This window comes from Sphingopyxis sp. C-1, assembly GCF_001047015.1.
In the GTDB taxonomy this organism is placed as follows: domain Bacteria; phylum Pseudomonadota; class Alphaproteobacteria; order Sphingomonadales; family Sphingomonadaceae; genus Sphingopyxis.
In genome coordinates this window covers 2,630,737-3,092,109 of record NZ_BBRO01000001.1, presented here as the reverse complement: position 1 = coordinate 3,092,109, position 461,373 = coordinate 2,630,737, and the positions used below count along the sequence as shown (strand labels likewise).

Below are 461,373 nucleotides of genomic sequence, written 5' to 3'. Positions count from 1 at the left end.
GGCTGCTGCTCTATTTCGGGCTGGTCGCGGCGGCGCTAATGTTGCTGGCCGCCGCGATGCTCCTCGTCGACCGCCACCTGCCGCCGCGCGATTAGGGTGTGACGATCGCTTTCTGAATAGGAAGGCCTGTGCCCCTGCCTTCGCGGGGGGCACGCAGTTTCTTCAATCGAAGTCGGACAGCACCCTAATCGCGTGGCGGCCAGGGCTTCGCAGGCGCCTTGAACGAGGGCGTGCCGATCAGCGGCGACGACAGCGCGTAGAAGCCGTGATTGGTGAAAGCCCACAGGATGTTGCGGTCATATTCGGCGAAGATGCCATAGGTCAGATTACCCTGCGACTGGCCGCCGGTTTCGGCCTCGGTCGGGAAGCGCGGGACGAAATAGCCGGCAATCGACGGCTTGGTCGGATCCTTCACGTCGAAAATCTGAACCCCGCCGTTGTAAAAGGCATAGGCGACCACGCCGTCGCGAAAGCGGCCGGGTTGCGTGAGGTAACCCGACCGTTTGGGGCCAAAGCTGCCGCGCCGTTGGCAGAAATCGGTGAAGGCGGCGTCGGCGGGCGGGATGGGGCGGGGGAATTTGGCGGCGATTTTCAGCTTCGCCGGGTCGCGCGCATCGACGACCAGTATGTCCTTGTACGGCTCATAACATTCGTCGTTCATCGGATAGCCGTTGGTGAAGATATAGCCGGTCCGCTCATATTGGCTGAGGTCGACATTATCGAATTCTGTTCCCGCGAATTTCGGGACCTGATTGACGTGCCCGACGATCCTGATGTCGGCGGGATTGCTGATGTCGAGCGAATAGAGGCCGAGCCCCGCCATCGCGCCAAAGGCGATCTTGCCGCCCTCGTCGGGCGCCTTGGTCATGAACGGGGGCATGCGCGATCCGAACCAGGAGGTGCGATTGCCCGCGCGTGGGTTCATCAGATAGGCCGCTTCATGGCCCGGATCGCCGAGGATTTGGCCGGGCGCGGCGAACTGGCTGACGAAGGTCGGGTTCGCGGGATCGGTCATGTCCCAGACCTGATAGCCCGGGGTATAAATATAGTCGGCGAATTCCGTCAGCATGAAACGGTCGTCGGGCGCGGCCGACAGGAACATATATTTGCCCCCGTTCCATGCCGGGATGTCGAGCACGCCCGATCCCTGCTGTTGGCCCAGGGGGGCGTCGGGATGGCGATAGTCGCTCGTCCGCTCGGCAACGAGCTTCCACTGGTCGGGCAACGGACCGTCCATCACATAGACGCGAAAGCCCTTGAGGCCCTTCCAGTGCTTCAGCGTCTCTACGCCTTCGGGTTCGCGATATTTTTCGTCCATGATGCCATAGCGCGGGACCTCGAACGCCTGCACCATCACATATTTGCCGAGCCCCTTGTGCCACGAGATATTCGCGGCGCCAAAGCCTTCGCCCTTGCCATAGGGATTGACGATGTCGGGCTTGCCATGGGCGCCGATGCGCTGGCCGCGGCGATAGACGAGCTTCGCCTTGCGCGGATCGGTGATGTCGAACACGCCGACGCCCGACCGGTAATAGGTGTACATATAGCGTTTGCCGCCAAAGTCGGCGATCGACTGCCACGTGTGTCCGGTCGACGGAATGAAGCCCGTGAAGCTCAGGACCTCGACATTCTTTTTATAGCTCTTCTGGTCCCAATGATCGAGTTGGCCGGGGAAGTTCGGCGCCGTGCGGACGAGCGGCGTCGCCTTGGGGTGGACGAAATGGCCGGTCGCCGCGTCCATGCCATAATCCTTGCCCGGCACCGGCGGCTCGGGCTTGCGGTTATAGGTCAGGTTCCACCAGGCGCGGATGTCGGGATCGGGAATGTCGCTTTCCTGCGCCGTCAGCGGCGGGACTGGCTTCGCCGCGGCTTCCGCCGGTTCGTCAGCGAGCGACGGAGCTGCGAGCCCAGTCAAAAGAAGGGCCAGAACGCCCACCGACGCCGTGCGCATGACAAGATTGTGCCGCATTCAAGCCTCCCAAAACGAAATCCGGTATTGCTTGTCGGCCCGCCGGCCATGGCGATCCAATATTCGATAGCCGGGGTGCTATAATCTTTCATGGATAGCCGGGCGCAGTCGGTCTTCGTCAATCTGCTATAGCCAAATCAGAATAGAGATATCCTCATAATCTATTATATAGATATATGGAGATGACTAGGTTTCGGCCGTCCAATCGTTCAGGCCGATACGGAACCTTCCCGCAAGAGGACAAGGTGCGTCCGGCCGCTGGGGAGGCTATGTAATGCGAATGAACCGAAACTGGCGCTGCGCCTTGCTCGTAACCGCCGCAGCATGTGCGCTGCCCGGAACTGCCGAAGCGCAGTCGGCGCCCGCCGCCGAAGGCTATGGCGACGAGATTGTCGTAACCGCACGCAAGCGCGAGGAAACTCTGCAGGATGTGCCGATTTCGGTGCAGGCCTTCAGCAGCGCGGCTCTCGAACGCTCGGGCATCAAGGACTTTTCGGAAATCGCCTATCGCGTTCCCGGGCTGAAGCTCAGCGCCGAACGCGCTGTCGACACCGAGCTTTTCATTCGCGGCATCGGCTCTGACATCCAGGGTGCGGGCGCCGACGGTGCGGTCGGTATCTTCCTCGACGGTGCCTATATGTCGCGCGGCACCGGGTCGCTGCTCGATCTTTACGATCTAGAGCGCGTCGAGGTGCTGAAGGGGCCGCAGTCGCTGCGCTTCGGCAAGAGTGTTGTCGGCGGCCTCATCAACTATGTGACCAAAAAGCCGGGCAAGGAATTCGAGGGGCGCTTCGAGGCGACCTATGGCAATTACAACAGGCTCGACGCCGCGGCCTCGGTTCGCGGTCCGGTGTCCGACACGCTCGGGCTCGGGCTGACGGTCAGCTCGCGCAAGCATGACGGCTATGCGACCAACACCCGCGGCGGTGACGAGGAGGACCAGAATGTCCAGTCGGTCCGCGGCCAACTTCGCTGGCAACCCGATGCGACGCTCGATATCAACCTGTCGGCCGATTATACGCGGCACCGCGACGGCGCGCGCTGGGTCGATATCATCGTCCCCGGCGACAGCGAGGAAGTGACCTTCAACAGCTTCTTCGCGCCGCCGATCGCAAGCTTGCCGGGCTTTGTCCTGCCCGACCGCAACGCACCGTTCCGCAGCGCCGAGCGCCGCCGCGGCGCGCATAATTTCACCGGCTTCCAGAATTCGGACATGTACGGTCTCAGTGGCTCGATCGAATGGCAGGCGAGCGACGCACTCAGCATTGTGTCGCAGACCGCGTGGCGCGATTCCTCGCTCGCGGCGCGCGAGGACGGATCGGGCATGTTTTTCAACTTCGCGATCGATCCCGCGACGGGCGCGCCCGACATCACGCCGGCAATGCTCGCCGGGCTCGACACTTATCTCGCGACCGTTCCGGACAGCTATTTCGACAGCGGCAAGGCGGAGGATGTGCGCCAATTCTCGCAGGAACTGCGCCTGCGCTGGAACAATGGCGGCCCGCTCCAGATCGAAGGCGGGGTCTTTTACATGCGCGAGAAGATCCGCCGCGCCGAGGACGTGAATTTCCTCTTCGCCGATTTCTCGTCGATCACCGAATTCGCCTTTTCGATGGCATTCGGCGGCACTCCGGCATCGCCTTTCCCGGGCAGCAATCACACCGTCACGACGTCGAAGAACGACAATATCGGCGTCTTCGGCGAACTCAGCTACAGCATCACCGATCAGCTCACGTTCGAGGCGGGGCTTCGCTACGCCTACGACCGCAAGAATTACACCAATGATCGGTCGGGCGTGTCGTTCGAGGGCGCCCCGGTCGATTTCACCGTTTCGGACAAGCAGAGCTGGGACGCCTGGCTGCCGAGCGCCACGCTGCGCTACGAGCCGAGCGACAATGCGACCTTCTATGCCCGCTATGCAAAGGGGTACAAACCCGGCGGCTGGACCGGCGAGGACGCCAACACCCCCGCCGAGGCGCTGGTATCGTTCGACCCCGAAACCGCCGACAGCTTCGAACTGGGCGCCAAGCTCGCGCTTGCCGACCGGCGGCTCTTCGTCAACGCCGCGGCCTATTATACGCTCTATGACAATCTGCAGACCAACCAGTTCCTGTCGCCCGGGCCGGGCCTGCCGCCCGACAATTTCGTGTTCAACGCGGCGAACGGCACGCGCGCCTATGGCCTCGAACTCGACATTCAGGCGCGGATCAGCGACGCCTTCACCCTGTCGGGCAACTACGCCTATTCAAAGTGCAACTTCACCGGCGAACTGATCATCGATGACGACGGCACCGACCTCGACGGCAATAGCTGCCGCCGTACTCCGAAACATGCATTCGGCATCGCGGCGAACCTTGACCAACCGATCAGCGAGAGCCTTGTCCTCGTCGCGGGCAGCGATTTTCAATATACCGGCGCCAATTTCTTCGACAATCCGAACACTCCGATCCTGAAGTTCGACAGCGAAATCCTGCTGAATGCCCGCATCGGCGTGCGCGACGTTGACGACAAATGGGAACTGACCGCGTGGGCGAAGAACCTGACGAACGAGCTCAATTATACGAGCAAGCTCGAACTGTTCGGCACGATATACGGCACTTACATTCCGCCGCGCACCTATGGCGTGACGGCGCGATTCCGGTTCTGAGCGGCAGGGAGGCCAATATGAAGAGCGGTAGCAAATATTGGGCGGGCGGCGCGGCGATGCTGGCGGCATTGCTTTATCCCGCAATCCTGGCTGCCGCCGATTGGTCGGGCGGCCATGAGCCCGGCCCGATAGACGTCCGCGATCCATGGTTAAAGGCGTGGCAGGATGCGACGCCCGAAAACCCGCCCGCCGATCCGGTGCCCGGGGTCGATTACGGCATGAACTCCAACGGCAGCTTCCGCCATCCCGCCTCGACGCGCCTGACCACTGATGTTCCGGGCTTTCCCGGCCAGCTCGATGGGTGGGATCAGAACAGCTATGCAAAGAATGTCGAGGTCGTCGCTTTCTACCCCGCGGTAACCTCGCCGTGGCACGCCTGGGCGAATGTCGTCGATTTCGGCGGGCGTCGTTATCTTTACACGCACGACCGCGACTATCTGCGCATCCTCGACGTCACCGACCCGCGACAAGCGAAGATCGTCTGGTCGAAGGGCGGGGTATGGGATGCAAAGGGATCGAGCGAGGATTGGGACGCGTCGGCGGTCACTGATTATTTCGGCGGCGTCACCATCGCGTGGAACAAGAAATTACAGCGCAACGTGCTGATCGCCTCCTACGAGATCGGGCGCTTCGGGCTGCTCGAGGATAAACGGCGCCAGCCCGACAAGGTCGCGGCGCAGCGCCGCTATAACTCGCTCAAAGGGTTCAAGGTCTTTGTGATGAACGGGCCGACGCCCGACAGATGGGACCTGATCGCGACGCGTACGACCGACTATAAACATCCCGAAGCGCCCATCGGCGAGCAGCAAGGGTCGGGCGCACTCGACGCGGTGACCTGGTGGGGCGGAAAATATATGCTGCTCTCCGCGGCGCCCGACGACAGCTACGGCCTGACCGAATATCCCGATTATCTCTATTCGCCGGGCTATCAGGTCTGGGACATGGACGATCCTGCGAACCCGAAGTTCGTTTCGCAGATCACCGTGCCCGGGCAGGTGCTTGGCGACAAAGCGAGCGAGGCCGCCTATCGCGCCAATCCGCGCGCGGGCAACCGGACGAGCTGGATGGGATCGCGCAACCCGATCGTGCTGACCAAGCCGGTTGAGGGCGGCGGCCGGATCGGCTTCGGCGGCATGGGAGGGCTCGGCTTCTATACCTTCGATCTCAAGAATCCGGCGCAGCCGAAAACGCTCGGCCATCTCAGCGTCCCGCCGAGCTTTGCCGGGACCGAGTTCGATAATGTCGACGTCAGCCAATATGACCGCACCGGCTTCGTCTTCTCGAACGGCTATCCGATGAACGAGAGCTGTTACGAGCCCTATAAAGATATTTTCTCGATCGATGTGCGCGATCCGGCGCATCCGAAGGTCGCGGCAAAGTTCCCACGGCCGGTGCCGCCGCCCGGCGCTGGCTTCACCGACTATTGCCAGCGCCGCGGCAGCTTCGGGCCGAAGCGTTCGGGCGGGCTGGGTCAGCCTGAGCGCGGACGGCAGGGGCTCGCCATCTATGCTTTCTATAACGCCGGTATCCAGATCTTTGATGTGAAGGATCCGGCGAAGCCGACGATTGCGGGCTATTTTGTCCCGCGTTTCCCGACCGACAAGGAATTGCCGAGCTATACGTTCGGTAACTCGACCTTCGCGGTCTATACCGAATATGACCGCAACATCATCTGGGCATTTTCGGTGAACGGCGTCTACGCCTTGTCGAGCCCGCTGCTCGGCAAGCCCAATCTTGGCGCGCCGAAGACGATCTGGCCCGAACGCCGCTGACTTTATAGCTGGAGGATAGATTTATGCGCGCATGGAATATGGCGCTGGCGGGAGCATTGCTCTTTGCCGGATGCTCGAATTCGCCCGCCGAAAAGGCGGCGCAAAAACCCCCCGAACCCGCGGGCGACAATATCCTGCACATCAGTTGGGGCGGGATTGCAGAGGCCGATGCGGGCGAGGCGAAGCGGCATTGGTCGACCTGGGCGATCAACCTTGTCGACGGCGGCGCAGCTTATGGCTGGCTTTCGGACAAGGGCGCCACGCTGCCGCACGCGCTGAACTTCGAGCTCGCGGGCAATGGCAAGGTTACGGCGGTCGCGCTCGACAACCGTTTCGAACCCGTCGTGCGCGAGGATGGGTCGATGTCGCAGACCGCCGAAGGATCGCCGGTGCGGCGTTTCGCACTGCTCGGTTCGACCAAGGGACCCGAGGGGCCGTTCGAAACGCTCGTCGAGGGCGAGGCGAAGGCCGACGCGCAGACGGTGGTAAAGCTGCCCAAGGAAGCTTCGGCCCGCTGGCTGCGGCTGCGCATCGACAGCAATTGGGCGGGCAGCGGGCAGACGCGCCTGTCGGACCTCGCGGTCCTCGGCACGCTCGATCAGCGCGGCGCGGCGGCGGTCACCGATGCGAGCGGCATCTACGCCCATGAATATGGTCCAATTGCGCTGCGGCAGCAGGGCAGCGAGATTTTCGGTTGCTACAACGACGGGCTCGGCACGCTGCGCGGGACGGTCTTTGGCCGCATCATGCGCTTGGCCTGGTTCTCGAAAGAAGAAGGCAGCATCGGCGCGGCAACGCTGGTCGCGGCGAACGGCAAGCTCTATGGCTTTTGGTATCGCCCCGAAGACAAGATGGGGAGCCCGTGGAATGCGGTGAGGGAAGGCGGCCTTGACGGCACCGACCTCAGCAAATGCCGCGCGGCGCTCTATCCGCCAGCCTGACGCCAAGGATTCAGTGATGAGCCCCAAATTTTCCGTTGCCGCGCCGACCGTGGAGATCGCGGGGAGCGATGATCGCTTCCCCGTTCGCCGTATCTTCTGCGTGGGACGGAATTATGCCGAGCATGCGCGAGAGATGGGCGGCGCACCCGACCGTGAACCGCCCTTTTTCTTTGCCAAGCCCGCCGATGCGGTCATCGGCGCGGCGGCTGAAATTGCCATGCCGCCGCGTACCGCCAACCTTAATCACGAGATCGAGCTTGTCGTCGCGCTCGGCAGCGGCGGCCGCGACATCGCACAGGATGCCGCGATCGAGACAGTGTTCGGCTATGCCGTCGGCAACGACTTGACGCGCCGCGACCTGCAGGCCGAGGCAAAGGGTGCGGGGCGGCCATGGGATATGGCAAAGGGCTTCGACCATAGCGCGGTCATCTCTCCGATCCGCCCCGCCGACGCGATCGGCCATCCCGCAAACGCGCGCATCTGGCTGTCGGTCAACGGTGTCTTGCAGCAAGAGGGCGACATTGCCGACATGATCTGGCCCGTGGCCGACATCATCGCCGAACTGTCGACCTATGTCGAACTCAAGGCCGGCGACCTCATCTACACCGGGACGCCGGCGGGCGTCGGCCGGATCGTTCGGGGCGACCTGGTCGAGGGCGGCGTCGAGGGCGTCGGGACGATCGCAAACCGTTTCGTCTGATCGATTCCTATAACTCTTAGAGTATATCAGGGCAGTCATTCGGTATTATTTGTTTATGGCGCGCGCGCTTAGGCCGGTGGCCAGAGGACGGCTCTCGCATGAAGGATCGCGCATGAAATCGACCAATGTTGCCCGCAATGTCGTGGGGGCGCTCCGCGACATGGGCGTGCGTCACATCTTCGGCGTCCCCAGCGGCGGCTGGGTCGACTATATGGAGGCGATCCGCACCACCGACGGCATCGACTTCGTGCTCGCGAGCCACGAGGGCGGGGCGGGTTTCATGGCCGATATCTGCGGGCGGCTGACCGGTGCCCCGGGCGTGTGCTTCGGCACCTTCGGCCCCGGCGCTACCAACCTTGCGACCGGGGTCGGTGGTGCGACGCTCGACCGTTCGCCGATGATTGCGCTGACCGACGAAATGCCCGCATCATTGCGCGGCCGCACGGTGCAGATGGCAATCGATCACCAGGCCCTGTTTGCGCCGCTCACCAAGGCGACGATGCGGATCGAGGCCGATAGTGTGGTCGCGACACTTGCCGACGCGGCGCGTATCGCGCTGTCGGGGCGACCCGGCGCCGTGCATGTCGGGCTGCCGCAGGGGATGAGCGCGGTGGCAGTCGAGCAGGCGACCGTAGGCTCAATTGTCACGGATCCTGTACCCGCTCCGGCTGCGTCCGATGTCGACGCCCTTGTCGCGGCCTTCGCGGCCGCCGAAAAGCCGGTGCTCGCGATTGGCCTCGGGGCCGTCCATGCTGGGGTGCAGGACCGCATCGTTGCGCTCGCGGAGCGCTTCGGTTTGCCGGTGCTGCTGACCCCGATGGCGAAGGGTATGGTGGCCGAGGATCATCCCAACTATGCTGGTGTCCTGTTCCACGCGCTGTCCGACATGGTCGGCAAGACGCATGCCGAGGCCGATTTGGTCGTCGCGGTCGGCTATGACCCGATCGAGTTCAATTACGAAAGCTGGATGAAGGACGGGCTCACGCTTGCGAGCATCGACGTCGCGCCTGCCGACATCGATCGCGACAAGCATCCAGTTGCCGCCGACGTCGTCGGCGCGATTGCGCCCGCGCTCGATGCGCTGCTCGCGCTGCCCGCGGCGGCCAAGCGCTGGGACCTCGAAGCTCTTGCCGAGCGCAAGGCCGCCATGTTCGCGAAACTTGCCGGACGCGACGGGCCTTTCGGGCCCTGTGCGGCGCTCGACGTACTGCGCGACGTACTGCCCGACGACGGCATCATGACGTGCGATGTCGGCGCGCATACGCACCTCATCGGCCAGCATTGGCGGACGCCGAAGCCGGGCACGCAGATCATGACCAACGGTTGGTCTGCAATGGGCTTCGGCCTTCCTGCCGCAATCGCCGCGAAACTCTGTCGCCCCGATACGCCCGTGTGCTGCGTGCTGGGCGACGGTGGCTTCCTGATGACGGTCGGCGAGCTAGCGACCGCAGTGCGCGAGAAATTGCCTATCGTGATCGTCGTCTTCACCGACAACGACCTCGCACTGATCCGCATAAAGCAGGAAAGAAAGCAGAACCCGATCTATGGCACGCCAGTGCGCGCCGAAGGGACGATCGGCGGGCCGTCGCTGTTCGGCGTGCCGGTGACGGTCGCGCGCGATCCGGCCGAGTTCCGCGCCGCGCTCGAAGCAGGCTTTGCGGCGGGCGGCCCGGTCATCGTCGAGGCCCTGCTCGACAGCCGCGAATATGACGAGTTGGTGCTGCGCAAGGACAAGCCATGATGCATTCCGCTTTGGGGGCGGGCCGGTCGTTGTTGATCGGCGGCCGCTGGGAAGCGGCGGACGATATGATGCCGGTGACCAACCCCTGGTCGGGCGAGGCGCTCGGTGCGGTTGCCTGCGCCGACGCAGGCCACGTCGAACGCGCGGTGGCGAGCGCGCTGCGCGGTGCGGCGGCGATGCGCTTGCTGTCGACCGGCGAACGATCGCGCATTCTTCATGCCGCCGCGGCGGCACTCGAAGCCGATAACGAGCGCTTTGCCGCCGCGATCACCACAGAGACCGGCAAGCCGATCCGTGCCGCACGGCGCGAGGTTGCACGCGCGGTCAACACGCTGCGCCTTTCGGCCGAAGAAGCGGTGCGGCTCGCGGGCGAGACGATCGCCTTCGACAGTTTTCCGGGCGGCGAGGCGCGTTCGGGATATTATGTCTATGAACCTGTCGGCGTGATCGCCGCGATCACGCCGTTCAACGACCCGCTCAACCTCGTCTGCCACAAGCTCGGCCCCGCTTTCGCCGCAGGCAATTCGGTGGTGCTGAAGCCCGCCGAGCAGGCGCCGCTCGTCGCGATCATGCTCGCGCGGCTGCTGCTGGCGGCAGGGCTGCCGGAGGAGGCACTTTGCCTGCTGACCGGGCGCGGTAGCGATTTTGGTGATGCGCTGACGGGGCATGCCGACGTCGCGATGGTCAGTTTTACCGGCGGCGCGCACGTCGGCGAGGCGATCTGCCGCGCGGCGGGGATTAAACGGCTGGCGATGGAACTGGGCGGCAACGGCCCCGTGATCGTGATGGATGATGCCAATATCGAAAAGGCGGCCTCGGCATGCGTCGCCGGCGCCTTTGGCGCGGCGGGGCAGAATTGCATCGGGGTTCAGCGCATCTATGTCCACGATACCGTTTTCAACGCGTTTCAGGCTGCGCTCCTGGCGGCGCTTAAGGCGCTGCGCGTTGGCGATCCGATGGACGGCGAAACCGACGTCGGCCCAATGATCGGCGCTACCGAGGCCGAGCGCATGATCGCCTGGACGGTCGAGGCGGTATCGCGCGGCGCGACGCTGCTCGCGGGCGGCGAGCGCGCGGGGACGCTCGTGCGGCCGACATTGCTCGCGAATGTCCCGGACGATGCAAGCATTGCCTGCCATGAGGCATTCGGGCCGGTCGTCAGCCTGTTCCGTTTTACCGACCTCGATGCGGCGATCGACGCGGCCAATCGCGCCGACTACGCGATCCATGCCGCGCTGTTCTCCGAATCGCTCCGCACGGTCCGCTACGCGGCGGCCCGCCTGCGCGCCGCTGGGGTGATGATCAACGACTCGACCGACTATCGCCTCGACGCCATGCCGTTCGGCGGCGCGGGCCGGGGCAATATGGGCCGCGAGGGCGTGCGCTATGCCGCGCGCGAAATGTCGCAGACAAAGGTAATATGTTTCCATGACGCTTGAAGCCGCCAACCTCGACCGTGCCGCCTGCGAGGCGATGGATGTCGCCGACCCGCTCGCGCTGTTGCGCGCGCATTTCCATCTGCCTGACGGGATGATCTATCTCGACGGCAATTCGCTTGGTGCGATGCCGAAAGGGGCGAGCGAGCGTGCTCATGATGTGGTGACGCGCGAATGGGGCGCCGACCTCATCAAGAGCTGGAACAGCGCGGGCTGGTTCGATCTGCCGGTGCGGCTTGGCGACAAGCTCGCACCGCTTATCGGCGCCGCGCCAGGCGAGGTCGTGATCTGCGATTCGACGAGTCAGAACCTGTTCAAAGTGCTTTCGGCGGCGGTCGCGCTGCGCCCTGATCGCAGTGTGCTGATCCTCGAAGGCAGCAATTTTCCGACGAACAATTATATCGCGCAAGGCGTTGCGGCGGCGACCGGCGGACGGGTCAAGGTCCGGCTCTGCGAGAAGGACGAGATCGCGGGTGCGATCGACGAAGACACGATTGCGGTCGCGATCACCCATGTCCATTACAAGACCGGTCATATCCACGACATGGCGGCAATCACTGCGCGTGCACATGATGCGGGCGCGCTTGCAATCTGGGACCTGTGTCACAGCGCGGGGGCGATGCCGGTCGACCTGAATGGCGCGGGCGCGGATTTTGCGGTCGGCTGCACCTATAAATATCTGAACGGTGGCCCAGGCTCGCCTGCCTTCCTGTTCGCGGCCAAACGCCATCAAGGGCAGGGCTTGCAACCTGTCACCGGTTGGTGGGGTCACGCTGCGCCCTTCGCTTTCGAGCCCGACTATCGTCCGCAGCACGACATTCGCCAGTTCCTCATCGGAACCCAGCCGATCCTGTCTATGGCGCTCGTCGAGGTCGGGCTCGACATCCATCGCGCGGCTGACATGGAGGCGGTCCGTGCCAAGTCGATGGCGCTTACGGACCTCTTCATTCGCTTGGTCGAGGCGCGCTGCGACCGGCACGGTTTCACGCTCGCCTCGCCGCGCGACGCGGCGGCGCGCGGCAGTCAGGTGTCGTTCGCGCATGCCGAGGGCTATCCGATCATGCGTGCGCTGATCGCGGCAGGGGTGATCGGCGATTTTCGCGCGCCCGACACGGTGCGCTTCGGCTTCACGCCGCTCTATGTCGGCTATGCCGACGTGTGGGATGCGGTCGACCGGCTCGTCCACATCATGGACGGTGACATCTGGAGACAGCCTGAATATCAGGCGCGCGAAGCTGTCACCTGACGGACGGCAAGGGGGATTCATGGACGAACAGGCCTATATCGACCGCGAAGCGGGGCTCGAACGCGGGCTGACCAAGGCGCAGATCATCATGATCGGTCTGGGCGGCGCGATCGGCACCGGCCTCTTCATGGGGTCGGGCATCGCGATCGGCTATGCTGGCCCCGGCGTGCTCGTCAGCTATTTGATCGCAGCGCTGATTGCCGTGATCATGGTGTTCAGCCTCTCCGAAATGGCGGTCGTCCATCCGACCGCGGGTTCGTTCGGTACTTATGCCGAAATCTATCTCGGCCCGCTGATGGGTTTTGTCGTCCGCTACACCTATTGGATCCAGCAGATGCTGTTGATCGGCAGCGAAGCGGTCGCGGTCGGCATCTATATGAGCTGGTGGTTCCCCGACATGCCGGTGTGGATGTGGGCACTCGGCAGTGCGGTGACTGTCGTCTGGGTGAACACGCGGGCGGTCCATAATTTTGGCTCGGTCGAATATTGGCTGACCGTGATCAAGGTCTCTGCGATCGTCGCCTTCATCGTTGTCGGTTTGAGCCGTATCTTCGGCATCGTCGGCGATCCCGTCGGGCTCCACAATGTGACGGGGCTTCCCGGCGGTTTCCTGCCGAACGGCTTCTCGGGCGTATGGCTGGCGGTGCTGATGGCGCTCTTTTCATTCATGGGGCTGGAGTTCGTCGTCGGCACGGCAAGCGAAGCCAAGGATCCGAAGACCGCGATCCCGGCGGCGCTGCGCACGATGGCGGGGCGCTTGTTCCTTTTCTACATTCTCGCGCTCTTCATCATCGTCGCCTTCCTGCCATGGACCGAGTCCGGCGCGAAGGTGGTCACCGAAAGCCCGTTCGTGAAGATGTTTGCGAGCGCAGGCATCCCCTACGCGGCGGGAATTATGAACTTCGTCGTCGCCTCGGCGGCGCTGTCGGCGATGAACACCAGCATCTATTTGGGCTCGCGCATGCTCTTCTCGCTTGCGCGCGGTGGCTATGCGCCGAAGAAGCTCGGCGAGCTCAACGCGCAGCATGTGCCGATGCGGGCCACGATCGTTACCGGTATCGGCATTCTGGCCGCCGCCTCGCTGTCGATCCTGACGCCGCTCGCTTATAACTATCTCTTCGGCATCGTGCTGTTCGGCGGGCTCCTCGTGTGGAGCGCGATCCTCGTCAGCCATCTGCGCTTCCGCCGCAAACATCGGTCGGCCGACCTCCCGGTGCGGATGCCCTTCTTTCCTTATGCGCAGATATTGGGGCTCGTTCTACTTGGAGCGATCACGGTGACGATGGCGATCGACGCCGACTGGCAGGTCGCAGTCTTCGCGGGCGGGCCGTGGCTGGTTGCGATCGTGGCTGCCTATTTCGTCTGGCGTCGCGTGTCCCGCGGTTCGGCCAGCGCTTCCTGATCCTGTCCCAGTTCGCCGCGGATTTCCGCGGCGACCTCATGGACGACGCTCATGAAATAGGCGGCGGCCGCCGACAGCTCCACATTCGCGTGCGTCGTCGCGCCGATGCGCGAACCCGCGCCTTCGAGCGTCACCGGCAGCGCGACGAGCCCCGCCTGGCTGAGGCCCACCTGATGCGGCATCGCGGCGAGCATGTCGGTGCTTACCAGCAGCGCATGGTTGGTGAGGATCGACACCGACTCGATCACGTCGAGCGGCGGCTCCAGATTTTCGTGGCGAAAGGCCTGGTCGATCTGTCGGCGGAGCGAGGTTTGCGTCGGTGGCATCACCCACGCTTGTTCGACCAGGTCGGCGAGAGTGAGTGAACCTCGTTCGGTCAGCGGATGCCCTTCGCGCACCATGATCGATACCGTGTCGAGATAGAGCACATCCTGCTTCAACCCTTCGCGCTCGCGATATTCGGGCAGGCGGCCGAGCACGACGTCGATGTCCCCGGTGCGGAGCCCCGGCATCAGCCGGTCGATCGTCCCCTCGGCGACCGTCACCGCGATCCCCGGGCGCCGTTCGCGCAGCCGGGCGAGCGCACGCGGTAACAGCGATGTCGACGCCGCAAGCAGCGTGCCGACATGGACGCGCCCCGACAGGCCTTCCTCGAGCGACTGCAACTCCTCGCCCGCATGGCGAAGCTGCGCGAGGATCAGCTTGGCGTGTTTGATCATCACCGTTCCGAAATCGGTCGGCGTCACTCCGCGCGACGAGCGTTCGAAAAGCTGGACGCCCAGCGCGTCTTCGAGCTCCTTGATGCTCTTCGTCGCGGCGGGCTGGGCGATATTCAGCGCCTGCGAGCCCTTTAGCACCGTGCCTTCGTCGGCGATCGCCGTGAGGAGGCGAAGCTGGCGCAGCTTCAGCCGGCTGAGAAGGAAATTCTCGTGAAACTTAGGCATGCTGATCCTCCGCCCCGATTTTTGGAGGTTATAGCCATTTTGTAATAGCTAGGGCAAGTCTCGGGATTATTGTTGATAGCTGACGCTCGTTACTCAACCTCATGGCCCGCACGCATTGGCGACCGGCGGGCGCGTGACGAGACAGGGGTGCGGCGAAAATCATGACTGACAATGGCGCGAAACAGGTGGCCGTGATCGACATGCACAGCCATTTCTTCCCTGCGATGGATGATGCCTATCGCATGCGCGCAGAGGCGGAGGGGCTACCTTGGCTGCGCGATGCCGGCGGCGGTAGAGGGTTCATCATGCAGGGCGCGAAGGAATTTCGCCCCGTCGACGATATTCTCTGGGACCCCGCGCGGCGCGTGGAGGCGCTCGACGAGCAGGGGATCGACCTGCAGATCATCTGCGCGACGCCGATCATGTTCGGCTACAGCCGTCCGGCGGAGCAGGCGCTTGAATGCGCGCAGCGCTTCAACGACGCGGCGCTCGAATTTTGCGGGCATGCACCCGAGCGGATGAAGGCGCTCGCGCAGGTGCCGCTGCAGGATATCGACCTGTCGTGTCGCGAGGTCAGCCGTGCGATGGAAAGCGGCCATTTGGGCGTCCAGATCGGCAATCACATGGGGCTGCGCAATCTCGACGACGAAGGAATATTGACCTTCCTCACCCACTGCGCCGAGGTTGGTGCGGCGGTGCTGGTCCACCCGTGGGACATGATGGCGCGCGAGCGCATGCCCAAATATATGCTTCCCTGGCTCGTTGCGATGCCGGCGGAGACGCAGCTTTCGATCCTCTCGCTGATCCTGTCGGGGGCGTTCGACCGTCTGCCGAAAAATTTGCGCATCTGTTTCGGTCATGGAGGGGGCAGCTTTGCGTTTCTGCTCGGCCGCGTCGAGAATGCATGGAAATATCGCGACATCGTTCGTGTCGACTGCCCCAATCCGCCGTCGACCTACGTCGATCGCTTCTTCGTCGATTCTGCGGTGTTCGATCCGCGTGCGCTGACCCTGCTGATCGACGTGATGGGCGAGGATCGCATCCTGCTCGGTTCGGATCATCCCTTTCCGCTCGGCGAGCAGGACATCGGCGCGTTGGTGCGCGAGCATGACGGGCTGTCGGGCGCGCAGAAGGCGAAAATCCTCAGCGGCAATTCGCGAACCTTCCTGAATTTGTAGCTGTCGCCGATGTCGGTTTGGGGGTGGTGAGCGGACGTTGCCCTCTTTGGACATCGCCCGGCTAGATATTCCAAAGTTCAGTAAAGTTCAGCCCTATGAGCGCCCCGATTTGCCCGTCGCGGCGTGTTGGATGTGCGCGGCACGTCCGATCGTGGTCGTACCCGCAAGCCAGGCAGCGACCAGCTTTTTGTTCACCGAATGAAAGAGCCGGATGAAGGCTGGCACGGCCGAATAATGTAGGAAAGACCTAATTGAAGGCGATGTTTGTTTTGGGGTGGGGAGCGGACATCCCGTCATCCCGGGCTTGACCCGGGATCCCGCTTTTTGACGCACTTACTGGCTTCGACCTCAAGCGGGACCCCGGGTCAAGCCCGGGGTGACGAGGAGAGAATCTGTCTGCAATCAGTCGCTTCCAACCTCAGCCCTGCGGCAACTCGTCATCCGTCTTGTCCTTCGCTGCGCCGGTCGCATCGGCAGCCAGCGAACGCATCTTCGCTTCGGCGGCGGCTTCCTTGCCGCTTAACACCAGCCACGCCATCACCGCCGCCGCGATCAGCGACAGCAGCGCCAGCCAATATCCGATTTCCCAATCGACCTGGATCATCGCGAGCGCGGCCTGATCCATGCCGCCATTCTGGCTATTTTTGGCGGCCTCGGCGAGGATCGCATCCTTGCTGTATCGATATGTGCCGATGAAGATCAGCGCCAGCGCGGCAATCGACGTGCCGAGAACCAGCTTTGCGGCTTCACGCCCTTTCAGGAAAAGCAGCGCCAGTCCGCCGGCAATCGCGAGCAGCGCCAAAATCAGCCAGATATTCAGCGAGGCACCGTCGCCTGCCTGCGCCGCTTGGCCCATCGCGGTAACGCGGCCAAAGGCGAGGCCGAAGCCGCTCGCTTCGACAAGTTTCTGGTTGGAACAGCTAACGGTCATCCACGGCAGCAAAAAAGCCAGCAGCGCGATGCCCTTGGGAACCCGGATCCATTTCCACATGATATTTCCCCCTTCGTCCAAGCCGGGGGAAGGCTAGTCCTTTGCGCCCGCGAGTCAAATCACGGACGCAAAGGCCAAGGGCGGATCAGGCGCCCACCAGTCGCCGGTCGCCCGCGAGCTTCAGCATCGCCTTTTGCAGCTTTTCGAACGCGCGGACTTCGATCTGGCGGACGCGTTCGCGGCTGACGTCATAGACCTGGCTCAGGTCTTCGAGCGTCTTGGGATCGTCGGTCAACCGGCGTTCGGTCAGGATATGGCGCTCGCGCTCGTTGAGCGTTTCCAGCGCTTCGCTCAGCAGCGAATGACGCACGTCACGCTCCTGCGCTTCGGCCACGCGCTCGTCCTGCAACGGGCCTTCGTCGCCCAGCAGGTCCTGCCATTGGCTGTCGCCATCCTCGCCCATCGGGACGTTCAGCGACGTGTCGCCGCCCATCGCCATGCGGCGGTTCATGCTGATGACCTCGTCCTCGGTGACGCCGAGATCGGTCGCGATCTTGGCGACATTTTCGGGCGACAAGTCGCCGTCCTCGAACGCCGCGAGGTTGTTCTTCATCCGGCGGAGGTTGAAGAACAGCTTCTTCTGGGCAGCCGTGGTGCCCATTTTGACAAGGCTCCACGAGCGCAGGATGAATTCCTGGATCGAGGCGCGAATCCACCACATCGCATAGGTCGCGAGGCGGAAGCCGCGTTCGGGGTCGAATTTCTTCACGCCCTGCATCAGGCCGATATTGCCTTCGCTGATCAGCTCGCTGACGGGCAGGCCATAGCCGCGATAGCCCATCGCGATCTTTGCGACGAGGCGAAGGTGCGAGGTGACGAGCTGCGCCGCAGCTTCATTGTCGCCATGCTCCTGGAATCGCTTCGCGAGCATATATTCCTGCTCGGGGGTGAGCAGCGGAAACTTGCGGATTTCGGCCAGATAGCGGTTCAGGCTCGCCTCACCGCCGAGTGCGGGCACTGTTGCCGGAACATTGCTTTTGTTAGCCATTGGTAGAAACTTCCCTTATTTTCAGAGGAGAAATATGCCGCGGTTGAGTCCGGCGGTCAAAATAGATTTTCATTCGAAACCTAAACGCGCAATTCATCGATCAGTTCCCGCATGTCGCCTGGGAGTTCGCTGTCGAGCGCGATGTCGTTACCGGTCACCGGATGAATAAAACCCAAATGGGCGGCGTGCAACGCCTGACGTACGAAATTCCGTGCCCGGAGTATATCAGACAAAGGTTTACGTGAGCGACCATAGACGGGGTCACCGACAAGCGGATGGCCGATGTGCGCCATATGGACTCGGACCTGGTGCGTGCGTCCGGTTTCGAGTCGGCATTCGACCAGCGTCGCGTTCTTCAGCGGCTCGATCGTCCGGTAATGGGTGATCGCATGCTTGCCGCGGCCTTCGGCGACAACGGCCATTTTCTTGCGGTTCGTGCTCGACCGGCCCAGCGCGGCATCGACGGTGCCGTTTGCGGGGATCGGGCGTCCGGTTGCGATCGCGAGATAGCGGCGGTCGATGCTGTGCGCGGCAAATTGTTTCGCCAGGCCTTCGTGCGCCTTGTCATGCTTTGCGGCGACGATCAGCCCGCTCGTATCCTTGTCGATACGGTGAACGATCCCGGGGCGCGCAACCCCGCCGATGCCCGATAGCTGGCCCGCACAATGATGGAGCAGCGCGTTCACCATCGTACCGTCAAGATTGCCCGCGGCCGGGTGGACGACCATGCCCGCCGGCTTGTCGACGACGATCAGATGTTCATCCTCATAAGCGATGACCAGATCCATATCCTGCGCGACATTATGTGCGGGCGTGGCGACGGGCAGGCGGACCTCGATCGTCGCGGGCGCGGCCGCCTTGGCCGACGGATCCCACAGAATATTGCCGCCGGCGTCGACGACGCGTCCGCCCTTGATCAGCGTCTTCACTCGTTCGCGCGATAGATTGGGGAGGGCTTCGGCAAGCGCGCGGTCGAGCCGCAGCCCGGCCGCACTGTCCTGCAGCGTCACACTCAGTATTTCGTCGTCCCCCAACATTGATCAGAATGTGGTTTCAGGGTGCCGAAATTCAAGGGGAGGGATGCCGCTGCAATCTTCGCATTATCATCATCCCGGCCTTCGCCGGGATGATGGGCGCTTGAGGAGGGTTATCGCGCTTGCTCTGGACGGGTTCGGTGCCGTAGGAGCGGCGCACGCCGGAAATATCCGGCTTCTGCGCTGGGGAGCCCGTTTGTCCATGTCCGACGATCGCGTCGATTTTGCCTCGATGCTGGCTTCGCGCCTGTGTCATGATCTGCTGAGCCCCGTCGGCGCTTTCGCCAACGGCCTCGAACTTCTCGCCGACGAGAAGGACCCGGCGATGCGCGAGCGTTGCTTCGAACTGCTCGAACAGAGCGCGCGGACGTCGGCGAACAAGCTCAAATTCTTTCGCCTGGCGTTCGGTTCGGCGGGCGGGTTCGGCGAACTTGTCCCGGCGGATGAGGCGAAGTCGGCGATCCATGGCATCATCGGCGACCGCGCGATCGAACTTAATTGGATGATCGGGACTGATCCGCTGCCCAAGCCGGCGGTGAAGATCATCCTCAACCTGTCGCTCCTCCTCGTCGATGCGCTGGTGCGCGGCGGCCGGCTCGATGTCGGCTGTGAAAAGCAAGGCGAAGGGATCGAAATCGCGCTTCACGTCGAGGCCGAGCGCATCTTCCTTGATGCCGATGTCGAACGCATCCTGGCCGAGGGTGAAGGCGCAAGCCCGATGACCTCGCGCACCGCGCCCGCGGTACTGGTCCAGGCGGTCGCACGGCAGAATGATGGGACGGTCATGCTGGCCCGCGAAACCCCGACATCCTTGCTGGTCGGGGCAGTTCTGCGCGGCCGCGGGTAAAGCCACTTTTAACCATTGTCGGCCATGGTGGAACCTCAGTTTTTGGGGCGCACCGGTACCGCGATGGACGATCTGCTGAATGACTTTCTTGCCGAAACGGCGGAAATCCTTGCCGAGGCTGGCGGGGCCATCGTTGCGTGGGAAGCGGATCCCGCCGACCGCGCGCAGCTCGACGCGATTTTCCGCTCGGTCCATACGATAAAGGGAAGCTCGGGTTTTCTGGCGCTGCCGCGAGTGACCGCACTGGCGCATGCTGCCGAAGACGCGCTCGATCAGGTGCGGCGCGGCAACCGGGTGGCGAATGCCGCGCTCGTCACCGGCGTGCTGGGCATCATCGATCGCCTGAGCGATCTTTGCACGGCACTGGGACAGAAGGGCGCCGAACCCACCGGCGACGACCGCGATGTGATCGGCGCGCTATCGGAGCATAAGACGTCCGACGATGCGCCGTTCGAGGTTGCCGGCGTGCCGCTCCGCCGCGAAGATGATTTCGGCGCCGAGATGCAAAGCTGGCGTTCGATCCGCGTGCCGCTCCCGCTGCTGGACAGCGTCATGACCGGCGTTACCGACATCGTGCTCGCTCGTAACGAATTTGCCCGGATGTTGCGGGAATCGGGTGCCGATCTGTCGGTCATCGCGTCGTTCGACCGCCTGTCCGATTCGATCGCCGGGATGCGTCAGTCGGTCAGCCAGATGCGTATGCAGCGGATCGACAAGCTGTTCGCCCCGCTGCCCCGCATTGTCCGCGACCTCGCGCAGGAGATGGGCAAGAAAATTGCGTTTCAGACGAGCGGCGGCGAAGTCGAGCTCGATCGCGAAATGATGGAAAATATCCGCGATCCGTTGATCCACATCGTCCGCAACGCGATCGACCATGGCGTCGAACCGCTCGAGGATCGGGTCGCGGCGGGCAAGGATATAACCGCGACGATATCGGTCTCGGCGCGCCAGTCGGGCAATCAGATCGAAATCGAGGTGCGCGACGACGGCCGCGGACTTTCGCCCGACACCATCACAGCAAAGGCCATCGCCTCAAGAATCCTAACCACCACCGAAGCCCGCGCTCTCGGGCCCAAAGAGAAGCTCGATTTGATCTTCCGGCCCGGCTTTTCGACCGCGGCGAAAGTCACATCGATATCGGGCCGCGGGGTCGGCATGGATATCGTGAAAGCGAATGTCGAACGGATCGGCGGCGTCGTTGAACTGCGCAACGATGAAGGGCGGGGGCTAACGATACTGCTCCGCGTGCCGATGACGCTGACGATCATATCTGGGCTGATGGTCCGCGCCGCAGGGCAGTATTTTGCGATTCCGCGCGGAGCCGTGCGAGAGATTCTACTCGAAAGCGGCGATACGGTGCGGATCGACCAGCTTGGCGGCGGCGAACTAGCGACCGTCCGCGGCGAACAGTTTCCGCTCCTCCGCCTCGAGAATATATTGGGCCGCGAGCGCGACGATTCCGACGACAGCGACGATCGCGCGTTGGTGATCGTCCGGCCGGGGCAGGGGCAAAGCTATGCGCTGAGCGTTGCGGCGATCCACGATCATGAAGAACTGGTGATCAAACCCGCGGCGCCGATGATTATGGCAACGGGCCTCTATGCAGGCACGACGCTGCCCGACAATGGCCGTCCCGTCCTGCTGCTCGATGTTCAAGGTTTGCTGGCCATCGCCGCGATCGACGCCAGCGAAGCCGGCCGCAGCCACGACCGGATGGCCGAGGCCGAAGCCGAGGCCGCGGCGGCGCGCAACGCTGTCCAACTGTTGCTGTTCCGCGATATGAACCACCGTGTCCGCGGGGTTCGCCTGTCTGTCATCGAACGGGTCGAGGAAGTTCCGGCATCGGCGCTGTTCGAAAGCGCCGGCCGGGTGCAGGCGCAGATCGGAGACGATATTTTCCCAGTCCACGCCGCGGTGCTGCCGGGCGGCGAGGGGACGCTGAAACTCCTGCGCCTTTACGACGGTCAGTCGGTGCTCTGTTATCCGATCGCCGAGGTGATCGACATCGTCCGTCTGCCCGATGTCGTGCAGCCGTCGGCGGCGCCGGGCCTGATCGCGGGTGTCGTGCTTGTCGGCGGAGATCCGGTCGAACTGATCGACCCCTTCTGGCTGATGGAACAATATGCCGCGGGCACGCCGGTATCGGCGTTGCGCCAACCGCTTTGCCGTCTTGCTGACGACCATGACGGTTGGGGCGACAATTTCCTTGCGCCGATCTTGCGAAGCGCCGGCTATCGCGTGATTTCGAGCGACGATACTTCGGGTGAGACGCCCGATGTGCTGCTGTATCTTACCGAGACCAGCGCGGCCGACAGCGATGCCGACAGCGAAGTGCCGGTGATCCGTCTGCGCACGTCGGTCGCGGCAACCGGACCCGACGACGAAACCGTCTATCGCTACGACCGTCAGGCTCTGCTCGATGCGCTGCAACGCCGTGTTGGAGGAGACGTCGCATGATGGAGAAACTCTATCTTATCGCGCGCATCGCCGACACGCGCGTCGCGCTTCGCAGTCGTGCGATCAATTCTGTCGTGACCGTCGGCACGCCGGTCGAAGTTCCGGCCGCGCCGCCGCATGTTGCGGGTCTCTTCGCGCTGCGCAGCCGGGTCTTCACCCTCATCGATCCGCATGTCGTGGTCGGCCTGCCTGCAGTGCCTGTGGTGCCGGGGCAGCGGGTGATCGTCGTCGATGTTGCCGAGCATGGCTATGCGCTGCTCGCCGACGAGATTGAGGACGTCTGTTTCATCGAGGCCCCCGAGACGCGCGTCGCCGGAAAACTGCTGCCCGGCTGGGCGCGCGTCGCCGATGCGATGATCGAGCATGACGGCGCTTCGCTGCTCGTTGTCGATCCATCGCATTTTATCACGCTACCGACCTTAAAGGCGGCGTGATTTCGACCGTTTATTAACGGGGTGCACACGCCTTCACGATAAACATGCCCAAATCCCGGGGGTCGGAGTTAATTGAATGTCGAAATCTTGTCTGGTGGTCGATGACAGCAAAGTCATTCGGAAGGTTGCTCGGCATATTCTTGAGAGCATGGCCTTTGCTGTGGACGAAGCGGCCGACGGGCAGGAGGCGCTGACCTTCTGTCGCGCCAACCGTCCCGACGTTATCCTGCTCGACTGGAATATGCCGGTGATGAGCGGAATGGAGTTTCTGGGGGCGTTCAACGACCTTGATTATGGTCATGAAGAGCGCCCGCGTGTCGTTTTCTGTACCACCGAAAACAGCATCGATCATATCCGCGCGGCGATCGAAGCCGGTGCGGACGAATATGTCATGAAGCCGTTCGACCGCGAAACGCTTGAAGGAAAGCTGCAGCTCGTCGGCATTGCTTGAGGTTTTTTTAGGTGGCCCGTCCACAACCCCTGATACCGGATCCCGAGCCAACGGCGCGGACCGTGCGCGTGATGCTCGTCGACGACAGCCTTGTCGTCCGCAGCATCCTTGAACGCATCGTCGATCAGCGGCCGGGACTCAAAATCTGCGCCTCGGTCGCCTCCGCGCACGACGCGCTCGAGTATCTGGCGCGCGAGCCTGTTGATGTCGTCGTGCTCGATATCGAAATGCCGGGGATGAACGGCATCGACGCCCTGCCGCACATATTGGAGCGCGCCGAAAAGGCCCGCGTTCTCATTCTTTCGTCGAATTGCGTTGAGGGCGGCCCGGCTGCGATCGATGCACTCGCGCTCGGTGCCAGCGATACGCTGGCCAAGCCGGGACGGGGCAGTTTTTCGGGGCGTTTCGCCGAAGTTCTGACCGAGAGGATCATGACACTCGGCCATCAGCGCGACTTCCCGGCGCCGGTTCCGATCACCGAGCGACCGGTGCCTTCGACGGCCGCACTTGCGATCGACACCGATCAGCCCATTGAATGTATCGCGGTCGCGGCATCGACGGGCGGTATTCCCGCCTTCGCCAATTTCCTTGCGAACCTCGACCCGCGGATCACCGCGCCGATCCTGCTGACGCAGCATCTGCCCGATGCCTTCATGGAATTTTACGCGAAGCAGATCGCGACGATGACAACGCGCCGCGTCCGGGTCGCCGCGGCAGGAATGACCGTCGAGCGGGATTGCATCTACCTTGCGCCCGGCGACGCACATCTGATCGTTGCCGCCAACGGCGGCAGGGTGGAAATCGCGCTCGATCGCCGCGCCATGGACAATGGCTGCTGCCCCTCGGCCGATCCGATGCTCGATTCGGTCGCTGACGTCTATGGCAAGGGCGGAGTGGCCGTTATCCTCAGCGGCATGGGACGCGACGGCGTGATCGGCGCGGCGCGGCTGAAGGACGCTGGCGGGACGATTTTCGCGCAGGCGCCCGAAAGCTGCGTGATCTGGGGGATGCCGGGGGCGGTTGCTAAAGCAGGCATTGCCGCCGCGACGCTCAACCCCGACGCGATTGCGCTGATGCTGGGCAGCTTCCTTCCCGGGCGCCGCAAGCCATGATGGGCGCGAGCGCCAGCGAGTCGGCGTATCGCGTCCTGATGGGGGTGCTGGAATCGCGCACCGGACAGACGCTGTCGCCGAACCGTATCTGGCGGATCGAAATGTCGCTGAAGCCGGTGATGCAGCGCCACGGTATCGCCGACCTCGACGCACTCGTCGCGGCGCTCGTCACGTCGAACAGCCGGCAATTGCTCGACGATACGGTCGATGCGATGCTGAACAACGAAACCTATTTTTATCGCGAATATAGTGTCTTCGATGAAATAGCTGCGACCGCGCTTGAGCAAATCCGCGAGATCAACAAGCTGCGCCGCCGGCTGACCATCTGGCATTGCGGCGTGTCGACGGGGCAGGAAGCCTATTCGATGGCGATGCTGATCGCCGAGCAGGGCGTGAAATGGGCGGGCTGGCAGGTCGATATCGTCGGCACCGACGTCAGCTATCACGCGATTTCGCGCGCGCGCGTCGGGCTCTATAGCCAGTTCGAGATCCAGCGTGGCCTTCCCGTGCAGCGCATGGTGCGCTGGTTCGACCAGACCGAAGGCGGCTGGCTCGCCAAGGCAGACCTGCGCCGCCGGATCGATTTTTCGGTACAGAATATGCTCACCGACCGGCCTCCGTTGGCGAGCCCGGCCGACCTCATCTTCTGTCGCAACCTGCTGCTCTATTTTTCGGCGCCGATGCGGCAGAAAGCCTTTGCACGGCTCCGTGCGATGGCGGCGCCGCAGAGCTTCCTCGTCCTCGGCGCGGGGGAAACCGTGCTTGGGCAGACCGACCAATTCGTCGCGAGCCCGCGCTTGCGTGGTCTTTACGAGCCCGCCGACCAGCAGGTGCGTCGCCCCCCGATCTCATCCTCATTGGCCGCCTGACCTTGCTTTTTGCGCGCCACTGGCGCAATCGACGGATTGGCAAGCACAGGACGGGTCCCCGGAGCGCATGAGCGATTTTATCGAACGCTGGTCTCCCAATTTCGACGAACGCGCGCTGCCTGTCTCGATGATCGTGCTCCATTATACCGGTATGAAGAGTGGTGCCGAAGCCCTTGATTGGCTTGCCAATCCCGAGGCAAAAGTGTCGGCACATTATGTCGTGGCGGAAGACGGCCAGATCACGCACATGGTCCCCGAGGACAAGCGCGCCTGGCACGCGGGCAAGTCTCATTGGCGTGGGGTCAGCGACATCAATTCGGCGAGCGTCGGGATCGAGATCGTCAATCCGGGCCACGAGTGGGGTTATGTGCCCTTTCCCGATGCGCAGGTCGCCTCGGTCGTGCGGCTGGTGCATCTGATCAAGGACCGTCACGCGATCACGCGCGGCAATGTGGTCGGACATTCGGATATCGCGCCGACGCGCAAGCAAGACCCGGGCGAACTGTTCCCGTGGGAAGAGCTTGCGCGCCGCCGCCTCGCGCTGCCGCGTCCGACCAAGAAGCTCACCGATCCCTTGTGGACCGATGCGGGCTTCCTGCTCGCGCTCGAACGCTTCGGCTATGACGTAACCGATGGATTCGCGGCGACCGTCGCTTTTCAGCGCCGTTTCCGGCCAGAACTGATCGACGGCACCATCGACGGCGAATGCCGCGCGATCCTGCTTGCGCTGCTGTTGCCGCAACCTGAAGGTGAATCCCAGAAACCCTAAGGGAAAAGCCGGAAAGCCATGCGCCCTTTGCATCTGGCTGTCTTAAAGCTGTTGCAAATAGGTCACAAAACAGAACGAAAATCGGCTGCCGGGCCAAAATCCCTTTACGGACTCACGTCAAAGGACCATCGCCGCGACCGGGAGGGCGACGCTTAGGTTGAAACCTTCCAAGTGCCGTCCTTGCCGATTCTGCCATGAAGCAGCGAGGAATACTGCACCGTGAAACAAAATTATCTTCCCCTTTTGAAATTGACCGCCGCCCCCTTCGTGCTGGGCGCCGCGATGATTTCGATGCCTGCTTATGCGCAGGATGCCGACGCTGCCGATGATGCCGGCGCGGATACGATCGTCGTGACCGGTTCGCGCATCGCGCGCCCCGATCTCAGCTCGTCGGTTCCCGTTTCGGTTATCGGCCAGGAGCAGATCCAGCAGACCGGTGCCGCCAACATTCAGGACGTGCTGACGGAACTGCCGTCGGTCGGTCAGAATATCAGCCGTACCTCGTCGAACTTCTCGACGACCGGTAACGGCATCGCGACCGTCAACCTGCGCAACCTCGGCTCGGTCCGTACGCTGGTTCTCGTCAATGGCCGCCGTTTCGTCGCCGGCCTGCCGGGTACGTCGATCGTCGACCTCAACACCATCCCGACCGACCTGATCAAGGACGTCCAGGTCGTGACCGGCGGCGCGTCGGCGGTCTATGGTTCGGAAGCGATCGCGGGCGTCGTCAACTTCATTCTCGACGACAAGTTCGAAGGCATCCGTTTCCATGGACAGGGAACGATCAGCGACGAGGGTGACTCGGGTCGCTACCTCGCCAGCCTGACTGCGGGTACGGCATTTGCCGACGGCCGTGGCCACATCGTCGTCAACGGCAGCTATGACCGCGACAACGGCCTGCGTTCGCGCAACCGCGAATTTTCGGCGCATGACATTCCGAACCGCAGCTCGTTCGCTTCGCAGGGCCTCTTCAGCCCGGGCGGCACGTTTGCTCCGGGCGCCGGCACCTTCACCTATGGCCCGGGCAATGTCCTGAAGCCGTACGAAGGCGCCAACATCGACGGGTACGACCGTAACCAGGATCGCTACCTCGGTGTTCCGGTCGAGCGTTATCTGGTCACCGGCCTCGCCAGCTACGAGCTGTCGGACAACGCAACGCTGTTCTTCGAAGGCAGCTATGCGAAGAGCAAGTCGCGTTCGAGCCTGGAGCCGCAGGCCGTTGCCGATACCGACCTCGTCAATGCCGACGGCACGCCCTATGCGGGCATTCCCATCACGAACCCGTTCCTTCCGACGGCAATTCGCGATGCGATGATCGCGGAAGGCGTCACCTCGCTGCCGTTCCGTCGCCGTTCGAACGACATTTTCGATCGCAGCAACAAGAACGACCGCGAAACCTGGCGCGCCGTTGCCGGCCTGCGCGGCAGCTTCGCCGAAAAGTTCGACTATGAACTTTATTACGGTCATGGCGAAACCAAGGATTACACCCGTTCGGGGACGATCTTTGGTCCGCAATATGTCAACGCGCTGAACGCCGTTGCGGGTCCGAACGGCCCGGTTTGCAGCATCAACGTCGACGCCGATCCGAACAACAATGACGCGGCGTGCGTGCCGATCAACATCTTCGGCTTCAACACGGTTTCGGCCGCGGCTGCCGACTATGTGACCCGTGGCGGTCAGCTTTCGGAATATCGCGCGAAGGTGAAGCAGGACGTCTTCTCGGCATCGGTCTCGGGCGAAGTATTCGAGCTTCCGGGCGGCGCGCTGAGCTTTGCGACCGGCTTTGAATATCGCCGCGAATCGAGCAGCGAAGATTTCGACGAGGCGACCAACCTCGGCCAGACGCTCGGCAACCTGCTGACCGACACGCGCGGCAAGTATAATGTGAAGGAAGGCTTCCTCGAAGTCGTCGCGCCGATCCTGTCGGAACGTCCGTTCTTCCATTATCTCGGCCTCGAAGGCGCCGTCCGCTATGCCGACTATTCGACGGTCGGTGGCGTGTGGAGCTGGAAGGCCGGCGGCGAATGGGCCCCGATCCCGGATATCCGTTTCCGCGGTATCTATTCGGAAGCGACCCGCGCACCGAATATCTCGGAGCTTTTCTCGGCTCAGAGCGAAACCTTCCCCGCGATTGTCGACCCGTGCGACCAGCGCGAGGGCGAAGGCGACGGCGCCCCGATCTCGGTTCCGGCGGGCAGCCTGTCGGCAGCCTGTCTCGCGATCCCCGCAATTGCGGCGGCCGCGAACAATGGTGGCTTCGTCTATTCGACGGCGCAGATCCAGACGATCAACGGCTTCCTTGGCGGTAACCCGGACCTTCGCGAAGAAAAGGCAAAGACCCTGACGCTCGGTGCGGTGTTCCAGCCGCGCTTCGCTCGCGGTCTCAGCCTGACGGTCGACTATTACCGGATCAAGGTGAAGAACGCGATCGGCATCATCGGTCAGCAGACGTCGCTCGACGAGTGCATGACCGGCAACGGCGATGCGCTGTTCTGCGACAATATCACGCGCGATGCGACCGGCCGGGTCACGCAGGTTGACGCGTTCAACCTGAACACCGGTTCGTTCCTCGTTTCGGGTATCGATACGCAGGTCAAGTACAGCACCAACTTCGGCGAAAGCGGTCGTTTCGATCTGTCGGCCTTCTGGACGCATCTGCTCAAGCAGCAGCAGACGTCGTATCCGGGCGGTCCGACGCAGAAGGAAGTCGGCCAGCTCGATTGCTATAGCTGTGGCCGTCTGGGCACCGGTTTCCGCGACAAGGTCAATGTGTCGGCCACGATCGGCTGGGACAATGTGTCGCTTAACTGGCGCGTGAACTATCTGTCGGCGGTCGTCGACGATCTGACCGATCCCGACCGCACGAGCACGGGTGCCTATTGGTACCACGATGCGCAGCTGCGCTTCGCTCTCGACGACAAGAAGAAGTATGAGTTCTACCTGGGCGTCGACAATGTGTTCGACAAGAAGCCGCCGGTGTTCGGTGACACGAACCCTGTGACCTTCCCGGGTGCGCAGACTTCGGCAACGACGTACGACCTTTATGGCCGTCTGTTCTATGCCGGCGTGGACTTCCGTTTCTAAACGGCGTCCGGTCCCGGTTCGCCGGGACCTGTAGAAAAGAGAAGGGGCGGCTCCTTGCGGGCCGCCCCTTTTTCTTTGGCTTCAGCCGAGTATGTCGGTCAGCACGCGCCGCCAATTTCCGCCCATGATCTTGTCGACATCGCGCGAACGAAAGCCCGCCTTGTCGAGCGTGGTGGCGATCGTCGCCATGCGGTTTATATTGTTGAGCTGCGGGATCACCACATGCTCGGGAGTCCAGTCGAAACCGGCGATCTTCTGTTCGCGCATCGCCTGCCACCAGGGCAAATATTCCTTCACGCCCTCTGCATTGTCATTGTTCAGCGCCACCAGATTGGTCTGGCCCGCCATTGGGAAATCGTTCGAGATCCCGACCGCGTCGATGCCGGCGACATTCGCGACATGGCGTATTTGCGCGATCAGGTGATCGACCGTCGGAACCGCGTCGCGCGTCAACCAGAAGCTCATCATAAAGATGCCCATCATGCCGCCCTTGTCCGCGATCGCCCTGATCACGGTGTCGGACGCGCAACGGGGATGATCGACGATCGCTTTGCACGCACCGTGCGACAGCAGGATCGGCGTCGTGCTGCGCTGGGCAGCTTCAAGCATCGTCGGTTCGGACCCGTGCGAGACGTCGGGAACGATACCGACGCGGTTCATCTCTGACAGCCCCTCGATGCCGAGCGGGGTGAGGCCGCTCCATTCACGTTCGAGTGCGCCGCCGGCGAACAGATTGTTGTTGTGATGGGTGAATTGGAGGACGCGGAGGCCGCGGCGATGGAAATCGGCGATGCGCGCCAACTCGGTGCCGACGGGTTCGCACGACTGGAATTGCAGAAAGGTCGCGCAACCCGGGCGTGAGCCGATGTCGGAACCCTTGAGTGCGACGAATGCCTCCGGCCGATCGGCGAGCTTCTTTGTGGTCGCATCGAGCGCCGCGCTGCATTTTTCGAAAGTCCGAAGATAGCGGGGGACATTGTCCTTGTCGCGAACCTCCTCGATTTCGGAAATGTCGCAGATCATTCCGCCGAGGCCCGCTGCCCGGAGCTCGGCGAGGTCCTCGGGCAGGAAGCTGAGGCCATCCATCATCAATCTGGGCTCTTTGGCCGCGTGCGCGCCGAGGCTGTGCGCCGCCGCAATGGCGGCGCCGGCGGCAAGGAACGATCTGCGGTTCATCATGGGGAGGTGGGGGCGCGTCATTATTCACTCCTGTACGGTCTTATGGCCGGATTGGTGGCCGTTCCTTACGACCGCCGACGGGTAAAGCGCGAGGCCTTTCGTCGCGCTCGCAAATGGCCGGCAATATGCTATAACGGATGTGCCAGAGGGTCGGGCGATCGCCGCTTTCGCAAGAAAGGGGAGGAAAGTCCGGGCTCCACGGAAATCACGGTGCCGGATAACGTCCGGCGGATCGGGCTTTGGCCAGGTTCAGGGAAAGTGCCACAGAGAGTAGACCGCCAAAGGCTTCGGCCCGGCGAAAGGTGAAAGGGTGCGGTAAGAGCGCACCGCGCGGACGGTAACGGACGCGGCATGGCAAACCCCACCGGGAGCAAGGTCGAATAGGGATGGTACGAGGCAACTCAGGGCTGATTCCGGCCCAGCCGTCCGGGTTGACTGCTTGAGCGTTCGGGTAACCGTTCGCCTAGAGGAATGATCGCCCATCCCCGGCAACGGGGTGGACAGAACCCGGCTTACAGACCCTCTGGCACTCTCTCCCTGAAAGCCGCGCGGGAACCGTGCCGCGACGGGCCGCGTATTAGGCGGACCAGAAAAGGAGACGAACCATGAAAGTCGTCGATGACCATGTCGAGGTGACCGAGACCGAGGCGAGCAGCGGGGTAAAGGGACATAATGTCCGTTATGTCCTGGCCTTTTCGCTGATCGCGGTGATTATCGTCCTGTCTGCGATCTGGATTATTCCGGTATTGTTGCAACCCTGATCGCGCCGCGGGCTATTTCGCCCTCGTCACACTGACGAGTTCTTCCTCTGCGCCTGGCGTATCCTCCATATAGATGGTCCGAACCGGCCGTTTGAACTTGCGCGTATACTGCTTGTCATACCCCCGGTCGCCGCTTGTCGCGAGCTTCAGCAGGCTGGTTATCGTGTCGCCGGTCGCGACGTTCCAGCTCATTTCATTGCCGTCATGGGCATAGGTGCGGCTGTACACCGTGGCGTCGAGCCCGATCAGCCGCATTCGAGGGCCGCCCTTCGTCGTCGCGGCGCGGTAGCGATAGGTCGCGGACATCGCGGTCGTGCCGCCTGTCAGGTCGCGGATCGTCAGCACGCCCTTGCTGATCGTCAATGCGGCCGCGCCAAGTCGATCGGGTTCGAGCTTGAAACTCCCCGCGGGCTCATGGCCCAGGTCGACCTCGCTGCGATAGCTGAGCAGGACGTGCAGTGTCCGCGTATCGGGGCTCGCAACAACATAGACGGTGTCAGGATCGCCATCGCCGTTCAGGTCGCCATCGGCGCGCGTTTCGATCTCCTCGCCCAATTCGAGCCAGTCGTTCAATATCGCGTCCGAGATCGGTTGCATCGGCTCGCGTGCAAGCGCTCCGTGCGTGGTGCTCCCTATTAAAAGCGCGGCGATCAACCCCAAGCTTCGCATCGTGATCCTCCCACCCGTTGCGGCCAGATTATCACCTGCTAGCGCGACGTCCAGCGGCTGTCGGTGACCGCGCGCACAGTTTTGTCTTGAGCAATGGCGGGTTCGGGGTGGTGAGCGGGCGCGCAGTCACCAACTTCCGTCATCCCGGACTTGATCCGGGATCCCGCTTCCTTGCGCATCGACCGCCTTCGACCTCAAGCGGGACCCCGGATCAAGTCCGGGGTGACGAGGGTAGAGAGGGCAGCAATCGGTCGAAAATTCAGAAACGGGCCAAGATCACGCCGGCGGCGGCGCGCCCTTGAAGCTGTCGGTTCCGGCCCAGCCACGTTCGGACACGTCGACCATCACATTCTCGGGCCCGGCCATCTTATACTCGGCATTGTCCTTGGCGGGATTCTTGCCAAGGCCCTGGGCCAGGTTGACGTCGTGGCGCGGCGCATAGCCCGAATTTTCGAACCGTTCGACGACTTCGGCAATGTCGTCGCACTGAAAGCCGATGTGGTGGAGCCCGGTATAGCCCTCGGGAAACTCCATCCCCGCAGCAGGACGGTTCTTGAAGCAGAGCAGCGCGATATTGATGTGGCCGTCGGTGACATAATAGCCGCGCGCGTTGCGGCTATCGATCTTTCCGGCGACCGTCCAGCCGAGCACATCGGTGAAGAAGCCTACCGAATTGTCGGGGTCGGCGGAAGCGATCGCCACATGGCGCAGGCGAGTGGTCATAGGTCGGGCCTTTCTGTTTACAGTAAATTTAGGTGCCGATGCGGATCGGGCTGACGAGGTCGTTCAGCGCCGCGACGATGCTTTGCGCGGTGATCCGGCCGGTGCCGGGGTTTTCGAGCGTCGGAATATTCTCGATCGCGAGTTCGAAGCGCGCGCTGTCGGAATCGACGACGATGCGGTGGGTGTTGCGTTCGAGTGCTGGGTCAGCCCAGATTTCGAGGCGCGTCCGTTCGGGCCCGACACCCGCCATGCCCAGGGCCGCGGCGACGTTTACATTGGCGGGAAAGGCGATCGCGCCTTCGAGAGCGCTGCCCTCGAAAATCTTCAGCGGTTCGGTAAGGCCGTTGAGGTCGATGTTATTGCGCACGACATGTTCAGCCTTAACCAGCGATTTCACCGGCTTGCGCGTCACCATCGTCACCGAATGGATCGTGCCGATCGCCGCCGCGCGCACGGCATCGAGCCCGAGCAGCGCGCCAGTCGCAAGGACGATGCGTCCGCCATGCCGACGCGCGATCTCGGTGGCCTCTGGCCATTGCATCAGCGCCGCGCCGCTGATCGTGACGAGCGTCTTGCCGGCGCTGAGCGTTGCGGTGGCGATATCGCGGAATGCCGCCGTCGGCGCGCTGTCGACGATGACGTCGGACAGGGCGACGAGTTCGGCGGTCTCGACGATCGGCACCGGCTGTTGCAGCGCCGCCATCGCCGTCTCGGCGCGCGCGCGGTCGCCTGCAGATACGGCCGCCAGCGTCAGCGGCAGCGCGCTTGCTTCGATATGGCTCGCGACGACGCGGCCGATGGTGCCGAAACCGGCGATGCCCACTTGTGTCATGGGGGCCGGGCTAGGTCGTCTTTTATATATAGGAAAATATTGTTTGAGGATCTTGATATCTAAAAAATCATATATCGTGCTCGATGGCGATATGTATTTTTGATTATAGGAATACCCTGTTTCTATCTTTGACGGCATATGCAGCGCGTCCCACAAGGAAGGCCGAACCTTGGGGGAAACCGATGCCGGACGTGCTGAACGGAGATATGCTGACGCTTGCTGCGATGATGCTGCTGACCGGCGCCGCGGGCGGCGTGATCGCCGGTATGCTCGGGGTCGGTGGCGGCATTGTTATCGTGCCGGTACTCGACCTCGTTCTTTCGGCGCTGGGCATCGACGCCGACGTGCGGATGCATGTGACGGTCGCGACATCGCTCGCGACGATCATTCCGACCGCGATCTCATCTTCGCGCGCGCACGAAGCGAAGGGTGCTGTCGATCACGCCCAGCTCCGCCGTTGGGGGATCGCGATCTTCCTGGGAGCGATTGCAGGGGTGATCCTCGCGAGCCGGGTATCGGGGGACGTGCTGTCGGCGGTATTCGGCATCGTCGCGTTGATTGTCGCGATCAAGATGCTGCTGCCGCTTGAGGGAAAGCATATCGCCGAAGCCATCCCGGGCGGCGTGACAGGGCAGGCCATTCCCTTTGCGATCGGCGGCATTTCCAGCATGATGGGGATCGGTGGCGGCACGCTCAGCGTCCCGGTGATGACGCTGTTCAACGTTCCGATCCACCGCGCGGTCGGCACCGCGGCGCTGTTCGGTTTGCTGATCAGCGCGCCTGCGACCGTCGCCTTCATTATTGCGGGCTGGAATGTCGAGGACCTGCCGCCCGGTAGCCTCGGCTACGTCAACCTGGTCGGCTTCGCGATTATCGCGCCGGTATCCTATCTAACCGCGCCGTGGGGCGCGCGGATCGCGCATGCGCTTTCCAAGCGGGGGCTCAGCCTGATGTTCGGCCTGTTCCTCACCGTCGTCGCGGTGCGGATGCTGATCCGGGCCTTTGGGTGAGATGCCGTGTCCAATCTCACCGCGCCCCGATCCTATAAGAAAATCGGTCCTTCCTATGCGCAACGCATATTGGATCGCCGCGCCGCGCTCACGCAGATCGGGGGCGCCATTGCGCTCGGCTGCGCAGCCCCGGCGCTCGCCCGTCCCATCGGAAAGAAAGATCGACGCATGACCTGGTTTGCCCTTGCCACCCGCGCCACCCCCGAAGGCCCGCGCCCGACGATCCAGGTGGGAGACAGCTTCCACGACCTGCACGCCGCCGCCGCGGCGCTTGGCCATACCGCAGTCGTCGGCGACGTCAGCGCGATCATTCGCGACTGGGATGCGCGGCGCGAAGGGCTGTTCTCCCTCGCGCGCGGGCTGGGTAGCGCATCGGGTGCGATCGCCGCGCCAAAGCTCATGGCGCCGTTCGAGCCGCGCCGCATCTTCGCCGCCGCGTCGAACTTCATCGAACATGCCGAGGAAATGCAGACCAAGCTCGCTGCAAAGGCTGACAGCGAACCCTATATTTTCCTCAAGACGATCGAAAGCGTCGTCGGGCCCGGCGACACCGTGGTTGTGCCGCCACAGGTGTCGCGCCCCGACTGGGAGGTCGAACTGGGCGTCGTCCTTGGCAAACCGGGCAAGAACGTCGCGGTCGATGACGCGCGCGACCTGATCGCCGGCTATACCATCGTCAACGACGTGTCCGCGCGCGACCGCACGCGCCGGACCGACTTTCCCTTCTCGCACGACTGGTTCCGGGGGAAGAGCTTCGACAGCTTCACGCCTTTGGGACCGGTCTTCGTGCCGCGCGACTGCCTCGGCGATCCACACGACATTCGCTTGGGGCTCAGGGTCAACGGCGAGACGATGCAGGACGGCAACACGTCCGAGATGATTTTCAACATCTACGAACAGATCGCCTATCTCTCGACGATCCTCGAACTCAAGGCGGGTGACCTGATCGCGTCGGGCACGCCTGCGGGGGTCGGCATGGGACGCGGGGTGTTCCTGAAGGACGGCGACACGATGTCGGCGTGGGTCGACGGGGTCGGCGAACTCGTGAACCCGGTTTCCGCGCCGCACCTGCCGCGGAGCTGAGCGATGGTCGCCTTTCATCGCCGTTCGCTCGTCGTGCCGCTACTCGTGGTCGCCGCGATCGCCGCACTTACCTTGTGGAGCGCTTTCGGCGGCAATGCGCCGCGCACGGCACAGGCGGACAATGCGCGCAGCGTGCGGTTCAACATGGCGTGGCTGCCGCAGGGCAGCATGGCGGGCATCTTCGTCGCGATCGACAAGGGCTATTTCGCGGACGCGGGAATCGCCGTCGAGCCGGTGCGCGGCTTTGGCGGCATGCGCACCGCGAACGAACTCGATCAGGGCATGTTCGAATTTGCCTATATCGACCCGCTGTCGGTCGCGCTGAACCGCTCGAAGGGCGGCAAGGTGCGGATGATCGGCGGCATCAACATGCGACTTCCCGCGGGTGCTTGCTTCGTCAAGGAGCGACACAAGATCGAGAAGCCGGCCGATCTTGCGGGACTGCGGTTCGGTGCCGGGCAAAGTTCGATGATCCAGGCGCTGCTTCCCGCCTGGCTGAAGGACAATGGCGTCGAGCCCGCGCGCGTCGAGCAGATCCAGCTCGACCCCGCGATCGTCGTCTCGTCGCTCGTCGAGGGGCGGATCGACGCCGCCGAATGCTGGCTCGGCAATTCGCTCGCGCTGTTTGACAAGGCAGCCAAGGCAAAGGGCGTGACGATCGGACGCATCGGCTATGCCGATTTCGGGCTCGACGTCTATGGCAGCGGTTTCGCGACGCAGGACGGGCTGATCGAGAAAGATCCCGAACTGGTGCGCGCCTTTCTGAAAGCGGCCTATCGCGGCTACGCCGACGCGGCGCGCGATCCGAAAGCCGCGCTCGCAATCATCCGCAAATCCTATCCGCTGCTCGACGAAGCGGTGACCGAACGCCAGATCCGCGAGACCGCGGCGTTGATGGCGGACGAGGGTGGATCGCACCGGCTGAAGCCCGAAAAGGTCGAGCGTACCGTCACCTATCTGCAGGCGAGCGGCCAGCTTCAGGGTTTCGACCAGGCGCCGCAGCTCTTCACCAACGCCTTTATTCCGATGGGGAATCAGCCATGACCGATCCCGCTTCCTACCGTCCGCGTCCGACGCGGCTTGGCCATCTTGTGCTCAAGGTGCGCGATATCGACCGCAGCCTGGCTTTTTATGCGGAGGTTGTCGGGCTTACCGTGTCGGACTGGATCGACCATCATATGGTCTTTCTACGCGCGGGTGAGGATCATCACGACCTGGCGCTGCTCCAACTTCCGCCGGGGCACACGGCAATCCCTGAGGGGCATTACCCTGCGGTCGAGCATTTCTCCTATCGTCTCGAAACGATCGGCGAGATGGAGCAGGTCGCCGCGATGCTGGTCGCGCGCGGCATCACGATCGACCGCGGTATCGGCAAGCACGGCCCGGGGGCGAACAGCTTCCTCGTCTTCCGCGATCCCGACGGTAACAATGTCGAATTCTACACCGACATGACGCAGATCACCGCCGATGATCCTTATGCGCCGTCGGTGTGGGACGGGAAGGATATGGACACCTTCGACCGCTGGCATCTCGATCGCTTTCTCGTGCCGCCGCCCGCGCGCATTCAGGCGCTGCTGGAAAAGGACGGTGACGCGTGAGCCGCCTGTTCAATCGCGACACCGCGATCAGCGTGGGCTTTTTTCTCGTTCTGGGGTTTTTGTGGGAGTATGGCGTTCGCTGGTCGGGAGTGCAGTCGTATCTGTTGCCGCCACCGAGCGCGATCCTGGGCGAATTATGGACTTCGCGCGGACCGATCCTCGCGCAGAGCCTCGTCACGCTGACCGAGGTTTTCTGGGGATTTCTCATCGCTGTCGCGCTTGGCGTGCCGATCGCGGCGCTGATCTATTTCTCGCGCACCGCGAAGCGCACCGTCTATCCGCTCTTCGTCGCGCTGCAGAGCATCCCGAAGATCGGGCTTGCGCCGCTGATCGTCGTATGGTGCGGCTATGGCCTGACGTCGAAGCTGATCATGGCGTTTCTCTTCGCCTTTTTCCCGATCATCATCGCGACGCTCGGCGGACTGGCGAGCACACCCGCGCATCTTGAGGAGCATTTTCGCGCGCTGCGGGCGACCCCGATGCAAAGCTTCTGGCGCCTTCGCGTCCCGGCGGCGCTGCCGAGCTTCCTCGACGGTTGCAAGGTCGCGATGCCGCTTGCGGTGATCGGCGCGGTGGTCGGCGAGTTCGTCGGGTCGAACGACGGACTGGGCAATCTGATCCTGACGGCGTCGGGATCAGGGCACACGACGCTGACCTTTGCGGCGCTGATCGCGGTGACGATCCTGTCGCTCCTTCTCTTCTACGGCGTGGCCTATTGGGAACGCTTCATCTGGTGGCGTGCAGCATGAAATCGGTTATCTCCCTTTCCGGCGCAGGCAAGCGTTTCGACGGCCGGCAAGTCCTGCAGGGCGTCAGCGCCGAGATCGGCGCGTCAGAGTTCGTCTCGATCCTCGGCCCCTCGGGCTGCGGCAAGAGCACGCTCTTGCGCTTGATCGCGGGTCTGGTCCCCTTTGAGGACGGCAGCATCCGTTTCGGCGGCGCCGAGGTCGAGGAACCCACGGCCGAGATGGGCTTCGTCTTTCAGACCTCGAACCTGCTTCCCTGGCTGAATGTGCGCGACAATCTGCTGCTCGGGGTCGACCTTGACCCGCAGACGCAGCGCCCTGACGAAGCGGCATTCGCGGCGCTCGTCGAGACACTGGGCCTGACGGGTTTCGAGGCAAGCTATCCCAGCCAGCTTTCGGGCGGGATGCGTCACCGGGTCGCGATCGGGCAGGCGCTGGCACGCGGACCACAGGTGCTGCTGATGGACGAGCCCTTCGGCGCTCTCGACGCGCTGACGCGCGACCGGCTCAACATGGAATTGCTGCGCATCTGGCAGCGCGACCGCAAGACGGTGCTGCTTGTCACGCACAGCATTTCGGAGGCGGTGTTGCTGTCCGACCGGGTGCTCGTGATGTCGGAGCGGCCGGGGACGATTATCGAGGATGTCCGCATCGACCTGCCGCGCCCGCGCGATCCCAGCACGACGCGCGAGGACCCGGCGTTCGGCGACTATGTCGTGCGGCTCAGCAAATTGATGGGGGTTTCGTGATGGAAAGCGGTGTGCTGGCGACTGCGGGCGCCGAGATATATTGGCAGGCGCATGGGGCAGGGCCGGCGATCGTGCTCGCGCACGGTATCGGTGGCAATCATGCGATCTGGTATCGCCAGCTCGACGCGCTTTCGCGTTCGAACCGCGTCATCACTTTCGACCATCGCGGTTTCGGCCTGTCGCAGGACCATGACGGGCGCGGGCGCGATGCCTTCGTCGATGATCTGGTCGCGCTGCTCGATCATCTTGGCGAGGCGAAGGTCGCACTCGTCGGGCAGTCGATGGGGGCGGGAACCTGCATCGGTTTTGCGCATCGTGCGGCCGAGCGCGTTGCCGCGCTTGCCATCTGTGACAGCCTGCACGGTATCGCGGAATCAAGCGAAGTGAAGACGATCATGGATGATGCGCGCGCGAAGACCGCGGCGATGGGGCAGGTCGAACGCGTGCTCGGTGCGGGCGCACCGCGCGAACTCGCGGCGCTTTATCGCCAGATCGCAAGCTTCAACGCCGTCGATCGCCACAGCCTGGCGGGCAGCTTCGATGCGCGTCCGGCGGCCGATCTCGGCGGCAAGGGCTTTCCGACCCTGTTCCTTTCGGGCGTCGATGATATCCTCTTCCCGATCGAAGCCGTACGGCTCGCACAGGCGGAGGTCCAGGGCTCCTTCCTTGTGGAGGTCAACGACGCGGGCCATTCGGCATTCCTTGAAGCGCCAGTGCAATTCAACGACACCATATTGTCGCTCCTCCAGATGGCGGGGCATGTCGGCAAGGCGGGCGCCGCGCACAGCAATGCCGCGGGTTATGTCGCGGTCGGAGGTGCGGCATGACGGACGCAGCCTATCCTTTCGCCGAACGCCCGGTGCTCAACTATGTCGACGGTGCCTTCGTCGAGGGCGAGCGCTGGTTCGACAATGTGAACCCCGTCGACGGCAGCGTAGCCGGTCGGGTGTCTCAGGCGAGCCGCGACCTCGTTAACCGTGCGGTCGCCGCCGGGCGCGCCGCGCTCAAGGGGCCGTGGGGCAAGATGTCGCAGGCCGAACGGTGCAAGCTTCTCGTCCGTATCGCCGAAGGGATCGAGGCGCGGTTCGACGAGTTCGCTGCCGCCGAGATCGCCGACACCGGCAAGTCGCTGCATCAGGCGCGCACGATCGACATTCCGCGCGGTGCCGCCAATTTTCGTGCCTTTGCCGCGATCGCCGAAGCGCGCGCGATGCCAAGCTTTCGGACCGACCTGCCCGACGGGCGCAGCGCGATCAATTATGCGATCGCACGGCCGCTGGGCGTCGTCGCGATCGTGTCACCGTGGAACCTGCCGCTGTTGCTGATGACGTGGAAAGTGGCGCCCGCGCTTGCGTGCGGCAATGTCGTCGTCGTCAAACCCAGTGAGGAAACCCCCTCGACCGCGACGCTGCTTGCCGAGGTAATGGATGCGGCGGGCGTGCCGCCGGGCGTATTCAACCTCGTTCACGGTTTCGGCGCGGAGTCGACGGGCGAGTGGCTCACCGCCAACCCCGATATCGACGCGATCACCTTCACCGGGGAATCCGCGACCGGCGGCGCGATCATGCGCGTCGCTGCCGCCGGCGTGAAGCCCGTCTCGTTCGAACTAGGTGGCAAGAATGCGGCGCTCGTCTTCGCCGACTGCGACTTCGACGAGGCGGTTGCGGGAACCGTGCGCTCGGTCTTCTCGAACTGCGGGCAGGTGTGCCTCTGCACGGAACGCGTCTATGTCGAACGGCCGATTTTCGACCGTTTTGTGAAGGCGCTCGCCGAACGGGCAAAGGCGTTGACCGTCGGCGATCCGTGGTCGGGCGCCGACATGGGACCGTTGATCTCGCATGGTCACCGCGAGAAAGTGCTCTCATATTATGCTCTTGCGCGCGAGGAGGGCGCAACGGTGGTAACCGGCGGCGGCGTTCCCGAACTGAACGGCACGCTAGCGAGCGGCGCGTTCGTCGAGCCAACGATCCTGACCGGCCTGGGGCAGGATGCGCGCTGCGTGCGCGAAGAGATATTCGGGCCCGTCTGCCACGTCGCGCCCTTCGACAGCGAAGCGGAAGCCGTCGAACTCGCCAACGATACAGACTATGGTCTCGCCGCCGCCATCTGGACGCGCGACGTCGGCCGCGCGCATCGCGTCGCGGCGCAGATGGAAACGGGCATAGTCTGGGTCAACGAATGGTTCCTGCGCGACCTGCGCACACCGTTCGGCGGCATGAAGCTGTCGGGCATCGGACGCGAGGGTGGCGAACATTCGCTGGGCTTCTATTCCGAACCGACCAATATTTGCGTGAAACTGTAAGAGGAACCTATGGCAGACATTGCCGCCATTGCCGCAAGGCTCGACACCGCCGCCAGCGAGGCAAGGGCGATCCCGCAGATCACCGGCGAGGCGGGCGACCTGCCGCTTGCCGACGCTTATGAAATTCAGCGCGCCGCGATCGACCACCGGCTTTTGCGCGGTGCGACCCTGGTTGGCGTGAAGATGGGCTTCACCAGCGAGGCCAAGATGGCCCAGATGGGGCTCACGGATCAGATATGGGGCCGGCTGACCTCCGATATGGTCGTCACCAATGGCGCGGCGATCGACCGCGCGCGCTTTATCCATCCGCGCGTCGAGCCCGAGGTCGCGGTGCGGCTGAAGGCGCCGCTGGCGGGCGAGGTGACGCGCGAAGAGGCGTTCGCTGCGGTCGATGCGGTGGCTGCGGCGCTGGAAATCATCGACAGCCGCTACGAAAATTTCCGCTTCGCGCTTGGCGACGTGATCGCCGACAATGCGTCGTCTTCCGCCTTTGTCGTCGGACCCTGGCTTGCCGCCGACACCGATGTTTCGGACGTTGCGATGACGATGCGCGTCGACGATGCCGTCGCCGAGACGGGGACAAGCGCGGCGATCCTCGGCGATCCGTTCCGGTCGCTCGTCGCCGCGGCGCGGCTCGCGGGGGCGGCGGGACTGGTGCTTCAGCCGGGCTGGACGGTGATGCTGGGCGGCGCGACCGCTGCGGCGGCGATTGGCGAGGCGCGCACCGTGTCGCTCGACGCGGGGCATCTCGGCCGTGTCGGGTTCACGATTGAGGGAGGCGCGGCATGAGCGAGGGCGCCGAAAAAGGGAGGGGCAGGGTAATCCCCGGCAAGGCACGACCACGCGGACGGTTCCCGCACTATCGACGCGCCGGCGATTTCGTCTTCGTCTCCGGCACCAGCTCGCGCCGTGCCGACAACAGTTTCGCGGGCGCCTCCGCAGACGCGTTCGGCACCGTCAGTCTCGACATCGCGGAACAGACGCGCGCAGTGATCGAGAATATCGGCGCGATCCTCGCCGACGCTGGCGGTTCGCTCGCCGACGTGGTCGATGTGACGAGTTTCCTCGTCAACATGAACGATTTCGGCGGCTATAATGCCGTCTACGCCGAGTATTTCGACGAAGCGGGCCCCGCACGGACGACCGTCGCGGTGCACCAGCTTCCGCACCCGCATTTGCTGATCGAGATCAAGGCGACCGCCTTCATCCCGCGCGCGCCGAAAGGATGATGCCATGCTGACCTATGGACTGCCCTTCAACTTCCGCGAGTGGATCGAGGCGCATCGCGACGTCCTCAAGCCGCCGGTCGGCAATACGCAGATATGGGAGGATGCCGATTTCATCGTCACGGTCGTCGGCGGCCCCAACCAGCGCACGGACTATCATGTCGATCCGCTGGAGGAATTTTTCTATCAGATCGAGGGCGACATGAACCTGCGCCTATGGACCGACGAGGGGCCGAAGGACATGCCGATCCGTGAGGGCGACATCTTCCTGCTGCCACCGCGCGTCCCGCATTCGCCCCAGCGTCCGGTCGCGGGCAGCGTCGGGCTGGTCATCGAACGCAAGCGGCCCGACGGGTTGATCGATGCCTTTCAATGGTATTGCGACGATTGCGGCCACATCGTCCACCGCGTCGAGGTCCAACTCCAGAGCATCGTGCGCGACCTGCCGCCGCTGTTCGAGGCTTTTTATGCCAGCGAGGAACTGCGCACCTGCGACAACTGCGGCACCGTTCATCCGGGCAAAGCTTGATGACCGCGACCCACGAAGCCGTCGCCCGCCGCCTGCGCGATGCCTATTCCGGCGGAGTTGTCGCGCCGCTGCGCGATGTGCTCGATCCGACCGACGCGACAGGCGCCTATGCGGTACAGACGATCAACACGCGGTTCTGGGAGGCGCAGGGGCGCCGCATCGTCGGACGCAAGGCCGGGCTGACCGCTAAAGCAGTGCAGGCGCAGCTTGGCGTCGATCAGCCCGACTTTGGCGTGCTCTTTGACGATATGCGCGTCGCCGACGGCGGTATTCTCGATCCCGCACGGGCGATCCAGCCGAAGGCCGAAGCCGAGATCGCTTTCGTGCTCGGCGCCGACCTGCCCGATACAGCGACGACAGTTGAGCAGGTCGCAGCGGCGGTGGTGAGCGTCCATGCCGCGATCGAGATTGTCGACAGCCGTATCGCCGACTGGAAGATCACATTTGCCGATACTGTGGCCGACAATGGCTCTTCGGCCTTCTTCGTGCTGGCTGACGCAGGATTGCCGCTTGCGGGGCTCGACCTCGAAGGGGCGGCGATGGAAATGCGCGTGAACGGCGCGTCCGCCTCGACCGGGATAGGCGCCGCGGCGCTCGGAAATCCGCTGAACGCCGCCGCCTGGCTCGCGCGGACCCTTGCGGGTCGCGGTGAACCACTGAGGGCGGGTGACGTCCTGCTCGCGGGGGCGCTGGGGCCAATGGTCGCGCTGACACCGGGCGATCATGTCGTCGCCGACATCGCCGATATCGGCACCTGCAGTTTTACCTACAAGGCGTAGCGAGATGGCGAAAACCAAAGTCGCGATCATCGGGTCGGGCAACATCGGCACCGATCTGATGATCAAGATCATGCGATTGTCGGACGTGCTCGAAATGGGCGCCTTCGTCGGCATTGATCGCGAGTCGGATGGCCTCAAGCGTGCCGAGCGCCTTGGTGTGCCGATCACCGCCGATGGCCTCGACGGCTTGGTCGCGATGCCCGGCTTCGCCGATATCGGGATCGTCTTTGATGCGACCTCTGCCGGGGCGCACAAGCGGCACAGCGAAGTGCTGATCACCCATGGCAAGCGCGTCGTCGACCTGACCCCGGCGGCGATCGGTCCCTATGTTATACCGCCGGTCAACGGCGATGCGCACCTCGACGCACCGAATGTGAACATGGTGACCTGCGGCGGCCAGGCGACGATCCCGATCGTTGCCGCGGTGAACTGCGTCGCCAAGGTGCATTATGGCGAGATCGTCGCCTCGATCGCGTCGAAGAGCGCGGGCCCGGGTACCCGCGCCAACATCGACGAGTTTACCGAGACGACGAGCCGGGCGATCGCAGAGGTCGGCGGCGCGACGCGCGGCAAGGCGATCATCGTCCTCAACCCCGCCGAACCGCCGCTGATCATGCGCGATACGGTCTATTGTCTCTGCGACGACGGCGACCGCGCGGCGATCGCGAAGAGCGTCGAAGCGATGGTGGCGGAGGTGCAGGCCTATGTCCCCGGATACCGGTTGAAGCAGGCGGTGCAGTTCGAAAGCATCGGCGGCAATGCGCCGCTACGCATCCCTGAAATGGACGGCAGCTTTACCGGGCTGAAGGTCAGTGTCTTCCTCGAGGTCGAGGGTGCGGCGCATTATCTGCCCGCCTATGCCGGCAACCTCGACATCATGACCTCTGCCGCGCTGAAGACCGCCGAGAAGATCGCGGAAAGGATGGCCGCATGAGTTTCGATCCCGCGACGACCAAGCTCTATATTCAGGACGTGACGCTCCGCGACGGCATGCACGCGATCCGCCACCAATATGGGCTGGATCATGTGAAGGCGATCGCGAAGGCGCTCGACCGTGCGAAGGTCGACGCGATCGAGGTCGCGCACGGCGATGGCCTGCAGGGGTCTAGCTTCAACTATGGCTTCGGCGCCCATACCGACTGGGACTGGATCGGAGCGGTTGCCGAAGTGCTGGAGCACAGCATACTCACGACTTTGCTCCTCCCGGGCATCGGGACGATCCACGACCTTAAACATGCCTATGATATGGGCGTGCGTTCGGTGCGTATCGCGACCCATTGCACCGAGGCCGACGTCGCGAAGCAGCATATCGAATATGCGCGAGGGATCGGCATGGACGTATCGGGTTTTCTGATGATGAGCCATATGTCGGAGCCCGAGGCGCTCGCAAATCAGGCGAAGCTGATGGAGGAATATGGCGCGCATTGCGTCTATGTTACCGACAGCGGCGGCGCGCTGACGATGGATCAATATGCGGCGCGGCTGCAGGCGTATGACCGGGTGCTGAAACCCGAAACGCAGCGCGGCGTGCACGCGCACCACAATCTTTCCCTTGGCGTCGCGAACAGCATCGTCGCGGTGCAGAATGGCGCGATACGCGTCGACGCGAGCCTCGCCGGCATGGGGGCGGGGGCAGGCAATGCGCCGCTCGAAGTCTTCATTGCCGCGGCGGACGTTTACGGTTGGAACCACGGCTGCGACCTGTTCGCGCTGATGGACGCGGCCGAGGAACTGGTGCGCCCGCTGCAGGACCGCCCGGTTCGCGTCGATCGCGAGACGCTGACGTTGGGATATGCGGGGGTCTATTCGAGCTTCCTGCGCCATGCCGAAAAGGCGGCGGCCGATCACGGGCTCGACACGCGGGCGATCCTCGTCGAGCTCGGGCGACGCAAGATGGTCGGCGGGCAAGAGGATATGATCGTCGACGTCGCGCTCGATATGCTCGCGTCAGGCTGATCAAACCTCCAGTTGGTTCAGTCGGCGGCGAGATCCCTAGGGCGGGTCTTGTCTAGAGATCGTCGATTTGCCGATGCAGGACCTGGGTGATGAGGCGCAATTCTGCCTCGCCAATTCGGGGCCATTCCATCGCCCTTTGTGCAACGACCCTGCGGGTGTGAAGCGAGGGAAGGCTCGACACCAGCAGGATGGCCTGCATACGCGTCTCGGCTGAAACTTGGGCTTCGGACTTGATCAAGGAGATCAGCCGCGAGTTCCGCTCGATACCGGGCAGCCACAATCGGTTATAGAAAATCTCGAATGCCGGGCCCGGCTCCGCCAACTCGCGGGCAATGATTCCGTTACCCAATATATAGGCGTCGCTGCCGAGAATCAGCTCGACCGATGCCGCCATCAAATATTTGAGCGTTTCGCGCGCCTCCTCCGGTCCCGATGGTGACTCGATAACCCCTTTTGCTCTTGTGACGGCATCGCGGGTCGCGTGCCCGTAGCGTTCGACTATCTCCTCGGCGCAGGCCCGATAGAGCCCTTCCTTGTTGCCGAAATAATAGCTGAGAGGGGGCAGCGTCGTATTGGCCCGTTCCGCTATGCGGCGCGTGGTCGTGGATTTGAAACCCGCCGCCCCAAACTCGACCAGCGCAGCCTCCAATATGCGTTGACGCGATTGGTCGCCTTTGCGCGAAGCGTTCGATACCGCGTCCCTTCCGGGTTGCGCAACGGGTGCCTCGACCGATTCTCCCATCGCCATGATCGACCTCGAACCCTCCGTCATTTTGTGCGCCCCTTGGGTAAAGCAAATCTCCGTCCCTTGGCAAATTTCTGATTTGTGCCGGATTTCCGTGGTTTTGATAGTTCTCAAAAAATACTTAGAATGCTATTGATCTTGCTCGGCTCAAAATATATCAATTGATACATAATGAAGACGGTCATGGAGTCGAGAAGCGAAAATGCGCCTTTCGACCGGTGGCTGCGAACGAGGGAGAGAGGGATGAAACGCCACCATCGAGCCGTAACGGCACTTGCCACCGGAGCCCTGATGATGGCTGCCGCCGTCCCGGCGGCGGCACAGGAAGCCGAAGCGACCGGCGCGAATGATGCGACCAGCGCGGCGGGCAGCGAAGATATCATCGTCACCGCGTCGCGCCGTCCGCAAACGCTGCAGGAAGTGCCGATTTCGGTCGGCGTCGTCACGGGTGCCGCGATCGAGCAGCAGGGGCAGCGCCTGTTCACCGACCTCCAGTCGTCGGTTCCCAATCTTCAGATCGACAATACCAACGGCAATTACGCGATCACGATCCGCGGGCTCGGATCGGGCGCAAACAATCTGGCATTCGAACAATCGGTCGGTCTGTTCGTCGACGGTGTCTATTCCAGCCGCGCGCGTTCGCTGCAGGTGCCGTTCCTCGACGTCGAACGCATCGAAGTCGTTCGCGGGCCGCAGGGCGCGCTTTTCGGCAAGAACACAAATGCCGGCGCGATCAGCATGGTGACGCGCCGGCCGACCCGGGATTTCGAGGCCGAGTTCCGCGCCGGCACCGAACTCGCCGAAGGCGGCATGAATTTCAGCGGCTATCTGTCGGGCCCGATCAGCGACACGCTGAGCGTCCGGCTGAGCGGCGGCGCAGGGCAAGCGGATGGCTATATCGAAAACCGGCTGACGGGGTTCGACGACAATGGCTCGAAATACCGGTCGGGGCGTGCCCAACTCTTGTGGGAGCCGAGCGACGATCTGGAGGTCCTGTTCAAGGTTGAGGGTTTCCGGAACGAGATCAACGGTTCGAACGCGGTCTACAACAATATCGGCAACGCCAACTGCAACCTGTGCAACGTCATTCGAAACGCCAGCGGCGGTGCGGCGGCGCAGGACAAGCCTGGTTTTTGGCGGTTCAGCCGCGGCTTTCCTAAGGAATATGACGTAACCAAATCGCGGACCGGCGCAATGACGGTCAACTGGACGCCGGGCGATTGGACGATCGGGTCGGTCACTGCCTATCAGGCCGTGGATTCGGAACGGACATTCAACACCATTCCGGGGCCGATCAATCTGCTCAATACGCTGCAGGCCGAGGAGAGCAGCCAGTTTTTCCAGGAATTGCGCGTCTCGCGCGACGTCGCGGCGGGCATCAATCTCGCGTTCGGCGCCACCTATACCGATGCCGATCTCGATATCCTGCAACTCATCAGTTACAACGGCAATCTGGTGGGGACGACGTTGCCTCAGGCCGAAGGGAAGCGCGGCTTCACCCAGACTTCCTGGTCGCTTTCGCCCTTTGCAATCGTCGAGGCGGAACTGACCGATGCGCTGACCTTCAGCGGCAGCCTGCGCTACAGCTACGAAAAAAAGGAAGCGCGCGGGACCAGCACCAACGTCGGCCCACGCATCCCCGCGAACAATCTCGACTTCGACATCACCGGCAAACGGACTGAAAAGCTTTGGGATTATTCGCTGCGTCTTCGCTATGAATTCAGCCCGCAGGTCTCGACCTATGTCAGCTATGCGACGGGAACGAAGGGTGGGGGCTTCCTGTCGAACGACGGCCTGCTGCTGTATAACATCCGCAACAACAACGGCCGGTTCGACTTCGACGACGAACGGGCGCGGGCATGGGAACTTGGCACCAAGATGCGCTTGTTCGACCGCCGGCTCGACCTCGACATCGCGCTGTTCCGCACGCGTTTCGCCAATCTTCAGGTCTCGTCGTATAACGGCACCGCCTTCATCACCGGCAACGCTGCCAAGGCGACCGCGCAGGGTGTCGAGGTCGAGGCCCGCTATCGTCCGAATTCGGTCGTCAGCCTCGGCGCGACAGGGGCGTATCTGGACGCGAAATATAATGACTATCCAGGCGGTCCCTGCCTGTACAACGCCCCAGCGACCTGCACGCCCGCGACGAACAACCTTTCGGGCGTGCGCCTGACGCGCGCGCCCGAATGGAAGGCGTCGGGATATGTGCAGTTCGACGTGCCGGTGAGCGATCACCTGATCGTCAGCGCTCGCGGCGCCGCCGACTACACTTCGACCTCCTATTTGCAGGGTGACATGAACCCGCTGAACGCGCAGCCGGGTTATACCAAGTTCGACGCCCGCCTCGCGATCCGCAAGGAAGACGGCGCCTGGGAACTTGCGCTGGTCGGGCGCAACCTGACGAACGAGGTGACGTTCAGCCAGGCGATCAACACGCCGCTGCTGAACGGGAACAGCCATGTCGTGATGATCAATCCGCCGCGGACGGTCAATCTCGAGGCGGTTCTTCGCTTCTAGCCAATATGGATTTTGACATGGAAAGGTCGCGAGATGGTCTGGACTGTTGATCGCCGCACATTTGTTGGCGGCATGGGCGGGGTCGGGGCACTCGCGGCGTCAGGCGCGCGGGCGAGCGCGCGCGGGGCGGACGGACGCAGGCTCAACGTCCTGATGATCGTCACCGATCAGGAGCAGAGCATCGCTAGCTTTCCGCCCGGATTGCTGGAAAAATTGCCAGGGCACCGCGAACTCATGGCGCGCGGGCTGCTCGTCGAAAATTATCATGTCCAGACGACGCCGTGCAGCCCGTCGCGCTCCACGATCTTCACCGGGCATCACACACAGCGCACCGGAATCTATCTGAATTCGAGCGGCGCCGACGATCCCGTGCTGCCTACCGACCTGCCGACGCTTGGCCATATGATGCGCGCCGCGGGATATTACACCAGTTACAAGGGCAAGTGGCACCTCTCGCCCATCAACGAAAAGCGGAACTGGAATCAGGTGTCGGGCATGATCTATCCCGCCACCGAGAAGGCCATGGAGGAATATGGTTTCGACGATTACGGTTTCGACGGAGAGGCGGTCGGTCTGACCTGGGACGGATACCGGCACGACCAATATATCGCGGCGGACGCTTCGCGCAGCATCCTCGACTTCAAGGGGCAGGGCAAAGCCGGGGGCAAGCCGTGGTTCATGGTGGTCGGTCTGCTCAATCCGCATGACATCATGTTCTATGACGCGACTGGAAAACAGACTGAGACGCGCGCGCACCCCTATCTTCTGGGCCCACTTCGCCGCGAACCGGGCGACCCGCTCTATGCCGAAGACAATGGCTTCGAACTTCCCGCGAGCTTCTACCGCGACGATCTGAGCGGAAAGCCCGAGGCGCACCGGGCTATCGCAGCGTCGAATGTTCGCACCTATGGAACGATGGATATTGACGACGAGGCATCATGGCGCCGCTTCCGTAACTATTATTACAACTGCATCCGCGACGTCGACCGCCGGATCGGTCAGCTTTTGTGGGCGCTCGAGACGAGCGGCCAGCTTGAGAACACGGTCATCGTCTACACCTCCGACCATGGCGAGCGTGCCGGGGCGCACGGGATGCGGCAAAAGGGCGGCACCATCTACCGCGAAGAGACCAACGTGCCGATGATCATCGTCCACCCCGACGTTCCAGGAGGCCGCCGTTCCCGCCGCCTGATGAGTGCGATCGATATCGCGCCGACGCTGCTCGCGCTCGGCGGCAAGGATGCGGGCTGGCGGAAAGAACATTATCCGGATCTGCCGGGCGTCGATGCGACGCCGCTGCTCGCCGATCCCGAGGCGCGGACGGAGCGCGACATCCGGGGACATCTGTTCAACTATGCGGTTGCCTATGGCTGGGCCCCAAAGGCAGGCCAACCTGCGACCGCTCCATTCACTGACCGTTTCGACCTGTCACGCCGACGTTTGCACCGCGGCGTCCACGACGGCCGCTGGAAGTTCGCGCGCTATTTTGCGCCCGAGCATCATCAGCACCCGCGAAACTGGAAGGAATTGTCGGGGAACAACGACCTGGAACTATATGATACGCAGGCCGACCCGAACGAATTGATCAATCTTGCGTCGCGTCCGGATCAACGGCGCAACCTGTTGCGCCTGAATGCCATGGTCAATGCGCTAATTGCCCGAGAGGTCGGAAGAGACGACGGAAGGGAATATCCGGGACCGGTGGATCTATATAATCGCGCCTTGCCCATCTGAAACGGCCGACCGCTACCTATCGATCAGACTTCATCGCCCAATATCTGCGCCCGAATTTCACGTTTCAGGACCTTGCCTACTTTCGATCGCGGCAGGTCGGGCCAGATTTCTAGTTCCTTCGGCGCCTTGACGCTGCCGATTGCCGTTTTGACATGCGCGATGATCTCGTCCGCACCAGCGCTTTGTCCTGTGCGGAGCTGGACGACTGCGCACACGCGCTCGCCCCATTTGTCGTCGGGCAGGCCGAACACCGCGCCGTCCTGAACCGCCGGATGCGACAGCAGCGCTGCCTCGACCTCGGCCGAATAGACGTTGAAGCCGCCGGTGATGATCATGTCCTTGGCGCGGTCGACGATATAGAGGAAATTGTTGGGGTCGAGGTAGCCGATGTCGCCGGTGCGGTGCCAGCCGTTCAGCGTCGCCTCTGCGGTGGCCTCCGGGTTCCGGTAATAGCCGTCCATCACCAGGCTGCCCTTGACGACGATCTCGCCGCGCTCGCCCTGCGGCAATTCGCTGCCGCCTGCATCGACGATCGCGACGCGGACGAGCGGCCCGGGCTTGCCCGCCGACGACAGGCGATGGCGCGCGACGGATCCGTCGGGGTTCAGGTGATCCTTCGGCGCCATCATCGAAATCATCATCGGGGCTTCGGTCTGACCGAAGAGCTGCGCCATCACCGGGCCAAGCTTGTCGATCGCTTCCTCCAGCCGCGCGGGCGATATCGGAGCGGCGCCGTACCAGAAGCACTGCATCGCCGAGAGGTCGGTAGCGGGCAGCGCGGGATGGTCGAGCAGCATGTAGATGAGCGTCGGCGGCAGAAAGCTGTGCGTCGCGCGGTGCCTTGACGCCAGCGCCAGAAATTCGCCGATATCGGGGTATGGCATGATCACGATCTCGCCGCCATGCGCCATGATCGGGAAAGCGAGCACCCCGGCCGCATGGGTGAGCGGCGCCATCGCCAGATAAACGGGCCGGCCCTCGAACGGATAGCCCATCAACGTCAGTGCGGTCATCGCCTCGAGATTGCGATTGGTGAGCATCACGCCCTTGGGATGCCCGGTCGTGCCGCCGGTGCCGGGAAGCATCGCAAGGTCGCTGACGGGCGCTGCCGTGAATGGGACGTCGGCGACGCCCGCCAGCCACTGGTCGAGCGATGGTGCGAAGGGCTGTTCGGCGTCGAGGCAGACGAGCAATTCGAGTTTCGGCAGCTCCCTTCGCAGCACATCGACGAGGTCGGCGAACTTCGAATGAAAGAACAGCGCCGCGCAGTCGAAATTGTCGAGCACGAAGGCGTTTTCGGCCGCTTCGTTGCGCGGGTTGATCGGGCACCACACCGCGGCGGCGCGCGAAATCGCGAAGACGCAGGCAAAGGCGACGGGGTCGTTGCCCGACAGGATCGCAACATGCTTGCCGGGCACGATGCCCGCCGCGTGCAATCCGCGCGCGACGCGGTGGGTCAGAGCTTGCACCTGCCCATAGGACAGGCTTTCGCCGTCCATCGTCAGGCAGGGGGCATCGGGACCCAGCGACGCCCCCTTGTCGAGCCAGTCAACCAGCCGCATCGCCACGCTCTCCCTCAATCGTCGACCGTGACGATCGGCTTGAGCACCAGTCCGAACTGGCGCAGCACGCCGAGGATTTCATGGTGACCGAACGCCTGACACGCCGATGCGAAACCGACGCGGCGTGGCGGCTGCTGGAGCAGGTTCATCGCGCACCAGGCCTGCATCAATCCCGTCTGCTTGTAATTGCTATTGCCGTGGATCAGCACATGCGCGCGGCCGAGCGGGCCGGAGGCGTGGACCGAATCGATGCTGGTGTTGAGCCGCGGATTTTCGCGCGGCGGCATGTCGCCCTGCACCGATTCCGCCATCTTCGCGAGCGCCGCTTCCTGTTCCTTGAAGGGGAGTGGCTTGATGTCGGTATCGATCATCTTGGTCATCGCGACGACATTGTCCATGACCTCGCGCGCAAAGACGCCGCCATAGACCTTCACGGTCGAAACGCGCGGATCCTGCTTGAACCAGATCGGGTGCGAGGTACCGCCCCACGGCAGGGTCAGCGCGGTGGCGTGCTGGCCCGGCACATGGCATTCGGTCGCGGTCAGCGTCGGCCATTGGACATATTGGTTGTTCTCGAGATAATACCAGTCGGCCTTCAGGATCGTGAAGATCGTCTGGACCGAGGCATAGGTCGGGAAGCCCTTCCACAGCACGAGCATGTCGAGCGTATCGAGCCCGGGCGCCTGTTCGAGTGCGATATTCGCCGCAATCTCGCCGGTCGTGTACATTTGCGCAACGCAGGGAGAGAGGAGCAATCCCTTCTTCGCAAAGGCGTCGCCCCATTTTTCCTGTGCCAGCAGCATCCAGTCCTGCTCGCCGGTGGTGTCGAGATAATGGACGCCGGCGGCAAGGCAGGCCTCGACCGTCTCGGGACCATATTTGATGAAGGGCCCGACCATGTTGCACACGACCTTTGCGCCCTTGAACAGCTTGGTCAGTGCCGCGACGCTATGCTCGACCTCGACGACCTCATAATCGGCGGTCTCGATGCCGGGGACCTTGTCCATCACCTCCTGCACGCGTTTCTTATCGCGCCCGGCGGCGATGAAAGGGATGCCGAGTTCGCGTAGATATTCGCAGACGAGGCGGCCGGTGTAGCCCGAGGCGCCATAGACGATGACCGGTTTCTTGCTCATTTCCCAAATTCCCTCTGAATGATTGGCCCTCAAACGGCCGTGTAGCCGCCGTCGACGATCAGTTCGCTGCCACACATGTAGGCGGCGTCGTCGCTGGCGAGGAAAAGCAGCGGGCGCGCAATCTCGCGCGTGGTCGCCATGCGGCCGAGCGGGATCGCGGCGGCTGTTGCGGCGGCGAAGCCCGCCGCTTCGTCGCCGAGCGCGCCGACCGCGTCGGCAACCAGCTTGGTCTCGCAATAGCCGGGGTGGAGCGAATTGATCCGCACCGGCCAGCCCTTGCGCGCGCAATCGACCGCGACCGCCTTGGTCAGCATCGCGACGCCGGCCTTGCTGGCGTTGTAAGCGGGGAAGAGCGGCTCGGCGACGTTCGCGGCGATCGAGGCGACGTTGACGATCACGCCGCCCTTATCCTTCATCGCCTCGATGCCGGCGCGAACGCCGAGGAAGACACTCTCCAGATTGACGGCCATCAGCCGCTGCCATTCGGCGAGATCGGTATCGACGACCGATTTCAGGAAGCCCATTCCAGCGTTGTTCACAAGGATATCGAGCTTGCCCTCGCGTGCGATGACGTCCGCGACCAGTGCGGCCCACCCTGTCTCGTCGGCGACATCCTGCTTTCGGGCTTCGGCCTTGTGACCGTCGGCGCGGATCGCGGTCGCCGCCGCTTCGGCTTCGTCGCCATCGATATCGGTGATCGTTACAGACGCGCCTTCGCGAGCGAACTCCTGCGCGGCTGCCAGTCCGATCCCGCGCGCGGCGCCGGTGATCAGCACGCTCTTACCGGTAAAACGCATCATGACATGCTCCAAAATTATGGGGTCAGCAACAAATCGGGGACGGCGGGCTGAGGGAGGGGGCGCCCGCCGGTCCCCTGGCGTCGGCGATCAGAACTTGAACGTCGCCTCGACGCCGTAAGTGCGCGGTGTCCCGCGGTTCAGATAATCGAGCCCGAAGACATCGATATTGAGGCCGTAGGTGTAATAATATTTGTTGGTCAGATTCTTGACCCACGCGCTGACCGACAGATTTGCGTTCGCCTGATAGGTCAGCCGACTGTTGACCAGCCAATATCCCGGATTGCCGCAGGTAAAGGCGACGCCCGCGGGGCGAACGGCCCCTGGCGCTCCGGGGCGATCGCAGGGATCGAGCCCGTAATCGCCAAAGGCGTCGAAATAATATTTGCCCATATAGCTCGCGTCGCCGCGCAGGGTCAGCTTGCTGTCGCTTTGCTCGAAAATATCCCAGTCGAACCCGGCGTTGAAGGTGACCTTTGGCGCGTTGGGGAACGGGTTGCCGTTCACGTTGCGCGTGAATTGGGTCGCCGGATCGTTCGGGTCGACGACATTGCCCTTATATTTGCTGTTGAGATAGCCGAAGGCCGCATTGAGCTGCAGCCCATCCATCGGAACGACGGTCAGCTCGGCCTCGCCGCCCCAGACGCGGCCGTTGGCGCTGCGCGTAAACGTCGTCGCGCCGACGACCTGCGTCGTCTGCTGGTTCGAATAATCATAATAGAAACCGGCGAGGTTGAGCTGGACGCGGCGATCGAGGAACTGGGTTTTGATGCCGCCTTCATAGGCGTTCACCTTTTCGGGCTTGATATAATAGACCTGATTGGTTCCCTGATAGGCGAGGCCGTTGTAACTGCCGCTGCGATAGCCGCGGCTATATTGCAGATAGCCCATGATATCGTCGGCGAACTCATAGCTGATGTTCGCGCGACCGGTCAGGCGGTTCGCCTTTTCCTGCATGTTCATCTTCGGCAAATTGGGGTTGTAGGTGGCCGAATAGGGGATCAGATTGGTGGCTGGCGTTACCCCGTCGAGCGCATAGATGAATGTGCTGCCGTTGCGGAACTGGACCTTGTCCATCGTGTAGCGGAGACCGACGGCGACGGTCAGTCTGTCGGTCGCCTTCCAGGTCAGGTCACCATAGATGGCCTTGGATGGGCGGCGGACGTCGAAATTCTGTTCGCCCAGGATCGGGCCAAAGGGTCCGGCGCCTGCGGCCAGACATCCTTGATAATAGGCGCCGCCCGCCGGAAAATTGCCCGTGTTGTTGATCGCGGCGTCGGTCTGGTACGCGACCAGCGTGCGGGCATCAAAAAAGCCGTTCGGGTTGACGACGACCGGGGCGCAGAAGCCCGGCGACGTCGGGGTGAGCGTCGGGTCGAGCGCGAAGGCAGGCAGGGTGCGGATGGAGTCTGGGGTGCCGATAGCGGCATTATTGTAACCGCCCGGAACGCCGAGCCCCAGCAGCATCGGCCGGAGCGCCCCAAAGAAGTCTGGTTGATTCCGGGTCTTGATGGTGTCCCGACCATAATAGAGCCCCCCGACGAAATCGATGCTGTCGTCGGAATAGTTCAAGCGCAGATCTTGGTTGAAATTCTTGCTCGTGCTATTGAATCGGATCGAGCACACGTCCAGCGGCGAACCGTCGCAATCATTGGGGGAAATGCTGTATTTGCCGGTGTCATATCCGGTGATCGAGGTCAGCGTGAAATAGTCGTTGAGTTCCATCGCGATGTTGAGCGCGACACCTCTGGATGAGGAGAGCGACTTGCCGCCCTGATCGGCGGATACCTCATTCTTCCCTAGCGCGCGGCCACCGTTCTGGGCCGGATTGAAGCGCGAATAGCCCACAATATCTTCGCCATTCGCGAACTGGCCGAGCGAATAGGCGTTGGCCGTCCACGGATCGTCCTTGGCGGCATAGGCCTTGAGGTTGATGTCGAGCGTGTCGCTGGGCTTCCAGCGCAGCGAAATGCGGCCCGCGATCGAATCGGTGGTAGCGACTTTTCGATCCTGCGCCGGATTATATTGCCAGCCACCGCCCTTCGCGACGGTTCCGGCCACGCGCACACCCAACACGTCGGGGATAAGCGTCTTGTCGAAGCCGCCTTCGATCGTCTTGGTGTTATAATTGGCATAGCCGAGCGTGAAATAGCCTTCGTCGCCCGACAGTCCCGGCCTTTTGGTAAAGAAGCTGATCGCGCCGCCGGTCGTGTTGCGGCCGTAGAGCGTGCCCTGCGGTCCGCGCAGCACCTCGACGCGGTCGATGTCGTAGAGCTGCCCACCATGGCTGGCGCGGAAGCTCTGATAGACTTCGTCGACATAGACGCCGACCGGGGACGCCGTGGACGCCGAAAACTCATTGGCGACCGAAATTCCGCGCAGCGAGAAGTTCGGCTGCGTCTTGCCATAGGGTGTCGAGATTTGCAGGCTCGGTACCGCGCCCATCAGGTCGGAGGTCTCGTTGATCCCGCGTGCCTCCAAAGCATCGCCGCCGATGGCCGAGACCGCGGCGGGAACGTCCTGAAGATTCTGCGCTCGTTTCTGTGCAGTTACGACGATTTCGGCGATCCCGCCGCTGTCAGAGGTTCCGCCGTCTGCGGGCGGCGCTTCCTGCGCCGACGCGGCAGCGGGCCATCCGATCAACATGGTGGTGGACAGGCAAGTCGCCAGAAAAGCCTTGTTGGTCACGCTTTCTCTCCCGTCGTTCGACCCCGTTCTGTGCGGCGTCTTCGTCAACGGACGCTATGGCGCGCGTCCGTTCGGCGACAGGCAAGGCGGCGGGGGGAGCGATGGGGGGGATGCGCAGCTCTGCTTGCCCCCGGAAGTTCAAGGCACTAGCCTTGGCGCAACAATTCGGAGGACAGCGAATGACCGTCCAGCCGGGATCGAGGACAGAGCCCACAGCCCTTTTGCGCGCGGTGCCGAGCGACGGCATCATGCCGCCGCCCGGCCGCCAGTTCGTGCCGCCGCGCTTTCCGGCCGACCTGGCCGGCCTCGACGGGCAGCGACGCTGGCTCGATCGACTGGCGGAGCATGAGGCCTGCGCGGTGCAGGCCCCTGCGGGCTATGGCAAGAGCGCCTGGTCTGCGGCGCTTTTCGCCGAGGCGCAGGCCGCTGGCTGGCGTACGGCCTGGTTGACGATCGATGCCGACGGCCATGCGGATGCCGCGGGGCTGCTGTGCGGGGCTTTTGCCTATGCGCACGATGAAACGGCGACCGCCATGGAAATTGCCGACGCTCTCGCCATGCGGATCGACGCGAGCGACCGGCCGTTTCTGCTTGTCCTCGACAATGCCGATCGGCTCATAGACGCACGCGCGCATGCTATCGTCGAATGCTTGATGCGACATCCACCTGCGCATTTGCGGCTGCTTCTGGCGAGCCGGGCACAGCACGGCATCGCGCTGGGCGATGCCCCGGCGCGGGGCGTGGTCCTCGCTATAGGTCGCGCCGAGCTCGGCCTGTGCGACGCCCATGTACAAGGCTTTCTCGACCGGGCGGGCGTGCCGTTCGATGCGCGCGAGGTCGCGGCGCTCAATCGCTTCATCGAGGGCTGGCCCGCCGCGCTGCGGTTGCTGGCCCGGCAGCCCGACCGGCTCGCGGCCATGGTTCGGGAAAGGCAGTGGGACGCGCTCGCGCGCTGTCTGATGCCGCTCGTCGATCCGCCGGTCGACGCATTGCCCGCGTCAGCGGCGCAATTGCTGCGACGTTGTGCCGTGGCGCCCCGCCTTGATGCCGATCTGTGCCGCTTGCTGGGTGGCGACGGCGCGGTGACATTGAGCGAGCTGAGTAGCCGAGGCGTATTTCTGGAGCCCTTGGAGGACGGAGGCTATCGCCTGCATTCGGCGGCGCGCGCCGCGATGGCGCAGCGTTTCGGAACCGACGAAGTGGCGCAGTTGTGCCGTGTCGCCGGACGCCATTACGCGAGCCGCGGGATGATCGGCGAAGCGATCGATCAGATGTTCGCCTGCTCCGATCTGGCCCAAGCTGCGGCGCTCGTTGCCGATGCCGCTATGCCGATGATCGAACGGGGCGATATCGGCCGGGTTCGTGACTGGATCGATCGTTTGCCGCCCGAGATGATTGCGGGATCGTCGGGGCTGGCGCGCGCTGCAAGCTGGCTGGCGGTGCTGCAGGCCGGCGATCTTACGAAGCAGGACGCTATGGACGCCGCAGAGGCGCGGGTGCTCCACCTGCTGCACCGCGCGCATGGCGGAGATAGGCCCGACGAGGTGATCGAGGCCTGCGACCGAACTCTGGCAGACCCCACCGGCTTGCCTGATTTTGCCGTGAACATCGTCCGTGCAACGCTTGCGCTCGGCGCGTTGCGGCGCGGCTTGTTCGGACTGGTCCACGATGCCGTGCGGCCGCTGATGCTGCACGGCGCTGGACGGACACTTGACCTGCCCGGAGCTCTCGCTGCAGTTGCGAAAGCGGGTGTTTCGCGCGCTCAGGGGCAGCTTGGCGAGGCCGAACGATTGCTACGCGAAGCAAGAGCGCGGCTGCACGATATCGGGCTGGCGTCGGCGCTGATCGACGCAGCGCTTGCACGCTCCTGCTACGAGCGTGACGCCTTCGAGGCTGCGGCGGACCTGGCCGCCGGCGCGTTGCCGCACCTTGAACGAAGCGCTTTTCAGGACGCGCTTGTCCATGCTTTTCTCGTCGCCATTCGCGTGGCGGCGGGAGCGGGGCGGGGCGATACCGCCGCCTCGCTGATCGACCGCGCCGAACTGATCGCATTCGCGCGCGACTGGGCACCGCTCAAGGCGCTGTGTATTGTTGAGCGAGCGCGGCTTCGTCTGCCGCAAACGATCGATGCCGAAGCGGTCGTTGCGATCGGCGACGAGGAAGGGGCGGCGCTCGACCCGCTCTCGGCGTCGGCGCGCGCCTTTGCAATCCTCTCCGAGATGCGCGCTTATGAAGCGATTGCGAGCGGCGACCGTCCGCGGTTGACCTCGGTCGCGGAGCGACTGCTACGGCTCGCGTCGAACGGCGACGATGCCGAACTGCGCGCCACCGCGACGCTGTTCAACATCCTACCGCAACTGAGTGGCCGCTGCGACAAGATGGTCGAACTCGAAACCGTGCGCTTCCTCAATCACGCCGCAAGCTCCGGATTCCGGCGGACGATCGTCGATGTGCTCGACGTCACCGGTGTCCGCGCCGTGCAGAATTTCTGCAGCGAAGCTTACATGTCCGACTGCTTTCTCGGGTTACTGAAACTGGCCGAACCGTCGCGCCACAATCCCGCGCTCGAAGGCGGATACAGCGCCGCCCCGGGCGAGGCCTTCTCTTTCCTTACCGAGCGTGAGATCGAGATTCTGAGCGCGCTCAATGCGGGCGAATCCAACAAGGAGATCGCGCGGACGTTGCACCTCGCGCCCGAAACCGTGAAGTGGCATCTCAAGAACATCATGCGCAAACTGCGGGCGGGCAGCCGGGAAGAAGCGGTGGCGAATGCGGCGACGCTGGGACTGAAACTGATCGAGCACCAAAGCTGACGTTTTGGCGCTTTCATACAATCGAGAATCGAGACGTCCCGCTAATCGCGGCGTGCGACCCAGGAGAGCTCTTCCTCGCAAGAGGACAGAAATCTTCATCTGGCGCCCGCCGGTTCTTCTGGCGGGCGCTTTTTTTTTGAAGAAGATGAGGGCTAGCGAACGGGCGTTCGATCGATCCCCGCAACAATTCCCGCAGGTCGCTCTGTTCCCTGATCGCCGCAAATCGCCGCCTCAAGCCTGCAAATCAGGGGGATGTCGCTCGGGCGAGAAGCCCGCTTGTGTGTCAGCTGCTGGCTGACATCGACGAGTTCGCGCGATAACCCTCAACGGCGAGCAATAGGCCTTCGATTTCGGCCGCAACGATCTTGATGCGCAGATCGTCCTGACCGTCCGGCCGGCCCTTGAACTTGAGGTCCCAGCTTTCGCCGCGATCCGTGATGGCCTTGAGAAGGTCTTCGTCGACCGAGAACACTAGCTTCATCGTAAGTGCGCAGTCGCCGGTGAAGTCGCTGTTGGGGCACATGGTGTCGTCGCCGCGGAGGGCACGGTCGAGCGGGCGTGCGACGAGACGGCCGTCGCGATCCTCGAAATGGACCACATCATATTGCCTTTGCGAACCCCGATAGCGCAGCGATTGATGAACTTCGAACCGGATATCGCCAGTTCGTTTGTCGATGTGAGCTTCGACGTGGCCGTCGGCCCAGGTCGAGCCGTTGACGCGGCGTTCCTTACGGAAGCTGTCGCGGGTGGATATGATGGTCGAGAATTCGAGGTCGTCGTCATCGACCGTCGTGGTAGAGCGGAAGCCTTCGGCGTCCATTTTGGCGAGTTGGCTCGGCACCGGGGCGGCGTTTGCAGCAGCGGAGGGAGCCAGCAGCATCGCGGCGACACCGGAACAAAAACGCGAAAGGCGCACCAATATACTCCTCGACATCAGCCGGCCCGGTACGGAACGACGGTCGCGGTTCCGGGCGGATGCGCGTTTAGCTAGTGCTCCTACCATGCAGCCGCTTGTCGCAAATGTTACGAAATATTTCTGGCAAGAGCGCGGGCGCTTGGCATCAGCGTTCGTAACGATTTGTTTCTGTGACGATGAGGCGTTGCCATTCTGGGACAAGCTGCGGGGGCGACATTGACGTTGACGCATCGCCCCCTACGTGGCGCGCATGCTTTCTTGCTCTCCCTCGCTCACTCCTTCCTTTCTTCCTCAATCCTCCACGACCGCTCCGACCGTCCTCCTGGTGGAAGACGATCCGCCGCTCAGGACTTTGACCGCCCGCGCGCTTCAGGAAAATGGCTATGTCGTTCGGCCCGCCGCAACGGCCGCCGAGATGTGGGCGACGTTCGAGGCTGGTCCGATCGACCTCATCCTGCTGGACATCATGCTGCCTGGCACGAGCGGCATCGACCTTTGCAAAATGATCCGGCAGCGGAGCAGCGTTCCGATCATCTTCATCAGCGCCCGGGCGAGCGAAACCGACCGCGTCGTCGGCCTTGAACTCGGCGCGGACGACTATCTGGCCAAGCCCTTTGGAACGCGCGAACTCATCGCCCGCATCCGCGCCGTGCTCCGCCGGGGAGTGACCGAAGAGCGCCGTGCCGTGCCGTCCAACCGGGCCGAGTTCGACGGTTTGACGGTCGATTTCGCCCGCCGTCAGCTTTTTTCGCGCGATGGCGCGATGATTCCTCTTACCGGCGCGGAGTTTGACCTGCTCGCGAGCTTTCTCAGTCACCCGCTGCGCGTGATCGCGCGTGAGCGATTGATCGAATTGTCACGCGCCCGCATCGGCGACTCCTCTGACCGCAGTATCGACGTGCTCGTCAGTCGTCTGCGCCGCAAACTGACCGATGATGAGAGGCCGGCGCCGTTCATCACCGTGCGCGGCGTAGGCTATATGCTGAATGCCAGCGTCAACCGGATCTGATGGTCGCGCGCCCATCGCCAGGACTGATCGGTCGCATCGTCGGAATCATCCTGCTGACGGTGATGCTGGAGTTTGTCGTCAGCACCCTGCTGTATGAACGAGCCGGCGAGTTTTCGATCAAGGAGGATGAGGCGCGGCGGCTGGCCGAGCATCTGGTGATCGTGCAGCGCCTTGTCGACGAGCGCCCACCGACCGAGCGTCCGGCGATTGCGAGTTACCTTTCAACCGATCGTTATAAGGTCGAGTGGCAACGATCGGCACCCGATCGCCACATGCTTTCCGCCGAGTTACGGCAGATGCGTGACCAAGTGGTGGAATGGGAGCCGGCACTAGCGAGTGCGGGTTTGCAATTGCAACTGGCCTCGCCCGTCAGCAACGACAAGGTGGCCGGCCAGATCATTCTGGCGGATGGCAGCTGGGTTCATTTCAAGATGTACGGGCTCGAGACCGGCTGGGGCTTGAAGTTCAACCGCATCATGCTGGCGCTGATACCCGCCATCGCATTTGCCATTTTAGGCGGTTTGCTCGTTCGGCAAACGCTGCGCCCGCTTAGGACGCTGGGTCACGCGATAGAGAGTATGGGGCAGGGCGAGCGTATCGTCGTGCGCGAGGAAGGGACGAACGAGGTTCGTCACTTGATCCGAGCCTTTAACCAGATGCAGGATCAGATCAGCCGTATGATCGCGGATCGCACACAGGCGCTCGCGGCCGTCGGACATGATTTGCGTACGCCGCTCGCGCGGCTCCAACTTCGTATCGACGGATCGGAGGACACCGATCTGCGCCTCTCTTCCGAGCGCGATATTGCGGAAATGGAGGGGATGATTGCTTCGGTCCTCGCCTATCTTGGCGGTGACGAGGATTCGGACGCGTCGATGCGGGTCGATCTGGGCGTTCTCGTTGCGACGCTGGTGGACGACATGACCGATCATGGTCACCGGATAAGCTATCAGGGACCGGATCACCTTATAGCGATGGTCCGACCCAATGGGTTCAAGCGGGCGATCACCAACCTGATCGAGAATGCCATTCATTATGGCGAAGATGTTCGGGTGGGCCTGGCGAGCGAGCCGGACAGGATCGTTCTTCACGTCGAAGACAACGGTCCCGGCATCCCCGAGGAATCGCTTTTGGACGTGCTGGAACCTTTTGTCCGGCTCGACGCTGCGCGCAGCCGCAATACCAAGGGGCTTGGTCTGGGCCTCGCGATTGTTTCGCGGATGGTGGAGCGCGAGGCCGGCACGCTCACCCTGACCAATCGGGCCGAAGGCGGCCTGCGTGCCGAGATTGCCTTGCCTCATCCCAGATCAGCCAAGCCTGCGCCCCGCCAGCAATAATTCCTTACATTGATGCTGCGCCGCAGCAATCGACGCCGCTTATCTGCCTTCGTCCAACGGTCGGGACCTTGTCCCGCCGCCCCCCAGCGAAGGAGTATCGGAATGAACGAGCTGATCGGACGCGTCTTCCATTTTGAAAAGCAGGTTTTCCCCAGCAATCTCGATCTGTACGCAAAACTCGCCACCGACGGGCAGAGCCCGAAGGCCTTGATGATTTCCTGTGCCGATTCCCGCGTCGTGCCGGAACATATCATTCAGGCGCAGCCCGGCGATCTGTTCGTGTGCCGTAATGCCGGCAATATCGTGCCGCCCTTCGCGACCGCAAATGGCGGCGTTTCGTCGACGGTGGAATATGCCGTGCTCGCGCTCGGCGTACGCGACATCATCGTTTGCGGCCATTCGGATTGCGGCGCCATGAAAGCGCTGGTGCATCCCGAAAGCCTGGACACCATGCCCAATGTCGCTGCCTGGTTGCGTCACTCGCATGCCGCCCAGCGCGTCGCGGCGGAAGGGTATCCGGAGGCTGAAGACCATCAGCGCGTCCGGATCGTCGCGATGGAGAATATCGTGGCCCAGATCGCGCATCTGCGCACCCACCCGTCGGTGGCGTTGGGCATCGCGCGCGGCGAGATCTCGCTGCATGGCTGGTTCGTCGATATCCATGCCGGTGCGGTACTTGGGCTGGACGGCGAAACGGGCCGCTTCGTGCCGATGCGCGACGATCGCCCCCTGCCGGTAGCGCTCGCCGCCGGACCGCGCCGCGCCGCCGACACGCTGCCGCTGGTTGCTGCGGAGTGAACCCGATGACCGCTTCGCCCTTGCCCTCGAACTGGATGGCGCGGGATTTGACCGCGTCCGTCGTCGTATTTCTGGTCGCGATGCCGCTTTGTATGGGCATCGCTATCGCGTCGGGTGTGCCGCCCGAAAAGGGCCTCATCACCGGCATTATCGGCGGGATCGTCGTTGGCCTGCTCGCGGGATCGCCGCTGCAGGTCAGCGGCCCCGCAGCGGGCCTTGCGGTCATCGTTTTCGAGATTGTCCAGCGTCACGGTCTCGCGGCGCTGGGACCGATCCTCGTCGTTGCTGGCCTTATTCAGTTTCTGGCCGGCGTGATGAAACTAGGCGGCTGGTTCCGCGCCATCTCGCCCGCCGTCGTCCATGGGATGCTGGCCGGCATCGGCGTGCTGATCGTCGTTGGGCAGTTCCACGTGCTGTTCGATGCCCAGCCGCTTGCCAGCGGGCTCGAAAACCTGCTGGCGATCCCCGGGCGCGTGCTGGGGCTCGACGGACCGGCCGTTCCGGCGCTGTTTATCGGCATGGTCGCAATCGGCTGTACCCTCTTGTGGGACAAGATGCGCCCCGCCGCGCTTCGCCTGCTGCCCGGCGCATTGATCGGCGTCGTTCTTGCCACGCTGATCGCTTCGTTCGCGGGGCTCGACGTAGCACGCGTTAATGTACCCGAATCGATCACCGCGGCGATTACGCCGCCGACGATGGAGGGACTCAGCGCGATGCTGACCCCGACATTGATGGTGACGGCGATCGCGATCGCGTTCATCGCCAGCGCTGAAACATTGCTTTCGGCTGCGGCGGTCGACCGGATGCACGACGGCGTGCGTACCGACTATAACAAGGAATTGCGTGCGCAGGGCGTGGGCAACCTCCTTTGCGGTGCTGCCGGAGCATTGCCGATGACCGGCGTGATCGTCCGCAGTTCGGCGAACGTTCAGGCGGGGGCCGTGACGCGTATGTCAGCGGTGCTGCACGGGATCTGGATTCTTGCACTGGTCGCGGCGATGCCGTGGCTGCTGCGCCAGATTCCGATGGCCGCGCTCGGCGGGATCCTTGTCGTCACCGGCTGGAAACTAGTCAGTCTGCGGCATGTACGTCACCTCCTGAAATCGCACGGCCCGCTGCCGGCGGTGATATGGGCGGCAACGCTCGTCATGGTGGTCGCGACCGACCTTTTGACCGGCGTCCTTGTCGGTCTGGCGCTGTCGCTCATCGAGATCGTCCCCAATATGCGGCGGTTGAAACTCGACGTCGATCAGACGGAACATGACCATGGTCACGAACTCCGGCTCGCCGGCGTTGCGAGTTTCGTCTCGTTGCCCAAACTATCCTCGGCGCTCGACGCGCTGCCGGTCGATCAGCGCGTTCGCATGAACCTCGCAGGCCTTCGGTCGGTCGATCATAGCTGTGCGGAACTGATTTCCGAATGGTGGCAGCGTCGCCGATCAAGGGGAGGCGAGGTCGAGATTCACGGTGCACAGGGGCGCCTTGCTACCTTGCTCGCGCACTGAAGATAGTCCGGGCCATCGCGCTGACCGGTATCGGGAAGGCCAAGTCTGCGGCTGCGGGCTTGGCCTTTTCTCGGCCGCGCCTCGAAGTCTGTCGCAGCGGACTGAAATCGCCGCCCCAAACCCGCGGTTCACGCTCCTTGTGGCACGAGAACCCCTTTCCAAGCGCAGCCATGGCACAACGGCACTTTTGCCATGATTCCAATTGGCTCGTTAGCGGCCTGTCCATCCATTATGCGGCCCGCTTCCCGCACGCTTAAGATCGCCTGCTAAAAAATCGGTGATCGTCGGTAAGCGACGAGATGTCGTCGTCGAGGGTGCTATTTGTCCCACGTGGTGGATGCTCCTCGACCGCTCCGGCAATGAAGGCGCGCGATCATCCGGTCGAACTCATAAGCGAAGTCGACTTGGGCCTCGACCGCACGAAATCTTTGCTTCAGGTCCGCGATCCTCAGAAGCGAAGCCGAATTCGCTTCGCGGTCGCGCCCATCGAGATCGGCGCGATAGGCCATCTCGATGACGAACAGGCGGACAAATTCGGCAAGAGCCGGCAGCCTCATCTCACGAAACCCGGCCCGAGCCGCGCCCCAGTTCAGGACCTTCGCGTCGGGTGGCACCGCGATCCTGCGATCTCCGGTCATGAAGCTAACCACGACCGCCGTGTTCCAGATCAGGATGTCGGCATTGCTCATCCTGTCCGCGCCGCCCGCAGATATCCTCTGTGCGATGTCGCGTAGCGCCGCCTCCGCTGTGCCGGAACGGCCAGGGTCGGCGGTTGCCGGCGCCGGGGTGCGAGCGAGAGGTTGCGCAAATCTGCGCGCAAGCAACGCTAGCAGCATAGAGGCAGCGTTGGCACGAGCATGCCGGGAAGGACGGGTGCGGCGTGGGCGCTGCGCCGCACCAGCGCGTTGCTTCGCGCTAGCCGGGCTTGTTGCGATGCGTCCTGCCGGTCCGCGACGGTGACGCCGCGATAGGAGGTCTCCCCGCAAAGGAAAGCCTCGCGCGCGCCATTCGCCTCGATCGGTGCGGCGGCGGGCAGAAGCTGCCAGGGCAGCGCGTCCGCGACGTCGCCGCCCATGAGCCGCGTGATGAGCGGCACGAGGAAGAGGCGCGCGATCGTCAGGGCTGCGGCGGGATTTCCAGGCAGTCCAATGATGTGGGCCGCTCCGGCCCTTCCGTACCACACCGGCTTTCCGGGCTTTATGTCGACATCGGCAAATGCAATTTCGAAGCCGAGCGGAGCGAAGGCGGCGCGGCCAAAGTCGCGATCGCCGCGCGATGCGCCGCCGAGGACGACGATGATATCGGATGCCGTGTCATGTTTTGCGCGCGCGATAGCCCCAGGATCGTCGGCAAGTCGGGCCTTCGCAACCACGTCGGCGCCAGCCGATCGACATAGTAATTCAATCGCGGCGGTCAGGCTGTCCGGGATCGAAAAGGCCGCGTCTGCTGCAGAGCCGGGGGCAAGTATCTCGTCTCCCGTCGTGAGAAGCAGGATGCGCGGGCGCCGCGTAACTGTGAGCCGACTATAGTCGCCCGCCGCGGCAACTATCGCGGTTGCGGGTGTGATCTTAGCGCCTGGTCGCAGGAGCAACTGCCCCCGCGCAAAGTCCGAGCCGTGTCGCCGGATGTGCGGCTTGCCGCGTGGCGGGCCCTCGATCGTCACGACGGCATCGACCTCGCGGCAATATTCGATCATGACGACGCGGTCGGCGCCGCCGGGCAGGGGAGCGCCGGTCATGACGCGGACTGTCTCGCCCGCTCCGATCTCGCCAGCGTCGCCGCTGCCTGCATAGCTGATCCCGATTTGCGTCAGCGTCGACGCCCCATCGACGAGATCGCACGCGCGAACCGCGTAGCCGTCCATTGCCGCGCAATCGAAGCGGGGGGAGTCGAGGCGGGCATGGACGGGATCGACGAGATGGCATCCCCCTGCATCGACCAGCGATAGGGTGATCGCCTCGAGCGGGACCGCATGGGCGACCAGAATCGCCAGAGCCATGTCATAGCTGATCGAGGCGGCGCATTCGGTGGCGGCGGTCATGGTGCCGAGTTTAGTCATGCGTCGTCTGCGCCATATTCTCGAAACTGGCAGGGGTGAGTTCCGCCAAGGCAACGGCCGCGCCGATGAGGATTAGCGTCGGAGCATCGGCAGCGAAGGATTTGACCGCCAGGTCAAGCAGATCGAGCCGCGTCGCCAGTCGCCGTTCCTCGGGCGCGCTGACATGGCACGCGATCATCACAGGCATTGCACCGGGCATTCCCGCCCGCATGAGTCCGCGCATGATCTCGCCGGCCGCCTCGCGTCCCATATAGAAGGCGAGGGTCGAGGCGCCCTGCGCAAGCGAGGCCCAGTCGATGTCGAGCGCGGCACCGCGCTTGCTGTGTGCCGTGACGAAGCGGACGTCGCGCGCCACGCCGCGGAGCGATAGCGACATGCCGGCAGAGGCGGCGGCGGCGCTCGCGGCAGTGACGCCGGGACAGATGCGGACTTCAAAGCCTGCCTCATGCAGCGCAGATATTTCTTCGGTCGCGCGGCCGAACAGGGTCGGGTCGCCGCCTTTGAGGCGAACGACGCGCTTGCCCGCACGCGCGGCGGTTACAAGCAGTGTGTCGATGGTCGCTTGATCCTTCGAGTGGCGGCCCGAGCGTTTGCCGACGCTCACGCGCTCCACCTGCGCTGGGATCAGCGCGAGCACGCCGTGGCCGACCAGCGCATCGTAAAAGACGACGTCGGCCTGCTCGATCAGTCTGACGGCTTTCATCGTCAGCAGTTCGGGATCGCCTGGACCGGCGCCGACCAGCCACACCATCCCGGGTGCAAAGTCGTTACGCTGCATCGCTCTTCTCCTCGGTCAGAATGCGCGCGAGCGCCGGTCGGCATGAGCCGCAATTGGTCCCAGCGCCGATCGCGGCCCCGATCGCCGAAACTGCGGCGAGATTCTGGTCGCGGATCGCCGCGACGATCGTCTTCAGTCCGATGTCGAAGCAGACACAGATCACCGGGCCGCGGTCGGCCTGAACGCCGGGCGCGCGGCCCGCGAGCAGCGTCGGCGCGACCTCGGGAGCGGAGAGCTGTGCGATCAGCCAATCGCGCGGCGGCAGTTCGCCACTCTCGGTGACGAATAGGGCGCCCGCGAGGCGGCCGTTCGCGACGATGGCGATGCGGCGCGTGCCGCGCGCGGCGTCCTGCGCCTCGATGCGTTCACCTTTTGGAAGCAGGGCTTCGACGGATTTGAGGTCGCCATTTCCCGCAACTTCCCACATCACCCCCGACGGCACCGCAACGCGCGTTGCCCACAGGCAGCGTGGGGTGTCGGAAAGTTCGCGCGACAGGAGCAGGAATCCGCGCCATTTGGAGGTGACGGCGGCGATCGACGCCGGAGTGCGCTTGAAACCTGGCTGGCCCGATACCGGATCGACGAGCGGACGCGGGAGCAGACCGGTACGCCCGCCACTCGACGTGCGGTCCGTCCAGTGGATCGGCACGAATAGTTCGCCCGGTCGCTGACCGCTGCTAAAGGCGACGCGATACAGGGCGGCGCCCTGCGGGGTTTCCACCCGCGCGAGGCCGCCGTCGGAGAGGTCCAGGCGGGCGCCGTCGTCGGGGTGCACCTCGACGAGCGGCTCGGCGCGATGTCGCGCGAGCTTCGGCGCAAGCCCGCTGCGCGTCATCGTATGCCATTGATCACGATAACGCCCGCTATTGAGCGTCAACGGCCACTTGGCGAGCGGTTCGGGCAGCGGCTTTTGCGCGACCGGAACGAGACGCGCGCGGCCATCCTCGGTCGAGAAATGCCCGTCGGCGAAGGGGTGCTCGCCGCCCCAACGGAAAGGCTCCATCGCATCATAGGCGGCGTTGCCCCCTTGCGCCGCGCCGGGCAGCGCGAACATCCGGGTGCCGTCGTTATCATAGTTCGAGAGGCGGCAATGTTCGCGCCAGATATCGGCGGGCCGGTCATAAGCAAAGGCGGTCTTCCAGCCCATCCGCCGCGCGACTTCCTTGACGATCCACCAGTCGGGCATGGCCTCGCCGGGCAGCGGGAAAAGCGCACGCTGGCGGCTGATCGTTCGGTCGCTGTTGGTGACCGTGCCGTCCTTCTCGCCCCATGCGGCGGCGGGCAGCCGGACGTGCGCGAAGGCGCCGGTATCGGTTTGCTCGATCACGTCGCTGACGACGACGAAGGGGCAGGCGGCGAGCGCTTCGCGCACCCGGTTCGCGTCGGGCATCGACACGGCAGGGTTGGTCGCCATCACCCACAGCGCCTTGATGCGTCCCTCGCCGACGGCGCGGAACAGGTCGACCGCCTTGAGTCCGGGCTTTTCCGCCATCGTCGGCGCGGCCCAGAAGCGCTGAACGCGCGCGCGGTTTTCGGGGGCGAAGTCCATATGCGCAGCAAGCGTCGAGGCGAGCCCGCCGACTTCGCGCCCGCCCATCGCATTGGGCTGGCCCGTGATCGAAAAGGGCGCCGCGCCCGGCTTGCCGATGCGGCCGGTTGCGAGATGGAGGTTGAGAATCGCGTTGACCTGATCGGTCCCGGCGGTCGACTGATTGATCCCCTGGCTGAACATCGTTACCGTGCGCGGATTGGCGGCGAACAGCTCATAGAAACGCCTGAGGTCGGCGACGGGCACGTCGCAGGTGCGCGCCATCGACCACAGGTCGTTCCCCTCTCCAAGCTGGTCCCAGAAGTCGGCGGGCACCGCGACATGCGCAGCGAGATAGGCTTCGTCGACGATATTCGCTGCGCGGCAATGATGAAGCAGACCGGTCATCAGCGCGACGTCGCTGCCCGGGCGGATCGCAAGGTGAAGGTCGGCCTCTTCGGCGGTTTCGGTACGGCGCGGGTCGATGACGACAAGCTTCGCACCCGCTTCGCAGCGCGCGCGGATGCGTTGATAGACGATCGGGTGGCACCAGGCGGTGTTCGATCCGACAAGGATGATCAGATCGGCGGCGTCGAGATCATTATAGGTCGCCGGAACGATATCCTCGCCAAACGCGCGCATATGACCCGCAACCGCGCTCGACATGCAGAGGCGCGAATTGGTGTCGATGTTCGCGGTGCCGATGAACCCCTTCATCAGCTTGTTCGCGACATAATAATCTTCAGTGAGCAGCTGGCCCGAGACATAGAAGGCGACGCTGTTCGGGCCGTGGCGCGCGATCGTCTCCTTGAAGCGCTTCGCGACAAGGTCGAGCGCGCGGTCCCAGCTTGCGCGCTTCTTGCCGATCATCGGATGGAGCAAGCGCCCTTCCAGCCCGACGGTTTCGCCGAGATGGGTTCCCTTCGAGCATAGTCGTCCGCGATTGGCGGGATGGTCGGGATCGCCCGCGATCTCGACCGTCCGTCCGCCCTTCACCGTCGCGCTGATCCCGCAGCCGACGCCGCAATAGGCGCAGGTCGTGCGGATCGGGTCCATCAGGCTGCGGCCTTCAATGTGCTGGCACGGCAGATGAGGACACGGCCGCCGTCGATCTTCACCGGCACCGTCGGCGTGCAGCCCTTGTCGTCGCCAAGCGCTTCGCCGCTCGATAGGCTGATCCGCCAATTGTGCAGCGGGCAGGCAACTGCGCCGCCATGGACGATGCCCTGGCTGAGGCGCCCATGTTTGTGCGGACAGCGGTCGAGCAGCGCGAATATCTTGCCCTCGGCGGTGCGAAACACCGCGATATCGTCGCCGCCTTCGACCTGCACGGTGCGGCTGCCGCGCACCGGGATCTGGTCGACCCAGCCGATGTCGAGCCATTCAGCGGTCGTCATGTCTCCATCTCCTCCAAAAATGCACGTTCCTGCGGGATGAAGCGCGCCATCGGTGCATGATGCTCGGCCTCGGCACCCTCGGCGCGCTGCGCCCAGGGATCGTCCTGGCTGAAGCTTTGCGAATAGAGGAAACGCGCGCGGAGCGCCTCGCGGCCTGCTTCGTCATCGACGATGCGCGCCTTGATATAGTCGACCCCGACGCGCTCGATCCAAGGTGCGGTGCGTTCCAGATAGCGCGCTTCTTCGCGATAGAGCTGGATGAAGGCCGCGCAATAATCCATCGCCTCCTGCTCGGTCGCGACCTTGCAGAGAAGGTCGGTAACGCGGACGTGAATCCCGCCATTGCCGCCGACGTGCAGCTCATATCCGCTGTCGACGCAGACGATGCCGAAATCCTTGATCGTCGCTTCGGCGCAGTTGCGCGGGCATCCCGACACCGCGATCTTGAACTTGTGCGGCATCCAGCTGCCCCAGCTCATCCGCTCGACCTTCACGCCAAGCCCCGTCGAATCCTGCGTGCCGAAGCGGCACCATTCGGATCCGACGCACGTCTTCACGGTCCGCAGCGACTTGCCATAGGCATGGCCCGACACCATTCCTGCGGCATTAAGGTCGGCCCAGACGGCGGGCAGATCCTCTTTCCTGATTCCGAATATGTCGAGCCGCTGACCGCCGGTGACCTTGACCATCGGCGCGTTGAACTTTTCGACGACGTCGGCGATCGCGCGGAGCTCGCGCGGATTGGTGAGCCCGCCCCACATGCGCGGCACGACCGAATAAGTGCCGTCCTTCTGAATATTGGCGTGCAGCCGTTCATTGACGAAACGGCTTTGCTGATCGTCGACATAATCGCCGGGGAGCGCGCAGAGCAGATAATAATTGAGCGCTGGCCGGCATGACGAGCAGCCGTCGGGGGTGGTCCAGTGCATCTTCTGCATCACTTCGGGGATCGAGCGCATGGCCTGCGCGACAATCTCGCGGCGGACATCGTCGTGGCCGAAGCTCGTGCATTTGCACATCGTTTTTGGCCCGCTCTGCACATCGTCGCCGAGCGTCAGCGCGAGCAGATTTTCGACGAGGCCGGTGCAGGAACCGCAACTCGCCGACGCCTTGCAGGTGCCGCGCACCGCGTCGAGGCTATGCGCCCCCTTGGCGATGCATGACACGACCTGACCCTTGGTGACGCCGTTGCAGCCGCAGATTTCCGCATCGTCGGAAAGCGCCGCAACGGCGGCCTTAGGGTCCGCAGCGCCTCCTCCCGAGGCGAAGGCCTGACCGAAGATCAGCATGTCGCGAAGCTCGGACACGTCTTCCTGGCGTTTGAGCAGGTCGAAGTACCAGCCACCATCGGCGGTGTCGCCATAGAGCACCGCACCGACGATGCGGTCGTCGCGGACGATCACGCGCTTGTAGACGCCGCGGCTGGCGTCGCGGAGGACGATATCCTCGCATCCGTCACCGCCTGAAAAGTCGCCCGCCGAAAAGACGTCGATCCCCGACACCTTGAGCTTGGTGGACGTGACCGAGCCGCGATAGCCGCTCGGCTGTTCGACCAGCCCGTCTGCGAGGCTGCGGCACATGTCCCACAGCGGCGCGACGAGGCCATAGACTTGCCCGTCATGCTCGACGCATTCGCCGACCGCGAGCACCGCGGGATCGCTCGTCACCATATGGTCGTCGACCTGAATGCCGCGTCCGACAGCCAGACCGGCGTCGCGCGCGAGCGCGGTCGAAGGGCGGATGCCGACCGCCATCACGACCAGGCTGGCGGGGATCAGCGTTCCGTCCTTGAGCCTCACGCCCTCGACCTTACCGTCGCCGATGATTTCGGCGGTGTCGGCGCCAGTCAGGATCGTCTGGCCGCGGCCTTCCAATGCCTGTTTGAGCAGCCAGCCCGCGGCTTCGTCGAGCTGCCGCTCCATCAGCGTCGGCATCAGGTGGATGACGGTGACTTTCATGCCGCGCAGGGTCAGCCCATGCGCCGCTTCGAGCCCGAGCAGGCCGCCGCCGATCACCACCGCGTCGCCTCCGGCATCGGCCGCGGCGAGCATCGTGTCGACGTCATCCATGTCGCGGAACGCGATCACACCGGGCAAATCCTTGCCGGGCACCGGGATGATGAAGGGATCGGAGCCAGTGGCGATCAGCAGCCGGTCATAGCGTTCGGTGGTGCCGCCGCGCGTCGTCACCGTCTTGGCATGGCGGTCGATCGCGACGACCGGATCGCCTGCGATCAGCGCAATTCCGTTCGACGCATACCAGTCGGCGTCGTTGATCACGATATCGTCGAAGCATTTCTCGCCCGCGAGGACGGGGGACAGCATGATGCGGTTGTAATTGACGCGCGGTTCGGCGCCGAAAATCGTCACGCGATAGCGGGCAGGATCGCGCGCGAGCAATTCCTCGATCGCGCGGCACCCGGCCATGCCATTGCCGATGACGATCAGATGCTCGCGCGCGTCGGCGGCACGGTCGATTGGGCGGTGTTCCATCAGAGCGTCCAGTCCAGTTGAAGCCAGAATTTTTCCGTGTCGGTGGCAAAGCCGTCGGCGTCGTAATTGGCGTAGCGCGCCGACGCGGTGCATTTGCCGAGCTTCGCGCTCGCGAGCAGGTCGATCTCGTCGCCATAGGCACGGCTCGCCCGGTCGCTGCGATAGTCGTGATAGACGGCTTGCAGCGTCACGGCGTTCAGCGGGCCGACGGCCTTCCAGCTCCAACCGGCGCTTGCATAAAGATCGCGCACGCCGTCGGGCGGGGTGATCAGAAACTTGTCCGCCCATCCCTGAAATTTGAAGCCGGTGGCAAGTGGGGTCTGAAAGCTGGTCAGCGCGGCCCCGTCGTCAGCACCGAGTATCTCATATCCGGCGCCGACACGGGGGCCTCCGAGATCGGCGGTAATGTCGGCGAGCCAATAGTCGGCCGCATAGTCGCTGGGATTGCGGTGCCAGTCCGACTGGCGCGCATAGCTTAGCTGATAGGCGAGCTTGGCTTTGCCAACCGGCTGGCTGCCCTCGAACCGAAGGCCATAGCTCTGGCTCGACAGGCGATAGCCTTGCATCGCCGCTTCGTCCTGGTCGACGAGATAGGCGAAGGCGGCGAGTTTGCCCGCGGGTGTCGCGACGCTGAGATTGCCGAAGAGATTGTCGCCCGACACGGCCTGTTGCCGCGCGCCTGCGCCGTCGATCCCCCAGATCGTCCGCACGCTCCAGGCATAGGCGAGGTCGGCCTTCACCCCTTTCACCGGCGCTATTTCGGCGCGCACGGCGTCGAAGCTCTGGCCGTTCTGGCGGAAGGCGACCGAGCCGACGAAGCGCTCATCATCGAACGCGAGGCGTTGGCGTCCGGCCGTTAGTGTAAAGGCCGGCTGGCTGAAACGAAGCTGCGCGCGTGAGAGCGCAATATTCTGCGGATCGGCGATCAGCGGTCGCGCGGCGGGGCCGTGCAGCCCGTCGAAATAGTCGTCGGCGATCGCCACATTGCCTTGGCCTTCGATCAGCGCCGACCACGGACCGGACTTCGCTTCGATTCCGGCACGGACTCGAAGGGTGAGGGCATCGGCGTCCGCCGCGAGGCCGTCCTGACCAACGCTTTCATAACGCAGTCGCGCTTCGCCGAGCGGCTTCAGCGCGACGTCCTGCGCCTGCGCCGCCCCGGCTGGCGCGAGCGCCAGAAGCAGGATGAGGGTGCGGTCCATGTTTAGATCCGCACGCCTTCGGCGGCACCCCATGTCGCGCGCCATTGGCCTTTGACGAACATCAGCCCGACGAGTGCGAGCAGCGCGAGCCCGGCAAAGATGTAGAAGCCGGGAGCAAAGCTGCCGCTCCACTGTTTCGCGATGCCGAGCGAGGAGGCGAGATAGAAGCCGCCTACGCCGCCCGCCATACCGACCAGCCCGGTCATCACGCCGATCTCGGCCGAAAAGCGCTGCGGCACGAGCTGGAACACCGAGCCGTTGCCGGTGCCGAGTGCGAGCATCGCGATGACGAACAGTCCGAGCGCGGCGGGAAGCGTGTCGGCCTGCGGTACGCCGGCCAGCGCAAGCGCCGCGACGACGAACACCGCCATCAATGCGCGCACCCCGCCGACCCGGTCGGCGAGCGCGCCACCCATCGGCCGCACCAGCGACCCCGCGAAGACGCACGCCGCGGTGCAATATCCCGCCATCACGGGGGTCAGGTGGAACTGGTCGGTGAAATAGATTGGCAGCGACGCGGCGAGCCCGACGAAGCCGCCAAAGGTCACCGCGTAAAAGGCCATCAGCCACCAGGCATCGACCGTCTTCAGCGGCTCGAAATAATGAACGAGCTTCTTTGGGGCAGGCGCGTTCGGCGCGTCCTTCGCCATGGCGAGATAGATGAAAAAGACGATTGTCAGCGGGATGCACGCAAGACCGAGGACGGCATTCCAACCGAACAGCTTGGCGAGGCCGGGCGCGAACAGCGCCGCGAGTACGGTTCCCGAATTGCCCATGCCCGCGAGCCCCATCGCCTTGCCCTGATGCTCGGGCGGATACCAGCGGCTGGCAAGCGGCAGGGCGATGGCGAAACTGGCGCCCGCAAAGCCGAGGATGATACCGAGTGCCAGCGTCCCGGCGAAGCTGTGAACGCCCATCAGCCAAGCCGTGAACAGCCCGGCGATCACGATGATCTGGCTGATGGCACCCGCGCGCTTCGGCCCGATGCGATCGACGAGCAGGCCGTTGACGACGCGCAACACCGCGCCGGCGAGCGTCGGCACCGCGACCATCAGCCCTTTCTGCGCAGGCGTCAGTCCCAAATCTTCGGAGATTGCCGGAGCGAGCGGCCCGAGGATCACCCACACCATGAAGGCAAGGTCGAAATAGAGAAAAGCGGCGACCAGCGTCGGCCAGTGGCCGCTGGTCCAGAAGTTCGACTTGGGCGCCATCCCGGCGCCTCCGGTTGCTGTCGTCATCGTCCGTCCCCTTGTGCGACGGGCAATAAAAAAGCCGCCAGGACGGCGGCCACGCGGGCGCATCCTGACGGCTTCATTGCCTGTTGGAGTGCAGGGAAAGGCTCCCTGCCTGCCGCGCGGACCGGTCCCTCCGTTGGAACCGTAGCCGCTTTGTCTCGCCCCGGCATCCTTGCCGAGTGCGTCAAGACTGCCTGATTCGCTCTATCCGCGCAACCGGTTATTTCGCACGTGCAGCATAATCTCGAAACCTAAGGAAGATCAGAGATATAGCTGTTGATATCATCGGGATCAAAGGCGCGTCCGTCGAAGAAGCGGTCGCTGCCAAGCGTCAACCGGCCTTGGGTCGACCCCGCTCCGATCGGTTCATCCAGCCCGCCTTCAAGCTTCGAACTCGCACCGGGGAGAGGCGCGCCAGATCCGGCAAGGGCAGCACGATAAACATCGGGACGGAAGACATTGCTGGCCGCCGTGGCGGCCTGGTTGTCGAATGCCATATCGTCCCAACGGACCATCTGAGAATAGAGCCACGCCGCCTGACTGCGCCAGGGAAAATTCGCTGCCTCGCGGTACTGGAACATGAAGTCTGGATAGTGGATCGGCGCGCCACCCGGTACCACCCGTATGCGGTCGGTGATAGCGCGGAGTATGGCATCGCGCGGTGCGTCGAGATATTCGGGACGAGCCAATATGTCGGCGCTTTCTTCGGCAGCGCCCGGCTCAATGAAGTGCGCCGCTGCAGCGTGCAACGCGCGGACAAGCGCCTCGACAGCATCGCGCCGTTCGTCGAGCACCGTCTCGCGCATCGCGAGCACCTTCTCGACACCGCGTCGCCAGATCTGCGCCGTCGCGAGGGCGATATGGCCAACGCCTCGTTCGACCGCGATCGAGTTCCACGGCTCGCCGACACAGATGCCGTCCACTTCGCTCGCCGCTAGCGCATCGGCGGCAAAGGGAGGGCTGGTGACAACGATCTCTACGTCGAGATCGGGGCGGATGCCGACGCCTGCAAGCCAGTAGCGCAGCATATAATTGTGACTCGAATAGCGGTGTACGACGCCGAAGCGCAGCCGTTTGCCCGCCGCGATCCGCGCCTCGGCAACGTGCTTCAGGGCCGCGCCGATCAGGATCGGGTCGCCAAGTCCGTCGGCGAGGCCGACCTCCGACGCAAGCTTCGCCGAAAAGGTGACCGCATTGCCGTTGAGCCCGAGCACGAAGGGTACCGCGAGCGGGACCGCCGGACGGTCACGTCCCAGCGTCGTCGCGATCGCGAGCGGAGCGATCATGTGCGCCGCATCGGTATGACCGTAGAGCAGACGGTCGCGGACTGTAGCCCATGTCATGTCGCGAATCAGTTCGAGCTTGAGGCCCTCCGTTTCCGCAAATCCCAGCTCGTGAGCGAGGATCGGCAGCGCGGCATCGACGAGCGGCAAGAATCCGATACGGATACGCTCGATGGTCATTCCATGTCTCCCATCAGCGCTTCGCTGGTCACGATCGCCTCCGCGATTTCCGAGATGCGACGGTTAGTGCGCATCGCCTGGCCGCGGAGCAACGCATAGGCTTCGGGCTCGTCGATCTGGCGCCGCTTCATCAGGATCGCCTTGGCCCTGTCGATCACCGCGCGCTCGGCCAGTGCGTTCTTGGCATCGTCCAGCTCGCGTTGTAGCGACGAAAAGGCTTGGAAACGTCGCACCGCCAGGTCGAGCACGGGCTTGATACGCTGCTGCGAAAGACCGTCGACGACATAAGCGGAAACTCCCGCGTCGATCGCAGCAAATGTGGACTCCGTATCGCTTTGATCGACGAACATCGCAATCGGCCGCGAAAGCGCGCGCGACATGGCGAAGAAATCTTCGAGCAGGTCGCGACTTGGATTTTCAAGGTTGATCAGGACGACCTCGGGGGTCGCCGCCTCGATCTGCGCGACCAGAGGACCGGCGGGATCGATCAGCACGAGATCATCGAGGCCAGCCTCGCGCAGGCCGTCGGAGATGATGGCGGCGCGCGTCTTGCTTGTGTCGATGATCGCGATCCTCATGATCGCGCCTTTACGCTGCAGCGCACAAATCTGCTAGCTGGTTTCTTATTTGTGTATGTTTCAGGCTGGCGGATGACGGCTTCTTGAAATTATCGTCCGAAAGCTGACAGTCTCCAACCGGTCAGCATCTGTTTTGAACAAGCTAATCCGCGCATCAATCAAGCGCGCCTTTGGTTTGGACCCTTTCAGGCGCCTCACCTAGAAATCGCATCAACCTGGTCGCGTTTGGCGGCCGTTGGCGGTAATCGCAAAGGAGAGGCTTGATGGATCCGGTGGCAATGGGGCGGAAGTTGGGCGAGGGTTTGCTTTCCTTTCCCGTGACGCATTTCGATGCAAACGGTGCATTTGACGAAGCTCCCTATCGCGAACATTGCGCCTGGATGCTGGATCATGAACTTGCTGGCCTGTTTGCGGCGGGCGGTACCGGCGAGTTTTTCTCGCTGACGCCGACCGAGGTCGTGGACGTCGTTCGTGCCGCCGTTGCCGAAGGGAAGGGCAAGGTGCCCGTCATTTCAGGCTGCGGCTATGGTACGGCTATCGCGGTCGAGATCGCACGCGGCGCTGAAAAGGCGGGGGCCGATGGTCTGCTGCTGCTGCCACCCTATCTGGTCGGATCGAAGCAGGAAGGGCTCGCGGCCCACATCGAGGCGGTGTGCAAGGCCACCGGGCTGGGCGTCATCGTTTATAACCGCGACAATGCGATCCTCGACGATGAGACGCTGGCGGGCCTTTGCGATCGCAACCCCAACCTGGTCGGTTTCAAGGATGGCGTCGGCGATATCGAACTGATGACACGCGTCTATGCCCGCATGGGAGACCGCCTGACCTACATTGGCGGACTTCCGACCGCCGAGACCTTTGCGACGCCCTACCTCACCATGGGCGTGACCACATATTCGTCGGCGATCTTCAATTTCATGCCCGAATGGGCGCTCGACTTTTACAAGTCGGTGCGCGCGGGCGATCAGACCGAGGTCATGAATCAGCTTCGGCAGTTCGTGCTGCCCTATATCGCGCTTCGTAACCGTGGCCGCGGCTATGCCGTGTCGATCGTCAAAGCGGGCTGCCGCGTCGTCGGACGCGATGCCGGGCCGGTGCGCTCGCCACTTACCGACCTCAGCGCCGCCGAAGAGCAGGAGCTGCGCGCGCTGATCGAGCGCGCTTCGCCAAAGGCTCTTTCAGCGGCGGCTTGACCGGATTAGGCTGGGCCATGTTCGAACTCAGCCAACTTCGCTGCTTCGTCGCCGCTGCCGAGGAACTCCACTTCGGCCGCGCGGCACAGCGGCTCAATATGACCCAGTCGCCACTCAGCCGGCAGATCCAGCTGCTTGAGCGAATCCTCGACGTGACATTGCTCGAGAGAACCAGCCGCAATGTCTCGTTGACGCCTGCGGGGCGCGTGTTTCTGATCGAGGCGCGGCGGATCGTGCGCCTGGCAGAAAGTGCCTCGCTGTCGGCGCGCCGCGTCGCGAAGGGCGATGCTGGCAAGGTCGGTATCGGTTTCACCGCCGTGTCGGGCTATACGCTGGTTCCGCGTATCGTGACGCAGGCGCGCGCCACTCTGCCCAATATCGAACTCGAACTGCGCGAGATGGTGACCAGCGACCAGACCGATGCGCTGCTGACCGGCCTTATCGACATCGGTTTCGTCCGCCCGCCCGTTGAACGCGGCGAGTTCAACTCGATCCTCGCGCTCAGCGAACCGCTCGTCGTCGCGCTGCCGCTCGGCGATCCGCGGCAGGCGCAATCGGTGCTCGAACCTGCCGACCTCGATGACAAGCCGCTGATCATGTATTCGCGGCAGGGCGCAGGCTATTTTCATGACCTGCTGGCGCGTATCTTCGACGAGGCAGGCGTGTCGCCGCACTATGTCCAGCATGTGACGCAAATCCATTCGATGCTGGGGCTGGTACGCGCGGGGCTGGCCGCTGCGGTGGTCCCGCGCTCTTCGATGGGGCTGCATCCCGACGACGTGCAGTTCCGCGAGCTGACCACAACGCCTGAGCAGCCGGTCGAACTTTACATGGCTTGGCGCCGCGACAACGCCAATCCGGCGACCGAACCGATGCGACGCCTGTGCATGGAGGTCATGGCCGCGTGATCGCCCGCCGCCAACTGATGGCGGGTGCGGGGGCGGCGATGCTGCTGCCGCCGGCAGCGTGGGCCAAGGGAGGCGGCGACCCGGTTGCGATGACGCGCTACGGCCGCGTGCGGGGCCTTCGCGAGGCGGGTGTGCTGGCGTTTCGCGGTGTCCGCTACGGCGCCGACACCGCGCCGCGCCGTTTCGAACGCGCACTCGCACCGACGCCTTGGCGGGGCATTGCCGACGCGACGGTCTATGGTGCGGCGGCGCCGCAGACCAAGGCCAGCGAGCGCATCAGCGAGGACTGCCTGTTCCTCAACATATGGACTCCGGCGCTCGACGGCGCACGGCGGCCGGTGATGGTTTATCTGCACGGCGGAGCGCACGCACATGGGTCGGGGTCGGATCCGCTCTATGACGGCAGCAATCTCGTCCGGCGCGGCGATGTCGTCGTGGTGACGCTCAACCATCGGCTCGCGGCGTTGGGCTACGCCTATCTGGCCCGGCTCGGCGGGCCGGCGGAGTCGGGCAATGTCGGCAATCTCGACATCATTTTCGCGCTGCAATGGATCCGCGACAATATCGCCGGCTTCGGCGGCGACCCGGGCCGCGTGATGATCTTTGGCCAGTCGGGCGGCGGCGCGAAAGTCGTGACGCTGATGGCGATGGAAGAGGCGCGACCACTGTTCCACAGCGCCGCGACCATGAGCGGTCAGCATGTGACCGCGGCCGGTCCCAATCACGCGACCGAGCGTGCGAAGGCGTGGATGGCAAAGGCCGGTGCGGCGTCGTTCGACGATTTGCGTACCTTGCCCGTCGAACGCCTGATCGAGGCGATGGGGATGGCCGATCCGCTTGAGGGGAAGGGCGAAATAAGCTTCACCTCAACGCTCGACCATCATGTCCTGAAGCGCCATCCCTTTTACCCCGGCGCTCCGCGTGAGGCGGCTTCGATCCCCCTTATCGTGGGCAATACCCATGACGAGACGGGGTTGTGGATCGCCGAAACGCTCAAGCGCGGCGACACCGACTGGGACAATCTGCCGACCCGGCTGGAGCGCGAGATCGTCAAGGATGTCGACCCGGTGTGGCTCGCCGAACGATATCGTGCGCTCTATCCCGATCGGACGCCGGGGCAGATATTGCTCGCGGCATCGACGGCGGCGCGGTCGTGGCCGGGGCATCTGATCCAGGCCGAGGAACGCGCGCGAATTGGCGCGCCGACGTGGATGTATCAGCTCGATTTTCCGTCGCCCGAGGCGGGCGGCGTGCTTGGCGCATTCCACACGCTCGACATCGGGCTGGTGTTCGACAATGTGCAGCTTGCCGAGGCGCGCACCGGGAACAGCCCGCAGGCGCGGACGCTGGCTGGCCAGATGGCCGATGCCTTCGTTCGGCTTGCGCGGAGCGGCGATCCCAATGGCGGCTCGCTGCCCCTCTGGCCGCATTATGACCTGGACGCGCGGGCGACGATGATCTTCGACCGCGAGGTTCGGGTCGAGAATGACCCGCGCCGCGCCGAGCGCGAATTGCTGTCGGTCGCGCCCTATATCAAGCCGGGCGGCTGAAGCCTCAGCGATCCCAGGGAAAGGCCAGGGTGGGCCGATTGGCGTAACGCGCCATCGCAAGTTTGAGCTGCGTTCCGCATCCCGGTTCGAGCCGTAACGCAAAATCGCGACCGCCGACATGCCGCTTGCCGCCGTCCCATTCCACCGTGTCGATGCGATGTTCGGCGTAGGTGCCGCCCTGTATGATCAGGTTCCGCGGCGCGGCGCCGATGTTGATCAACGTCACCTCTGTCTGCGTGTCGCCGAGGCTGTGGACGAGCGCCGCCACATCGTCGGGAACGCCGGCACGCCGCCGGTCGGCGTCGAAATAGCGCAGGCGACAATGGAGCGGCACGCCCCCCTGCGGTGCGGTCGTCGGCGACCATGGCGGCCGGGCGATATGGAGGCCGCCCGTCATCGTCTGGATCAGCGCTTTCGCGGCCGCCGGGTTAATCCCGAGCGTCCAGTCCGCGAGCCGCTCGTCGGGCGCGGTCTTGTCGGCTTCGGCGATCGCGACGCGCTTTGCGACATGATCGAGATCTGCTTGCAGCGCCTGTTCGGGATAGGCCGCGTTCCGGCCTTCGAGGAAGTCGATCCACGGATGGCTGCCCGCTGCCTCGCGGTCGGCGGCTTCCTGCGTCGCGTACCAGATTTCGAAGCCGTTGGTGCGATAGGGGCCGGGCTTCCACCCGTACCAGCCGTCGGCATTATGCATCGTCGGCGCAGACATCACGCCATCGACCAATTTGCTCTGTTCGTTGATCCGCACGTTCATCTCGCGCCACAGGCGGAGGTAGTCGCGATCGCCGGAGAGCAGCAGGGCGTTGAAGAATGTCGTGATCGACCGCGGCACACGGTTGCGATTTTCGCGCTCGCCGGTTTGCGGAACGACGGGCGAGAAACCCCAACCATAAACACCCTGCCACCAGTCGGCACCGACGCTTCCATCGGCGGCAACGCGGCTCGGCAATATGCCGTTATTGGCGCGGGCGCGCTCGGCCCAGGCCGTCAGATAGTCGAGCGCCCAGCGCCGAAACCGGTCACCGGCACCGAGCGCATAGGCATTGAGGCCAAGTGTCGTGGCTTGCAGGTTCAGCGGATTGTCGCCGGCGACATCGCCATATTCGGCATAATGCGCCAGGAATTGCGCGTAATCATCCTCGCCATGTTCCAGGTGGAAACGCTCGGCGTCGAAGGGATCGCCCGCCCAGTCGAGCGCTGTGACCGCGCCGGGCGCCGGGCCGCGGCTGCCATTCATCAGGCTGCGCATGACGCGGTGGCGCGGGTCGTAATTGGCGACGCTGCGGTCGCGTCCCGTGTACAGATCGGCGAAACGGCGCGTGCGGTCGAACAGCTTGCGGTCGCGCGGCGCGCTCATGCCCATGACGTTGAAGGTCGTCAGCCCCTCGGCATTATGCTGCCAGTCCATCCGGACGGGGAATTCGCGATAATACATGCCCTGGCGTGCGATTGCGACGTCGACGGTCTTTGCGGCGGTATATTGGCGGATATGCCCGTCCCAGAAACGCTGCGAGAGGCTAAGCAGCTTGTCGGAGCCGCCGAGCGCGTGGAGCGTTATCCAGTCGTTCGTCGCCTCGGCCGCATCGTCGGGGCCGTCGTTGGCGCCCCAGCGTGCAAAGATTTTCAGCGCGTCGTTCGCATCGACATATTTCGCGTAGAACGCCTCGCATGCCTCGGCATTCGCCTTGAGCAGGCGGCGCTGCAACCTCGCCCAGCCGGGCGCCGCCATCGGCGTCGCAATCCGCACCGCACGGGCCGGCCCATTGGCGAGCGCTTTCGGCGCCGCGAGAAGAGTGCCGCTCGCTACAAGGAACGTCCGGCGCGAAAATGTCATACGGTCAGTTCCAGGCGGCGGATCGGACCGACGATCCAGACATAGGCGACGATCGTCAGCAGGCAGTGGATCGCGACGAAGGCGAGCGCGAGGTCGAATGAGCCGGTCGCCGCGACGATATAGCCGACCACGATTGGCGTCACGATCCCGGCAATGTTACCGAACATGTTGAACACGCCTCCCGACAGACCGGCGAGCTGTTTGGGCGCGACATCGGCCATCACCGCCCAGCCGAGCGAGGCCACACCTTTGCCGAAGAACGCTATCGCCATCAACGTGATGACCAGCCATTCCTGCTCGGCCCAGACGCAGGCGAGAATTGCGGTGGCGAGCAGCATCCCGATGACGAGCGGCGTCTTGCGCGCCTTGTCGAGGTTCCCGCTGGTCTTGAGGATGCGGTCTGAAATTACCCCGCCTGCGAGCCCGCCGATGAAGCCGCATGCCGCCGGCAACGCCGCGGCGAACCCTGCCTCCATAATGTTGAGGCCGCGCTCCTTGACCAGATAGATCGGGAACCAGGTGACGAAGAAATAGGTCAGCACATTGATGCAATATTGGCCGAGATAGATTCCCAGCATCATCCGGTTCGATAGCAGCAGCCGGAAATTGGGCCATGAGAAGGCCGGTGCCGTCTTGCTGCGATCTTCCATCGAAACCTGTCCGCCGCCCTCGCGGATATGATCGAGTTCGGCCTTGTTGACGCGCGGATGCTGTTCGGGGCCATGAATCTGGCTGACGAAAAGCAGCGCCGCCAGAATGCCGAGCGCACCCATCGTCCAGAATACCGAGCGCCATCCATGTTCGTGGACGAGCCACCCCATCAGCGGCGCAAAGGCGACGAGCGAGAAATATTGGGCGCTGTTGAAGATCGCCGAAGCGGTGCCGCGTTCGGCGCCGGGGAACCATGCGGCGACCAGCCGCGCATTGCCGGGGAAGGACGGTGCTTCGGCAAGGCCGACGAGGAAGCGCAGCAGGAAGAGCGTGGTGACGGCGGCGAGGCCGGGGATAAAGCCGACGAACCCCTGTGCCGCGGTGAATAGCGACCAGATGAGGATGGCCGAGGCGTAAACGCGCTTCGTACCGAACTTGTCGAGCAGTGCGCCGCCCGGAATTTGCGCCAGCGCATAAGCCCATGCGAATGCCGAGAGAATATAGCCGGTCTGGATCGGGCTCAGCGCGAGTTCGCGCGAAGCCTCTTCGCCCGCGATCGAAAATGTTGCGCGATCGGCATAGTTGATCGTCGTGATGACAAAGATCAGCGCAATGATCCAATAGCGCGTTCTCGTCGGCTTTTCGGCGTCCTGGATCATGATCCTCTCCCTGATGACCGGAAGCACTCGCGGCTTTTACGGTGGAGTGACGCTAGCGACTGCAGCTTCGCCGGTCCAAGCTGAAAGTTGGAACGATCCAGCCAAGTCATGGCTCGATCATTGCCGCAAAGTGCGCTTTGCAGCCAATCGGTGCGCGATCGGCAATGATCAATGCTTGATTGAGGTTGGCTTTATGGGGGCTACTGGCGTTAGCCGTTGGACATTCAAACCGTACGACTTGCCGCACGACGGCAAGCAGGAGAGGGGATTACCGATGGCAACTTCCGCAATGAGCAACATCAAGATCGGCCTTTTCGCAGGGGCGGCATCCTTGGCGCTCGTCCATCCGGGCGTGGCACAGGCACAGGATGCGGCCGCTGCCGAGCAGGCCGAATCGGCCGGTACTGCGGAAGCTGCCCCCGAAGGCGCCGGCGAGGAAATCATCGTCACGGGCTTTCGCCAGAGCCTCACCAGCGCGCTCAATATGAAGCGCAACGAAACGGCCTCGATCGACGCGATCAAGGCCGAGGATATCGCCGAATTTCCCGATCTCAACCTAGCCGAGTCGCTTCAGCGCATTCCGGGCGTCGCGATCAGCCGCGTGAACGGCGAAGGCCGCAACATCTCGGTCCGCGGCCTTGGCCCCGAATATACGCGCGTGCGCATCAACGGCATGGAAGCGATCGGCACGAGTGGAGGCACCGACAATTCGGGCGGGGTCAATCGCGGCCGCGGTTTCGACTTCAACATCTTCTCGTCGGACCTGTTCAACAGCCTTGCGGTCCGCAAGACGGCGAGCGCGGAGGTCGAAGAGGGCTCGCTCGGCGCCACCGTCGATCTGCAGGTCGCGCGCCCGTTCGACTTCAAGAAATCCACCGCGGTGCTTTCGGTCCAGGGAAGCTATAATGATCTCGCCCGCAAGCTGACCCCCCGCTTCTCGGGGCTCGTTACCGTCTCGAACCCCGACGAAACCTTCGGCGTGCTTGTCTCGCTCGCTTATGAAGAGCGCCGGATCCGCGAAGAGGGCGCGAATATCACGCGTTGGACCTATGGCGGTTTCAACGGCGGTTTCAGCCCACAGTCGACGCTGCAGGGGTACACGCCGGCGCAGATCAACAACGGCACCAACCTCGACACGGCGCTGTTCCATCCGCGCATCCCGGGTCTCGTCAGCTATGACATCAACCAAAAGCGGCTTGGCGCGGCGGTATCGGTGCAGTTCCGTCCGTCGGACAGCACGCTGATCTCGATCGACGGCCTTTATTCGCGTCTCGACGGCACCCGCGCTGAAAGCCAGTTTCAGGCGATTAGCTTCAGCCGGTCGGGCACCGGAAAGCCGCAGACGATCATCCGCTCGGGCGTCGTCGACGCGAACAACAACATCATCAGTGGCACATTCGACAATGTCGATCTGCGCACCCAATCGCGCTACGATGTCCTCAAGACCGACTTCCACCAGCTCACCGCCAACCTCGAGCAGGAATTCGGCGACAAGCTGAAGTTCACCGGCCTTGTCGGTCATTCGAAATCGGCGTTCCGCAACCCGGTGCAGACGACGGTCACGATCGACGCGGCGAACACCAATGGTTTCTTCTATGATTTCTCGTCGCGTTTCCCGACGATCAGGCCGGGCGTCGACGTCGCCAACCCCGCGACCTTCGCCTTCACCAACGGCACGTCCGAAGTCCGCATCCGTCCGCAGACGGTCGACAACAGCTTCACCACGGCAAAGGGTGCGCTGGCGTGGGAGGCGAGCGATGTCATCACGCTGAAGGCCGGTGTCGACTGGCGCCGCTTCACCTATGACTCGACCGAACGCCGACGCTTACAGGGCGAGACGGTCGTTACGACGCTTACCCCTGCACAGCTCGCGCCGCTGACGAGCGTCTATTCAGGGTTCGGCCGCGGGCTCAATCTGCCCGATGGCACGATCACCAGTTGGGTCGTCCCCAACCTCGACGCGTTCCTCGCGGCCCTCAATACGCCGACGAACCCGACCTACGCGACTGGCGGCATCGAAAATGCCACGGCGCGCGGTTCGTTCATCACGGTGGAGGAGAAAGACCTCGGCGCGTGGGGCATGGCTGAATTCAACCTGGAGAGCGCGGGGCTCCCGCTGCGCGGCGACATTGGCGTACGCTATGTCGACACCAAGCAAAACTCGACCGGCTATGCGAGCCAGGGAGCGGCAATCAACCTGGTCGAAGCGAACCGATCCTACGGTCGCTGGCTGCCGTCGGCCAACCTCGTCTTCGACGTGACCGATAATCTGCTCGTGCGGGTCGCGGCGGCGAAGACGATGTCGCGCGCAGGAATCGCCTCGATTACGCCGGGCGGCAATCTCAACGTGTCCGGTGGCAACCGCACCTTCAGCTCGGGCAACCCCGACCTCAAGCCGACCGAGTCCGACAATCTCGACCTTAGCGTCGAATGGTATCCGACGCCTGGCGCCATCTATGCCGTCTCGGGCTTCTACAAGAATATCGGGACTTTCGTTCAGTCGCTCAGCACCTCGGTGCCCTTCGCCGACCTCGGCCTTCCGGCATCGCTGCTGACCGGCACCACGGCGTCGCCGACCGACATCTTCATCGTCAGCCAGCCGGTCAATTCCAGCGGCGGCAAGCTGAAGGGTTTCGAAGTCAATGTGCAGCAGCCCTTCAATTTCTTCGATGGTTTCCTGTCGAACTTCGGCGTGCTGGCAAACTACACCTATGTCAGCTCGAATATCGAATATCTGACTTCGGCGAATGGCAGCACATCGGTGCGTGCGCCCCTGGTGGGCCTGTCGAAGCACGCCGCGAACGCGACGCTATATTATGAAGATTCGAAATTCTCGGTCCGTGGGTCGGCCTCCTATCGGTCGAAATATCTCACCGCGGTTCCGGGCACCGAAGGCAATGCGTGGAACGGCACGAACAGCACGTTGAATTTCGACGCGCAGCTTTCCTACGCGATCAACGACCGGCTCAAGCTGAGCCTCGAAATGATCAATCTGACCGACGAGAAGAATGATCAATATGTGGACGAGACGAACCGCCTGAGCGTGCTCACCCACAGCGGCCGGCAGTTCAACTTCGGCCTGCGTTTCAGCCTGTAACGGAAGGGAATGAGGGTGATCGACGGCAGCATATTGATCGGACGCGCGACGCGGCGGAGCAAAGAAAGCTTCCACGCCTATGATCCCGCGACCGGTGCCGTCGTCGGTCCCGCCTTTGGCATCGCAAGCGCGGCGGACGTTGCCGACGCCTGCGCGCTCGCCGCGGACGCCGCAGGGCCCTTTGGGTCGCTTACCCCCGCCGTCCGTGCCGATTTTCTCGATGCCGTGGCCGCTGCGATAACCGATATCGGCGATGTGCTGATCGAGACCGCGATGGCCGAAACCGGCCTGCCGCGTGCCCGCCTGGAGGGGGAGCGCGGCCGGACGACCGGCCAATTGCAATTGTTCGCTGCGGTTGTGCGGCAGGGCGATTGGCTCGACGCGACGCTCGACAGTGCGTTGCCCGACCGCGTCCCGCCGCGTCCGGCGCTGCGGCGAATGAACTTGTCGTTGGGGCCGGTCGCGGTCTTTGGCGCGTCGAACTTCCCGCTCGCCTTCTCGGTCGCTGGCGGTGACACGGCTTCGGCCTTTGCCGCCGGCTGTCCGGTCGTGGTCAAGGGGCACAGCGCGCATCCCGGCACGGGCGAACTGGTCGCGCGTGCGGTGCAAAAGGCGGTTGCCGACTGCGGTCTTCCCGAGGGCGTGTTCTCCTATCTGCCGGGCAAGTCGCACGCGCTGGGGTCGGCGCTGGTCGCCGATCCGCGGATCAAGGCGGTCGGCTTCACCGGATCGCGCGGGGGCGGACTGCACCTCGTCGAAATCGCGCGCAAGCGCAAAGAACCCATTCCCGTCTATGCCGAGATGAGCAGCGTAAACCCGGTAATCATCCTCCCGGGGGCACTTGCTGATCGCGGCATTGAACTGGCCGGCGCCTTTTCTTCCTCCCTTACACTCGGCGCCGGCCAATTTTGTACCAATCCCGGGACGATCGTCGCGGTCGACGGTCCGGCCCTTGATGCATTCGTCGGCGCGGCCGCCGCGGCCCTGGCCGATGTGGAGCCCGCCACGATGCTTAGTGCCGGAATCGCTTCGGCTTATGCCGACGGCGTGGCCGCGCTCGATCGCAACGCAGCGGTTGAGCGCGCCTCCGCAGAGCGCGGTGCCGGGCATAACCGCTGCGTACCGGCGCTGTTCGAAACGACTGCAGAGGCTTATGCCCGCGATGCGTCGATCGGCGACGAGGTGTTCGGAAGCGCCGCGATCGTGGTGCGCTGCCGCGACATCGCCGAGGTTGCAGCGGTTGTCGCGGGCATGGAAGGCCAGCTTACCGCGACGATCCATATGGACCAGCGTGACATGGAAATGGCGCGGCCGCTCGTGCCGCTGCTCTCCGACAAGGCGGGGCGTCTGCTGGTCAACGGCTGGCCGACCGGCGTCGAAGTGACCCATGCCATGGTGCATGGCGGGCCGTTCCCCGCAACATCCGACAGCCGGTCGACATCGGTGGGGTCACTGGCGATTGCGCGTTTCCTGCGCCCTATGTGCTTCCAGAACCTACCGGAGGACATGCTGCCGCCGGCACTTCAGGACAGCAATCCGTGGCACCTTTCGCGGCGCATTGATGGCGAATTGCGCGCCCCTGCTGCCACACTCGCAAACGCGTAAGTCGAACCGGATATCATCTCGTTTATACGGAAGAGGGCGTCATGAGCATTATTTTCGCACTGCTTCTCGCAGGCAATCAAACGGCGCCGATGGTCGTCGTCGATGAGGCGGATACGGTGCAGGAAGGGCCGGCCCCGCACGGCAAGATCGGGCAATCGACGGCATGGCGGATCAGCGATGCGGTTCCGTCGCCACGCAGCTTCGAATTCAGAAAGCGTCAGCTTCACGTGGGTGCAGCGATCGGGATCCATCCGATCGACCATGATGAAATCTATTATGTGCTGTCGGGCACCGGCACCGTCCATTCGGACGGAGAGGAGAGGGAACTGCGTTCGGGCATGGCGGCTTGGCTGTATAGCGGCGCCAGCGTCGGAATTCGCCAGACGGGCGATGTACCGCTCGTCCTCATAATTGCCTATCCTAACAGGCCGCAACGCTGAAGCGATTGGCCAGCGCTAGCGAGTGCCAAGCGAATTTACTGAAAACCTTCTACTTTCCTCATTCCCACTCAATCGTGCCCGGCGGCTTCGACGTGTAGTCGTACACCACGCGGTTGATGCCCTGGACCTCGTTGATGATGCGTGTTGCGCAGCGGCTCAGGAAGCTTGCGTCGAACGGATAAATGTCGGCGGTCATGCCGTCGGTCGAGGTGACCGCGCGGAGAGCGCAGACATGGTCGTAGGTCCGTCCGTCGCCCATCACGCCCACCGTCTTTACTGGCAGCAGTACCGCGAACGCCTGCCAGATCGCGTCGTAAAGGCCGGCATTCCGGATCTCCTCCAGATAAACGGCGTCGGCCTTGCGAAGAATGTCGCAACGCTCCTTGCTGACCTCGCCCGGGATACGGATCGCGAGGCCGGGGCCGGGGAAGGGGTGGCGGCCGACGAAGATGTCGGGAAGGCCGAGTTCCTTGCCGAGCAGGCGCACTTCGTCCTTGAACAACTCGCGCAGCGGTTCGACGAGCTTCATGTTCATGCGCTCGGGCAGGCCGCCGACATTGTGGTGGCTCTTGATCGTGACGCTCGGCCCACCGGTGAAGCTGACCGATTCAATAACGTCGGGATAAAGTGTGCCCTGCGCGAGGAAGTCGGCGCCGCCGATCTTCTTCGCTTCCTCCTCGAACACGTTGATGAATTCGGCGCCGATGAACTTGCGCTTCTTTTCGGGGTCGGTGACGCCGGCAAGGCCCGCCATAAACCGTTCCTCGGCGTCGACGACGACGAGCGGGATGTTGTAATGATCGCGGAACAGGCGCTCGACCTGTTCGCGTTCGTTCATGCGCAAAAGGCCGTGGTCGACGAAGACACAGGTGAGCTGCTCGCCGACCGCCTCGTGGATCAGCACCGCCGCGACCGCGCTGTCGACGCCGCCCGACAGGCCGCAGAGCACGCGCTGGTCGCCGACCTGCGCGCGGATTTCGGCGATCTTGGTGGCGCGGAATTCGGCCATCGTCCATTCGCCGCTGCACCCGCAGACGTGGCGGACGAAATTGGCAATCAGCTTCGCGCCATCGGGCGTGTGGACGACCTCGGGATGGAATTGCGTGCCATAATAGCGGCGCTCGTCGTCGGCGATCAGCGCGAAGGGCGCGCCGTCGCTGACTGCGACGATGCGGAAGCCGGGGGCAAATTGCGTGACCTTGTCGCCGTGGCTCATCCACACCTGATGGCGTTCGCCGACTTCCCACAGCCCATCGAACAACACGCAGGGTTCGGTGACGGTCAGGAAGGCGCGCCCGAATTCGCCGTCGCGCTCACCGTCGGCGCCGCCGGGCTCGACCTGCCCGCCGAGCTGCTGGCTCATCACCTGCTGGCCGTAACAGATGCCGAGGATCGGCAGGCCGCTGTCGAAGATCGATTGCGGCGCGCGCGGGCTGCCGCTCGCGGGGACCGACGCGGGCGAGCCCGAGAGGATCACGCCCTTCGGCTGCATCCGTTCGAGTGCCGCCTCGGCGGCGTTGAACGGGACGATCTCGCTATACACGCCGGCTTCGCGGACGCGGCGGGCGATGAGCTGGGTGACCTGTGACCCGAAGTCGATGATCAGGATCGATTCAGGCGCGGCGGAAGAGTCTGGAGTCGTCATGGGTGGCCGATAAGGGTGAAGGCGCATGCTGTCCAGCGGTCGATATGAGGCGCCCATCGAACGACGATGGCCTCGACACATTGTTGCGACAATTGCGCGACATAGATGAACCGCGAACAAAGCGCGGCGTCATCGAGGGTTCAGCGCTCTCATGCGAAGAAAAAAACGAAGACAGAAAAGAAACAAAAAGGCTCTCCCATGAATAACATTCGCCTGACCATTTCCGCACGCGCTGCCTTGCTCGCCGCAGGTGCCTCGTTCGCGCTGCCCGCGATGGCCGAGGCGCCGATCGGTCCGCCGATCGCGGCGGCGGTCGCCGAACAGCCGGCGGAAGCCGCGCCCGCGGCGCCCGAAACGGTCGAAGATGCCTATGACGATTACAGCGAGGACGAGATCGTCGTCACCGCGCCGCGTCTCGCCGGCCAGCTCGATACCGACATCAAGGCCGAGGCCGAACTCGATGAGGCGGCGATCGCGAGCTATGGCGTGTCGAACGTGTCCGAACTGCTCGATGCGCTTGCGCCGCAGACGCGTTCGGGCCGCGGGCGCGGCGGCGGACGGCCGATCATCCTCGTCAACGGCCGCCGCATCGGCGGCTTCGGCGAGGTGCGCAACCTGCCCCCGGAAGCGATCGCCAAGGTCGAGGTTTTCCCGGAGGAAGTCGCGCTGCAATATGGCTATTCGGCCGACGAGCGCGTCGTAAACATGGTGCTCAAGCCCAATTTCCGCCAGGTCGCGATCGAAGGCGAGGGCGGCATCCCGACGCAGGCCGGACGTTTCCAGAGCGAGATCCAGCCGAGCTTTCTTGCGATCGGTGAAAACGGCCGCCTCAATGTCAACGCGGGCTGGGATCACAAATCGATGCTGCTCGAAAGCGAGCGGAACCTCGATTACGACGATCCGGCGCAGGCTGCCGAAGCCCCGGCGCGCAGCCTTCTCGGCGCGTCGGACGAATATTCGATCGACGCAACGGTCCAGCGCAGCCTGAACAAGACGACCGATGCCTCGATCAACGTGCGTTGGGACCAGACCGATACCCTGTCGCTGCTCGGTCCGGGCGTCGGCGGCGTCGATGACCCGCTCGAACGCCACAGCCGCGCGCGCAATCTGACCTCGACCGCCAGCGTTAACGGCATGCTTGGCGACTGGCGCTGGTCGGTCTCGGGCAACTATGCCGATGCCGATCAGTTGACCTTTACCGATCGCATCACCGGAACCCGCGACCGTTTCGAAAGCAGCCAGCAGACCTTCGGCGGCAACGCCAATCTGTCGGGCACGGTGACCGACGGATGGGCGGGGCCGATCCGCCTGTCGATGACGGGCAGCTATTCGGGGCTGCGTTTCGACAGCCGCTCCGACAATGCGAACGGAATAACGACGACCGACCTCTCGCGCGATTTGCCGGGTGTGTTCGGCTCGTTGACCGTGCCGCTCCTCGATCCCGAATATGAGGTGGGCAACATCGGTCGCGTCTCGCTGACGCTCAGCGGTCAGGTACAGAATCCAAGTGATTTTGAGGCGCTCAAAAGCTGGGGCGCGAACCTCAACTGGGGCGTGACCGGCAATCTCTCGCTGATCGCCAGCTTCAACCAGGACGAGGCGGCGCCGGGCATCCAGCAACTCGGCGCTGCGCCGCTGGTGACGCCCGCAGTCACCTATTATGATTTTTCGACTGGGCAGACGGTGCAGATTACGACGACCACCGGCGGCAATCCCTTCCTGCTTGCCGAACAGCGCCGCGACCTCAAACTGGGGCTCAACTGGTCGCCGCCGATGGTTGAGGGGCTGAATTTTTCGATCAATTACAACCGCAACAAAAGCTATGACACGGCGAACAGCCTGCCCTTGCTCACGCCCGAGATCGAAGCGGCCTTCCCTGATCGCGTCACGCGCGATGCCAATGGCGTTCTGCTCGCGATCGACCAGCGTCCGGTCAATTTCGACCAGTCGGAAAATTCGCAGATTCGTTGGGGCCTGAACTTCGGCAAAAGCTTCGGCCAGCAGCGCGGCCCGGGCGCAGGTGGTCCCGGTGGCGGACGTCCCGACGGTGCGGGTGCGCGCGAAGGTGGCGGTGGCCCCGGAGCGGGTCGCCAGCGCGGCGGCGGTGGGGGACCGCGCATGGGTGGGCGTGGTCCGGGCGGCCCCGGCGGAATGTTTGGCGGCCCTCAAGGCGGGCGTTGGCAGGTGTCGCTCTATCATACGATCAAGCTGACCGACACGGTGCTGATCCGTCCTAGTGTACCCGAACTCGACCTTCTGAACGGGTCCGCGACGGGCAGCGGCGGCGGCAGCAACCGCCACCTGTTCGAACTCGACGGCGGGCTGTTCAACAAGGGTATGGGCGTACGGCTTAGCGCCAAATATGACAGCGGCAGCACGGTGACCGGCGGCAGCGCGGGTGATTTGAAGTTCGGCGATCTCGCAACCTTCAACCTGCGCTTCTTCGTCGATCTGGGTCAGAAGCCGAAGTTGACCGAGAAGCTGCCGTTCCTGAAAGGGTCGCGCCTGCGCCTTGCGGTCGACAATATCTTCGACGCGCAGCGCAAGATCACCGATCAGAATGGCCGCGTGCCGCTGAACTACCAGCCGGGCTATATCGACCCCTTGGGCCGCTATATCGAGCTGGAGTGGCGCAAGACCTTCTAGGTGGCGAGCCGTGCGCCGGCGATGGCGTCGCGCGGCGGTTCGGAGGGCACGAACGTCAGCGCCTTGGCGAACTGTGCGGTACAGCTTGCCCAGCTATACCGTCTGCCCAGCGCTTCGGCGTCGGCACGGTCACAGGCTAGTGCGGCATCGATCGCGTGGCCGAGATTCTCGTCGAGCGCCCCGGCGCCTTCGCGCACGATATCGGCGGGGCCCGGTACCGGATAGGCTGCCACCGGGGTTCCGCAGCTCATCGCCTCGATAATCACGAGGCCGAATGTGTCGGTGCGACTCGGAAAGACGAAAACGTCGGCGCCCGAATAGGCCGCAGCCAGCGCGTCGCCGCTTAGTTTGCCGAGGAACAATGCATCCGGATGCCGCGCCTTCAATTCGGCGAGCGCGGGTCCTTCGCCGACGATGACCTTGGTGCCCGGACGATCGCAATCGAGGAACGCCCCGATATTCTTCTCGACCGCAACGCGGCCGACATAAAGCTGGATTGGCCGCGCCAGCCCCGCATAAGCCGGATGCGGAGCGCGATCCGGACGGAACAGCGCGTGGTCGACCCCGCGTTCCCACATCATCGTCTGAACGAGACCCTGTTCGGCGAGCTCGCGCGCTAGGCTGCGCGTTGCGACCATGATGTGCCGCGCGGGACGGTGGAACCAGCGGATGAAACGCCACACGAAAGCGGGCGATACCGGCAGCCGCGCCGCTACATATTCGGGGAAGCGCGTGTGATAGGCGGTGGTGAAGGGAAAACCATTGTCGAGGCACCAGCGCCGCGCCGCCATGCCGAGCGGGCCTTCGGTCGAGATATGGATCGCTTGCGGTGCAAAGGCGCGGATGCGTCGCCCGACCTTGCGCCGCCCCGCCAGGGCAAGCCGGATTTCGGGATAGGAAGGGCAGGGGAATGAGCGGAACAGGTCGGGCGAGATGACCCCGACCTCATGTCCTGCGGTACGCAGTTCGCCGATCGTCGCCTGCAGCGTGCGGACGACGCCGTTGACCTGCGGCTCCCACGCGTCGGTGACGATGAGGATTCTCATGCAGCGCGCGCCGGGGCGGGCAGTTCGAGCGGCGTCGGCGCTGTCCGGCTCGCGACCTCTTCGGCCCAGTGCAATATCTCCATCGTGCCGTCATGATGCTCGACCAGCGCGGTGCAGCCTTCGACCCAGTCGCCGTCGTTATAATATTCGGTGCCCTCGATCTCGCGCATCTCGGCGCTGTGGATGTGGCCGCAGACCACCCCATCGACCCCGCGCGAGCGCGCCGCGTGCGCGACAACTTCTTCGTAGCGGCCGATGAACTGGACGGCGTTCTTGACCTTGTGCTTGGCGACCATCGACAGCGACCAATAGGGCAGGCCGAAAGCGCTGCGGATGCGGTTCACGACCACATTGCACTTCATCAGCGCGGTGTATGCGGCGTCGCCGACAAAGGCGAGCCAGCGGTGCGCCAGCATCACCGCGTCGAATTCGTCGCCATGGACGACGAGCAGCTTCTTGCCGGTCGCAGTTTCGTGGATCGCTTCGCGGCGGATCTCGACGCCGCCGAAATCGAAGCCGTCGAACGGCTTGACCATCTCGTCATGGTTGCCGGGGACATAGACGACGCGCGTGCCGCGCTTTGCGCGCTTCAGCACCCGCCATACGACGTCATTATGCTCGGGCGGCCAAAAGTGACGCTTCTTGAGCCGCCAGCCATCGATGATGTCGCCGACCAGGTACAGCGTCTCGCAATCGACATGGTCAAAGAAGTCGATCAGCAGCGGCGCGTTGCAGCCCCGCGTGCCGAGATGGATATCGCTGACCCATACCGCGCGATAGCTACGGCGTTCGCCGATCACGCGTTCGGGAATATGCGGGTCGCTGGTGAACGGGTCGGGAAAACGCGCGGGGATGGGCAGGGTCGAAATCGTGGCCATGTCACACTCCGTAGGCAGCCTCGGGCTGCCCACGGCCTAGACAGGAGTTTTGTTACAACGTTCGACTCAAACTAGCGACAATTTGAAGAAAGTTTGAAGGCGCTTCGGTGACGTTGCCTATTTGACACATATTCGGTTAACCATGATCCAATCAGGTTCGTCGGATCACCAAATTCCGGATCTCGCTCATATCTTCCATCGCGAAACGCACGCCCTCGCGGCCAAGTCCGCTGTCCTTCACGCCGCCATAAGGCATGTTGTCGACGCGGTAGGAGGAGACATCGTTGACGACGATGCCGCCGACGTCGAGATGATCCCATGCTTCGAGCACCTTGTGGATGTCACGCGTGAACAGCCCGGCCTGCAGGCCGAATTTGCTGTCGTTGACCTCGACCAGCGCGGCCTCCCAGTGGCTGAATTTCGACAGGATGACGACCGGGCCAAAGGCTTCCTCGCGCACGACATCGGTGTCGGCCGGGACATTTTCGAGCAGTGCCGCTTCAAGCATATTGCCGTCGCAGCCACCGCCCGCGAGCAAGGTCGCGCCGGCCGCGACCGCGTCGTCGATCCAGCCTTTCAGCCGCTGTGCTTCCTTAACCGAAATCATCGGGCCGATGAACGTGTCGCGCAGCTTGGGATCGCCTGATTTCAGCGTCTTGACCTTCGCAGTGAGCATGTCGCGGAACGTGTCGTAGATCTCCTCATGGATGATCACGCGCTGCACATGGATGCAACTCTGCCCCGACTGATAATAGCCGCCGAAGATGATGCGCGCGAGCGCATGGTCGAGGTCGGCGTCCTTGTCGACGACCACAGCAGCGTTGCCGCCAAGTTCGAGCACGACCTTCTTTTTGCCCGCCTTGGCCTTCAGATCCCATCCGACACCCGGGGATCCGGTGAAGCTAAGGAGTTTCAGGCGCTCGTCGGTGGTGAACAGGTCGGCGCCCGCGCGGGTCGCCGGCAATATGCTGAACGCGCCCTCAGGCAATATGTCGCACTCGGCGAGCACCTCGCCCATGATGATCGCGCCCAAAGGCGTCAGCGACGCGGGCTTCATCACGAACGGGCAGCCCATCGCGATCGCGGGTGCGATCTTGTGTGCGGCCAGGTTCAGCGGGAAGTTGAAGGGGGAGATGAAGCTGCACGGGCCGATCGGCACGCGCTTCCACATTCCCATATAGCCCTTGGCGCGCGCCGAAATGTCGAGCGGCTGGACCTCGCCATAGTTGCGCGTCGCTTCCTCGGCGGCGATGCGGAAGGTGTCGATCAGGCGCGTGACCTCGCCCTCGCTGTCGGCGATCGGCTTGCCCGCCTCGACGCACAGGGCATAAGCGAGCTCGTCGAACCGCTCCTGAAACCGTCCGACGCAGTGGGTTAGCACATCACGCTTCTCGAAACTCGCGAGCCGCGCCATCGGCTCGGCGGCGCGCACGGCGCCCGCGATCGCTTCGTCGATCACATCGGGCGTCGCGAGCGCGGTCCGAAACGCAACCTCGCCGGTGAATTTGTCGATCACCTCAAGATCGGTGTTCGGCTGCACCGCCTTGTTGTTGAGATAGAGCGGATAGACGTCTTTCAATTTCATTTTTCACCTCTCCGTTCCCCGGCGAGCCGGGGCCCAGGGCTGGAACGCGCGACGATGGCGCAATGGCGCTCTGGACCCCGGCTTTCGCCGGGGAACAGGAAGCAGAGTTTACAGCTCCTTCGACAGCTTCTTGATGTCGATGTTCAAAATCTGGTCATTCTCTGAATAATCGACCGGGCAGTCGATCAGATGCACCCCCGGAGTATCGCGCGTGTGGGCCAGAAGTTCCTTGAGGTGCGCGGCGCTCTCGACGCGGTGTCCGTGCGCGCCATAGCTTTCGGCATATTTGACGAAATCGGGGTTGCCATAGGTCAGCCCCCAATCCTTGAAGCCCATGTTGGCCTGTTTCCAGCGGATCATGCCATAGCTGTTGTCGTTGAGGATCAGCACGGTGATGTTGAGCCCCAGCCGAACCGCGGTCTCCATCTCCTGGCTGTTCATCATGAACCCGCCGTCGCCGCAGATCGCCATGACCTTGCGCCCCGGATAGATCATCGCCGACATCATCGCCGACGGCAGGCCCGCGCCCATTGTCGCGAGCGCATTGTCGAGCAGCACGGTGTTGGGACGATAGGCGGTGTAACCGCGCGCGAACCAGATTTTATAGACGCCATTGTCGAGGCAGATGATCCCGTCGTCGGGCATCGCGTCGCGGATCGACTGAACCAGATGCGGCGGGAAGATCGGGAAGCGCTCGTCCTTCGCCAGCGGCGCGGTGTGATCGACCTCGCCCTGCCGATAGGCGAGCAGATGGTCGAACTTCCAACTGCCGTTGGGAACGATGTCCTCCTTCATCTGCCATACCGCATTGGCGATATCGCCGATCACTTCGATGTCGGGGAAATAGACCGGATCGACTTCGGCGGTCTTGCTCGACACATGGATCACGGTTGGGCCGCCGCGCTGCATGAAGAAGGGCGGCTTTTCAATGACATCATGGCCGAGGTTGACGATGCAATCCGATGCTTCGACCGCACGGTGGACAAAGTCGCCCGATGACAGTGCAGCGCAGCCGAGGAATTTCGGGTGGCGCTCGTCGATCACGCCCTTGCCGAGCTGCGTCGTCAGGAAGGGGATGCCGGTCTTTTCGATGAACTGCAGCAACATGCGGCCGGTCATCGTGCGGTTCGCGCCCGCGCCGATGACGAGGACGGGCGAGGTCGCGTTTTCGAGCGCCTTCACCGCTTCGCGGATCGACTTCACATCGGCGGTCGGGCGGCGGACATGGCTGCGCTTTAGCGGCAGGCTGTCGGTATGCTCGTCGGCGATATCTTCGGGCAGCTCGATATGGACTGCGCCGGGCTTTTCTTCCTCGGCGAGGCGAAAGGCTTCGCGAACGCGGCTCGGAATATTGTCCGACGACGCCATCTGGTGGGTGAATTTGGTAATGGGGCCCATCATCGCGACGACGTCGAGGATCTGGAAACGGCCCTGCTTTGATTTCTTGATCGGCTTTTGCCCGGTGATCATCATCATCGGCATGCCGCCAAGCTGCGCATAAGCCGCAGCGGTGACGAAGTTCGTCGCGCCGGGCCCCAAGGTCGCAAGGCAGACCCCGGTCTTGCCGGTGTGGCGCCCATAGGTGGCGGCCATGAAGCCCGCGCCCTGTTCGTGCCGCGTCAGGATAAGCTTGATCTTGGTCGAGCGCGACAGGCTGTCGAGAAAGTCGAGATTCTCTTCGCCCGGAACGCCGAAAATATATTCGACGCCTTCTTCTTCCAGGCACTCGATGAACAGGTCGGATGCTTTTTTCATGCTACAGTCGCCCCCTCAGCAGCGCACCCCATGGTGCGGCTCCAAGTCATGCCGGCGACCCCTCAGCATAATATTAATGCACCGGCTCCCGTCGTAAGGTCGCGAGTCCCTGCTGCACCGGGAAGGGTTTGTAACGAGGGGGGAAGGGGTTGTCATCCGGCGATACGGTAATCCCATTTCCAGCGGTAAGTCGGTCGGTCGATGTTTTGCGAAAGGATTGCAAAGTATAAAACCGACCCTATCCAATCGTTCCAGGGGAGTTTGAATTTCAAAGGGGGCGCAATGCACAAATTGACGATAGCGATGTTCGGCGTAGCGATAATGATCGCGCCTGTCTCGGCATCAGCGAAAGAAAAAGAACCCAAGCCCGTTGAACTGAGTGCAGTTGAACTCGCGGCACTGCAAAAACGAGAAATTCCGGCGGGAGTTGATATAGTCTTCCGTTCGTCCATCTCCGCTTTGCAGGAGATGGGTTATGTCAATATCAACGCGAGCAAGGATGCGGGGACGATCACGGCAGAGACCGATGCGAAATCGAAGCTTGTCTACAATATATTTTGGGGTTTCGGTAAAAAGAAGCTGACCCAACTTGCTTCGGTTTTCGTCGAGCCTATTTCGCCGACCCTGACGCGCATGTCGATAAAATTGCAAACGGTCGAGGCTAAGGCGCGTATGGGTTCATCCTATTCCGACGGCAAGCCGGTTGCATTTGCTGAACCCTATAATGCCTTTTACGCCGACTTCGAAAAGGCGCTGTCGGTGCGGACCGCCGAAGCTGCCGCGCCGGTGGCGGAACCTGCTGCGACGCCAGCTGCGATTCCGGGGGGATCGACGCAATAGATGCCAATTGAATCCGGGTGCGGCGTCGCGTTGGCGCCGCGTCCGGATTGCTCTCAATCGATGTCGAACAGCCCCGCGAGCTGTTCGACCATCGTGCCGCCGAGTTGTTCGGCATCCATGATCGTCACCGCGCGGCTGTAATAGCGCGTCACATCATGCCCGATGCCGATCGCGCAGAGTTCAACGGGCGAGCGATTTTCGATCCATTCGATGACCTGGCGCAGATGCTGGTCCAGATAGGCCCCATGGTTCACCGATAGCGTGCTGTCGTCGACCGGCGCACCGTCGGAGATCACCATCAGGATCTTGCGTTCCTCGGGGCGGCCGATGATCCGGCTGTGCGCCCATGTCAGCGCCTCGCCGTCGATATTTTCCTTGAGCAGCCCTTCGCGCATCATCAGCCCAAGCGACTTGCGCGCGCGGCGATAGGGCTCGTCGGCGGGCTTGTAGATGATGTGGCGCAGATCGTTCAGGCGACCGGGATGCGCCGGGCGGCCTGCGGCGAGCCAATCCTCACGGCTCTGTCCGCCTTTCCACGTCCGCGTCGTAAAGCCGAGGATTTCGGTCTTCACACCGCAGCGTTCGAGCGTGCGCGCGAGGATGTCGGCACTGATCGCCGCGATGCTGATCGGTCGTCCGCGCATCGACCCTGAATTGTCGATCAGCAATGTGACGACGGTGTCGCGGAAGTCGGTGTCGCGCTCGATCTTGTACGACAGCGACTGGCCGGGCGAAACGATCACGCGCGCCAGCCGCGCCGCGTCGAGCTGGCCTTCTTCCTGATCGAAGTCCCACGCGCGGTTCTGCTGCGCCATCAGCCGGCGCTGGAGCCGATTCGCGAGCTTGGTCACCGCGCCCTGCAGATGTGTCATCTGCTGGTCCAGATAGGCGCGCAGACGCGTCAGCTCGTCGGCGTCGCAAAGCTCGGTCGCGGCAATGATTTCGTCATGCTTTTCGGTGAAGCGGACATAGTTGAAATCGGGAATGTCGCTCGGCAGGCGGTTGGGGCGTACCGGCAGCATGCCCTCGTCGCCTTCGCCGCCCATTTCGGGCTCGCCGTCGGCTTCCATTTCCTGCGCGTCGGGGTCGCTGTCGCCGTCGTCGGCTTGATCGCCCGCCATTTCGGCGCGCGCGTCGACCTGGCTTTCGCCGGCGCCGCCGTCTTCGCTTTCCTGCTCTTCCTGGCTTTCTTCGGCCTCGCTCTCGTCCTGCTCGCCGCCGTCCTCGCTGCCTTCTTCGAGCGGCTCGTCGCTGTGGATCAGGTCGAGGTGACGCAGCGCCAGCTTGGCGGTCTCGGCAAAAGCGGCCTGATCGTCGAGCAGCATCGACAGCGCGGTCAGGTCGCCGCCCGCTTCGTTGGTGATCCACTCGCGCACCAGCGACAGGCCGGTTTCGGTCCCCTGCGGCGCCTGTTCGCCGGTCAGGGCCTCGCGCAGCATCAGTTCGAGCGCGCTGGATAGCGGGACATCTTCGCGGTTCTGCGCGCGGCTGATCGGATCGCTACGCATCCGCATCGCGAGGCTTGCGGACAGGTTGCTGCGCATGCCGTCCATATGGCGCGCACCCAGCGCCTCGATCCGCGCGCGCTCCATCGCGTCGAACGCCGCCGCGGCGAGCGGCTCGGCTGGGCGCGCCGACGCGTGCAATTTCTCGCTGTGATGCTTCATGCGCAAAGCATAGGAATCGGCAAAGCCGCGCGCTTCGGCGACCTGATCGGCGGGCAGCGTGCGCGACGGGGTCGGCACCTTGATCGCCTTGCCGATCTGGGCTGGCGCGTCGGCGGTAAAGCCGACCTCGACCTCGGCATCGCGCGTCACTGCACGGGCGACACTCGACAGCGCGGCCTTGAAATCGTCGAGAGGAGATTGGGCAGTCATTTCGAGTCGGCTCTAACCAGCTTTGGCGCGGGAAGGAAGAGGATGAGGGCACGCATATGGGCACACGCATATTAGAATCGTCACCCCGGGCTTGATCCGGGCGAGGAAGACGGATTGAGTGCGGTCATAGCTAAGCTCGCTTGACCTCTCGCAGCCGGGAGAGCATCCGCACCCTCATGTCCTCCCCCTCACTCTCCCCGATGAAAAAGCCCTGGATCGTCATCCTCTGCGCGGCCTTCATCGTCACGCTCGCCATGGGCGTGCGTCAGTCGTTCGGCCTCTTCCTGCCGCAGATGAGCGTCGATATCGGCATCAGCCGCTCCGACTTCGGGCTCGCGATGGCGTTGCAGAACCTGCTCTTCGGTCTCGTCCAGCCCTTCGTCGGCGCGCTCGCCGACAAGCATGGCGCGGGCCGCGTCGTGCTCGGCGGGGCGCTGCTTTACGCGCTCGGGCTGATCGGCGCGGCGCTTGCGACCGACGCGATCGGGCTGCACATAAGTTTCGGCTTGCTGATCGGCATGGCGCAGTCGGCGACGACCTTCGTCGTCGTGCTCGGCGCGGTCGGGCGCGTCGTCAGCCCCGAAAAGCGCAGCAGCGCGTTCGGCATCGTCACCGCGGGCGGATCGCTCGGGCAATTTCTCGTCGTGCCGCTGGCGTCGATGCTGCTTGGCGATATCGGCTATCATCAGACCTTGTGGATCATGGCGGGGCTCGTCGCGCTCTGTGGTTTGCTCGCGATCGGTGTCTCCGGCCGTACCGATACGCCCGGGACGCTGCAGGCGGAAGAACAGACCGCCCGCGAGGCTTTGCGCGAGGCGGCCGTTCATCGCGGATACTGGCTGCTGAATGCGGGCTTTTTCGTCTGCGGCTTTCATATCGCCTTCATCGCGACGCATCTGCCCGCCTATCTCGACGACAAGGGGCTTGGCATAGAAATCGGTGCGCAGGTGCTCGCTCTCGTCGGCCTGTTCAACATCCTGGGCTCCTATGTGTTCGGCCGCGCCGGCGACTTTCTGCGCCAGAAATATGTGCTTTCGGCGCTCTACACCGCGCGCTCGGCGGTTATTGCGCTGTTCCTCTTCCTGCCGCTCAGCCATGCGAGCGCGCTCGTCTTCGCTGCCGCAATGGGTTTCCTCTGGCTCGGCACCGTGCCGCTGACCAGCGGCATCGTTGGGCGCATCTTCGGCATCCGCTATCTCTCGATGCTCTACGGCATCGTCTTCCTCAGCCACCAACTCGGCAGCTTCTTCGGCGCGTACACCGCTGGGCTGATATTCGACGCCACCGGCAGCTATAACATCGCGTGGGGCTTTTCGATCGCGCTCGGGCTCTTCGCCGGGATCGTCCACCTGCCGATTGCCGACGCACCGGTCAAACGGCTGCAACCGGCGTGAGGCTCGCGCGGCAGGACTGGATCGCGCTCGCGCTCTTCCTGGCTGTCGCGGCGGGCGGTTTGTGGCTGTGGACGGGCGAGGGGCCGGTCGTCTGGTTGACCAACTTCGCCATCATGTGCGGCTTTTAGGGCCTCACTGCGGCTCTTCGACCTCGGGCGTCCGCTGACAGATCGCGTCGTCGCCATTCTTGGGTATCACGGGATCGGGAAGCAGGCGGAACACATGCGCCCATTGAGTCGCGACCCGTTCGGGCCGCGTACGCTTGTTTGCGACGACGTCGATGAAGTCCCAGCACACCACTCCGCTGCGCAGAAAATTGCTGTGCCCGGTCGATCCGCGCGACACATCGGTCGTGTCGATTACGGTCAGGCCGGGGCGCGATACGGGGTAGCAGCGCTCGGGCAATCCCTTGGCCTTGAGCTCGGCCGCCTCGAACGGATCGAAACAATAGGGTGAGCCAAGTCGCGGATAGCCGTGAATCGCACGCGACGCGGCGAGCGCCTTGTCGGCGCGTGAGGTATAGACGGTGATCCGGCGGTTATTGGCGACGCGCCGCGCCGACAGGACCTCCTCCTCGATATCGCGTTCGAATGTCTCGCGGTCGATATCGGGCGAGGCGAGGATGATGTTCGAAATATTGCTGCTGTCGGCGCTGCTCGATGTGCGATCCACATAGGAAATCGCCGGGATCACCAATCGCGCGCCGAGCGAGTGCGAGACGACGACGATCTCCTTCACCCATGTCTGTTCGGCGAGCGACTTCAGGAAATCGCGGAAATTGCGGACGTCGTGATACATGTTCGTCTCGTCGACGACGTAACTCAATATCTTGCCCTGCGACGGCCAGCTATATTCGATGATCGGCCCGTCAAAGCCCGTCATGCGCGCGATCTGCGCCGCGTCCTTGGACGTCGTCGAGAAATTTTCGCGGTAGCCGTGGATATAGAGCAGGACGCGCCCCTGCTTGCGGTCGGTCTCCGCCTGCAGCGCGCGCCACCATTCGGCCGAGGTCTGGAAGGCGAGCGGCGCGAGCAGCTTTTTCTTCTTGCCGACAATCACTTCGCGCGGGGCGTTGAAGCGGCCGTAGCGCATATGGTCGCCGCGATGGCGGAGCAGTTCGATCTCGGGTGTGCGGCAGTCCGGGAGGCGGCTCGTCGCGAAGAAATAGGGCAAGGCTTCGCCATCGACTACGGCGCCCGGCTGCGCGGTGCAGCGCGGGTCGGCGACATAGTCCGCGTGGCGGATTTTGCCATAATCGACCGCCGCGATGCTGCATCCGCTGAGCGGGACAAGCGCGAGTGCGGCGAGCAGGGATTTCGATCGCATGGAGGGCTTCATCTTTGAAAAACCTGACACATCGCGCGACGCTGGCAGAGGGGAGGGGGCATGGGAAGTCGGAAAATCGATCCGGCAAAGAGTGTTGATCGAATAATACACTTCGCCTATCCCTGTCCAGCGCCGTTCGTTCGGTGTGTTCACAGGGGAGGATTTCGTGACGGCTTTCACCGCCTTGCTGCTGACGATGGCCGCGCCCGCAGCTTACACACCGCCGTTCGACCCACGCCAGCTTAGGGATAATGTCGCGGGAACGCCGGGCGAACTGCTCGTGCTCGGCACGCCGCATCTGTCGGAACTGCCCGACAGCTTCAAACCCGAAAGCCTCGATCCGCTGCTGGTGCGCCTAGCTGAATGGAAGCCGGCGATCATCACGATCGAGGGGCTTTCGGGCACCGACTGCGAACTGCTGATCCGCTACAAGCCGCTCTATCCTGGCGCGGCGGATTATTGCTGGGACCCGAGCTCGGCGCAAAAGATCGTTGGGCTCGATATGGTGGCGGCGACGGTCGAGGCCGACAGGTTGCTCGGCGCCTGGCCCCCAAACCCGACGCCCGCCGATCGCCGCCGCCTCGCCGCGCTGTTTCTCGCGGGGGGCGAGCGGCCATCGGCGCTCGTCCAGTGGCTGCGGCTTTCGCCGAGCGAACGGCGCGCCGGCGACGGCCTCGACGCCACGCTTGTCGCGGTGCTCGACAAGGCAATCACCGGGCGTAACGAGAATTTCCTGATCGGCGCCGCGCTCGCGGCGCGGCTGGGGCTCGAACGCGTGTATGCGACCGACGATCATAGCGCCGACGCCGTCACTGCCTCGCTCGACAAGGATCCGGGTTATGGCGCGGCGCTCCAGCGGATCTGGGACAATCCGGCGGTGAAGGAGCGGATCGCCGCCGACAAGGCGGTCGCGGCAAAATTGGACGGCGCCGGCGTGCTTGCGCTCTATCGCGACTATAACGACCCTGCGACGATGCGGCTGGCGTTCGATAGCGATTTTGGCGCCGCGCTGGCCGATACCAGTCCCCAGAAATATGGACGCCGTTACACCGGCTGGTGGGAGACGCGAAATTTGCGCATGGTCGCGAACATCCGCGCCGCGATGGCGGTTCGGCCCGGAGAGCGCACGCTCGCGATCGTCGGCGCATCGCACAAGGGCTATTTCGAAGCCTATCTCAATATGATGCACGACGTCCGGCTGGTGGACGCCGCGACCATATTGAAATGACCGCTTAGCGGGCGACGACGCTTTCGGGCAGGTCTTCGCCGAAGACGCGCTGATAATATTCGGCGACGATCATCCGCTCGGCCTCATCGCATTTGTTGAGGAAGCTCAGGCGGAAGGCGAAGCCGATATTGTTGAAGATCGCGGTATTCTGCGCCCAGCTGATCACCGTACGCGGCGACATGACGGTCGAGATATCGCCGTTGATGAAGCCCTGGCGCGTCAGATCCGCAACCTTCACCATATTGGCGACGGTCGTCTCGTCGGTGTTCGGAACCTTGGCGAGGATGATCGCACTTTCGGTAGCGGCCGGCAGATAGTTCAGCGTGACGACGATGTTCCAGCGGTCCATCTGGCCCTGGTTGATCTGCTGCGTGCCATGATACAGCCCGCTCGTGTCGCCGAGGCCGACAGTGTTCGCGGTCGAGAACAGGCGGAAATGCGGGTTCGGACGGATTACGCGATTCTGGTCGAGCAGGGTCAGCTTGCCTTCGGTTTCCAGCACGCGCTGGATCACGAACATCACGTCGGGGCGGCCGGCATCATATTCGTCGAACACCAGCGCGGTCGGGGTCTGCAGCGCCCAGGGGAGCAGGCCTTCGCGGAATTCGGTGACCTGCTGCCCGTCGCGCAGCACGATCGCGTCGCGGCCGACAAGGTCGATGCGGCTGATATGCGCGTCGAGGTTGACGCGGATACACGGCCATTTGAGGCGCGCTGCCACCTGTTCGATATGCGTCGATTTGCCGGTTCCGTGATAGCCCTGCACCATCACGCGGCGGTTGTATTTGAAGCCCGCAAGGATCGCGAGTGTCGTGTCGCCGTCAAAGACATAGGCGGGGTCGAGGTCCGGAACGCGCTCGTCCGCTTCGCTGAACGCCGGCACTTTCATGTCGATATCGACGCCGAAAACCTCGCGTGCATCGACCTCGACATCGGGCGCCGCAAGCAGCGTCGAGCCATGGTGGTCGGGAAGGCTGTTCGGGATATCGGTCATTTTGTCTGTCCAGCGATAAGTCAGGGAGAGTCGCCGCGCGGCGGCGCTTCGCCGTCGCGGTATCGTCATGGGTTGCGCCTTGCAACGCCTTTTCAGAGGAGGCCGAGCGCCTTCATCACCGCCGACTGGTCATAATAGGGACGTTCGCAGACGATCTTGTCGCTGCCGGAGGCGAATTCGAAACTTGCGGCCATGCGAATGCGGAATGCCTTGCCCGTGGGCTCGATCGTGCGCACGCCGAGCTTCAGCGGGCCGAGATGCGTGCCGGTCAGCCAGAATTCGACGAGCACTGTGCTCGTGCCCTCGTCGGCAGCGATCGCGATGACCTCGTTTGCCTGATCGGGGAAGGGTTCGCGCGATGTAGCGAAATAGGATCGCACTGCCGCTTCGCCATCGAAGATCGTGCCGGGACCCATTAATTCATAGCGTGGATGGTCGAAGGTCGCGAGGACGCCGTCCCAATCATGCGTGATCTCCAGCGCCATATGGCGGCGCACCACTTCGATCCGTGCTTCGTTCAGGTCGGTCATTGTACCTCTCCTATGCGAAAGCCTTGCTCTTTCTCAGCAACTGATAGGCTTCGACTACCGCACCCAGCCGCGCTTCGAAACTGCGATCGCCGCCATTTCGGTCGGGATGATATTTGCGGACAAGCTCGCTATAGCGCCGCCGCAGGGCTGCACGGTCGGCGTCGGCGGGCAGGGCCATCAATTGCATCGCGTCATGTTCTTCGCGTGACAGGCCCGGATTTCGGGCCTCGCGCCGCGCCTCGTCCATTCGCTGGCGAAAGCGAGCGCCGAGCGCGTCCATCGGGTCTTTGAAGTCGGCCCAGCGCGGCGGCAGGTCGGCGCTGCCGGCGGGGCGAAAGGCGCGGCTTTCGGTTTCCCAGCCGGCGGTCGGCGACTGCGCCGCCATGATCTGGTCGGCGCTCATGCCTTCGAAGAAATTATAGCCCGCGTTGAATTCGCGCACATGGTCGAGGCACAGCCAGCGATAGGGCGGCGGCCCGTCGGGCGAGCGGTGCGACGATACGGGCGCGCGAAACTCCCCCGCCTCACGGCATCCTGGGGCGGCGCAGCGCTCTTGGCGCGGAACGCGGCCATGAAAACGGGTGGGGCGAGCGGAAGACGGCACGATATGCTTTCGGAATCGAGAGTGAGGATCTGATCTTTGGGAGGCCTTATAATTTGGCGATGGAGCGCTTATGGTCAACCCCATGAGCAACAAAGGCCCTGTGCAGCAAGAGATGGAAAGCCTGCTTGGCGCAGCCTTTCCCGACGCAAATTTCATCCTCAGCAACGACAGCGCCAGCCATCACGGCCATATGGGCGACGACGGCAGCGGCGAATCGCATTTCAGCCTGACGATCGAGTGGGCGGGCTTCGCGGGGCAAAACCGCGTTGCGCGCCAACGTGCGGTGAACAAGGCGCTCGGCGACCTGCCGGGCCAGCGCGTCCACGCGCTCGCGATCAGGGCGACCGCACCGGGAGAATGACTATGGTGGGCAAGGTCAATCTGGCGGATGCCTTTGCGAAAATTCCCGACGCGTGGAACCCGCGCGTCGCCGGCGACATCAATGATTTTCAGGTCAAGCTGGTCAAGCTCGACGGCAAGTTCGACTGGCACCATCACACGCAAGAGGACGAACTCTTCCTCGTCGTCGCCGGCCGGATGAAGATGGCGTTTCGCGACCATGAGGTGATCGTCGAGCCCGGCGAGTTCATCATCGTCCCGCACGGCATCGAACATTGCCCGGAGGCGCTGGACGGCGAATGTCATGTCGTCCTGCTCGAACCCGGCACGACGCGCAACACCGGCAATGTCGATACCGAAAAGACCCGAAAGACGCTGGAAAGGCTCGACTGATGTTTACCGTCATCACCCCCTCGACCCACGATATCGGCGCCTTTGACGTGCGCCGTACCTTGCCGAACAAGGCGCGGACGATGGTCGGCCCCTTCATTTTCGTCGACCAGTTCGGCCCCGCGCATTTCGATATCGGGCAGGGGATGGACGTGCGCCCGCATCCGCATATCAACCTGTCGACTTTGACCTATCTGTTCGAGGGCGCGATCGATCATCGCGACAGCCTGGGCACTTACGCCACAATCCGTCCGGGTGCGTGCAACCTGATGACTGCCGGGCGCGGCATCGTCCATTCGGAGCGGACGCCGCCGGCCGAACGCGCGAGCGGTTCGGGGATTTCGGGTATGCAGACCTGGCTCGCGCTTCCCGACGGCAAGGAAGAGATCGACCCGGCATTCGAACATGTGCCCGCCGACAAATTGCCGCTGGTCGAGGATGGCAGCGTGTCGGCGCGTGTCATCATGGGCAGCCTGTGGGGCGTCACGGCGCCGACGACGCAGCATAGCGCCACCATCTATGCCGACATATTGATGAACGCGGGCGCGAGCCTGCCGATCGATGCGGAGGCCGACGAACGCGCCGTGCTCGTCGCGATCGGCGACGCGAGCCTCGATGGCGAGCGGCTCGAACGCTACAGCCTTTATATCCTCAAGCCCGGTCAGGCGATGACGCTCCGCGCCGAAACCGACGCGCGCGTGATGCTGCTCGGCGGGGAGGCATTCAAAACGCCGCGCCACGTCTGGTGGAATTTCGTCAGCTCGTCGCGCGACCGGATCAACGAGGCGAAAGCGGAGTGGAAGGATCGCAAATTCCCGCTGGTCCCTGGCGACAGCGAGGAATTCATCCCGATCCCCGAAGTACCGAAGACGGTGAGCTATCCTTAGAGGCCCGCTTTCTGCCGATTGCGGCCCCCCCCACACCCTCGTCACCCCGGACTTGATCCGGGGTCCCGCTTGAGACGGATCCGGAGCGCGCGCAAAAAAGCCGGATCCCGGGTCAAGCCCGGGATGACGAGAGCGAAGAACGACCGGAAACTAACGACGGTAATGTGTGCCCCGGCGAAGGCCGGGGTCCAGAGCGGCAATCCGCACAGCTAGGCTTTCCAATGCCCTGGGCCCCGGCCTTCGCCGGGGCACAACATAGTAGCAAACGTCAGCTCACCACCCCAATCCGGTCATTCGCTGCCGAACTTGATGGAACGGCCGAAAACGACCGGGAGCGGACGCTCCACCCAATCTAAACCGTTCGCATCGAGCGAAGTCGAGATGCCCCTCGGGCTGGGCGTTTCGTCGATGGGTGTCTCGACTTCGCTCGACACGAACGGAGAAAGGGCGGAGCTCAAAGTGACCGGTTGCAGACCTCATCATCATCGTCACCCCGGACTTGATCCGGGGTCCCGCTTGAGGTCGAAGCCGGTGAGTGCGTCAAAAAGCGGGATCCCGGGTCAAGCCCGGGATGACGAGAGCGAAGAAACGACCGGAAACTAACGACGGCAATATGTGCCCCGGCAAAGGCCGGGGTCCAGGGCGGCAATCCGCACAGCTCGGCTTTCTAAAGCCCTGGGCCCCGGCCTTCGCCGGGGTACAACATAGTAGCAAACGTCCGCTCCCCACCCCAAAACCGTCGCGCCGGGTTTCCCCGTCTCCTTCGCCCAATCGCCCCGCCTTTTGTTGCAGCTTGCCAGGCTCCCCAATCCCCGCCAGATTGGTTTTGAAAAGAAACCAAAGGAGCGGAATGGATGATCGGCGATTTCGAGCAGCAGCGGGTGATGCTTTCGACCGGGGTCGAACTCGACGTCGTCGATATGGGCCCGAAAGATGCTCCGGCGCTGATCTTTCTCCATGGCTTTCCCGAATCGCATCGCACCTGGCGCCACCAACTGCCGCACTTCGCGGACCGCTTTCGCTGCATCGCGCCCGACCAGCGCGGCTATCGCGGGTCGTCGAAGCCACAGGACGTCGAATCCTACACCCCCGACAAGCTGATCGCCGATATTTTCGCGCTCGCTGATGCGCTTGGCGTCGATAATTTCACCGTCGTCGGTCACGACTGGGGCGGCGCGATCGCATGGGGTGTTGCATTGGGCGGCCAGCCGGGCGGGCTGCATCCGGCATGGGCGGGGCGCGTCACGCGCGCGGTCATCGCCAACGCGCCGCACCCCGGGATATTTCAGCGACTTCTCCTGACGAACGAGGGTCAGCGCGCCGCGAGCCAATATATTCGCACCTTCCGCGATTCCGCGAGCGATGCGATCATCGAGGACCATGGCATCGCCGGAATCCTGGCCCATGCTTTCGAAGGACGCGTGCCGAGCGGCGGGGTTCAGCCCCCTGACGAGATTGCCCGCCTGCTCAAGGATTGGGAGGACCGCGACGCGTGCCGCGCGATGATCAACTGGTATCGCGGTTCGCCGGCCATCGTTCCCGCAATGAATGAACCTTATGCCGAACCACCCGCGGCGCCGTTCCCGAAACTCAACATTCCCACACTCGTCATCTGGGCACTCGACGATGTCGCGCTGCCGCCGTGCAATCTTGACGGCATCGAAGAGCTTGTTCCCGATGTGACGATCGTCGAAGTTCCGGACTGCGGACATTTCGTGCCATGGGACGCGCCTGATGCGGTCAACCATGCGATGGATGAATTTCTCGCTGCCAAATAAACAAGGCCATCGTTTCGTTCGAAAAAAAGTGGCGGGCGGCGATCGCGCCGCCCGCCGTCGGGGGGGTCTTTGTCTGCGTGTCTGGGGCACGCGTCTATGGTCTCACCCACACCTCTTTGTCTCGGCTGCGACTAGGGCCGAGGACTTTGGGTGGGGCGATTTAACCATATTATTGCGCAATATAGCAGGCTTTCACATTTTCCCATTCTTGCCATACTCATGCGATGGAAGTGGGAGAACTCAGGGTCGCCGCGATCGTTGACCGGATCGATGGCCCGTCGAACTGGACGATCGTACGCGATGTCCATGTGCTGATCCTGTATGAGGCAGGGAGCTATCACTGGCTCGAAACCTGGCAGGGTGATCGGCGGACCTCGCTCGGCGATCCGCTGCCCGGCGAAATGTGGTTGATCCCCGCGGGCCAGACCTATCGCGCGTCGGCAAAGGGCGGCGCGGTCCGTATGGTCGAAGTCGAAATTCCGACCTCGCGGCTGACCATAGCGCCCGAAACGCGGGCGCTGGCCGCTCATCATGACCTTGCGCTCGCCGCGTTGGTCCGCGCGCTGTTGGCGGGCGATGCCTTGGCGGGCGATGCGCTGACCGCGATCCTTGCGAGGACCGTCGAGAATATGGCCGGTCGTGCCGAGACGCCCGCGATTGCCCAGCGCATCAACGATCTGATGGCCTTCATCCAGACACAGCTCGAAGTGCCGTTGACCGTCGAGGATATGGCAGCCGAGGCCGGCATGTCGGTGAACAGCCTGATCGTCCATTTCGCGCGCGCGACCGGGCGGACCCCCGCGCAATATGTGCTGCGGCAGCGGCTTCGTCACGCCTGCTGGTTCCTGATGAACCGTCCGCTCTCGATCGCCGAAATAGCCTTCGCGACCGGATTTTCGAGCCATGCGCATCTCTGCGCGATCTTCCGCCGCAAGATTGGCATGTCGCCGGGCGAGTGGCGCCGCCGGCATCGATCCTATATCGTCGAAGCGGAGGGGGAGGCGTAAATATGTCGCATACGGTGATGATGCTGCTGGCCGGGCTGGGCCTGTTGATCCTGCTGCGCCTGACGATCGGGGATGCCGCGCGCGCGACGCGCCTGTTCCTCGTCCTGTGGCTGCTCGTCGCGATCGGCAATATGCTCGTCGGCGTGCTCCATGCGGGCTATGGCTGGGCCGAGGAAGCAGGGATCGCGCTGGTCGTTTTCGGCGTGCCGGCAGCGGTCGCGCTGCTCGCGCGCCGTTTCTCGCGCTAATTCTCGGGGCGTAGCAAACAGCCGCTGGCACCAGCATAGCGCGCGCTGCGCGAGGCGAGCAGCGGCACGCTGCCGGTTACGGTCCGGGTCGCGGGATCCTCGCTCAGCGATATCATTTCCATGCCGGGCTCGAAGTCGCTCTGGCAGCTTTCGAGGCTGCGGCCCTGAACATAGCGGCACGAACAACCGACCCGCGCGGCATAGGCGGAGCCGAGTTCGGCCTGCGCCTTGAACGACGGAAATTTCCAGATCGCGAAAATTGCGAGCAGCACCGCAAGCCCGATCGCCCACGGCAAACAGCCGCCCCAGCGGCTCTGTTTCTTCGGCGAGGGGGCGGGGGCCACGGGCGGCGGCACGGCGGCTGGCGTCTCGCCCGTTGTCGGCCCGGTCGGATTGATGTTATTCACTTGATCCATGATCACGAAAAAACGGCTGCTGGCAAGTGCTGCCCTCGCGATGCTCGGCGTCTGGTCGCTGACGCAGGCGGCAGGGCAGGGGAATATGGCGCCCGCCTCGCCTGCACCGAAGTTCGGAGCATCGCTTGACGGCGTGGCGGCGGTAGAGACGCCGCGGGCCCTGCCTGCGCTGCCCGCCGCCAGCCGCGCGCATGCCGATGCGCTGTTCGCCGATGTCGACGACGTCGGTCAGACGCGCGCGCTTCTGATACTCCGCGACGGGGAGCCGATCTATGAGCGTTACGCCGCGGGTTTCGGTCCCGAATCGAAGCTGATCAGTTGGTCGATGGCAAAAAGCATCACCGCGGTGCTTACCGGTTTTCTCGTCGCCGATGGGCAATTGTCGCTCGACGGCCCGGCGCCGGTCGCGGCCTGGCAACGTAGCGGAGACCCGCGCGGCGCGATTACGCTTCGAAACCTGCTCCATATGTCGTCGGGGTTGGAGCATGTCGAAAGTGGCGATCCGGTTTGGCAGGGCGACACCGTCGCGATGCTGTTCGGCGGCGGTGCGGGCGACATGGCGGGCTTCGCCGAAGCGAAACCTGCGGCGGCACAGCCCGACGAGGTCTTCAACTATAGTTCGGCGACCAGCGTCATCCTGTCGGACATAATCGCCGATACGCTGACCCCGTCGCGGAACCCCGATGCGCGCCGCGATGCGATGCGCGATTTCATCGGCGGCCGGCTGATCGAGCCGCTCGGCATGACCAGCCTGACGCCCGAGTTCGACGCGCGCGGAACGATGATCGGCGGATCGATCATGCACGCGACCGCGCGCGACTATGCAAGGTTCGGCGAATTCCTGCGCAATGGCGGCGTCGTGGACGGCCAGCGGCTGTTGCCCGAAACCTGGATAAAATTCATGCTCACGCCCTCGGCGAACGATGCGGGTTATGGCGGCCATATCTGGCTCAACCGCAAGCGGCCCGCGGGCGTGACGCCGGCGTTATGGCCCGATCGCGGCCCGAACGACCTGTTCGCGTGCATCGGGCATCAGGGGCAATATATCATCGTCTCGCCGTCGCAGCGGCTGACCATCGTGCGGCTGGGCATCACGACCGATGACCAGTTCCCCGCGCTGCGTCGGCATCTGGCGGATCTGACGGCGGCGCTTTGAGGGTTCGGGGTGGGGAGCTGCGGTTGCCTTACTCCACTTCCGTCATCCCGGGCTTGACCCGGGATCCCGCTTTTGGAGCATTCACCGGTATCGGTATCAAGCGAGACCCCGGGTCAAGCCCCGGGGTGACGATGACAGATAGACGGCTTCGGGTCGAAACCTGCCTTACAGCAAAAAGTCGCCAACCACCGTCGTGACGCAGGTGCCCGTCAGCTCGACCATGTCGCCGTCGAGGCGGCAGCCGACATGGCCCCCACGCGCGCTCGCTTGATAGGCGGCGAAATGGTCGCGGCCGAGGCGCGTCGTCCAATAGGGCGTCAGCACGCTGTGTGCCGATCCCGTCACCGGATCCTCCGGAATGCCCGCGCCAGGTGCAAAGGCGCGGCTGACGACGTCGGCGTCCGACACATCGCCGCCGCCCGGCGCGGTCGCGATATAGAGGATGTCGCCCTTGCTCAGCGCCGCAAGATCGGGGGTCAGCGCGCGAACCTCTTCGGCGCTGTGATAGACGATCAGCGCATAGCCGCCGTCATGCCACAGCGTTTCGACCACATTGCCGCCCATCGTGCGCACGATGTCGGGCATCGGTTTCGCCTCCGGGCGATAGGCGGGCAGTTTCATCCGGTAACCCCCGTCGTCGCCGTTGCGCGCGACGGTCAGGCGGCCGGCCTTGCGCGTGCGAAAATGCATGTCGTTCCGCCACTGCGCCGCCGACAAGAGGACGTGCCCGCTCGCGAGCGTCGCATGGCCGCACAGGGCGACTTCGATTGTCGGGGTGAACCAGCGCAGTTCATAATCGGCTTCGTTGCTCTCGTCGGGAACGAGGAAGGCGGTTTCGGCGAGGTTGTTCTCGGCCGCGATGGCCTGCAGCGTCGCATCGTCTAGCCATTCCTCGAGCGGCATGACCGCAGCGGGATTGCCGGTAAAGGGACGGTCGGCAAAGGCGTCGACCTGCGTGATCGGAAGGCGGCGTGCAGCGCTCATGGATACAGCAATCCTTTCGTCCAGCCCTCTCCGGCGCGCCGGAACTGCGTGCGCTCGTGCAGGCGGTGTGCGCGATCCTGCCAGAACTCGATAGCCGAAGGATTAACGCGCCAGCCCGACCAGCGCGGCGGACGCGGCACGTCCTGCCCCTCGAACCGCGCCTGCATTTCTTCGAAGCGCGCCTCGAACGTCTCGCGGCTATCCAGCGGTCGCGACTGGTCGCTCGCCCACGCGCCAAGCTGGCTGTCGCGGCTGCGCGTTGCGAAATAAGCGTCGGCGATCGCGTCGTCGACGGGCGTCACCGCACCTTCGATACGAATCTGCCGGCGCAGCGATTTCCAGTGAAAGAGCAGCGCGACATGCTGGTTCGCCGCCAGCTCGCCGCCCTTGCGGCTGTCGAGATTGGTGTAAAATATGAAGCCGTCGGGACCATGCCCCTTCAGCAAGACCATGCGAAGCGACGGATGTCCGTCGGGCGTCGTCGTCGCGAGTGCCATCGCATTGGCGTCATTGGGTTCGCTGGCGCGCGCTTCGGAGAACCAGCTATCGAACAGGGCAAAGGGATCGTCGCTCATCCGCGCGGTCATAATGCGAGCAGTTGGCGGTGAGCAAGCAATAAGCCCTCCGCCGCAGGGGAGGGCTTTGCTTGCGCGGAACTTGACCTGCAGCGGCACATTACCACATCGACGTGCAATCGGGCTTCACGCCCAGTCACTTATCGGGCTACAGGAGCAAAATGGCCGATCCCTATTCCACCCTGGGCGTTGCGAAGAGTGCAAGCGAAGCGGAAATCAAATCCGCGTACCGCAAGCTCGCCAAGGAATTGCACCCCGACAAGAACAAGGACAACCCAAAGGCGTCGGAGAAATTCTCAGACGTGACCAAGGCGTATGACCTGCTGTCGGACAAGACGAAGCGCGCGCAATATGACCGCGGCGAAATCGATGGCGAGGGCAATCCCGCGATGCCCTATGGTTATGGCGGTGGCGGCGGTTTCCGCGGCGATCAGCGTACGGGTCCGGGCGGTTTCAGCGGTTTCGGCAACGAGAGCGCCGATTTCGGCGATATTTTCGAGGGTCTGTTCGGTGGTCGCGGCGGCGGCGGCGGCGGGCCGTTCGGTGGTTTCGGCGGACGCAGCGCACCGCCGCAAAAGGGCGCCAACGTCGCCTATCGCCTGTCGGTGTCGTTCGTCGATGCCGCGACGCAGGCGCCGCAACGCATCGCGCTTTCCGACGGCGCGACGATCGACCTGAAATTGCCTGCTGGGGTCGAGACCGGCACCCAGATGCGCCTTGCCGGCAAGGGGCAGCCAGGACCCGGCGGCACCGGCGACGGTATCGTGACGATCACGGTCAAGGATCATCCCTTTTACGTGCGCGAGGGCGCCAACATCCGCCTCGACCTGCCGGTCAAGCTGAACGAGGCGGTCAAGGGCGCGAAGATCAAGGTGCCGACCGTCGACGGCCCGGTGATGCTGTCGATCCCGGCCGGTTCCTCGTCGGGCAAGGTGATGCGCCTCAAGGGCAAGGGCTTCAGCCAGAAGAGCGGCGGCCGCGGCGACCAGCTCGTCCGGCTGATGGTGGATTTGCCCGCCGACGACGAGGCGCTGGTCAAGCTGCTCAGCGAATGGAACGATCCGCGCGACGTGCGTGCGGAGCTGGGTGTGTGATGCGTGGCTGACGCCGGCGAGAAAAAGATCGTCGCCGCGCTTGAGCGCGAGGTCGCCGAAGAGGTCGGCAAGGAATTTCTGGCCGAGGGCCATTCGCCGCACTCGCCCGAGGCGCGGGCCGAACGCGCCAAACGCGTCAAGCTGCGCGCGCGCGCCGAAGGGCTGATCCATCGCGGGCGTGAGCAATTGGCGCCCGGTACCCGCGCGTACCGGATCGTGCGCCGCGTCGTCGTCGGCACCTACACCGACGGCTTCATCCATGCGGGCAATCTTGCTTATCTTGCGCTGATCGCGCTCTTCCCCTTCTTCATCCTGCTCGCCGCCGCGCTGTCGATCTTCGGCGGCAGCGTCGGGGGCGAGGCGGCCATCGAGGCGGTTTTCTCGACGATGCCGCCCACTGTCGCAAAGGCGCTTTCGGGACCCATCCGTGAAGTCATGACGGCACGTACCGGCATCTTCCTGTGGCTTGGTGCGCTCGTCGCACTATGGACCGTCGGCAGCCTGATCGAAACGGTGCGCGATATCCTCCGCCGCGCCTATGGCACGCATTTCAGCAAGGGTTTCTTTCACTACCGGCTGCTGTCGATCGGCATCATTACCGGCGCGGTCGTCCTGATGCTGCTATCCTTCAGCATGCAGGTGCTGATCGTCGGCGTCGAACAGTTCGTGACCCGTGTGCTGCCCGAGCGATATCAATCCTTCGGCATCGTGCTGATCTCGCGCGGGGTATCGGGCTTTGGCCTGTTCCTCGCAATCTATATGCTCTTTTACAGCCTTACGCCGTCGAAATACCGGCGGCGGCAATTCCCGAAATGGCCGGGCGCGCTGTTCACGACGCTTTGGTGGGTCGGCGTCACGCTCGCTCTGCCGCCGTTGCTTGCCAGCCTCCTCAGCTATGACGCAACCTACGGCAGCCTCGCGGGTGTGATGGTCGCGCTCTTCTTTTTCTATCTCGTCGGATTGGGTATGGTGATGGGCGCCGAACTCAACGCCGCGCTCGTCGAGGTTGAGGATTTGGGCCACGACGCTATTGGGCGCGTCGACGATGTGATTATTGAAAAGACCGGAGACAAAAAATGACGGGTCTGATGACTGGCAAGCGCGGGCTGATTATGGGCCTCGCGAACGACAAGTCGCTGGCATGGGGTATCGCCAAGGCGCTGCACGGCGCGGGTGCCGAACTCGCGATTTCGTACCAGGGCGACGTGATGCTGAAGCGGGTGAAGCCGCTCGCCGACGAACTCGGCTGCGATTTCCTGATCGATTGCGACGTGTCCGATATGGACAATCTCGATGCGGCGTTCGCGACGCTCTCGTCGCGTTGGCCGACGATCGACTTCGTCGTTCACGCGATCGGCTATACCAACAAGGAAGCGCTGCGCGGCCATTATGCCGACGTCACGCTCGACGACTTTCTGATGACGATGAACATAAGCGTCTACAGCTTCACCGCAGTCGCACAGCGCGCCTCGGCGATGATGACGCCTTATGATCCAGAGACGGGCAATGGCGGCGGCTCGCTGCTGACGCTCAGCTACTATGGCGCCGAAAAGGTGATCCCACACTACAACGTCATGGGCGTGGCGAAGTCGGCGCTGGAAACCAGCGTCAAATATCTCGCCAATGATTACGGCCCGCAGGGCGTGCGCGTGAACGCGATTTCAGCCGGGCCGATCAAGACGCTCGCTGCATCGGGCATCGGCGATTTCCGCCTGATCCTGAAATGGAACGAGCATAACGCCCCGCTGCGCCGCAACGTCACCATCGACGATGTCGGCGGATCGGCGCTCTATCTGCTCAGCGATCTCTCCTCGGGCGTTACCGGCGAAACGCATCATGTCGATGCGGGTTATCACACCGTCGGGATGAAACAGGAAGACGCGCCGGACATCTCGCTTGTCTGACGAAATCGGCATCCGCGCCGCGACGGCGACGGATGCCGAGGCTGTCGACACGATTATCCGGGCCGCGTTTGCGGGAACGGACTTCGGCCATCAGGGCGAAGCCGAACTCGTACGCATGATCGAGGCGGACGGCGATGCGCTCGTCTCGCTCGTTGCTGAACGGGGTGGCGCGATCGTCGGGCATATGTTGTTCAGCCGGATGGAGGTCGAGGCCGATGGCGCCGCGCTAGTAGGTGCCGGTCTTGCGCCGGTATCGGTTGTGCCAGGATTGCAAGGGCAGGGTATCGGCGCCGCGCTGATCCGCGCCGGGCTTGAGAAACTCCGCGAACAAGGCGTGGGCATAAGCTTCGTGCTCGGTCACGAAAGCTATTACCCGCGTTTCGGCTATTCGCCGGGCCTCGCCGCGCGCTTCGCATCGCCCTTTGCCGGACCGCATTTCATGGCGATGATGCTGGACTCGGGCGCGGCTTGGCCGCTAGGCGGACGGGCCGAATATGCACCCGCATTCGGCCGGATGGGATAGGGCAATGAGTTTCAACAGCTTCGGACGCGTTCTTCGCTTCACGACATGGGGGGAAAGCCACGGCCCAGCGCTCGGCGCCGTCGTCGACGGATGTCCGCCGCGCCTGTCGCTGTCCGAAGCCGACATACAACCCTTTCTCGACAAACGCCGCCCCGGGCAGTCGCGCCATACGACGCAGCGGCAGGAACCCGATCAGGTCCGCATCCTCTCGGGAACCTTCGAGGGCAAGACGACGGGCACGCCGATCAGCCTGATGATCGAGAATGTCGACCAGCGGTCGAAGGATTATGGCGACATCGCGCAGGCCTATCGCCCCGGTCACGCCGATTACGCCTATGACGCCAAATATGGCATCCGCGATTATCGCGGCGGCGGCCGATCGAGCGCGCGCGAAACTGCGGCGCGCGTTGCTGCTGGCGGTGTCGCGCGGCTCGTGATCCCCGAAGTGCAGATCCATGCTTGGGTCGCCGAAATCGGCGGTGATGCGATCGATCCCGCGAATTTCGATCTCGAGGAAATCGACCGCAATCCCTTTTTCTGTCCCGACCCCGCCGCCGCGCAGCGCTGGGAAGGGCTGATGGACGCCGCGCGCAAGTCGGGCAGTTCTCTGGGCGCGGTGATCGAATGCGCGGCGAGCGGCGTTCCTGCCGGTTGGGGCGCGCCCATCTATGCCAAACTCGACAGCGATCTTGCCGCCGCGATGATGGGGATCAATGCCGTGAAGGGCGTCGAGATCGGCGCGGGCTTCCAAGCAGCACGCCTTCGCGGCGAGGAAAATGCCGATCCGATGCGCCCCGCGACCGACGGCAGCAACCGTCCCGATTTCCTGTCGAACAACGCCGGCGGTATCGCTGGCGGCATTTCGACCGGCCAGCCCGTTGTCGTGCGCGTCGCGTTTAAACCGACCAGTTCGATCCTGACCCCCGTGCCGACGGTGAACAAGGCGGGCGAAGCGACCGACATCGTCACCAAGGGCCGTCACGACCCGTGCGTCGGCATCCGCGGCGCGCCGGTTGTCGAGGCGATGATGGCGCTTGTCCTCGCCGATCATAAATTGCTGCACAGGGCCCAAAACGGCTGATGACCTAGTGGAGTTCGTCGCCGCATTTATCGCGGAGCAAAAGGCGGTTATCGGCCTGTTCGTGCTCGCGGGCATGTTCGCGGCTTTCGTCTGGGAACGCTTCTCGCCGTCGGTCGTCGCGGTTGCCGGTGCGGGTATGATGCTCGCGCTGGGTCTGCTCGATGAAAAGGGTGCTTACGGCGTCTTTTCCAACAGCGCTCCGCTCACCGTCGGGGCGATGTTCATCCTCTCGGGCGCGCTGATCCGTACCGGGGTGATCGACAAGGTCGGCAACTATGTCGTCGACCGCGCGAAGCGAAACCCGCGCCTCGCGGTGATCGAGGTGTTCGGCGGCGGCCTGCTCGTGTCGGGCTTCATCAACAGCACACCCTTCGTCGTCGTCATGATGCCCGTCTGCTTCCGGCTCGCCGAGGCGCTTGGCGTGTCGCCCAAGAAATTGCTGATGCCGCTGTCGGTGATTGCGGTGCTCGGGGGCTGCCTGACGCTGATCGGCACCTCGACCAATCTCGTCGTTGCCGGGATCGCCGAACAGGCAGGGCTCGGCCATTTCGGACTGTTCAGCATTACGCCTTATGGCCTTGCGGTCGCGGCGGCAGGCGTCGTTGGACTCCTGATCATGGCGCGCTTCCTACCGTCGGACTATCCGCGCATCGCCGAAAAGGCGAACGGGGCGGAACAGCTTTATCTGACCGAACTCGGCCTTGGCGAAGATGATCCGGCCATCGATATGTCGCTCGACGCCGCCAGCCTCGGCATTGCGCCGTCGCAGATCGTCGGGGTGCTTGCCGGCGGGCGCCTGATCACGGGGGCGGATGCACAGAATCACCGGCTCGCGCCCGGTAACCGAATCGTCGCCCGGCTCGATGGCGCTGCGCTGATGACGATTCGCAGCGAGAAGCGCTTTGCGATCGGCATCGGAGAGAACCCGGATGCCGAATCGACCGTCGTCGAGGTGACGGTTTCGCCAAGCCACCGCTCGATCGACCGGCCGCTTGCCGAAATCCCCTTCCTCCAGCGCCAGCGGGTCCGCATCCTCGGCGTAACTCGCTTTCGCCATCTTCCGGGGCCGACTTTGTCGGAAAACCGCATCCGCGCCGCCGACCGCCTGCTGATCGACGCCGACGACGCGAACATCGCGCAGCTGCGCGACAATCCCAATCTGATCGGCCTCGCAATGGCGTCGGTCACCGCCTTCCGCCGCCGCCGGGCATGGATCGCGATCCTCGTGATGGCAAGCGCGGTGCTGTTGTCGGCAACGGGCGTCATGTCGATCGGCATCGCCGCCTTCATCGGCGTGGGGATCGTGCTGCTGACGCGCTGCATCGATGCGTCCGAAGCGTGGGGCAGTATCGACGGCGACGTATTGATCCTGATCTTCGCGATGCTCGCGGTTGGGGCTGCGCTCGAACAGGCGGGCTCGGTTGCGCTGATGGTCGGCGCGCTCGAACCGGTGCTGACCGACGCGCCGCAATGGGCAGTGATCGCGATCGTCTATTTCTCGGCATTGTTGCTGTCCGAATTGCTCAGCAACAATGCCGTCGCGGCGCTGATGGGGCCGCTTGTCATTGGCATTGCCGAAGCGACGGGAGTCGCGCCGCAGCCGCTGCTGATCGCGCTGATGCTCGGTGCCTCGGCCTGTTTTGCGACACCGGTCGGTTACCAGACAAACACGCTCGTCTATGCCGCGGGCGATTATCGCTTCATGGATTTCGTGCGCATCGGCGTGCCGCTCAATATACTCACGGGTGTCGCCGGCTGCGCCGCGCTTGCCTTCTGGACACCCTGACCGAGCGATAGGCCCGGCAGCGATTGCCCGCGGCGCGTCACCCTGTTACCCCGCTCGCATAACGATCCGTCCCTGGGGCGGAACAGGGAGTAATTTATGGGCCATCGCCTGACTTTGTACATTCTTATCGGGATGATCCTCGGCGTCATCACCGGCTATCTGGTGCGGGTATATGTGCCCGCCGACAGCGAAGCCTTTGCCTATTGGCTGCGCAGCTTCAGCACGCTGTCGACGATCTTCCTCAACCTGATCAAGCTCGTCGTTGCGCCGCTGATTCTCGGCACGCTTGTCGCGGGAATCGCGCATATGGGCGACAGCTCGGCGCTCGGCCGCATTGGGACGCGCGCAATCGCATGGTTCATCCTCGCCAGCCTGATCTCGATCAGCCTGGGCCTGATCATGGTCAATTTCTTTGAGCCGGGTGCGGGGCTCAACCTCACCGTCGGTGCGCATTCGATTGCAGAGGTTGGCGAGGTCAAAAAGCTCGACCTGTTTGAATTCATCGAACATGTTTTCCCGAAGAATATCTTCCAGGCGATGGCGGACAACAATGTCCTCCAGATTCTTGTTTTCGCGCTGTTTGCGGGCGTTGGCCTGACGGCGATCGGCGAAAAAGGGAAGCCGCTGGTTCGCGGCGCCGAGGCGCTCGCCGAATTGATGCTCCAAATTACCGGCTATGTGATGCGCCTCGCGCCGATCGCGGTATTCGGTGCGCTAGCCGGCGTTGTCGCGAAATATGGCCTCGGCATCCTCGGTACTTATGCCGAACTCGTCACCGAATTCTACCTCTCGCTCGTCGTGCTGTGGGTCATCCTGCTCGGTGCGGGCGCGATCTTCCTTGGCCGCCGGATATTCTCGCTGATCCGCTATATTCGCCAGCCGCTGCTGATCGCTTTCTCGACCGCGTCGTCGGAGGCTGCGATGCCCAAGCTATTCGAACAGCTCGACCGCTTCGGCGTGCCGCGCCGCATTTCGGGCTTCGTGCTGCCGCTGGGTTACAGCTTCAACCTCGACGGTTCGATGATGTATGCGAGCTTCGCGACGCTCTTCATCGCGCAAGCCTATGGTATCGAGCTGTCGATCACGCAGCAGATTCTGATCCTGCTGACGCTGATGGTGTCGTCGAAGGGGATCGCAGCGGTGCCGCGCGCCAGCCTCGTCGTCATCACCGCGACGCTTGCGATGTTCGATCTGCCGGTCGAGGGCGTTGCGCTGATTTTCGCAATCGACCAGTTCCTCGACATGGGGCGCACCGCGACCAACGTCGTCGGCAACGCCGTGGCAACAAGTGTGATCACCAAGTGGGAAGGCATGCTCGAAGAGCCCGAACCCGCCGACCTCGAGCGGCCGCATGCGCCATCGCACACACCGCACCATGGAACCCGTGGGCTCGATCTTCGTGATGACATAGCAGAGGGTGAAAACAAGCCAGCGGCCGATAACGCGTAACGCGCGAGCTTCGGGCCGCCCAACCGGGGGCGAGCAAGGAGCTGAGCCATGGCCGAAGCAGCGGCGATCGACGGGGTGCACCGTGACGAAGCGCGTGCGAGACGGCTGCGCTGGCGGATGCTGGTCGGGTTTCTCGCGGGCCTCATTATAGGGCTTGGCGTTCACTATGGCGCGCCGGATGCGGCGTGGGTCGAAACCGTCACAACCTATGTGACGGGACCGATCGGGCAGATATTCCTGCGCCTGCTTTTCATGCTTGTGATCCCGCTGCTCGTATCGGCGCTGATCGTCGGCGTCGCCGAAATGGGCGAGATGCGGGCGCTGAAATCGGTCGGTTTGCGCACGCTCGCCTATACGGTCGTCGTCTCGGCAATTTCGGTCGTCATCAGCCTTGCCGTCGTCAATTTGCTCCAGCCGGGCGCGGGGGTCGATCCCGCGCTCGCGCGTTCGCTGATGGCCGAGGGGGCGGCGGGCGCGCAGGCGATCGCCGACCGCGCGGGCGAGGCGAAGACCGGGATGGATGCGGTCGTCGCGATCGTCCCCGACAATCTCTTCGCCGCGATGGGCGAGAATGACGTGCTTGCGGTCATGTTCTTCGCGCTTTTCTTCGGCATCGGGTTGATGCTCGTGCGTACCCCGCGGACCGAGACGCTGAAGACTGCGATCGAGGGCGTGTTCGAGGTGGTGATGAAGCTCATCGGCATCGTCATCCAGCTCGCGCCGATCGCCGTCTTCTGCTTCATGTTCAACCTTGCGGCGCAGTTCGGCTGGGACCTGATCATCCGCCTGTCGGCCTTTGTCGGCGTCGCGCTGCTTGCGCTCGCGCTTCAGATGTTCGTCGTCTTTCCGCTGCTGCTCAAGACCCTTGCGGGCAAATCGCCCGTCGCCTTCTTCCGCGAAACGCAGGAGGCGTCCGTCATGGCATTCGCGACCGCCTCGTCGAACGCGACGCTTCCGACCGCACTCCGCGTCGCGCACGACCGCCTCCGCCTGCCCGACAAAGTCGCACGCTTCGTGCTCACCATCGGCGCGACCGCGAACCAGAACGGCACCGCGATGTTCGAGGGTGTCACGGTGATTTTCCTCGCCCAATTCTTTGGCATCGACCTGACGCTCGACCAGCAGTTGGTCGTGATGCTGGTTTGCATTTTGGGCGGCATTGGGACGGCTGGCGTGCCGGCGGGATCGCTCCCCGTGATTGCGCTGATCCTCGCGTCGGTCGGGGTGCCGCCGGAAGGGATTGGGCTGATCCTCGGCGTCGACCGTTTCCTCGACATGTGCCGCACGACGCTTAACGTTGTCGGCGACCTTGTCGCCGCGACGGTCGTTTCGGCGGGCGTGAAAGATCCGCCGCCCGCCGGTCAAGCTTCCTAATTATCGCGGACGCGGCCTTCACGATTGGGCTCCGGCGCCTGGCGTGCCGGGCGTGGTGCCTCGCGCACAACGGGAGCAGGTCGCGCTGCGGGCGGCGGACTCGCGACCGGAGCCGGGCGCGGCCGCCCGGCGCCCGCGCCGCGGTCGGGGCGGCCGCCATTGCCATCGCCGCGGTTCCAGCCGCCGGGGCGGCCCTCCCCGCGATCGGGACGACCGGGATTGCCCGCGGCAGGCGGCGTAGCGGGACTTCCGGGGCCACGGCCGGGCCGTGTGCCACGCGGGCCGTCGGGATTGCCATCACCGCGGCCCCATCCTCCGGGTCGGCCGGGGCGACCGTCGCCGCGGTCGGGGCGTCCGGGATTGCCGGCGGTAGGCGGCGTCCCAGGATTGGCGGGGCCGCGCCCGGGGCGCGTACCGCGCGGGCCGTCATTGTCGTGATCGCCGCGATTCCACCCACCCGGGCGTCCCGGCCGACCGTCGCCCGGTCGCCCGTCGTTGTCGCCGCGGTTCCAGCCGCCGGGGCGGCCCGGCTTCCAATCGCCACGTCCGCCATGATGTTTCCACCAAGCGCGGCGCCCGCCCCAATAATTCAGATATTGGCCGCGCAGCGGATAGCGGTTGCGGTAATTGTCGAACATCCACATCCCATAACCGGGATAATAATAATCGTCGTACCAGCCGCCGCCGAAGCCGATCTGGGCGAAGCCGCCGCCATAGTCCGACGCGTCGTAGCAGTCGTAACCATAGCCATCGTCATAGGCATAGCCGTCGCTATCATAATAGGCGTTACCATAGCGCGCGGCGCAATCGCCGCCCGAGGCATAGCTCGAACCATAGACGTCGCCATAATAGCAGCCGCCGAGCATCGTAGTCGCCAGTGCGCCGAACGCGATGGAGATGGGGCGCTTCAAACTCTTCGCCATGGGCTTGTCCTTTTGGGTCCAACGGTTGCGACCCGTCCACTTGTTGCATGAATTGTACGAGTCGAGTTGAATTTGCGGTGAATGCCGTCAAGTGTTCGGCAACGCCTTACTTGCATCGATGTCAGTAGTTGGTTACGCCTTGTATCGGAACATGATGACGAGGATCGACCGATGAACGCGCCGACGAATATCCAGCCCGCGAACACCCAATGGTCCGAAAAGCGTTTCGGTCCCGATACGCAGCATTGGCTGCCGCGCAACTCGGGCTCGACGCTCGACCATATCCCCGGCGAAGACGGTTTGCCCGTGCTCGGCACCACGCTCGACCAATTGCGCGACTATCCAGGCTTTGCGAACCGGATGGTCGCGAAATATGGCCGCGTCTATCGAAGCAACAGCTTTGGCGGGCGCAGCGTCGCGCTCCACGGTCCCGAGGCGAACGAACTTGTGATGTTCGACCGCGAGAAGATCTTCTCGTCCGAACAGGGCTGGGGACCGGTACTCAACCTGCTCTTCCCGCGCGGTCTGATGTTGATGGATTTTGAAAAGCATCGCGCCGACCGCAAGATATTGTCGGTCGCGTTCAAACCCGAACCGATGCGCCACTATGCCGATTCGCTGAACGAAGGGATTCGCGACCGTGTCGGCCAGTGGAGCGGCAAGACGTTCAAATTCTATCCGGCGATCAAGGAACTGACCCTCGATCTCGCTGCGACCAGCTTTCTCGGTATCCCGTGGGGACCGGAGGCGGACAAGGTCAACAAGGCCTTCGTCGACATGGTGCAGGCGTCGATCGGCGTCGTCCGCGTGCCCTTGCCCTTCACCGCGATGGGCCGCGGCGCAAAGGGGCGCGCCTTTCTGGTGGAATATTTCGGCAAGATGGTCCCCGAACGGCGCGAGGGCACGGGCGAGGATATGTTCAGTCAGATTTGTCGGACGCGCGACGACAATGGCGAATATATGTCGGTCGAGGCGATCGTCGACCATATGAACTTTCTGATGATGGCCGCGCACGACACGATCACCAGCTCGATCACGACGCTCGTCTGGGAACTCGCGCGCAATCCGGAATGGCAGGACAAGCTGCGCGAGGAAATGCTGAGCGTCGCGCCGGCGGGCGAGGGCGTCGGGCATAACAGCCTTGGTCAGCTCGAAATGACCGAATGGGCGTTCAAGGAAGCGCTGCGGCTCGTCCCCCCGGTCCCGAGCTTCCCGCGCCGAGCGCTCAGGGATTTCGAATATGGCGGCTACCGCATCCCCGCGGGCACCTCGGTCGGCGTCAGCCCTGCCTATACGCATATGATGGAGGAGCATTGGCCCGAGCCGGCAAAGTTCGACCCGATGCGCTTTTCGCCTGAGGTCGCGCGTGAGCGGCACAAATATGCGTGGGTGCCCTTCGGCGGCGGCGCGCATATGTGCCTTGGCCTTCACTTCGCCTATATGCAGGCGAAAATCTTCTTCCACCATGTCATCACAACGCACCGCATCATCGTGGCGGACGGCTATGCGCCCGAATGGCAGGTGCTTCCGATCCCGCGGCCGAAGGACGGGCTGACCGTGAGTTTCGTTCCGCTGTGATCTGAGGGCGAAACGACCGGCGCTCCGCCGCAAACGGAGGGGGCCTCTGGCCGATGCCGATGGCTGCCGGAGCGTGAAAATTGCGCTGTTGATAGCGTTCCCATGCGGCTATGCTGCCATTGACTGGGTCGCGTTGAAACCGAGCGGCCTCGGCGTGGGGAGGGCAAATTGGCGTCACATATGGTCGATGAACTGATCCGCGCCGTCAGCGACGTTATCGGCGCGCACGGGCCCGCGGTGAACGCCGCGCAAAGCTACGCGCCCAGCGATTACAGCATCCATTTCTTCCTGCAAATCGCGGTGATCCTGCTCGTGTGCCGCGTCGTCGGCTGGCTCGCGCACCGCTTCATGGGCCAACCGCAGGTGGTCGGCGAGATGATCGCCGGCGTCGTGCTCGGCCCGTCGCTCTTCGGGCTATTCTTTCCCGAATTTCAGGCAGCGCTGTTCCCGAAAGAGACGCGCAATATTCTATACGTCGGAGCGCAGTTCGGCGTCGGGCTCTACATGTTTCTGGTCGGAACGACGCTGCGCCTCGATCATTTCCGGTCGAAGGCGAAGAGCGCGGTCGGCGTGTCCGTGGCGGGCATCGTCGCGCCCTTCCTGTTTGCTGCGGCGATTACTCCCTTCCTGCTCGACATCCCCGGCCTTTTTACCCAGGGGCTGGGCCAAGGCAGCGCGACTTTGTTCATGGGCGCGTGCATCGCACTCACCGCCTTCCCGATGCTCGCGCGCATCATCAACGAACGCGGCCTTGCGAACACCTCGCTAGGCACGTTGACCCTGACTGCCGGCGCTTTCGACGATGCCGTGTCGTGGTGCGTGCTGGCAATCGTGCTTGCGACCTTCGGCGCCGGCGCGGGCGTCGCGCTGCTTGCGATTGTCGGCGGGGTGGGCTTCGCGCTTTTCATGTTCTTCGTCGGCCGCAAACTTCTGATCCCGCTCGGCCGCGCTGTCGAGGCGAAGGGCGAGTTGACGGATGGGTGGCTGGCGGTGGTGTTGATGGCCTATGCGATGGCGGCGTTTTTCATGGACGCGGTCGGCATACACGCGGTGTTCGGCGGATTCCTGCTCGGCGCATGCATGCCGCGCGGGCTGTTGACCGAAGAGATCAAGAAGAAGATCGAGCCGATGACGGTCGTTTTTCTGCTGCCGATGTTCTTCACTTATTCGGGCCTCAACACACAATTGACCACGGTGAACAGCCTGTCGCTGCTGGCGATCGCAGCGGGCATATTGTTCGTCTCAATCGCGGCGAAATTCGGAGCCTGCTGGCTTGCGGCACGCCTTGCGGGGGAAGATAATCGGACGGCGATGGGCATCGGCGCATTGATGAACGCGCGTGGGCTGATGGAATTGATCATCATCAACATCGGCCTGCAAAAGGGAATCATCGGCCCGACCTTGTTCGCGATCATGGTCCTGATGGCGATCGTCACCACTGTGATGGCGGGACCGTTGTTCGAACTGCTCTATGGCCGCAAGGCGCGCGAGCAGGGGGAACTCGGTGCGCTGGGCACCGAAGGGCCCGATGACGCCCGCGCCAAAGAACGGCTGGCCACCGAACCCGCCTGAATCGGCACAAGCGCCGTCATCGAGCGGGACGGCGCTTTCAACGAGCGGAAAATTATGCTGTGCGGGACGAGTGAAGACTCTGCGCCCCTATCTGATCTGGTTCGGCGCCGCGGTCCTTGTGACCATCGGTGCGATCCTTGGCATGCAGTGGGTGCGAGCGCATCCCGAGCATGTTCCGGGGACACGCTTCGAACTCGCGCATCCATGGGGCTGGGCCACGCACCGAAAGCTGGAGACGCTCGCCAGCGACGACACCGCCTGTTTCGCTGCGTTCGACCGTGCGGGGGCGGGCTATCTCAGGCGCCCCGCGATCGGCACTGGCATGTGTCGCGCGAGCCAGCGAATGATCCTGACCAGCAACAAATTCGCGCCGACGATGCGCCCCGCGAATGTCGCGCCCGGCTGCGCGGTCACGGCGGCTCTCATTCTCTGGAATCGCGACGTCATTCAGCCGCTCGCCGAAAAATATTTTGGGCAAAAGGTCGTCGAACTCGAAAATCTTGGCAGCTATAATTGCCGCAAGATCGCGGGCGAGCAGGCGCAGAGCCAGCATTCGACCGCCAACGCGATCGACATTTCGGCCTTCGTCCTTGCCGACGGCACGCGCATCTCGCTGATCAACGACTGGGCGCCCGGCGACAAGCGCAGCGAGTTCCTCCACGAAGTCCGCGACGAAAGCTGCGGCCTGTTCAGCACGATATTGTCGCCCGATTATAATCGGGCGCACGCCGACCATTTCCATCTCGACATGGCGGCGCGGACGGCGGGCTGGACCGTCTGCCGCTAACGCCCGATACGCGGGATGAGCATTCCGACGCGCCTGCGATAGCCGACATAGGCCTCGCCGAAGATGTCGATCAGATCGCGTTCCTCGTAACGGATCGCGATCAGCATATAGATCGACACGCCGACCGCGAGCAGCAGATGCCCGACCGTCATCACCGGCGTCGCCCAAAAAGCGATGAAGAAGCCCGAATAGAGCGGATGGCGGACGAACCTGTAGAAGAAAGGTTGGCGAAGTACCGGCGGCGCTGCCGCACGCTCGCGGAGCGCGAACCAGGCCTGTTGCAGTCCGAACAGTTCGAAATGATTGATCAGGAAGGTGCTCGTCAGCACGATCAGCCAGCCACTAGCGAACAGCAACCAGAGGATCGCGGCGCCCGCACCATGGGTCACGGTCCACACCGGCGCGGTTAGCTGATGCCAGAAGGCCATCAGCACGATCAGCGCCGCGCTGGCGAACAGCACATAGGTGCTGCGCTCGATCGGCACGGGGACGATGCGCGTCCAGCCCGCCTTGAACCCCGGCCGCGCCATCACGCTGTGCTGGATGCCGAACAACGCGATCAGCGCCGTATCGATCAGCGCGGCTTTACCGGGCGATGCCACGCGCGCGAAGTCGACCGTCACCGGCACAAGCGAAAGATTGCCGACGAAGGCGATCAGGTACAAAAAGGTCGCGAAAAAGATCGCATAAGCCACTGCGGCATAAAGCAAATAGAGCGCACGCATCATGACAGCCCCTGCTATTTCAGAGGCGTTATAGCAGATTTCGCGCGGAAATGCGCGCCTAGACGGTAAAGCTCTCGCCGCAACCGCACGCGCCCTTGGCGTTCGGGTTCTCAAACACGAAGCCCGCGGCGAAATCGTCCTCGACCCAGTCCATCGTGCTGCCGATCAGGTAAAGCACCGACGCGCCGTCGATATAGAAGACGCCGCCTGGGGTCTCGATCTTCTCGTCGAACTTCTGCTCTTCGGTCACATAATCGACCGAATAGGCGAGGCCCGAACAGCCGCGGCGCGGCGTCGACAGGCGCACGCCGATCGCGCCCTCGGGCGCCGACGCCATCAGCTTCGCGATGCGCGCTTCGGCTCCGGCGGTGAGGGCGACGGCGGCGGGGCGTGCGCGGGTTTTCGTCTCGGTCATTACAGCATTCCCAGTTCGAGGCGCGCTTCGTCGCTCATATTCTGTGGGCTCCACGGCGGATCCCAGACCAGATTGACCTCGGCATCGCCGACGCCCGGAACCGCACCGACGCGCAATTCGACCTCGGCGGGCATCGATTCAGCGACCGGGCAGTGCGGCGTGGTCAGCGTCATCGTGACCATCACATGACCCTCGTCGATCTCGACATTGTAGATGAGGCCAAGATCATAGATGTTCACCGGGATTTCCGGGTCGAAGATGTCCTTCAGCGCGTTGATCACGGCTTCGTACAGGTCGCCGCCGACCGCGCCGGTTTCTACCGCCGCGGGCTTGGCCGCAAGAAAGCCTTCGAGATAGTCGCGCTTGCGTTCAAGCTTTTCGGGCGCAGTCTCTGCATCCTCGACGCGCGCCTTGGGCGGCGCCTCGACGCTCGCGACTTCTTCAACCTTGATCATCCGATCCTCGCTCATCCGAAAATCCTCTCGACGCGGGCGAGGCCATCGATCAGCGCCGCCACATCGTCGTCATTATTGTACACACCGAAGCTCGCACGCGCGGTCGCAGCTACGCCCAGATGCTCCATCAGCGGCTGTGCGCAATGGTGCCCGGCGCGGATCGCGACCCCGCTTTCGTCCAAGATAGTGCCGATGTCGTGCGGATGAACCCCCGCCATCGCAAAACTCACGATTCCGGCACTGTTTTCGGGGCCGAAGAGCGTGATGCTGTTCTTGCGCGCGAGTGCTTCGCGCAGTGTGCCGACTAGCGACACCTCATGCGCGTGGATCGCGTCGATGCCGATCGCTTCGACATAATCGACCGCCGCCGCAAGCCCGATCGCCTCGATGATCGCGGGCGTGCCGGCCTCGAAGCGGGTGGGGGCGGGGGCGTAGGTCGTCTTGGCGAACGTCACACGGTCGATCATCGAACCGCCGCCCTGCCAGGGCGGAAGCGTGTCGAGCTTGTCGCTCCACAGCACGCCAATCCCCGTAGGGCCGTAAAGCTTGTGGCCCGAGAAAGCGTAATAGTCGCAGCCGAGCGCCGCGACATCGACCGGCAGCCGCGGCACCGCCTGACAGCCGTCGATCAGCAATTCGGCGCCGACGCGGTGCGCGATCTCGGCAGCGCGTGCGACGTCGAGCGGGCTGCCGAGCACGTTCGAGACATGCGCGAAGGCGACCATATTATGTTCGGGGGTCAGCAGCTTTTCGGCGGCGTCGAGGTCTATGCAGCCGTCCGTGGTCAGCGGACACACATCAACCTGCCAGCCTGCAAGCTGCCAGGGCACGATATTGCTGTGATGTTCGAGCATCGACAGCAGTACGCGACCCTTCTTCGGATGCGAATAAGCGACCAGATTGATCGCCTCGGTCGCGCCGCGCACGAATGCGATCTCATTCTCTCGCGCGCCGATAAAGGCCGCAATCCGCCGTCGCGCCGCTTCATAGGCGAGCGTCATGTCGGCCGACCGCGCATAGACGCCGCGGTGAACGGTCGCATAGTCGCGGCCCATTGCGTTCACGGTGGCGTCGATCACCGCCTGTGGCTTCTGCGCGGTCGCGGCTGTGTCGAGATAGTGCCAGCCCGGCGTCAGGCCGGGGAATTGATCTCTAATCCCGTTCGTGTCGAGCGACGTTGAGACACCCCTAATGCGCGCACTACCGTTGGGCATCGCGACTTCGCTCGATGCGAACGGGGACGGGAGGTTGGTCACACCAACTCTCCCAGCTTCGCGAGCGCCAGCGCCTGCAGCTGTTCTTCATCCTCGGCGCCATCGAACACGCCGGCAACGAACGCCTGCAGCATCAGCTTCTTCGCCTCGCCGGGCGGCAACCCGCGCGACTGGAGGTAATAAAGCGCCATGGCGTCGAGTTCGCCGATCGCGCAGCCGTGCGCGCATTTCACATCGTCGGCAAAGATTTCGAGTTCGGGCTTGGCGTTGGCGGTGGCGCTGCGGTCGAGCAGCATCGCCTTCACATCCTGCTCGCTGTCGGTCTGCTGCGCATCGCGCGCGACGGCGACTTTGCCGAGATAGGTGCCGGTAGCGGTCCCGCCGAGCACCGACCGCACGACCTGCAGCGACGTCGCGCCGGGTTCGGCGTGGGTGACGGTGGTGACGATCTCCAGATTCTGCGTACCGCCGCCGATCTGCGCCGCGCCCAGGTGGAAGTCGGCGCCCTCGTGCAGGATTACATTGAGTTCGATGCGGCCATAAGCGCCGCCGATGTTGAGCACATGCAGCGATGCGGCCGCGCCCTTGCCGAGCACCAGGTCGATCTGCCGGATCTCGCCGGCGTCCTGCACGATCGCGCGCGCAAACTTGCCGCCGGCAGGCACGATGATGCTCTCGGGCGCAGGTAGCGGCCATGCCGCGGTAACCGCGTCGATGTCGCTATAGCGCCACGCTTCGTCGCGGCGGGTGGGGAGGGCGGTCATGGCCGGCGCTCCGCCCATTTGCGGCGAAAATCGGCGAGCAGCGTCGATTTGCGCTTGTCGATGCACGCCTTGACCTCGGCCTGGCTCGACGCCCCCTTTTTCACGCAAGCCGCGCTCGTCTTGCAGAGCTGTGCGTCGAGGCGCGCGTTGCCGCTGCTTTCGCTGAGGTCGCAATGGTAACGCCCTTTGGCGTCGCGGCCGACCATTACTGCAAGGCTTCCCAGCTTCTGTGCGATCACGACGATTTCCTCGTCGGTCGGCACTGGTTCGGGCGCCTGCGCAATTGTCAGAAGGGCGAGGGCGAGGATCACGCCGCGATCTCCGCATAGCCTTCGCGTTCGAGTTCGAGCGCGAGTTCGGGGCCGCCAGACTTGACGATCCGGCCGGCGGCGAGGACGTGGACGAAATCGGGCTGCACATAGTCGAGCAGGCGCTGATAGTGGGTGATCAGCAGCACCGCCTTGTCGGGACGGCGCATGATCGCGTTGATGCCGTCGCCGACGACGCGCAGCGCGTCGATGTCCAGCCCCGAGTCCGTCTCGTCGAGGATCGCGAGTTTCGGGTCGAGGATGCCCATCTGCACCATCTCGTTGCGCTTCTTCTCGCCGCCCGAAAAGCCGACGTTCACGGGGCGCTTGAGCATGTCCATGTCGAGCTTGAGCAGCCCCGCCTTCTCACGCGCCAGCTTCAGGAAATCGCCGCCCGACAGCGGTTCCAGCCCGCGCGCCTTGCGCTGGGCGTTCAGGCTTTCGCGCAGGAACTGGACGTTCGACACGCCGGGGATTTCGACCGGATATTGGAAGCCGAGGAACAGGCCAGCCGCGGCGCGCTCATGCGGGTCCATGTCGAGCAGGTCCTGCCCGTCGAATTGGGCCGAACCCTCGGTGACTTCATAACCGGGGCGCCCGCCGAGGACATAGGAGAGCGTCGACTTGCCCGCGCCATTGGGGCCCATGATCGCGTGGATCTCGCCCGCATTGATGGTGAGCGACAGGCCCTTCAGGATCGGCTTGTCGGCGACGGTGGCGTGGAGGTTTTCAATTTTGAGCATGATTAAGCCTGATAGGAATTGATGAGTTCTTTGAGCTTTTCAGCGAGCCCACGTGCTGAATCCACTGTCAGAACCACGATTGTGTCTTGGTCTTCATCCCAGTTCCGCTCTTGGCGAATGGTAATGTTTCCATAAGCGTTGATGTAAGCAGCGACGCCTTGGACGCTGTGCTGAACGACGTCTTCGTTTTCAGCGTTCCACTCAAAATCGTCGCTCATCCGACGCTCCCCTCAAGGCTAATCCCCAGCAATTTCTGCGCCTCGACCGCAAACTCCATCGGCAGTTGCTGCAGCACTTCCTTGGCAAAGCCGTTGACGATCAGCGCCACCGCTTCTTCCTGTCCCAGGCCGCGCTGCATCGCGTAGAAAAGCTGGTCGTCGCTGATCTTGCTCGTCGTCGCTTCATGCTCGACCGTCGCGGTCGGGTTGCGGACCTCGATATAGGGCACGGTGTGCGCGCCGCACGTGCTGCCCAAAAGCAAGGAATCGCACTGGGTGAAGTTGCGCACGCCCTCGGCATTCGGCGCGACGCGCACGATGCCGCGATAGGTGTTGTTCGACTTGCCCGCGCTGATCCCCTTCGAAACGATGGTCGAGCGCGTGCGCTTGCCATTGTGGATCATCTTGGTGCCGGTGTCGGCCTGCTGATAATTGTTGGTGACCGCGACTGAATAGAATTCGCCGACGCTGTCGTCGCCGTTGAGGACGCAGCTCGGATATTTCCACGTGATCGCGCTGCCGGTTTCGACCTGCGTCCACGACACTTTGCTGCGCTTGCCCTGACATAGCGCGCGCTTGGTCACGAAATTATAGATGCCGCCAAGGCCCTCGGCATTGCCGGGGTACCAGTTTTGCACTGTCGAATATTTGATCTCGGCATCGTCGAGCGCGACGAGTTCGACCACCGCGGCGTGGAGCTGATTCTCGTCGCGCATCGGCGCGGTGCAGCCTTCGAGGTAGCTGACATACGCACCCTTGTCGGCGATGATCAGCGTGCGTTCGAACTGTCCCGTATTCTCGGCATTGATGCGGAAATAGGTGCTGAGCTCCATCGGGCAGCGCACACCCTCGGGCACGTAAACGAAGGTGCCGTCCGAGAAGACCGCGCAGTTCAAGGTCGCGAAATAATTGTCGTGCATCGGCACGACCTTGCCGAGCCACTTCTTCACCAGTTCGGGATATTCGCGGATCGCCTCGCTGATCGACAGGAAGATCACGCCCGCGCGCTTCAATTCCTCACGGAAGGTCGTGGCGACGCTGACGCTGTCGAACACCGCGTCGACCGCGACCTTGCGCGCGCCCTCGACACCGGCGAGAACCTTCTGCTCCTCGATCGGAATGCCGAGCTTCTTGTAGACCTCAAGGATCTCGGGATCGACTTCGTCGAGGCTGGAGAGCTTCGGCTTCGCTTTGGGCGCCGCGTAGTAATAGGCGTCCTGATAGTCGATCGGCGGCACGTTGAGCTTCGCCCAGTCGGGCGTCTCCATCGTCTGCCAGTGGCGGAACGCCTTCAGCCGCCAGTCGAGCATCCATTCGGGCTCCTTCTTCTTCGCCGAAATGAAGCGGACCGTATCCTCGGTCAGCCCCTTGGGCGCGAAGTCGGTCTCGATGGTCGAGGACCAGCCATGTTCGTAATCGGCGACTTTTGCCGCGGCATCATGCGCGGCCTGATCCTTGACGGGGAGTTCGGTGTTGTCGGTCATAATCTGATCTCGTCGCCGGCCAGTGCCGGGATCGGCGGAGGGGAGGGGTGTTTCGGGGCGACGCTCAACGTCGCAAGGCTGATGTCCGCCAGCGCGCCGCGCACGGCGCCATTCACGACGCCCCAGTGCGGTTGCACCTTGCAACTGCCCTCTAGCGAACAATCATGGCGCCCTTCGGCGACGCAGGAGGTGAGGGCGATCGGTCCTTCGACCGCTTCGATGATGTCGGCGACGCTGATCGCGGCCGCGGGCCGCGCGAGCCGCACGCCGCCGCCGCTGCCGCGCGACGCGACGAGCAGGCCGGCGCGCGCGAGCTGGCTCACCAGCTTCTGCGCGGTCGGTCCCGGGATGCCCGTCTGTTCGGCGAGCATGCCCGCGTGAATCGGCACCGACCCGCACTGGCGGGCGGCGGCGCTCATCAGCACCACGGCATAATCGGCAAGGTTGGACAGGCGCATATTATTTTCCGTCGCAGTTGCGAACGATTCTTAACTGGAGCAAATTACTCCACTTACATAGGCGCGCAATCGCCGCGGCGCAAGCAATCGCGGATATGCGGGGCGATAGAAAAGTTGCCCCAAAAAAAAGGCACCCATCCGGCCAAAGCCAAATGAGTGCCAAGATGAAGGTCTCAAGTCCTCGTCAGAGGATGAGCTCTTCTGGGTCGCAGGGGTGAATTATGCCCCCGCGCTGATTCGCGATTGGATGAAAACGCCAAAACGACGCGGCACGAAATTTTGATGGTTAATGCGTGCCCTAGGGCCAGGCCCTAGGTCTCGGAGACGAGCGGGCTGACCTTGCCCGCGAGTTGTTTGCGGCCCTTCGTCGTCGCCTCGGTATAGCTGGTCGGTTTGCCGAGCTGGCCGGGGGTCGCGCCGGCAAAGCGCTTTATCTCGCGGATCAGGTGCGACTGGTCGTAAAAGGCATCGCCGAGCTGCGCGGAGTCGAGCCCTTCGCCGCGGGCGAGCGCCGAGGCGGCGCGGACCGCGCGATATTTGCGCGCGAGCATTCGCGGCGACAGCCCGTAATAAAGCTTCGTCATGCGCTCGACCGAGCGGATCGACATGCCGGTCGCCTCGACGAGTTCGGGAACCTGCGGCGAGGGCGATGCGGTCAGCCAGCCGTCGACGGTGCGGATGAACCACATCGGCGGCTGTTCGTTGCGGGTCAGCACTTCGCGCGCGAAATTATTGCCGATGACGAGCTTTTCCTCGACCGTCTTGGCATTTTCCAGCGCCGCCGCGACCTCGTCGATCCACGGGCCGAACAGGTCGGCGGCGTCCATCGCACGGTCGGTCAGCTTGTCGGCATCGTCGCCCATCAGCGCCGCCCAGCCCCCGGGCAACATGCCGAATCCGAACAATTGCGCCGGGCAATTGCTGATCGCGCGGACGCGCGCACTTGTCGGCCCGATGATGTTGGCGCGGCAGACGGTCGCGCGATAGCCGTCCTCAAAGACATATTCGCCGTCGGCATTGGTCACGAAACGGAACTGCGGGCGGTCCGCCCGCTCATATTCGTCGAACCGTGGAAGGTTCAGCCGCGCGAAATAGAAGCTCGACACCATTTCCGCCAGATCGGGATCTGGCGGGAAATAGTGCAATTCGAACGGCGCACTGCCGTCCACGCCCACGAGCGAGGAAGAAATATCCGACATCAGACCCAGACCTCTGGCTCCCGTGACCCGGTTGCCTTATTTTTTCTGGATCAAATCATTTGCGTTTCGTCCCCGCGCGTCAAGCGCCAATCGTCAATTTACTTAACCCTTCTGCGCGGCGATCCACATATCGACCCGCCGTTCGAGGACATCGAGCGGTACCGGACCCGATTCCAGCACGACGTCGTGGAAGGTACGGAAGTCGAACTTGTCGCCGAGCGCCGCCTGCGCGCGGCCGCGCAGTTCCATGATCTTGAGCTTGCCGATCAGATAGGCGGTCGCCTGCCCCGGATAGACGATATAGCGCTCGATCGCCTTTTCGATGTCGCCGTCGGGGTTGGGCGTATTGTCCTTCAGATATTTGATCGCCTGCTCGCGGCTCCAGCGCTTGTCGTGGATGCCCGTGTCGACGACGAGCCGGCACGCGCGCCACAGCTCCATGCCGAGCCGGCCAAAATCGCTATAGGGATCGGTATAGAAGCCCATGTCCTTGCCGAGTTCCTCGGTATAGAGGCCCCAGCCTTCGGTGTAGGCGGTGAAGCCGCCGAAGCGGCGGAAGGCGGGCAGGCCGGTGAGTTCGGTTTGTACCGCGCGCTGCAAATGATGTCCGGGAACGCCCTCATGATAGGCCAGCGCCTCAAGCTCGGTCTTCGACATATCCTTGAGGTCGAAAAGATTCACATAATAGATGCCCGGACGCGACCCGTCGGGCGACGGTGAGGAGTAAAAGGCCTTGCCCGCCGATTTCTCGCGGAATGCCTCGACCGCCTTCACCTGCAAATGCGCCTTGGGCAGCGTGTTGAAGAAGGCGGGCAGGCGTGCTTCCATCGCCTTCACCTTGGCATCGACGTCGGCGAGATAGGCTTCGCGGGTCGTATAGAAATATTGCGGGCTGGTGCGCAGGTGCGCGAAGAATTGCTGCAGCGTGCCCTTGAATCCGACCTTCGTCATGATCGCCTTCATCTCGCCATGGATGCGCGCGACTTCGGCGAGGCCGAGGTCGTGGATCTGCGCCGCCGTCATGTCGGTCGTCGTGTAGTTGGCGAGGAGCGCCTCATAATAGGCCTTGCCGTCGGGCAGCCGCCACACGCCATCTTGCGTCGGCGCGCTCGCCTGCTGGCGCTTCATTTCGGCGAGCAGACGGTCATAGGCGGGGCCGGCGCTTTCGGCCCACGCCGTTTTTGCCGCCGCGACCAGCCGCGCTTTCTCGGCGGCTTCGATATCGAGTTTGCCGACCTTCGCGACGATGTCTTCGACCACCGCATTGTCGGGCTTCTGCAGATTGCCGATGTCGGAGATGAGGTACGCATAGACCCACTTCGGCGGCTGGATGCCCTTTTTCGCGCGTTCGGCGGACTGCGCCGACAGCGCATCGAGTATGGGGCCCAGCCCGCGGATGCGCTCGATATAAGCTTCGGCTTCGGCGGCGCTGGCGATGCGGTGGATGTTGATGAGGAAGGCGGGCATCTGGCTCTGCGCGCCGTTCATCTGGTCAAAGATATAGCCATGGTCGCGGAACGGAAACAGGCGGTCGGCCCGCGCGGCCTGCGTGTTGAACAGTTCGAACGACAGCGCTTCGTCGGCGGTCAGTCGGGCCGGATCGAAGCTTGCGCGCATCGCGGCCGCCGTCGCTTGCTGAAGCTTGTGGTTCGCGACCGCGGTTTCGTCGGAGACATCGTTCCATTTGCCATAGTCGCCATCACGAATCCCGCGCCGCGCCTTGGCTTCGGGTGAAAGCGAGAGTTGCGCTGCGTCATAATTTTCAAAGAATTGCGCAAGGTTCGCGCCCGCCGGCGCGGCTTCGGGTGCAGCAGCGACGGGTGCCGGCGCTTTCTGCACCGCGGCCGGGGCACATCCCGCCACGGCGAGCAGCACGAGGCCGGTGGACAGGCGAGCGATAATCTTGAGGTGCGACACGAATTTCTCCCGGTTTTTCCGATGCGGACGGGGCTTGCCATAGCGTCCTCGCGCGCGCAATGGCGGGGCCATGTCGCTCTTCGCCTCGCTCACCGATAGCGCTTATGCGCTCGTCCGTCCGGTCGTCCACGCCACCGATGGCGAGGCGGCGCATAACCTTACGCTCAGCGCGCTCCAGCCGCTGCCGCGCGCGCGCCATGCGCTGACCAGCCCGGCGCTCGCGACCGAGCTGGCGGGGCTGCATTTCCCGAACCCGGTCGGCCTTGCGCCGGGTTTCGACAAGGATGCGCGCGTCGCGCATGTCATGCCGCATTTCGGCTTTGGCTTTGTCGAGGTCGGCACGCTGACCCCGCTGCCGCAGGACGGCAACCCGCGGCCGCGGCTGTTCCGCCTGGTCGAGGATCGCGCGGTGATCAACCGTATGGGGTTCAACAATGGCGGGCAGGAGAAGGCGGCCGAACGCATCGCGTGCCTGCGCCGCTATGGCCTGCCCGTGCCGCTGGGCATCAATATCGGCGCGAACAAGGATAGCGCCGACCGCATCGCCGACTATGCCAAGGGTACCACCGCGATGGCCCCGCTCGCCGACTATCTGACCGTCAATATCAGCTCGCCGAACACGCCCGGATTGCGCGCGTTGCAGGACAAGGGCGCGCTGGAGGCGCTGCTGGACGGCGTCGCGGCGGCACAGCCTGCCGGCGCAGGCAAGCCCATATTCCTCAAGGTCGCGCCCGACCTGGAGCCCGCCGATATCGACGACATCGTGGCTGTTGCGTTCGACAAGGGGCTTGCCGCGGTCATCGTCTCGAACACCACGATCGTGCGTCCCGCGCTCGCGTCGCGCCACGCGGAAGAAGCCGGCGGCCTTTCGGGTGCTCCGCTCGCCGAACTGGCGCTGCAACGGGTGAAAGATTTCCGCACCGCGAGCGGCGGCAAGCTCCCGCTCGTCGCCGCGGGCGGTATCTCATCGGCCGAGCAGGCTTGGGACCGGATCCGGGCGGGCGCCACTCTGGTGCAGATTTATTCGGCGATGGTCTACAAGGGCCCAGGCCTCGCGGCGCGGATCGTGCATGGACTGGAGAAGTTCGCGGAGCGCGATGGTTTTGTGCGTGTGTCGGACGCTGTGGGGACGGGCGCGGCCTGAACCTTCCCCCTTGATGGGGGAAGGATACGCAGCCTTGCCGCAGAGCGGCTAGGCTATGTTGGATGGGGGTGATGGTGCGCCATTGCGCGGCGGCTTCAGGCCGAAAGCACACCCCTACCGCTGCGACTAGCGAACAAGTTCGAAAGTCTCGCTGCCTCCCCCATCAAGGGGGAGGAGGTGGTGTGGGGTTGCCTTGACCGGAGGCGCGCGCCAATGTCGCGCGCATGTTGAAAAGATTCCTCCCTCTCGCCGCCCTTCTTTCCGTCACCGTCTCTTCGCCCGCGCTTGCGCAGGGCGTCACCTCGTCCGCCGATCCGCGTGCGACCGAGGCAGGGCGCGAGATTCTGCATCAGGGCGGGACCGCCGCCGACGCCGCGATCGCGATGGTCGCGGTGCTGACGCTGGTTGAGCCGCAGTCTAGCGGTATTGGCGGCGGCGGCTTCATGGTCCACCACAATGCCAAGGACGGCAGCATCTCGACGATCGACGGGCGCGAAATGGCGCCCGCAGCGGCCAAGCCCGAACGTTTCCTCGGCCCCGACGGCAAGGCGCGCGGCTATATGGATGTCATTCCCGGCGGCCTGTCGGTGGGTGTGCCCGGCAATGTGCGCCTGATGGAAATGGCGCACAAGAAATGGGGCAAGCTTGAATGGAAGGCGCTGTTCCAGCCCGCGATCAAGCTTGCCGAAGAAGGCTTTATCGTCACCCCCGCGCTCAACACCTGGCTCGTCCAGTTCGAGCCGATGTGGAAGGAGTTTCCCGCTCCGAAGGCGATCTATTATGTCGACGGCAAGCCCGCCCCTGTCGGCACGCGCATCAGGAACCCAGCTTATGCCAAGCTGCTCCGCGATATAGCGGCGCGCGGTCCTGAGGCCTTTTATTCGGGTGCCAATGCCAAGGCGATCAGCGACGCGGTCGCCAATGCGCCGCGCCACCCGACGCAGCTCACGGTCAAGGATATCGCCGCCTATAAGGCGAAGGAGCGCCCCGCGGTTTGCACCACCTACCGCGTCTACAAAGTCTGCGGCATGGGCCCGCCATCGTCGGGCGCGACCACCGTTTTCGGCATTCTCGGCATGATCGAGGGCTGGGATATGAAGACGATGGGCAAGGATAATCCGATGAGCTGGCACCTGCTTTCCGAAGCGATGCAGCTCGCCTACGCCGATCGCTCGGCCTATCTCGGCGACGGTGATTTCGTCGATGTTCCGGTGAAAGGCCTGCTCGACAAATCCTATCTTGCCGAGCGCCGCCAGTTGATTTCGCCTTATGGCGCCGCGGGCAAATATGAACCCGGCACGCCGCCGGGCGCGAAGCCGCGCGCCGCCGCGCCGCCGGTGCAGGAACAGGGGACGACGCATTTCGTCACCGCCGACAAGGACGGCAACCTCGTCTCGATGACATCGACGATCGAAAGCATCTTCGGCAGCCAATTGATGGCGAACGGCTATTTCCTCAATAACGAACTCACCGACTTCGACCTCGCCCCGACCGAGGGCGGGGTGCCCACCGCGAACCGCGTCGAAGCGGGCAAGCGTCCCTTGTCCTCGATGTCGCCGACCGTCGTTTACGGCCCCGACGGCAAGGTCGTGCTCGCAGTCGGGTCGGCGGGCGGCAAGCGCATCATCATGCATGTGACGAAGGTGCTGGTCGGCGTGCTCGACTGGGGCCTCGACGCCAAGCAGGCGATGGAGCTTCCGAACCTGTTCTTCGGTCAGCAAGGCGTGCTGATCGAGAATAACGAGGCGGGCAAGGCGATCGCCTCGAAGATGAAACCTTTCGGTTACAGCTTCACCGCGACGAGCCTCGGCTCGAAGCTCAACGCTGTCGAACGCACCGCCGACGGCTGGCGCGGCGCGGCCGATCCGCGCGGCCCCGGCAGTTCGTCGATCGACGGCGCACCGGCGCAGAATTGAACCAACGATAACAGAACAACACACCAAATCTCCCTGGAGAGAGGCAGAATGAAGCTCGTAAATCCCCATCTCGACCATTTTCCGAGTCTGGTCGCGATGTTCTTCGACCGTGCGGGGCGCGGCGGCGAAGATCCTTTCCTGTGGCGCAAGGCCGATCGCTCTTGGCAGCCGCTGAGCTGGCGGCAAGTCGCCAATCAAGTGTCCGCGCTTGCGCACAGCCTGCGCGAACTTGGCCTCAAGGAAGGCGACCGGGTGGTGCTGGTCAGCGAGAACCGGCCCGAATGGTGCATCGCCGACATGGGCATCATGGCGGCGGGTTGCATCACCGTGCCCACCTATACGACCAACACCGAACGCGACCATCAGCACATCCTCGACAATAGCGGCGCGAAGGCGGTGATCGTCTCGACTGCCAAGCTTGCGCGCACGCTGATGCCCGCGGTGATGCGTTCCGAGGCGCATATCGTGATCAGCATGGAAAGCCTGCGCGTCGGCCAGCAGGGCGAGGTTGCGGTCTATGATTGGGAACCGCTCGTGCAGGGGGGCGAGGCATGGCTTGAGGAAACGAAAGCGCGTGGGCTCGCAATGAAGCGCGAGGATACCGCCTGCCTTATCTACACCAGCGGCACCGGAGGCGCGCCGCGCGGGGTGATGCAGCATCATGGCGCAATCCTGCACAATGCAGCGGGTGCGGCCGAAGTGCTCGTCAACGACTTTGGTATCGGCGACGAGGAAGTGTTCCTGTCGTTCCTGCCGCTCAGCCACGCCTATGAGCATTCGGGCGGCCAGTTCCTGCCGATCATGGTCGGCGCGCAAATCTATTATAGCGAAGGGCTGGAAAAGCTCGTCTCGAACATCGAGGAGACGCGCCCGACGATCATGGTCGTTGTCCCGCGCCTGTTCGAGGTGATCCGTGCGCGCATGATCAAGTCGGTTGAGAAACAGGGCAAACTTGCGAACTGGATGCTGCGTCAGGCGCTGCGCGTCGGCGAAAAGGATTATGAGCGGCGCATGGGCGTGCTCGACCGTCCGGTCGACCTTATCCTAGACAAATTGTTCCGGCCCAAGATCGGCAAGCGTTTCGGCGGCCGGATGAAGGCGCTGGTGTCGGGCGGCGCGCCGTTGAACCCCGAAATCGGGGTGTTCTTCCACTCGATCGGGCTGACGCTGTTGCAAGGCTATGGGCAGACCGAGGCGGGGCCGGTGATCAGCTGCAATCGCCCGAGCGCCGGGATCAAGATGGATACTGTCGGCCCGCCGCTGATGAACACGGAGGTGCGCATCGCCGACGACGGCGAAATCCTTGTGCGCGGCGAGCTGGTGATGAAGGGCTATTGGCGCAACAAGGCCGAGACCGAGCGTGTGCTCGTCGATGGCTGGCTCCACACGGGCGACATCGGCCATATCGACGACAAGGGCCGCATCGTCATCACCGACCGCAAGAAGGACCTGATCGTCAACGACAAGGGCGACAATGTCTCGCCGCAGCGGGTCGAGGGCATGCTGACGCTCCAGCCTGAAATCCTGCAGGCGATGGTCTATGGCGACAAGCGCCCGCATATCGTCGCCATTCTTGTCCCCGATCCCGAATGGATGGCCGAATGGGCCGAGGCGGAAGGCTTGCCCAAGGATCTCGAGCGGCTACGCGAGCATGAGAAATTCCGCGGCGCGATCCGCGCCGCGGTCGACCGCGTCAACGGCCAGCTCTCGGTGATCGAAAAGGTGCGCAAGTTCGACTTCGCCGACGAAGCCTTTACGATCGAGAATGAGCAGATGACGCCCTCGATGAAAATCAGGCGCCATATCCTGAAGCAGGTCTACGAAGACAGGATCGCGGCGCTATACAAGGCTTAACTCCTCCCCCTTGATGAGGGAGGCAGCGAGACTTGCCAGCGTGCTGGCTAGTCGCAGCGGTAGGGGTGCGGTCTCGGCCTGAACCGGCGGAGCGATGACGCACCATCACCCCCATCCAACTCCGCCTAATCGCTCCGCGACAAGGCTGCATATCCTTCCCCCATCAAGGGGGAAGAGAACATAAGCAGGCGGGGTTGCGACCCGAAGAGCTCGGCGCAAACCGGTCCCCGCCTGCGACTGAACCTTGGCTCAGCCTTTGTCCCCCGCCGGTTTGCGATAGGGGACGAATTCACCAAAAACACAAGTAGGGCCGCGGATTCCGCTCGACCGGTCGACCAGGTGGAAGAAATCGCCTTCGCAGGTCGACGACCCGAACTGGCGTACCACCATGATGTCGCTGTCCCGCGCAAGACCCGGACAACTACTCTTCAAGTCATTCCTGTATACCAGATTACCGCTGGAACGATAGAGCAAGATGCTATCCGACACGCGAATGGTATCATTACTTCGATAATTGGGAAGGCAGCGGACGGGCGGCCCCGGAACCTTGCCCGCGAGCTGCTTGTCGAGCCGCTCCGCCTGTTTGGGGGTCAGCGCGGCGGCACCGGGCTCGCCCGAACCGGCGGGCGCGCAGCTTGCGACCAGCGGCGCTGCCGCAGTCAACAGCGCGGCAGCCATCAGGTTCAGCTTCGCCATGAATATGCTCCTTGAGATCGGCCATAATAGCCTTTGCGGATGAATAGGTGCTGAAGCGGCATCATGCCGCATCCTTGAGCGCGCGGATACGGCCGAGTTCGGCCGCGCTCGGCGCGCGGAGAAAGGGGTTGGTCGCGCGCTCCTCGCCGATGCTCGTCGGCACCGTGGCCTCGCCGGCGGCGCGCGCGGACTCGACCGCGGCGAGCCGTTCGGCCAGCGCGACATTGTCGGGCTCGACCGTCACCGCAAAGCGTGCGTTCGACAGCGTATATTCGTGCGCGCAGTAAACGCGCGTCGCATCGTCGAGCGTGCCGAGTTTCTGCATATTGGCGAACATCTGTTCGGCGGTGCCCTCGAACAGGCGGCCACAGCCCATCGCGAACATCGTGTCGCCGACGAAGATCGCGGCATCGTGCGTGAAATGATAGGCGATATGGCCGGCGGTATGCGCGGGTACATCCCAGACGTCGGCGACATGTTCGCCCAGTCGCACCTTGTCGCCGCCCTTTACCTGCACGTCGAGCGTCGGGATGCGGGCATATTCGGCGGCGGGGCCGGTGATCGTGCAGCCAGTCGCTTCCTTGATCGCCGCGTTGCCGCCGGTGTGATCGGGATGCCAGTGAGTGTTCCAGATATCGGTAATCGTCCAGCCGCGTTCCGCCGCTGCCGCAAGTACCGGCTCGGCGACGGCGGGGTCGACGACCATCGTCGCACCGCTTTCAGGGTCATGGACCAGCCAGACATAATTGTCGCTGAGGACGGGAATTCGGACGATGTCCAGCGCAGCCATGATATCTCCTTTCCAGCGTCTCGCCCCTTCAAGACGGAGCGGCGGCGCCGGGGCCTTGGTCTGCCTGCTCAGCCCAGAAGGGCGTCATATCCCCGCTCGTTGAACTCGATCAGGCAGAATCCGTTGCCGAAAGGATCGGCGAACATCGCCTGTCTGCCATAGGGAAGATCCAATGTCTCGCCTTCCTGCACCGCGCCTGCGGCAAGAGCTCGCTGGGCCGCGTCGTCGAGGCTGGCGACCGAAAAGTCAGGATGCACCGGCGTCCAATGCCGGTTGTAGCGGCGGAAATCGCCGCCACGGGGGCCGATCGTCGACCCGGCGGGCTTGGCGATCAGATAGATGGGCACCTCGCACCCGGTCAGTTCGACGATATCATCGTCGAACCGCCGGGCCGCGGTCAGCCCCAGCGCATTTATATAGAAATGCTCGCCAGCGGCGAGGTCGGGCACGTCGATATTGATCAACAGGCCCGGCATCGCGCCGCTCCTACCAGGCGCCGGTGTTGGGCATCGACGCCCAGGGTTCCTGCGGCGGCAGATGGCCTTCCTGCAGCAGTTCGACCGAAATGCCGTCGGGCGAGCGCACGAACGCCATATGGCCGTCGCGCGGCGGGCGATTGATCGTCACTCCGGCGTCCATCAGCCGCTGGCAGGTCGCATAGATATCGTCGACGCGATACGCGAGATGACCGAAATTGCGCCCGCCCGAATATTCCTCGGGCGCGCTGCCGTCGGCGGGCGGCCAGTTATAGGTCAGCTCGACCTCGGCCATGTCGCCCTGTCCGGGGGCGGCGAGAAAGATTAGCGTGAACCGGCCTTGTTCGCTGTCGAAACGGCGCGTTTCCTCCAGCCCGATCAGCTTGAAGAAATCGACCGTGGCGTCGGGATCCGATACGCGGATCATCGTGTGAAGATATTTGGTCATCCGCCCATATTAGGCGCGAAGGGGGCGATCTTCAAACGCTTCGAACAGGGATACGAATGCATCGGGCACCGGGGCGGTTGCACCCTGTGCCTCTTCGACATGGACGCTGACTTCCAGCCCCGTCGCGCGCAGATCGTCCTTTCCGGCGCCGTGCAGTTCGAACAGGAAGGTCATCGAACTGCGGCCGACGCGCGAGCAGCGCACGCAAATGTCGATTTCCTCGTCGAGCAGGATCGGCACCTTATAATCGACCTCGGCACGCGCGACGTGGAATTCGGGGCTGTCATTTGCGGGCCAGCGATCATAAACCCCCGCCGCGCGCCAATATTCGGTGATGCCGATATCGAAATATTCGAGGTAACGGCTGTTGAAAACCACGGCCTGCGCGTCGATCTCGGCATAGCGGACACGCTTTTTGACGCTGAATTTGAAATCGCTGCGGGCCATGATGATCCTCTAGTTGGTCGCGAGCCGCGCGACGGTGTCGATAAGCAGCGCGATATCGGTGTCGCGCGACAGGCGGTGGTCGCCACCCTTGACCAGCGTCACCTGCACATCCGCGCTCGCAAGCGCCGCCGACAGGCGCAGGCTGATATCGGGTGGTACGTCGCCATCCTCTTCGCCGTGGAGCAGGCGAACAGGGCAGGCGAGGGGGATTTCGGCCGCTAGCAGCCGGTTCGCCTCGCCCGACTGGAAAAAGCCGCGCGTCGTCACATAGGGTTGGTCGCTGTACGGCGTTTCCTCGACCAGCGCGCCCTCGGCGAGGATGATCGCCTTCTCGGCATCGCTGAAACCCCAGTCGGTAAAGTCGGGCGCCGCGGCGATCCCGACGAGCCCCGCAACCCGGCCCGGCCCGTCGCGCTGAACAAGCGCCAATGCGGTCAGCAGCATCAGCCACCCGCCCATTGACGATCCGACGATGATCACGGGTCCCTCGGCCTTCGCATCGATCAGGTCGAGCACATCGCCGCGCCAGTCGAGCAGGGTCTGGTCGGCGAAAAGGCCGTCCGACAATCCGCAGCCGGCGTAATCGAGCAGCAGGCAGGCATGGCCCTCGGCCGCCGCCCAGTCGAACAATGCGGTCGCCTTGCCGCCCGCCATGTCCGACATATAGCCGGGCAGGAAGACGATCGTCGGGCCGGCACCCGGCGTATGGCGATAGGCGAGCCGCGGGCGGCCCGAACGGTCGAGATAGCTGGGTACGGTAGGGTCGCCCATTCTCTAATTCCGTTCGTGTCGAGCGAAGTCGAGACACCCATCGGGATAGCGCGAGGCCGAGGGGCATCTCGACTTCGCTCGATGCGAGCGGGATTCAGGCGTACCAGTAGGGCGCACGCGGATCAGATGACCCAGTCGATCGTGCTCATCTGCATGACGGCCTGCCCCTTGGCGCGCCGCTTTTCGACCATGATATGGTTGAGCCGCTGGATCGTGTCGCTGCCGGTCGTGATGCACCAGCCGGGAACGACCGCATGGACGAGCGCGCAGAGGCCGCCATAGATCATCGTGACGCCAAATTTCGACGCGACGCCGAAATGTTCGATGTAATTTTCATCGACGCTCTTCGGATGGTCGACGAACAGGCGATTGAACATGGGGGTGGCTCCTTTTCGGCTGTCGTCGCCCTAGCGGCGGCCGGCGAGTCCCGCAAGGCCGGCGCGGCTGATCACTCGATCAATCGGCTCGGCCAGCCGATGCGCACCAGCGTCTCGTCGGGGTCGGAAAGCGCGAATTCATACATTCCCCACGGCTTGTGCGTCGGCGTTTTTATGGGGCCGAGGATCGCGTCGCCGACGACCTCCGCAAGCTCGGCAACGCTGTCGGTGTAAAGGTAGAGGCCAAACGGATTCTGATTGCGTTCCGGCCAGGTCGGTCCCGATTCATTGGTCAGGTGAAGCTGCCATCCCTTGCCGTCGTCGAGCAGGCGATAGGTGCCGTAATCGCTGACGACCGACAGGCCGAGTCTTTCGTAAAAGGCTGTGCTCGCATCGAGATTGCTGCACGGCAAAATCGCCACGATGCTGTGGGTCGGATCGGTCATGCTGGCAACTCCATCAAGGGCGCCCTATTTATGACGGGCAACGCCCCCGAACACAAACCTTGCCCGAACGTCGCACCCCTTGCGGCGGCGCAGCATGACTGGCAAAGGGGCGCCCGCACTTTTGCGCAAGAAAGGCCCGTTTTTCGATGTCCGACATGATCCGCGTCACCCTTCCCGATGGCTCTGCCCGTGAAGTCGTGCGCGGGACTACCGCGCTGCAGATCGCGGCCGACATCGGCCCCGGCCTTGCCAAGGCCGCGCTCGCCGCGAAAATCGACGGTGAACTGCGCGACATCATGCGCCCGCTGGACGAAGACACGAACCTGTCGCTGGTGACGAGCCGCGACGAGGCCGATGCGCTCGAACTCTTTCGCCACGACTACGCGCATGTGCTGGCCGAGGCGGTGCAGAACCTGTTTCCAGGGACGCAGATCACCTTCGGCCCGTCGACGGGCGACGGCTTTTATTATGACTTCGCGCCGACCGCCGAGCATGGCCCGTTCCGCGACGACGAACTGCCGCTGATCGAGGAGGAGATGCGCAAGATCATCGCCGCCGACCTGCCGCTGACGCGCGAGGTTTGGGAGCGCGACAAGCTGATCGCCAAATGGGCCGCCGAGGGTGAGAGCTTCAAGGCCGAATGGGCGGCCGAGCTGCCGCAGGGCGAGGAACTGACTGTTTATCGCAGCGGCGACGGCTGGATGGACATGTGCCGCGGCCCGCACCTCGCCTCGACGGGCAAGCTCGACCCCGCCGCGTTCAAGCTGACGCGCGTGTCGGGCGCCTATTGGCGCGGCGATCAGAAGAATGCGCAATTGAGCCGCATCTATGGCACCGGTTGGCTCAACAAGAAGCAGCTCGCCGAGCATCTCGTCCGGCTGGAAGAGGCCGCAAAGCGCGACCATCGCAAGATCGGCCGCGAGATGGACCTGTTCCACCTGCAGGAAGAGGCGCATGGCAGCGTCTTCTGGCACCCCAAGGGCTATCGCATCTATCGCGAGCTTGAGGCCTACATGCGCCGCGCGATCGACGGCTCGGGCTATCAGGAGGTCAAGACCCCGCAGGTGATGGACGCCAAGCAGTGGGAGCAGTCGGGCCACTGGGGCAAATATCGCGAGAATATGTTCGTCATCCCCGACGAAGTCCCGAACATCGAGGACGAAGGTCCGATCGTCTCCGACGGCGCCGAATGGATGGCGCTCAAGCCGATGAACTGCCCCGCGCACGTCCTGATCTTCCGTCAGGGGATGAAGTCGTATCGCGACCTTCCGCTGCGCATGGCCGAAATGGGCTGCTGCCACCGCAACGAGCCGCATGGCGCGCTGCATGGCATCATGCGCGTGCGCCAGTTCACGCAGGACGACGGCCATATCTTCTGCCGCGAAGATCAGATCGTCGAGGAAGTGCGCGCCTTCTGCCAACTCCTTGACCGCGTCTATCGCGAACTCGGCTTCGAAAAATATGCGGTGAAGCTCGCGCTGCGCCCCGAAAAGCGCTTCGGCACCGAGGAAATGTGGGACAAGGCCGAGGCGGAACTGCGCGAAGCCGTCGCGCGCGCGCGCATGGCGAATGACGATTATGGCTGGGAAGAACTGCCGGGCGAGGGTGCCTTTTATGCGCCCAAGCTCGAATTCCACCTGACCGACGCGATCGGCCGGACCTGGCAGTGCGGAACGATCCAGTCCGACCGCGTGATGCCCGAGCGTCTCGATGCGAGCTATATCGGTGAGGATGGCGAGCGCCATCGCCCGGTAATGCTCCACCGCGCGATCCTCGGCACCTATGAGCGTTTCATCGGCATATTGATCGAACATTTCGCCGGCCGCTTCCCGACCTGGCTCGCGCCGGTGCAGGCCGTCGTCGCGACGATCGTCAGCGACGCCGACGAATATGCCAAGGACGCGGTCGCCCAGCTCACGGCGGCGGGCATCCGCACCGACATCGACGTCCGCAACGAGAAGATCAACTATAAGGTCCGCGAACACAGCCTCGCCAAGGTTCCCTATCTGCTGGTGGTCGGCAATCGCGAAGCGGAGGAAGGCACCGTCGCGATCCGCACCCTCGGTCAGGACGGCCAGCGCATCATGCCGCTCGCCGAAGCGATCGCGATGCTGAAGGGTGAGGCGACCCCGCCCGACCTGCGCAGTTGATCGCGCCCGAGAAGCGTCGTCCGCGCCGATGGCTGCGCTGGCTGTTGCTGCTGGCGTTCGTCGGCGCGGCGCTTCTCGCCAAGGGCTATTGGAACGCGACGCGCGATCCGCTGATCCGCAGCGCAAGCGTCGAAGTGGGCGACTGGCCAAAGGGGCAGGGACCAGTCAGGATCCTGTTGCTCTCTGACACGCATGTCGCCGGCCCCGACATGCCGCCCGCGCGGCTGGCGCGGATCGTCGGCGAACTCAACCGGCTGAAGCCAGATCTGGTCCTGATCGCGGGCGACCTCGTCAGCGAAAGGCGCGGCGCCACGCATATTTACACGCCTGCCGAGGTGGTGGCACCGCTTGGCGGCCTTCGCGCGCCATTGGGCGTCGTCGTCGCGCCGGGCAATCACGATCATTGGTTCAAGCCCGACGCGCTGCGCGGCGAACTCGAAAAGCTCGGCATTCGCGTGCTACAGAATGAAGCCGTCAAGATCGGACCGCTGGTCGTCGGCGGAGTCGACGATGATTATTCGGGGCATGACGATGTACCCGCCACCTTCGCGGCGATGGACCGGCTCGGCGCCGGCGTGCCGCTGCTGCTGACGCACAGTCCTGACATCGTTCCCGACCTGCCACGCCCCGTCGCCGCGGTCTTCGCGGGCCACACGCACTGCGGCCAGATTCGCTTCCCCTTCATCGGCGCCTTGACCTATGTTTCGCGCTACGGCGACCGCTTCGCGTGCGGCGATATCGACGACAAGGGCCAGCGCGTCTTCGTCGGCGCCGGACTTGGCACCAGCCTGTTGCCGCTCCGTTTCAACACCCCGCCGGACGCTTGGCTCGTCACGCTGGGGCCCAAGGCCGCCGCGAAGTGACCGATCTTGCGCATCTCGCCGGACTCGCCCCATGGACCTTCGCCGGCGCCGCAGCGATGACGTTCGGCGCCGCCTTCGTGCGCGGCCTCACCGGTTTCGGCATGGCGATCATCCTCGTGCCCTTGCTCGGGCTGATCATGCCGCCGGGCGAGGCGGTGGTGCTGGGCATCCTGCTGCAATTGCTGATCGGCCCGGTCGGTTTTCAGCGCATCGCCGCCGGTGCCGACCGCCGCACCGCATTCCCGATCGGCGTGCTCGCGATGCTCGCGACGCCGCTAGGCATGCTTGCGCTGAAGGCCGTGACGCCTGACATCGCCCGCTTGCTGATCGCGATCATCGCTATCGCCGCCTTCCTGCTGATCCTGATGCCGCAGCATCCCGATGGCCATAAGCCGGGGCGGATGTCGATCGGCCTGACCGGCATCGCCTCGGGCATTCTCACGGGCTTTGCCGCAATGCCGGGGCCGCCGGTCGTGCCCTTTTACCTGCGCCAGCGGATCACGCCCGATGTCGCGCGCGCCTCGATGATGCTCGTCTTTTTCGCCACCGCGATCGCCGGGACGCTCGCCTCGCTCTGGCTCGGCCTCGCCACGATGAAGCTCTTCATCCTGTCGCTGTTGCTCTTTGTCCCGATGGCGCTCGGCGACCATGTCGGAACGCGGCTGTTCGGCCGCGTGCCCGTGCCGGTGTGGCGCGGCATCGTTGCAGTAGTCCTCGGTATCGCCGGCCTGTCGGCGCTGCTCCGCCTGCTGAACTAGAGGCTGCGCAGCGCCTGCGCGGGTTTCGCCGACAAGAGCGGCCAGCTTCCCGCAATCCCGATCAGAAAGGACAGCCCTGCGCCGCCGAGCAGGGTCAGGCCGACGATCAGCGGGTCGGGCGCGAAGTCGAAATCGAACAATTGCGTCACGACATACCACGCGCCCGCAAGGCCCAGCCCCAGCGCCAGCACCGCAAGAATGCCCGCGAGCACCGCATATTCCATGCCCTGCGCGCCGAGTATCTGACCCCGCGTCGCGCCCAGCAGCTTCAGGATCACGCTATCGTAAACGCGCCGCTCGCGGCTCGCCGCAATCGCGCCGATCAGCACCGCGATCCCGGCCAGGATCGCGATGCTCGCTGCCGCGGCGATCGCCTGGCTCATCTGCGTCAGCAGCGTCGTCACCTGCGACACGACATCGCGCACCGCGATCAGTGAGGCCGACGGGAAAGCGCGCGGGATGCTGCGCGAAAGGGCGGTTTCGGCTTCGGGCCCAACGGCCACGGTCGCGACCATATTATGCGGCGCCGCGTCGAAAGTGCCGGGCGAGAAGACGAGCACATAGTTCAGCCCGAAATTGTCCCAATTGACGGTGCGGAAGGATGCGACCTTCGCTTGCACTTCGACCCCAAGCACATTGACCGACAGCGTATCGCCCAGTTTCAGCCCGAGCGAGGTGGCCACCTCCTGCTCGACGCTGACCAGCGGCGGGCCCTTGTAATCGGCCGCCCACCATTGGCCGCCGACCAGTTCGCTGCCGTTCGGAAGCACGGGGCTATAGGTCAGCCCGCGGTCGCCGCGCAGCACCCACGCGCCCTCCGGCAGTTCGGCAAGCTCGTCGACGCGCTGGCCCGCAAATTCGGTGACGCTGCCGCGCAGCGCCGGAATCATGTTGATCTCCGCCTTGGGGTCGGCCCCCGTCACCATCGTCCGAAAGCGCGCGGTCTCGGTACGCGGCACGTCGAGTACGAAAAAGCTCGGCGCGCGCTGCGGCACGGTCGACCGGATTTCGGCGGTGATGCTCGTCTGAATCGCCGCGAGCGTCACGAAGAGCGTGAGCCCCAGCCCCAGCGCCACGACGAGCGCGCCGGTCGCAGCGCCGGGGCGGTGCAGGTTCGCGAGCGCCAGGCGGAACAGCGGGCGTTTCGGCCGCGGCAGGCGGCTCGCGGTGCGCCGCACCAGCCAGCCAAGCCCGACGAGAATGAGCAGCAGTCCGATCGCCGCCCCGATGAAACCGAGCGCGAACAACGGCTCGCGCGCGGTGCCGACCGCCAGCGCGATGATCGCCGCGAGCGCTGCCGCGACGGCAACGACCGTCTGCCGATCGATCCGCGCCGCGCCGCTCACCGTCGCGCGGTAAAGCCCGGCGGCGGGAACGTGCCGCGTCGCCGCAAGCGGGGGCAGGGCAAAGGCGATCGCGATCAGCAGGCCATAGGCGGCGCTGACGGCAAGCGGCAGCGGATAGATGGCAACGCCCGGCTTGACCGGCAGCACATCGCCCGCAATCGCGCCGATGATCGCGGGCGCAAGTGCGCCGACGACCAGCCCGGCGATGATCGACACCGCCGCGACCGCGAGAATCTGCAGTCCGTAAATGCGCGCCACCGTGCCGCTGTCGGCGCCCAGCACCTTCAGCGTCGCAAGGCCGGGGCGCTTGCCCGCAAGATAGCTCGCGACGCCATTGCCGACGCCGATCCCGGCAATCACCAGTGCGGCGAGACCGACGAGCGACAGAAACTGGCCCATGCGCTCGATAAAGCGCCGCGTGCCGGGCGCACCGTTGCTGCTGTCAGTGATGTCCCATCCCGCATCGGGGAATTCGGCGGTCAGCGCCTTGCCGACCGCTTCGGGGTTCGCGCTATCGGGCAGGCGGACGCGATATTTGCTTTCGTAAAGGCTGCCCGGCTGGATCAATTGCGTCGCGGGCAGGTCGGAAAGGCCGATCATCGCGACGGGACCAAGCGTGAAGCCTTCGCCCAGGCGGTCGGGTTCTTCGGCGATGATGCCGTCGATCCGGAATGTCTTTTCGCCGAACTTCACGTCACCCCCGACTTGAAGGTCGAGGCGAGAGGCAAGGTCCTTGCCGATCCAGATGCCGCCCGCCGGTGGTGGGCCCTTACGTGCGCCGCTTTCCAGCCGCATCGTGCCATAGAGCGGATAGGCGCCGTCGACTGCTTTCAGTTCGGAAAGCAGCGCCTCGCCGTCGGGATCGTTCGCCATCGCGCGCAGCCGCACGGTTGCCGAGGGCGTGCCGACGCGGCGAAAGCCGGCCATTTCTTGAGGAGTGGCCTCGCGCTGCGGCAGGCTGAATTCGACATCGCCGCCAAGGATCGTCTGCCCGCGCACTTCGAGTTCGGAGGTGATGCCGCGCGTCAGGCTGCCGATCGCCGCGAGCGTCGCGACGCCAAGGAACAGGCAGACGGCGAGGAGGCGCAGGCCGCGGATACGCGTCGCAAGGTCGCGGCGCGCGATCCGCCAGAGTGTAGCGAGCGGGAGCATCAGGGCAAAACCTCCAAGACCCGTTCGCATCGAGCCCTGAGCGCGCGTACCGCGGGCAGTCGAAGGGCTCGATGCGAACGGCGCTGGGGAGAACTCACGCCGCCCGCTCTTCGATTTTCCCGTCGTGCATCACGACCACGCGGTCGCAATGTTCGGCGAGTTCGGGGTCGTGGGTGATGATGAGCAAAGTCGCGCCCAGCGCGGCGCGGCGCGCAAAGATCAGTTCGATGATCGACTGGCCCGTCGCGGTGTCGAGATTGCCCGTCGGCTCGTCGGCAAAGATGATGGCGGGCGAACTTGCCATTGCGCGCGCGATGGCAACGCGCTGCTGTTCGCCGCCCGACAATTGCGCGGGATAATGTGTGAGGCGGTGGCCCAGGCCGACGGCTTCGAGTTCGGCGGCGGCGCGGCCGAACGGATCGGCAATCCCGGCGAGTTCGAGCGGCACGGCGACATTTTCCAAAGCGGTCATGGTCGGGAGCAGGTGAAAGGCCTGCAGCACGATGCCTATGCGGCCGCGCCGCGCGCGCGCCAGATCATCCTCGTCCATCGTCGCGAAATCGAGCCCCGCGACGTTGATGCTGCCGCCGTTGGCGCGTTCGAGCCCCGCGAGCACCGCCATCAGCGAGCTTTTGCCCGACCCTGACGGTCCGAGCAGCGCGACCGAGGTGCCTGCGGGAACTTCCAGATCGACGCCGCGCAAAATTTCGACAGGGGCCTTGTCGCTTCCGAGCGTCAGCGTCACATTATGGGCGGCGATCGCCAGGTCTGGCGAAGGTCGAGGCGCGTCGGTCAAGAAGGGACCCTTTGAAATGAGAACGGCCGGATGGCGCTCTTTGTTGATATATGGTTGCGCAATTGCGCTTTGCCAACCGCTCGCCGCGTGCGGATCGGCGGAAAACCCGTCGGCTTCGACCAATGACAAGGTCGCGGCGAAAACGGCGCCGGTGATCCCCGCCGACGCACCGCTTGTGATCGCGTTCGGCGACAGCCTCTACGCGGGATACCAGCTTGGCCCAAAGGAAGGCCTCGCGCCGCAATTGCAGGCCGCGCTTGCGGACGACGGCGTCGTCGCGCGCGTGCAGAATGCGGGTGTCTCGGGCGACACGACCGCCGCGGGGCGCCAGCGCCTGACCTATGTGCTCGACAATGCAAAGACAAAGCCCTCGCTCGTCGTGCTCGGCCTCGGCGGGAACGACATGCTGCGCGGCATCGGTCCCGACCAGACGCGCGCCAATCTCGACGCGATGCTCGCCGAGCTAAAGAAGCGTGATATTCCGGTGTTGCTCACCGGCATGTTGGCCGCGCCGAATCTCGGCAGCGACTATGCGAAGAAGTTCAACCCCATCTACCCCGAACTCGCGTCGAAATATGCGGCAAGCTTCTATCCCTTCATCCTCGACAATGTCGTCACCGACAAGGCGCTGATGCTCGGCGACAATATGCATCCCAATGCCAAGGGGGTGACGGTGGTGGCCGAGGGACTGGCGCCGCTGGTCGAACAGGCGCTGCCGAACGCGGGCTAACTCCCCCGCGGCCCGAACAATATGATCGCCGCGCCGCCCAGGCACACGGCGGCGCCGATCAGGTCCCAGCGGTCGGGCTTCGCACCTTCGACCGCCCACAGCCACATGAGCGCCGAGACGATATAGACGCCGCCATAGGCCGCGTAGGTGCGCCCCGCATGCTCGGCATCGACCAGTGTCAGCAGATAGGCGAACAGCGCGAGCGCCGCCATGCCGGGCGCGATCCACCAGATGGACTTGCCGAGCCGGAGCCAAGCCCAGAAGGCGAAGCAACCCGCGATTTCGGCCAGCGCGGCCCCGATATAGGCAAAGGCAGTCATCGCCCCACCGTGGCGCGCGCGCGACCGAAATGGAAGAAGATGATTGTCGACGCCGCGCAATTGTCCGCTCTGGGATGGGCAGCGGACGTTCAGTCACTCACTTCCGTCATCCCGGGCTTGACCCGGGATCCCGCTTTTTGAAGGCGCTCACTGGTTTCGACCTCAAGCGGGACCCCGGATCAAGTCCGGAGTGACGACGAAAGATAGGGCGGCTCCCGGTCGAAACCCGCAATCCAAAAGAAAAGGGGCGACCCGCAGGCCGCCCCTTCTTTGTCATTCGCTGTTCCGAAAGGATCAGAAAGCGAAGCCGACGCCGACGACGAAGGTGTCGAAGTCGCCGAAGTTGTTGATGAACTGGTGACGATATTCACCCTTGGCATAGAGGTTCTGGCCCAGCTTGTGCTGGTAGCCGGCGCCGACGTACGGATCATCGACGTCGCCGAAGGTGTAGCCGCCGGTGGCGTAAAGCTTGCCGTTCGCACCGATCTTGGCGCCCGCGCGGCCGCCGGCCGAGAACTGGACCTTCGCGCCGTCGACGAGGACCTTGTCACCCGCGATTTCGGCACCGAGGAAGGTCGAGCTGCCGAGGTCGAAGTCATAACCGGCGGCGGCGCCGAGGGTGGCTTCGTCCTGGCCATTGCCGGTGATCAGACCGCCGCGGACTTCCACGCGGCCTTCGCCGCCGGGTGCTGCGAGTGCGGGGGTTGCAACGATGGCCGTCAGGAGAGCGGCTGCAACTGCGAATTTCTTCATGTTTTTTTCCTTCTGCTTTTAATCGGGTCACGCCCTTTGGGTCGCGACCGACCCCGTAAATGGGGCTCGCGGCTGTCGCTGCAATGAACGGATCGTTCAGAATGTGACAATTTTCTTACCTGTGTTATTTTTACCACACAGTATAGAATAGGTATGCGACCGCATAGCCCGGAAAACCGTGCATTTTGAACGCAGCTATTATGGTGAAGGGCGGCGCGGAGGCGCCTTTTGCCGGCAGCCTAGCCCAGCGCGGCCTGCTTCTCTTCGGCTATCCGGTCGAGCTCGGCACGAGTCGGCTTGGTCGCCGCGCTCTTCAACTGGCCGCACGCGGCCATGATGTCGCGTCCGCGCGGGGTGCGCACCGGTGCCGAAATCCCCGCCTTGAAAATCAGGCTGCTGAACGCGCGCACGCGTTCGGGCGTCGAACATTCATAAGGGGCGCCGGGCCATGGGTTGAAGGGGATCAGGTTGACCTTTGCGGGCAGCTTATACTGCTTGATCAGCCGGACGAGCTCGCGCGCATCCTCGTCGCTGTCATTCTTGTCCTTGAGCATCACATATTCGAAGGTGATGCGCCGCGCGTTGTTCGCGCCGGGATAATCGGCGCACGCCTGCAACAATTCCTCGATGCCATATTTGCGATTGAGCGGGACGATCTCGTCGCGGATTTCCTTCGACACCGCGTGGAGCGACACCGCTAGATTGACGCCGATCTCTTCGCCCGCGCGCGCCATCATCGGCACCACGCCGCTGGTCGACAGCGTGATACGCCGCTTCGACAGCGCCAAGCCGTCGCCGTCCATCACGATCTTGAGCGCGCCCTTCACCTCGTCGAAATTATAGAGCGGCTCGCCCATGCCCATCATCACGATGTTGGTAAGCATTCGTCCGTCGGCGGTATAATGACCAGCCTCGTCGTCGGCATCGTCGTCCTCGGGATCGGGGCCGAAGCCCGCCATCGTTCCCTTGGGCCATTCGCCGAGCGCGTCGCGCGCGAGCAGAACCTGCCCGACGATCTCGCCGGCGCCGAGGTTGCGGACGAGACGCATCGTCCCGGTGTGGCAGAAACGGCAGTTGAGCGTGCAGCCGACCTGGCTCGACACGCACAGCGTTCCCCGATCGGCGTCGGGGATGAAAACCATCTCATATTCCTGGCCGTCGGCGGCAGCGAGCAGCCATTTGCGCGTACCGTCGTTCGATACCTGCGCCTCGCGCACCGTCGGGCGGCCGATGATGAAGCGGTCGGTGAGCCAGGGCCGCATTGCCTTGGCGATATCGGTCATCGCCTCGAAATCGGTGACGCCGCGGTGATAGATCCAGTGCCATATCTGCTTGGCGCGCAGCTTCGCGGCCTTTGCGTCCAGACCCGCTTCGACCAGCACTCCGCCGATCGCGTCGCGCGTCAGTCCGACCAGGTCGATGCGGTTGCCGCCGCGCAAGGGAACGGTGCCCGTCGTGACGGGGTCGATATGGCCAGGAATCTGCATGATGCGCGGCCATATAGTGGGGAAGGGGCAAAAGAGCAATCTTCCGGCATCGATCCTCCCTGTCGCGCAGCGATGGGGAGGGGGACCGCGCCCGTAGGGCGTGGTGGAGGGGCCGCGACGCCGCGTTATAGCCCCTCCGTCAGCGCTTCGCGCTGCCACCTCCCCATGGCTTCGCCACGGGGAGGATTGTCTGAGCTTACAACGCCTTCAGCCGTTCCAGCACCTGCGGCACCGTCCCGCTCGCCTCGGCATTACGCAGCGGCAGGACATTCTGCACCAGGATTTCCGCGGGCGTCGGCTCTACGGCAAACAGCGCCATCACCTCGTCGGCGAACTCATCGAGCGGCATATAACCCTCGCGCGTCGATTGTCCCGGCGTCAGGTCGGTGCGGACGGCGGGCGGCGCCAGTTCGATCACTTCGACCTTGCCTTCCAACTGGATACGCAGCGCGACCGAATAGCTGTGGACCGCGGCCTTGGTCGCCGAATAGGTCGGCGCCTTGGGGAAGGGCACAAAGGCGAGCCCTGATGTCACATTGACAATCGCGCTGTCCGCCTGCGCCGCCAGATGATCGACCAGCGCATCGATCAGCCGGATCGGGCCGAGGATGTTGGTCACGACCGTCGCTTCGGCCTGCGTCAGGTCGCGCTTCGCGCTTACGTCCTCGGCATTCATGATACCGGCATTGTTCACCAGCACGTTGAGGCTCGGAAATTTCGCGACGATCTCTTTCGCGAAGGCCGCGATCGCATCGGCATCGGTGACGTCGAGCGACACCGCCGTCATATTCGGCCGGCCCGCGATCGTCGCCTCCAGCTTTGCGGCATTGCGCCCGGTGACGATGACCGTGTTGCCCGCATCGTGCCAACGCTGCGCGAGCGCCAACCCAATGCCCGAACCCCCGCCGGTGACGAGGATGGTGTTGCCTGTGGTTTTCATATTTGCCTCCTTTGGGGGTGGTGAGAAGGACTAGATATCCCTATACTCTCCAAAAGAAAGTAGGCACCCAAAAGTGCCATAGTTACCAAAAAGAGAGATTTGGATTTTCCGTCATGCCCACGCCCGAAAAAATCTCTTACGACCCCAATGCGCCGGTCGACCCGCGCGTCGAAACGCTCGTCAACGAACTGATCGGCCGAGTCGCCGACAAATGGACCCTACTCGTTCTTGAGGAGCTGGAGGATCACGGGACCTGCCGCTTCACCGAACTGTCGCGACGCGTCCCGGGCATCAGCCAAAAGATGCTGACGCAGACGCTGCGCCAGATGGAGCGCGACGGATTGTTGGTGCGGACGGTTCACCCGGTCGTCCCGCCCAAGGTCGAATATTGCCTGACCGACCTAGGCCACAGTCTGGGCGAAGCCTTTTGCGGCGTATGGGTCTGGGCGGAGGCCAATCTGGAAAAGGTGGCACGGGCCCGGATGGCGTTCGACGAGCGAACGTAATGTTTCGAAAAATGTGGGTTGACGCTGTGGCAGATTGCGGTCTCGATGATATTGATAAAATCAAATAACAATGTATGTCGTTCCGCAGTTCATAGTAGTTTGGAAAATTGAATGACATTGACGATATTGGTGGCAGTAATAGTCGGCGGCATCTTGGGGATGTTGATCTTGTCTTGGCTTGTAAGCTTCGTTGCTTTCAAAAAATTCGAGCCGGTCCCGCGCGCGGTTGCAACCGTACTCACGGCCTGGACGATCGCGACGCTGCTATATGGCTTCAACAGCGGAAGCTTTCTCTTCGCGGGAATTATATATGGCGTTGGTGCTGCCGTCGTCTTTTGGGAGCGCAAGCGTCGGTATGAAAAGCACTGGCTACCCGATGACCAGCTGACAGACACATTCAGTTAGTCTGCCTCATCTGGACCTCGCGAGTTTCCTGAGGGCAGCTTGAAAAGCCAGTGCCCCGGTGGCGTTCGACGAGCGGGGTGATCCGGGGTGATCCGGGGCGATTTGGAGCGACCGGGAATAGGCTCTCTTTCATCGTCACCCCGGACTTGATCCGGGGTCCCGCTTGCAGGCGAGAGCTGCCGATATACGAAAAAGAGCGGGATCCCGTTTCAAGCCCGGCATGGCGAAATTACATTATCGGAATAGCAAGCCGGGACCATGATCGTGCCCGAATCATGGTCCCGGCTTTGACGGGCCCTGCAACTTGGGTCCGCCGATCAGTTGCGGATCGAGCTGACCTGGATCAGTTGGTCGCGCGATGCGCTGGCAACCACCACATCGGCCTGTGCCGAGGCGACGCGCTTTGTGTCGCGGCGGCATTGCCGCACGTCATTCTTGCCCGCGATGTCGAAATCGGGGGCAGTTCCGCACACTTCGACGACGGCGCGCCAGATACGGCGGTCGAGCGCTTTGGTGCCGGCTTCGGTGCGGAGGTCGAGATCTTTGTGCGCCACTGCGACGCTCGGGTTCGCAGGGGCGGTTTGCGCCGAAGCAGGCTGGCCGATCGATACGGCAGCGAGGGCGGCGAGGATCAGAAGCTTTTGCATCTTGTTTCTCCATCGTCCGGCTGAGGAGGGGAGGAAGCCGGTGGAGAAGCAGATAATCCATGGCCAGGCGCGAAAGGAGCAACGATGTTGCCGGGCTATTCTGCAAAATTGCAGAATGAGGCCGCCCACATTATGTCGCACAAGGCGTCATGTATGATTGGAACGACCTCAAGGCCTTTCTGGCCGTTGCCGAAACCGGCAGCACGCTGTCTGCGGCGCAATCGATGCGTGTCAGCCAGACGACCGTCGCCCGGCGCATCGCGGCGCTCGAGGAAGCGACCGGCCTCAACCTGTTCGAGCGGCGACAGGCGGGCTATGCGCTGACCCCGGTAGGCGAAGCGATGCTGGCGAGCGCGATTGCCGTTCGCGACGCGGCCGACCGGTTCAGCGACGCTGCGGGAGCGCGGTCGCGCGATGCGGGCGGCACTGTCAGCGTGACGGTGATGGAAATTTTCGCGGTGACGATCCTGCCGCCGATCCTGCGCGACCTCCGCGCCGCGCATCCGGCGATCCATATCCATCTCGACACGTCGGACGAGCCGCGCGATCTCGCCACCGGTGCCGCGGACATCGCAATTCGCAGCAGCAAGCAGCCGACCGGCGCGGGCCTCGTCGGGCGGCGCATCGCCGACAATCCGTGGACTCTCTACAGCAGCCGCGATTATGCCGACCGTCACGGCATCCCGCACACCCGCGAAGAACTGGCCGCACACCCTTTCATCGGCGGGGGCGGTGCGGTTTGGGAACCCTATCAGGCGTGGCTCCGCCAATATCGGCTCGAGGATTCGGTGGTGATGCGATATGATACCGGGTCAGGACTCCTCGCCGGCGTACGCGCGGGCATGGGCCTCACCATATTGCCCGCCTTCATCGCGGAGCGCGAACCCGACCTGATCCGCTGCATCCCGCCCAAGAGCGAGGATACGACGGGCCTGTGGCTGCTGACCCACGAAAGGTTGCGCCACGTGCCCCGCGTGCGCCTGGTTCTCGACTTCCTCGCCGCCGGCCTGACGAAGCTTGCGCGAAGTAACGGCTAGCGGGAGCCGTTGGGGGCTGATCGTTCGCGGCGGGGAAATCGCTGTCCTACATTATTTGGCCGATCTAGCGTCTCGGCGATGACGAACGAGCCGTCGATCCTCCCGACCATGATTGACGCCGTTCCAGGGTCCTCGGTGCGCGTCATGCAGATCGATTTGCGAGTGAAGTTGCGCAGTTTTCCGCCGTTTCGAAAATGCGTCGCCTTTCCTTCTTTCGTCACCCTGGACGTGATCCGGGGGCCAGCTTACGTCGATGTGCCGCAGGGATTCCGGATCGAGTTCGGGATAACGAAGGGGGAGGGGAAAGGCGGATCGCGAGTGAAGTTGCGCAGAAATCAGCCACTTCCCCAAAAGGCCTCAACGCAGTTTCGCGCACCCCAGGGCAGCAGCGTCGATTGCGGTCGCGGCGCCGCGCAGCCGGTAAGTGTCGGCGATCGCGCCGCCGGTCGGCGTTCCGCTTTCGACGCTCATGCTCGGTGCCGACCGCATCGCCGCGATAATCGCGGCGTCCATCCGCGTATCGCTCGCCCACCCATGCGCTCCGTTGCCGGTCAGGATGAAGCGACGGCTGCCGATCGTCAGGCGGAGTTCGCGACCCGGCGCGCGCGCTTTCGACAAGCGGACATAAAATTGCCCGCGTATGCGCGATTTCGGCCAATAGCCGACGCTGGCATAGGCTTTCACCTGGGGTCTGCCGATCGTGGCGGCAGGCGCGGCGAGGGCGTAGCAGCGCGGCGTCGCAGGGTCGCGAAACGCGCCCCAGCCATCGAAAACACCAAGCGCGGTCGGACTGGCGGCAATCGCCAGGGCAGGCATCGCCGCTGCTATCAGGAAAAGGGAGGCCCAGCGCCGCATCGCGCCTCGTTCGCGCGATTGGGGATGCTTTGCAAGCATGGCTTGCACGCGCCGCCCTGTACGTTAAGGAAGGTGAACATTTTCAGGGGCCAGAATCGGGGCACGAATCGCCTCCGATGGTCTGTCCCTAAGGGACTTTTCCCGCGGAACACAGGGATGGCGGATTAAGAATGAAAGCGACGATCGAACGCGCAGTGTTGTTGAAGAGCCTCGGCCACGTTCAGTCGGTGGTCGAACGGCGCAATACGATCCCTATCCTCTCTAACGTCCTGATCGAAGCCGATGCATCGGGTCAGCTCAAACTGATGGCGACCGACCTCGATCTTCAGGTGGTGGAGACGATCGCGGCAAAGGTCGAAACGCCCGGGACGACCACTGTGTCGGCGCACACCCTCTTCGAAATCGCGCGCAAGCTGCCCGAAGGATCGGAAGTCAGCCTTGCCGCCGCCGAGGGCAAGATGCAGGTCAAGGCCGGCCGCTCGAACTTCAACCTGCCGACGCTGCCGCGCGACGATTTCCCGGTGATCGCCGAGGGTGACCTGCCGACCAATTTCGAGCTGCCCGTCGCCGAATTGATCCAGATCATCGACAAGACGCGCTTCGCGATCTCGACCGAGGAAACGCGTTATTACCTCAACGGTATCTTTCTGCACGTCGCCGAGGATGCGTCGGGCCCGGTGCTGAAGGCCGCGGCGACCGACGGCCACCGCCTCGCGCGCTACACCGTGACGCGTCCCGACGGTGCCTCGTCGATGCCCGACGTCATCGTGCCGCGCAAATGCGTCACCGAGATCCGCAAGCTGCTCGACGAGGCCGAAGGCAATGTCGAAATCAGCCTGTCGGCCAGCAAGGTCCGCTTCCAGCTTGGCAATGCGATCCTGACCTCGAAGCTGATCGACGGGACCTTTCCAGATTACAGCCGCGTCATTCCGACCGCGAATGACAAGCTGCTCAAGGTTGATCCGAAGAGCCTGTATCAGGGCGTCGACCGCGTCTCGACGATCGCCAGCGAAAAGACCCGTGCGGTCAAGGTCGGGCTCGACAAGGACCGCATCACGCTCAGCGTGACCAGCCCCGAAAACGGCACGGCTGCCGAAGAGGTTGCCGCGGTCTATGACAGCGACACGATGGAAATCGGCTTCAACGCCCGTTACCTCAGCGATATCCTTGGCCAGGTCGACGGCGATACCGTCGAACTCCACCTCGCCGACGCGAACGCTCCGACGCTGATCCGCGAAAGCGAAAAGAGCCCGGCGCTCTACGTGCTGATGCCGATGCGGGTCTGACGACCCGATAAAGCCCCTAAACGAAAAAGGCCCCGCGATTGCGGGGCCTTTTCTTATCCCGCCTTCGCGACCCGCCAGATTACGCCGCCGGTATCGTCGGCCACCAGCGCGCTGCCATCCTTTGCGACCTTGACGTCGGCCGGGCGGCCGCGAGTGGTCTTGCCATCCTTGCCGAGGAACTGGTCGAGCAAGGTGACCGGCAGCGCGTCGACCGGCTTGCCGTTGGCACCGAATTTGACGAACACGACGTCATAGCCGGTGACGGGCTCGCGGTTCCACGACCCGTGGCGGGCGATCAGCGCGCCATTCGCCCAGCGGTCGCCAAGGTCGAGGCCCTGCGTGAAAGTGAAGCCCAGCGGCGCGGTGTGGGCGCCAAGGCCATATTCGGGACGCTTGACATATTGCCGGCGATCCTCGGCCTCGGGCTCGACCCGCGGATCGACGAAACCGCCCCAATAATACCAGGGCCAGCCATAGAAATCGCCTTCGGTCACGTCGGTCAGATAGTCGGGCACCAGGTCGCTGCCGAGCATGTCGCGCTCGTTTACCACGGTCCACAGCCGGTCGCTGCCGGGATAGAAATTGAGGCCGACGGGATTGCGGATGCCGGCGGCGAACGTGCGCATATATTTATTCTCGGGCCGCACTTCGAGCACGCTGGCTCGGCGGAACTCGCGGTTCAATCCCGCTTCGCCAATATTGGAGTCTGCGCCGACGCCGATGTAGAGCCAGCCATTGGGGGCGACCGCAAGGCTCTTGGTCCAATGGCGGTTGGTCCCCTTGGCGGGCAGGTCGACGAGCTTGGTCGGCTTGCCGCTCATCTTCGTCTCGCCGGCCACATAAGGGAAGGCGAGCAGCGCGTCGGTGTTGGCGACGTACAGCGTGCTGCCGACGAGTGCCATGCCGTAGGGCGAATTCAATCCGGTGATATAGGCGGCCTTCACTTCGGCCTTGCCGTCGCCGTCGGCGTCGCGGAGCAGGGTGATCCGGTTCGCCGATGGCTTGCGGCCCGCGCCGCCTTTGCCCATCAGAGTCTTCATCACCGCGCCTTGCACGCCGCCATCCTTGCGCGGCGGGCTCTGCGATTCCGCGACGAGCACGTCACCGTTCGGAAGTACCAGCATGGTTCGCGGGTGATCGAGCCCTTCGGCGAAACGTGCGACCGCAAGCCCCTGCGCAACGCGCGGCGCTTGCCCGGCGGGCCAACTCGTCGCTTCGGGCACATTCACCGTCGGGAAAGTCTCGGTCTTTTGCGATGCCATCACTGGCACTCGCCCGCTGAGTTCAGCGGTCGAGAAGCGCGCAACGTCGGGTCGCGACATGATGTACAGCGTGATGCCGCCGATGATCAGCAGCAGCAACAGGGCGAGGGCGGCATATTTCAGGATCTTGCGCATGACGCCTGTCTACACGGGCGAAGCGCGGCGTCAAAGGGGTTGCATCGGAGGGCGAAGGTTAACCGAAGAAGCCTGGCAATTAACCTTACCCGATCGTTCATCACGGTTAGGAACGGTGCGGTGATGGGCGGGCGTTAGGGATCGGGGCACGACGTAACGGACCAGGAACAAGATGCACCTGCCTGCCCCCTTTCTCACCGATCGCGACGCGGTCGAGGATGCTCATGCGCTGATCAGCATGCACGGAGAAGAAGCAGGCTTCGCCGCCGCAACACGGGCAGAGCAATATCGCGTCCTCGGCAACCACGTCCATTTTGCGCGCTGGCGCCAGATCGAGCGGCTGATCACCTATTTGTCGGTCGAGGATATTCTCGACACAGTGCACTAAGGTTTAAACTCGCAAGCCCGCAGTCTCAGGCAGCCCAGCCATGATGTTCAGATTCTGGACGCATGCACCGCTCGCGCCCTTGCCCAGATTGTCGAGCCGCGCAACGAGACGTAGCTGACGGCCGAAAGAGTCGGAAAAGAGCGTCAACTCCATCCGGTCGGTCGCTTCGTCCTTCTGACTGAGCAGCAATTCGCTCTCGTCACCGCGCCGAACGCTGACCAGCGCCGATCCCTCGAAATGGGCGGCAATGGCATTGAATGCGGCATCGGCGGTCGGCGCGTCGAAACTCAGCGGCACCTCGACCAGCATCCCACGATACACGGGGACGACTGCCGGAGCGAACAATGGCGGATGCGTCAGGCCTGCGCCCCGCTGCATTTCGGGCACATGCTTGTGGTTCAATGACAGGCCATAGCTGCGAAACCCGATATCGGGTTCGGCTTCGAACCGTGCGATCAGCTCCTTGCCGCCGCCGGAATAACCCGACACCGCATTGACGCTGAGCCGCGCGTCGGCCGGGAGGATACCCGCTGCGACCAGTGGCGCGACGAGAGCGAGGAAACCCGTCGGATAGCAGCCCGGATTGCTCACGCGTGTCGAGGCGGCGATCGCCTCGCGCTGCCCCGCACTCAGTTCGGGAAAGCCATAGGCCCAACTCGGGGCGACGCGGTGCGCGGTCGAGGCGTCGATGACCATTGTGCTTTCGTTGCGGATCATCGCGACCGCCTCGATCGCCGCGGCGTCGGGCAGGCAGAGGATTACGAAATCGGCGCTGTTAAGCGCCTCGGCCCGGCGATTGGCGTCCTTGCGTTCCGCGTCGGGCAGGGTGATCAGTGCAAATTCGCTCCGACCGGCAAGCCGCTCGGCAATTTCCAGGCCCGTCGTTCCCGCCGCGCCGTCGATGAAGACCGTCTGTGTCATGATTTTTACCGCAGTCGTTTATAGCCGGAAACCGGCACATCATTCCCTTTCGCCGCCGAACGCTCGATTACGTCGGCCAGCGGTTCGCTGTTCACCGACATCCATCGTCGGCTGGCATGGATGATGGTCTGGCTGTCGGCCATGATGCCGACATGCCCCGGGAAGAAGACGAGATCGCCGCGTGCGAGCGCCGCCGGATCGACATCCTTGTCGGCTCCCAGCGACGCAAGCTGCAAGTCGCTGTCGCGTGGCAGTTGTACGCCCGCGGCCGCCCAAACAAGCTGGACGAGACCCGAGCAATCGATCCCCTTGGTGGTACGGCCGCCCCAGACATAGGGTGTACCGATCATCTGCTCGGCGAGTTCGGCCGGATCACCGTTCTCGGTGCCGACCTCGACAAGCGACGCGAGGGGCAGATAACCGTGCGAGGTCGCGAGCCATTCGCCCTCGGGCTCGCCCATCACTAGGGCGCCGCGCGGCAATACCCCGGGACCGCCGCTCGCCGCATCGGGCGCGCTGTGCAGCATGGCCTCGATCATCGCGACACGGTGTGTCGGTGCGATCGGCGCGGCGAGCGCTTCGGCGGCGAGATAGCCGACATAATGGTCCGCAAGGCAATATCCCCACGCCCAGCCACCGGTCAGGTCGAGCAAGGCGAAGCCTTCGCCGAACAGCAACTCGCTCGTCTGGTCGGCATCGACCGAAGGCGACGCACGCAGGGAAGCCGCGGGCAGCACGCCGCTGCGCATCATCGGTGCGGCATAATGCGGCGCGAAATGGGTTCCGGCGACGGCGATATCGGCAAGGTCGGGACGGATCGCGACGACGCGCGGATCGAAGCTTTGCGACGTGCCGGTCAGGCCAAAGCGATCGCGGCCCGCGCCGGCGGCGCCGGGACGCCCCATCCGCACGCGGTTTGCCGCTGAATTATCGCCACTTTCTGCTGTCACTTGCCGTCCTGTAAAAAGCTGGGTTCCGCGCGGGGCGGACAATCGCGCGCCATTAGACCAGCCGACCCCTCTTTATCAAGAATGTTCAGGTTTTTCCGCGGCGGTCGTAGCGTGCCTGCAGCATTGCCCAGGTGGCGCGGAGCCCCAGCGCGGCGCCGCCTTTCGGACGTCCGGGCTTTGCCGACGGGCGCCAGGCGAAGGTGTCGAGATGCGCCCATGCCACGCCGTCGGGGATGAAGCGTTTGAGAAACAGCGCGGCAGTGATCGACCCGGCGAAGGGCGAACTGCCCGCATTGCCGAGATCGGCGATGTCGGTTTCGAGCAGGTCGGCATAGCCGTCCCACAGCGGCATCCGCCAAAGCGGGTCGTCGCGGTCCGTCCCCGCCGCGAGCATCGCATCGGCGAGCGCATCGTCGTTGGCGAACAGCGGCGGAAGGTCGGGACCAAGCGCGACGCGCGCCGCGCCGGTCAATGTCGCGAAATCGACGATCAATTCGGGTTTGGCTTCACCGGCCTTTGCCAGCGCGTCGCCGAGCACGAGCCGGCCCTCGGCATCGGTGTTGCCGATTTCGACCGTCAGACCCTTGCGGCTCTTCAGCACGTCGCCAGGGCGGAAGGCATCCGATGAAATCGCATTCTCGGCAGCGGCGACAAGGCAGTGCAATCGCACCGGCAGGCCGCTAGCCATCACCAGTTCGGCAAGCGCGAGCACATGCGCCGCGCCGCCCATATCCTTCTTCATCAACCGCATGCCTGCCGCGGGCTTGATGTCGAGTCCGCCGCTGTCGAAGCTGATCCCCTTGCCGACCAGTGCGACGCGCGGATGATCCTCCTTGCCCCATTCGATCTCGATCAGGCGCGGCGCGTGATGCTTCGCCGCGGCGCGTCCGACCGCATGGATCATCGGATATCCCTGCTCCAGCGCCTCACCCTTGGTCACGCTGAACTTGCCGCCATGCGCCTTCGCAATGCGTTCGGCGGCCTTTTCGATCGCCGCAGGCCCCATGTCGGCGGCGGGCGTGTTGACGAGGTCGCGGACGAGCGCGGTCGCACGCATCTCGGCGACCAAGGGTGCGATGGCGCCCACGTCGCTGGTCAGCAGCACGCGCGGCCCCTTGGTGGGCGGGTTCGATTTATAGTCGTCGAAGCGATATTGCGAGCTCATCCAGCCGAACAGCGCCTTGCCGGGTTGCTGGCCTTCGACGCGATAACGGCCTTCGGGAAGGATCTGTCCCAGCTTGGCAAGGCACCAGGCCGACAGTTTCTGAGTGTTCGCAACCGTCGTGAGGACAGCCCATTTGTCGGGATCGTCGCCCGGCAGAATGGCATGGACGAATACGTCGGGTTTGAAACCGACCGCCGCAAGGTGTGCGCGTTCGCGTGCGCTGCGGCCTTTCAGCCATTCGTCATAGCCCTTTTTGTCGACAAGGTGGATCGGGCGCGCGTCCTGTCCCTTGTCGGGCTGGATCAGATCGGAATAGTCGGTCATGCACGCGGTGCTAGGCCGCTCGGGATATTTTGTCGATTCCCGGCGTTATGTCGGAATGACGACTGAAATATTCTGGCGAAATGCCACTTCCGTTCTTGCCGGCGCGCTGTTGCTGGCCGGGTGTTCCGATGACAAGCCGACGAAGGCGGACAAGGTGGCCGCGGCGTCGGTGACCGGCGCGCCGCCACAGGGGGCGGCCGACGAAGCGGTGAAGGGCGCGCCCGCGTCGAACGTTGCCGAAAAGACCGACCTGATCGATTTCGGTTATGCCTATCCCAGGGAAGCCGCTCAAATCCCCGAACTCGCAAAGGCGCTGGATGGCGACCGGTCGGTAAAGCGCCAGGCGTTGGTTGCAGCGGCGGAGCGCGACAGGGCGGCGGCAGAGAAGGGCGGATTCCCCTATCGCGCGCACAGCCATCGCCAGATTTGGCAGCGCGTGACCAGCACGCCGCGCTTCCTCAGCCTTTCGGCAGAGATCGAGACCTATGCCGGGGGCGCCCACGGTATGCAGGGCTTCGATACGCTGATCTGGGACCGCAACCGGCGCAAGCAGATGAAGCCGCTCGACCTGTTCCAGAGCGGCGAAGCGTTCGACGCGGCGATCCGCGAGCCGTTCTGTGCGGCGATCAAGCGCGCGAAGGCCGCGAAAGGGATAGTGGCCGACGAGGCGCCCGACAGCGTCTTCGCCAAATGCCCGCCCGCGTCGGCGCAGACGGTGTGGCTCGGCTCGTCGGATGGGCGTTACCTCGACCGCATGACGATCGCCATCGCGCCTTATGAAATCGGCCCCTATGCCGAGGGCAGCTACAAGATCAACGTCCCGGTCACCGGCGCTCTGGTCAAAGTCGTGAAGGAGGAGTTCGCGCGCGATTTTCTTCCAGTCAACTGAGGATGAGCGCGCGGCAAATTTCAGCATCTTCTAAGGTTGGCGACGATACAGGTTTAGGGGTCAATTAAAATGTCACCGTCATTCGTGTAATTCGTAATTGCTGCGCGATACTAAATTGGAATTTTCCTTAGCTCTTCAACTCTACTGCGGATGTTGTCTGGTATCACCACGTCCGGCATATAGGCATAAGCGCGCAGCATCACTTCCTCTGGACTTAACCCGCTTTCCCCCTCACGCCATTCAAAGGTGCGGAGCCATTCAAGCGCGGTCGTCGCCAAGCCGGTGCCAATCCATCGTTCCATATTGCGCCGCATATGCCCTCGCGCTCGCACACGGGCAGGGGACTTGCGATCATGCAATTGCGCCGGATCATCGGCCAGCATCAGGCCGATATTGATGGATGCGCCTTTGCGGTTCTCATCACTTGGCGTCGTTGTTTCCAGCAATTCAGGAATCGAATCCCACGCCGAAAGGGACAGCAAGGATATCGCATCCCAAATACCGTGAAGAATGGGAACATCGTCCATCGGTTTGGACAATATGTCCCTTACCTTGGCCTGATCCACTTTGCCTGTCCTGAACCACGCGTCATGCATCAGCACGAAATTGGCGCCGAGCCATGCTTCGGGGCGGATCTCGAAATGTCGAGAGAACACCTTGCCAACATCCTTGTAATATTGTCGACGAAGCTGCTTTTCGGTCAATGGCTTATCATAAGGAAGCCATTGTTCGCGTTCCAGACTCGTTTTTGCCCAACCTACAACAATTGAATTTGCATCATGGTGAATATTTAAATCTGCTCCGACTACATAGGATTCGGAAATCTTATTATATGCAGATCGCGCAAAATTCCACGCCATTTTTTCCATTTCGTCTACATATACTGGGCCTTGTTCTATTATTCTTAGCAATCCGGATAAGTCGCTATTCAAAAATGACTGCCTCGCTGATGCGTCAAGAAACTGCTTTGGGCCTTTGCCATATGCCATAATTATGGAATCACCTTAGCGTTCTAGGAGGTTTTGGCGGTTTCGGGGGATCTGGCACCAATTTCCCGCGTTCAATCTTCATCGGATCGACCATCTTGAATTACGGTGACAGTTTACCTAATCCCCAAATCGCCGTTCGGATTTGGTCAATAATTTTTTACATGACGAGGGATGCTGAGAAGAATGAAACGAGAAAATCGGCTAAAATTGATGGCGATTCAGGTTTAGGGATTAAGTGAAACGCTACCATAATTACGTAATTTGGCCTAGCTTAAGCTGGCTCGATATGCGGCGAGGCGCGTTCGCAACGATTCGGCCTCGGTGCGTAGTTTGGAAGCGCGGTCAAGATTTCCGATATGTTCAGCCTTCAACGCGTCCTGTTCTTTGCGGGGTATCGCCTTCTCGATTTTGTATTCCCTTATATCCATCGGGACATATGCTTGTTCGAGTTCTTCGTCATTTAAATCGCTGACACCGCGCATAATAACGCCGCTCCAAAAGTCTTCATCAGGAACATAAGCATATTGGAAACTGATTTTCCCCGCCTCCGTCAATGTGACGGTCACGTGGTCCCAAGGCTCGCGCTCAAAGATATCGAGCGATTTCATTTTCAAGAGATCGTTGGCGATCATTTCGTCCATATCGCCTGGCGCTTTACCCCAGTCGAAATGTCCAGGGCTGCCGTCGCGATTGCGCCAATGCGCACCTCGTTGAGAATGCATTTCATAGAGAGCGGCTTCGAAATAAATCTCATCCGCGCCTTCGGGCATTATCGACCAAAGTTTTTGGCCAATGGATTGTGTTAATTCCTCAAATTTTTCTTGGTCACTCATAATCATTGTCCTGTGGGTGCATTTCTTATCGGCTGAGGTAGAGATGACTTTCCATTAATTGTTTCGTGGACAACAAATCTAGTAGGTCTCTTTCCTGCATCATATTGTATTTCAACCCTAGAATTACGGTGACAGTTTACTTAACCCCCAAATCGCCGTTCGGATTTGGTCAAAAATTTTTTACATGACGCGGGATGCTGAGAAGAACGAAACGAGCAAATCGGCTAAAGTGGATGGCGATACAGATTTAGGGGTTAAGTAAACTGTCACCGTAATTCCGAGGGCAGCTACAAGATCAACGTCCCGGTCACCGGCGCTCTGGTCAAGGTCGTGAAGGAGGAGTTCGCCCGCGATTTTCTTCCAGTCAACTGAGGATGAGCGCGCGGCAAAAACGCGCTAGGGGCCTCGGACGGTGTTGGCCCATAAAACTGGATTGTCGCCGCTGAATCCGCCATCCTCTCCCGGGCAGTAGGGGAGAGGGTGGATGCGTCGATTTTATCGGATCGTTTCGGCTGCGGCGTTGCTGGCCGCACTCGGCGGATGCAGTTTTCAGACGGCACTGGACAAGATGGTTTCGCCCGAGCGGCAGAAGGAGCTTGTCGCGATCGGCGAACGCTTCTGCACTGATCCCGTCAGCATGAAGAGCCAGTTGCACCCCGAAATCGCAACCTCGGTCGAAGCTGCGGTGCCGGCGCTGCCGCGCGAATGCCCCGAAGGCAAAGCCACCTGGCAACTCGCTACCTATAATTGGAAGACCAACGTCACCCCCGGCCTGAAGGAGCAGCAGGAAGAGGCGGTGATTGTCGCAACGGGCAAGGGGAAATGGACGACCGTATCGCTGCGCTTCTATGCGCAGAATGATGCGCCGATGCAGATCACCGAGTGGAATGTGCTGGGCAGCGCGACCAAACCGCCCGCGCTCCAATTCATCGAGCAATATGAGGCCGGGGTACGGGCGCTGCGGATCGGAGGTCCGATCGTGCTGCTCGCGATTGGCGGGCTTGTCTTCTGGCTGGTGCGGCGGCGGCGCGCAAAACGCGCCGCCTGACGGCTATTCCGCGGCTTCGAGTTCGGCGGGCGCGGTCGCGGCCGCCGCACGCGCATTGCTGAACGTCAGCACGCCGTCGGCAATCGCGCCGGTGCGCATGTCGATGCGGTCCTGCACATAATTCTGGCTGAGCCGCCAGGGCAGCGCGACCGTGCTCTTCGGCATGATGTGCAGCGAGCGCTGGATATAGCCCGACGAGAAGTCGAAGACATTTTCTTCCTCAAGGCTCGACGGGTCGGCGAGGGCGGGCGTCGCGACGGTGGTGCGCGTGTCGCGCATATGGTTGAGCACGCGGCAGACATATTCCGACACGATGTCGGCGCGCAGTGTCCAGCTTGCGTTGAGATAGCCGAACACGGCCGAGAAGTTCGGCACGTTCGAGAACATGCACGCCTTGTAATAGAAATGATCGTGCCAATCGACCGGGGCGCCATCGACCCGCACGGGTATCTTGCCGGCGACGGCGAGCTTCAGCCCAGTGGCGGTCACGATGATGTCGGCATCGAGATGTTTGCCGGATTTGAGCTGGATACCGGTCGCATCGAATTTCTCGATATGATCGGTCACGACCGATGCCCGGTCTGCCTTCATCGCTTCGAAGAAATCGGCATCGGGAACGAGGCAGAGGCGCTGGTCCCAAGGGTTGTAGGGCGGGGTGAAAGCTTTGGCGTCATATCGGTCGCCAAGGCTTGCCTGCAGTTTCTTGGTCAGGAATTCCTTGACCTTCTCGGGCTTCTCGCGCGCGCGACGGAACGCGATATCTTGAAGGCGGACGTTCTTGAACCGCGTGATCTTGTACGCGAGCCCCTCGGGCAGGAATTTGCGGAGGAAGTTCGCGAAGCCGTCCTTCGCCGGCCGGATAAAATACCAGGTCGGAGTGCGCTGAAGCATCGTGACGTGGGCGGCTTCCTTCATCGAAGGGACGATCGTCACCGCGGTTGCGCCCGATCCGATCACGACGACCTTTTTGTCCTTATAGTCGAGATCTTTCGGCCAGAACTGCGGATGGATGATCTGACCCTTGAAATCCTCGCGGCCCGCGAATTGCGCATCGAAGGGCTCGTCATAGTCGTAATAGCCCGACCCGAGATAAAGCCAGCGCGCGGTTGTGGTCGACGTCGCGCCCTTGCTGTCCTCCATCGTCACCGTCCAGCGCGCGGCGGCGCTGTCCCAGTCGGCACCGACGACCTTGCTGTCGAAACGAATGCGCTCGCGAATATGGCGTTCGTCGACGATGCGGTTGAGATATTCGAGGATCGACGGGCCGTCGGCGATCGACTTTTCGTGCTTCCATGGTTCGAAGACGAAACCGAGCGTGTGCATGTCGCTGTCAGATCGGATACCGGGATAGCGGAAGAGGTCCCAGGTACCGCCAAGCTGTTCGCGACGCTCGACGAGGGCAAAGCTGCGGTCGGGCGAGTTCATCTGCAAATGCACCGCCATGCCGATGCCCGAAATTCCCGCGCCGACGATCAGCACATCCTGATCGACCGGTGCAGCCTTCGCGTCTGCGGGGCGTTCCGTCGTCGCCGTGCCTGCCATAGTTTCGTCTCCCGATTGTCTTTGGCGCCAGCTTACGCACCGCGTTGCATTTTGCAATCGAATTGACAGCGATGAAAGTATGGGTGCGGAGGGCCGCGTCCCTTGTCGCTGTCACATTATTGTCATAGGGGCGAAACCCAATTGTCACCATTCAGCCATGATGTCGCATCAACTATAGGAAAGGATTGATCTTCATGCGCCAGATCGCGGTTCTTCCCTATCGATTCGGCGGTCCTGCGCAGGATGGTCCGACCGAAATCCTGCTGATCACCTCGCGCGAGACGAAGCGTTGGGTGGTGCCGAAGGGCAATCCGCTGACGGGCATCACGCGTCACGCCGCCGCCGCGATCGAAGCGGAGGAGGAGGCGGGGGTGATCGGTGCTGTCTGCCCGACGCCGATCGGCAGCTATGAATATCGCAAGCGCCGGGCCAATGGCGCGTCGATCATGTATAATGTCGAAGTCTTCCCGCTCGCCGTGACGAACGAACTCGACGACTGGAAAGAAATGGACGAACGCGACCGCAAATGGTTTTCGTTCCGCGACGCCGCGTCGGCCGTGGAAGAGCCCGATTTGCAGGCGCTGATCCGATCGTTCGGCGATGGCGGTTTTCGTGCCGTCGCCCAACCGCGGAGCGTCGCCCACAATGTAGCAGACAAGACAGGGGTTAGCTGGATGTTCGCATGGTTTCAGCGTTTGCTGCCGCGACAGGGAAATTTCTTTGAATTGTTCGAAAGCCACGCTGCGACGCTCGTCGCCGGTGCCAATGCCCTGTCGCGCATGCTTCAGGGTGGCGAGGGCATGGCCGACCATGTTCAGGAAATCATCGAGCGTGAGCATGACGCCGACGCGATCACCCGTGAAGTGCTCCAGACCGTCCGCCGCACCTTCCTGACGCCTTTCGACCGCAGCGCGATCACCGACCTGATCGCCTCGATGGACGATGCGATCGACGAGATGCAGAAGACCGCAGGCGCCGTCGACCTGTACGACGTCACCGAATTCGAGCCCGAGATGCGCGACATTGGGGGCATTATTGTCGATGCGGCGCGTTTGACGGCGGAGGCGCTGCCGCTGCTCCGCAATATCGGCGCCAACGGTCCGCGCCTCCACGAACTGACCGAACGGTTGGTGCGCATGGAAGGCCATGCCGACGAAATCCATGCCGCCGGCCTCAAGCGCCTGTTCCGTGAGCATGGCGAGGCGAACCCGACGCGCTTCCTGATCGCACGCGAACTCTTCCGCCATCTGGAACGCGTCACCGACAGTTTCGAGGATGTTGCGAACGAAATCGACGGTCTCGTCATCGACCACGCATAAGCGGGGGCGTCTACCATGCACGAACTCGCTTTTCCGCTCCTCGTCGGCCTCGTCATCCTGGCGCTGGCGTTCGATTTCCTCAACGGTCTGCACGATGCCGCCAACAGCATCGCGACCGTCGTCGCCACGCGGCTGCTGCGGCCGGTGCAGGCGGTGCTCTTCGCTGCCTTCTTCAACTTTGCCGCTTATTTCCTCTCGGTCATCTTTCCCGAACTGCACAAGGTTGCCGAGACGATCGGCAAGGGGATCATCGACAAGGATCTGGTGACCCCCGCGGTCGTGTTCGGTGCGCTGGTCGGTGCGATGTTCTGGAACGTCGTCACTTGGCTCAAGGGCATTCCGTCGTCGTCGAGCCATGCGCTTGTTGGCGGTATCGTTGGCGCAGGCGTGGCACATGCGGGGTTCGAGGGGATCGAGTGGACCGGGCTCAACAAGACGGTCATCGCAATCTTCCTGTCGCCGCTGTTGGGCATGATGCTAGCGATGCTGGTGATGCTGATCAGCAGTTGGGCGCTGCGCCGCGCGACCGCGAGCTTCGCGGAAAAGACCTTCCGCCATCTCCACCTCCTGTCGTCGGCCGCCTATTCGATCAGCCACGGCCTGAACGACGCGCAAAAGACGATGGGGATCATTACCGTCCTTCTCTATTCGACCGGCTATCTCGGCGGGGAATTCCATGTCCCGCACTGGGTCGCGTTCAGCTGCTACATCGCGATCGCGCTCGGCACATTGTCGGGTGGGTGGAAGATTATCGAGACCATGGGCGGCCGCATCACCAAGCTGTCGCACCATCAGGGTTTCGCCGCGTCGACGGGCGGATCGATCATGGTGTTCACCGCCAGCCTGCTAGGCATTCCGGTGTCGACGACGCACACGATCACCGGCAGCATCATCGGCGCCGGCGTAGCGCGTCGCGCCAGCGCAGTGCGCTGGGGTGTCGCGGGCAATGTCGTCGCGGCATGGTTCATTACCATTCCGGCGAGCGCTCTCGTCGCCGCGGCTTTCTATGGGATTACCCGGCTTTTCTGAACCGGGCAGGGTTGCGTTTGAATTGGAACGTAATAAGAACATTCCTCTACGATGATGGGGAGTGCGTGCAATGGCCGGCGATTTCGATTTCCAGATTGGCAGCTGGCAGGTGCGGCACCGCCGCCTGAAAGAGCGGCTTGCGAACTGCACCGAATGGGAAGAGTTCGACGGCACCTCGGACATGCGTCCGATCCTCGGCGGCAATGGCAATGTCGAGGACAATCTCCTCCACATCCCCGGCGGAACCTATCGCGCGATCGCGCTGCGATCCTATGATCCGGCGCAAGATAGTTGGGCGATCTGGTGGCTCGATGCGCGCAGCCCGCATGCGCTCGACGTGCCCGTCATCGGCCGGTTCGAGGATGGCGTCGGCCATTTCTATGCCGACGACACGCTCGATGGCCAGCCGATCCGACTGCGCTTCATCTGGAGCCGTACAGACACTTCCACGCCGCGCTGGGAGCAGGCAATGTCCGCGGACGGCGGCGAAAGCTGGGAAGTGAACTGGACTATGGATTTCACGCGCGCATAGCCTCAGCGCGGACGATAATCGACGCTTGCGCCGCCGACCATCCGCACCGGCAGGTAGAGTCCATTGCCATAGGCCTTTATCTCGCCCGTCTCGAAGCTGTCGACGCGGGTACGGATGACGAAGGCGCCCTCGCGCCGCTGATCGACGGCGCGTTTGATCTTTCCCTGTAGCTCGCCAAGATCGCGGGTGAAATTCTGCGTCAGCGCCTCGGCGATCAAGGGCGCGAAACCCTCGCTGCGGCCGAGGAGAATCAGGAGGTCGCCGCCGACACCATCGGTGTCGCCGTTGATGACGAGATCGGTGAAATGCACCTCGGCCGAGCCCGGCTTGTTCGCCGGGATCGCAGTCATCCAGATGCGGCCGCGCGTCGGTTCGCCCGAGCGGATCTCCAGCTTTGCTTCGACGTCGACGCCGACCGCGATCCGACCGCCTTCGGCGCCATAGATCGTCGATTTGCCGAACTTCACCATCATCGGGCCGACCTTTGGCAATTCGAAAGGCCGCAGTGATCGTTTGGCGAGCGCACGGTCGACGACGGGCTGAAGCTGTGCGTAATCCGCGATGACGGGCACGCGCACGTCGAGATGCGGTTTCGGAATCTCACGAACCAGCCGGGGTAGCGGCGTGGGGGTGGGGTCGGCCGGTCGGTTCGACACGAAGGTCTCGGTTACCGCTTCCAGCCCGAGATTCAGATTGATCCGCTGCCCATCCACCCGGTAGCCGCCATAAAGGATACGCTGCGGTGTCACGCGCATCCACACCGGCGGATTTTCGCGGTTGAGTTCAAGCGACTTGAAGCTCTGTCGCCATACGTCGGCGGCCTGTTTACGGATATCGATCTTTGCGATCTCGCGGTTTACCTCGCGCTCGACGTCCGCGACGACGGGCTTCAGCTTCGCGTCGGCCTGATCGGTGAAGGTGATGCGGCGGCCCAGAAAATCGATCCCGGGGGCCTTGGTCCAGCCATAGGTAATGCGCGCCTTGCCCCGGGTGCGCCAGTCGGGAGTAAGCTCGATACGGATGCGGGCGTGCGCCATCGCGGCACCGGTTGCCGTCTCGCCCTTGAGCACGCCGCCGACGTCGCGTGCCGCGATCGTGGCCCGAAGCGGAACGTCGACGACGATCTCGCTCCCTTCGCCGCGCAGTCGCAGCGGGCCGCGCGTCACTTGGCCGACGATCGTGCAGGCGATCGGCGGCGTGACCTTGACCTTCTTGCCAAAGACTTTGACCCGTTGGGGCTGGATGCAAGCGCGCTCGCGCTGGTCGATCGTCCACAGCGTCCTCGGGACCGCGCGTTCGAGCGCCTGCTTGAGCGATGCCGTGTTGGCGTTGATCGGCACCGCGATCAGCGACTTTTGCGTCGGAGAGGGCGCCTTGTCGGTGGCGCGCGGTGGCGCCGTGACCTCGGTCTGACGGTCGCAGGCGGATAAGGCGGCGGCCAGCAGCAATGTCGCGGTCGTCAGTCGAACAAGACGCATATGGTGCCCCTGATGCGGTATCTGCCCCTTATAACAGCGGAGATGTTAAGCCGTTCCTTGCGCTGGCGCGGGTAAGGGAAATGGCGAAAATCTCCGCAACTTCACTCGGAAACGGCGTTTCATAGGCAAGCCGTCACCCATCTTCGTCACCCGAGACTCGATCCAGGCGCGCGCTGGCCGTGCTTGAAAAGCGGGATCCCGGATCAAGTCCGGGATGACGAAGAAAAGAAATGGAGGCAACTTTTGAAACCGCAGAAAACTGCGAAACTTCACTCGCAATTCGCTGTTCGGAGGGGCGGGCAGGCGTCATCGTGCAAGGCTATGCGGCCCGCACAATGTAGGACAGCGATTTTCGCAAACGCTGGTTAGACGACGACCCCGAACAGGTCATGCTCATCGGCGTCTTCGATCGCGACGTCGACGATATCGCCGGCCTTGAGGCTCGCCGCGACGTCGCGAAGATAGACATGGCCGTCGATTTCGGGCGCATCGGCCTGTGAGCGGCCTGTGGCGCCGATGCTGCCCTCTTCGTCGGCTTCACCGACTTCGTCGATGATGACGGGCAGGGTACGGCCGATCTTGGCTTCGAGCTTGGCGGCGCTGATCGCGGCGGTCTTTGCCATGATGCGCTGGTAACGCTCTTCCTTGACCTCTTCGGGCACCTGATCGTCGAGCGCATTCGCTTGCGCTCCCGCGACGGGTTCGAAGCGGAAGGCGCCGACGCGGTCGAGCTGCGCTTCGTCGAGCCAGTCGAGAAGATATTGGAAATCGGCCTCGGTCTCGCCCGGGAAGCCGACGACGAAGCTCGATCGGATCGAGATGTCGGGGGCGATCTGGCGCCAGCTTTTCAGCCGTTCGAGCACCTTCGCTTCGTTCGCGGGGCGCTTCATGCGCTTGAGGACGCTCGGGCTCGCATGCTGGAAAGGGATGTCCAGATAGGGAGTCAGCAGCCCTTCGGCCATCAGCGGGATTACTGCGTCGACGTGCGGATAGGGGTAGACGTAATGGAGGCGGACCCATGGGGCATGGCCTTCGCTGGTCTTGAGCTGTCCCAGTTCGCGCGCGAGGTCGGTCATATGCGCGCGGACTTCGCGGCCGTGCCACTGGCGCGGGTCGTGACGAATGTCGACGCCATAGGCCGATGTGTCCTGGCTGATGACCAGCAGTTCCTTGGTCCCCGCGGCGACAAGCTTTTCGGCCTCGCGCAGCACCGCGTCGATGCGGCGGCTGACGAGTTTGCCGCGCAGATCGGGGATGATGCAGAAGGAGCAGCTATGGTTGCAGCCTTCGGAAATCTTGAGATAGCTGTAGTGGCGCGGCGTGAGCTTCAGCCCGCCCTCTGGGACGAGGTCGATGAAGGGGCCTTGCGTCGGCGGCGCGGCGTCGTGGACAGCGTCGACGACCTGCTCATATTGATGCGCGCCGGTAACCGCGAGCACATTGGGGAAGCGCGCGCGAATAACCTCGGCCTCGTTCCCCATACAGCCGGTAACGATGACGCGGCCATTCTCCGCCATTGCTTCACCGATCGCCTCGAGGCTCTCTTCCTTCGCCGAGTCGAGGAAGCCGCAGGTGTTGACGAGCACGACGTCGGCGCCCGCATAGTCGGGCGACAGGCCGTAGCCGTCGGCGCGCAGCTTGGTCAGAATCCGCTCGCTGTCGACCAATGCCTTGGGGCAGCCGAGCGAAACCATGCCGACCTTCGGCTGGGTGGGGAGGGTTTTGACTGTCATGATTGGCGGGGCGCATAGGGGATTTTTTGGCGTTTGTCACCATGGCTGTGCTTGGCACGGCCCACATCCTTCTTCATCGCCCCTGATTTGATGCAGGATCGCGAGGCATCGCCTTCTCCCTCTTGTCGCCCTATAGCGCGACGCATCGGCATGGCATTGCAAGGGTGGTGGAGCATGATTGGCGTATTTGCGGCGATTTCGGCAGCGATTGCGGTGGCGGCGGGCGCATTCGGCGCGCATGGCGCATCGGGACCACAGGAAGCCGAATGGCTGCGCACCGGCGGGCTGTACCAGTTGATCCACGCGGTCGCGGCGATCGCGATCATGGGCATCGCGCGCGGGCCGGCAATCATGTTGCTCGTCGGGGCGGCGCTGTTCGCCGTCACCCTCTATGTCATGGCGCTTGGCGGGCCGCGTTGGCTGGGCGCGGTGACGCCGATCGGTGGGACCTTGCTGATTGCCGGCTGGCTTTGGGCCGGCTGGCTTTACTGGCGGAATTAATCGGCTTCGCACGTCTCGCAGTTGACGACCTCGACGATCATGTCGCCCGCCTGCAGCATGTTCGTTTCCTCTTCCCAAAAGCCATAGGGCTTGCCGCCGCGATAGATGCGCAGGCCGCGCCCGCCGCTCGCGAGCCGGTCTAGGCTGCCGCCGATTTCCTCGCCGCTGACTGGACGCTCGCGCAGTTGCACCTTGCCCCCGATTGCGGCGAGATCGGCCATATAGTCGGCGACATGCTCGCCCTGCGCCGATCCCGCGAGGAGCAGCCCGGTGAAGCTGACGGGATTGATGACGTTCGTCGCCCCCGCCTGCCGCGCGAGCAGTTCATTGTCCTGCGCGCGGATGACGACGCTGATCGGGACATGCGGGGCAAGATGGCGGACGGTCAGCACGATGAGGATCGAACTGTCGTCGCGTCCCGCCGAGACGAGGACGGTGTGCGCCTCGGCGATCTGGACGTCGATTAGCGTGTCGTCGTTCGAAGCGTCGCCCTGCAGCACGTTGCAACCGACGGCCTCGGCCGCCTGGATACGCGGGCCCGACTGGTCGATGACGACGATGCAGGCGGGATCGGTGCCGCGCGCGATGAGTTCGCGAACCGCCTCCGCTCCGCTGGTGCCGTAACCGAGCACGACATAATGGTCGGTGAGCTTTGCCTGGATGCGAGCCATGCGCCATTTTTCCCATGTGCGTTTGAGGACGAAATTATAGGCGGTGCCGACGAAAATGAAGAGCACCATGATGCGGATCGGGGTGACGATCACCGCCTCGATCAGCCGCGAACGGTCGGACACCGGTGCGATGTCGCCAAAGCCCGTCGTCGTGACCGAAATCATCGTGAAATAGACGACGTCGAGGAAGCTGATCTGCCCGTCGTGGCTGTCCTTCAGCCCGGCGCGGTCGATCCAGTGGACGAGCACGACGATCGCGATCAAGAAGAAAGCCACGCCGAGCCGCGTGATGACGTCGGCCCAGATCGGCCAATTACTCGCGCGCTTCAGCGGGCGAAATATATGCGGCATTTTCAGCTTGTCGGACGGCCGACGGCTCATCGGGGCGGCAACTGCTTCATCGGATCGACTGGTATGCGATTTTTGCGGAGCTGGAAATGGAGTTGCGACGTCCGGACCTGACCCGTCGCCCCTGCGCGCCCGATGACGTCGCCCATGCGGACGCTCTGGCCGCGTTTCACGTCGATCCGCCCCGCATGGCCATAAGCGCTGACCCAGCCGCTGCCATGGTTGATCAGGATGAGCCCGCCATAGACGCCGATCTGGTCGCCGGCATAAGCGACGACGCCGCCCGCGGTCGCGCGGATCGGGGTTCCGACCGCGGCGGCGATGTTGATTCCGTCGCTGCCTCCGCCGGATGCGGTGGGGCCGAAGCGCGTCAATATCGGTCCGTTGAGCGGCCATTCGAAGCGGCCGGCGAAATAGGCGGGTTCGGCGATCGCGGTGGTGACCGGCTGGCGCGGCGCGGCGCTGCCTGCGGTCGGTCGGGCCGCTTCGGCGAGTGCGGGCTGGCTGCCGGTCAGGATGTCGTCGATGTCGAGGCGGAAAGCGGCGGCGCGGGCACCGACATCGACCGTATCGCGCGGAAGGGCACGCGCGTCGGAGGGGAGGCGGAGTCGCTGACCGATGCGCAGGATATAGGGTTCGGAAAGCGCGTTGATTGTGATGATCTCGCCCCAATCGACGCCATAGGCCGCGGCGATGCCGATGCCTGTCTCGCCCGCGCCGACGCGGTGATAGAGGCCGGCGGGAACGCGGAGTTCCTGACCGAAGCGGAGCGTGTAGGGCGGCGCGAGGTCGTTCTCGATCGCAAGCGCCTCCGACCCCACGCCCGTTTTCTCACCGACCGCGCGGAGCGTGTCGCCGGGGCGGACCGAATAGACGCCGGCGTTCACGCGCACGGCATCGGTCGTGACGGATTTCAGCGTCCAGGTCGGGCGTTCATAGACGCCCGAGGCTTCGCCGAGCGGGCGGCGTTCGACGTCCGGTGTTGCGGGCGGCTGAGCGGGCCATGATGGCGGTGTCGGTGCCGCCGGAATACATCCGGCGAGCGATGCGGCGCAGAGCATCACGGCGATATGATATCGGAATTCCCCCATAGCCTGCCTTTGCCAAAGCGAGAGCGCGGTGGCTAGACTTCTGTATCACTGTGGGACGGAATTTCCGGTCTGTTGGGCCGGAGCCGTCAGCCGCCGTAGGCGCCGCGCAATGCCGCCAGCGACGCGTCATGCGTCAGGTCGAGCTGGAGCGGGGTGACCGAGATATAATTGTCGTCGATCGCCTCCAGGTCGCTGTCGTGGCCGAGGCTGTGCTCAATCCCATGGAGGCCGAACCAATAATAAAGATAGCCGCGCGGGTCGGTGCCCTCGACGATCGAGCCGCGGCCATAGTCGTGGAAGCCCTGGCGGGTGACGCGGATGCCCTGCACCTCTTCGGCCGGGATCGCGGGGAAGTTGATATTGATCAGCGTGCGTGGCGCCATCTGCATATCGAGCAACGGGCGAAGGACCTTGGAGCCCCATGCCGCGGCGGCTTCGAAGGGCACGCTGTCGCCCATGCCTTCCTTGGCATAAACCTGGCTGAGCGCGATCGAGGGGATGCCCGCGAGCGCGCCTTCGATCGCCGCCGAGACCGTCCCCGAGTAAGTGATGTCGTCGCCAAGGTTGGCGCCGCGGTTGACCCCGGACAGGATCAGGTCGGGCTTTTCGGGCATCAGCTTGCCGATCGCCATCATCACCGAATCGGTCGGGGTACCGCTGCACGACCAGCGGCGCTCTTCGTGCTGGCGGATGCGGACGGGGCGCGAAAGGGTGAGCGAGTGGCCGGCGCCCGACTGTTCCTCGGCGGGGGCGCAGACCCAGATATCGTCGCTAAGCTCGCGTGCGATCGCTTCCAGAACCGCCATGCCGGGGGCGTGATAGCCGTCGTCGTTGGTGAGGAGGATGCGCACGTTTCTGGTCTTTCTCTTTTCGTCACCCCGGACTTGATCCGGGGTCCCGCTCTGCGACGTTGAGAAGCGGGACCCCGGATTTAGTCCTGGGTGACGATGGTTTAGGTGGCCGGCGTCAGGCGGGTGATTCCGCCCATATAAGGTAGCAATGCCGCCGGAACAGTGACGCTGCCGTCGGCCTGCTGGTAATTTTCCAACACCGCGACCAGCGTGCGGCCCACGGCGAGGCCCGAACCGTTCAGCGTGTGGACGAACTCGTTGTTCTTCGCGCCCTCTCGGCGGAAGCGCGCGTTCATGCGGCGCGCCTGAAAATCGCCGCAGGTCGAACAGCTCGAAATCTCGCGATAGGCGTTCTGGCCGGGCAGCCAGACTTCGAGATCATAGGTCTTGCGTGCCGAAAAGCCCATGTCGCCGCTGCACAGCAGCATCTTGCGATAGGGCAGGTCGAGCGCTTCGAGAATCACCTCTGCCGCGCGCGTCTTGCGTTCAAGCTCGGCGTCCGAATCCTCGGGCCGGACGATCGAGACAAGCTCGACCTTCCAGAACTGGTGCTGGCGAATATAGCCGCGCGTGTCGCGCCCGGCCGACCCTGCCTCGGAACGGAAGCAGGGGGTCAGCGCGGTCATGCGGATCGGCAGATCGGCCTCGGGCAGGATTTCCTCGCGCACCGCATTGGTCAGGCTCATCTCCGACGTCGAGATAAGCCAGCGTCCATCGGTGGTCTGGAACAGATCCTCGCGAAACTTGGGAAGCTGCGTCGTGCCATAGGCGGCTTCGTCGCGGACCATCAGCGGGGTCGCGCATTCGGTGTAGCCGGCCTCGATCGTCTGCTTGTCGATCATGAACTGGCCAAGCGCGCGTTCGAGCCGCGCCATCTGCCCTTTCAGAAAGGCGAAGCGCGCGCCCGACATCTTGCCTGCGGTTTCGAAGTCGAGACCGAGCGCGGGCGCGAAATCGGCATGTTCCTGCGGGGTGAAGTCGAAGCTGCGCGGCGTGCCCCAGCGGGCGATCTCGACATTGCCGTCTTCATCCTCGCCATCGGGGACGCCGTCGGCAGGGAGGTTCGGGAGCGCGGCGAGGATGTCCTGCAGCGCGGCAAGCTGCTCGCGCTCGGCGTCTTCCTTGGCGGGGAGTGCGGTCTTGAGGTCGGCGACTTCGGCCTTCAGCGCCTCGGCCTTGTCCTTGTCGCCCTGTGCCATCGCCTGGCCGATCAGCTTCGACGCTTCGTTGCGGCGCGCGAGCGAGCCCTGAATTTCGGTCTGCAACGCGCGCAGCGACGCATCGGCCGCCACGATCTGAGCGGACAGGGGTTCGAGGCCGCGGCGCGCGAGGCCGGCGTCGAACGCTTCGGGATTTTCCCGGATCAGGCGGATATCGTGCATGCGCCGCGCTATGGCGTTGCCGCCCGCGCGGCGCAAGCCCGTCTTAGCGTTCCACTAACTTGGCGAGCTGGCCGATCGCGGTGCCCCAGCCTTCGTAGAAACCCATCTCGTCATGCTTGGCGCTGTCCTCGGGCGTCTTGTGGAGGACGCGCGCCGAATAGAGGGTGCCGCCGTCCTTCGCTTCGAAGGTCAGGATCGCGGTCAGCGCGAGCCATGGCTCGGTCGGTTGCCAGCCTTCGGTCAGGACGGTGGTGAAGACGAGGCGCTCGTTCGGGACCGCTTCGAGGAAGCAGCCATCGACATGCGGCTGGAAATCGGTGCCGGCAGCCTCGCGCATCCGCGTCACGAACCCGCCGCCGGGCCGGAGGTCGAGTTTGACGACCTGGCATTCGATCGGCGCGGGGATCCACCATTTCGCGAGATTTTCCGGCACGCTCCACGCGTCCCAGACCGCCGACGGCGGCGCGGCGATCAGGCGGGAGATGGTGAGGGTCGTGTCGTGGGTCATCATGCTTGCTCCGGGGGTGTTTGCGATTCGACGAAGGCGGCAAGGCGATCGGTGCGGCCCTGCCAGATGGCGCGTTGGCGCGAGAGCCAATCCTCCGCCGCCGCGAGCCGTTCGGCATCGACGCGGCAGGTGCGGACGCGGCCGTGCTTTTCGGTGTGGATCAGCCCCGACGTTTCGAGCACCGTCAGATGTTTGAGGAAGGCGGGGAGGCCCATTTCGAACGGTTCGGATAGCTGCTTCACCGGCGCGGCGCCTTTGAGAAGGCGGCTGACGACCGCGCGGCGCGTCGGGTCGGCGAGCGCATGGAACAGCGAATCGAGCGAGGCTTGTTGGTTCACCATATGGAGAACTATATAGATAGTTTCCTATATGGCAAACTGATTCGTGCGGACCAGAAAAAAGGGCCGTCCCGAAGGGCGGCCCTTAGTTCGGTGGTCAGGGTTAGCCCCCCAAACCGCCAGTGGATCTCTTAAGCCGCGTTGGCGTCTTCGCTGTTGCGGTTCGCCGCGCGGCGCCGTGCGACAAGCGCAGCGGCTGCAGCACCGAACAATAGCATCATCGGCGGCGCAGGAACAGGGGTCGGATCGCCCGACGACCCGCCATGGCTGCTGCTGCCGCCCGAGCTGGACGACGAGCTGCTGCTCGACGACGAAGAGGATGACGACGAGCTGGTGCTGCCGGTCGAACCGAAGCTGCTGCTGCCGCCGGTCGCGCCCGACGAGGTCGCGCCGCTCGACGTGCTGCTGGAAGACGAAGAGGAGGAGGAACTCGAGGACGAGCTGCTGCTCGAGCTGCCGCCGCGCGACGAGCTGCCCCAGCCCGAACTGCCGTGCGACGATCCGCCCTTTGACGAACTGCCCCAACCCGAACTGCCCTTCGACGAGCTGCCGCCCGACGAGGATGAGCTCGACGACGAAGAGGACGATGACGAGCTGGATGACGAGCTGCTGCTCGATGAGGAGGTGCTGACGTTACCCGATGAGGTCGAGACATTGCCCGACGAGGTCGAGGTGCTGACGCTGCCGGTCGAGGTCGAGACACCGCCCGTCGAGGTCGATGTCGAAACGCCGCCGGTCGAGGTGCTGACCCCGCCCGTCGAGGTCGACACGCCGCCCGTCGACGTGCTCACGCCGCCGGTGGACGTCGACACGCCACCGGTGGAGGTCGAGACGCCCGACGAGGTGCTGGACGAGGTCGAGACGCCGCCGGTCGTCGTCGAGGTGACGACGATGCTGCCGCTGCTGCCACCGCCGCTGCTGCCGCCGAAGAAACCGCCGAAGAAGCCGCCGCCGAAACCGCCGCCAAAGCCGCCACCGATGACGGTCACGCCGCCGCCGCTGCTGCCGCCTTCGAAGCCGCCGCGCGGGAAGGGGGCATAGGGGATCGGGGGCAGCGGGATCGTCTGCGTCACGACCTGCGTTTGCGGGGTCGCGGTGCGGATGATGCGCTTGGTCGTGACGACGCGGCGTACGCGCTTCACCGGCTTGCGCGCTGCATGACGCTTGCGGACGACCTTTTTGCCAGCGCAGGGCGAGCAGGACTGGACCGTCTGGGCGCGTGCCTTTGGAACGTCCGCAATCTGCATTGCCCCGCTACCGATGATTGCCCCGCCGCAAGTGCAGGCGCAAAGCTTGGCAAGGGCCATTCGGACAGACATAGACTTCTCTTTCTTTCCCGTTGCAGGTGCGACGCGCCAATCGACCCGGCACCCCCCGTTCACTTTCGCTATACCGCAAAAGGACAAAGCTTTGTGAACGCGGCAATTGTGTTAACCGCGTTTGCCTGTCCGAGAGCGGGAATTGCGACGCGGAATCAACAGAAATCGCGTTAACTGTCCCAAAACAGTACGTAAAATGCAGCAATTCTATGCAATTGGTTAACCTTCGGACCTAAATCGCCCTGGCGTGGGCCGCCTTTCGGGCGTCGATCAGCCATATAGAATCGCGATCGCTATGCTGTTGGTTCATCGCCGCTTCACGGGTTGCCGCTATCCGCAGCTAAGGCGCTTGTATCGTCGCCAGCGGCTGGTTATAGGCGCGCCACTCCCTGCACCGCTTGGCGGCCCGCGGGGTGACAGGAAAGGACGCGAGAGCCCCTCATGCCGACCAAGATTGCCGACGTTGGCGCAGACGCGCTTCGCGAAGCCAAATCCAATCTCGATTCGGACTATGTCCCCAGCGACGACGAAGAGTTTATGAATGAGCGGCAGCAGGATTATTTCCGCGGCCTGCTCCTCGCTTGGAAAAAGTCGATCCTGTCCGAATCCGAATCGACGCTTGCACATCTTCAGGATGGTCCGTTGCGCGAACCCGACCTTGCCGATCGCGCTTCGAGCGAGACCGACTGGGCGATCGAACTGCGCACCCGCGACCGCCAGCGCAAGCTGATCGCGAAGATCGATTCGGCGATCCGCCGCATCGACGAAGGCGAATATGGCTATTGCGCGGTGACCGGCGAGCCGATCTCGCTCGCGCGTTTGCAGGCTCGCCCGATCGCGACGATGACGCTGGAGGCGCAGGAGCGCCATGAGCGCAACGAACGGATTTCACGCGAAGATTAGTCGTAAGGGAGTCCGATCCCATTTACGATTCCGCAATGGCTGGGTTCTAGATTCCGTCCCTCGACATTCGAGTTATGGGGCGCAGCAATGGATTCACAACGACCGACATCGGTGGACGAGGAAGTCGCGGCGCTGTCGCGCAGCGCCGATCGCGACAGCCTGTTCCTGCAGGCCGGCCTGATCATCCCCGGTTGTGCCGATCCCGTCACCGTCCGTGTGCGCAACCTGTCGCCGGGCGGCATGCTGGCGGAGGCAAAGGTCAAGGTTGCGCAAGGGGCCGTCGTTGAGGTCGACCTGCGTAACGTCGGTCCGGTCGTGGGCCGGGTGATCTGGGTGGGCGAAGGTAAGTTCGGTATCGCGTTCGACCGTCCCGTCGATCCGCAGGCGGTGCGCCGCCAAGTGGTTTCGCAATCCGATCTGCCGCCGCATCTTCGGCGAACGGGGCTCGAAACGGGCCCCCTCTATCGCCGACGCTGATGCGTCCTTGAACAGGGTAGCATCAGCGGGGCGATAGCGCTGGCGATCAGGCGATCGCGAGCATCTCTTCCTTGAGTTTCAGTTTCTGCTTCTTGAGCTGCGCAAGCACACCGGTATCGGGGGCGGGACGGCGCTCTTCATTCGCAATTTTCACATCGAGGTCCGCATGTCGGGACTTCAGGGTGGAAAGGTGCGACGTGCTCATTGGCATTCTCCTTTTCGACTCGATGGGCAGGGCGGAGTAAAACATGAATCGGCCGGCATGTCGTGACGATTCGGTCAGCCGGTCCCCGTTGCGGACCAGTGGTGAACGTGGCAGGGAGGCCGTGTGAACCCAGAGGAAATTACCCAGCGCCTGGAACTGCTTCGCGTCGAGCATCGCGATCTCGACGCTGCGATCATTGCGCTTGGCGAGGCGGCGGTGCCAGACCAGTTACAACTCGCGCGGCTGAAGAAGCGCAAGCTCAGGCTGCGTGACGAGATTAGCTGGTGCGAGGATCAACTGCTTCCCGATATCATCGCCTAACGGCTTGAATCAAAACGGGACGATTTGTCCGCCAACTTTAATGGTTACCGTCATTGCCGAGGAGGCGGGGGACGTGGCATCTCCGTTTCGATAGTCGGCGGGCGAATGAATATGATGGCAATCGATGTGCCGGTGCAGCGGGCACAGGTCGAAAATCTCTATGTCGAGGCGATGTTGCTCGCCGATGAGGCGCATGCGGCCTTTGCCGTGCAGCGCGACCTTGGCGCTGCGCAGGGCAATGCGGCGGCGCAGATCGGCCTAGCGTGCGAATCGCTGAAGACGACGACACGGCTGATGCACATCATCGCCTGGCTGCTCCATCGCCGCGCGATGTTCGCGGGCGATCCGGGGGCAGGGCCGCACGACAGCGCCGCACGGATCGGCGATCCGGTGCGCGCCGACTGGGACGTTTGCGCGGGCTTCGAGGCGTCGACCGGTCGGATCATCGCGGCGAGCGAGCGGCTGTTCGAGCGTGTCGCGATGCTCGAAGCCGGGTGGGAAGCACCCGCGGTGGCGCCCGTGCAGCAACTTCTCGCGCGGCTCGAAGCGCGGCTTTGACAAGACTTTCGTGGGAGGAATGGCTTCGTCCGACCGAGCCTGGCATCTCTCTAACCGTCACCCCGGGCTTGACCCGGGGTCCCGCTATTTCGTGAAGCGTGCCGGTGCCTTCAAAAAGCGGGATCCCGGGTCAAGCCCGGGATGACGGAAGGTGGGTATCTACCGGAAGCCCCCCTATCTTTCTTCGTCATCCCGGACTTGATCCGGGATCCATAGCCGCACCATCGTCATGGACCCCGGATCAAGTCCGGGGTGACGAGGGTGGGGATCGAGCGACAGCTCACCACCCCAAAGCCGCCTTCTACGCGCCGACTCTAACCCAGCCACTCCACCCATGCGCCATGGGCATGGGCATGCGCCAGCTTCTGCGGTTCGCCGCCGGCCGGCCAGTAGCGCACGACCAGTTCATGATGATGCACCGTACGATTGGCCTCTAGCGCGATCCATGCGAGCGGGCGTTCGGGCGCCGCGCGCGCGCCGGCCGACTCCATCGCGGCGGTGATCCGCGCCTGTTGGTCGGCGGGCACATATTGCCACACGATCGAATGCATCAGCACGCGCGTCGTGCCTGGGGCCTGCGGGCGCGCAAGTTCGGCCTCGACGAAATCGGCGGCATTGGCGTGGATCAGTTGCGGCGGTTCTTCGGTTGCCGTTGCAATCGCGGCCTCGATGCGCGCGAAGCGGATATGATGCTCCGGCCAGATATAGGCCTTCAGCCGTAGCGCCTGCGCGGGGTCGGTCAGGTCGACGGGCGCGACGTCGCAGCCCTTGAGGCCGGCGAATTCGATTTCATGCTGTGGCGGATGATCGCCGCGCCAGTCAGGGCTGAAACTCATCACACCGGGCTGCGGTCCGACATGCACGCCGCCGAGGTTATAATGATAGCGGTCGATCATCAGGTTGATTCCCGCGCTCGATCCGATTTCGAGGCAGTCGAAGCGCGGCGGCAATCCCCGGTCGGCGAGCCAGAGCATCGCCGCGATGAAGTTTGACGAGCGTCCCGCCTCATTGGTCTGCGGCGGGCCGTCGAGCCAGGGGAGCAGCACCGCCTCGTGCCGCGCGACGACACCGGCGACGATTGCATCGTCGTTGATGTCTTCGGAATCGGCATAGATGGGGGCGAGTTCGTGCGCGGTTCCCGACAGGTGGAGCGCGTGGATGCCGCCGGCGGCGCGCAGCGGCAATGCGTCGGCGAGCGGCGGGCCTTGCCATCCAGCGATCCGGCGCGCGAATTCGCTCGCCGGCTTGTCGAGCAGCTTGGCCAGCGCCGCAACGACGCGTGCGGTGACGCGCGCGTCGTTGGCGCGGCAATAGGCGACCTGATTGGCAAAGGCGGTGCGGACGGCTTTCGGGCCGATTTCGGCCATGTCGATGAACTGGTATCGCTCGCTCATTGCCCTTTTCCCTCTCGCCGCTTATGGGCGCGCAAGCTTATGCCCGAACCGATCATCTTTGCCATCCCGAAAGGGCGTATCCTCGACGAGGCGCTGCCCCTGCTTGCGCGCGTCGGGATAGAGCCGTCGGACGAGTTTTTCGACAAGAAAAGCAGAGCGTTAGTTTTTGGGACAAATCAGCCGCATGTCTCGCTGATCCGCGTGCGTGCGTTCGATGTCGCGACCTTCGTCGCGCATGGCGCGGCGCAGCTCGGCATCGTCGGATCGGACGTCGTCGACGAGTTCGATTATAGCGAGCTTTACGCCCCCGTTGACCTGGGCATCGGCCATTGCCGGCTGTCGCTTGCCGGGCCCGAGGGGAGCGCGCCGCCGGGACTCGGTGAAAGCCACATCCGCGTCGCGACCAAATATCCCGGAACGACGCGCCGCTGGTTCGAGGCGCAGGGCATTCAGGCCGAATGCATCAAGCTGAACGGCGCGATGGAAATCGCGCCGAAGCTGGGACTTGCCTCGCACATCGTCGATCTGGTTTCGACCGGACGGACGCTCGTCGAAAATGCGCTCGCCGAGCAGACGATCATCAGCGAAGTATCGGCGCGGCTGATCGTCAACCGCGCGGCGTTCAAGCTGCGTTCGGCCGAAGTGCCGGCGCTCGTCGAAAAATTCCGTCAGGCGGTGGGGCAGGGCAATGCGGCGGCTTGACGCCTCCGCGCCGGGCTTCGCGGCCGAGTTCGACGCGCTGGTCAACGATCGGCGCGAGAGCGCGTCCGATGTGTCGGCCGACGTGGCGGCAATCATCGCACGCGTGAAGGCCGAGGGCGACGCGGCGCTCGCCGACTATACCGCAAAGTTCGACCGCTTCGATTTGGGCGCGCGCGGGTGGAGCATTTCGAAGGAAGAATGCGCCGCGGCATATGATGCGCTGGCGCCCGAGCTACGCGACGCGCTGAACCTCGCCGCCGACCGCATTCGCGCCTATCATGCCGCGCAGCTTCCGGAAGATCGCGATTATCGCGATGCCGCCGGCGCCCGGCTTGGCGCGCGCTGGCGCGGCGTCGATGCCGCGGGCGTCTATGTGCCGGGCGGGCGCGCCGCTTACCCCTCGTCGGTGCTGATGAACATCATCCCCGCCAAGGTCGCAGGGGTCGAACGCATCGTGATGATGACCCCGGCCCCGGATGGAGAGATCAATCCGGTCGTGATGGCCGCTGCGCATATCGGCGGGGTGGACGAAATCTGGCGTATCGGCGGGGCGCAGGCGATCGCGGCGTTGGCCTATGGTACGGATAAGATCGGTCCGGTCGATGTCGTCACAGGTCCGGGCAATGCGTGGGTGGCCGAGGCGAAGCGCCAGCTCTACGGCGTTGTCGGAATCGATATGGTCGCGGGGCCCAGCGAGATCGTCGTCGTCGCCGACGCGAAGAACGAACCGCATATCATCGCCGCCGACCTGCTCAGCCAGGCCGAGCATGATCCGACGAGCCAGTCGATCCTGTTCACGGATGATGGCGATTTCGCCGATGCCGTCGCGGCCGCGGTCGCGTACATCATTCCGACGCTGTCGACGGCAGCGACGATGCAGGCAAGCTGGGCAGACAATGGCGCCGCGATCATTGTGCCGACCCTGGCCGATGCCATTCCGCTCTGCGACCGGCTGGCGCCCGAGCATCTGGAACTTGCGGTCGACCCGGCCGAGGCTGATGCGCTTTTCGGCAGGGTGCGTCACGCCGGTTCGGTCTTTCTGGGCCGCCAGACTCCCGAGGCGATCGGCGATTATGTCGCGGGCCCGAACCATGTCCTCCCGACCGGCCGTCGCGCACGTTTTTCGAGCGGGCTTTCGGTTACCGATTTCATGAAGCGCACCAGCTTCCTCGCGCTCGACGAAGCAAGCCTCGCCGCGATCGGCCCGGCTGCGGTCGCGCTCGCGGGCGCCGAGGGGCTTCCCGCCCACGCGCTCAGCGTCCAGAATCGTCTAAAGTAGAAAAGCCATGAACAAACGCACCCAGTCCCGCTCCGCCGCCCGCCTTGCCGCCGTCCAGGCGCTCTATCAGCATGAGATGGAGGGCACGCCGGTCGCCAAGCTGATCCACGAATTCCATCAGCATCGCATCGGCGCGACGATCGAGGACGAGGAATATGCCAACGCCGACACCGCCTTCTTCGACGACATCGTGAAGGGTACGCTGGCGCGCGCGGAAGAGATCGACGCGGCGATCGTAGCGCGGCTTGCGAGCGGCTGGTCGATGGACCGGCTCGACCGCACGATGAAGGCGATCCTGCGCGCGGGCTCCTATGAACTGATGGCGCGCGGCGACGTGCCCGTCGGTGCAGTGGTCAGCGAATATGTCGACGTCGCGAAGGCGTTTTTCGATACGCGCGAGGCGGGCTTTGCGAACGGGCTGCTCGACGCGATCGGCAAGGATGTGCGCGGAACCGGCGCTTAACTTATCCGTTCGCATCGAGCGAAGTCGAGATGCTCTCGGCTTGGCGCCATCTCGATGGGTGTCTCGACTTCGCTCGACACGAACGGAAGTCACCCCTCATCGGACGAGAGGGTCATATGAGCGAAGCCGATTTCATCGCCCGTCTGCGCGCCATCGCGACCGATCCTGCCGCGCGCGGGCTTGCCGACGACGCCGCAGTGCTGGGCGACCTTGTCCTCACCCACGACATGATCGTCGAGGGCATCCATTTCCTTCCCGACGAGCGGCCTCAGGATGTCGCGTGGAAGCTTGTCGCGGTGAATCTCTCCGACCTTGCCGCGAAGGGCGCGGCGCCGCTCGGCGTGCTCGTGGGCTATAGTCTGACCGGTGACGAATTTTGGGATGCCGCTTTCGTCCGGGGGCTTGGAGAGGTGCTGCGCCGATACGAAGTGCCGCTGCTGGGCGGCGATACGGTGGGCATTCCCGAAGGCGCGCCGCGGACATTCGGGCTGACCGCGATCGGCAAGGCGCCCGCGACCGGCGCGCCTGCGCGGAGCGGCGCAAAGCCTGGCGACCAGATATGGGTCACCGGGACGATCGGCAACGCGGGGCTGGGTCTCGCGATGCGGCTGGGCCAGGTTGAACCGAACGAGACCTGCCTCGCCGCTTATGGTCGACCGCATCCGCAGTTGGCCTTTGGGCAAGCGGTGGCGCCGCACGTCCACGCGATGATGGATGTGTCCGACGGCCTGCTGATCGACGCACAACGGATGGGCGAGGCCAGTGGGTGCCAACTTGGCATCATGCTCGAAACCGTGCCGCTTTCGGCCGCGCTGCTCGCGGTGCGGCCCGATGTGCTCGACACCCGGCTCGCCGCGGCGAGCGCGGGGGACGATTATCAACTGCTGTTTACCGCGGGCCCCGAAGCGGCGGGCGCCATTCGCGAGATCGCCGCGTCGCTCGATGTCGCGGTGACGCCGCTCGGCCATGCCGGTGTCGGCGAGGGGCTCATGCTCACCCACCGGGCGCAGCGCATCGCGCTGCCCGACCGTCTCGGCTTTACGCACTAGGCCCGCTCCGGGGTGACCGTCGCGGGATATTTTGCTTTGAAATCCGTTTGATGGCAAAGCGAGCGCGTTTCGGCGGGATGCGTCCCGCCGACAGATGCGACGAATCTGAAGGGCGGATATGATCGACGGAAAGAACAGACGCTGCGGTTTGGCCAAAGCGGTGCTGGCGTTCTGTTTCTCCTGTTTCTGCTACCCCGCACCGGCGGCCGCTTTGCCCGACCCGGTCGATGTCATCCTCGTTCCCACGGTTGCGGCCGACCCTGATCCGCCATCGGTCGAAGCGTCGCCGGACCCGGTCGCGGCACTCGCGCGCGACTGCGAAGGGGGCGATGCAGAGGCGTGCACGCGGCTCGCCTATCACCATCACGAAGGCGACGGCGTTCCCCGTGACGACGCACGCGCGACCCCGCTTTTCGCTCGCGCTTGCGATCTTGGCGACATGACGGGCTGCACGATGGCGGGCTATGCCCATAGCGAGGGATGGGGCGTGGAACGCTCGCACGAGCGGGCCGCGACCTATTATGCGTTCGCCTGTTACGGCGAAGAGGCGACGGCCTGTTCGAACCTTGGCCTCTCCTACGTCGGCGGGGATGGCGTTCCCAAAGATCCGCAGCGCGCGATAAAGCTGTTCCGACAAGCTTGCGATCTGGGAAGCGTATCGGGCTGCGCGAACCTTGGCGCTTCTTATTCGCTGGGCAAGGGCGTCGCGCCGAACCAGCGCCAGGCGGCACGGCTCTTCAAACGCGCGTGCAAGGCCGACGACCAGCACGCCTGTTATAATCTTGGCGTTCTCCATCGCGACGGGCTCGGCATGCCGCGCGACTACAAGCAGGCCTTTGCGCTGTTCGAGCAAAGCTGCCGCGCCGACGACGCGTCGGCCTGCGGCAATCTGGCGATGCTGGTGAACGACGGTCGCGGCGTCCGGCGTAATCGCCAGCGTGCGCTCGAACTGTTCGACAAGGCGTGCGGACTGGGCGAGGCCGAAAGCTGCTTCACGCTTGGGCGGGCCTATCAGACCGGCAAGGGGATCGAGCGTAACAATGCGCGTGCGATCGAACTACTTGAGCGGGCGCTGAAGCTCGATCCCGAAACCGAATCTGCCGCCGACGCGCGCAAGGCGCTGGCGGCGGCGCGCGGCGAACCCGCGTAGGCGGGTTGGCTTGGCGGCGCGGAAGTCACGGTAAACTGCCGAATAAGCGGGGTTGCGCGGGGCTTTCTTTCTTCCCATAACTCGACGTCCAAATTTGGGGCGGTCGCATCAGGGGAGAGAGCGAACCGGCATCAATAAGTCGGACGTGCTCGACTGCTATCTTCTGCGTCGCCCTTCTCATGGGGAAGGAATAGTCACGCATGAATCCGGTTTTGATCGCGATAGCGTGCGGCCTTTTGGCTGTGCTCTATGGATTCATTACCTCGCGGCAGGTGCTCAGCGCCTCCGCCGGTAATGAAAAAATGCAAGAAATCGCCGCCGCCATTCAGGAAGGCGCCAAGGCCTATCTCGGCCGCCAATATCGCACCATCGCTATCGTCGGCGTCGTCGTCGCCATTCTGGTCGGGCTGTTTCTTGGCCCGATTTCGGCCACCGGCTTCGTCATCGGCGCCGTGCTGTCGGGCGTCGCCGGCTTCGTCGGCATGAACATCTCGGTCAAAGCCAACGTCCGCACCGCGGCGGCGGCGCAGACCGGGCTGCAGGCGGGCCTCACCATGGCGTTCCGCGCCGGCGCGATCACCGGGCTGCTCGTGGCGGGGCTTGCCCTCCTCGCGATCTCGGTCTTCTTCTGGTATCTGATCGGTCCCGGCGGCTACACCGTCGGCGGCGATGACCGCACCGTCGTCGACGCGCTCGTCGCGCTTGCCTTCGGCGCCTCGCTGATCTCGATCTTCGCGCGTCTCGGCGGCGGCATCTTCACCAAGGCCGCTGACGTCGGCGCCGACCTTGTCGGCAAGGTCGAGGCCGGAATTCCCGAAGATGATCCGCGCAACCCGGCCGTGATCGCCGATAACGTCGGCGACAATGTCGGCGACTGCGCCGGCATGGCAGCCGACCTTTTCGAAACCTATGTCGTCACGGTCGGCGCCACCATGGTGCTGATCGCGCTGCTTCTGAAGGGCGCGGGCGACATGCTGCTTCCGCTGATGACGCTGCCGCTCCTGATGGGCGGCGTGTGTATCATCACCTCGATTATCGGCACCTATTTCGTTCGCCTCGGCAGCGGGAAGAATGTCATGGGCGCGATGTACAAGGGCTTCCTTGTCACCGCGGTCCTCTCGATCCCGGCGATCTGGTTCTCGACCAGCTATGTCCTCAAGGGTGACATGGCGACCGACATCACGGGGACGACGTTCAACGGCAGCGATCTTTTCTATTGCTCGCTGCTCGGGCTCGTCATCACCGGCCTGATCATCTGGATCACCGAATATTACACCGGCACCAACTATCGCCCGGTGCGCTCAATCGCCAAGGCGTCGGAAACGGGCCATGGTACGAACGTGATCCAGGGGCTTGCCATCAGCCTTGAATCGACTGCCCTGCCGACGCTCGTAATCTGCGTCGGTATCATCGTCGCCTTCCAGACGGCAGGCATCGTCGGCATCGCCTTTGCGGCAACCGCAATGCTGGCGCTCGCCGGCATGGTCGTCGCGCTCGACGCTTATGGTCCGGTTACCGACAACGCCGGCGGCATTGCCGAAATGGCGGGCCTCGACGACTCGGTTCGTGAAAAGACCGACCTGCTCGACGCCGTGGGCAACACGACCAAGGCGGTGACCAAGGGCTATGCCATTGGCTCGGCGGGTCTCGCGGCGCTGGTGCTGTTCGGTACCTATACCGCGGACATCACCGAATATTCGGCCAAGCTCGGGCTGACCGAACCGCTGACCTTCTCGCTGTCGTCGCCCTATGTCATCGTCGGGCTGCTGCTCGGCGCGCTCCTCCCGTATCTGTTCGGTGCGATGGGCATGACCGCGGTCGGCCGTGCGGCGGGTGAAGTGGTCAAGGACGTCCGTGACCAGTTCAAGAATAGCCCGGGCATCATGACCTATGAATCGAAGCCCGACTATGCGCGCACGGTCGACCTGGTCACCAAGGCGGCGATCAAGGAAATGATCATCCCGTCGCTGCTGCCGGTGCTGGCACCGATCGTGGTGTATTTCGCGATCCGTGCGGTGGCCGGTCCGGCCGCAGCGCTCGAGGCGCTCGGCGCGCTTCTGCTCGGCGTGATCGTCGGCGGCCTGTTCGTCGCCATCTCGATGACCTCGGGCGGCGGCGCGTGGGATAACGCCAAGAAGTATATCGAGGACGGCAACCATGGCGGCAAGGGCAGCGAGGCTCACAAAGCCGCGGTGACCGGCGACACCGTGGGCGATCCGTACAAGGATACCGCGGGCCCGGCAGTCAACCCGATGATCAAGATCACCAACATCGTGGCGATCCTGCTCCTCGCGGCGCTGGCGCACGGCGCGGCCTAAGCTGCGTCGCCTTTAGAGAAAGAAAGAGCCCCGCCGGAGCGATCCGGCGGGGCTATTCTTTTGCGGCTTTGAGGTGGCGCACTTCCCTCATCCGGGGCTTGACCCGGGATCCCGCTTTTTGCGCGCGTTCCCGATCCGCCTCAAGCGGGACCCCGGATCACGTCCGGGGTGACGATAACAGAGAGGTCCGCAACCGGCCGAACGCCGTCGCTCAGGTCGGGGATGTCGCCTTCATCTGCTGCGCATAGCCCGCCTGCACCATGGTGCTCATCCGGTCGAACAGCGCGTCGGGATCGCCGCGACGCAGGGCTGCGATCGCTGCTTCCGCGCCTTCTGCAACGATCAACTCGCGCGTCCCCGCATCGACTGCCGCCAGCATCTGCGCCGCCGCATCGTCGGGCGACAGGCCATTTTCGATCGCGGCGTCGCTCTCTCCTCGGACGCTGCCGTCTGCGTTCAGCGCATTGCGGCTGACGTTGGTGCGGACCGATCCGGGCGCGACGACCAGTATCTTCAGCCCCAGATGTTCATTCTCGGCGCGCACGGCATCATGGTAACCGATAATGCCATGCTTCGCCGCCGAATAGGCGCTGCGCAGCGGCACGCCCGCGATGCCCGCGACGCTTGATATCGCGATGATCTGTCCTCCGCCGGCGCCGACCATCCGCGGCAGCAACTGCTGGGTCAGCGCGATCGGGGCGAGCAGGTCGACCCCGATGATCTGTTGATAGACCGCAAAGTCGGTCTCGATCGCAAGGCTGCGCTGCGATATGCCCGCGTTGTTGACCAGCCCGTCGATGCGACCCAGCCAGTCCCACGCCTGATCGGCAATGGCGGGCAGGGCGGCATAGTCCGTCGCCTCGAACGGCAGGATGAGCGTTTCGGTGGCGCAGTCGGCGGCCACCGCTTCCAGAGCCGAGACATTCCGTCCCGACAGGATCAGCTTCGCGCCGCGTGCGCCCAGCGCACGCGCCAGCGCCGCACCGATGCCTGACGACGCTCCCGTGATCCACCAAACTTGATCCTGCATACCGGCTCCCTATCTATGATTTCGTTTCAACCTGAAACGGGTGTGGATGGCCGTCAAGGTGCCAACCGACGCATTTCCGTGCGGGGCTGGTAATTTTGTTGCGAATCTGTTATAATGAATTCAACACGCCGACACTGTGCCTCTTCCCGCCGCCGGGCTGAGGTATCCTTGGCGTTTCCGATGGAGCCACATCCCTTGTCAATCTGACTGGCTAGCGCCGCCCTACCAGCCCAATCCCCCTCCCGCAGAGGGCCGGATATACCGCTGTTCACGCGCTTTCCTGTCCCCCGACAAGGCCAATGAAAGGAACTTGAATGTCCGCAAGCACGCCCGTCTTCGAAGTCGGTGACTATGTCGTTTATCCCAAACATGGCGTGGGGCGCGTCATCGAGTTGCAAAAGTCCGAAATCGCCGGAATGCAGCTCGAACTCTATGTCCTCCGCTTCGAAAAGGAAAAGATGACGCTTCGCGTTCCGACCAACAAGGCTGAAGGCGTCGGCATGCGCAAGCTGTCGTCGGATAAGACGCTGAAAGAAGCGCTGCAGGTCCTGACCACCAAGCCGAAGGTGAAGCGCACCATGTGGTCGCGCCGCGCGCAGGAATATGAAGCGAAGATCAATTCGGGCGACCTCGTGTCGATCGCCGAAGTGACCCGCGACCTTTTCCGCGCCGACGATCAGCCCGAGCAGAGCTATTCGGAACGTCAGATCTTTGAAGCGGCATCGAGCCGCCTCGCGCGCGAACTCGGCGCGATGGAAGAAAGCGACGAAAAGACGGCGCAGGCGAAGATCCTCCAGATCCTCAACGAGCATGCGCCGCTCTATTACGCCGAAAAAGTGTAATCGCGTCCACAGCGATGAAGGAAAGGGCGGTCTGGTAGGGCCGCCCTTTTTCGTTTCAGAACCCTTTTTCGCGTCATGCATGGACGACGAAGGGTTGGAATATCCTACGGGTAAGTGGCGCTGACGAAATATAACCCGTCGGGCGGCGCGTTGAGGCCGAGTGCGTTGCGGTCGGCGGCATCGAGTGCCGCTTTCAGGTCGCGCGCAGTCCACTTGCCGTAACCGACGAGCGCTAGACAGCCCACCATCGAGCGCACCTGGTGGTGCAGGAAACTACGCGCCGCCGCCTCGACGATGATCTCTTCGCCATGACGGCTGACGGTCAGCCGATCCAGCGTCTTCACCGGACTTTGCGACTGGCAATGCGCCGAGCGGAAGGTGGTGAAGTCATGAAGCCCGATGAGTTGCTGCGCCGCCGCGTGCATCGCATCGGAATCGAGCGGTCGGGCGACCTGCCACGACAATCCCTTGTCCCACGTCAACGGCGCGCGGCGATTGACGATACGATATTCGTACGACCGGCCGGTGCAGGCAAAACGTGCATGCCAATCGTCGGGGACGATCTCGCAGCCGACGATCGCGACCGGCGCCGGGCGAAGCTGCGCATTCAGCGCCTCGGTCAGCTTGAACGGGGTCAACGGCTTTTCGATATCGACATGCGCGCGCATCGCGATCGCATGGACACCCGCGTCTGTGCGCCCGGCGCTGAGCACCTGTACCGTTTCGGCGGTGAAGCGGTGGATCGCTTCCTCGATCACCTGCTGGACGCTGGGGCCATGCGCCTGCCGCTGCCAGCCCATATAGGGGCGGCCGTCATATTCGATCGTGAGCGCGAAACGTGTCATGCGAGGCGCGTGCCTGCGGGGACCGGCCGCCCGCGGAGCAGTTCGGCTGCGTCCATCGCGGGCTTTCCGGCGCGCTGCACGCGCGTCGCGCGGATTGCGCCGGGGTTGCAGGCGATGGTGAGATTGTCGTCGAGCGTGACCCCGGGCGCGGCGCCCGCAACACTGTCGGAAGGATGCACGGCTTCGGCCGCCAAAATCTTGTAGCGCTCGCCCTCAAATTCGAAAAAGGCGCCGGGCATCGGATTGAATGCGCGGATTTGCCGTTCGACCTGCACAGCGCTCGTCAGAAAATCGAGCCGCGCCTCGCTCTTGTCGATCTTCGCCGCATAGGTGACCCCCTCTTCGGGCTGGGGCTCGGGCGGGAAGGCGTGGAGATCGCTCAGCACGCGCCGCATCATCAGTGCACCCATTTCGGCGAGTTCATGGGTCAGGATGCCCGCGTTCTTGCGCCCCATCGGCGTCGTCTCGATCAACCGCATCGCGCCGGTGTCGAGCCCGATGTCCATCTGCATGATCGTCACGCCGGTCTGAGTATCGCCCGCGAGGATCGCGCGCTGCACCGGCGCTGCTCCACGCCAGCGGGGCAGGACCGAGCCATGGACGTTGAGGCAGCCCTCACGCGGAGCGTCCAGGATCGGCTGCGGCAGGATCAGTCCATAGGCTGCGACCACCGCGACATCGAGGTCGAGCGCGGCGAATTCGGCCTGCGCCTCTTCGGTCTTGAGGCTCTTTGGCGTGCGGACGGGCAGGCCATGTTCCTCGGCCCAGACCTGCACCGGGCTCTTCTGCAGTTTCTTGCCGCGCTGCGCCGGCCGTGGTGGCTGGGTATAGACGGCCACGATGTCGTGCCCCGCCGCGTCGAGCGCGGCGAGCGTCGGTACCGCGAAGGGCGGCGTTCCCATGAAGGCGATGCGCATGGGCTGCGCCTTTGGCGGAGGATGCGGCGCGGCGCAAGGCCAACGCTCCTCACATCCGTCACCCCGGACTTGATCCGGGGTCACGCTTCCCACCGTCGCGGAGCGGGGCCCCGGATCAAGTCCGGGGTGACGAGGGAGGGATATTGTGCACCGATTGCACACTCACTACCAACGTAACATGGCCTCCACCGAAATCGAAGCGCTCGTCCAGCAACTCGCCCGCCTGCCGGGCCTCGGCCCGCGTTCGGCGCGGCGCGCGGTGCTGCATCTGATGAAGAAGCGCGAGAGCAGTTTTGCGCCGCTGCTCGCCGCGCTGCAGACGGTATCCGAACGGCTCGTCACCTGCGGGATTTGCGGCAATGTCGATACGCAGGACCCCTGCGCCATCTGCGCCGACCCGCGCCGCGATGCGCGGTCGCTGTGCGTCGTCGAGGAAGTGTCGGACCTGTGGGCTCTCGACAAGTCGCGGCTGTTTCCGGGAAAATATCACGTCCTCGGCGGACGATTGTCGGCGCTGGAGGGCGTGCGGCCGCAGGACCTCAGCATCGATGCGCTCGTCGCACGCGTTGCGGCGGGCGGCATCGACGAGGTCGTGCTGGCGATGAACGCAACCTTGGAAGGGCAGACGACGGCGCATTATCTCGCCGAGCGGCTGGAGGGCTATCCGGTGCGCCTGACCCAGCTCGCGCATGGCCTGCCGGTGGGCGGCGAACTCGATTATCTTGACGAGGGAACGCTGGCGCAGGCGCTGAGGGCCCGTCGGCCGGTAGGGTGACTCAAGGCTGCGGCGTCAACGCTTCCAACTTCCGTCCCATCAGCTTTTCGATCAATCCACGATAATAGGCAGCAAGTTCGGGTTCGTCGCCGATGATCTCCAGCGCACGGGCGATCGGCACCCAGCCGTTGGCGCCGTTGACGAAGATGGCGGCGCCCGTCCGGCGGTCGGGGGAGAAATAGACAAGGTCGGTCTGCCCCTCGTCATTCCCCGTGTGCTGCAGGATCAAATGTTTCCCATAATAATGGGCCTGCCAGCCAAATGTGTAGCCATATCGATCGGGGCAACGCCGCACGAAGGGCTTTTCGCAGCCGTAACGATCGTCATCCGCAAGCGAGGTCAGAATCGTTTCTCGTATCTGCCGTGTTTTCGAACGTTTCGCCGATGCGTCGATGAGCCGTTTCAGGAAGGCGGCATAGGCGTCGGGGGTCGCGATCAGGTCATAGGCTGCGCCGATACCCGTCCCTTCGCGCAAACCCGGATAAGTTGAAGCCAGATCGAGCGTGGCACCCTTTGCATCGAATGGCAGTGCCAGTTGTCCCTCTGTCCAGCCGGGGAGTTCGCCAACCGCCATTCGGTCGATATGCCAAGGGCGAAACAGGGTTTCGGCGGCAAGGAGGCGTAACGATTTTCCCGTCTTTGCTTCGGCATAACGCGCCGCAAGTTCGATCCCCGCGCCCGAATAGCGATAGCGCCTGCCCGGCGTCCAATCGAAGGCGAGTTTGCCGTCGGCGTAATCGTCGGGCCAATTGCGCAATCCGGATCGGTGCGCCAACAAAATGCGCGTGGTAAGCAAGGCATAGCGCGGGTCGCGGTCGATGTCGGCGGATTTGACCGTTCGGGCGATCGGTTCGTCCAGGTCAATCCGGCCGTCGGCCGCCAGCGCGAGCAGGGTTTCAGCGGTTACCGTTTTGGCGATGGACGCTGTGTTGAAGGCGGTCCGGGCGGTTATCGGCATCCCCGGGCTCTGTTCTCCATAATGGCCCGACCAGATGATGCGGCCGTCGCGGATGACCGCGATGCCGATTCCGCCGATCTTCTCATCTTTCACGATTGAAGGCATCCGGCGCGCCATTTCGACATCGAGTTTGGCGGCAGCTGGCGCCATGTCGCGGGCGTCGGCGCGATCCGCGGACCAGGCCCCGACAAGGATCGGAATCGCCAGAAGCAAAAGTCTCATCACATCTCCAAAGTCGGCGATTGCGGTCCGACTGTTACGGCCGCGCGATGAGCGCCGTGTGAATGCGCTACCTCTTGACCCGGCGCCTTCCCGACCATACCTGCACGCCATGGCCTTACTCCCTATCATAGAGACCCCGGATCCCCGGCTGCGCGTCATTTCGAAGCCCGTCGAGACATTCGATGCCGAGCTGAAGACGCTGGTCGCCGACATGTTCGAAACGATGTACGACGCCCCCGGTATCGGGCTGGCCGCGATCCAGGTCGGGGTGGCGAAGCGCATCCTCGTCATCGACCTGCAGGAAGCCGATCCCGAAGACCCCGAGGGTAAGAAGGTCATCCGCGAGCCGCGCGTCTTCATCAATCCCGTCTTCTCTGACGAGAGCGAGGAGCATAGCATTTATCAGGAGGGCTGCCTGTCGGTCCCCGAGCAATATGCCGACGTGACGCGTCCCGCCGAGGTCACCGTCGACTGGCAGGACGAAGACGGCAAGCATCACCAGGAACGCATGACCGGATTGATGGCGACGTGCATTCAGCATGAGCACGACCATCTGGAGGGCATCCTGTTCATCGATCATCTGTCGCGGCTGAAGCGCGAGATGGTGCTGAAGAAGCTGGCGAAGCTCCGCAAGGCGGCGTGACCGGCGCATAACCGACAAAAAGAAACCCCGGCTTCCACCGGGGTTTCTTTTTGTCTGCAATCTCGGTCGGGTTTACCCCGCCTTTGCCACCGCGACCATCGCGGGGCGCAGCAGCCGATCCTTCAGCATATAGCCTGCCTGCATTTCCTGCACGATTGTGCCGGGCGTCTGATCGCTCGGGATTTCGAGCATCGCCTGATGCTGGTTCGGGTCGAGCGGCAGGCCAATCGCCGCGATGCGGGTGATGCCGTTGCGTTCGAAGACGCTGAGCAATTCGCGCTCGGTCGCTTCGAGGCCCGTGATCAGCGGCTTGATCGCCTCGGCGGCGCGCTGTTCGTCGCTGAGCGCGGCGAGCGCGCGGCCGAGATTGTCGGCAACCGACAGGATGTCGCGCGCGAATTTGGTCGCGGCATAGGCGTGCGCGTCGGCGATTTCCTTGTCCTTGCGGCGCGTGACATTCTGCGTCTCGGCGCGCGCATAGAGCAAGTCCTGCTGGAGCGCGGCGACCTGTTCGGCAAGCTGTGCCAGCTCTTCATTCTCGCCCTGTGCGGGGTTCGCCGCGTCGGCGGTTTCAACTTCGGGGTTCGCGCCGTCGTCGACCGGCGTGTCATTTTCAATGTTCGTCATAAACCTATCGTATCAGTCTGGAGAGCGATTGTGCGGTAAAATCCACCATGGGAACGATCCGGGCATAGTTCAAGCGCGTCGGGCCGATGACCCCGACCACGCCGACGACACGCCCGTCCGATCCGCGATAGGGCGCCGCTATCACGGACGAGCCCGAAAGCGAGAATAATTTATTCTCCGACCCGATGAAAATTCGTGTCGCGGCGCCCTCGCGCGCGCTGTCGAGCAATTGCGCGATGTCCTGCTTGGTTTCGAGCTCGTCGAGCAACTGGCGTACGCGGTCGAGGTCGCCGACCGCATTTTCGTCGAGCAAGTTGGCCTGCCCGCGGACGATCAGCACCGGGCGGTCGGCCCCGTCGGACGACCATATGGCCAGGCCGCGGCTGACCAGATCCTGCGCGGCGCGGTCGATCGCGATACGCTCGGCCTCAATCTCATGGCGAACGCGCGCCATCGCTTCAGTCAGCGTCAGACCCGACAGCGTCGCGCTGATATAATTTCCCGCCTCGACCAGCGCCGACGGGTTGAGCCCCACCGGAATGTCGATGACGCGGTTCTCGACCGTTCCGTCACCCGCGACGAGCACCACAAGCGACTGGCTCGCCGACAAAGGCACGAAGGCGAGCTGTTTGAGCACGCGTTCATGCTTGGGAACGAGCACGAGGCCCGCGCACGCCGACAGTCCCGACAGGGCCGACGTCGCCTGCGCGAGCGCGCTTTCGATCGGGCCGGCGTCCGACAGGCTCGCCTCGATCTGTGCGCGATCCTCGGCCGAGGGCTCGGCAACCTGCATCATCCCGTCGACGAAAAGACGCAGCCCCTGTTCGGTCGGCAGGCGCCCGGCGCTGGTGTGCGGGCTGGCGAGCAGGCCGAACTCCTCCAGATCCTGCATCACGTTGCGGATCGACGCGGGCGAAAGGTTGAGCGCCGCGAGCTTCGACAAGGTGCGCGATCCGACCGGTTGGCCGGTTTCAAGATAGGCATCGACGACCAGCCGGAACACGTCGCGGGCGCGCGTGGTGAGTTCGGTGATCGGCGGGGTGGTCATAAGAGGGATTTAGGGATGGGGAGGGGTTGGGGCAAGCTTTGCTGGCCTGTGCGCGCAAGTCGCGTTAGCCTCCGCCGGGGAGAAAATTCATGACGACACCGCCACTCGACCGCGACGATCCGCTGAGCGACTTCGACCACCGCGACATCGTCCTGCTCGGTCGCAAGCATCGCGTCTACACAATGGGCAGCGGCCCCGCGGTGATCGTGATGACCGAAATGCCCGGCATCAGCCCGCATGTCGCGCGGTTCGCGCGCTGGGTCCGCGATGCGGGCTTTACCGTCTATATGCCACATATTTTCGGCAAGGATGGGGCGGTGCCCCGGGCGCCTCGCATGTTGTTCACGATGATCGGGGGGTGCATCAGCCGCCAGTTTCGCGCCTTTCAGGCCAACGAAAGCTCACCCGCGACACAGTGGCTGCGCGCATTGGCGGCGCAGGCGCACAACGAATGCGGCGGCAAGGGCGTCGGCGCGATCGGTATGTGCTTCACCGGCAATTTCGCGCTGTCGATGATGCTCGAACCATCGGTGCTCGCACCCGTGCTTGCGCAGCCGTCGCTGCCGCTGAGCGACCCGGCCGGAATGCACATTGCGCCGGATGAGCTTGCAGTGGTGAAGGCCCGGATGGATGCCGAGGATCTGACGGTGCTCGCATATCGCTTCGAGGGTGACAAATATTGCAAGGCGGCGCGCTTTGCCGCCTATGAGGATGCACTCGGCGATCGGTTTATCGGCAAGGTGCTGCCCGACAGCGCGGCGAACCCCGACAGCCCGATGAAGAACCCGCATAGCGTCGTGACCATCCATCTGATCGACGAGGCGGGCCAGCCGACGGCGCAGGCGCGCGACGAAATCCTCGATTTCTTCAAGATGCGGTTGAGCGAATGAGGCCGGCGGCCTAAGGGCCACCGCAATCACCAATCGAAAGGATAGTCTATGCGCCCCTCAGGCCGCGCGCCCGATCAGATGCGCCCCATCGGAATTGAAACCGAATTCACCATCCATGCGGAGGGTAGCGTCCTCGTCAGCTTCGGCAATACGAAGGTGCTTGTGACCGCCAGCGTCGACGAGAAGGTGCCGTCGTGGATGCGCGGCAAGGGCGCGGGCTGGGTCACCGCCGAATATGGCATGCTGCCCCGCGCCACGCACACGCGCGGCAGCCGCGAAGCGGCGAAGGGCAAGCAGTCGGGCCGGACGCAGGAAATCCAGCGACTTATCGGGCGTAGCTTGCGCGCCGTCGTCGACATGAAGAAGCTCGGCGAGCGCCAGATCATCATTGATTGCGACGTGATCCAGGCCGACGGCGGCACGCGCACGGCGTCGATTTCGGGCGCGTGGGTCGCGCTGCGCCTTGCGGTCGACAAGCTGCTCGCGGCGAAGACGATCGCCGAAGATCCAATCACGGACAAGGTCGGCGCGATCTCGTGTGGCATCTATAATGGCACGCCGGTGCTCGACCTCGACTATGATGAGGATTCGGTCGCCGAGGCCGACGGCAATTTCGTGCTCACCGCGAAAGGCCAGATCGTCGAAGTGCAGGCGAGCGCCGAGGGCGCGACCTATGACGAGGAAGGCCTGCTCCGTCTGCTCCGCCTCGCGCGCATCGGCTGCGGCGAAATCTTCGCGGCTCAGGACAAGGCGACGGGGCGCTGACATGACGCGCAGGCTCGCCCCCGGCAAGCTGGTCATCGCCAGCCACAATGCAGGCAAGGTGCGCGAAATTCGCGCGCTGCTCGACCCGTTCGGGATCGAGCCCGTGTCGGCGGGCGACCTCGGGCTTCCCGAGCCCGAGGAGACCGGGACGACCTTTCGCGAGAATGCGCTGCTGAAAGCGCACGCAAGCGCGTCGGCGTCGGGCTTGCCCGCGCTCGCCGACGACAGCGGGCTCGAGGTCGCGGCGCTCGGCGGGCGCCCTGGCGTCTATACCGCAGACTGGGCCGAACGGCAGGTGTTCGAGGGCGAGCCCGGCCGTGACTGGTATATGGCGATGGGCAAGGTCGAAGGGCTGCTGGCCGAGCAGGGGCCGGACGTCGACCGCAGCGCCTGCTTCGTCTGCACCCTCGCGCTTGCCTGGCCCGACGGCCATGCCGAAGTGTTCGAGGGGCGGGCGCAGGGCAGCCTGACGTGGCCGCCGCGCGGGCTGCTGGGCTTCGGTTATGATCCGGTGTTCGTGCCGACCGGTAACGCACTGACTTATGCGGAAATCGATCCGGCGGAAAAGCATGCGATCAGCCACCGCGCCGATGCGTTTGCGAAGCTGGTGGCGGGGGCTTTTCAGCAAATCGATTGAGGTTGCGGGAAGGGCGAACTCGCGCCATGCTCCAGCCATGATCGTCGAACTTAATGGTCTTGCGGGGGTAGGCAAACTGACCATTGGCCGGATAGTCGCGCAGTCTCTCGACGCGCGGCTGATCGACAATCACACGATTTACGATCCCGCGTTTGCGACCACCGATTTCGGATCCGAAGAATTTCGCAAGACGGTCAGAGCCGTGCGCGCCATCGTTTTTGATCGTGCGACACATCTGCCGGGCAGTACGCCGATCTTGCTGACCATCGCACCGGGGCGTGATCGCAACTGGGGCGAGGAGTGGCAGGACGCGATCCGCCGGCTCGCCGATGCGCGCGGTGTTCCACTATATGGAGTGCATCTGCGCTGTGCCCCCGCCGAGCTTGCGCGGCGGATCGCCGATCCCGGCCGCGCGGGAACGCGAAAGCTGACCGATGCGGCGGTCCTTGCTGACGGCGCTGACAGACCTGTCTTGCTCGATCATTGCGACAGACGGTTCGACCTCGATATTACCGCGTTATCAGCGGCAGAGGCAGCAGAAGCCATATTGCGCTGGGTGCGCGGCGAGGCGGGCTGACTTTCCGGGACGATGCCCTATATCGCCCCACATGCCCGAACCGCTTGCCCTTTATGTCCATTGGCCGTTTTGCGTCAGCAAATGCCCCTATTGCGACTTCAACAGCCATGTCCGCGAAAGCGTCGATCAGGCGGTGTGGCGCGAGGCGTTGCTCGCCGACCTGCGGCATGAGGCGGCGTTGCTGCCGGGGCGGACGGTCGGGTCGATCTTCTTCGGCGGCGGTACGCCCAGCCTGATGCCGCCTGCGACTGTTGCGGCTGTGATCGCGGCGGCGGGCGACGCGTGGGGCCTCGCCGATGACGTCGAGATCACGCTTGAGGCCAACCCCAATTCGGTCGAGGTCGCGAATTTCGCCGACCTTGCTGCGGCCGGGGTCAACCGCGTTTCGATAGGCGTGCAGAGCTTCGATTCCGAAGTGCTTGAATTTCTTGGCCGCGCGCACAGCGAGGACGAGGCGCGCCGTGCCATCGCGACCGCGCAGGAGCATTTCGCGCGCGTAAGCTTCGACCTGATCTATGCGCGGCCCGGCCAGTCGATGGCCGCATGGGAAGCCGAACTGGCGGGAGCGCTCGCCTTCGGCACCGACCATCTCTCGCTCTATCAGCTCACCATCGAGCCCGGCACGCGCTTTGCGACGCTCGCGGCGAAGGGCGATCTTATTATCCCAGACGGTGATACCGCCGCCGATCTGTTCGACGCGACACAGGCGATGACGCGCGCGGCCGGCTTGCCGCGGTACGAGGTGTCGAACCATGCGCGCGTCGGGCAGGAGAGCCGGCACAATCTGGCATATTGGCGCTACGCTGATTATGCGGGCGTCGGACCCGGGGCGCATGGGCGACGGCTGGGTCAGGCAACCGAGCGGCACAAGAAGCCCGAGAATTTCATCGCGGCGGTGGAGCGCAACGGCCACGGCCTGAAAGTCGAAACCGACCTGCCGGCGCATGAGCGCGCGACCGAGGCGATGCTGATGGGGCTGCGACTGACCGAAGGGATCGACCTGGCGCGGATCGAGGCGCGGAGCGGGCTGCTACGTGAGGCGTTCGTGGATGCCGACGCGGTGGCACGGCTGACCGCGCAGGGGTTGATGTGGCAAAACGGCGATCGGCTGGCGGTGAGCGACGACGGGATCCTGCTTCTCGACAGCATCCTTTCCGAGGTTGTCAAAACCCACTAGCTTACTCTCGACCCGTTCGTGTCGAGCGAAGTCGAGACACCCCTCGACCTAGCGCGCCGCCGATGGGCATCTCGACTTCGCTCGATGCGAACGGGAATGGGGATATGGTTTGCCGCAGCATTTGATCCGCGACTGGGATGCCCATCTGGCGCACGAGAAGCGCCGGTCGGAGCATACGCGCCGCGCCTATATAGCGACCGCCGAGCGTTTCTGCGACTTCCTGTCGCGGCATCGCGGGGGTGCGGTAGATGCGCGCATGCTGAAGGCACTGACCCCGAACGACCTGCGCGCCTATCTCGCCGACCGCCGGGCCGAGGGGCTTGGCAATGCGTCGGCGGCTCGCGAGCTTTCGGCCCTGCGCACTTTCCTGCGTTTTGTCGGCGGGTCGAATGCCAGCGTGCCGCAGATGCGCGGGCCTCGGGTGAAAAAGGGGCTGCCGCGCCCTGTCTCGCCCGCCGAGGCGTTGCAACTTGCGCAGGATGTAGAGGACAATGCGCGCGAGGGTTGGGTCGGTGCGCGCGATTTTGCGCTGCTGTTGCTGCTCTATGGCGCCGGGCTGCGCATCGGCGAGGCGCTGTCGCTCACGGGCGCGGCGTTGCCGCTCGGCGAGACATTGCGCGTGACGGGCAAGCGGAACAGGACGCGCATCGTGCCGATCCTGCCCGCCGTCGCGAGCGCGGTGTCGCGCTATGTCGAGGCTTGTCCCTGGCCGATCGCCAAGGATACGCCGGTCTTCCTCGGCGCACGCGGAGGGCCGCTTCAGCCCGGCGTCGTCCGCGCCAGCGTCCGCTCGGCTCGCCGCGCGCTGGGGCTTCCCGAACGCACGACGCCGCACGCCCTACGCCACAGTTTCGCGACGCATTTGCTTGCCGGGGGTGCCGATCTGCGCAGCCTTCAGGAATTGCTCGGTCATGCGAGCCTTGCCTCGACGCAGATTTATACCGCGGTCGATGCCGCTCATCTGCTCGATATCTACCGGAGCGCGCACCCGCGCGCCTAGTTCGCCTGCTTGGGCTTCCAGGTGATGACGCGGTAGATATAGATCACCACAAGCGATCCGATCGCGACGAGCGCGACGGGGCCGACAAAGGCGTCGAGGTTCGCGAACTTTCCACCGAACCAATTGCCCGCGCCCGCGAGCGCGGCGATCCAGACCGTCGATCCGGCGGCGGTCCAAACCAAGAATTTTGCCTGGTTCATCTTTACCATACCTGCGGGCAGCGACACCATTGTCCGCGCGACGGGCATGAAGCGCGCGATGAAGACGATCGCGGGTCCATATTTCAGGAAGAAAGCGTGCAGTCGCTCGACCTCCGCCCAGTCGAGCGTCAGCCAGCGGCCGTGGCGGTCGATGAAGGGTTTGAGCCGTTCATAACCGATCCAGCGGCCGATGCCGTACCAGATCCAGTTGCCCGCGGTCGTTCCCGCAACGGCGACCGCGACGAGCGTCCAGAAATCGAAATGACCCTTCGCGACCGCGATGCCGCCAAGCCCCATGATCACCTCGGACGGGATCGGCGGGAACACATTTTCGAGGAACATGAGGATGAAAATCCCCACATAGCCCCAACTCTGTATCAGGTTCAGGATGAAGTCGGTCATGATTAGGGAACGCGCGGGCGCGTCAGCCGATCCGCCGCTTAATCGCGTCCCAGATCATTCCCGCCGTATCGCTGTTGTTGAAACGGTCGATCGCAACGATCCCGGTGGGCGACGTGACGTTGATTTCGGTCAGCCATTCGCCGCCGATGACGTCGATACCGACGAAGACCAGCCCGCGTTCGCGCAGTTGCGGGCCGAGCACGTCGCAGATTTCCTGCTCGCGCGGAGTGAGTTCGGCCGCCTCGGCATAGCCGCCGACTGCCAGGTTCGAACGGAATTCGCCTTCGCCGGGTTTGCGGTTGATCGCGCCCGCGACCTCGCCGTCGACGAGCACGATGCGCTTGTCGCCCTTGCTGACACTCGGCAGGAACTGCTGCACCATAAACGGTTCGGGCCACACCTGTCCGAACAGTTCGACAAGCGCGCCGAGGTTGCCGCCGTCGGCGTCGATCTTGAATACCGCCTTGCCGCCATTGCCGTGCAGCGGCTTGATCACCACGGCGCCGTGGCGGGCCTGAAAATCCTTCACCGCGTCCAGCTCGCGCGTCACCATCGTCGGCGGCATGAACTCAGGGAAATCGAGCACGAACACTTTTTCCGGCGCGTTGCGGACCGAGACCGGGTCGTTCACCACCAGCGTCTCGCCCGCGATGCGTTCTAGCAGCCAGGTGCCGGTGAGGTAACCGAGGTCGAAGGGCGGATCCTGTCGCATCAGGACGACGTCGATATCGCGGCCTAGGTCGAGCAGCACTTCATCGCCGAACTTGTAGTGCGCGCCTGCCTCACGTTGCGCCTCGATGATGCGGTGCGCTTTCGTCGTCAACCGCCCGGCCTCCCACGTCAATCCGCGCACGTCATAATGATAAAGCTCGTAACCGCGTTCGAGCGCCTTCAGGATCAGGTGGAAACTGCTGTCGCCCCCGATATTGATACCATCCATCGGGTCCATTTGTACCGCGGCGCGCAGGGTCATTATTTCTTCCTCAGGGTTGCCAGACGTGGACCAGATGGCGTGGCAGGCGCCCTGGCGCAAGAAGCATCACGTCGATGCGGATATCGTCGCGTGGTCCCGCGAAGCGCGGGCTCAGCATTTCGGCGGCTGCAGCGACGCGGCGCAGGCGATATTGGTCGATGGCAAGGTCGAGATCGGTGGCGCGATCGCGCCATTTGACTTCGATAAAGGCGACGGTCCGCCCACGTCGCGCAACAAGGTCGACTTCGCCGACGGGCACGCGGAGCCGCTCGCCCAAAATGCGCCACCCGTGAAGGCGCAGCCACCATGCGGCGCGGCGCTCGGCCTTGCGCCCACGTGCTTCGGCGGCGGCGCGGTTCAAGCCTGCTCTTTCAGTGTCAGCGCGCGTGCATAGACGTCATGGCGGTCGAGCCCGAAGCGCTTCGCCACCGCCTTTGCCGCCTGCGCGACGGGTTTGTCGGCCATGGCTTCGCGGAGCGCTGCATCGAGGGTCGCATCATCGGCCGCCTCGGCCACAATCTCGCCCGGCGGGCCGACGATCACGACGATCTCGCCCTTGGGCGGCGCATCGGCGTAGCGCGCAGAGAGTTCGGTCAGCGTGCCCGTGACGCATTCCTCGAACATCTTGCTGATCTCGCGCGCGACCGCCGCCTCGCGATCGCCGAGCCCTTCGGCCATCGCGGAAAGCGACGCCGACAGCCGTGGACCGCTTTCGTAAAAGACCAGAGTGGCGCGCAGCGCCGCGAATTCGGCGAGAGTGTCGGCGCGCGCCTTTGCCTTGTTGGGCAGGAAGCCCGCGAACAGGAAACGGTCGCTCGGCAGGCCCGACAGCGTGATAGCGGCAATCGCGGCGCAGGGGCCGGGCAGGGTGGTGACATGCCGTCCCGCTGCACGCGCATCCCGGACGAGCTTGTAGCCGGGGTCCGAAATCAACGGGGTGCCGGCGTCCGACACCAAAACGACAACTTCTTGCTCCATTCGCGCAACCAGCGCGGCGCGGGTGCGTTCGTCGCTATGATCATGATAGGGGGTCATCGGAACACGCAAACCCAGATGCGACAGCAGTTTCGCGGTCACGCGCGTATCCTCTGCGGCGATCACGCCAGCGGAGGCGAGCGTTTTGGCGGCACGCGGGGTGATGTCGCCAAGGTTGCCGATGGGCGTCGCGACGATATAGAGACCGGGCAAGGGAGAATCTGAGATGTTCGAATCTGGCATGACGCTGAAAATGGCAGAAACTGTCGCCCAGCGCCAAAATAATGCACCGGCCCGCCGCCAAATGTTGCGCGGGCTGGGTGTGGCGGCGATGGCGGGTCTGCTCGCAGCGTGTCAGGTCGTGCCCAAGTCGAACGGCCCGGCGACCCCGCCGCCGCCGACAAACCCGGACGACAATGTCGGCCCCGGCCTTCCCACTGACACCGATCGCCATCGCGTTGCGCTACTCGTCCCGCAAACGGGCCCGAATGCTGACGTGGGTACGGCGATCGCCAATGCGACGACGCTGGCGCTGCTCGACTCGCGCACCGAACGCGTGCGCATCACCACTTATGACACCGCGCTCGGCGCCGCCGCGGCGGCGCGGCAAGCGGTCGCCGACGGCAATAAGCTGATCCTCGGCCCCTTGCTCAGCGAAGACGTCACCGCAGTCGCGCCGGTCGCACGAGAAGCGAAGGTGCCGGTGCTAAGCTTCTCGAACGACAGCAGCGTTGCGGGCAACGGCGTTTTTATCATGGGCTTCGTTCCCGGCCAGTCGGTTGAACGCGTCGTCGCCTTTTCGCGCGCCAAGGGACATCAGCGTTTCGGCGCTCTCGTTCCCAAGAATGTCTATGGCGATCGCTCGGCCGCGGCGTTCCGCGCTGCGGTGGCGCAGGCGGGCGGCACGCTCGTCGCGGTGGAAAGCTATGACCGCAGCGCGACCGCGCTGACGGGCGCGGCGCGGCGGATCGCCAACGCCGGCGCGATGGACGCGGTGCTGATTGCCGACAGCGGCGGCAATGCGATCCGCGCCGTTCCCGTGATCAAGACGACGGGGAACAAGCAAATCCTCGGCACGGAACTCTGGAACACCGACGCGGCGCTCGGCAGCAGCGCGGTGATGCGCGGGTCGTGGTTCGCCAGCGTCTCGGACGGCCTCTACGGCCAACTCGCAACCAAATATCGCACGCGCTTCGGAAAGGCGCCGTATCGGCTCGCGAGTCTCGGCTACGACTCGGTACTGTTGACGGTACGCATCGCGCGCGATTGGAAACCGGGTACCAATTTCCCGGCGAACCGCTTGCTCGCTGCCGACGGTTTCGGCGGTATCGACGGCATTTTCCGCTTCAGCAATCGCGGGATCGCCGAGCGTGCGCTCGAGGTTAGCGAGATCGGCGCAGGCGGCTTCCGCGTCGTCGATCCCGCGCCGACAAAATGGTAGTGGCAGAGCAGCCACAGTCGGCCCGAAAAGCGTTATAAGGTGAGCGGCGCGCCCTTTACGACTGCGCTTTGATCACTATATGACCACCACGCGTGTTTTTGCGTCGATGCTGCACGCCTATTTTAAACGACCCAGGAGATACAGCTATACCACCGCCCATGACCCGTCGCCCAATGGCACCGATGCCGCCGAAAAACGGCCCGCGTTACAATGAATTCATCTCCTCTCCGAAAGTTCGTGTGATCGACGAGGAAGGTGAAAATCTGGGCGTAATGCTGACGGCCGAAGCGATCGAGCAGGCGGCCGAGGTGGGTCTCGACCTGGTGGAGGTCTCTCCGAACGCCGATCCGCCGGTGTGCAAATTCCTTGACGTCGGCAAGTTCAAATATGAGGCGCAGAAGAAGGCGAACCTCGCACGCAAGAGCCAGAAGACGCAGGAAATCAAAGAGATTAAGATGCGTCCGAACATCGACGATCATGATTTCGATGTGAAGATGAAGAAGGTCTTCGACTTCCTCGAGGAAGGCGACAAGGTCAAGATGACCATGCGCTTCCGCGGCCGCGAAATGAGCCACACGCAGCTTGGCCTCAACGTGCTTCAGCGCGTTGCCGAACTGACCGCCGAGATCGCGAAGGTCGAAGCGCACCCGCGTACCGAAGGCCGTCAGATGCTGATGGTGATCGCGCCGAAATAAGCGCTGGCTCAGCCGATACGAAATTCGAGGGCGGTCGTTCCAGCGGGACGGCCGCCCTTTTCGTATCGCCGCTCGATCATCCGGACGTCGCCGCCCGCCGAAACCGCGACGAGCGTCGAAGCGCGCGTGCCATAGACGTCGCCGCGCAGGAACAGTGCGGGGTCGTCTTCTTTCTTCAGCGTTTCAAGCAGGCTCTCCGGCTCGGCGCCCGCTGCGACCACGGCCTCCAGCGCGAGGCGCAGACGATCGGCGCGCGGGCAGGGGGCGTCGACCGGCTCGTTGGCGAGCGCGTGGACGCCGGACTCCAGCGGCATGATCAACGGGACGGGGCGATTGGTCAGCAGCCGCGCGCCTCCGTCCACCGTGAACAGGTTGAACGCGTTGAAGCGCGGCAGGTCGTCGGCCGCAGGGTCGGCGAAGCGCCCTTCGCCGCGCAGCAGGTCGACCACCAGCGCGCCGCGCGACTCCTTGTCGGGATCGGGCATGGCGCCCCGCACATTGGTCACGACAACGACGCGGCCGCTGGGGCGGTGGACGCCAAGCCAGGTGCCGCCGGCCTGAAGGTCGCGGCCAGCGATGATCCCGCTGCCGTCGCCCCATTCCGCGAGCGGCGCGGCGGGGCGCGCGTGGAACTCGTCGCGATTGCCGATGAGAATAAGGGGCCAGTCGGGATGGGCTTGGTGGGCGAGGGCGACGACACACATTGCGCGCATATCGTGGCTCGCCATCCTCTTGCCAAGTCTCTTGACAAAATGCTTGGTTGAATGTTCAATCAACTCATCTTGACGAGGGAGGACGCCGATGGCCGACGAATTCGAGAAGATGGGCGAAAGCCTCCGTGGCAAGACTGGCAAGGGGCTGGGCGAATGGGTCGCCGCGGCCCGCGCGACCGGCATTTCCGGCCATATGGCACTGGTGAATCATCTCAAATCCGAACATGGCCTCGGGCACGGCTACGCCAATATGATCGTCCACGCCGCGAACGCGTCGTCATCGCTGTCGCAGGACGGCGACGCGTTGGTCGAAGCTGCGTTCGACGGCGCGAGGGCGCATTGGCGTCCGCTATATGACCGGCTGATCGCGCTCGTTCAGGGTTTCGGCGATGATGTCGAGTTGGCGCCAAAGAAGGGCTATGTCAGCCTGCGCCGCAAAAAACAGTTCGCGCTGCTCCAGCCGTCGACCAAGGATCGCTTCGACATTGGCCTCGCGCTGAAGGGCGAGGCACCGACAGGAAAGCTCGAACTTGCGGGGAGCTGGAACGCGATGGTCTCGCATCGCGTCCGTATCGCCGCCGACGAGGCAGATGACCGGGTAGCAGCCTGGCTCCGCGCCGCCTATGATCGCGCCGGATAGGAAGGGGCATCATGAACGCCGCCGACACGCGTCACCGCATCCTGATGACCGCGATGGAGCTGTTCTGGGAGAAGGGCTATCTCTCGACCTCGGTCTCCGACATATTGTCGCGCAGCCAGGTCCATTCGGGCAGCCTCTATCATTTCTTCCCGGGCAAGCAGGACGTCCTCGTCGGCGTACTCGAACTTTATCGCGACGGGATCGACGAGATGCTGCTGGCGCCGAACTGGGAGGGTGTGGACGATCCGATAGAGCGCATTTTTGCGCTGCTCGCCGGCTATCGCACGCATCTGATCGTCACCGACTGCACCTATGGCTGTCCGATCGGCAGCCTCGCTCTCGAGATTCACGAGCCCGACCCGGTGGTGCGCGACCTGATGGCGGCCAATTTCACCAACTGGTCCACCGCGATTGCCGGCTGCTTCGACGCTGCGGCAGGCCGGCTGCCGAAGGACGCCGACCGCAAGGCGCTCGGCGAATTCGTGCTGACGGTGATGGAGGGTGCGGTGATGCAGGCGCGCACATACCGCGACATCGGTTATTTCGATCGTAACATTGCTGTATTACGCGACTATATCACATCGTTGATGGCGACGGCAAAGGATGATAGCTTCGCCTGATCTTTCTGGAGGGGGGAGACTGTTATGACGGAAGTTCGCAAAACGCCGTGGCACCTGTGGGTCGTCGGCGGAGTGTCGCTGGTGTGGAACGCTTTCGGCGCGCTCGACTATACAATGACGAAGATGGGCAACGCCGAATATCTCGCAGGATTCACTCCCGAGCAGCAGGCCTGGTTCGCCAGCTATCCCATCTGGGCAAATATCGGCTGGGCGCTCGGCGTCTGGGGATCGGTGCTCGGATCGGTGCTGCTTCTTGTGCGCAGCCGCCACGCGGTGACGGCCTTCCTGCTTTCGCTGGTGGGGCTTGCGATCAGCTGCATCTATCAGTTCGGCATGCATTATGCCGACCTGATGCGCATGTTCGGCACTTTTCCGATGATTTTCACCGCGATCATCTGGGCGATCCTGATCGCGCTCTATGTCTATGCGCGGCGCCAGGCTGCGGCGGGCATCCTGCGCTGAAACAAAAAAAGGGGGCGTTCGGCGACGCCCCCTTTTGATCCTTAGCGCGCCCGAATGAAGGCGCGGATATCCGCCGACAATTTATGGCGGTCCTCGTCGCGGATATACATCATGTGACCCGCCCCATAATAGGTATATTGGATGCGGTCCTGGGGGATGCCGGTGCGCGACAGCGCATATTCGGCGGCGAAAAAGGGCGTCGCGAAATCATAATAGCCCTGTGCGACCAGCACCTTCAGCCCCGAATTCTCGCGTAGCGCCTGCCCGATATAGGGCGCGACATTCAGATAGGAGTTGCTGTCGCGGTCGCCGATCCGCCAGTCCCATTGACCCCCGATCCGGCCGATCGATTGATATTCGCGGTCGGTCTTGAACCCCAGCCCGTCGCGGCTCCAGCTATTGATCGCGGCGGTATAGCTTGCGTCGATGCCATAGAAGCTTGGATCATTGTCGGGGCTTTCGCCCGCGCTGTCATAATCCTTGCCCGTGTAGCGGCTGTCGAGCCGGCCGACGGTCAGCCCGCGGTCGCGCAGCAATTCCTTGTAGAAGCGGCTCGGCGTGACGCGCAGGTCGGCATTTTCGAGGAAGGTTTCGGACAGGCCGGTAAAGCGCGACAATTCGCGGCGGATCGCGGCGCGTTCCTCTCCCTGCAATTTCTGGCCCTTGAGCAGTGCGGTGGCATAGGGGCCGATCGCCCATTGCCGTGCTTCCTCGGCAAAGGCTTCGGGCGACGAAGCCGTCGCCTTGCCGTGATAGAGCGCGGTCACGGCCATCGAGGGCAGATTGGTGATCGGCGACAATTCATTGCCCGGCGTATCGGCGCCCGCGGCAAAATCGAGCACGGTGGAGATCAGGATGATCCCGTTCAGCGCGACATCATTATATGTCTCGTTCATCAACTGGTTGGCGACCGCGGCCGAACGCGTCGTGCCATAGCTTTCGCCGCCAAGATATTTGGGGCTGTTCCAGCGGCCATTGTCGTTGAGCCAGCGGCGGATCACCTCGGCAACCAGCTTTGCGTCCTGCGTGACGCCGTAATAATCCTTGGGGTCCGCCTTGCCGATCAGGTGCGAGAAGCCGGTACCCGGCGGGTCGATGAACACGACGTCGGTGACATCGAGCAGCGCGTCGGGATTGTCGACGATCGGATAGGGCGGAGCGCCGTCGTCGGTGCCATTGCCGGGGATCGCCACGCGCTTTGGCCCGAACGCCCCCATCATCAACCAGACGGTGCCCGACCCCGGGCCGCCGTTGAACAGGAAGGTAATTGGCCGGCTCGGGTCCCGCGGTTCCTTGACGTAGGAAGTGGTGACGACCGCGACTTCGGGGACGCCGTCCTTATTCTTGATGATCGTCTCGCCGATCGTTGCGGCATAGTTGATCCGCTGTCCGCCGAATGTCCCCGACAGCTTGGTGGTGCGAACCTGCGGTTCATAATCGGTGGGCTTTTCGGCCTTGGCCTTCTCGTCGGCAGGCTTGTCCTGCGCGTAAAGGACGGCGGGCGCGGCGGCGGCAAGCGCCAGGGCGATAAGCGACAGACCTGTTTTCATTGATGGTTCTCCCCGTTGCGGGGCGGACCCTAGGCAGCCGAAACGGCGGGGGCAAGGACGCTTATCGGAAAACGTATACGTTTTGTCGAAGCATGGGATCAGGCAGCCTTGGGTTGTACCGATAATTGCAGGCCAAGCGCGTCAAGAACTGCCGTCAGCGTCTCCAGCGTGGGATTTCCGTTCTTGGAAAGCGCGTTGTAGAGCGCTTGTCTTCCGAGTCCGGTTTGCCGTGCGATTTCGGTCATTCCCTTCGATCGCGCAACATCCCCTAGCGCGCTGGCGATGTGCTTTGCATCATTTCCCTCCATCGCCGCCTCTAAATAATAGCGTATGTCCTCAGCGGTTTCGAGATAGTTCGCCGGGTCAAAGGGAGTGTTTCCCGTGCCATCATTTGCTTCCTTTGCCAGCGCCTTGGCTTTGACGCTAGGAGTTGGGGCCAGGGATTAATCCAAACCGGAGCAGCTCAACGCCCCCATTTCGTCTTGCTCTGCTTCCCAAAACGCCCCTTGCGTGTCCCCGGCTTGCCCTCGTTCGAGCGCCCGACGCGCGGCGCGACTTGTTCGTCCGCGGGCAGGCCGAGTTCATCGGCTTCGAGTTTGCGGATTTCGTCGCGCAGTCGGCCGGCTTCCTCGAATTCCAGGTCGGCGGCGGCGTCGCGCATCTTCTTTTCGAGCTCCTGGATGTACGCGCGCAGATTATGGCCGACCATGTGCGCGGGCTTGTCGTCGCCGATGTCGATCGTCACCTGGTCCTTCGACGCGACATGCGCGATGATGTCGCCGATGTTGCGCTTGATCGTCGTCGGGGTGATGCCGTGCTCGGCGTTATACGCTTCCTGCTTTTCGCGGCGCCGGTCGGTCTCGCGCATCGCGCGTTCCATGCTGCCGGTGATGCGGTCGGCGTAGAGGATGACGCGGCCGTCGACATTGCGCGCCGCGCGGCCGATCGTCTGGACGAGCGAGGTTTCGCTGCGCAAAAAGCCTTCCTTGTCGGCGTCGAGGATCGCCACGAGCCCGCATTCGGGAATGTCGAGGCCCTCGCGCAGGAGGTTGATCCCGACCAGCACGTCGAACACCCCGAGCCGCAGGTCGCGGATGATCTCGATACGCTCGAGCGTCTCGACGTCCGAGTGCATGTAGCGGACCTTGAGCCCCGCTTCGTGAAGGAACTCGGTAAGATCCTCGGCCATGCGCTTCGTCAGTGTCGTGACGAGCGTGCGGTATCCCGCCGCCGCGGTCGCCTTTGCCTCGGCGATCAGGTCGTCAACCTGCTCCTCGACCGGCTTGATAAACACTGGCGGGTCGATCAGGCCGGTGGGGCGGATCACCTGTTCGGCGAAGACGCCCTGCGTACGATCCATCTCCCACGTCCCGGGCGTCGCCGATACGCTCACTGTCTGCGGCCGCATCATGTCCCATTCGGCAAAGCGCAGCGGACGATTGTCGATGCAGCTCGGCAGGCGGAAGCCATATTCGGCGAGGGTGATCTTGCGGCGATGGTCGCCCTTCGACATCGCGCCAATCTGTGGGATCGTCTGGTGGCTCTCGTCGACGAAGAGCAGGGCGTTGTCGGGCAGATATTCGAACAGGGTCGGCGGCGGCTCGCCGGGCAGGCGGCCGGTCAGGAAACGGCTGTAATTCTCGATCCCCGCGCAGCTACCGGTCGCGGCAATCATCTCCAGGTCGAAATTGGTGCGCTGTTCAAGCCTTTGGGCTTCGAGCAGGCGTCCTTCGGCTTCAAGTTCCTTCAGCCGCTCAGCAAGCTCGTGGCGGATCGCCTCCGAAGCCTGCTTCAGCGTCGGGCCGGGGGTTACATAGTGGCTGTTCGCATAAACGCGGACATAGTTGAGATTTGCGATCTTCTTGCCCGTCAGCGGGTCGAATTCGGTGATTTCCTCGATCTCGTCGCCGAAGAAACTGACGCGCCACGCCATGTCCTCATAGTGCGAGGGGAAGATTTCGAGGCTGTCGCCGCGCACGCGAAAATTGCCGCGCGCGAATGCCTGATCGTTGCGTTTATATTGCAGCGCGACAAGCTTGCGAATGATTTCGCGGTTATCGGCGACCTGACCCTTCTTCAAATCGAAGATCATTGCCGAATAGGTTTCGACCGAGCCGATTCCGTATAGGCACGATACCGAGGCGACGATGATGACGTCGTCGCGTTCGAGCAACGCACGCGTCGCCGAGTGGCGCATGCGGTCGATCGCCTCGTTTACGCTCGACTCCTTCTCGATATAGGTGTCGGACCGCGGCACATAGGCCTCTGGCTGGTAATAGTCGTAATAGCTGACGAAATATTCGACCGCATTGTTCGGAAAGAAGCTCTTGAACTCACCATAGAGCTGCGCCGCTAGGATCTTGTTCGGCGCGAGGATCAGCGCCGGGCGCTGCAACTCGTCGATGACTTTCGCCATGGTGAAGGTCTTGCCCGAACCGGTGACGCCGAGCAGTACCTGATCGCGCTCGCCATCGAGCGCCGTCGATACCAGTTCCTTGATCGCCGTCGGTTGGTCGCCGGCGGGCTCATAGTCGCTAACTAACTCGAATCGTTTGCCGCCTTCGACCTTGTCGGGGCGTGCCGGACGGTGCGGGACATAACCCTCGGCCGTATCGATTTCATCGAGCGATGTACGAATCTGAATTGCCATTGCTGCCAATATGGTATCGATGGGGCGGGTCCACAATCGCAATGAATCAAAACAGAACCCCCGAATGAATAGTCACAGGAGACAGGGTATGAAGAAATTTCTGACGGTAGCCGCCATTGGCGCGCTGGTCGCAGTGGCCGGTTGCAGCGGCAAGAGCGAAAATGCGAGCGGTCCGGTGAAGCGCGAAGCGGGTAACTGGAAGACCGACGTCAAGCTGGTGAAGTTCGAAGTCCCCGGCATGCCCGCCGAAATGAAGGACGGCATGGCGAAGATGATGGAAGGCGCTAGCGGCATGGACCAGTGCTTCACGCAGGAACAGGTCGACAAGGAAGATGTCGCGGCGGAACTCGCCAAGGGTCCGGGCAACGGCGGCGAGTGCAAATGGTCGAAGAAGGACGTCGCCGGCGGCAAGATCGACGTCGCGGGCACCTGCACGGCCAACGGCCAGACCGTCGACATGGCGATGGTCGGCACGATGGCAGCCAAGAAGACCGACGTCACCATCACGACCAAGGGCAAGGTCCCGACCGGCGGCGATATGGAAATGGTCATGCAGATGACCAGCACCCACACTGGTCCCTGCAAAACGCCGACCACGACGTAAGTCGGCGCGCCTTTTAGGAAAAATTTTGGAGCGCCGGTGGAAACCGGCGCTCCTTTCATATAGGTTGCACCTAGAGGGGGGTCGCAACCATGCTCTGCTATATTATTATGAGGGCCGCCTTCGACGGTAACGGGCATCGCGCGTTGCATATCGGTGCTGCCTGAACTTGACCGCTTGGCTCGATCGTCGTGCCACTCCGTTGCTGCTCGGCCTTGCTGCCGGGCTGCTTGCGGTAGCCGCCGGATTGCTCGCCGGAGCGGACGCTGCCGAACGCGCGGGGCTGGCGGCACGATGGACCGCGCGGGCGGGACTGCCGCTGTTTCTTGTCGCCTTCCTTGCATCGACGCTCATGCGTCGCTGGCCTGGACCAGCGACGCGCGCGCTACTGCGCCGGCGACGGCAATGGGGGTTGGGCTTCGCGCTGGCGCACACGATTCACCTCGTCGCGCTCGGCATCAACGTCATCGTCTATGCGCCGGGGCGGACCTGGCAATCGCTGATCGGCGGCGGGCTGGCCTATGTCATCATCTATCTGATGGCGCTGACCTCGACCGACGCCTGGCAGAGGCGGCTCGGCAAATGGTGGAGGCATCTGCACCGTTTTGGCGTCTATTATATATGGTTCATCTTCACCGCGAGCTATGCTGGGCGTGCCTTTGGCGCCGATCCGGAAAAGCGTGTCGTCGGCATTGTCTTTGGCAGCGTCATGGTCGCCGCGCTCGCGCTGCGGCTCTGGCCCGGACGGCGTGTCATGCGATGAGCGGTGAAGCGTATCGACTTGCCGGGCGACAGAACAGGTGGGGCTGTCGGGTCGCCCGGCGAAGTCTAAAAATGAGACCTGAGGGGGATCGAAGGGTGCCAGGGACCAGCTCGCACCTTTCGCCTTTTGGCCTCACACCGCATCATCGTAGGAATGACGCGATGGAGGAAAGAATGCCACAGTTTCGAAGCTGCGGCAGTTACAAGGGGTCACATGCCACGATGTTGCCATTTGATAACCAATTCTTAACCGGCTTTCGCGTTTTTCCTCGCAGATTGGCGCGGTGCTTTTCTTCTGATATGGCGTTCAGGCGCCTTGTTACCGTTACGTCGAAGTAACAATGGGTGGCCGCGCCAGTTGATTGGCGTATCTACCGCACCGCCCGCGAGGGGTATTTGAGGGTAGCATGGACCAGGCGAAAACGAACGAGATACAGGACCCCGCCGAGGTCGACCGGATCATCGCGGCGGAGCTGGAGAGCCTGCTCGATTCTCCGATGTTTACCCGCTCGCCCGTGCTGTCGCGTCTGCTGCAGTTCCTGGTCGAGCACCGCCTGCGCGGCGGACGCAGCTCGCCCAAGGCTTATGCGATCGCGACCGAGGCGCTGGGCCGCAGCGAAGATTTCGATCCGGCCGTCGACAGCTATCCCCGGGTCATGGTGGGGCGGCTGCGCAGCCTGCTCGATCGCTATTATGCCGATACGCCGTGGGTTCACCGCCTTCGCGTTCCCCAGGGCAGCTATGAAGTCGTCGTCCAGTATCGCTCAGCGCCGCCGGCAGCGCGATCGGCGGAAGAACCATCGGCCGACGATGACGTCAAGACCGCAGGCGCCGTCGCCGGAGGCGCGGGCCGCGCGGCGGTTCCCGGCGGCGCCCGGCGCGCGCCGGACCGCGGTGCTCGCTTCGGCCGCTGGATTGTCGTCCTCATCCTTCTCGCGCTCGCGCTTTTCACGCTCTGGACGCTCCGCGGCGAGGCCGACCGGTTGTTCGTCGGCGATCCGGTACCGGTCCCCTTGATCGAAGTCAGCGCGCCCGTCGCAGGAAACCTGCCGGAATCTCGCGCTTTGGCGCGGGCACTCGACGGAAAATTGCGCGATGGGTTGCGTCGTTTCGACCTCGTCGACCTTTTGAGTGCGAAGGCGCCGGGCAGCGCGGCCGTCGGCAAAAGCGATTACCGGCTAGATACGTCGATCGTCCGCACGGTCGAGGGCAATACCGACGTCACGCTTGTGCTCAACCGCGTCGCGGATCAGCGCGCCATCTGGTCGCAACAATTGCGCCTGACGCCGGATGAAACGCCCGAATTCGTCGCCATCGAGCCGCTCATCGCGCAGCTTGCTGGGGACTATGGGGTCATCGTGCGCGATCAGGTTCAACGTCAGCCCGACAATTTCTCACCTGGCTTTCCGTGCCTCGCGCAGTTCAACCGGATGCGCCAGATGCGCAATGTGGCGAACGCGAAACCCGTCGACGCGTGTCTCCGCGCGACGGTCAAGGCCAACCCGCGCGATCCGGTCGCACTCACGGCATTGTCGCTCGTGCGTTTTGGAGACTGGCAGCCGCAACGCACGACGCCCGCGGGGCGTGAAGCCTTTGCGGAAGCCCGGGCACTGGCGCAGCGTTCCTATGAAAACAGCCCCAATTCGTCCGCGGGCCTGTTCGCAATGGCGCGCGCCAACTTCTATGCGGGCAACTGTGCTGGCGGCAACGCGATGGGTGACGCTGCGATCGGGCTCAATCCCTATGATGCCGACATGTCCGGGTTTCTTGGGTTGTTCAAGATGACGTGCGGGATGGGAACCGAGGGCGAGGCGCTGCTCCGCCGGTCGCTGCAGCTCGATTCCTCCTATCCCGGCGTTCCCGCGGTCACGCTCGCCTTCACCCTGTCGCAGCGCGGCGAACAGGAGGAGGCGCGCCAGATCCTCGATCATATGCCGTCGCCGAGCAATATGGAGCCGCAATATATGATGGTGCGGGCGATCGTGCAGGCACGGCAGGGACAGGTGGCGGAAGCGCGTGCTCAGTGGCAGCGCCTGCTCGCCTATACACGCCAGCCCGCCAGTGCGACGCCCGAACAGGTGCTGGGCCGGTTCATCATCACCCCGGTCGTGATCCAGCGTGCCGCGATGGCGCTTCGCGAATCGGGCGTGGTTCCCGCGCCGGCGGCGCCTTGACGCTGCGCCGGGCGCTGCGCAAAGTGCCGCTATGCTTTCGCTTCTAGCCCTGCTGACCTCGGCCGCATCGCCGGCCCCCGCCGCGGTGGCGGTGCATTTTGACCGCGAGGGAAAGGTCGAGGCGCGCGTCGCCGAAGGGCTCGCCGACCGGGCTAGCGGCCGCGCAGTCACACCCGAGGATCCCGTCCGCGTGGCGTCGGTTTCGAAACTCGTCGTGGCGCTCGGCGTGTTGCGGCTGGTCGAGGCAGGTAAGCTCGATCTCGACCGCGACGTGTCGGATTATCTGGGCTGGCGGCTCCGCCACCCCGCCTGGCCCGACCGCCCGATCAGCCTTGCGCAGTTGCTGGGGCATCGGTCCGGCCTAAACGACGCGACCAATTACGCGCTGCCGCTGGACGCCGACCTGGAGACTGCGCTCGCCGACCCGGCGGCGTGGGACAAGGCACGTCCTCCCGGCGGCGATTTCGCATATGCCAATTTCAATTACCCCGTCGTCGCGGCGGCGATCGAGGGGGCGACCGGCGAGCGTTTCGACACCGCGATGACGCGGCTCGTGTTTCGCCCGCTCGGTCTCGACGCCTGTTTCAACTGGCCGACTTGCAGCGACGCGGCGGTCGCACGCGCTGTCATACTCTACGATGCCGCCGGCAATGTGGTGCGTGACGATCTGAAGGGAACGCGGCCGGCCTGCCCGGTCGTGCCGGCGGCGGACGGCGGCTGCGACCTTGGCACCTATCGCCTCGCACGCCACGGCGCGGGGTTCAGTCCGCAGGGAGGGCTGCGTATCTCAGCGAACGGCCTCGCGCGCATCGGCATCATGCTGCTGCGCCGCGGCGACGGGTTCCTGAAACCCGAAAGCCTCGCCCGGCTCGAGGCGATGGCGCCGGTTCACCCGACGAGCGGAGAGGGGACGGGCGGCTTCTTCTGCGAATATGGCATAGCTATGCACAGCACGGGCGGCCCGGCGCTGCGCGATCCTGCCTGCCGCGACGGCCTGTTCCGCGACGGCCGCCTGCGCCTCGGTCATTCGGGCGATGCCTATGGATTGCGTTCGGGTTTGTGGTTCGACCTTGAAGCCGGCGATGGCATTGCCTATTTCGTCACGCAGGTGCCGGAGGGGCAGAAAGGGACACGATCGGCTTACAGCGCTGCGGAGGAAGTCTTGGTCGATACGGCGCTTCGCCGCACGGCCGATGCCAGCCCTCTTGCCAGTCCCGCCCACGCGCACTAGGGCAATTTTCAACATTCACGACATAGTCAGAAAAAAGGAACTGTGCATGAGCGATTCGGCCGAAAAGGTTAAAAAGATCGTCGTCGAACATCTGGGCGTCGAAGCCGACAAGGTCACCGAAGAAGCAAGCTTCATCGACGATCTGGGCGCTGACAGCCTCGACATCGTCGAACTGGTGATGGCGTTCGAAGAAGAATTTGGCGTCGAAATCCCCGACGATGCGGCGGAAAAGATCGCCACCGTCAAGGACGCGATCGACTATATCGAAGCGAACAAGGGCTGATTTGGCTCTGTCCGGCCTGGCCGGACGCGGCGGCGACGCCGCCCACGCGTTTCCGGCTTCCCGGTCCCGAGCGTTCGCGCGCAGTGGCCGGGAAGCTTTTTTTATGGATATGCGTCTTCTCAAATGACGCGGCGCCCTGCGGGGGCAGGGGCCGATGAAAGGAATGACTATGCGCCGGGTTGTGGTGACGGGTTTGGGTTTGGTGACGCCGCTGGGCGCCGATGTGGAAACCACATGGGCGAATCTGCTCGCGAGCAAATCGGGCGCTGGCACGATCACCCATTTCGACGCGTCAGACCAGAAATGCACGATCGCGTGCGAGGTGAAGGGTCCTGACCATGAATATGGCTTCGATCCCGGAAAGCGCGTCGACCATAAGGTGCAGCGCCAGGTCGATCCCTTCATCATCTATGGCATCGACGCCGCGGGACAGGCGATCGAGGACGCGGACCTCGAAGATATGTCCGACGAAATGAAGCTGCGCGCGGGCTGCTCGATCGGCTCGGGCATCGGCGGCCTGCCGGGCATCGAAAGCGAAAGCCTGTTGCTCGCCGAAAAGGGGCCGGGCCGCGTTTCGCCGCACTTCGTCCATGGCCGCCTGATCAATCTGATCTCGGGCCAGGTCAGCATCAAATATGGCCTGCAAGGCCCCAACCACGCCGTCGTCACCGCCTGTTCGACCGGCGCGCATTCGATCGGCGACGCTGCGCGCATGATCCGCGACGACGATGCCGACATCATGCTTGCGGGCGGCGCCGAAGCGACGATCTGCCCGATCGGTATCGCGGGCTTCGCGCAGGCGCGTGCATTGAACATGAGCTATAACGACCGCCCCGAACAGGCCAGCCGCCCCTATGACAAGGACCGCGACGGCTTCGTGATGGGCGAGGGCGCGGGTGTCGTCGTGCTTGAGGAATATGAGCATGCCAAGGCGCGCGGCGCGAAAATCTATGCGGAAGTCGTCGGTTATGGCCTGTCGGGCGATGCCTATCATGTGACGGCGCCGCACCCTGAGGGCTCGGGCGCGTTCCGCTCGATGGAAATGGCGCTGAAAAAGGCGGGCATGACACCCTCGGACATCGATTATATCAATGCGCACGGCACCTCGACGATGGCCGACACGATCGAGCTCGGCGCGGTCAAGCGCCTGTTCGGCAACGAAATCGCCAATGTGTCGATGAGTTCGACCAAGTCGGCGATCGGCCATCTCCTCGGCGGCGCCGGCGCGGTCGAGACGATCTTTTGCATCCTCGCGATCCGCGACCAGATCGTTCCGCCGACGCTGAACCTCGACAATCCCGACGAGGGTACCGAGGGCGTCGACCTGGTCCCGCACAAGGCGAAGAAGCGCGAAGTGAAGGCCGCGCTTAACAACAGCTTCGGCTTCGGCGGCACCAACGCCAGCGTCATCGTCAAGGCGATCGACTGAGCCAAAAAGCAACTTCGTCATTCCCGCGAAAGCGGGAACCCAGTGAGCAAAGCTTGCAACCGGGTATCCGCTTTCACGGGAATGACGAGGTAAAAGGGCGCTGTAAAAGCCTCTTTCCTACATCGCGCAGCCATGCTCTATCACCTTGTCGCAGGGCCCGCCTAAAGCGACAAAGGAGGCATTCCGGGCGCGCGCGTCCGTATCTTTTGTCTCCTTTAGGAGCCGAATAGGAGAAAAGCGTGCATCCGTTCCGCTGGCTAACGATCGCGATCTTGGCCCTGCTGCTCGCCGCTTGCTCGGGCGGCGCGCCCAAGGATGCCGAAATCGTCGTCCCGCCAGGCGCGAGCATAGCAAAGGCGGGCGAGATTCTCGAAGACGCCGGCCTCGTCTCGGCGTCCAGCTTTCGCAATGAAGCGCGCTTCTTCGGCTCGGACGATCCGATTAAACCCGGCGAATATAAGATCGAAAAGGGGATGGACGCAGGCGACATTCTCGAACTGTTCCAGTCGGGCAAGACAATCCAGCGCATGGTCATGATTCCAGAGGGCATGCCCTCGATCATGGTCTGGGAACGGCTGATGGCCGAAAAGCGGTTGAAGGGCGAAATCCCCGTGCCGGCAGAGGGCAGCATTCTGCCGAACAGCTATGCCTTCACCACCGGCGAAAGCCGCGCCGCGGTGGTGAAGCGGATGCAGGCCGCGATGGACAAGGCGTTCAACGAACTCTGGGCGAAGCGCACGTCGCGCACCGCGGTCAAGGACCGCAACCAGGCGATGACGCTCGCCTCGATCGTTGAAAAGGAAACCGGCGTTGCCGCCGAGCGCCGCACCGTCGCGGGCGTCTATACCAACCGCCTCGCCGTCGGCATGCGGCTGCAAGCCGACCCGACGATCATCTATCCGATCACCAAGGGTAAGCCGCTGGGGCGGCGTATCCTCCGCTCCGAGATCCAGGCGGTGAACGGCTATAATACCTACAGCATGATCGGCTTGCCGCAGGGCCCGATCGCCAACCCGGGCAAGGCTTCGATCGCCGCGGTGCTCGATCCCGAGGCAAACGATTATCTGTTCTTCGTTGCCAAGGGTGACGGCGGGCACATCTTCGCGCGCACGCTCGCCGAGCATAATGCCAATGTGCAGAAATGGTATGCGCTCCGCCGCGAGCGCGGGGAGATGGAATAGCCGCCCGCTGGCGGTTCATGGGAGAGGGCGATGCGAAATCTTCCGTTCTATGTGCTGCTTTCGCTGGCGATGACCGCCTGCATGGCGAATGGCGGCAGCGCGGCCGAACAAGCCGGCGGCGTCCATATCGAGAGCGGTCCCCGGCTGGGCGCACCACGCGCGACGCATCAGTTGGTTTCGACCGGAAAGGGCCAATTGCTCGCGATCGGCGGCTGCGTGCGCGCAGGCTGCGAAGCGGGGCCGGCGAGCGCCACCATCGATATAATCGATGCTTCGACCATGACGGTTTCCGGTACCGGCCACCTGCTCGCCGGGCGTATCCAGCCTTCGGCGGCGGCGCTGCCGGATGGGCGCGTTCTCGTGCTCGGGGGATGGGTCGGGGGCCGCGTTTCGGCGACGACCGAAATTTTCGACCCCGTGACCGGCAAGTCGACCGCCGGGCCGACCATGGCGAGCGCGCGCAATGCCCCCGCGGTGATCAGGCTCGCCGACGGCCGGATCCTCATCGCGGGCGGCTATGATGGTGCGGATGTGCGCGCCGATGCCGAAATCTTCGACCCTGTCTCGGGACGCATGACGGCCACCGGTTCACTCGGAACCGCGCGGAGCGGCGCGACGGCGACCCTGCTCGCCGACGGCCGGGTTCTCGTGACCGGCGGCGGGCGCCCCGATCGCGAACCGCGGCGCGCGCTGGCGAGCGCCGAGCTGTTCGATCCCGATACGCAGCGCTTCCTCCCTGCCGGCGCGATGGCGCAGGGCCGATACAAACATGGCGCGGTTCGATTGGCGAATGGCGACGTCCTTGTGCTCGGCGGCTCGGACGAGCGCGACTATGGCGGCAAGCTTCGCTCGGTCGAGCGCTTCGATCTCGCCACCGAACGCTTTGTCGCCGCCGGCAATCTGGCCGATCCGCGCTTCAAGATCGCCGACGGCCTGTTGCTGCTTCCCGATAACCGTGTCCTCGTCGCGGCAGGCGACAGCGCGCCAGAGATTTTCGACGTCGACGGCGGCACCGGCACGCGGCTCGATTATGATCTTGGCGGGCAGTGGAATTATATGACGCTGGTCCGCGCCGACGCGCACACCGCGCTGCTCGCGGGTGGCTATCGCGAGGGGCGGATCGAGCCGACCGACCAGAGCTGGATCATCCATTTGTCGAAGGGCTGACATCATGCCGACCGCCAAGCTGTTCCTCCATGGCGTTCCCGACAGCCCGCTCATCTGGCGGCCGTTGCTGGCGGCGCTCGACCTCGGCGATACGCCGGTTGCCGTTCCTGCCCTCCCGGGTTTCACGGGTCCCTTGCCGGCCGGTTTTGCCGCGACGAAGGAAGCCTATGCGGACTGGGCGGTGGGTGAGGCGGAGGCGCTGGTGGCCGTACACGGCCCGATCGATATCGTCGGCCACGACTGGGGCGCGCTGATCGCGCAGCGCGTCGCGATGCTGCGTCCCGACCTGATCCGTAGCTGGGCGGTATCGAACGCGGTGATCGATCCCGATTACCGCGGCCATCGGATCGCGCGCATCTGGAACACGCCCGTGCTCGGCGAAATCTTCATGGCGCTCAGCAAGGCCGACAAACTCGCCGAGGGGCTGGCGGCGCAGGGCATGCCCGCGGACATCGCGCGCGAAGAGGCTGAGCAGTGGAGGAACAAGGACAAGCGCCGCGCGATCCTGAAACTCTATCGTTCGGCCAATGGACTGAGTTTCGAGCATGACTGGGCGCGCGACATCGATAAGCTCCCCGCAAACGGTGCGCTGGTCTGGGGCGAGGGCGATCCCTATGTCGAACTGGCGGTGGCGCAGCGTTTCGCGACGAACACGGGCACCGCGCTGACGGTCATCGAAGGGGCAGGGCATTGGGCGATCGCCGAACGGCCCGCCGAAGTCGCCGCGGCGCTTCGGGCGTTCTGGGATGGGCTTTAGGAATTTGCCGGTTAATCGCTTTGGGCAATCATTCTAAGCCGATTAATCGATTGGAGCGCGCCGAGCGTTTCGGGCATTGGTTGTGGCAACGAGAAAGGGCGTCCCATGGACGACGGCAAATCTCCCCCGAAACTGCCTCGTCCATCCCTTCTCGTATCAGCCGGCCCGGGCTTCCCCCCTCCCTACCGGACCGCTGGCGCCGTGCCCATCATCGTGACTGCGACGATGGGTGCGGCGGACCAGCGTCTTTTCGACAATCTGCGCGCCGCGCATTTTCCTCCCGAGCGCAATCATCTCGCGGCACATATCACGTTGTTCCATCAGCTACCGCCATCGTGCCTCAACGAGCTCGACCGGCTGATTCATCGCATCGCCGCCGACACGCCGCCTCCGACAGCGAGTTTGCGCGAAATCTATTCGCTTGGCGGCGGTGTCGCCTTTCGCATCGACAGCCCGGACCTGATGGCGATCCGTGAGCGCATCGCCGATCATTTCGTCGGGGCGCTGACGATGCAGGATCGGGGAACGCCGCGGCTCCACATCACAGTCCAGAACAAGGTGCCGGCGGCCGCGGCGAGGGCACTGATGCTGGAACTGGCCGCTGATTTCCGGCCGCGGGCGCTGACCATAGCGGGACTCGCCGCCCATCATTATCTCGGCGGCCCGTGGCAACCGGCCTTCACACGGAATTTTCGCGGAGCGCGCACATGATATTGACCAAGGGCGGCGCCCTGCCTATAGGCGCTGCTCGCCCGTCGCGGCGACCCTTCGGGGCGGAGTAGCTCAGCCGGTTAGAGCAGCGGAATCATAATCCGCGTGTCGGGGGTTCGAGTCCCTCCTCCGCTACCAAAAATCAATTTTTATCGCTTTGTTGGCGCAGCTCAAAAATGTGTTGAGTGCGAACTTGTCCAAGAAGTCGGGTTTTACAGCGGATTTTTCTGCCTAGATTTCAAGGCTTCAAAGAAAATGATGCATCTTCAAATATTTACGTGAAACCGCGATTCCCCGATGGTGGGAATCGGGAAATTCGCGTGAATTTGGAACTTGATCTTGTGGTCGTCGCTCAAACCTAGACAGAGGCGGCTGGTCACGCGCCGCAGGACTCGCGGACGATCAGGTGAGTCGGCAGATAGTCGAGAAACTGTTCGGAATGTGCGTCCATCACCTGTGATACCAGCCGTCGGCCCGCCTCCAGCGTGTCTTGCTGGATCGTCGTCAGTGCCGGGGTGCTCAGCCGCGCGAGCAGCATGTCGTCATAGCCGACGACCGAGACGTCCTTGGGGACCGAGAGGTTGGCCTTGCGCAATGCGCGAATGGCGCCGAGCGCGATGAGGTCGCTTGACGCAATTATGCCGTCGAACTTGCGCCCGCGCGCGAGTAGCTGGCTGAGCGCGCGTTCGGCGGACTCGAAGCCGAAATCGACACGAATATCGAGCGCGGGATCGGCTTCCAGCCCGTTTGCTTCCAGCGCTTCGAGATAGCCCTGGCGGCGCTGCATCGCCTCTGGGTCGCTGCTGCCGAGGAAGGCGATGGCTTTACGGCCCAGTCGCGCGAGGTGAAGCGTCGCGCGGCGGCCACCGAGCACATTGTCCGACCCGACCGAGCGATATTTCTGCCCCGGCAGGTGCGCGCCCCATACGACAAAGTTGCTATTCGTGTCCGCAAGCTGGTTGAAGCCGTCGTGGAGCATGCTCTGGCCGAGGAAGATTACGCCGTTGGCGCGACTGGTGGTCATCACCGCCATCAGGTCGTCGACGTCGCGCGGTGCCGTGTGGCTGACAGTGAAATCGCAGTCGCGCGCGCGCGCCGCCTCGCCGATACTGGCGAGCAGTTCGAGGAAGAAGGGGTGCGAGAGTGGCAGCGGGCGGCCGTGCATATGCGGCGTGACGACGACGATCGACCCTTCGGATCCCACCGGCGCCGCGGGCATGTAGCTGCGGAACGGATAATTATGCTCGCGGGCGAGCGCCCAGACTTTCTTCTTGGTATTCAGGCTGATCAGCGGATGGTCGTTTAGTGCGCGCGATACGGTCGAGATCGACACACCGGCCATCCTTGCCAAGTCTTCCAATCTCGTATTGTTGGTGCTCATAATGATGCCATCCGTGCCTGACGTCGGGATGCGATAGCACAGGAAGGGGGAGGTAATGCAAGATTTGCATGCCGACGTCCCGCCAAAGAGCGGGGATGGGGCTGCGTCGCGCGGCTTTGCTGCGACGAATTTGCACATCTGGAATATGTGTTTTGCATTGTTTGGCATCCAGATCGTCTGGGCGCTGCAGAATGCGAACACGACGCGCATCTTCCAGACGCTGGGCGCCGATGTCGCGGCGCTTCCCGTGTTGTGGATTGCGGGACCGATCACCGGGCTGATCGTCCAGCCGATCGTCGGCCATCTCAGCGACCATTCGCGCTCGCGCTTCGGCCGCAGACGTCCGTTTCTGATTATCGGGGGGATGCTCACCGCAATCGCGCTGTTCGTCATGCCCAATGCGGCGACATTATGGGCGGCTATCGCGGCGCTGTGGTTGCTCACCGCGTCGATCAACATCGCGATGGACCCCGCGCGCGCGCTGGTGGCGGACAATCTGCCGCACGCCCAGCGCGCCAAAGGCTATGCCGTGCAGGTATTTTTCATCGGCACGGGTGCGGTTTTTGCTTCGTCGCTGCCGTGGATGTTGGTGAACTGGTTCGGGGTTGCGGGCACCGCGGACGGCGGCGGGCTGCCACCGTCGGTGCGCTATGCCTATTATATCGGCAGCGCCTGCCTTTTGCTGTCGGTGGTCTGGACCGCCCTGTCGACGCGTGAGCAGTCCGCAACCGGGGCGGTTGCTGCGGAAGATCGGCCGGCGCCCCCGCCCGGGCCGATCGTTCGCTTCAGCCTCGGCGGCCGGACGCCGGCGCTGGCCGGCGCGGCGCTGTTACTGCTTGCGCTTTTGCTGCGCTGGCAATGGGAGGTAATCGTGCTCGCATCGGCCGCGCTGCTGGGAGGCGTCGCCCAACTCGCGGTCGGCCGTCGACGCGCCCGCGGCGACCGCTCGCTCGGACTGCTTCAGATCGGCGAGGATTTCCAGCGCATGCCGGCCGCGCTGCGGCGGTTGGCGGGGGTGCAATTCTTTACCTGGTTCGGCTTGTTCGCCATGTGGATCTATGCGGCGCCTGCCGTTGCGCAACGGCATTTCGGAGCCACCGATCCGGCGTCGGCACCCTATGCCGTCGCCGCCGATTGGGTGGGCATCCTGTTCGCGACCTATAATGGTGTCGCCGCGATCGGCGCGCTCGCGCTCCCGGCAATATCGGCGCGGATCGGCGAGCGCGCGACCTATGCTCTGTGCCTGCTCGGTGGTGCGACGGGCATGGCGGGATTTGTCCTGGCGCCAGGGCCGGAATGGCTGTGGATCGCCGCGGCCGGTATCGGCGTCGCCTGGGCCGCCATCCTGTCACTGCCTTATGCCATCATCGTCAACGCCGTGCCGCCGGGCAAGGTCGGCGTCTATCTCGGCATCCACAATATATTCCTCGTCATTCCGCAGCTGGTTGCCGCGATTTGCCTCGGTCCCATCGTGCGCCATCTGTTTGGAGGCGAGCCGGTGCTGGCCTTGGCACTGGCGGCACTTTTCCTTGCGTTGGCCGCGCTCGCTGCGCTGCTTATTCCGCACCCGGAATCCTGACGATATCGGGCGCAGCCAACGAAAAGACGAATTTCCTGAAGTCATTTGTGCAAATATTTGCATAAAGTAATTGCGATGCAAACGTATGCGGATGGCACGCGCATCCAGGCCCATTGCACTGGATACGCGATTTAAAATTCTGATATATAGTCATTTTATCGAGAATTTTTGGTCCTCGAAAAGAGTCTTGCCATTTGTGCAACAATACGCAAAACCATGCAAATGGTCGGCGGGCGTTTCCGCTTTGCACCGCTAAAAGGAAAAGCCCCGCAAAAGGGGTGTCCGTGGGAAGGGGAGAGCGATGAGGCTCAAGGGATTCGCGAATTGTCGTGGGCGCGTGCTGTCGAGCGGTGCCTCGCTGTCGGTACTGGCTGTCGGCCTGTTGATGACGTCGCCGGCGATGGCGCAGGACACGCCCGAGGGCGCTTCGGGCAACGACGAGATTGTGGTCACCGGCGTGCGTGCCGCGCTGGAGGATGCCGCGGGCCGCAAGCGCGACGCGCTGACCGTCGTCGATTCGGTGACAGCGACCGACATCGGTGCCTTTCCCGACAAGTCGGCGGCCGAGGCGCTGCAGCGTATTCCGGGCATCACGGTCAACCGCCTGCAATCGGCCGATGACTCGACGCACCCGTCGGGAGAGCCAACTGACGTACTCATCCGCGGCCTGACCAACGTCCGCACCGAAATCAACGGCCGTGACAGCTTCTCGGCCGACGCCGCGCGCGGGCTGCAGTTCAACGATATCGCGCCCGAGCTGCTCGCCGGCATCGACGTTTACAAGAACCAGACTGCCGACATGATCGAGGGCGGGATCGCAGGCTCGGTCGATCTGCGCACGCGCGTGCCGTTCGACCAGAAGGGGCTCGTCGTCACGGGAACCGTCCGGATCAATTACGGCGATCGCTCGGGGCGCTGGACGCCCGAATTCTCGGGATTGATCAGCAACACTTGGGATACCGCGATTGGTCGCTTCGGCATCCTCGCCAGCTATGCGCAAAGCCATGTCGTCACGCGAACCGAGAGCGTGATCATGGACAAGATCGATACCTATTGTTCAGCGGGCTTTGGTGCCGCTGGCCCCGATGGCGTCGTCCGCGCCACACCCGGTGCGGATGGCAGCCTTCCTTGTACCGCCAATCCGTTCGGCGGAACGGGCTGGGCCTATGCGCCCGACGGCATCCGCTATTCGCAGGTTGACTATGACCGCAAACGGCGCGGCATCGCCGGCGCGCTGCAATATGAAAACAACTCTGGCAGCCTGCGCGCGACGATCCAATATATCGACTCGCATTACACCAATGCTTGGCTTGAGCGCGCCAGCCACGCCATTCTCGACGGCAACTATTTCGGCACGCGCGCATACAACCCGCGCACCGGATCGTTACTCGCGGGAAGCAGCGGGCTGACTTTCGGCCCCGACGGCATGCTGACCGGAGGAATCCTGACCCAGCCGCACGGCAGTTTCAGCGGTACGACAGAGAGCGTGCAGGCGGCGATCAACGCGGGTTCGGCGGTGACGGGCCAGCCGTTCGTCAATTATTGCGGACCGGGTCCGGGCGGCAATTGCGCGACGCAGCGCGACGGGCTGTATTTCCAGAACGAGGCGCGCAACTTCGACCATCGCGAAGGGACGCGCGATCTGTCGGCAAATATCAGCTGGGACGCGAGCGACCGGCTGCACTTCGATCTCGACGCGCAATATATCGACGCATCGACCTATAATAACGACATATTGGTCGCGACCGGATCGATGGCCGATTACGATTATAGCGTGAACGGCGACGGCACCCCGCAGGTGACGTTGCTCCCCGGGTCGAACGTCAATTATGCGCAAGGCGGCCTCGCCAATGCGCATAATTACTGGATCCCGTTCATCCAGGGCCATGTCGAGGACAATGACGCCAACGAACTCGCGCTGCGCGGTGATGCCGAATATGATTTTCCCGACAGCGACTGGCTAGATTCCCTGAAGGTCGGCGTGCGCTACGCCGACCGCAAGCAGACGGTGCGTTATTCGACCTTCAACTGGACGCCGATCGCGGCCAGCTGGAACTGCAATGGACCGGGCTTCAACGCCGACAATACGACGGGCGGCGCTTATCCGACCGGAACAGGCAATTGCGGCGGCAATGCCGGTCATGCTCCGTTCCAGGGCTACGGAGCGGGCATCTGGGAATCGCAGAGCCTCGGCGACTTCTATAACGGCAGCGCTTACCCCAATGGGCCGCTCGTCTTCCTTAATCGCGATACGCTTCGGGATTTCCCGCGCCTGATCCAGTCGCTGAGCGGTGCAACCACCGGGTCGCCGCTCGGCACGGGCTATACCGCGATCTGCGATCGCCCGGAGGCGACCGTCGACGAATGTTTCACCCCCGGTGAAAAGCTGCGCGTTCGCGAACAGACCGAAGCCGCCTATGCCATGATCAAATTCGGCGGCGGCGACAAGCTGATGCTCGGCAGCGTCAATCTGCAGGGCAATGTCGGCCTGCGCGTGGTGCGCACGAAGATCACAAGCACCGGTAGCGTTGCGTTCCCCGCCGCAAACATCTTCGACAATCTGGTGCCATGCAACACGCCGCTGACCGGCAACAATGTCGTCAATCCGCGCTGCTATCTGACGCCGGAGATCATCGCCTTCGCCAACGGCGCCGCGGCGGAAGATCGCTATAAGACGACGCGCACAGACTGGCTGCCGAGCCTGAACCTGCGTTTCGGTTTCGATGACAAGACCTTTGTCCGCTTCGCTTATTCGCGGGCGATCTCGCGGCCGCAAATGGGTTTCCTGCGCAACACGCTGGCGATTAATGCGCCGGTTATCAATACGACCGCAGATTCACCCTATGTCGTGTATAATTCGCCGACCGCAGCGCACACGCCGGCAAATGTCACGGGCTATAATTTCGTGTTCCTGGCCAATTCGGGCAATGCGGCGCTGAAGCCGCTGCGCGCGGACCAGTTCGACCTGACCTTCGAGCGCTATATGGGTTCGAACAGTTCGATCACGGCCGGGGTCTTCTACAAGAAGCTGACGAACGCGATCTCCTTTGGCCAGTTCGGCCGCGACGTCTCTAACGGGACATCGACCCAGACGGTGCAGATCAGTGGGCCGAGCAATGTCCGGAAAGGCGGCGAGATCTGGGGCGGCGAAGTGGCCTATCAGACCTTCTTCGACTTCCTGCCTGGCCTGCTCAGTGGGCTCGGCATGCAGGCCAACTATACCTATGTGCATCAGTCTGGGATCAACAACTCGAACCTGTTCACGGCTTCGTCGAGCGGCGACGTGGGCGCGTTCGGCGCGGGCCAGCAGTCGCTGGGCGGTACCGGGTACGTCCTCGACTCGCACAAGCTCGCAGGAATATCGAAGCACACGTTCAACCTCGTCGGACTATATGAAAAGGGGCCGGTCGGGCTGCGTGTCGCCTACAACTGGCGGTCGCGTTACCTGACACAGAACCTCGACTGCTGCATCGGCTTGCCGGTGTTCCAAAAGGCGGCTGGCTTCCTCGACGCTTCGCTGCGCTTCTCGCCGACGAAATGGTTGGAGCTTTCGGTTGACGGCACGAACCTGCTCAACACGACGACAGTCTATGAACAGCAGGTGTTCGGCGACTCCCCGCAGACGCCGGGGGCGGCGGCGAAATATTTCGACTCGGCGTGGAGCCGCGTCGACCGCCGCTTCCAGTTCGGTGCGCGCGTGAAGTTCTGATCCTCCACTGGGACGCGGCCGTTCCCTTGCGGCGGCCGCGTCTTCGTTTCCAAAGGGAGTAAGGAACCGGTCATGGCCGCGCACGCACCCTATCGTATCGTCATTTTGGGCGGCGGCACCGCGGGCTGGATGTGCGCATCGGGGCTGTCGGGCCTGCTTGCGGCGGCCGATTATGACATCACGCTGATCGAGAGCGACGAGATCGCGACAGTCGGCGTGGGCGAAGCGACGCTGCCGCATATCAAGACCTTCAACGACATGATCGGCATCGACGAAGCCGAATTCATGCGCGAGACGGCCGGCACCATCAAGTTGGGCATCGAATTCGTCGACTGGTTGCGCCCCGGGGTGCGCTATATTCACCCGTTCGGTACCTTCGGCGATCGCTGGACCAACGCTGACTTCCAGCATCACTGGGCCCGCGCGCGGCTTGCGGGAACCGACAGCCGGTCGTTGCAGGATTACAGCTTCGCGGTCGCGGCGGCGCTTGCCAACGGTTTCGAGCACCCGAACGGCGATCCGAAATCGATCCGCTCGACCTACAGCTATGCCTATCATTTCGATGCCGGGCTGTACGCCGCTTATCTGCGCAAATGGGCGACCGCGCGCGGGATTCGAAGGATGGAGGGCAAGGTCGTCGACGTCGTCCGCGACGCCGAAAGCGGCGATGTCGCGAGCCTGACCCTCGCCTCGGGCGCGGAGATTTCGGGCGATCTATTCGTCGACTGTTCGGGCTTTCGTTCGTTGCTGCTGGGGCAGACGATGGGCGTGCCGTGGATCGATTGGAGCGAATGGCTGCCGTGCGACCGTGCGTTCGCGGTGCCCTGCACCGGCGTCGAACCGCTCACGCCCTATACGCGCGCGACCGCGCAGCGCGCGGGTTGGACCTGGCGCATCCCGCTCCAGCACCGGATCGGCAACGGCTATGTCTTTTCAAGCCGCTTTTGCAGCGAGGAGGAAGCCCGGCAAACCGTGCTCGGCGCCATCGACGGGGATGCGCTCGACGAGCCGCGCCTGCTCCGCTTTCAGGCGGGGCGCCGGCAGGTGGGCTGGGCGGGCAATTGCATCGCCGTCGGGTTGGCGAGCGGATTCCTCGAGCCGCTGGAGTCGACCAGCATCTTCCTTATCCAGGCGGCGACGATCGACCTTGCCGGCTTGATACCGCGGCGTGGCGAAAAGATCGATCCGCGCATGGTGCGCGAATTCAACCGGCTATTCGCTGTCCACTATGACCGGACGCGCGATTTCCTCGTCCTCCACTACACCGCCAATGAACGCGTCGGCGAACCCCTGTGGGATCATGTGCGCAACATGCCGCTGCCCGACAGCCTCGCGCACAAGATGGCGCTGTTTCGCGAAAGCGCAGCGGCGCCCGAATATCGGCTTGGCCTTTTCTCGCGCGATAGCTGGCTGTCGGTGCTCGAGGGGCAGGGCGTTCTGCCGTCGGCGGCAAATCCGCTAACCCATCGTCTGTCGGCGGCAGATTTGCAGGCACGGCTCGACGATCTGGCCGAACGGATCGCGGTCAACGCGGCCGACATGACGCCGCACGCCGAATTTCTTGCAACCTATTGCGCGTCGGAGGCCAAGGCGCGGCCCGGTATCCCGGCGAATGCGGCATGAGCGCGGTGCGCGATATCACCTTGCTCGGCCGCGATGCGCCGCTGTGGCTCGCGGCGGCAGCGTTGCGGCGCGCGCTGGCGCCGGCGGGGGTAAAGGTCAGAGCGGTGGCGCTCCCCGATGAAAACGGCCCGGCCGATCTCTACGCGACTCTCCCCGCGATCGAAGCGCTCCACAACCAGATCGGAATCGACGAGGCGGCGCTGCTGCGCGGAGTACGCGGCGCCTTCACGCTCGGCCAGAATTTCGTCGATGCGAGTGGGGCGGGGCGGGCGCCCTTTCTCCACAGCTATGGCGCGTTCGGCACCGGTATCAACGGCGGCGATTTTTTTCCGCACTGGGTGAAAGCGCGCCGACATGGGCTGGGCGTCGGGCTCGACGATTTTTCTCTGACGGCGACCGCGGCGCACAATGGCCGCCTGTTCCTCCCCGACGAGGTCAGCGAGATCTATGGGCGTAGCGACTATGGTTATCACCTGCCGGCTGCGGCTTATGCGAAAAGCCTGAAGGCGATCGCGCGGCACTTGGGCGTCGAGATATTCGAGACAACCGGCGTCATGGTCGAGCGCGGCGACGACGGGATCGTTGCGCTATTGCTCGATGATGGCGGCCGGGTTGAAAGCGCCTTGTTCGCTGATCTGACGCGCGAGGGCCTGCTGCGGGAGGCAACTGGCAGCGCGTTCGAAGCTTGGACTATGCCCGGCGACCGGATGCTGACCGCGCTAGCCCCGCGCTTTGCTGCGCTGCCAGTCTATGCCGAGATTCGCGCGGGCGTGGACGGTTGGACCGGCCTGTTCCCGAGCCTGACCCACATGCATGTCGCGCATGTCTTTTCGGGCGCTGCGACAAGCGACGATGCGGCGCTGCAAGCCGCAGCGACGACGAGCGGGCTGACCTTGGATGCGGTGACCTTCCGCACGTTCACGTCCGGTATGGCGCGCGAACCATGGGCGGGCAATGTCATCGGTCTTGGCGAGGCGGCCTGTTCGTTCGACCCCAGTCACGGACTGGCGTTGCACGGGCTGCAACTGAGTGTAGTGCACCTGCTTGGCGTCTATCCGGCCGAAGGCTACAGCTATGCGGCACGGCGCGCCGAGTATAACCGTGTCATGCGCTCGCACTTCGCTCGCGTCGCCGATTTCCAGGCGGCGCACCTTACGTTGCAGGATTATGCCGGTCCTTTCTGGGATACGGCGCGTACGCTGCCGATTTCGGCCGAGCTGGCGCATATGATCGATTTCTTTCGCGCGCGTGGCGAACTGGCGCCGCAAGAAGACGAAAGCCTGCCACCGGACAGCTGGCGCGCGCTGTTCATCGGACATGGCATTGCCCCCGAAAGCTGGCGTCCGGCGGTCGACCGGGTGCCGCCGCATGAGGTGAATGTCCACTTCCGCAAGATGCTGGGCTTTGTGCGCGAACAGGTGCTGCGTCAGCCGACGCACGACGCCTATCTCGCACGCATCATGCAACGCGCGCATGGTTGAGGCCGCGCGTCTCGGTGCCGCAGCCGCCCGGCGATCGCCGCTCGACGCGCTGCCGCACGTAGCAGCGCGGGGCGCGCCGGCGCCCGCCGATTTTGCCGCGCTCGTGGCGACCGAAACACCCGTCGTCATCAAAGGGCTTTTCGACGACTGGGTCGCGCTGGCGGCCGGGCGGCATTCGCCCGGCCGCCTCAACGCCTATCTTGCTGGCATGGACTGCGGCGTAGCCGTACCGGTAATGGAAGCGCCCGCGCGTGCCGGCGGACGCTTCGCCTATCGCGCAGACATGCGCGAATTCACCTTCACCAAGCGCCAAGCGCCGCTCCGCGATACGCTGGCGCGGATCGAGGGGCTGATCGGGCAGGAGAATGCGCCGACCGTCGCGATCCAGATGCTGCCGCTCGCCGATACGCTGCCCGAATTCGTGCATCAGAACCCCCTGCCGTTGCTCCCCGCAGAGGTTGGTCCGAAGCTATGGCTCGGCGGCGCGGTGAAGACGCAGACGCACAATGACCGTGACCATAATCTGGCATGCGTGATCGCGGGACGGCGGCGCTTCACGCTGTTCCCGCCCGAGCAAGTGGCCAATCTTTATGTCGGTCCGCTCGACAATCCGCCACCGCTGTCGCTCGTCGATCCTGAAAATCCCGATTTTGATCGCTTTCCGCGTTTTCGCGAGGCGATGGCTTCGGCGCGCGCGGCGTGGCTCGAACCCGGCGATGCGATCTTCATCCCAAAATATTGGTGGCACCATGTCGCGTCGCTCGATCCCTATAATGCGATGGTCAATTATTGGTGGGGCGACACGGTCCGGGGGATCGAAAGGCCCAACAACATCTTCCTCGCGGCGCTACTCGCGCTCAGGGATCTCCCGCCGGGCGAACGCACCTATTGGCAGGCGATGTTCGACGCGCATGTGTTCGGCGATCCCGACGCCGCATCGGGACATATCCCTACGGCCATCCGCGGGGCGCTCGGGACGATGAGCCGCGACGAACGCGCGGTGCTGCGCCGGCAATTGATTTCGGCTTTCCAGAAATAGTCCAGGCCTCCCCAGCAAAAGAGAAGAATGCGATGATTCCTAAAACGTCCCTATTGTTCGGCCTGTCGATGCTGGCGATCGCATCGCCCGCCGCAGCGCGCGAATGTACGAAATCACCGGACAAGCGGCTCGAACTGTGCGTTTCGGTCGTGAACGGCGAGGCGCTTTATGAAGTCAAACGTGGCGATGTGACTGTGATCGCGCCGTCGCGACTAGGACTGCGCTTTGCGGGTGAGGCCGATCCGCGCTTTACAGCGGTTGGGAATGCGAAGCGGTTGTCGGTCGATACGACGTGGGAACAGCCATGGGGCGAGCAAAGGCTGATCCGCGACAATCACAACGAGCTGTCGGTGACGCTGGCAGGAGACACGGCGCTGAACAAGGCGGTGGGCGTCATCTTCCGCCTGTTCGACGACGGATTCGGCTTCCGATACGACTATGCGGCTATTCCGAACGGAAAGGCGGTATCGATCACTGCCGACGATACGCAATTCCGCACCGTCGGCGCCTATCAGGCTTGGTGGTATCAGGGGCTCGGCCAGGAACGCGACGAATATCTCTATACCCAGACCGACGCGCGCCGAATTACTCTCGCCGAAACGCCGCTGACCCTGAAAGGCGACAACGGCTTGTATCTGAGCTTCCACGAGGCGGCGCTCGTCGATTTTCCCTCGATGCTGCTCGAGGGCAATGGTGCCGGCACCTATGGCGCTTGGTTGATGCCCTGGCCCGATGGGGTGCTGGCGAAGAAGACTGGGCCGTTCGCGACGCCTTGGCGCACCGTGCTCATCGGCGAAACACCCGGCGCGCTCGCGGACAGCCGCATCACGCTCAACCTCAATGAACCGAGCCAGCTTCCCGACATCGGCAAATGGTTCAAACCCGGAAAATATGTCGGCATCTGGTGGGAAATGCACCTTGAGAAGTCGACCTGGGGCAGCGGGCCGGCGCACGGGGCGAACACCGCCAACGTGAAGCGCTATATCGATTTTGCTGCCAAATACGGCTTCGACGGCGTGCTCGTCGAGGGATGGAACAAGGGCTGGGACGGCGACTGGATCGCAAATGGCGACAAGTTCAGCTTCACCGAAGCCTATCCCGATTTCGACCTTCCCGAGATCACGCGCTACGGCAAGGCGAAGGGCGTGAAACTGATCGGCCATCACGAGACCGGTGGAGCGATCGAAAATTACGCGCGCCAGCTTGATGCGGGATTGAAGCTCTATGCCGATAATGGCGTGTCGCTGATCAAGACCGGCTATGTCCGTCACAGCGGGACGATCGTCGACGGCGAGGGCGAGCAGCAATGGTTCGCGGGCCAATATGCGGTGCGTCACCATCTCGAGGTCGTGAAGCGCGCCGCGAAACTGCATATCGCAATCAACACGCATGAGCCGGTGAAGGATACGGGACTGCGCCGGACCTGGCCGAACTGGGTGAGCCGCGAGGGCGCACGCGGGCAGGAATTCAACGCGTGGGGCAATCCGACGAACCCGCCCGAGCATATGACGATATTGCCCTTCACGCGGATGCTGGCGGGACCGATGGATTTCACGCCGGGCATCTTCGACATAGCGCGGAGCGGCAAGGAGTTGACGCGGCGGGTGCAGTCGACGCTGGCGACCCAACTCGCCGAATATGTCGTCCTCTATTCGCCGATCCAGATGGCGGCCGACCTCCCGGAAAACTATGAAGCGCAGCCGGGCGCCTTCCAGTTCATCCGCGACGTGCCCGCCGACTGGGAGCAATCGAAAACGTTGCAAAGCGTAATCGGCGATTATGTGGTCGTTGCGCGCCAGCCGCGCGGCGGGGGCGACTGGTACATGGGCGCGATCACTGACGAGGAAGCACGCAAGATCACGCAGCGGCTCGATTTCCTTGCACCGGGCAAACAGTATGAAGCGCAAATCTATGCCGACGCTCCGGGCGCTGACTATCGCACCAATCCGTCGGCGCTGACGATCCGCAAGCGCAACGTGACGAGCACCGACGATCTCGATCTGGACATGGCGCCCGGGGGCGGAGTTGCGATCCGTTTCAAGCTGCTGGGTCCCCGTCGATAATTCGGTGGGGCTGTAATCCGGATCGCCGGAAAAACTACGCTCGATAACCGATCCACGGAAATCTTGAAGCAAGGCCGCTCGGCCGAAAATATGCCTGAAGGCGATTTGGCTAAAATCCCCGGTTCTTTCCCATATCGTTGTCGATGGGGCAGTTGCTGCGAACTATAGCCCTTATCTCGCGGCCCTTGATTAAAATTGGGAAGCGTTAGGACTTGTTTGATCGCGGTAAACGCGAGAATTATCGCGAGCATATTGGGTTCACATTTGCGGACGGCCGGGGCTTTTGTCGTGGCGCAAGTCGCCATGCCTCATAGCGGGCGTGATGACGCTCGGCCGTGAAGCTTAGTATTCTATGAATTGATCGGTGCTGCTTTCGGGACTTTATGTCCAAGATGAAGCGGGCGTTTGCGGTCGGGCCTCATTTTTGGTCGCTTCATCTTCGCGTGCGACGGGCCCGTCTGTGCAGCGGTGCGATCCGAAGATTATTCATTCCACATGCGATAATCGGATCATTTTATCATAGGCTATTATTGTCCTTCTCAGGCTATGGCATTTCCTCTCTTTGATGGGGCTATGTCCCTGATGTCGAATCGCCATATTCTCGATTATTTTCATGTGGATATATCTGATTCTTCCATCGTCTCCGGGAGCGTCGCCGTGGGATGGCCGCTTACAATGCTGTAAGCCCGATGCCCCCTGTCGAAGATATGACGAATAATACGCAAAAACTCGAATAACCTTCGATATTGGGGCGGAAAAACCACGCACCTTCGGGGGGGCGGATGTTAGCATCCAAAAATTGCAAAAAGGGGTCCAAGGCTAAAAAAAAGGGGAAGATTGAATGCGTAAGCTTGGAATAAATGTTCGTAAGCGCGCTTGGGCGGCGCGCACTGCGCTTCTTATGTCGGGCATCAGCCTATTGGCCGCCTCGCCGGCCATGGCGCAGGAGGGGCAGAGCACCGAAGACGCAGAGGGTGCACATCAGGCCGAGGATACGACCCATACTTCGGGCGGCGAAATCGTCGTGACCGCGCTGAAGCGAAACACGCGCTTGCAGGATACGCCGTTGGCCATTTCTGCGGTGACGGGGGACTCGCTTGAGCGGGCCGGGACGACCAGCTTTACCGAGTTGACGCAAAACACCCCGAGCCTGCGGATTGTCGACAACGGGCCGGGCAACCGCCGCGTCATCCTGCGTGGTGTCGTCGGCGCCGGCGAACCAACCGTGGGCGTCTATTATGACGAGTCTCCGGTTGCTGGATCGGTTGGGACCACCAGCGACGCGGCAAGCAGCACGCCCGATTTCCGCGTTTTCGATGTCGAACGGGCAGAGGTGTTGCGGGGGCCGCAGGGCACCCTTTACGGTTCGGGTTCGATGGGCGGCACGGTTCGCATCATTTATGAAAAGCCGAAGACGGATCTTCTGGAAGGGGCCGCCAGCGTCAATCTTTCGGCCGTAAAGGGCGGAAGCCCCGGCGCGAGCGTCGACGCCATGATCAACTTGCCGATCGTTTCCGATAAGTTGGCGCTGCGCGTCGTTGGTAGCTACCAGCAGTTCGCGGGCTATATCGACAACAGCTATTATGGCACGAAGGATATCAACGACGGATACAGCTATAGCGGCCGCGCGTTGCTGCGTTTCACCCCGACCGATGATCTGACGATCGATCTCGGCGCCTACTACACGAAGGTGTCGACCGATGCGTCTCGCTGGTTTTTCGAAACAGGCGAGCGTCATACGACCAACGCGCGTTCGGAATCGGGCAATTATGACGAAAACCGGATTTACAGCGGTACGCTTCGCTATGACTTCGGATCTGTAGCGCTGACTGCCGTTTCAACCTATTTCGATCGTGACCGCATCGTCGTCGGCGACGTGAGTGACAATTTTAATGGCCGGAACAACGCGGCCGGTTGCGCACGCTATCTGCTCGGCAATACGGCAGGGGTTTGCACACCCGGTCAGCTCAGTTCCTATCTCGACCTGACTAACTCCATCCTGTTCTCCAGCCTTTATCAGCCGCAAAGCGTGAAAAACTGGTCGAACGAGGTGCGCCTCTCATCGACCGGCAGCGGCCCGTTCAACTGGACCTTTGGCGGCTTCCTCGAGGATCGCAAGTCGAAGGTGCGCTCGACGCTGCTAAGCGCCAGCCCCCTTTCGGGTGAACTCAACCCGTTCGTTCCTGCGAACATCTATTATGACCGCACCATCAACGACCATCTAAAGCAAAAGGCTTTGTTTGCGGAGCTGTCCTATAAATTCTTCGACAAGTTGACCGCTACCGTCGGCAGCCGCTGGTATGAATATGACAAAACTGTCGGCGGTATCGTCCAGCAGGGGCAGATTCACTACGCCTCCGTGCCGTCGGCATACACCGAGGCGCAAACCACTGAAAACGGCTTCGTGCATAAGTTCAACCTGTCATATGAATTCAGCCGCGACCTGATGATCTATGCGCAGGCGGCCGAAGGCTTCCGCCCGGGTGGGGTCAATCAGGCCATCGGACTGCCGGTCGCCTTGACCGGATATAGCGCCGACAGCCTCTGGAATTATGAAGTCGGCGTCAAAAGCCAACCGATCCAGGGCGTGTATCTGAATCTGACCGGCTATCAGATCGACTGGAGCAACATGCAGGTATCGGCACGTACGGCCGGGACGGGGTCGGTGTTCGGCCTGATCTCGAACGTTGGTGCCGCGCGCATCAGGGGCGTCGAGGCGGAACTGAATGCCACGCCGATCCAAGGCCTCTCGTTGATCGCCAACGTTGGCTACACCGACGCAAAGCTGTCAGAGGATCAGGTCAGCAGCATCGTCGTCGCTGCCGGCCGCAAGGGTGACAGGCTGCCCTTCGTGCCCAAGTGGAACGTCAGTGCATCGGCCGAATATATCTGGGGTCTCAGCGATACGCTTGAGGGTTCGGTACGGATCGACGGCAGCTATGTCGGCTCATCCTATTCGACGCTTGCCGCCACCGACGTATTCCGCCGCAAGGTCGACGATTATGGCGTCATCAATGCGCGTATCGGCGTCCAGGCACCCGACGGCAACTGGAGCGCGCAGCTCTATGTGAACAATCTGTTCGATGCGCTTGCGATCACGACGAAATCGACCAGCGCCAATACCGGCGGCCTGACGGTCACCCACGGAACGCCGCCGCGGACCATCGGGCTCAACCTCATCAAACGATTCCGTTGATGACAGGTGGGGGGCGGCGGGCATCCGCCGCGCCCCACCTTTTATGCCGATTTTCGATTTAGGGGTTTTCAGGGGAGAGCTTACAATGGAAAGATTGCGCTTGGCTGCGTGGCGGACGCTGATGGTTGGGACCGCCGGCCTGTTATGTTCCATTCCGACCGTGTCGGGGCAGACGCAGAATGCCGCGCCCGCCGCCGAACCGGTGAAACCGCGGGCGGGAGCCGTCGCGGCGCCAGCACGTCAACCCGGCGAAGGCGCAGGCCCGTTTCGTAAAATGGTCATCCGTGGCGTTACGCTGATCGACGGCAGCGGCGCGCCGCCCCGCGGGCCGGTCGACGTCGTGGTCGAAAATAATGTCATCACGTCGATCGAGGCGGCAGGTACGCCTGGGCTGCCCCTGGTATCGGGTCGCGCGCCGCGCGACGCGGACTATGAACTCGACGCGACGGGCATGTTCATGCTCCCGGGTTTCATTGACATGCACGTTCACGGGTCGAGCGACGACAAGGCGCCCGACCTCAGCTATTCCTACAAGCTGTGGCTGGCGCATGGCGTCACCTCGGTACGCGGCGTCGACCTGGCGCCGTTCGAAATCTCGCTCAGCGAACGCGCGCGTTCGGCACGAAACGAGATCGCGGCGCCACGCATCTTTTCCTATCATCGTCCCGGAACGGGGCGCGGCTGGACCGGAGGGGCGACAAACACTCCCGAAAAAGCGCGCGAATGGGTGCGCTGGGCCGCCAAGGCCGGGATCGACGGCATCAAGGTCACCGCCGATCCAAACCAGCCGCCCGAAGTGCTGGAAGCGATCTATGACGAAGCGAAGAAGCAGCAGATCGGAACCGTCGCGCACCTCTCGCAGATCGGTGTCGCGCGGATGGATGCCAAGCATGCCGGCGACGCGGGGCTTGGAACCGTCACTCATTTCTACGGGCATATGGAATCGCTGCTGAAGGAAGGCCCGGTCCAGAACTGGGATCCCAGCTATAATTACATGGACGAGCAGGATCGCTTCAGCAACGTCGCCAACCTGTATCGCGAAAGCTTCGAACCCGGCACGGATGAGTGGAGGGACTATCTCGAAAGCCAGAAGAAGAACGGTGTCACCTTCGATCCGACGATGACGATCTATGCGGCGTCGCGCGACCTGATGCACGCGCGCAATGCCGATTGGCACGGCAAATATACGATGCCGCAGCTGTGGAATTTCTTTCAGTCGTCGCGCGAAAATCACGGTTCCTACTTTTTCGACTGGACGACCGAGAAGGAAGTGCGCTGGCGGAATTTCTACAAGAAATTCATGCATCTGATTAACGACTACAAAAATATCGGTGGACGCGTGACCGCCGGTTCGGACTCGGGTTTCATCTTCAAAACCTATGGTTTCGGCTATGTCGAGGAACTCGAACTGCTTCAGGAGGCCGGATTCAATCCGACGCAGGTTGTACAGGCCGCGACGCTGAACGGCGCGCTCACGCTGTACGAACCTAAGGGAAATGTAGCGCCGCCGATCGGCACGGTGCGCGTCGGCAAGCTTGCCGATATGGTGCTGGTGAAGGAAAATCCGCTCCAGAACTTCAAGACGCTTTACGGCACCGGGGCGCTGCGCCTCAACGAGCAGACGCAGCGGCTCGAGCGTGTCGGAGGGGTCAGCTACACGATCAAGGACGGTATCGTCTATGACGCGAAAAAGCTGCTCGCCGACGTTGCCGAAATGGTGAAGTCCGAAAAGCGGCGGATGGGGCTTCCCGAAGAGGGCGTTCCGCTGCCCTGACACGATAGCCGGAGCGGCGGCGCAAACGCCGCTCCTGTTAGCGAACCGCAATGAGTGCAAAAACGATCAATCGAAACGGGGAAACGGGTCCAATGAAGTTGAAGATAACCAAAATCGCGCTGGCGGCGGCGTTGCTCGCCGTGCCGGCGACCGCGCATCAGGCCGGCGACAAAAAGGCGGCCGCTACCGCCGAGGTCTTCCCGGTCAGCGCCGGCGCACCGGCGCGCAAGCCGGGTGAAGGGGCCGGACCGTTCCGCAAGATGGTGATCCGCAATGCCACGATCATCGACGGGACCGGCGCGCCGCCGCGCGGTCGCTTCGACATCGTCGTCGAAGGCAACCGGATTTCCTCGATCAAGCAGGCGGGCTGGCCGGGGTTGCCTTCTGCGGCCAACCGCGCGCCGAACGATGCCGATTATGAAATCGATGCGACCGGCATGTACGTGCTTCCCGGGTTCACCGACATGCATGTCCACCTGCCCGGCGCCGACAAGGCACCCGATGCCAGCTATGCCTACAAGCTGTGGCTCGCGCACGGTGTGACGACGGTCCGCGGCGTTCCGCTGGGCGCGCCTGCGGTTGCCAGCCGCGAGAAGGATCGCTCGGCACGCAACGAGATCGTGGCGCCGCGAATTTTCAATTACCAGACATTGGGTGCGGGCTGGACAGGTGGCGTCGTCGACACCCCGCTCAAGGCGCGTGAGTGGGTGCGCTGGGCTGCCAAGAACAACATCGACGGCATTAAATTCTTCAACCGCGAGAATGAGACACCCGATGTTTTCTCGGCTGCTCTCGATGAAGCCAAGAAGCTGGGCCTTGGGACGACCGCCCACCTCAGCCAGATCGGCGTGGCCAATTTCAATGGACGCCAAGCGGGCGACGCGGGGCTCAATACGATCACGCATTATTACGGGCATATGGAATCCCTTCTGAAGGACCGGGCGATTCAGGATTTCCCGTCGCATTACGACTATAACAACGAGCAGGATCGCTTCGGCGAAGTCGCCGAAATCTGGGATCAGGTTTATGGTCCCGGCACGAAACAATGGCAGGAATATCTGGAGGCGCAAAAGGCGAACCACGTCACATTCGATCCGACATTCAATATCTACGCCGCATCGCGTGATCTGATGCGTGCGCGCAATGCCGACTGGCACGCCCGCTACACGACCCCGCAGCTCTGGAATTATTTTCAGTCGACCCGCGATAATCACGGCTCCTATTTCTTCGACTGGACTACCGAGAATGAATTCGCGTGGAAGAAATTCTACGGCCTTTTCATGCGTTTGATGAACGATTACAAGAATATGGGTGGCCGGGTTACGGTCGGCACCGATTCGGGCTTCATCTGGAAGGTCTATGGCTTCGCCTATGTCGAAGAACTGGAATTGCTGCGCGAAGCCGGTTTCTCGCCGCTTGAAGTTGTCCGTGCCGCGACGATGATGGGCGCGAAGACGCTGTACGAACCGCGTGGCGAAACCCCGCCGATCGGTGCAGTGAAGGCGGGTATGCTCGCCGATCTCGTGATCGTCCCGGAAAATCCGCTGCAAAATCTGAAGACGCTTTACGGGACAGGGTTCCAGCGCCTGAATTCCGAAACGAACAAGCAGGAGGTCGTCGGCGGGGTGAAGTTCACCATCAAGGACGGGATTGTCTACGACGCAAAGCAATTGCTCGGTGACGTCGCGGCGATGGTCGAAAGCGAAAAGACCAAGCTGGGCCAGTAGACGGCTTTTCTCCAAAATACCGGCGCCTGCCTGACCGATTTCGGCGGGCACGGCGCCGGTCACCGATATTGACCCCCGACCATGGCTGATCGGGCAGGGGACCTTCATGTCTTTCTTTACCAGACGAAAATCGATCGAAACGGTCGCGGCCGTGAACGAAGCGCAACGCCTGCACCGGACACTGGGGTGGGGGCACCTCGTTGCACTGGGCGTCGGGGCGATCGTGGGCACGGGGATATATACGTTGATCGGCGTGGGCGCCGAACGCGCGGGTCCGGCCGTTCTTCTCGCTTTCATCGTTGCCGGGCTGGTATGCGTGTGCGCCGCTCTGGCTTATGCGGAACTCGCAACGCTGATGCCTGTTTCGGGTAGCGCCTATACCTATAGCTACGCCGTGATCGGCGAAGGCGTCGCCTGGGTTATCGGCTGGAGCCTTGTCCTCGAATATTCGGTCGTGTGCGCCGCTGTGGCTGTCGGATGGTCGGGCTACGCCGTCGGCTTCCTGCAAGCCGCAGGAATAGACGTCCCGCTCGCGCTGGCGGCGGGACCCCATGCCGGGGGTGTCATCAATCTGCCGGCCGTCCTTATCGTGGCGGGTGTGGCGGGCATGCTGCTGGTCGGGACCCGCGAAAGTGCTTCGGTGAATGCCTTCCTTGTCGTGCTGAAGCTTGGCGCGCTCGCCGCCTTCATCCTGCTCGCCCTGCCGGCATTCGATGCGGGGAACTTCAAACCCTTCATGCCCTATGGCTTCGCTGCACATGAGGTGGACGGACAGGTGCGCGGTGTAATGGCAGCGGCGGCGATCATCTTTTTTGCATTCTACGGCTTCGATGCCGTGTCGACGGCGGCAGAAGAAGCGAGAAATCCCGGGCGCGACCTCATCATCGGAATCGTGGGGTCGATGATTGTGTGCACGATCGTCTATATATTGGTCGCCGCGGCGGCTGTGGGCGCGATGCCATTCCTTCAATTCTCGCAGTCGGGCGAACCGCTCGCGCACGTCTTGCGCACGCTGGGCCACCCCGGGGTCGCGACGCTGATCGGCGCGGTTGCGGTCATTGCCTTACCCACGGTGATCCTGGCCTTCATGTTCGGGCAAAGCCGCATCTTCTTTGTCATGGCGCGCGACAGGATGCTGCCCGAACGCCTCGGCCGGCTGAATCGACGCGGCACGCCCGTCGCGGTTACGATCGGCACCGCGATCGTTGTGTCCGCGATCGCGGGCTTTTTCCCGCTTTCCGAAATTGCAGAGCTGGCGAATGCAGGAACGCTTGCGGCATTCGTCGCTGTCGGCTTTTGCCTGATCATCCTTCGCGTACGTCGACCGGACATGCCGCGGGTGTTTCGTGCGCCGATGCCGTGGGTCGTCGGGCTCGTGGCGATATTCGGCTGCATCTATCTGTTTATCAGCCTTCCGGCGATCACACAGAGCCGTTTCCTGCTCTGGAATCTGATCGGGCTCGCCGTCTATCTGGCTTATGGCGCGCGTAAGAGCCGATTGGCCACGGCGGGCGATTCAAAGTGACTGGCTGATGTTACAACGGCAGGCTGGTCACATTCTTGACTTCGTCGAGGACCGCATAGGTCCGCGTCTCCCGGATCCCCGGCATATGCACCAGCGTATCGGCAAGAAAGGTTCGATAGGCCGCCATATCGCGGACGCGGACCTTGATCAGATAGTCGAACCCGCCCGCGACCATGTGGCATTCCAGGATCTCCGGCATGGCCGACACAGAGGCTGCAAACTCCTTGAAAACGTCGCCCGTGGTTCGGTCCATGAGCACCTCGATGAAGATCAGCAAAGATCGGTCGAGCTTGTTCGGATCGAGCAGGGCGTGAAAGCCGAGGATATATTCCTGCTCGCGCAAGCGCTTCAGGCGGTCGAAGCAGGCGGAAGGCGAAAGGCCACAGCGATTTGCCAGCTCCTGATTGGTAATCCGGCCTTCCGCCTGAATGACCTTGAGGATGCGATGGTCTGCTTCGGTAAGCATCGAAGATTCTCCTGAGAATTTTTGATTCGGGATAGAAATATCATCGATCTTATGCGGTTAATTTCAGAGATTATGCGGAAAATATGGAAGTTGGAGCGATAAAATTTGGATGGTGTGACGGCGCGCGTCTGCAAGAGAAGGGCTGCGCATTGGGTCCCGACCACACGGTGCCGGGCAATAGCCCGGACATGGACTGGAGGAGAATTTGCAGTGACTGAGAGCAAGCAGCGTATGTGCGTGATCAATCCCGACCTGGTGGACGAAATCGGCCCACTTGTCGGCGGGCAGTGCGAGATCATGACGCGGGTCGGCATAAGTTGGAACAGCTGGATCAAAATTACCGGCGGCTTGCCGGTCCGGCTTTCGCTCGCGCATCGGTTTAAGGCCCGCGTGCTTGCCGACGCGGACAGCATCGAGGGCTTCTATCGAAAATTTCCCTTGCCCGGCGGTGGCCTCGATCATGCGGCTCTCGACAATGCGTTTCTGCTGCCGGCGCCTCGTACCTGAAAATGAATGTGCTGAAGCCGCGACCTCGCCTCGATTTCGTGCAAATGTTCGGCTGTTTTCCAAGCGTCGCAGAAGCAACCCGCCTCCATCGGTCACGGCTATGATGCTAGGTCCGCTCTTGGCGCCATGCGATCAAAGGCAGATTGCACGCAATCGGCCAATACCACTCTCTGCCATCCAGCGGTTTTTGGCTGTCCGTCGGGGCGCGCACAGCTACTTGACCTGCGCTTTGAAAATTTGAGCGGCGATTTCGGGAAAGGCCCCATTGAAATGCGCCGTGGCTTCGGCGCCGATGGACCTCAATTCGTCGACCAGCGCGAGTATGTCCGGACGGCGTTCGCCCGCGCGGACGGCGAGATAATGTCCCCGCGTGCTGGATATGGCCGGAAAAGGCAGCGCCTGCAGGCTTTTGTCATAAAGTGCCGATGCCGCCATCGGCGCGCGCAGCAAGATCACGCCAAGTTCCTGACGGGCGGCTTCGATCGCGACATCGTGATCAAGGAATTGGCGCTTCGATCCCAATAAGGCTCTTTGTACCCCCGCACGACGACCCCATTCCTGCCAATCTGAGCTGTCGCCGTCGATTAGCAACGTCTCTTTCATCAGGTCCTGCGCTGAAATCCCGACCAACCGCGCCGAGAGTTCGGGTGCAGCGGCGGGAATCGCGATGTCGGGAAAAAGGGGATGAGTATCGACACCGGGCCACGATCCGGTGCCATACCGCACAGCGATGTCCATATCGCGGTTCTGGACTTGCGCCATACGATGTTCGGGAATGATTTCTATCGCGCGTCCGGGCGCGATCGCTTCGAGGCGGCGCAGCCGCGGCATCAGCCATAGCCTGACCATCGATGGAAGCGCGGAGATGCGGATGGCGCCGGGATCGCGCCGGCTACCAAGTTCGGATCGAAGTGCTTCGATCGCGTTTAGCGATCGTTCGGCGCGGCGCAGGAAGATAATGCCCTGAGGCGTTGGTCGAACGCCGCGGCCGAGCCGCTCGAATACAGGCGTTCCAAGCCACTGTTCAAGTGAGAGTATCCGGCGACTGACGGCGCCATGCGTTATTCCCAGCAGTTCCGCCGCAGCTGTCATCGAACCTGTTCGAGCGGCCTCTATCGCAGCGATCAACGCCTCCGAGGTTGGGATATTCAACAACTTCTACTCCTCAGCCCGATGATAAGCGGTGAGTTTCATGCACAGAAGCATATCGTCCGATAAACTATCTCGATGATCGCACGATACATAAAATGGCGGCGATCGGAGGAGAAATTGATGTTCCAGCCAAAAGGGCTCAGGCCCGTATCATTCGACAGTTGCGAAGCGATCCTTATCGGCCCGGGGTGCACCCGTCGCGATCTGCCCTCGCGTCCCGGCGTCCGCACATGGATTGTCGAAATGGCGCCCGGCAGCGAGTGGCCTCACGTCGACCATCATGGCGATGGCGGTGAGGACGTCTTCATTCTGGATGGGGAAGTCATTGAGGGCGACCAGCGGTTCGGTGTCGGTACTTATCTTCATTTCGATCCCGACAGCCAGCACCAGCCGCGGACGGAAACGGGCGTGCGGCTTATCGGGTTCAATCTCCTGTGACCTTGTCCTCGTCATTCCATATCGGTGAAAGCTCAAGCCGTCGGCAAATGATCTGCGGCGTGATTGCTGCGGCAGCGAGCGTCGCATCGTTAGGGCGCACTGCAGCGCGCGCGGCGGCACCGCCGCCGCCGCAGTTGCGCGTTCAACGTCTGGCCTGGGCAGGCCTGCGCCTTCAACTGCCTGCCGCGACGTTGTTCATCGACCCGCTGATCGATCCGACCGTCTGGGGAGCCGCCCTTTCCGACAAGCTGATTGCGGTGGATGATCCGGTGGGCGAGAGTGTCGTCCTGATCACCCATAGGCATTCGGATCATGGCGACGCCATCGCCATTGCAGCAGCGCTGAAAAGCGGAGGGACGTTGGCATATGCCGCCGGCACGCCCCCTTTCGGCGGGCTGCCCGCCAATGTGCGCCAGCGGCCGTGCCCCCTTTGGGAGCCGCAAATCTTCGGGGACTTTACGGCGACTCCCGTTCCTGCATCCGATGGCTATGGCGATCTTCAGGTTTCATGGGTCGTATCGGGCGGTGGACGCAGAATATTCCATGGCGGCGACACGATGATGCACGGTGGCTGGTGGCGGGTGGGCCGACAGTTCGGTTCTTTCGACGCTGCGTTCCTGCCCATCAACGGCGCTACCTTTTCGTGGCGCAAGCCGGCGACGGACGAACCTGCCGTGCTCACACCAAAACAGGCTGTGGCGGCAGCCACAATCCTCGGCGCAGAAAGGATCGTGCCGATCCATTACGGCGTTGTTGGCGCCGACGGATACTCGGAGATGCCCGATCCTCTTGGCGCTTTACAGGACGCTAGCCGGCACGGCGGATCCTATGTGACGGTCCTGAAACCGGGCGAGTGGCTGAATTGGCAAGAACGGCAAACCGCTAGAGCCGCACCGATGCCTTAAGGTCGGCTTCGATGCCGCCGGATATGTGAATTTGATATTCCCCGGGCTCGATTTTCCATTCGTGATCATGTTCGTCACGATAGCGAAGGTCGGCGATTTTGATTTGCATCGCGATCGTTCGCGTCTCGCCGGGGGCGAGCGAAACGCGGGAAAAGGCTTTCAGCGCCAGCGGCCAGCGCTCGATCGCGCCGGGATATTTGATGTAACAGAGGACAGTCTCGTCGCCGGAGCGTTCTCCGACATTGGCTACCGCGACCGAAATCCCCACGCTCTCGCCGGAAACCGAAGCCTGCAATGCGCGACGGGCGAAGCGCGTGTAGCTGAGGCCATGACCGAAGGGGTAGCGCGGCTCGGTGCCGTCGCGCGCCAGCTTTGCATAGCCGTGCCAATAGTCATAGGTGATCGCGTTGGCGTCGCGATCGAAATGGGGATAATCGCCGGCATCGCGCGCCACGGTGAAGGGGAGGCGGCCGGAGGGGCTGACGTCGCCGAACAATATGTCGGCCAGCGCATTGCCGCCTTCCATGCCTGCGTAGAATGTCTGGAGGATCGCCGACGCTTGCGCGCGCCAGCCCTCGACGAGCACGGCGGAGCCCGCGACAATAGCAACGACGACGGGCGTTCCCGTCGCCGCGACGGCTTCGATCAGGGCGACCTGTTCGGCGGGCAGTTCGAGCGAGAGGCGGTCGCCACCGATCGCCGGACGCCCGCCGCGGCCGTCGTCTTCCTGTCCCAGCGTGATGTCGCCCGGGATATATTCGCCTTCCTCGCGCGCGGTATAGCCGGCGACGATCAGCGCGACATCGGCGGTGCGCGCTGCGGCCACCGCGGCGTCGATGTCGTCCTCGTTACCCGTTTGGATGGCATCGGGGCCGAGCCTGGCGCGGAGCGCATCGAGCGGGGTGACGACATAGGGCGGACGCACGCGGCTCGATCCCATGTCGCCGGTATTGGGAAGCTCGGCCAGCCGGCCGAGAACGGCGATCCGGTGCAGTTTGCTACGGTCGAGTGGCAGCACACCGTCATTTTCGAGCAGGACGATCGACTTTTGTGCGGCTTCGCGCGCGAGCGCGACATGCTCGGGCGATGCGACCAACTCGGCGGGATATTCGGTCAGCGGATCGGCGGCGCAGGCGAAGCGATATTGCGTGCGCAGGATGTTGCGGCACGCGCGGTCGATCACGAAGGGGGCGACATGGCCTGCCTCGACCGCTGCGATCAGCTTGTCGCCCAGGATTTGCGGTTCGGGATTCTCGATGTCGAGTCCGGCGGCGACGGCATAGGGTTTGTAGAGCCCCATCACCCAGTCCGAATGGACAAAGCCCGAAAAGCCCCATTCGCCGCGCAATATGTCGGTCAGCAGGCCGTGGTGCTGACCGCAATATTCGCCGTTAAACTTGTTGTACGCGCTCATAACGGTGGCGACGCCCGCATCGAGCGCGGTCTTGAAATGCGGCAGATAGACTTCGTGGAGCGCACGCTCGCTCACCTGCACATCGACCTTGAAGCGCGCATTCTCCATCGAATTCAGTGCGAAATGCTTGACCGTGGCGATCACATTTTGCGTCTGGATGCCGACGCCCAGTGCTGCGCCCATCGCGCCCAGATGATGCGGGTCTTCGCCATAGGTTTCCTGCGCGCGGCCCCACGCGGGATGGCGCAGGATATTGATGCAGACGGCGCCCGAAAGGTCGCAGTCCTGCGCACGGATTTCCTTGCCCATCGCCTCGCCGATCCGCATTTCAAGGTCGGTGTCGAAGGTCGCGCCGCGCGCCATCGTGCAAGGGAAACAGGTGCTCTGGCCGCGCGCAACGCCGCGCGGGCCGTCGGTGAACCACAGGGGCGGGACGCCTAGACGCTCGATCCCGCTGCCTGCGCGATAGGGGCGTGCGCCCCACAGCCGGTCGTCGGCCATGAATTCCTGGAAAAAGCCACGGCCTGACAGCATGCCTACTTTTTCGGCGAGCGTCGCCTGCGCCATGATCGCATCGATCGTGTCGACGATCCATTCGTCCGAAGCGCCGCGGCGGGGCGCGAAATCAAATTGCTGATCGCTCATGTCATTTGTCCATATTTGTCGTGGAGGGGCCCCCGCGGCGGCGTGCATTGCGCCATCCGATCGCACGGACGAGGCGCGCGTGGGTACGCGTGTCGAGGGGATAGAAATAGATGAACAGCCCGGCGCCGATGGCCATCATCGCCGGAACGATCGTGGCGAAACCACGGATGCTGGTCAGCGCCTCGGGAGTTTGCGGTGCGTTGGGAACATAGCCGATGATGTCGAGCAGGATGCCGATCAGGCCGGTACCGACACCCAGCGCCACCTTCTGGGTAAAGGCGAGGAAACCGACGAGAGCACCCTCTGCCCGCAGGCCAGTTTGCCATTCGCCAACCTCGACCGTGTCGGGTAGCATTGACCAGAAGGTCAGGACGAAGGCGGCGTTGCCGACCCCAGTGAGTCCGAGCAGGCCATAAAGTAGTGGTCCCGCCTTGGGCGCGAGGGCGAAGATCAGGATATTCGCGGTCGCGCTGATCGCGATCCCGCTGAGCCACACCGCGCGTTTTCCGATGCGCTGCGTCAGCTTGACCCACAACAGCATCGACAGCGCGGCGGCCGCCAATGAAACCGTCAGGCCGATCGTGATCGTCTCCTCCGATCCGGCATAATATTTCATGTAATAGAGGAGCGCCTTGCCGCCCATCGCATAACCGATCGAACCCACCAGCGTCGCGCCGAGCAGCAACAGGAACACGCGGTTCGACCGCACCGCGCCGAGCATCGCGCCAAAGGTCGGATGTGCGTCGGGCGCCTCGCCGATCGCTTCGCGGGTTTTCCTGAAGCAGTTGAGCAGGACCAGTGTCGCGATGGCCGCGTAAAGCGCAGCGACCCACAGAAACCCTTCGCGTCCCCCGCCGAAGCGGGCGACGAGCGGCAACGTCGCGGCGGCGAGGAACAGTCCTGTCAGGATCGCGAACAACATGCGCGCGCCGGCAAGACGCGACCGCGCGAGCGAGTCAGCGCTCATCCGGGCTGACAGTGCCACAAAGGGGATGTTCACGACGGTGTAGACTGTGCGGAACAGGATATGCGTCGCGAGGCAGAAGGCGGCGAGGGCGTTGCCCGACAGTCCCAGCGGCAGGAACATCGCTATAAACGCAAATGCGAGCAGCGGTGCGCCGAACAACAGATAGGGGCGATAGCTGCCGAAGCGGCTGCGCGTGCGACTGGCTATCACGCCCATCGCGGGGTCGGTGATACCTTCCCAGACGAGCGCCGCCATGATGATCAAACCGGCGACCGAGGCCGAGAGCCCGAGCACGTCGGTGTAGAAATAGAGCAGGAACAGCGAGCAGAAGGTGAAGTAGAGATTGAAGGCAAGGTCGCCCGAACCATAGGCCACGACCTCTCCGGTCGATAGGCGCGGCTGTTCCATGGAAGCGGGCGGTCTTACCGTCCCGCCGCTGACATCGGCCATGATTGTCTCTCCCTCTTTTTTCGGGAGCTTATCGCAACGAAATTCGCCTGTCTCTAATTTTTATCCAGATGGATAATTATTTTTGAGCGGACTTTTCGATCGCCTTCAGGCCGGGCATGAACAGCGAGACAATGGCGTCGGAATAGGCCTCTATCGTCTCGTTCGACAGCGCGTCGATCCCGTGCGTCAGCTTGGCTTCGGCGGCGAGATTGAAGATCGACTGGGCGGCACCTGTCATCGCATAGACCATCAACGTGGGATCCACCCGCGGCATCGTCCCGTCGTCCATCAGCGCATTCCATCGCGCGAATATCCGGTCGTGGCTGGGGCGAATGAAGCTCTCCGACGCCCAGGCCAGCCGTTCGTTGTCGCGAAAGGATTCCTGGACCATCAGCCGCGCATGTTCGGGATGCTCGGCGCAATAGCGGACATAGCGTCGAAGCGAGATTTCGAACGCCTTATATGGCGGCAGATCGGCCTCGCCGGGCTCGGCGCGCAAAATCTCGCTCATCCGGGTGAACAGCAGCCGGACGGCCTCGCGCCACAGCTCATCCTTCGTGCCGAAATGATATTTGATCAGCCCGTGCTGGACGCCGACGCTCTCGGCAATTTCACGTATCCCGACGCCGTCGAAACCGTGGCGTGAGAATAGTTGCAGCGCTTCTTCGACAATTTTCTGCCGCGTCGCGACACCGCGGTCCTGGGCTTTTCTTTTCGGTCCCGTTTTCGACTGCAATCTGTTTGCCCCGGATTTGAATCAACTGGATACCAATACCAGCGACGGGCCGGCACAGGCAATGACGGATGGATCAGGGCAGGGTCTTCCCGCCGGGAAGCCGGTCGGGCTCCTTCTTGCGCCCCAGCGGTTCGTACGTCTGACGATATTGGTCGAAGCGTGCGCGCATATCCTTCACGACATCGGGATGGCGCGTCGCCAGATTATAATCCTCGCTGGGGTCGCTGCGCACGTCGAAGAGGAGGTTAGCGCCGATGCGCGCGAGCGGCAGGTCATATTCGCGGTAGTAACTGCGCGCGACGAATTTCCAGCGGTCGGTGCGGATCGCCGCGACCTTTTCATTGTCGAACAGGATCAGCGCGTCATGGGGGCTGGCCGCGCCCTTCTGCCACACTGCGCTGATGTCCTTGCCGTCGACGATCAGCCCCTTGGGAAGCGGCTTGCCGGCAAGTGCTGCGAAGGTTGGCAGCAGGTCGAAATTCATCGTGATCGCATTGCTGCGACTGCCTGCGGGAATGCGGCCGGGCGCCCATGCGACGAAGGGAACGCGGTATCCGCCGTCCCATCCCGCGCCGCCCTTGCGATCGCGCAGCGCGCCCGCTGATCCTTCGAACCAAGGGCCGTTGTCTGAGGTGACGATGACGTAGGTGTCGTTCTGAAGGTTCAGCCGCTCGAGCTGCTCGCGCAGGCGACCGAGCTCGGAATCGACCTCCTCGACGACGTCGCCATAATCGCCCGCGGGCGAATGACCGGCATGTTCCTTGCTCGGATGAAGCGGAATATGCGGCGCGGTCAGCGCCAGCATCAGGAAGAAGGGGCGGCTCTGGTTCGTTTCGACGAAGTCACCCGCGCGCGCGAAGAAGCGCCGCGTCAGCGCTACCATGTCGACGTCTTCCTGTGTGAATTCGACGCCCTTGCCCGCGGTGTAGAGCGACAGCGGCTTCATGTCGTGGCTGTAAGGGAGTCCGAAGAACAGGTCGAAACCCTGCACCGTCGGCGGCCAATAGGGCGGCGTGTGGCCGAGGTGCCATTTGCCGATCAGCGCCGAGACATAGTCACGTCCAAGCACTTCGGGGATCGTCACCTCCTCGGGCGGCAGGCCGTTGGTGTCGTTCGCCTGGATTACCTGCCAGGCAAGACCGGTGCGGATCGGATAGCGGCCGGTGAGCAGGCCGGCGCGCGACGGGGTGCAGATATTGGCCGACGCATAGGCATCGGTCATCAGCAACCCGTCGGCGGCAAGCCGGTCGATGTTCGGCGTGCGGATCGCGCGCGAGCCATTGGCGCCGATGTCACCATATCCAAGGTCGTCGGCGAGGACGACGATGAAGTTCGGCGGGCGCTTACGCGCCGCCGGGGCTTTCGACTTCGCGAGCGCGAGGGTCGAAACACCCCCCGCGCCCGCCAGCGCCAGTGCGGCCATCAGGCTGCGGCGATCGAGCATGTTCATCAGAACCGATACTCCACGGTGGCGCCGAACTGGCGCGCGGCGGTTGACGGGAAGAATTGCGACTGGCCGCCGGTGTCGAGCGGCGTGTCATAGATCAGCTCGACGAAGCTCTTGTCGGTCAGATTCTTGCCCCAGATCCACGCCCGCATCCGGTCGCCGGGCAGCGCGAAGCCCAGCTGCGCATCGAGCAACCCATAGGCCTTTTGCACCGATTTCGGATCAAGGTCGAGCGCGGTAAAGGTCTTGCCGCGATAGGCGTAGGACAGCTGGCCGAACACGCTCGCGCCCGCTGCGGAGACTTGGGTTTCGTAGCGGGCCGTGGCGTTCGCTGTGACCTTGGGCGCGTTTGCGAGTTCCTTGCCGGTCAGATTCTGCCGCGCCTGGCCGCCCGAAACGATGCAGCCCTGCGCCACCGTCTGGCCGAAATAGCAGGGCGCGCCTGCAAAGTCGGTATATTCGGCTTTGGTGTAGGCCGCGCCGCCCATCAGCGTGAACCCGCCCCCTGCTTTGATGTTGATGTCGGCCTCGACACCGCGCGTGCGCAGCGAACCTGCGTTGATGACGTCGAACACCAACGTTCCGGTGTCCGAAACCCCGATCGCCTGCGCCTGGAAATCGTCGAAATCGGTGCTGAAGAAGGCGATGTTGAAGCGGACGCGGCGATCGAACAATTCGGTCTTGGCGCCGATTTCATAGGAGGTCGGGATTTCGGGTTCGACCGTGCGCAACACGGTTGAGTCCTGCAGCGCGTTGAAGCCGCCGCCCTTGAATCCGCGCGCGACGCTGCCGTAGAGCGTAACCTCTTCGGTGGGGCGGAACTGAGCGCCGAGGCGCCAGGTCCACGCGCCGTCGACGCGCTTCGACTTCTGGTCGACGCGTGGCCCCAGCAAGACCGTGCCCGGATTGGGGAAGCGACGGAAATGCGTGTTCAGCCGCTCGACGGTGTATCGCAGTCCGCCAAAGACGTTGAACCGGTCGCTGAGGTGATAGGTTGCATCGGCGAAGGCCGCGAAATTCTGCGTATAGTTCTCGACCAAGATAGCGCGCGACAATTGGACGCCGGGAGGCAGGGTCTGATCGAAAGTCCCCTGCTGCGAATTGCCCAGTTCATAGTCCTGATTGAACAGGAACAGCCCGCCGACCCATTCGAGCGGCTGGCCCGAGGGAGAGGTCAGGCGCAGTTCCTGCGTGAACTGACGCTGATGGCTGTCGCCATTGTTGATGTTGAGCGCCGGCGTCGGGCGCTGGTCGGCGTCATTATTGTCGACGGCATCCCACCAGCGCAGGCCGGTGATCGACGTCAGCGTGATCCCGCTTGCGCTTTCGACATCGACCTGCACCGATCCGCCATAGGTTTCCTGCCGGATGAAGGTGTCGCCGTCGAGCGCAACCTCGCGATTGTTCGGGCCGGGGACGATGCCCGCGGCGGTCACCTGGGTCCGGACCCGCGCATTGTTGCCGAAGCTGCGGATCGTCCACATGCAGCACGCAGCATCGCGCGACGAATAGTCGCCTGCGACAAGGACGCGGATATTGTCGGCGGGCTCCCAGAGCAGCTTGGCGCGACCGCCCCATTCGTCGCGATCGTTGAGCTTGCTGTCATCGAAGACGTTGCGGATATAGCCGTCGCGCTTGGTCAGATAGGCCGACGCGCGGAAGGCGAGATTCTGGGTGATCCCGCCGGTGACCGTCCCGCGCAGCACGAACTCGTCGAACTCACCATAGGTCGCCTGCACCCGCCCGCCCCAGGTATAACTGGGATCGGTGGTGACGATATTGAGTACGCCCGCCGCCGCATTCTTGCCGAACAAAGTGCCTTGCGGGCCGCGCAGCACTTCAACGCGTTGGATATCGAACAGGTCGGTCATGCCCGCGCCCTGTCGCCCGATTGGTACGCCGTCGATGACGATCCCGACCGAACCCTCGATCGCCGAGGAGAAATTGTTCGTGCCGATTCCCCGGATCGCAATCCCCGCGCCGCGCGGGTTGTTGCTGCCCTGGAACGAGAAGTTCGGGGTGGTCGTCTGAAGCTGCGAAATTTCGGTGATGTTGCGGTCGCTAAGCTGCTCCCCGCTCAAAACGGCAACCGATAGCGGAACGTCCTGCAATGACTGTTCGCGCTTTTGCGCGGTCACGACGATCTCGTCGCCGCCGGCAGCTTCGGCCGCCGGATCGGGCAGCGGAGCGCTTTCTTGCGCATAAGCCCCGCTTGCGAGCAGCGTCGACCCCATCAACGCCACGATAATGCTCTTCATCGACATCCTCCCTTTATATTTATCCAAGTGGATAATAATTTGCGGACGGTGATGTCAAGAGCGTTTCAGGAAATCGGGCGGCGGCTTCATCCATGTTGAGGGCCGCGCAATATGCGCTTGAGCTTGTGATACGGGTGCCGATCAAAAAATCGGGGCGGCGCAGGATCGCTGCGCCGCCCCGACCATGTATCTTTCCGCCCGCACGCTGCGGGGCCTGCCCAACCTCAGGGTGCGACGAAGGTCAGCGTGGAGACATGCACCGTGCTCGCGACGGTCTTGCCGCCCAGCGTGCGCTCGCCTGCGACCTCGTTGCTCGTCGACAGCAGATAGCGGCCTTTGCCGCGTGCGGGTGCGGCGATGACGCCCTTGTCGTCGGCCACATAGGCTTTGGTCCAGCGATCGGGATCGATCACCGTCAGCTTGGCGCCGGGCAGGGGCTTGCCCTGCCACAGGACCGCGAAGCTGTTCCCGTTCGCCGTGACCGGGACGATTTCAAGGTCGAGCGCATGGCGCGTTTCGGATCGTCCAGCGCGCGCGTGATAAACCACGCCCTGCAGCTTGCCGTCTTCGCCGGCCCAGGGCTCGAAAACATTCTCGTCGACGAGCCGGAGGTCGCCGGTCCCGCTAACCGCAGCCTCGATATGATTGGCGCGGCGGACGAGCGACGCGGGGCGGTCGCGGCTTTCGGCGAAGAGCGTCGGCGTCTTCAGCTTGGGGAATTCGGGGTCGCCGCTTTCAGGAACGGCCTCGGCCGGCTCGCCGAGATAGATGCGAGCGGGCGCATTGCCGTCGCGCTCGATCCACACTTCGTGCGCGGTGGCGGGTGCGGCAAGAAAGCCGAGGACCATCAGAGCTGCAAAAGTCTTTTTCATTAGGGACATCCCTCTTTCCGGATGGAGCTGAAAGGTGATGCCGGGTCGCAGAGCACTCCGGCGCAAGCGCTGTGTGGCGGCCGGGGTCGGTTATTGCAAACGATTATTACTAGCTTGCTATTGCGAAGCATTCGCTATAGCGGCCGCTCCCGATTGCAACAAAGATGCAAAAAGGGAAACGCCATGACCGTCCGAATGATCGCGCTTTGCAGCGCAGCCGCGCTCGCTTTCGCCACCAATCCGGCTTGGGCGGCCGATAGTGCCGAAGATGCCGGGTCGGCTGGCGGGAGCGCCGCCGACGCCGATGCGTCCGCCGCCGAGGACCCTATTGTCGTCACCGGATACACCGGGACCAAGACCGATACCGCGCTGGCGGAACTGCCGCAGCCTATCAAGGTCATCACCGCCGAACAATATGAGGCGCAGGGCGCGATCAGCATCAGCGACACGATAAAATATGCCGCGGGCGTTGCCGCCAACCCCTATGGCCGCGACACGCGCGTCGACGGCTTCAACGTCCGCGGGCTCGACGCGTTGCAGTTCCGCGACGGCATGCGCGACGTCTTCTCCTATTATGCGTCGATCGCCTCGGACCCGTATAATTTCTCGCGGGTCGAGATCGTTCGCGGCCCGGCCTCCGTGCTGTTCGGCCAAGGGTCAATCGGCGGCCTCATCAATCTCGTCAGCAAGACGCCGGATTTTACGACGCGCGGCGAAATCAGTCTCGTTTACGGCAGCTATGACCGCAAGGAAGTGCTTGGCGACGTCAATGTCGCGCTCGCTGACGACCTCGCTGTCCGCTTCGTTGGCCGCGCCCGCGACGCGGGCACCTATATCGACCACGTACCCGACGACCGCGTGATGTTCGCGCCGTCGATCCGCTGGCAGCCGACCCCCGATACCGACGTCATATTGACCGGCCTGTATCAGGAGGATGATACTGGTTCGACCTCGCAATTCCTGCCGATCGTCGGGACCTTCCGGCCCAACACGGTCGCTGGCAAGCAGCTCGATCGTTACACCTTCGTCGGCAAGGCCGGCTGGGATCGCTACGCCGGCCGTTTGCTTCAGGGCGGCGGATCGGTGACGCACCGCTTCTCAGATAATGTGAAGCTCAGCCTGAAGGCGCGCTATATCGATAGCGACCTTGAATATAATACCCACTATGCCGACAGCTATACGAACCCGGAGGATCCCTATTCGGTTTACGGCACCAACGGTCGCATGATCGGGCTTACCGCCGACGCCAGCGACGCGCGGATGAATGTGTTTTCGACCGACAATAATCTGCAGTTCGATTTCACTACCGGCGCCAATGTCGAGCATAAGCTGCTCGTCGGCATCGATTATAGCTGGAACAAGGTTCAGAAACGCTATGCTGGCGGCACCGAGCTCGTCGACCTCTATGACATCGATTATGACGCGCTGCTGACCTATGATCCCAGCGGTCCCTTCACCAAGGAAAGCCAGAAGCAACTGGGCGTTTATGTCCAGGACCAAATCCGCTTCTTCGACCGCGTCTCGGTTGTGCTCGGCGCGCGCCGCGACCGCGTTACCGGCTCGTCGGGCCAGAAGGACAATGCCACGACCTTCCGCGCCGGCATCATCGGCGAGATCGGTGCGGGCATCTCGCCATTCTTCAGCTACACCGAAAGCTTCCTGCCGGTCGCCGGCCGGATCGACAATGGCGACGGCACCTTTGGCGATCCCTATCGGCCGCAGACCGGCACGCAATATGAAGCGGGTATCAAGTGGCAGCCCACGCCGAATACCCTCGTCACCGCGACCGCGTTCAAGATCAAGGAACGCAATCGCGTCCTCTATCTTGCCGCGGGTGGCACCACCCAATCGGGCGAACTGAACACCAAGGGTTTCGAGATCGAAGCCAGCCATAGCCTCCCGGGCAATTTCGAACTGCTGGCCAATTACGGCTATTCGAAACTCAAATCGGAAACCAACACCAGCCTCGATTATATGCCGCGCCACACGGCGTCGATTTGGTCGACCAAGACATTCGGCCTTGCGGACGAAGCGCAGCTGCGTCTGGGCGTCGGCGTCGTCTATAGCGGCAAGAGCATCTCGACGAGCGATGTCTGGTCGATCGTCACCCCGTCGCGCACGACGGTCGACGCGCTGGCCGAGATCAACTGGAACAACTGGCGCTTCGCGGTCAACGCGACGAACCTGCTCAACAATGAATTTTTCGCGTCCTGCCTCGCGCGCGGCGATTGCTTCATCGGCGCACCGCGCAACGTGATGGGCACGATCGGCTATCGCTTCTGAGTGCGGGCTATTGCGAGTCACTCGCAATGTTGCGATAGGGACGCCATGAGCAGGGCGGTTGATATTTTACACGGCGGAAGGTGGACCGATATTGCGGCACGTGTGCTGGCTGCGGTGCCGCTCAACTATGCGGTGACCAGTGCGCTGACCATGCTGATCGCGCGGCTTTTGCCCGGCGGCGCCCAGCAGGCGTCGGTAGGTGCGACGCTGATGTCCTTCCTTATCTTCGCCGGCCTTGCGATGACCGCATTTGCCGTACGCTCGGTTTCGCGGCTGTGGGTCGGGTTGATCGCGACTGGCGTGATTGCGGCGCTGGCTGACTGGTGCCTCATTGCCTGGGGAGGCCGCCTGTGAAGAACGGCTTTCGGCAATCGATGGCGTGGCTTCACACCTGGACCGGGTTGTTGCTCGGCTGGCTGCTTTTTGCGATCTTCGTCACGGGTACCTCCTCCTATTTTCAGGAAGAGATTACCGCGTGGATGACGCCCGAGATCCGCAGCGTTCCAGCGGACGGCCCGACACGCTTCGCCGCGGCGACGCGTTGGCTCGAACGCGAAGTACCGGGGGCCAGCGAATGGTCGGTGTATTCAGCGGGCAAGCGCGCCGCGGGCCTGCAACTCTATTGGGTCAACGGCCCCGATGCACCGGCGGATGCGCCGACAGATGCACGCCTCGACGGGGCCGGACGTAAGGCGGACGCACGCGAAACAGCAGGCGGGGATTTCCTCTACCGCTTCCACTACAACCTTCATTATATCAACTGGTACTGGGCCCGTTGGATCGTTGGGATCGCTGCGATGGCGATGCTCGTTGCGATCTTCTCTGGCATCGTCACGCACAAGAAGATCATCGCCGACTTCTTCCTGCTTCGTCTAGGCAAGGGCCAGCGGAGTTGGCTCGATGCCCATAACGCGTCGAGCGTGCTGTTCCTGCCGTTCATCCTGATGATCACCTATACCGGCCTGGTAAGCCTTGCGACGCACTATATGCCGTGGGGGATCGCCGCCAACTATGCGAACGAAGAGAAATTCTTCGAGGCGACCTTTCCTTGGCCGGCTCCCGCCGAAAAGGTAGGGCCAGCGCCGCTGATCGCTGTCGCGCCGCTGGTCGAGCACGCCGAGCGCACATGGGGCGCCGGCGCCGGAAGCGTGCGCATCCTCAATCCAGGCGACCGGACGGCACAAGTCATCGTGTCGACCGCCCCCGACGCGAGCATGTCGGTCCGGCCGCGGTCCATGACGTTCGACGGCGTGACCGGGAAGCTGATTTCCGCGCACAATCCGTCGGGCGCCGCGACGGCGACCGAAGGCACTATGATCGGCCTGCACGCTGGCCGCTTCGCCAGCGGGGTGCTGCGCACCCTCTATTTCCTATCGGGCGTTGCGGGCTGCGTCATGGTCGCCTCGGGCCTGATCCTGTGGACGGTCAAGCGGCGCGCAAAGCTGCCCGATCCCGATCGGCCGCATTTCGGATTTCGCCTTGTCGAAAAACTCAACATCGGCGCGATTGGCGGACTGCCCCTCGGGATGGCCATCTATTTCCTCGCCAACCGCCTTTTGCCCGTCGAGGGGGCAGGGCGAAGCGATCGTGAGATCGCCGCACTTTTCATCGCATGGGGCGGCGTATTCGTCTGGGCGGCGGTCCGTCCATCGGCGCGCGCGTGGATCGAGGTTCTCGCGGTGACCGCCGCTGCATTCGCATTGGTGCCGGTCGTCAGCGCGCTCACGACCGATCGCTCGCTGATCGCCAGCTTGGCCAACGGCGACATGGTCTTTGCCGGTTTCGACCTGTCGATGCTGTTGGTCGCGGCCGGCTTTGGCTGGGCAGCCGCGAAGGCGAAACGCCGCGCGACAAGCCCGAAGGCGGGCGTGCGCAAGCGCACGGCCGGGTCGCCGGTGACCGAAGCCGCATGACCCATTTGCTGCTCCTGTTCCTTGCGACCCTGGGCTTCGCGCTTCTGTGCGTTTCGCGCGCGCGGCATCAACGCGATCTGATCGGCCGCAAGCTTTCCGAACGGACGACGGATTTTGCACGCTGGTGCGGTGTCGCGATCCTGGCCCTCGCATATCTGCTCGCCGGATATCGTTTCGGATGGGCAGTCGGAACGCTGGAATGGCTGGGCCTGTCGAGCATAGGCGCGGTGCTGACGATGGCGATGCTTTCGCACCGTTCGGGGCAGAATTCGTCGCCGCGCTGACGCCTCAGGACTTGACCCGGAACAGTTCCGCGGGGCGAAAGGCGCCGCCTGCTTCGCGCTCGCCCGTGCCTTCGATCCAGCCCTTGTCGAGCATGCGGCGACGGAAGGCCGGCTTGTTGAGCTGAATGCCGAGGATCGCCTCGTGAACGTCCTGCAGGGCGCGAAGCGTGAAGCGCTGCGGAAGGAGCGCAAAGGCAATTGGGGAATAGTCCAGCTTGCCGCGCAGGCGCGTTACGGCATGATCGACGATCGCATCATGGTCGAAGGCAAGTTTCGGGATGGCGTCGATGGGCGCCAGCATCAGATCGTCCCGGCCCGGCAAGGCAGCCGCGAGTTCGTCGGCGGGAAGCAGAGCAAAATAAGCGATGGTGACGATCCGCATCCGGGGGTCGCGGGCCGGATCGCCAAAGCTGTAAAGCTGTTCCAGCCAGGCATCCGAAAGGCCCGCCTTGTCGGCAAGGATGCGCTTTGCCGCGTCGTCGAGGCTTTCCGCCACCCCGACGAAACCGCCTGGAAGCGCGTGAACGCCTTTGTGCGGTGCTTCACCGCGTCGTTGCAGCAAAACCCTCAAATCGCCGTTCGCGACCGTCATCAGGACAAGGTCGACGGTAACCGCGAGAGGCGGGAAAGCCGCAGGATCATAGGTTTCGGACATGGCGCAAACTTATATCTTGACTAGATATATGTCAAATGCATATAAGTGAGTCGTGCCGGGGAGTCCGGCACATGAAATTCAGGTCGAGGGAGTCTCGCGTGATGGAAAAGGCAGATTTCGGTGTCTTCATCGGACGCTTTCAGCCGCTGCATATCGGGCATGAGCATGTCATCCGGCAGGCGTTGGAACAGGTCGGCCGGCTGATCATCCTCGTCGGTTCGGCGAACGTCGCGCGCGACCCACGCAATCCCTTCACCTTCGACGAGCGGGCCGCGATGCTGCGCGCCGCCTTTCGTCACGAAATGGCCGAGGAACGGCTGATCGTCGAACCGCTCGACGATCATCTCTATTCGGACACCGCCTGGGTGACCGAGGTGCAGCGCCGCGTGAACCGCATCATCCTCGACGTCGGGAACGGCCACGGCTTTGGCAGTCACGGGCTTTCCGACTTTAAGGTTGCGCTGACGGGCTATGGCAAGGACGCCTCTTCCTATTATCTCCGCCTGTTTCCCGAGTGGGACAATATCCAGATCGACAGCCAATATGGCACCTTCAGCTCGACCGACGTGCGGCGGCGCTATTTCCAGCGCATCCCCGAAGTGCCGGCATCGATCCTGACGGCCGACGTCGCGGCCTGGCTCGATGCGTTCAAGCTCGGCGAGACGTTCCGCACGCTGCTCGAAGAGAGCGAATATCTTGCGGCATATCCCGCGCAATGGGGCAAAGGGCCGTTCGTCACCGCCGACGCGGTGGTCGTGCAGTCGGGGCATATATTGCTCGTCGAACGCGGACGACTGCCTGGCAAGGGGCTGCTCGCGCTGCCTGGCGGCTTCGTCGATGCGGGCGAGCGCATCCGCGACGCCGCGATCCGCGAACTGCGCGAGGAGACGGGGATAAGCGACGGCAAGGGGCAGATCCCGCCCGCAATGCTGGGCAGCTTCATCGAGGATCATCGCACACGCGTGTTCGATGCGCCGAACCGGTCCTTGCGCGGCCGGGTGATCACCCACGCCTATCTGTTCCGCCTGCCGGAGCGTCGCAAACTGTTCGCTGTGAAGGGCGGCGACGATGCAGCGCATGCGCGCTGGTACCGGCTCGGCGATCTCAGCCCCGAGATGTTTTTCGAAGACCATTGGTCGATCATCGAAGAAATGGCCGACCTGTAATCCGCGGCAGGGGAGTCCTGCCGAACCCAAGCGAATGTGAGGAGTTCACATCATGAAAAACCTGATCCTGGCGACCGACAGCTACAAGCAGAGCCACTTTCTGCAATATCCGCCCGAGGCGCGCGTAATCAGCGCCTATGTCGAGGCGCGGCCAAACCCCTTTTCCGAAGAGATTGTCTTTCTGGGTCTCCAGCCGCTGCTGGTCGACTATTTCAGCCAGCCGATCAACGCGGCGGATATCGACGAGGCCGAGGCGATCTGCATCGCGCACGGCGTTCCGTTCAACCGTGCGGGGTGGGAGGCGATCGTCGCCGATCATGGCGGTTATCTGCCGCTGGAGATCAAGGCGCTGCCCGAAGGCGCGATCGTGCCCGCGGGCGTGCCGCTGGTACAGCTCGAAAATACCGACCCGCGCATGCCCTGGCTGACGACCTTCATAGAGACGGCAATGCTGCGTGCGATCTGGTATCCGACGACGGTCGCGACGCTGAGCTGGAAGTGCAAACAGGTGATCCGCGCGGGGCTCGAAAAGACGTCCGACGATGTGGAGGGCCAGCTTCCCTTCAAGCTCCACGATTTCGGCGCGCGCGGGGTTTCTTCCGCCGAAAGTGCGGGTCTGGGTGGGCTCGCACATCTCGTCAATTTCCAGGGCACCGACACGATGGAGGCGCTGGTCGCGGCGCGGCGCTACTATGGCGCCGACATGGCGGGCTTTTCTATTCCCGCCGCCGAGCACAGTACAATGACGAGCTGGGGCCGCGACCGTGAAGAGGATGCCTATCGCAACATGCTCGACCGGTTCGAAGGCGAGGGACGCATCGTCGCGGTCGTCTCCGACAGCTATGATCTCGATACGGCGGTCACCGACATCTGGGGCGGCAGCTTGCGCGAGAAGGTGCTGGGGCGCGCGGGCACGCTGGTCGTACGGCCCGACAGCGGCGATCCGATCGAAACGCCGCTGCGCACGGTGAAAACGCTGTGGGAAAAGTTTGGCGGCCATGTGAACGGCAAGGGCTATCGCGTCCTCGATCCGCATGTCCGCGTGATCCAGGGCGACGGAATGACCGTCGACAGCATCGGCCGGCTTGTTCAGCGGATGATCGAGGAAGGTTTCGCGATCGACAATATCGCTTTCGGCATGGGCGGCGGGATGCTGCAGCACGTCAACCGCGACACGCTGCGCTTCGCGATGAAGGCGAATGCGATGCTGGGCAGCGACGGCGTGTGGCACGATGTCTTCAAGATGCCGAGTACCGATCCGGGCAAGGCGAGCAAGGCCGGACGGCAGGCCGTCGTGCTGAAGGACGGCCGGATGGCCGCAGCGCGGCTCGACAGCGTCGCGGTGGGCGAAGATCTGCTGGTGCCGGTATGGCGGAATGGCGAACTACTCGTCCGCCACGACTTCGACGCGGTGCGGAAGCGGTCCGAAGGCAGGTGATGGCCGACCCGCCGGTAAATCCTCTGCTCCGGCTTCGCGTCCGGGTGGGCCCGATCCGGGGCGCTACTCGGTTATTGATCGATCAACCGATCGTCTGGCTCCGATACCGTTTGAGTTTGGTGACGCGAAGGCCGGGAAGTCCGGCACGATCGAGCGATCGCCGCCAGTCGGCGATTTCCTCGGAGCTCAGCCGGTATCTTTCGCGGGCGTCCTGCAGACTCAGCAATCCGCCATCGATCGCAGCCAGCACTTCGGCCTTGCGGCGGCTGACCCAATAGGTCGTGGCGGACGACGGCAAGTCGTCGATCGTCAATGGCCCCAGCGGCCCCATGACCGAGGACGGCCTTCCATGATATTCGAGCACCGCGAACTCTCCATTCGCGCGGCTGGCGCCGCTTTGTGTGCCCCCCGCGCAAAACCTGCGCCACGAGGGTTAACAAATGGTTGCGAATGCGGTGAGATGAGGCAGGCGGCCGGGCATCGGATGCCCGGCCGACGTTGCTCAGGCCCGGATAAGGTGGTCGAACGCCGAAAGTCCGGCCTTCGATCCTTCGCCCATCGCTATGACGATCTGCTTATAGGGCACGGTCGTCACGTCGCCGGCGGCGAAGATGCCGGGCTGGCTCGTCGCGCCGCGCGCGTCGACCTCGATCTCGCCACGGTCGCTGAGCGCCACGGCGCTGCCCAGCCATTCGGTGTTCGGAATGAGGCCGATCTGGACGAAGATGCCGTCGAGTTCGACGAGGTGCTCCTCATCCTTGTTGCGGTCGCGATAGCGCAGGCCGACGACCTTTTCGCCATTGCCGAGCACCTCGGTGGTGAGCGCCGACGTAATGATCGTGACGTTCGGCAGGCTGCGGAGCTTCGTCTGGAGCACCGCGTCGGCGCGAAGTTGGCCGTCGAACTCGATCAACGTCACATGCGCGACGAGTCCGGCCAGATCGATCGCCGCCTCGACACCCGAATTTCCGCCGCCGATCACCGCGACGCGCTTACCCTTGAACAGCGGACCGTCGCAATGCGGGCAATAGGCCACGCCCTTGTTGCGATATTCGGCTTCGCCCGGGACGCCCATCTGGCGCCAGCGCGCGCCGGTCGACAGGATCACGGTCTTGCCCTTCACGCTCGCGCCGCTCTTCAGCTTCACTTCGTGCAGGCCGTTCGCACCGCCGGGGATCAACTCTGCGGCTTCCTGAACATTCATGACGTCGACGTCATAATCCTTCACATGTGCTTCCAGTTGCGCGGCGAGCTTCGGACCCTCGGTGTGCTGGACCGAAATGAAATTCTCGATTCCCAGCGTGTCGAGCACTTGTCCGCCGAAGCGTTCGGCGACGATGCCGGTGCGGATGCCTTTGCGTGCGGCATAGATGGCGGCTGCGGCGCCGCCGGGCCCACCGCCGACGACGAGCACGTCGAACGGCTCCTTTGCGGCGATCTTCTCGGCGGCGCGCGCGACGGCGCCGGTGTCGAGCTTGGCGACGATCTGTGCGAGGTCCATGCGGCCTTGCCCGAAGGGTTCGCCGTTCAGGAACACCGCCGGAACCGCCATGACCTTGCGGCGCTCGACCTCGTCCTGAAACAGCGCGCCGTCGATCGCGGTGTGGCGGATGTTCGGGTTCAGCGCGGCCATGATGTTGAGCGCCTGCACGACGTCGGGGCAATTCTGGCATGACAGCGAGAAGAAGGTTTCGAAGACGAAATCGCCTTCCAGCGCACGCACGGCGTCAAGCAGTTCGGCCTCTTCCTTCGGCGGGTGACCTCCGACGTGAAGCAGCGCGAGGATCAGCGAGGTGAATTCATGCCCCATCGGCAGTCCCGCGAACACGGCTTCGGCGCGGCCCTCATCGGCACGGATCGCGAAGGAGGGCCTCCGCGCGTCGTCGCCATCGAAACGCGCGGTGACGAGGTCCGACTGCGCCGCGACCTCTTCGACAAGCGCGCGCATCTCTGCCGATTTGGGCGAGGCATCGAGGCTCGCGACCAACTCGATCGGACGGCGAAGGTTGCCGAGATAGGTTTTGAGCTGGGCGGTCGTGTTGGCGTCGAGCATCGGCATGGGGAGAGCCTTTCGGACAGGAGCAAGGGTTCGCCGTGGGGGGGCGGCGTCAGAATCTTGTTTTTTTAGAATGCGAAGACCGGGCGAGCGCCGCCCGCCCGGTCCTGCAAATCGGTCGGCTTAGATCTTGCCGACGAGTTCGATCGAGGGAGCGAGCGTTTCGGCGCCTTCTTCCCACTTCGCCGGGCAGACCTGGCCGGGGTTGGCGCGGACATAGACCGCCGCCTTGATCTTGCGGACGAGTTCCTCGGCGTTGCGGCCGACGCCTTCGCTGGTGATTTCCATCACCTGGATCACGCCGTCGGGATCGACGACGAAGGTCGCGCGGTCGGCGAGGCCCGAATCTTCACGCAGCACGCCGAAATTATTGGCGAGAACGTGGTTCTGGTCGCCCAGCATGTGATAGTTGATCTTGCCGATTGCCGGCGAGCTGTCGTGCCATGCCTTGTGGCTGAAATGGGTGTCGGTCGACACCGAATAGACTTCGACGCCGAGGCCCTGAAGCGTCGCATATTGGTCGGCGAGGTCTTCGAGCTCGGTCGGGCAGACGAAGGTGAAGTCGGCCGGATAGAAGAAGAAGACCGCCCACTTGCCCGCGGTATCGGCGTCCGTCACGGGGACGAACTTGCCCTGATGGTACGAAGTGGCGTTGAACGGCTTGATCGAGCTTCCGATGATACCCATGGGAGAGTGTTTCCTTTGATTGCTGCACTGCAAAATGATTTGCAGGGCGCCAGCTATGCGGACTGGCGCACGCACTCAACCCCAATTTTCCGGGCACACTTATCGGGTAAATCGATCAACACGCCGCTTTCACGCAAAACTGCGATTAACGGCCGATGCCCCCGGCTCCTGCGAGCAGGTCGATCACTTCGGCATCGAAATCGTCGGGTGCGCCCGGCGTGATCTTGCGAAAGCGGCGCGCGCAATAGGCGGCGCGGGGGCCGAGGTCGGGGACATCTCGGAACTTCAACGCGGTTCCCGATTGTCCGCCGACAAGGTCGGGCATATCCGTCCACACGGTCCGCACTGTGAAAACGGCGCCCGGGCGCACCTCGGGCGGGTAGCGCTCGTGCCGGCTGATGCACAGCGCCAGGTCATCCACTCGCCAATCGTCCGTCATAATCAACCTCGTGGTTGTTACGCAGCGTTGGGCGCAGTTTAACATATCCGGTAACGGCTGGCCAATCGTCCGTGACTGCCCATTATCGCGGGCGACGAAGCCTTCGTTCCAAAGTTTGCGATCGCTTTCCGAATTGGGCCTTGGCGGAACAACCGCTGCGGGGATGCAATCCGCGGCAGAGGGCGTTCGTCAGGTTCAGGCCGTTGCTTCGCGCCCGCGCATCTTGGTCGGCGCCATGCCGAAGCGGCGGGCAAAGGCGCGCGTGAAGCTCGCGTTGCTCATATAGCCGCAATTATACCCGATGCTCGATATCGGAAGATCGCTCTGCGCGAGCAACTGGCGCGCGCGTTGCAGCCTCCGCTCGCTCACCGCCTCGGCGACGCTGCATTGGTAAAGTTCGCGAAAACCCCGCGTCAGCTTCGCCTTGCTGAGCCCACAACGCCGCGCGACATTGCCGACGGTCAGCTTTTCCTGCCATTTTTCGTTGACCAACTGATGCGCGGCCGCGACGCGGGTGATGTCGAGTTCGCTCAGCGACGTGCGGCCGCCCACCTCGACCATGCGGTCGGCGGCAAGTTCGGCGAAAAGCTGGCAGAGCAATTCCTGGCTGCGCGCGCTCCGCAACATGTCGTCGACTTCGCTATCGCCTTCGACGGCGACCACCGCACGGCCGAGACCGCGAAGACTGGCGGGAAGATACCAGCGCCCATCCGCCTTGGGACGGAGCGCGAACAGGCGGTCGCACGCCGCGCGGCTGATCGCGAGCACGACCAGATGATCGTCGGCGGGTCCCGAGACGTCGGCGGGTAGAAGCATCGAAACCGCGGGCTCGCCAATGTCGCCAAAGCCGAAGATGAGGGCGTCCGGCGGCAGGAACGCGGCATCGCAGGGGCCGCGGCCGACGAAGCTCGTAAACTCCGGAGAAATGCGAATGGATAGCTTGTTGGTCATCCTGTCATCCCAGCGAATCGCGGCATCAGTGGCGACGCGATATCCTATGTGCAATCGTCCCGGCCCTATCCGATACGCAAATTTTCTTTGCCGATTGTTCCAACAGATTGTGCAGTCCGGCTTGATCGATGCGAAAAATGCGCAAATATATGCTAGATGAGAAAAAAGATCGAAGGGACACAGATGCCGGCAATGCGCCAGCCCATTCCGACCACCGGCGATCGGCGGACCGCCGTCGACGGCAATCCGGGCGTATTCCTTCGCGAACTGCGGATCGAAAAGGGCTGGACGCTTGCCGAGGTGAGTGAACGCACGCGCATCCCGGTTTCAACTTTGTCAAAGATTGAAACCGGGAAGATGTCGCTCAGCTATGAAAAGCTGCTTCGTCTGAGCCAAGGTCTCGAAATCGATATCACGCAGCTTTTTGCCGCCGCGACGTCGGTCCCGGCCGCCACGCATACCGCCACCGGTCGACGCAGCATCACACCCGCCGGAGAGGGGCCCTCGATCAAGACGGCGACGTATAACTATACTTATCCATCGGCGGATCTGCTCAACAAGACGCTCAATCCGATGATCATCGACATCAAGGTGCGGTCGATCGACGATTTCGGCGATCTGATGCGCCACTCGGGTGAGGAATATGTCCTCGTGCTCGAAGGCGAATGCGAGTTTCACACCGACATGTACGCACCGTCGCGCCTGAAGACGGGTGATTCGGCCTATTTCGACGCGTCGATGGGGCATGGTTATGTCGCTGTGGGGGAGGGGCCGTGCCGTATCCTGTCGGTCTGTTCGGCAACCGATGCCGATCTGAAGTCGGTACTTCATCCGGTCGAAACCGAATGATCGCCTAGCGCCGCGCGCCCGGTAATCGGTTCGCACCGCCGCTTCTGAAAAAATCCGTCGTTCTGAAATTTGTTCGCGCAGCAGTGCCGCGGCTGCGCGGTCGCGTCTGCCATTGACAAATTTCCGTTCAGGATGCCTATATCAAGAATTGAAAATATTTCAAAAAGTGAAACTTCGATGTCAGGGCCTGGCGAGTGGCCTAGTCGAAAGGGGAGGACGAATGCGGTTGATACGGTCTTGCGCGATGCTGGTTGCGGCGATGCTGGTTGGGGTGATGGCGCCAGCCGTGAGCCCGTCCGCAGCACAAACGGCCACGAAACCGCAGACGAAGCTGCGCGGCCCAGGTCCGTTGCCCGTCCCCGCGATGGTCAAGAGCGACGTCGACGCCTGGCTCGACGGCTATATGCCCTATGCCCTGTTGCGTGGCGACGCGGCCGGCGCGGTCGTGGTGGTCGTCAAGGACGGCAAGGTGCTGACGCAGCGGGGCTTCGGCTATGCCGACGTCGGCACGCGGCGGCGCGTCGATCCCGAAACCACGCTCTTCCGCCAGGCCTCGGTGTCGAAGCTGATCACATGGACCGCGGTGATGCAGCTCGTCGAGCAGGGCAAGATCGATCTCGACCGCGACATCAACACCTATCTCGATTTCAGGATTCCGCCCTTCGGCGGCAAGCCGGTCACGATGCGCAACCTGATGACGCACACCGGGGGCTTCGACGAGGTGCAGCGCGGGCTCAACAGCTATGATCCGAAGAAGATTCCGTCGCTCGGCGATGCACTCAAGCGCCAGGTGCCGTACCGCATTTACGCGCCCGGAACGACGCCGGCCTATTCGAACTACGGCACCTCGCTGGCGGGCTATATCGTTGAGCGGGTGTCGGGGCTCCCCTATAATGATTATGTCGAGCGCCACATTTTTGCGCCCACGGGCATGACGCGATCGACTTTCCGCCAGCCGCTTCCCGGGCGACTGCAGCCCTTGATGGCGAGCGGCTATATGCTGGGATCGGGCAAGCCGGGGCCGTTCGAGCTCAGCAGCCTCGCGCCATCGGGCGCGATGACCGCATCGGGCGCCGACATGGGGCGCTTCATGATCGCGCATCTGGGCAAGGGCGGACCGCTCATGAAACCGGCAACCGCGGCACAAATGCACGATACGATCCTGCGGCTGATCCCGCCGCTCAACGGCATGGCGCTCGGTTTCTATGAGCAGAATATCAACGGTCGCAGGGCGTTGTCGCACGCTGGCGACAGCCCCAATTTCCACAGCCAGCTCTGGATTTTCCCCGAGGAAAATGTCGGCATCTATATGTCGATGAATGCCGCGGGCACGCAGAATGTGTCGGGCCCTATCCGCAGCTATTTGTTCGAGGCGTTCGCCGATCGCTATTTCCCGTTCGAACAGCGCGACGGCCGGGTCGATGCCGCGACCGCGCGCGAACATGCGCGCATGATGGTGGGCACTTACAACAAGACCCGTCGACTGGAAACGAGCTTCCTAAAGGCGATGGAGCTGGCCGGGCAGACGAAGGTCTCGCTCGATCGCGACGGCGGCATCCGGCTTAACGCGGTGCCGGGTATCGGTGGTCAACCGCGCAAATGGGTCGAAATCGCGCCGTTCGTGTGGCGCGAGGCCGGCGGCAGGATGCGCCTCGCCGCCAAGGTCGAAAATGGCCGCGTCGTTCGCTTCAGCGTCGATTCGGCGTCGCCCTACATCGCGTTCGATCGGGTGCCCTGGTATCTGTCGGCCGCCTGGCTCACGCCGGCGATGCTCGCCAGCCTCGGCGTGCTGCTGCTCACTGCGATAGCCTGGCCTGTCTCGGCGCTCGCCCGTCGCTATTATGGCGTGAAAGCCGATCTGCCGTCTGCCGCGCTCAAAAGCTACCGGCTGACCCGCGGCTTCGCGGCGCTGGCCGTGACGGTAATGGTTGCGTGGATCCTGTTCGTTTCCACGCTGCTCAGGGACTTTTCGTCGCTCAGCGGCGAGTTGGACTGGGCACTGATCACGCTCCAGGTCGTGACGCCGATCATATTCCTCGGCCTCCTTGTGAGCGCGCTCTGGAATGTCCGGCACGTCTGGACGGGCAAGCGCGGTCGGTTCGCCAAATTCTGGAGCCTGCTCCTGTTGATTAGCGCCGTCGTGCTCCTGTGGATTGGCGCAGGCTTCCACCTGATCGGCTTTGGAACCCACTTCTGACCGGGGCAGCGGGGGCGACCGGCATAGCGGTCCCGCCTGCCGGCAAAGAAAAGTTCTCCAATCATATTGCAATTATCAAAATTTGAAAATAATGTCCCAAACAGGTCAACAGGAGTTATCGCAGGATCAATGTCGCGAAGGCGGCCGATTCAGCGCCACTCCGGAATTTGGTGAGAGACGTGAACATTCAAACTTCCCTCGATGTCGCTGGCGGTGCCTTGCAGCTTCCGCAGCCCTATCTGCTGTTCCTCGGCGACACGACGATCCGCGGTTATGCGAAGACCGCTTTCGGTCTTCGTGACTGGGCGCCCGAGAAATGCGTCGGCGAATATGCCTTGCCGGGTGCGACGGTCAGCGCAGGGCTGGAGCAACTTGCACCGGCTGACGCGAAAGCACGCGGCGCACGCTCGCTGCTCATCGGCGTCGCGAACAGCGGCGGCGTAATTCCCGAAAGCTGGATGCCGGCTCTTTTCGAAGCGCTTGAGGCGGGGCTCGATATCGTCAGCGGCATGCACATGCGGCTGGCCGATATGCCCGAACTCGCCGCGCGGGCAGAGCGTCTCGGTCGCCAACTGATCGACGTACGCCATCCGCCCAAGAATCTCCCGGTCGGCACCGGCCGCAAGCGGAGCGGCAAGCGATTGCTCACGGTCGGAACCGACTGCGCGCTGGGCAAGAAATATACGGCCCTGGCGCTTGCGCGCGCTTTCGCCGAGCGCGGCGTCGACGCCGATTTTCGCGCGACCGGGCAGACGGGCATCATGATCGCCGGCGGCGGCGTGCCGATGGACGCGGTGGTTTCGGATTTCGAGGCCGGTGCGGCGGAGACTGTGAGCCCCGACGCGGCGGACGATCACTGGGATGTCGTCGAAGGGCAGGGATCACTGTTTCACCCTGCCTATGCGGCGGTATCGCTGGGCCTGCTGCATGGCAGCCAGCCCGACGTCATCATCGTATGTCACGAACCCGGCCGCGAAGAGATATTGGGTTCTCCGGGCTACCGCTTGCCGAGTGTCGAGGAGACGATCGATCTCAACCTGCGGCTGGGTGCACGGACCAACCCCGCGATCCGCTGTGCGGGTGTTTCGTACAACACCTCGCACCTGGGCGAGGAAGAGGCCGTCGCATTGATGGCGGCCGAAAGCGAGCGGCTGGGATTGCCGGTCGCCGACCCGATCCGCGGCGGTGAAGCCTTCGCCCGTCTGGTGGATAGCTGCCTCGCATGAGCGCAGCGGCTACCCCGGCAGCGGCGGCGGGATCCTCTTGGTTCCAGCGCTTCCTGTTGCCGGGTTTCGCGTTCAAGGCGGTCGTCATCGGTGGTGGATACGCCACCGGGCGCGAGCTTGCGGAGTTTTTCCTGCCGAGCGGGCCGTGGGGCGGATTGGCCGCCATGCTGCTCGCCATGCTGCTCTGGAGCGTCATCTGCGCCGCGACCTTCTCGCTCGCGCGGGTGATGGGGGCGTTCGACTACCGCAGCTTTTTTGAAGGGCTTCTGGGTCGCGGCTGGATCCTGTTCGAGGTCGGCTATGTCCTCCTGGTGACGCTCGTGCTTGCGGTGTTCGGCGCCGCGGCGGGCGAGATTGGCGCGTCGATCTTCGGCTGGCCGCCGCTTGCGGGGACGGCATTTCTCGCTGGATCGATCGCGCTGTTCGTGACCTTCGGCAACGCGTCGGTCGAGGGGCTGTTCAAATATGTCTCCTTCCTGCTCTACGGCGTCTACGCGCTGTTCATGGTCTTTGCGCTGAGCAGTTTCGGCGATGCGATCTCGGCGCGTTTTGCCATTCCGGCACCGTCGGACGGCTGGATCCTCGGCGGGCTGACCTATACCGGATATAACGTCATCGGCGCGGTGGTGATCCTGCCGGTGATCCGCCATCTGACCAGCCAGCGCGATGCGGTGGTCTCGGGCCTGATCGCGGGTCCGCTCGCGATGGCGCCCGCCATCCTCTTCTTCGTTGCCATGATCGCTTTCTATCCGGGCATTATGGATGAGACCTTGCCGTCGGATTTCATGCTGCGGCAACTCGAAATGCCGCTGTTCCACCTGCTGTTCCAGTTCATGATTTTTGCCGCTTTGCTCGAGAGCGGTGCGGGCTCGGTGCATGCGATCAACGAGCGTGTCGACGCAGCACGCCGTTCGCGCGGAGGCGCACCGCTTGGCAAGCGCGCGCGGGCGGGCATCGCCGCAGCGCTGCTGATCGGCTGCATGTTCCTTGCCGATCGCTTCGGGCTCGTGACGCTGATCGCCAGCGGCTACCGCTTTCTGTCCTGGATATTCCTCGCCGTCTATGTCGCACCGTTGCTGACGGTCGGCCTGTACCGGCTGGTTCGCAGCCAGAAACAAGAACTTCAACCCGCCGTGCAGGGGAATGTGACGTGACAAAAGTGACCGGCTGGGCGCGGTTTCGGCGCTGGATGAAGCGCATCTTGCTGGGCCTGCTCACTTTGTTGATCCTGCTCATTGTCGTGGGTTCGATCTATGAGGCGCTGGGGCGCAAGAATGCCGCGGCGAACTATCCGCCGCCCGGAAAGCTCGTCGACATCGGCGGGCGCAAGATGCACATCGATTGCCGCGGCACCGGATCGCCGACGGTCATCCTGGAATCGGGCCTCGGCACCGGCGGGACGACCGACTGGACTCTGGTTCACGACGAGATAGCCAGCTTCACGCGCACCTGCGCCTATGACCGCGCGGGCATCATGTGGAGCGATCCCAAGGACACGCCGCAGGACGCCGCGGCGGTGACCGAGGATCTGCACAAGCTGCTCAAGGGCGCCGGAATATCCGATCCGCTGGTGCTCGTCGGGCACTCGATCGGCGGCCCCTACACGCGGACATATGTGGGCAAATATGGCGAACAGGTCGCCGGGCTGGTGATGGTCGATCCGTCGCACCCCGACCAGATCGCGCGGCTCGGGAAAGTCGTGAGCATCGACGTTCATCCCAAGCGCGCATCGACGCTGATCCACACGGCGAAGGCATTGGCGTGGACCGGCATCGTCCGCTTCGTCATTGCGCGCGGCGAAAAGCCCAAGATGCGGACAGAGGCCGAAACCAAGAGACTCGGCGACGCGCTGACCAAATCGGCTGCCTATGCCAGTACTTCGATACGGGGTTCGGCCTCCGAACTCGATGGCTTCGATCGCACGATGGATCAGGCGCGCAAGGTTCACAGTTTCGGAAACCGGCCGTTGATCGTGCTCACGGCGATGGCGCCGATGAAGCCCGATCAGCTTAAAGGCCTGGGACTGAAGGCTGAAGAGGGCGGACGCTTCAAGCAGGAATGGAAGACGCTCCATACCGAGCAGGCGGCATTTTCGACCCGCGGCCGCCAGCAGATCGTGCCCGACGCGACCCACTATATCCAGGTCGATCGCCCCGAAGTCGTGATCGCCGCGGTCCGAGAGGTCGTGGACGAAGTGCGCGCTGATGCGCAGGCCGCCGTCAAGAAATGAAAGCAAAAACCGTCAGCCCCCACGGCTGCCGGCAGGGAGAATGAAGATGAAGCGTAAGATCCTCTTAGGTGCCATGTCGATGCTGCCGTTGCTGCTCGCTGCGAACACGCCGGCGCCCGAATATGACATCGTGATCCGTGGCGGCCGCGTGCTCGACGGCGCGGGGAGCCCCTGGGTCAGCGCCGATGTCGCGGTCAAGGACGGCCGCGTTGTGAGGATCGGCCGCGTTACGGGACGCGGTACCAAGGAAATCGACGCAAAGGGCCGCTATGTCTCGCCCGGCTTCATCGATATGATGGACCAGTCGGGGCGTGTTCTTGTCAAGAACGGCGCGGCTGAGAACAAGCTGCTGATGGGCGTGACCACGGTAATCGCCGGCGAAGGCGGTCCGCCCGCCGAGGCGGCGGAGATTCCGGCGCATTTCAGCCAGCTCGAAAAGCAGGGCATTTCGGTCAACTACGGCACCTATTATTCGGCGACGCAGGCGCGTGTGAAGGTGATGGGCGACGGCGCCGGATCGCCGACTCCCGCGCAGCTTGAGGCGATGGGCCGCGAGGTCAAGATCGCGATGCAAAATGGTGCGTTCGGCATCACCAGCGCGCTCATCTATCCGCCGAGCAGCTTCCAGACGACGTCGGACCTCGTCACCCTCGCGAAGGTGGCGGCCCAGTGCGACGGCTTCTACGCGACCCACATGCGCGACGAGAGCGAAGGCCTCGTCAAGGCGATCGAGGAAGCGATCGAGATCGGCGAAAAGGGCGGGGTGAAGGTCGAAATCTTCCACCTGAAAGCTGCCTATGCTCCCGGCTGGGGCAAGCTGATGCCGCAGGCGGTGGCGACGATCAACGCGGCGCGCGCGCGCGGCGTCGATGTCGCGGCGGATCTTTATCCCTATACGGCGGGCGGCACGGGGCTCGAGATCATCGCGCCGAGCTGGGTGTGGGCCGACGGGGTGCAGAAGGGGATCGAGCGGCTGCGCGATCCCAAGGTGCGCGAGCGGATGAAGAAGGAAGTCGCCGCGGGCTCGATGCCCGGCTGGTCGAACCTCGTCCACGCTTCGGGTGGCTTCGCCAATGTGCGCCTCGCCAACGGTTTCAGCGACAAATACCGGCCCTATCACGGCAAGAGCCTCGCCGAGATCGGCAAGGCGCTGAACCGCGACCCGGCCGACGTAGCGTGGGATATCCTGCTCGAAGGTCTGCCGAACCGCTCGGTCGCGCTCTATTTCATGATGAGCGAGCAGGACATCGAAACCGCGATCAAGCAGCCGTGGGTGAGCATCGGCAGCGATGCGGCGGCTTCCGAAAAGGCGGGCGAGATGGACGCGCTCGGCCTGCCGCACCCGCGCGCCTATGGCACTTTCCCGCGCACCATCGCCGAATATGTGAAGCGCCGCCCGATCCTGTCGCTGGAGGATGCGGTGCGCAAGATGACCGGCTGGCCGGCGCAGCGCATGGGGCTGACCGATCGCGGGCTGATCCGCGACGGAATGCGCGCCGATATCGTCGTGTTCGACCTAGACAAACTGGATGACGTTGCAAGCTGGGAAAAGCCCACGGCATCGCCGACGGGGATCGAAACGGTGATCGTCAACGGCGTCGTCACGATCGCGAACGGCAAGCATACCGGGGCCAAGGCGGGCTCAGTGCTGCGGCATAGCTGCGGCGTCTGAGCATATGCCCCGGAAAATTTCGAGCCTCTGCCTCACCGGTCTGGGACTGGTCGTCGCGGCGCCGGCCCTTGCCGGCGCCCCGGCGATTTCGAAGCCCGAAGACCTTGGCACCGCTGTGTCGGCACAAATTGCGTGCGCCAGCATCTTCGTCGCCGAGCGCGCGGAGGCCGATGTTCTGCGCGACGACATCCATGCGTTCGCGCCGTTCATGACGGCGGTGACGCTGACGGTCGACCGCAACGCGCGGACCGTTACCGCATCGGCGCCGGGCGCAGCGACGCGCACCGCGCTGTTCCGGCCCGTTGCCGGTTGCACGCTGCTGACGGGCGATGTTTCGGCGGCGACGCTAGACGCGCAGGCGGCGAAGCTTAAGCCGACACGCGGGAACGCCGCGAAGCCTTGGCCGATCGGCGATGCTCCGGTGGCCAAGCTTCAAGCCGCGGCCGAGGCGAAACTCAACCGCGTCGCGCTCGACAAGGCGGTGAGCGCCGCCTTCGACGAACAGAATAAGGGCGGCTATCCCGACACGCGCGCGATCGTCGTCGTGCAGGGCGGGGCGATCGTCGCCGAACGCTATGCGCCGGGGTTCGACCGGAACACTGAACTGCTCGGCTGGTCGGCGTCGAAGAGCATCATGGGAACGCTGGTCGGCATGTTGGTCGATGACGGCGTGCTCAAGCTCGACGAACCCGCACCCGTCCCCGAATGGCAAGGCGAGGGCGATCCGCGGGCGAAGATCACGCTGCGCCAGTTGCTGACGATGTCGAGCGGCCTGACCTTTTCCGAAAGCTATGTCCCCGGCAATGACTCGATCAAAATGCTGTTCGAGGCAGGGGACATGGGCGCGATGGCGGCGGCGAAGCCGTTGCAGCATGAGCCCGGCACGAACTGGAGCTATTCGTCGGGCACGACCAACATCTTGTCGCGCATCGTGTTTCAGGCGACCGGCGGGACGCTGGAGGGCATGACGCGCTTTGCGCAGAAGCGACTGTTCGAGCCGACTGGCATGACCAGTGCGCTGATCGAACCCGACGAAGCCGGCGTGCAGGTCGGCAGCTCCTACGCCTATGCCACCGCGCGCGACTGGGCGCGCTATGGGCTGCTGCATCTCAACATGGGCCGGGCCGGGGGCAAGCAACTGCTCTCCAGGGAATGGCTCGATTTCGCGGTCGCGCCGACCAAAGCCGCGCCGCGCCCCGTCTATGGCGCGCAGCTTTGGCTGAATCATGCCGAAGCTGACGGCGAACACCGGAAGCTCTACCCGGACCTGCCCGAAGACACCGTCATGGCGCGCGGCCATAGTTTCCAGATCGTCGCCGCGATCCCGTCGCAAGATGCCGTGATCGTCCGCCTCGGCTGGACGCCCGAGGGGCAGGCATTCGACTGGAATAAATATTTGTCGCAGATCGCGGCGGCACTCGCGCCCGCTGCTCCTGCGCCTTGAACGACTGAAGGACAATTTCGATGACGACCAACGCTCCCCTCTCGCTCGATCTCGCGATTGAATCGCTCCCGCTCGCCAAGCCGTTCCGTATCTCGGGGCATGTCTTCACCGACACGCCGGTCGTGCTCGTCACGCTTTCGGACGGCGAACATAGCGGGCGCGGCGAGGCGTCGGGGGTCTATTATCTCGGCGACGACGTGCCCGCGATGACGGCCGCCATCGAAAGCGTGCGCGGCGCGGTCGAGGCCGGTGTGACGCGCGAGCAGTTGCAGGCGCTGCTTCCCGCCGGCGGCGCCCGCAATGCCCTCGACTGCGCGCTATGGGAATTGGAAGCCCGGCGCAACGGCGTTCCCGTCTGGGAACTCGCCGGCCTCACCGAACCGCGCCCGCTCCGCACGACCTTCACGCTCGGCGCCGACGATCCCGAGGTGATGGCTGCGGGTGCGCGCCATTATGCACAGGCGCGCGCGCTAAAGCTCAAGCTCACCGGCGATCTCGACGTTGATATCGCCCGCGTACAGGCGGTGCGTGCGGCGCGCCCCGAATGCTGGATCGGGGTCGATGCCAACCAAGGATTCGCGATCGGCGATCTCGACGCGCTCGTCGCGGCGCTGGTCGCCGCCGACGTCAAACTGCTCGAACAGCCGCTGGCGCGCGGACGCGAAGCCGACCTTACCGGCTATCAGTGCCCAATCCCGATCGCGGCGGACGAGAGCGCGCTGACGCTTGGCGATATCGACGGGCTGGTCGGCCGCTTCGACGTCGTGAATATCAAGCTAGATAAATGCGGCGGACTGACCGAGGGCCTCGCCATCGCCAAACGCGCCCGCGAACTCGGGCTGGGCGTGATGGTCGGCAATATGGTCGGGTCCAGCCTTGCGATGGCGCCTGCGTTCATCGTCGGACAGCTCTGCGACATCGTCGATCTCGATGGGCCCATCTTCCTTGCGGACGATCGCAAGCCCTCGATCGAATATGTGGACGGCAACGCATGGTGCGGCGAGGCGATCTGGGGCCGCGAAGTCGGCTGAATGATAAAGGGACAGGGAGAGGCACAATGAAAAAGACAATATTTGCCGGTTTGGCATTGGTCGCGCTGATCCAGCCGGCCGTAGCGCAAGAATCGACCGCGACTTACATCCATGCCGGCCGCCTGCTTGCCGACCCGGCGAGCGGCCGGGTCGAAACGAACAAGACGATCGTCGTCGAAGGCGGCAAGATCGCTGCAATCCGCGACGGCTTCGTCGGCGAGGGCAAGGTCGTCGACCTTCGCGACCAATTTGTCATGCCGGGCTTCATCGACAGCCACGTCCACCTGACCTTTGAATCGAGCGCGACGAGCCGCCTCGACGCGGTGACCAAATCGACGGTCGATCAGGCATTCGACGGCGTCGTCTTTGCCAAACGGACCGTGCGCGCCGGGTTCACGACCGTCGTCGACCTCGGCGCCGATCCGCAGGCGATCAACGCGCTGCGCGATGCGACCGCCACGGGCAAGGTCGTCGGGCCGCGCATCATCGCCGCGGGCGGCGTCGCGGCGCACGGCGGACACGGCGACGTTCACGGCTATCGTCAGGAAATCATCGACCTGTTCCGCTCGCCGACACTCTGTTCGGGCGCCGACGACTGCGCGCGCGCGGTGCGGCTTGCGGTGCAGCAGGGCGCCGATGTCATCAAGACCGCCTCGACCGGCGGCGTGATGTCGAACACCGCGGCCGGGCTCGGCCAGCAGATGAGCGACGCCGAACTGATCGCGATCGTCGACACCGCGCATCGTCTGGGCCGCAAGGTCGCGGCGCATGCCCACGGCACCGACGGCGTTAACGCCGCTCTGCGCGCCGGCGTCGATTCGGTCGAACATGGTACCTATCTCGACGCGGAATCGATCCGGCTGTTCAAGGCGAAGGGAAGCTATCTTGTTCCCACCCTGCTGGCCGGCGACACCGTTGCGCGGCAGGCCGAGGAAGCCGAATGGATGCCGGCAGCGGTCCGGGCCAAGGCGCGCACCGTCGGCCCGCTGATGGTCGACGCGCTGCGCCGCGCGCATCAGGGCGGCGTCCGCATCGCGTTCGGAACCGACAGCGCGGTGTCGAAGCACGGCGAGAATGCCCGTGAATTCGCGCTGATGGTGAAGGCTGGGCTGACCCCGCTGGAGACGATCAAATCCGCGACCGTCTGGGCGGCAACGCATGCCGGGCTCGAAGCCGAAATCGGTACGCTTGCCGCCGGCAAGTCAGCCGACATCGTCGCGGTGAAGGGCGATCCGCTGACCGACGTGCGCAGCCTTGAAACCATGGGCTTCGTCATGGCGCGTGGTGCGGTCGTTCGGGCGGCGGGAGAGTGACGATGCGCTCGGTCAAATTATTCGCGCTGCTTCCGCTCGTCATGATGCTCGGCACGGCGGCTTCGAAGCCCGCAACGCCGCTAGCGCCCGCAATCGCGCCCAAACCGGCGGCCGAGGCGCAGAAGCTTGCGCCGCCAGCCCAGACTCCGCTCGCGCCATCGGCAACACTGACGAAACAGGATGTCGATAGCTGGCTCGACGGCTTCGTCCCCTTCGCGCTCAAGCGCGGTGATCTTGCAGGCGCGGTGATCGTCGTGGTCAAGGACGGGCAAGTGCTGACGCAGCGCGGGTTCGGCTATGCCGACGCGGCCAAGCGCACCCCGGTCGATCCCGCGCGCACCCTGTTTCGCCCCGGTTCGGTGTCGAAGCTGTTCACCTGGACCGCGGTGATGCAGCAGGTGGAGGCCGGCAAGATCGACCTCGACAAGGACGTCAACACCTACCTTGATTTCAAGATTCCCCTGAAGGATGGCAAGCCCGCGACGATGCGCCAGTTGATGACGCACACCGCAGGGTTCGAGGAACATGGCAAGCTCACCATGTTCGAGGACAAGAAGTTCCAGATCTCGCTCGGTGACTATGTGAAGGGCGGCATTCCGAACCGCATCTATACGCCGGGCACGACGCCTTCCTATTCGAACTATGGCACCGCGCTCGCCGGCTATATTGTCGAGCGCGTGACCAAGATGTCGTTCGACGATTATGTCGAGCAGCGCATCTTCCAGCCGCTCGGCATGGCGCAGTCGACCTTTCGTCAGCCCTTACCCAAGGCGTTCGCGCCGTGGATGGCGACGGGATATCGTCAGCTTTCCGCTGGCCCCTCGAAGTTCGAGATCGTCGGACCGTCACCTGCGGGCGGCCTCTCTTCGACCGGCGCCGACATGGCGAAATTCATGATCGCGCATCTGAACCAGGGCGCGGGGCTGATGAAGCCTGAAACCGCGCGGATGATGCACGACACGCCGCTGACGATCCTGCCGCCGCTCAATCGGATGGAACTCGGCTTTTTCGAAACCAACATCAACGGGCGCCAGGTGATCGCGCATCTGGGCGACACGCAGTTGTTCCACACCGCGCTCCACCTGTTCACGAACGAAAATGTCGGCATCTATATGTCGTTCAACGCGACGGGCGAGCAAGCGTCGGTCGGCCCCGTGCGCCGCGCTTTGTTCGAGGATTTCGCCGATCGCTATCTTCCCGGCAACGAAATGCCTGCCACGCGGATCGATGCGAAAACCTCGGCCGAACATGCGAGGATGCTCGCCGGAAACTGGCTGAACAGCCGCCGCGCGGAGACGAATTTCTATGCGATCGCCTCGCTCCTAGGACAGGTGAAGATCAGCGTCGGTCCCAAGGGCGAACTCATTGTCCCCGCCGGGCGCGACCTCAACGGCAAGCCCGCGAAGTGGGTCGAGACCGCGCCGTTCGTCTGGCACAATGTCGACGGGCACGGCCGGCTCGCTGCGCAGGTCGTCGATGGCAAGGCCGTGCGCTGGAGCATTGACGGCATCTCGCCCTTCATGGTGTTCGACCGCGCGCCAGCGTCGAAATCGGCGGCATGGATCATGCCCGCGATGTACGTCAGCCTCGGCATCCTGCTCCTCACCCTGCTTCAATGGCCGGTCTCGGCGTTGATCCGCCGTCATTACAAGGCGCCGCTGACGCTCGAACGCCGTTCGCTGCGTATCTATCGCGGCGTCCGCGTGGCTTCGGGACTGGTGCTCGCGCTGGTCGCCGCGTGGGTGATCAGCATGTCGAAGCTAAAGGCGCTGCCATCCTATGACCCGTGGCTGTGGTTCCTCCAGATCGCGGGCTTGGTCGTCCTCGTCGGCGGCACGCTTCTCGCGGCGTGGAACCTCCGCCTCGTCCGCCAGGAAAAGCGCGGCTGGTTCCGCACCCTTTGGGCGCTTTTACTGCTCTTCGCGGCAATCATGCCGCTCTATGTCGCATGGACCTTTGGCCTGATCTCGATGACCGTGAATTACTGACGGCATAGCTTGAATGGGGGGTAGGCCCGGCCGAGCCTCTCCATCGGCGCTCCACCCTGTCACCTCCCCGTCGCCGCGCGACGGGGAGGTTTTTTGTCCGCGTCACGTCGCACGCGATCCATAATGCAACCGTCGCGCTGGTATGGCCCGAGCCGTGATGACGGTAGGCTGCTATCGACCGGGAGCGGACACTCCACCCAATCTAAACCGTTCGCATCGAGCGAAGTCGAGATGCCCATCGGGCTGGGCGTTTCGTCGATGGGCGTCTCGACTTCGCTCGACACGAACGGAGAAAGGGCGGAGCTCAAAGCGACCGGTAGCTGACCTTAAGTGCCTCCCTGCGGCGCAGCCGTGGGGAGGGGGACCGCCGCGAAGCGGTGGTAGAGGGGCCGCGACATCGCGCTAGAAGCCCCTCCGTCAGCGCTGCGCGCTGCCACCTCCCCATCGCTGCGCGACAGGGAGGATACTACACTTCGTCACCCCGGACTTGATCCGGGGTCCCGCTTGAGGTCCAAGCCGGTCGATGCGCAAGAAAAGCGGGATCCCGGGTCAAGCCCGGGATGACGGAAGGTGGGTAACGAGCGGGAGTTGGCGATAGGGATGTGCACCCCAAAACAAACATCGCCTCCAAAAAGGTCTTTCCTACATTATCCGGCTGTGCCAGCCCTCATCTGGCTCTTTCATTCAGTGAACAAAAAGCGGTCGCTGCCTGCTTGCGGGTGAGACCATGATCGGAAGTGCTGCGCATATTCAGCACTCCGCGACTTCCAAATCGGGGCGCTCATAGGGCTGAACTTTCCTGAACTTTGGAATATTGCGCGGCCCTTGCGCTGACCCGATCCCGGATCCAGCCGGCTCGGGATGGCAAAAGTTGGCCTTAAAGCCACAAAGGACACAAAACCGATGCGTGTATGCGGTGCTTTTGTCGCTTTAACGGCTTCACCCCATCGCCGCAAAAAAAAGGCAGCGGTATCGTCGATACCGCTGCCCCCGGGACTATCTGGGTATGAGGTTTAGAAGTTCAGCTTCACGCCGCCCGAAATATAGCGGCCGATCACGTCGAAGTTGGGACTGGTATAGGGCGTGATCGGCGGATCGCGGTCGAACAGATTGTTGACGTTGCCGAACAGGGTGAAGGGGCCGGCCTTGAACTGGACGCCCAGATCGACATAGGTGCGGCTGCCTACCTTGTTGTTCACGATCTCCACCGGAACACCGTTCACGACAGTCAGCGGGCGGTCGAGCCCGCCGTCGACATAGCGGACGCGCAGGTTCGCGCCGAAGCTGTCGTTATCAAAGGCGATCGTGCCCGTGCCGCGCCATTTGGGGGTGGAGAAGGCGGTGTCGCCGCCGACATAGCCCGACACGTCCGCGCCGTTGATCTTCAGGTTGAAGACATGGTTGGCCAGTGCGCGGAACGACAGGGTCCCATCGCCCAGCGGCACGCGGTACGACGCCTCGATATCCAGGCCCTGCGTGCGGTAATTGGCCAGATTGCGATAGCCGTTCGTGATCGATCCGATCGTCCCATTTGCTTCGCGGACGATGATGCCGCCGCAGGTGGGGTCGTTCGGCGCAGCGACGAAGCATTGTTTGAGCAGGTCGTTCGCCGTGACGGTCGTGATCACATTGTCGATGTCGATGTCATAATAATCCACCGACAGGCGCAGGCCGCGAGCGAAGGATGGCGAATAGGATCCGCCGAGCGTCAGCGTATGCGAAATCTCGGGTGTCAGGAGTTTGTTGCCGCCGCCATAGACGACCACATTATTCTGCACCGTGCCGTTCTGACCCTGGAACGGGTCGAAGACCGTACCGATGTTGGTCGAGCGGTTGAGGAAATATTCGGTGATGCTGGGCGAACGGATATCGCGCGAATATACGGCGCGCAGCAGAAGGTCGTTTGCGACGCGCAGCGTGCCGCCTGTCTTCCACGACCAGATCCCGCCGCTGGTGCTGTAATCCGAATAGCGGGCAGCGCCGTTGACTTCGAGCTTCAGCGTGTCGGTGATGTCGAGCAGCGGGACGTTCACTTCGGCGAAGGCTTCCTTGACGTTGAAGCTGCCGTTCGTCGCCGACGAGTTGAGCGTGCCGAGCGCGTTGGCGAGCGACAGCGGGTCGACATAGTTGGTGACCTGCTTTTCCCAGCGGAAGTCGGTACCGAAAGCGATGTCGACGGGGCCGGCCCAGGTCGAGAAGGGCTGACCCGAAACGCTGGCGCCCGCAGCGTCGAGCTTGATCGTGTAGATAAGCTGCGAACCGCCAAACGCCCAGGCGGCTGCGGCGTCCGAAATGCTGCCATTGCCGAACAGGTTGATCGGGACGCAATTGGGGTCGTTGTTGGTTGTCGAGGCATCGGCGTTGATGCGGCACGTCGGCGTGCCATTCACAAGGACGGCATCGACGCCATTGGTGAAGCGCGATTTGATCCGCTGGTTGTTGAGCTGCTGATCGAGCCGGATTTCGCCATGGTTGTAATAGGCGTCATATTTCCAGCCGTCGCCGAAGCTGCCATCGAGCCCGATCGCACCTTCCAGATTGCGGCGGCTGTACTTGAACTTCATCACCCCGTCGGCGCCGACGTCGTCCATGACGCGCCCCAGCAGGAACGGACCGGCGACCCCCGCAGCGGCGAGCTGATTACGGTTCGCCTGCGTCAGGAACGCATTGTCGGGCATGATGACGACCGCTGGGGTCTCGGGGAAGAAGCTATAGTTCGCCGACATACGGTGATAGCTGAAGTTCGCCCAGATTTTCAGCGTGTCGGTGATGTCATAGCTGGCGCGGGCGAAAGCATTGACGCGTTCGTAGGGGGTGCTGACTGCCACATAGTCAAAGATGTTCTGGCCGCCGCCGCCGATGGTCGTGACGCCGTTTGTGACGCTGCCGAGCGGGAAGGCGCTGATATTGCCATCGGGGTTGAACACCAGATTGCGCGGAGCGCCGGTGAGGGTGAGGATCGAGCCGCCATTGTAAAGCTGCGTCGAATTCGGGTCGCGTACCAGTTCGAGCTTGTTGTCGGCGCGCTGGAACAGGCCGGCCTCAAGATTGGGCCGATCGTCGCGGCTGAGCGCGCCGCGCTCGTTCATATATTCGCCCGCCACCATGAAGTGACCGCGACCGCCCGCGAAATCCGTGCCCCATGCGATGTCGGCGCCATAGCGTGCGGCGTCGCCGCGCGACGAGATGCCGGACTGCACGCCCATCCGCCAGCCGTTGAAGTCATCGTCGAGGATGATGTTGACGACGCCAGCAACCGCGCCGGAGCCCCAGGCGGCCGATGCGCCGCCGGTGACGACGTCGATGCGCTTGACCAGACTTTGCGGCACGATGTTGAGGTCGTTGGCGCCGGCAAAGCGGTGGCCGTTGAGCAGGGTGAGGGTGCGTACCGATCCAAGGCCGCGCATGTCGGCGGTCGAGACGCCGCTGCTGGTGTTGCCGGGCGTCGTCGAGGGTGTCGAAGTGGCGCGAAACTGGGGGGCGTCGTTCAATACCTGCGCAATGCTGGGACGGTTGCCGAGGGCCAGTTCGGCTTCGCCGATCACCGTCGTCGGGGTCGGGGCGTCAAAGCCCTCGCGCTGAATGCGGGAGCCGCTGACCACGATTTCCTCGTTCGAAACGACGTCGGTCGCCGCGTCATTTGACTGCGCATATGCCGGGTTCAAACTGACCATCATCGACAGTGCGGTGCCCGCATACCAGCCGGATCGAACGAATTTCATAATTATCCCCTTCGCCTGCGGACGGCAGTTAAGCGGTCCGGTGTTCGCTTATGTTTTACCCTGAGGCGCCTGCGGTCCTCGGGTTTGCGATTTTCTATAAAGTCGGATTTTTTTGAAAAATCAACCCCGATCAAGACATAATTTTCAATTATGGAAAATTATTCGATCGAGTGCACCGCGATTCGGCTCGATATCCCCATGATTTAGGGAGATTTTACCCAAAAAACCATGTTTCAAATCGGAATTTCGCTTAGCCGCCAGCTTCATCGGCCCGCAAAGGGTCCGACTGTGGTCTGAGGCGTGGCTCCACAGCGCTGCCGGAACGGGCAAGTCGCGGCTAACGGGGTTTGGGGTTCGACTCTACCGGAGCGTCAAGGGACGGAGGCGCATGCTTCAGGAACTTCGCAGGTCGTCCAGCCGCCACCCATCGCCTGAAAAAGCTGAACACGCGCCGAGAGCGCATCGGCGCGAAGCTGGATCAACGATAGCTCGGCGCCAAGCAGTCCGCGCTGGGCGTCGAGCTGTTCGAGATAGGGCGAATAGCCTTCGCGATACCGATTGGTCGCGAGCCGCAATCCCTCGGCCAGCGCGTCGCGTTGCGAACGGGCGAGCGCGATCTGCGCGTCGATCAGCGTGACGGCAGCGAGTGCATCCTCGACCTCGCGAAATGCGGTCAGCGCCGTACGGCGATAGGCGAAGGCCGCCTGGTCGCGCTGCGCACCCGCGACTTCGGCCTGCGCTGTCAACCTGCCGCCCTGAAAGATCGGGGCAAGGATGCTGCCGCCAACCGACCAGATCGAAATCGGGTCGCCGATCAGCGTCGAAAAGGCTGCACCGGCTGCCGAGGTCAGGCGGACTTGGGGCAGGAAGCGCTTGCGTGCCGCGGCGAGGTTCTTGTCCGAAGCTGCGAGCTGATACTCTGCTTGCGCGACGTCGGGACGGCGACGCAGCAATTCGGATGGCAGGCCTTCGGGGACTGCCGGGACGGTGAGACGGTCGAGAGACGTGCCCCGATCAATTGCCCGAGGCGTGTCGCCGACCAGCACGCTCAAACCATCCTCGGTCCGTGCAATGGCGAGTTCGATTTGCGGCACGATCTGGGCCGTCGCATCATATTCGGCCTGCGCCTGCTGAAGTTCAAGCTTGGGCGAATAGCCGCGCCCGACGCGAGATTTGGCAATCCGCAGCGATTCCGATCGCGCGCGCACCGTTTCGCGCGCAACCTCCAGCCGCGCATCGAGGCCGCGCAGCGTGACATAGTTGCTAGCCACCGCGGCGGCGATCGACAACTGCACGGCATCATGGGCGGCTTCGCTCGCAAACCATGAATCGCGTGCGGCCGACTTCTGATCGGCGAGGCGGCCGAACAGATCGACTTCATAGGCCACCTGGATTTGCGGCTGCGCGAAATTCTGTTCTGCGGGCTGGCCGAACGGGTTGACCGAGCGTGAGCGTCCGCCGCTGATCGCCGCGTCGATCGTGGGCAGAGTTTGCGCCCGAGCGAGCGCGAAATTGGCGCGTGCTTCGCGCACGCGCGCTGCCGCGACGCCGATGTCGCTGTTGTTGGATAGCGCCTTGTCGACCAGCGCAGTGAGCGTCGCATCGCCGAACGACTGCCACCAGTCGCGTTGCAGCGGAGCAGCGGGATTGGCGTCGGTTCGCCAGGTTACCGGCGGGTCGACCGGCGCCACGCTGGTTGTCGCGACGTTCGGTCCGGCGCAGGCGGTGAGCCCCGCCATAATCGCCGCTGCCAGCGTGAGCCGGGCGCGCTTCATCGCTTCGATCCGCCGCGCGTGTCGATACGAACCTCGACCGACATGCCGGGCCGCAGCCGCCTTGCAAGCGGTTGCTTGTCGTCGATCTTGATTCTTACCGCGATACGCTGCGCGACCTTGACGAAATTGCCGGTGGCATTGTCGGCCTTGAGGACGGCGAATTCAGAGCCGGCCGCCGGCGACAGATTCTCGATCCGCCCGGTCATCTCGGCACCGCCCAACGCGTCGACGCTGAACCGCGCCCGCTGGCCGATCGCCATGCCGCCCGTCTGCGCTTCCTTGAAGTTCGCGATGACCCAGACATGATGCGGGACGACCGACAGCAATTGCGTGCCGGCGGTGACATAGGCACCGACACGCACCCCGACTTCGGAGAGCTGGCCGTCGGCGGGGGCGCGGATGATCGTGTTGTCGAGATCGATCTGCGCGAGGCGAAGCTGTGCTTTCGCCGATTCGACAGCGGCTTCCAGCCCGGCGCGTCCGACGACGACGGTGCGGACGTCCTGTGTTCCGATTGCGCGGCTCGCGCGCGCCTGCTGCAACGCCGCTTGCGCCGCGAGCAGCGCCGCACGCGTCTGATCGAATTCGCGGGTCGAAATCGATCCGTCGGCGACGAGCGCGCGCGCGCGGCGCATGTCGGCGTCGGCCTTGGCGAGTTGCGCTTGCGCGTTGGCGATACCGGCATTCTGGCTGTCGGTTGCAACCTCGCGAGAGCGCTGCGCCTGCGCCGAATTGGCGAGCGCGGCCTGCTGCGCTGCCACGTTCGCCTCAGCCTGCGCGACACGTGCACGATAGATGCGATCGTCGATCGTCGCGAGAATCTGCCCCGCTTTGACCTCGGCGAAATCCTGAACCGGCACACGCGTGACATAGCCGCTGACCTGCGGGCTGATGATCGTCACGCGCCCGCGGACATAGGCGTTGTCGGTGCGCTCCGCTCTGCCGGCGAAGGGCGGCAGGTCCCACGCGTAGAGGATGGCTAGGATCGCGAGCACGGCGGCGACGATGATGACAATGACGGTCGTGCGCGTCTTGTCCGGCGGCCGCCAGGCCGACGGCTGTGCGTCGACCTGCGGATCGGAGGGAGGCGCCGCTTCGGGCGTGGCGGGCGGCGGGACTGCCGTTTCGGATTCCGGTTTCGGCGTTTTGGCCTTGGGCTCGTCGCTCATCCTATTGCCCCTGTTGAGCTTGTGCCTGCGCCTGCAGGCGCTGCACCAATAATATCACCGGTGATGGCTCGTTTCGCCGCCGGATAGACCGGCTGATCAAGAAGCCCCATATCGTCGTCAAGATCGCAAGTACCCCGACCAGCAGGAATACGTCATTATACGCAAGAATATGCGCCTCACGCGTGACTTGTTGGCTCAGCAGTGCAGCGCCCTCTGCGCTGCGTAGAGCCGGATCGCCGATTGTGCCTGCAACGACACGGCTGCCTGCGCCCAGCCGCGCAGCGACGAGCGGGTCGCTCGCGACGATATTCTGGACCAGTTCGTGCGAATGATATTTTTCGCGCACGGTCTGGAACGTTCCGAGCAAGGTGCCACCGGCAAGGCCGCCGATGCTTTGGCTCATGCTGAACAGCACGACGAAGCTGATGAAATTCTTGCCGCCCGCGAGCAGGGTCCGCGCGATGCCGATCACCATCGCCTGCGCAAGGAAGAGCAGCGAAGCGAAGCCGATCAGGGCCTGGCTCACATAGAATTGGCTGGGCCGCGTCAGATTATTGGCCTGCGCGTCCAAGAAAGACCCGATCACGATCAACACGACCGCGATGATAATCGGCCTCGACAGATTGTCGGGGCGGAACGTCAGCACCGCCGTCGCGAGGCCGGCGATCGATGCGAACACGACGATTACGTTCAGCGTGACCAGCTGGTCGTTGATCAGGCCCACTGTGCTAAGAAAGCCGATCGATCCGAACGCCTGTTCGGAAAGCAGAATGCGGATCGACGATGCCACGGCAAAGAGCCGCAGCATCTCGCGCGTGCCGAGCCAACGCGTGTTGAGCAGCGGGTTTTTGCGATGATGTTCAACGAGTATGGCCGCGGCGATCAGCGCCACGCTGGCGGCTAGCGACCAGCCCATCCACGCGCGTTCGGTCCACCATTGGATCCGTCCCTGCGAAAGCACCGCGACCAATAGCCACAATCCCGGCGCGAGCAGTCCAAAGGTCAGGAAGTCGAGCGGTTCGAACACTTTTTCGCGCTCGCTGGGGGGCAGGGGCTGCGCGATCACCGCAGCGAGCGTCGCCAGCGCCATCCCGAATTCGAACCAGTAGAGATTGTGCCAGTCGCCCCAGATGAGCAGCCCCGGCGAAAGCACGCGCGCGAGCGGCGTCGCGATCTGCGGTATGCATATGCCGATCATCACCGCGGCGAGCCGCTTCGACGCCGGAAGCGCCTGAAAAAAATAGAGGATGGTCAGCGTTGAGAGGCCGCTTGCCGCGATCCCGCTCATCGCGCGCACCGCGACCGAGGTCCAGAAATCGTGGATGAACAGGTGCATCAATGTCGTCACCGCATAGGCGACGAGCGTGTAGCGGATGAACGGCTGGAGCCCGAATTGCTGGCGATATTTGACGAGCAGGAGGTTCGCCGTGACATTGGTCATGAAATAGGCGGCGGTCAGCCATGCTGCCTCGTCGCTGTTGAGCCCCAGCGTGCCTTGCGCGAAATTGAGGTTGACGGTCACCAGCGCATTGCCGAGCCCGCCGGTGATCCCGATCAGGCAGCCGATCAGGAAATGACGCACCATGCGTGGGGTCGGATGATCGGGATTGGCGGGCGACCCCGGAAGCGTGGGTCGCTCGTGCGGTTTGAAGACATAGTCCGCCATGGCGGGGTCAGGCCGGCTTCGCGGTTATGGACGCGCCATGATCGGAGCGAGTCGGTTCGATCGTCATGATTGTCCTTACCGCATCACCGGGGCGCGTGCAGCCTATTCGGTGGAATAGGCGCTCCGCGACGCGGGCATAGCGCCAGGGCGATCTTACGGATTTTCAATCGCCGTGCGTTTTCCAGAGCCATGCCGCGCAAGCGAGGTCCTGAACGATCGAGCCCAGCGATTTATAGATGGTGACGTCCGAAGCCGCGCGGCGGCCCGGCACGGTGCCCGAGAATATATTTCCGATCTCGGGCAGGACATGCGCTTCGTTGATCAGTCCGGATTCGCTGGCGCGCAGATATTCGGCTCCCTGTGCCAGAACGCCTTCGCGATGGTCGGGCACGAAACGCGCCCGCGCGACAAGCGCTTCGTCGACTTCGGAGGGGCCGGCCCGGCTGGAGCCGACGGCATTGATGTGCGTTCCATCCGCGATTTGCGCGTCGAACAGCACTGGTTCGGCGGCGCCTGTCAGCGTGCAGATGACGTCCGCGCCGCTCGCAGCATCGGCGACCGAGGCTGCGACATGCGCTGGGAGGCCCAGGTCGCGGACGACCCGATCGACAAGGTCTGCCGCCTTTGCGGGCGAACGGCCCCATATTCGTACGTCATCCAGCGGGCGGACATGGCGGATCGCCGCGACGTGATGCCAAGCCTGCTCGCCGGTTCCCAATATCGCGAGGCGACGGGCGTCGGCGCGCGCGAGTGCGTCGGTCGCTGCGGCCGACGCGGCGGCGGTCCGGATCGCGGTGACTTCGCTGGCGTCGATCACGCAAACGGGCGCGCCGCTCGTGCGGTCGAACAGGATGATGACGCCCTGATGCGAGCTGCCATGAGCGGCGGCGGCGGGAAAAATGCTGATGATCTTTGCACCGAAGCCTGCGCCGTCGAGTGCGCCGGGCATGACGCCGAACAGGTCGCCGCCGTCGAGGTCGATGATGCCGCGCAGCAATTGCCGACTTCGTCCCTCGGCCAGCGCGATCATCGCACCCTTCATCAGCTCGATGCATGTCGCATGGTCGAGCCGCCGGTGGACCTCGGCCGCGTCGATGAAACGGATTGCCTCAGCCACCCCACACGCCTTCGGCGTGGCGCACGAAATTGAGCCCCATGATCTTCTCGATCCGGCTGCTCGAATATCCGCGCGCGGCGAGCAGACCGATCAGTTTCCGGAACTGGTCGGGCCCGCGCAGGTCGACGACGAAGGGATAGGTATCGGGCCGCTCGCCGACCGCGCTGATCCCCGCCGCACGGCGCTCGGCGATCTCCTTGGCGAGTACCGCTTCATATGCCTGAAGATCGTCGATCTGGCCGATGTGGCCATCGGTGCCGATGCCCACATGATCCTCGCCGCAGATGTTCACGGCATGGTCGATATGGCGGACGACGTCCTCGGCGCGGGCATGGCCCGAAATGTTGAGGAATGGCATGAAATAGATGCCGACGAACCCACCCTTTTCGGCAACCAGCCGCAGTTCGGCATCGGTCTTGTTACGCGGCAGGTCGGTGACGGCGCGGCAGCCGGTGTGATTGATCGAGATCGGTGCCTTTGACGCGCGCGCGGCCTCGAGGCAGGTCTTCTCGCCGCTGTGCGACAGGTCGACGATCATCTTTTGCGCATTGAGACGTTCGATCACCTCGCGCCCAAAGGGCGTCAGGCCGCGATTGTCCGGCGCCATCGATCCGTCGCCGAGCTGGTTCGCGGGATTATAGGTGAGCTGGAAGATGCGCACGCCCATGTTGGCAAAGATGTCGACGCGGCCCGCATCCTTGCCCATCATCGCACCATTCTGGAAGCCATATATGATCCCGATTTTCTTTTCGGCCTTGGCGCGGCGGATGTCGGCGGCGCTCAATATCTTGATCAGGTCACGCGGATAGCGGCGCAGCAGCATGTCCATCTCGGCGACGTCGGCGACGCTCTTTTCGAACGGATCAGCCGGACCCGCGACATAGCCGAGCGTGCAGTTGATCGCGGTGATCCCAGAGGCATGCCCCTCGGCCAATACTCGCGGCGAAAAGGGGTCGGGGGCATCGCGTATATTGGGATCGGCAAGCCCGCCGAGCGCATTGACGATCACCCATTTGCGGCTGTCCGGTGCCGCGGCGGCGCGCGCCGCAGCAGCAGGCAGCAACGATGTCGCGGCGAGGCCCGCCGCACCTGCCAATATTGCGCGCCGGTCAATCGTCATTTCCAAGCTCCTTCGCCGTCGGTGCGACATAGTCGGCGCGCCGATATTCGCGGCCGCGCTTCACCGTCATTTCGATTTGTTCGATATTGTTGATATCCGCGAGCGGATCGGCCGCGAGCACGACGAAATTCGCGAGCTTTCCGGGCTCGATCGATCCCATATCCTTGTCCCGGCCCGCCGCGCGCGCGCCGACGAGCGTCGCCGAATGAATGACCGCGATCGGCGGCATGCCGACGTCGTGCGCCAGATAACGAAGCTCGGCATGGACTTCGGGCCAGGGATTGCTGGCGGGATCGACGAAATCGGTGCCGGTGGAAATCGGCAGGCCCGCCCGCCACGCCTGCTGGGTCAGGCGGATCGTCTGCGCGCCGCTGCAGCGGAGCGGTTTCGCTTTCGGATCGGCCTTGCGCGCGGCTTCGAATTTCACGAACAGGCTGCCGGTCGCGTCGAGGATCGTGCCTCGCCTCAGCATCGCGTCGAAAAGGCGGGCGACGACCGGATCGTCGCCGATCGCCGCGAGGCGCGCCTCGTCGACAGGGGTGCGGTCCTGATAGGCGGCGAGCATTTCAGGCTGCGCTTCGTAACCGAGGTAACAGACATGGCTGATCGAATCGGCGCCCGCCGCGATGACGTCGGCGGGGCGGGCAGGGAAGACCGCGCTGTGCGCCCAGATCATCAGCTTCTGGCGATGTGCCTCGGTAGTGATCGCCCTGACGCGCTCGGCGGGCAGGTTGGCGTAGATCTTGATCGCGCTCGCCGACGTGCCGCGCGCCAAGGTGACCGCCGCGCGCAGGTCGGTCTTTTTGTCGATCGCCTGCATCCAGGGTGCGGTGCCCGGCGTGAAACCACGGCTGACCGCAAGAACCCGGGGATCCTCAAAAAAAGATGGCCCGGCCATCAACGCGGCATAATAGATGTCGGGAGCGGGTATTTCGCCGACCAGCGACGCGCGCGAAAGCTCGCCCACCGCGCGCAGGTCATCAGCCATGTCGCGCACTGCGGTCACCCCGCCATAGAGCTGGCGGCGCAGGATCGCTTCGGCGCGCCCGCGGTTGGGCGGGGTCGCGAGATGGACGTGGCTGTCGATCAGCCCGGGAATCACAAAGCGGCCTGACAGGTCGACGCGGCGGGCGCCGCTCGCCTGCGACGCCAGCGCGCCATGCGCGCCGATTGCCACGATCCGTTCGCCGTCGATCAGGATATCCTGATCGCGGCGGGCCGGACCACCGGTGCCATCAATTACCGTCGCATTGGCATAAATGATCTGTTCGGCCGCCGCCGAAGGCGTCGCCGCAACCAGCGAAGCGGCAAGGCCAAGCGACTGAAAGGCAGCGACGAGCGCCGGCGAGCGTGAGCGGACCGATGTCATGCGCTCGTCGCTAGCGTCCTCATTTCATGTCCGCAATCGCCGGGCATCCGCAATCGGCGAAAAGCGATCTTCGTCGCCCTTTTCTCAGAATGCGTATCTCAGGGTCACTCGCGCATTTCTCGGCTCGCCATAGACGAAGCCAGGGAACCAGACGTTGCCACTGAAAAAGCGCTTGTCGAAAAGATTGTCGACATTGGCCTGTAGCGACAGTGCCTCGGTAAGGTCATAGCGCGCCATGATATTGGCGATGGCATAAGCTGGCTGACCGATCCGCTCCTCGACATTCGTGCCGGGATTGACGGCGGTCACCGGCGGGCGGCTTTCCCATTTTACCGCGCCGCCGACGCTCAGGCCGTCGAGCGTTCCGGTAAAATCATATCTGGTTGCGAAGTTGAACGCGCGGCGCGGTTGATGCGCAAGTACCTGCGCGCCATCGGCGTCCTTTGCGCTATAGTCGCTCCAACCGGCGCTGACGTCCCATTGCGGTGTGATCTTGCCGACGATTTCCAGCTCATAGCCTTTTGCGACGGTTCCCTTCATGCCGCGATAGGCCGTGAGGGGAGTGCCGGGGATCAGTCCGTCGGCGACCGCAAGATTGTCCTGTTCGATACGATAGACCGAAACCGTCGCAAGGAGCTGGCCATCGAGCAGCAGCGCCTTCAGTCCGGCTTCATAGTTGCTGCCCTCAAGCGGATCGATCAGGCGGTTGTTGCGGTCGCGCAGATTGCCCTGCGGCTTGAAGATATTGGTGTAGCTTGCATAAGCGGACAGATTGTCCGTGACGTTATAGACCAGCCCGACATAAGGCGTGATCTGGCCCTTGTACGACAGGCTATAGGGCGAACCAAATTTGCTCTCATGCTCGTTGCGCTTGTAATAGCTCAGCCGCCCACCGCCGATGAGCTTCAGCCCGCCGATCAGGCTGATCCGCGTCGAGGCATAAACCGCTGCCTGCGTCGTGTTGCCGAATCCGGACATGTCGTAGCGCTCGCCCCATTCTGGCTCGGCGAGCCGGCCATCGAAGCTGTTGAAGTCGTCGATCGGGTCGATCGCGATCGGATCGCGGTTCGTCCAGCCGTCATCGACCCGGCTCGCCATCGCGCCGAACGCGAGGTCGTGCTGGCCGCCCAGCAGCGCGAAGCTGCCATTGGCCTGGATGCTGGTGTGCCATTGTTCGGGGCTGGTCTTGTACCAGTAACCCGACGTGCCGACGCCTGCACCGGTAATGCGGTCCGGTAGGCCGTCGAGCCACAGCAGCTTCGAATTTTCGATTCCCTTGTGATAGGCGATGTCGCCGCGGATTTCCCAGTCGCCGCTCAATTTATGCTTCAGCGTGGCAAAGGCCGAAATCTCGGTAGTATTCCAGAGCCCCCAGTCGGTGCCCGTGGTCTTAGAGCGCGGCCAGTCGGTGCGCGTGCCGTCGCTGTACCAATAGGGTAATTGCGCCCACATGATCCCGTCGCGCTCGTCGCGCTGATAGCTTGCGCCGATGGACAGGGTCGTACGGTCGCCAAGATCGGCGTCGATCACGCCATAGAGAAGGAGGCCCTTCTTCTTTTCCAGATCGACGAAACTGTCCTGCGTATAGGCCTGAGCAACCGCGCGCGCGCGCACCGTCCCCGCCGCATTGAGGGGCGATTGGATGTCGAGGGTAGCGGCGAAGCGGTCCCACGATCCGGCCTCGAGGCTGATATTGCCCGCAAATTCCTGTTCGGTGGCATGTTTGCGGATCAGGTTGACGACCGCCGACGGATCGCCAGCCCCCTGCATCAGGCCGGCGGCGCCGCGCACCAGGTCCACGCGCTCATATTGTGCCGTGCTGGTCTCGCCAAAGCCGACATTGCCGTTGGCGAACGGTGCGCCGTCGAGCTGGAAATTCTGGACTTCGAAACCGCGGGCGGTGATTGCGCTGCGTCCACGATCAACGTCCTTCTTGGAAATGCCGACGGTAAAGTCGAGCGCGTCGTTGATCGTGTTGAACGCCTGATCCTTCATCTGTTGCTGCGTGATGACGCTGATCGTTTGTGGCGTTTCAAGCGGCGAGAGCGGAAGCCCCGTCGCGGCGGTGGGCTGATCGGTGCGGCCATAGCCAGTCACGACGATGGTATCGCTGGTCTCGTCGTCGGTCGGCAGGGGCGACGTGTCTTGCTGCGCGAGGGCAAATGTCGAGGTGCACAGAAATGCCGATCCGGTCAGCAGAAAACGAATGGAACGGCGCATCTTTTTCCCCTTTGTTGGCGGCTGGGCCGCGTCGGTGATGCGCCACTAGTGAGATTAACTCGCATTTGCAATATCGGAGGGCCGCGATTTTTCGGCATGCGCCCCGCGCTTGCGTTGGTTCTGACAGGCCAAAGGTCTCGGCGGACGCCTGTTAAGCCGTGCATTAATATGATACCGGTGGCATTCGAATCCGAAATTTTCTGAGCCGACGCGGCCATAAGTCGTGCGGCATGACTGCCTGATCTCCCCCGTGGGCGCCCGCGCCCATCGGCAAACAGAAACAGAAACGGAGGACCATGATGCAAACTCCAGAAGAATATGAGCTGTCCCGGCGTGGCGTGCTGGTGGGCGGTGCGGCATCGGTCGCCACGGTGACATTCGTCCCTATTGGAACGGCGACCGCGGCCGGACCGGCGACCAAGGCTCCGCCGACTGCCAAAGTCGCCTTTGAGGTCAACGGCACGGCGCGCGAGCTCGATCTGGACACGCGGACATCGTTGCTCGATGCGCTGCGCGAGCATCTGCAACTGACGGGGACGAAGAAGGGATGCGATCACGGCCAGTGCGGCGCATGTACCGTGATCGTCGATGGGCGGCGGATCAATAGCTGCCTGACGCTCGCTGTAATGCACGAGGGCGACAAGATTACGACGATCGAAGGTCTCGGTACGCCGGATAAGATGCACGCTATGCAGGACGCATTCGTGACGCACGACGGCTATCAATGCGGCTATTGCACCCCGGGCCAAATCTGTTCGGCGGTCGCGGTGCTCGACGAGATCAAGGCGGGCATTCCGAGCCATGTCACGGCGGACCTGGGCGCCGCACCGACGGTGACGAAGGTCGAACTGCGCGAGCGGATGAGCGGCAATATCTGCCGCTGCGGCGCCTATTCGAATATTATCGATGCGATCACCGACGTGGCGGGAGTGAAAGCATGAAAAGCTTTACCTACGAACGCGTCGATAGCGCGGCTGCTGCAACAGCCGCCTTTGCCCGGACGCCGGGGGCGCGTTTCATCGCTGGCGGAACCAACCTGCTCGACCTGATGAAGCTCGAGATCGAAGCACCGCAGCACCTGATCGACGTCAGCCGCGTCGCGCTCGACAAGATCGAGGCGACGGCCGAAGGCGGCATCCGCATTGGTGCGATGGTGCGCAACACCGATCTCGCGAGCGACGCCCTCGTGCGACGTGATTATGGTCTGCTGACGCGCGCGCTGGTCGCAGGCGCGTCGGGGCAATTGCGCAACAAGGCGACGACCGCGGGTAATCTGCTCCAACGGACTCGCTGCCCCTATTTTTACGACACCAATCAGCCGTGCAACAAGCGCAAGCCTGGCAGTGGCTGTGCCGCGATCGGCGGCTTCAACCGGCTGCATGCGGTTGTCGGCGCCAGCGACGCTTGTATTGCGACGCACCCCAGCGACATGGCCGTGGCAATGCGCGCGCTCGATGCTGCGATCGAGACGGTCGACGCGGCGGGCAAGGCGCGCGCGATCCCCATCGCCGATTTCTATCGTGCGCCGGGCAAAACGCCGCATCTGGAGACGGTTTTGGCGCCGGGTGAGCTGATCACTGCGGTCACGCTGCCGAAGCCTGTCGGCGGCACGCATATCTATCACAAGGTTCGTGACCGCGCGTCCTATGCCTTTGCGCTGATTTCGGTCGGAGTGATCGTTCAGCCCGACGGCACCGGGCGCGTCGCTCTCGGTGGGGTCGGTTACAAGCCGTGGCGCGTCGAAGCGGCCGAGGCGGCGCTACCGCGCGGCGCGAAGCCGGTTGCGGGCGGACTGCTCGCGGGCGCCAAGACGACGCACGAAAACGCCTATAAGCTGCCCCTCGTCGAGCGGACGCTCGCCGGGGTGCTGGCGCAAGCGAAGGGCTGAGCCATGAAATTCGACACGCCCGCAACGACCAACCCGATCGATCAGATGAAGATCGTCGGCAAACCCACCAACCGCATCGAGGGCCCGCTCAAGACGACCGGCACCGCGCCCTATGCGTATGAGCGCCACGATGTCGCGGCGAACCAGGCCTATGGCTATGTCGTCGGATCGGCGATCGCCAAGGGGCGGATTGCGTCGATGAACCTCGATGAAGCCAAAGCGGCGCCGGGCGTCGTCGCGATCGTTACCGCGGACAATGCGGGCAAGCTGACGAAGGGCGATTTCAACACCGCCAAATTGCTCGGTGGACCCGCGGTCGATCATTATCATCAGGCGATCGCGCTGGTGGTCGCCAACAGCTTCGAACAGGCGCGGGCCGCCGCTTCGCTGGTTCGCGTCGAATATGCGCGTGAAAAGGGCGCTTTCGATCTCGCCGCCGCAATCGATACCGCGATCAAGCCTAAAGCATCCTTCGGAACCGAGCCCGACAGCGCCGTAGGCGATTTTGCCTCGGCTTTTGCCTCGGCGCCCGTTCAGCTCGATGCGCGCTATACGACCCCCGATCACAGCCATGCGATGATGGAGCCCCACGCGACGATCGCTGCGTGGGAAGGTGAGAAGCTGACCGTGTGGACGTCAAACCAGATGATCGCCTGGTCGGTCGGCGACATGGCGAAGACGCTTGGCATGCCGAAAGAGAATATCCGCTTCGACTCGCCCTATATCGGCGGCGGTTTCGGTGGGAAATTGTTCAATCGCGCCGACGTGCTGCTCGCCGCGCTGGGTGCCAAAATAGCAAAAAGGCCTGTGAAGGTCGCGCTTCCGCGGCCGCTGATGATCAACAACACGACGCACCGCCCAGCGACGATCCAGCGCGTTCGGCTCGGCGCGACGGCGGATGGCAAGATGACCGCGATCGGGCACGAAAGCTGGTCGGGCGATCTGCCCGGTGGCGGCCCGGAAACTGCGGTAGCGCAGACACGCCTGCTTTATGCCGGCGAAAATCGCATGACCGCGATGCGTCTGGCGGTGCTTGATCTGCCCGAAGGCAATGCGATGCGCGCGCCGGGCGAAGCGCCGGGACTGATGGCGCTCGAAATCGCGGTCGATGAATTGGCCGAAAAGCTGGGCATGGATCCAATCGCGTTGCGCGTTCTGAACGACACGCAGGTCGACCCCGAAAAGCCGAGCCGCCCTTTTTCACAGCGCCAGCTCAATAAATGCCTGGAGACCGGCGCCGAAAAGTTCGGCTGGAGCAAGCGCGGCAAGCCCGGTGCCACGCGCGACGGCCGGTGGCTGGTCGGCATGGGGGTCGCGGCGGCGTTCCGTAACAACCTCAACGGACCATCGGCGGCGCGCGTCCGCCTCGCCAAATCGGGGATCGTTACGGTCGAGACCGACATGACCGATATCGGTACGGGCAGCTATACGATCATTGCGCAGACCGCCGCCGAAATGATGGGCGTGCCGCTCGAAAAGGTCGTCGTGAAGCTCGGCGATTCCGCCTTTCCCGTGTCGGCCGGTTCGGGGGGACAGTGGGGTGCGAACAGTTCGACCGCCGGCGTCTACGCCGCCTGCGTGAAACTGCGCGAAGCCGTGATTCAGAAGCTCGGCCTGTCATCCGACGCGGTCTTCGCCGATGGCAAGGTCAAAGCCGGACGGCGGAGCATTGCGCTCGGCGATGCGGCGGCCGGCGGCGAACTCGTCGCCGAGGACAATATGGAATATGGCGACCTCGCCGAGAAATTTCAGCAATCGACTTTTGGCGCGCATTTCGTCGAGGTGGGCGTCGATGCGATGACCGGGGAAATCCGCGTCCGCCGGATGCTGGCGGTCTGCGCCGCCGGTCGTATCCTCAACCCCAAGGCGGCACGGAGCCAGGTGATCGGCGCGATGACGATGGGCGCCGGTGCGGCGTTGATGGAGGAACTCGCGGTCGACAAACGCTTCGGCTTCTTCGTAAATCACGATCTCGCCGGCTATGAAGTCCCCGTCCATGCCGACATTCCGCATCAGGAAGTGATTTTCCTCGACGAAGCCGATCCGACGACGTCGCCGATGAAGGCGAAGGGCGTCGGCGAACTCGGCATCTGCGGTGTCGCCGCGGCGGTCGCGAACGCGGTTTATAACGCCACGGGTGCGCGAGTACGCAACTATCCTATCACCCTCGACAAAATCATCGACAGACTGCCGGAGATGACGTGATCGCGATGTGGTGCGATCAGTGGCCGGGCAGATCGTCCGGCCGGTCGATATCGAGCAGTTCGTCGGCGCGGGCATGGACGAGTGCGGCCTCGGCCAGCAGGGCTTTTCCGCCGCGGTCGCCTTCGCCAGCGCATAACCGGTCGAACAGCGCACGGGCGAACAGCGCAGGCGGCATCGTCGCTTCGCCGTCGGTCGATGCCACCACCGGAGCTGCTGACGGATCGAAACGCGCGACGACATCACGCAAATGGCCCGTGCTGACGAAGGGCATGTCGGCGAGGCAGACCAGCGCGGCTGTTTCCGGTCCTCGCGCAGCTTCGGCAATCCCGCATGACAGCGAGTGTGACAACCCGCGTTCAGGATACGGATTGACGACAATCTCGAAACCCCGCGACGCAAGCAATTCTGCGAGCATTCCGTGGTCATCCGGGCAGACGGCGATGCGCCGTCCTGGCGTTAGTTCGACGATCCGCCGCGCCGCGTGCAGCGCCAGCGGCTCGCCCTCAAACGTCGCAAGCAATTTGTCGGCTGTCCCGAACCTTCGCGATGCCCCTGCGGCAAGCAGGATGGCGGCGATGTCGCTTGCGTCGCTCACAAATCACCTCCCGTTCGGCGCCTCTGGTGCATCCGGAGACTTCAAAGCAAAATACGCATGATAGCAACAACGCCGACGGACATATTGCGCTTTATCCTGCAGCGGGCCGAGGAAGAGGTTGCGACGATCCTCGTGACCCTGACTGCAATCGAGGGCTCCTCTCCGCGCGCGATCGGCGCCCAGATGGCGGTCGCGGAGGACGGCCGGTATGTCGGGTCCTTTTCAGGCGGCTGCATCGAGGCGGCGGTCGTTGCAGAGGCGATCGGGACGCTTGCCGACGGACGCGCCCGCCTCGTACGGTTCGGCGCGGGGTCGCCCTATCTGGACATCCGCCTCCCTTGCGGCGGCGGTATTGATCTCCTGTTCAATCCGCGGCCAGATCGGAAAGCGATCGCCGAAGCGCTGTCGCGGCATGGCCGCCGTGAAATGGCCGTTCTGCGGCTGGCCGAAGATGGCGTGTGTTCGGATAGTTCGGCCGTCGCGCATGCGATCGCCGGCTGGGACCGCGGAAGCTTTCGTGTCGGTTATGCGCCGCCGCTCCGCATCGTCGCGATGGGGCAAGGCGAAGAGCTTACCGCGCTGGCGCGTCTCGCGGCGGCCTTTGGCGCGGAAGTCAGCGTGCTTTCACCAGACCAACGGGCGCTGGCGGACCTCGATGCCGAGGGTTTCGACACCGTCCGACTAACCACGCGGACGGACTTGCCGTCCCTCTTTACCGATCGGTGGACCGCGATCATTTCGGTCTTTCACGACCGCGACTGGGAAGAGGAGTTGCTGCCACGCGCGCTCGACCTACCTTCCTTTTATGTCGGAGCGATCGGTAGCCAGCGGACGCAGGACGTCCGGCAAAGCGCCTTGCGCGACGCGGGTGTGCCCGAGGAGCTTCGCCGCAAGCTTCGCACGTCGGTCGGGCTGATCCCGGCGACGCGCGATCCGGCCACACTCGCGCTGTCGACGCTGTCGCAGATTGTGCAGGACTATCATCGGCTAGGAGTTGCCGGCGACGATGACGACCATCCGTACAGGAATGAAGCTTGGTCGGCCTCGCTTAGTCCCGCTCCCGCAGCTGGCGTATCGAATCATATCGGGGGTCGAGATTGATCGCGCGCCGTTCGTCCATGTTGGCGCGCTTCGTGTCGCCCCGCTTTCGTAGCAGAAGGCTGCGGTTGTAATAGGCACGCGCGGATTGGGGCGCGTGCTGGACCGCCCGGTCGAGGTCGGCGATCGCGCGCGCGCTTTCCCCCTGACGATCATAGGCAAGGCCGCGATTGAGATAGGCCACCGACAAATCGGGCGCGACGGCAATCGCCTGATCGAACGCCGAGATCGCGCCATCCAGATCGCCCTCCCACGCCTGTGCCAGCCCGTCGGACAGATGCGCGTCGGCTTGCGCGCGGACCGCCTTCGCGCCCTTGTTCGCCAGCCTTTTGCACCGTGACAGCGTTCGGCTGGGGTCGTTCACCGTGCAGGCGTTCCAGTCGCCGCGCCTCGGGGCACCGCGCGCCGCTATGCGCGTTCCTGTGACGACGACCGTATCTTCAGCGACATCGCCGGAAATTACCGTAATGGCGCTCGGCGCGTCCTGTACCGGGCGCGCGGCGCGCTGGGCCGTGACGGTGATCGCACTGCGTTCTTCGACTTTGGCGGCCGGCGCAGCGGCCTCCGCCCGCGCAATTTCGACGGGTTCCGCGGCCGGAGGCGCAAGGGCGGGCTGGATCGCGGGTGGGGCGATGTTCCCACTCTCGGGCACTTTCGCGGGCGACGGGGAGGGCGCGATGGCTACCGGGGCGGGAACTTCGACGGTGTCACGCGCGACGACGGGCGTCTTTGCCGGAACATCCCGCAGAACCCGTTCGTCGGCGGCCGGAGAGCTGTGTTCAAGCGTCGTCCATGCAAAGGGCAGGCTGATCGCGGCGACGAGCGCGGCGGCCGCAAATATGCCGGCCTGCGGACGCGCCAGATTGGCCCACCAGGATGCTCTTCCGGGCCGGGTCGCAACGGTCGGCGCAGGCGCACCGTCGAAGCGGGCAAGCGCCTCGGAAATCGCAGCTTCGCGCCGTTTCGGCGCAGGTGGCGGCGGATCGGGCAGGAAGGCTTTCAGATCGTCATCGCCCGTCATGGCCGCGATGTCCCCGACGCGGCCCGGCGCGCTGTCGAGCGATGTCGAAACGGCAGGCGCAAGGAAAGGGGCATGAACATCGTCGGACCTTATACGCACAATATCGCAGCGGTCGAATATACCGATTGCCCGATCAAAACGCGCAGGGCGGATGCGGCGGCGGCCTCGTTGAACCGCCGCCGCTCCATGTTAGCGTTCCAGCTTTGCCATCGATCCGGCCGTCCTGGCGGCGCGGACCATCTGGACCAGTTCCATGCGATATCCGAAATCGTCGGTGCCGCGCGCCGCGCCGACGATCTGCAGCACATCGTCATAGGTCATCGAGCCGCTGTATTTTCCGCCGCGGAGCAACTCGGCAAAGGCCGCGACCCCCGTCGCGAAGCGCGCATCCTGCGGTGCGTCCGCAAAACGGGCGAATTCGATGCGGCGGTCGATCGGCGTAGAGATCAACTGGCTGCGGTCCGATTTGGGCAATTTGTAACGGATCTTCACAAAGCCATATTCGTTGGACGCCGCAGCAACGGTTCGTGGAGCAGGCTTGCTGTAGCGCAGATCGCCCACCGTCCGCGGTCCGCCGACGGGAACAATCTCGTAAAGCGCCGTCACCGTCTGTCCCGAACCGACATCGCCCGCATCGACCTTGTCATTGTCGAAATCGTCGCGGTTCAGCATCCGCGTTTCATAGCCGATGAGCCGATATTCGGCGACCGTCGCCGGGTTGAACTCGACCTGAATCTTCACGTCCTTTGCGATCGGGAAGAGCGTCGAAGTGGCTTCGTCGACCAGCGTTTTGCGCGCTTCACCAAGCGTGTCGATATAAGCCGCGGCGCCATTGCCGTTCTGGGCCAGCGTCTGCATCAGCGCATCGTTGTAATTGCCCATGCCAAAACCGAGAACCGAGAGGAAAATGCCCTTGCCGCGCTCGCGCTCGATATAGCCTTTCAGCTCATTCTGGTCGGTGATGCCAACGTTGAAGTCGCCGTCGGTGGCCAGGATAACGCGGTTGACGCCGTTCGGATCGCGGTTGCGTTCGGCCAACGCATAGGCTTGGCGGATGCCCTCGGCGCCCGCCGTGCTGCCGCCCGCGCCGAGCTGGTCGATCACCGCCAATATCCTGTCTTTCTGGCTCGCCGGGGTCGGCTCGAGCGCAGTGCCCGCGCTGCCGGCATAGGTCACGATCGACACGCGGTCGTTGCGATCGAGTTGGTCGAGCAGCAGTCCGAGCGATTTCTTGACGAGTGGCAGCTTGTTCGGCGCGTCCATCGACCCCGACGTGTCGATCAGGAAGACGAGGTTCGCGCGCGGCCGCGTCGCACGCTCGATTTCATAACCTTTGATGCCGATGCGGACGAGCTTGCGGCCCACCGTAAACGGGCTGGGGAAGACTGCGACGTTCGAGGAAAAGGGCTGCTGTGCGCTGCGCGGTGCGGCATAGTCATAGGGGAAATAGTTGATCAACTCTTCGCTTCGTACTGCGGCCGGCTGGGGCAGCGCATTGTTGTTCAGCGAGGCGCGGACAAAGGAATAGGATGCGGTGTCGACGTCGATCGAAAAGGTCGACACGGGCTCGTCGCGCGCGATCTTGAACGGATTTTCCGAAGTAGAGGTGAATTTGTCCCGGCCGACATCCTGATAATAGGGTCTGATCCGGTCGGGGTGCGCCGCGCGCAGGGCGGTCCCCGTCACGACAATATTCTGCGTCGACGCCGGGGGCGGCGCTCTGCGGCTTTCCGAACTGATCACCGATATCGGCATCGGAGCGTCCATGACGGGCGACGCGATCTGCCGGCCCGTCACGACGATTGCCGAAGCGTCTTCTTCCAGTTCGGCTTTCGGTGTCGGCGCCGAAGTGTCGGACGACGGCGAGGCGATATCGGGTTCGTTCGATTGCGAGCAGGCGGTGATTAACGTCATCGACAGGCCCGCGGTGAGCATCAGACGGAAACGGGACATGACATGTCTCCCTTGGCAACAGCGGCGCACAATCGCCCGCATGTCCCTGTGACGCCGGGGCGCGGGAAATCCTTGGCGGCCTCTGAAAAATAATTCGAAACGCCCGGCGCGATCAGTCGTCGGGGTCGGCCTTCGGGGCGATCTGGCGCCGAATCTCGTGCATTCGCCACGATATGGTTGCTTCTGCGACGCCCAATATCTGTGCGGCTTCGGCGTGCGAAAGCTGCTGTCCGGCGATCAGGATCGCGGTGTCGCGAAGGTCGGGTTTCAAACGCGCGATCGCGCTTTCGATCCAGATGGCATCGTAAAGGTCGCGGCCGTCGGGGCCGCGCGCCAATCCGGTCATGACACTCAACCGGCCGGCGAAACGCGTGAAGGCCGATCGACGTCGGTGAAAATCGCGGCAGGCGTTATAGACGATGCTGCACAGCCAGGTCGTGAACTTCGCATCGCCGCGAAAGGCGGAAAGTTTCTCGGCGAGAATGCAGCACACATCCTGCGCGATATCGTCGGCATCTGCACGCGATCCGGTCAACTGCCAGGCAAGGCCGTGGATGCGATCATAATGGTCGCGGAGCAACGCTTCGAATGCGTCGCGGTCGCCCGCGGCAGCAGCGGCGATGATATCCGCGTCGGTAGCGCCCGCCATAGGTCAGATGTGCCTGCACGGATATGGAGGGCGTTCCGGTCCTTCGGCGGACTGACGGTCCGTCACCGGCCAAACTGATCCCCCGCATCCTGCCATCGCGATGGTTTGTGCCTCATTCGCGGCACGAAGGCCATCGCCGACTTTCGAAGGCTTAGCCTTCGGCGTCGCGGATTTCGATGTCGGGCGCGGCGAGTGGCCATGTTTCGGACTGGAAGGGATCGGGCGCCGGACGGCCGAAATAATATCCCTGCGCCTGTGGGCACCCCTCGTCGAGCAACATCTGTCGCTGCTCGCCGGTCTCGACCCCTTCAGCCACGATCGGCATGTTGAAGCTTCGGCCGAGCCCGATGATCGCCCGCACGATCGACCGCGCCGCCTCGTCATCGGGGATCGAGGCAACGAAGCTCTTGTCGATCTTGATCTTGTCGAACGGAAAGGCCTTGAGATTGCTCAGCGACGAGTAACCGGTGCCGAAATCGTCCATCGCGATCCGGACGCCGAGAGCACGGATTTCGTGGAGCGCTTTCAATGCGCTGTGTTTGTTGCGCACAAAAGCGGTCTCGGTGATTTCGAGTTCGAGCCGGTGCGCCTCAAGGCCCGATTGCGACAAAGCGTCGCGGACGACGGCAGGCAGGTTTGGTACCTGAAACTGGATGGTCGACACGTTGACGGCGATCGAGACATTCTTCGGCCAGTTTGCCGCGGCCCGGCAGGCTTCGCGCAGCACCCACTCGCCGATCGGTACGATGGCGCCGATTTCTTCCGCGACCGGGATGAAATAGTCGGGCGGGACGTCGCCGCGTTCGGGATGCTCCCAGCGAAGCAGCGCTTCATATCCGACGACCGAAGCGAAAGCGGTCGCGACGAGCGGCTGATAGACGATGCGAAGCTCGTCGCGGGCGATTGCGTGCCGCAGGTCATGCTCTAGCGCCCGGCGTTCGCGTGCGAGCGCGTCCATCTCCTGATCGAAAAAGGCGGCGTTGCCCTTGCCGTTGTTCTTTGCGCGATAGAGAGCGGTATCGGCATTGCGCTGCAGTATCTCGGCATCGGTTCCGTCTTGCGGAAAGAGCGCGACGCCGATGCTTACCCCGACCGCCATCGGATCGCGCGCGACGTCCATTTCGATCGCGAGTGTATCGAGAATGCGGGCCGAAAGCTTGCGGGCATCGTCAGGGCTTGAAGCACCGGTCTGGATCACAAGGAACTCATCGCCCCCGATACGCGCGACAACGTCGTCCGCACGCACGGCGGATCGGAGGATGTCGGCGATGCGGCACAGGATTTCATCCCCGGCTCCGTGGCCGAATATGTCGTTCACCGCCTTGAACCGGTCGAGGTCGAGCGCGAGCAGTGCGAAAGGTTTCTTCGCACTGATTGCCGCGTCGAGCGCCCGGCCGAAGTGAGCCCGGTTCGACAGGTCGGTGAGGGCGTCGTGCGACGCCAGATGCTCGATCGCCCGCTGCGCGCGCTTTCGATCGGACAGGTCGCGGATCGCAAGAACCTGGCAGCTTCGTCCACGATATTCGATCGTCTGCGTCGCAATTTCGAGGATATGATCTTCGTCGATGCTGGTGCGCAGGCGCGCTTCGGCGGAATGGCCGTTCGGCGGTTCGAAGGCTGCGCCGTTGCTGGCGACGAACCAGTCGGACGGCGTGCTGCCGGCGATTGCGCCGCTGCTGACGCCAAGGAGCGTGCAAAGCCGCGCGTTCACCTCGATGATCCGTCCGTCATATGTGATCGCAAGCGCCTCGAGCGTCGCGTCGGCAAGGCCATGTGCGTCGGTAAGCCAGCGGTCGACGAGCGATCCGGTGAGCGCGAGGGCTACCAGCGCGACATTGGCGATGACGATCGCGGGAACCAGCCAGTCGCGGCTGCTCGTTGCCCCGGGAATGCTGCCACGTGTCGGATCGGGGACGAGTGTGGTCGCCGACATCGCGGTAAAATGCAGGACGACGATGGCGAGCACGGCGAAAGCTGCAGGCAGTGCAATCTTCTTCCAGCCCTTCGCCCGCGCGAAGGCAAGAAACGCGGCGAAAAAGCAAAATCCCGACAGCGGCACCGAGATGAGGATCGGTGCCCAGTCGTAGGCGACGCGCGCGGGGGCGATGATCGACGCCATGCCGATAAAGTGCATCGCCGCGACGCCGATTGCCGCCCCCACCGCCGCGAGCGCGCAGCGACGCGCGTCCGGCGCCTTGCCCAGCCAGCGGAAACTGCACCAGAAAAAGGCGATCGCGATGGCGACCGACAGGATGGTCAGGCCGACGTCGAAGCGAATCGGCATCGATCCGCGATAGGCGAGCATCGCGACGAAATGCGTCGCCCATACCCCCATGCCTTCGGCTACCGCGGCGACAAAAAGCCAGTGGCGCCGGCGGGCGTCGACGCAGTGCGTTGAGCGGTTCAGAACGACGAAAAGGCTGATATTCCCGAGGATGCAGACCAGCGCGGCGATCAGGACAAAACGCAGATCATGCTGATGGACCACGCATTCGAGGACGCTGAACATGCATTCTCTCCCTGGTCCCCGTCGTTCTTGTGCCTTTCAATTCTAAATATTGCATTATTGGCCGGTCGCCGGGGTCAGGGTATTTGGATATCCTTGGCCGGAACAAGAAGCGGCTTGCCTTTTTCGACGATATAGGTCGCGAGTTCGGCGCCATTATTCGCGGTACGATTGCGTGCCATATGTGCGACGCCGGTCGGGACGAACAGCACGTCACCGGCTTTCAGCGTGACGGGCGCCTCGCCCTCAAGCTGATATTCGAGCGTGCCTTCAAGGATATAGATCACCTCTTCGCCGGGGTGGCGATGCCAGGGCGCTACTGCGCCGGGCGCGATATCGATGCGCGCCTGGACCGTTTCGCGGCCCGGTATCGACAGATCGTGACGCTGGAGATCTGTTCGGGTGGTGCCCTGCGGTGCCGGGGCAGCCGCGGCAGCGGGACCGGCCAGCATGAGTGCGGCGGCAAGCACGGCGGGAATATGTCGGATCATGATGCTGTCCTTCTGGGGTTTGTCGCAGTCGCGGTCTTCGCAAGCTCGGTCAGTGTTCGCCGCCAGAAGCGTCGAGGTTACAGAAAGGGAAGGCGCAGCGTCCGGGTGTTCGACCCGCAAGGCCGCGCCGGAAACCCCGAAAATTCTTGCTCCGCTCTTCGTCTCGCGATAATAACTTAGATATCTAAGTATATATGCGGGCGATGTTCGGGGGTAAGTGGTGACGGAATTCGACGATCGGACTTTGAGGGCAGGGTTTTGCACAGAATGACAATGCCGCCCCCGCGCACCCTCTATGACAAGATTTGGGACGCGCATGCCGTCGCCGACGACGACGGGGAAACCCTGCTCTACATCGATCTGCACCTGCTCCATGAAGTGACTTCGCCGCAGGCCTTTGCCGGGCTGGCGGCTGCGGGCCGAACGGTGCGGCGGCCGGAACGGGCGCTGGCGCTGTCCGATCATAATGTGCCGACGGCCGGCCAGACGGCAGGACTGGCCGGCGTGACCGATGCGAAGGCGCGGGCCCAACTCGAAGCGTTGGTCGACAATACGCGGCGGTTCGGGATCGAGAATTTCCCGATGGGCGATCCGCGCGGCGGGATCGTCCATGTCGTCGGACCCGAACAGGGGCGCTCGCAGCCGGGAATGACGATCGTTTGCGGCGACAGCCATACCTCGACGCACGGCGCTTTCGGCGCGCTCGCCTTTGGGATCGGGACGTCGGAGGTCGAGCATGTACTGGCGACGCAGACGATCCGCCAGCGCCGGTCGCGCAACATGCGCGTGATCGTCGATGGCACGCTTGCGCGGAATGTCCATGCCAAGGATCTGGCGCTCCACCTGCTCGGCCTGATCGGGGTCGACGGTGCCGGCGGGCATGTGATCGAATATTGCGGGACGGCGATCCGTGCGCTGTCGATGGAGGGGCGGATGACGCTCTGCAACCTCAGCATCGAAATGGGCGCGCGCGCAGGGCTCGTCGCGCCAGATGCGACGACCTTTGCATATCTCGCGGGCCGCGCGGCCGCTCCCCGCAGCGATAGCTGGGATGCCGCAATGGCCCGGTGGAGCGCTCTCACCAGCGACGACGATGCGCTTTTCGACCGCGAGCTTGCCATCGATGCACGCGACGTTCGGGCGATGGTAAGCTGGGGGACGAATCCGTCACAGGTCGTCGCGATCGACGGCCATGTGCCCGATCCTGCAACACTAGCCGACTCCGATGCGCGGGCATCGGCCGAGCGGGCCCTTGTCTATATGGGGCTTGCGCCGGGTACCCGGGTCGCGGGTCAACGGCTCGACCGGGTCTTCATCGGCAGTTGTACCAACAGTCGGATCGAGGATTTGCGCATCGTCTCCGAAGTTGTTCGCGGCCGCCGTGTCGCGCCACATATCCGCGCGATGGTCGTGCCGGGGTCGGGGCTGGTCAAGCGGCAGGCTGAGGCGGAGGGCATCGCCGACACTCTACGCGACGCGGGCTTCGACTGGCGCGAACCGGGGTGCTCCATGTGTGTCGGCATGAACGCCGACCGGCTGCAGCCGGGCGAGCGCTGCGCAGCAACCTCGAACCGCAATTTCGAGAACCGTCAGGGACGCGGTGGACGCACGCATTTGATGAGCCCCGCGCTCGCCGCCGCAAGCGCGATTGCGGGCCATATCGCGTCGCCCGAAATGCTCGGCTAGATCGCCGCTTCGAACCGCGCGATCGCATCGGCGTGGCGCAGGCTACGTTCGATATCGTCAAGCCCCTCCATCAGGATGCGGCGGTCGTCGGGATCGATGTCGAACGCGATCGTTTCGCCCGATGCAAGGCGGATCTGCTGCGCCGCCAGATCGACCTCGATCGGCGCATATTGCGCAAGCGCGATTTCTTCCCGCAGGCGCGTACATGCTTCGTCGGGCAAGCGGATCAGCAACAGGCCATTCTTGCGCGCATTGCCGGCGAAGATGTCGCCGAAACTCGGCGCTATGACACAGCGAAAGCCAAAGTCCGTGAGCGCCCACACAGCATGTTCGCGCGAGGAGCCACAGCCAAAATTGCGATCGGCGACGATGATTTGCGCCTTTCGGCCCTGCGGCTGATTTAGGATGAAGTCGTCCCGCTCCGCGCCGTTCCGATCAAACCGCAACTCCTGAAAGAGGTGCTTGCCAAGGCCGGAACGGGTCAGCGCCTTCATATATTGCGCCGGGATGATCATGTCGGTGTCGACATTGGCAAGCGGCAAGGGCGCCGCACCAGCTCGTATCCGGATAAATTCCTGCACGCTAACTCCATTCACTTAGTATTCTAAGTAAATGAGTCGCTCGATCTTGTCCAACATTATCGCGGGGTTGGAAGGGGGATACGATCCAAGATGGCGATGAAGATGGTTGCCGCGCGAATCTTCGCGTCCTAAGGTTCCCTCTTGCGCGGGCTGGCGCCCGGTGTCGGAGCTCGCGACAGGGGAGCAGGATTTTGGTAAAGAAAACACAGGATTATCGGCATCCGGCCGAATATTATACCGATCCTGAGAACAGCATCGGATATCTGGCGCGCGTCGTCTTTCGTTCCTTTTCGCGGCTCCTCGAACGGCGCACGCTGACGCACGACGTGTCGGCGGGGCAGTGGCGTTTCCTGCGCCAGCTGTGGCGCGAGGACGGGATTACGCAGCGCGAGCTCAGCGAGCGCGTGGGCATGCGTGAACCGACGACGGTCGTCGCGCTGAAGGGGCTGGAGAAGGCCGGGTTGATCACGCGCAAGAAGACGACCGACGATCGCCGCAAGACCTTCATCCACCTGACTCCGCACGCCAAAAAGCTCGAACTGATTCTCGCCCCGATGAACGCCGAGATTCACGAGATCGCGACCAAGGGGATGACCGACGAGGAGGTCGAAGTGCTGCAAGGTCTGATGCGCCGTGTGATCGGCAATCTGGCCGAAGAGACGCAGAAACTTTCGGTACTGTCGGATATCAAGGCCTGACGGCTTGCAACTTGCCTCGCGAAGCGACAATAGGTTAGTATTCTAACTATATTGCTCGGGAGGGAAAATGACCAGCATTGCCGTCATCGCGGGAAGCGTCCGCGAAGGATCATTCAACCGCGCCTTGGGCGACCTCGCCGCAGTCAGTCTCGAATCTCAAGGCGCGAACGTGACGCGGGTCGATCTGGCGGCGTTCGATCTGCCGCTCTATTCCGCCGCGCTTGAGGCCAATGCCTTTCCGCCCGACGCGCTGAGGCTCAAAGAGCTGTTCGCGGCGCAGGACGGGCTGCTCTTCGTCTCTCCCGAATATAACGGCTCGCTATCGCCGCTGCTAAAGAATGCCATCGACTGGGCATCGCGCCCAACCGGCGACGAGGGGCTTGTCGCGCTGTCTGCCTATCGCGGCAAGGCGGCGGCGATTATGTCGGCCTCGATCAGTCCGTTCGGGGGGCTGCGCGGCTTGATGCACCTGCGCCAGATCCTGTCGACGATCCAGATGCTCGTGATTCCCGAACAGGTGGTGGTACCCAACGCCCACGCCGCCTTTGCCGAGGACGGCAGCTTGAAAGAAGCGCTTCCCGCATCGCTTGTCGACATGACTGCCGGGCGTCTGGTGGCGGTGGCGAAAGCGCTCGCTGCCTAGGCTTTGTGCGTAGTCCGGGAGACGGGGGCAGGTTCGATATTGTCGCCCCAGTCGGCCTCGAGCGCGGCGAGGAGCGCATCGAACCTGTCCTGCCCCAGCCGCGCGGCGATCTGTGCGGTGAGCGCGTCCATCGAGCGCTGCGCATCCTTGCGCATGCGCGCGCCGAGGCCGGTCAACGAAACGATCATATGGCGGCGGTCCTCGGGATCGACCTCAAGTTGGACGATGCCCAGCTTTACCATCTGGCCGATCGTGCTGTGGATCGCCTGCCGCGATACGCCGAGGTTGCGCGCAATGTCCGACGGGCGCACGATGCCGCTGACGATATTGGTCATGACCATCGATTGCGGGCGGTTGACGTCGGGCCAGCCGTGATCGTGCAGCCGCGCCTGAAGTCCCTCGTCAAGCCAGCAGAAGCGTTGAAAAAGCGCGATGATAAGCTGGTTGGTGCGCATATGACGCTATGTTGGCCCCGTTGCCGGCGGGATGCCGACGGCGCCACGCTAGAAGAGCGGGAAGGCCGAAGCAAGGCAGAGCGGCGTTGCAATCGGGAAATACTTAGCATACTATCTATTAAAGCGATAAGGGAGAGAGGATCGCATGGACGGGTTGATGCAGAATGTGCCGCTGACGGTCGACCGGATCATCGACCATGCAGCGAACTGGCACGGCGCGCGCGAGATCGTGTCGCGCGATGCGGAGGGGCACGTAACCCGATCGACCTGGGCCGATGTTCATGCCGACGCAAAGCGCGTGTCGAATGCGCTGGCGGCCGAGGGAATCAAGCGCGGCGACCGCGTCGCGACGATGGCGTGGAATGGCGCGCGTCATCTGGCGGCCTGGTATGGTGCGGCGGGGATGGGAGTGGTGCTTCACACGCTCAATCCGCGGCTGTTCCTTGAACAGATCGCCTATATCGCAAACCACGCCGGCGACCGGCTGCTCATCGCCGACCCCGCTACCGCCGAGCTGGTCGAGCAATTGCTTCCCCAGGTGCCGTCGATCGAGAAGGTGGTCTTTTTCTGCGACGCCGCGTCGATGCCGCAAACCAGCTTTGCCGCGACCGCCTTCGACGACTGGATCGCCGGTCAGCCGTGCGAATATATATGGGGCGGGTTCGATGAGAATGCGGCGTGCGGGCTTTGCTATACCAGCGGCACGACGGGCAATCCCAAGGGCGTGCTCTATTCGCACCGCTCCAACTATATCCACGCGCTGATGACGTTGCAGCGCGACGCGCTCGCGCTCTCGGCGCGCGACACGGTGCTGCTCGTCGTCCCGATGTATCATGCCAATGCATGGGGCGTCGTCTATTCGGCGCCCGCGGTCGGCGCCAAACTGGTGCTGCCGGGGCAGCGAATGGACGGCGAATCTATCTATAATCTGATCGAGCAAGAGGGCGTGACCTATTCGGCCGCCGTGCCAACAGTGTGGCAGATGCTGCTGCAATATATGCAGGAAAATGGAAAGCGCTTCACCACACTGGAGCGGGTGACGATCGGCGGTTCGGCATGCCCCGAGTCGATTATCCGCACCTTCCGCGACGATTATGGCGTCGATGTCATCCAAGGCTGGGGCATGACCGAAACCTCGCCGCTCGGTACGGTATCGGTGCCCAATGCCGCGGTCGCTGCGAAGCCCGAGGGCGAGCAGATGGCATATAAGCTGAAGCAGGGCAGGCTGCTCTGCGGGCTTGAGATGAAGCTTGTCGACGATGCCGGCAATCGCCTGCCGCACGACGGCAAGACGCCCGGGCGACTGATGGTCAAAGGGCCGACGATCGCGGGCGCCTATTATGGCGGCGAGGGCGGCGATGTGCTCGATGCCGAGGGATTCTTCGACACCGGCGACGTCAGTACGATCGACGGCGAAGGCTATATGCAGATCACCGATCGCGCGAAGGACGTCGTGAAGTCGGGGGGCGAGTGGATCAGTTCGATCGAGATCGAGAATATCGCGATGGGGCACGATGCCGTCGCCAATGCCGCGGTCGTCGGCGTCGCGCATCCGAAATGGGACGAGCGGCCGATCCTGCTCTGTCAACTGAAGGACGGCGCCGATGCCTGCGCCGACGATCTCAAGGCGTATCTCGACGGCAAGATCGCGCGCTGGTGGATGCCCGACGATGTGCTGTTCGTCGAGGAGATCCCGCTTGGGCCGACAGGAAAGATGGACAAGAAGGCGATCCGCGCGGGGCTGGACGGTTACACGCTGCCCTTCGAAGTGACCCGCTGAACAATATCTATAATCAGGAGAGATGATGATGGACCCGAACGGGATCGAGGGACTGGACGCGCGATTTGTCGGGCTGGTGTCGCCGACGGCGCCGAGGATTCAGGCGGGCGGACACCCGTGCCAGGGCATTTACTGGACCGAGGCGGGGAAGCGCCCGAAGGTCGCGATCATCGCGACGCACTATAATGTCGATTTCGCCGAGCATTATATCGCTCCCTATTTTGCGCGACAGGGCTTCGGCTTCCTGGGCTGGAACACTCGTTATCGCGGGTTCGAGGATCAGTTTTTGCTCGAGCACGCCGTTCTCGACATCGGCGTCGGCATGAAATGGTTGAAGGAGGAGGCTGGGGTCGAGCAGATCGTCATCCTCGGCAATTCGGGCGGCGGGTCGCTGATGGGCGCCTATCAGGCCGAAGCGATCGCGCCGACGCTGACGGACCGGCTGCCGTCGGCAGGGCAGGATGCGCTCGCAAGCCTTATCAAGGGCGATCTCTACATCAGCTTCAACGCGCATCAGGGCCGCCCCGAGGTGCTCACCGATTGGATGGACGCGTCGGTGATCGACGAGACTGACCCGACACTGACCGATCCCGAACTCGACCCGTTCAATCCCGATAACGGCCCACCCTATTCGGACGCGTTCATCGCAAAATATCGTGCCGGCCAGCGCGCGCGCAACCAGCGCATCACGGATTGGGCAAAGGCTGAACTCGCGCGGCTGAATGCCGCCGGCATCCCCGATCGCATCTTCCCCATGTTCCGCTGCTGGGGCGATATCCGCTGCGTCGATCCGGCCATCGACCCGTCGGACCGCAAACCCAATTGGTGCTATCGCGGCGACCCTGCAGTCGCGAACCGCACGCCGAGCATCGGGCGCGCCAATACGCTGAAGACCTGGCTTAACATGTGGAGCCTCGAAACCTCGCCGTGCCAGGGGCAGCCGCACCTCGCCAAGCACGACACGCCCGCGCTGGTCGTGCAGGGCCTCGCCGACACCGGCGTCTTTCCAAGCGACGCGCGCAAGATTTTCGACTTCCTTGGATCGACCGACAAGAAACTCGAACTGATACCCGGCGCGCATTATTTCGAGGATTCGATCGCCGAACGCCAGAATGCGGCCGATCTTGTTGGCGCCTGGATTAGGGAGAAGCTGTGACGTGACGGCCGACGTCGACATCGTCCGTGAATTGCGCGGCGCCGGACTGGCGGGCGAGGGCGATGTCGTTCTCGAACCGCTGACCGGCGGCGTGTCCTGCGACGTATGGAAGGTCGAGACGCCCTCGGGCCCGATTGTTGTCAAGCGCCCGCTGCCGCAGCTTCGCGTCGCCGCCGAATGGCATGCGCCGATCGAACGCGGTCAGGCCGAGGTGCGCTGGCTGAAGCGCGCGCGGGATGTCGACCCGTGGATCGCACCCGAAGTGCTCGCCGAGCTTCCCACGGGTCATGCCTTCGCGATGCGCTTTTTGCCTGATTGCCCGGTGTGGAAAGACGAACTGGTCGCGGGCCGCATCGATGGCGATTTTGCCGCCGCGGTGGGGCGCGGGATCGTGGCCGTGCATGCCGCGACGGCGAACAACGCGGCCGACCGCGACGCCTTTCCGAACGACGAGATGTTCCGCGCGCTGCGCGTTGATCCCTTCCTGCTACATGTCGCACGCAAGGACACCGAATTGGCGCCCGCGCTGAACGCGCTCGCCGACGATCTCGTCGCGCGCAAGGTTGCGCTGGTGCATGGCGACGTGAGCCCCAAGAATATCCTCGTCAGTCCCGATGGGCCGGTCTTCCTCGACGCCGAATGCGCTGTCTACAGCGATCCGGCGTTCGATCTCGCTTTCTGTGCGACGCACCTGTTGCTCAAGGCGGTATGGCTCGACGATCTTCGGCTGGAGCAGGCGGCCGGCCTGCTCGTCGATGCGTATCGGGCGGGGATCGATTGGGAAGACGCGGACGGCTTGCTGAAACGCGCCGGGGGGCTCACCGCCGCGCTGTTGCTCGCGCGCGTGGAGGGCAAGTCGCCCGCACAATATCTGACCGACCCCGAACATCGGCGCATCGTGCGCGATCAGGCGCGGGCGCTCGTCCTCGCGCCGCAATCGATCGACGCGCTCCTCGCCAACTGGAAAAGGAATCTTGCATGACTTCGCGTATCGCCTCCGTCACCGGCCGCCAGCTCTGGGACTCGCGCGGCCGCCCCACCGTCGAGGCCGAGGTGGTGCTGGAATCGGGCGCGGTGGGCCGGGCGATCGCCCCGGCGGGCGCCTCGCGCGGTGCGCATGAGGCAATAGACCTGCGCGATGGTGGCGATGCGTTTGGCGGCTTCGGCGTCAATCGCGCGGTCGCCGGGATCGGTTCGGAAATCGCAAGCGCGATCGCCGGCATGGACGCGCGGGAACAGGCTTCGGTCGACGCGGCGCTCTGCGCGCTCGACAACACCCCCAACAAGGCGCGGCTTGGCGCCAACGCCGTCGTCGCCGTGTCGATGGCGGTCCTCCACGCTGCCGCTGCCGATGCGCGGTTGCCTTTGTGGCGCTATCTCGCGGGCGACGCCAAGGTGCGCATCCCTCTCCCCGAAATCCAGATATTCGGGGGCGGCGCTCACGCCGGGCGGCGCACCGATGTGCAGGATTTCATGATCATGTGCCCAAAGGCCGGAAGCTTTCGCCGCGCGCTTGAAATCACGGACGATGTGTATCGCGCCGCGGGCAAGCTGATGGAGGCGAAAGGTCCGCTCTCGGGCGTCGCGGACGAGGGCGGCTGGTGGCCGAACTTCGCGTCGAACGAGGATGCTCTCGACACGCTGACCAAGGCGATCGAGGCGAGTGGGCATCGCGCCGGCGATGAGGTGTTCATCTCGCTCGACATCGCGGCGAACGAGCTTGGCGATGCCGACGGCTATAACCTCGCGCTCGACGACGGGCGCCTCTCGGGACAGGAGATGGCGGCGCGCATCGTCGAATGGGCGGGGCGCTATCCGATCCTGTCGATAGAGGATCCGGCGGGGCAGGACGACTGGACGACGATGGCGGCGGTCACTGCGGCCATCGGCGATCGCGTCCAGATCATCGGCGACGACGTACTCGTCACCAACGCCGCGCGCGTCGAACGCGCGGGCGAGGCGGCGGTGTGCAACGCGGCATTGATCAAGGTCAATCAGGTGGGAACGGTGACCGAGGCGAAGGCGGCGCTCGATGCCGCGGTCGCTCTCGGTTGGGGCGCAATCGTCTCGGCGCGGTCGGGTGAAAGCGAGGATGTCACCATCGCGCATCTTGCGACGGGTTGGAACGCGGGGCAGCTCAAGGTCGGCAGCTTCACCCGGTCCGAACGCATGGCGAAGTGGAACGAGATGCTGCGGATCGAGGAAGCGATGGGCGGCGACGCGGTGTTCGCCGGCTTCTCGGCCTTCGCCGGATCGATCGGGGCCGTGGCGGCATGATCGTCCTGCACGCACGCCCGAGCCCGGGGTTTCGCGAGGCGGTCGACAGGATCTTTGGCGCCGGCGTGGTGACGCATGTCGACGAGGCCGCATCGCTCGACGAAGTGGCGGAAGAGATTACCGCGCTGCTCCATGTGCTGACGCCGGTGACGGGCGATTTCATCGCTTCGGCACCGAAGCTGAAACTGATCCAGAAGCTCGGTGTCGGCGTGAACACCATCGCGCTCGATGCCGCCCGTGAACATGGCGTCGCGGTGTGCAACATGCCGGGGACGAACAGCCAGGCGGTCGCCGAAATGGCCTTGTCGCTGATGATGGCGGTGCTGCGGCGGACCTGTTTTTTCGATGCGCGGACGCGGCTGGGGGAGGGGTGGACCGCCGACCCTTCCGAACTCGACAGCGTCGGCGAAGTCGCGGGGCGAACGGTGGGACTGGTCGGGTTCGGCAATTCGGCGCAGCGGCTGGCGCCCGTCCTCGAAGCGCTGGGCGCGAAGGTCGTCTATACCGCGCGCAGCCCGCGTGACGTGGCGTATGAATTTATGCCGCTCGATCGCCTGCTCGCGACAAGCGACATCGTCTCGCTGCACATCCCGCTGACCGACGACACACGCGGATCGATCGACCCGTTCGCGATGAAGAAGGGCGCGATATTGGTGAACACGGCGCGCGGCGAACTGGTCGACGAAGCGCGGTTGATCGAAGCGCTGACGACGGGGTATTTGCTCGGCGCAGGGCTCGATGTGTTCGGCGAGGAGCCGTTGCCGCGGGGTAATCCGCTGCTGAGTCTGCCGAATGCAGTGCTGGCACCGCATATCGCCTGGCTCACCCCCGAAACGCTGGTGCGCAGCCTTTCCGTGGCGCATGAAAATTGCCGCCGCCTCGCCGCAGGCGAAGCGCTACTTCATCAGGTGGTCTGAATGTCGCTTCCTATCGTTTTGATTACGGGTCAGCTTCTGACTGATGCCGTGTGGCAGCCGTTGCTGGACCAATGGCCGGGCCGCGACGTGATCGTCGCCGACAATAGCCGCGACGACACGATCGAAGGCTTTGCGCAGCGCCTGCTCGACAACGCACCGCCGAAATTTGTGCTGGTCGGTCACGCGATGGGCGGCTTCGTCGCGTTCGAAGTGATGCGCCGCGCGCCGGAGCGTGTGGCGAAGCTCGCGCTGATCTCGACGCTCGCGTCGGCGGATGGTCCGGCGCAGACCGCGCGGCGGCAGGGCTACATCGACCTCGTGACAAACGGTCAATTCGATCAGGTCGTCGAGGAACGGATTCCGATCCTGTTTCCAGAAGAAAGGCGGCACGACGAACGATTCCTGACCATCGCGCGGACGATGGCCGCCGATACCGGCGCCGACACTTTCCTTGCGCAGCAGCGCGCGATCATGGCGCGCATCGACAGCCGCCCGCGGCTGGGTGAGATTGCCGTGCCGACGCTGCTGATCTGGGGCGAGAAGGATGGCATCACCAGCCGCGCGCATCATGACGAAATCTTGGACGCAATCCCGGGCGCGCGGCTGGAGGTCGTACCGGGCGTGGGGCATTTGCCCACGGTCGAGGTGCCCGAGGTGGTGGCTGAGTTGCTAAGCCGGTTTTTCGACGCCTAACCGCCGTCATTGCGAGCGAAGCGAAGCAATCCAGGGCGGTCAACGCCACTCTGGATTGCTTCGCTTCGCTCGCAATGACGAACTAAATGCTCAAATTGTCGGGTAAGATTTATTTCAACTCCGCACGCACCATCGCCGTCCCATCGACCATCGCCTTCAGCTTCGCCTGGCTATGCTCCCGGCTGTGGTATTTCATCCCGCAATCGGGCGCGATCCAAAGTCGTTCGGCGTCGACATAGCGCAGCGCCTCGCGGATACGTCCGGCGACGACTTCGGGTGTTTCAACCTCGGGAATCGACAGGTCGAGCACGCCGTACATGATCGTCTTGGTCGGCAGTTCGGCGAGGATCGCGGGGTCGAGCCCCGGCTGCGCCGCTTCGATCGAAATGACGTCGATCGCCGACGCTTCCAGTTCGGCGAGGAAGTCATAAGCCTTGGGCTTCGGCCCCGTCGCACCCGCGCCATGATGCACCATCGCATAGCCGAAGCAGATGTGCAGCGCGGTCGTGCCGCCGACGCCATCGAGCGCGCGATTGATCGCCTCGATCGCATAGCTGTTCGCCTCGGCGGCACGCGCCTGCAGATAAGGCTCGTCGAGCTGGACCACGTCGACGCCCGCCGCGAACAGATCCTTCACCTCGGCATTGACCGCATCGGCATAGTCCATCGCCAGCGACCGCAGATCGGGATAATAGCCGTTCTCGGCCTGCTGAGTCATTGTGAAGGGGCCGGGCAGGGTAAGCTTTACGGGCTTGGCCGAGTGGCGGCGGAGGAAAGCGGCATCCTGTGCTTCGATCGGCGCGACGCGGCGGATCGGACCCGAAACGAGCGGCACGGGATTCGCGTTGCCGGTACGGTCGATCGCCGTCCCATGCTTATCCCGGTCGATCCCCGACAGCGCGGTCGCGAGCCGGTTCGAATAGCTTTCGCGGCGCATTTCGCCGTCGCCGACGATGTCGATGCCCAGCTCTTCCTGATCGCGAATAGCCATCAGGGTCGCCGCTTCCTGCGCGTCGGCGAGCCAGGGTTCGGGGATGCGCCACAGCGTCTCGGCGCGCACGCGCGGAGGCAGGCTGGCCTTCAGCCGCTCGCGGTCGATCAGCCAGTCAGGCTGGGGGTAGCTTCCGACGATAGTTGTCGGCAGGATGGGGTGGTCGAACAAGGCCGGTCCTCTCGAATTTTTAGCTGGCCAAGCATTTGCTTAGTATTCTATCTAATTCAAGTCGAAACGACGATTGGGAGAGCAAAATGATCGATCTGGAGGCCATCCGGACGTTGGCGGACATTCCCGCGGCGCAGGCACGCGTGCGGGGACAGGCGACCGCGGTGAAATTCGGGGAACGCGAGACGAGTTTCGCCGAACTCGATGCGCGGTCGAATCGTATTGCGCGCGCGTTGATCGCATCGGGCTTGGCGCCGGGCGACCGCGTCTCGGCGCTGACCAAGAACCACGATAGCTGGTATCCGCTCTTCTTCGGTTCCGCGCGCGCGCGCGCCTGTTTCGCACCGATCAACTGCCGCCTCGCGCCTGCCGAAATCGGCTTCATCCTGAGTGATGCCGGGCCGAAACTGCTTTTCGTCGGCGAGGATTTCTTCGACTGCGCGCTCGCGGCGATCGCCGATCTGGCCACACCGCCGCGCCTGATCGCGCTTTATGGCGAGCATCCGGCGTTCGAGCCGCTCGGCGCCTGGCTGGGCGCGGCGTCCGATGCGCCGCTGGCCGATCCGCCGCAGCTCACCGACGACGTGCTCCAGCTTTATACCAGCGGCACGACGGGTTTGCCCAAAGGGGTGGTGCTCACCAACGCCAATTACCGCACCTTCCTCGAAGCTGCGACCGAGGTCGACGGCTTTGCCTATGGCGAGGATGAGACGGTGATGATCGTCATGCCCTTGTTCCACGTTGCCGGCACGAACGTCAGCTTCTCGGGTCTTGCGCAAGGCGGACGTCTTGTCCTCGTCAAGGATTTCACCGCCGCCGATGCGGTACGCATGATGCGCGATGAGAATGTTGCGCACGCTTTCCTGGCGCCTGCGATGATCCAGATGATGCTGCTTCAGCCGACAGCGAACGACGGTGCCTATCCGCACCTCAAGTCGATCGCCTACGGCGCGTCGCCGATCGCCGAAGATGTATTGCGCCGCGCGCGTGCGACCTTCGGCTGCGATTTCGTGCAATTCTACGGCATGACCGAATCCGCCGGGGGCGGCTCATATCTCTCGCCAAGCGCGCATGACATGCCGGGCAAGCTTACGTCGTGCGGCAAACCTTGGCCCGGTGCCGCAATGGCGATCCTCGACGGCGAGGGCCGCGAACTGGGCGAAGGCGAGATCGGAGAGATCGCGATCCGTGGCGGCATCGTGATGAAGGGATATTGGAACCGCGCAAAGGCGACCGAAGAGACGCTGGCGGGCGGCTGGCTCCACACGGGCGACGTCGGCTATCGTGACGCCGACGGCTTCTACTATGTCCACGACCGCATCAAGGACATGATCGTGTCGGGCGGCGAGAATGTCTATCCGGCTGAGGTCGAGAGTGCGATCATGGGCTGTCCGGGCGTCGCCGACGTCGCGGTGATCGGCGTGCCCGACGACAAATGGGGCGAGGGCGTCAAGGCGCTGATCGTGCCCGCCGCGGGCGCAACACTCGATCCCGCTGATGTCGTGGCCTGGGCACGCGAGCGGATCGCGGCGTACAAGGTCCCGAAAAGCATCGAATTCATCGACGCGCTACCGCGCAACCCGTCGGGCAAGGTCCTCCGCCGTGAATTGCGCGCACCCTATTGGGAAGGACGCGACCGCGCTGTGGGATAGGGTGTTTCTGCTTTGGGGTGGTGAGCTGACATCCCGTCCCCCACGTCCGTCATCCCGGGCTTGACCCGGGATCCCGCTTTTTGACGCACTCACTGGCTTCGACCTCAAGCGGGACCCCGGGTCAAGCCCGGGGTGACGAAAAAGGATTGGTCGGCAACCGGTCGTTTCCCATTTGCGCACCCCGGCGAAGGCCGGGGCCCAGGGCTTCAGAGAGCCGACCTCTGCTCGTCGCGCTCTGGACCCCGGCCTTCGCCGGGGCACACATTACCGTCGTTAGTTTCCGGTCGTTCTTCGCTCTCGTCATCCTGGGCTTGACCCGGGATCCCGCTTTTTTGCGCGCGCTCCGGATCCGTCTCAAGCGGGACCCCGGATCAAGTCCGGGGTGACGAGGGTGGGGAGGTCCGCAATCGGTCGATTCCGGCCAGAACCTCGCCGGACAAAAAACGGCTTTCCTAATATATCGGGCGATGATCTACCCTCGTGGATGACCGCATCGTTTGCTTCGCAGAGCGCCCCTCCAACATCCCGCGACTGCCATCTCAAAACGACAAAGGAGACATTTCGGACGCGTACGTCCGTATCTTTTGTCGCCTTAACGCCGATAATCGACATCCCGACTCTCACCCAAAAAAGAACCCGGCCAAAAGCCGGGTCCAGGAGGAGTTCCCAATGGGTAATTGATTGGGAATGTCTATTCGGCGGGCACCGGCGTGCGGCCGACGATGAAGCCTTCGCGCTTCGTGCCGTCGGCCTGGACCGGATCGTGCGCCACGTCGCTTTCGTCGAACTCCTTCGTCCACGCCGCGAATTCGAGGCAGACACCGTCGGGGTCGAAGAAATAGACCGAGCGGACGAAGACGCCGGGATGCAATTCGGCCGAGGCCTGCATCGGGCTGTCGTCATGGTTCAGCACCGGGGTTACCTCGATGCCCTTCTCGATCAGGCGGTTGTAATATTCATCGAACTTGTCGGCGCGGACGTTGATCGCGATATGGTTCATCGAGCCGTGTGCCGAGACAAAGCTGCCCTGCGTCGGCAGCGCGGCGGGGGCCGAGATGCCGGGGACCGCTTCGGGCGCGTTCGGGAACCAGAAAAAGGCGAGGCTATCGCCATTGCCGATGTCGAAAAAGAAATGCTGGCCGCGACCGCCGGGCAGGTCGATCGTCTTGGTCAGCGGCATGCCCAGCTTGTCGCGGTAGAATTCGACCGTCCGCGCCATATCCTTGCACACCAGCGCGAGGTGGTTGACCCCGCAGAATTCGAATTCGTTATTTGCTGCAGCCATCATCCGTCTCCTTATGTCTTCAGTTCGAACTTACGCTGGGGCGACTTTTCATCCGCTCGTACCAACGCACAACATTGGTGCAGGCGGGGTCGATCGGCTGACCGACCGACGCGCCGAAATCGAGAAAGGCGAACAGCATGATGTCCGCGAGACTGAATGCGTCGCCTGCGATGAACTCGCGCCCCGCAATTTGTCCGTCCAGCCATTTGACCCCGTCCTGCGCGGTGGCTTTCAGCCCGGCGGCGGCTTCGGGCAGGCAGCGCAGCCGCGGCTCGAACAGCGGCAGCCCTTCGGCAAAGCGGAAGCCGTTGGTCAGCGGTTCGCAAATTTTGAGGTCGACGCGGCGCGTCCACATGCGCGTCGTCGCGCGCTCTTCGGGTGTCGAGCCGATCAGCGTCGGCTCGGGAAACCGCTCGTCGAGATATTCGCAGATCGCGGTCACTTCGCAGACGAAATGGCCGTCGTCGAGTTCGAGCGCCGGCGTTTGTCCGGCCGGATTCACATCGACATTATACGGCGCACGGCGGTTCTCGCCGCCGCGAAGGTCGATGCTGACCTCGGGGATTTCAATACCCTTTTCGGCCATGAAAAGCTTCACGACGCGCGGGTTCGGACCGACGCTATTATAGAATTTCATCCTATCCTCTCCCACGAGTCTTATCATTTTACGGCACAACCGTCAATTAAGTTGACGGTTGCTGTAGGCGGAGCCCGGAACGCGGCCAACGCATACGATAGAGCGTGCCGGTGGTCGAAGCGGTGATCCAGGCGTCGCGTCGGTCGGCACCGCCAAAAGCGATGTTGGTGATGCCAATGTCGGGAAGCGGCACAAACTCAGAACCGCCGCCATCGGGCTCGAAAATCGTGATCCCGCCCTCGACCATCGTGCCGACGCAGATCCGGCCACTGTCCTCGATTGCCATGCTGTCGAGCAGGCGAAAGGCGGGCGGGGTGCCGACGAAGCGGCCGGGTGCCCATGGTGCCGGCGGCGCCAGTTCGCCGGGCGCGACGACATCCATCGCCCAGATGCGGGCGGTCATTGTCTCGCTGACATAGAGCGTCTTGCCGCTGGGCGAGAGGCCGATGCCGTTCGGTCCCATCATGCCGGCCCGCTGGAGGCTGATTTTCGAGCCGTCGGCGGCCGCATAATATATCGCACCATGGTCGCGGCCGGCGTCGCGTACCTGTCCGTGATCGGTGAACCAGAAGCCGCCGGCGGCGTCGAAGACGATGTCGTTCGGTCCTTTGAGCCGCTCGCCCTCGAAGCCGTCATAGAGCGTCGTCGCCGAGCCGGTCGCGAGGTCGACGCGCTGGATCGACCCGCAAGGCTCGGCATGCGCGGCATGACCGGGAAAGAGCAGGCCGCCCGCCTCGGTCCACTGGAACCCGCCATTGTTGCAGACATAGGCGGCGCCGTCCGGGCCGATCGCCAGCCCATTCGGTCCTCCGCCGAGTTCGGCGACGACCGAGAGGCTGCCGTCGGGCGCGACGCGTGTCAGCGTGCCGCGCGCAATCTCGACGAGCAGCACCGAGCCGTCGGGCATCGGCACCGGGCCTTCGGGAAAGCGCAACCCCGTCGCGACGGCTTCGGGGGCGCCGTAACCGCTCATCCGTCCCTCGCTCAGCCCTGCGCCGGACGTGGCGCGCTGAGGAAGTCGGCGGCGCTGAAGCCTTCGGGCGCTGCCACCTCGACGATCGGGTCTTCGCGGGCGTCATATTCCATACGCAGCGCGCGGGTGATCACCGCATGCATGTCATAGAGGCAGGTGATGTAGGTGAATTCGAAAATCTGCTCGTCGTTCCAGAAGGTCTTGAGCTTGTCGAACACTTCGAGCGGGACGCGCCCGCCGGCCTGCGCGAGGCAGTCGGCATAAGCGAGGACGGTGCGTTCCTGTTCGTTATAGCAGTCCGCGACTTGCCAGTGAGCGATCGCGGCAATCTTCTCCTCGCTGACACCAAGGCCGCGAAGCGACTTGCAATGCTGTGAAAAGACGAACTGGCTGCCCTTGACCCAGCCGGCGCGCGTTTGGCCGAGCTCACGCAGAACCGGATCGATGGTGCGCGCGGGGTTGCGATAGACAGCGAAACCCTTGACCGCATGTTCGAAGATGTCGGGGGACAGCGCGAACACCGTCCACCAATCGCCGGGCGTACCGGTTGCAGTGCCGGGCTCGGCGACGGGATCGCGCTCGCCGAACAGGCGGTTGTAATAGGCTAGGACGGTCTCGTCGGTGACTTCCGAGCGGGGAACCTGACGCAGGACGGGCATGATTTACTCCTCAGGCGTTCGCAAATTTGCGGAATTCGGCGACGTGCGCGCTATCGAAATACTCATCGAGCCGCGTGATCTTGCCATTTTCCACCTTGCACACGATCGCGCAGGGCAGGCGGACGGGGCCGTCGTCGTGGACGCGCACGCCCTTCAACACATGCTGCTGCACAAAGCCGCCGGGGAAAGTGGTCAGCCGGCGGTCGGCATATTCGCGGTCCTTGATCCGCGCGACCATGCCGGTCAGCGTCTGTGCGGTCTGCGCGGGGGTGACGATCAGCTCGTCGGTGTTGTGCCAGATCTCGGCGTCGGGCGTGAAGCTGTTCTGCATCGTTTCGATGTCACCTGCCTCGATCGCGTCGAAGAAGCGCTGCGCCATCGCGCGAATGTCATCCTGCTCTGCCATGTCTTTCTCCTATTTCTTCGCGCCGAACATGCGACCGCCATTGGCGGCGATCAGCCCGTCGATATCGTCGCCTTTGTATGCAGGATCGGCCGAGGAGCCGAAGGAGGACAGCATGTCCTGCGTCACCAACTCGGCCATGGCCTTCCATTCGGGGTGCGTGAAAATCCAATATTCGCCGGCCTCAATCGCCTGAACGACACGCGCGCCGATCTTGTCGGGCGACATGCCGCCCGCGAGCACACCCTGCATCGCCTGGCTAGTCGCCGCTGCCTTGCCGACCTCGACCTCGACGGGGCGTAAGTCGCGCGTCGTCTCGACTATCCGCGTCGCCGACATGCCGGGCATCAGCACCGAGATGTCGACACAGCTTTCAGCGAGTTCGTTGCGCAGCGCCATCGCGATGCCGAGCGTTGCATATTTGGAGCTGATATAAGCGACCGAAATCGGTGGCGGCACGATCGCCACCATCGAGCTGGTAAGGACGAGGTGGCCCGGCTCGCCACTCGCTTTCATGTCACCCAGAAAGGTGCGGCAGGCATAGAGATGCGCATGTGCGTTAACCGCATAATTCCAGCGCCAGACGTCGGTGTCATATTGCTCGAACGGCCCTGATCCGCCGCCGACGCCGGCGTTGCTGAACAGGATACGGACTGGGCCGAATGCCTGTGCTTTCGCGCCAGCCTCGGCCCAGCTCTCCTCACTTGTCACATCGAGCTGCAGGCCGAGCGCGTTCGCGCCCTCGCTGCGCAGCGACGCAGCCGCATTTTCGGCACCCGCCGCGTCGATATCGGCAAGGATCACCGATGCCCCCTTGGCGGCGAGTGCCCGGGCGGTGGCGAGCCCGAGCCCGCTCGCGCCGCCAGTGATGAAAGCGGTCTTGCCCGCGACGTCGGTCATTCAGCGAAATCCTTTTCGAGATAGCGCGTCATTCGGAACTGGGCGATGCCCGCGGCAGCGGCGAAGGGCATCAGCGCCATCAGCGCCCACCGAAGGCTGCCGTCGCCATATTCGGGCTTCAGGCTGTCGCTGACGATCCCGGCGAACAGCGGGCCGAGGCCGAGGCCGATGATGTTGAACATCAGCATCAGCACCGCCGCGGCGGTCGCGCGGCTTCGTGGCGGCGTCAAATTCTGCACCAGCGCGAGCGCGGGCGCGACATAGGCGGTGCATGCCGCCATCGGGATCAGCATCAGCGCGAGCGAGAGCTGCCATGTGTCGACAAGCAATGCGGCGATGAAGGTCGGGATCAGCACAGCGGTCGCGAGCGCCGGGATGGTGCCATAAGCGCGCGCCGATACTTTCGCACGGTGGCTGACAAGCCAGCCGCCCCCGAGAATGCCGATGCCAAAGGTGATGCCTGCGGCGGGACCGAAATAGGTCGCCATGGCGTCGAGCGGCATCTTTTGCGTCCGCATCAGGAACGCCGGAATCCAGTTGAGCATGCCATAGCTGGTGAAGGCGGCAAGACCGCTGCCGATCATCACCATGCGCAGCGACGGGCGGCGCCAGAACATCGCGAGGCTCTGGCTGAAGGGCAGGGCTTCGTCGGCCGCCTTTTGGGCATCCATCTGCCCGCGCGCGGGCTCGCGGACCAGCCAGATAAGGATTGGGGCGACGATGACGCCGACGACACCGATCATTATGAAAGCATTGCGCCAACCGATATTGGCGGCCGCCCACGCGCCGAAGGTCGCGCCGACGAAAACCCCGAACGGGCCGTTGAGCGTGAACAGTCCGATTGCCAGCGGGCGCCGCGCGGGGGGGTAATAGTCGGCAATCACCGACAGCGACGGCGCGGTACCGCCCGCTTCGCCCGCACCCACGCCAAAGCGCATCAGCGCGAGCTGCCAGAAGTTCGACGCCATGCCGCACGCCGCGGTAAAGCCGCTCCAAACGATACAGGCGATGCCGATCAGCTTCACGCGATTCCAGCGGTCGGCGATCATAGCGACGGGCACGCCCATCGCGGCATAGAAAAGCGCGAAGGCCAGCCCGGTGAGAAGCCCAAACTGCGTGTCGCTGAAATCCATGTCGGCACGGATCGGCTCGACGAGTACCGACAAGAGCTGGCGGTCGACGAAGTTGATCGTGCCGACCACGAACAGCATCGCGAGCGCGACGTTGCGACGCAGCGCGAGGCCGCTGTCGGACGCGGCGGCGCCTCCATTGAGGGCGGTGGCGTCTGTCATAACTCTCCCCAGATATGCGCGAGTCTTCCCGGCCAAAAATACTTAGGTATTTAAGTTTATCTGTCAATGTGCTTTACGGTAGCCCGATAAGAAGCGGGAGAGAAGAGATGGATATCAACGGCAAACGCGCCATTGTGACGGGTTCGGCGGGCGGCATCGGCCGCGCAACCGCGGCGATGCTCGCGGCGCGCGGTGCGGCAGAGATCGCGCTCGTCGACGTCAATGAAGCGGGGCTTGCAGAGACGGCGCGGCTGGTCGAAGCCCAGGGCGCAAAGGCGAGCTTCCACCCGCTCGACCTCTCCGACATTGCTGCGACCGAAGCCTGGTTCAGCGCGCATGGCGACGTCGACATTCTTCACAACAACGCGGGCGTTGTGTCGGGATTGCCGCAATTTCCCGATGTCGATGCCGCGCGCATCCGCTGGATCATCGACGTCAATATTACCTCGCTCGTGACGGCGACGCAGATTGCCGTGCAAGCTATGAAGAAACGCGGGGGCGGGGTGATCGTCAACACGGTGTCGACGGTCGCGCTGGGCACCGGATTCTATGACGCCATGTATGCGACGACGAAGGCCGCAGTGATGATGTTCACGCGCTGCTGCGCGCCGCTGAAGGATGAGTGCAATGTCCGCGTCGCGGGGATGTTGCCGGGGCTGGTCGACACGCCGATCCTCGACACGACGGGTGCTGGCGGCAAGTCCGAATGGATGAAGACCGTGCTGGCGAACAATGAGGCGTGCAAGCCCGAAGATATTGCGCGTGGCGTGGTGACGCTGATCGAGGATGACAATCTGGCGGGCGGCGACTGGGTCGCTGTGCGGCGGCTGGACGGCAAGATCGAATATCAGTGGGGGCGCGCCGATACGGTGTGAACCGCTGCGACGATCGAGAGGGGGGAGGTCAGCGCGCCGGCGCCTGAAGCATGTTCTTCCCGAACAAATTCGACCATTGTTCCTCGGTTAGCACTGGGCGCGCACTCGAGAGATTTGCTGCATTCTTGACGTCGGTCCCTGCTGTCACCGCGGGTCGCTCGCCGATCCGCGCGAACCAGTCCGCGACTGCGGGATAGTCGTCGAGCGTCAGCCCGATCGCACGGATCGCGCGCGTCCACGGCCACGCCGCAATGTCGGCTATCGAATATTCCTCGGCCAGATATTCAGCTTCGCTCAGCCGCCCGTTGAGCACATGGAGCAGGCGGAGCGTCTCGTTGCGATAGCGTTCGACCGGATAGGTCTGGCCTTCGGGAGCGTAACGGATGAAGTGATGCGCCTGGCCCTGCATCGGGCCGAAACTTGCCATCTGCCACATCAGCCATTGCTGAGCCTGACTGCGCCTGCGCGGGTTTTCGGGCAGCAATTGTCCGCTCTTCTCGGCCAGATACAGAAGGATCGCGCCGCTCTCGAACACTGGCAGTGGGGCGCCGCCGCCCATGGGGTCATGGTCGACGATCGCTGGCAGGCGGCCGTTCGGGTTGATCCGGCGATATTCGGGGGTCAGATGGTCGCCCTCGAGCATGTTCATTGCGATGAGTTGGTGCGGCAGCCCGACCTCTTCGAGCATGATCGAAACCTTGTGGCCGTTCGGCGTCGGCGTGAAATAGACGTCGATCATGCGGAATTTCCTTCGGCGAAAATGGCGCGCGCGGCGGCGAACGCGGCTTCGAATGCCTCTTTCCCGGCTGGATAGGCGACGACGGTGAGCGTTACCCCCGCAATTTTCCACCCGCCTTGCCGGACCAGTTGGTGCGTGTAGCGGCCGATGAGGTCGCCGAGCAGCGCCCGGTCCTCGACGCCGACGACATGGACGGCATCGACGATGCTCGTCACAGTCGCACGGTCGCCTTCGATCGTCGCAATGATGTTGTGGAGTTGATGCGCGGTCGCGTCGAAGCCTTCGAGCGCCCGGCAACGGTTCGTCCAATCGTCGGCCGCGACGGTCGCGACGAGTGAGCCGATCGAGCCATAGTCGATCGCGATTTCGTCGGTGAACAGCGCGCGATAGGCATGCCAGTCGCGCGCATCGAGCGCCGTCGTATAACGGGTCACGGCCGCGGCTGCCGCTTCCCTGTCGAGGAGAGCGTCAACCGCGGCCGATCCCTGGGACATCGGGTTCGAACCTAGAACTTGATCCCGGCCTCGACCGAAATGTTGCGCGTGGGTTCGAGGTAAAGGATCGCGCGCGGTGTCGCGGTGATCGGCGAAGGCAGGTTGAAGGCGCTGCCGATCGTCTTTTCGTTCGTCAGATTCTTGCCGACGAGCGCGACGTGCCAGCTGTCATCCTGGTCAGCAAGCTGGACGCGAAGGTCGAGCTTCGCATAGCCGCGCTGGACGCCGAAGATCGGGCTCTGATTGTCCGAGTTGAAATATTTCGACCGCGCCGATGCGACACCGGTGATGTCGAATTTCAGATCGCTCGACAGGTCGAACCGAGCGTGCGCCGTGACGCTGCCGGTGTATTTCGACGAGTAAGCGACGGGATAACCAGCCAGATTATTGTTCGCGACGTGGTTCGGTTGCGTCCGATCGGTCTGTGCGGGATTGCAAACCGACAACGGCTGGCTGGCGAGGCAGGCGGCGCCGGGATAATTGTCATATTTGATATCCGAATAGGCGGCCGACGCGCTGATATCGAAATTGGGGATCGGGAAGATGCTGAGCGACCCTTCGAGACCCTTCGACGTTGCTGCGGCGGCATTCCCGGTCAGATAGCTCGAGATTGCGGGCTGATACACGGAAACCTGTAGGTCCTTGAACTTCGTGTGATAGGCTGAGAGGTTCGCGACGACTTTGCCGTCGAACAGCGTCGACTTGATGCCGGCCTCGAAGTTCTCCGACCGTTCGGGCTCAAAGGTGAATGTCGCGCTTGTCGTACCGAGCGTGTTTGAGACGAAGCCACCCGACTTCGAACCGCGACCCCACGTCGCATAGACCATGATGCGCGGCGCGATATCATATTGCAGCGTCACCGAGGGATCGACATTGCCTTCGCTGATCGAGCCCGTCGCGCTCGAAATCGGACGAAGTGCAAAGGGGCCATAGACCAGTCGCGACGCGAAATCGCCGTCCTTCTTGGTGTGACTGTAACGCAGGCTGCCGATGGCGCGGAACGCATCGCTGATGTTGAACGTCGCCTGGCCGAACACCGACCAGGATTCGGCCTTCTGCCGGAACAGACTGTCGATGCGGCCGAAATAGTTCAGGCTGGCGATGTTGAAGCCCTGAAACTGCTCCAGTGTGTAATCCGACTTGTCATAATAGGCGCCCGCGATGAACTCGAAGGTCTTGCCCGTGGGCGACAGGATGCGAATTTCCTGCGAAATCTGGTCAAAGCGTTCGGGGAAGGCGTTATATACCGAGTTCGGAACGAACGCGCCGCCGCTGTTCGGGATCGTCTGGTCAAACCCGTTGACGATCTTCGACTTGAACCAGCTATATCCGGTGACCGACGTCAGCGTGAAGTCGCCGAGCGCGAGGTTGCCGACGCCCGAGATCATCACCGACTTGTTGTCGTTGCCTTCGTCGCCGAGCGCCGAGCGCTCGAGATAACGCGTGGTCTGCGGGTCCTGACCGCTGGTCAGCGGGCTCGACACGGTTATGCCGCCGATGACTTCACGATTTCCGTACTCGACCTTCGCGGTGTAATCGAAATTGGCCGACGGTTCCCACTTCACAGTGAGGCGCAGCAACTGCGACTTGATTTCGGGATCGTCGTGATCGGTGGCGCGGTTATAGATATAGCCGTCCTGATTGACGATCTTGTACGCAAAGCGCGCGCCCAGCGTGTCGGTGATCGGTCCCGACAGATAGCCCGAGAAATCGGTGCCCTTATGGTCGAAGTTGTAAAGGCCGGTGATCGCGCCTTCGAACTCCTTCGTCGGCCCCGCCGACACGACGCTGACCGCACCCGCCGCGGTGTTCTTGCCGAAGAGCGCGCCCTGCGGTCCGCGCAGCACTTCGACGCGTGCGAGGTCGAAAAAGGGCGCCTGCGCCTGACGGTTGCGGCCGGCATAGATGCCGTCGACATAGAGCGAGACCGACTGGTCGAACGCGAAGTTCGCCGGCGGCGAACCGAAACCACGGATATAGATAACGTCGTTGCCCGCAGTCGACTGGACGAAGACGTTCGGCGTGTAATTCATCACCGCCTTGATATCGCTGGTGTTGAATTCGGCGAGCTTGGCGCCGCTGACGACTTCCATCGAAATCGGCACATTCTGCAGATTCTGCTCGCGCTTTTGGGCAGTGACGATGATTTCGTTGCTATTGCTGTCGTCGACACCCGCCGTGTCGGCTGGGGCGGCCTGCGCCATTGCCGGTGCGGCATTGGCAAGCATCGCGATCGCGGCAACGCCGGACAGCAGGAACTGGTTATGCGCCTTCATCTTCACCCTCCCATAGAGCTTGTTGTTGCGGTCCCGGAATGGCTTCCGATCCGTCAATCTGATTGACCCTTAGTATACTAATGGTTTTATGCTTGTCCATAGGCTGGAAGAGGATTCGCATCATGAACGAAGAAAATCCGCAAAGCGCGCCGGTGTCGCTGGCGACGCGTTATCTGTGCACTGTCGAGTTCGAGGTCGGGGGCGGGATCATCGGGATCGGCGCGTCGCCTTTCGGCGACCAGCGACTCGGCTACATCAGCGGGGGGAGATTTTTCGGCCCACGTATCAACGGTATAGTGCTGCCCGGTGGCGGGAACTGGTCGCGCAGCGGGCGGCTCGGCGACAGCGCATCGGTCGGTACCTTCGACGCCCGCGCGGTGTGGCAGGCCGACGACGGCGACCTCATCTATCTGAGCTACACCGGTCGCAACATCATTCCCGACGAGGTGCGCGCGACCTTCGTCGATCCCGCCGTCCCCGACGCTGATCCGTCGCGCTATTATCTGCGAATCGCACCGGTGTTCGAAACCGCGAGCGCGAAATATGGCTGGCTCAACGGTGTGCTCGCGGTCGGGGTGGGCGAGCGCACTGATTTTGGCGTCCGCCATGTCATCCATGAGGTGCTTTGAGATGATCGATCTCCATTATTCCGCGACTCCGAACGGGCAAAAGATCGCAATCATGCTCGAGGAAATTGGCGAGCCCTATCGCGTCATCGCTTATGACATCTTCGAGGGTGACCAGTTGACGGCGGAGTTCGGACGCATCAACCCGAACCACAAGCTGCCAGCCATCGTTGACGATGCGCCGATGGAGGGCGGAGTCCCGGTCGCCGTCTTCGAGTCCGGCGCCATTCTTCAATATCTGGCCGAAAAGAGCGGGCGTTTTCTGCACACGTCGGGTGCCGCGCGCGCCGCTACCCTGTCGTGGCTGACCTGGCAGGTTGCGGGGCTGGGGCCGATGGGCGGCCAGGCGAGCCATTTCCTCCGCTATGCGCCGGCCGGGCAGGATTATGCTGTCGAGCGCTATACGAAAGAGCTCACGCGCCTGCTCACCGTGCTGGAAAAGCGGCTTGAGAAGAGCGCCTATGTTGCGGGCGACGATTATAGCATCGCCGACATGGCGATCTGGCCCGGCCGCGCGTCGGCATTCGTGATGGGCATGGGGCTCGACGAATGGCCTGCTATGCATGGCTGGTTCGAACGGATCCGCGAACGCCCGGCAGTTGCTCGCGCCATGGCGCGCGAGGATCTGAAGGCCCCGGCCAAATATGTCGGGCGACACCAAAAGCTGGACGACAAGGAATGGTCGAACATGTTCGGCAACGCGAACCACGCAGCGGTGAGGGGCGATTGAGGCCAAGCCCGAGATGACGAAAGGCGGGAAACGGCCTTAACAGGTGGTGGACGGCGGAGGGGCGCTCTGCGGGACGATCGATGCGGTCTCCATAAGGGTAGATCATCGCTGGATTTAGTAGGAAGGCGGTTTTTGTCGTGCGAGGTTCTGGCAGCTTTCGACCGATTGCTGCCCTCTCCATCATCGTCACCCCGGACTTGATCCGGGGTCCCGCTATTTCGTGAAGCGTGCCGGTGCCGTCAAAAAGCGGGATCCCGGATCAAGTCCGGGATGACGAAGGAAAATCGGGCAACGTCCGCTCACCACCCCAAAACAGACATCGCCTTCAAATTAGGTCTTTCCTACATTATCCGGCTGTGCCAGCCTTCATCCGGCTCTTTCATTCGGTGAACAAAAAGGTGGTCGCTGCCTGGCTTACGGGTACGACCACGATCGGACGTGCCGCGCACATCCAGCACCCCGCGACTTTCAAATCGGCGCGCTCATCGGACTGAACTTTCCTGAACTTTGAAATATTGCGCGGTCCTTGCGCCGTTCCGATCCCGGATCCAGCCGGGGATGTCCAAAGAGGGCAACGACAGCCCACCTTGCCGCCGGTCTTAGCGCTTCGCGTGCTGGCGGTCGCCCCACAGGATCGCGCGATGTTCGTCGGTGAAGCCCGTCAATCCGCCTTCGATTGTCTCGGCGCGCGCGACGCCTGCTTTCATCCCCTCAGCAACCGCGGGGCGTGCAAGCATCGCCGCCCCCCAGCGGTCGACATTGGGGAAACGCCCGGCCTTTTCGATGAGCTGGCGGCGAAGATAGGGCAGGGTTGCCATATCGGCGATCGTGTAATCTTCGCCCGCCAGCCACTCGGTTTCGCCGAGGCGCTTGTCGATTACCATCATCAGCCGGTCGACCTCGCGGCTGTATCGCCCGATCGCATATTCGTGCCGATCCTTGGCATAATGGGTAAAATGCGCTTCCTGTCCGAACATAGGGCCGACGCCCGACACCTGGAACATCAGCCATTGCCAGCAGATCGCACGCTTCACCGGATCGGTAGGCATGAAGCACCCGGTCTTTTCCGCGAGATAGAGAAGGATCGCGCCTGTTTCCCAGAGCGTAAAAGGCACGCCATTTGGGCCATGCTCGTCGACGATCACAGGAGTCTTGTTGTTCGGGTTGAGCGCGAGAAATTCCGGCGTGAGCTGATCGCCCGCGAGGATGTCGATATATTCGAGCCGCCATTCGAGGCCCATTTCGAGCAGCGCGATCGCGATTTTGCGCGCATTGGGGGTCGGGCCGCCATAGAGGGTGATCATCGCGTCAAACCTCCCGTCCCAGCCAGCGTTTCAGAACATCTGTGCCATCCTGTCCGACCGTCAGAGGAGCAGGGCGACGGACGCTGCCCGGAGTTGCCGACAATTTGGGGAAGACGCCCTGCATCGTCACTTCGCCCAACTCTTCGTCGGCGACTGTCACCAGCGCCTCCCGCGCCGCGAAATGCGGATCGGCAAGCATGTCCTCGGAGTCATAGACGCGGCCTGCGGGCACGCCGGCGTCGACCATCTTCGCTTCGAGTTCTTCGATCGTTAGCGTCGCGGTCCACTCGCCGATCAGAGCGTCGAGTTCCTCCTGCCGCGCGCCGCGCGCGCGGTGCGTCGCATAACGCTCGTCGCTGGCGAGTTCGGGGCGCCCCATTGCGGCGGCGAGGCGTGCAAAGACGCCATCCTGGTTGGCACCGATCAGATATTCGCCATCCTTGCACGGATAGACGTTCGACGGCGCGATAGCCGGAAGCGTCGACCCGGTACGGCGGCGCTTGGTACCACTGGTCGAATAGTCGGACACGGTCGATTCCATCACCTGCAGCACAGCTTCGTACAGCGCAGAGTCGACAATCTGGCCCTCGCCCGTCTTGCTGCGGTGGTGGAGTGCGGCGAGCGCCCCCATGCACCCGTAAGTGGCTGCGAGCGTGTCGCCGATCGAGACGCCCATGCGCGCTGGCGGCAGGTCGGGATAGCCAACGATACCGCGCCATCCTCCCATCGCTTCACCAATGCCGCCGAAGCCCGCGCGAGCAGAGTAAGGGCCCGTCTGGCCGTAACCCGACACGCGCACGACGATCAGCCCGGGGTTGGTCTTGCGCAGCTCGGCGGGGTCGAGATTCCATTTCTCGAGCGTGCCGGGGCGGAAATTCTCGATGAGGATGTCGGCCTTCGCGATCAGCTCGCGCGCGAGCGCCTGACCTTCTTCCGAGCGCAGATCGACCGCGACCGAATATTTATTCCGCGCGATCACGCGCCACCAACTCGGTTTGTCGCCCTGGCCCCAGTTGCGCATCTGGTCGCCGGTCACCGGCGGTTCGAGCTTGACGATTTCGGCGCCCATGTCGCCGAGGAGCTGGCCGCAAAAGGGGCCCGCGATCAGCTGCCCCATCTCGACCACCCTAATGCCTTCCAGCGCTCCCCCGCTGCCTGTCTCGCTCATAATCATTCCTTTCGCGGCCGACTCTGGTAAGACGACCTGCTTCGCCCATGGCCATTGTATACTTAGAATGCTATGTAATTTTCAACCTGCTAAATGACTCGGGATAATCGGGACGCAAGATGTTGAAAAACAATGCCGTAGAATTGGTCGAGGTGGGTCCGCGCGACGGATTGCAGAATGAATCGACGATCGTATCGACCGCCGACAAGCTGGTGCTGATCCGCCGCGCGATCGATTATGGCGTGCGGCGGATCGAAGTGACAAGCTTCGTCAATCCCAAGAAGGTTCCGCAGCTCGCCGATGCCGAGGAACTGGTGACGATGCTGCCAGAGCGCGACGATGTGACCTACATCGGCCTAGTCCTCAATCGCCGCGGTGCCGAGCGTGCGCTTGCGACCGGGCGCATCGACGAACTGGGGGCGGTGTGCGTGACGAGCGACAGCTTCGGCATTCGCAATCAGGGCCAAAGCTCGGATGAATCGCTGAACGCCGCAATGGAAATCGTCGGGCTGGCGAAAGAGAGCGGGCGCAACGCGCAGATCACCATCGCCACGGCCTTTGGCTGTCCGTTCGAGGGTAGGGTGGCGATCGACCGTGTCGTCGAAATGGCGAAGCGCGCCGCTGATGCGGATCCGCGCGAAATTGCACTTGCCGATACGATCGGCGTCGGCATTCCGGCGCAAGTGTCGGAGATGGTGGGCCGCGTCGGCGAAGCGATAGGCGATCTGCCCGTGCGGGTCCATTTCCACAATACGCGCGGGACCGGCATTGCGAATGTGTGGGCAGCGGTGGAGGAAGGGGCGGCAACGGTCGATGCGTCGCTCGGCGGACTCGGCGGTTGCCCCTTCGCGCCTGGCGCCGCGGGTAATGTAGCGACAGAGGATGTGATCTATATGCTCGAAAAGAGCGGAATCGAAACGGGCATCGCGCTGCCACAAGTTGTCGAGGCCGCCGGCTGGTTGACGGGTGTTATGGGCCGCCCACTTCCGGCGATGGTTAGCAAGGCGCCGGCATTCTAAAATGTTGCCAGCAGCGCCATAACCACGCCGCCGACAACGAGCAGCAATCCGACAATTTCATGCCACCGCACCGGCTCGCGCAGATAGAAATGTGCAAAGCCGATCGTGAAAACGACCTCGACCTGCCCGACAATCCGCACCAGCGCCGCGGGCGCTGCGGCAAAGCCGATGTACCAGCAGGCCGAACCGAGCGCCGACAGTAGCCCGACCTGGCTCGAATTGTGCCAGGTCCGGAATACGGCACGCAGCGTGTCGCGGTCACGCAGTACAACCCAGAACATGTGAAGTCCGGTCTGGATCGCCATCACGACGACGAGCGTGACGAGCGCCGAGCCGATCAGGTCGACGCCGCTGAGTTCGGCGGTCGCAAGCTTCACCGCGATTGCGGCAAGCGCGAACATCGACCCGGCACCGAGGCCACAGAGCGCAGCGGGTTGACCCAGCGCACGCCATATTTCGCGCCCGGAAACCCCGCGCCCGGCGAGCGCGAGCACCAGCACTCCAGCGACTCCAGCGACGATCCCGATCCATGCGAGCAGCGGTAGCCGCTCGCCTAGAAATAGCGCGGTGACGAGCGCGGCCTGTACGGCTTCGGTCTTTGAAAAGGCGGTGCCGACAACGAAACCGCGATGCCCGAACGCCATGATGAGCAGGATCGTGCCCGCCATTTGTGTGATCGCCCCGGCGACCGCGAAACCGGCGAAGGCGGTCCCGAGCGCCGGAACCGCTTCACTCCGGATCGTCAGCCAGACGGCAGCGAAAATGAAGGCAAAGGGCAGGCCATAAAGATAGCGCACCAGCCCAGCGCCGCTAATGCTGAGTTCGGCGCGCAGGCGCTGCTGCAACGCGGTGCGCCACGCCTGGAAAAGGCCGCCAAACAGCGCGGCAGGAAGCCAGATCGGATTCATCCGATCCTCCCGGTCTGTCTGTTTCTCTCGACTCGTCCCGCGCTATTCATGCCGCCCCATGCAATAGTTTTATTGCTAAGTATATGGCGCGCTCCGATCGCCCCGGCCAACCTGTTACGCCAATCAGCTAGACCTGCGGAACGGTAGGTTGCAGGAAAGATGTGGGAGAGCAAATGACGCATATATACACCGCTGGGCCGGCGATCTGACATGGCCGAACTCGACCTGCCGCTTTCGGACGAGCAGCGGATGCTGCGGGGCAGCGTCCAGCGTTTCCTAGCCGATCATTCCCGTCCCGGCTGGCGCGAACTCTGTGAATCGCTTGGCCTTGCCGGTATCGCTCTGCCAGAAAGCGTTGGAGGATTTGGCGGGGGCCCGATCGATATTGCTGTCGTGATGGCCGAATTGGGGCCGGCGCTTGCGGGCGCCGACTGGCTTTCGCACGTCGCGGCAACCGTGCTGCTGGCGGGCGTCGTACCCGACCATCCGGCACTGGTTGAACTCGCGGCGGGTAGCCGCCGGATCGCGGTCGTCTGCACAGCCTCGACAGCGGCGATGCCGGTCGTCGATGGCGAGCTGGTCCGTGGCAGCGCGGCACTGGTTGCGGGCGCGGCCGAAGCCGACTTTCTCCTCCTCGCAAGCGACGAGGCGCTGCTGCTCATTTCCGCGGATGGTAACAAGGTTGAGCAGCGACATCGCATCATGCACGACGGCAGTGTCTCCGCCGACCTCGCCTTCACGCTCAAGCCGGGCGACGTCAGGCTGCTGGCGAGTGGTGAGGGCGCGCGCGCGTGGGCCGACTATGCGAACGACCTGATCCTCGCCGGCCGCTGCGCTGAGGCCGTTGGGCTGATGCAGCGGATGATCGCGGACAGCATAGACTATCTCGGCCAGCGCAAGCAGTTCGGCACTGCGATTGGCCGATTCCAGTCGCTACGCCACCGCGCCGCCGATATGCAACTCGCGGCGATGAAGGCTGCGGCGCTGACCGAGGAAGCGATCCTTGCTGTCGATCGGGATCGCTCCGACCGCGCGCAGGCGGTCAGCGCGGCGTGCATCGAGGTCGGCGACGCGGTCCGCATCGTGGGCGAGAGCGCAGTCCAGATCCACGGCGCAATGGGGCTGACCGAGGAACTGAGCCTCGGCGGCCATTTCAAGCGCGCGCTTGCAATCGCGGCGGCATTCGGCCCGCGTGCCGGTCACTTCGAGCGCTTGGCTGGGGCGGCGGCTTAGCCGAGCAACTGACGCGCGATCAGGTCGCGCTGAATTTCGTTCGACCCGGCATAGATGGTTGCCGCGCGGTCGTTGAGATAACGCGGCACCGCGACCGCCAGCTCTGCCGGCGTCTGCCCGTCGGCGTCGGCCCATGCGGCATGGCCCGCAACCTCGCATGCCAGCGTGTCGATACGCTGCGCGGTCTCGGTGCCGAGAATTTTCAGCGCCGATGCGTAAAGCGCGGCGCTGCCGTCGACGCCGCGCATTGCCTTCATCTCAAGCGCCTGTAGCGCCTTCAGCGTTACCGACTCGCGGTCGAGCTGCGCGCGCAGCACCGGGTCGATGTCGTCGCGCGCGCGCAGGCGTTCGAGCCGCCCGATCAATCCCGGCGCATATTTGCCGCCGCGTTCGAAGGTGAGCAGATGCTTCGCGACCGACCAACCCTCATTTTCGCCGCCGAGCCGGTTCGCCTGCGGCACGCGGACTTTGTCGAAAAAGACCTGATTAAATTCGTGGTCGCCGGCTAGCGTGCGGATCGGCTCGACGGTGATGCCGGGCAAACCCATGTCGAGTAGCAGGAAGCTGATCCCCGCCTGCGGCTTACCCTCGTTCGACGTGCGCACCAGTGCGAACATGCGGTTCGCGAAATGCGCGTGGGTGGTCCAGATTTTGGAGCCGCTCAGAATATAGTCATCGCCATCGCGTGTTGCGCGCAGTTGCAGCGCTGCGAGGTCTGACCCAGCGCCGGGTTCCGAGAAGCCCTGGCACCAATAGTCCTCGCCCGAAAGGATGCGCGGCAGATAATGCGCGCGCTGTTCGGGGCTGCCGTAATGCATGATCACCGGCGCGACCATCTTGAGCCCCATCGGCGCAAGGTTAGGCGCCCCGGCCCCGGCACATTCGGCGGCGAAAATATAGCGTTCGATCTCGCTCCATCCCGGACCACCGAACTCGGCCGGCCAGTCGGGCGCCGCCCAACCGCGCGCATGGAGGATGCGTTGCCATGGCAGCGAGATGTCGGGGTCGATAAAGACGCTCGTAGCACGCGCCGCGGCACGGCGAATGTCGTCGGGCAGATGTGCCGCGAGAAAGGTACGAAGCTCTTCGCGAAAAGCCGCCAGCGCCGGATCGTTCAGCATGTCCATGCGCCCGGTTTAGGGCCTCGTGCGACGCCCGGCCAAGCTGGCACCTGCATCAGGCCGCGCGTGCGCCGACGAAGCCGAGCCCCGCCGCTATCTGGATCGACTGCGCGCGTCCCGTCGCGCCAAGCTTTCCGGCCGCGTTGCGCAGGTGAAAACGCACCGTAGATACCGAAAGCGAAAGGATGATCCCGATCTCGCCGTCGGTCTTTCCCGCCGCCGCCCAGCGCAGGCATTGCACCTCACGCCGCGTCAACGTCTGCGGCACCGTAGCATTGCGAGGACGCCCGCGCGCCTCGTTATGTGTTGCCACCAATCTGACCGCCAGATTGTGCAAATGCCCCGCTTGTTCCGCGAAGATGGTTTCGACCCCGACGGGTTCGCGCGAGCACCAGAAAACGGCGCCGACCAGCCCGCGCGGCAGATGCACCGGCGCGATGATCGCTTCGCCGAAATTGGGGGTGTTGCGCGCCTGCGAGCAGTCGACCTCGTCGAGCAGATGCGTCGGGCGCCAAGTGCCGAGGCGGCCGTCGCTATAATAGAAGGGCTCGGCGACGAGGCGGGCCGCAGTCAGGAAAGCGAGTTGCAGCGCCAGCTTTCGATCGCGCCAATAGGCATAGCTCGGGTCGATCCAGTGGAAGGTGGTTTCGGCGTAGGGATGGCCTTCGCTGTCGCTCATCGGTTCGGGATCGCCGAGGTCGGCCTGCGCCGCGACATAGGGGAGGCCGACTGCGTCGCCGGCGGCCTGCACCGCCGTGACCAGCGCGGGCATTTCCGCCCAGCATTCGGCCTTCTGATCGGTCACGCGCTCGTCCCTCCGTTATCCTGACACAGGTGTCAGCTTGTCCGCCCGGCCGCAATCCTTTGTTCTGTCACGGTCCGGTTTCGCATGACGCTCGCACAAAGACGAGCCCGGCGGCAAGCCGTTTGAGGGAGGATGAGTGATGAAGGCAATGCGTATTTTCCTGGCCGCAGGTTCGGCGATGGGCTTCGTGCTGGCGGTGCCCGCGTTCGCCGCCGAGGAAGCGCCTGCCGATACGGTTGCCGCCGAAGGCGACATCATCGTCACCGCACAGCGCCGCGCCGAATCGATGAATGACGTCGGCATGGCGATCCAGGCCGTCGACGGCAAAACGCTGGAGAATCTGCGCGTCACCGACATGCGCGACCTGACGACGGTGGCGCCGAGCTTCACCGTTTCGCAAAGCTATCAGGGCGTGCCGACCTATACGTTGCGCGGGATCGGCTTCAACACGATCAACCTGTCGGCGACATCGACCGTCGGGACATATGTCGACGAAGTCGCCTACGCCTATCCGATCATGAACACCGGCCCGGTGATGGATCTCGAACGCGTCGAGGTGCTCAAAGGCCCGCAAGGAACGCTCTATGGCCGCAACACGACCGCGGGCCTGATCAACTTCATCACCGCCAAGCCAACCGACAGTTTCGAAGGCAGCATCAAGGCCGACCTCGGTAATTACCAGACCTATAATGTCGACGGCTTCGTCTCGGGCCCGCTCGGTGAAGGCATATCGGCGCGCATCGCGTTCCGCAGCGAGAATAGCGACAAGGGCTGGCAGGTCAGCAACAGCCGCGGCGAACGGCTCGGCGAGGTCGAGAAATATGGCGTCCGCGGCGCGCTCGCGATCGATCCCGCGCCCGGCGCGCATTTCGATTTGTCGGTTACTTATTGGCGCAACAAGTCGGACACCGTCGCGGGGCAGGGGATCGGCTTTACCCCCGCGACTAACCCGACGACGGGCACGAGCAACTCGCGCTTTTTCAATGCGCCGGGGCTCGCCACATATCTGGCGAATAATTTCCCGACGAAGGCGAGCCAGGCCGACTGGGCGCCCGAAGCGGGGCGCTCGGCCGATATCGGGACCGGGCTCGGCCTCGATGGCCCGCTCGCCGAAAACAACCGCTTCTGGGGTCTGAAGCTGCGCTGGGATCAAGATCTTGGCGACAAGATGAAGCTGGTTTCGCTCACCAGTTACAATGACTTCAAGCGCAACGCTTTGTCGGATTGGAGCGGCGCCCCGTTCGAGATATTGCTTCAGAACACCGTCGGACGGATCAAGAGCTTCGCGCAGGAATTGCATGTCGAAGGCGAGACGGGCGCCGTGAACTGGCTCGTCGGGGGCTATTATGCGAACGACCGCATCCTCGATTCAAACCGCACCTTGCTTGGTCAAAATGCCAATGTCGGACTGATCCGCGCTGCGGGGGCACCGCTGCTCGCCAGCCCGCTGTTCAACTCGGCCGGATACACGCCGCTGCAACTCAGTCAGGCCTTCCGCACCTATGAGGATATCGGCCGGATCCGCACCACGACATGGAGCCTCTTTGCCAATGCCGATGCCGAATTGACCGAACAGCTGAAGCTGACCGTCGGCGTGCGCTATACCGAGGACAAGCAGCGCTACAATGGCTGCTCGCGCGACTTCAACGGCAATATGCTGCCGAACGTCAATGTCGTGAACCGCGCGCTCTATCTGCAAACTTATGGCGTGCTCGCGCCGCAGATCGCGCAGGGACAGTGCAACACCTTCGATCCCGCGACGGGAACCTTTGGCGAGGTGCGGTCGCTGCTCAAGGAAAATAATGTCGCTTGGCGTGTCGCGCTCGACTGGTCGCCGAACGACGACACCTTGCTCTACGCATCGGTCTCGCGCGGGTATAAATCGGGCACCACGCCGATTAACGCCGCGAACCTCGCGCGCCAGAATGCGCCGGTGAAGCAGGAAAAGCTGACCGCCTATGAAGTGGGCGTGAAGGCGACGCTCGCCGATCGCCTGGTGCAGGCCAATCTCTCGGCCTTTTATTATGATTATGGCGACAAACAGATCAGCACCTATTTCGCCGATCCGATCTACACCGCGCTCTCGCGGCTCGACAATGTTCCCGATTCCAAGGCTTATGGCGTCGAGGGCGAATTGACGATCCGTCCGGCGACCGGGCTGACGCTCGCCGCCAATGCGCTGTATCTCAAGACGCGGATCAATGATTACAACGGCACCAATGCGGCGGGCCAGCCCGAGAATTTCGACGGCGCCGAGTTTATTTACAGCCCGAAGTTCCAGGGCAGTCTGACGCTCGCTTATGATACGCCGGTGAGCGATACGCTGAATCTCACCGGAGCCGTCAGCGCGCGTTATCAGAGCAAGTCGAACACCATCTTCGAGGATATCGATCTCTACAAGGTCGATGCGTATGGCACCGTCAATGCCAGCCTTGGCCTAAAAGACGAAAGCGGCTGGTCCGTGTCGCTGTGGGCGAAAAATCTGTTCGACAAATATTATTGGTCGGCGGTCGCCAGCAACGCCAATGTCGTCGTGCGTTTCGCCAATCAGCCGCGAACCTATGGCCTGACGCTGGGTTATGATTTCTGAAGGAGGCGATAAGCGTGGTGCGTCCGCCGATGCAGGATGAATATCTGGGGACGGCGATTGATTTCGCCGCCCCCATCGGCGAGCCCGCGTTGCTCGCCCCCGATAGCGTCCAGTGGCGCGTCTATAAAAACCCGATTGCGCTCGGCATCGGGGGGATCGCGGCGGTGCTGCTCGAATTTGCCGAGCCGCGCATCCGGTCGGGGGTTTGGGATCATTCGACGTACAAGGTCGACCCGATCGGCCGCTCGCGGCGGACCGGGCTCGTCGCGATGCTCGCCTGCTACGGTCCCGCAAGCAACGCCAAGGCGGTGATTGGGCAGGTCAACCGCCTGCACGGCAAGGTGAAGGGCGAAACGCCCGCGGGCGACAAATATCGTGCGCTCGACCCCGTGCTGCTCGACTGGGTTGCGGCGACCGCCTCTTATGGTTTTCTGATGGCCTATGATCGCTTCGTCCATCGGATCAGCGATGCCGACAAGGACCGCTTCATGCGCGATGGCGATGCGATCGGGCGCGAGTTTGGCACACGGCATACGCCGCCTACCGTGGGCGCGTTCATGGCGATGATGGACGATCTGGAACCGCGCTTCGAACCGCATCCGATCATCTTCGAATTTCTCGATATCATCCAGTCGGGCCGCGCTGCGCCGGGCGTTCCGCGCTTCCTGCATCGCGCGATTGCGCGCGCGTCGGTTTCGCTGTTGCCCGGCCATATAAGGGCGCGGCTCGACCTGGGGTCGAAGTTCGATCTAACGCGGTTCGACCGCTATGCGCTGCGGCTTGCCGGACGGCTGGCCGACCGCCATGTCGATCGCAAAGCGCCGCATTGCAAAGCAAGCGTGCGGATGGGCCTGCCGCATGACTTTCTGTTCAAATCAGCCGCCGAGCAAAAGCGCCTGTTGGCGGCGGTCTAGGAGCAGCGGTTCCAGCCCGCACCGCGCACCGCACGGCCCGGCGTCGCGCCGCTATGCTCGCCATCTTTCAGAACCGCGACGCCATTGACGAACACATCGCGCATCCCGACCGAATATTGGTGCGGCTTCTCGAAGGTCGAACGGTCGCCGATCGTCGCGGGGTCAAAGACGACGACATCGGCGTAGTAGCCGGGCTTGAGCGCGCCGCGATCCTTGATGCCGAGATTGGTCGCGGGAAGCGTGGTGAGCCGGTAGACTGCCTGTTCGAGCGAAATCAGCTTCTCGTCACGAACATAGCGACCGAGCAAGCGCGAGAAATTGCCGTAGGTGCGCGGGTGCGCGCCCGATTTCAGGAATACGCCCTCGGTCGACTGCGACGCGGCGTCCGATCCAAAGCTCATCCAGGGAAGCTGGATCTGCTTGCGGACATTATCCTCGGACATCAGGAAATAGACGGTGCCGACGCGCGAGCCATCCTCGACGACGAGGTCCATGGCGACTTCCTCGGCCGGCTTTCCGCGCATTGCCGCGACTTCGGCAAGCGTCTTGCCGGTCAGCGGCTTGAGCGCGTCGCTCTTGAAGCCCGACAGGATCATCTTGTCGGCGCCCGCACCGAAATAGAGATTTTCCCAGTCGCTGCCCGGCTGCTTCATCTCGGCGGCAACGCGCGCGCGGATGGCGGGGTCCTTGAGCCGCTTGATCCATTCTTCCAGCCCGCCCGCCTGCACCCAGGTTGGCATCGCGGCGTCGAGCCCAGTCGCGCCCGCAGTATAGGTGTACATGTCGGTCGTGATCTTCAGCCCTTGGGCGCGCGCGTCCTCGATCTTCTTCACGATCGTGTCGAGCTTGCCCCAATTGCTGCGTCCGGCCATTTTGAGGTGATAGATTTCGGCGGGAGCGCCCGATCGGCGCGATATTTCGATCAACTCGTCGACGGCCTCCTCGATCCGGTCGCCTTCCGAACGCATATGGCTGATATACATGCCGCCGCATTTCGCGGCTTCGCTCGTCAGCGCGACAAGCTCGTCGGTTTCGGCGTAGGAGCCTGGGGCATAGATGATCGAGCTGCCGACCCCCATCGCGCCTTCGTTCATCGCCTGCTTCACGAGCGCACGCATTCGCGCCAGTTGGTCGGGATTAGGGTCGACATCGCCTTCGCCCAGTTCGTGGACGCGCACCGTCGCGGCGCCGATGAAGCTCGCGACATTGGTCGAAACGCCGCGCTTTTCGAGGTAGGTCAGATATTCGCCGAGCGTCGTCCACTCGATCGGAAATTTGATGTCGCCCTGCCGCTCGGTCTCTTGGCGTTTCATCGTCGCGTTCACCGGACCCATCGACCAGCCTTCGCCCATGACCTCCAGCGTCACGCCCTGGCGGATGTCGCTCTGGCTCTTCGGGTCCGCAATCAGCGACTCGGTCGCCCAGCTCAGCATGTTGATGAAGCCCGGCGCGACCGCCATGCCCTTTGCCGCGACTTCGGTCTTTGCCGTTCCATCGACTTTGCCGACCGCGACGATACGGTCGTTCTTGATCGCGACATCGCCGACGACCGGCGCCTTGCCCGATCCGTCGTAAATCGTTCCGCCGCGGATAATCAGATCATACGCGGGCGCCGCGGTTTTCGCGGCGACCGATGCAGAGAGCAGCATCGAACTGCACAGCAGCATCAGGGAAGGGGCGAACGACCGACGCAATGCCATCTGTTTCTCCGCGAATGTGGTTTCAGCCGTGCAGGCTCATCAAGCTGTCCATCAGCCCGTCGTCGGCGCTCGAACAGACGCCGAGCACCAACGCCTCCTCAAATCCCTCTGCGACGACATAGGCGTGGCCCATCGACGAATCGATGTAGATGCCCTGGCCGACCTCCAGCGTGACGGGGTCGTAGAATTCGCTGTGCACCTCGATCCGGCCTTCGAGGACGTAGATGAACTCTTCGCCCTGATGATGGACGAGTTCGCCGAATTCGCGCGCGCTGTGGGCGCGGATGCGCGTGATGATCGGGATCATCCGCTTTTGTCGCAAATCGGTGCAGAGATAATGATAATCGTAATTGTCGGTCGTCACGCGCGCCGCGCGCTCGATCGTCCCGATGCTTCGGCGCCCCGTCACGCGCGGCGTCATGTCCTCTTCGTCCTCGGCGAACAGGTCGGACATGCGGAGGTTCAGCCGCTGGCTTAGCTGCTGCAATTTGTCATAGCTCAACGTCAGCCGGTCATGTTCGACCTTCGACAGCGTCGATACCGGGATCCCCGATTTCGCGCTCATTTCCTTGAGCGTCCAGCCGTTCCGGCCCCTTATACCCTTCATCACCGCGCCTAGCGTCGGCGGGGTTGCCCCATCCGCCATCAATTTTTCCATTCCATATTTGACAATTTTCTAATCAGGATCATTATGTCCGTATCGGGCCAATAGATGTTGGTCCCTTGGTAAGGGGTCGCGCGGCTTGCTGCAAGATGTGACAGGCCGCGAAAATGAAAAGGGGAAAGCGATGCGTTTCATCCGAAAGGCGATGATCGGGCTGGCGGCTTTTGCCGCGCTGCCGCTGGCGGCGCAGGGGCCTGTGCCTGCACCGGCCGTAAAGAAAGTCGAAGCCGCGGCCGTTCCGGCCGCAAAGACCGCTACTGCGCCCGTCGCGCTGGACGCGAAAGACCTTGAGGCCTGGCTTGACGGCTATCTTCCTTATGCGCTCGAACGCGGGCGCATTCCGGGTGCGGTCGTCGTCGTCGTACGCGGCAATCAGGTCGTGCTGGAAAAGGGCTATGGTTTCTCCGACGTCGCCAAACGCGCGCCGGTCCTGCCCGAGACTACGCTGTTCCGCCCCGGATCGGTCTCGAAGCTTTTTACCTGGACTGCGGTGATGCAGCAGGTCGAGGCGGGCAAGATCGACCTCGACAAGGACGTCAACGCCTATCTCGATTTCAAGATTCCGGCCTATCAGGGCAAGCCGATCACGATGCGCAACATCATGACGCATACTGCGGGCTTTCAGGAATCGGTGCGCTATCTGATCAGCAGCGATCCCAAGGCGGTGATGACGCTGAAGAAGCAGATGCCGCTGGCCCTGCCCGATCGCGTCTTCGCGCCGGGAACGACGCCGGCTTATTCAAACTATGCCACCGCACTCGCGGGTTATATCGTCGAGCGTGTCAGCGGCGAGCCCTTTGACGACTATATCGAAAAGCATATCTTTAATCCGCTGGGTATGGCGCATTCGTCGTTCCGCCAGCCGCTCCCCGCCAATCTCGCGCCGCATATGTCGAAGGGTTATCCCGACATCACGCAAAAGGCGCAGCCGTTCGAACTGGTCATTCCCGCTCCCGCAGGCAGCCTGTCGGCCAGCGGTGCGGACATGGGCAAGTTCATGATCGCGCATCTCAATGACGGCGCCGGGCTGCTCAAGCCCGAGACCGCGAAGCAGATGCACGATTTCAAGGCGCCCGGGGTCGGCCCGCTCAACAGCATGGCGCTCGGTTTCTACGAACAGTGGGTCAATGGTCACCGCGCGATCGCGCATGGCGGCGACACCGTCTGGTTCCATAGTTATCTGTGGCTGTTCCCGGACGCCGACATCGGCGTCTTCATCTCGATGAACAGCGCGGGCAAACAGGGCGACGCGGGCGCCGTGCGCAGCGCATTGTTCCACAAATTCGCCGACCGCTATCTGCCCGGTACCGAAAAGCCTGGCCAGGTCGATGCCAAGACGGCGACCGAACATGCACAGATGATGGTCGGAAACTACATCAGCAGCCGCGGATCGTTCACCAACTTCATGAGCCTGTTCGGCCTGCTCGGGCAGACGACGATCTCGTTGACCGAAGATGGCAAGATCACGCTCCCGGCGCTCGACGGGCTTGGCGCCGGTGCGCGCGATTGGGTCGAGGTCGAGCCGTTCGTCTGGCGCGACACCGGAACGAACGAGCGCCTCGCTGCCGAGGTCAAGGACGGCCGTGTCGTGCGCTGGAGCGTCGATGGCGGTTCGCCCTTCATGGTCTTCGAACCCGCTCCGGCAAGCGTCAATGCGGCGCTGCTCAATCCGGCGCTGATCTTTGCCTTCGCGATCATCCTTCTCACGGCCTTTGCCTGGCCGGTGCGTGCGCTGGTGCGGCGTAATTTCAAGGCCGAGTTCGCGGTGCAGGGCAAGGCATTGCGCGCCTATCGCCTGTCGCGCGTCTTCGCCTGGCTGGCAATCGCGGCGCTCGCCGGCTGGTTCGGGCTGATCGCGGCCTTCTCGGCCGATATCGGCAGCATCGGTGGCCCGCTCGACTGGCTGATCCAGTTGCTGCGCGTCATCACGCCGCTTGCCGCCTTTGGCCTGCTGATCACGGCCGGTTGGCATCTGTGGCTCAGCATCAAGGACAAGCGCTGCTGGACGATGAAGCTGGGTGCGGTGTTGCTGATCCTCGCCGCCCTGGTGCTCGTTTGGGTGACTTTGGTCTTCCACCTCTACGGCTTCGGGATGGTCTATTGATGGCGACGCAGAGCATAAGGGAATTAACGCTCGACCTTCGGGTCGAGCGTTTTCCCTATCACCAGCCCTTCCGCATTTCGGGGCATGTCTTCACCGAAACCGCGCTGCTGGTCGCCGAACTTTCGGACGGCACGCATGTCGGGCGCGGTGAGGGGGCGGGGGTTTATTATCTCGGCGATGATATCGAGCATATGCTGGCCGAGGCGACACGCGTCCGCGATGCGATCGAGCGCGGCGCGACGCGCGACGACCTGCAACATATTCTTCCGCCGGGCGGCGCGCGTAATGCGCTCGATTGCGCATTCTGGGATCTCGAGGCCAAGCAGTCGGGGCGCCCTGTCTGGGAGCTTGCCGGGCTGAGCCCGCCGAGAGCGCTGCGTTCGACGCTGACTCTCGGTGCCGATCGCGCGGAGACGATGGCTAAGGCCGCGCTTGCGATCGATCCGGAGGCACCGGTCAAGGTCAAGCTTACCGGCGACCTGGCCGACGATATCGCGCGTGTCGTCGCGATCCGCACCGCGCGGCCACACGCGTGGATCGGGGTCGATGCCAATCAGGGCTATGATATCGAAACGCTCGCCGAATTGCTCCCAGTACTCGTCTCGATGCGCGTCGCACAGCTTGAACAGCCGCTGAAACGCGGGCGCGAGGCCGATCTTGACGGCCTCAAGCGCCCGCTGCCGTTCGTCGCCGACGAAAGCGCGCTGTCGCTCGCCGACACAACCTCGCTTGTCGGGCGGTTCGATGTCGTGAACATCAAGCTCGATAAATGCGGGGGATTGACCGAAGGCCTGGCGATCGCACGGCAGGCGAAGAAGCTGGGCCTCGACGTCATGGTCGGCAATATGATGGGCACCAGCCTGTCGATGGCGCCATCCTATCTGGTGGGCCAGCTTTGCGACATCGTCGATCTCGACGGGCCGACCTTCCTAGCGCGCGATCGCGATCCGGGTGTCAGCTATCGCGATGGAATGATCCATTGCCCCGCCGAAATTTGGGGATGATGACAAATTTATGTCCTAAACCGGTTGACAATTTTCTGATTGGGACAATAGTCGAAACTGAAACTAATAAAGGGAGGATGGGATGACGGCGTCATTCCCGATGACGCGCCGTGCCGCACTGGCGGGCGCGATCGGTACCGCATTGTCCGCGCCGATGATCGCCAGGGGCAGCTATGCCTTTGCTGCGGCTCCGGGAAAAAGCTATTCGCGCCGCGCCGTCGATCTGGTCGCTTCGTCCCTCGTCATCGACATGCTCGCGCCGCTCAAGATCACATTGGACGAGAATTATGTCGCGCACCGGCTGACTGACGCCGAAGCGGCCGAGTTCCGTGCGAGCGGCATCACCGGCTTTCACAACGCCTACGGCCTTGGCGGTCCGGACGCGAAGGCGCAGGCGATGGAGTTCCTCGCGGGCTGGCAGGGCTTTGCCGGGCGCAATAGCCATGTCTTCACTCTCGTCGACACCGTCGCCGACCTCGATCGCGCCAAGGCCGACAAGAAATGCGCAGTCATCATGGGCATCCAGAATGCTGAACATTTCGAGCGGATCGCCGACGTCGCGCTGTTCCGCCGCCTGGGCCTGCGCTGCGCGCAGCTTACCTATAACAGCCAGAACCGCATCGGATCGGGTAGCACCGAACGCGTCGATGGCGGCGTCAGCGACTATGGCGCGGCGATCATCGCCGAAATGGAAAAACAACGCATGCTCGTCGACGTCTCGCACTGCGGCGACAAGACGACGCTTGATGCGATCGAAATAGCGAAGGGGCCGATCGCGATCACCCACAGCAACGCCCGCGCGCTGGTCGATCATCCGCGCGTCAAGACCGACGCCGCGATCAAGGCTCTCGCGGCGAAGGGTGGAGTGATGGGGATCACCGGGGTGCGGATGTTCGTGCGCACGACCGACCCGACCAATGTCGGGCATATGGCCGACCATATCGACCATGTCGCGAAGCTTGTCGGTATCGACCATGTCGGCATCGGATCCGACGCCGACCTGCACGGCTATGACGATATGAAGCCCGACGAATATGCCGCGCTCAAGGGTAGCTACAAGGGCAGCTATGCCTTTCGCGACAAGATCGACATCGACGGTTTCGACCATCCGCTCAAAACTTTCGACCTGACCGAAGAGCTAATCCGCCGCGGTTATTCCAACGAAAACATCCCGGCCGTGCTCGGTGGCAATTTCCGCCGCCTGCTGGCCCAAGTCTGGGGATAAGACGATGAAACAGGGACTTTTTATCGCAGGAAGCATGGTCGCATTGATGGCGGCGATGCCGGCACAGGCGCAGGAAGCAGCGGCCGTCGAGGCAGAGGGCGAGGTCATCGTCGTCACTGCGCAAAAACGTGTCGAAGCGCTCCAGGACGTTCCGATCTCGATCACCGTCGTCAATGGCGAGGGGCTGCGCGAGCAGGGCGCCGGTTCGCTGGTCGATTATGCCGGTTATGTTCCCGGGATGACGGTGATCAGTTCGCAGCCGGGCACATCGATCATTTCGCTGCGCGGTATCGCGCCGGTCGGATCGGCTCAGGCAGTCGGCATCTATCTTGATGATGCACCGGTAGGATCGAGCAGCCTTTATGCCCGCAGCGCGACCTATTCGCTCGATTTGATGCCGTACGATATCGCGGGGCTGGAAATTCTTCGCGGACCGCAGGGGACGCTGTACGGTGCAAGCTCGATCGGTGGATTGCTGAAGTATCGCACGGTCGCGCCGAGCACGACGGATTTCAGCGTGAAGGCCGGCGGTGAACTCTTCACGATCGACGAGGCCGGCAATCCGGGCTGGGCCGCACAGGTGATGGTCAATGCCCCGATCATTCAGGACAAGCTTGGCATCACCGGCAGCTTCTCGTGGCGCAAAACGCCCGGCTATGTCAGTTCGGTCAACAATCCCGCGCTGAACGACGCGAACGACGTCGAACAGCGAGGCGGCCGAGTGAGCCTGCTCTGGAATGTGACAGAGGATTTCACGGTGCGCCTGGGCGGCATCTGGCAGACGATCGACGCGAATGCGACCAACGCCGTCATCTCGACCGCCGCGGGGGTCCCGCTCGGCGATGGCTGGTCCTACAATTCATTCCTGCCCGAACCCTTCCGCAAGAGCATCGATTATTATTCGGCGGTGCTCGATTATGATCTTGGCTTCGCGACGCTGACATCGGTCAGCACGTATAGCGAGACGAGCACGGTCAGCGTGCAGGATGCGTCGTTGGTCTTCGGGATCGCTTTCCCGGCGCTGACCGGCGGGGCCGTGCCCGCGGGCCTCGCGCCATTCAGCGTCGCGCTCGACCTGGAGAAGTTCACGCAGGAAATCCGTCTGGCCTCGCCCAGCAACGATCGCTTCGAATGGCTGATCGGTGCCTTCTATACGAAGGAAGAGAGCGAGAACCATCAGTTGGTTCGCACATTCGACTTCTCCGGCGCGCCGAACGCGCTTGACCCCGGCGCCGTCGTTTCCCTGCCGTCGACCTTCAAGGAAATGGCGGTATTCGCCAATGCGACCGCCTATTTCGGCGACATGTTCGCCTTGTCCGGGGGCGTCCGTTACGCGAAGAACAAGCAAAACTTCCAGCAGATCAGCAGCGGGCCGTTCATCGGCGTTGCGAATTTCACCGGGAAGTCGGACGAGGATGTGTTCATCTATAGCGTCAGCCCGCAGTTCCACATCAGCAAGGACGCGATGCTCTATGCCCGCGTCGCCAACGGTTATCGTCCCGGCGGTCCGAACGTTGTGTTCCCCGGCGTCCCGCCGCAGGTGAAGGCCGATACGCTGGTCAATTACGAAGTCGGTTTCAAGGGCAATCTGGGCCGCGCGTTGTCGGTCGAACTGGCCGGTTTCTATATGGATTGGACCGACATCCAGGTCGTTCAGCCTTTTGGCGGTGTGACGGGGCAGGCGAATGGTCCGTCCGCTGTCAGCAAGGGCGTCGAAGGCACGATGACCTGGCGCCCGGCGCCGGGGCTGTCACTGGTTGCCAGCGCGTCTTATGCCGATGCCAAGCTGACGGCGGACGCCCCCGAAATCTCCGGCGTCGATGGCGCGCGTCTGCCCAGCGTTCCCAAATTTACCGGATCGGTGCAGGCCGATTACAGCTTTGCGATCGGCGGCGACGCGACGGGCAAGGTCGGTGTGGGCGTACGGCATTCGTCGAAGCTGGCGTCATTGCCATCCAGCAGCCCGGATAATTTGTGGTCGGACGCCTATACGGCGCTCGACGCCAACGCGGCCGTCACTTTCGACGATCATTGGACCGTCCGCGTCTACGCCCGCAACCTGACCAATGAACGGGCGTCGACGCAGCGATCCTATACCCTCGACGCGTTCGGCACGCAGGCTTATCAGACGAACATTCCGCTGCAACCGCGGACGATCGGCGTCGCGCTCGACATGGCCTTTTGAGCGGCGGATTGGAGTTGGACAAGATGAACGTGCCTATCGGCAGGCTGGAGGGCAGCCTGACCCTGCCGCAGCCCTATCTGCTGTTCCTCGGCGACACAACGAATGCGGCCTATGCCAAGACCGCCTTTGGCCTTGCCGACTGGGCGGGCGATCGCTGCACGGGCGAATGGGCGATCGACGGCTGTACCGTTTCGACCGGCCTGCCGCGCCTGTCGCCCGCCGAAGCGCGGGCAGCGGGCGCTCGCTCGCTGGTGATCGGTGTCGCCAATCAGGGCGGCATCATCGGCGCGGCGTGGGTCGCGGTGCTCGTCGAGGCGATGGAGGTGGGGCTCGACATCGTCAGCGGGCTCCACACCAAGCTGACGAGCGTTCCCGCGCTTGTCGAGGCGGCTGCGCGCACAGGGCAGCGCCTTATCGACATCCGTACTCCGCCGCCCGCGATCCCGGTAGGAACGGGGCGCAAACGCACTGGTAAGCGGTTGCTCACCGTCGGAACCGATTGCGCGCTCGGCAAGAAATATACCGCGCTTGCATTGCACCGGGCCTTCGTCGCGCGCGGCGTCGATGCCGATTTTCGCGCGACCGGCCAGACGGGCATAATGATCGCGGGCGGCGGTATGCCGATGGACGCGGTGGTTTCGGATTTCGAGGCAGGGGCGGCCGAGATGCTCAGCCCCGATGCGCCGGACACGCACTGGGATGTGATCGAGGGGCAGGGGTCGATCTTCAACCCCGCCTATGCGCCCGTGTCGCTCGGCCTGCTTCACGGCAGCCAGCCCGACGTGTTCGTCGTCTGTCACGACCCGACGCGTAGCGTGATCCTGGGCATGGAAAGCTTTGCCCTGCCTTCGGTGGAGGAGGTAATCGACATGACGATCCGCCTTGGCAGCCGAACCAATCCCGCGATCCGTTGCGGCGGCGTCAGCTTTAATACGTCAAGCTATGACGCCGACGCGGCCGAAGCGCTGATGGCGGACGAACGGCAGCGGCTGGGACTTCCCGTCGCCGATCCGATCCGCGGTGGCGCGGCGTTCGATGCGCTCGTCGAAAGCATTCTCGCGTGAGTGTGGGCGAGACGGGCAGCGGGTCGAGCTGGTTTCAGCGCTACCTGCTGCCCGGTTTTGCGCTGAAGGCCGTCATCATCGGCGGCGGCTATGCGACGGGGCGCGAACTGGCCGAATATTTCGTGCCGTCGGGGCCGTGGGGCGGGCTGTCCGCGATGCTGCTCGCGACTTTGATCTGGAGTGTCGTCGCCGCGCTGACCTTTGCGTTGGCGCTCAGGCTTGGCGCCTATGATTATCGCAGCTTTTTCAAAGGACTGCTCGGACCTGCCTGGGTCGCGTTCGAGGTCGCCTACATCATCTTCGTCGTCCTGATTCTCGCGGTGTTCGGCGCCGCGGCGGGGGCGATCGGTGCGGCGACCTTCGGCTGGCCCGAACTCATGGGCGTGGTGTTGCTTGCGGTGTCGATCGTCGCGGTCACCGCCTGGGGCACCGGAGCGGTCGAGCAGATGTTCAAATATGTCTCGATCCTGCTCTACGCGGTCTATGGACTGTTCCTGGTCCTCGCGCTCGCGAGTTTCGGCGGGCTGATCGGTCAGGGGTTCGCGAACGCGCCGCCGCCTTCGGGCAATTGGATGGCGGGCGGGCTGACCTATGCCAGCTATAATATCGTCGGCGCGGTGGTGATCCTGCCCGTGCTGCGGCATCTGAGGCATCAGCGCGATGCCGTCGTCGCCGGGTTGATCGCGGGGCCGCTGTCGATGCTGCCGGCGATCCTCTTCTTCGTCGCGATGATGGCCTTTTATCCCGCGATCGGCGACGAGACCCTGCCGTCGGACTTCCTGCTCCGCCAGATGACGGTGCCGGGGTTCCATGTGCTGTTTCAGGTGATGATCTTTGCCGCCCTGCTCGAAAGCGGCGCGGGATCGGTCCATGCGATCAACGAGCGCATTTCGGGCGCGATCGAGAGCCGCGGGCGGCCGCCGCTCTCGACCGGAGCGCGCGCAATCATTGGCGCGGTGATCCTGACCGGCTGCATGTTCGTCGCGGGCGAGATCGGCCTCGTCGACCTGATCGCGAGCGGATACCGCTTCCTCGCCTGGCTTTTCCTCGGCGTGTTCGTCCTGCCGCTCATCACCATCGGAACCTGGCGCCTGCTGCGCCCGTCTACCGCTCCCCATATGGAGGCTTTGCCATGAAACGCCTGCTTGCCCTGTCGCTGATGTTGTCGGTCGCCGCGCCCGCATGGGCCGAACCGCCCGCCGATATCGGCGAAAGCGTCGAGGCGCTGCGCAAGAAAGTCGGCGCGGCGGGCGTGTCGATCGCGATCGTCGAGGATGGCAAGACGACGCTGTCGCGCGGCTGGGGTGTCCGCAAGATCGGCGAACGTGCGCCGGTCGATGGACAGACGATCTTTCAGACCGGATCGACCGGCAAGGCGATGACCGCCGCGGCGCTCGCGATCCTCGTCGATGAAGGCAAGATCGCGTGGGACGATCCCGTCATCAAGCATATGCCGTGGTTCCGCATGTATGACGCGTGGGTCACGCGCGAGATCACGATCCGCGACCTGCTCGTCCACCGCAGTGGGCTGGGGCTCGGGCAGGGCGACCTGATGTTCGTGCCGCGCACGCACCTTACGCGCAAGCAGACCGCCGAACGCGTCGCGTTTCTGAAACCCCAGACGAGTTTTCGCTCGGCCTATGCCTATGACAATATCCTCTATGCCGTCGCCGGCCAGTTGATCGAGGAAGTCACAGGGCAGACCTGGGAAGACTTCATCCGCGCGCGCGTCCTGCGTGCGGGGGGCATGAAGAATGCGACGAGCGACAGCGAAGACCGTTTCCGCATTCCCAATCGGTCGTGGCCGCATGCGCGGCTGTCGGGCCCCCTGCGCGGCCTCGGCCCGCAGGCGGCGCTCAACGAGCGCGACGAACTTGGCCGCAACGGTGCGCCTGCGGGCGGCCTTGCCCTCAGCGCCGACGACATGGCGGCGTGGCTCAAGATCCAGCTTGCGCACGGCGCGCTGCCGGACGGAAAACGCCTGTTCAGCGAGAAGCAGGCGGCTGAAATGTGGGCGCCCGTCACCCCGATGCCGATTTCGCCGCTTCCCGATCAGCTCAAGCCCGCGCAACCGACGCAGCAGGCCTATGCGCTCGGCTGGCAGGTGCAGGATTATCGCGGCCACCGCATCATTCAGCATGGCGGCGGGGTCTTCGGTTCGATCACGCGCGTCGTGATGATCCCGGACAAGAATGTCGGCTTCGCAATCATGATGAACAGCGAGGACAGCGGCATGCTGCTCGGCCTCACCTACGACCTGCTCGACCATTATCTCGATCAGCCCGACTATGGCTGGATCGCGAAATGGGAGGATTGGTATCAGTCGCGGCTCGCAGGCGGCGTCGAGTATCTGAAGCAGGCAAAGGCGTCGCCGGCGCAGAGCGGTCCCTCGCTTGAGTTGGCGCGCTATGCGGGCCGCTACCGCGATCCCTGGTATGGTGACATCGTGATCGGGCAGGCATCGACCGGCCTGACGATCGATTTCACCTCGACCCCGCGGATGGCGGGGCGGCTCAAGCATTGGCAGTATGACAGCTTCGTCACCGATTTCGACGATCCGGCGATCGAGCCCGCCTATGTAACCTTCGCGCTCGATGCCGAGGGCAAGATCACCGGCGTGACGCTGAAGGCGGTAAGCAAGATCGCCGACTTCAGCTGGGACTATCACGATCTCGACCTGAAGCCTGTGGAGGACAAGAAGTGAAGCGTTTCGCCATCCTGCTGACCGCGACCGCGCTCACCGCCTGTTCGCCGGGCGGAGACAAGCCCAAAGCGGCCGAAGCGCCGCTGCACAGCCGGATGCTCGTGCTCGACACGCATCTTGACACGCCGCTTCATTTCGAGCGCGCGGGCTGGAGTTTTGCCGACCGCCACGCGCTTGCCGACGACATGGCGCAACTCGACATTCCGCGGATGAAGGACGGCAATCTCGATGGTGGCTTCTTTGCCATCTATACCGATCAGGGGCCGCTGACGCCGAAGGGCTATGCGGATGCACTGGCGTTCGCGCGCAAGCGGTCAGACCTGATCGACAAGACGATCGCCGCTAATTCGGCCGTGATCGCGCCCGCTTTGACCGCGGACGACGCGCTGCGGCTGAACAAGGAAGGCAAGCTGATCGCCTTCAAGTCGATGGAGAACAGCTATCCGCTCGGCGAAGACCTGTCGCTGCTGCAGGAGTTCTACAACAAGGGACTCCGTCTTGCCGGTCCCGTGCATTCGAAGGACAATCAGTTCGCCGATAGCGCAACGGGCGAGGGGCGCTGGAAGGGGCTGAGCCCGCTCGGCAAGCAATGGGTCGTCGAGATGAACCGCCTTGGCATCGTCATTGATGCGAGCCATTCGTCGGACGCCGCATTCGATCAGATATTGGCGTTGTCGAAATATCCGATCCTGCTGTCGCACTCCAGCCTGCGCTCGGCTTTCGACCATCCGCGCAACCTCGACGAGGGGCGCTTGAAAGCCCTCGCCGCGAAGGGCGGGGCGATGTGCATCTCGACGATCTTCATGTCGCCGATGAACATGTCGCCCGCGCGCGCCGAATTGTTCGGAAAATATGAGCATATCGGCCAGATTACGCCCGCCGAGCAAGCCGATCTCAATCGCAAGTGGCGCGAACTCGATAAGACCGAGAAGCTGTGGGCAGCCGATTTCGACGCCTATATGAAGATGGTGCTGCGCGCGATCGAGGTCGGCGGCGTCGACCATATCTGCTTCGGTGCGGACTGGGACGGCGGCGGCGGTCTGCCGGGCATCGAGGATATTTCAGCGTTGCCCAAGGTCACCGAACGGCTGAAGGCCGCGGGTTATTCGGATGCCGACATCGAAAAGATGTGGAGCGGAAATATCCTGCGCGTGCTCGCGGCGCAGGGGAAACCGGCGGCGCGTTAGGCGCGGAAGCTCTTGGGGTCGATCCCCAGCTTCTGCATCTTGTCGTAGAGCGTCTTTCGCGGAAGACCCAGCCGCGCCATCGTCTCGGCGATATTGCCGCGCGTCTGCGCCATCGTGTCGTGAATGATCGTCGCCTCGAACCGGCGCACGCGCTCGGCAAGCGGTGCGTCGGCCGGCATTGCCGACAGGCCGGGGTCCGACGGCAGATCGAGCACGACGCTATAGGCGAAATTCTTGAGCTCGCGGACATTGCCGGGCCAGTCGTGCTCGACGAGGTGACGGCGGATGCCGTCGTCGATCTGGAACCCGGTCATGCCCATCTTCGCCGCGGCTTCGTCGAGGAAGAAGGCGAAGGTTTGCGGAATATCCGAGCGGCGTTCGCGCAACGGCGGAATGCGCAGTTTGACGACGTGCAGCCGATAATAGAGATCCTCGCGGAAATCGCCGCCGCGCACCGCATCCATAAGGTCGGTCTTGGTCGCCGCGACGACGCGCAGATCGACGGGCTCGGGCGCGCTGGCGCCGATCGGCTGCACCTCGCGCTCCTCGATTACGCGCAGCAATTTTGCCTGCACCGCCGGGTGCATCGTATCGATCTCATCGAGGAACAGCGTGCCGCGGTGCGCGCTCCGGATTCGTCCCGCCTGACCGAGCTTGCCGCTGCTCCGGTCGATCAGGTCGCTGCCGAACAGCTCGGCCTCGGCCAGTTCCTGCGGCAAGGCGGCGCAATTCACCGCGACCAGGGATGCCCCGCTCCGCCGGCTCTGGCGATGGAGCATGTGCGCGACGAGTTCCTTGCCCGTCCCCGTCTCCCCCTCGACGAGCACGTCGATATCGGCCTGCGCGAGCTGTGCGATCGTCTCGCGCAGCCGCATCATCGCCGGGCTCTCGCCGATCAACGGACTGTCGATTGCTGCCGCCGCCGCGGTCAGTCGCCGGTTGTCGAGGATCAGCGCGCGGTGCGCCAACGCCCGCCGCGCGACGCCAACGAGATGATCGGCGGCAAAGGGCTTGGCAAGGAAATCGAACGCGCCGTCGTGCAGCGCGCGCACCGCCATCGCGACATCAGCGTGGCCGGTGATCAGGATGACGGGGATGTCGGGATCGATCGCATGGATCGCAGCGCGCAGTTCGAGCCCGTCCATCCCCGGCATGCGGATGTCGGTGACGACAATACCGGGAAAGCCAGCCCCGATACGCGGTAAGACGCTCTGCGCGTCGGGAAAGGCCTCGACGGCAAGCCCCGCCAGATCGAGCGTCTGAACATTCGCTTCGCGCAGCGCCGCATCGTCGTCGACGAAGAAGATCGCCTGCTCGTCGGTAAAAAAGCTCATGCCGGCCTCAGCGTCAGGCGGAAACCCGCGCCACCCAGCGGGGAGGGAATCAAGGTCAGCGTGCCGCCGAATTCGGCCATGATATCGCTCGCGATCGCAAGCCCGAGCCCGAGCCCGTCGGGCCGTCCGGTGACGAAGGGTGTGAAGAGCTGCGGCAACAGTTCGGCCGGAACGCCGGGGCCATTATCGCAGACATCGATATGGACAGGATCGCTGCCATGCGCATGGAGCGCGACGCGCGCATTCTTCACGCCTTGCACCGCATCGACCGCATTCTGCAGAAGGTTGACGAGCACCTGTTCGAGCCGGACGCGGTCGGCGTGCACCGTCGCGGCTGGATTTTCAATTCCGACATCGAGCGCGATGCCTTGCGCGCGCAGCCGGTCGCCGATCAGGAGCAGCGTGCCGTCGACCGCCGATTGTACTGCGACGGGGCCCAGCGGTGTCGGCTTGCGGCGCGCAAAATTTCGCAGCTCGTTGGTGATGGCGCCGACGCGCGCCGTCAGTTCGACGATGGTGTCGAGGTTGCCGCGCGCCTTGTCGGGCTGCGCGCGCTCCAGATAGCGGAGGCTGTTTTCGGCGAAGGTCCGGATCGCCGCGATGGGCTGGTTGATCTCGTGCGCCACGCCCGCCGTGATCTGTCCGATCGATCCCAGGCGGCTGGCCTGCGCCAGTTCCTCGCGCGCGGCGCGATAGCGGCGGTCAGTTTCGGTCTGCCGTTCGGACGCTAGACGCAGTTCATCGTTCGCGTTCCGCAAGTCGCGCGTGCGTGCCGCCACCTCGCGTTCGAGCGCCTCGTGCGCCGCCTGACGCAGCGTCTGCCGTTCGACGACACGCAACAGCGTGATGATCGCAGCTCCGACAAGGATCAGCAGTACCAGGAAGGCAACGCGCGCGGTTGCATTGGCGCTGGCTCGAGCTGGCTCGGCGGGCTGGAGGAGGCGGAGGGTGCCGCCGGGAAAGGATACGCGCTCGTCGGCCTCGCGGAACAGGTCCGCGCCGATGCGGATACCGTCCCCGGCGCGGCTGACCGGCAACGGGTCGAGCCGCGCCTCGCCATAGCTGCGCGTCGCCCGAAGTCTTTGCTGTGTCTCGGCTGAAATGGGAGCGAAGGAACGGAAGCGCCAGCGCGGCTCACTGCTCATCACGACGATCCCGGCAGCGTCTGTGACGAGCGTCGCCGCGGCGGAATCGGCCCAGCGGGTTTCGAGCTTGTCGAACTCGACCTTGAGCACGATGACGCCGAGTTGGCGACCGCCGACATCGACACGGCGCGCGAGGTAGAGGCCCGGGCGTCCGCTGACTGTGCCCAATGCGAACAACTCCGCGTCGCCGCGTCTCATCGCGCCCTGGAAATAGGGGCGAAAGCGATAATTTTCGCCCACAAAACTCGTTGGGGAGCGCCAGTTGCTTGCCGCGATCGTCATCCCGCTGGCGTCGATGACGTAGATCACCGTGGCGTCGGTGCGCGCCGCGAGTTGTTCGAGTTCGCGGTCGAGCCGACGCGAGGCAGCGTCGCTCTTGTCGGCGAGCGCGGCGCGGACGTCGGGGAATTCGGTGAGCACGCGCGGCAGCAGGCGGAATTTCTGCAGTTCGCTTTCGAGCAGGCTTGCGTGCGCGCGTGCATTCTGTCGCGCCTCGACCTCGGCCTGCGCGGCAGCGCGACCTGCGGCCCATTGCGCCAGGCCGAACCCCGCGACGAGCAGGATCGCCAGCCCCACCGCAACCGCGACGAACAGGCGTTCGCGGCTGGTGTTGGGGCCGATCAGAGGCGAATCGCTTTGCGAGAGCATGTGCGGATTATTGCACAAATGCATGGGATCGTATGCGGTATTTTGCACGATTTGGATGATGTGGGGCAGGCCCGTTCCACAATATTATAATTAAAACAACAGTTTGAATGAGTTTTCTATGTCGTTTGACGATGATTCCATCGCGCCCCTATTTTTAGCCAAAGGCCGGGAAACACCCCGGGCTGCGTCGAGCCGGACGCAAAAGATGGGGAGAGGCTGGTGGCAGCCACGATCGACATGAATGCGACGCACCTGCCGGCGAAGACCGGTCCGTGGTGGTCGCATCTCTATGTGCAGGTGCTTGCGGCGATTGCCGGCGGCATCCTGCTTGGCCATTTCTGGCCCGAAGTCGGCGTCAAGCTGCAGCCGCTCGGCAAGGGTTTCATCGACCTCGTCAAGATGATCATCGCACCGGTGATCTTCCTTACCGTATCGACCGGCATCGCTTCGGTCGGCAGCGGCAAGACGCTCGGGCGCCTGACGGCCAAGACCTTCGCCTATTTCCTCTTCTTCTCGACGCTCGCGCTGATCATCGGGCTGATCGTCGCCAATGTGGTGCAACCGGGCGCAGGGATGAATATCGATCCCCGCACGCTCGATCCGAACGCGGTCGCCAAGATCGCTGAATATGATGCCAAGGCGCATGACACGTCGCTCGTCGGCTTCCTGCTCGCGATCATCCCGACGACTTTCGTTTCGGCGCTGACTTCGGGCTCGATCCTGCAGGCGCTGTTCGCGGCGATCCTGTTCGGCATCGCGCTGTCGCACACCGGCGCCGCGGGGGCGCAGGTGCTTGGCATGCTCGAAAAGCTTTCGAGCGTCTTCTTCTATCTCGTTGGAATGTTGATGCGTTTTGCGCCGATCGGCGCGTTCGGCGCAATGGCTTTCACGATCGGCGAATATGGCGTCGAATCGCTCGTCAATCTCGGCGCGTTGATCGCGACCTTTTACCTGACCTCGATCCTGTTCGTGGTGGTCGTCCTCGGCGGCATGGCGCGGCTCTGCGGCTTCTCGATCTTCCGCCTGATCGCATATCTCAAGGCAGAGCTTCTGCTCGTGCTGGGCACCTCGTCGTCCGAAGCCGCGCTGCCCAGTCTGATGGACAAGCTCGAAAAGGCGGGCTGTGCCAAGCCCGTGGTCGGCATGGTCGTGCCGACCGGCTACAGCTTCAACCTCGACGGCACGAACATCTATATGACGCTCGCGGCGCTATTCGTTGCGCAGGCGACGGGCGTCGACCTCAGCCTTGGCGATCAGGTCGCGCTGCTGCTCGTGGCGATGGTGAGCTCGAAGGGGGCGGCGGGCGTCACCGGCGCAGGCTTCATCACGCTCGCAGCGACGTTGACCGCGGTTCCGACCGTACCCGTCGCGGGGCTCGCACTGATCCTTGGCATCGACCGTTTCATGAGCGAGTGCCGCGCGCTCACCAACTTCATCGGCAATGCGCTCGCCGCGATCGTCGTCGCGATGTGGGAAAACGCGCTCGACCGCGATGCGCTGAACCGCGCGCTCAGCGGAGAGCCCGCGCCGCTCGCGGCGGCACCGGTAGAGACCGACAGCGATTGAGGCCGGCAAGGCCCGGAAATTTAAACAATAAAATTGGGGAGAGTGAAAATGAGGCGCACAGTTGGAACAATGCTTCTGGCGAGCACGGCGATCTGCCTTCTCGCGGGCGCACCCGCGCAGGCCCAGACGGCCGAAGCCGAAGCGACTACCGAAGCGGCCGACGCGAACGAGCCGCAGCCCGATGGGGAAACCGCCGGCGATATCGTCGTCGTCGGCACCCGCATCGAAGGCGCGCGCGTTACCGAGGCGCTTCCCGTGGTCGTTGTCAATCAGGACAAGCTCGACGCGATCGGCGCAGTCAGCGGTGACGAGTTGATCCGCAACATCCCGCAGATGGGCGACGTCAGCTTCAACCCCGGCAACAATGCCCAGACCAGCAACGCCGCGCGCGGCGACGTCGGTTCGGTCAACCTCCGCTCGCTCGGAGTCGGCAACACGCTGGTGTTGCTGAACGGTCGCCGTATCGTCACCCACCCGGCGAGCCAGGGGTTGTCGGACACGGGCACCGTGCCGGTCCTGAGCTATAACTCGAACGCGATCCCGACGACGGGGCTCCAGCGGCTCGAAGTCCTGCTCGACGGCGCCGCCGCGCTCTATGGCTCCGATGCCGTCGCGGGCGTCGTCAACACGGTGCTCAAGGACAATTACGACGGCCTTCGGATGCAGGCGCAGTATGGCGGTGCCGAGGGAACGCATCTGCGTGAGTTCCAGGGCAATATCCTCGCCGGCAAGAGCTTCGATCGCGGCAATGTCACGCTGTCGTTCGAATATACCGATCGGTCGGCGCTGCGTGCGGAAGACCAGGATTTCACCGCTTCGGCGAACCTCCGCCCGCTGTTCGCCGACTATCCGGACTTCGCGGATTCAACGACGCCCGACGCGCGCGCGACGCGCGGCGCCTGGCCCGCGCTTCAGGTCCCGGTAACAGGTGGCCGGCCGCGCCGCGGCGCGACGAACCTCACCACGGCGGCGGGCGCGTTCACCGTTCGCCCGACGCGTCTCGGCGGATGCACGCAGGCGCTGACCGCCGATCTCTGCCTTGTGAACACCGCGCTCGCGACGAACAATGCGTTCCGTGACCTGCGTTTCGACACAGCGGTCGGCACGACCGTGATGCCGAGCGTCAAGCGCTACAATGCCTTCATCAACGGCCACTACGACCTGACCGACGATCTGACTTTGTTCGGCGAGTTCGGATATTATCGTTCCAACACGACGCGTATTCAGCCGCCGGTGATCAACCTCAACCAGATATGGATCCCGGCCTCGAACTATTACAATCCGTTCGGCGCGACGACGATCAATGGTCAGCCCAACCCCAATCGCATCCCGGGACTCGTCAACGTGCCCGCAGCAGGCCTGCCGGTGCTGCTCACCACCTATCGCTTCGTCGATACCGGGCCGCAGGCGGTGAAGGTGAGCGGCGAGCAACTGCGCGGTCTGATCGGGGTTCGCGGCGAGGTTGCGGGTTTCAAATGGGACAGCGCCTTCGTTTATTCCGAGGCTTCCGCAGTCGACAGCAGCCTCGCGGTACGCAGCTCGGCGCTTCAGCAGAGCCTCGCGCTTGCGACGCCAGATGCCTATAATCCGTTCAACGGCGGCTGCATCGACAGCCTGAGTTCGGGCGATTGTACCCCCAGCTCGCAGGCCGCTATCGACGCGATCACGTTCCAGTTGCGGCGCCGGTCGAAGACGACGCTGACGATGGGCGATTTCCGCGCCTCGCGCGCCGATCTCCTGACACTGCCCGGCGGCGACGTCGGCGTTGCCTTCGGCCTCGAAGTGCGGCGTGAAACGCAGCGCGACGATCGCGATTCCGCGGTCGACGGATCGAGCCCCTTCATCGACGCCGTGACGGGCGCGGTGACGATCAGCGATGCCGCAGCGGTCAGCGACAATCCGGATACGTACGGCAAGCGTACCGTCGCCGCCGGCTATGCCGAACTCGCCGTCCCGCTGGTTTCGGAAGAGATGAACATCCCGCTCGTCCGGCGCTTCGATGTGCAACTTGCCGGTCGTTTTGAACATTATAGCGACTTCGGCAGCGTCGTGCGGCCGAAAGTCGCTGCGGCATGGGACGTCGTCGACGGTATCCGCTTTCGCGGTTCCTTTTCGCAGGGTTTCCGCGCGCCGAACCTCGAACAGGTCAATGCGGTCGAATATGCGCGCCTTGCGACCAGCCAGGATTTCCTGCGCTGCGAGGTTGACCTGCGCGCCGGCCGGATCGCCAACTTCAACGCGTGCGGAAACAATGTCGGCTATTCGCGCCGCGTCTCGGGCAACCCCGACTTGAAGCCCGAAAAGAGCACCAACTATAATCTCGGCGCGGTGTTCGAGCCGACGTTCATTCCGGCCGATCTCGGCCGTATGACCTTCACCGTCGACTATTGGTCGATCAAACAGAAGGGCATCGTCGGCATTCTCGGCAACGATACCGCCGTGGCGCTCGACTATCTGCTCCGCCTCCAGGGATCGTCGAACCCGAACGTCATTCGCGATGCCGCCAATGCCGACGATCTCGCGGCGTTCGCGGGTACGGGCATCACGCCGGTCGGCCGCATCACGACGGTGCGCGACCAGTTCATCAACCTGCAGCCGCAAACCGTCCGCGGGCTCGATTTCGCATTCTATTGGCAATCGCCCAAGACCGACATCGGCAAGTTCGATTTCTCCGTCAACGCGACACGGCTGCTCAAATTCTCGCGCGCGCCTGGCGATGCGGTCGACATGCTCGTTGCGGCCCGCGCGGCCGGCGACATCAACGCCGCGACTCCCTTGCCCGAGACCCAGAATCTGATCGAGGCGAATGGCCGCCCGAAATGGCGCGGGACGGCGTCGCTGACATGGTCGCTCGGCCAGTTCCAGATCGGGGCCTTCGCGCGTTATACCGGCGCGGTCGACGAAACCGCGTTCGTGGATAGCGAGGGCAACCCGTGGCGCGTCAAGTCGCAGGTTACCGGCAATCTTTATGCGCAGGTGCGTATCAAGGACGCAGGCGGTCTGGGCGGCGACATGCGCTGGCGTGTCGGCGTGCGCAATATCACGAACGAGAAGCCGCCGCTGTCGTCCGAGGGCTATCTGGGGTCGCTCTACAACCCCTACGGCCGCTACTGGTACACCTCGGTCACCACGGAGTTCTGATATGAAATACGGGCACGGCATCTGGTTATCGATCGGCGCTGCCGCGCTCGCGGTCGCGCCGGCGGCAACGGCAAAGGAACGCGCGCCCGCGCCGACCGCCGCCGCCGGCGCGGCCCCCTCCGCACCGCAAAAAGCCGCACCGAAGACGATCCTCTTCATCGGCAACAGCTTTACGCAGGGGGCGCATTCTGCGGCGCGAAACTGGCGCGCCGGCACGGTGACGGATCTCAACAATGCGGGCTATGGCGGCGTGCCCGCGCTGTTCAAGCTGTTCGCCGAGCAGGCTGGGCTCGACTATGCCGTCAGTCTCGAGACGCAGGGCGGCAAGTCACTCGGCTTCCATTATGACGAGCGGCGCCAGCTTTTCGACCGGTCGTGGGATATCGTCGTGCTTCAGGAATTCAGCACGCTCGACCGCGCAAAGCCCGGCGATCCCGCCGATTATTTGCGCAATGTCGACCGGCTGGCCGCGCTGTTCAAGGCGCGCAATCCCGCCGTCGACATCCGTCTCGCCGCGACCTGGACGCGCGCGGACCAGACTTATCAATCCGGGGGGCATTGGTACGGAAAGCCGGTGACGGCGATGGCCGATGACCTCCGCGCCGCGGCCGACCGCGCACGCGCCGCCAATCCGTCCGTGGCGGGGATCGTGCCGGTCGGCCAGGCCTGGAACCGCGCGATGACCGAAGGTGTCGCCGACCCCAATCCCTATGACGGCATCGGCTATGGCCAGCTCGATCTGTGGGCGTACGACCATTATCACGCGAGCGTCGCGGGCTATTATCTCTCGGCGCTCGTCACCTTTGGCGCGATCACCGGCATCGATCCGACGACGCTTGGTGCAAAGGAAAAGGGCGCCGACGAACTCGGGCTCTCGGACGCGCAGGCGGCGGCGCTGCAACGCGTCGCGCGCGACACGCTCGCGAACCGGCCATAGGTCGTTCGGGAAAAAAGGGAGCCGGACAGGTAGGATGCTCGCCTGCCAATTCGTTGGCCGCAGGGAGAAACCGGAAAAACCCCTGCGTTCATCATCTCTGTCACGTCCGATTAACACGGCTCCACGAAGTTCCGAAGCATCAGCCGATGCGGTCGAGACGGGCTGCGCGGGGAGGGGTAGGGAGCGCAAACCGTCTCGATGGGTGGATTAGAACAGCGCCCGCCGGTGCGCGGAAGGTTCGAGATTTGAACGCCCGATTGTACCAACGGGTCTGAAACACTCGATGGTACACTGGCTTTCGCACCTCTCAGGTCTGCATCGGCGCGGGTGACACGCCTATTCCAATGGCAACGGACGCAAGGTGCGTCGTCGCAGGGAAAGGCAGTGGCATGAAGATCGTCGTGATTGGCGGAACCGGGCTTATCGGCTCGAAAGTCGTCAGCAAACTCAATGCTCTGGGGCATCAGGCTGTCGCCGCGGCGCCCAATACCGGCGTCAACACGCTGACCGGCGAAGGACTTGCCGAAGCGCTGGCGGGTGCAGAGGTCGTCGTCGACCTCGCCAACTCGCCGACCTTTGACGAGGCCGCGATCGATTTCTTCAAGACTGCGGGCCAGAATGTTGCCGAGGCCGAGAAAGCTGCGGGCGTTGGCCATCATATCGCGCTGTCGGTCGTCGGCACTGAAAAAATGGGGGTCAGCCCTTATTTCCTCGCCAAACAGGCACAGGAAAAGCTGATCCGCGATAGCGGCATTCCCTACACTATCATCCACGCGACGCAGTTCATGGAATTTCTTCGCGGTATCGGCCAATCGGCGGTCGTCGGCGACGAGGTTCATCTGTCGCACGCCTATATCCAGCCGATGGCCGCCGAGGATGTCGCCGACGCAGTGACGGCCGTTGCGGTCGCCGCGCCCGCGAACACCATCGTCGAGATCGGCGGGCCCGAGAAATTCCACCTCGACGAGATCATCGGCAAGGTGATGGCGTTCGACGACGACACGCGCCCGATCGTGGTCGATCCCGAAGCACGCTATTTCGGGCTGCGGCTCGAGGATGATTCGCTGATCCCTGGCCCCGGTGCGAAGCTTGGTTCGACGCGCTTCGACTGGTGGCTCGAAAACGTCCCGCCGCCGCCGAAAAAATAATCATCCGCGACCCAAGGGGAGATCATCATGCTCAAGACGATTTGTATCTGGACCGCCGTCATCCTCGGCATCGGCGCCGAAGCGAACGGGCTTTTCATGCTCTGGTCGCCCGGCGACTGGTATCTCGCGGTTCCGGGCGTCACGACAACCGGGCCCTTCAACCAGCATTTCATTCGCGACATCGGGCTGATCTTCCTTTTCGTGGGAACGTCGCTCCTCATGGGCGCCTTCCGTCCTCAATATCGCGTGCTGCTGTGGACGACCGCGACGCTGTGGCTCTGGGGCCATGCGTTCTTCCATTTCTGGGAAGTTGCGGTCGGCATATGCGGTCCGGACGCGATCGCTCGCGATTTTCCGGCGGTTACTTTGCCCGCGATCCTCACGGGATTGCTCAGCCTCTGGGCCATCGCCGACGCGCGAAAAGAGCGGTCAAGCACCGCTGGCGCCCTCTGATTTTCCACGAAAAATAAGGAGAAAAGCAATGACTCCCCGTATGAATATCTTCCAGGCCGCCCCCGATGCGATGAAGGCCATGCTGGCCGTCGAAGCCACGTTCGAAACCTCGGGCCTCGACCACAGCCTGATCGAATTGGTGAAGCTGCGCGCATCGCAGATCAACGGCTGCGCCTTTTGTATCCACATGCATGTGACCGATGCGGTGAAGCATGGCGAAAGCCACATGCGCATCCATCTGCTGGACGCCTGGCGGGAATCGCCGCTCTACACCGACCGCGAACGCGCCGCGCTGAACTGGACGGAATCGTTGACCGGCATTGCCGAAACGGGCGCCCCCGACGAGGATTACGAGCTGCTGAAGGCGCATTTCGACGACAAGCAGATCGCCTATCTGACGGTCGCAGTCGCCGCGATCAATTTCTGGAACACGGTCCAGATCAGCCTTCGCGCCGTCCACCCGGTCGAACAGGCGGCCGCGGCGTAACGAGCCCCCGGGCGCTGGACCTACCGACCCGGCCGTCCAGCGCCGATCCCGGCCGCCGGGACATCTCCCTCCGATGTCCCGGCGGCTTCCCGTTCAGGAGACGATCGATGAAACTCTATTATTGCCCATGGGCGTGCAGCCTTGCCGCCCATATTGCGCTCCACGAAGCTGGCGCGCCGTTCGAGAATGAGAGCGTCGACATCAAGACGAAGATCACAGCGAGCGGCACCGATTTCAACAATGTAACGCGCAAGGGCTATGTCCCGGCGCTTGAACTCGACAATGGCGAGATCGTCACTGAAAATATCGCTGTCCTCGACTATCTGGCGGGCGTCTATCCGCAGTTGGGGGTCGAAGGTCCGCTTGGCCGAACACGGCTGGTCGAGGCGCTCGCCTATATTTCGACCGAGATACACAAAAGCTACAAGCCCTTCTGGCACAACGGCACCGACGAGCAAAAGGCCGTCGCCAGTGCCTATATCACTGCGCGGATGCGTTACCTTGGCGACACGATCAAGGGCGACTATCTGTTCGGGGACCGCCCGACCGTCGCGGATTTCTATCTGTTCGTGACGACGACATGGGCTGGCCGCTTTGGCGTCGACGTTCCGCCCGCGATTGCCGCGCTCCACGAACGGCTGAAAGCGCGTCCCGCGGTCCAGGCGACGCTGAAGGCAGAGGGGCTCGCCTGACGATCGTGTCATGCGCCTCTTGCCTTCGGGCATTTTATGCTACGCCCGACGAGCCTTGTTAACAGCGACCGGAGATAGAGATGCCGACGCGCCCCTTCGATTTTCCCAATGGCGATGGCGAACGCCTGTCGGGTAGGCTTGAGCTCCCGGTCGGATCGACCAAGGCGTGGGCGCTGTTCGCGCACTGCTTTACCTGCGGAAAGGATAATAAGGCTGCGGTCCGGATTTCGCGGCGCCTTGCTGGTGCGGGCATCGGCGTGCTGCGGTTCGACTTCACGGGCCTTGGTGCCAGCGAAGGCGATTTTGGATCGGCGGGTTTCAGCCACAATGTCAAGGACCTGGTCGCCGCGGCCGACGCGATGACCGCGGCGGGCATGCCGCCGATGCTGCTCGTCGGGCATAGCCTCGGCGGAGCGGCCGTGCTGGCCGCCGCGGGGTCGCTGCCCGGAGTCCACGCCATCGCGACGATCGCGGCGCCGTTCGACGTCGAACATGCGCTCCACCAGTTCGATCCCGAGGGATTGGAGACGATCGAGCGCGAAGGTCGCGGCGTCGTGGCGATCGGCAGCCGGCCCTTTACCGTCCGCAAGGAGTTCGTCAAAAGTCTGCGCGAGCAGGATCAGGGCGCGCGCGTGGCGTCACTTAAGCGGCCCTTGCTGCTGCTTCACTCGCCGATCGATCAGGTCGTCGGGATCGAGAATGTGACCAGCCTCTATCTCGCGGCAAAGCATCCCAAGAGTTTCGTCTCGCTCGACGGCGCCGACCATCTTTTGACCGATGCGCGCGACGCCGATTTCGCCGCCGACATGATTTCGGCGTGGGCCGGCCGCTATCTGCCCGCGATGCCGCCGACTGCCGCCAGCCAGTTCGACGCGGAAGCGGAGGAAACGCGCCTCGGCAAATTCCAGCTCGCCATGCGGGCAGGGAAGGCCGCCTTCATCGCCGACGAGCCCGAGAGTGCGGGCGGTCTGGGTTCGGGCCCGACGCCCTTCAACCTGCTATCCGCCGCGCTCGCTGCCTGCACGACGATGACGCTCCGCCTCTATGCGGATCGCAAGGGGTGGCCGGTCGACCGCATCCGTACCGGCGTGACGCACCGCAAGGACAAGGGTTTCGATAAACCCGATATCTTCAGCCGCCGTGTCGAGATCACGGGCGCGATCGACGATGCGCAGCATGCCGAACTGCTTGGCGTCGCCGACCGCTGCCCCGTGCATCGCACGCTCGAAACCGGATCGCGCTTCGAGGCGACCGAAGCGGGATGGGCCGATGCCGGCCCGACCGGAGACCAGACGCCCGCTTAGTGCAGGGCGATTGTCGCGTCTCGGTTCTGCCGTGCTTCGCTCCATCGGCTTAGGCTGTGGGGACGAAATGCATCGCGGAGTGAAGCGCCATGAAAATCACTGTCATCGGAGGAACGGGCCAGATCGGTCGCCGCCTAGCCGCGCGACTGCGCGAAGATGGGCATGAGGTCGTCGTGGCAGCCCGGTCGACCGGCGTCGACACGGTCAGCGGCGAGGGGCTGGTTCAAGCACTCGAAGGCGCCGACGTGGTCGTCGATGCATCGAACTCGGGTTATGGCGACGCCGCCGATATGCGGCGTTTCTTTGCCGCTTCGAGCGATAATATACTCGCCGCTGCCCGCGCTGCGTCGGTCGGGCACGTCATCGCGCTTTCCGCTGTCGGCGCGGACACGCTGAACGGCGGCTATTTTCTCGCCAAGCGCGATCAGGAGGAGCGGATTCTGGGCGTCGGCGTCCCGTTCACGATCGTCCGATCGACACCCTTTTTCGAGTTCGTCTACAAGATCGTCGACGCGAGCGGCGATGGCGACCGGATGCCGCTTGCGCCCGTCACGATGCAGCCGGTGGCCGCCGACGACGTCGTCGCGGCGCTGGCCCGCCTCGTCACCGAAGCGCCGGTGAATGATATCGTCGAGATTGCCGGACCCGACACATTCGGTCTTGCCGAACTCGCGACCGAAATCCTCACCGCCAATGAGGATATGCGCTGGATCTCGGTCGACCCGGACGCGCTGTATTTCGGCGCGCGGTTCGATGGCGAACCGCTCACCTGCAATCGTCCGCGCCTCGCACCGACACGGTTCGACGACTGGCTACGCGAATGGATCGCTTTTGCCTGAGGGTCAGCGGTCGTTGTCGATGCGGACGATCGTCGCCTCGTCGACCATATTGTCGAACCAGGTGATGAGCACCGAACGCAGCAGTACTTCGTTCGACGCCTCGGCGAACAGGGTGAGCGAGGCGTGGAGCTTTGCGGCATCGACTTCGCCGAACACTTCGCGCGCGCTTGTCTGGACCAGCCGAAAGAGTGTTTCGACGCACTCGCGGTAACGGCCGCCGAGCGGAGCGAAATCCAGATAGGCGCGCGCTTCGTCGAGCGACGAGAGCGCATAGACGTTTCCATCGTTGTCTTCGATACCCAGGCGCGGGAAGATGAAATCCATGTAGGGCGTGCACATCGCGCCGCGGCGCAGAATGTCGATCGCGTCGTCATAGGCTTCGGCCTGCGCGGCAACGAAGCGTTCGAGATGATATTCGTCGATCATGATGGCCTCGCTAGCCGGCGACGACGTCGGCGAATTCGGGATGGCGGCCGAAAAAGTTGACCATGAACTGGCAGCGCAAAACCGCCTTGCGCCCCGTCTGCCGCATCAGGTGGAAAGCGCCCTCTGCGAGTTGCGATGCGATGCCCATGCCCCAGAATTCCGACGGAACCTCGGTGTGAATCAGGACCAGTCGCCCCTCTTCGTCGACCCGGTAAAAGGCGGCCGCGGTCGAACCGTCGGGCAGGTCGAGTTCGAAACAGCGCTTTTCGACATTGTCGACAACTTCGGCGTCCATGGCAGCTCACCTTTCCTTTGAGAGAGACGCGAACAGCCTACGCCAGCGGCACGACCGCAACAGACCCAAGGGCTGGAGATATGATTGTACCGTAAGGGCTAGCCCGCCCGCGACAGCGCGGCGCGCGGCTCGATCACCCCCCATGCCTCGGCGAGCGCGGAAAGTTCGGTCCTGGCGCGCCGCATCGCGGCGGCCCGCTCGACCTCGTGCGCGAACTGCATAGGCTGCGCATCCACGAAAACGGGGTCATCGACACCGATGAAGCCAAAGGCCGCACGAAGCGCCGGCGTCAGCGCGTCCATCGCCGCAAAGGGCGTGCCGGGGCGCAGGTCGACGCCGCGCGTCGTCAGGAACAGCGTCTTCTTGCCGCCGAGCGTGCCGACGTACTGTCCTTCGTCGGTTACCACGTAAGTCAGGCCACCGCGCACGATCGTATCGACGAACGCCTTGAACGCCGCGGGCATCGTCCAATTGTGCATCGGCATCGCAAAGAGCAAGGCGTCGGCGCCGAGCAGGCGCGCGCACAGAGCATCGGACACCATCAGCGCCTCCTTCATCTCTGCCGTGCGTTCATCGGCGCGCGTGTAGGTCGCGCTTGCGAACAACTCGGTGATCGGGGGCAAGATCTCCACCGCAAGATCGAGATAGTCGACCGACAGCGTCGGGACTTGCGCGCGCAGCCGATCGACGAAAAAGCGCGATAGAGCGCGCGAGCCGGAATTTGCGCCTTTGGGGCTCGCATCGACATGCAGCAGTTTCATCTTCGTCTCCTTTACGCCGCCTGCGCCGAAACCGGCGCGGCGACGCCTTCGTCGATCAATGTCGCCAGCGTGTCGCACGCCTTGCCCAGAATTTGTTCGCGCAGGTTGGTGACGCACAGCACCAAACCGGGCTGCGCCGCGGCGGGGTTCGCGTACCAGATCGACAGCGGCGCCGGCGCGATGCCCAGTTCGGGCGCGCGCCTTGCCAGCGCGACATCGTCATAACCGCGCGGCAGATGAACGATCACCGCCAGCCCGGCGAAGGCATCGACCGCGATATCCGGATCGAGCCGTGCGTGGAGCGCGTCGCGCCGTTCGCGATACAGGCCTTTCATGTGGCGCAGGTGGCGCAGGAAATGGCCGTCGGCCAGGAAGTCGGTAAGCGCGAGCTGCGTCGTCACATTGGGCGCGGGGTTGAGACAGCCCGCAACCTCGCCAAATCGCGCGGCGAGCGCGAGCGGGGCGACGACAAAGCCCAGACCCAGCGCCGGGCTGATTGTCTTGCCGAAGGTGCCGATATGGATCACGCGGCCGGCGGGGTCCTGCGCCGCCATCGCTGGCGCGGCACGGCCGCCGAGCTGGAGTTCGCTGAGATAATCATCCTCGATGATCCACGCGCCTTCGCGTTCCGCCCAGGCGAGCAGCGCGGCGCGGCGCTCGGGCGACAGCGTGACGCCCGTCGGCGCCTGCTGCCCCGGCGTGACGATGGCCAGCGCGGCGTCGGGCGCGGCGCGCACGCCCATGTCGACGCGGATGCCCTTGGCGTCGACCGCGATCGGGACGGGTTTCAGCCCGGCAATTTCCAGCCCTATGCGCGATATCGGGTAGCAGGGATCTTCGACCCACGCGGTGCGTCCCTGCACGCCGAGCGCCATCAGGGTCAGGCAGAGGCCGTTCTTGTAGCCGGTGGTCAGGATGATCTGGTCAGGGTGGCAACAGATGCCGCGCGTGATCGCGAGCTGTGCCGCGATCTGCGCGCGCAGTTCGGGCTCGCCGCGCGGATCGGGCGGGCCGACCGGGGCCATGGCATTCGCGCGCACCGCGCGGGTACGCAGCCGCGCCCATAATTTCGCGGGAAAGGCATCCTGCGCCGGCACCCCCATCTGAAAGGGCAAGGGGCGAAGCGAGAAGCCGCGTTCGAGATTTTGCAGCGGCCGCGGAATGTCGACCCGTTTCGTCTCGACCGGCTTCGGCGCGGCCCGTTCGGCGACGCGCGTGCCGGCGGCCCCTGCCGAAAAGACCAGCAGCTCGTCGGCCAGCGCTTCATAGGCGGCCTTCACCGTCCCGCGCGCGACGCCAAGCTGCGAAGCCATGTCGAGCCACGATGGCAGTCGCGTTCCGGGTCGAAGCCGGCCGTCCATGATCGCGGTGCGGATTGTCGCGGCGATCTGGGCGGTAATCGGTGTCGAATGCGAGCGATCGATCTGGAAGGAGAGCCGTCCGGCGTCCCATGATGCATTCATCTCGTCACCTCATGGTACTGTTAAAACGCTGTCGATGGACCAGAGGCTATGCCCCTTGCGCCGGGTCTGTCGAGACGGGGGCGACCTATGCGAAGGTACAGGATGGGCTGCCTTGCCGGTTAGGCCGGATGACAATCACCCCGCATTTCAATCCCGCGGGCGAGCGGTTTGGTACAGGCGGCTTGTCAACTCTCGTGCCTGCCCCTGATGGCAGCGCAGACTATCCTGTCCGCTTCACCCGCCGCCCGGCGGCGGTCGCAGGAGGGTTATGAAGATGGACGGCAAAACCGCCGTGAGCCGCGAGAAGATATTGCACGCGCTCTATGAAGCCGCGGAACTCGAGCATAATCTGATGTGCACCTATCTCTATGCCGCTTTCAGCTTGAAGGATGGCGAAGGCGAGGGGTTGAGCGGCGCCGAGGCCGAAGCGGTTGCGCGCTGGCGCCGCGCGATCCTCGACGTCGCGATCGACGAGATGAGCCACCTTGTTGCGGTGTGGAACATCACCGTGGCTCTAGGTGGCGCGCCGCGTTTCGGACGCACCAACTTTCCGATCGAGCCCGGCCGGCTTCCGGCAGGCATCGCGGTAAAGCTCGCGCCCTTCGGCGAGGCTGCGATCCAGCATTTCCTCTATCTCGAGCGCCCTGAAACCTCGGCTGAAGGCGACGGGGCGGGCTTCGCGGCGGACAAGGCCGCGCCGCGGACGCCGCGGACGTTCCGCCTGACCCCGACCGGATATGATTATGCGACGATCGGCGCCTTCTATCAGGTGATCGAGACCGATTTGCGCGCGCTGGCTGGCGCGATCGGCGAGGCGGCACTTTTCTGCGGCGATCCCGCGCTGCAACTGACGCCCGAGGAAGTCGGCTTCAAGGGCGCGCGGCCCGTCACCAGCCTCGACAGCGCGCTCGCCGCGCTCGCTGAGATCATCGTCGAGGGGGAGGGCGCGCCGACCGACAGCGACGATTCGCATTTCCGCCGCTTCGTTGCGGTCCGCGACGAGATGCAGAGCCTCGCCGCCGCGAACCCCGACTTCGCCCCCGCGCATCCCGCGGCGACCAACCCCGTGCTTCGCAAGCCGCCGTCGCCCGAGGGGCGCATCTGGCTTGAAGACGCCGACGCCGTGGCGACGGTCGACCTCGCCAATGCCATCTATGTACTTGCGCTTCGCCTGCTCGCCGCCGGCTATGCGATACCTCGCCCGAACCCCGACAAGGCGCTCTATATCGGTTCGGCTATCGGGTTGATGCACGCGCTCACCGCAGTGGCGGAGCGCGCGGCACGCCTTCCCGCCGGCCCATCGAACCCGGGCTGCAACGCCGGTATATCGTTCACCGCGCTGCGCGAGGCTGCATCGCTGCCCGCGGGTGCAAGCGCCAGGCACGTTTATCTTGAGCGTATGGAGGAACTGAGCGCCGTCGCCGAAGCGATGGACACTGCCGACCCTCGCTGCGTCCGTGCCGCGCGGATTTTGCAGAAGCAGGCTGCGCGGCTGCGCGACGCACCAATTGGCGAGGCTGCGCCAGCAAGCACCCCCGACGCAGCGCCGCCGCCCGCAGCGCCCTCAGCGTCGCCAACGACCTCGGCCGACGGTGTCGACCGGGCCGAGGGCAAGGACATCGCCGTGATGTTCGACGGCAAACGCTGCATCCATGCGCGCTTCTGCGTCACGCAGGACCCGGCGACATTCCTCGCCAATGTCGACGGCCCATGGATCATCCCCGACGCGACCGATGTCGAATATCTCTGCGGTACGATCCGCCAATGCCCGTCGGGCGCGCTGACTTATGAGCGCCGCGACGGCCAGGCCGAACCGGTGCCGCCGGTCAATCTGATCACGCTGCGCGAGAACGGTCCTTATGCAGTGCGCGCCGATCTCGCGCTCGATGGCGAGAAGGTGGGTTTTCGCGCGACGCTCTGTCGTTGCGGTGCTTCAAAGCGAAAGCCCTTCTGTGACAAGTCGCATAAATATATCGGCTTCGAGGCGACCGGTGAGCCGCCGACGAAGGATGGGCCGAAGCTCGCGGTTCGCAATGGCCCGCTGACCGTCGAGCCCCAACTCGACGGACCGCTGCAGATACGCGGCAATCTTGAAATTCTCAGCGGGACGGGGCGGACCGTCGCCGCCGTCGAAACGGCGCGGCTCTGCCGCTGCGGCGCATCGAAGAACAAACCCTTTTGCGACGAAAGCCACCGCCGGATCGGCTTTCGCAGCGCATGACAAACTCTCCCAGGAAAGAAGGCAATTTATGACAAGCTTGAACGGAAAGGTCGCGGTAATCACCGGCGGCAACAGCGGCATCGGCCTCGCCGCAGCCAAACTCTTCGCCGCCGAGGGCGCGCAGGTCGTCATTACCGGCCGCCGCCAGCAGGTCGTCGACGACGCCGTACGCGAAATCGGATCGGCGGGTTTCGGGATCCAGGGCGATGTCGCCGATCCCGATCATCATCGCGAGGTCGCGGAGATCGTCCGCGAGCGCTTCGGCCATGCGGACATCTATATGGCGAATGCGGGGGTCAACACGATCAGCCCGTCGCACGACGTGACCGAGGCCGAATATGATGCGCAGTTCGCGATCAACGCGCGCGGGACCTTTTTCGGGGTGCAGAAGATCGCGCCCATCATGCGGGACGGCGGCTCGATCATCCTTGTCGGCTCACTTGCCAGCGACAAGGTGCTCGAAGGGCACGCGGTCTATGCGGGGACGAAGGCCGCGATCAACGCCTTCGCCCGCGCATGGGCGCTCGAGTTCAAGGCACGCGGCATCCGCGTCAACATGCTGAGCCCCGGGCCGACCGAGACGGCGATCCTTGAGAAACTGGGCGTGGCGCCTGAAGATCATGACGCGTTCGTCGAAATGATGGCGGGCGCAATTCCGCTTGGCCGGCTCGGCCAGCCTAGTGAATTGGCAAGCGCCGCACTCTTCCTCGCCTCTGATGCAAGCAGCTTTGTTACGGGCATCAATCTGCGCGTCGATGGCGGCATGGCGCTGCTTTGACGACTTGCGGCTCTTCGATCGAAACGGCGCGCTGTCGTACGGGTTTCGGAGCAAGGAAAGCCCTTGCTCCGAAACCCGCGGGCACATAGACTTTGCGCGCCTGCCGACATGACCGGGACGATCTCTTGCCTTTCGGTCGCAGGATGTCCGCGGGAAGATGGCCGTTCGCGACGACACCGCTTACCGGGGAGGGGTAATGACCACGACCGCCGATTATGAACCGCCGCTTGTCCTGATCGTCGACGACGACGAAGAGGTGCGCACGGCGATCAGCGAATTGATGCTGTCGGTCGGGATGGAAGCGAACTGCTATGGCTCGACGCGCGAATTGCTCGAATCGCCGCTGCTCGAACGCGCCGGCTGCCTCGTCCTCGATGTGCGCATGCCGGGATCGAGCGGGCTAGACCTTCAGCAGCATCTGGCCGCCGCCGGCATCGCGAAGCCGATCGTCTTTCTGACCGGACACGGCGACATCCCGATGTCGGTGCAGGCGATGAAATCTGGCGCCGTCGATTTTCTGACCAAGCCGGTGCGCGACCAGACGTTGCTCGACGCCGTCGTCGCGGGTGTCGAACGCGATGTTGCGGATCGCGCGAACGCCCGGATCGTCCGGCAACAGGTCGAACGTTTCGCGACGCTCACCCCGCGCGAGAGTCAGGTGATGCGCGAGGTCGCCCGCGGACGGCTCAACAAGCAAATCGCCTATGACCTCGGTATTTCGGAAATTACCGTCAAGCTTCACCGCAGCAATGTGATGAAGAAGATGCAGGCGGCGACCGTCGGCGAATTGATCCGCGCGTGGGAGAAATTGCCCGCACAATTGCGTGAAACCGGGGGAGCCTAGACTTTGGTATGGTTACAAAGCTTTACAAGCTGCGCGACTATGGCGTTATTGGCCGTCCCGGTCGTGAGAAAAAGGGCCAAATCGCTTGCCCAAAACGCCTCTTGTCGCAGTTGTGGATGATGACGAAGCCATCCGCGAAGCATTGTGCGATCTGTTGATGGTTACCGGACTGGAGTGCAGCACCTTCGATAGTGCCCCGGCGTTCCTCGATAACGTGCAAAATCATTTCGATTGCCTGATTACCGATGTGCGAATGCCCGGGATGAGCGGGATCGACCTGCTCGAACGGATGCGGGCCGGCGGGTCGGACCTGCCCGTCATCGTGCTGACGTCGGTCATCGATTCCAGCGTCCGGGCGCGGGCGCTCGACCTCGGCGCGCAGGCCTGGCTGACCAAGCCGGTTGCGGACGATGCGCTTCTCGATCAGCTGAAGGCGGCGATCGGGGCGGAGGATTGGCCCGACGGGCCGGAGCAGTGAACGCCGGACCGCTTCAAGTGACGACGCAGGTGTCCGAACCGGATATCGCGGACTTCGCATCCGAAAGTGTGGTCATTTTCGATATCGAAGGTGCGGTCCATTACTGGAATCCGGCGTCGGAAGCGCTCTATGGCTGGCCCTCGCTCACGATGGTCGGTCGTGGTATCGGCCATCTGTCGACGCGCAGCGAGAACGAACGCGAGCATTGGCGCATGCTGCTTCAGGAAGGAACGTGGCAGGGCGTGGTCAGCCGGCGCACCCCGTCGGGTATCCATATCGCCGTCGATATCCGCCAATATGTCCGCTTCGCGCAGGACGGAACCCCGCGCGACGTCATCGAATATGGCCGGCAGTCGCTCAGCGACGGCGCCGTACCGGGGGCGGACTGGCACATTCCCGACCGGTTGATGGCGGCGAGCTGGGAAATCGACGTTTCGGCGTCCGAAGCGTTGATCGCCGAGATCGCGCGGCTGCGCGGCGAAGCCGACGCCGAAGCGCAGTTGAACGCACGCCATAATGAGTTGGTGAAGGCGGCACGGATCATCAACGTCAACGAACGGACAATGCGTCTCGTCGGCGGCAATCGTGGACGTGACCTTATGATCGGCCAGCCGGTCGCCGGTTTCTGGCCGCTCGAGAGCCGCGCAACGCTGGGCGAATTGATCGTTGATGCGATGACCGGAAAAACCGAGGATGCGACCTACCGGCGGCAACTCCCGTCGGATGGCATCCTGCGCGATCCACTGGTCACAGTTTGGCGGGCCGAAACGCCGGGCCGGATTTATGCCGCGGTCAACGGGGCGGTCGATGACGACCGTTCCTATGTCTATCTTCGGGCGAGTGAGGCGCGATACCGCAAACTCGTCCATCATATGCCGATCGCGCTGTGGCAGGTCGACGCCAGCCATATGGGGCGCATCTACAACGATATCCGCGCGACGGGCGTCACCGACTTTGGCGCTTATCTCGACGAGCATCCCGAGTTGGTAGAACTCGCCGCGACGACGGTTCAGATCACCGACGTCAATCGCGCCGCGGTTCAGCTGCTCGGCGGCTCCAGCGCGCTCGATTTGATGCGGCCGGTCGGATATCTGTTTACGGTCAATCGCAGCTCGCTTCGCAACGTGATGATCGGACGTTTCAACGGGCAGACAAGCCACGAAGAGATCACGAAGATCGAGACCTTCGACGGCCGGGTGCTCGACGTGCGCATGTCGGTGACCTACCCGAAGGTGCTCGCCGAGCTCGACGTCACGATCTTCAGTTTCGAGGATGTAACCGACCGTATGAGCATGGAGGCCGAGATCCGGCAGCTTCAAGCCGACTTCACCCACGCGGCGCGAATCTCGACGCTGGGCGAACTCACGACCTCGATAGCGCATGAGATCAACCAGCCGCTCGCTGCCATCGTCACCAATGCCGAGACCAGCCTGCGCTGGCTGTCGCGCGACGACCCCAATGTCGAGAAGGTGAAGGCGCTGACCGCGCGCATCGCCGCGAGCGGACGGCGTGCTAGCGATATCGTGCAGCATATCCGCGGCATGGCGTCAAAACGCCAGCCTGAACGCGTCGCGACCGATCTCAACGAGATTGTGCAGGAATCGCTGATCTTCATCCGTCACGAAATCGAATCCCAATCGATCGGTATTACGACCGACCTCGCACGCGCGCTTCCGAACACCATGGCGGACCGCATTCAGTTGCAGCAGGTGGTCGTGAACCTGCTGATCAACAGCGTCCAGGCGGTCGAGGCACAGGGCACGGGAACGCGTGAGATTTATATTGGCACGTCTTTGACCGAAAGCGGTGCGCTCGCCTTTACGCTTCGCGATACGGGGCCCGGGATTTCGCCCGACGATCTCGACCGAATTTTCGAGGGCTTCTTCACAACGAAGGAGGCAGGGATGGGGATCGGGCTCGCCATCTGCCAATCGATCATTTCCGAACATGGCGGGGTTATTGCCGCATCCAATCATCCGGACGGCGGCGCGCAATTCCGCTTCGAGATTCCGGTCGAGACACCCTGACGATTTGCGGGAGGCGGCGCATCGCCGCCTCCCGCCTCGCATCACGCACCCGCCGCAAGGACCTTGCGCAAATAGCCGATCGCCTGCCCGATCGCGCCGCGCGCGGCCGGGGTTTCGGTGATCGGGTTGAGCATCATGAAATCATGGATCGTCCCGTTATAGCGCACCGCGACGACCGGCACGCCGGCTTCGGCGAGCTTGCGGGCATAGGTTTCTCCTTCGTCGCGCAGCACGTCATTCTCATCGACGATGATCAAGGTCTGCGGCAGGCCGGCAAGCTGCTCGGCCGACGCGTTGACAGGCGATGCGAGGATCTCATTGCGACGCGCAGCGTCGGGCAAATATTGGTCCCAGTACCAGGCCATGGCCTTTGCGGTGAGCCACGGACCGTCGGCGAACTGTTTATAGGATTCGCTCGACATCGATGCGTCGGTGACCGGGTAAAAGAGGAGCTGCGCACGAAAATCGGGGCCGCCGCGTTCCTTTGCCATCAGCGTCACCGCCGCAGCCATATTACCGCCGACACTGTCGCCCACGATCACGATGCGCTTCGGATCGGCGCCGAACGCGCCGGCATTGTCGGCGACATGGCGCGCGACGGCATAGGCCTGTTCGATAGCGCCAGGATATTGGCTTTCGGGCGAGCGGTCATAGTCGACGAAGACGAGCACGGCGTTGGCGCCCACCGCGAGTTCGCGAACCAGCCGGTCGTGCGTCTGCTTGTCGCCGAGCACCCAGCCGCCGCCATGGATATAGATGATCGCGGGAAGCGTACCGGTCGCGCCGGCGGGGCGCACGACACGAATGTTCGTCTTGCCCGACGGGCCGACGGGAAGCGTGCTGTCCTCGCTGTCGACTGCCAGAAGCGGAACGGTGACCGACTGCTGGACGGCGGACAGGACGCCGCGGGCGTCGGTTGGCGTCAGCGTATAGATCGGCGGGCCGTCGGGCAGACCGCCGACAAATGCGCCGGTTGCGGGTTCGAGCGGGGAGGGTGCGATATTCTTCGTCATGTCGATCCTTTCGGTTCCGGACGGGAATGCCCCCCGCCTCGCTCAAAGCATGTGCCAGCGCGGCCACCGGACGAGCTATCGTGCCGAAGCAGGTTCGCGGCTGTCGAACCCGCGTGGCCGCCCTATCCTTTGGTGTGGGGAGTGATATGATCGCAGGACGGGAACAGATACTTTGATGTGATATGCGCCGCGGGCCCGCGGGTGCATCTCTTGCCTATTCAACAGCCAAGAGGATGATGACATGTATCGTTCAATTCGTTCGGCGGCGCTTGCCGCACTGCTTTTCTCCGGCACCGTCGGCGCGCAGGCCGAGGATATGGCCGCCAAGCCGACCGTCGTGCTGGTCCATGGCGCCTTCGCCGATTCCTCGGGCTGGAACGACGTGATCGCCCGGCTCGAGAAGGACGGCTATCCGGTAATCGCAGCCGCGAACCCGTTGCGCAGCGTTGCGGGCGATGCCGCCAGCGTCGCGGCGGTCGTCCGGTCGATCCCGGGCCGTGTCATCCTTGTCGGCCACAGCTATGGCGGTGTCGTCATCACCGAAGCGGCGAAGGACAATCCCAATGTGAAGGCATTGGTCTTCGTCGCCGGATTCCTGCCCGACACGGGGGAATCGGCGCTGACGCTTTCGGCCAAATTCCCCGGCAGCACGCTGGGTGACGCGCTGTCGCCGGTCAGTCTGCCGGGCGGCGGCACCGACCTTTATATCCAGCCCGCCAAATTCCATGCGCAATTCGCGGCCGACGTGCCCGAAGCGCAGGCGACGCTGATGGCCGCGACGCAGCGTCCGGTGACGCAGGGGGCGCTGACCGATGCCTCGCAGGCGGCGACGTGGAAGACCCTGCCGAGCTATGTCATCTATGGCGGCGAGGACCGCAACATTCCGGCGGCGACGATGAAATTCATGGCCGAGCGCGCACATGCCCGCAAGACCGTCGCGGTCGCAAGCGGCTCGCACGCACTGATGGTCTCGCATCCGGTCGAAGTCGCCGAACTGATCGAGAATGCCGCCGCCGACCGCTGAGGCGGCGGAACGAACGGGCGCGCCAAGCGTCAATTAAGCGCTCGCCCGCGGCCAAAGCGGGCGAGCGCTCCTGGCCTTTTATGTGGCCTGAGAGCGTTGCAATCAGGCCGGAGGATCGGATGCAGGCGCTGGAAGGACTCGATGCCAAGCCAACGCACCAACGCCTCTGGGATCGGCACGCCAGCCCGATCTCGATCCTCCTTCTCGGCGGCCTCTTGTTGGCCGCAGCCCTCGGTTTCACCGGCGGACAACCGAGCCCGCCCCGCACGGCCGATCTAGGCGACGCGCGCCTGACGGTAAAAACGCCGACCGTCATTCGCAACGGCGAGTTTTTCGAGACCGATATTACCCTGACCGCAAAAGCTCCGCTCGATGATGCGGTGGTCGCCGTATCGCCCGCGCTCTGGCAAGACATGACCGTCAACACGATGATCCCGGCGCCCGCCGAAGAGTGGTTCGAGGACGGCCGTTTTCATTTTTCCTACGGCCCGCTGCGCGCGGGCGACAGCGTGCACATCAAGGTCGACGGCCAGATCAACCCGCCGCTGTTCGCGGGCACCAGCGGCGAAATCGCAGTCTTCGACGGCAAGCGGCGCATTGGTGAAATGCCGCTTCGCATCAAGGTGCTGCCCTGATGGATATCGTGCTTCGCGCCACTGTGATGTTCTTCATCCTGTTCCTGCTGATCCGGCTGCTCGGCAAGCGCGAGCTAGGCCAGATGACGCCCTTCGAATTCGTCGTGCTCGTCGTGCTCGGCGACCTCATCCAGCAGGGGGTGACGCACAATGATTTCAGCCTGACCGGGGCGACGCTCGCCATCTGTACCTTCGCTTTCTGGGCGCTGGTACTAAGCTGGACGGCATATCTGTTCCCGCGTGCCAAGAACCTGCTCGAAGGCGCGCCGCGGGTGATCGTGCGCGATGGCGAGATATTGATCGAAAATCTGCGGCGCGACCGGCTGACGCGCGACGAGATACTCTCCGAAATGCGGCTGGCCGGGATCGGGCAGATGTCGGAGGTCGCATGGGCGATCCTGGAACCGCAGGGCAAGATGAGTTTCATCAAAAAGGACGATCATGCCTCGCCGCAACAGGACCGCGACGATCCCGCGAACTAGGGGGGCTGACCCTAGTAGATCGGCGTGATTTGCATCTGGGGCAACGGCCGCGGCGTACCGTCGCTGAGGTCGGGGCCAAGGTCGGCCCATTCCTCGCCGCGTGCCACCAGGTCGGCGAACAGCGCTTGCGCGGCGCTTTGCGCTTCGGTCGACCGGAATTTGTATGAAACTGCCGGCGGCACTCCTGTGCGCACTGTCGCAAAGGCTGCCTCATAAGCGGGAATCGGCGGCACGACTTTCGCGCTGGCCGCAATCCGGATGGTGTAGCGCTGAAGGCCCGATGCGACGTTCCGCCAGCGTACCCAATAATGATTGTCGAACGAGAATTGATACAGGCGCTCGCCAGCGACCGTGCCTTTCAGCGAAATGCTGTCCAATATGTCCTGCGACATGTCGAGGTTCATCCCGCCCTCGACCTTGTCGAGCGCGACGTGGACGATCCGGTCGCGTTGCCCCGGCGCGCGCGATTGCAACAGATCGCGCCAATTCTGCATCGTGCTGATGATACCGAATATGAAAGCGGAAACCTCCGCCAGCGCAAGGGGCCGGGCGATCGAGTTGTAGCTGCGTTGCCATCCGCGATTATTATGCAGCGGCAACCACACCGCGGCTTCGGCCCGGTCCTGCGCACATTGGGGTTCAGGGTTGTCGACCGGCGGGCTGTCGTCGCTTTGGGGATAGACGAGGTTGATCGCAAAGGTCGGCCAGCGCGGCAGCGGCGCGTCGAACAAATGGAGCGGGAAATTGCTTGAAACCCCGCCGTCCGAGAACCAGCAGATACGAAAACCCTCGATCAGCGAAAGCGGAGCCTCGCCGCCGGTGGCCAAGCTGTCGGTGCTCTGGCTGAGCGTCGTTTCCTTGCGATCTTCGCTTTCCCCCGACGTCTCGCCTTCGGTCTCGCCGCGAAGCGTGCGCCTCGCCGCCGGCTCGTGCAGCGGCACAGCGCTGATCAGCAATGGAAAGCTGAGGCTCATCCGCATCGCCACGAGCACCGGCATCCGGCCCTTGCCGGGAAGGCGATAATAATCCTTTCCGTCGACGCGGTCGGGCGCACCCGCCATCGCCACCATCGCGTCGACGACGGTTTGCGGGAACAGCAGATCGAATTCCTCGCGCAGGAACCAGAAGGACGCATCGGTGAAGGGCAGCGTTCGCGGTTCACGATGCGAAACGCCGGTGGTGATCATCTGAAGCGAGATTGCTGTTTCGGTCCGCGGTTCGCCGGGATAACGGGGCGCGTCCCACAGGTCGTCGAACAGCAGCGGTTCGGCGATATCCTTGCCCGACAAGGATTGCAGAACCCCGTGAAGCCAATCGGTCAGCGCCGGTTCTGCCGCATCCTTACCGCTGCTCAAACCCGAGCAGAGGCCCAGCAGATTGCGCCGCGTGACGCGCGCGACACGTAAAGCCGCGGCGATTGCTGCGCCAAGATAGGCGCAAACCGCCGAGGGCAGCAGTACGGCTGCCGCCCCGGATGGCCCCGCAATCGCATAACCAAGCGCAAGGAACAGGCCGAAAAGGAGCAACGCTTCAAGCGGGGCGATGGCGACGACTGCGATCGCTGCCGTGCAGGCCTTGCGGAGCGCGCTCGCGTTTCCGGTGAGCGTGACGATCAGGCGATAGGCGCTTCGCCCGCCGCGCGCGGGCTGAAACAGGCCGAAGATGAAGCCCCGCGACGAAAGCTGTGCCGCGACGCGTTCGAGACCGGCGAAGCCAAGCGTCGAGGGGCAGGGGGCGGCCGACCCCGATGCGACATGTTTGCGGTCGCCCAACGCGGCGGCGGCGGTGGCTGCCGCCGCGATCGCGCCCGCCGAGGTTCCACCGATATTCTTGAACCGGAAGTCGCGCGCGAGCGCCAGAACGGCGTTGGGATAGACGATGCCGCTCGTGATGCCGCCCTTCATCACCAGGTCGCAATAGCGGGTGGCTGTTTGGCTCATGTCGTCGCTCTCCGGATGGACGGGGCTTCTTCTTTTCTTATCGCGACACGCCGATCAAGTCGCTGTCCTTCTTGATGAATGGAGCCCATCCAACGCACCATATAACGCAATTGCTTATGCTGTGTTGGGGCTGTAATACGGGCGCTGCGCATGAAATGGTTCCGTAAACCCGAAGGCCCCGACCCCACCCTAGCCGCGACGCCGGGTGGCCCGTTCGCCGACATGGCAGCGCCGCCGCCGCCCATCGTTCCCGAGACGCGCGGGCGCAAATGGATGCGCCGCATCTCGCGCGGCTTCGCGATCTTTTGCGTGATCTTCATACTGCTCGTCGGCTGGCTCGCGCTGACCGCGCCGCTGTCGAAATCGCTCGAACCGATCGCTCCGCCGCAGATCACCTTGCTCGCGTCCGACGGCACCCCGATCGCGCGCATCGGCGCGATCGTCGACACGCCGGTGAAGAGTGCGGATCTGCCCAAGCATGTGACCGGCGCCTTCCTGGCGATCGAGGATCGCCGCTTTTACAACCACTGGGGCGTCGATCCGCGCAGCATAGCACGCGCCGTCTGGAGCAATGTCACCGGCGGGCGGACGCAGGGGGGCAGCACGATCACTCAGCAGCTCGCGAAATTCACTTTCCTGACGCCGAAGCGCACGCTCGGGCGCAAGGCGCGCGAGGCGCTGATCGCCTTTTGGCTCGAAGCATGGCTGACCAAGGACGAGATTCTCGAACGTTATCTGTCCAACGCCTATTTCGGCGACAACACCTATGGCCTTCGCGCCGCCTCGCTCCATTATTTCTATCGCCAGCCCGAAAAGCTGACCCCCGCGCAGGCGGCGATGCTCGCGGGGCTGGTGCAGGCGCCGTCTCGGCTCGCCCCCACCAAAAACCCCGATCTGGCCGAAAAGCGTATGAAGCTGGTGCTGGATGCGATGGTCACGACGGGCTATCTCACCGAACAGGAGCGAAAGGCGCTCCGCACCCCGCGCATCGACGTGCGCACGCGCAACACCTTGCCGACCGGCACCTATTTCGCCGACTGGGCGCTGCCCGAGGCGCGCAAGTTGAGCGATGTCGGTTATTCGCGCCAGACGATCGCGACCACCCTGGATGCGCGGTTGCAGGGGATCGCGCGCCGTGTGACGAGCCGCGCGGGGCTGGGCAAGGCGCAGGTCGCGCTTGTCGCGATGCGCCCGAATGGCGAGGTTGTCGCGATGATCGGCGGCAAGGATTATGCCGCATCGCCCTTTAACCGCGCGACGCAGGCGCGGCGCCAGCCGGGGTCGACCTTCAAGCTCTTCGTCTATCTCGCCGCGCTTCGCGCCGGTTGGGATCCGGGCGATATGATCGACAACAGTCCGATCGAGACCGGTTCCTATCGTCCCAAGAATTCAGGCGGCGCCTATTCGAAGCAGATCAGCCTCGAAGACGCCTTTGCGTCGTCGAGCAATGTCGCGGCGGTCCGACTGCTCCGCGAAATCGGCGACGACAAGGTGATCGACATGGCGCGCGACCTTGGTGTCACCGCACCGATGGCGAAGGGCGATCCCAGCCTTGCGCTCGGCACGTCGAGCATGACGCTGCTCGAACTCACCGCCGCCTATGCCGCGGTTGCGGCGAACAGCTATCCGGTCGAACCGCACGCGTTCGAGGCCGACGAAAAGGGTTGGTTCGAGAATCTGATCTCGGGCCCGTCGCGCTTCGGGTCGAGCGAGCACGAGGATATCGAGCAAATGCTGCGCGCCGCGGTCAATCGCGGGACCGGCCGCGCCGCGCGGCTGCCACAGGCCAATTTCGGCAAGACAGGCACCAGTCAGGACAATCGCGATGCGCTGTTCGTTGGCTACGCGAACGGCCTTGTCGTCGGGGTGTGGATCGGCAACGATGACAATACGCCGCTGCAGGGCATTTCGGGCGGCGGTTTGCCGGCGCGCATCTGGCGTGACTTCATGACCGGGGCGTCAGGCAAGAAAGCGGCGTCGCAGCCCAAGAAGATTGTCGATCCGACCGGCCCGGTCGAGCCGCTCGATGTCCCCGACGTCGGCGCGATCCCGATCGGAGAGGGCACGCGGATCGGGATCGAGCGCGGCGATGCGGTGATCTCGACCGAAATCAATGGCAGCCCGATCGACCTGCGCCTGCCGATCCAGGATCGCACGCCAGAGCCCGCCGTGCCCGCGCCGCAGCCGCAGCCACCGCCGGGAACCTGACAGGTCGCGTCAGCCGGGTAAGAGGTCGAAGGCGGCTTCGGCCATTGTCTGCCCGTTGACGATCAGCTCGATGCGGTGTCGGCCGGGATGATGGCGCCGGGTGCTGAAATCGCGGATGGTCTGCGAGATCGCCAGCGCGATCACTTCCCCGGCGGCGAGGTCGAATGTCTTGAACTTGAAGACCTTGGGTGCGGTCTTTCCGCCGGCGCGGGCGTAGTGGATGCGATAGTCGACGACCAGCGGCTGGCGTTCGCGCGAGTCCGATGCGAGCTCGACCGCGATCGAGATCCGGTCGCCAAGGCGCACGGTTTCAGGCGCGATCGCAAAGCTCCGCACATTTACCGCGGCACCATGGCCGACGCCGATCAGCGCGAGCGCGCGTGGCTCGCCCTGCTTGATCAGCGTGCGCAGCGCATGGCGGACGATCCAGATCGTGCGCGGATCATCCTGTGGCCAGTCCGCGAGGCGATCCAGCAGCCAGTCGGGCCGATCCTTCGCGATGTCGTTCAAATGGTTCGCGACGGATTTCCGGACATAGAGGCTGGAGTCGGCTTTCAGCGTCTCCAGGATCGACGCCGCGAGTGTCGGGTCCGCCTTCAGCGCGGGAACGCGCGCCGCCCAGGGCAGGCGCGGCCGGGCGCCCTCGCTCGCGAGGCGGCGCACATGTTCGTCCGCGCTGCCCGTCCAGCGCATCATCGTCGCGAGTGCGCGGGGCGTATCCGCCGCTAGGAAAGGGCGGATCGCAAATTCGGCCGAACCGAACCGCGTCAGGTCGGCAAGGGCGTCCATCGACCGATCGAAATCGTCGAGCCCATAGCGTGCGACATATTCGGTGACCGCCATCGCCTGAAACCCGTGGGTCAGGCGCGGCCCCATCGCGCGGACGATATGGAGCGCGTCGGGATAGTTTTGCGGCAAGGCGGTATGGAGCGCGCTCGCAATATGACGCACGCGTTCCATGATCGACAGGGCGTCGAGCCCATCCGCAGCCGCGCGCATAAAGGCCGCGCGATCAAAGCGCGGCGACGCGGCCTCCCCCGCGTCGGCGATCGTTTCCAGCGCCGGAGGCCCCAGAATATCCTTGAGCAGGGCAGGGGACGCGGCTTCGCCCGTCATCGCGGTTTCGCCGGGCGCCTTAGCGACGCTCGACCAATCCGCCGCCGAGCGCGACATAGAGAGTGACCAGATTGTCGACCTGTGCACGACGAAGCTCGATGAGCGTCTGTTCCGAAGCGAACAGGTTGCGTTCGGCGTCGAGCACTTCGAGATAGGTCGACACACCCTCGCGGTATCGCTTGCGCGCGAGATCGGCGATGCGACGCTGTGCCAGCGTGCCGCGTTCCTGTGCCTCGACCTGATCGGCGAGGTAACGGCGTCCGGCGAGTGCGTCGGCGACTTCGCGGAAGGCCCCCTGTACCGTGCGCTCATAGGTCGCGACGGCGATATTCTCGCGCGCCTCGGCGACGGTCAGATTGCCCTTGTTCCGCCCGAAATCAAAGATCGGCAAGCTGATCGACGGGCCGAAGCTCCAGCCGAACCCATCGTTGCTGAACAGATTGTCGAGCGAGCCCGAGGCGAAGCCAAGGTTGCCGGTCAGCGAGATCGAGGGGAAGAAGGCAGCACGCGCGGCGCCGATATTGGCGCGCGCGGCGCGAAGCCGTTCTTCGGCCGCGAGCACGTCGGGACGCGCGACGAGCAGGTCCGACGGCAGGCCGGCGGTCAGCGTCGGCGATTGTCCCTGCTGGACGAGCGGCAGCGGCGCAGGCAGCGGGCCGGCAACGGGGCCGCCGGTCAGCACGGCGAGGAAATTGTCGGCTTGCGCCTTCGCAAGCTTCAGGCTCGCCAGCTGCGTCTCGGCCTGCGTCAGCAGCGTTTCGGACTGGCGATAGTCAAGCGCCGAGGTCACCCCCGCGTCGAGGCGCCGCTTCGCGATGCGCAACCCCTCCTTGCGGCTCGTCACCGTCGCTTCAGCGAGCGCGATCTGTTCGTCGGCACCGCGCGATGCGAAATAGGTGGAGGCGACGTCGCGAACGAGCGCGAGGCGGAAGGCGCGTTCGGCCTGTTCGGTCGCGAGATATTGGCTGCGCGCCGCCTCGGACAGATTCTTGACGCGGCCCCAGAAATCGAGCTCGAACGAGGTCACGCCGACGCCGACCGAATAGCGGTTGGTCGTGTCGGTTCCCGGCCCCGTCAGTGACGGGCCGCGCGTTCGTGTCGCATCCGCGCTCGCACCCACGGTCGGCAGGCGATCGGCATCCTGAATGCGATAGAGGCCGCGCGCCTCCTCGATCTGCGCGATCGCGACGGCGAGGTCGCGGTTGCGCTCGATCGCCTGCGCGATCAGCACTTCGAGCTGCGGGTCGGCGAAGAAGTCGCGCCAGGCGACATCGGTTGCCCGCTGCCCGAGCGTGACGTCGCCCGCGAATTCGGCCGGATAGTCGGCGGCGGTCGAGAGCGGCGGACGCTCGTGCTTTGGCGCCATGTTGACGCATCCGGCGAGCGTCGTCGCCGCGAGCAGCGCGATCAGGTTACGCATGGCCGGGTTCCTCATGATGGCCTTTCTCGGCAGGGGCAGGGGGCCGCTTGCGGCTGAGCCATTTGCGCACCGACAGGTAAAAGAGCGGAATGAAGAAGATGCCGAGCAACGTGGCCGCGATCATTCCGCCCATCACGCCAGAGCCGACCGCGATGCGGCTGGCGGCGCCGGCCCCGCTTGCAATCACCAACGGCACCATGCCGAGGATGAAGGCCAGGCTGGTCATGATGATCGGACGCAGGCGCAGCTTTACCGCTTCCATCACCGCGTCGAACGTCGACTTGCCTTCGGCTTCCTGTTCGATCGCGAACTCGACGATCAGGATCGCATTCTTCGCCGCAAGACCGATGATCGTGATCAGGCCGACGTTGAAGTAAATGTCCGCCGACAGGCCGCGGAACATCGAGAAGAGCACCGCGCCCAGCACGCCCAAGGGCACGACCAGAAGCACCGCGACAGGCACCGACCAGCTTTCATAGAGCGCCGCGAGCAGCAGGAAGACGACGACGAGCGACAGGCCGAGCAGCATGCCGATCTGGCCGGCCGACTGCTTTTCCTCGTAGGAGATGCCGGTCCATTCATATGCGAAACCGGCTGGAAGCTGCTGCGCGAGCCGCTCCATCTCGGCCATCGCCTCACCGGTCGACTGGCCTGGCGCGGGTTCACCCGAAATCGTCATCGCGGGATAGCCGTTGTAGCGCTGGAGCTGCGGGGCTTCGGCCGACCATTCGGCCTTGCTGAACGATCCGAAGGGAACCATGTCGCCATTCGCGCTGCGCACGCGCAGTTCCAGCACGTCCTGCGGCGTCATCCGGCTCGCGGCATCGGCCTGAAGCAGCACGCGCAGCACGCGGCCCTCGCGGGTGAAGTCGTTGGCATAGGCACTGCCGAAGCTGATCGCGAGCGTCGCATTGACGTCGCCGATCGACAGGCCGAGCGCACGCGCCTGAATCCGGTCGATATCGACCTTCAGCACCGGCGCATCCTCCTGCCCCTCGGGGCGGACGTTGGCGAGCAGCTTGCTCTGCATCGCGCCGCCCAGCATCTGGTTGCGCGCGGCGATCAGCGCATCGCGCCCGTTGCCGCCGCGGTCCTGCAGCTTGAAGGTGAAACCGCTCGACGTACCGAGTTCGGGGATCGACGGCGGGCTAAGCGAGAAGGCAAAGGCTTCCTTGATGTTCGCATAGGCGCCCATCGCCTTGCCCGCGATCGCGTCGGCGCTGTCGCCGTCGCCCTTGCGCTCGTCCCACGGCTTCAGCGGCGTGAACATGATGGCATTCGCCTGTCCCTGGCCGAAGAAGCTGAATCCGTTGACCGACACGACATTCGCGACCTGCGGCTGTTCGGCGAAAAAGGCCTTTACCTGTTTCGTCGCCTCGTTGGTGCGCTGCGTCGTCGCGCCCGGGGGCGCCTGGATCACGGTTACGAGATAACCCTGGTCTTCCTGCGGCAGGAACGAACCCGGCAGGCGGGTGAACAGGAGCGCGGTGATCGCGACCATCGCCACGAACACGCCGAGCCAGCGGAGCGGGGCGCCGAGCATCTTGCCGACGCCGCCCTGATAGCGGTCGGTCGTGCGGCCGAACCATTCGTTGAACCGCCCAAAGAAGCGGTCGAAGAAGGCACCGATGCGTCCCTTGCGCTCGCTATGGTCATGCGGCTTCAGCAGCGTCGCACAGAGCGCGGGCGTCAGCGTAAGTGCAAGCAACGCCGAGAAGGCGATCGAGATCGCGAGCGTCATCGAGAATTGGCGATAGATGCCGCCGGTCGAACCGGGGAAAAACGCCATCGGGATGAATACCGCGATCAGCACCAGCGTGATGCCGATGATCGCCGAGGTGATCTGCCCCATCGCCTTCACCGTCGCTTCATAGGGCGACAGATGCTCTTCATTCATGATGCGCTCGACATTCTCGATCACGACGATCGCGTCGTCGACGAGGATGCCGATCGCGAGAACCATGCCGAACAGGGTCAGCACGTTGATCGAGAAGCCCGCCATCCAGAGGCCGAGACACGCGCCGGCAAGAGCGATCGGCACGACGACGGTCGGGATCACGGTCGCCCGCCAGTTCTGGAGGAACAGGAACATGACCAGGAAGACGAGCAGCATCGCTTCGCCCAGCGTCTTGACCACCTCTTCGATCGACAGGCTGATGAAGGGCGTCGTGTCGTAGGGGATCGACCATGTGATGTCGGGCGGGAAGCCCTTTGACAGCTCGTCCATCCGCGCGCGAATGCCGTCGGCGGTCGACAGCGCATTGGCGCCCGGGGTCAACTGGACCGCGAGGCCCGCCATCGGTTTGCCGTTGAGTTCGGACGAGAAGAGATAGCTCGCGGCGCCCAGTTCGACACGTCCGACATCGCCCAGCGTGACCGCCGACCCGTCGGGGTTGGCGCGCAGGATGATGCTCTCGAACTGCTCGGGCTTGGTAAAGCGGCCCTGCGTCGTGATGACGGCGTTGAGCTGCGCGCCCTTGGCGAGCGGCTGGTCGCCGAGCTGCCCGCCCGGCGTCTGGCTATTCTGTTCCTGCACCGCGCCGAGCGCTTCGGCCGGCGACAGATTGTGCGAGGCCAGCTTTTGCGGGTCGAGCCAGATGCGCATCGCATATTCGGGCGCGAACGCCTGAACATTGCCGACGCCGTTCACACGCCGCAATTCGTCGAGCACGCGTGTGTTGGCGAAGTTGTTGACCTCCATCGGGTCGGTGTTGCCGCTTTTCGACGTGATCGCGACGATCAGCAGGAAGCCTGAATTCGCCTCGGTGACCGAAATGCCCTGACGGCGCACATCTTCGGGCAGGCGCTGCTCGACACGGCGCAGGCGGTTCTGGACCTCCATCTGCGCATTGTCGATGTCGGTTCCTGCCTCGAAGGTCAGGGTGATCGATGCCGTGCCGTTCGATTCGCTGGTCGAGGCCATATAGAGGAAGCCCTCGACCCCGTTCAGTTCCTGCTCGATGACCTGCGTGACATTCTGTTCGAGCGTGCTCGCGTCGGCCCCCGGATAGGTGACGCCGATCGTCAGCGACGGCGGCGCGACCGACGGATATTGCTCAACCGGCAGGCTGCGCAGCGCGATGATGCCCGACAAGAGGATGCCGATGGCGATGACCCAGGAGAAGATGGGCCGGTCGATGAAGAAGCGGGGGGTCATGTCAGATCAGCGCTTTGCCGCGGGGGTCGAGGCGGTTCCCTTTGGCTGTGCGACGCGCACCGGCTGGCCCGGCTGCACCTTTTGCAGCCCGTCGACGATCACCCGGTCGCCGGGTTTCAGCCCATCGAGGATTGCCCACTGGCCTGCGACCATCGTGCCCAGTTTCACCGGGCGCGGCGTCGCGATATTCTTGGCGTCGAGCACCATCACGCTCGCAGCATCGGCGGCCAGCTTGACCGCGCGCTGAGGGATCAGCACGCCGTCCGAACGGTTGCCGGCGAAGATGCGGGCACGAACGAACTGGCCGGGGAGCAGCGCCGAGTTCGGGTTCGGGAACTCCGCTCGCAGCGCTGCGGTGCCCGTCGCCTCGTCGATCGAGAGGTCGAGGAAGTCGAGGTGGCCGACAACCGGAAAGGCGGTGCCATCCTCAAGGATCAACTGCACTTCGACACGGTCGAACTGGGGTGCGGTCACCTTGCCCGATCCCATGTCGCGGCGGTTGGAAAGCAGGTCCGAACTCGACTGTCCGAAATTGACATAGACGCGGTCGATCTGTTCGATCGTCGTCAGCAGCGTGCCTTGACCCGCGCTGACGAGCGCGCCTTCGGTAACCTCGGCACGGCGCGCGCGGCCCGAAATCGGCGCGGTAACCGACGCATAGCCAAGGTTCAGGCGCGCCGATTCCAGATTGGCCTGCGCCTGTTGTACATCGGCCTCGGCGGTGCGCTGAGCGGCGACCGCTGCGTCATATTCCTGCTTGCCGATCGCCTGGTCGGCCAGCAGCGGCTGATAGCGGCCGACGACCTGCCGCGCATTGGCGGCGGTCGCCTGCGCCCGGGCAAGCTGCGCGCGCGCCGCATTGGCGGTCGCGGTCAACTCGCGCGGGTCGATCCGGAACAGCGGGGTCCCGGCGCGGACATAGCTGCCTTCGTTGAATAGCCGCCGTTCGACGATGCCGTTGACGCGCGCGCGCACTTCCGACGTGCGATACGCCTGCACGCGGCCAGGCAATTCGATCACATTCGGTACTGCCTGCGTACGGATGGTCACGATATTGACCTCGGGCGGCGGCGGCGCGGGCGGCGCTTCCGACGAGCAGGAAGCCAGCAACAATGCCAGCGCAGCGCCGGCGGCGCTGCCAAGAGGACGAAAGCGACTCATAAGGACCCCTGAAAAATCGCAGTTGTGCGGGAGTTGGTTATACGCAAAAGCTTGCGCTCAGGCGCCGTGTAATTTAAATTACAGAAAAGAGCAAGTGAGAGGAACTGCAAATTGAGCACGCCGGAATCGGATTTATGTCAGATAGATAGGCCGTCGCCGCGCGAACGGCGGCAAAGCGCCATTCTGGACGCGGCGGAGTCGCTGTTCCTCGAACAGGGTTATGAACGCACCAGCCTTGCCGAAATCGTCAAGCTCTCGGGTGGGTCGCTCGCGACGCTTTACGAACTTTTCGGCAACAAGCAGGGGCTGCTCCATGCCATCGCGACGCGTTGGTGCGACGAAGCGATGCTTCGGTCGCTCGACGACGAGGCGACGCGGACCTTGTCGAGCGTCGAGACGCTGAAAGCCTATGCGCATCGCCAGAGCGAATTGATGGAATCGCCGCGCGCCGTCGCGCTGATGCGGATGCTGATCTCCGAAAGCTTGCGCGACCGCGCGTTTGCGCTTCAGATTTACCGCGACCTCCATGTGCCAGCGCTCGATGAATTGACCGCGTTGTTCGCCGAGTGGGCGGCGACGGGCAGGGCGGAATTCGATGATCCCGAAGCCGCCGCGCGGCTGTTCTTCGATATCGTCGTCGGCGATTCCATGCTGAACACTTTGATGGGGATCGAAGAGACCTGGCTCGATCACGACCAGATCGACTGGCGCCTCCAGCCCTTTATTTCTCACTTCAAGGTCCGATAAGCGCGGCCGCTCCGGAGTGCGCCTGTTGACATGATTGTCAATAACTGAAAGCGTGGGACTTCCTGTTTCGGGAGCATCGCGCTTTGGCCAGTACTGCCCTGCCTTCGGCCGCGGATGCCGACGAAAAGCCGGGGCTGCGCTCGCGTACCGTTGCCGCTTATGCCGCGACAGCCGGGCCGACCGTAATCCTCGGCCTGCCGTTCAGTGTCTATCTGCCGCCCTATATCGCCGAGGGCGGTGTCATTTCGGTGGCCCTCGTCGGGCTGCTCTTCTCGCTGACGACCATCTGGGACGGCGTCGTCGATCCGCTGATCGGAACGATGGTCGACCGCGTCCGCACCGGACTTGGCGCGCACCGGCGCTGGATGCTGATCGCGCTCATACCCCTGGCGCTGCTGCTCTTGGCGCTGGTGACCGTCGGCGACCGGCTTCCGTTCGCGGCGCTTTTCCTGATGATGATCTTCTTTTATTCGAGCTACAGCCTCTACGAAGTCGCGCAGCTTTCTTGGGGTTCGGCGCTTGTGCGATCTCCGGCGGACAGCGCGCTCCTTTATGGAATGCGCGACTGGTTCGCGAAGATCGCGCTGATCCTTGCCTTTGCCGCGCCCGCTGCGGCACAGCTTCTGGTCCCAGGGATCAGCTTGCAGGGGCGGATCATGGCCTACGCCAGCCTGTTCCTGCTGATGGTGCCGATCGCGCTTTTTGCGATCCGCCGCGTTCCGGCGCGTGCGGTGGTGGCCGAGCCTGGCATCGGCTGGCGGCACGAGATTCGCGCGTCGCTGTCCTTCCCGCCGCTGATGCTGTTGTTCGGGGTGCAGTTCCTCAACAGCTTTGCCTTTGGGTCGCTGACCTCGCTGTTCGTCTTCTTCGCCGCTGCGGTGCTCGATCTCGATGGACAGAGTGCGGTGCTGCTCTTCGCAAGCTTCATTGGTGGGGCGCTGGCCTCGCCGATCTGGACGCTGCTTGCGCGCCGCTTCGGCAAGCCGCCGATGATGATGGCCATGGGGCTGCTGATTTCGGGCCTGCTCGTCACGACCCTTGCGCAGGAACCGCGCGGGCTGGCGCAGGCCGTCGGCTTTTCGCTGATGCTCGGGACGGGCTTTGTCGGGCTGCTCTTTACTTACTCGATGCTTGCCGACCTGATCCCGCAAGATGCCGGGCGCTGCGGTCGCAATCGGTCGGCTTTCCTCTTTGCGCTGCTCAATCTGATGCAGAAGTTCGGGGTCGCCGCCGCGATTGCGGTCAGCTATCTTCTGCTCGACGTCGTCGGCTTCGATCCCAAGAATGGAGCGGCGGCTGCGCGCGAACTGCACTTGATCTTCGCGCTGCAGCCGACGGCGAGCTGGATCGTCATGGTAGGCCTGCTTATTCTCATGCAGCGCGAACTCGCCCGTGCGCCAGAGCCCGCACTTGCAATCGCCGCACGGCCCAAGTAAAGGCCGCTTTCATTCGGACAGATGCGCCGTTTTCCTTCCGCCTTTCGCCGACACGCTCGGGGAGGGTGGGCGGACTATTGCCCGAAGCGCGCTTGACGCGCAGGGGGCGGCAACCCATCTGGCCCGGATCATTGACGTAAAGAGACAGGACGATCGACATGGCGAAGACCAGCCCGGCTGAGTTCATCAATCAGGTGCGTACCGAAGCCCGCAAGATCGTGTGGCCGACGAGCCGCGAAACGGTGCAGACGACGATCATGGTGCTCATCATGACGACGATCCTCTCGCTGTTCTTCTTTGGCGTCGACACGGTTTTCAACGCGATCGTCAGCTGGCTGACGTCGCTCGCGCGCTAACGCCCGCGGTTACAGGGACAGGATACGGACACACATGGCGCGCTGGTACATCATTCACGCCTATTCGGGTTTCGAGAACAAGGTTCGCGATTCGGTGCTTTCCGAAGCCGAGCGCATGGGCCTCACCGATTTCGTCGAAGCGGTCGAAGTGCCGGTCGAAACCGTCACCGAGGTGAAGCGCGGCAAGAAGGTCCAGGCCGAGCGCAAATTCTTCCCGGGCTATGTTCTCGCCAAGCTGACGATGACCGACGATGTCTATCACCTCGTGAAGAACACGCCGAAGGTCACCGGCTTCCTCGGCTCGATGGGCAAGCCGCAGGCGATCAGCGAAGCCGAAGCCGCGCGCATCCTGAACAGCAAGGAAGAGGCTGCGGCCCGTCCGAAGCAGGAAATCCGCGTCGACTACGAAATCGGCGATCAGGTCAAGGTGCTCGACGGTCCCTTCGCCAGCTTCAACGGGCTGGTCGAGGAACTCGATTTCGAAAAGGCGCGCGTCAAGGTGTCGGTGTCGATCTTCGGTCGCGCCACCCCGGTCGAGCTCGACTTCGAACAGGTCGAACGCTTCAAATAATATCGCGGGGCGCCTCCGATGGCGCCAGCGAAATCCACTGAATGGAACGCGTCATGAGCCTCACTCCCGAAGAGATGCAGGCTCGTGCCGCCCATGCGCGCGAAATCTACGCCAGCGTCGATCGCGAGCGGCTCGTCCGGCATATCGTCCATCTCTTCGATCTCGAAGCGGCGGACGAGCCCGACGAATTTACCTATCCCGCTTTCACCAAGCCGCGTCGCCAGCGCATTTTCGGCGGACAGGTGATCGCGCAGGCGATGGTCGCCGCAGCGCGCACCGTCGATCTCGGCAAGAGCGTCCATTCGCTTCACGCCTATTTCCTGCGTGGCGGCGACGAGGCAAAGCCGCTGCATTTCCGCGTCCATCGCGACTTCGACGGCCGCAGCTTTGCGAACCGGCGCGTCGTCGTGCGACAGGACGGCAAGGTGATCTTCAACCTCACCGCCTCGTTCCAGGCGCCTGAAAAGGGCCTGTCGCATCAGATCCCGATGACGGGCATCCTGCCGCCCGAGGAATGCTGGGACTTTGCCGACTTCATCGCGGTCGATCCCAAGATCAGCGACCGGCGCATCGAGCATATGGCGCGCATGCATCCGTTCGAGGTTCGTGCGGTCCGCCCGCCGCCGTCCGAAAAGGCGACGATGCAATATGAATGGTTCCGCATCTCCTCGCCCGTCGGCGACGACCCGCTGATCCACCGCGCGCTGCTTGCCTATGCATCGGACATGGGGCTGCTCTCGACGACGCTGCTGCCGCACGGGATGACCTGGGACACGCCCGGCCTGTTCTCGACCAGCCTCGACCATGCGATGTGGTTCCACGACGACATCCGCGTCGACGAATGGTTCGTATATGTCATGGACAGCGACTGGAGCGGCGGCGGACGCGGGATCAACCGCGGCCGCATCTATCGCCGCGACGGCACGCTGATCGCCTCGGCGGTGCAGGAAGGGCTGATCCGCTACGACCCGTCGGCGGAATAGCCGCGGTCCTATTTTGCGCCGCTGTGCTTCGATGACGGTGGCACAATCGGACCGCGATCGTGATTTGCGAGTGAAGTTAGGCAGTTTTCTGCGAATTTCTCGACTCGCCCCGCTGCTGCCCTTGCTTTTTTCTCCATGCGGAGGTAGGGGCGCCACTTCGCGTCAGATACGGGCGTGATTCCGCGCGGGAGGAAGGGGTGATGCCCTTCTGTTTGACCGCTAATTTTGAGGTCTGCCGGAAACGGCGGGCCGACAGAAAGATAGGAGGCCATCATGGCTAAGAAGATTAGCGGCTACATCAAGCTGCAGGTGCCCGCCGGCACCGCCAACCCCTCGCCGCCGCTCGGGCCGGCACTGGGTCAGCGCGGCGTGAACATCATGGAATTCTGCAAGGCGTTCAACGCCGCGACCGACGGCATGGAAAAGGGTACGCCTACCCCGACCATCATCACCGTGTTCGCCGACAAGAGCTTTTCGTTCGTCACGAAAACGCCGCCGGCAACCTATCTGATCAAGAAGGCCGCGAACCTCAAGTCGGGTTCGAAGGAGCCGGGCAAGATCAGCGGTGGTAAGATCGCACGTTCGAAGCTCGCCGAAATCGCCGAGATCAAGATGAAGGATCTCAACGCGAACGACATCGAACAGGCAACGAAGATCATCGAGGGCAGCGCCCGCTCGATGGGCCTCGAAGTGACGGAGGGCTGAACCGATGGCAAAGCTGACCAAGAAGCAGAAGGCCCTCGAGGGCAAGGTTGATGCGCTGAAGCTGCACACCGTCGACGAAGCGCTGAAGACCGTTCGCGAACTGGCCTCGGCCAAGTTCGACGAAACGCTCGAAATCGCGATGAACCTCGGCGTCGATCCGCGCCACGCCGACCAGATGGTCCGCGGCGTCGTGACGCTGCCCGCCGGTACCGGCAAGGACGTCAAGGTTGCCGTGTTCGCACGCGGCGACAACGCCGACAAGGCGCTGGCTGCTGGCGCCGACAAGGTCGGTGCCGAAGACCTGATGGAAGACATGCTCGCGGGTAACCTCGACTATGGCCGCGTCATCGCGACGCCGGACATGATGGGCATCGTCGGCCGCCTCGGTAAGACGCTGGGTCCGAAGGGCCTGATGCCGAACCCGAAGCTGGGCACCGTGACCCCGAACGTCGCCGAAGCCGTGAAGGCCGCCAAGGGCGGTCAGATCGAATTCCGCGTCGAAAAGGTCGGTATCATCCACGCTGGCCTCGGCAAGCTGTCGTTCGGCGAGGAAAAGCTTCGCCAGAACTTCGACGCTTTCGTCGATGCGATCGTCAAGGCCAAGCCGGCCGGCGCGAAGGGCAAATATGTCCGCAAGATCGCGCTGTCGTCGTCGATGGGTCCGGGTGTGAAGGTCGATACGGCCGACGTCACCGGCGCCTGATAGGCACGCACTGAATTAGGGAAGGGCCGGGGGAAACTCCGGCCCTTTTCTTATGAGCGGTTATGGGGTGAGGAGTTGCCCTTCGGCCCCCACTTCCGTCATCCCGGGCTTGACCCGGGATCCCGCTTTTTTGACGCGCTCACTGACTTCGACCTCAAGCGGGACCCCGGATCAAGTCCGGGGTGACGATGATGGGGAGGTCCGCTTCCGGCCGGAAGCTGTCATTCCAATTTGCGAAACTCGATCAAATATGCGCCGCCGACTGGCGTATCATTCGCGAAGACCCCGCAGCGCCGCTCCCGCGGCAAACGGCCCGATGACCGTCAGCAGCAGGCTCGTCGCCGCCAGCAGCTTCACCGCACCGCGCCCCGACGGGTCCAGCATGCCGGCGCCGAAAATCAGCATCGGCACCGCGAGGGGAAGGACCAGCAGGCCGCCGATCGCGCTGCCGCCCTTGTGGTTCGCGGTCAACGAGGCGCTCAGGACGGCAAGCGACGCGAGCGCCGGAATGGCGATTGCGATCCCCGTCGCAAGCAGTGCGACACGCGACGCGTCTTGCGCCAGCAGAGCCGAGGCAGGGAAGAGGGCGATCATGAGCGGCAAGCCGAAACCGATCGCGTGCGCGACAATTTTCACGGCTGCGATCACCTCGTCGGCAAAACCGCGCACCGCAAGCTGGTCGAGGACGCCCATATCCTTGTCAGGGCGGATCAGCCGGTCGATCGGCAGGAGCGCCGCGAGCAGCGCGGCGACCCACACCATCCCGCCACCGGCGCGGCGCAGCAACGGTGCGTCGGGACCCACGGCGAACGGGAAGGCGGTCGCGACGAGCAGGAAGAAGAGTACTGGCAACCACAGCGCCCCGCTGCCCCAAGCGCGCCTGAGGTCGCGCCAGAAAAGGGCAATAAGCGCGGTCATGCGAGCGCCCCCATATCGAGTTCGATGAGGTCCGGTACCCCGAGCGCGAAATGCGACGCGAGGAGAACGGCGCCGCCATTCGCGCGGTGTTTTGCTAGCGCCGCGACAAGCCGGGCCTGCGCCGCGTCATCCATGCCGTTCGCGGGTTCGTCGAGCAGCCAGATCGGTGCGCCGCTGGCGATGACGCGTACCATTGCGGCGCGCTTGCGCTGACCGGTCGACAGCATTGCAACCGGTACCTCGGCGAGCGGCACCAGCGCCATTTCGTCCATCGCGCGGTCGACGCTATGGCCGTCTACGGTATCGACCCGCGCCCAGAAATCGAGTGCGCGGCGGAGCGGCAGTTCGGCGTCGAGCGCCGCCGCCTCGTCGATCAGCGCGACGCGTTCGCGGCGCAGGACGGTCCCCGCCGCTGGGCGCAGCAGTCCGGCGGCAAGGCGGATCAGGCTCGACTTGCCCGCGCCATTGGGGCCGCGCAGCCACAGCGCGTCGCCGCGCTTCAGCACCAGCGACAAATTCTCGAACAGCAGCCGGTCGCCGCGAATGCACGCCACGCTGTCCAGCCGCAGCAATTCGGTCACGCCATATCTTCCAGCGCGTGCATATCGTCGTCCGAATAGCCGAAATGATGCCCGATCTCGTGGATCAGCACATGGCGCACCAGCGTGTCGAGCCGCTCGCCGGTCTCGATCCATTCGACGAGGATCGGGATGCGATAGAGGGTGACGCGATCGGGCATGCCGCCGCTTTCGCCGATGCTGCGCTCGGTCAGCGGGCGGCCCTCGTACAGGCCGGTGAGGTCATAGGGATGCTCGATATCGAGCGAGGCCAGCATCTCGTCGTCGGCAAATTCCTCGATCGAAATCACCACATCCTCGATATGTGGCGCAAAGACCGCCGGCATCGTTGCCAGCGCTGCCTCGGCCATTGCGAACAGCGCATCGGCGTCGGGCGGGCCGCCGGTCCAGCCGGCGGGCAAATCGGGAAGGGCAGGCTTGTCGCTCATCGCGCCCTTCCTTATGGCGAGCGCGACACATTGACCAGCGGGAGATAAGACATGGTCCAGAAACTCGACGAAGACGCCCGCACCGCGCTGCTCGCCCGTTTTCCCGAATGGGCCCACGAACCGGTGCGCGACGCGATCACCCGCCAGTTCAAATTCGATGATTTCGCGCAGGCGTTCGGCTTTATGGCGAGCGTGGCGATCATCGCCGAAAAGATGGACCATCATCCCGAATGGTCGAACGTCTATAATCGCGTCGATATTTTGCTGACGACGCACGATGCCGACGGATTGTCGGAGCGCGACGCGAAACTCGCCGAGGCGATCGAGGCGCTGGTCTGAACGCTGGCAAGGACGGCCGTCGACCGATTGCGACCCTCTCCATATCGTCACCCCGGACTTGATCCGAGGTCCCGCTTGATGCGGTGGCCGGTCGATGCGCAAGAAAAGCGGGATCCCGGGTCAAGCCCGGGATGACGAGAGCGAAGAAACGACCGGAAACTCACGACGGTAATATGTGCCCCGGCGAAGGCCGGGGTCCAGGGCGGCAATCCGCACAGCTCGGCTTTCTAAAGCCGTGGGCCCCGGCCTTCGCCGGGGTGCAACATAGTAGCAAACGTCCGCTCACCACCCCAAAACAGACATCGCCTTCAAATATGTCTTTCCTACATTATCCGGCCGTGCCAGCCTTCACCCGGCTCTTTCATTCGGTGAACAAAAAAGCAGTCGCTGCCCTAATTGCGGGTACGACCACTATCGGACGTGCCGCGCACATCCAGCACCCCGCGACTTGCAAATCGGGGCGCTCATAGGACTGAACTTCCCTGAACTTTGAAATATTGCGCGACCCTTGCGCCGATCCGATCCCGGATCCAGCCGGGCGATGTCCAAAGAGGGCAACGACAGCTCCCCACCCCAAACTGGCCGTCCATTTCTCCGACTGCGCGACTTGCGCTGCCGAGCCGCGACCTTACAAGCAGCGGCAAGCACAGCATAATATCCTAGGGAGCCTCACCGCATGACCGACAGCCTGTTTCGCCGCAAACCGATCGTTCCGGAACGGCGGGAGGGTGAGCAGGCACTCGCGCGGACGCTCGGCTGGCCGCACCTGATTGCGCTTGGCGTCGGGGCGATCGTCGGAACCGGCATCCTCACGCTGATCGGTGTCGGCGCCGACAAGGCGGGCCCCGCGGTCATCCTCTCCTTCGGCATTGCGGGCCTGATCTGCGCCTGCGCCGCACTCGCCTATGCCGAAATGGCGACGATGATCCCAGCCTCGGGCAGCGCCTATACCTATAGCTATGTCGTGATCGGCGAGTTGCTCGCGTGGATCGTCGGGTGGAGCCTGATCCTCGAATATTCGCTGGTGGTCAGCGCGGTCGCGGTCGGCTGGTCTGGCTACGCCGCGCCCTTGCTGGAAGCCTGGGCGGGCTTCCCGATGGCATTGATGCAGGGGCCGGAACTGGGCGGCATCGTCAACCTTCCGGCGATCGCCATCATCGCCGTCGTCGCGGGCCTGTTGCTCGTCGGTACGCGTGAAAGTGCCACGCTCAATGCGGTCCTTGTGCTGGTGAAGATCGTTGCGCTGGTCGTGTTCGTCGCGGTTGCGCTTCCCGCTTTCAACGCCGCCAATCTCGAACCCTTCAGCCCCTATGGCTTCCCCAAGCATATCGGGCCCGACGGCGTCGAGCGCGGCGTGATGGCGGCAGCGGCGATCATCTTTTTCGCCTTTTATGGCTTCGATGCGATTGCGACCGCGGCCGAGGAGGCGAAGAACCCCGACCGCGACCTGAAGATCGGGATTGTCGGGTCGATGTTCGCGTGCGTCGTTATCTATATCGGGGTTGCCGTCGCGGCGGTCGGGGCGGTCGCTTACACCCGCTTCGCCAACAGCCCCGAGCCGCTGGCGCTGATCCTGCGCGAACTCGGCAGCCCGCTTGCGGCGCAATATCTTGCTGTATCGGCGATCATCGCGCTGCCGACGGTGATCCTCGCATTCTTCTATGGCCAGAGCCGCATCTTCTTCACCATGGCGCGTGACGGGTTGTTGCCCGCGAGCCTTGCCAAGCTGTCATCGCGCGGGACGCCGGTGCGGATCACCATCTTTACCGCGCTGGTCGTCGCGGTGCTTGCGGGCTTCATCCCACTCGGCGAACTCGCGGCGCTTGCCAACGCCGGAACGCTGGCGGCGTTCACGGCGGTGTCGATCTGCATGCTGATCATGCGTCGCCGCGCACCCGATGCGCCGCGCACTTTCCGCACGCCCTTGCCGTGGGTGGTCGGTGGGATCGCGGTGCTCGGCTGCATCTATCTTTTCTTCAGCCTGCCGATGCAGACCCAGCTCTGGTTCCTGGTCTGGAACGTTGGCGGGCTCGGCGTCTATTTCCTCTACGCCCGCCGGAACGCCGTCGTCGGCTGACCGGCCGCGCAACGAAAAAAAGGCCTCGCTCCGACCGGGGAGGCGGAGCGGGGCCGAGTTTTACGCCGCGCTGTTTTCAGCTATCGGCTTCGAAGGCCAGCAAGTCGCCGGGCTGGCATTCCAGCTCGGTGCAGATCGCCTCGAGCGTCGAGAAACGGATCGCCTTTGCCTTGCCGGTCTTGAGGATCGACAGATTGGCGAGCGTGATGCCGATGCGGTCGGAGAGGTCGGTCAGCGTCATCCGCTTTGCGTGAAGCAGGTCGTCCAGCTTTACGACGATCGCCATCAGACGGTCCCTTCCAACTCGTCGCGCATCGCCGCGCCGCGTTCAAAGACCGCTGCAAGGACGAAGGCGAGCAGGATCGCGAGGAGGCCCTGCAGGTCGAGGCCGCCCATGTTGGCGAACGTGCTGGTCGATACCGCGATGTTGCTGGCCACCCAGCCGAGCGGGAAGGCGAGAAGCTGCGTTGCGACGAGCGCCCAGCCGATGCGGCGAAGGCGGAGGGCGTTGGTAGGAATGAAGGGGTCGCCCGCCGCGCTCGTAACGAGTGCCTGTAGTTGACGCAGAATGTAGACGGCGGCCGCAAGTATGGCTGCGAGGATTCCGAATAGCGCAAAGAGTTGCGGGCGCATCGTGTCGACGTCGATGAAGACGCTGTTGTTCTTCGCCTCTGCCGCGATGTCGGGCCACATCACGACCAGCGCGCCGCTTGACGCGACGATGACCAAAAGGGCGACCGCGACCAGCGCCAGCATCAGCCAGAGCAGGCCGCGGGTTACGCCCAGCAAGGTCGAATGATTGGTAGGCATATCGTTCTCCGATAGATTGATTATCGAAAAACGATATATGGCGTCCGAAGCTTATCGTCAATCGATATTATCGAAAAACGATATTTGGCCGTGAGCTGGCCGACAGCGCATCGCCGCCATGACGATGGGAGGGGGCCTCAGGCCGCCTGCCAATCGAATGCCAACGGCGCTTCGCGAAAGGCGAAGCGGTCGAGGTGTCGTGCGACGACGCCCTTCATCGCCTCGACATGCTCGTCGCTGCTGGCGTCGATGCGGACCGACAATGCGTCGGTGCCCGCGTCGAATGTCACGAGCGCGTCGCCTGCCCAGGTGGCGCCACGCGCATCCTTGGGGAAGGTCACGGTGCCATGTTCGGGGGTGAACTCGACGGCGAGGTTATGCTGCCAGTGTTTGCAGAGCTGCTGGAGATATTTGCTCGCGTGCGCCGTGGGCGTATTTGCGATCACGCTCACCATCACAGGCGCTCGATCTTTTGCGCGGCCTCGTCGATCAGCGCGACGATATCGTGCAGTGTGTCACCATCGAGATCGCGGTCGCCTAGCCGGTTCATCAGAACCTGCCGCAGATTGCCCATCGCGCGGCGGACCGACGCCGAGTCCGTGCGCTGCGTTTCTTCGCCTACCGCGGTCAGGCGGGCGAGAGCGGCCTCGACGATCTCGCTATTGGATTCGAGTTCGGTACGGCCGGCGGCGGTGATCGCGAACAGCTTTTTCGCGCTGTCGCTCTGCTGCGCTTCGATCAGGCCCATGTCGTCGAGCATCGTCAGGGTCGGATAGATAACCCCGGGGCTCGGCGCATAGCTGCCGCTGGTCAATTCCTCTATGTGGCGGATCAGGTCGTAGCCGTGGCGTGGTTCGTCGGCGATCAGCTTGAGCAGTACGAGCCGCAGCTCGCCGCCGTCGAACATCCGCCGGCGTTCACCGCGCTCGCCTCGGCCGCCGCCGCCGCGACGGCCACCGCCGAAACCGTGGCCAAAGCCATGTCCGAACCCGCGACCACCGCGATGCATCGCGTGCCGTCCGCCGCAACCGCGGCCATCCATTCTTACGTGAAAAATCATCATTTCATTCCTTAGAGTGATTCTAGATGCGTCTAAGATATATCGTATAGCGAAGTTTGCAAGAGGCCGATGTCGCGTTGCGCGGCACTTTCTACAACTTCCGCCGCGCGCCTGCGCTTTTGGTCAGATTTGCGAACCGAAGCGCAGGTGGATCAGGGGATAGGCACGGCCCTGGCCGTCGAGTTCCGATCGGCCGACGGGCACGAAGCCCAATCGCTCGTAAAAGCCGACGGCCTGGCCATTCTGCTCATTCACTTCGGTCGTGAGCACCGAGTGGCGCTCCAGCGCATGCGCGACCAGCGCCCGCCCGACCCCGGTGCCGCGATGGGCCGGATCGATGAACAGCGCTTCCATGCTCGATCCGTCGAGCAGCATGAAGCCCACCGGCTGGTCGTCGGTGTCCACCGCTAGCCAGAGCGGGGCTGCGGGCAGGAAGGAGCGGACTTCGGTTTCTATCGCGGCGCGATCGCCGACAGTCAGAAAGTCGTGCGTCGCATCAACGGCGTCGCACCAGATCTGAACGGCGCGTTCGCCATCGGCGGGTGTCGATTGTCGGATACGGATCATGGACGGGGCCTTTAGTCGATCATAAGCGGCTGCGCCAAGCGGGGAAACACGACGGAAATCGTGGATCGGCCTTGACTCCGCGCCTGTCGACGCTATTAGCGCCCCCGTGTTGTCCGGGCCTCGGCCTTGGCAATTCCGTCCGAGACAGTTGGTGAAGGGGATTTGCCCTTCTTAATTTCCAGCCGAGACGGGGAACAGTCTTTTTCGGTCGCCCGCCTGTTTTCAGGCGACGCGTCTTGACCGACCCCATCGGACATCGTTGCGCAAATGCAGGTGAGCCTTGGCTCGCGTCGGCATTTGCGTGTGTTAGCCGCCCGGCGGCGTGTGCGTTTCGGCGCCTCACGCATCCGGGCAGATGAGTGGAGTATAGGCATGGATCGTACGGAAAAGGCCGAAGCCGTATCCTCGCTGAACGCTACGCTGGCATCAGCTGCCTCGGTTGTGGTCGTCCGCAACCTCGGCATGACCGTCGCTCAGTCGACGGTGCTGCGCCAGCAAATGCGCGATGCAGGGGCCGACTTTCGCGTCACGAAGAACCGTCTTGCCAAAATCGCGCTCGATGGCACGTCCTACACCGGTATCGGCGAACTGCTGACCGGTCCCACGGCCCTCGCGACCTCGACCGATCCGGTCTCGGCTGCGAAGATCGCCGTGGAATTTGCCAAGACCAACGACAAGCTTGAAATCGTTGGTGGCGGCATGGGCGACGTGGTCCTCGACGTAGATGGCGTCAAAGCGCTTGCTTCGCTTCCCTCGCTCGACGAGCTCCGCGCCAAGATCATCGGTCTGGTGCAGGCTCCGGCCACCAAGGTTGCGCAGATTGCCGCAGCCCCGGCGGGCCAGTTGGCGCGGGTTTTTGGCGCATATGCCGCCAAAGAAGCAGCGTGATTTCGAACTAACCTTGAAACTTACTGCCGGGATTTCCCGGTTCTGATGGAGAATGAACATGGCTGATCTCGCAAAGATCGTTGAAGACCTGTCGGCGCTGACCGTTCTGGAAGCTGCTGAACTTTCGAAGCTGCTCGAAGAAAAGTGGGGCGTTTCGGCTGCCGCTGCTGTTGCTGCCGCTCCGGCCGCTGCCGCTGCTGGCCCGGCTGCTGAAGAGCAGACCGAATTCGACGTCATCCTGACCGGTGACGGCGGCAACAAGATCAACGTGATTAAGGAAGTCCGTGCGATCACCGGCCTGGGCCTGGGCGAAGCCAAGGCGCTCGTCGAAGGCGCACCGAAGGCCGTCAAGGAAGGCGCCAGCAAGGCTGAAGCTGAAGAGCTGAAGGCGAAGCTGCTCGCCGCCGGCGCGACCGTCGAACTGAAGTAATTCGGTTCGGTGGGTTCCGGCCGGCCTGTCCGGCCGGGTTCCAGCGAAAAGAAAAAGGGCGGTGCCGCAAGGCACCGCCCTTTTTGCTGTGCGGTGAGGGGACCACCGCGGTTTGTCGGGCTTAGCTCTTGGAATAGCCCGGACGGAAGCTGGTGGAGGTGCGGACACGCGCGGGCTCCGGGCGGCGTACCTCCTGCTCCTGCATCGTCGGCGCAGGGCGCTGGGCGATTTCCCAGGCGCTGACCGGCTTGCGGGTCATATCCTTCTGCGCGGCGAGCGTGTCGTCATAGGCCACACGTTCCTGGCGATCGAGGAAGCGTGCGCGCTTCAGACGCTTGCTGAGCGTGGCGAAGGGATTGTCCTCGGTCGGACCCGCCATTGCCATCGCTTCGTGACGCCCCATGCTGCCGCTGGGTGCAGCGGCAAAGGCGGGGACGCTAGCGGGCGTTTCGACCCGCTCGCGGGGCGCATAGGCCGGGGTGACCCACTGTTGGGTCTCGCCTGCATCAGTTCGGGCGGCCATGGCGGGCGCTGCAACGACCGGTTCGGCCGCAATTGGCGCATAGTCGTCTTCGACATATTCGCGTTCGACGCGGCGGCGGCGGGCGAAAGCCAAGCCCATGCCGCCGACGATCAGCAGGGCAGCAGCACCGCCAGCGAGTTCCCAAGGGAAATCATTGCCGGCCGGAGCAGCCTTTTCTGCGGGCAGCGGCGCGGCCTCGGCAACTGGTTCGGGTGCCGTCGTCATCGGTGCGGCAATCGGTGCGAAATCTTCGGCCGGTGCGACGTCGGCGACCGGTGTAGCCTCTACAGGTACTGAGGCCGGTGCGGCCGTAGCGGCACGAGCCCGCGGCGTCGCGCGTTCGGCCCGCGGCGTCGCGCGTTCGGCCCGGGGCGGAGCGGCGGCGCGTTCGGCGGCCTTCGGCGCTGGTGCGGTCTCCGCGGGGGCAATGTCCAGCGGAACCCGGATGACAGGCTTCGGCGCCGGCGGCTGTGCAGTCTGCGGCGCGGCGACCGGAGCAGTGGTGCTCGGTTCGGCGACGGTGGGCGGCGTCTGCGGGGTCGGTGCAGCCACGGGAGGCGTCATCGTGACCGTCGGCGCGGCCGGCGTTTCCTGCGCAAATGCGGCGGGGGTGGAGAGGGCCAGGAACGCGGCAATCGCGCTCGTGGCGGGGCGGGAGAGGGCGATATTTTTCATCATAGTGAAGGTCGAACGAACCGCCCGCAAAATTTGCTGCCTGATGATGCCGATTTCCACGATGAAACGTTTCTGCCGAACGGCGCAGCGAAGATTCCGATGCCATTCGTCGCTGTCGGGCACCGGTTTTGCGATCGGTCCTACGGCGGCAGGGAGGGCTTCCTCCATGGTTGGAGAGGTCCGACTTTCTGTGATCTTTGGGCGAATAGTGACAGGGATTTTGCGCTTTGGTGTCGGTGGGGTCACTAAAACGTCATTCCCGAGCAACCTTCGCGTGGTCAACGCCGCGCATGAAAACGACCGATCTCGTCCCGACCCGGCTGCCGTCGCATCTGCGCGAAACTCGGCGGATGCTTTTCATTGCCAAGCATGCGCGCTGGACCGGCGGACTGCACGCCGATGATGGCAATCACGCGATCTATCACCGCGAGATGCGCGAGACGCTGGAAGGGCTTGGCATCGCTTTGCTGGTCGCCGACAGCTATGCCGCGCTGTTCGACCGGCCGGCAGCCGATTTCGTCTTTCCGTTGCTCAACCGCGGTGGCTTCTTCAATTCCGAAATGCTGCTGCCGCTGCTTTGCAACCAGCATGGCCTGCCATATCTCGGCGCCTCCCCGATCGTGCGCGGCCTGTCCGACGATAAGCATCTGACCAAGCTGGAGGCGGCGGCGCGCGGCGTGCCTACCGCGCCTTGGGCGTTATTTCGCCGCGGCGCTCCAGTCGATGTTTCGCGCTGCCCGCCGGCGCGGCGCTGGGTAATCAAGCCGAACAACAGCTCCGCATCCTGGGGTGTGCGCGACGCGCATGACCGGGGGCAACTTGCGCAGGCGGTCGCCGAAATCCACGCGCTCGACCATGATGCGCTCGTCGAACCCTTTATCGACGGCAGCGACATCGAGGTGCCGGTGATCACTTTGGACGGCGAGCCGGCGATGCTGCCGATGATGATTTTCGAACAGGCCGATCCAACCCAGCTTCGCACCTATCAGGAAAAGCGCGACCTGGTCGGCAACGTCGGATACAGCATCAAGCGGTTCGACGACCCGGCGATCGCTTTGCAGATTGTCGAATATACAAAGCGGATGGCCGATGTCTTTCGGCCGTTCGACTATGGCCGGTTCGAATTCCGCGTCGATCACACGACCGGCGATGTCCGGCTGCTCGAAGTCAATCTCAACTGCAATCTCTGGTCCGAAAAGCTGTTCTCGCGCTCCGCCGTCGCGGCGGGTTTCACTCACGCGTCGCTGATCGAAACGATCGTAGCCGAAAGCATGCTCCGCCAGATCGCGCCGGCAGCGGCCCAGCGGAGTGCCGCGTGAGCGGTTCGATCCTGATCCTCGCGGGACGCCGCCCAGGAACGGTCGATGCGCTGGCAACCGCGCATGGCGTCGCCGACAAATGCCTTGTCCCTGTCGCGGGGCGGCCCATGATTGCCCATGTTCTGGAAAGCGCCGCCGACAGCAGTGCCCGGCAGGTGTTCGTTTCGACGCATCACGCGATGTTGCTCGCCGAGTTGGACGATCCGGTCGTCGATCTTCTCGGCGACCGTCTGATCGTCGTTCCCTCCGCTGACAATCTGGCGGATTCGGTTCTCGCAGTCGCCGGGGTGGCGCGCTTCCCGCTGTTGATCACGACGGCCGACAATTGCCTGCTCACCCCTGCAACGATTGCCGAGATCGAATCCGAGGCGGAACGGCTGGGTGCCGATGCCGGGGTCGCGTTGGCGCGGCGTGAGGATGTGCTGGCGGTTCATCCCGAAGGCCAGCGGCGCTTTTATGAATTTTCGGACGTCGCGGTGTCGAACTGCAACGCCTATTGGCTTGGGCATCCGAATGCACAGCGTGCGGCAGAGGCGTTTCGCGGTGGCGGACAGTTCGTTAAGAAGCCCTTTCGGGTGATGCGGGCGTTCGGCCTTATCAACCTGCTTCGTTTCAGGTTCGGCCTTGGTCCGATCCATCACATCTTTCAGCGTATTTCGCGCCGTCTGGACGTCGAAATCGCCCCGCTGCTGGTGAGCAACGGGGCGACGGCGATCGATGTCGACAATGAAAGGTCGCTGCGGGTGACCGAGGCGCTGATGAAGCGCCCCGATATCGTCAATCCGCGACCCAGTTCCCGTGAAAGCCGGGAGGAACGCGGTGCGGCAGATGCACGACAGCTTGCGGTGACCCGCTAAAATCATCGGCGTTGAGGATCACGAGCGCGGTCGTCTCGTCGTTCATGTTCACGACCAGCCCGATCAGCCAGCCGTCATCTTCAGCGCCGATTTCGCTCCGCGGGACGAAAACGAACTCGCCCGGATGGCGGCCGGGGCCGAAATCGTGGATGGCTGTCGTGCCATTCTCCAGGTCATGCTTGAACAACCGAGTGTCTGCCAGCGCCCACTCGGCTGACACTCCGTCGGGAATTGCGATGGTGTATGTGTAGCGGTAGGGCTTTGTCGTCAACCGTTCGTCGTAGCGGGGGAATTCCTGCGCGTGGTCGTGGATGACGGCGCGGCGCGTGGTGCCGGCTGCCGGATCGATGGTCCAGCGCTCCATCCGCGACTTTTCGCTGTCGGGGCCGCGCTTCGAACTTGCGAACATCGTCTCGTGCGCGACGACGTCGACGATCACCTTGCCGTCGGCCGTTTCATAGGCGTTGGCCGGGTGGAAGACATAGCAAGGCTCGACCGGCACCCAGATGATGTCGTCGCCGCTGCCTTTCCTGGGGAGGAGGCCAACGCGGGCCTGATGCGCGTCGTTCCACGCATAGGGGAAGCGATATCCGGACAGCAGCATCTTCATCGAGAAGGTGACGGGCAGGTCGAAGACGAGCACATAATTTTCGGTGATCGCGCAGTCGTGAATGGACGGGCCGTCGCTCACGGCAATCGCTTCCTCGCGGATCACCTGCGCGTGGCTGTCGAGAACGACGTGCCAGACCTTGTTCTGCTCGTCGCCGCGATAGGTGATCGCGTGCATCTCGTCGGTCACCGGGTCGTGATGCGGGTGCGCGGTGTAAGAGCCGGCGAGCGTGCCGTCGAACGGGTTGTGTGCAATCGTGTTCAGCTCATAGCCGAGTTCGACAGGTTTGCCGCCCGCTTCGACGATCGCAAAGGTGCGGCCGGCGAGGCCGACGACATTGGTGTTCGGGGCATCGTTGCCGTCGGCGCGCGGCCCCGGGGGGAGTTCTTCGCCGAGCACGGCGCAGGCTTCGCTGCCGCGGACCCAGCGGTTGCGATACCAGTCGGCCTTGCCGCCCTCGATGCGGATGCCGTGGACCATGCCGACGCCGGTGAACCAGTGATAGCTGGCTGGATCGGGCGCCGCAGCGGGGTTCGGCCCGTTGCGAAGATAACGGCCGGTCAGGCTAACGGGAATTTCGCCCTCGACGCGCAGCCCTTCCAGCGTAACCTCTTCGGTCATCGGTTTGTGGATGCCGGTGAGGAACGGGTGCGCGTCGGTGGGGCGGGGGAGGCGCTTGCGGTTGAAGTCGGCGACCTTGCCGATGCCTTTGACAACCGCGCCGCGGATCAGGGTTTCGACGTTGCTTGCCATGATATTGCTCCTTACGGAAGTTGGCGAAAGTGTCGCGTAGCGTAGGGCTTGTGCGGACGACTCGAAATGTTTACAGTGACAACATTATGGCAAGCAAAGATAACAGTGTCAACATAAAAAGCGACGGCGCCAAGGTGGCCGGCGCCTATCATCATGGCGACCTGCGCGCGGCGGTGATCGCGGCGGGGCTCAAGCGGCTGGGCGAGGGCGACAGCGCCGAACTGGGACTGCGCGCGCTCGCCCGCGATGTCGGGGTCAGCGCGACTGCGCTATACCGGCACTTCCCCGACAAGGAGGCGCTGCTCGACGCGCTTGCCGACGAGGGGCTGCGGCGGCTGGGCGCGCTTCAGGCGCAGGCCTGGCTGAAGGCAGGCGGTGGGATCGGGGGCTTTAAGGCGACGGGCATCGCCTATGTCCGCTTTGCCCATGACGAGCCGGCGCTGTTCCGCCTGAGCTTCACGCGCCAGATGCCCGAACGCTGCCCCGATGGCAGCAACGACGGCGGCGAGGTCGCCTATAATCTGCTCCGCGCCGGAGTAGGCGAGGCGCTTCCCGGCGTCGAAGACCCGGATACTGCGGCGCTGCACGCCTGGGCGCTGGTCCACGGTCTGGCGATGCTGATCCTCGATCGGCGCATCGAATGGGATGAGGCGAAGGTCACCGAAGTTGTCGGCCTGACCTTTGGCGGGGTTGGCTGACGACCGCGGCCGCGACCGCCCGCGCGGGTGGGTATTAAAATTAGCGGTTTATTTTTCCCTTTTCGGTTAACTGATCGCATGACCCAGTCGCTGACCCCCAGAGTCGAAGCGGTCTTTTGGTTCCTGCTGACCGTAACGGGATATTTCCTGCTTGCGAGCCTGTCGCTGCACGCCACGAAGGGCGCCGACAATATCGCCGCAGTATGGCCGCCCAGCGGCTATTTTCTGGCGCTGCTGATCCTGATGCCGGCGTCGGCGCGGATATCGGCTTTTGCAGGGATGGCGACGGCAAGCCTGGGCGCCAATCTTTATGGCGGCGCACCGCTCGCCTCCTGCCTGGCCTTCACATTTTCCAACGGCTGCGAGGCGGCGCTCGCGCTGTGGATATTGCGCCGCCGCGAACCGGACGAACTGTCGTTCATGGTGCCGCGGTCGGTCGTCAGCTTTTGCATAGCGGCGTTGACCGCCAGCATCGTCAGCGCCGCCATTGCGTGGGCGCTGACGGGCAGGGGCACGGACTTTTTCCTGTCGTGGCTGACGACGGTGCTGCTTGGCATGTTGATCGTGACCCCACCGGTTGTGATGCTGGCGCGGATGGTCGGCACAAGCGCAATGGCCAACGCAACGATGCGGATGAAGGCCGAAGCCGCCGCGATCCTGACCGTCACGGGGCTGGTGACCATCCTGTCCTTTTCGCAGGCGCAATTTCCCATCACCTTCCTGCCGTGCATCGCGGTCATCGCCGCAGCGTACCGGCTCGGTCCTTTTGGCGCGGCGGCGGGGATGCTGATCGTGACGATCATCGCGTCGCTGCTGACGGGGCAGGGCTATGGGCCGATCGCGGCGATCGAGGGCGTGCAGAAGACCCGCGTGCTGTTCCTGCAATTCTATCTGCTTACGCTGTTGTTCACGACGCTGCCCCTCGCGTCGCTGCTGATCGGGCGCCAGCGGCTGGCGAAGCGGGTCGAACAGAGCAATCGATGGCTTTTGCAGGCGGAGGCGGCGGCGCTTGTCGGGCATTGGCGCGTCGACCTGGTTACCTGGACGATCACCTGGTCGGACCAATCCTATCGCGTCCACGGGCTGGAGCCGGGGGCGCCGGTCGATGTCGATTATAGCGTGAGGCAATATGTGGCCGAGGACCGGCGCGCAGTCCGGAAAATCCTGGCCGACGCAGTCCGCACCGGCGAGCCCTTTGAGTTTCAAGGGCGGATATTGCGGACCGACGGCGAAATCCGGCATGTCAAATCGCACGGGTCGATCGAGATCGGCCGCGGCGGCAAGGCGGTCGGCATCTTTGGCACCGTCCAGGACGTGACCGAGACGGTTGAGAATGCCCGGATCCTCGAGGCGGCGCGCAGCGCGGCGGAGCGCGTGGCCAATACGGATATGCTGACCGGCCTGCCCAATCGCCGCCACACGCTGGCATTCCTCGAAAGGGCGCTTGCGGGCGCGCGCGAACATGGTGCGCCGCTTGCGGTCGCGATTTTCGACATCGACCATTTCAAGCGCATCAACGACACGCATGGCCATGCGACGGGCGATCAGGTGATCCGCCGCGTCGCGCAGCGCGCGAGGGCAGCGCTACGCGACGAGGATATGGTCGGCCGCATCGGCGGCGAGGAATTCGTCTGCATCCTCCAGCGATCGAGCGCACAGTCCGCCGAAATCGTCGCCGAGCGCGTCCGCAAGGCTGTCGAGACCGGAACCGCCGCCGAAGACGACCTGCCGGATGCAACGATCAGCGTCGGGCTGGCGGTCTATGATGGCGAGGCCGACGTCGAAGAGTTGCTGCACCGTGCGGACAAGGCGCTTTATGTCGCGAAGCGCGAAGGGCGGAACCGGCTGCGCAGCGCGGCCTAGGGGCGGGAGCCTGGGGAGCATCGAATTCGAGGCTAATCCGTTTCTGCAGGGATCGTTTTGTGCGGCCGCCGAGGTTTCTGAAAGTCTATTGCGGAGTTCCCGAAAGACCGGCAGAAGCATGGCCGGAAGTCGCGAGAGGGATTTCAGGGGTAGGGGCACGCGGCAACGCGCCAATCTGAAGTTTCGGTGAAGTCACTTGCGCGACCCGGCCAATAACTGTGCCTGCGACCATTCGTCGTTGGCGGGTGTTTTTGCCAAATGACTGATTTCCGGTATATCCGGAATAATAAGGGGGAGTTCGATGTTTTCATATTTCGTGGAAACGGTTCCGCATTTTCTGGCCTATTTCGGCGCAGCCGCGCTTCTGGCGGTAGCTTTCCTGACTTTATATGTATTGATCACACCGCACCGCGAATTTGCGCTTATTCGCGAAGGTAACAGTGCCGCCGCGGTGCAGCTTACCGGAACTTTCCTGGGATTTGCGGTGCCGGTGGCGGTCGTCATCGGCCATTCGGTCAGTATCCCCGACATGTTGCTCTGGGGCGCGGTCGCGGCACTGGTCCAACTCGCGGTTTTCTTCGTCATCTCGCGCTTGCTGTTCAAGGCGATCTCCCAAAAGATCACCGAGGCCTGCGTCGCGTCGGGAATTTTTGTCGGTGGCATGGGGCTTGGCTTCGGCGTGCTTCAGGCCGCCTGCATGGTTCCTTAAAGGAGCGTGCGGCGATGAAAAAGCAATTGAGCATGACGACGGCCATGGCGGCCGCGTTGACGGGCCTGTCCGGCTGTTCGTCGACCAACGACTGGGACGACGGCTATGCCTATGCCGACCGCGATACCGCGGTTTGTGTCGACCAGAATGGCCAGCGTGTCGATGACGACCAGTGCGACGACCGCCGCTATCGCAGCTATGGCGGCAGCTTTGTCCGCTATTATTATATCGGGCGGGGATCGGCGATTCCCTTTTACGGCGATACGATCGACGACGCGCGGTACAAGGGCTCTTTTGCGCCCCAGGCTGGCGCGACCTATTATCCGAGCCCGAGCGATACGCGGATGACACGATCGCAGGCGGTTTCGCGCGGAGGATTGGGATCGAGTTCGCGCTCGTTCGGAAGCGGAAGGTCCTGAGCCACAGTGGATCGGCATGCGATTGCGCCGCGCCACGGATGGCCCGCCATTGTCGAATCCCAGGGCCTGCTCTGGCATAGCGAGGACGGCCAGTCCTATTGGGACGAGAGCGGTTATTACAGCTTTCCGCTGGAGGAGATCGAGCGGATCGAGGACGCGGCCGAAGAACTTTATCGGCTGTTCCTTGCGGCGGGCGAAAAGATTGCGGGCGACCCCGATCTGCTCAACCTGTTCGGTATCCCCGCCTATTGCCATCGCGCGATCCGGGACGCGTGGCGAAACGAACCCCCGGCGCTGAACTATGGCCGGTTCGACCTCGGCTATCATGGCAAGGGTGAGCCCAAGCTTTTCGAGTTCAACTGCGATACGCCGACTTCGATGCTGGAGGCCGCGGTCATCCAGTGGGAATGGAAGGAAGACCGTTTCCCCGAACTCGACCAGTTCAACGGCCTGCACGAAAAGCTGATCGACCGCTGGGCCGCGATCGGCGGCCGTCTGCCGGGCAAACGCGTCTGGTTCACGCACACGGCCGATATCGCGCATGAAGACACGATCACCACCACCTATATGCGCGACCTTGCCGCGCAGGCCGGGCTGGAAACGCATGCCGTGGTGATCGACGATATCGGTGTCGATGCGCAGGGGCGCGTGGTCGATCGCGAGGATCGCCTGATCAGCGCGATTTTCAAGCTTTATCCCTGGGAGTGGATCGTCAACGAGGCCTATGGCCCCGACATCGTTCGCCACCTGCCCGACACGATCTGGATCGAACCGATCTGGAAGATGATCTGGAGCAACAAGGCAATCCTGCAGATATTATGGACGATGTTTCCGGGGCATCCCAATCTGCTGGCGGCGTCGGTCCGGCGCGAGGATATCGGCCCGGACTTCGTCGCCAAGCCGTTTCTGGCGCGCGAAGGTTCGAACATCGAGGTCGTCGCGCGCGGGGCAACGCTGGCAAAGACCATGGGCGCATATAGCGATGGTGCGACGCTGTATCAGGAACTTTACCCGCTCCGCGATTTCGGCCGCGGTTATCCCGTGCTTGGCTGCTGGATCGTCGACGGCCAGGCCGCGGGCATGGGGATCAGGGAGGACGGGTTGATCACCGGTAACCGCGCGCGGTTCATCCCGCACGTCATCAGGGGGTAGGGACATGATCAAGCTTCACGCTGCGACCGATACGTTGAAGGAACTGGCCGTCATATATTCGGCGATGCTGTTGATCAGCGCAGCATTATATGCGGGGTTGGAAGGGCGAACCTTTATAGACAGCCTGTATTGGGCGGGTACGACCGCGACGTCGACCGGCTATGGCGACGTCATTCCCCAGACGGTCGGCGGACGGGCGCTCGCCTTTGGATTGATGCACCTGTCGATCTTTGGGGTCGCTCCGTTGATTGTCGTCCGGTTGATCGACCGCATGAACCAGGATCGCGATGCATTCACCCATGAGGAGCAGGAGCAGATACTTGTCGGGTTGAAACGGATCGAAGACGCGCTGGCCCGCGCCGGAATTGCCGTGCAGGGCGCGGAAGGGGTCGATGCCGCATCGGGGCAAGGCGAACGATAGGGCAGTCGCTTTGTCCGTGACCATTTTCCTGTTAGGCTTTGGCCCTGGATCGCAGGGTAGCGGAGGAACGTCATGGGAGCGGATGAGGCAATGATGGCGCGGCGGATGCTGCTTGCGGGCATCGCCGGAATCGCAGCGCTCGGGCAGGCTCCCTGGGCCTTGGCGAAGCTGCCGAAAAGCGGGGTGAAGGGACTGATCGCGGGCGCGTCCGACGGTGCGCTCGACAAGCTTGCGCAGCCTGGCGCCTTTTATCGCGATACTGCGGTGCGCATCCTGCTGCCTGGAGCGAGCGGCAAGTTGGCCTCTAAGCTGTTCGGCATGGGCGACAAGCTAGGGCTCACGACCAATTTGACCAAAAGCCTGAACGATGCCGGCGGCAAGGCGGCGGGCGAGGCGAAGCCCGTGTTTCGCGCCGCGATCGACAATCTGCGCTGGACCGATGCGCCCGCGCTGGTGACGAAGAATGACGGCGCGACGCGCTATCTGCAGACGAGTGCCGGCGATGTGCTGTTCACCAAAGTGTCGCCGCTGATTGGATCGGCGCTCGAGAATGTCGGCGCCTATCGCCAACTCGATCAGCTTTCGAATGGCAATCAGCTGTTCGCCTCCGCGGGGCTTACGCGCGACGGGCTGACGCGATCGGTGACCGAGCAGGCGCTGAAGGGCATCTTTCATTATATGGCGGGCGAGGAGGCGTCGCTCCGCCGGAACCCGGCGGCGCTGCTCAAGGGTGTTTTTTAAGGCGAGGGCGAGCAGAGGCATCCACCTCCTTATCGTCACCGCGGGCTTGATCCAGGGTCCCGATTGAGATCGAAGCGCGCCGGAGGGTTCAAAGGGCGGGGCCCCGGGTCAGGCCCGGGGTGACGAAAGTGGGTGAGTGAACGTGCGCTCTTTATCTTAGTGCCGTCGGTCCCCCCATCGCTTCGCCGCGCTGCCGTTGACACTGTGCACCCCAAATCCTATATTGCCGTCACACCCCATCGTCCGAGATAGAGCCTGACTTTGCGCGGCAGGCTGTACGGATAGGTCGGCGGGGATTTCGAGATGCGTCAATAAGCTGCGGTAAACCGGCAACGGTTGCTTGCGGCCTTTTTGCGTCTCTATCGCGTTCGCGACTTAATTTATCAAGGCGAGACAATCACTTATGGCGACCAAGGCGAAGTCGGTGGGCAAGGCCCTCGAAGCAACCGCAAGTAAGCGGATCCGTAAGCTGTTCGGCAATATCCACGAAGCGGTGGAGATGCCCAACCTGATCGAGGTGCAGCGCGAATCCTACGAACAATTCCTGCGGTCCGACCCCTCGGTCGGCTATGTTTCGGGCCTCGAAAAGACGCTGCGCAGCGTTTTTCCGATCCGCGATTTCGCCGGCACCGCCGAACTCGACTTCGTTCACTACGAACTTGAAGCGCCCAAGTATGACGTCGAGGAATGCCGTCAGCGCGGCATCACCTATGCGGCGCCGATGAAGGTCACGCTGCGCCTGATCGTCTTTGAAGTCGACAGCGAAACCGACACCCGTTCGGTCCTCGATATCAAGGAGCAGGACGTTTACATGGGCGACATGCCGCTCATGACCGAGAACGGCACCTTCTTCGTCAATGGTACCGAGCGCGTTATCGTGTCGCAGATGCACCGTTCGCCGGGTGTGCTCTTCGACCATGACCGCGGCAAGACCCACTCGTCGGGCAAGTTCCTGTTCGCCGCCCGCGTCATTCCGTACCGCGGTTCGTGGCTCGACTTCGAATTCGACGCCAAGGACATCGTCAACGTCCGTATCGACCGCAAGCGCAAGCTGCCGGTCACCAGCCTGCTGTACGCGCTGGGCATGTCGGGTGAGGAAATCCTCAACACCTTCTACGACCGCCTTGTCTTTGAGCGCGCGGAAAACGGCTGGAAAGTACCGTTCGTCGTTGAAAACTGGCGCGGCGCGAAGCCCGCGTTCGATGTCGTCGACGCCAAGACGGGCGAAGTCGTCTTCGCCGCCGGCCACAAGATCAGCCCGCGCCTTGCCAACAAGGCGGCGAAGGACGGTCTCGACACGCTGCTGATCCCGACCGAGGAAATCTTCGGCCGTTACTCGGCCTATGACCTAATCAACGAAGCGACCGGCGAGATCTACATCGAAGCCGGCGACGAAGTGAGTGCCGACAATCTGGAAAAGATCGACGGTGCCGGTCTCGACAAGCTCGTCCTGCTCGACATCGACCACAACAACACGGGTCCCTGGATCCGCAACACGCTGAAGGCCGACAAGGCCGAAGACCGCGACCAGGCGCTTTCGGATATCTATCGCGTCATGCGCCCCGGCGAACCGCCGACGCGTGAAACCGCGGAAGCACTGTTCGGCGGCCTGTTCTTCGATCCCGAGCGTTACGACCTGTCGGCCGTCGGCCGCGTCAAGCTCAACATGCGCCTTGGCCTCGATGCCGAGGACACGGTCACCACGCTGCGCAGCGAGGACATCCTCGCCGTCGTCAAGGAACTGGTGAACCTGAAGGACGGCAAGGGCGAAATCGACGATATCGACAACCTCGGTAACCGCCGTGTCCGTTCGGTCGGCGAGTTGCTGGAAAACCAGTATCGCGTCGGCCTGCTCCGCATGGAGCGCGCCGTGAAGGAGCGCATGAGCTCGGTCGACGTGTCGACCGTGATGCCGAACGACCTGATCAACGCGAAGCCGGCCGTCGCCGCGGTTCGCGAATTCTTCGGCTCGTCGCAGCTCTCGCAGTTCATGGACCAGACCAACCCGCTGTCGGAAGTGACGCACAAGCGCCGCGTTTCGGCGCTCGGGCCGGGCGGTCTGACGCGCGAACGCGCGGGCTTCGAAGTCCGCGACGTTCACCCGACGCACTATGGCCGTATCTGCCCGATCGAAACGCCGGAAGGCCCGAACATCGGTCTGATCAACAGCCTCGCGACCTTTGCGCGCGTCAACAAATACGGCTTCATCGAGACGCCGTACCGCCGCATCATCGACGGCAAGGTGACCAATGAGGTCGTCTATCTGTCGGCGATGGAAGAGCAGAAGCACACGGTTGCGCAGGCGAACGCCGATCTGAACGACGATGGCAGCTTCATCGACGAGCTGATCTCGGCACGCGAAGCGGGCGAATTCCTGATGGCCCCGCGCGATCAGATCACGTTGATGGACGTGTCGCCTAAGCAGCTCGTTTCGGTCGCGGCATCGCTGATTCCGTTCCTGGAAAACGATGACGCCAACCGCGCGCTCATGGGTTCGAACATGCAGCGTCAGGCTGTGCCGCTGATCCGGGCCGAGGCTCCGGTCGTCGGCACCGGCATGGAAGAAACCGTTGCGCGCGATTCGGGCGCAGCCATCGCGGCGCGCCGCGGCGGCGTGATCGACCAGGTCGATGCGACGCGTATCGTTATCCGTGCGACCGATATGGTCGAACCCGGCAAGTCGGGCGTCGATATCTATCGCCTCCAGAAGTTCCAGCGTTCGAACCAGAACACCTGCATCAACCAGCGTCCGCTGGTGAAGGTGGGCGAGATCGTCCGCGCTGGTGATATCATCGCCGACGGTCCGTCGACCGAACTCGGCGAACTGGCGCTCGGCAAGAATGTGCTCGTCGCGTTCATGCCGTGGAACGGCTATAACTATGAGGATAGTATCCTCATCAGCGAACGCATCGTGAAGGACGACGTCTTCACCTCGATCCACATCGAGGAATTCGAAGTCACCGCACGCGACACGCGCCTTGGGCCTGAAGACATCACGCGCGACATCCCGAACGTCGGCGAGGAAGCGCTTCGCAACCTCGACGAAGCGGGCATTGTCTATATCGGTGCCGAAGTCGGCCCGGGCGACATTCTGGCCGGCAAGATCACCCCCAAGGGTGAATCGCCGATGACGCCGGAAGAAAAGCTGCTGCGCGCGATCTTCGGTGAAAAGGCCAGCGACGTGCGCGACACCTCGCTCCGCCTGCCGCCGGGTGTGTCGGGCACGGTCGTCGAAGTCCGCGTCTTTAACCGTCACGGTATCGACAAGGACGAACGCGCGATCGCGATCGAACGCGAAGAGATCGAACGTCTGAAGCAGGACGCCGACGACGAACGCGCGATCCTTAATCGTGCGACCTTCTCCAGCCTCAAGGAACTGCTCATCGGTCAGGCGACCAGCGCAGTGCCGAAGGGCCTGAAGAAGGGCGACGTCGTCACCGAAGAGATGCTCGTCGAACTCGACCGCGCCGACTGGTGGAAGCTGGCCGTTGTCGAAGACAATGCCCAGGCCGCCCTGGAAGCGATCAAGGCGCAGTATGACGAAGCGATCAAGCGGATCAGCGCGAAGTATGAAGATCGCGTCGAAAAGCTGCAGCGCGGCGACGAACTGGCACCGGGCGTGCTCAAGATGGTCAAGGTCTTCGTTGCCGTGAAGCGCAAGCTTCAGTCGGGCGACAAGATGGCCGGCCGTCACGGCAACAAGGGCATCATCAGTCGCATCCTGCCGATCGAGGACATGCCGTTCCTCGAAGACGGCACGCATGTCGATTTCGTGCTGAACCCGCTGGGCGTGCCGTCGCGCATGAACGTCGGGCAGATTCTCGAAACGCACCTCGGTTGGGCATCGCGCGGTTTCGGCCGTCAGATCACCGCAGCGCTCGAGGATTGGCGCGTGGCGAATCCCGACCCCGAAGCGGGAGCCCCGCCCGAGGCGGTTCGCGAAGCGCTGCTTCAGGCCTATGGCGATGAATATGCCGACGAAATCAAGGCGCGCAGCGCTGATGAAGTCGTCGAACTCGCCGGAAATCTGTCGGTGGGCGTGCCGTTCGCGACCCCGGTGTTCGACGGCGCGCGCGAAGGCGACGTGTCGGCGATGCTGGAGCGCGCCGGTCTCGACCGCTCGGGTCAGGTCGATCTTTACGACGGCCGCACCGGCGACCGTTTCGACCGCAAGGTGACGGTGGGATATATGTATATCCTGAAGCTGCACCACTTGGTCGACGACAAGATCCACGCGCGTTCGATCGGGCCGTACTCGCTTGTTACCCAGCAGCCGCTGGGCGGTAAGGCGCAGTTCGGTGGCCAGCGCTTCGGTGAAATGGAGGTCTGGGCACTCCAGGCCTATGGCGCGGCGTACACGCTGCAGGAAATGCTGACGGTGAAGTCCGATGACGTGATCGGCCGCACCAAGGTTTACGAAGCGATCGTCAAGGGTGACGACACCTTCGAGGCCGGCATTCCCGAAAGCTTTAACGTGCTCGTCAAGGAAATGCGCTCGCTGGGCCTCAACGTCGAACTTTCTTCCTATGCGGAAGAAGACCCCGACGAAGGTCCGGAAGCCCTTCCGGAAGCCGCCGAATAATGATTTTCCTCACCCCCTTCGCCCGCGGCGAGGGGGGAAGAGTGGAGCTTAGAATATGAACCAGCTTACCAACTTCATGAATCCGGTCGCGAAGCCCGAAACCTTCGACATGATCAAGATCGGCATCGCGAGCCCGGAACGTATCCGCTCGTGGTCGTTCGGCGAGATCAAGAAGCCGGAAACCATCAACTACCGCACGTTCAAGCCCGAACGTGACGGCCTGTTCTGCGCGCGCATCTTTGGCCCGATCAAGGATTATGAATGCCTTTGCGGCAAATATAAGCGCATGAAATACAAGGGCATCGTCTGCGAAAAATGCGGTGTCGAAGTCACGGTGACCAAGGTCCGCCGCGAGCGCATGGGCCACATCGAGCTGGCCGCGCCGGTCGCGCACATCTGGTTCCTGAAGTCGCTGCCGTCGCGCATCGGCCTGTTGCTCGACATGCAGCTCAAGCAGCTTGAGCGCGTCCTCTATTTCGAAGCCTATATCGTTCTTGAGCCCGGCCTGACCCCGCTCGAGAAGTTCCAGCTTCTGACCGAAGACGAACTGCTCGATGCGCAGGACGAATATGGCGAAGACGCTTTCTCGGCCGGCATCGGCGCCGAGGCGATCCGCGTGCTCCTCGAAAATCTCGACCTGGAGCAGGAACGCATCGATCTGATGGAAGATCTGGCGACGACCAAGTCGGAGCTGAAGCCCAAGAAGATCATCAAGCGCCTTAAGGTCGTGGAATCCTTCATCGAATCGGGCAACCGTCCCGAATGGATGATCCTGGAAGTCGTGCCGGTCATTCCGCCCGAACTGCGCCCGCTGGTGCCGCTCGACGGCGGCCGCTTCGCGACGTCGGATTTGAACGATCTGTATCGCCGCGTGATCAACCGTAACAATCGTCTCAAGAGGCTGATGGAACTGCGCGCGCCGGACATCATCGTCCGCAACGAAAAGCGCATGCTTCAGGAAGCCGTCGACGCATTGTTCGACAACGGCCGTCGCGGCCGTACGATCACGGGCGCCAACAAGCGTCCCCTGAAGTCGCTCTCCGACATGCTGAAGGGCAAGCAGGGCCGCTTCCGTCAGAACCTGCTCGGCAAGCGCGTCGACTATTCGGGCCGTTCGGTCATCGTGACCGGTCCGGAACTCAAGCTGCATCAGTGCGGCCTGCCGAAGAAGATGGCGCTCGAACTGTTCAAGCCGTTCATCTACGCGCGCCTCGACGCCAAGGGTCTGTCGATGACCCTGAAGCAGGCGAAGAAGTGGGTCGAAAAGGAACGCAAGGAAGTCTGGGACATCCTCGACGAAGTCATTCGCGAGCACCCGGTCCTGCTGAACCGCGCTCCGACGCTTCACCGTCTTGGCATCCAGGCGTTCGAACCCGTGCTGATCGAAGGCAAGGCAATCCAGCTTCATCCGCTGGTCTGCGCTGCGTTCAACGCCGACTTCGACGGTGACCAGATGGCCGTTCACGTTCCGCTGAGCCTTGAGGCGCAGTTGGAAGCGCGCGTGCTGATGATGTCGACCAACAACATCCTCAGCCCCGCGAACGGCAAGCCGATCATCGTTCCGTCGCAGGACATGGTTCTCGGTCTCTATTATCTCTCGATGGAGCGCGAAGGCGAGCCGGGCGAGGGCATGTTGCTCGCCGACATGGCCGAAGTGCATCAGGCGCTGTTCACCGGCGCGGTCACGCTGCACACCAAGGTGGTGAGCCGCGTCCCGCAGACCGACGAGCAGGGCAATGAGTATCTCAAGCGTTTTGAGACCACTCCGGGCCGCATGCTGATCGGCGAATGCCTGCCGAAGTCGCACACCGTGCCCTTCGACGTCGTCAACCGCCTTCTCACCAAGAAGGAAATCGGCGACGTGATCGATCAGGTCTATCGTCACACCGGCCAGAAAGAGACCGTGCTGTTCGCCGACGCCATCATGGCGCTGGGCTTCCGCAACGCGTTCAAGGCCGGCATTTCCTTCGGCAAGGATGACATGATCATCCCCGAGTCAAAGGAAGGCATGGTCAACGAAACTCGCGCCCTGGTTAAGGATTTCGAGCAGCAGTATCAGGACGGCCTGATCACGCAGCAGGAAAAGTACAACAAGGCGATCGACGCCTGGTCGCAGTGCGGCGACAAGGTCGCGAACGCGATGATGGACGAAATCCGTGCCGAGCCGAAGGATCCGAAAACAGGCCGTCTGGCCCCGATCAACTCCATCTATATGATGGCGCACTCGGGTGCTCGTGGTTCGCAGGCACAGATGAAGCAGCTTGCCGGCATGCGCGGCCTGATGGCCAAGCCTTCGGGCGAGATCATCGAAACGCCGATCATCTCGAACTTCAAGGAAGGCCTGACCGTTCTCGAGTATTTCAACTCGACGCACGGTGCGCGTAAGGGTCTGGCCGATACGGCGCTCAAGACGGCGAACTCGGGTTACCTGACCCGCCGTCTGGTCGACGTGTCGCAGGACTGCGTCGTGATCGAGGAAGATTGCGGCACCGAACGCGGTATGGAAATGCGCGCGATCGTGCAGGGCGGTTCGACGATCGCTTCGCTCGGCGAGCGTATCCTTGGCCGTACGACGCTCGAAGATGTGGCCGACAAGGACGGTAACATCATCGCGCCCGTCGGCACGCTGCTTGACGAAGCGACGACGCAGCGGATCGAGGATGCCGAGGTTCAGTCGGTCAAGATCCGTTCGCCGCTGGTCTGCGAAGCGACGCTGGGCGTTTGCGGCAAATGCTATGGCCGTGACCTTGCGCGCGGTACGCCGGTCAACATCGGTGAAGCTGTCGGCGTTATCGCCGCACAGTCGATCGGTGAGCCCGGCACGCAGTTGACGATGCGTACGTTCCACATCGGTGGCGCGGCGCAGGTCAACGAACAGTCGAACGCCGAAGCGATTTCGGACGGTACGATCGAATATCGCGACATGGCGACGATCGTCGACCAGCGTGGCCGCCGTCTGGCGCTGTCGCGTTCGGGCGAAATCGCGATCATCGACAGCGAAGGCCGCGAACGCGCGACGCACAAGCTGCCCTATGGTGCGCAGATCATGCACAAGGACGGCGAGAAGGTGAAGAAGGGCGACCGGATTGCCGAATGGGATCCGTTCACCATGCCGCTGATCACCGAAAAGCAGGGCGTCGTGAAGTATCAGGATCTGGAAGACACCAAGACCCTGATCGAACAGGTCGACGAAGCGACGGGTATCGCCCAGCGCGTCGTGATCGAATATCGCTCGGCAGGCCGCGCCAAGAAGGAAGACCTTCAGCCGCGCCTGACCTTGCTCGACGATCAGTCGGGTGAAGCGGCACGCTATCTGCTCGCGGTCGGCACGATGCTGTCGGTCGAGGACGGTCAGGAAGTGCAGGCGGGCGACGTTCTGGCACGTGTCAGCCGCGAAGCGTCGAAGACGCGCGACATCACCGGCGGTCTGCCGCGTGTTGCCGAGCTGTTCGAAGCGCGTATCCCGAAGGACAATGCGGTGATCGCCAAGATCAGCGGTCGCATCGAATTCGTGAAGGACTATAAGGCGAAGCGCAAGATCGCGATCGTTCCGGAAGAAGGCGATCCGATCGAGTATCTCATTCCCAAGTCGAAGGTCCTCGAAGTGCAGGAAGGCGACCAGGTCAAGCGCGGCGACGCGCTGATTTCGGGCTCGCCGAACCCGCACGACATCCTCGACGTCATGGGCGTGGAAGCGCTGGCCGAATATCTGGTCGCGGAAATCCAGGAAGTCTATCGACTGCAGGGCGTGAAGATCAACGACAAGCACATCGAGGTGATCGTTCGCCAGATGCTGCAGAAGGTCGAGATCACGGCTGGCGGCGACACCACGTTGCTGCCGGGCGAGCAACTCGATTATCTGGAGATGATGGAGTATAACGCCAAGCTGCCGAAGAACGGCGTCCCTGCGGAAGGCCGTCCGGTCCTCCTCGGCATCACCAAGGCGTCGCTGCAGACCCGCAGCTTCGTTTCGGCGGCATCGTTCCAGGAGACGACCCGCGTCCTTACCGAGGCTTCGGTGCAGGGCAAGATCGACTCGCTGCAGGGCCTCAAGGAAAATGTCATCGTCGGCCGCCTCATCCCGGCGGGTACCGGCGCTGCCATGAACCGTGTCCGCGTCACCGCGTCGAGCAAGGATGCCGCCCTGCGCGCCTCCATGCGCGCCGCGAACCAGGAGCATCTGATCGCTCCGAAGACCGCTGCCGAAGAGCATGCCGCCGAACTGGCGCAGGGCCCCGAAGCGGCGATCGGTGACGATCCGCTGGGCGCCGTCGAAGGCGAAACCCACGGCAGCGATGCCGATGCCGGCGATTATCTGATCAAGGACGAAGAGGCGTAAGCCCCTCCCGAACTCGGGTAACAGCCTGAACAGATAAGCCCCGCCGGAGCGATCCGGCGGGGCTTTTTCTTTGGCGACAAGCTGATAGCCTGTTTGCTTCAACGGGAGGGAGACGGGCGATGCGAGTCTATTTGTTCGGCGCGGCGCTGCTGGCCGGCGTGCTGCCGGCCGGGGCGCAGGACAACAGCAATATCCAAGGCGAGGTGGTCGTGACGGGGCAGCGCGCCTCGGCCGACTATCTGTCCGACGAGCAGACCGTGGTCGGGTTGCGCCGCCCCGCCGATAGCGCGATCCAGCCGGTGAAATTCACCTCGGATTCGCGCGACGAAGCGGTCCGCAAGCGCGAGATTCACGCGATGATCGAAGCTGCAATCCGCCGCGCCGATGCTGCGGGGGTCGAACTGGTCACCGGTGAGTTCGAGCTGACAAAGGTGACCGCCGCCAATTATCGGGACCTCGTTTTTTCGGGCGGCGGCCGCCCCGACACCAGCGAGATATCGGTGTTCGTGAAGGCGAAGCTTGCGGGGTCGGTCGGTAGCGCGCAGTCGCGGATCGACAATTTCATCAAGGCGGTGCCTGCCGAGGGACGGGCGTTGATGGAACGGCGCGGCGGCATCACGCTGACAATCATCAACCCCGACCAATATCGTCCCGAAATCATCAAGCTGGTAGCCGCGGAAGCGCTCAAGACCGCGGGGGCGTTTGGAGCCGACTATGGTGTCGAGGTCGGGGGGCTGAACGAACAGCTTATCTGGGCTCAGGCGAGCGCGACCGAGGTGTTCCTCTATATCCCCTATCGTTTCTCGGTGCGGCCCAAATAGAAAAGGGCCCACCGGTCCGGCCGGTGAGCCCTTGGTCCTGGGAATGTGCGGGCCGGTGCGACTGCGCTTCGAAAGCGGCCGGCCCTTAGCTGTCCTTAAGGCGCGAGGATCGCGACGGCCAAGTACAGCAGCAGAGGCAGGCCGAAGCCCAGAAGCGTCAGGGCGACAAAGCCGACGCGCGTCCACAAGACGTCGATGCCGAACTGGTCCGACATTCCGGCGCACACGCCGAAGATCATCCCGTCGCGACGATTCTTGCGAAAACCCTGTTTCATTTCTTTCCTTTCCATCCCGGCGATCAGGCCGGCGTTATTGGTTGGCTGTGGGGGCTGGTCAGGCGACCAGCCCACCGAAATGTGCAGCATTCGGGCCAACAGCGGCGAGGAACATCATCGAGCAGTAAAGCGATGCAACGGCGGCAACTGCGTAGCTCTTGAACGAGTCGATATTGAAATGGGCCATGATTTTATCCTTCCTTGAACCTTCCATCCGGGCCATCCGGTGGATGCCGACACTATTGCAGGGACCGTGCCAATTTCATTCATCGGCAGTTAACTGCGGTTTTTTGGATTGCGACAGATTATTTCGTCGCGAAAAATGCGCTAAGATGGGGAAAATCACCGATAGTCGGAAAATATTCAATGGAACCCATGTTGGTGTTGGGCTGGAATCGCGCGAGGGGCTGGGGTAGGCGGACAGGCAGATGACGCTGACCCGCCTTTCGCTGACCGATTTTCGCAATCATGCCGGCGCGGACATCGCGGCGGCTGCGGGGCTCGTCGCGCTGCACGGCGACAATGGCGCGGGCAAAACCAATATATTGGAGGCGATCTCGCTGCTCGCGCCCGGGCGTGGGCTGCGCCGTGCGGCCTTGTCGGACATGGTGCGCGACGGCGCGAGTGGCGGCTTTGCGGTTTTCGCGGAAGTTCAGGCCGGGGCCGACCTGGCGCCGGTGGCGCTGGGAACGGGGATCGAGGCAGCGCAGCCCGGCCGGCGGATCGTGCGCATCAACGGCGCGACCGCCGCGGCGACCGCGCTCAGCGACTGGCTGGCGGTATTGTGGCTGACCCCCGCGATGGACCGATTATTTGTCGAGACCGCGGGCAACCGGCGGCGCTTCCTCGATCGCCTCGTGCTCGCGCTCGACCCACGGCACGCGCAGCACAGCAATCGTTATGATGCGGCGCTGCGCGCACGCGGGAAACTGCTCGCCGACCTTGGTAGCGCCGATCAGCAATGGCTGACGAGCCTGGAGGCCCAGCTTGCCGAGCATGGCGCGGCGATGGATAGGGCTCGTCAGCATATGTTGGCCGGGCTGGCGGCGGAACTGGCGGAGCAGCCCGATGCGCCGTTCGCTCGGCCATTGTTGACGCTGGTCGACAGCGACGGGGCGGTGCGCGAGGGCCCGCACGAAGTCGAGGCGCTGAAGGCGCTGTTCGCATCCCGGCGACGGATCGACGCCGCGGCGGGACGCGCGACCGCGGGGCCGCACCGCGACGATCTGTCGGCTGTCCATGCGGTGACGGGCCGCGCGGCGGCGCGCTGTTCGACCGGTGAGCAGAAAGCCATGCTGCTCTCGCTCGTCCTCGCGCACAGCGACTGCGTCGCGCGGTTGCGCGGACAGCGTCCGGTGCTGCTTCTCGACGAAGTGGCGGCGCACCTCGACCCGCTGCGGCGCGGCGCGCTTTATGAGCGGCTTGCGGGGCAGGGCGGGCAGGCCTGGCTGACGGGAACCGAGGCGGCGCTGTTCGACGACATGCCGGGGCCGGTCACGCGGTTCCGGATTGCGGGCGGGCGCATCGCTGCGGGCTGATACCCGGGCCGTTCAGGCTTCGGTCGCGGCGGGCGGCCGCGACGCCGCGAGCGAGCTGCCGACCGACGACACGATGATGCAGCAGATGGCGAGCCATTGAAGCGGCGTCAAAAGCTCGTCGAGGATGACATAACCGACGAGCGCTCCGACTGCGGGCGAGGCGCCAAGCAGCATGCCGAACACATGCGCGGGCAGCCGGCGCATCGCTTCCATCTCCAACGAATAGGGGATGGCGCTCGACAAGAGGGCGATACCCGCACCGATCAGCAGGAAGCCCGGAGAGAATAGCGCGGCGCCCGTCGTGGCAAGCCCGATCGGCAAGCTCAGCATCGCCGCGACGAGCATGCCCCACGGCGCGGCGTTGCTGCCCAGCGTGCCGGAAACGCGCTTTCCGAAGACGATGTAAAAGGCCCAGCAGGCAGCGGCGCCAAAGGCGAAGGCGATCCCGACGGGATCCAGCCCGTCATTGTGGCGAAGCGGCAGCAGCAGGACGAGCCCCAGAACGGCTAGCGCGAGCCACAGGAAATCCTGCGGACGGCGCGACGCGAGAAGCACGACCGCGAGCGGCCCCATCACCTCGATACCGGTGGCGATCCCGATCGGAATCCGGGCCAGCGCCTGATAATAGGACAAGTTCATGATGCCCAGCATCGACCCATAGACGATCAGCGCGGGGATTGCGCCGCGCGCGATCGGTTTGCGCCAGGGGCGATACAGCAGGAGGAGCATCGCCGCCGCGAGGCTGATGCGAAGCGATGTCACGCCATAGGCGCCGATGAGGGGGAATAGTTGCTTGGCGAAGCCGGCCCCGACATTCATCGAAATCTGGGACAGGAGGGCCGCAGCAACGCCGGTCACGGCGGCTTGTTGGGTCGAGGTCGATCGCATATCCATCATGGCGACGATGAATAATCTCGTTTAGGCGGGGCGTGCGCGCAATATCGGGCGCCCAATTGCAACAATGGCTCGGAGAGATAGCGGTGGCCGGATCATCCACTCGTGCGGGTCGGGGAATCGATGATTTCGATCGTGCGATTCTTCGCATCATCCAGCACGACAACAAGACACCGCAGCGCCGGATCGCCGAGGCCGTGAATCTGTCAGCCGCGGCGGTGCAGCGCCGGATCGCGGCGATGGAAGCGGCGGGCGTGATTGAGTGCAATGTGGCGGTGGTTTCGCCCGATGCGCTTTCGCTGGCAATCACCGCGATCGTCGAAGTGCATTTGCGCGACGAGCGAGCCGCGACCGTCGACAAGGCCAAAGCGCTATTCGCGGGCGAGCCGGGCGTGCAGCAGGTCTATTATGCCACCGGCGGCGTGAGCTTCGTTCTGGTCATCATCTGCCGCGACATGCGCGAATATGAAGCGCTGACCCGCCGGATATTCTCCGAAAGCGACCTGGTCGGCAATTTCCGGACGCTGGTCGCGCTCGACCGGGTAAAGGCGGGCAGTACGCTCGCGATACCGCTTACGTGAACTGAGGTTCGCCAGTATCAAATACCGCACCGGCGCACGCCAACGCGGTGAAACCTAACTGGAGCTTGGAGCAAAAGAAGAGGGGCGAGCTTTCGCCCGCCCCCCAACTTGTTCGGTTCGCTTTCGATCAGAAGGCGAGTTTGGCCGAAACGGTGTAAGACCTGCCGATCACGTCATAGGTGGTCGGCATGGTGTTCCCATTGTTGAATGCCGTACCTGCGACGCCGGCACCGACGAGCGGCGGCTTTTTGTCGAACAGATTTTCAACGAGGAAGCCCAGTTCGAAATTGTCGTTGACGTCGAAACGCACCGACAGATCGAAATAGTCATAGGCATCGATCTGGCGGAAGGCGGGCAGGATGCCATCCTGGCAAATGCCCATCGCGTTGCGGATAGTGCAGAACGGTTTCAAACCGCCCGGTGCTGGAGTGTTGAGCGGCGTACCCGCCGGACGCTCCCGCTCAAGCTGAACCGAACTGACATGGTTCCACATCAGCGACACGTCGATCGGTCCGTCGCTATAGCCGATGCGGCTGTTCCATTTCCACTCGGGACGTGGGTTGGTGCAACTCGTGCTGTAATAGCCCGCGCATTCACGATTGATCGAGTTCGGCGTCGCCTGGCTGCGATAATAGTCGAGCCAGGTTGCGTTGAACCCGAACCGGAGCTTGCCATTGCCCGATCCGAACACCTCGTCGAGCGGCAGGGTATAGTTCATGCCCAGGTCGACGCCGGCGGTTGTCAGTTTACCGAGGTTCGAGCTTGCCAGCTTCACGCCCGGGGTTTCGCCCGCCCCGTTCAGGCTGCCCGTCAGCGGGTTGCGCGAGATAAGCGCGCAGAATGCGTTGGGAGTCCGCGCCGGGTTAAGCGCCGTCGAGTAGCAACCGTCCAGAATGTCGTTCTGCGACGGCGCGCTGATCAGATCGTTGATCTTGATGTTGAAATAATCAAGCGTGATCGAGAAGCGCGGCACGAACGTCGGCTGGAATACGAGACCCAGCGTATAGGTCTTGGCGCGTTCGACGTCGAGGTTCGGGTTGCCCGAAGTCGTGACGTTGATCTGACCCGACGACGGCTGAGAAATGCCGCCATAGGTTCCCGTCGGAGCTCCTGTCGCTTCGCAGAGATTGCGCGGAGCAGTCGGTGCCGCGCCTGCGCACACATCGCTCGTGAGATTGCTCAGGCCCTGTACCGGCGACTGATACAATTCCAGGATGTTGGGCGAGCGCACCGCCACCTGATACATGCCGCGGAACTTGATGCCTTCGATCGGCTCGATCGTGCCGCCGGCCTTCCAGGTCGTGCTGGTGCCGGTGGTCGAATAATCCGAATAGCGGATACCCGCTTCGATCGTCGCCTTGTGAATGAAGCTGTCTTCGATCAGCGGAATGATGATTTCGCCGAAGATTTCCTTTACATCATATTGGCCGATGTCGGGCGGCGTACGTGCGCCGGTGCCGAGCACTTCGCCCTGGATCCGCGACGGCGCGTCGGGAGTCGCCTTGGCCTTCAGCTTGCGATATTCGGCACCGATCGAGAATGCGATCGGCGACGAGGCGAACGGGCTGGTCAGGCCGAACAGATCGCCCGAGATGCTGGCGGTAACGACGCCCTGCTGGACCAGGCGGCGGATCTGCGCGTCGAGATCGATAAACGCGATCTGATCTGCCGTGATCGAGCCGTCGGGACCGAACAGGTTCAGCGGAACGCACCCGTTCGCCGTGTTCGAGCAAACGAGACCACCAGGAGCGGTGCCGTTGCTGTCATAGGCAAGCAATGCCTGCTGGACCTTGCTCGACGAACCCCAGTTGAGACGCTGCTGGTTCTGGCTGGTTTCGCCATATTGTGCCGAAACATCGAATTTGATGCTGTCGGTGATGTCGCCGCGAAGCCCGGTCTGCACCTGGAACATGTTCGATTCGATCGGATTGGCGCGTGGGCCGTATTCGGCAAGGCGACGCGACGGCACGACACGGACCGTCTGTGCCGTGCCGGTCGTCATCGCAGCGGCGGTACCGCAGTCCGCGACCGAGATGCCGTTGGCAGCGCATAGCTGCGCGCGTGCGCCGGCGGGCAGGTAGGGGTTGTTGAGCGGCAGGTTAAAGGGGTTCCCGAACGTGCCCGAAGAGGCCAGCGCCAGCGTCGCCTTGTTCCGCGTGAACATTGCGGATGAATAGACCTCGATATTGTCGGTGACCTCATACCGACCCGCAGCATAAACGTTGAACCGTTCCAGCGGGGTCATGAAATAGGTGCCGAGGTTGGTGTTGAACAGATCGTTCTGCGTCGCAGCGCGGAACGAGCCGGTCGTCGGATCGATTACCGCACCAAAGCCCGCCGTCGGCAGTCCATTCGGGTTGGTTGCCGACTGAAGCCCTGATTGGAAGATCGCGGGGACAGCGCCGGTCGAACCATTGTACAGCCCGTTCGCCGAGCTGATCGGGACTTTGGCGATCTTGCGGCTCGTCGCGAGGAGCGGGTTGCGGTTGCTGTAGCCAAGGCCAAGCACCACGTTGCCGCGGCCGTCCTCTAAATTGCCGCCGATCAACAGGTCCGCGCGATACTGGGTGGCATCGCCGCGTTCGGAAATGCGATAGTTGGCGCTGAGATCGACGCCCGAGAAATTGCGGCGCGTGATGAAGTTCACGATGCCCGCGACGGCGTCCGCGCCGTACACCGATGAAGCACCGCCGGTCACGATGTCGACGCGTTCGACCAGGCCGGTCGGGATCACGTTAAGGTCGACGCTGCCGTCGAGACCGAAAGGAACGATGCGGCGGCCGTCGAGGATGACGAGCGTACGGTTGTCGCCGAGACCGCGCAGGTTGACGCTGGCCGAACCGTCCCCACCGTTGTTCACGCCCGGGCCAAGTGCAGGCCGAACCGCCGGCAGGTCGCGCAGCAGGTCTTCGGCAGCGTTCGGCTGACGCGCGGTGATCTCTTCGGCGCCCACCACCGTGACCGGGCTGGTGACTTCAAGGTCAGGGCGCGCGATGCGCGAGCCGGTGACGACGATGTCGGACTGTTCTGCCGACGCGCCTTCCTCGGCCGCATCCTGCGCGAAGGCAGGCGCCGAGACGAGAGCGATCCCCAGCACCAGCGGTGCAGCGCTCAGAGTTAATTTCGAACGTTGAATTTGCTTCACTACGAAGTCCCCTTTTTTTATTTGCCGGGCGCAATTTGGGAGGCGGACAAACGCCCGCACAAAAATCGCCCAAAGGGTAAGACGCACGTCGCGCGCGGCCATTCACATGTTTGAAATAGAAAATGTCTTTTCTAACGCGACGCGAACGCAGCCAGGGGCTGCTTGCGACGCGTTTGCTGGCCTCGCTCTCAGGCTGTGCTGCAAACGTCCTGCTTAACCCAAAGCACATTTGTGGAGCGGCGGCAGCGCTTAGGGCGCCATCGCTTGAGATTCGGCTAAGCTAGAACTTGTTCGCTTTTGGCGAGGGCATCGAGCAGAGCGCCGCGTCGGACGGCTCGACTAATCGTCGCCGCACGCCGCGAGGAGATTTTCGATAGAGAGCCCGTCGAGGGCGTGGCGTCGGCGTCAGAGAATCTCGTGCACCCGGTCCTGCGGACGGCAAAGCCTTACGCCTTTGTCGGTTTCGACGATCGGGCGTTCGACATAGGCGGGGTTAGTGGCCATCGCGGCGACGATTTCGTCCCCGCTCGCATCCTTGAGGCCGCGTTCTTCGGCGTCCGTGCCGCGCAGGCGGAGCGCGTCGCGCGCCGTGATGCCGGCATCCGCGAAGAGCTGGCGCAGCTTGTCGGCGCTGTACGGATTCTTGAGATATTCGATAATGGTCAGTTCGACGCCGGGGGTTTCCTGAAGGATCGCCAGCGTCTTGCGCGAAGTGCCGCAAGCGGGGTTGTGCCAGATGGTCGCGTTCATGATCCCGCCCTAACGAGAGCTTACAGCAGCGTAAACCCGCTATTCATGGCATATATGGCACATCTTCCCGCATGAAGGGGAACCACCAGCTTGCCTTTCGCGGCCCGAATACGACATGCAGGATCGTAGGGACCGTCAAAGGGCGGCCGATGCGGGGTTGTTGCTCAAGTGAATGAATTGATCGATCGAAGGGCGTTGCTGGCCGGGATCGCTGGAGCGGGGGCGCTGGCCGCTACCTCTGCGCGTGCCCAATTGCCCAACTGGATTCAGCAGCCGGTGGCGCCTTTGCCGCCGCCGGTCGATTATGTCGCCGTCGCAAAGAAGCAGTTGGCGATGCAGGGGCGCAATATTCCGCAATCGGATCGCGTCGGCGTCGTCGATTTCGGCCTGCCGTCATCGCGGCCGCGCTTTGCGCTGGTCGACATGGTCGCGGGCAAGGTCGAGATGTTCCCGGTGACGCATGGTCGCGGCTCGGACCCGCAGCACGATGGCTGGCTCAAGAATTTCTCGAACCGCATGGGCAGCCTTGCGACCTCGCGCGGCGCTTATCGCACGAGCGACTATTATTGGGGTGCCAATGGATCGTCGATGCGGCTGGCGGGGCTGGAACCCGACAATTATACCGCCGACCAGCGCGCGATTGTCGTCCATGGTGCCTGGTATGCCGATCCGGCGCTGATCGCGACGCAGGGCAAGCTTGGGCGCAGCGAAGGCTGTTTCGTGTTCGGCGAAGAGCTGTTGCCGATGATCCTCTACAAGCTTGGGCCAGGACGGTTGCTGTTCGCCGACCGGCTGAGCGAGCCGCCGCCGATGCCGAAGCCGTTCGAACTGCCGCCGGCCGATCCGCTGCCGGGCATGGAGAATTTGCGCCGCGCGAGCTCGGTCAACGGGCCGTTGCCGAAGACGGCGGACTAAGCGGCAAAAGACGGCTTGGGGTGGGGAGCGGATGTTCCGTCACCCACCTTCCGTCATCCCGGGCTTGACCCGGGATCCCGCTTTTTTGACGCACCCACTGGCTTCGACCTCAAGCGGGACCCCGGATCAAGTCCGGGGTGACGTCGAAAGATCGGGCGGCTCCCGGTCGAAACCGGATATCATTCAATAAATCCCGCTTGTCCCCGGCGTCGTCGCGCGCGCGGTCGTGACCGTTGGCACGACCTCGGGCGGCTTGGGCGCGATGATCGTGGCGGTCGGGCGGCCGGCCTGGGCGAAGCTCGCGACCACGGGCGCGTCGCGGCCATAGATGTCGGCGAGTTTCTTCACGCCGCCTTTGCCGTCGGGGATGACGGTCCAATATGCGACATAGACGGGGAAGGGGTTGTCGAAGCCGAAGCGCGTCGTCTTGCCGCTCGCGATCGCCTCGCCGAATTCCTCGGGGCTCTTGCCCGCAAACATCACCGCCATCAGGCCCGAGAAGTGCAGCGCGCGCTCGGTGCGGATGCAGCCGTGGCTGAACGCGCGCGCGGCGGCGGCGAAGGCGCCCTTCGAAGGCGTGTCGTGAAGATAGATGGCATGTGGATTGAGCATCTCCATCTTCATCACCCCCAGCGCATTGTTCGCGCCGGGCTGCTGGACGACCGACAGCGTCTTGCCGCTGCCCGTCCAGGTATAACCCTGTGCACGCGCCGAGCCGGGATTGCGCGCGATCGTCGCGCCGATGCCTTCGTTGATGATGCTGCGCGGCAGCGTCCAGGTCGGGTTGACGATGATGCCGGTCGCCATCGGATTGAGCTGCGGCGTCGGGGTCGCCGACTTGCCGACCACGGCCTTGTGCGTCGCGATGATCGTGCCGCCGTGGACGACGCGGGTCAGATATTCGGGGACGTTGCTGACGACATAGCGTTCGCCGAGCGCGCGCGGCATCCAGCGCCAGCGCTCCATGTTGACGCGGATCGCATTGGCTTCCGCGGTTGTCTTTGCCTTTTTAAGCGACGTCTTGAGCACCGCGAAATCGGGATGCACGGGGTCGAGCGTCGCGAGCGTCTCTTTCACCGTCCCAGCACCGAGCGCCGCGGTCAGCAGCGAGAGCAGGGGCTCGCTGTCGCCGTCGCTGTCGACCATGAACCACTGCTTGCGCGCCGCATTGGGCGTGCGTCCGTCGCGCAGATGCGTCGCAAGCAGCAGGAAGCTGTCGGTCGCGGTCTTGTCGAGCTTTGCCTGATCGTTGCCGAGGATCGCGGCGGCAAGACCGTCGGGGTTGTAATCCTTTGCGAACAGACCTTCGTCGCCGACCTTCTCGATAAAGCTGAGGAGCGCGGTCGCATTTTCCTCCGACCAGTTGGGCATCTCGATCTGGACCGCGACGACGGGGGCGTCATCCTTGACCTTGTCGGGCTGGAGGATCACCGAATCCTCCTTGACCTCCTGCGCGAGAACAGGAGCCGCGAGCAGGCTCAGCGGGAGGAGAAGCGTCGCGGTGTGACGCACGGAAAAGGGAGCGTTTTTGGCCATAGTCAAAGGCCATAGCCAAAAACGGCCAACAGTTAAAGTGAGCTGCGGCACAGCCCGTCTCATCTGCAACCTCGTCACCGGCATGACGAAAACAGGAGGCGAAGGCTCAGGCCTTCGCCTCTTCATTCTGCCGCGCGAGCCATTCCTCGAGCCACTTGATCGTATAGTCCCCATGGATGACGTCGGGGTCGGCGAGCAGCGCCTGATGAAGCGGGATGTTCGTCTTGACGCCGCCGATCACCATCTCCTCGAGCGCACGGCGCATCCGCATCATGCAGCTTTCGCGCGTGCGGCCATAGACGATCAGCTTGCCGATCATGCTGTCGTAATAGGGCGGGATCGAATAGCCGGCGTAGAGCCCGCTATCGACGCGAACATGCATGCCGCCCGCGGCGTGATAGTTCGTGACCTTGCCCGGCGAGGGCAGGAAGGTGCGCGGATCCTCGGCATTGATGCGGCATTCCATCGAATGGCCGCGGAATTCGAGGTCTTCCTGTTTGACCGACAACCCCGCGCCGCCGGCGATGCGGATCTGTTCGCGGACGAGGTCGAAGCCGGTGATCATTTCGGTCACCGGATGCTCGACCTGGATGCGCGTGTTCATCTCGATAAAGAAGAACTCGCCATTTTCCCACAGGAACTCGATCGTTCCGGCGCCGCGATAGCCCATTTTCGCCATCGCATCGGCGCAGATGCCGCCCATGCGCGCGCGCTCCTCGGCCGAGATGATCGGCGAGGGCGCTTCTTCGAGCACTTTCTGGTGCCGGCGCTGTAGCGAGCAGTCGCGCTCGCCCAAATGGATCGCTGTGCCCCGGCCGTCGCCGAACACCTGAAATTCGATGTGGCGCGGGTTGCCGAGATATTTTTCAATATAGACGGTCGGATCGCCGAAGGCTGCCGCCGCCTCGCTCGACGCCTGACCCATCAGGCTTTCGAGGCTGTCTTTGTCGGGAACGACCTTCATGCCGCGCCCGCCGCCGCCCGAAGCGGCCTTGATCAGCACCGGATAGCCGATTTCCTTCGCCAGCCGTTTCGTTTCTTCGCCGAAGGTTACCGCGCCGGGCGAACCCGGAACGACCGGCAGGCCGAGCGCCACCGCGGTGCGCTTTGCCTCGACCTTGTCGCCCATCGTGCGGATATGCTCGGGCTTGGGGCCGACAAAGATCATGTCGTGCGCTTCGATGATTTCGGCAAAGCGCTCGTTTTCGGAGAGGAAGCCATAGCCGGGGTGGATCGCGTCGGCGCCGGTGATTTCGGCCGCCGAGATGATCGCCGGAATATTGAGATAGCTGTCCTTCGCCGCGGGCGGGCCGATGCACACGGCTTCGTCGGCAAGGCGGACGTGCATCGCGTCGGTGTCGGCGGTCGAGTGGACCGCGACGGTCTTGATGCCCATTTCATGGCACGCGCGGTGGATGCGCAGCGCAATCTCGCCGCGGTTGGCGATCAGAAGCTTTTCAATGCCCATGGGTTGGATTTACCCGATGGTGAACAGCGGCTGGTCGAATTCGACCGGCTGGCTGTTCTCTACATGCACCGCCTTGAGCGTGCCCGACGTGGTTGCCGTGATCGGGTTCATGACCTTCATCGCTTCGATGATCAGGATCGTGTCGCCGGCATTCACCGCCGAACCGACGGCGGCAAAGTTCGGTGCGCTGGGTTCGGGTGCGAGATAGACGGTGCCGACCATCGGCGACTTCACCGCGTCGGCGAAATTGTCCGCGGCAGGGGCGGCCGCTGCGGGTGCAGCAGCAGGTGCCGCAGCAGCGGGCGCCGCTACGGGGGCGGGTGCATACGCGATGGGCGCCGCGGCGGCGGTCAGCGTGCGGGCGACGCGAACCTTGCGGTCGCCATCCTCGACCTCGATTTCCGAAAGCTGCGTATCGTCGAGCAATTCCGCCAGTGCGCGGACGAATGCCGGATCGATGTTGATGCCATTGTCTTTATGGTCACCCATGAGTGTTTTTCCTGTTTGTTGCGACGTCCATTCAGAAGGACGCTCAGACCCCGTTTTTGATGCGCCCTATTGTCAGAGACGGGCGGCGGCGTCCAGCGCCAGCGTATAGCTGTTCGCGCCATGTCCCGCAAAATGCGCCGCGGCCGCCATACCTACATAGCTTAAATGCCGGAATTCTTCACGCTTCATCGGGTCCGACAGATGGACCTCGATCACCGGCACCCTGATCGACTTGATCGCGTCGTGGATCGCGATCGAGGTGTGCGTATAGCCGCCAGCGTTGAGCAATACGGCCTTGGCCCCCGAAACATATGCTTCGTGCAGCCAGTCGATCAGCACGCCCTCATGGTTCGTTTGGCGACATTCGACGCGCAAGCCAAGATCGGCCGCCTGCGCTTCGAGCCGAGCGTGGATGTCATTGAGCGTATCGTGGCCATAGATTTCCGGCTCGCGCGTGCCGAGCAGGTTAAGGTTCGGGCCGCTGAGGACATAAACGGTTTGCAGATCGGGCAAGGGGCGGGCTTTCGGTTGCGGCGGAGGATGCTCCCCCTATATGGGCTGCTCGGCAAAAGGCAAAGCGAGGCGGATTTCAGGTGATCGCGGTCATTCTCAATGGCGAACCCCGGCAGGTGCGCGAAGGCAGCATCGCCGACCTCGTCGCGTCGCTTGGCCTCGACGTCAAGAAGGTCGCGGTCGAGCGTAACCGCGAGATCGTGCCGCGCTCGACGCTGGCCGACGTGGCGCTCGCAGAGGGCGACGCACTGGAAATCGTTCATTTCGTAGGAGGCGGTTGAGTTGTCAGCGGATCAGTGGAGTGTCGCCGGCCGGACGTTCACGTCGCGGCTGATCGTCGGCACGGGCAAATATAGGGATTTCGAACAGAATGCCGCGGCGGTCGAAGCGTCGGGGGCACAAATCGTCACCGTGGCGGTGCGCCGCGTCAATGTGTCGGACCCGTCCGCGCCGATGCTGACGGACTATATCGACCCGAAGAAGATCACCTATCTTCCCAACACCGCGGGCTGCTTCAACGCTGACGACGCGATCCGCACCTTGCGCCTCGCGCGCGAGGCGGGCGGCTGGGATCTTGTGAAGCTCGAAGTGCTCGGCGAAGCAAAGACGCTCTATCCGAACATGCGCGAGACGCTGGAGGCGACCGAAGTGCTCGCGAAAGAGGGCTTCCTGCCGATGGTCTATTGCGTCGACGATCCGATCGCCGCGAAGCAGCTCGAAGATGCGGGCGCGGTTGCGATCATGCCACTGGGCGCGCCGATCGGATCGGGGCTGGGCATTCAGAACCGCGTCACGATCCGGCTGATCGTCGAGGGCGCTTCGGTGCCGGTGCTCGTCGATGCCGGCGTTGGCACGGCAAGCGATGCTGCGGTGGCGATGGAACTCGGCTGCGACGGGGTGCTGATGAACACGGCGATCGCCGAAGCGAAGGACCCCGTGCGCATGGCGCGCGCGATGAAACTGGCGGTCGAGGCGGGGCGCGATGCCTATCTGGCCGGGCGTATGGGCCTGCGCAAATATGCCGATCCGTCGAGCCCGCTGGCGGGGCTGATTTAACGCACGTTCGTTTTTCAGGACGTATCTGCTGGCCCCCGGAGGAGCCAGCAGATCGTTCGGATTTAGGATTGAAGACCGACGACGGTCCCATCGAGGTCGCTCGGCGTCGGATAGGGGCCGGTCACGGTACGCAGGCGATGGTGGCGATCCCACCAGATCCGCTCGGCATTTCCCCCAAGCCCAGCTGACAAATTGCCGCTGCGGAAATCGCTGGACGTAAAGCCAAACGGGTAAAATGTGCCACCGAAGGTGGTCATCAACATGACATGCTCGTCATTCCCGGTGTGGATCATCTTTGCCGCGTCCAGTTCGCAGTGGAAAAGGACATTCTTCTCGCATTGATAGAAAATCCCCGAACCAGGATCCGTTAGCCCCGTTTGCTTTATTGCGATCGTGCTGCGACTGACGCCAGCGAAAAGCAGTTCGGCGTCATCCGGCGCTTCGACGGTTGCCGCGATATGCGATTGACCGACGCCGGCTGCCACTCGTCCGCCTGCGATGCGACTGCCTTCTCCAATGTAGATGCTGGTCTCCGTCCCCGCGCCGACAACAAAATATTTGTCCTTGTGCGGCAGGAGGGTGTCGACGCGATCGATGCGCAAGTGATTGCAACCGGGAATATTCAGCTCGCCGACGCCAAGATTGTTCAGGCCATTCTGGCGACCCGTATATTGGCGAATTGCGATACTGCCGGCATCGGCCGGGTTTTCGATCGACCAGATCGCGCTCCATAATTTGTCTCGGCATTCGAAATTCCCAATTTCCAGCGTATGAAAATTGTGCGCAGCTACCCCGAAGTCCTTGTCGAAATAACTGTTGCCGTTGCCTTGCAAATAGGGCGGCACAGGTTCGGTCTGAAGCGCTGAATCGAGATGAAGTAGGTCGATTTGGACCTTGCCGATAATATTCCCTCCGTTGCCGGCGAGCTGGACCTTGCCACCGCGTACCGTGCCGATGCGAATGTCGTCGCAGATCTGGTTGTCAGTTCCGTTGGGCTCGATGTCCAGCGTCGTATAGCCGCAGTGGCCCGTATCGACGGCTTCGATATGGATGACGGTTCCCCCGACAATGGAAGCGCCGGAGCGAAGAATGTTTTCGCCGGTTACGCGCCCAACAGTTAGTCTTTCGACCAAGGCCTGCGGTGTTCCGCCCACGTACAATATGTCGCCCCGGATATTGCGGCCGTGAATGTCGCCTAAGCGGACGTCGCGCATATGGGTTCCGCCGTAGACACCGACAGCATGATTCCACTCGCCGGTATCCAGATCGATGTTGCCCTCGATCGTCAACGCACCGAGCGTGACACGCGAACCCTGGACCAGGACGACGGGCTTGTCGTAGTGACCCACGTCTGTCTGCCGGATTATCGTGGCAAGGCCGTCGGTGTGAACCGTGCGGTCCGAGGACACGACGATCTGGTCCACCACATAAGCTCCATCTGGTGCAGAGCCTTTCCCGACGACCACTCGGACGCATTTGGCTGCCGCCAGCGCGCGGGTGAAAGCGTTCGTGTCATCCGGATCGCTGTTGTCGCGATAGTTATGCACAAACACCGTTTGCTTCAACTGATCGGGAATGTTGGTTTCCACGGCGCCCGCCCCCGACGGGATGAAGCGATTGAGGGCGGTTCCACCCGTAGATAGCCCGTCGCCGATCCGGAGACTTTCAATTTCGGTATCATAGCCTAGTTCGCCGTCGGTCATGACGCGATCATAATCTACGGTCGGACCCGTACTGATTTCTACTGCTGGCATCTATTGTTCTCCAATTTTCCAGAAAGGCGCTAACTGCGCCCTTCGAACAAAATGAGAACATTTGATTTCCTACATCACAACCTACAACGCGATAGGTCCGCATGAAATAGGATCGGTGTCGAATATCTCTCGTGGGCAACGCTTTACCTCGCGCCCGGGAACATGCGCTGCCGTCACCCGTTTCTCCTGCACGAGGCGAGCCCCTCCCGCCTCGATATGCCAAGGAGAAACCCCGTGGGTGAACTGACCGAAAAGGCAAAAGGCCTTGCAAATGAAGCTGCCGGCAATGTGAAGCAGGCGGCCGGCAAGGCGACCGACAACGAACGTCTTCGCGCCGAAGGCGAAGCGCAGGAGCGCAAGGGCGAAGCCCAGAATCTGAAGGGCAAGGTCCAAGGCGCGCTAGGCGACAAGATCTGACCGCTTGCTCGTCACGCAAGCAATGAGAAAGGCCCCGGGGTTCCCTCTCCCCGGGGCCTTTTCATTGCGTAGCGCGACGTTACTTATTTGCCGCCGGAGGCGACCAGATCGACGTCGGTCATGCCGCCGTCGCGGCGCATCATCAGCACATAGGCGAGGTCGCCCTTGGTGCCGCCAAGCATATGTTCGTTGCCGTTGACGCGGTGGTCGCTGGTGTAACCGGCGCGGATCGCCATCGTGTGATAATAATCGAGCACCGCCTGCATCGACGCCGCGGTCTGGAAATTGACGACGCGGATATTGCACTTGCCGCCGGCGATTCCGGCCGCCTCGCGCAGCGTCGCGCGCGGATAGACTTTGAACGCGGCCGGCAGGCGATCGGCCCAGGCATTGCTGTAGGTCAGCTTGGCATCGCAGCCGCCCTTTTGCTGATCGCGCGCGAGTGCGCCGATCGTCACGGGGCGCTTTTGCGCTTCGCAGCCGTCGCATCCGGCCTCGAACGGCAGGGCCTTCGGTGCGGTGAGCAATTTGCCCGCCGCAAGCGCCGCGCTGGCTTCGGCGACGGTCGCGGCCTTGCCGCCCGCAACGCCGGGAACGCCGCCATCGACGGGCTTGTTGCCCGGACCCACGGCATTCTTGTTCGCCTGGCCCGCAAGCTTGGGGTCGACCATGATCTTGTCTTCGAGCGAACCCTTGATCGCCGGGTCGGCGTTGGTCAGCCCGTCGTCGAGCGGCGAGAGTTCGGCCTTGGCGTCGGGATTATCCCGGCAGCCGGCAAGCGGCGCCGCCGCCATCAGCAGACCGGTAACCAGCCATTTTCCCCGCAACATCATCGCTAACACTCCCTTATCCTTGAGGGGGAATGCCCGATCCTGGTCAAAAAGGCCCAAAAAAAATGCGTTAACGGGCAGGGGTTTATTAGCCGAAAACTGTCTCGGAGCGAGACGCTTTTGGCGCGCAGCGGATCAGGCGCGAGGTTTCGACCGCGGCCTGGCGATGGATGACGGCTTCGCGGTAAACCGGGTCGGTGACCATTTCCATGAAGGCGCCGCTGTTCGGATATTCGGCGATGAACACCGCATCCCAATGTTCGTCATCGGGACCGATGACCATCGCTTCCATCGTTCCGGTCCAGATAACGCGGCCGCCGACGCGCTGGAAGATCGGCCCGCTATCGGCGCCATAGTGGCGATAGGCCTCGGCGCCGTTCAGCGTCTTGCCCGCGAGCGGGTGATCGCCCGGATAGGTCGCCTTGTCCTTGAAGCGGACGAGGTTGAGCATGTGGATCACGGTATCACGCGGCAGCGCCTTGAACGCGTCGAATTGCGCGCGTTCGGGGTCGATGTGACGATCGCTCACGGCAGGAATTCCTTGCGCTTCACGCGCCATGCGTCGGCGCTTTGCGTCCAGGCATCGACGGGCGCGTCCTCGAACGGCGCGGGGAGGCGGGTCGGGCCGCTGTTCGTCGCGCCGAGGCGCTTCGCCAATGCCTGCGAGCGGATGTTGGAGGGGTCGATGCTGTGCATCAACTCGGGCCATTTCAGAAACTCGACCGCGAAATCGCAGGCGGCCATGCTGCCTTCGAAGGCATAGCCCTTGCCGGCGAATTTCGCGCGCACGCCATAACCGACCTCGGGGGCAGGCCAGCCGTCAGGCTCCCACGGGCCGAGCCGTCCGACCCATTCCCCGGTCGCGCGCTCAATGACCGAAAACATGGAAAAGCCGCGAATATGCCACGCGCCCGCGAGTGTGCACCATTGGCGCCATGCGGCCGAGCGCGGGCTGGTGCCGCCGATGAAGCGCATCGTTTCTTCCTCGGTGCACATTTCGGCGAAGTCGTCGAAATCCTCGGTCGCTGGCGGACGCAGGATCAGCCGCTCGGTGACGAGCAGGGGGCCGTTCAACATATTCATTCTCCCGCAGCAATTGGCCGATGCTTCTGCGGCAAGAGGGCGTATTCGGCAAGCGGATACGCTTGAGGGCACCGGCGTTAACCGGTGCCCTCGCCATCAGCGTGTATGGGCTGGAGGGGTCTCGAACCCATACTCGAGACGGTTGCGGTAAAGCCTTAGCGGCAGCGATATTTGTCGCGGTCGACCTCGCGGCCGATCAGCGCGCCGGCACCCGCACCGATGATCGTGCCGAGCAGCTTGTCGCCGCCGCCTGCGATCTCGTGGCCGGCAAGGCCGCCGACCGCGCCGCCGATCAGCAGGCCGGTGGTGCCATTATCCTTTTTACAGCGATAACGGCCATCGTCGCCGCGCCACACGCGGGTATTGCGGTTGATCCGCTCATCGCGGGCATAATAACGGCGATCCTTCTTGCGATAGAAGTTCGACGACTGGTCGAGCTGATGGAAACCATCGGCCTTCGCCGGAGCCGCGATACCCGCATAGGCAGGCGCGGTCAGGGCGACGCTGGCGGCAGCAAAAGCGCCCATCAAACCCTTCGAGAAATTACGCATGTCAAATCCTTTCCTGGCTTCAACGCCTCATCCCGCTTTGCGAGACCGGGCGCTTCGAAGGTGAAAACGAGCCGGGTCCAGAACCCGTTGCATTAACGCTAGGCAACAAGACGAAGTGAGTGCTTCTGTCGATGAACCGAAAGCCTCTTGCCGCATTGCTGGAGCCGTGCGACAATTCGGCCATGCTCAATATCGGATCGCTCGTCATCGGCGCTATCGCCTTGGTTCTGGCCGTTTTTGCGTTCATCCCGCTGCTTGGGTGGGCAAATTGGGTGATCGTGCCTTTTGCGGTTGTCGGCTTGGCGCTCGGCGCGATGTCGGACAAGACAAGCGGGCGAAACCTCAATATCGTCGTCATCGTCATCGGGGTCATTCGCCTGATGCTCGGCGGCGGCATCATCTGATCCGGCCGGGCTCCCGATCATGAACCAGTCAGCGGCCCCCGCGGGGAGCAATCAGGGCGGCTTGCCTTATGCGCTTGCTGCGTATGGCATCTGGGGCTTCGTTCCGCTTTTCTTCAAACTGCTGAGCAGCGTACCACCCGTCGAGGTGCTGGCGCAGCGGATCATCTGGTCGCTGCCGCTCTGCTTCGTGATCATGCTGTTCCGCAAGCAGATCGGCGAATATCTGGTGGCGTTGAAGGATTGGCGGACGCTGCGGTTGCTGATCGCCAGCGCGGTGCTGATCGCGGTCAATTGGCTCGTCTATATCTTCTCGATCTTTACCGACCATGTGCTTGCGGCCAGCCTGGGATATTATCTGAACCCGCTCGTCAACGTGATGCTGGGAATGATCTTCCTCGGCGAAAGGCTCTCGCGGTTGCAACTCGTGGCGGTCGTGATTGCGGGCGTCGGCGTCGCGATCCTGCTCGCGGGCGCTCTCGATACGCTATGGATCAGCCTGACGCTCGCCTTTTCCTTTGGCATTTACGGCCTGCTCCGCAAGATCGTGCCAGTGGGCTCGCTGCCGGGGTTGGCGATCGAGACGACGGTGCTGCTGATACCGTCGCTGGCGGTCGCGGCCTTTTACCTTTGGGTCGGCGACGGGCGCGGTTTCGGGTCGGACGGGTCGATCAGCCTGCTGCTGATGGCCGGCGGGATCGTGACGGCCGTCCCGTTGCTCTTATTCGCGACCGCTGCGCGGCGCATGAGCTACGCCGCGCTCGGCTTTGTCCAGTATCTCGCGCCGACGGTGCAGTTCCTGCTCGGGCTGTTCGTGTTCGGCGAGCCGCTGAAACCCGTCCAGCTGGCTTGCTTCCTGTTGATATGGGTCAGCATCGCGGTGTTCAGTTTCGACATGTGGCGCAAGATGCGCGCCGAGCGGTTGATCGGGATCGCTTGATCGCCCCATTCGTCATGCCGGACTTGATCCGGCATCCCGCTTTCCAACGGTGCAGTCGTGGGACCCCGGATCAAGTCCAGGGTGACGAAAGGATATCAGGCCAGCTTCCAACTTAGCGTTTCACCCGCGTGGAACGGGACGACATCGCCGATCTTGTCGGGCACGACGGTTTCGCCGCGTTCGAGTGTGACCGTGCCCTCGTTGAGCGGCAGGCCATAGAAGCGTGGGCCATGTTCGCTGGCGAAGCCTTCGAAATTGTCCAGCGCGCCATCCTCGTCGAACGCGGTCGCGTAGCTTTCAAGCGCATAGGGTGCGTTGAAGATGCCCGCACAGCCGCACGATGCTTCCTTGGTATGCACCGCATGCGGTGCGCTGTCGGTGCCGAGGAAGAATTTCGGCGAACCCGAGGTCGCGGCCTTGCGCACCGCGAGCCGGTGGTGCTCACGCTTCGCGACGGGCAGGCAATAGGCGTGCGGGCGAATGCCGCCGACGAGCATCGCATTGCGGTTGATGTGGAGATGCTGCGGCGTGACCGTCGCGGCGATGTTGGCAGGCGCGTCGGCGACGAACTGTGCGGCTTCGGCCGTCGTGATATGTTCGAAGACGATCTTGAGGCCGGGCAGGGCGCGGACCAGCGGTTCGAGCGTGCGTTCGATGAACACCGCCTCGCGGTCGAAGATGTCGACGTCATGGTCGGTGACCTCGCCATGGATCAGAAGCGGCATGCCGATGTCGGCCATCCGTTCGAGCACGGGCATGATCTTCGCGATATCGGTAACGCCATGCGCGCTGCCCGTGGTCGCGTGTGCGGGGTATAGCTTTGCGGCGGTGAACACGCCCTCTTCATGGCCGCGCGCCATCTCGTCGGCGCTGCTGTGGTCGGTGAGATAGGCGACGATCAGCGGGGTGAAATCGACCCCGGCGGGCACCGCTGCGTCGATGCGGTCGCGGTATGCCCGGCCTTCTTCGGCCGTTGTT

Annotated in this window: 413 protein-coding genes, 1 tRNA gene, 1 other RNA gene and 1 pseudogene (2 of these 416 cut by a window edge); 230 read left to right on the top strand and 186 right to left on the bottom strand. The window is 63.5% G+C overall.

Annotated elements, in window-relative coordinates; genetic code table 11:
• On the top strand, positions 1-95 hold the end of the coding sequence (locus SC1_RS14470; protein WP_193749182.1) for an MFS transporter. 1,228 nt of this gene lie to the left of the window's left edge; the window shows 95 of its 1,323 coding nt (coding positions 1,229-1,323); its start codon lies beyond the left edge, outside the window; the stop codon is at positions 93-95.
• Positions 96-184: 89 nt separating this feature from the next.
• On the opposite strand, the gene SC1_RS14465 is transcribed toward SC1_RS14470, so the two are convergent.
• Positions 185-1,969, bottom strand: a complete 1,785-nt coding sequence (locus tag SC1_RS14465; RefSeq protein ID WP_062183070.1) for a hypothetical protein — start codon at positions 1,967-1,969, stop codon at positions 185-187.
• 274 nt (positions 1,970-2,243) lie between these two features.
• Between SC1_RS14465 and SC1_RS14460 the strand changes: the two genes are divergently transcribed.
• The 8 genes from SC1_RS14460 to SC1_RS14425 all read left to right on the top strand — a co-directional run bounded on the left by SC1_RS14460 (position 2,244) and on the right by SC1_RS14425 (position 13,854).
• Positions 2,244-4,616 (top strand): TonB-dependent receptor, encoded by a 2,373-nt coding sequence (locus SC1_RS14460; RefSeq protein ID WP_083435858.1) that lies wholly within the window; start codon positions 2,244-2,246, stop codon positions 4,614-4,616.
• Positions 4,617-4,633: 17 nt separating this feature from the next.
• On the top strand, positions 4,634-6,388 hold the full coding sequence (locus SC1_RS14455; protein ID WP_062183063.1) for a hypothetical protein: 1,755 nt from the start codon (positions 4,634-4,636) through the stop codon (positions 6,386-6,388).
• A 23-nt stretch (positions 6,389-6,411) separates the two neighbouring features.
• The gene (locus SC1_RS14450; RefSeq protein WP_062183060.1) at positions 6,412-7,329 is read left to right on the top strand and encodes a hypothetical protein; all 918 of its coding nucleotides are present in this window, start codon (positions 6,412-6,414) and stop codon (positions 7,327-7,329) included.
• Positions 7,330-7,345: 16 nt separating this feature from the next.
• On the top strand, positions 7,346-8,029 hold the full coding sequence (locus tag SC1_RS14445; RefSeq protein ID WP_062183057.1) for a fumarylacetoacetate hydrolase family protein: 684 nt from the start codon (positions 7,346-7,348) through the stop codon (positions 8,027-8,029).
• A gap of 112 nt (positions 8,030-8,141) precedes the next feature.
• Positions 8,142-9,770: a thiamine pyrophosphate-binding protein gene (locus tag SC1_RS14440; protein WP_062183055.1), complete on the top strand. Its 1,629-nt coding sequence runs from the start codon at positions 8,142-8,144 to the stop codon at positions 9,768-9,770.
• On the top strand, positions 9,770-11,209 hold the full coding sequence (locus SC1_RS14435; RefSeq protein WP_062184245.1) for an aldehyde dehydrogenase family protein: 1,440 nt from the start codon (positions 9,770-9,772) through the stop codon (positions 11,207-11,209). The genes SC1_RS14440 and SC1_RS14435 overlap by 1 nt, the downstream gene beginning before the upstream one ends.
• Positions 11,199-12,452, top strand: a complete 1,254-nt coding sequence (gene kynU / locus SC1_RS14430; RefSeq protein ID WP_062183053.1) for a kynureninase — start codon at positions 11,199-11,201, stop codon at positions 12,450-12,452. The genes SC1_RS14435 and kynU overlap by 11 nt, the downstream gene beginning before the upstream one ends.
• Positions 12,453-12,471: 19 nt before the next feature.
• A complete protein-coding gene (locus tag SC1_RS14425) occupies positions 12,472-13,854 on the top strand; it encodes an amino acid permease (RefSeq protein ID WP_062183050.1) in 1,383 nt (460 codons plus the stop codon).
• Here SC1_RS14425 and SC1_RS14420 read toward each other — a convergent pair.
• Positions 13,806-14,798 carry a LysR family transcriptional regulator gene (locus SC1_RS14420; protein ID WP_062183047.1) on the bottom strand — a complete coding sequence of 331 codons (993 nt, stop codon included), beginning with the start codon at positions 14,796-14,798 and terminating at the stop codon, positions 13,806-13,808. The two genes, SC1_RS14425 and SC1_RS14420, sit on opposite strands and share 49 nt — an antisense overlap.
• Positions 14,799-14,959: 161 nt before the next feature.
• On the opposite strand from SC1_RS14420, the gene SC1_RS14415 reads away from it, so the two are divergent.
• Complete coding sequence (locus SC1_RS14415; RefSeq protein WP_062183046.1) at positions 14,960-15,976, top strand: amidohydrolase family protein; 1,017 nt, start codon at positions 14,960-14,962, stop codon at positions 15,974-15,976.
• A gap of 418 nt (positions 15,977-16,394) precedes the next feature.
• Here the strand turns inward: SC1_RS14415 and SC1_RS14410 are convergent, their stop codons facing one another.
• From SC1_RS14410 to SC1_RS14400, 3 genes are all read right to left on the bottom strand, one after another.
• Complete coding sequence (locus SC1_RS14410) at positions 16,395-16,967, bottom strand: hypothetical protein (protein WP_062183043.1); 573 nt, start codon at positions 16,965-16,967, stop codon at positions 16,395-16,397.
• An 85-nt stretch (positions 16,968-17,052) separates the two neighbouring features.
• Positions 17,053-17,955 (bottom strand): RNA polymerase sigma factor RpoH, encoded by a 903-nt coding sequence (gene rpoH, locus SC1_RS14405; protein WP_062183040.1) that lies wholly within the window; start codon positions 17,953-17,955, stop codon positions 17,053-17,055.
• A gap of 80 nt (positions 17,956-18,035) precedes the next feature.
• The gene (locus tag SC1_RS14400) at positions 18,036-18,992 is read right to left on the bottom strand and encodes an RluA family pseudouridine synthase (protein ID WP_062183037.1); all 957 of its coding nucleotides are present in this window, start codon (positions 18,990-18,992) and stop codon (positions 18,036-18,038) included.
• Positions 18,993-19,191: 199 nt separating this feature from the next.
• Between SC1_RS14400 and SC1_RS14395 the strand changes: the two genes are divergently transcribed.
• The 8 genes from SC1_RS14395 to SC1_RS14360 all read left to right on the top strand — a co-directional run bounded on the left by SC1_RS14395 (position 19,192) and on the right by SC1_RS14360 (position 29,012).
• Positions 19,192-19,836: a histidine phosphotransferase family protein gene (locus tag SC1_RS14395; RefSeq protein WP_062183034.1), complete on the top strand. Its 645-nt coding sequence runs from the start codon at positions 19,192-19,194 to the stop codon at positions 19,834-19,836.
• A 27-nt stretch (positions 19,837-19,863) separates the two neighbouring features.
• The gene (locus SC1_RS14390; protein WP_238586707.1) at positions 19,864-22,293 is read left to right on the top strand and encodes a chemotaxis protein CheA; all 2,430 of its coding nucleotides are present in this window, start codon (positions 19,864-19,866) and stop codon (positions 22,291-22,293) included.
• The gene (locus SC1_RS14385; RefSeq protein WP_062183032.1) at positions 22,290-22,727 is read left to right on the top strand and encodes a chemotaxis protein CheW; all 438 of its coding nucleotides are present in this window, start codon (positions 22,290-22,292) and stop codon (positions 22,725-22,727) included. Before SC1_RS14390 ends, SC1_RS14385 begins: the two co-directional genes overlap by 4 nt.
• Positions 22,728-22,803: 76 nt before the next feature.
• On the top strand, positions 22,804-23,178 hold the full coding sequence (locus SC1_RS14380) for a response regulator (protein WP_062183028.1): 375 nt from the start codon (positions 22,804-22,806) through the stop codon (positions 23,176-23,178).
• Positions 23,179-23,249: 71 nt separating this feature from the next.
• Positions 23,250-24,290, top strand: a complete 1,041-nt coding sequence (locus SC1_RS14375; protein WP_238586733.1) for a chemotaxis protein CheB — start codon at positions 23,250-23,252, stop codon at positions 24,288-24,290.
• The gene (locus SC1_RS14370; protein WP_062183022.1) at positions 24,287-25,159 is read left to right on the top strand and encodes a protein-glutamate O-methyltransferase CheR; all 873 of its coding nucleotides are present in this window, start codon (positions 24,287-24,289) and stop codon (positions 25,157-25,159) included. Before SC1_RS14375 ends, SC1_RS14370 begins: the two co-directional genes overlap by 4 nt.
• Positions 25,160-25,226: 67 nt before the next feature.
• On the top strand, positions 25,227-25,928 hold the full coding sequence (locus tag SC1_RS14365; RefSeq protein WP_062183019.1) for an N-acetylmuramoyl-L-alanine amidase: 702 nt from the start codon (positions 25,227-25,229) through the stop codon (positions 25,926-25,928).
• Between the two features lie 219 nt (positions 25,929-26,147).
• Positions 26,148-29,012: a TonB-dependent receptor domain-containing protein gene (locus tag SC1_RS14360; protein ID WP_238586706.1), complete on the top strand. Its 2,865-nt coding sequence runs from the start codon at positions 26,148-26,150 to the stop codon at positions 29,010-29,012.
• Positions 29,013-29,093: 81 nt separating this feature from the next.
• Here the strand turns inward: SC1_RS14360 and SC1_RS14355 are convergent, their stop codons facing one another.
• A complete protein-coding gene (locus SC1_RS14355; RefSeq protein WP_193749181.1) occupies positions 29,094-30,188 on the bottom strand; it encodes a membrane dipeptidase in 1,095 nt (364 codons plus the stop codon).
• Between the two features lie 145 nt (positions 30,189-30,333).
• Between SC1_RS14355 and rnpB the strand changes: the two genes are divergently transcribed.
• Positions 30,334-30,722: RNase P RNA component class A (gene rnpB, locus SC1_RS14350), an RNA gene on the top strand.
• A 74-nt stretch (positions 30,723-30,796) separates the two neighbouring features.
• Positions 30,797-30,952, top strand: coding sequence for a hypothetical protein (locus SC1_RS22270; RefSeq protein WP_193749180.1), 156 nt, complete (start codon positions 30,797-30,799; stop codon positions 30,950-30,952).
• Positions 30,953-30,964: 12 nt separating this feature from the next.
• Here SC1_RS22270 and SC1_RS14345 read toward each other — a convergent pair whose 3' ends face one another.
• The 3 genes from SC1_RS14345 to SC1_RS14335 form a co-directional block, all read right to left on the bottom strand.
• On the bottom strand, positions 30,965-31,549 hold the full coding sequence (locus tag SC1_RS14345) for a hypothetical protein (RefSeq protein WP_152682405.1): 585 nt from the start codon (positions 31,547-31,549) through the stop codon (positions 30,965-30,967).
• Between the two features lie 348 nt (positions 31,550-31,897).
• Entirely contained in the window at positions 31,898-32,344 is a 447-nt protein-coding gene (locus SC1_RS14340; protein ID WP_062182997.1) for a VOC family protein, read from the bottom strand.
• A gap of 28 nt (positions 32,345-32,372) precedes the next feature.
• Complete coding sequence (locus SC1_RS14335) at positions 32,373-33,176, bottom strand: aspartate dehydrogenase (protein ID WP_062182995.1); 804 nt, start codon at positions 33,174-33,176, stop codon at positions 32,373-32,375.
• Between the two features lie 182 nt (positions 33,177-33,358).
• Between SC1_RS14335 and SC1_RS14330 the strand changes: the two genes are divergently transcribed.
• The 14 genes from SC1_RS14330 to dmpG all read left to right on the top strand — a co-directional run bounded on the left by SC1_RS14330 (position 33,359) and on the right by dmpG (position 45,154).
• Positions 33,359-34,186 carry a sulfite exporter TauE/SafE family protein gene (locus tag SC1_RS14330; protein WP_062182989.1) on the top strand — a complete coding sequence of 276 codons (828 nt, stop codon included), beginning with the start codon at positions 33,359-33,361 and terminating at the stop codon, positions 34,184-34,186.
• A gap of 168 nt (positions 34,187-34,354) precedes the next feature.
• The gene (locus SC1_RS14325; RefSeq protein WP_062184236.1) at positions 34,355-35,269 is read left to right on the top strand and encodes a fumarylacetoacetate hydrolase family protein; all 915 of its coding nucleotides are present in this window, start codon (positions 34,355-34,357) and stop codon (positions 35,267-35,269) included.
• A gap of 3 nt (positions 35,270-35,272) precedes the next feature.
• Complete coding sequence (locus SC1_RS14320) at positions 35,273-36,313, top strand: ABC transporter substrate-binding protein (RefSeq protein WP_062182986.1); 1,041 nt, start codon at positions 35,273-35,275, stop codon at positions 36,311-36,313.
• Positions 36,310-36,867, top strand: coding sequence for a VOC family protein (locus SC1_RS14315; protein WP_062182983.1), 558 nt, complete (start codon positions 36,310-36,312; stop codon positions 36,865-36,867). Before SC1_RS14320 ends, SC1_RS14315 begins: the two co-directional genes overlap by 4 nt.
• The gene (locus SC1_RS14310; RefSeq protein WP_062182980.1) at positions 36,864-37,616 is read left to right on the top strand and encodes an ABC transporter permease; all 753 of its coding nucleotides are present in this window, start codon (positions 36,864-36,866) and stop codon (positions 37,614-37,616) included. Before SC1_RS14315 ends, SC1_RS14310 begins: the two co-directional genes overlap by 4 nt.
• Entirely contained in the window at positions 37,613-38,362 is a 750-nt protein-coding gene (locus tag SC1_RS14305) for an ABC transporter ATP-binding protein (RefSeq protein WP_238586705.1), read from the top strand. Before SC1_RS14310 ends, SC1_RS14305 begins: the two co-directional genes overlap by 4 nt.
• Positions 38,362-39,189 (top strand): alpha/beta fold hydrolase, encoded by an 828-nt coding sequence (locus SC1_RS14300; protein ID WP_062182974.1) that lies wholly within the window; start codon positions 38,362-38,364, stop codon positions 39,187-39,189. The genes SC1_RS14305 and SC1_RS14300 overlap by 1 nt, the downstream gene beginning before the upstream one ends.
• On the top strand, positions 39,186-40,664 hold the full coding sequence (locus SC1_RS14295) for a 2-hydroxymuconic semialdehyde dehydrogenase (protein WP_062182971.1): 1,479 nt from the start codon (positions 39,186-39,188) through the stop codon (positions 40,662-40,664). The genes SC1_RS14300 and SC1_RS14295 overlap by 4 nt, the downstream gene beginning before the upstream one ends.
• Positions 40,665-40,673: 9 nt before the next feature.
• A complete protein-coding gene (locus SC1_RS14290; RefSeq protein ID WP_062182966.1) occupies positions 40,674-41,453 on the top strand; it encodes a 2-keto-4-pentenoate hydratase in 780 nt (259 codons plus the stop codon).
• Positions 41,450-41,893 carry a RidA family protein gene (locus SC1_RS14285; RefSeq protein ID WP_062182963.1) on the top strand — a complete coding sequence of 148 codons (444 nt, stop codon included), beginning with the start codon at positions 41,450-41,452 and terminating at the stop codon, positions 41,891-41,893. The genes SC1_RS14290 and SC1_RS14285 overlap by 4 nt, the downstream gene beginning before the upstream one ends.
• 4 nt (positions 41,894-41,897) lie before the next feature.
• On the top strand, positions 41,898-42,419 hold the full coding sequence (locus SC1_RS14280; protein ID WP_062182960.1) for a 3-hydroxyanthranilate 3,4-dioxygenase: 522 nt from the start codon (positions 41,898-41,900) through the stop codon (positions 42,417-42,419).
• The gene (locus SC1_RS14275) at positions 42,419-43,198 is read left to right on the top strand and encodes a 2-keto-4-pentenoate hydratase (protein ID WP_062182957.1); all 780 of its coding nucleotides are present in this window, start codon (positions 42,419-42,421) and stop codon (positions 43,196-43,198) included. Before SC1_RS14280 ends, SC1_RS14275 begins: the two co-directional genes overlap by 1 nt.
• Before the next feature lie 4 nt (positions 43,199-43,202).
• On the top strand, positions 43,203-44,132 hold the full coding sequence (locus SC1_RS14270) for an acetaldehyde dehydrogenase (acetylating) (protein ID WP_062182954.1): 930 nt from the start codon (positions 43,203-43,205) through the stop codon (positions 44,130-44,132).
• Positions 44,129-45,154, top strand: coding sequence for a 4-hydroxy-2-oxovalerate aldolase (gene dmpG / locus SC1_RS14265; RefSeq protein WP_062182952.1), 1,026 nt, complete (start codon positions 44,129-44,131; stop codon positions 45,152-45,154). The genes SC1_RS14270 and dmpG overlap by 4 nt, the downstream gene beginning before the upstream one ends.
• Positions 45,155-45,206: 52 nt before the next feature.
• On the opposite strand, the gene SC1_RS14260 is transcribed toward dmpG, so the two are convergent.
• Entirely contained in the window at positions 45,207-46,013 is an 807-nt protein-coding gene (locus SC1_RS14260) for a CerR family C-terminal domain-containing protein (RefSeq protein ID WP_152682404.1), read from the bottom strand.
• A gap of 129 nt (positions 46,014-46,142) precedes the next feature.
• Here SC1_RS14260 and SC1_RS14255 point away from each other — a divergent pair, with 129 nt between their 5' ends.
• Together SC1_RS14255 and SC1_RS14250 are read left to right on the top strand one after the other, a co-directional pair.
• Positions 46,143-48,416, top strand: a complete 2,274-nt coding sequence (locus SC1_RS14255) for a TonB-dependent receptor (RefSeq protein ID WP_193749179.1) — start codon at positions 46,143-46,145, stop codon at positions 48,414-48,416.
• Between the two features lie 33 nt (positions 48,417-48,449).
• A complete protein-coding gene (locus SC1_RS14250) occupies positions 48,450-50,150 on the top strand; it encodes a sulfatase-like hydrolase/transferase (RefSeq protein ID WP_062182944.1) in 1,701 nt (566 codons plus the stop codon).
• 23 nt (positions 50,151-50,173) lie between these two features.
• On the opposite strand, the gene SC1_RS14245 is transcribed toward SC1_RS14250, so the two are convergent.
• The 4 genes from SC1_RS14245 to SC1_RS14230 all read right to left on the bottom strand — a co-directional run bounded on the left by SC1_RS14245 (position 50,174) and on the right by SC1_RS14230 (position 56,333).
• Positions 50,174-51,712 (bottom strand): AMP-binding protein, encoded by a 1,539-nt coding sequence (locus SC1_RS14245; RefSeq protein ID WP_062182941.1) that lies wholly within the window; start codon positions 51,710-51,712, stop codon positions 50,174-50,176.
• Positions 51,713-51,726: 14 nt separating this feature from the next.
• Positions 51,727-52,848, bottom strand: a complete 1,122-nt coding sequence (locus SC1_RS14240; protein WP_062182938.1) for a DUF5938 domain-containing protein — start codon at positions 52,846-52,848, stop codon at positions 51,727-51,729.
• Positions 52,849-52,877: 29 nt separating this feature from the next.
• A complete protein-coding gene (locus SC1_RS14235) occupies positions 52,878-53,648 on the bottom strand; it encodes a glucose 1-dehydrogenase (RefSeq protein WP_062182936.1) in 771 nt (256 codons plus the stop codon).
• Between the two features lie 87 nt (positions 53,649-53,735).
• On the bottom strand, positions 53,736-56,333 hold the full coding sequence (locus SC1_RS14230) for a TonB-dependent receptor (protein ID WP_238586704.1): 2,598 nt from the start codon (positions 56,331-56,333) through the stop codon (positions 53,736-53,738).
• Between the two features lie 179 nt (positions 56,334-56,512).
• Between SC1_RS14230 and SC1_RS14225 the strand changes: the two genes are divergently transcribed.
• Positions 56,513-59,146: a LuxR C-terminal-related transcriptional regulator gene (locus SC1_RS14225; RefSeq protein WP_193749178.1), complete on the top strand. Its 2,634-nt coding sequence runs from the start codon at positions 56,513-56,515 to the stop codon at positions 59,144-59,146.
• Between the two features lie 283 nt (positions 59,147-59,429).
• On the opposite strand, the gene SC1_RS21895 is transcribed toward SC1_RS14225, so the two are convergent.
• Positions 59,430-60,263, bottom strand: coding sequence for a hypothetical protein (locus SC1_RS21895; protein WP_193749177.1), 834 nt, complete (start codon positions 60,261-60,263; stop codon positions 59,430-59,432).
• Between the two features lie 49 nt (positions 60,264-60,312).
• Between SC1_RS21895 and SC1_RS14215 the strand changes: the two genes are divergently transcribed.
• From SC1_RS14215 to SC1_RS14200, 4 genes are all read left to right on the top strand, one after another.
• A complete protein-coding gene (locus tag SC1_RS14215) occupies positions 60,313-61,071 on the top strand; it encodes a response regulator transcription factor (RefSeq protein WP_062182927.1) in 759 nt (252 codons plus the stop codon).
• The gene (locus SC1_RS14210) at positions 61,071-62,408 is read left to right on the top strand and encodes an ATP-binding protein (RefSeq protein WP_062182924.1); all 1,338 of its coding nucleotides are present in this window, start codon (positions 61,071-61,073) and stop codon (positions 62,406-62,408) included. Before SC1_RS14215 ends, SC1_RS14210 begins: the two co-directional genes overlap by 1 nt.
• Before the next feature lie 102 nt (positions 62,409-62,510).
• A complete protein-coding gene (locus tag SC1_RS14205; RefSeq protein WP_062182921.1) occupies positions 62,511-63,206 on the top strand; it encodes a carbonic anhydrase in 696 nt (231 codons plus the stop codon).
• A 5-nt stretch (positions 63,207-63,211) separates the two neighbouring features.
• A complete protein-coding gene (locus SC1_RS14200; RefSeq protein ID WP_062182918.1) occupies positions 63,212-64,711 on the top strand; it encodes a SulP family inorganic anion transporter in 1,500 nt (499 codons plus the stop codon).
• A 317-nt stretch (positions 64,712-65,028) separates the two neighbouring features.
• Here the strand turns inward: SC1_RS14200 and SC1_RS14195 are convergent, their stop codons facing one another.
• The 10 genes from SC1_RS14195 to SC1_RS14150 all read right to left on the bottom strand — a co-directional run bounded on the left by SC1_RS14195 (position 65,029) and on the right by SC1_RS14150 (position 77,443).
• A complete protein-coding gene (locus SC1_RS14195) occupies positions 65,029-65,400 on the bottom strand; it encodes a hypothetical protein (protein WP_062182915.1) in 372 nt (123 codons plus the stop codon).
• Positions 65,401-65,537: 137 nt separating this feature from the next.
• The gene (locus tag SC1_RS14190; protein ID WP_083435851.1) at positions 65,538-66,770 is read right to left on the bottom strand and encodes a molybdopterin molybdotransferase MoeA; all 1,233 of its coding nucleotides are present in this window, start codon (positions 66,768-66,770) and stop codon (positions 65,538-65,540) included.
• A complete protein-coding gene (gene cobA, locus SC1_RS14185; protein ID WP_062182910.1) occupies positions 66,763-67,548 on the bottom strand; it encodes a uroporphyrinogen-III C-methyltransferase in 786 nt (261 codons plus the stop codon). Before cobA ends, SC1_RS14190 begins: the two co-directional genes overlap by 8 nt.
• Positions 67,538-70,132 (bottom strand): nitrate reductase, encoded by a 2,595-nt coding sequence (locus SC1_RS14180; RefSeq protein ID WP_062182907.1) that lies wholly within the window; start codon positions 70,130-70,132, stop codon positions 67,538-67,540. The genes cobA and SC1_RS14180 overlap by 11 nt, the downstream gene beginning before the upstream one ends.
• On the bottom strand, positions 70,132-70,473 hold the full coding sequence (gene nirD / locus SC1_RS14175) for a nitrite reductase small subunit NirD (RefSeq protein ID WP_062182904.1): 342 nt from the start codon (positions 70,471-70,473) through the stop codon (positions 70,132-70,134). Before nirD ends, SC1_RS14180 begins: the two co-directional genes overlap by 1 nt.
• A complete protein-coding gene (gene nirB, locus SC1_RS14170; protein ID WP_062182901.1) occupies positions 70,470-72,965 on the bottom strand; it encodes a nitrite reductase large subunit NirB in 2,496 nt (831 codons plus the stop codon). The genes nirD and nirB overlap by 4 nt, the downstream gene beginning before the upstream one ends.
• Positions 72,965-74,167 (bottom strand): alginate export family protein, encoded by a 1,203-nt coding sequence (locus SC1_RS14165; RefSeq protein ID WP_062182898.1) that lies wholly within the window; start codon positions 74,165-74,167, stop codon positions 72,965-72,967. The genes nirB and SC1_RS14165 overlap by 1 nt, the downstream gene beginning before the upstream one ends.
• 2 nt (positions 74,168-74,169) lie before the next feature.
• Positions 74,170-75,405 (bottom strand): NarK/NasA family nitrate transporter, encoded by a 1,236-nt coding sequence (locus SC1_RS14160; protein ID WP_062182895.1) that lies wholly within the window; start codon positions 75,403-75,405, stop codon positions 74,170-74,172.
• 248 nt (positions 75,406-75,653) lie between these two features.
• On the bottom strand, positions 75,654-76,865 hold the full coding sequence (locus tag SC1_RS14155) for a CmpA/NrtA family ABC transporter substrate-binding protein (protein WP_062182892.1): 1,212 nt from the start codon (positions 76,863-76,865) through the stop codon (positions 75,654-75,656).
• Positions 76,862-77,443 (bottom strand): ANTAR domain-containing response regulator, encoded by a 582-nt coding sequence (locus SC1_RS14150; protein ID WP_062182889.1) that lies wholly within the window; start codon positions 77,441-77,443, stop codon positions 76,862-76,864. The genes SC1_RS14155 and SC1_RS14150 overlap by 4 nt, the downstream gene beginning before the upstream one ends.
• A gap of 263 nt (positions 77,444-77,706) precedes the next feature.
• Here SC1_RS14150 and kdgD point away from each other — a divergent pair, with 263 nt between their 5' ends.
• Genes kdgD through SC1_RS14135 form a run of 3 tightly spaced genes read left to right on the top strand, consistent with a single transcriptional unit; the run spans position 77,707 to position 81,094 of the window.
• Complete coding sequence (kdgD, locus tag SC1_RS14145) at positions 77,707-78,636, top strand: 5-dehydro-4-deoxyglucarate dehydratase (RefSeq protein WP_062182886.1); 930 nt, start codon at positions 77,707-77,709, stop codon at positions 78,634-78,636.
• On the top strand, positions 78,633-79,544 hold the full coding sequence (locus SC1_RS14140) for a LysR substrate-binding domain-containing protein (protein WP_238586703.1): 912 nt from the start codon (positions 78,633-78,635) through the stop codon (positions 79,542-79,544). The genes kdgD and SC1_RS14140 overlap by 4 nt, the downstream gene beginning before the upstream one ends.
• Entirely contained in the window at positions 79,541-81,094 is a 1,554-nt protein-coding gene (locus SC1_RS14135) for a carboxylesterase/lipase family protein (RefSeq protein WP_368389961.1), read from the top strand. The genes SC1_RS14140 and SC1_RS14135 overlap by 4 nt, the downstream gene beginning before the upstream one ends.
• A 4-nt stretch (positions 81,095-81,098) precedes the next feature.
• Here the strand turns inward: SC1_RS14135 and SC1_RS14130 are convergent, their stop codons facing one another.
• Together SC1_RS14130 and SC1_RS14125 are read right to left on the bottom strand one after the other, a co-directional pair.
• The gene (locus SC1_RS14130) at positions 81,099-82,928 is read right to left on the bottom strand and encodes a hypothetical protein (RefSeq protein WP_062182879.1); all 1,830 of its coding nucleotides are present in this window, start codon (positions 82,926-82,928) and stop codon (positions 81,099-81,101) included.
• Positions 82,925-84,238 (bottom strand): MFS transporter, encoded by a 1,314-nt coding sequence (locus tag SC1_RS14125; RefSeq protein ID WP_062182876.1) that lies wholly within the window; start codon positions 84,236-84,238, stop codon positions 82,925-82,927. The genes SC1_RS14130 and SC1_RS14125 overlap by 4 nt, the downstream gene beginning before the upstream one ends.
• A 274-nt stretch (positions 84,239-84,512) precedes the next feature.
• Here SC1_RS14125 and SC1_RS14120 point away from each other — a divergent pair, with 274 nt between their 5' ends.
• The 3 genes from SC1_RS14120 to SC1_RS14110 are packed head-to-tail and all read left to right on the top strand — an operon-like array spanning position 84,513 to position 89,380.
• The gene (locus SC1_RS14120; RefSeq protein WP_062182874.1) at positions 84,513-87,335 is read left to right on the top strand and encodes a TonB-dependent receptor; all 2,823 of its coding nucleotides are present in this window, start codon (positions 84,513-84,515) and stop codon (positions 87,333-87,335) included.
• 15 nt (positions 87,336-87,350) lie between these two features.
• Complete coding sequence (locus SC1_RS14115) at positions 87,351-88,940, top strand: aldehyde dehydrogenase (NADP(+)) (protein WP_062182871.1); 1,590 nt, start codon at positions 87,351-87,353, stop codon at positions 88,938-88,940.
• A 47-nt stretch (positions 88,941-88,987) separates the two neighbouring features.
• Positions 88,988-89,380, top strand: a complete 393-nt coding sequence (locus tag SC1_RS14110) for a cupin domain-containing protein (RefSeq protein ID WP_370568750.1) — start codon at positions 88,988-88,990, stop codon at positions 89,378-89,380.
• Positions 89,381-89,438: 58 nt separating this feature from the next.
• Here the strand turns inward: SC1_RS14110 and guaA are convergent, their stop codons facing one another.
• Positions 89,439-91,025: a glutamine-hydrolyzing GMP synthase gene (guaA, locus tag SC1_RS14105; protein ID WP_062184229.1), complete on the bottom strand. Its 1,587-nt coding sequence runs from the start codon at positions 91,023-91,025 to the stop codon at positions 89,439-89,441.
• A gap of 198 nt (positions 91,026-91,223) precedes the next feature.
• On the opposite strand from guaA, the gene SC1_RS14100 reads away from it, so the two are divergent.
• Complete coding sequence (locus tag SC1_RS14100) at positions 91,224-93,671, top strand: TonB-dependent siderophore receptor (protein ID WP_062182865.1); 2,448 nt, start codon at positions 91,224-91,226, stop codon at positions 93,669-93,671.
• Here the strand turns inward: SC1_RS14100 and SC1_RS14095 are convergent.
• The 4 genes from SC1_RS14095 to SC1_RS14080 all read right to left on the bottom strand — a co-directional run bounded on the left by SC1_RS14095 (position 93,668) and on the right by SC1_RS14080 (position 98,935).
• The gene (locus SC1_RS14095; RefSeq protein ID WP_062182863.1) at positions 93,668-94,717 is read right to left on the bottom strand and encodes a glycosyltransferase family 1 protein; all 1,050 of its coding nucleotides are present in this window, start codon (positions 94,715-94,717) and stop codon (positions 93,668-93,670) included. The two genes, SC1_RS14100 and SC1_RS14095, sit on opposite strands and share 4 nt — an antisense overlap.
• Positions 94,714-95,595, bottom strand: a complete 882-nt coding sequence (locus SC1_RS14090; protein WP_062182861.1) for a UDP-2,3-diacylglucosamine diphosphatase — start codon at positions 95,593-95,595, stop codon at positions 94,714-94,716. Before SC1_RS14090 ends, SC1_RS14095 begins: the two co-directional genes overlap by 4 nt.
• Before the next feature lie 151 nt (positions 95,596-95,746).
• Positions 95,747-97,180, bottom strand: a complete 1,434-nt coding sequence (locus SC1_RS14085) for an aldehyde dehydrogenase family protein (RefSeq protein ID WP_062182858.1) — start codon at positions 97,178-97,180, stop codon at positions 95,747-95,749.
• A gap of 108 nt (positions 97,181-97,288) precedes the next feature.
• Positions 97,289-98,935 carry an acetolactate synthase large subunit gene (locus SC1_RS14080; RefSeq protein WP_062182855.1) on the bottom strand — a complete coding sequence of 549 codons (1,647 nt, stop codon included), beginning with the start codon at positions 98,933-98,935 and terminating at the stop codon, positions 97,289-97,291.
• Between the two features lie 282 nt (positions 98,936-99,217).
• On the opposite strand from SC1_RS14080, the gene SC1_RS14075 reads away from it, so the two are divergent.
• Positions 99,218-99,775 carry a hypothetical protein gene (locus SC1_RS14075; RefSeq protein WP_062182851.1) on the top strand — a complete coding sequence of 186 codons (558 nt, stop codon included), beginning with the start codon at positions 99,218-99,220 and terminating at the stop codon, positions 99,773-99,775.
• Positions 99,776-99,828: 53 nt separating this feature from the next.
• Here SC1_RS14075 and cobT read toward each other — a convergent pair whose 3' ends face one another.
• The gene (gene cobT, locus SC1_RS14070) at positions 99,829-101,652 is read right to left on the bottom strand and encodes a cobaltochelatase subunit CobT (RefSeq protein WP_062182849.1); all 1,824 of its coding nucleotides are present in this window, start codon (positions 101,650-101,652) and stop codon (positions 99,829-99,831) included.
• Between the two features lie 200 nt (positions 101,653-101,852).
• Here cobT and SC1_RS14065 point away from each other — a divergent pair, with 200 nt between their 5' ends.
• Entirely contained in the window at positions 101,853-103,046 is a 1,194-nt protein-coding gene (locus SC1_RS14065) for an MFS transporter (RefSeq protein ID WP_202966800.1), read from the top strand.
• Complete coding sequence (locus tag SC1_RS22570) at positions 103,043-103,174, top strand: hypothetical protein (protein WP_274520260.1); 132 nt, start codon at positions 103,043-103,045, stop codon at positions 103,172-103,174. The genes SC1_RS14065 and SC1_RS22570 overlap by 4 nt, the downstream gene beginning before the upstream one ends.
• Before the next feature lie 4 nt (positions 103,175-103,178).
• Here the strand turns inward: SC1_RS22570 and SC1_RS14060 are convergent, their stop codons facing one another.
• Positions 103,179-104,372 (bottom strand): alpha/beta hydrolase, encoded by a 1,194-nt coding sequence (locus tag SC1_RS14060; protein ID WP_062182843.1) that lies wholly within the window; start codon positions 104,370-104,372, stop codon positions 103,179-103,181.
• A 166-nt stretch (positions 104,373-104,538) separates the two neighbouring features.
• Here SC1_RS14060 and SC1_RS14055 point away from each other — a divergent pair, with 166 nt between their 5' ends.
• On the top strand, positions 104,539-105,600 hold the full coding sequence (locus SC1_RS14055) for a DUF5694 domain-containing protein (protein ID WP_238586702.1): 1,062 nt from the start codon (positions 104,539-104,541) through the stop codon (positions 105,598-105,600).
• Positions 105,601-105,604: 4 nt separating this feature from the next.
• On the opposite strand, the gene cobS is transcribed toward SC1_RS14055, so the two are convergent.
• The 3 genes from cobS to SC1_RS14040 all read right to left on the bottom strand — a co-directional run bounded on the left by cobS (position 105,605) and on the right by SC1_RS14040 (position 107,728).
• Positions 105,605-106,594 (bottom strand): cobaltochelatase subunit CobS, encoded by a 990-nt coding sequence (gene cobS / locus SC1_RS14050; RefSeq protein ID WP_062182839.1) that lies wholly within the window; start codon positions 106,592-106,594, stop codon positions 105,605-105,607.
• Positions 106,595-106,686: 92 nt separating this feature from the next.
• On the bottom strand, positions 106,687-107,124 hold the full coding sequence (locus tag SC1_RS14045; protein ID WP_062182836.1) for an ester cyclase: 438 nt from the start codon (positions 107,122-107,124) through the stop codon (positions 106,687-106,689).
• A gap of 10 nt (positions 107,125-107,134) precedes the next feature.
• Complete coding sequence (locus SC1_RS14040; RefSeq protein ID WP_238586701.1) at positions 107,135-107,728, bottom strand: J domain-containing protein; 594 nt, start codon at positions 107,726-107,728, stop codon at positions 107,135-107,137.
• A gap of 82 nt (positions 107,729-107,810) precedes the next feature.
• On the opposite strand from SC1_RS14040, the gene SC1_RS14035 reads away from it, so the two are divergent.
• The 6 genes from SC1_RS14035 (at position 107,811) to SC1_RS14010 (ending at position 112,377) form a co-directional block, all read left to right on the top strand.
• Complete coding sequence (locus SC1_RS14035; protein WP_370568746.1) at positions 107,811-108,089, top strand: BolA family protein; 279 nt, start codon at positions 107,811-107,813, stop codon at positions 108,087-108,089.
• Between the two features lie 2 nt (positions 108,090-108,091).
• On the top strand, positions 108,092-108,460 hold the full coding sequence (locus SC1_RS14030; protein WP_238586700.1) for a cupin domain-containing protein: 369 nt from the start codon (positions 108,092-108,094) through the stop codon (positions 108,458-108,460).
• Complete coding sequence (locus tag SC1_RS14025) at positions 108,460-109,344, top strand: pirin family protein (RefSeq protein ID WP_062182830.1); 885 nt, start codon at positions 108,460-108,462, stop codon at positions 109,342-109,344. The genes SC1_RS14030 and SC1_RS14025 overlap by 1 nt, the downstream gene beginning before the upstream one ends.
• An 854-nt stretch (positions 109,345-110,198) precedes the next feature.
• Complete coding sequence (locus SC1_RS14020) at positions 110,199-111,122, top strand: alpha/beta fold hydrolase (protein ID WP_062182827.1); 924 nt, start codon at positions 110,199-110,201, stop codon at positions 111,120-111,122.
• 224 nt (positions 111,123-111,346) lie between these two features.
• Positions 111,347-112,129, top strand: a complete 783-nt coding sequence (locus SC1_RS14015) for an AraC family transcriptional regulator (RefSeq protein ID WP_062182824.1) — start codon at positions 111,347-111,349, stop codon at positions 112,127-112,129.
• Between the two features lie 2 nt (positions 112,130-112,131).
• Positions 112,132-112,377, top strand: a complete 246-nt coding sequence (locus SC1_RS14010) for a hypothetical protein (RefSeq protein ID WP_062182821.1) — start codon at positions 112,132-112,134, stop codon at positions 112,375-112,377.
• On the opposite strand, the gene SC1_RS14005 is transcribed toward SC1_RS14010, so the two are convergent.
• Positions 112,374-112,793 carry a hypothetical protein gene (locus tag SC1_RS14005; RefSeq protein ID WP_193749175.1) on the bottom strand — a complete coding sequence of 140 codons (420 nt, stop codon included), beginning with the start codon at positions 112,791-112,793 and terminating at the stop codon, positions 112,374-112,376. The genes SC1_RS14010 and SC1_RS14005 overlap by 4 nt on opposite strands.
• On the opposite strand from SC1_RS14005, the gene SC1_RS14000 reads away from it, so the two are divergent.
• Positions 112,792-113,949, top strand: a complete 1,158-nt coding sequence (locus SC1_RS14000) for a serine hydrolase (protein WP_062182818.1) — start codon at positions 112,792-112,794, stop codon at positions 113,947-113,949. The two genes, SC1_RS14005 and SC1_RS14000, sit on opposite strands and share 2 nt — an antisense overlap.
• A 165-nt stretch (positions 113,950-114,114) precedes the next feature.
• On the opposite strand, the gene SC1_RS13995 is transcribed toward SC1_RS14000, so the two are convergent.
• Together SC1_RS13995 and pdxH are read right to left on the bottom strand one after the other, a co-directional pair.
• On the bottom strand, positions 114,115-114,933 hold the full coding sequence (locus tag SC1_RS13995; protein WP_062182815.1) for a PhzF family phenazine biosynthesis protein: 819 nt from the start codon (positions 114,931-114,933) through the stop codon (positions 114,115-114,117).
• A complete protein-coding gene (gene pdxH / locus SC1_RS13990) occupies positions 114,930-115,508 on the bottom strand; it encodes a pyridoxamine 5'-phosphate oxidase (RefSeq protein ID WP_062184215.1) in 579 nt (192 codons plus the stop codon). Before pdxH ends, SC1_RS13995 begins: the two co-directional genes overlap by 4 nt.
• 161 nt (positions 115,509-115,669) lie before the next feature.
• On the opposite strand from pdxH, the gene SC1_RS13985 reads away from it, so the two are divergent.
• The 8 genes from SC1_RS13985 to SC1_RS13950 all read left to right on the top strand — a co-directional run bounded on the left by SC1_RS13985 (position 115,670) and on the right by SC1_RS13950 (position 124,719).
• Positions 115,670-116,602 carry a DnaJ C-terminal domain-containing protein gene (locus SC1_RS13985; protein WP_062182812.1) on the top strand — a complete coding sequence of 311 codons (933 nt, stop codon included), beginning with the start codon at positions 115,670-115,672 and terminating at the stop codon, positions 116,600-116,602.
• 3 nt (positions 116,603-116,605) lie between these two features.
• Entirely contained in the window at positions 116,606-117,682 is a 1,077-nt protein-coding gene (locus tag SC1_RS13980) for a YihY/virulence factor BrkB family protein (RefSeq protein ID WP_083435849.1), read from the top strand.
• Positions 117,679-118,506: an enoyl-ACP reductase FabI gene (fabI, locus tag SC1_RS13975; protein WP_062182809.1), complete on the top strand. Its 828-nt coding sequence runs from the start codon at positions 117,679-117,681 to the stop codon at positions 118,504-118,506. The genes SC1_RS13980 and fabI overlap by 4 nt, the downstream gene beginning before the upstream one ends.
• Positions 118,499-119,029, top strand: a complete 531-nt coding sequence (locus SC1_RS13970) for a GNAT family N-acetyltransferase (protein WP_062182806.1) — start codon at positions 118,499-118,501, stop codon at positions 119,027-119,029. Before fabI ends, SC1_RS13970 begins: the two co-directional genes overlap by 8 nt.
• Positions 119,030-119,033: 4 nt before the next feature.
• The gene (aroC, locus tag SC1_RS13965) at positions 119,034-120,110 is read left to right on the top strand and encodes a chorismate synthase (RefSeq protein WP_062182803.1); all 1,077 of its coding nucleotides are present in this window, start codon (positions 119,034-119,036) and stop codon (positions 120,108-120,110) included.
• Between the two features lie 7 nt (positions 120,111-120,117).
• A complete protein-coding gene (locus tag SC1_RS13960; RefSeq protein WP_062182800.1) occupies positions 120,118-121,896 on the top strand; it encodes an SLC13 family permease in 1,779 nt (592 codons plus the stop codon).
• 96 nt (positions 121,897-121,992) lie between these two features.
• Positions 121,993-123,345, top strand: a complete 1,353-nt coding sequence (locus SC1_RS13955) for a dicarboxylate/amino acid:cation symporter (RefSeq protein WP_062182797.1) — start codon at positions 121,993-121,995, stop codon at positions 123,343-123,345.
• A gap of 48 nt (positions 123,346-123,393) precedes the next feature.
• Complete coding sequence (locus SC1_RS13950; RefSeq protein WP_062182794.1) at positions 123,394-124,719, top strand: dicarboxylate/amino acid:cation symporter; 1,326 nt, start codon at positions 123,394-123,396, stop codon at positions 124,717-124,719.
• On the opposite strand, the gene SC1_RS13945 is transcribed toward SC1_RS13950, so the two are convergent.
• Positions 124,716-125,642, bottom strand: a complete 927-nt coding sequence (locus SC1_RS13945; protein ID WP_062182791.1) for a hypothetical protein — start codon at positions 125,640-125,642, stop codon at positions 124,716-124,718. The two genes, SC1_RS13950 and SC1_RS13945, sit on opposite strands and share 4 nt — an antisense overlap.
• Positions 125,643-125,813: 171 nt before the next feature.
• Here SC1_RS13945 and SC1_RS13940 point away from each other — a divergent pair, with 171 nt between their 5' ends.
• From SC1_RS13940 to SC1_RS13930, 3 genes are all read left to right on the top strand, one after another.
• A complete protein-coding gene (locus SC1_RS13940; protein ID WP_083435848.1) occupies positions 125,814-127,220 on the top strand; it encodes a cytochrome P450 in 1,407 nt (468 codons plus the stop codon).
• A gap of 180 nt (positions 127,221-127,400) precedes the next feature.
• Positions 127,401-128,792, top strand: coding sequence for a cation:proton antiporter (locus SC1_RS13935; RefSeq protein ID WP_062182789.1), 1,392 nt, complete (start codon positions 127,401-127,403; stop codon positions 128,790-128,792).
• Between the two features lie 70 nt (positions 128,793-128,862).
• Entirely contained in the window at positions 128,863-129,579 is a 717-nt protein-coding gene (locus SC1_RS13930) for an extensin family protein (protein ID WP_062182786.1), read from the top strand.
• On the opposite strand, the gene mddA is transcribed toward SC1_RS13930, so the two are convergent.
• From mddA to SC1_RS13870, 12 genes are all read right to left on the bottom strand, one after another.
• Complete coding sequence (gene mddA / locus SC1_RS13925) at positions 129,576-130,304, bottom strand: methanethiol S-methyltransferase (RefSeq protein ID WP_202966799.1); 729 nt, start codon at positions 130,302-130,304, stop codon at positions 129,576-129,578. The genes SC1_RS13930 and mddA overlap by 4 nt on opposite strands.
• A gap of 58 nt (positions 130,305-130,362) precedes the next feature.
• Positions 130,363-130,719 carry an iron-sulfur cluster assembly accessory protein gene (locus SC1_RS13920; protein ID WP_062182780.1) on the bottom strand — a complete coding sequence of 119 codons (357 nt, stop codon included), beginning with the start codon at positions 130,717-130,719 and terminating at the stop codon, positions 130,363-130,365.
• On the bottom strand, positions 130,719-131,189 hold the full coding sequence (locus tag SC1_RS13915; protein ID WP_062182777.1) for an SUF system Fe-S cluster assembly protein: 471 nt from the start codon (positions 131,187-131,189) through the stop codon (positions 130,719-130,721). The genes SC1_RS13920 and SC1_RS13915 overlap by 1 nt, the downstream gene beginning before the upstream one ends.
• Positions 131,186-132,388 (bottom strand): aminotransferase class V-fold PLP-dependent enzyme, encoded by a 1,203-nt coding sequence (locus tag SC1_RS13910; RefSeq protein WP_152682454.1) that lies wholly within the window; start codon positions 132,386-132,388, stop codon positions 131,186-131,188. Before SC1_RS13910 ends, SC1_RS13915 begins: the two co-directional genes overlap by 4 nt.
• A gap of 38 nt (positions 132,389-132,426) precedes the next feature.
• Positions 132,427-133,152 carry a SufD family Fe-S cluster assembly protein gene (locus SC1_RS13905; protein WP_083435936.1) on the bottom strand — a complete coding sequence of 242 codons (726 nt, stop codon included), beginning with the start codon at positions 133,150-133,152 and terminating at the stop codon, positions 132,427-132,429.
• Positions 133,149-133,463 carry a hypothetical protein gene (locus SC1_RS13900; protein ID WP_062182771.1) on the bottom strand — a complete coding sequence of 105 codons (315 nt, stop codon included), beginning with the start codon at positions 133,461-133,463 and terminating at the stop codon, positions 133,149-133,151. The genes SC1_RS13905 and SC1_RS13900 overlap by 4 nt, the downstream gene beginning before the upstream one ends.
• On the bottom strand, positions 133,460-134,203 hold the full coding sequence (sufC, locus tag SC1_RS13895; RefSeq protein WP_062182769.1) for a Fe-S cluster assembly ATPase SufC: 744 nt from the start codon (positions 134,201-134,203) through the stop codon (positions 133,460-133,462). Before sufC ends, SC1_RS13900 begins: the two co-directional genes overlap by 4 nt.
• A gap of 2 nt (positions 134,204-134,205) precedes the next feature.
• Positions 134,206-134,421: a hypothetical protein gene (locus tag SC1_RS13890; protein WP_062182766.1), complete on the bottom strand. Its 216-nt coding sequence runs from the start codon at positions 134,419-134,421 to the stop codon at positions 134,206-134,208.
• Entirely contained in the window at positions 134,418-135,905 is a 1,488-nt protein-coding gene (gene sufB / locus SC1_RS13885; RefSeq protein WP_062182763.1) for a Fe-S cluster assembly protein SufB, read from the bottom strand. Before sufB ends, SC1_RS13890 begins: the two co-directional genes overlap by 4 nt.
• Positions 135,902-136,363 carry an SUF system Fe-S cluster assembly regulator gene (locus tag SC1_RS13880; protein ID WP_062182760.1) on the bottom strand — a complete coding sequence of 154 codons (462 nt, stop codon included), beginning with the start codon at positions 136,361-136,363 and terminating at the stop codon, positions 135,902-135,904. The genes sufB and SC1_RS13880 overlap by 4 nt, the downstream gene beginning before the upstream one ends.
• 311 nt (positions 136,364-136,674) lie before the next feature.
• The gene (locus SC1_RS13875; RefSeq protein ID WP_062182757.1) at positions 136,675-137,562 is read right to left on the bottom strand and encodes a helix-turn-helix domain-containing protein; all 888 of its coding nucleotides are present in this window, start codon (positions 137,560-137,562) and stop codon (positions 136,675-136,677) included.
• Positions 137,563-137,664: 102 nt separating this feature from the next.
• Positions 137,665-139,479 carry a DUF885 family protein gene (locus tag SC1_RS13870; RefSeq protein ID WP_062184203.1) on the bottom strand — a complete coding sequence of 605 codons (1,815 nt, stop codon included), beginning with the start codon at positions 139,477-139,479 and terminating at the stop codon, positions 137,665-137,667.
• 70 nt (positions 139,480-139,549) lie between these two features.
• Between SC1_RS13870 and SC1_RS13865 the strand changes: the two genes are divergently transcribed.
• The 3 genes from SC1_RS13865 (at position 139,550) to SC1_RS13855 (ending at position 144,393) form a co-directional block, all read left to right on the top strand.
• Positions 139,550-140,623: a quinone-dependent dihydroorotate dehydrogenase gene (locus SC1_RS13865; protein ID WP_062182754.1), complete on the top strand. Its 1,074-nt coding sequence runs from the start codon at positions 139,550-139,552 to the stop codon at positions 140,621-140,623.
• A 224-nt stretch (positions 140,624-140,847) separates the two neighbouring features.
• Positions 140,848-142,539, top strand: coding sequence for a gamma-glutamyltransferase (gene ggt, locus SC1_RS13860; protein WP_062182751.1), 1,692 nt, complete (start codon positions 140,848-140,850; stop codon positions 142,537-142,539).
• 48 nt (positions 142,540-142,587) lie between these two features.
• Entirely contained in the window at positions 142,588-144,393 is a 1,806-nt protein-coding gene (locus SC1_RS13855) for a long-chain fatty acid--CoA ligase (RefSeq protein ID WP_062182748.1), read from the top strand.
• A 249-nt stretch (positions 144,394-144,642) separates the two neighbouring features.
• Here the strand turns inward: SC1_RS13855 and SC1_RS13850 are convergent, their stop codons facing one another.
• The 8 genes from SC1_RS13850 to SC1_RS13815 form a co-directional block, all read right to left on the bottom strand.
• Positions 144,643-145,089, bottom strand: coding sequence for a hypothetical protein (locus SC1_RS13850; RefSeq protein ID WP_238586699.1), 447 nt, complete (start codon positions 145,087-145,089; stop codon positions 144,643-144,645).
• 61 nt (positions 145,090-145,150) lie between these two features.
• Positions 145,151-145,879 (bottom strand): hydroxyacylglutathione hydrolase, encoded by a 729-nt coding sequence (gloB, locus tag SC1_RS13845; protein ID WP_062182741.1) that lies wholly within the window; start codon positions 145,877-145,879, stop codon positions 145,151-145,153.
• 68 nt (positions 145,880-145,947) lie between these two features.
• A complete protein-coding gene (locus tag SC1_RS13840) occupies positions 145,948-146,355 on the bottom strand; it encodes a VOC family protein (protein WP_062182738.1) in 408 nt (135 codons plus the stop codon).
• A 10-nt stretch (positions 146,356-146,365) separates the two neighbouring features.
• Positions 146,366-146,803, bottom strand: a complete 438-nt coding sequence (locus tag SC1_RS13835) for a VOC family protein (protein ID WP_062182735.1) — start codon at positions 146,801-146,803, stop codon at positions 146,366-146,368.
• 9 nt (positions 146,804-146,812) lie between these two features.
• Positions 146,813-147,250: a thioesterase family protein gene (locus SC1_RS13830; protein WP_062182732.1), complete on the bottom strand. Its 438-nt coding sequence runs from the start codon at positions 147,248-147,250 to the stop codon at positions 146,813-146,815.
• Between the two features lie 9 nt (positions 147,251-147,259).
• Positions 147,260-148,021, bottom strand: coding sequence for an alpha/beta fold hydrolase (locus SC1_RS13825; protein WP_062182729.1), 762 nt, complete (start codon positions 148,019-148,021; stop codon positions 147,260-147,262).
• 122 nt (positions 148,022-148,143) lie between these two features.
• The gene (locus SC1_RS13820) at positions 148,144-148,398 is read right to left on the bottom strand and encodes a DUF6356 family protein (protein WP_062182726.1); all 255 of its coding nucleotides are present in this window, start codon (positions 148,396-148,398) and stop codon (positions 148,144-148,146) included.
• Positions 148,399-148,469: 71 nt separating this feature from the next.
• The gene (locus tag SC1_RS13815) at positions 148,470-148,844 is read right to left on the bottom strand and encodes a VOC family protein (protein ID WP_062182723.1); all 375 of its coding nucleotides are present in this window, start codon (positions 148,842-148,844) and stop codon (positions 148,470-148,472) included.
• Positions 148,845-148,999: 155 nt separating this feature from the next.
• On the opposite strand from SC1_RS13815, the gene thrS reads away from it, so the two are divergent.
• Genes thrS through SC1_RS13800 form a run of 3 tightly spaced genes read left to right on the top strand, consistent with a single transcriptional unit; the run spans position 149,000 to position 152,615 of the window.
• Positions 149,000-150,994 carry a threonine--tRNA ligase gene (gene thrS / locus SC1_RS13810; protein WP_370568749.1) on the top strand — a complete coding sequence of 665 codons (1,995 nt, stop codon included), beginning with the start codon at positions 149,000-149,002 and terminating at the stop codon, positions 150,992-150,994.
• Positions 150,991-151,857: a metallophosphoesterase gene (locus tag SC1_RS13805; RefSeq protein WP_238586698.1), complete on the top strand. Its 867-nt coding sequence runs from the start codon at positions 150,991-150,993 to the stop codon at positions 151,855-151,857. The genes thrS and SC1_RS13805 overlap by 4 nt, the downstream gene beginning before the upstream one ends.
• Entirely contained in the window at positions 151,854-152,615 is a 762-nt protein-coding gene (locus tag SC1_RS13800) for a sulfite exporter TauE/SafE family protein (protein ID WP_062182717.1), read from the top strand. Before SC1_RS13805 ends, SC1_RS13800 begins: the two co-directional genes overlap by 4 nt.
• Here the strand turns inward: SC1_RS13800 and SC1_RS13795 are convergent.
• Both SC1_RS13795 and SC1_RS13790 read right to left on the bottom strand, forming a co-directional pair.
• The gene (locus tag SC1_RS13795; RefSeq protein ID WP_062182714.1) at positions 152,612-155,113 is read right to left on the bottom strand and encodes an ABC transporter permease; all 2,502 of its coding nucleotides are present in this window, start codon (positions 155,111-155,113) and stop codon (positions 152,612-152,614) included. The genes SC1_RS13800 and SC1_RS13795 overlap by 4 nt on opposite strands.
• A 94-nt stretch (positions 155,114-155,207) precedes the next feature.
• Positions 155,208-155,909, bottom strand: coding sequence for an ABC transporter ATP-binding protein (locus SC1_RS13790; RefSeq protein WP_062182711.1), 702 nt, complete (start codon positions 155,907-155,909; stop codon positions 155,208-155,210).
• Positions 155,910-155,925: 16 nt separating this feature from the next.
• Here SC1_RS13790 and SC1_RS13785 point away from each other — a divergent pair, with 16 nt between their 5' ends.
• Entirely contained in the window at positions 155,926-156,639 is a 714-nt protein-coding gene (locus tag SC1_RS13785; RefSeq protein ID WP_062182707.1) for an arylesterase, read from the top strand.
• Here the strand turns inward: SC1_RS13785 and SC1_RS13780 are convergent.
• The 4 genes from SC1_RS13780 to SC1_RS13765 form a co-directional block, all read right to left on the bottom strand.
• Positions 156,636-156,959 (bottom strand): YnfA family protein, encoded by a 324-nt coding sequence (locus SC1_RS13780; protein WP_062184197.1) that lies wholly within the window; start codon positions 156,957-156,959, stop codon positions 156,636-156,638. The two genes, SC1_RS13785 and SC1_RS13780, sit on opposite strands and share 4 nt — an antisense overlap.
• A 294-nt stretch (positions 156,960-157,253) precedes the next feature.
• Positions 157,254-157,712, bottom strand: coding sequence for an outer membrane protein (locus SC1_RS13775; RefSeq protein ID WP_062182703.1), 459 nt, complete (start codon positions 157,710-157,712; stop codon positions 157,254-157,256).
• 239 nt (positions 157,713-157,951) lie between these two features.
• On the bottom strand, positions 157,952-159,199 hold the full coding sequence (gene rlmN, locus SC1_RS13770) for a 23S rRNA (adenine(2503)-C(2))-methyltransferase RlmN (protein ID WP_062182700.1): 1,248 nt from the start codon (positions 159,197-159,199) through the stop codon (positions 157,952-157,954).
• A 196-nt stretch (positions 159,200-159,395) separates the two neighbouring features.
• Entirely contained in the window at positions 159,396-160,139 is a 744-nt protein-coding gene (locus SC1_RS13765) for an SDR family oxidoreductase (protein WP_062182697.1), read from the bottom strand.
• Positions 160,140-160,252: 113 nt separating this feature from the next.
• On the opposite strand from SC1_RS13765, the gene SC1_RS13760 reads away from it, so the two are divergent.
• Both SC1_RS13760 and SC1_RS13755 read left to right on the top strand, forming a co-directional pair.
• Entirely contained in the window at positions 160,253-160,645 is a 393-nt protein-coding gene (locus SC1_RS13760; protein ID WP_062182694.1) for a helix-turn-helix domain-containing protein, read from the top strand.
• Between the two features lie 111 nt (positions 160,646-160,756).
• Positions 160,757-161,050, top strand: coding sequence for a hypothetical protein (locus SC1_RS13755; RefSeq protein ID WP_152682402.1), 294 nt, complete (start codon positions 160,757-160,759; stop codon positions 161,048-161,050).
• Positions 161,051-161,367: 317 nt separating this feature from the next.
• Here SC1_RS13755 and SC1_RS13750 read toward each other — a convergent pair whose 3' ends face one another.
• Positions 161,368-161,697 carry a UrcA family protein gene (locus SC1_RS13750; protein ID WP_062182688.1) on the bottom strand — a complete coding sequence of 110 codons (330 nt, stop codon included), beginning with the start codon at positions 161,695-161,697 and terminating at the stop codon, positions 161,368-161,370.
• Positions 161,698-161,846: 149 nt separating this feature from the next.
• Here SC1_RS13750 and SC1_RS13745 point away from each other — a divergent pair, with 149 nt between their 5' ends.
• Positions 161,847-162,734, top strand: coding sequence for a LysR family transcriptional regulator (locus SC1_RS13745; RefSeq protein ID WP_062182685.1), 888 nt, complete (start codon positions 161,847-161,849; stop codon positions 162,732-162,734).
• A gap of 357 nt (positions 162,735-163,091) precedes the next feature.
• On the opposite strand, the gene SC1_RS13740 is transcribed toward SC1_RS13745, so the two are convergent.
• The gene (locus SC1_RS13740) at positions 163,092-163,589 is read right to left on the bottom strand and encodes a hypothetical protein (RefSeq protein WP_062184194.1); all 498 of its coding nucleotides are present in this window, start codon (positions 163,587-163,589) and stop codon (positions 163,092-163,094) included.
• A gap of 170 nt (positions 163,590-163,759) precedes the next feature.
• On the opposite strand from SC1_RS13740, the gene dnaN reads away from it, so the two are divergent.
• Positions 163,760-164,875, top strand: coding sequence for a DNA polymerase III subunit beta (gene dnaN / locus SC1_RS13735; RefSeq protein WP_062182682.1), 1,116 nt, complete (start codon positions 163,760-163,762; stop codon positions 164,873-164,875).
• A 53-nt stretch (positions 164,876-164,928) separates the two neighbouring features.
• On the opposite strand, the gene SC1_RS13730 is transcribed toward dnaN, so the two are convergent.
• Positions 164,929-166,272 (bottom strand): sorbosone dehydrogenase family protein, encoded by a 1,344-nt coding sequence (locus SC1_RS13730; protein WP_062182680.1) that lies wholly within the window; start codon positions 166,270-166,272, stop codon positions 164,929-164,931.
• 172 nt (positions 166,273-166,444) lie between these two features.
• On the opposite strand from SC1_RS13730, the gene SC1_RS13725 reads away from it, so the two are divergent.
• Positions 166,445-166,660 (top strand): hypothetical protein, encoded by a 216-nt coding sequence (locus SC1_RS13725; protein ID WP_062182677.1) that lies wholly within the window; start codon positions 166,445-166,447, stop codon positions 166,658-166,660.
• 3 nt (positions 166,661-166,663) lie between these two features.
• On the opposite strand, the gene argC is transcribed toward SC1_RS13725, so the two are convergent.
• The 3 genes from argC to SC1_RS13710 form a co-directional block, all read right to left on the bottom strand.
• Positions 166,664-167,581, bottom strand: coding sequence for an N-acetyl-gamma-glutamyl-phosphate reductase (gene argC, locus SC1_RS13720; protein WP_062182674.1), 918 nt, complete (start codon positions 167,579-167,581; stop codon positions 166,664-166,666).
• Between the two features lie 5 nt (positions 167,582-167,586).
• On the bottom strand, positions 167,587-168,531 hold the full coding sequence (locus SC1_RS13715) for a C40 family peptidase (RefSeq protein WP_238586697.1): 945 nt from the start codon (positions 168,529-168,531) through the stop codon (positions 167,587-167,589).
• 85 nt (positions 168,532-168,616) lie between these two features.
• Positions 168,617-170,020: a M17 family metallopeptidase gene (locus SC1_RS13710; RefSeq protein ID WP_062182668.1), complete on the bottom strand. Its 1,404-nt coding sequence runs from the start codon at positions 170,018-170,020 to the stop codon at positions 168,617-168,619.
• A gap of 55 nt (positions 170,021-170,075) precedes the next feature.
• On the opposite strand from SC1_RS13710, the gene SC1_RS13705 reads away from it, so the two are divergent.
• Positions 170,076-170,909, top strand: coding sequence for a DUF4163 domain-containing protein (locus SC1_RS13705; RefSeq protein ID WP_062184190.1), 834 nt, complete (start codon positions 170,076-170,078; stop codon positions 170,907-170,909).
• A 110-nt stretch (positions 170,910-171,019) separates the two neighbouring features.
• Here the strand turns inward: SC1_RS13705 and SC1_RS13700 are convergent, their stop codons facing one another.
• Complete coding sequence (locus tag SC1_RS13700; protein WP_152682401.1) at positions 171,020-171,778, bottom strand: hypothetical protein; 759 nt, start codon at positions 171,776-171,778, stop codon at positions 171,020-171,022.
• A 386-nt stretch (positions 171,779-172,164) separates the two neighbouring features.
• Positions 172,165-172,731 (bottom strand): hypothetical protein, encoded by a 567-nt coding sequence (locus SC1_RS13695; RefSeq protein ID WP_152682400.1) that lies wholly within the window; start codon positions 172,729-172,731, stop codon positions 172,165-172,167.
• Between the two features lie 484 nt (positions 172,732-173,215).
• Between SC1_RS13695 and SC1_RS13690 the strand changes: the two genes are divergently transcribed.
• Entirely contained in the window at positions 173,216-173,779 is a 564-nt protein-coding gene (locus tag SC1_RS13690; protein ID WP_062182654.1) for a hypothetical protein, read from the top strand.
• 3 nt (positions 173,780-173,782) lie between these two features.
• Here SC1_RS13690 and SC1_RS13685 read toward each other — a convergent pair whose 3' ends face one another.
• The gene (locus SC1_RS13685; protein ID WP_062182651.1) at positions 173,783-175,321 is read right to left on the bottom strand and encodes an NAD(P)/FAD-dependent oxidoreductase; all 1,539 of its coding nucleotides are present in this window, start codon (positions 175,319-175,321) and stop codon (positions 173,783-173,785) included.
• 194 nt (positions 175,322-175,515) lie between these two features.
• On the opposite strand from SC1_RS13685, the gene SC1_RS13680 reads away from it, so the two are divergent.
• The 3 genes from SC1_RS13680 (at position 175,516) to SC1_RS13670 (ending at position 178,201) form a co-directional block, all read left to right on the top strand.
• Positions 175,516-176,640 (top strand): DUF47 family protein, encoded by a 1,125-nt coding sequence (locus SC1_RS13680; RefSeq protein ID WP_193749174.1) that lies wholly within the window; start codon positions 175,516-175,518, stop codon positions 176,638-176,640.
• A gap of 15 nt (positions 176,641-176,655) precedes the next feature.
• Positions 176,656-177,669: an inorganic phosphate transporter gene (locus SC1_RS13675; RefSeq protein ID WP_062182648.1), complete on the top strand. Its 1,014-nt coding sequence runs from the start codon at positions 176,656-176,658 to the stop codon at positions 177,667-177,669.
• A 70-nt stretch (positions 177,670-177,739) separates the two neighbouring features.
• Positions 177,740-178,201 (top strand): hypothetical protein, encoded by a 462-nt coding sequence (locus tag SC1_RS13670; protein WP_062182645.1) that lies wholly within the window; start codon positions 177,740-177,742, stop codon positions 178,199-178,201.
• Positions 178,202-178,203: 2 nt separating this feature from the next.
• Here SC1_RS13670 and SC1_RS13665 read toward each other — a convergent pair whose 3' ends face one another.
• On the bottom strand, positions 178,204-179,679 hold the full coding sequence (locus SC1_RS13665) for a DUF4403 family protein (protein WP_062182642.1): 1,476 nt from the start codon (positions 179,677-179,679) through the stop codon (positions 178,204-178,206).
• Between the two features lie 365 nt (positions 179,680-180,044).
• On the bottom strand, positions 180,045-181,412 hold the full coding sequence (rimO, locus tag SC1_RS13660) for a 30S ribosomal protein S12 methylthiotransferase RimO (protein WP_062182639.1): 1,368 nt from the start codon (positions 181,410-181,412) through the stop codon (positions 180,045-180,047).
• A 174-nt stretch (positions 181,413-181,586) separates the two neighbouring features.
• On the opposite strand from rimO, the gene SC1_RS13655 reads away from it, so the two are divergent.
• On the top strand, positions 181,587-181,913 hold the full coding sequence (locus SC1_RS13655; RefSeq protein ID WP_062182636.1) for a DUF423 domain-containing protein: 327 nt from the start codon (positions 181,587-181,589) through the stop codon (positions 181,911-181,913).
• Here the strand turns inward: SC1_RS13655 and SC1_RS13650 are convergent.
• From SC1_RS13650 to SC1_RS13625, 6 genes are all read right to left on the bottom strand, one after another.
• The gene (locus SC1_RS13650; RefSeq protein WP_062182633.1) at positions 181,910-182,965 is read right to left on the bottom strand and encodes a TrkA family potassium uptake protein; all 1,056 of its coding nucleotides are present in this window, start codon (positions 182,963-182,965) and stop codon (positions 181,910-181,912) included. The two genes, SC1_RS13655 and SC1_RS13650, sit on opposite strands and share 4 nt — an antisense overlap.
• Positions 182,962-184,023, bottom strand: a complete 1,062-nt coding sequence (locus SC1_RS13645; RefSeq protein ID WP_083435847.1) for a M23 family metallopeptidase — start codon at positions 184,021-184,023, stop codon at positions 182,962-182,964. Before SC1_RS13645 ends, SC1_RS13650 begins: the two co-directional genes overlap by 4 nt.
• A gap of 86 nt (positions 184,024-184,109) precedes the next feature.
• Positions 184,110-184,874, bottom strand: a complete 765-nt coding sequence (gene surE / locus SC1_RS13640) for a 5'/3'-nucleotidase SurE (protein ID WP_062182630.1) — start codon at positions 184,872-184,874, stop codon at positions 184,110-184,112.
• A gap of 101 nt (positions 184,875-184,975) precedes the next feature.
• Positions 184,976-186,256 carry a serine--tRNA ligase gene (gene serS / locus SC1_RS13635; RefSeq protein WP_062184180.1) on the bottom strand — a complete coding sequence of 427 codons (1,281 nt, stop codon included), beginning with the start codon at positions 186,254-186,256 and terminating at the stop codon, positions 184,976-184,978.
• Between the two features lie 43 nt (positions 186,257-186,299).
• Positions 186,300-186,764, bottom strand: coding sequence for an SRPBCC family protein (locus SC1_RS13630; protein WP_062184177.1), 465 nt, complete (start codon positions 186,762-186,764; stop codon positions 186,300-186,302).
• Positions 186,764-187,105 carry a helix-turn-helix transcriptional regulator gene (locus SC1_RS13625; RefSeq protein ID WP_062182627.1) on the bottom strand — a complete coding sequence of 114 codons (342 nt, stop codon included), beginning with the start codon at positions 187,103-187,105 and terminating at the stop codon, positions 186,764-186,766. The genes SC1_RS13630 and SC1_RS13625 overlap by 1 nt, the downstream gene beginning before the upstream one ends.
• Positions 187,106-187,243: 138 nt before the next feature.
• Between SC1_RS13625 and SC1_RS22465 the strand changes: the two genes are divergently transcribed.
• The 3 genes from SC1_RS22465 to SC1_RS13605 all read left to right on the top strand — a co-directional run bounded on the left by SC1_RS22465 (position 187,244) and on the right by SC1_RS13605 (position 189,801).
• Positions 187,244-188,143 carry a hypothetical protein gene (locus SC1_RS22465; protein WP_238586696.1) on the top strand — a complete coding sequence of 300 codons (900 nt, stop codon included), beginning with the start codon at positions 187,244-187,246 and terminating at the stop codon, positions 188,141-188,143.
• Positions 188,144-188,862: 719 nt separating this feature from the next.
• Positions 188,863-189,324 (top strand): RNA polymerase-binding protein DksA, encoded by a 462-nt coding sequence (dksA, locus tag SC1_RS13610; protein ID WP_039572520.1) that lies wholly within the window; start codon positions 188,863-188,865, stop codon positions 189,322-189,324.
• A gap of 87 nt (positions 189,325-189,411) precedes the next feature.
• Positions 189,412-189,801: a PilZ domain-containing protein gene (locus SC1_RS13605; protein ID WP_062182624.1), complete on the top strand. Its 390-nt coding sequence runs from the start codon at positions 189,412-189,414 to the stop codon at positions 189,799-189,801.
• 46 nt (positions 189,802-189,847) lie between these two features.
• Here the strand turns inward: SC1_RS13605 and SC1_RS21625 are convergent, their stop codons facing one another.
• Entirely contained in the window at positions 189,848-190,006 is a 159-nt protein-coding gene (locus SC1_RS21625) for a DUF465 domain-containing protein (protein ID WP_083435846.1), read from the bottom strand.
• A 123-nt stretch (positions 190,007-190,129) separates the two neighbouring features.
• On the opposite strand from SC1_RS21625, the gene SC1_RS13600 reads away from it, so the two are divergent.
• A complete protein-coding gene (locus SC1_RS13600; protein WP_062182622.1) occupies positions 190,130-190,327 on the top strand; it encodes a YdcH family protein in 198 nt (65 codons plus the stop codon).
• A 105-nt stretch (positions 190,328-190,432) separates the two neighbouring features.
• The gene (locus SC1_RS13595) at positions 190,433-190,885 is read left to right on the top strand and encodes a DUF1465 family protein (RefSeq protein WP_238586695.1); all 453 of its coding nucleotides are present in this window, start codon (positions 190,433-190,435) and stop codon (positions 190,883-190,885) included.
• Positions 190,886-191,199: 314 nt separating this feature from the next.
• On the opposite strand, the gene SC1_RS13590 is transcribed toward SC1_RS13595, so the two are convergent.
• Entirely contained in the window at positions 191,200-192,279 is a 1,080-nt protein-coding gene (locus tag SC1_RS13590) for a DUF2332 domain-containing protein (protein WP_062182619.1), read from the bottom strand.
• A gap of 39 nt (positions 192,280-192,318) precedes the next feature.
• Between SC1_RS13590 and hisG the strand changes: the two genes are divergently transcribed.
• From hisG to SC1_RS13560, 6 genes are all read left to right on the top strand, one after another.
• A complete protein-coding gene (gene hisG, locus SC1_RS13585; RefSeq protein ID WP_062182616.1) occupies positions 192,319-192,981 on the top strand; it encodes an ATP phosphoribosyltransferase in 663 nt (220 codons plus the stop codon).
• Entirely contained in the window at positions 192,968-194,260 is a 1,293-nt protein-coding gene (gene hisD / locus SC1_RS13580; RefSeq protein WP_062182613.1) for a histidinol dehydrogenase, read from the top strand. The genes hisG and hisD overlap by 14 nt, the downstream gene beginning before the upstream one ends.
• 7 nt (positions 194,261-194,267) lie before the next feature.
• Complete coding sequence (nusB, locus tag SC1_RS13575) at positions 194,268-194,723, top strand: transcription antitermination factor NusB (RefSeq protein ID WP_062182611.1); 456 nt, start codon at positions 194,268-194,270, stop codon at positions 194,721-194,723.
• A gap of 116 nt (positions 194,724-194,839) precedes the next feature.
• A complete protein-coding gene (gene thiL / locus SC1_RS13570) occupies positions 194,840-195,772 on the top strand; it encodes a thiamine-phosphate kinase (protein ID WP_062182608.1) in 933 nt (310 codons plus the stop codon).
• Between the two features lie 148 nt (positions 195,773-195,920).
• Positions 195,921-196,922, top strand: a complete 1,002-nt coding sequence (locus tag SC1_RS13565; RefSeq protein WP_062182605.1) for a tetratricopeptide repeat protein — start codon at positions 195,921-195,923, stop codon at positions 196,920-196,922.
• Positions 196,923-197,122: 200 nt separating this feature from the next.
• Positions 197,123-199,240, top strand: coding sequence for a sodium-translocating pyrophosphatase (locus SC1_RS13560; RefSeq protein WP_062182602.1), 2,118 nt, complete (start codon positions 197,123-197,125; stop codon positions 199,238-199,240).
• Between the two features lie 211 nt (positions 199,241-199,451).
• On the opposite strand, the gene SC1_RS13555 is transcribed toward SC1_RS13560, so the two are convergent.
• Positions 199,452-200,270, bottom strand: a complete 819-nt coding sequence (locus SC1_RS13555; protein ID WP_062182599.1) for an SDR family NAD(P)-dependent oxidoreductase — start codon at positions 200,268-200,270, stop codon at positions 199,452-199,454.
• A 314-nt stretch (positions 200,271-200,584) separates the two neighbouring features.
• Between SC1_RS13555 and SC1_RS13550 the strand changes: the two genes are divergently transcribed.
• Entirely contained in the window at positions 200,585-201,112 is a 528-nt protein-coding gene (locus SC1_RS13550) for a CarD family transcriptional regulator (protein ID WP_062182596.1), read from the top strand.
• 104 nt (positions 201,113-201,216) lie between these two features.
• Here SC1_RS13550 and truA read toward each other — a convergent pair whose 3' ends face one another.
• Both truA and fmt read right to left on the bottom strand, forming a co-directional pair.
• Entirely contained in the window at positions 201,217-201,957 is a 741-nt protein-coding gene (gene truA / locus SC1_RS13545; protein ID WP_062182593.1) for a tRNA pseudouridine(38-40) synthase TruA, read from the bottom strand.
• Positions 201,954-202,874, bottom strand: a complete 921-nt coding sequence (gene fmt, locus SC1_RS13540) for a methionyl-tRNA formyltransferase (RefSeq protein ID WP_062182590.1) — start codon at positions 202,872-202,874, stop codon at positions 201,954-201,956. The genes truA and fmt overlap by 4 nt, the downstream gene beginning before the upstream one ends.
• A 178-nt stretch (positions 202,875-203,052) precedes the next feature.
• Between fmt and recR the strand changes: the two genes are divergently transcribed.
• Positions 203,053-203,649 carry a recombination mediator RecR gene (gene recR, locus SC1_RS13535; RefSeq protein ID WP_058454976.1) on the top strand — a complete coding sequence of 199 codons (597 nt, stop codon included), beginning with the start codon at positions 203,053-203,055 and terminating at the stop codon, positions 203,647-203,649.
• Between the two features lies 1 nt (position 203,650).
• Here recR and SC1_RS13530 read toward each other — a convergent pair whose 3' ends face one another.
• Positions 203,651-204,829, bottom strand: a complete 1,179-nt coding sequence (locus tag SC1_RS13530; protein WP_062182587.1) for a serine hydrolase — start codon at positions 204,827-204,829, stop codon at positions 203,651-203,653.
• 109 nt (positions 204,830-204,938) lie between these two features.
• Here SC1_RS13530 and def point away from each other — a divergent pair, with 109 nt between their 5' ends.
• On the top strand, positions 204,939-205,472 hold the full coding sequence (gene def / locus SC1_RS13525) for a peptide deformylase (RefSeq protein ID WP_062182584.1): 534 nt from the start codon (positions 204,939-204,941) through the stop codon (positions 205,470-205,472).
• Between the two features lie 72 nt (positions 205,473-205,544).
• On the opposite strand, the gene grpE is transcribed toward def, so the two are convergent.
• Together grpE and hrcA are read right to left on the bottom strand one after the other, a co-directional pair.
• Entirely contained in the window at positions 205,545-206,099 is a 555-nt protein-coding gene (gene grpE / locus SC1_RS13520) for a nucleotide exchange factor GrpE (RefSeq protein WP_062182582.1), read from the bottom strand.
• A 4-nt stretch (positions 206,100-206,103) separates the two neighbouring features.
• Entirely contained in the window at positions 206,104-207,147 is a 1,044-nt protein-coding gene (gene hrcA, locus SC1_RS13515) for a heat-inducible transcriptional repressor HrcA (RefSeq protein ID WP_062182577.1), read from the bottom strand.
• A gap of 89 nt (positions 207,148-207,236) precedes the next feature.
• Here hrcA and SC1_RS13510 point away from each other — a divergent pair, with 89 nt between their 5' ends.
• The 6 genes from SC1_RS13510 (at position 207,237) to SC1_RS13485 (ending at position 212,193) form a co-directional block, all read left to right on the top strand.
• On the top strand, positions 207,237-208,037 hold the full coding sequence (locus tag SC1_RS13510; protein WP_062182573.1) for a dienelactone hydrolase family protein: 801 nt from the start codon (positions 207,237-207,239) through the stop codon (positions 208,035-208,037).
• A gap of 48 nt (positions 208,038-208,085) precedes the next feature.
• A complete protein-coding gene (gene rph / locus SC1_RS13505) occupies positions 208,086-208,802 on the top strand; it encodes a ribonuclease PH (protein WP_062182570.1) in 717 nt (238 codons plus the stop codon).
• 1 nt (position 208,803) lies between these two features.
• On the top strand, positions 208,804-209,439 hold the full coding sequence (rdgB, locus tag SC1_RS13500) for an RdgB/HAM1 family non-canonical purine NTP pyrophosphatase (protein ID WP_062182568.1): 636 nt from the start codon (positions 208,804-208,806) through the stop codon (positions 209,437-209,439).
• 37 nt (positions 209,440-209,476) lie between these two features.
• Positions 209,477-210,016 (top strand): AAA family ATPase, encoded by a 540-nt coding sequence (locus SC1_RS13495; RefSeq protein ID WP_062182565.1) that lies wholly within the window; start codon positions 209,477-209,479, stop codon positions 210,014-210,016.
• Positions 210,017-210,047: 31 nt separating this feature from the next.
• Positions 210,048-211,193, top strand: a complete 1,146-nt coding sequence (gene hemW / locus SC1_RS13490) for a radical SAM family heme chaperone HemW (RefSeq protein ID WP_062182563.1) — start codon at positions 210,048-210,050, stop codon at positions 211,191-211,193.
• Positions 211,194-211,302: 109 nt separating this feature from the next.
• Positions 211,303-212,193 carry a tyrosine recombinase XerC gene (locus SC1_RS13485; protein ID WP_062182560.1) on the top strand — a complete coding sequence of 297 codons (891 nt, stop codon included), beginning with the start codon at positions 211,303-211,305 and terminating at the stop codon, positions 212,191-212,193.
• Here the strand turns inward: SC1_RS13485 and SC1_RS13480 are convergent.
• The 4 genes from SC1_RS13480 to rsmI are packed head-to-tail and all read right to left on the bottom strand — an operon-like array spanning position 212,190 to position 214,986.
• Positions 212,190-212,795, bottom strand: coding sequence for a DedA family protein (locus tag SC1_RS13480; protein WP_062182556.1), 606 nt, complete (start codon positions 212,793-212,795; stop codon positions 212,190-212,192). The genes SC1_RS13485 and SC1_RS13480 overlap by 4 nt on opposite strands.
• Before the next feature lie 22 nt (positions 212,796-212,817).
• Positions 212,818-213,768 carry a glutathione synthase gene (gene gshB, locus SC1_RS13475; RefSeq protein ID WP_062182553.1) on the bottom strand — a complete coding sequence of 317 codons (951 nt, stop codon included), beginning with the start codon at positions 213,766-213,768 and terminating at the stop codon, positions 212,818-212,820.
• Between the two features lie 10 nt (positions 213,769-213,778).
• Positions 213,779-214,129 (bottom strand): YraN family protein, encoded by a 351-nt coding sequence (locus SC1_RS13470; RefSeq protein ID WP_062182550.1) that lies wholly within the window; start codon positions 214,127-214,129, stop codon positions 213,779-213,781.
• Entirely contained in the window at positions 214,126-214,986 is an 861-nt protein-coding gene (rsmI, locus tag SC1_RS13465; RefSeq protein ID WP_062182547.1) for a 16S rRNA (cytidine(1402)-2'-O)-methyltransferase, read from the bottom strand. Before rsmI ends, SC1_RS13470 begins: the two co-directional genes overlap by 4 nt.
• A 61-nt stretch (positions 214,987-215,047) precedes the next feature.
• Here rsmI and SC1_RS13460 point away from each other — a divergent pair, with 61 nt between their 5' ends.
• On the top strand, positions 215,048-216,184 hold the full coding sequence (locus SC1_RS13460) for a penicillin-binding protein activator (RefSeq protein WP_083435934.1): 1,137 nt from the start codon (positions 215,048-215,050) through the stop codon (positions 216,182-216,184).
• A gap of 158 nt (positions 216,185-216,342) precedes the next feature.
• Positions 216,343-216,879: a translation initiation factor IF-3 gene (infC, locus tag SC1_RS13455; protein WP_062182544.1), complete on the top strand. Its 537-nt coding sequence runs from the start codon at positions 216,343-216,345 to the stop codon at positions 216,877-216,879.
• A gap of 8 nt (positions 216,880-216,887) precedes the next feature.
• On the opposite strand, the gene SC1_RS13450 is transcribed toward infC, so the two are convergent.
• Positions 216,888-217,607 carry an NRDE family protein gene (locus SC1_RS13450; protein ID WP_238586694.1) on the bottom strand — a complete coding sequence of 240 codons (720 nt, stop codon included), beginning with the start codon at positions 217,605-217,607 and terminating at the stop codon, positions 216,888-216,890.
• Between the two features lie 73 nt (positions 217,608-217,680).
• Between SC1_RS13450 and SC1_RS13445 the strand changes: the two genes are divergently transcribed.
• The 3 genes from SC1_RS13445 to SC1_RS13435 are packed head-to-tail and all read left to right on the top strand — an operon-like array spanning position 217,681 to position 219,314.
• Positions 217,681-218,232: a DUF5655 domain-containing protein gene (locus tag SC1_RS13445; RefSeq protein WP_062182542.1), complete on the top strand. Its 552-nt coding sequence runs from the start codon at positions 217,681-217,683 to the stop codon at positions 218,230-218,232.
• An 11-nt stretch (positions 218,233-218,243) separates the two neighbouring features.
• Entirely contained in the window at positions 218,244-218,852 is a 609-nt protein-coding gene (locus SC1_RS13440) for a TetR/AcrR family transcriptional regulator (protein ID WP_062182539.1), read from the top strand.
• Positions 218,853-218,876: 24 nt separating this feature from the next.
• A complete protein-coding gene (locus tag SC1_RS13435) occupies positions 218,877-219,314 on the top strand; it encodes a hypothetical protein (RefSeq protein WP_062182536.1) in 438 nt (145 codons plus the stop codon).
• A gap of 41 nt (positions 219,315-219,355) precedes the next feature.
• Here the strand turns inward: SC1_RS13435 and SC1_RS13430 are convergent, their stop codons facing one another.
• The 3 genes from SC1_RS13430 to uvrB form a co-directional block, all read right to left on the bottom strand.
• Entirely contained in the window at positions 219,356-220,864 is a 1,509-nt protein-coding gene (locus tag SC1_RS13430; protein WP_062182533.1) for a S10 family peptidase, read from the bottom strand.
• Positions 220,865-220,962: 98 nt separating this feature from the next.
• Positions 220,963-221,271 (bottom strand): addiction module antidote protein, encoded by a 309-nt coding sequence (locus SC1_RS13425; RefSeq protein WP_062182530.1) that lies wholly within the window; start codon positions 221,269-221,271, stop codon positions 220,963-220,965.
• A gap of 56 nt (positions 221,272-221,327) precedes the next feature.
• A complete protein-coding gene (gene uvrB / locus SC1_RS13420; protein WP_062182527.1) occupies positions 221,328-223,514 on the bottom strand; it encodes an excinuclease ABC subunit UvrB in 2,187 nt (728 codons plus the stop codon).
• 88 nt (positions 223,515-223,602) lie between these two features.
• Here uvrB and SC1_RS13415 point away from each other — a divergent pair, with 88 nt between their 5' ends.
• From SC1_RS13415 to SC1_RS13365, 11 genes are all read left to right on the top strand, one after another.
• Positions 223,603-224,118, top strand: coding sequence for a DUF3617 domain-containing protein (locus SC1_RS13415; protein ID WP_062182524.1), 516 nt, complete (start codon positions 223,603-223,605; stop codon positions 224,116-224,118).
• 166 nt (positions 224,119-224,284) lie between these two features.
• A complete protein-coding gene (locus SC1_RS13410) occupies positions 224,285-224,878 on the top strand; it encodes a hypothetical protein (protein WP_062182520.1) in 594 nt (197 codons plus the stop codon).
• A 406-nt stretch (positions 224,879-225,284) separates the two neighbouring features.
• Entirely contained in the window at positions 225,285-227,051 is a 1,767-nt protein-coding gene (locus SC1_RS13405; protein ID WP_062182517.1) for a hypothetical protein, read from the top strand.
• 31 nt (positions 227,052-227,082) lie between these two features.
• The gene (locus SC1_RS13400) at positions 227,083-228,282 is read left to right on the top strand and encodes a serine hydrolase (protein ID WP_062182514.1); all 1,200 of its coding nucleotides are present in this window, start codon (positions 227,083-227,085) and stop codon (positions 228,280-228,282) included.
• 46 nt (positions 228,283-228,328) lie between these two features.
• Positions 228,329-228,565 carry an acyl carrier protein gene (locus SC1_RS13395; RefSeq protein ID WP_003039428.1) on the top strand — a complete coding sequence of 79 codons (237 nt, stop codon included), beginning with the start codon at positions 228,329-228,331 and terminating at the stop codon, positions 228,563-228,565.
• Positions 228,566-228,734: 169 nt separating this feature from the next.
• Positions 228,735-229,994 (top strand): beta-ketoacyl-ACP synthase II, encoded by a 1,260-nt coding sequence (fabF, locus tag SC1_RS13390; protein ID WP_062182512.1) that lies wholly within the window; start codon positions 228,735-228,737, stop codon positions 229,992-229,994.
• A gap of 239 nt (positions 229,995-230,233) precedes the next feature.
• The gene (mltG, locus tag SC1_RS13385; RefSeq protein ID WP_062182509.1) at positions 230,234-231,175 is read left to right on the top strand and encodes an endolytic transglycosylase MltG; all 942 of its coding nucleotides are present in this window, start codon (positions 230,234-230,236) and stop codon (positions 231,173-231,175) included.
• A 30-nt stretch (positions 231,176-231,205) separates the two neighbouring features.
• Positions 231,206-232,342, top strand: coding sequence for a kelch repeat-containing protein (locus SC1_RS13380; protein WP_062182504.1), 1,137 nt, complete (start codon positions 231,206-231,208; stop codon positions 232,340-232,342).
• A 4-nt stretch (positions 232,343-232,346) separates the two neighbouring features.
• Complete coding sequence (locus SC1_RS13375) at positions 232,347-233,099, top strand: alpha/beta fold hydrolase (RefSeq protein ID WP_062182501.1); 753 nt, start codon at positions 232,347-232,349, stop codon at positions 233,097-233,099.
• A 225-nt stretch (positions 233,100-233,324) separates the two neighbouring features.
• The gene (locus SC1_RS13370) at positions 233,325-233,810 is read left to right on the top strand and encodes a 2'-5' RNA ligase family protein (RefSeq protein WP_062182499.1); all 486 of its coding nucleotides are present in this window, start codon (positions 233,325-233,327) and stop codon (positions 233,808-233,810) included.
• A 61-nt stretch (positions 233,811-233,871) separates the two neighbouring features.
• Positions 233,872-233,948 (top strand) — tRNA-Met (locus SC1_RS13365).
• Positions 233,949-234,186: 238 nt separating this feature from the next.
• On the opposite strand, the gene SC1_RS13360 is transcribed toward SC1_RS13365, so the two are convergent.
• The gene (locus tag SC1_RS13360) at positions 234,187-235,191 is read right to left on the bottom strand and encodes a LacI family DNA-binding transcriptional regulator (RefSeq protein ID WP_062182496.1); all 1,005 of its coding nucleotides are present in this window, start codon (positions 235,189-235,191) and stop codon (positions 234,187-234,189) included.
• 55 nt (positions 235,192-235,246) lie between these two features.
• Here SC1_RS13360 and SC1_RS13355 point away from each other — a divergent pair, with 55 nt between their 5' ends.
• The 10 genes from SC1_RS13355 to SC1_RS13310 all read left to right on the top strand — a co-directional run bounded on the left by SC1_RS13355 (position 235,247) and on the right by SC1_RS13310 (position 254,907).
• Positions 235,247-236,770: an MFS transporter gene (locus SC1_RS13355; protein ID WP_238586692.1), complete on the top strand. Its 1,524-nt coding sequence runs from the start codon at positions 235,247-235,249 to the stop codon at positions 236,768-236,770.
• A gap of 301 nt (positions 236,771-237,071) precedes the next feature.
• Entirely contained in the window at positions 237,072-240,479 is a 3,408-nt protein-coding gene (locus tag SC1_RS13350) for a TonB-dependent receptor (protein ID WP_062182492.1), read from the top strand.
• 72 nt (positions 240,480-240,551) lie between these two features.
• Complete coding sequence (locus tag SC1_RS13345; protein ID WP_062182489.1) at positions 240,552-242,102, top strand: tryptophan halogenase family protein; 1,551 nt, start codon at positions 240,552-240,554, stop codon at positions 242,100-242,102.
• Positions 242,099-243,583: a tryptophan 7-halogenase gene (locus SC1_RS13340; RefSeq protein WP_062184162.1), complete on the top strand. Its 1,485-nt coding sequence runs from the start codon at positions 242,099-242,101 to the stop codon at positions 243,581-243,583. Before SC1_RS13345 ends, SC1_RS13340 begins: the two co-directional genes overlap by 4 nt.
• On the top strand, positions 243,576-244,622 hold the full coding sequence (locus tag SC1_RS13335; protein ID WP_062182486.1) for a cupin-like domain-containing protein: 1,047 nt from the start codon (positions 243,576-243,578) through the stop codon (positions 244,620-244,622). Before SC1_RS13340 ends, SC1_RS13335 begins: the two co-directional genes overlap by 8 nt.
• A gap of 32 nt (positions 244,623-244,654) precedes the next feature.
• Positions 244,655-246,685 (top strand): glycoside hydrolase family 97 protein, encoded by a 2,031-nt coding sequence (locus SC1_RS13330; RefSeq protein ID WP_062182483.1) that lies wholly within the window; start codon positions 244,655-244,657, stop codon positions 246,683-246,685.
• An 841-nt stretch (positions 246,686-247,526) separates the two neighbouring features.
• Positions 247,527-249,881 (top strand): TonB-dependent receptor, encoded by a 2,355-nt coding sequence (locus tag SC1_RS13325; protein ID WP_238586691.1) that lies wholly within the window; start codon positions 247,527-247,529, stop codon positions 249,879-249,881.
• Between the two features lie 85 nt (positions 249,882-249,966).
• The gene (locus tag SC1_RS13320) at positions 249,967-251,655 is read left to right on the top strand and encodes an amidohydrolase family protein (protein ID WP_193749172.1); all 1,689 of its coding nucleotides are present in this window, start codon (positions 249,967-249,969) and stop codon (positions 251,653-251,655) included.
• Between the two features lie 92 nt (positions 251,656-251,747).
• On the top strand, positions 251,748-253,382 hold the full coding sequence (locus SC1_RS13315; protein WP_062182480.1) for an amidohydrolase family protein: 1,635 nt from the start codon (positions 251,748-251,750) through the stop codon (positions 253,380-253,382).
• A 106-nt stretch (positions 253,383-253,488) separates the two neighbouring features.
• On the top strand, positions 253,489-254,907 hold the full coding sequence (locus tag SC1_RS13310) for an amino acid permease (protein ID WP_062182477.1): 1,419 nt from the start codon (positions 253,489-253,491) through the stop codon (positions 254,905-254,907).
• A 10-nt stretch (positions 254,908-254,917) separates the two neighbouring features.
• Here the strand turns inward: SC1_RS13310 and SC1_RS13305 are convergent, their stop codons facing one another.
• On the bottom strand, positions 254,918-255,373 hold the full coding sequence (locus SC1_RS13305) for an Lrp/AsnC ligand binding domain-containing protein (RefSeq protein WP_062182474.1): 456 nt from the start codon (positions 255,371-255,373) through the stop codon (positions 254,918-254,920).
• Positions 255,374-255,583: 210 nt separating this feature from the next.
• On the opposite strand from SC1_RS13305, the gene SC1_RS13300 reads away from it, so the two are divergent.
• Positions 255,584-255,880: a hypothetical protein gene (locus tag SC1_RS13300; protein WP_152682398.1), complete on the top strand. Its 297-nt coding sequence runs from the start codon at positions 255,584-255,586 to the stop codon at positions 255,878-255,880.
• A 213-nt stretch (positions 255,881-256,093) separates the two neighbouring features.
• Here SC1_RS13300 and SC1_RS13295 read toward each other — a convergent pair whose 3' ends face one another.
• Positions 256,094-257,008, bottom strand: a complete 915-nt coding sequence (locus SC1_RS13295; protein WP_274520266.1) for a LysR substrate-binding domain-containing protein — start codon at positions 257,006-257,008, stop codon at positions 256,094-256,096.
• Between the two features lie 144 nt (positions 257,009-257,152).
• Between SC1_RS13295 and SC1_RS13290 the strand changes: the two genes are divergently transcribed.
• Positions 257,153-257,470 carry a cupin domain-containing protein gene (locus SC1_RS13290; protein ID WP_062182466.1) on the top strand — a complete coding sequence of 106 codons (318 nt, stop codon included), beginning with the start codon at positions 257,153-257,155 and terminating at the stop codon, positions 257,468-257,470.
• Positions 257,467-258,375 (top strand): MBL fold metallo-hydrolase, encoded by a 909-nt coding sequence (locus SC1_RS13285; protein WP_152682397.1) that lies wholly within the window; start codon positions 257,467-257,469, stop codon positions 258,373-258,375. Before SC1_RS13290 ends, SC1_RS13285 begins: the two co-directional genes overlap by 4 nt.
• On the opposite strand, the gene SC1_RS13280 is transcribed toward SC1_RS13285, so the two are convergent.
• The 6 genes from SC1_RS13280 to SC1_RS13255 all read right to left on the bottom strand — a co-directional run bounded on the left by SC1_RS13280 (position 258,353) and on the right by SC1_RS13255 (position 267,164).
• Complete coding sequence (locus SC1_RS13280; protein WP_062182462.1) at positions 258,353-260,434, bottom strand: beta-glucosidase; 2,082 nt, start codon at positions 260,432-260,434, stop codon at positions 258,353-258,355. The genes SC1_RS13285 and SC1_RS13280 overlap by 23 nt on opposite strands.
• Position 260,435: 1 nt before the next feature.
• Positions 260,436-261,851, bottom strand: a complete 1,416-nt coding sequence (locus tag SC1_RS13275; RefSeq protein ID WP_062182460.1) for an MFS transporter — start codon at positions 261,849-261,851, stop codon at positions 260,436-260,438.
• Positions 261,852-261,927: 76 nt separating this feature from the next.
• Positions 261,928-262,587 carry a TetR/AcrR family transcriptional regulator gene (locus tag SC1_RS13270; RefSeq protein ID WP_062182457.1) on the bottom strand — a complete coding sequence of 220 codons (660 nt, stop codon included), beginning with the start codon at positions 262,585-262,587 and terminating at the stop codon, positions 261,928-261,930.
• 73 nt (positions 262,588-262,660) lie between these two features.
• Complete coding sequence (locus SC1_RS13265) at positions 262,661-264,037, bottom strand: sulfatase (RefSeq protein ID WP_238586690.1); 1,377 nt, start codon at positions 264,035-264,037, stop codon at positions 262,661-262,663.
• Positions 264,037-266,292: a TonB-dependent receptor gene (locus SC1_RS13260; protein ID WP_152682396.1), complete on the bottom strand. Its 2,256-nt coding sequence runs from the start codon at positions 266,290-266,292 to the stop codon at positions 264,037-264,039. The genes SC1_RS13265 and SC1_RS13260 overlap by 1 nt, the downstream gene beginning before the upstream one ends.
• A gap of 224 nt (positions 266,293-266,516) precedes the next feature.
• Positions 266,517-267,164 carry a nickel uptake transporter family protein gene (locus SC1_RS13255; protein ID WP_062182451.1) on the bottom strand — a complete coding sequence of 216 codons (648 nt, stop codon included), beginning with the start codon at positions 267,162-267,164 and terminating at the stop codon, positions 266,517-266,519.
• 183 nt (positions 267,165-267,347) lie between these two features.
• On the opposite strand from SC1_RS13255, the gene SC1_RS13250 reads away from it, so the two are divergent.
• Genes SC1_RS13250 through SC1_RS13235 form a run of 4 tightly spaced genes read left to right on the top strand, consistent with a single transcriptional unit; the run spans position 267,348 to position 271,644 of the window.
• Positions 267,348-269,447: a TonB-dependent siderophore receptor gene (locus SC1_RS13250; protein WP_062182448.1), complete on the top strand. Its 2,100-nt coding sequence runs from the start codon at positions 267,348-267,350 to the stop codon at positions 269,445-269,447.
• A gap of 45 nt (positions 269,448-269,492) precedes the next feature.
• Positions 269,493-269,801, top strand: a complete 309-nt coding sequence (locus SC1_RS13245; RefSeq protein WP_152682395.1) for a hypothetical protein — start codon at positions 269,493-269,495, stop codon at positions 269,799-269,801.
• Positions 269,798-271,360, top strand: coding sequence for a PepSY domain-containing protein (locus SC1_RS13240; protein ID WP_062182442.1), 1,563 nt, complete (start codon positions 269,798-269,800; stop codon positions 271,358-271,360). Before SC1_RS13245 ends, SC1_RS13240 begins: the two co-directional genes overlap by 4 nt.
• On the top strand, positions 271,357-271,644 hold the full coding sequence (locus SC1_RS13235) for a DUF3325 domain-containing protein (protein WP_062182439.1): 288 nt from the start codon (positions 271,357-271,359) through the stop codon (positions 271,642-271,644). Before SC1_RS13240 ends, SC1_RS13235 begins: the two co-directional genes overlap by 4 nt.
• A gap of 4 nt (positions 271,645-271,648) precedes the next feature.
• Here SC1_RS13235 and SC1_RS13230 read toward each other — a convergent pair whose 3' ends face one another.
• Positions 271,649-272,299 (bottom strand): NUDIX domain-containing protein, encoded by a 651-nt coding sequence (locus SC1_RS13230; protein WP_062182436.1) that lies wholly within the window; start codon positions 272,297-272,299, stop codon positions 271,649-271,651.
• 101 nt (positions 272,300-272,400) lie between these two features.
• On the opposite strand from SC1_RS13230, the gene SC1_RS13225 reads away from it, so the two are divergent.
• Positions 272,401-273,465: a bifunctional nicotinamide-nucleotide adenylyltransferase/Nudix hydroxylase gene (locus SC1_RS13225; protein WP_062182433.1), complete on the top strand. Its 1,065-nt coding sequence runs from the start codon at positions 272,401-272,403 to the stop codon at positions 273,463-273,465.
• A 52-nt stretch (positions 273,466-273,517) separates the two neighbouring features.
• Complete coding sequence (locus tag SC1_RS13220) at positions 273,518-274,903, top strand: nicotinate phosphoribosyltransferase (RefSeq protein WP_062182430.1); 1,386 nt, start codon at positions 273,518-273,520, stop codon at positions 274,901-274,903.
• 82 nt (positions 274,904-274,985) lie between these two features.
• Here SC1_RS13220 and SC1_RS13215 read toward each other — a convergent pair whose 3' ends face one another.
• The 5 genes from SC1_RS13215 to SC1_RS13195 all read right to left on the bottom strand — a co-directional run bounded on the left by SC1_RS13215 (position 274,986) and on the right by SC1_RS13195 (position 279,036).
• Positions 274,986-275,267 carry a DUF1153 domain-containing protein gene (locus tag SC1_RS13215; protein WP_274520258.1) on the bottom strand — a complete coding sequence of 94 codons (282 nt, stop codon included), beginning with the start codon at positions 275,265-275,267 and terminating at the stop codon, positions 274,986-274,988.
• A 138-nt stretch (positions 275,268-275,405) separates the two neighbouring features.
• A complete protein-coding gene (gene ahpF, locus SC1_RS13210; protein WP_062184150.1) occupies positions 275,406-276,956 on the bottom strand; it encodes an alkyl hydroperoxide reductase subunit F in 1,551 nt (516 codons plus the stop codon).
• Between the two features lie 126 nt (positions 276,957-277,082).
• Positions 277,083-277,646 (bottom strand): alkyl hydroperoxide reductase subunit C, encoded by a 564-nt coding sequence (gene ahpC / locus SC1_RS13205; RefSeq protein WP_062182425.1) that lies wholly within the window; start codon positions 277,644-277,646, stop codon positions 277,083-277,085.
• 145 nt (positions 277,647-277,791) lie between these two features.
• Entirely contained in the window at positions 277,792-278,085 is a 294-nt protein-coding gene (locus SC1_RS13200; protein ID WP_152682393.1) for a hypothetical protein, read from the bottom strand.
• Positions 278,086-278,280: 195 nt separating this feature from the next.
• Positions 278,281-279,036, bottom strand: a complete 756-nt coding sequence (locus SC1_RS13195; protein ID WP_152682392.1) for a helix-turn-helix transcriptional regulator — start codon at positions 279,034-279,036, stop codon at positions 278,281-278,283.
• A gap of 156 nt (positions 279,037-279,192) precedes the next feature.
• Here SC1_RS13195 and SC1_RS13190 point away from each other — a divergent pair, with 156 nt between their 5' ends.
• The 10 genes from SC1_RS13190 to SC1_RS13145 all read left to right on the top strand — a co-directional run bounded on the left by SC1_RS13190 (position 279,193) and on the right by SC1_RS13145 (position 292,986).
• On the top strand, positions 279,193-279,885 hold the full coding sequence (locus tag SC1_RS13190; RefSeq protein ID WP_083435839.1) for a helix-turn-helix domain-containing protein: 693 nt from the start codon (positions 279,193-279,195) through the stop codon (positions 279,883-279,885).
• Between the two features lie 220 nt (positions 279,886-280,105).
• A complete protein-coding gene (locus tag SC1_RS13185; protein ID WP_238586689.1) occupies positions 280,106-282,082 on the top strand; it encodes a serine hydrolase in 1,977 nt (658 codons plus the stop codon).
• Positions 282,083-282,261: 179 nt separating this feature from the next.
• On the top strand, positions 282,262-283,308 hold the full coding sequence (locus tag SC1_RS13180; RefSeq protein WP_238586688.1) for a DUF1611 domain-containing protein: 1,047 nt from the start codon (positions 282,262-282,264) through the stop codon (positions 283,306-283,308).
• On the top strand, positions 283,305-284,462 hold the full coding sequence (locus tag SC1_RS13175) for a hypothetical protein (RefSeq protein ID WP_062182415.1): 1,158 nt from the start codon (positions 283,305-283,307) through the stop codon (positions 284,460-284,462). Before SC1_RS13180 ends, SC1_RS13175 begins: the two co-directional genes overlap by 4 nt.
• On the top strand, positions 284,459-285,538 hold the full coding sequence (locus SC1_RS13170; protein ID WP_062182412.1) for an alpha/beta fold hydrolase: 1,080 nt from the start codon (positions 284,459-284,461) through the stop codon (positions 285,536-285,538). Before SC1_RS13175 ends, SC1_RS13170 begins: the two co-directional genes overlap by 4 nt.
• 46 nt (positions 285,539-285,584) lie before the next feature.
• The gene (locus SC1_RS13165; RefSeq protein ID WP_062184139.1) at positions 285,585-287,210 is read left to right on the top strand and encodes an amidohydrolase family protein; all 1,626 of its coding nucleotides are present in this window, start codon (positions 285,585-285,587) and stop codon (positions 287,208-287,210) included.
• Positions 287,211-287,214: 4 nt separating this feature from the next.
• Entirely contained in the window at positions 287,215-288,654 is a 1,440-nt protein-coding gene (locus tag SC1_RS13160) for a serine hydrolase (RefSeq protein ID WP_062182409.1), read from the top strand.
• A gap of 20 nt (positions 288,655-288,674) precedes the next feature.
• Positions 288,675-289,685: a dipeptide epimerase gene (locus SC1_RS13155; RefSeq protein ID WP_062182406.1), complete on the top strand. Its 1,011-nt coding sequence runs from the start codon at positions 288,675-288,677 to the stop codon at positions 289,683-289,685.
• Between the two features lie 26 nt (positions 289,686-289,711).
• Complete coding sequence (locus SC1_RS13150; RefSeq protein ID WP_062182403.1) at positions 289,712-290,998, top strand: amidohydrolase family protein; 1,287 nt, start codon at positions 289,712-289,714, stop codon at positions 290,996-290,998.
• 2 nt (positions 290,999-291,000) lie between these two features.
• Positions 291,001-292,986, top strand: coding sequence for a serine hydrolase (locus SC1_RS13145; RefSeq protein ID WP_062182399.1), 1,986 nt, complete (start codon positions 291,001-291,003; stop codon positions 292,984-292,986).
• Between the two features lie 1,013 nt (positions 292,987-293,999).
• On the opposite strand, the gene SC1_RS13140 is transcribed toward SC1_RS13145, so the two are convergent.
• The 8 genes from SC1_RS13140 to SC1_RS13105 form a co-directional block, all read right to left on the bottom strand.
• Positions 294,000-296,708 (bottom strand): TonB-dependent siderophore receptor, encoded by a 2,709-nt coding sequence (locus tag SC1_RS13140; RefSeq protein WP_062182396.1) that lies wholly within the window; start codon positions 296,706-296,708, stop codon positions 294,000-294,002.
• Between the two features lie 371 nt (positions 296,709-297,079).
• A complete protein-coding gene (locus SC1_RS13135) occupies positions 297,080-298,483 on the bottom strand; it encodes an efflux transporter outer membrane subunit (protein ID WP_062182393.1) in 1,404 nt (467 codons plus the stop codon).
• Positions 298,480-299,652 (bottom strand): HlyD family secretion protein, encoded by a 1,173-nt coding sequence (locus SC1_RS13130; RefSeq protein ID WP_062182390.1) that lies wholly within the window; start codon positions 299,650-299,652, stop codon positions 298,480-298,482. Before SC1_RS13130 ends, SC1_RS13135 begins: the two co-directional genes overlap by 4 nt.
• 1 nt (position 299,653) lies before the next feature.
• Positions 299,654-301,318, bottom strand: a complete 1,665-nt coding sequence (locus SC1_RS13125; protein ID WP_062182387.1) for an MFS transporter — start codon at positions 301,316-301,318, stop codon at positions 299,654-299,656.
• Positions 301,319-301,481: 163 nt separating this feature from the next.
• A complete protein-coding gene (locus SC1_RS13120; protein ID WP_238586687.1) occupies positions 301,482-302,435 on the bottom strand; it encodes an ornithine cyclodeaminase family protein in 954 nt (317 codons plus the stop codon).
• Entirely contained in the window at positions 302,428-303,555 is a 1,128-nt protein-coding gene (locus SC1_RS13115) for a dipeptidase (protein ID WP_062182384.1), read from the bottom strand. Before SC1_RS13115 ends, SC1_RS13120 begins: the two co-directional genes overlap by 8 nt.
• Positions 303,545-304,924 (bottom strand): amidohydrolase family protein, encoded by a 1,380-nt coding sequence (locus SC1_RS13110; protein WP_062182382.1) that lies wholly within the window; start codon positions 304,922-304,924, stop codon positions 303,545-303,547. The genes SC1_RS13115 and SC1_RS13110 overlap by 11 nt, the downstream gene beginning before the upstream one ends.
• A gap of 84 nt (positions 304,925-305,008) precedes the next feature.
• Positions 305,009-307,144: a TonB-dependent siderophore receptor gene (locus tag SC1_RS13105; protein WP_062182379.1), complete on the bottom strand. Its 2,136-nt coding sequence runs from the start codon at positions 307,142-307,144 to the stop codon at positions 305,009-305,011.
• Positions 307,145-307,443: 299 nt separating this feature from the next.
• Here SC1_RS13105 and paoA point away from each other — a divergent pair, with 299 nt between their 5' ends.
• Genes paoA through paoC form a run of 3 tightly spaced genes read left to right on the top strand, consistent with a single transcriptional unit; the run spans position 307,444 to position 311,237 of the window.
• Positions 307,444-308,085, top strand: coding sequence for an aldehyde dehydrogenase iron-sulfur subunit PaoA (gene paoA / locus SC1_RS13100; RefSeq protein WP_062184134.1), 642 nt, complete (start codon positions 307,444-307,446; stop codon positions 308,083-308,085).
• Complete coding sequence (locus SC1_RS13095; protein ID WP_062182376.1) at positions 308,082-309,032, top strand: xanthine dehydrogenase family protein subunit M; 951 nt, start codon at positions 308,082-308,084, stop codon at positions 309,030-309,032. The genes paoA and SC1_RS13095 overlap by 4 nt, the downstream gene beginning before the upstream one ends.
• 3 nt (positions 309,033-309,035) lie before the next feature.
• The gene (paoC, locus tag SC1_RS13090; RefSeq protein ID WP_062182373.1) at positions 309,036-311,237 is read left to right on the top strand and encodes an aldehyde oxidoreductase molybdenum-binding subunit PaoC; all 2,202 of its coding nucleotides are present in this window, start codon (positions 309,036-309,038) and stop codon (positions 311,235-311,237) included.
• Positions 311,238-311,253: 16 nt separating this feature from the next.
• On the opposite strand, the gene SC1_RS13085 is transcribed toward paoC, so the two are convergent.
• Entirely contained in the window at positions 311,254-311,832 is a 579-nt protein-coding gene (locus SC1_RS13085) for a nucleotidyltransferase family protein (protein ID WP_062182371.1), read from the bottom strand.
• A 57-nt stretch (positions 311,833-311,889) separates the two neighbouring features.
• Between SC1_RS13085 and SC1_RS13080 the strand changes: the two genes are divergently transcribed.
• Complete coding sequence (locus tag SC1_RS13080; protein WP_083435837.1) at positions 311,890-312,933, top strand: XdhC family protein; 1,044 nt, start codon at positions 311,890-311,892, stop codon at positions 312,931-312,933.
• Here the strand turns inward: SC1_RS13080 and SC1_RS13075 are convergent.
• The 5 genes from SC1_RS13075 to SC1_RS13055 all read right to left on the bottom strand — a co-directional run bounded on the left by SC1_RS13075 (position 312,881) and on the right by SC1_RS13055 (position 319,550).
• Positions 312,881-314,050 (bottom strand): tetratricopeptide repeat protein, encoded by a 1,170-nt coding sequence (locus tag SC1_RS13075; RefSeq protein ID WP_062182368.1) that lies wholly within the window; start codon positions 314,048-314,050, stop codon positions 312,881-312,883. The genes SC1_RS13080 and SC1_RS13075 overlap by 53 nt on opposite strands.
• Positions 314,051-314,140: 90 nt before the next feature.
• Positions 314,141-315,904, bottom strand: a complete 1,764-nt coding sequence (locus SC1_RS13070; RefSeq protein ID WP_083435836.1) for a VWA domain-containing protein — start codon at positions 315,902-315,904, stop codon at positions 314,141-314,143.
• A gap of 112 nt (positions 315,905-316,016) precedes the next feature.
• Positions 316,017-316,553, bottom strand: a complete 537-nt coding sequence (locus tag SC1_RS13065) for an RNA polymerase sigma factor (protein WP_062182365.1) — start codon at positions 316,551-316,553, stop codon at positions 316,017-316,019.
• Positions 316,554-316,704: 151 nt separating this feature from the next.
• On the bottom strand, positions 316,705-319,062 hold the full coding sequence (locus SC1_RS13060; RefSeq protein ID WP_062182362.1) for an EAL domain-containing protein: 2,358 nt from the start codon (positions 319,060-319,062) through the stop codon (positions 316,705-316,707).
• Between the two features lie 74 nt (positions 319,063-319,136).
• Positions 319,137-319,550, bottom strand: a complete 414-nt coding sequence (locus tag SC1_RS13055; RefSeq protein WP_062182359.1) for a cupin domain-containing protein — start codon at positions 319,548-319,550, stop codon at positions 319,137-319,139.
• A gap of 273 nt (positions 319,551-319,823) precedes the next feature.
• Here SC1_RS13055 and leuC point away from each other — a divergent pair, with 273 nt between their 5' ends.
• Positions 319,824-321,236: a 3-isopropylmalate dehydratase large subunit gene (leuC, locus tag SC1_RS13050; RefSeq protein WP_062182356.1), complete on the top strand. Its 1,413-nt coding sequence runs from the start codon at positions 319,824-319,826 to the stop codon at positions 321,234-321,236.
• Here the strand turns inward: leuC and leuD are convergent.
• Positions 321,233-321,817, bottom strand: a complete 585-nt coding sequence (gene leuD, locus SC1_RS13045) for a 3-isopropylmalate dehydratase small subunit (protein WP_062182353.1) — start codon at positions 321,815-321,817, stop codon at positions 321,233-321,235. The two genes, leuC and leuD, sit on opposite strands and share 4 nt — an antisense overlap.
• 191 nt (positions 321,818-322,008) lie before the next feature.
• On the opposite strand from leuD, the gene SC1_RS13040 reads away from it, so the two are divergent.
• Both SC1_RS13040 and SC1_RS13035 read left to right on the top strand, forming a co-directional pair.
• The gene (locus SC1_RS13040) at positions 322,009-322,515 is read left to right on the top strand and encodes a MarR family winged helix-turn-helix transcriptional regulator (RefSeq protein WP_062182350.1); all 507 of its coding nucleotides are present in this window, start codon (positions 322,009-322,011) and stop codon (positions 322,513-322,515) included.
• Positions 322,516-322,582: 67 nt separating this feature from the next.
• Positions 322,583-323,158, top strand: coding sequence for an NADPH-dependent FMN reductase (locus tag SC1_RS13035; protein WP_062182347.1), 576 nt, complete (start codon positions 322,583-322,585; stop codon positions 323,156-323,158).
• On the opposite strand, the gene SC1_RS13030 is transcribed toward SC1_RS13035, so the two are convergent.
• Positions 323,155-323,613 carry a MarR family winged helix-turn-helix transcriptional regulator gene (locus SC1_RS13030; protein ID WP_062182344.1) on the bottom strand — a complete coding sequence of 153 codons (459 nt, stop codon included), beginning with the start codon at positions 323,611-323,613 and terminating at the stop codon, positions 323,155-323,157. The two genes, SC1_RS13035 and SC1_RS13030, sit on opposite strands and share 4 nt — an antisense overlap.
• 145 nt (positions 323,614-323,758) lie before the next feature.
• Between SC1_RS13030 and SC1_RS13025 the strand changes: the two genes are divergently transcribed.
• Genes SC1_RS13025 through SC1_RS13000 form a run of 6 tightly spaced genes read left to right on the top strand, consistent with a single transcriptional unit; the run spans position 323,759 to position 330,436 of the window.
• Positions 323,759-325,393 (top strand): long-chain-fatty-acid--CoA ligase, encoded by a 1,635-nt coding sequence (locus SC1_RS13025; RefSeq protein ID WP_062182342.1) that lies wholly within the window; start codon positions 323,759-323,761, stop codon positions 325,391-325,393.
• A gap of 25 nt (positions 325,394-325,418) precedes the next feature.
• Positions 325,419-326,549, top strand: a complete 1,131-nt coding sequence (locus SC1_RS13020; protein WP_238586686.1) for a lysophospholipase — start codon at positions 325,419-325,421, stop codon at positions 326,547-326,549.
• A 1-nt stretch (position 326,550) separates the two neighbouring features.
• Positions 326,551-327,531: a phosphotransferase family protein gene (locus SC1_RS13015; protein WP_238586685.1), complete on the top strand. Its 981-nt coding sequence runs from the start codon at positions 326,551-326,553 to the stop codon at positions 327,529-327,531.
• Positions 327,528-328,826, top strand: coding sequence for a phosphopyruvate hydratase (gene eno, locus SC1_RS13010; protein ID WP_062182336.1), 1,299 nt, complete (start codon positions 327,528-327,530; stop codon positions 328,824-328,826). The genes SC1_RS13015 and eno overlap by 4 nt, the downstream gene beginning before the upstream one ends.
• The gene (locus SC1_RS13005) at positions 328,823-329,743 is read left to right on the top strand and encodes a 2-hydroxyacid dehydrogenase (RefSeq protein WP_062182335.1); all 921 of its coding nucleotides are present in this window, start codon (positions 328,823-328,825) and stop codon (positions 329,741-329,743) included. The genes eno and SC1_RS13005 overlap by 4 nt, the downstream gene beginning before the upstream one ends.
• Positions 329,744-330,436, top strand: coding sequence for an alpha/beta fold hydrolase (locus SC1_RS13000; RefSeq protein WP_062182333.1), 693 nt, complete (start codon positions 329,744-329,746; stop codon positions 330,434-330,436). It begins immediately after the preceding gene.
• 109 nt (positions 330,437-330,545) lie between these two features.
• On the opposite strand, the gene SC1_RS12995 is transcribed toward SC1_RS13000, so the two are convergent.
• A complete protein-coding gene (locus tag SC1_RS12995; protein ID WP_062182329.1) occupies positions 330,546-331,598 on the bottom strand; it encodes a cobalamin-independent methionine synthase II family protein in 1,053 nt (350 codons plus the stop codon).
• 86 nt (positions 331,599-331,684) lie between these two features.
• Between SC1_RS12995 and SC1_RS12990 the strand changes: the two genes are divergently transcribed.
• A complete protein-coding gene (locus tag SC1_RS12990; RefSeq protein ID WP_062182326.1) occupies positions 331,685-333,250 on the top strand; it encodes a long-chain-fatty-acid--CoA ligase in 1,566 nt (521 codons plus the stop codon).
• A 691-nt stretch (positions 333,251-333,941) separates the two neighbouring features.
• Here the strand turns inward: SC1_RS12990 and SC1_RS12985 are convergent.
• Genes SC1_RS12985 through SC1_RS12955 form a run of 7 tightly spaced genes read right to left on the bottom strand, consistent with a single transcriptional unit; the run spans position 333,942 to position 339,399 of the window.
• Positions 333,942-334,535 (bottom strand): VOC family protein, encoded by a 594-nt coding sequence (locus tag SC1_RS12985; RefSeq protein ID WP_062184131.1) that lies wholly within the window; start codon positions 334,533-334,535, stop codon positions 333,942-333,944.
• 19 nt (positions 334,536-334,554) lie between these two features.
• Entirely contained in the window at positions 334,555-335,172 is a 618-nt protein-coding gene (locus SC1_RS12980; protein WP_062182324.1) for a glutathione S-transferase family protein, read from the bottom strand.
• Between the two features lie 46 nt (positions 335,173-335,218).
• Positions 335,219-336,145, bottom strand: a complete 927-nt coding sequence (locus SC1_RS12975) for an SMP-30/gluconolactonase/LRE family protein (RefSeq protein ID WP_062182321.1) — start codon at positions 336,143-336,145, stop codon at positions 335,219-335,221.
• An 11-nt stretch (positions 336,146-336,156) separates the two neighbouring features.
• On the bottom strand, positions 336,157-336,804 hold the full coding sequence (locus SC1_RS12970; protein ID WP_062182318.1) for a carboxymuconolactone decarboxylase family protein: 648 nt from the start codon (positions 336,802-336,804) through the stop codon (positions 336,157-336,159).
• 10 nt (positions 336,805-336,814) lie between these two features.
• Positions 336,815-337,210 (bottom strand): nuclear transport factor 2 family protein, encoded by a 396-nt coding sequence (locus SC1_RS12965; RefSeq protein WP_062182315.1) that lies wholly within the window; start codon positions 337,208-337,210, stop codon positions 336,815-336,817.
• A gap of 9 nt (positions 337,211-337,219) precedes the next feature.
• A complete protein-coding gene (locus SC1_RS12960; RefSeq protein ID WP_062182312.1) occupies positions 337,220-338,107 on the bottom strand; it encodes an SDR family oxidoreductase in 888 nt (295 codons plus the stop codon).
• Positions 338,104-339,399, bottom strand: a complete 1,296-nt coding sequence (locus SC1_RS12955; protein ID WP_062182309.1) for an MFS transporter — start codon at positions 339,397-339,399, stop codon at positions 338,104-338,106. Before SC1_RS12955 ends, SC1_RS12960 begins: the two co-directional genes overlap by 4 nt.
• Positions 339,400-339,506: 107 nt before the next feature.
• On the opposite strand from SC1_RS12955, the gene SC1_RS12950 reads away from it, so the two are divergent.
• Positions 339,507-340,274, top strand: a complete 768-nt coding sequence (locus SC1_RS12950) for an SDR family NAD(P)-dependent oxidoreductase (protein WP_062182306.1) — start codon at positions 339,507-339,509, stop codon at positions 340,272-340,274.
• 28 nt (positions 340,275-340,302) lie between these two features.
• Here SC1_RS12950 and SC1_RS12945 read toward each other — a convergent pair whose 3' ends face one another.
• From SC1_RS12945 to SC1_RS12935, 3 genes are read right to left on the bottom strand one after another with little or no spacing between them, the layout of a single operon-like run.
• Positions 340,303-341,013: a glutathione S-transferase N-terminal domain-containing protein gene (locus SC1_RS12945; protein ID WP_062182303.1), complete on the bottom strand. Its 711-nt coding sequence runs from the start codon at positions 341,011-341,013 to the stop codon at positions 340,303-340,305.
• Positions 341,010-341,507, bottom strand: a complete 498-nt coding sequence (locus tag SC1_RS12940; RefSeq protein WP_062182301.1) for a nuclear transport factor 2 family protein — start codon at positions 341,505-341,507, stop codon at positions 341,010-341,012. The genes SC1_RS12945 and SC1_RS12940 overlap by 4 nt, the downstream gene beginning before the upstream one ends.
• A gap of 11 nt (positions 341,508-341,518) precedes the next feature.
• Positions 341,519-343,783, bottom strand: coding sequence for a TonB-dependent receptor (locus SC1_RS12935; protein WP_152682389.1), 2,265 nt, complete (start codon positions 343,781-343,783; stop codon positions 341,519-341,521).
• Positions 343,784-343,905: 122 nt separating this feature from the next.
• Between SC1_RS12935 and SC1_RS12930 the strand changes: the two genes are divergently transcribed.
• Positions 343,906-344,412, top strand: a complete 507-nt coding sequence (locus SC1_RS12930) for a DUF3237 domain-containing protein (protein ID WP_062182295.1) — start codon at positions 343,906-343,908, stop codon at positions 344,410-344,412.
• A gap of 1 nt (position 344,413) precedes the next feature.
• Entirely contained in the window at positions 344,414-345,139 is a 726-nt protein-coding gene (locus SC1_RS12925; protein ID WP_062182291.1) for a glutathione binding-like protein, read from the top strand.
• A gap of 599 nt (positions 345,140-345,738) precedes the next feature.
• Here SC1_RS12925 and SC1_RS12920 read toward each other — a convergent pair.
• Together SC1_RS12920 and SC1_RS12915 are read right to left on the bottom strand one after the other, a co-directional pair.
• Complete coding sequence (locus SC1_RS12920; protein WP_062182288.1) at positions 345,739-346,443, bottom strand: glutathione S-transferase family protein; 705 nt, start codon at positions 346,441-346,443, stop codon at positions 345,739-345,741.
• Between the two features lie 4 nt (positions 346,444-346,447).
• The gene (locus tag SC1_RS12915; RefSeq protein WP_062184128.1) at positions 346,448-347,611 is read right to left on the bottom strand and encodes a CaiB/BaiF CoA-transferase family protein; all 1,164 of its coding nucleotides are present in this window, start codon (positions 347,609-347,611) and stop codon (positions 346,448-346,450) included.
• 119 nt (positions 347,612-347,730) lie between these two features.
• Between SC1_RS12915 and SC1_RS12910 the strand changes: the two genes are divergently transcribed.
• The gene (locus tag SC1_RS12910; protein ID WP_062182285.1) at positions 347,731-348,630 is read left to right on the top strand and encodes a hydroxymethylglutaryl-CoA lyase; all 900 of its coding nucleotides are present in this window, start codon (positions 347,731-347,733) and stop codon (positions 348,628-348,630) included.
• Here SC1_RS12910 and SC1_RS12905 read toward each other — a convergent pair.
• Positions 348,627-349,538, bottom strand: a complete 912-nt coding sequence (locus SC1_RS12905) for an EamA family transporter (protein ID WP_062182282.1) — start codon at positions 349,536-349,538, stop codon at positions 348,627-348,629. The genes SC1_RS12910 and SC1_RS12905 overlap by 4 nt on opposite strands.
• Before the next feature lie 210 nt (positions 349,539-349,748).
• On the opposite strand from SC1_RS12905, the gene SC1_RS12900 reads away from it, so the two are divergent.
• Positions 349,749-350,771, top strand: a complete 1,023-nt coding sequence (locus SC1_RS12900) for an acyl-CoA dehydrogenase family protein (RefSeq protein ID WP_062182278.1) — start codon at positions 349,749-349,751, stop codon at positions 350,769-350,771.
• On the opposite strand, the gene SC1_RS12895 is transcribed toward SC1_RS12900, so the two are convergent.
• Positions 350,768-351,898, bottom strand: a complete 1,131-nt coding sequence (locus tag SC1_RS12895) for an acyl-CoA dehydrogenase family protein (RefSeq protein WP_062182275.1) — start codon at positions 351,896-351,898, stop codon at positions 350,768-350,770. The genes SC1_RS12900 and SC1_RS12895 overlap by 4 nt on opposite strands.
• 49 nt (positions 351,899-351,947) lie before the next feature.
• Positions 351,948-352,697, bottom strand: a complete 750-nt coding sequence (locus SC1_RS12890) for a helix-turn-helix transcriptional regulator (protein WP_062182271.1) — start codon at positions 352,695-352,697, stop codon at positions 351,948-351,950.
• Positions 352,698-352,836: 139 nt separating this feature from the next.
• Here SC1_RS12890 and SC1_RS12885 point away from each other — a divergent pair, with 139 nt between their 5' ends.
• On the top strand, positions 352,837-355,287 hold the full coding sequence (locus SC1_RS12885) for a TonB-dependent receptor (protein WP_062182268.1): 2,451 nt from the start codon (positions 352,837-352,839) through the stop codon (positions 355,285-355,287).
• A 14-nt stretch (positions 355,288-355,301) separates the two neighbouring features.
• Positions 355,302-356,201, top strand: a complete 900-nt coding sequence (locus tag SC1_RS12880) for an oxygenase MpaB family protein (protein WP_238586683.1) — start codon at positions 355,302-355,304, stop codon at positions 356,199-356,201.
• Here SC1_RS12880 and SC1_RS12875 read toward each other — a convergent pair.
• Together SC1_RS12875 and SC1_RS12870 are read right to left on the bottom strand one after the other, a co-directional pair.
• Positions 356,198-357,901 (bottom strand): amidohydrolase family protein, encoded by a 1,704-nt coding sequence (locus tag SC1_RS12875; RefSeq protein WP_083435832.1) that lies wholly within the window; start codon positions 357,899-357,901, stop codon positions 356,198-356,200. The two genes, SC1_RS12880 and SC1_RS12875, sit on opposite strands and share 4 nt — an antisense overlap.
• Positions 357,902-357,923: 22 nt before the next feature.
• Complete coding sequence (locus SC1_RS12870; protein WP_238586682.1) at positions 357,924-358,559, bottom strand: helix-turn-helix domain-containing protein; 636 nt, start codon at positions 358,557-358,559, stop codon at positions 357,924-357,926.
• A gap of 130 nt (positions 358,560-358,689) precedes the next feature.
• Here SC1_RS12870 and SC1_RS12865 point away from each other — a divergent pair, with 130 nt between their 5' ends.
• The 8 genes from SC1_RS12865 to SC1_RS12830 all read left to right on the top strand — a co-directional run bounded on the left by SC1_RS12865 (position 358,690) and on the right by SC1_RS12830 (position 370,038).
• Positions 358,690-360,669, top strand: coding sequence for a serine hydrolase (locus SC1_RS12865; protein WP_062184119.1), 1,980 nt, complete (start codon positions 358,690-358,692; stop codon positions 360,667-360,669).
• A complete protein-coding gene (locus tag SC1_RS12860) occupies positions 360,669-361,673 on the top strand; it encodes a dipeptide epimerase (protein ID WP_062182262.1) in 1,005 nt (334 codons plus the stop codon). The genes SC1_RS12865 and SC1_RS12860 overlap by 1 nt, the downstream gene beginning before the upstream one ends.
• Before the next feature lie 82 nt (positions 361,674-361,755).
• Positions 361,756-362,898, top strand: a complete 1,143-nt coding sequence (locus tag SC1_RS12855; protein WP_062182259.1) for a dipeptidase — start codon at positions 361,756-361,758, stop codon at positions 362,896-362,898.
• Positions 362,899-362,902: 4 nt separating this feature from the next.
• Positions 362,903-365,083: a TonB-dependent receptor gene (locus tag SC1_RS12850; RefSeq protein WP_062182256.1), complete on the top strand. Its 2,181-nt coding sequence runs from the start codon at positions 362,903-362,905 to the stop codon at positions 365,081-365,083.
• Positions 365,084-365,106: 23 nt separating this feature from the next.
• The gene (locus SC1_RS12845) at positions 365,107-366,147 is read left to right on the top strand and encodes a DUF1611 domain-containing protein (RefSeq protein ID WP_062184114.1); all 1,041 of its coding nucleotides are present in this window, start codon (positions 365,107-365,109) and stop codon (positions 366,145-366,147) included.
• On the top strand, positions 366,144-367,283 hold the full coding sequence (locus SC1_RS12840) for a hypothetical protein (protein WP_062182253.1): 1,140 nt from the start codon (positions 366,144-366,146) through the stop codon (positions 367,281-367,283). The genes SC1_RS12845 and SC1_RS12840 overlap by 4 nt, the downstream gene beginning before the upstream one ends.
• Entirely contained in the window at positions 367,280-368,851 is a 1,572-nt protein-coding gene (locus SC1_RS12835; RefSeq protein ID WP_062182250.1) for a serine hydrolase, read from the top strand. Before SC1_RS12840 ends, SC1_RS12835 begins: the two co-directional genes overlap by 4 nt.
• Complete coding sequence (locus SC1_RS12830; protein ID WP_062182247.1) at positions 368,848-370,038, top strand: dipeptidase; 1,191 nt, start codon at positions 368,848-368,850, stop codon at positions 370,036-370,038. The genes SC1_RS12835 and SC1_RS12830 overlap by 4 nt, the downstream gene beginning before the upstream one ends.
• Here the strand turns inward: SC1_RS12830 and SC1_RS12825 are convergent.
• Positions 370,035-371,372, bottom strand: a complete 1,338-nt coding sequence (locus SC1_RS12825) for a sigma-54 dependent transcriptional regulator (RefSeq protein ID WP_062182245.1) — start codon at positions 371,370-371,372, stop codon at positions 370,035-370,037. The genes SC1_RS12830 and SC1_RS12825 overlap by 4 nt on opposite strands.
• Positions 371,369-373,165: an ATP-binding protein gene (locus SC1_RS12820; RefSeq protein WP_062184116.1), complete on the bottom strand. Its 1,797-nt coding sequence runs from the start codon at positions 373,163-373,165 to the stop codon at positions 371,369-371,371. The genes SC1_RS12825 and SC1_RS12820 overlap by 4 nt, the downstream gene beginning before the upstream one ends.
• A 237-nt stretch (positions 373,166-373,402) precedes the next feature.
• Here SC1_RS12820 and SC1_RS12815 point away from each other — a divergent pair, with 237 nt between their 5' ends.
• From SC1_RS12815 to SC1_RS12775, 9 genes are all read left to right on the top strand, one after another.
• Positions 373,403-374,731 carry a dicarboxylate/amino acid:cation symporter gene (locus tag SC1_RS12815; protein WP_062184111.1) on the top strand — a complete coding sequence of 443 codons (1,329 nt, stop codon included), beginning with the start codon at positions 373,403-373,405 and terminating at the stop codon, positions 374,729-374,731.
• A gap of 48 nt (positions 374,732-374,779) precedes the next feature.
• Positions 374,780-377,872: a TonB-dependent receptor domain-containing protein gene (locus tag SC1_RS12810; protein WP_152682386.1), complete on the top strand. Its 3,093-nt coding sequence runs from the start codon at positions 374,780-374,782 to the stop codon at positions 377,870-377,872.
• A gap of 1 nt (position 377,873) precedes the next feature.
• The gene (locus SC1_RS12805) at positions 377,874-378,809 is read left to right on the top strand and encodes a DUF4886 domain-containing protein (RefSeq protein WP_062182238.1); all 936 of its coding nucleotides are present in this window, start codon (positions 377,874-377,876) and stop codon (positions 378,807-378,809) included.
• Between the two features lie 389 nt (positions 378,810-379,198).
• Positions 379,199-379,957 carry an SDR family oxidoreductase gene (locus SC1_RS12800; protein ID WP_062182235.1) on the top strand — a complete coding sequence of 253 codons (759 nt, stop codon included), beginning with the start codon at positions 379,199-379,201 and terminating at the stop codon, positions 379,955-379,957.
• 27 nt (positions 379,958-379,984) lie between these two features.
• Positions 379,985-380,410: a hypothetical protein gene (locus SC1_RS12795; RefSeq protein WP_193749170.1), complete on the top strand. Its 426-nt coding sequence runs from the start codon at positions 379,985-379,987 to the stop codon at positions 380,408-380,410.
• A 28-nt stretch (positions 380,411-380,438) separates the two neighbouring features.
• Positions 380,439-380,897, top strand: coding sequence for a carboxymuconolactone decarboxylase family protein (locus tag SC1_RS12790; RefSeq protein ID WP_062182229.1), 459 nt, complete (start codon positions 380,439-380,441; stop codon positions 380,895-380,897).
• A gap of 107 nt (positions 380,898-381,004) precedes the next feature.
• Positions 381,005-381,589: a glutathione S-transferase family protein gene (locus SC1_RS12785; RefSeq protein WP_062182226.1), complete on the top strand. Its 585-nt coding sequence runs from the start codon at positions 381,005-381,007 to the stop codon at positions 381,587-381,589.
• 80 nt (positions 381,590-381,669) lie between these two features.
• Positions 381,670-382,893: a bifunctional alpha/beta hydrolase/OsmC family protein gene (locus SC1_RS12780; RefSeq protein WP_062182222.1), complete on the top strand. Its 1,224-nt coding sequence runs from the start codon at positions 381,670-381,672 to the stop codon at positions 382,891-382,893.
• A gap of 89 nt (positions 382,894-382,982) precedes the next feature.
• On the top strand, positions 382,983-383,732 hold the full coding sequence (locus SC1_RS12775; RefSeq protein ID WP_062182218.1) for an SDR family oxidoreductase: 750 nt from the start codon (positions 382,983-382,985) through the stop codon (positions 383,730-383,732).
• Between the two features lie 3 nt (positions 383,733-383,735).
• Here SC1_RS12775 and SC1_RS12770 read toward each other — a convergent pair whose 3' ends face one another.
• From SC1_RS12770 to SC1_RS12755, 4 genes are all read right to left on the bottom strand, one after another.
• Complete coding sequence (locus SC1_RS12770) at positions 383,736-384,158, bottom strand: DUF1810 family protein (protein ID WP_062182215.1); 423 nt, start codon at positions 384,156-384,158, stop codon at positions 383,736-383,738.
• A 10-nt stretch (positions 384,159-384,168) separates the two neighbouring features.
• A complete protein-coding gene (locus SC1_RS12765) occupies positions 384,169-384,453 on the bottom strand; it encodes a GNAT family N-acetyltransferase (protein ID WP_062182212.1) in 285 nt (94 codons plus the stop codon).
• Between the two features lie 98 nt (positions 384,454-384,551).
• Positions 384,552-385,214, bottom strand: coding sequence for an FMN-dependent NADH-azoreductase (locus SC1_RS12760; protein ID WP_062182209.1), 663 nt, complete (start codon positions 385,212-385,214; stop codon positions 384,552-384,554).
• 11 nt (positions 385,215-385,225) lie between these two features.
• Positions 385,226-386,677, bottom strand: coding sequence for a PLP-dependent aminotransferase family protein (locus SC1_RS12755; protein ID WP_062182206.1), 1,452 nt, complete (start codon positions 386,675-386,677; stop codon positions 385,226-385,228).
• 274 nt (positions 386,678-386,951) lie between these two features.
• On the opposite strand from SC1_RS12755, the gene SC1_RS21620 reads away from it, so the two are divergent.
• The 5 genes from SC1_RS21620 (at position 386,952) to SC1_RS12730 (ending at position 393,025) form a co-directional block, all read left to right on the top strand.
• Positions 386,952-388,898, top strand: coding sequence for a ferritin-like domain-containing protein (locus tag SC1_RS21620; protein WP_193749169.1), 1,947 nt, complete (start codon positions 386,952-386,954; stop codon positions 388,896-388,898).
• Positions 388,899-388,926: 28 nt separating this feature from the next.
• Positions 388,927-389,676: an SDR family NAD(P)-dependent oxidoreductase gene (locus SC1_RS12745; protein WP_062182203.1), complete on the top strand. Its 750-nt coding sequence runs from the start codon at positions 388,927-388,929 to the stop codon at positions 389,674-389,676.
• A gap of 196 nt (positions 389,677-389,872) precedes the next feature.
• Entirely contained in the window at positions 389,873-390,520 is a 648-nt protein-coding gene (locus tag SC1_RS12740) for a response regulator transcription factor (RefSeq protein ID WP_062182200.1), read from the top strand.
• An 85-nt stretch (positions 390,521-390,605) separates the two neighbouring features.
• Positions 390,606-390,998, top strand: coding sequence for a response regulator transcription factor (locus tag SC1_RS12735; RefSeq protein WP_238586681.1), 393 nt, complete (start codon positions 390,606-390,608; stop codon positions 390,996-390,998).
• Positions 390,999-391,015: 17 nt separating this feature from the next.
• Positions 391,016-393,025 (top strand): PAS domain-containing sensor histidine kinase, encoded by a 2,010-nt coding sequence (locus SC1_RS12730; RefSeq protein WP_062184102.1) that lies wholly within the window; start codon positions 391,016-391,018, stop codon positions 393,023-393,025.
• A gap of 41 nt (positions 393,026-393,066) precedes the next feature.
• Here SC1_RS12730 and SC1_RS12725 read toward each other — a convergent pair whose 3' ends face one another.
• The gene (locus tag SC1_RS12725; protein ID WP_062182197.1) at positions 393,067-394,038 is read right to left on the bottom strand and encodes an alpha/beta hydrolase; all 972 of its coding nucleotides are present in this window, start codon (positions 394,036-394,038) and stop codon (positions 393,067-393,069) included.
• A 241-nt stretch (positions 394,039-394,279) separates the two neighbouring features.
• Here SC1_RS12725 and SC1_RS12720 point away from each other — a divergent pair, with 241 nt between their 5' ends.
• The 3 genes from SC1_RS12720 to SC1_RS12710 all read left to right on the top strand — a co-directional run bounded on the left by SC1_RS12720 (position 394,280) and on the right by SC1_RS12710 (position 396,179).
• The gene (locus tag SC1_RS12720) at positions 394,280-395,062 is read left to right on the top strand and encodes an alpha/beta fold hydrolase (protein WP_062182194.1); all 783 of its coding nucleotides are present in this window, start codon (positions 394,280-394,282) and stop codon (positions 395,060-395,062) included.
• 119 nt (positions 395,063-395,181) lie between these two features.
• Positions 395,182-395,697 carry a hypothetical protein gene (locus SC1_RS12715; RefSeq protein ID WP_062182192.1) on the top strand — a complete coding sequence of 172 codons (516 nt, stop codon included), beginning with the start codon at positions 395,182-395,184 and terminating at the stop codon, positions 395,695-395,697.
• A complete protein-coding gene (locus SC1_RS12710; RefSeq protein ID WP_062182188.1) occupies positions 395,697-396,179 on the top strand; it encodes a DUF421 domain-containing protein in 483 nt (160 codons plus the stop codon). Before SC1_RS12715 ends, SC1_RS12710 begins: the two co-directional genes overlap by 1 nt.
• Before the next feature lie 11 nt (positions 396,180-396,190).
• Here the strand turns inward: SC1_RS12710 and SC1_RS12705 are convergent, their stop codons facing one another.
• Positions 396,191-398,119 (bottom strand): patatin-like phospholipase family protein, encoded by a 1,929-nt coding sequence (locus SC1_RS12705; protein WP_062182185.1) that lies wholly within the window; start codon positions 398,117-398,119, stop codon positions 396,191-396,193.
• A gap of 150 nt (positions 398,120-398,269) precedes the next feature.
• Here SC1_RS12705 and SC1_RS12700 point away from each other — a divergent pair, with 150 nt between their 5' ends.
• Positions 398,270-400,327 carry a transglycosylase domain-containing protein gene (locus tag SC1_RS12700; protein ID WP_238586680.1) on the top strand — a complete coding sequence of 686 codons (2,058 nt, stop codon included), beginning with the start codon at positions 398,270-398,272 and terminating at the stop codon, positions 400,325-400,327.
• Between the two features lie 9 nt (positions 400,328-400,336).
• Here the strand turns inward: SC1_RS12700 and SC1_RS12695 are convergent, their stop codons facing one another.
• The 4 genes from SC1_RS12695 to SC1_RS12680 are packed head-to-tail and all read right to left on the bottom strand — an operon-like array spanning position 400,337 to position 407,181.
• On the bottom strand, positions 400,337-401,500 hold the full coding sequence (locus tag SC1_RS12695) for a DNA alkylation repair protein (protein WP_238586679.1): 1,164 nt from the start codon (positions 401,498-401,500) through the stop codon (positions 400,337-400,339).
• Entirely contained in the window at positions 401,463-402,863 is a 1,401-nt protein-coding gene (locus tag SC1_RS12690; RefSeq protein WP_083435826.1) for an efflux transporter outer membrane subunit, read from the bottom strand. Before SC1_RS12690 ends, SC1_RS12695 begins: the two co-directional genes overlap by 38 nt.
• On the bottom strand, positions 402,856-406,020 hold the full coding sequence (locus SC1_RS12685; RefSeq protein WP_062182182.1) for an efflux RND transporter permease subunit: 3,165 nt from the start codon (positions 406,018-406,020) through the stop codon (positions 402,856-402,858). Before SC1_RS12685 ends, SC1_RS12690 begins: the two co-directional genes overlap by 8 nt.
• A 6-nt stretch (positions 406,021-406,026) precedes the next feature.
• Positions 406,027-407,181 (bottom strand): efflux RND transporter periplasmic adaptor subunit, encoded by a 1,155-nt coding sequence (locus SC1_RS12680; RefSeq protein WP_062182179.1) that lies wholly within the window; start codon positions 407,179-407,181, stop codon positions 406,027-406,029.
• A gap of 111 nt (positions 407,182-407,292) precedes the next feature.
• Between SC1_RS12680 and SC1_RS12675 the strand changes: the two genes are divergently transcribed.
• The 7 genes from SC1_RS12675 (at position 407,293) to rplA (ending at position 412,682) form a co-directional block, all read left to right on the top strand.
• On the top strand, positions 407,293-407,928 hold the full coding sequence (locus tag SC1_RS12675; protein ID WP_062182176.1) for a TetR/AcrR family transcriptional regulator: 636 nt from the start codon (positions 407,293-407,295) through the stop codon (positions 407,926-407,928).
• 83 nt (positions 407,929-408,011) lie between these two features.
• Positions 408,012-409,364 (top strand): MFS transporter, encoded by a 1,353-nt coding sequence (locus tag SC1_RS12670; RefSeq protein WP_062182174.1) that lies wholly within the window; start codon positions 408,012-408,014, stop codon positions 409,362-409,364.
• A 158-nt stretch (positions 409,365-409,522) separates the two neighbouring features.
• Positions 409,523-409,720, top strand: a complete 198-nt coding sequence (gene secE, locus SC1_RS12665) for a preprotein translocase subunit SecE (protein WP_062182171.1) — start codon at positions 409,523-409,525, stop codon at positions 409,718-409,720.
• Positions 409,721-409,754: 34 nt separating this feature from the next.
• The gene (nusG, locus tag SC1_RS12660) at positions 409,755-410,291 is read left to right on the top strand and encodes a transcription termination/antitermination protein NusG (RefSeq protein ID WP_037516051.1); all 537 of its coding nucleotides are present in this window, start codon (positions 409,755-409,757) and stop codon (positions 410,289-410,291) included.
• A 53-nt stretch (positions 410,292-410,344) separates the two neighbouring features.
• On the top strand, positions 410,345-411,274 hold the full coding sequence (locus tag SC1_RS12655; protein ID WP_238586678.1) for an acyl-CoA thioesterase II: 930 nt from the start codon (positions 410,345-410,347) through the stop codon (positions 411,272-411,274).
• 273 nt (positions 411,275-411,547) lie between these two features.
• Positions 411,548-411,979 carry a 50S ribosomal protein L11 gene (gene rplK, locus SC1_RS12650; RefSeq protein WP_037516054.1) on the top strand — a complete coding sequence of 144 codons (432 nt, stop codon included), beginning with the start codon at positions 411,548-411,550 and terminating at the stop codon, positions 411,977-411,979.
• 4 nt (positions 411,980-411,983) lie between these two features.
• Positions 411,984-412,682: a 50S ribosomal protein L1 gene (rplA, locus tag SC1_RS12645; RefSeq protein WP_056373862.1), complete on the top strand. Its 699-nt coding sequence runs from the start codon at positions 411,984-411,986 to the stop codon at positions 412,680-412,682.
• Between the two features lie 270 nt (positions 412,683-412,952).
• Here the strand turns inward: rplA and SC1_RS12640 are convergent, their stop codons facing one another.
• From SC1_RS12640 to SC1_RS12630, 3 genes are read right to left on the bottom strand one after another with little or no spacing between them, the layout of a single operon-like run.
• Entirely contained in the window at positions 412,953-413,600 is a 648-nt protein-coding gene (locus tag SC1_RS12640) for a heme exporter protein CcmB (protein WP_062182169.1), read from the bottom strand.
• Positions 413,597-414,181: a heme ABC exporter ATP-binding protein CcmA gene (gene ccmA / locus SC1_RS12635; RefSeq protein WP_062182166.1), complete on the bottom strand. Its 585-nt coding sequence runs from the start codon at positions 414,179-414,181 to the stop codon at positions 413,597-413,599. Before ccmA ends, SC1_RS12640 begins: the two co-directional genes overlap by 4 nt.
• Positions 414,178-414,606 (bottom strand): metallopeptidase family protein, encoded by a 429-nt coding sequence (locus SC1_RS12630; protein ID WP_062182163.1) that lies wholly within the window; start codon positions 414,604-414,606, stop codon positions 414,178-414,180. Before SC1_RS12630 ends, ccmA begins: the two co-directional genes overlap by 4 nt.
• A gap of 51 nt (positions 414,607-414,657) precedes the next feature.
• Here SC1_RS12630 and SC1_RS12625 point away from each other — a divergent pair, with 51 nt between their 5' ends.
• Both SC1_RS12625 and SC1_RS12620 read left to right on the top strand, forming a co-directional pair.
• Positions 414,658-414,945: a 4a-hydroxytetrahydrobiopterin dehydratase gene (locus SC1_RS12625; RefSeq protein WP_062182160.1), complete on the top strand. Its 288-nt coding sequence runs from the start codon at positions 414,658-414,660 to the stop codon at positions 414,943-414,945.
• Positions 414,946-415,621: 676 nt separating this feature from the next.
• The gene (locus SC1_RS12620) at positions 415,622-417,022 is read left to right on the top strand and encodes an amino acid permease (RefSeq protein WP_062182157.1); all 1,401 of its coding nucleotides are present in this window, start codon (positions 415,622-415,624) and stop codon (positions 417,020-417,022) included.
• Between the two features lie 76 nt (positions 417,023-417,098).
• On the opposite strand, the gene SC1_RS12615 is transcribed toward SC1_RS12620, so the two are convergent.
• The 5 genes from SC1_RS12615 to SC1_RS12595 form a co-directional block, all read right to left on the bottom strand.
• The gene (locus SC1_RS12615; RefSeq protein ID WP_062182154.1) at positions 417,099-417,308 is read right to left on the bottom strand and encodes a helix-turn-helix transcriptional regulator; all 210 of its coding nucleotides are present in this window, start codon (positions 417,306-417,308) and stop codon (positions 417,099-417,101) included.
• The gene (locus SC1_RS12610; protein WP_062182151.1) at positions 417,308-417,832 is read right to left on the bottom strand and encodes a DUF2975 domain-containing protein; all 525 of its coding nucleotides are present in this window, start codon (positions 417,830-417,832) and stop codon (positions 417,308-417,310) included. The genes SC1_RS12615 and SC1_RS12610 overlap by 1 nt, the downstream gene beginning before the upstream one ends.
• 137 nt (positions 417,833-417,969) lie before the next feature.
• On the bottom strand, positions 417,970-418,287 hold the full coding sequence (locus tag SC1_RS12605; RefSeq protein WP_062182147.1) for a DUF2218 domain-containing protein: 318 nt from the start codon (positions 418,285-418,287) through the stop codon (positions 417,970-417,972).
• Positions 418,287-418,895 (bottom strand): PadR family transcriptional regulator, encoded by a 609-nt coding sequence (locus tag SC1_RS12600; RefSeq protein ID WP_083435822.1) that lies wholly within the window; start codon positions 418,893-418,895, stop codon positions 418,287-418,289. Before SC1_RS12600 ends, SC1_RS12605 begins: the two co-directional genes overlap by 1 nt.
• A gap of 120 nt (positions 418,896-419,015) precedes the next feature.
• Positions 419,016-419,459: an acetyltransferase gene (locus SC1_RS12595; protein ID WP_062182144.1), complete on the bottom strand. Its 444-nt coding sequence runs from the start codon at positions 419,457-419,459 to the stop codon at positions 419,016-419,018.
• A gap of 372 nt (positions 419,460-419,831) precedes the next feature.
• Here SC1_RS12595 and rplJ point away from each other — a divergent pair, with 372 nt between their 5' ends.
• A complete protein-coding gene (gene rplJ, locus SC1_RS12590) occupies positions 419,832-420,347 on the top strand; it encodes a 50S ribosomal protein L10 (RefSeq protein ID WP_062182141.1) in 516 nt (171 codons plus the stop codon).
• A 58-nt stretch (positions 420,348-420,405) separates the two neighbouring features.
• The gene (rplL, locus tag SC1_RS12585) at positions 420,406-420,777 is read left to right on the top strand and encodes a 50S ribosomal protein L7/L12 (RefSeq protein WP_062182138.1); all 372 of its coding nucleotides are present in this window, start codon (positions 420,406-420,408) and stop codon (positions 420,775-420,777) included.
• Positions 420,778-420,898: 121 nt separating this feature from the next.
• Here rplL and SC1_RS12580 read toward each other — a convergent pair whose 3' ends face one another.
• Positions 420,899-421,975 carry a hypothetical protein gene (locus SC1_RS12580; protein WP_193749168.1) on the bottom strand — a complete coding sequence of 359 codons (1,077 nt, stop codon included), beginning with the start codon at positions 421,973-421,975 and terminating at the stop codon, positions 420,899-420,901.
• A 290-nt stretch (positions 421,976-422,265) separates the two neighbouring features.
• On the opposite strand from SC1_RS12580, the gene SC1_RS12575 reads away from it, so the two are divergent.
• Positions 422,266-423,294, top strand: a complete 1,029-nt coding sequence (locus SC1_RS12575) for a phosphoribosylglycinamide synthetase (RefSeq protein WP_062182131.1) — start codon at positions 422,266-422,268, stop codon at positions 423,292-423,294.
• Positions 423,291-424,151 (top strand): NTP transferase domain-containing protein, encoded by an 861-nt coding sequence (locus SC1_RS12570; protein ID WP_083435821.1) that lies wholly within the window; start codon positions 423,291-423,293, stop codon positions 424,149-424,151. Before SC1_RS12575 ends, SC1_RS12570 begins: the two co-directional genes overlap by 4 nt.
• Here the strand turns inward: SC1_RS12570 and SC1_RS12565 are convergent.
• The gene (locus SC1_RS12565) at positions 424,072-425,514 is read right to left on the bottom strand and encodes a carotenoid oxygenase family protein (RefSeq protein WP_062182128.1); all 1,443 of its coding nucleotides are present in this window, start codon (positions 425,512-425,514) and stop codon (positions 424,072-424,074) included. The genes SC1_RS12570 and SC1_RS12565 overlap by 80 nt on opposite strands.
• Positions 425,515-425,600: 86 nt before the next feature.
• On the opposite strand from SC1_RS12565, the gene SC1_RS12560 reads away from it, so the two are divergent.
• The 10 genes from SC1_RS12560 (at position 425,601) to SC1_RS12515 (ending at position 441,259) form a co-directional block, all read left to right on the top strand.
• Positions 425,601-426,212, top strand: coding sequence for a TetR/AcrR family transcriptional regulator (locus SC1_RS12560; RefSeq protein ID WP_062182124.1), 612 nt, complete (start codon positions 425,601-425,603; stop codon positions 426,210-426,212).
• 78 nt (positions 426,213-426,290) lie between these two features.
• Positions 426,291-428,075 carry a sensor domain-containing diguanylate cyclase gene (locus tag SC1_RS12555; RefSeq protein ID WP_062182122.1) on the top strand — a complete coding sequence of 595 codons (1,785 nt, stop codon included), beginning with the start codon at positions 426,291-426,293 and terminating at the stop codon, positions 428,073-428,075.
• 301 nt (positions 428,076-428,376) lie between these two features.
• Positions 428,377-428,784 (top strand): DUF350 domain-containing protein, encoded by a 408-nt coding sequence (locus SC1_RS12550; RefSeq protein WP_062182119.1) that lies wholly within the window; start codon positions 428,377-428,379, stop codon positions 428,782-428,784.
• Between the two features lie 14 nt (positions 428,785-428,798).
• The gene (locus SC1_RS12545; RefSeq protein WP_083435820.1) at positions 428,799-429,203 is read left to right on the top strand and encodes a hypothetical protein; all 405 of its coding nucleotides are present in this window, start codon (positions 428,799-428,801) and stop codon (positions 429,201-429,203) included.
• A gap of 6 nt (positions 429,204-429,209) precedes the next feature.
• Entirely contained in the window at positions 429,210-430,355 is a 1,146-nt protein-coding gene (locus SC1_RS12540; protein ID WP_062182113.1) for a glutathionylspermidine synthase family protein, read from the top strand.
• Positions 430,356-430,359: 4 nt separating this feature from the next.
• Positions 430,360-430,776, top strand: a complete 417-nt coding sequence (locus SC1_RS12535) for a potassium channel family protein (protein WP_062182110.1) — start codon at positions 430,360-430,362, stop codon at positions 430,774-430,776.
• Between the two features lie 72 nt (positions 430,777-430,848).
• Entirely contained in the window at positions 430,849-431,517 is a 669-nt protein-coding gene (locus SC1_RS12530) for a DUF4197 domain-containing protein (protein WP_238586676.1), read from the top strand.
• Between the two features lie 403 nt (positions 431,518-431,920).
• Entirely contained in the window at positions 431,921-436,099 is a 4,179-nt protein-coding gene (rpoB, locus tag SC1_RS12525; RefSeq protein WP_062182104.1) for a DNA-directed RNA polymerase subunit beta, read from the top strand.
• Positions 436,100-436,154: 55 nt separating this feature from the next.
• A complete protein-coding gene (gene rpoC, locus SC1_RS12520) occupies positions 436,155-440,438 on the top strand; it encodes a DNA-directed RNA polymerase subunit beta' (protein ID WP_062182100.1) in 4,284 nt (1,427 codons plus the stop codon).
• A 119-nt stretch (positions 440,439-440,557) separates the two neighbouring features.
• Positions 440,558-441,259 carry a hypothetical protein gene (locus SC1_RS12515; protein WP_062182097.1) on the top strand — a complete coding sequence of 234 codons (702 nt, stop codon included), beginning with the start codon at positions 440,558-440,560 and terminating at the stop codon, positions 441,257-441,259.
• A gap of 95 nt (positions 441,260-441,354) precedes the next feature.
• Here the strand turns inward: SC1_RS12515 and SC1_RS12510 are convergent, their stop codons facing one another.
• Together SC1_RS12510 and SC1_RS22565 are read right to left on the bottom strand one after the other, a co-directional pair.
• The gene (locus SC1_RS12510; RefSeq protein WP_238586675.1) at positions 441,355-441,624 is read right to left on the bottom strand and encodes a PspC domain-containing protein; all 270 of its coding nucleotides are present in this window, start codon (positions 441,622-441,624) and stop codon (positions 441,355-441,357) included.
• Positions 441,593-441,721 carry a hypothetical protein gene (locus tag SC1_RS22565; RefSeq protein ID WP_274520253.1) on the bottom strand — a complete coding sequence of 43 codons (129 nt, stop codon included), beginning with the start codon at positions 441,719-441,721 and terminating at the stop codon, positions 441,593-441,595. Before SC1_RS22565 ends, SC1_RS12510 begins: the two co-directional genes overlap by 32 nt.
• A gap of 241 nt (positions 441,722-441,962) precedes the next feature.
• Here SC1_RS22565 and recF point away from each other — a divergent pair, with 241 nt between their 5' ends.
• Positions 441,963-443,072 carry a DNA replication/repair protein RecF gene (recF, locus tag SC1_RS12505; RefSeq protein WP_062182095.1) on the top strand — a complete coding sequence of 370 codons (1,110 nt, stop codon included), beginning with the start codon at positions 441,963-441,965 and terminating at the stop codon, positions 443,070-443,072.
• Positions 443,073-443,084: 12 nt separating this feature from the next.
• Here the strand turns inward: recF and SC1_RS12500 are convergent, their stop codons facing one another.
• Positions 443,085-443,966, bottom strand: coding sequence for a DMT family transporter (locus SC1_RS12500; protein WP_083435930.1), 882 nt, complete (start codon positions 443,964-443,966; stop codon positions 443,085-443,087).
• An 86-nt stretch (positions 443,967-444,052) separates the two neighbouring features.
• On the opposite strand from SC1_RS12500, the gene SC1_RS12495 reads away from it, so the two are divergent.
• On the top strand, positions 444,053-444,547 hold the full coding sequence (locus SC1_RS12495; protein WP_062182092.1) for an Lrp/AsnC family transcriptional regulator: 495 nt from the start codon (positions 444,053-444,055) through the stop codon (positions 444,545-444,547).
• Between the two features lie 127 nt (positions 444,548-444,674).
• Here the strand turns inward: SC1_RS12495 and SC1_RS12490 are convergent, their stop codons facing one another.
• Positions 444,675-447,692 (bottom strand): TonB-dependent siderophore receptor, encoded by a 3,018-nt coding sequence (locus SC1_RS12490; RefSeq protein ID WP_238586674.1) that lies wholly within the window; start codon positions 447,690-447,692, stop codon positions 444,675-444,677.
• Between the two features lie 405 nt (positions 447,693-448,097).
• The gene (locus SC1_RS12485; RefSeq protein ID WP_062182089.1) at positions 448,098-448,442 is read right to left on the bottom strand and encodes an arsenate reductase family protein; all 345 of its coding nucleotides are present in this window, start codon (positions 448,440-448,442) and stop codon (positions 448,098-448,100) included.
• 168 nt (positions 448,443-448,610) lie between these two features.
• Here SC1_RS12485 and SC1_RS12480 point away from each other — a divergent pair, with 168 nt between their 5' ends.
• Entirely contained in the window at positions 448,611-449,357 is a 747-nt protein-coding gene (locus SC1_RS12480; RefSeq protein WP_062182085.1) for a murein L,D-transpeptidase catalytic domain family protein, read from the top strand.
• A gap of 183 nt (positions 449,358-449,540) precedes the next feature.
• On the opposite strand, the gene SC1_RS12475 is transcribed toward SC1_RS12480, so the two are convergent.
• The 4 genes from SC1_RS12475 to SC1_RS12460 all read right to left on the bottom strand — a co-directional run bounded on the left by SC1_RS12475 (position 449,541) and on the right by SC1_RS12460 (position 453,363).
• A complete protein-coding gene (locus SC1_RS12475) occupies positions 449,541-450,893 on the bottom strand; it encodes a L,D-transpeptidase family protein (protein WP_062182082.1) in 1,353 nt (450 codons plus the stop codon).
• Between the two features lie 106 nt (positions 450,894-450,999).
• Positions 451,000-452,361, bottom strand: coding sequence for an acetyl-CoA carboxylase biotin carboxylase subunit (accC, locus tag SC1_RS12470; RefSeq protein WP_062182078.1), 1,362 nt, complete (start codon positions 452,359-452,361; stop codon positions 451,000-451,002).
• A 9-nt stretch (positions 452,362-452,370) separates the two neighbouring features.
• Positions 452,371-452,850 carry an acetyl-CoA carboxylase biotin carboxyl carrier protein gene (gene accB, locus SC1_RS12465; RefSeq protein WP_062182075.1) on the bottom strand — a complete coding sequence of 160 codons (480 nt, stop codon included), beginning with the start codon at positions 452,848-452,850 and terminating at the stop codon, positions 452,371-452,373.
• A 72-nt stretch (positions 452,851-452,922) separates the two neighbouring features.
• Positions 452,923-453,363, bottom strand: a complete 441-nt coding sequence (locus SC1_RS12460) for a type II 3-dehydroquinate dehydratase (RefSeq protein WP_193749167.1) — start codon at positions 453,361-453,363, stop codon at positions 452,923-452,925.
• An 80-nt stretch (positions 453,364-453,443) separates the two neighbouring features.
• On the opposite strand from SC1_RS12460, the pseudogene thiS reads away from it, so the two are divergent.
• Positions 453,444-454,419, top strand: a pseudogene (gene thiS, locus SC1_RS12450) (sulfur carrier protein ThiS).
• 62 nt (positions 454,420-454,481) lie between these two features.
• On the opposite strand, the gene SC1_RS12445 reads toward thiS, so the two are convergent.
• Complete coding sequence (locus SC1_RS12445; RefSeq protein WP_062182066.1) at positions 454,482-456,122, bottom strand: hypothetical protein; 1,641 nt, start codon at positions 456,120-456,122, stop codon at positions 454,482-454,484.
• Between the two features lie 285 nt (positions 456,123-456,407).
• On the opposite strand from SC1_RS12445, the gene SC1_RS12440 reads away from it, so the two are divergent.
• On the top strand, positions 456,408-456,590 hold the full coding sequence (locus SC1_RS12440; protein WP_054729406.1) for a CsbD family protein: 183 nt from the start codon (positions 456,408-456,410) through the stop codon (positions 456,588-456,590).
• 83 nt (positions 456,591-456,673) lie between these two features.
• On the opposite strand, the gene SC1_RS12435 is transcribed toward SC1_RS12440, so the two are convergent.
• The 4 genes from SC1_RS12435 to SC1_RS12420 form a co-directional block, all read right to left on the bottom strand.
• A complete protein-coding gene (locus SC1_RS12435) occupies positions 456,674-457,423 on the bottom strand; it encodes a hypothetical protein (RefSeq protein WP_062182063.1) in 750 nt (249 codons plus the stop codon).
• A gap of 85 nt (positions 457,424-457,508) precedes the next feature.
• Positions 457,509-457,949 (bottom strand): DUF1330 domain-containing protein, encoded by a 441-nt coding sequence (locus SC1_RS12430; RefSeq protein ID WP_152682384.1) that lies wholly within the window; start codon positions 457,947-457,949, stop codon positions 457,509-457,511.
• A complete protein-coding gene (locus SC1_RS12425) occupies positions 457,946-458,497 on the bottom strand; it encodes a GNAT family N-acetyltransferase (RefSeq protein ID WP_083435929.1) in 552 nt (183 codons plus the stop codon). The genes SC1_RS12430 and SC1_RS12425 overlap by 4 nt, the downstream gene beginning before the upstream one ends.
• Positions 458,498-458,658: 161 nt before the next feature.
• On the bottom strand, positions 458,659-459,054 hold the full coding sequence (locus tag SC1_RS12420; protein WP_062182054.1) for a glycine zipper 2TM domain-containing protein: 396 nt from the start codon (positions 459,052-459,054) through the stop codon (positions 458,659-458,661).
• Positions 459,055-459,236: 182 nt separating this feature from the next.
• On the opposite strand from SC1_RS12420, the gene SC1_RS12415 reads away from it, so the two are divergent.
• Both SC1_RS12415 and rarD read left to right on the top strand, forming a co-directional pair.
• A complete protein-coding gene (locus SC1_RS12415) occupies positions 459,237-459,458 on the top strand; it encodes a membrane protein (protein ID WP_039572978.1) in 222 nt (73 codons plus the stop codon).
• Between the two features lie 19 nt (positions 459,459-459,477).
• Entirely contained in the window at positions 459,478-460,395 is a 918-nt protein-coding gene (gene rarD, locus SC1_RS12410; RefSeq protein WP_062182051.1) for an EamA family transporter RarD, read from the top strand.
• Positions 460,396-460,490: 95 nt separating this feature from the next.
• Here the strand turns inward: rarD and pyrC are convergent, their stop codons facing one another.
• Positions 460,491-461,373, bottom strand: the 3' portion of a protein-coding gene (gene pyrC / locus SC1_RS12405; RefSeq protein ID WP_062182048.1) for a dihydroorotase. The gene runs 140 nt beyond the window's last position; 883 of the gene's 1,023 nt are visible here — the last part of the coding sequence; its start codon lies beyond the right edge, outside the window — the gene reads right to left on this strand; its stop codon occupies positions 460,491-460,493.

Coding starts and splice junctions, on each gene's coding strand:
- SC1_RS13530 (WP_062182587.1), bottom strand. CDS start 204,829: ATGAGACTTTTGCTTCTGGCGATTCCGATCCTTGTCGGGGCCTGGTCC.
- SC1_RS13495 (WP_062182565.1), top strand. CDS start 209,477: ATGATCGTCGAACTTAATGGTCTTGCGGGGGTAGGCAAACTGACCATT.
- nirD (WP_062182904.1), bottom strand. CDS start 70,473: ATGACGACCGCTGAATGGCTCGACATCGGCTGGGTCGACCAGATCCCG.
- SC1_RS14125 (WP_062182876.1), bottom strand. CDS start 84,238: ATGATCCAGGACGCCGAAAAGCCGACGAGAACGCGCTATTGGATCATT.
- SC1_RS12810 (WP_152682386.1), top strand. CDS start 374,780: ATGAGGCGCACAGTTGGAACAATGCTTCTGGCGAGCACGGCGATCTGC.
- SC1_RS13035 (WP_062182347.1), top strand. CDS start 322,583: ATGACCAGCATTGCCGTCATCGCGGGAAGCGTCCGCGAAGGATCATTC.
- SC1_RS14455 (WP_062183063.1), top strand. CDS start 4,634: ATGAAGAGCGGTAGCAAATATTGGGCGGGCGGCGCGGCGATGCTGGCG.
- SC1_RS13590 (WP_062182619.1), bottom strand. CDS start 192,279: ATGAGCGAGCGATACCAGTTCATCGACATGGCCGAAATCGGCCCGAAA.
- SC1_RS13560 (WP_062182602.1), top strand. CDS start 197,123: ATGAATCCGGTTTTGATCGCGATAGCGTGCGGCCTTTTGGCTGTGCTC.
- infC (WP_062182544.1), top strand. CDS start 216,343: ATGACCCGTCGCCCAATGGCACCGATGCCGCCGAAAAACGGCCCGCGT.
- eno (WP_062182336.1), top strand. CDS start 327,528: ATGACTTCGCGTATCGCCTCCGTCACCGGCCGCCAGCTCTGGGACTCG.
- nusB (WP_062182611.1), top strand. CDS start 194,268: ATGAACAAACGCACCCAGTCCCGCTCCGCCGCCCGCCTTGCCGCCGTC.
- SC1_RS12725 (WP_062182197.1), bottom strand. CDS start 394,038: ATGACGAAGAATATCGCACCCTCCCCGCTCGAACCCGCAACCGGCGCA.
- SC1_RS13310 (WP_062182477.1), top strand. CDS start 253,489: ATGTCTTTCTTTACCAGACGAAAATCGATCGAAACGGTCGCGGCCGTG.
- SC1_RS12475 (WP_062182082.1), bottom strand. CDS start 450,893: ATGGCCAAAAACGCTCCCTTTTCCGTGCGTCACACCGCGACGCTTCTC.
- SC1_RS13225 (WP_062182433.1), top strand. CDS start 272,401: ATGGAAAAGGCAGATTTCGGTGTCTTCATCGGACGCTTTCAGCCGCTG.
- mddA (WP_202966799.1), bottom strand. CDS start 130,304: ATGCGTGCGCTCTATTTGCTTTATGCCGCAGTGGCTTATGCGATCTTT.
- SC1_RS12620 (WP_062182157.1), top strand. CDS start 415,622: ATGACCGACAGCCTGTTTCGCCGCAAACCGATCGTTCCGGAACGGCGG.
- SC1_RS13080 (WP_083435837.1), top strand. CDS start 311,890: ATGATAGCAACAACGCCGACGGACATATTGCGCTTTATCCTGCAGCGG.
- SC1_RS14445 (WP_062183057.1), top strand. CDS start 7,346: ATGAGCCCCAAATTTTCCGTTGCCGCGCCGACCGTGGAGATCGCGGGG.
- SC1_RS12425 (WP_083435929.1), bottom strand. CDS start 458,497: ATGTTGAACGGCCCCCTGCTCGTCACCGAGCGGCTGATCCTGCGTCCG.
- SC1_RS13200 (WP_152682393.1), bottom strand. CDS start 278,085: ATGACGGACGATTGGCGAGTGGATGACCTGGCGCTGTGCATCAGCCGG.
- SC1_RS12715 (WP_062182192.1), top strand. CDS start 395,182: ATGCAGGCGCTGGAAGGACTCGATGCCAAGCCAACGCACCAACGCCTC.
- SC1_RS13450 (WP_238586694.1), bottom strand. CDS start 217,607: ATGGCGAGCCACGATATGCGCGCAATGTGTGTCGTCGCCCTCGCCCAC.
- SC1_RS21620 (WP_193749169.1), top strand. CDS start 386,952: ATGGACGGCAAAACCGCCGTGAGCCGCGAGAAGATATTGCACGCGCTC.
- SC1_RS13815 (WP_062182723.1), bottom strand. CDS start 148,844: ATGACCGATCCGACCCACAGCATCGTGGCGATTTTGCCGTGCAGCAAT.
- SC1_RS13400 (WP_062182514.1), top strand. CDS start 227,083: ATGCTTTCGCTTCTAGCCCTGCTGACCTCGGCCGCATCGCCGGCCCCC.
- SC1_RS14240 (WP_062182938.1), bottom strand. CDS start 52,848: ATGAGCAAGAAACCGGTCATCGTCTATGGCGCCTCGGGCTACACCGGC.
- hrcA (WP_062182577.1), bottom strand. CDS start 207,147: ATGACCACCCCGCCGATCACCGAACTCACCACGCGCGCCCGCGACGTG.
- SC1_RS13250 (WP_062182448.1), top strand. CDS start 267,348: ATGACCGTCCGAATGATCGCGCTTTGCAGCGCAGCCGCGCTCGCTTTC.
- rlmN (WP_062182700.1), bottom strand. CDS start 159,199: ATGCAGATTCCTGGCCATATCGACCCCGTCACGACGGGCACCGTTCCC.
- thrS (WP_370568749.1), top strand. CDS start 149,000: ATGATCCGCGTCACCCTTCCCGATGGCTCTGCCCGTGAAGTCGTGCGC.
- SC1_RS12835 (WP_062182250.1), top strand. CDS start 367,280: ATGAAACGCCTGCTTGCCCTGTCGCTGATGTTGTCGGTCGCCGCGCCC.
- SC1_RS12535 (WP_062182110.1), top strand. CDS start 430,360: ATGATCAAGCTTCACGCTGCGACCGATACGTTGAAGGAACTGGCCGTC.
- SC1_RS14130 (WP_062182879.1), bottom strand. CDS start 82,928: ATGACATTTTCGCGCCGGACGTTCCTTGTAGCGAGCGGCACTCTTCTC.
- SC1_RS12705 (WP_062182185.1), bottom strand. CDS start 398,119: ATGAGCCAAACAGCCACCCGCTATTGCGACCTGGTGATGAAGGGCGGC.
- SC1_RS12500 (WP_083435930.1), bottom strand. CDS start 443,966: ATGGATATGCGATCGACCTCGACCCAACAAGCCGCCGTGACCGGCGTT.
- cobA (WP_062182910.1), bottom strand. CDS start 67,548: ATGCAGCGTAACGACTTTGCACCCGGGATGGTGTGGCTGGTCGGCGCC.
- SC1_RS14235 (WP_062182936.1), bottom strand. CDS start 53,648: ATGATGCGTTTTACCGGTAAGAGCGTGCTGATCACCGGCGCCGCGCGC.
- SC1_RS13000 (WP_062182333.1), top strand. CDS start 329,744: ATGTCGCTTCCTATCGTTTTGATTACGGGTCAGCTTCTGACTGATGCC.
- SC1_RS13070 (WP_083435836.1), bottom strand. CDS start 315,904: ATGTCCCGTTTCCGTCTGATGCTCACCGCGGGCCTGTCGATGACGTTA.
- SC1_RS13745 (WP_062182685.1), top strand. CDS start 161,847: ATGTATGATTGGAACGACCTCAAGGCCTTTCTGGCCGTTGCCGAAACC.
- SC1_RS12555 (WP_062182122.1), top strand. CDS start 426,291: ATGACCCAGTCGCTGACCCCCAGAGTCGAAGCGGTCTTTTGGTTCCTG.
- SC1_RS14015 (WP_062182824.1), top strand. CDS start 111,347: ATGGAAGTGGGAGAACTCAGGGTCGCCGCGATCGTTGACCGGATCGAT.
- SC1_RS12975 (WP_062182321.1), bottom strand. CDS start 336,145: ATGAGCGGTTACGGCGCCCCCGAAGCCGTCGCGACGGGGTTGCGCTTT.
- rdgB (WP_062182568.1), top strand. CDS start 208,804: ATGACGCGCAGGCTCGCCCCCGGCAAGCTGGTCATCGCCAGCCACAAT.
- SC1_RS12790 (WP_062182229.1), top strand. CDS start 380,439: ATGACTCCCCGTATGAATATCTTCCAGGCCGCCCCCGATGCGATGAAG.
- argC (WP_062182674.1), bottom strand. CDS start 167,581: ATGACACAGACGGTCTTCATCGACGGCGCGGCGGGAACGACGGGCCTG.
- serS (WP_062184180.1), bottom strand. CDS start 186,256: ATGCACGATATCCGCCTGATCCGGGAAAATCCCGAAGCGTTCGACGCC.
- SC1_RS14210 (WP_062182924.1), top strand. CDS start 61,071: ATGGTCGCGCGCCCATCGCCAGGACTGATCGGTCGCATCGTCGGAATC.
- SC1_RS12825 (WP_062182245.1), bottom strand. CDS start 371,372: ATGAGCTTTTTTACCGACGAGCAGGCGATCTTCTTCGTCGACGACGAT.
- SC1_RS14075 (WP_062182851.1), top strand. CDS start 99,218: ATGCACAAATTGACGATAGCGATGTTCGGCGTAGCGATAATGATCGCG.
- SC1_RS13275 (WP_062182460.1), bottom strand. CDS start 261,851: ATGGCCGATGTCAGCGGCGGGACGGTAAGACCGCCCGCTTCCATGGAA.
- leuC (WP_062182356.1), top strand. CDS start 319,824: ATGCCGCCCCCGCGCACCCTCTATGACAAGATTTGGGACGCGCATGCC.
- SC1_RS12785 (WP_062182226.1), top strand. CDS start 381,005: ATGAAACTCTATTATTGCCCATGGGCGTGCAGCCTTGCCGCCCATATT.
- SC1_RS12895 (WP_062182275.1), bottom strand. CDS start 351,898: ATGGACATGCTGAACGATCCGGCGCTGGCGGCTTTTCGCGAAGAGCTT.
- cobS (WP_062182839.1), bottom strand. CDS start 106,594: ATGACCGATATCCCGAACAGCCTTCCCGACCACCATGGCTCGACGCTG.
- SC1_RS13110 (WP_062182382.1), bottom strand. CDS start 304,924: ATGACATCGGTCCGCTCACGCTCGCCGGCGCTCGTCGCTGCCTTTCAG.
- SC1_RS13680 (WP_193749174.1), top strand. CDS start 175,516: ATGCGCCAGATCGCGGTTCTTCCCTATCGATTCGGCGGTCCTGCGCAG.
- SC1_RS13480 (WP_062182556.1), bottom strand. CDS start 212,795: ATGACCGACTTCATCCTGAACCTGATACAGAGTTGGGGCTATGTGGGG.
- SC1_RS12900 (WP_062182278.1), top strand. CDS start 349,749: ATGGCCGAACTCGACCTGCCGCTTTCGGACGAGCAGCGGATGCTGCGG.
- SC1_RS14290 (WP_062182966.1), top strand. CDS start 40,674: ATGGCAGACATTGCCGCCATTGCCGCAAGGCTCGACACCGCCGCCAGC.
- rpoB (WP_062182104.1), top strand. CDS start 431,921: ATGGCGACCAAGGCGAAGTCGGTGGGCAAGGCCCTCGAAGCAACCGCA.
- SC1_RS12990 (WP_062182326.1), top strand. CDS start 331,685: ATGATCGATCTGGAGGCCATCCGGACGTTGGCGGACATTCCCGCGGCG.
- kdgD (WP_062182886.1), top strand. CDS start 77,707: ATGGATCCGGTGGCAATGGGGCGGAAGTTGGGCGAGGGTTTGCTTTCC.
- SC1_RS13820 (WP_062182726.1), bottom strand. CDS start 148,398: ATGTTCAATCGCCTGTTCGTCGACCATCCGAAGAGCGTCGATGAAAAT.
- SC1_RS12690 (WP_083435826.1), bottom strand. CDS start 402,863: ATGCGTAACCTGATCGCGCTGCTCGCGGCGACGACGCTCGCCGGATGC.
- SC1_RS12640 (WP_062182169.1), bottom strand. CDS start 413,600: ATGACCGCGCTTATTGCCCTTTTCTGGCGCGACCTCAGGCGCGCTTGG.
- SC1_RS14025 (WP_062182830.1), top strand. CDS start 108,460: ATGTTTACCGTCATCACCCCCTCGACCCACGATATCGGCGCCTTTGAC.
- SC1_RS12720 (WP_062182194.1), top strand. CDS start 394,280: ATGTATCGTTCAATTCGTTCGGCGGCGCTTGCCGCACTGCTTTTCTCC.
- SC1_RS13700 (WP_152682401.1), bottom strand. CDS start 171,778: ATGGAAAAAATGGCGTGGAATTTTGCGCGATCTGCATATAATAAGATT.
- ahpC (WP_062182425.1), bottom strand. CDS start 277,646: ATGGGTATCATCGGAAGCTCGATCAAGCCGTTCAACGCCACTTCGTAC.
- accB (WP_062182075.1), bottom strand. CDS start 452,850: ATGGGTGACCATAAAGACAATGGCATCAACATCGATCCGGCATTCGTC.
- paoC (WP_062182373.1), top strand. CDS start 309,036: ATGAAATTCGACACGCCCGCAACGACCAACCCGATCGATCAGATGAAG.
- SC1_RS14385 (WP_062183032.1), top strand. CDS start 22,290: ATGATGGAGAAACTCTATCTTATCGCGCGCATCGCCGACACGCGCGTC.
- SC1_RS13630 (WP_062184177.1), bottom strand. CDS start 186,764: ATGACCCACGACACGACCCTCACCATCTCCCGCCTGATCGCCGCGCCG.
- SC1_RS13125 (WP_062182387.1), bottom strand. CDS start 301,318: ATGGCGGACTATGTCTTCAAACCGCACGAGCGACCCACGCTTCCGGGG.
- SC1_RS12795 (WP_193749170.1), top strand. CDS start 379,985: ATGCTCAAGACGATTTGTATCTGGACCGCCGTCATCCTCGGCATCGGC.
- SC1_RS12700 (WP_238586680.1), top strand. CDS start 398,270: ATGAAATGGTTCCGTAAACCCGAAGGCCCCGACCCCACCCTAGCCGCG.
- SC1_RS12920 (WP_062182288.1), bottom strand. CDS start 346,443: ATGATCACCCTCTATGGCGGCCCGACCCCCAATGCGCGCAAAATCGCG.
- SC1_RS14060 (WP_062182843.1), bottom strand. CDS start 104,372: ATGCGATCGAAATCCCTGCTCGCCGCACTCGCGCTTGTCCCGCTCAGC.
- SC1_RS14005 (WP_193749175.1), bottom strand. CDS start 112,793: ATGGATCAAGTGAATAACATCAATCCGACCGGGCCGACAACGGGCGAG.
- SC1_RS14160 (WP_062182895.1), bottom strand. CDS start 75,405: ATGACGACAGCAACCGGAGGCGCCGGGATGGCGCCCAAGTCGAACTTC.
- paoA (WP_062184134.1), top strand. CDS start 307,444: ATGCAAACTCCAGAAGAATATGAGCTGTCCCGGCGTGGCGTGCTGGTG.
- SC1_RS12945 (WP_062182303.1), bottom strand. CDS start 341,013: ATGATCGACGTCTATTTCACGCCGACGCCGAACGGCCACAAGGTTTCG.
- SC1_RS12420 (WP_062182054.1), bottom strand. CDS start 459,054: ATGCGTAATTTCTCGAAGGGTTTGATGGGCGCTTTTGCTGCCGCCAGC.
- SC1_RS13095 (WP_062182376.1), top strand. CDS start 308,082: ATGAAAAGCTTTACCTACGAACGCGTCGATAGCGCGGCTGCTGCAACA.
- SC1_RS14270 (WP_062182954.1), top strand. CDS start 43,203: ATGGCGAAAACCAAAGTCGCGATCATCGGGTCGGGCAACATCGGCACC.
- SC1_RS13670 (WP_062182645.1), top strand. CDS start 177,740: ATGGCCGGCGATTTCGATTTCCAGATTGGCAGCTGGCAGGTGCGGCAC.
- SC1_RS12630 (WP_062182163.1), bottom strand. CDS start 414,606: ATGAGCGACAAGCCTGCCCTTCCCGATTTGCCCGCCGGCTGGACCGGC.
- SC1_RS12985 (WP_062184131.1), bottom strand. CDS start 334,535: ATGGCTGCAGCAAATAACGAATTCGAATTCTGCGGGGTCAACCACCTC.
- SC1_RS13030 (WP_062182344.1), bottom strand. CDS start 323,613: ATGCGCACCAACCAGCTTATCATCGCGCTTTTTCAACGCTTCTGCTGG.
- SC1_RS13175 (WP_062182415.1), top strand. CDS start 283,305: ATGAGCGCAGCGGCTACCCCGGCAGCGGCGGCGGGATCCTCTTGGTTC.
- SC1_RS13855 (WP_062182748.1), top strand. CDS start 142,588: ATGAAGCTCGTAAATCCCCATCTCGACCATTTTCCGAGTCTGGTCGCG.
- SC1_RS13955 (WP_062182797.1), top strand. CDS start 121,993: ATGGGCCATCGCCTGACTTTGTACATTCTTATCGGGATGATCCTCGGC.
- SC1_RS13730 (WP_062182680.1), bottom strand. CDS start 166,272: ATGCGCAAGATCCTGAAATATGCCGCCCTCGCCCTGTTGCTGCTGCTG.
- SC1_RS14215 (WP_062182927.1), top strand. CDS start 60,313: ATGCTTTCTTGCTCTCCCTCGCTCACTCCTTCCTTTCTTCCTCAATCC.
- SC1_RS14315 (WP_062182983.1), top strand. CDS start 36,310: ATGACCGATCCCGCTTCCTACCGTCCGCGTCCGACGCGGCTTGGCCAT.
- guaA (WP_062184229.1), bottom strand. CDS start 91,025: ATGACGACTCCAGACTCTTCCGCCGCGCCTGAATCGATCCTGATCATC.
- SC1_RS13345 (WP_062182489.1), top strand. CDS start 240,552: ATGGCCGCGCACGCACCCTATCGTATCGTCATTTTGGGCGGCGGCACC.
- SC1_RS13780 (WP_062184197.1), bottom strand. CDS start 156,959: ATGACTGCCTTTGCCTATATCGGGGCCGCGCTGGCCGAAATCGCGGGT.
- SC1_RS14120 (WP_062182874.1), top strand. CDS start 84,513: ATGGCAACTTCCGCAATGAGCAACATCAAGATCGGCCTTTTCGCAGGG.
- SC1_RS12655 (WP_238586678.1), top strand. CDS start 410,345: ATGAGCCTCACTCCCGAAGAGATGCAGGCTCGTGCCGCCCATGCGCGC.
- SC1_RS12615 (WP_062182154.1), bottom strand. CDS start 417,308: ATGGCGATCGTCGTAAAGCTGGACGACCTGCTTCACGCAAAGCGGATG.
- SC1_RS13405 (WP_062182517.1), top strand. CDS start 225,285: ATGGACCAGGCGAAAACGAACGAGATACAGGACCCCGCCGAGGTCGAC.
- SC1_RS13290 (WP_062182466.1), top strand. CDS start 257,153: ATGTTCCAGCCAAAAGGGCTCAGGCCCGTATCATTCGACAGTTGCGAA.
- SC1_RS13115 (WP_062182384.1), bottom strand. CDS start 303,555: ATGACGATTGACCGGCGCGCAATATTGGCAGGTGCGGCGGGCCTCGCC.
- SC1_RS13025 (WP_062182342.1), top strand. CDS start 323,759: ATGGACGGGTTGATGCAGAATGTGCCGCTGACGGTCGACCGGATCATC.
- SC1_RS13445 (WP_062182542.1), top strand. CDS start 217,681: ATGGCCGACGAATTCGAGAAGATGGGCGAAAGCCTCCGTGGCAAGACT.
- SC1_RS12820 (WP_062184116.1), bottom strand. CDS start 373,165: ATGCTCTCGCAAAGCGATTCGCCTCTGATCGGCCCCAACACCAGCCGC.
- SC1_RS12560 (WP_062182124.1), top strand. CDS start 425,601: ATGGCAAGCAAAGATAACAGTGTCAACATAAAAAGCGACGGCGCCAAG.
- SC1_RS14255 (WP_193749179.1), top strand. CDS start 46,143: ATGAAACGCCACCATCGAGCCGTAACGGCACTTGCCACCGGAGCCCTG.
- SC1_RS12775 (WP_062182218.1), top strand. CDS start 382,983: ATGAAAATCACTGTCATCGGAGGAACGGGCCAGATCGGTCGCCGCCTA.
- SC1_RS14205 (WP_062182921.1), top strand. CDS start 62,511: ATGAACGAGCTGATCGGACGCGTCTTCCATTTTGAAAAGCAGGTTTTC.
- nusG (WP_037516051.1), top strand. CDS start 409,755: ATGGCGCGCTGGTACATCATTCACGCCTATTCGGGTTTCGAGAACAAG.
- SC1_RS12550 (WP_062182119.1), top strand. CDS start 428,377: ATGTTTTCATATTTCGTGGAAACGGTTCCGCATTTTCTGGCCTATTTC.
- SC1_RS13060 (WP_062182362.1), bottom strand. CDS start 319,062: ATGTTCAGCGTCCTCGAATGCGTGGTCCATCAGCATGATCTGCGTTTT.
- truA (WP_062182593.1), bottom strand. CDS start 201,957: ATGACACGTTTCGCGCTCACGATCGAATATGACGGCCGCCCCTATATG.
- SC1_RS13335 (WP_062182486.1), top strand. CDS start 243,576: ATGGTTGAGGCCGCGCGTCTCGGTGCCGCAGCCGCCCGGCGATCGCCG.
- SC1_RS14395 (WP_062183034.1), top strand. CDS start 19,192: ATGTCCGACGATCGCGTCGATTTTGCCTCGATGCTGGCTTCGCGCCTG.
- SC1_RS12580 (WP_193749168.1), bottom strand. CDS start 421,975: ATGAAAAATATCGCCCTCTCCCGCCCCGCCACGAGCGCGATTGCCGCG.
- SC1_RS13305 (WP_062182474.1), bottom strand. CDS start 255,373: ATGCTTACCGAAGCAGACCATCGCATCCTCAAGGTCATTCAGGCGGAA.
- SC1_RS13140 (WP_062182396.1), bottom strand. CDS start 296,708: ATGAAATTCGTTCGATCCGGCTGGTATGCGGGCACCGCACTGTCGATG.
- SC1_RS13185 (WP_238586689.1), top strand. CDS start 280,106: ATGCGGTTGATACGGTCTTGCGCGATGCTGGTTGCGGCGATGCTGGTT.
- SC1_RS14465 (WP_062183070.1), bottom strand. CDS start 1,969: ATGCGGCACAATCTTGTCATGCGCACGGCGTCGGTGGGCGTTCTGGCC.
- SC1_RS13280 (WP_062182462.1), bottom strand. CDS start 260,434: ATGAGCGATCAGCAATTTGATTTCGCGCCCCGCCGCGGCGCTTCGGAC.
- SC1_RS12885 (WP_062182268.1), top strand. CDS start 352,837: ATGAAGGCAATGCGTATTTTCCTGGCCGCAGGTTCGGCGATGGGCTTC.
- SC1_RS12910 (WP_062182285.1), top strand. CDS start 347,731: ATGTTGAAAAACAATGCCGTAGAATTGGTCGAGGTGGGTCCGCGCGAC.
- SC1_RS12625 (WP_062182160.1), top strand. CDS start 414,658: ATGGTCCAGAAACTCGACGAAGACGCCCGCACCGCGCTGCTCGCCCGT.
- uvrB (WP_062182527.1), bottom strand. CDS start 223,514: ATGGCAATTCAGATTCGTACATCGCTCGATGAAATCGATACGGCCGAG.
- SC1_RS13005 (WP_062182335.1), top strand. CDS start 328,823: ATGATCGTCCTGCACGCACGCCCGAGCCCGGGGTTTCGCGAGGCGGTC.
- SC1_RS14300 (WP_062182974.1), top strand. CDS start 38,362: ATGGAAAGCGGTGTGCTGGCGACTGCGGGCGCCGAGATATATTGGCAG.
- SC1_RS13985 (WP_062182812.1), top strand. CDS start 115,670: ATGGCCGATCCCTATTCCACCCTGGGCGTTGCGAAGAGTGCAAGCGAA.
- SC1_RS13435 (WP_062182536.1), top strand. CDS start 218,877: ATGACGGAAGTTCGCAAAACGCCGTGGCACCTGTGGGTCGTCGGCGGA.
- pdxH (WP_062184215.1), bottom strand. CDS start 115,508: ATGAGCGACGATCCCTTTGCCCTGTTCGATAGCTGGTTCTCCGAAGCG.
- kynU (WP_062183053.1), top strand. CDS start 11,199: ATGACGCTTGAAGCCGCCAACCTCGACCGTGCCGCCTGCGAGGCGATG.
- SC1_RS14010 (WP_062182821.1), top strand. CDS start 112,132: ATGTCGCATACGGTGATGATGCTGCTGGCCGGGCTGGGCCTGTTGATC.
- SC1_RS12610 (WP_062182151.1), bottom strand. CDS start 417,832: ATGCCTACCAATCATTCGACCTTGCTGGGCGTAACCCGCGGCCTGCTC.
- rplK (WP_037516054.1), top strand. CDS start 411,548: ATGGCTAAGAAGATTAGCGGCTACATCAAGCTGCAGGTGCCCGCCGGC.
- SC1_RS13935 (WP_062182789.1), top strand. CDS start 127,401: ATGGTCGATGAACTGATCCGCGCCGTCAGCGACGTTATCGGCGCGCAC.
- SC1_RS13430 (WP_062182533.1), bottom strand. CDS start 220,864: ATGAAAACAGGTCTGTCGCTTATCGCCCTGGCGCTTGCCGCCGCCGCG.
- SC1_RS13195 (WP_152682392.1), bottom strand. CDS start 279,036: ATGACCAACAAGCTATCCATTCGCATTTCTCCGGAGTTTACGAGCTTC.
- SC1_RS14320 (WP_062182986.1), top strand. CDS start 35,273: ATGGTCGCCTTTCATCGCCGTTCGCTCGTCGTGCCGCTACTCGTGGTC.
- SC1_RS14245 (WP_062182941.1), bottom strand. CDS start 51,712: ATGCGGCTGGTTGACTGGCTCGACAAGGGGGCGTCGCTGGGTCCCGAT.
- SC1_RS14200 (WP_062182918.1), top strand. CDS start 63,212: ATGACCGCTTCGCCCTTGCCCTCGAACTGGATGGCGCGGGATTTGACC.
- SC1_RS13725 (WP_062182677.1), top strand. CDS start 166,445: ATGCACCTGCCTGCCCCCTTTCTCACCGATCGCGACGCGGTCGAGGAT.
- SC1_RS13065 (WP_062182365.1), bottom strand. CDS start 316,553: ATGGCGGGCGCTACCGACGCGGATATCATCGCCGCTGCTGCCGCGGGC.
- SC1_RS12565 (WP_062182128.1), bottom strand. CDS start 425,514: ATGGCAAGCAACGTCGAAACCCTGATCCGCGGCGCGGTTGTCAAAGGC.
- SC1_RS12680 (WP_062182179.1), bottom strand. CDS start 407,181: ATGAGTCGCTTTCGTCCTCTTGGCAGCGCCGCCGGCGCTGCGCTGGCA.
- SC1_RS12685 (WP_062182182.1), bottom strand. CDS start 406,020: ATGACCCCCCGCTTCTTCATCGACCGGCCCATCTTCTCCTGGGTCATC.
- SC1_RS12515 (WP_062182097.1), top strand. CDS start 440,558: ATGCGAGTCTATTTGTTCGGCGCGGCGCTGCTGGCCGGCGTGCTGCCG.
- SC1_RS12865 (WP_062184119.1), top strand. CDS start 358,690: ATGCGTTTCATCCGAAAGGCGATGATCGGGCTGGCGGCTTTTGCCGCG.
- SC1_RS13830 (WP_062182732.1), bottom strand. CDS start 147,250: ATGGCCCGCAGCGATTTCAAATTCAGCGTCAAAAAGCGTGTCCGCTAT.
- SC1_RS13235 (WP_062182439.1), top strand. CDS start 271,357: ATGACCCATTTGCTGCTCCTGTTCCTTGCGACCCTGGGCTTCGCGCTT.
- SC1_RS12850 (WP_062182256.1), top strand. CDS start 362,903: ATGAAACAGGGACTTTTTATCGCAGGAAGCATGGTCGCATTGATGGCG.
- dmpG (WP_062182952.1), top strand. CDS start 44,129: ATGAGTTTCGATCCCGCGACGACCAAGCTCTATATTCAGGACGTGACG.
- SC1_RS13665 (WP_062182642.1), bottom strand. CDS start 179,679: ATGCGTCTTGTTCGACTGACGACCGCGACATTGCTGCTGGCCGCCGCC.
- SC1_RS14225 (WP_193749178.1), top strand. CDS start 56,513: ATGACCGTCCAGCCGGGATCGAGGACAGAGCCCACAGCCCTTTTGCGC.
- SC1_RS14340 (WP_062182997.1), bottom strand. CDS start 32,344: ATGACCACTCGCCTGCGCCATGTGGCGATCGCTTCCGCCGACCCCGAC.
- rsmI (WP_062182547.1), bottom strand. CDS start 214,986: ATGCCAGATTCGAACATCTCAGATTCTCCCTTGCCCGGTCTCTATATC.
- SC1_RS13650 (WP_062182633.1), bottom strand. CDS start 182,965: ATGAGCCGTCGGCCGTCCGACAAGCTGAAAATGCCGCATATATTTCGC.
- rpoH (WP_062183040.1), bottom strand. CDS start 17,955: ATGGCTAACAAAAGCAATGTTCCGGCAACAGTGCCCGCACTCGGCGGT.
- rpoC (WP_062182100.1), top strand. CDS start 436,155: ATGAACCAGCTTACCAACTTCATGAATCCGGTCGCGAAGCCCGAAACC.
- rplJ (WP_062182141.1), top strand. CDS start 419,832: ATGGATCGTACGGAAAAGGCCGAAGCCGTATCCTCGCTGAACGCTACG.
- cobT (WP_062182849.1), bottom strand. CDS start 101,652: ATGACTGCCCAATCTCCTCTCGACGATTTCAAGGCCGCGCTGTCGAGT.
- SC1_RS13910 (WP_152682454.1), bottom strand. CDS start 132,388: ATGCCCAACGGTAGTGCGCGCATTAGGGGTGTCTCAACGTCGCTCGAC.
- SC1_RS14065 (WP_202966800.1), top strand. CDS start 101,853: ATGAAAAAGCCCTGGATCGTCATCCTCTGCGCGGCCTTCATCGTCACG.
- accC (WP_062182078.1), bottom strand. CDS start 452,361: ATGGGCATTGAAAAGCTTCTGATCGCCAACCGCGGCGAGATTGCGCTG.
- SC1_RS13380 (WP_062182504.1), top strand. CDS start 231,206: ATGCGAAATCTTCCGTTCTATGTGCTGCTTTCGCTGGCGATGACCGCC.
- SC1_RS12695 (WP_238586679.1), bottom strand. CDS start 401,500: ATGTCGCGCTCGGCGGCGGATTGGTCGAGCGTCGCTAAGGCGCCCGGC.
- SC1_RS13950 (WP_062182794.1), top strand. CDS start 123,394: ATGGCCGAAGCAGCGGCGATCGACGGGGTGCACCGTGACGAAGCGCGT.
- SC1_RS13330 (WP_062182483.1), top strand. CDS start 244,655: ATGATTCCTAAAACGTCCCTATTGTTCGGCCTGTCGATGCTGGCGATC.
- SC1_RS14285 (WP_062182963.1), top strand. CDS start 41,450: ATGAGCGAGGGCGCCGAAAAAGGGAGGGGCAGGGTAATCCCCGGCAAG.
- SC1_RS14365 (WP_062183019.1), top strand. CDS start 25,227: ATGAGCGATTTTATCGAACGCTGGTCTCCCAATTTCGACGAACGCGCG.
- SC1_RS14440 (WP_062183055.1), top strand. CDS start 8,142: ATGAAATCGACCAATGTTGCCCGCAATGTCGTGGGGGCGCTCCGCGAC.
- SC1_RS14435 (WP_062184245.1), top strand. CDS start 9,770: ATGCATTCCGCTTTGGGGGCGGGCCGGTCGTTGTTGATCGGCGGCCGC.
- SC1_RS13375 (WP_062182501.1), top strand. CDS start 232,347: ATGCCGACCGCCAAGCTGTTCCTCCATGGCGTTCCCGACAGCCCGCTC.
- SC1_RS12435 (WP_062182063.1), bottom strand. CDS start 457,423: ATGATGTTGCGGGGAAAATGGCTGGTTACCGGTCTGCTGATGGCGGCG.
- fabF (WP_062182512.1), top strand. CDS start 228,735: ATGCGCCGGGTTGTGGTGACGGGTTTGGGTTTGGTGACGCCGCTGGGC.
- SC1_RS13165 (WP_062184139.1), top strand. CDS start 285,585: ATGAAGCGTAAGATCCTCTTAGGTGCCATGTCGATGCTGCCGTTGCTG.
- SC1_RS13350 (WP_062182492.1), top strand. CDS start 237,072: ATGAGGCTCAAGGGATTCGCGAATTGTCGTGGGCGCGTGCTGTCGAGC.
- SC1_RS12755 (WP_062182206.1), bottom strand. CDS start 386,677: ATGAATGCATCATGGGACGCCGGACGGCTCTCCTTCCAGATCGATCGC.
- SC1_RS13795 (WP_062182714.1), bottom strand. CDS start 155,113: ATGCTCCCGCTCGCTACACTCTGGCGGATCGCGCGCCGCGACCTTGCG.
- SC1_RS14020 (WP_062182827.1), top strand. CDS start 110,199: ATGATCGGCGATTTCGAGCAGCAGCGGGTGATGCTTTCGACCGGGGTC.
- def (WP_062182584.1), top strand. CDS start 204,939: ATGGCCTTACTCCCTATCATAGAGACCCCGGATCCCCGGCTGCGCGTC.
- SC1_RS13370 (WP_062182499.1), top strand. CDS start 233,325: ATGGGTGCGGCGGACCAGCGTCTTTTCGACAATCTGCGCGCCGCGCAT.
- SC1_RS13760 (WP_062182694.1), top strand. CDS start 160,253: ATGCCCACGCCCGAAAAAATCTCTTACGACCCCAATGCGCCGGTCGAC.
- SC1_RS13255 (WP_062182451.1), bottom strand. CDS start 267,164: ATGAAAAAGACTTTTGCAGCTCTGATGGTCCTCGGCTTTCTTGCCGCA.
- SC1_RS12710 (WP_062182188.1), top strand. CDS start 395,697: ATGGATATCGTGCTTCGCGCCACTGTGATGTTCTTCATCCTGTTCCTG.
- SC1_RS13160 (WP_062182409.1), top strand. CDS start 287,215: ATGCCCCGGAAAATTTCGAGCCTCTGCCTCACCGGTCTGGGACTGGTC.
- SC1_RS14410 (WP_062183043.1), bottom strand. CDS start 16,967: ATGTGGAAATGGATCCGGGTTCCCAAGGGCATCGCGCTGCTGGCTTTT.
- SC1_RS12940 (WP_062182301.1), bottom strand. CDS start 341,507: ATGTCCCAGGGATCGGCCGCGGTTGACGCTCTCCTCGACAGGGAAGCG.
- SC1_RS13340 (WP_062184162.1), top strand. CDS start 242,099: ATGAGCGCGGTGCGCGATATCACCTTGCTCGGCCGCGATGCGCCGCTG.
- SC1_RS12870 (WP_238586682.1), bottom strand. CDS start 358,559: ATGGAAAAATTGATGGCGGATGGGGCAACCCCGCCGACGCTAGGCGCG.
- aroC (WP_062182803.1), top strand. CDS start 119,034: ATGAGTTTCAACAGCTTCGGACGCGTTCTTCGCTTCACGACATGGGGG.
- SC1_RS14325 (WP_062184236.1), top strand. CDS start 34,355: ATGACCTGGTTTGCCCTTGCCACCCGCGCCACCCCCGAAGGCCCGCGC.
- SC1_RS13945 (WP_062182791.1), bottom strand. CDS start 125,642: ATGGCGAAGAGTTTGAAGCGCCCCATCTCCATCGCGTTCGGCGCACTG.
- SC1_RS13440 (WP_062182539.1), top strand. CDS start 218,244: ATGAACGCCGCCGACACGCGTCACCGCATCCTGATGACCGCGATGGAG.
- SC1_RS14045 (WP_062182836.1), bottom strand. CDS start 107,124: ATGACCGACCTGAACGAAGCACGGATCGAAGTGGTGCGCCGCCATATG.
- SC1_RS13395 (WP_003039428.1), top strand. CDS start 228,329: ATGAGCGATTCGGCCGAAAAGGTTAAAAAGATCGTCGTCGAACATCTG.
- SC1_RS13785 (WP_062182707.1), top strand. CDS start 155,926: ATGAGAACGGCCGGATGGCGCTCTTTGTTGATATATGGTTGCGCAATT.
- SC1_RS13685 (WP_062182651.1), bottom strand. CDS start 175,321: ATGGCAGGCACGGCGACGACGGAACGCCCCGCAGACGCGAAGGCTGCA.
- SC1_RS12815 (WP_062184111.1), top strand. CDS start 373,403: ATGAATGCGACGCACCTGCCGGCGAAGACCGGTCCGTGGTGGTCGCAT.
- SC1_RS14420 (WP_062183047.1), bottom strand. CDS start 14,798: ATGCCTAAGTTTCACGAGAATTTCCTTCTCAGCCGGCTGAAGCTGCGC.
- SC1_RS13325 (WP_238586691.1), top strand. CDS start 247,527: ATGCGTAAGCTTGGAATAAATGTTCGTAAGCGCGCTTGGGCGGCGCGC.
- SC1_RS14375 (WP_238586733.1), top strand. CDS start 23,250: ATGCTCGTCGACGACAGCCTTGTCGTCCGCAGCATCCTTGAACGCATC.
- fabI (WP_062182809.1), top strand. CDS start 117,679: ATGACGGGTCTGATGACTGGCAAGCGCGGGCTGATTATGGGCCTCGCG.
- secE (WP_062182171.1), top strand. CDS start 409,523: ATGGCGAAGACCAGCCCGGCTGAGTTCATCAATCAGGTGCGTACCGAA.
- SC1_RS14000 (WP_062182818.1), top strand. CDS start 112,792: ATGATCACGAAAAAACGGCTGCTGGCAAGTGCTGCCCTCGCGATGCTC.
- SC1_RS14180 (WP_062182907.1), bottom strand. CDS start 70,132: ATGGACCCGATCCGCACGACCTGCGCCTATTGCGGCGTCGGCTGCGGG.
- SC1_RS12915 (WP_062184128.1), bottom strand. CDS start 347,611: ATGAGCGAGACAGGCAGCGGGGGAGCGCTGGAAGGCATTAGGGTGGTC.
- SC1_RS13695 (WP_152682400.1), bottom strand. CDS start 172,731: ATGAGTGACCAAGAAAAATTTGAGGAATTAACACAATCCATTGGCCAA.
- SC1_RS12950 (WP_062182306.1), top strand. CDS start 339,507: ATGGATATCAACGGCAAACGCGCCATTGTGACGGGTTCGGCGGGCGGC.
- SC1_RS12905 (WP_062182282.1), bottom strand. CDS start 349,538: ATGAATCCGATCTGGCTTCCTGCCGCGCTGTTTGGCGGCCTTTTCCAG.
- rplA (WP_056373862.1), top strand. CDS start 411,984: ATGGCAAAGCTGACCAAGAAGCAGAAGGCCCTCGAGGGCAAGGTTGAT.
- SC1_RS13415 (WP_062182524.1), top strand. CDS start 223,603: ATGAAGAAATTTCTGACGGTAGCCGCCATTGGCGCGCTGGTCGCAGTG.
- SC1_RS13645 (WP_083435847.1), bottom strand. CDS start 184,023: ATGGGGGAATTCCGATATCATATCGCCGTGATGCTCTGCGCCGCATCG.
- ggt (WP_062182751.1), top strand. CDS start 140,848: ATGTTGAAAAGATTCCTCCCTCTCGCCGCCCTTCTTTCCGTCACCGTC.
- SC1_RS13555 (WP_062182599.1), bottom strand. CDS start 200,270: ATGCAGGATCAAGTTTGGTGGATCACGGGAGCGTCGTCAGGCATCGGT.
- SC1_RS13765 (WP_062182697.1), bottom strand. CDS start 160,139: ATGAAAACCACAGGCAACACCATCCTCGTCACCGGCGGGGGTTCGGGC.
- dksA (WP_039572520.1), top strand. CDS start 188,863: ATGCCGACCAAGATTGCCGACGTTGGCGCAGACGCGCTTCGCGAAGCC.
- SC1_RS13825 (WP_062182729.1), bottom strand. CDS start 148,021: ATGGGCGACCCTACCGTACCCAGCTATCTCGACCGTTCGGGCCGCCCG.
- fmt (WP_062182590.1), bottom strand. CDS start 202,874: ATGCGCATCGCCTTCATGGGAACGCCGCCCTTCGCGGTACCGACGCTC.
- SC1_RS14100 (WP_062182865.1), top strand. CDS start 91,224: ATGAATAACATTCGCCTGACCATTTCCGCACGCGCTGCCTTGCTCGCC.
- SC1_RS14275 (WP_062182957.1), top strand. CDS start 42,419: ATGACCGCGACCCACGAAGCCGTCGCCCGCCGCCTGCGCGATGCCTAT.
- SC1_RS12765 (WP_062182212.1), bottom strand. CDS start 384,453: ATGGACGCCGAAGTTGTCGACAATGTCGAAAAGCGCTGTTTCGAACTC.
- SC1_RS13460 (WP_083435934.1), top strand. CDS start 215,048: ATGTTGCGCGGGCTGGGTGTGGCGGCGATGGCGGGTCTGCTCGCAGCG.
- hisG (WP_062182616.1), top strand. CDS start 192,319: ATGCCCGAACCGATCATCTTTGCCATCCCGAAAGGGCGTATCCTCGAC.
- rplL (WP_062182138.1), top strand. CDS start 420,406: ATGGCTGATCTCGCAAAGATCGTTGAAGACCTGTCGGCGCTGACCGTT.
- SC1_RS12745 (WP_062182203.1), top strand. CDS start 388,927: ATGACAAGCTTGAACGGAAAGGTCGCGGTAATCACCGGCGGCAACAGC.
- SC1_RS13245 (WP_152682395.1), top strand. CDS start 269,493: ATGAGCAGGGCGGTTGATATTTTACACGGCGGAAGGTGGACCGATATT.
- SC1_RS14080 (WP_062182855.1), bottom strand. CDS start 98,935: ATGAAAAAAGCATCCGACCTGTTCATCGAGTGCCTGGAAGAAGAAGGC.
- SC1_RS12415 (WP_039572978.1), top strand. CDS start 459,237: ATGCTCAATATCGGATCGCTCGTCATCGGCGCTATCGCCTTGGTTCTG.
- SC1_RS12760 (WP_062182209.1), bottom strand. CDS start 385,214: ATGAAACTGCTGCATGTCGATGCGAGCCCCAAAGGCGCAAATTCCGGC.
- SC1_RS12600 (WP_083435822.1), bottom strand. CDS start 418,895: ATGATGATTTTTCACGTAAGAATGGATGGCCGCGGTTGCGGCGGACGG.
- sufB (WP_062182763.1), bottom strand. CDS start 135,905: ATGACCGACAACACCGAACTCCCCGTCAAGGATCAGGCCGCGCATGAT.
- SC1_RS12980 (WP_062182324.1), bottom strand. CDS start 335,172: ATGAAATTCTATAATAGCGTCGGTCCGAACCCGCGCGTCGTGAAGCTT.
- SC1_RS14150 (WP_062182889.1), bottom strand. CDS start 77,443: ATGAGGATCGCGATCATCGACACAAGCAAGACGCGCGCCGCCATCATC.
- rarD (WP_062182051.1), top strand. CDS start 459,478: ATGAACCAGTCAGCGGCCCCCGCGGGGAGCAATCAGGGCGGCTTGCCT.
- SC1_RS14415 (WP_062183046.1), top strand. CDS start 14,960: ATGACTGACAATGGCGCGAAACAGGTGGCCGTGATCGACATGCACAGC.
- SC1_RS14165 (WP_062182898.1), bottom strand. CDS start 74,167: ATGGACCGCACCCTCATCCTGCTTCTGGCGCTCGCGCCAGCCGGGGCG.
- hemW (WP_062182563.1), top strand. CDS start 210,048: ATGCCCGAACCGCTTGCCCTTTATGTCCATTGGCCGTTTTGCGTCAGC.
- grpE (WP_062182582.1), bottom strand. CDS start 206,099: ATGACGAACATTGAAAATGACACGCCGGTCGACGACGGCGCGAACCCC.
- SC1_RS13625 (WP_062182627.1), bottom strand. CDS start 187,105: ATGGTGAACCAACAAGCCTCGCTCGATTCGCTGTTCCATGCGCTCGCC.
- SC1_RS14035 (WP_370568746.1), top strand. CDS start 107,811: ATGAGCAACAAAGGCCCTGTGCAGCAAGAGATGGAAAGCCTGCTTGGC.
- SC1_RS12530 (WP_238586676.1), top strand. CDS start 430,849: ATGGGAGCGGATGAGGCAATGATGGCGCGGCGGATGCTGCTTGCGGGC.
- SC1_RS22565 (WP_274520253.1), bottom strand. CDS start 441,721: ATGGCCCATTTCAATATCGACTCGTTCAAGAGCTACGCAGTTGCCGCC.
- SC1_RS14280 (WP_062182960.1), top strand. CDS start 41,898: ATGCTGACCTATGGACTGCCCTTCAACTTCCGCGAGTGGATCGAGGCG.
- SC1_RS13995 (WP_062182815.1), bottom strand. CDS start 114,933: ATGAGCGCTGCACGCCGCCTTCCGATCACGCAGGTCGACGCCTTTGCC.
- SC1_RS12930 (WP_062182295.1), top strand. CDS start 343,906: ATGAACGAAGAAAATCCGCAAAGCGCGCCGGTGTCGCTGGCGACGCGT.
- SC1_RS14250 (WP_062182944.1), top strand. CDS start 48,450: ATGGTCTGGACTGTTGATCGCCGCACATTTGTTGGCGGCATGGGCGGG.
- SC1_RS14335 (WP_062182995.1), bottom strand. CDS start 33,176: ATGACACAAGTGGGCATCGCCGGTTTCGGCACCATCGGCCGCGTCGTC.
- SC1_RS12595 (WP_062182144.1), bottom strand. CDS start 419,459: ATGATCCGTATCCGACAATCGACACCCGCCGATGGCGAACGCGCCGTT.
- SC1_RS13260 (WP_152682396.1), bottom strand. CDS start 266,292: ATGAAGAGCATTATCGTGGCGTTGATGGGGTCGACGCTGCTCGCAAGC.
- SC1_RS13145 (WP_062182399.1), top strand. CDS start 291,001: ATGCGCTCGGTCAAATTATTCGCGCTGCTTCCGCTCGTCATGATGCTC.
- SC1_RS12445 (WP_062182066.1), bottom strand. CDS start 456,122: ATGACCGACGGCGAACTAGGCTATGATACCGAAATTGAAAGTCTCCGG.
- SC1_RS13710 (WP_062182668.1), bottom strand. CDS start 170,020: ATGACCGACTATTCCGATCTGATCCAGCCCGACAAGGGACAGGACGCG.
- rimO (WP_062182639.1), bottom strand. CDS start 181,412: ATGACAGTCAAAACCCTCCCCACCCAGCCGAAGGTCGGCATGGTTTCG.
- SC1_RS14400 (WP_062183037.1), bottom strand. CDS start 18,992: ATGTTGGGGGACGACGAAATACTGAGTGTGACGCTGCAGGACAGTGCG.
- SC1_RS14095 (WP_062182863.1), bottom strand. CDS start 94,717: ATGAGAATCCTCATCGTCACCGACGCGTGGGAGCCGCAGGTCAACGGC.
- SC1_RS12935 (WP_152682389.1), bottom strand. CDS start 343,783: ATGAAGGCGCATAACCAGTTCCTGCTGTCCGGCGTTGCCGCGATCGCG.
- SC1_RS13020 (WP_238586686.1), top strand. CDS start 325,419: ATGATGGACCCGAACGGGATCGAGGGACTGGACGCGCGATTTGTCGGG.
- SC1_RS13355 (WP_238586692.1), top strand. CDS start 235,247: ATGCAAGATTTGCATGCCGACGTCCCGCCAAAGAGCGGGGATGGGGCT.
- SC1_RS14030 (WP_238586700.1), top strand. CDS start 108,092: ATGGTGGGCAAGGTCAATCTGGCGGATGCCTTTGCGAAAATTCCCGAC.
- SC1_RS13130 (WP_062182390.1), bottom strand. CDS start 299,652: ATGAGCGACGAGCCCAAGGCCAAAACGCCGAAACCGGAATCCGAAACG.
- hisD (WP_062182613.1), top strand. CDS start 192,968: ATGCGGCGGCTTGACGCCTCCGCGCCGGGCTTCGCGGCCGAGTTCGAC.
- SC1_RS13220 (WP_062182430.1), top strand. CDS start 273,518: ATGAAAAACCTGATCCTGGCGACCGACAGCTACAAGCAGAGCCACTTT.
- SC1_RS14460 (WP_083435858.1), top strand. CDS start 2,244: ATGCGAATGAACCGAAACTGGCGCTGCGCCTTGCTCGTAACCGCCGCA.
- SC1_RS14195 (WP_062182915.1), bottom strand. CDS start 65,400: ATGAGCAATGCCGACATCCTGATCTGGAACACGGCGGTCGTGGTTAGC.
- gshB (WP_062182553.1), bottom strand. CDS start 213,768: ATGACCCTGCGCGCCGCGGTACAAATGGACCCGATGGATGGTATCAAT.
- SC1_RS12965 (WP_062182315.1), bottom strand. CDS start 337,210: ATGGCAGAGCAGGATGACATTCGCGCGATGGCGCAGCGCTTCTTCGAC.
- SC1_RS13755 (WP_152682402.1), top strand. CDS start 160,757: ATGACATTGACGATATTGGTGGCAGTAATAGTCGGCGGCATCTTGGGG.
- rph (WP_062182570.1), top strand. CDS start 208,086: ATGCGCCCCTCAGGCCGCGCGCCCGATCAGATGCGCCCCATCGGAATT.
- SC1_RS13315 (WP_062182480.1), top strand. CDS start 251,748: ATGAAGTTGAAGATAACCAAAATCGCGCTGGCGGCGGCGTTGCTCGCC.
- SC1_RS12960 (WP_062182312.1), bottom strand. CDS start 338,107: ATGACCGACGTCGCGGGCAAGACCGCTTTCATCACTGGCGGCGCGAGC.
- SC1_RS14355 (WP_193749181.1), bottom strand. CDS start 30,188: ATGAACCGCAGATCGTTCCTTGCCGCCGGCGCCGCCATTGCGGCGGCG.
- SC1_RS13750 (WP_062182688.1), bottom strand. CDS start 161,697: ATGCAAAAGCTTCTGATCCTCGCCGCCCTCGCTGCCGTATCGATCGGC.
- SC1_RS13740 (WP_062184194.1), bottom strand. CDS start 163,589: ATGCGGCGCTGGGCCTCCCTTTTCCTGATAGCAGCGGCGATGCCTGCC.
- SC1_RS13865 (WP_062182754.1), top strand. CDS start 139,550: ATGTCGCTCTTCGCCTCGCTCACCGATAGCGCTTATGCGCTCGTCCGT.
- SC1_RS13835 (WP_062182735.1), bottom strand. CDS start 146,803: ATGACCAAATATCTTCACACGATGATCCGCGTATCGGATCCCGACGCC.
- SC1_RS12605 (WP_062182147.1), bottom strand. CDS start 418,287: ATGGTGAGCGTGATCGCAAATACGCCCACGGCGCACGCGAGCAAATAT.
- SC1_RS12800 (WP_062182235.1), top strand. CDS start 379,199: ATGAAGATCGTCGTGATTGGCGGAACCGGGCTTATCGGCTCGAAAGTC.
- SC1_RS12770 (WP_062182215.1), bottom strand. CDS start 384,158: ATGATCGACGAATATCATCTCGAACGCTTCGTTGCCGCGCAGGCCGAA.
- SC1_RS21625 (WP_083435846.1), bottom strand. CDS start 190,006: ATGAGCACGTCGCACCTTTCCACCCTGAAGTCCCGACATGCGGACCTC.
- SC1_RS13265 (WP_238586690.1), bottom strand. CDS start 264,037: ATGAACATGCTCGATCGCCGCAGCCTGATGGCCGCACTGGCGCTGGCG.
- SC1_RS12485 (WP_062182089.1), bottom strand. CDS start 448,442: ATGAACGCGACCATCTGGCACAACCCCGCTTGCGGCACTTCGCGCAAG.
- SC1_RS13190 (WP_083435839.1), top strand. CDS start 279,193: ATGAGAAAAAAGATCGAAGGGACACAGATGCCGGCAATGCGCCAGCCC.
- SC1_RS13705 (WP_062184190.1), top strand. CDS start 170,076: ATGACGACTGAAATATTCTGGCGAAATGCCACTTCCGTTCTTGCCGGC.
- SC1_RS14305 (WP_238586705.1), top strand. CDS start 37,613: ATGAAATCGGTTATCTCCCTTTCCGGCGCAGGCAAGCGTTTCGACGGC.
- sufC (WP_062182769.1), bottom strand. CDS start 134,203: ATGCTCAAAATTGAAAACCTCCACGCCACCGTCGCCGACAAGCCGATC.
- SC1_RS13550 (WP_062182596.1), top strand. CDS start 200,585: ATGTCCGCAAGCACGCCCGTCTTCGAAGTCGGTGACTATGTCGTTTAT.
- SC1_RS13150 (WP_062182403.1), top strand. CDS start 289,712: ATGAAAAAGACAATATTTGCCGGTTTGGCATTGGTCGCGCTGATCCAG.
- SC1_RS13510 (WP_062182573.1), top strand. CDS start 207,237: ATGACGACACCGCCACTCGACCGCGACGATCCGCTGAGCGACTTCGAC.
- SC1_RS14090 (WP_062182861.1), bottom strand. CDS start 95,595: ATGGCCACGATTTCGACCCTGCCCATCCCCGCGCGTTTTCCCGACCCG.
- SC1_RS14295 (WP_062182971.1), top strand. CDS start 39,186: ATGACGGACGCAGCCTATCCTTTCGCCGAACGCCCGGTGCTCAACTAT.
- SC1_RS12925 (WP_062182291.1), top strand. CDS start 344,414: ATGATCGATCTCCATTATTCCGCGACTCCGAACGGGCAAAAGATCGCA.
- SC1_RS13105 (WP_062182379.1), bottom strand. CDS start 307,144: ATGCGCCGTTCCATTCGTTTTCTGCTGACCGGATCGGCATTTCTGTGC.
- SC1_RS14425 (WP_062183050.1), top strand. CDS start 12,472: ATGGACGAACAGGCCTATATCGACCGCGAAGCGGGGCTCGAACGCGGG.
- recR (WP_058454976.1), top strand. CDS start 203,053: ATGGCCTCCACCGAAATCGAAGCGCTCGTCCAGCAACTCGCCCGCCTG.
- SC1_RS13360 (WP_062182496.1), bottom strand. CDS start 235,191: ATGAGCACCAACAATACGAGATTGGAAGACTTGGCAAGGATGGCCGGT.
- ahpF (WP_062184150.1), bottom strand. CDS start 276,956: ATGCTCGACGCCAACACGACCGCCCAGCTCAAAACCTATCTCGGCAAC.
- SC1_RS12780 (WP_062182222.1), top strand. CDS start 381,670: ATGCCGACGCGCCCCTTCGATTTTCCCAATGGCGATGGCGAACGCCTG.
- SC1_RS13055 (WP_062182359.1), bottom strand. CDS start 319,550: ATGATCCGACATATTCCCGCCGTGCTTGCCGCCGCACTCATGCTGGCC.
- SC1_RS13320 (WP_193749172.1), top strand. CDS start 249,967: ATGGAAAGATTGCGCTTGGCTGCGTGGCGGACGCTGATGGTTGGGACC.
- SC1_RS12575 (WP_062182131.1), top strand. CDS start 422,266: ATGAAAACGACCGATCTCGTCCCGACCCGGCTGCCGTCGCATCTGCGC.
- SC1_RS13875 (WP_062182757.1), bottom strand. CDS start 137,562: ATGTCGGATATTTCTTCCTCGCTCGTGGGCGTGGACGGCAGTGCGCCG.
- SC1_RS13905 (WP_083435936.1), bottom strand. CDS start 133,152: ATGACCGCCCTCCCCACCCGCCGCGACGAAGCGTGGCGCTATAGCGAC.
- SC1_RS13840 (WP_062182738.1), bottom strand. CDS start 146,355: ATGCCGGGCCTGTTGATCAATATCGACGTGCCCGACCTCGCCGCTGGC.
- SC1_RS12955 (WP_062182309.1), bottom strand. CDS start 339,399: ATGACAGACGCCACCGCCCTCAATGGAGGCGCCGCCGCGTCCGACAGC.
- SC1_RS12970 (WP_062182318.1), bottom strand. CDS start 336,804: ATGCCCGTCCTGCGTCAGGTTCCCCGCTCGGAAGTCACCGACGAGACC.
- SC1_RS12860 (WP_062182262.1), top strand. CDS start 360,669: ATGGCGACGCAGAGCATAAGGGAATTAACGCTCGACCTTCGGGTCGAG.
- SC1_RS14085 (WP_062182858.1), bottom strand. CDS start 97,180: ATGAAATTGAAAGACGTCTATCCGCTCTATCTCAACAACAAGGCGGTG.
- SC1_RS13605 (WP_062182624.1), top strand. CDS start 189,412: ATGGATTCACAACGACCGACATCGGTGGACGAGGAAGTCGCGGCGCTG.
- SC1_RS14190 (WP_083435851.1), bottom strand. CDS start 66,770: ATGACTAAACTCGGCACCATGACCGCCGCCACCGAATGCGCCGCCTCG.
- SC1_RS13890 (WP_062182766.1), bottom strand. CDS start 134,421: ATGAGCGACGATTTTGAGTGGAACGCTGAAAACGAAGACGTCGTTCAG.
- SC1_RS13880 (WP_062182760.1), bottom strand. CDS start 136,363: ATGCGCCTGTCCAACCTTGCCGATTATGCCGTGGTGCTGATGAGCGCC.
- SC1_RS12875 (WP_083435832.1), bottom strand. CDS start 357,901: ATGGCATTGCGTCGGTCGTTCGCCCCTTCCCTGATGCTGCTGTGCAGT.
- SC1_RS13915 (WP_062182777.1), bottom strand. CDS start 131,189: ATGAGCGAGGATCGGATGATCAAGGTTGAAGAAGTCGCGAGCGTCGAG.
- SC1_RS13230 (WP_062182436.1), bottom strand. CDS start 272,299: ATGTCCGAAACCTATGATCCTGCGGCTTTCCCGCCTCTCGCGGTTACC.
- SC1_RS14155 (WP_062182892.1), bottom strand. CDS start 76,865: ATGACCATCGAGCGTATCCGTATCGGATTCTTGCCGCTCGTCGATGCC.
- SC1_RS14370 (WP_062183022.1), top strand. CDS start 24,287: ATGATGGGCGCGAGCGCCAGCGAGTCGGCGTATCGCGTCCTGATGGGG.
- SC1_RS13155 (WP_062182406.1), top strand. CDS start 288,675: ATGACGACCAACGCTCCCCTCTCGCTCGATCTCGCGATTGAATCGCTC.
- thiL (WP_062182608.1), top strand. CDS start 194,840: ATGAGCGAAGCCGATTTCATCGCCCGTCTGCGCGCCATCGCGACCGAT.
- SC1_RS13655 (WP_062182636.1), top strand. CDS start 181,587: ATGATTGGCGTATTTGCGGCGATTTCGGCAGCGATTGCGGTGGCGGCG.
- SC1_RS12740 (WP_062182200.1), top strand. CDS start 389,873: ATGACCACGACCGCCGATTATGAACCGCCGCTTGTCCTGATCGTCGAC.
- SC1_RS14450 (WP_062183060.1), top strand. CDS start 6,412: ATGCGCGCATGGAATATGGCGCTGGCGGGAGCATTGCTCTTTGCCGGA.
- SC1_RS14330 (WP_062182989.1), top strand. CDS start 33,359: ATGCCGGACGTGCTGAACGGAGATATGCTGACGCTTGCTGCGATGATG.
- SC1_RS13135 (WP_062182393.1), bottom strand. CDS start 298,483: ATGAAGCGCGCCCGGCTCACGCTGGCAGCGGCGATTATGGCGGGGCTC.
- dnaN (WP_062182682.1), top strand. CDS start 163,760: ATGAAAGCGACGATCGAACGCGCAGTGTTGTTGAAGAGCCTCGGCCAC.
- SC1_RS13775 (WP_062182703.1), bottom strand. CDS start 157,712: ATGAAGAAATTCGCAGTTGCAGCCGCTCTCCTGACGGCCATCGTTGCA.
- SC1_RS22270 (WP_193749180.1), top strand. CDS start 30,797: ATGAAAGTCGTCGATGACCATGTCGAGGTGACCGAGACCGAGGCGAGC.
- SC1_RS12510 (WP_238586675.1), bottom strand. CDS start 441,624: ATGCTGCACATTTCGGTGGGCTGGTCGCCTGACCAGCCCCCACAGCCA.
- SC1_RS14345 (WP_152682405.1), bottom strand. CDS start 31,549: ATGCAACCGATCTCGGACGCGATATTGAACGACTGGCTCGAATTGGGC.
- SC1_RS12805 (WP_062182238.1), top strand. CDS start 377,874: ATGAAATACGGGCACGGCATCTGGTTATCGATCGGCGCTGCCGCGCTC.
- SC1_RS13940 (WP_083435848.1), top strand. CDS start 125,814: ATGAACGCGCCGACGAATATCCAGCCCGCGAACACCCAATGGTCCGAA.
- nirB (WP_062182901.1), bottom strand. CDS start 72,965: ATGGAACACCGCCCAATCGACCGTGCCGCCGACGCGCGCGAGCATCTG.
- SC1_RS13690 (WP_062182654.1), top strand. CDS start 173,216: ATGCGTCGATTTTATCGGATCGTTTCGGCTGCGGCGTTGCTGGCCGCA.
- SC1_RS14380 (WP_062183028.1), top strand. CDS start 22,804: ATGTCGAAATCTTGTCTGGTGGTCGATGACAGCAAAGTCATTCGGAAG.
- SC1_RS13850 (WP_238586699.1), bottom strand. CDS start 145,089: ATGGCGAAGCTGAACCTGATGGCTGCCGCGCTGTTGACTGCGGCAGCG.
- gloB (WP_062182741.1), bottom strand. CDS start 145,879: ATGGCTGCGCTGGACATCGTCCGAATTCCCGTCCTCAGCGACAATTAT.
- SC1_RS13920 (WP_062182780.1), bottom strand. CDS start 130,719: ATGACCGAGACGAAAACCCGCGCACGCCCCGCCGCCGTCGCCCTCACC.
- SC1_RS12845 (WP_062184114.1), top strand. CDS start 365,107: ATGAACGTGCCTATCGGCAGGCTGGAGGGCAGCCTGACCCTGCCGCAG.
- SC1_RS12855 (WP_062182259.1), top strand. CDS start 361,756: ATGACGGCGTCATTCCCGATGACGCGCCGTGCCGCACTGGCGGGCGCG.
- recF (WP_062182095.1), top strand. CDS start 441,963: ATGACGCTGACCCGCCTTTCGCTGACCGATTTTCGCAATCATGCCGGC.
- SC1_RS13675 (WP_062182648.1), top strand. CDS start 176,656: ATGCACGAACTCGCTTTTCCGCTCCTCGTCGGCCTCGTCATCCTGGCG.
- SC1_RS13595 (WP_238586695.1), top strand. CDS start 190,433: ATGAATATGATGGCAATCGATGTGCCGGTGCAGCGGGCACAGGTCGAA.
- SC1_RS12545 (WP_083435820.1), top strand. CDS start 428,799: ATGAAAAAGCAATTGAGCATGACGACGGCCATGGCGGCCGCGTTGACG.